This is a genomic window from Pseudomonas sp. JQ170C (assembly GCF_035581345.1).
Lineage (GTDB): Bacteria > Pseudomonadota > Gammaproteobacteria > Pseudomonadales > Pseudomonadaceae > Aquipseudomonas.
The window spans coordinates 5147822-5606955 of sequence record NZ_CP141608.1; the positions used below are offsets into that span (position 1 = coordinate 5147822).

The following is a 459134-nucleotide window of genomic DNA, read 5'->3' on the forward strand; positions in this document are numbered from 1 at the left end:
CGACTCGTACAACGAGTTCGCCCAGCTCACCAGCCGCTTCCCGAATAGCCGTTATTCGCCTGACGCCAAGCAGCGCATGATCTACCTGCGCAATCTGCTGGCCTCCTACGAAATCCACGTAGCCGACTACTACCTGACCCGTCAGGCCTATGTCGCTGCCGCCAACCGTGGCCGTTATGTGGTCGAGAACTTCCAGGAAACCCCATCGGTGGGCGACGGCCTGGCGGTGATGACCGAAGCCTACATGCGCCTGCACCTGGACGAGCTGGCAGCCACCAGCCTCGAGACCCTCAAGCTCAACTATCCGGATCACCCGAGCCTGGTCGACGGCCAGTTCGAGCCCAAGATGGATGAAGCCGACAACCGCTCCTGGCTGTCCAAGGCGACCCTGGGCCTGATCGAGACCGACACGCCGCTGCCACCGGGCGAAACCCGCGCCAACCAGGACGTGATCAAGCAGTACGAAGACGCCAAGGAAGCCATTCCGGCCGAGCTGCTGCCAAAAGACGGCGATGCCGTTCAGGAAGAAGAGCACGAAGCGGAAGGCAACAACGACGACCGCTCCTGGTTCAGCTACATGACTTTCGGCGTGTTCGACTGACTGAACATGCAACAGATAAAGGGAGGCCAAGGCCTCCCTTTTTTCTTGCCCGGGCCCTAGACTTGAGGCTCTTCACTGACAAAGCTGGACACCATGGTTCGCCTACTTTTCTGGATCGCCCTGATTGCCGCCGCCTTCTGGCTGTGGCGCAAGTTCAAGGCCAGCAACGCTGCTGCGCCCGACAACGGCCTCGAAGACCCGTTGAAGATGGTGCGCTGCGCCCATTGCGGCGTACACCTGCCCAATGACCGTGCCCTGCGTCAGGGTTCGCAGTGGTATTGCAGCCAGGCACATCTGGAGCAAGGGCCTGGTTCGCAGCGTTAAGTTTTCAATTTTTCGCAGTGTAGGAGCGGGCTTGCCCCGCGATTGGGCAACCAAATCAGATCTATCGCGGGGCAAGCCCGCTCCTACTGCTTACCTGTAAACGACCTCCCCGCACCATTTGCGACGCCCTCCCCGCCTCCCCTGTTGACCTGGCCGGTCAAAGGTCATTAAGTACTATTTATCCGCATAAATATGAAAAATGACCGCCATGCTCAAACGCCCGATCAAACGCAGACGTCAGAAGCTCTCGGACATGATCGTCGAGTCGGTCAAACGCTCGATCGTCATTGACGCCCTGCGCCCCGGTGACCGTCTGCCGACCGAGCGCGAATTGATGGAAAGTTTCGAGTGTTCCAAGGGCACCGCCCGTGAAGCACTCAAGGCCCTGGAGGTCGAAGGCCTGGTCAACACCCGCACCGGCCCCAGCGGCGGCGCCTACCTCAACGAGGCCGGCACAGAGCCCGCCAGCCGTGCCCTGCGCAACTACCTGCACTTCCAGCAACTCGATGGCGAGCAGGTGTATCAACTGCGCAAGGTCATTGAAGTGGAGCTGGCCGTCGCGGTCATCGGCCGCCTGAGCGAAGACGACTTCAGCGCCCTGCAGGCCAACATCGCCTGCTGCAGCGCCCCGGAAGACAGCGAACAGGGCCAGCGCGAGCAACGCCTGGCCGAGCTCGAGTTCCACAACATCCTGGCCCGGCGTTGCCCCAATCCGCTGCTGAGCTTCATGGCGACCTTCCTCAACGACCTGCTGCGCGACCTGGTGGTACTGAAAAAGGCCTACAAGCCCAAACGCGAGCAGTTCGACGCCGCCAACATCGACTACCACAAGCAACTGCTGACCGCCCTGCGCGCCGCCGACGAGCCTGCCGTGCGTCGTTTAATGCACGAGCACATGTGCGACGCCGAACAGCACATGACCGCCCTGGAAGGCGAAGTCGCCCGGCACTTTTTGCTGGAGTTCGACCACCACCACTGATCACGCCCGACCAGAGGCCTGCCCACAGGCCCGACCGTGCCCGCTTTGTCATTGCCACTCCTGCCTAATAACCAGAACCAAGGAGTTACCCATGCAAAGACGTACCCTGCTCAAGGCAGGCCTTGCCCTTGGTGGTCTGGGTTGTATCCCTGCCGGGATGCGCCTGGCCTGCGCTGAGGAACCGATCACCTTCTACGGCTTGAAGTCGATGTCCGGGGCCTTTGCCAGTTATGGCAAGTACGCCGACATGGGCTCGCGGCTGGCCATCGCCGAGCACCCGCAACTGCTCGGGCGCCCGCTCAAGTACAAGGTGATCGACACTGAAGGCAACGCCGGCAAGGCGGTGCGCAAGGTGCAGGAAGCCATCGGCCAGGACGCGGCCAGGTTCTTTCAGGGCTGCACCCTCTCCTCTTCGGCGCTGGCGGTGTCGAAAGAAATCCACAAGGCCGGCGGCGTGTTCATGACCCCGGTCGGCGCCGACGAAATCACCGGCAAGGACTGCAACTCGGCAACCTTCCGCTGGTCGGTCCCCACCTACGGCGCCATCCGCGAAACCCTGGTGCCGATGATCCGCCAGCTGCCCGCCGCCAAACGCTGGTACACCATCACCCCGCAATACGTATTCGGCGATGCGCTGCTCGACAACGCCCGCAAGGTGTTCAAGGAATTCGGCGTCGAGCACATCGGCAACAGTTATCACTCGTTGCAGGAGCAGGAATTCTCCGGCTACCTGACCAACGCCATCGCCGCCAAGCCCGATGTGCTGGTGCTGCTCAATTTCGGCAGCCAGTCCTCCAACGCCCTGCGCCAGGCCGTGAACTTCGGTATCAAGGAGCGCATGAAGGTGCTGCTGGTGTGGTCGGCAGGCCTTGATCAGTTTCAGGAACTGGGCAGCGACGTGCTCGAAGGGGTTTACCTGGGCGCCCAGTACTGGCACCAGGTCGATACGCCGCTGAACCAGGCATTGGTCAAGGCCACCCAGGCCGCCTACGGCATCAACCCCAACTACCCGCTGGCCGCCGACTACATCGGCACGCGAGTGATGCTCGAAGCCATCATCAAGACCGGCAGCTTCGATGGCCCGGCCATCGCCCGCACCCTGCAGGGCATGACGTATCAGGGGCCGACCGGCGACGAGCTGATCCGCGCGGCGGATCACCAGGTAATGAAGGACTACTACCTGCTGCGCGGCAAATCCCAGGCGCAGATGCGTGACGAGGACGACCTGGCCGAAGTGCTCAGCGCCGGCCGCTCCTTTATCGACGCCGCCAACACCGGTTGCGCCCTGGCCTGACGCCCGGCGCTCGCTATCACACTACTGCAATGCAGCCGTCACGCGCGCTGCAGAGGGTTCGTGCATGCTCAGTCTTTACCTGTTCCAGCTGCTCAACGGCCTTGGCCTGGGGATGATCTACTTTTTGATCGCCGTGGGCCTGACCATCATTTTCGGTCTGCTCAACTTCGTGAACTTCGCCCACGGGGCGTTTTTCCTGCTCGGCGCCTACCTGTGCTACACGGTCGTGGCCCTGACCGGCAACTTCTGGATGGCCCTGCTGCTGGCACCGCTTGCCGTCGCGGCGCTGGCCTGGATGGTCGAGCGTTTATTGATCAAACGCATCTACCACTTGCCTCATACCTTCCAGATCCTCGTGACCCTGGGCATCGCCCTGATCATCCAGGAAGCCTCGGTACTGATCTGGGGCCCGGTGGGCAAGAACATCGCCGTGCCCCATGAGCTGCGCGGCGTGCTGATCATCGGCGACTTCATCTACCCCTACTACCGCTTGTTCCTGATCGGCTTCTCGGCGCTGATCGGCCTGGGTCTGTGGCTGCTGCTCGAACGCACGCGCTTTGGCGCCCTGGTACGCGCCGGCAGCGAGAGCACAGAAACCGTGTCGCTGCTGGGCACCAACATCTTCCGCCTGTTTTCCCTGACCTTCGCCCTCGGCGTGGGCCTGGCCGGTGTCGCCGGGGTGCTGTTCGCGCCATTGCGGGGGGCGCAACCCTTCGTCGGCCCGGAGATCCTCGGCATCGCCTTTGTCGTCGTGGTGATCGGCGGCATGGGCTCGTTCGGCGGTGCGCTGGTCGGTGGCCTGTTGGTCGGTGTGGTGCAAAGCATGATGACCAGCCTCTGGCCGCAAGGGGCCAGCTTGATGATCTACGGGGCCATGGCCGCGGTGATCCTGGTGCGTCCTTACGGTCTGTTCGGGAGAGCATGAAGATGAGCGAAAAGAATCCGTTGCCCCTCGCCAAGGGCCGTTCGCCCGCCCTGCTGTTGCTGGTGGTCGCCACCCTGATCGGTCTGCCGCTGCTGTTGCCATCGACCACCCTGGCGACCGAAATCCTGATCTTCGCCCTCGCGGCGCTGGCCTGTAACCTGCTGCTGGGCTTTACCGGGCTGCTGTCGTTCGGCCAGGGCATCTTCTTCGGCGTCGGCGCGTACGGCGCGGCCCTGCTGATGATCCATCTGCACTGGGGCATGTTCCCGGCGCTACTGGGCGCTGCCGTGTTCGGGGCGGTGCTGGCCTTGTTGGTGGGCGCCCTGGCGATTCGTCGCACCGGCATCTACTTCGTGATGCTGACCCTGGCCTTCAGCCAGATGGCCTACTTTCTCGCCTACACCCTGAGCGGCTGGACCGGCGGCGACAACGGCCTGCTCGATGTGCCGCGCCCTGACCTGTCGATTGCTGGCCATGTGCTGGTGGACCTCGGCAACCCACGGCACTTCTATGCCTTCGTCGCAGTGCTGTTCCTGCTGATTTTCATCGGCGCCCAGCGGGTGATTCGCTCGCCCTTCGGCAGCACGCTGCTGGCCATTCGCGAGAACGAAACCCGCGCCGCGGCCATCGGCTATGACACCCGCCACTTCAAGATCCTGGTGTTCATGTTGTCGGGGGCCGTCACCGGTATCGCCGGGGCGCTGTACGCCATGCTGCTGCACTTTGCCCCGCTGTCGAACATCGACCTGGTGATGTCCGAGAACATTCTGATCATGACCATCGTCGGCGGCACCGGCTCGCTGTTCGGCTCGCTGCTGGGCGCAGGCTCCATCGTGCTGCTCGGCGATGTGCTGTCGGAACTGTGGCCGCGCTGGCTGATGCTGCTGGGGATCATTCTGATTCTGGTGGTGGTGTTCATGCGCGGTGGCCTGTGGGGTGGCCTGGCCGACCTCGGCAAGCGCCTAGGTGGGCTGCGCACGTCTGCAAGCAAGACCAAGGAGAACCTGCAATGAGCGACTACCTCCTGGAAACCCGCAATCTGCAACTGGCCTACGGCCCGTTCCATGCCGTGGATGGCGTTGACCTGAAAGTACGCGCCGGCACCATCCACACCGTGATCGGCCCCAACGGCGCCGGCAAGACCAGCCTGTTCCACTGCCTTACCGGCGAGCGCCCGGCCACCGCCGGGCAGATCCTGTTCGGCGGCCAGGACATCATCCGCAAGCCGTCCCATGGCCGTGTGGCGCTGGGCATGGCCCGCTCGTTCCAGCTCACCAGCCTGTTCCAGAACCTCAGCGTGCGGGAGAACCTGCGCCTGGCCGCCCAGGGCCGCGATGGCCTGGAGGCGCTGAACTTCTGGCGCAGCGTGGAGCACAAGCGCAGCCATTGGGACATGGCCGACCAGGTGCTGGAGCGCCTCAAACTCGGTGGTCGCGCCGACACCCTGGCCGGTGAATTGTCCCACGGCCAGCAACGGGTGCTTGAGGTCGGCATGTCGATCTGCGCCCGCCCCAAACTGCTGATGCTCGATGAGCCGACCTCGGGCATGGGCATCGATGACATTCCCTTGATGACCGATTTGATCAGCGACCTGGGCCGCGATCACACCGTGCTGTTGATCGAACACAACATGAGCATCGTCATGTCGATCAGCCAGCGCATCACGGTGATGAGCCATGGCCGGATCCTGGTCGAGGGCACCCCGGAATTTGTCCGCAACGATGAACGCGTGCGCACCGCCTACCTTGGAGAAGCCGCCTGATGCTCAACGTCGATTCGATCCATTCCTACTACGACAAGAGCCATGTGCTCGAAGGGGTTTCGCTGAAGGTCGAAACCGGAGAACTGGTCACCTTGCTGGGCCGCAACGGTGCCGGCAAGACCACCACGCTGCGCAGCATCCTGGGCATCGTGCGTCCGCGCCAGGGGCAGATCCACTTCAACGGCAAGCCGCTGGTGGGCCGGGAGATCTTCGAGATTGCTCGCCAGGGCATTGCTCTGGTGCCGGAGCACCGTGGCATTTTTCGCCTGCTCAGCGTCGAGGAAAACCTCAAGATCGCCGCCCGCAAAGACAGCCGCTGGCAGTTGGCGGATGTCTACGCCATGTTTCCGCGCCTCAAGGAGCGGCGCAACAACAACGGCTTCGCCCTTTCCGGTGGGGAGCAACAGATGCTGGCCATTGCCCGTGCCCTGCTCAACGACCCCAAGTTGCTGATTCTCGATGAGCCCACCGAAGGTCTGGCGCCCGTGATTGTCGACGAGCTGGTGAAGATCCTGCGGCGCATCAAGGACGAGGGGCTGTCGGTGTTGCTGGTAGAGCAGAACCTGATGGTCTGCGACGCCCTCGCCGACCGCCACTACGTACTCGAACAAGGCCGGGTGGCCTACCAGGGCACTGCCGCGCAATTTCGCGCCGACCCGAGCATCAAGAACCGCTTCCTGGCCCTGAGCGCCTGAAAGGAGACTGACCATGAATACTTCCACCGATCCGTCCCGCCATCTGCTCGGCAATGCACTTCTGGTCAACCGCGACCGGCTCTGGCAGTCGCTGATGGACCTGGCCCAGCTGGGCGCGACGGCCAAGGGCGGAGTGTGCCGCCTGGCCCTGACCGACCTCGACCGCCAGGCCCGCGACCTGTTCGTGCAGTGGTGCGAAGCGGCGGGCTGCACCGTCAGTGTCGATGCCATCGGCAATATTTTCGCCCGCCGGGCCGGGCGCAATCCTGCGCTGGCCCCGGTGATGACCGGCAGCCATATCGACACCCAGCCCACCGGCGGCAAGTTCGACGGTTGCTACGGTGTCATGGCAGGTCTTGAAGTGATCCGCACCCTCAACGACCTCGGTATTGAGACCGAGGCGCCGCTGGAGGTGGTGGTGTGGACCAACGAGGAAGGCTCGCGTTTCCCGCCGTGCATGATGGGGTCGGGGGTGTTCGCCGGTAAGTTCGATCTGCAACAGACCCTGGACAAAGTCGATGACCAGGGCCTGTCGGTAGGCGCCGAGTTGCAGCGCATTGGCTATGCCGGTGCCCGAACGCCGGTCGGCCATCCGGTGGGCGCCTATTTTGAAGCGCATATCGAACAAGGTCCGGTACTCGAAGACTGTCAGACCACCATCGGCGTGGTGCAGGGCTGCCTAGGGCAGAAGTGGTTCGATCTGGTGCTGACCGGCGTCGAAGCCCATGCCGGGCCAACCCCCATGCACTTGCGCAAGGATGCCCTGGTGGGCGCCGCTGAAGTGATCAGCGCAGTCAACCGCGTCGCCCACGCCCACCAACCCCATGCCTGCGGCACGGTCGGTTGCCTGAACCTGCACCCTGGGTCGCGCAACGTGATCCCGGGCCAGGTGCATATGACCATCGATCTGCGTCACCTTGATCCACAGCATTTGCAGGCGATGGTCGAGGAAGTCGCGCAGGTCATCGAACGCAGTTGCGTCACTCACGGTCTGCACTTTGAACTGACACCCACCGCCGACTTCCCACCGCTGTACTTCGCCGCCGAATGCGTCGAGGCCGTACGCCAGGGCGCAGCCGAGCTGGGCCTGAGCCACATGGACATTGTCAGCGGTGCCGGCCACGACGCGATCTTCCTCGCCGAGCTGGGCCCGGCCGGGATGATCTTCGTACCGTGCGAGGGCGGCATAAGCCACAACGAAATCGAAAACGCCGCGCCCCAGGACCTGGCCGATGGTTGCGCCGTGCTGCTGCGGGCCATGCTCAACGCTGCCCAGGGAGGCCAGTGCAAATGACCGATAAAACCACCCTCGGCGAGCTGACCGCCGTTGAACTGCTGGCGTTGTATGAGCGCAAGGAAGTGTCACCTGTGGAGGTGACCGAAGATGTACTGGCACGCATCGCTCAGCACAACCCGGCAGTGAATGCCTACTGCCACGTGGATGAGGAAGGCGCCCGCGCCGCCGCCCGCGCCAGCGAAAAGCGCTGGCAGCAGGGAAATCCGTGCGGGCGTCTGGACGGGGTACCCAGCTCGATCAAGGACCTGACCCTGACCCGCGGCATGCCGACGCGCAAAGGCTCGCGCACCACCAGCAGCGAAGGCCCGTGGGAAGTCGATGCGCCCTTCAGCGCCTTCATGCGCGCGGCCGGTGCGGTGCTGGTGGGTAAAACCACCACGCCGGAATTTGGCTGGAAAGGCGTGACCGACAACCCGCTCTATGGCATCACCCGCAACCCCTGGAACACGCGCCTGACAGCTGGCGGATCGTCCGGCGGCGCCGCTGCCGCGGCGGCCTTGAACCTTGGCGTGCTGCACCAGGGCAGTGATGCCGGCGGCTCGATACGTATTCCCTGTGCCTTTACCGGCACGTTCGGCATCAAGCCCACCTTCGGCTACGTGCCGCAGTGGCCGGCCAGTGCCATGACCATCCTCTCGCACCTGGGGCCGATGACCCGCACGGTGGAAGACTCGGTGCTGATGCTCGATTGCGTGGCCCGTCCCGATGCACGCGACGGCCTGGCCGGTGCTGCGCGGCAGACGCCGTGGTTATCCACAGGTGACGACCTCAAGGGCCTGCGTGTCGCCTACAGTGCCGATTTCGGTTATGTGAAGGTCGATCCGCAGATCCAGGCACTGGTCGGTCAAGCGGTTGAACGCCTCGCACAGCTGGGCGCGCAGGTCGAAGCCGTCGACCCCGGCTTCGACGACCCTGTGGATATCTTCAATACGCTGTGGTTTGCCGGCGCCGCGCGCTTGCTCGGGCAACTGACGGCCGAACAGCGCAGGTTGGTTGACCCAGGTTTACAGGAGATTGCCCAATGCGGTGCGGGAATCAGCCTGAGCGAATACACACAGGCACTGGAAGCGCGGGCGGCGCTGGTGGCGCGGATGAACGCGTTCCATGAACGCTACGACGTGCTGGTAACTCCAACATTGCCGTTGGTGGCGTTCGAGGCCGGGCACAATGTGCCGCCAGGTTCGGACCTCAAGCAGTGGATGGCGTGGACACCGTTCAGCTACCCCTTCAACCTGACCCAGCAACCGGCGGCCTCGGTGCCCTGCGGGTTTACCGATGCCGGATTACCGGTTGGCCTGCACGTTGTGGCGGGGCGGTTTGCCGATGAGCAGGTGCTCAAGGTGTGCCGGTTGTATGAGCGGCATTTCCCCAGCCGACACCTGCAAGTGCCGGTTATTGGGTAAACGAACGCTCCCACACAGGCTGGCAATTGTTTTGCACAGGCTGTGTGGGAGCGCCGCGATGCTTCTAGTTCAAACGCCCGGCAGGTGCATAAGGCCGTGGATCGATAATCGGCTCCCGGCCCAGTAACAGGTCGGCAAACAGCTGGCAGGAGGCCGGCGCCAGCACCAGGCCATTGCGGTAATGCCCGCAGTTCAGCCACAGCCCATCAAAGCCCGGCACCTCACCGATATAGGGAATGCCCTCGGGTGAACCCGGACGCAAACCTGCCCAATGGCCAACCACCTCGGCCCCGGCCAGCGCCGGCAGCAGCTCCACCGCCGAAGCCTTGAGGCTTTCCAGCGCTTCGTCGGTCGGTGTCTTGTCGTAGCCGGCATGTTCCAGGGTGCTGCCGACCAGGATGTGCCCGTCACGCCGTGGGATGGCGTAGCGCCCTTTGGCCAGCACCATGCTCGGCAGGAAATCTTCGGCGCACTTGAAGAGAATCATCTGCCCCTTCACCGGTTCGACCGGCAGTTCCAGGCCCAGCGGACGCAGCAGGTCACCGCTCCAGGCGCCCGCCGTCAGCACCACGCGGTCACCGGGAATGGCGCCATCTGCAGTCTCGACACCGGTAATCCGCCCGCCCTCGCGGCTGAACCCGGTGATTTCGCAGTGCTCGCGAATGCTCACGTTGGGCAGGTTCTGCAACGCGGCCTTGAGCGATTTGACCAGGCGCGGGTTACGCACATTGGCAACACCGGCCATATAGATAGCCCGCTGGAAACCCGCACCCAGCACCGGTACGGCGTCGTAGGCGGCAGAGATATCCACAGCGCTCAGGGGGCGCCCTTCTCGCTCGGCCCAGGCCAGGGCTTGAGCTTCGTCCTCCAGATCAAGCCAGTACAGGCCGGTGGTGTGGACTTCAGGGTCGACGCCGGTGCTGGCGAACAGGCGCTCGCCCAGCTGTGGATAAAAGTCCTGCGACCAGTGCGCCAGCGCCGTCACGGCCGGGCTGTAGCGCCAGGGATAGAGAGGCGAAACAATACCGCCACCGGCCCAGGACGACTCCTGGCCCAGCGCCCCACGGTCACACAGGATTACCTGCTCCACCTCGGCCGCGAGGTTGAACGCAGTCAGCAGGCCGATCACCCCGCCACCGACAATCACTACTTGCTTGGTCATCTATCGATCCAATTTCTGAAGTAAACCGCGAATACCTTCAGCCACCCCAGCACCCATTGCCGCTTGCAGCACCCGCCGGGTTGCTGCGCACACCCGACTGGTCGAGCTGATAATCACCACACGGGTCGGCCATCATCAGGCTGCCGGGAATGCGACGTGCCAGGAGGGTGAAAGACTCGCTGTCGCGCACCGCGTGCAAGCTGTAGTGCGCAGTGCCGCTGGCCAGCGGCGTCGTCACGGTGTCCGTGTCGCTGTATTGCCCGGCGCGCGAATAATGGCGCTCCAGGTGCTGGGCGCTCTCGAACAGCAGGCCGACAAGCTCTGTACGCGCAGACTTTTTGATCTGGTCGCTGTAGCTGGGGTAGGCAATGCTCGCCAGAATGCCGACCACGGCGATGACAATCAACAGTTCGATCAGGCTCATGCCCTTCTGCGGGTTCATTCTGTTACTCCCTAGTAGACCTGGCGCCAGAGGATTCGACGCCATTGCGGGTGCCCTGCGTCGACCGGCTGCGCAATGACACTTTCCAGCACGCTGCGGGCTGGGCCGTTGCGATACACGGCGGTGATGCGATAGAGGTTTACGGGAAGCTCGGGAGGCATGAGCCTGGCCTTGGTGCTTTGCCCCAGCGACTGAACCAGGTAGAACCCGCCATCGGCCGCGTGCCAGGCCAGCCCGGAACTGGCGCCCGCACCGCTGTAGACGCCCGCTGCGGCGACGTGACCGGCTTCTGGAGGTGGCAGGCAGAAGCTGCAGGGGAGGCTGTGCGCAGGTGCTGTGGCTTCGCCTTTTTGCAGCACTTGCTGCGCCTGCTCGAAGCTTTGCATCAGCACCTTAAGGTTACCTGCCATGCGTTCCTGCTGGAGGGCACTGGCCATCACGGAGACGCCCAGCATTCCCAGCAACAGCATCAGTACCAGGCTGAGCAGCAGCACCAGACCACGCTGGCCGGAGACGCTCACGACCCGGCCACCGGATTACCGAGAGCGATGCTCGTCTGGTAGGTCTGGGGCCTGACGCGGTGTTGCGGGTCAACCAGCGTCAGGCTCAGCCGTACCCCGGAAACACTCAGGTCAGTGCTCCTCAGCAGCTCGACACGCATGTCCCCTACCCCGTCCACCAACACGGCCGTCATGGCCCCGCTGGTGAGATGCAGCTGATCGCCTGACAACCGATAGACCTGACGACGAATGGGTAAGGCGTACTGGCCGGCGGCAGGCACTTCAGCGCCGGCATGCACGCTGGCCACCGTGCGGCAGTCGGTGAGCAAGGTCCAGTTTGGACGACCGCTGGCGTGCAACGCCTCGGCACTGATCAAGCCAAGCTGTTGCAGGCGACCCTCGGTGTCCCGGGTCAACACCAGCGGCCGGGCAAACGCCGCAGCCGCGCCAGGATCGACAAAGTCGATGTCTTCGTGACGCAGGCAACCGAACATGCCGGTCATGCGAATATCCCGAGCCAGATGCTGCAGCGCCTGGCGCGCATCCTCCTGCATCCGCGCCGCCACTGCTTGCGCCTGCCAGGACTGGCTCGCGGCCAGGAACAGGCGGCTGCCACCCACAAGCATCACGAGCCCCAGGCTCAAGGCCACCAGTAACTCCAGGACGCTGAATCCGGTTTGCCGGCTCATGGGCCAACCTGCCCTTCGCCTGTTTTTTCTTTAGCCCGCGCCAGCTCCAGCAGCCCCTGCCCCACATAGGTTTCCTGCGTGCTGCGCAGGGCGCTTTCGGTGGCCTGCAAGCCCCGCACTTGCAAGCCTGCGACGGCAAACAGGCCCAAGCCCAGGACCGTCATCGCCACCAGCACTTCAATCAGCGACATTCCTTGTTGTTGCCTGCCATCCATGGCCAACCCCCGACTTTTCCACAGCACATTGCCAATGTGGCCGACTCGACGTCGGCCACTTGGGTCCGGAATCTATAGCGAAGCACTTCCAGGGAAGGATGCACGGTGAGGCAACAAGGGGTAACACTGGTACAAATGTTGTTCGCGCTGGCTCTGCTGGGGATGCTGTCCCAGTTGGGGATACCTGCCTACAGCGACATGAGCGCAGGGCTACAGCGACAAACGGCTGCAGCTGACCTCGCCCGCACGTTGCGTACCGCCCGCAGCGAAGCCCTGCTGAGAAATAGCACGGTGCGGGTGCAGGCAATGGAGGAGAACTGGAGTAATGGCTGGCGAATGATGCTGGAGCAAGACAGCCAGCTACTGCATGAATGGCGCCGCGATGGGCGAGCGATCATTGTGGGGAATCAGCCGGTGATGCGGCAGGTGAGCTTCAATGGGCTGGGATTGCCCATGCAGCAAGGTGGTGGCTTTCAGGCCGGAACGCTGCATGTTTGCCAGCGCCCCGAAGCCATCAGCCATTACCAGATCGTGCTCTCACCCAGTGGCAGGGTGAGTTTGCGCGAGGAACGGATCAAGCACCCGCTGTGTGCGGGTGCCGGATCAGATCAGTGAACGAACGCGCAGTTCCTTGGGCATCGAGAAGGTGATGTTCTCTTCGCGACCGTCCAATTCCTCGGCACCGGTAGCCCCCCAATCCCGAAGTTGCTGGATCACGCCACGCACCAGTACTTCCGGTGCCGAGGCGCCTGCGGTGATGCCGATTCGCTCGACACCATCGAACCAGCTTTTATCCAGGTCTTCGGCGCCGTCGATGAGGTAGGCCGGGGTCGACATACGCTCGGCCAGTTCACGCAGGCGGTTGGAGTTGGAGCTGTTAGGGCTGCCCACGACCAGAACCACATCGCACTCATTGGCCAATTGCTTGACCGCGTCCTGACGGTTCTGGGTGGCGTAGCAGATGTCATCCTTGCGCGGCCCGCCGATGTTGGGGAAGCGCGCACGCAGGGCGTCGATCACTCGGCTGGTGTCGTCCATCGACAAGGTCGTCTGGGTAACGAAAGCGAGTTTATCGGGGTCATTGACCTGCAGCTTGGCAACGTCTTCCTCGTCTTCGACCAGGTAGATGGCGCCGCCATTGCTGGCGTCGTACTGGCCCATGGTGCCTTCGACTTCCGGGTGGCCTTCATGACCGATCAGGATGCACTCACGGCCATCGCGGCTATAGCGCGCTACCTCGATATGCACCTTGGTGACCAGCGGGCAGGTGGCATCGAAGACTTTCAGGCCACGCCCGGCCGCTTCCTGGCGCACGGCCTGGGAAACGCCATGGGCGCTGAAGATGACGATAACGTCATCGGGCACCTGGTCCAGCTCTTCGACAAAGATCGCGCCACGTGCACGCAGGTCTTCAACCACGAACTTGTTGTGCACCACTTCGTGACGCACATAGATCGGTGGGCCGAAGACTTCCAGCGCGCGATTGACGATCTCGATCGCCCGGTCCACGCCTGCGCAAAATCCGCGAGGGTTGGCGAGTTTGATTTGCATGGTCGGCTCCTGGCTCAAAGCGCCGTCACTTCGAGGATTTCCACCTCGAAGCTCAGGGTCTTGCCAGCCAGTGGATGGTTGAAGTCGATGGTCACCTGGGCGTCATCGAAAGCCTTGACCACACCCGGCAGCTCGGCATTGGCGGCGTCGTTGAAGATCACCAGCAAGCCTTCGGACAGTTCCATGTCATTGAATTGTGACCGTGGAATGATCTGCACATTCTGCGGATTGGGCTGGCCGAAGGCGTTTTCCGGCTGGACGGTAACGGTGCGCTTGTCACCGGCCTTGAAGCCGAACAGCGCCGCCTCGAAACCTGGCAGCAGGTTGCCGTCGCCGACCTTGAACACCGCAGGCGCCTTGTCGAAGGTGCTGTCTACGGTGTCGCCGTTTTCCAGGTGCAACGCGAAGTGCAGTTTGACTTCGGTGTTCTGGCCGATACGGGTCTCAGTCATGGACGGGTTCTCCGGACTTTTTACTCTTGAACATGTCCAGCGCCAGCATCACCGCACCCACGGTAATGGCGCTGTCGGCCAGGTTGAAGGCCGGGAAATACCAGCGGTTCTGCCAGTGCACCAGGATGAAGTCGACCACGTGGCCCAGCACGATACGGTCGTACAGGTTGCCCAGTGCGCCGCCCAGTACCAGTGCCAGCGCAACCGCCAGCCAGGTTTCATTGCGCCCAAGGCGCTTGAGCCAGACCACCAGTACGGCACTGACCACCACGGCGATCACGGCGAACAGCCAGCGCTGCCAACCGGAGCTGTCAGCCAGGAAGCTGAAGGCGGCGCCGGTGTTGTAGGCCAGGGTCCAGCTGAAGTAGTCAGGGATGACCACGATCTGCTGGTACAGGCTCAGCGCGCCCTCGAAGTAGAACTTGCTGGCCTGGTCGAGGACCAGGACCAGCAGGCTCAGCCAGAGCCAGCCAAGGCGCCCGAAGCGCCCTGCAGCGGGGTTAGGCATAGTGACGCACCTCACCGTTACCGCTGATGTTGTCGGCGCAACGGGCACAGATTTCCGGATGCTCCGGGTTTGCACCGACGTCGGCGCGGAAGTGCCAGCAACGGCCGCACTTGGCGTGACCGGACTTGACCACTTTGAGCTTCAGGCCTGGGACTTCGGTCTCGACTGCATCGGCCGGGGCTTGAACGAACGGCGCGACGGTCGCCGCCGAGGTGATCAGCACGAAACGCAGCTCGTCACCCAGCTTGTTCAGGTCGGCGCTCAGGGCGTCGTCGGCGAACAGGGTCACTTCGGCTTGCAGGTTGCCACCGATGGCCTTGGCCGAACGCTGGTTCTCCAGCTCCTTGTTGACCGCCGTCTTGGCCGCCATTACGCGGTCCCAGTAGGCGCGACCCAGCTCGAAGCCTTCCGGCAGCTCGGTCAGGCCCTGGTACCAGGTGTTGAGCATGACCGACTCGTTGCGCTCGCCCGGCAGGTACTGCCACAGCTCGTCGGCGGTGAAGGCCAGGATCGGCGCGATCCAGCGCACCAGCGCCTCGCTGATGTGGTACAGCGCGGTCTGGCAGGAACGACGGGCAACACTGTTGGCGCCAGTGGTGTACTGACGGTCCTTGATGATGTCCAGGTAGAAACCACCGAGCTCCTGCACGCAGAAGTTGTGGATCTTGGAGTAGACGTTCCAGAAGCGGTATTCGCTGTAGTGCTCTTCGAGCTCACGCTGCAGCAGCAGGGTGCGGTCGACGGCCCAGCGGTCCAGTGCCAGCATGTCTTCGGCCGGCAGCAGGTCGCGGGCCGGATCGAAGCCGGACAGGTTGGAGAGCAGGAAGCGTGCGGTGTTGCGGATCCGGCGGTAGGCGTCGGCGCTGCGCTGCAGGATCTGCTCGGAAACCGCCATTTCACCGGAGTAGTCGGTGGCCGAGACCCACAGGCGCAGGATGTCGGCACCCAGGGTGTCGTTGACCTTCTGCGGCTCGATGGTGTTACCCAGCGACTTGGACATCTTGCGGCCGTTCTCGTCGACGGTGAAGCCGTGAGTCAGCAGCTCGCGGTACGGCGCGTGGTTGTCGATGGCGCAACCGGTCAGCAGCGAGGAATGGAACCAGCCGCGGTGTTGGTCGGAACCTTCCAGGTAGAGGTCGGCGCGCGGGCCGGTCTCGTGACCGATGCTGTGCGAGCCACGCAGTACGTGCCAGTGAGTGGTACCGGAGTCGAACCAGACGTCGAGGGTATCGGCGATCTTGTCGTACTGGTCGGCTTCAGCACCGAGCAGTTCGGTAGCGTCCATCTTGAACCAGGCTTCGATGCCTTCCTTCTCGACGCGCTTGGCCACTTCTTCCATCAGCTCGACGGTGCGCGGGTGCAGCTCGCCAGTTTGCTTGTTGAGGAAGAACGGGATCGGTACGCCCCAGTTGCGCTGACGCGAGATACACCAGTCCGGGCGGTTGGCGATCATCGAGTGCAGGCGCGCCTGGCCCCAGGCCGGAACGAACTTGGTTTCTTCGATGGCCTTGACCGCACGATTGCGCAGGGTGTCGCCGTTGTCCGGCTGCTTGTCCATGCCGACGAACCACTGCGCGGTGGCGCGGTAGATCAACGGGGTCTTGTGGCGCCAGCAGTGCATGTAGCTGTGGCTGATGGTTTCGGTGTGCATCAGCGCACCGACTTCCGACAGCTTTTCGACGATCGCAGGGTTGGCCTTCCAGATGAACTGGCCGCCAAAGAACTCCAGCGATTGCACGTACACGCCGTTGCTCTGCACCGGGGTGAGGATGTCGTCGTTGACCATGCCGTAGCGCTTGCAGGTAACGAAGTCGTCTTCGCCGTAGGCAGGTGCCGAGTGAACCACACCAGTACCGGCGCCCAGCTCGACGTAGTCAGCCAGGTAAACAGGCGACAGGCGATCGTAGAACGGGTGACGGAAGTTGATCAGCTCCAGCGCCGAGCCTGGTGCGGTAGCGATCACCGAACCTTGCAGCGAATAACGCTGCAGGCACGACTCGACCAGCTCTTCAGCCAGAACCAGCAGTTTATCGCCGGTATCGACCAGGGCGTATTTGAATTCCGGGTGAACGTTCAGCGCCTGGTTGGCAGGAATGGTCCACGCGGTGGTGGTCCAGATCACGATCGACGCAGGCTTGGCCAGCGACGCCAGGCCGAAGGCGGCTGCCAGCTTGGCTTCATCGGCAACCGGGAACGCCACGTCGATGGTCTGCGACTTCTTGTCGGCGTATTCGACCTCGGCTTCAGCCAGGGCCGAACCGCAATCGAAGCACCAGTTCACAGGCTTGAGGCCCTTGAACACGAAGCCGTGCTTGACCATTTCGGCCAGGGCGCGGATTTCACCGGCCTCGTTGGCAAAGTTCATGGTCTTGTAGGGGTTGTCCCAGTCACCCAGAACACCCAGGCGGATGAACTCGGTCTTTTGCCCTTCGATCTGCTCGGCGGCATAGGCGCGGCACAGTTCGCGGGTCTGGTCGGCGCTCAGGTGCTTGCCGTGGGTCACTTCGACCTTGTGCTCGATCGGCAGGCCGTGGCAGTCCCAGCCCGGCACGTACGGGGCATCGAAACCGGACAGGGTCTTGGAGCGGACAATCATGTCCTTGAGGATCTTGTTCAGCGCATGACCGATGTGAATCTTGCCGTTGGCGTAGGGCGGGCCGTCGTGCAATACGAACTTCGGACGATCCTTGCCAATTTCGCGCAGCTTCTGGTACAGGCCAATGCTGTCCCAGCGCTGCAGAATCTGCGGTTCGCGCTGTGGCAGGCCGGCCTTCATCGGGAAGGCGGTGTCCGGAAGGTTTAGCGTGGCTTTATAGTCGGTCATTTCAGGCTCTTCGTTAGCGGTTGAGCGTGCCAATGGGCACGTGCGGCGGCGATATCCGCATCGATCGCCGACTTCAGCGCCTCCAGGGAGGCGAAACGCTGCTCGTCGCGCAGCTTGTGGTGGAATTCCACCGTCAGGCGCCGGCCATAGAGATCGCCGGCAAAGTCCAGGAGGTGCACTTCCAGGTGGGCACGGCCATCACCTGAAACGGTTGGCCGCACGCCGATGTTGGCGACGCCCGGCCAAGCCTTGCCATCGAGTTCGACACTGACCAGGTAAACGCCGGTCAGGGGGACACGATGACGCTTGAGTTGTATGTTGGCTGTCGGCGTACCGAGTTGACGCGCCAGCTTTTGCCCGTGCAGCACGCAGCCGCTGATACGGAACGGACGCCCCAGCAGGCGCTCGGCCAGCGGGAAGTCGGCCTTGGCCAAAGCCTCGCGCACTTGCGTGCTGCTGACCCGCAAGCCATCGAGTTCGACGGTCTGGGCCGCTTCGACGGTAAAGCCCTGGGTAAGGCCGGCTTGCTGGAGAAACTCAAAGTCGCCGATACGATCGCAACCGAAACGGAAGTCGTCGCCAACCTCCAGGTGTTGCACGCCCAGGCCGTCGACCAGGATGGTGTCGACGAACTCCGCGGCACTGAGCTTGCTCAAGCGTTGATTGAACGCCAGGCACAACACCCGGTCTACCCCTTCGCCAGCCAGCAAGGCGACCTTGTCGCGCAGGCGGGCCAGACGGGCCGGAGCGGTATCGGGGGCAAAGTATTCGCGCGGCTGTGGCTCGAAAATCACCACGCAGCTGGGCACGCCCAGTGCTACCGCACGCTCACGCAGGCGCGCCAGGATTGCCTGGTGGCCACGGTGAACACCGTCGAAGTTGCCAATAGTGGCGACACAGCCCCGGTGCTGGGGGCGCAGGTTGTGAAGGCCTCGAACCAGCTGCATAACGCGCTTCTTGCTCATAAAGTGGTCGATTATAACCACACCCGGGCGCTGACGACAGGCAGCAGCGTCACCCCGTGGTGTGGAATAGATAAAACCGACGTCTGGCCATGTTTACGACTCAATGCAGCGCCTTGCGTGCAAAGTCGCGCGGGCGGAACCCGAACACGAACAGACTGCCGAAATACGTCACTACACCCGCCAGAACCAACGCGCCCAGGCGCAGGAAACGCTCAAGCATCTGCCCTTCTGCCCAGGCTGGCATGTAGTGCATCCCCGCCAACAGCACCGCCGACATCAACAGCACCGCCAGCACCAGCTTGGCGAGGAACTTGCCCCAGCCCGGTTGTGGCTGGAACAACTGCTGCTGACGCAGCTTCCAGTACAGCAAGCCGGCATTCAGGCACGCACCCAGGCTGATCGCCAGGGCCAGGCCCGCGTGTTGCAGGTGGGTGATGAACAGCAGGTTGAACACCTGGGTACAGACCAGGGTGAATACCGCGATCTTAACCGGAGTACGAATGTTCTGCTGGGCATAGAAGCCCGGTGCCAGCACCTTGACCAGAATAATTGCCAGCAAGCCTACCGAATAGGCGATCAATGCACGCTGGGTCATGGCGGCATCGAATGCGGTGAACTTGCCGTACTGGAACAGCGCCACGGTCAGCGGTTCGGCAAGAATGGCCATGGCCAGGGTGCACGGCAGCACCAGCAGGAAACACAGGCGCAGGCCCCAGTCGAGGATTCGCGAGTATTCATGACGGTCACGATTGGCGTAGGTCTTGGCCAGGGTTGGCAGCAGGATGGTGCCCAGGGCCACACCCAGGACACCGGATGGCAGCTCCATCAGGCGGTCGGCGTAGTACATCCAGGACACCGAACCCGCTACCAGGAACGAGGCGAAGATAGTGTTGATGATCAGCGAGATCTGGCTGACCGATACCCCGAGAATGGCCGGCAGCATCTGCTTGAGCACACGCCACACACCGCTGTCGCGCAAGTTCAGGCGGGGCAGCACCAGCATGCCGATCTTTTTCAGGTGCGGCAGCTGATACAACAGTTGCGCCAGGCCGCCTGCCAGCACCCCCCAGGCCAACGCCATGATCGGCGGGTCGAAGTACGGGGTCAGGAACACCGTAAAGCCGATCATCGCCACGTTGAGCAGGGTCGGTACGAAGGCTGGAACGGCAAAGCGGTTCCAGGTATTGAGGATGGCACCCGCCAGCGACGACAGCGAGATCAGCAATATATAAGGGAAAGTGACCCGCAGCAGGTCGGTGGTCAGCTGGTATTTCTCGGTGCTGTCGACGAAACCCGGAGCGGTCACCCAGACCACCCAGGGCGCGGCCAGGATGCCGATAGCCGTCACCACGGCCAGGACCAGGGTCAGCAGGCCACTTACATAGGCAATGAAGGTTCGGGTGGCCTCTTCGCCTTGCTGGGTCTTGTATTCGGCCAGGATCGGCACGAACGCCTGGGAGAACGCCCCTTCGGCAAAGATCCGGCGCAGCAGGTTGGGCAGCTTGAAGGCAATGAAAAAGGCGTCGGTGGCAACGCCTGCACCAAATACCCGCGCGAGGATTGTGTCGCGTACAAAGCCCAACACCCGTGAAATCATGGTGATGGAACTGACAGCCGCCAGGGATTTCAGAAGATTCATCGAAAGTTTTTCACGTCTTGAGATAAAGGGCTGTGCCGGAACGCGCCCAGTTGTGCGATACTCCGCGCCGCAACGCAAGCAGAGCAAAAGCTCCCGAGTTTACAGGTCGTGCCGCAGAAGGGAATCACTCCCTTGTTCAGAACGACCACTCAGCGGATCCGAGCAAGTGCCCTTGACAACCGATCAACTCATCGGCATGATTCGCGGCCTATTTTGTTTGCTATTTACCAAGTCTTTCGAGGAGCTCGACGGTGGCCAACTCACCTTCCGCCAAAAAACGTGCAAAACAGGCTGAGAAGCGTCGCAGCCACAACGCCAGCCTGCGTTCCATGGTTCGTACCTACATCAAGAATGTAGTTAAAGCCATCGACGCAAAAGACGCCGAAAAAGCGCAAGCTGCTTACATCCTGGCTGTGCCAGTTATCGACCGTATGGCCGATAAAGGCATCATCCACAAGAACAAGGCTGCTCGCCATAAAGGCCGTCTGAATGGCCACATCAAGGCGCTGAAGACTGCTGCAGCTGCCTAAGCGACACGCTTGTTAAAAAACCGACCTTAGGGTCGGTTTTTTATTGCCTGCGATAAAGTTATCGCGGGGCAAGCCCGCTCCTACAGCAGGGGCGGGCTTGCCCCGTGAAGGGCAGCCCGCTGCATATCACTTACCAATCTGAATCTTCGGTGCCCACTGCAGCCATTCTTCTTCGGCCTTGTCGAACAGGGCAAAGGTCTGCTGCGGTCGCGCCGGGTTACCCATCTTCTCGCCATCTGGCGTCGCGAAGGCAATCCCACCCTCTATCAGGGTTTCCAGCGATTCGGTGCGCACCGTCGCTCCCTTGAACAAGCCCCAGTCGAAGCCAAACCCGCTACTGTTCCAGAACCGGCTGCCACCGCGCACCAGCGCAGCGTAACGCGGCTCGATCAGGATATGGATCAACACACGGTCCGCGGTTTGTCCCAGCTCGAAACCCGTTACCTTGCCCACGGGAATTTCGCGATAGGTCACCGGTACACCCGCCTTGATCGAACCCCTTCTCGGTGCACTGAGCACCAGGGCCAGGCCGGCCTCACGCTCGGAAAAATCCGGTGCCTGGGGCAGTGCATTAAAGGTGCGCTGAGACCCCAGATTCTTCACTGCCGGCTGAACTTCCAGGTACTGACCCGTCACCAGGGTTTCCAGGTTAGCCGTCTTGACGATACCCAGAGCCGGCTTCACGACCCAGAATTGCGTACCTTCCCGGGCAATGCGATCGGGCACCTCGGTGATCCGCGCCTTGAGCAGCACAGCCTGCAAGTCCGGGGTGAGGTCAACCTGCTCGACTACCCCGACATCCAGTCCCTTGAAGCGAACAGGTGTGCCGACCTTGAGGCCATCAGCCCGCTCGACACGGATGGTGACCGTAGTACCACTGCGATTGGCCGTCTCTTGGTTTTCATGCAGACGGAAGCTCGGGATGCGGCGCTTGAGCGGCACATTCGGCGTCGGCGTATCGAAGGCGATGCCGCCCGCCATGAGGCTCTGTAGCGACTCACTCTTGATCTGGATACCGGACAATCCGCCCGTGAGGGTAATGCCGCTGGCGTTCCAGAATCGCGTCGAGCCGTTGACCAGGTTGGCGTACTCCTGCTCGATATGCACACCGATCAGCAGACGCTTACTCTTCTTGGAGAACTGATAGCTCTGAACGGTGCCTACCTTGACCTGGCGGTAGAGAATCGGACTGCCAACTTCCAACGAACCCAGGTTGTCACCGAACAACACCAGGTGCAGCCCTGGCGCCTTGAGGTCCAATGGCGGTGCCTTGGGGCGCGCCTCGAACTCGCGCTTGGGCGAGGCGCCCTTGTCGCCGGGACGGATGGCGATGTAGTTACCCTTGACCAGCGCCTCCAGCCCCGTGATCCCGGCCAACGAGATAGACGGTTTGACCACCCAGAACTGCGTGCCATCGACCAGGTAGTCTTCAGCCAATGGGTCGAGGGTCAACTCGGCCATGGCACTGGACAGGTCCGCATCGACCTTCAGGGTTTTCAGCGACCCCACCTGGATGCCCTTGTACATGACAGGGGTGCGACCGGCCTGAAGTCCTTCAAAATCAGCCAGCTTGACCTTGATACGAATCCCCGCCTGAGCTGCATCGAAGTCTTCGTACAGACGGAAAGGCAGATTCGGATCGGTCGGCGGGCTGTCCTTGCGGTGTTCAGGCGTGGCGAATGCGATCCCTCCGGCAACGATGCTGGACAAGGACTCGCTACGCACCTTCACCCCGGACAGATTGGCATCGATACTGATGCCGCTGGCGTTCCAGAATCGCGTGTGCTTGCGCACCAGGCTGGTATAAGCCGGCTCGATGAACACTTTGACTTCAACTGTCGCCTGGTCTTCGGCCAGGCGATAGCTTTTCACCCGACCTACCTGGATCTGCTTGTAGAACACCGGGCTGTCACGGTTGAGCGAGCCAAGGCGGTCTGCCTTAAGCGTCAGGTGCAGGCCGGGCTCGCTGTCAGACAACGGCGGCGCCACATCCAGCGCCTTGAAGCGCCTGGTAGGCGTCCCCTCCCCCGGGCTCACGGCAATGTAGTTGCCCGAGACCAGGGTCTCCAGCCCGGTAATACCGGCCAGGCTGACACTCGGCTTGACCAGCCAGAACCGTGTCCCGGTGTTCAGGTGCGATTCGGCAGCCTGGTTCATTTCAATGGTCGCAATTACGCCGGTATTGCTACCTTCGTCATCGAGCACCAGCTCTTTTACCTTGCCGACCGACATGCCCTTGAACACTACTTCGGTCTTGTTGGCGACAATACCTTCGCCACTTTCAAAGCGAACCTGGATATTGATTCCCGACTCGCGGTACGCCTGCCAGCCAAGCCAGCCGCCAATGACCAGAGCGATCAAAGGCAATATCCATATAGCCGACCAGTTTGAAGCTGGGCGGGTTTTAGCCGTAGGCAAATCACTCATGGTCGTCATCCGACTCCGTGTTATCCCAAATCAGTCGGGGGTCAAAAGTTACTGCAGCAAGCATCGTCAGAATCACCACACTGGCGAAGGCGACGGCACCCAGATTGGCTTCGACACTCGCAATCCTGCCGAAATTCACCACGGCCACCAGAATGGCTATGACGAATATGTCGAGCATCGACCAGCGTCCAATAAACTCGATGAAGCGGTACATCAGGATCCGCTGCCGAGCGGACAGGGGTTGATGGCGCTGCACCGAATAAAGCAGCAAGGCGATACCCACCAGCTTGAAGGTCGGCACCAGAATACTGGCGATGAACACCACCGCAGCGATCGGCCACATGCCGAGTTTCATCAGGGTGATGACGCCGGACATGATGGTGTCCGGGCTGCCCTGCCCCAGGGCGCTGACCGTCATGATCGGCAGCACGTTGGCAGGGATGTACAGAATGGCCGAGGTAAGCAGCAGTGCCCAGGTTCTTACCAGGCTGTTGGGCCGCCGTGCATGCACTATGGCCCCGCATCGGCTGCAAGTTTGTGAAGCACACTCTGGCTCCTGGCGATTCAGCTCATGGCATTCGCCACAAATCAGAATCCCGGCATCAATCGCACGCATGCAGGTCTTCCCCCGATAAAGCACTCCAGATCTGGTGGGGTGACATCACCACCTCCAGCCACACCTGCACCAACAACAAACTGATAAAGCAGGCCAATCCCAGTCCGAGACTCAGCTCTGCCAGATCGACCAGCTTGACCATTGCTACCAGCACGCCCATGAAATACACCTCGAGCATGCCCCAGTCGCGCAAATGGTGATAAATCCGGTACAGCAACAATCCGTAGCTGCGCCCAATGTCCAGTCGAATGCTCAACAGCACCGCCAACTGGCACAACAGCTTGAGAAGGGGGATGGCCATGCTGCAAAGAAATACAACCACCGCCACACCTTTCATACCGGTGTTATAGAGCCCTACGACGCCACTCCAGACGGTATCGTCAGAGGTTTGGCCCAAGAGGTGGAGCTGCATGATGGGAAGAAAGTTTGCAGGGACATATAGAAGCAAGGCAGCGAGCACCAGCGCCAGGCTGCGCTGGACGACATTGTGGCGGTGCGCGTAGAGCTCGTAACCGCAGCGCGGACAATGCGCTTTTTCGTCCTGTTTGAGGACAGGCTTGCGCATCAGCAGATCGCATTCGTGACACGCCACCAACTGATCCAGAGGCAGGTCTGCGAGCTGATGAGAATCGGCAGGTTCAGTCATAGTGAACTTCTGAGTTTACTTAAGGGCGGTATTCTAACCTGTGTAGGAACGGGCTTGCCCTGCGATCTGGCCCTGGATCGTTGAATGCGGATCGCGGGGCAAGCCCGCTCCTACCGTTGGATCTTACCGGGCCTGAAAAGACAAAACCCCTACCTGCATGTGCAGATAGGGGTTTCGGAATTTAATCTTGACGATGACCTACTCTCACATGGGGAAACCCCACACTACCATCGGCGATGCATCGTTTCACTACTGAGTTCGGGATGGGATCAGGTGGTTCCAATGCTCTATGGTCGTCAAGAAATTCTGTGTACCGGACCGTCGTTCGACGCTCCAGCAAATCGGGTATGTGATGTTTTGTGAGTCGCAAACTTTCGGTTCGTTTCGTCTTCACAACACCGCAATCTGGTCATTCGACGCAAATTGCTTGGGTGTTATATGGTCAAGCCTCACGGGCAATTAGTATTGGTTAGCTCAACGCCTCACAGCGCTTACACACCCAACCTATCAACGTCGTAGTCTTCGACGGCCCTTCAGGGAGCTCAAGGCTCCAGTGAGATCTCATCTTGAGGCAAGTTTCCCGCTTAGATGCTTTCAGCGGTTATCTCTTCCGAACATAGCTACCCGGCAATGCCACTGGCGTGACAACCGGAACACCAGAGGTTCGTCCACTCCGGTCCTCTCGTACTAGGAGCAGCCCCTCTCAAATCTCAAACGTCCACGGCAGATAGGGACCGAACTGTCTCACGACGTTCTAAACCCAGCTCGCGTACCACTTTAAATGGCGAACAGCCATACCCTTGGGACCGGCTTCAGCCCCAGGATGTGATGAGCCGACATCGAGGTGCCAAACACCGCCGTCGATATGAACTCTTGGGCGGTATCAGCCTGTTATCCCCGGAGTACCTTTTATCCGTTGAGCGATGGCCCTTCCATACAGAACCACCGGATCACTAAGACCTACTTTCGTACCTGCTCGACGTGTCTGTCTCGCAGTCAAGCGCGCTTTTGCCTTTATACTCTACGACCGATTTCCGACCGGTCTGAGCGCACCTTCGTACTCCTCCGTTACTCTTTAGGAGGAGACCGCCCCAGTCAAACTACCCACCATACACTGTCCTCGATCCGGATAACGGACCTGAGTTAGAACCTCAAAGTTGCCAGGGTGGTATTTCAAGGATGGCTCCACGCGAACTGGCGTCCACGCTTCAAAGCCTCCCACCTATCCTACACAAGCAAATTCAAAGTCCAGTGCAAAGCTATAGTAAAGGTTCACGGGGTCTTTCCGTCTAGCCGCGGATACACTGCATCTTCACAGCGATTTCAATTTCACTGAGTCTCGGGTGGAGACAGCGCCGCCATCGTTACGCCATTCGTGCAGGTCGGAACTTACCCGACAAGGAATTTCGCTACCTTAGGACCGTTATAGTTACGGCCGCCGTTTACCGGGGCTTCGATCAAGAGCTTCGCGTTAGCTAACCCCATCAATTAACCTTCCGGCACCGGGCAGGCGTCACACCCTATACGTCCACTTTCGTGTTTGCAGAGTGCTGTGTTTTTAATAAACAGTCGCAGCGGCCTGGTATCTTCGACCGGCATGAGCTTACGGAGCAAGTCCTTCACCCTCACCGGCGCACCTTCTCCCGAAGTTACGGTGCCATTTTGCCTAGTTCCTTCACCCGAGTTCTCTCAAGCGCCTTGGTATTCTCTACCCAACCACCTGTGTCGGTTTGGGGTACGGTTCCTAGTTATCTGAAGCTTAGAAGCTTTTCTTGGAAGCATGGCATCAACCACTTCGTCGCCTAAAGGCAACTCGTCATCAGCTCTCGGCCTTAAGATCCCGGATTTACCTAAGATCTCAGCCTACCACCTTAAACTTGGACAACCAACGCCAAGCTGGCCTAGCCTTCTCCGTCCCTCCATCGCAATAACTAGAAGTACAGGAATATTAACCTGTTTTCCATCGACTACGCTTTTCAGCCTCGCCTTAGGGACCGACTAACCCTGCGTCGATTAACGTTGCGCAGGAAACCTTGGTCTTTCGGCGTGGGAGTTTTTCACTCCCATTGTCGTTACTCATGTCAGCATTCGCACTTCTGATACCTCCAGCAAGCTTCTCAACTCACCTTCACAGGCTTACAGAACGCTCCTCTACCGCATCACCTAAGTGATACCCGTAGCTTCGGTGCATGGTTTGAGCCCCGTTACATCTTCCGCGCAGGCCGACTCGACTAGTGAGCTATTACGCTTTCTTTAAAGGGTGGCTGCTTCTAAGCCAACCTCCTAGCTGTCTAAGCCTTCCCACATCGTTTCCCACTTAACCATGACTTTGGGACCTTAGCTGACGGTCTGGGTTGTTTCCCTTTTCACGACGGACGTTAGCACCCGCCGTGTGTCTCCCATGCTCGGCACTTGTAGGTATTCGGAGTTTGCATCGGTTTGGTAAGTCGGGATGACCCCCTAGCCGAAACAGTGCTCTACCCCCTACAGTGATACATGAGGCGCTACCTAAATAGCTTTCGAGGAGAACCAGCTATCTCCGAGCTTGATTAGCCTTTCACTCCGATCCACAGGTCATCCGCTAACTTTTCAACGGTAGTCGGTTCGGTCCTCCAGTCAGTGTTACCTAACCTTCAACCTGCCCATGGATAGATCGCCCGGTTTCGGGTCTATACCCAGCGACTAAGCGCCCTATTAAGACTCGCTTTCGCTACGCCTCCCCTATTCGGTTAAGCTCGCCACTGAATATAAGTCGCTGACCCATTATACAAAAGGTACGCAGTCACCTAACAAGTAGGCTCCCACTGCTTGTACGCATACGGTTTCAGGTTCTATTTCACTCCCCTCTCCGGGGTTCTTTTCGCCTTTCCCTCACGGTACTGGTTCACTATCGGTCAGTCAGTAGTATTTAGCCTTGGAGGATGGTCCCCCCATATTCAGACAAAGTTTCTCGTGCTCCGTCCTACTCGATTTCATGACTAAGAGATTTTCGCGTACAGGGCTATCACCCACTATGGCCGCACTTTCCAGAGCGTTCCGCTAATCTCAAAGCCACTTAAGGGCTAGTCCCCGTTCGCTCGCCACTACTAAGGGAATCTCGGTTGATTTCTTTTCCTCAGGGTACTTAGATGTTTCAGTTCCCCTGGTTCGCCTCTTGCACCTATGTATTCAGTACAAGATACTCAGCTTATGCTGAGTGGGTTCCCCCATTCAGAGATCTCCGGATCAAAGTCTGTTTGCCGACTCCCCGAAGCTTATCGCAGGCTACCACGTCTTTCATCGCCTCTGACTGCCAAGGCATCCACCGTATGCGCTTCTTCACTTGACCATATAACCCCAAGCAATCTGGTTATACTGTGAAGACGACATTCGCCGAAAATTCGCGATTAAACTCACAAATTTTACCTTAGCCTGAACAACACCAGTGAAAGTGCTATTCAGTCTATCTTTCTATCACATACCCAAATTTTTAAAGAACGATTCTGAAAAAGTTCAGAAATCAATATTCGAGGCGAATATTCATTTCTAAGCTTTGACACGGTAGCAAGGGGTGGTGGAGCCAAGCGGGATCGAACCGCTGACCTCCTGCGTGCAAGGCAGGCGCTCTCCCAGCTGAGCTATGGCCCCAACAAGAAACTGGTGGGTCTGGGCAGATTCGAACTGCCGACCTCACCCTTATCAGGGGTGCGCTCTAACCAACTGAGCTACAGACCCAGTTAAGAGCTGTTACCGATATCGTCTTCTTCAATGAATCAAGCAATTCGTGTGGGAGCTTATAAGACAGCTGATGTCTGTCGATTAAGGAGGTGATCCAGCCGCAGGTTCCCCTACGGCTACCTTGTTACGACTTCACCCCAGTCATGAATCACACCGTGGTAACCGTCCTCCCGAAGGTTAGACTAGCTACTTCTGGTGCAACCCACTCCCATGGTGTGACGGGCGGTGTGTACAAGGCCCGGGAACGTATTCACCGCGACATTCTGATTCGCGATTACTAGCGATTCCGACTTCACGCAGTCGAGTTGCAGACTGCGATCCGGACTACGATCGGTTTTGTGAGATTAGCTCCACCTCGCGGCTTGGCAACCCTCTGTACCGACCATTGTAGCACGTGTGTAGCCCAGGCCGTAAGGGCCATGATGACTTGACGTCATCCCCACCTTCCTCCGGTTTGTCACCGGCAGTCTCCTTAGAGTGCCCACCATTACGTGCTGGTAACTAAGGACAAGGGTTGCGCTCGTTACGGGACTTAACCCAACATCTCACGACACGAGCTGACGACAGCCATGCAGCACCTGTGTCAGAGTTCCCGAAGGCACCAATCCATCTCTGGAAAGTTCTCTGCATGTCAAGGCCTGGTAAGGTTCTTCGCGTTGCTTCGAATTAAACCACATGCTCCACCGCTTGTGCGGGCCCCCGTCAATTCATTTGAGTTTTAACCTTGCGGCCGTACTCCCCAGGCGGTCAACTTAATGCGTTAGCTGCGCCACTAAAATCTCAAGGATTCCAACGGCTAGTTGACATCGTTTACGGCGTGGACTACCAGGGTATCTAATCCTGTTTGCTCCCCACGCTTTCGCACCTCAGTGTCAGTATGAGCCCAGGTGGTCGCCTTCGCCACTGGTGTTCCTTCCTATATCTACGCATTTCACCGCTACACAGGAAATTCCACCACCCTCTGCCCTACTCTAGCTCGCCAGTTTTGGATGCAGTTCCCAGGTTGAGCCCGGGGATTTCACATCCAACTTAACGAACCACCTACGCGCGCTTTACGCCCAGTAATTCCGATTAACGCTTGCACCCTCTGTATTACCGCGGCTGCTGGCACAGAGTTAGCCGGTGCTTATTCTGTCGGTAACGTCAAAACACTAACGTATTAGGTTAATGCCCTTCCTCCCAACTTAAAGTGCTTTACAATCCGAAGACCTTCTTCACACACGCGGCATGGCTGGATCAGGCTTTCGCCCATTGTCCAATATTCCCCACTGCTGCCTCCCGTAGGAGTCTGGACCGTGTCTCAGTTCCAGTGTGACTGATCATCCTCTCAGACCAGTTACGGATCGTCGCCTTGGTGAGCCATTACCTCACCAACTAGCTAATCCGACCTAGGCTCATCTGATAGCGCAAGGCCCGAAGGTCCCCTGCTTTCTCCCGTAGGACGTATGCGGTATTAGCGTTCCTTTCGAAACGTTGTCCCCCACTACCAGGCAGATTCCTAGGTATTACTCACCCGTCCGCCGCTGAATCGAAGAGCAAGCTCTTCTCATCCGCTCGACTTGCATGTGTTAGGCCTGCCGCCAGCGTTCAATCTGAGCCATGATCAAACTCTTCAGTTCAATACTGCTTGGGTTTTGAGAAAACCCTAAACTTGGCTCAGCAATCTCAAATGACTTCTTTGAAGTCTTTCGACTTCTCGTGTAGTCACTTGTGATGCTGATAATCTTTTTGACTATCAGTCTGAGCTCACAAGCACCCACACGAATTGCTTGATTCGATTGTTAAAGAGCGGTGGCTGAAGCTTTTCGCTTCAACCGAGGCGCGCATTCTACGCTTTCCTCAGAGTGTGTCAAGCGCTTATTTTGAAGTTTTTCAGAATTTCTCTTTCAACTTCAACCGCTTAACTCGCTGCGATCTCTCGTCAGCGGGAGGCGAATTCTACAGCGTTTCAAGTCGCTGTCAACTGCCTTTTTCACCGCTGCCGATCTTTCGATCGAAGCCCCTCCAGCACTACCTGAAACCGCTAACTCTTTGAAACTCAAGGAGTTTTCGATTCCGACTACGCCGGAAGTGGGGCGAATTATAGACAGATCCGCAGGGGCGTCAATGACTTATTTCAACTTTGTTTCGGTGGCGGCGTTTTGGCTATAAGAAGCAAGCTTCAAGCAGCAAGTAAAAGCAGAGGTGCATTCAGGCTTTTGTTGCAGGCGTTGCTTTTGAATTCGCCAGTCTTGGTATACGCCGTGCAAGCAGGGGAATACGCAGCGCCAACAGAAAAGCCCCGATTGCTGCATACACTGCCCACTCCTTGAGATCGGCACGCACGATCCATAGGAAGTGCAGCAACCCCAAGACAAGAATTACGTAAATCAGCTTGTGCAACTTCTTCCAACGCGCGCCCAGGCGCCGTTGACTGTAGCGATTGGATGTCACCGCCAACGCCAGCAACCCCAGGAATCCCAGCGCACCAACAATGATGTAGGGCCTTTTGCTCAGTTCCACGCCCAATTGCCCCCAGTCCAGCCCGAGGACGAACACCATATAGGCGCTCATGTGCAGCACTATATAAGCAAAGCACCACAATCCCAGCTGCCGGCGCGAGACGATCCACCCCGCCCACCCTGTCAATCGCTGCAGGGGGGTGATGGACAAGGTAATAAGCAGAAAGATCAGTGCCCCTAACCCCAATCGATCGACCAGGATCTTGCCAGGGTCCGGACCCAGCGCATTCATGGCAGCCTCATACAGCCACCAAAGCGGCCAAATGCTGGCCAGGATGAAGATGCCCAGGCGAAACAGTGGATAGCGCATCAGTAGTTCTTCCGCAGATCAAGGCCGCTATACAGCCCCGCCACTTCCTCGGCGTAACCGTTGAACATCTGGGTAGTACGCACGTTGGGACTGAACAGGCCACTGGGCAGTCGCCGCTCACGCGCCTGCGTCCAGCGAGGATGATCGACATCGGGATTGACGTTGGCATAGAAGCCATACTCTTCAGGCGCTATGGCTTGCCAGGTAGTACGTGGCTGCTCTGCTACCAAACTGATACGCACAATGGACTTGATGCTCTTGAACCCATACTTCCACGGCACCACCAACCGCAGCGGCGCGCCGTTCTGATTGGGCAGTTCGCGCCCATACATCCCCACCGCCAGTATCGCCAACGGGTTCATTGCCTCATCCAGGCGCAGCCCCTCTACATACGGCCAATCGATCAAGGCAAAGTTGGAACGTTGCCCAGGCATGCTTGAAGGGTCTTGCAGGGTTTCAAAGCGAATGAATTTCGCCTTGGACGTCGGCTCCACTTGCTTGAGCACTGCAGACAAGGGGAAGCCCAGCCAGGGAATGACCATCGACCAGGCCTCGACACAGCGCAGCCGATAGATCCGCTCTTCAAGTTGATAAGGGCTCATGAAGTCTTCCAGCGCATAGCGCCCTGGCTTGCCCACTTCCCCATCAACCACCACGGTCCAGGGTTGCACCTTGAGACTGCCGGCGTTTTCGGCCGGATCGCCCTTGTCGGCACCGAACTCATAGAAGTTGTTGTAATGCGTCGCGTCTTTATAAGGCGTAATGGCCTCCCCTGGCGCGGTTACCGCCTGCCAGCGCGTGACGGCCAGCTTGTCATTGAACCAGCCTGGCGCAGCCCCCGCTTCGACATCTGCATAGCGCGACATTTCGGCAGCGCTGGCCCAGCGCGGCAGTAGCGAGACCGCCCACGCGGCCGCAGATCCACCAAGCAGTGAACGGCGCGAGACATAAAGGGATTCGGGAGTAATGTCCGACGTTTTGCAATCGGAGGCTTTGGACAGCTTGATGAGCATGATGGCTCCGTAGAACTGGAGGACTGATGCACCAGTAGACTACGGAGCCTGAGCGAAATTACATCACTCGATGTTTTTCCGGCGGCGGATGCGCAGCAGGTACTGCACCGGGCCGGATGCCGCATAGCCAAGGAACACCAGCAGCAGAATGCGCGGTGGATCACTGAAGACTACCGCGAACACCAGCACCACCGCGAGGATCGCTACGAACGGTACGCGCCCCTTGAGGTCCAGCTCCTTGAAGCTGTTGTACTTGATGTTGCTGACCATCAGCATACCCGCCGCGGCCACCAGCAAAGCGACCAGGAACGAGAGTTTCGAGCCCTGGATACCGTAGTCGCTGAAGGCCCAGACGGTACCCGCTACTACACCCGCCGCTGCCGGACTGGCCAGACCGATGAAGTAACGTTTGTCAGCCGTGCCGACTTGCGTGTTGAACCGTGCCAGACGCAGCGCAGCACCGGCAACATAGATGAAGGCGACCATCCAGCCGACCTTGCCCATGTCACCGAGCGCCCAACCGAACGCCAGCAGTGCGGGAGCCACACCAAAGGCGACCATGTCCGACAGCGAGTCATACTCGGCACCGAAGGCACTCTGGGTGTTGGTCATGCGGGCCACGCGGCCATCAAGGCCGTCGAGGACCATGGCCACGAAAATGGCGATGGCAGCAAAGGCGAAATACTTGCTCGCCTCGCGTGGATCACCGGCACTCAGGGCAGCCTGGGCGCTCATGGAGTTGATGATGGAGTAGAAACCGGCGAACAGGTTCGCCGTGGTGAAGAGATTGGGCAGCAGATAGATGCCGCGATGCCGAACCTTGCGTCCTTCGGCGTCATGCCCTTCTTCAACATGCTCATCGATCGGTAGCAGGCTTTCGGCGTCAGAGGCCTTGTTCGGCTCTTCGGGACGTTCGCTCATTGACATTACCTTGCAACGGTGTGGAAAGTTTCGACAGAGGTCTGCGACGAGGGTTCACCGGCAGACGATGAAGCTTTATACCAGATGCTGACCGCCTAAACGAAAAAACGCGGCCGAAGCCGCGTTTTCATCGCATCAAGCCAGAATTAGTTCTTGGCCTTGTCAACGATCTTGTTGGCTGCGATCCAAGGCATCATCGAGCGCAGTTGCTCGCCGATGACTTCGATGCCGTGAGCAGCGTTGTTACGACGCTTGGCGGTCATCGATGGGTAGCCGGTAGCGCCTTCGCTGATGAACATCTTCGCGTATTCGCCGTCCTGGATGCGCTTCAGAGCATTGCGCATGGCCTGACGGGATTCGGCGTTGATGACTTCTGGGCCGGTCACGTACTCGCCGTACTCGGCGTTGTTGGAGATCGAGTAGTTCATGTTGGCGATACCGCCTTCGTACATGAGGTCAACGATCAGCTTCAGTTCGTGCAAGCACTCGAAGTAAGCCATTTCTGGCGCGTAGCCTGCTTCAACCAGGGTTTCAAAGCCGGCTTTGACCAGCTCGACGGTACCGCCACACAGAACAGCCTGCTCGCCGAACAGGTCGGTTTCAGTCTCGTCCTTGAAGGTGGTTTCGATGATACCGGTACGGCCGCCACCAACGCCTGCAGCGTAGGACAGGGCGACGTTCTTGGCGTTGCCCGAAGCGTCCTGGTAGATAGCGATCAGGTCAGGGATGCCGCCGCCTTTGACGAACTCGGAACGTACGGTGTGACCCGGCGCTTTTGGCGCGATCATGATCACGTCCAGGTCAGCGCGTGGCACAACCTGGTTGTAGTGGATGGCGAAACCGTGGGAGAAGGCCAGGGTGGCGCCCTTCTTGATGTTCGGCTCGACTTCGGTCTTGTACAGCTGGGACTGGAACTCGTCCGGGGTCAGGATCATGACCAGGTCGGCACCTGCAACAGCGGTTGCCACGTCGGCAACTTTAAGGCCGTGGGCCTCAGCCTTGGCAACGGTAGCCGAACCTTTACGAAGACCGACAGTGACATCCACACCGGAGTCTTTCAGGTTGCACGCTTGGGCGTGACCTTGGGAGCCGTAACCGATGATGGCAACTTTCTTGCCCTGGATGATCGAAAGGTCGCAGTCTTTATCGTAGAAAACTTTCATGAACATACCCCTGTTATCTCGGCCCGATAGGGCCATCGCTAATTTTTTGAGTTAGATGCTGAGCACTTTGTCGCCACGGGCAATGCCGGTGACGCCACTGCGCACTGTTTCGAGAATGGACGCGGTACCGATTGCCTGAATGAAGCTGTCAAGCTTGTCGCTGGCGCCAGTCAGTTGGACGGTATAGACGCTGCTGCTGACATCGACGATCTGCCCCCGATAGATATCGGTGGTGCGCTTGATCTCGGCACGCTGTGCGCCCGTGGCCTTGACCTTTACCAGCATCAACTCACGTTCGATGTGCGCGCTTTCCGAGAGGTCGACAAGCTTCACGACTTCAACCAGCTTGTTCAGGTTTTTGGTGATCTGCTCAATCACCTCATCATGACCGACCGTGGTCAACGTCAGACGCGACAGGGTCGGGTCTTCGGTTGGTGCTACGGTCAGGCTTTCGATGTTGTAGTTACGCTGCGAGAACAGACCGACCACGCGAGACAAGGCACCGGGTTCGTTTTCCAACAGCAGGGAAATAATGTGCCGCATGATTAGGTACGCTCCGTCTTGCTCAGCCACATGTCGCGCATGGAACCGTCTTTGATCTGCATCGGGTAGACGTGCTCGCTGTTGTCGACCTGGATGTCGATGAACACCAGGCGGTCTTTCATGGCGAACGCTTCCTCGAGCTTGGGCTTGAGGTCCTTCAGACTGGTGATGCGAATGCCCACATGGCCATAGGCTTCAGCCAGTTTGACGAAGTCAGGCAGCGACTCCATATAGGAGTGCGAGTGACGGCTGTTGTAGGCCATGTCCTGCCACTGGCGGACCATACCCAATACACCGTTGTTCAGGTTGACGATCTTGACCGGCAGATCGTACTGCAGGCAGGTCGACAGTTCCTGAATGTTCATCTGGATACTGCCCTCGCCGGTAACGCAGGCAACGTCCTGGTCCGGGAAGTTCAGCTTGACGCCCATGGCCGCCGGGAAACCGAAGCCCATGGTGCCCAGGCCGCCAGAGTTGATCCAGCGATTAGGCTTGTTGAAGCGGTAGTACTGCGCGGCGAACATCTGGTGCTGGCCCACGTCGGAGGTGACAAAGGCATCGCCCTTGGTCACTTCACACAGGGTTTCGATCACCGTCTGCGGCTTGATTACGCTGCCATCGCCCTTGTCATAAGGGAACATGTCGCGATCACCACGCCACTCTTCGATCTGCTTCCACCACGCGTCGATAGCGGCCTTTTCTGGCTGCTCGCCGATTTCGCGCAAGGTCGCGACCATTTCGGTCAAGACGCTGTCGACCGGACCAACAATCGGTACGTCAGCCTTGATGGTCTTGGAGATCGAGGCAGGGTCGATGTCGATGTGGATAACTTTGGCGTTCGGGCAGAACTTGGCCGGACCGTTGACCACGCGATCATCAAAACGCGCACCGACAGCGAAAATCACGTCAGCATGGTGCATGGCCAGGTTGGCGGTGTAGCTGCCGTGCATGCCGAGCATGCCGAGGAACTGGCGATCGGTACCCGGATAGCCGCCCAACCCCATCAGGGTGTTGGTGACCGGCAGGTTGAGCATCTGGGCGATTTCGGTCAAGGCTTCGGAGCCGCCACCGAGGATCACGCCACCACCGGCATAGACCACTGGACGCTTGGCGGCCAGCAGCATTTCGGCAGCCTTGCGGATCTGTCCCGAATGACCACGAACGGCCGGGCTGTAGGAACGCATCTTGACCTTTTTGGGGTAGACGTATTCAAACTTTTCCGCCGGGTTGGTCATGTCTTTCGGGATATCGACCACGACCGGGCCTGGACGGCCGGACTGAGCCAGATAGAAAGCTTTTTTCAGGACTTCCGGGATTTCCGATGCATGCTTGATCATGAAGCTGTGCTTCACGATCGGCCGGGAGATACCGATCATGTCGGTTTCCTGGAAGGCATCGGTACCGACCATGGTGCTAGGCACCTGGCCAGAGAGGATAACCATCGGAATGGAGTCCATGTAGGCGGTGGCAATACCGGTAATGGCATTGGTCGCACCAGGACCCGAGGTCACCAGTACCACGCCGGCTTTGCCGGTGGCACGGGCATAACCGTCCGCCATATGGGTAGCGGCCTGCTCGTGACGAACCAGGATGTGATTGACTTCCGGTTCTTTGAACAGGGCATCGTAAACATGCAGGAGAGCACCACCAGGGTACCCGTAGATGTGCTTAACGCCTTCGTCACGCAAAAAGCGGACGACCATCTCAGCGCCAGATAAAAGCTCCACGTTGTTCACCTCTAAAACGCCAGAATACCGCCCACGGTGGACGGGTCTTAATAGGTTTACTGCCAAGCAGAGCATGAGCGACGGAATCGCCGACTACGTCAGCACTGACTGAGCAAGTATTGGGAGCGCCCCAAAGTGTTGCGGGGTTTTCCCACCCAGCGCGAGGTAACGCGTTGCGGGGTGTAACAGGTCGGCGCGGGTGTGCGCCTCATGATCTGCTTAGCGGGTCTGCTTCTGGCAGTCCCTCTACAGCGGAATCTGGATTCTTGTGATTCGGCGCGCGCAAGTCAAGAAAAATTATTGCCAATTTTCCCCTAGGACGATCAACAGCCACCATTAATGCCAACAGCTGCAGCAGAAAAACAAACAATACAAAGAAAAAGAGCCACATTCTGTGGCTCCAAGGGTGAAAAGAGGGAAATTCAGGCAGATGGACTGATCAATTGATCAAATTCTGCTAGTAGCCTGCGCAGCTCGCGACTTTCGTCAGGGCGGTCTACGTATACCGTTTCAGCCATGACCAGGATGCCGGATGCATTTGGCAGCGGCAGCCCCTTTTCGAGAATCTCTTTCATTTTCGGCAGGAAAATCCACTGCAACCACTGATCGAAGCTCATGCTGTCGACAGCAAACGGCACGGTGCTCGCCAACGCCTGGGCAGTGGGGGCGACGTCACTCCACCAGCCCTGGGCATGTAGCTCGTGCTCGATCAACAGCAAGTGATCGGCGATATCCAGAATGCGCGAGTCCATTACAGATTGACCTGGGCTTTCTGCCGCGCCAGCGCCGCGCCAGCCGAGTCACCCTGCTTCTCGCGTGACTGGGCGATGATGTTCCACAACCCCGCTTGCAGGTCCGGACGACCATTGGCGTAGGTCAGCGCACGGCGGGCCAGTTGCTCCGACTGGGCCGCATCCCCTTGGGCCAGGCGCACCTGAGCCAGGCGATAGAGCACCTGCGGCTCGCGAGGCGCGATGCGCTGGGCGCGCTCCAGGCTCGACGAGGCGCCGTTGTAGTCACCACTACCCTGCTGTTGCTGGGCAGTGGTCAGCAGTGCCAGCACCGGGCCATCGAGTTGCTCGTCAGCCGACAAGCCACCGCTGGTTACGCCGCTGCGCGGAATACCGCTCGGAGCGCTGGGCGCAGTGCTAGGCATGGTGTAACTGCCCGCATTCACCGAACCGCTGTTGTACGGCGCCGAACTCACGGGCCCAGGTGTAATCGGACCGGTCGAGATCGGTGCAGGCGCCGTCGAGGCCGGGAACGTCTGGATCGGCGCTGCGCCCGCCCCTTGCGGGACCATTACAGTCACACCGGAGTCCTGGGGCACAGCCTGTGCCTGACGGGTGCCGGCATTGACAGGAGCGCCACGCGTAGCTGAAACCCGTTCACCGTTGGACACTCGCGTGCTCGAGTCGACCACAGGAATCGAGCCGCGTTGTACGTTGGCGCAACCGTTAAGCAAAGCCAGTGCCGTAAAGGCAGGTATCAACCACTTGTTCACTTCACACCCTCTTTGCCTAGTGCTTAATTCATCCAGCCCTTGACCCAGTCCATCACGGACTCGGCAGGATCCTGCGTGCCGCCGCAGGCAGCGCCCGCAGGGGGCTCACTGCCGCGAATATACGGCATCTGTACTGCACCCGGGCAACTGGCATCGGAGCCTTGCCCGGTATGTGGATCGACCCAGGCCTGGACCACGTTGTCCGGCAATGGCATGTCCAGAGGTAGCGGATCAGCCTTGCGCATGAAACTGGTCCAGACCTGCAGGGCGCCCGTGGCACCCGTGAAAGGTGTCTTGCCGTTATCGTCACGTCCCAACCAGACCACGGCCAGCAAGTCCTGGCTGAAGCCGGCGAACCAGCTGTCGCGAGAGTCGTTACTGGTACCGGTCTTGCCCGCCAGGGTCAGGGAGCTTGGCAGCACGCTGTAGACAGAACGCCCGGTACCTTCGCGCATCACCCGCTGCATGGCGTTCTGCACCAGATAGATAGCCCCCGGATCGAAGGTCTGCTGGATCTGGAACGGATAACGCTTGAGCGGCTCGCCCTCGGCTGTCAGCACACTGCGGATGCCGCGCATCGGTGTATTGAAGCCGCCATTGGCCAGCGTCTGGTACATGGTCGCAACCTGCATCGGCGACATGCCGCCAGCACCCAGCAGCATCGACGGGAATGCCGGCCAATCGACGTTCACACCCAGTCGCCCAATAGTTTTGAGCACATTCGGCACGCCCAGTTCCAGGCCCAGCTTGGCCGTCGACAAGTTGTAGGAGTTGGCCAGGCCCTGGTACAGATAAATGGTGCCGTGAGAGCGGCGATCATAGTTCTGTGGCCGCCAGACCTGGCCGTCGCCGCCTTTCACCGAAAACGGCTCATCCTGCATCCAGGTGGTCAGGGTGTATTTGCTCGGCTTTTCAAGGGCGGTCAGGTAGACCGCCGGCTTGACCAGCGAGCCTATCGGCCGCACTGCATCAATGGCCCGGTTGAACCCGGCAAAGCCCGCCTGACGACTGCCGATCAGCGCCTGCACTTCACCGGTTTCCGGATTGGTGACTACCATCGCCGCTTCGACTTCGTCGGAACCCTTGCGTCCGGCAAGGCGCTTGAACGTCTCGGACATCGCCGCTTCAGACTTCATCTGCAGGATCGGATCGAAACTGGTGAAGATGCGCAGGCCTTCTTCGGTCAAGTCTTCATCGCGGTAGTCCTGGCGCAGCTGACGCTTCACCAGGTCGAGGAACCCTGGGAAGGAGCTGTCGGCCAGACTGCCACGCTTGGTCACACCCAGCGGCATTTTCTTCGCTGCGGCGACGGCCTCTGGTGTGGCCACGCCCTGCTCGGCCAGCAGGTCGAGCACCAGGTTACGCCGCACGGTGGCGCGTTCCGGGTAACGACGCGGGTTGTAGTAGGACGGGCCCTTGACCATTCCCACCAGCAACGCGACCTGATGCAGCTTCAATTCAGACAGTGGCTGGCTGAAGAAGAACTGGCTGGCCAGGCCGAAACCATGCACCGCGCGCTGACCGTCCTGACCGACGAATACCTCGTTGAGGTAGGCCTCGAGAATTTCCCGCTTGTCGTAGTGCAGCTCCAGCAACAACGCCATCATGGCTTCGGTGAGCTTGCGACTGAGGCTGCGCTCGTTGGTCAGGTAGAAGTTCTTGACCAATTGTTGCGTCAGGGTACTGCCGCCCTGGCGCATCGCACCCGACGAGGTGTTGACCCAGACCGCACGGGCGATGGACTTGGGCGATACGCCAAAGTGGCTGTAGAAATCGCGGTCTTCCACGGCGACCAGGGTTTCGAGCAGGTACGGCGGCACCTGGTCGAGTTTGATCAGAATCCGGTCTTCGAGGTTCTTGGGGTACAGGCCGCCGATCAGCAACGGTTCAAGCCGCACCACATCAAGCTTGGACCCGTTGGCACCGCTCAGGCCCGCCACATAGTCGCCGGAGAAACGCACGCGCACCGCTTGCGCCTGCTCCATGCCTTCATAGAACTGGAAGCCACGGGTGTTCAGGTCAACGGTGTTGCCACTGACGGCAGCGGCACCCGGGCCATTGGCGACGCTTTCGCGGCGATAACCCAGGGCATCGAGCTCAATGAGAAAATCGCTCTTGCTCAGCTTCTGTCCGACGAACAGCTCCAGCGGCCGGGCATATACCTTGGCCGGGATGGTCCAGCGCTTGCCGGAGAACTTCTCCTGGACCACAGCGTCGAGATAAATGGCAAAGCCGGCCAGCACCACAAGGCCAACCAGGCTGAGCTTGATGGCCCAGCCCAGCCAGGCGCCAGAGCGGCCAGACGGGCGTTTTTTCGGGGTACGGGGGGATCGGGTACGAGTCATGGCGGCGGATTATACGCACTTTATTGATCGTCGACAGGCGCCCTCCGGCGGTTTGCACCAGCCTCGCTTGCCGCCATAATGGCCGATTCGAATCTCCACGACCCAGAAGGATCGCCCGTGAGCCAAGCCTTGATCACCGCATTGCAAAACCCCGCCCTGTTTCCCCATCCGGTCAAGCAATTCCAGGTGATTGAAACTCACATTTCCTGGGTGCTGTTGACCGGCGACTACGCCTACAAGATCAAGAAACCGATGAACTTCGGCTTCCTGGACTTCACCGAACTGTCCGGGCGCAAGCACTTCTGCGCCGAAGAGCTGCGCCTGAACCAGCGCCTGACCGAAGGTTTGTATCTGGAAGTGCTGCCGATCACCGGCAGCGCCGATGCGCCGCAACTGGCAGGCGATGGCGAGCCTATCGAGTACGCGCTGAAGATGCGCCAGTTCCCCCAGGACCAGATGCTCAGCACCCTGCAAGCCAATGGCGAACTGACCGCCGAGCACATCGACCAGATGGCCCGCCAGATCGCCGAATTTCATCTGCAGGCGCCCAAGGTGCCTGTCGACCACCCACTGGGCACCCCGGACAGCGTCATGGCGCCGGTGGAGCAGAACTTCGAGCAGATCCGTCCGTTCCTCTCCGACAAGGCTGACCTGCAACAGCTCGATGCCCTGCAAGCCTGGGCCCAGGACAACTTCAAGCGCCTGCACGGCCTGCTCGAAGCCCGCAAGGCCGAAGGCTTCATCCGTGAGTGCCACGGTGATATCCATCTGGGCAATGCCACCCTGATCGACGGCAAGGTCGTGATCTTCGACTGCATCGAGTTCAACGAGCCTTTCCGCCTGACCGACGTGTATGCCGACACCGCCTTCCTGGCCATGGACCTGGAAGACCGTGGGCTCAAGTCGCTGTCGCGCCGTTTCATCAGCCAGTACCTGGAACTGACCGGCGACTATGCCGGCCTTGAACTGCTGAACTTCTACAAGGCTTACCGTGCGCTGGTACGGGCCAAGGTCGCCCTGTTCAGCATGCCGGCCAACGCCGACGCGGTGCAACGCGCCACAACCCTGCGCACCTACCGCAACTATGCCAACCTGGCGGAAAGCTACAGCGCCATCCCATCGCGCTTCCTGGCGATCACTCATGGCGTGTCTGCCGTAGGCAAGAGCCACGTGGCCATGCGTCTAGTGGACGCCCTGGGCGCCATTCGCCTGCGTTCGGATGTAGAGCGCAAACGCATGTTCGGCGAGCAGGCAAGCACCAGCGCCGGCCAGCTGCAAGCCGGCATCTATAGCGAGGACGCCAGCCAGGCCACCTACCAGCGCTTGCACCAACTGGCCGAGACCATCCTGCGCGCAGGGTTCCCGGTGGTCATTGATGCCACCTACCTCAAGCAGGCGCAGCGCCAGGCCGCCGCCGGTGTCGCCAGCGAGACCGGCGTGCCGTTCCTGATCCTTGACTGCAATGCCCCCGACGCGGTCATTGCCAGCTGGCTGGCACAGCGCCAGGCCGACCAGAACGACCCATCGGATGCCACGCTGGACGTAATCAAGGCACAGCAAAGCAGCCGCGACCCGCTCAGTGCCGAAGAAGTACTGCAAAGCAAACGAGTGGAAACCAACGAAAGCGGCAGCCTGGACCTGCTGGTCAAGCAGATCCGCCAGCGCCTGCCAGGGCTCTGATCGCCCTCGGAGCGTGAAGCAGTCGACACTTCACGCTTGAGCTCGAACGCCTCCCTGAGGATGACACTATAATGCCATCATCGGGTTACACAGGGAGGCGCCTTCATGAATCAGCCACGGCAATTGGACAGCGCGCTGTATGCGCTGGTGCATGACGAACAGATCGCCCACTTCAACCGCGAGAAACCCAAGGACGCGGCCATCGACTTTCGCGGCGGCGACTTTCGCGGACTCGACCTGCGTGAACTGGACACCGCCGGCATCGACTTCACCGATGCCTATTTCCGCGCCGCCGATCTGCGCGGGCTGGACCTTCGTCATAACGGCCTGGAAGGCGCGAGTCTGTCTCATGCGCAAATTTCCGGCACCTACTTCCCCAGCGAGCTGAGCGCCGACGAGATCCTCATGTCGGTCAACTTCGGCACACGGCTGCGCTACCGCACCCGCTGACAAGCCCTGAACACCCCGCCAGGCGCGGCCTGGCGAGGTGTTTGTGGCTACCCGTCGGCACCCGATGGCAAAACGCCGCGTATTTTTGAAGTGCCGCTACACTGCTCATTGACCTGCCAGCGATTCCCTCTCAAGACCGTTCAGCCGTCGCAAGGAGGCTTGATGAACGATGAACTCCAGCATCTGAAAAATCTTGGCAAGACCTCTGCGCAGTGGCTGCATGCGGTCGGCATCCACAGCGCTTCGGATTTGCGTCGACTCGGAGCGGTGAACGCCTACCAGGCAGTACGCACCCGCGGCTTTCGGGCCTCGAAGGTGCTGCTGTACGCAATCGAAGGCGCCCTGCTCGATATGCACTGGAATGACATCCCCCCTGAACGCAAGGAAGCGCTCAACCAGCAACTGGATGCCAAGGCCCCGAGAAAAAATAATTGAAAATATAAGATCCCAACGATTGACATCGAAATGAGAATCGTTATGATTATCACAACTGGTCGCGAGACTGGTTGGGTAACCTGAAAGCCCCTGGTTCGGACTCTCAGATTATCTCCTCATCAGGCTAATCACGGTTATTGACCCGGCAGTTTTGCCGGGTCTTTTTTTGCCTGCGATTTGTCAGCGGGCAATGATCAACGGATGCCCACGCTCCGGATGCGGCTGTACCAGCACGTCGATACCGAACACTGCCTTGAGCGAATCAGGCCGCAGCGCCTGGTCGGGGCTGTCCAGTGCATGCATGCGCCCCTGTTCGAGCAACAGGATCCGGTCGCAGTAACGCGCCGCCAGGTTCAGGTCATGCAATATGACCAGCACCGCCGCACCGCGATCGGCAAAATTGCGGACGGCTTGTAAGGTGGTGTGTTGATGCAATGGATCGAGCATCGACGTCGGCTCATCGAGCAGCAACGTCCTCCCCTCCTCCCCCGGCCACAACTGCGCCAGCACCCGCGCCAGGTGAACCCGTTGCCGCTCCCCCCCGGACAAGGCCAGGTAGCTGCGCCCGACCAGGTGCCGGGCATCTGCGGCTTGCAACGCTGCGTCGACAATCTGCTGGTCACAGACCAGCCCGGTTCGATGCGGCAGGCGGCCCATGCCGACCACTTCTTCGACCTTGAACGCAAACCCGAGACTGGAGATCTGAGGCAACACCGCCAGACGCTGGGCTCGCTCCTGCCCAGGCCAGTGCGACAGGTCCCGGCCATCCAGGGTCACACGCCCCTGATTAGCATTCAATTCGCCGCACAGTGCGCCGAGCAAGCTGCTTTTACCGGCACCGTTGGGGCCAAGAACACCCAGCACCTGGTAGGGCTGCACCGCCAGGCTGACATTGCTCAGCACCTGATTGGTGCCCCGTTGCAGAAACAGGTTTTCGACACAGAGCATCAGGTACGCCCCCGCAGCAACAGGTAAAGGAAAAACGGTGCGCCGATAAAGGCCGTGACGATACCGATGGGCAACTCGGCAGGCGCCAGCGCCAACCGCGCGATCAGGTCGGCAAACAGCAGCAGCGAAGCCCCTGCCAACAGCGAGGCTGGCAGCAGCACACGATGATCGGGACCGGACAACAGGCGAACCAGATGCGGCACCACCAACCCGATGAAACCGATCAGACCGGCAGCCGCCACCGCAGCCCCCACACCCAATGCCGTACAGAACACCAGTTCGCGCTTAAGGGCCTCGACCTCTATGCCCAGGTGCCTTGCTTCCGACTCGCCCAACAACAAGGCATTCAGGGCCTGGGCCCGACGCGGCAGCCACAGCGCAACGCCGACGGCAACCATCACCAGCGGCCACAACCGCTGATAGCTGGCACCGTTGAGACTGCCCAGGTTCCAGAAGGTCAGCGTGCGTAAGGTCGCGTCGTCGGCCAGGTACGTGAACAGGCCAACGGCCGAGCTGGCCAGGGCGGTCAAGGCGATGCCGGCCAGTAGCATGGTTGCGACGCTGGTCTGACCATCGCGCCGGCCCAGGCGATAGACCAGGGCGGTCACACCCAGGCCGCCGAGAAAGGCACAGACCGACAGCAGGTACGGTGCAAAGGCTTCCGGGATACCGCCCAGCCAGCTGCCGCCGACAATCGCGACCGCCGCGCCAAGCGCCGCGCCACTGGACACCCCAACCAGGCCAGGGTCGGCCAGCGGGTTACGAAACAGGCCCTGCATGGCCACCCCGGAGAGCGCCAGCACCGCCCCGACCGTCAGGCCGAGCAAGGTGCGCGGCAGGCGAATCTGGCCGAGGATGAGCTCGGCCTGATCAAGCCCGTCCCCGGCAATCGGCAGTCCCAGCAAGCGCAAGCCCGCACGCAGGGTATCCATCAGTGGCAAGCTGACCGGCCCCAGCGCCAGGGACAACCACACCGCCAGCAGGCACAGCAGCACCAGGGCGACGAACAGCGTCCTGGGCTTGATCAACTGATTCATTGGGCGGTGGGGTAAAAGGCTTGCGAGAGGCGCTGCAAGGTACTCGGCAGACGTGGACCAAGACCACCCACCAGCAAGGTCGGGTCAAGCTCTACCAACCGGCCCGCTTGTGCCGCCTTCGAGGCCTTCAAGGCAGGGTTCTCCTTGAGCAGGGCCTGCATGGCCTGTTCACCGCTGAGACTGCGATCGGCAAACACCAGCACGTCAGGGTTCAGCGCGGCCAAGGCTTCGACCGAGAAATTCTTGTAGCCGTCGTTGTCGGCCAGGTTTCGGGCGCCTGCCTGCTGGAGGAGCCAGTCACCGGCAGTCCCCTTGCCGGCGATCATCGGCTTGGCGCCAGCATGGCCGACCAGCAGGATGACGCCGGGGACAGGGTGTTGGGCCTGAACCTGCTTGAGCGTGGCTTGCAGGTCATCGAGCTGCTGGCGGTACTGACCATAGACCTGCTCGGCCTGCGCCTGATTACCGAGCAATCGCCCCAGATGCTTGAGGTTGGACTCCACCGCCTGCAGATCGGCCTTGCTGGAAAACAGTTCGACCTGAACCCCAGCCCCGCGAATTTGCGCCAGCACCGGCGGCGGCCCCATTTCTTCGGTACCCACCAGCACATCCGGGCGCAGACTCAGCACGCCTTCGGCCGACAACTGGCGCTGATAGCCAATGCTGGGCAAGGCCTTGAGCGACTCGGGGTGCTGACTGGTGGTATCAACCCCCACCAGCCGCGCTTCACCGCCCAGTGCCGTGACCCATTCACTCAGCGCCCCGCCGGCACTGACCCAACGCTGCGGCAAGGCTTCGGCTTGAACGAGGCTTGTGAACACAAGGCCCATACACAGCGTGATCAGGCTGGCACTTCGGCGCATAACGGACTTCCTGGGAAAAGGGCGGTATCCGGGTGGATAACGCTGGAGCCACGGGGTATAAAGCGTCCGACGCGGCGTGTTGGAATAATTTGATAATTATTTGCATTTGAACGTCAAGCGACCACCGTGACTTCAGGTACCTCCCCTCGCCATGCACTTTCTTTGTTTTCCCGACGAATTGGGTGAAGGCCACAGCCGTGGCTTTACCCTCGACGACACCGAACTGTTCGCCGTTCGCCGCGCAGGCAAGGTCTATCTGTACCAGAACCGCTGCCCCCATCGCGGCATCCCGCTGAACTGGGAGCCGGACCAGTTTCTCGACAGCAGCGCCAGCCTGATCACCTGCTGCCGCCATGGCGCGCTGTTTCTGATCGAGTCGGGTGAATGCGTGGCCGGGCCCTGTGCCGGCGACTACCTGACCGCCCTGGCGTGTCGGGAAGACAGCCAGGGTATCTGGCTCATCAGCTGAGCAATACCGGCAAGGGCCGATCGATATAGATCTGCTCGCCGTCGATGTGCGTGCCATAGGCCAGAACCTCGACCCCATCGGCCACCGCAGCGCGCAAGGCCGTTGCATAGGCGGCATCGACTTCTTCGGCTGGGCGCACCGCTTCGATACCGCTGAGGTTCACACAGTACAACTGCACCGCCCGCACGCCTTGACGCGCCAGCGCCGCCAGTTCGCGCAAGTGCTTGGCGCCGCGCTGGGTGACCGCGTCCGGAAAGGCTGCCACGGCCGAGTCGGCATACCCCAGGGTCACACTCTTGACCTCGACATAAGCCGGCCCCTGGGCATAGTCCAGGCGAAAATCCACCCGGCTGCGCTCCTCGCCGTAAGCGACCTCGCGCTTGAGCCCCGTGAACCCGGCCAGCTCGGTGATGCGGCCGGCAAGCAATGCTTCCTCGACCAGAGCATTGGCCCGCCCGGTATTCACACAAGCCAGCCGCCCCTGGGGGGTTTCGCTGATCTCCCAGGTACCCGGCAGCTTGCGCTTGGGGTCATTGGAGCGGCTGAACCACACCTGCCCGCCTTCGACCATGCAATTGAACATCGAGCCCGTGTTGGGGCAATGGATAGTCATCTGCTCGCCGCAGGGCAGCTCGATATCGGCCAGGAAGCGTTTGTAGCGGCGCAGCAAGCGAGCGGTTTCGAGGTTTGGAGTAAAACGCATCAGCCTTGCCAGCTCCGCAAGCCCCGGGTAATCCGCTCCACCGCTTCCTGCAGGCGCGGCAAGCTCTGGGTATAGGCAAAGCGCACATGATGCCCAGCGAGGTGGCGCCCGAAATCCAGTCCGGGTGTGAACGCAACGTGTTCGGTTTCAAGGAAATGCTGGCAAAACGCAAAGGCGTCACCGCCAAAGGCGCTGATGTCGGCATACAGGTAGAACGCGCCTTGCGGTTCCACGGCGATACCGAAGCCCAGGTCACGCAGGGCCGGCAGCAGGAAGTCACGGCGACGCGCGAACTCGGCACGACGCTCTTCGAGAATGGCCAGGGTGCGTGGCTCGAAGCAGGCCAGCGCCGCATGCTGGGCCATGCTCGGGGCACTGATATAGAGATTCTGCGCCAGCTTCTCCAGGTCGCCCACCGCCTCTGGGGGGGCCACCAGCCAGCCAAGACGCCAGCCAGTCATGCCGAAATACTTGGAAAAACTATTTAAAACGAAGGCGTGGTCATCGACTTCCAGCACGCTGGTGGCATCCATCCCGTAGGTAAGCCCGTGGTAAATCTCGTCGACAACCAAGTGACCGCCGTGGGCCCGGGTAGCCGCAGACAGGCCGGCCAGTTCGGAGCGATCCAGCACAGTACCGGTCGGGTTGGCCGGGGATGCCACCAGGGCACCCACGGTGTCGTTGTCCCAATAGCGATCGACCAGATCGGCGGTCAGTTGATAGTTGACTTCAGGACCTACGGGCACCAGCTGAGCACCGCCTTCGACCAAGCGCAAAAAGTGCCGGTTGCAGGGGTAACCCGGGTCGGCCAGCAACCAGTGCTTGCCCGGATCCACCAGCAAGCTGCTGGCCAGCAGCAGGGCACCGGAGCCACCGGGGGTAATGAGAATGCGCTGGGGGTCGATGTTCAGTCCGTAGCGCTGCTGGTAGAAGCCTGCAATGGCTTCGCGCAAGGCCGGCAAACCGCGTGCAGCGGTGTAGCGCGTGTGCCCGGCAGCCAGCGCGGCCTGCCCGGCCTCGACGATGGGCGCGGCGGTGGTGAAGTCCGGCTCGCCGATTTCCAGGTGAATCACATCACAGCCGCTGGCTTGCAACTCATTGGCGCGCGCCAGCAGTGCCATGACGTGGAAGGGTTCTATGGCGCGGCTGCGCGCACTGTAGGACTGGGCCATCAGCCTTCTCTCAAATGGGTCTAGAATATTGATTCTACCCATGTGCTGGAGCGAACGTGTGGCTAAACCTGCTGTCAACCACGAAGACAACCGGGAGTAGCGCGCCCCGATTCGATCTGGTAAGTTCGGCGGCTCGCAGTCGCAGGGCCGGCGGGCGCCGGAGATGGAGCAGCCTGCGCAATGGATTAGAAGAGTGAGAGGCGGTCTATTCATGTCCACCCAAGAAAAGCAACAAAGCAGTCAACTCGTTCGCGGCTTCGAACCCTACAAAGAAACCAAGGGTGAGGAGTACATGGGTGCCCCCATGCGCAAGCATTTCACCACGCTCCTTCATAAGTGGAAGAAAGAGCTGATGGAAGGTGTGGACGCGACTGTGGACCACATGAAAGACGAGGCAGCCAACTTCCCGGACCCGGCCGATCGCGCCAGCCAGGAAGAAGAGTTTGCCCTTGAGCTGCGTAACCGCGATCGCGAACGCAAGCTGATCAAGAAAATCGACAAGACCCTGCAACTGATCGAAGACGAAGAGTACGGCTGGTGCGACAGCTGCGGCGTGGAAATCGGTATTCGCCGCCTGGAAGCACGCCCGACTGCCGACCTCTGCTACGACTGCAAGACCTTGGCGGAAATCAAGGAAAAGCAGGTCGGCAAGGCCTGATCTGACCAGAACGGGGCGCTCAAGGCGCCCCGCTTCATTTATAGCTGCACCGATTGTCTCGTACCCTCGCCATGAGCATGAACAACCCTCGCTATATCGGGCGCTTCGCCCCTACTCCCAGTGGCTTCCTGCATTTCGGCTCTCTGGTCGCGGCCTTGGCCTCCTGGCTCGACGCGCGCGCCGTGGGCGGCCAGTGGCTGCTGCGCATGGAAGACATCGACCCACCGCGTGAAGCCCCCGGCGCCCAGGCGGCCATTCTGCACACCCTGGAAAGCTACGGCCTGGAGTGGGACGGCGAAGTGGTCTACCAGAGCCAGCGCCACGACGCCTATGCCGAGGTGGTCGAACGCCTGTTCCGCCAGGGGCTGGCCTACGCCTGCACTTGCTCGCGCAAACAGCTCGAGGGCTACAACGGTATCTATCCAGGCCTGTGCCGCAACCTGGGCCATGCCCAGCAGGATGCCGCCATTCGCTTGCGCGTTCCGGAACTGACCTACCGGTTCGAGGACCGGGTGCAAGGCATTTTCGAGCAACACCTGGGCCGTGAAGTGGGCGATTTTGTGATTCGCCGCCGCGACGGGCTCTACGCCTATCAGCTGGCTGTTGTGCTGGATGACGCCTGGCAAGGGGTGACCGATATCGTGCGTGGCGCAGACCTGCTCGACAACACACCACGCCAGCTTTATCTGCAGGAGCTACTGGGACTGTCGCAACCTCGCTACCTGCATGTTCCGCTGATCACCCAGCCCGATGGGCACAAACTGGGCAAAAGCTACCGCTCCGCTCCACTGCCTGCCGAGCAAGCGACGCCCCTGATCCTGCGCGCCTTGCGCGCGTTGGGCCAGCCCACCGATCCCGCCATGGAACACGCCCGGCCCGCCGAGGTACTGGCCCATGCCGCGCGGCACTGGAGCGCCGATGCCCTCCCCCGACGCCTGAGCGTGCCCGAAGCAGACCTGCACTGAATCCGGTAGGCGCGGGCTTGCTCCGCGATAAGCCTTGCGCTCTCGTGGGGCAAGCCCGCTCCTGCACAAAGCTCAATAAATTCAAAACTTTGGCTAAAACACGCAAGGCCGTTTGCAGTCGCCAGCCCATCCGTTACCATCGCCGCAGCCATTTGCGCCAATAATAAGTCCAAGCAGCAGCGCCCTAACCTTTGAGGCCAGCATGTATATCTATCGTTTGGTCCTGCTTCTGGTCGTGGGGATCTACCTGTTCTCCCCGGCCATCATGGACTGGTGGATCGAGCCGACCGGAGCCTGGTATCGCCCTTACCTGCTCTGGCTGATCCTGATCGTCGTGACCTTTATCCTGCAGAGCCAACGTGATGCCGATGAGCTTTAGCCTGACCCAGATGATCCTGATCAGCGCCGCCTACCTGCTGGTGCTGTTCGGCGTGGCCTGGGTCAGCGAACGCGGCATGATCCCGCGCTCGATCATTCGCCACCCACTGACCTACACCCTGTCGCTGGGGGTGTACGCCAGCGCCTGGGCTTTCTATGGCTCGGTAGGCCTGGCCTACCAGTACGGCTATGGATTCCTCGCCTGTTACCTCGGGGTTTCCGGCGCCTTCCTGCTGGCGCCGGTCTTGCTGTACCCCATTCTGAAGATCACCCGTACCTATCAGCTATCGTCCCTGGCCGACCTGATCGCCTTCCGCTTTCGCAGCACCTGGGCTGGCGCGTTGACCACGGTGTTCATGCTGATCGGTGTGCTGCCCTTGCTGGCGTTGCAGATCCAGGCGGTGGCCGACTCCATCAGCATCCTCACCGGCGAACCCGTCAAGGCCCGAGTGGCCCTGGCCTTCTGCGCGCTGATTACCCTGTTCACCATTTTCTTCGGCTCCCGGCACATCGCCACACGGGAAAAACACGAAGGCCTGGTATTCGCGATTGCCTTCGAGTCGGTCATCAAGCTCCTGGCCCTGGGAGGCATCGGCCTGTATGCCCTCTATGGCGTATTCGGCGGTCCACACCAACTGGAAGTCTGGCTGCTGCAGAACCAGACCGCCCTGGCCGCACTGCATACGCCCTTGCAGGAAGGTCCGTGGCGCACCTTGCTGCTGGTGTTCTTTGCCTCGGCCATCGTCATGCCGCACATGTACCACATGGCCTTTACCGAGAACCTCAATCCGCGCTCGCTGGTCAGCGCCAGCTGGGGCCTTCCGCTGTTCCTGCTGCTGATGAGCCTGGCGGTGCCGCTGATCCTCTGGGCCGGCCTGAAGATGGGCGCCAGCACCAGCCCCGAGTACTTCACCCTGGGCCTGGGCATCGCCGCCAACAACCAGGCGCTTGCCTTGCTTGCCTATGTCGGTGGTCTCTCCGCCTCCAGCGGCCTGATCATTGTCACGACCCTGGCGTTGTCGGGCATGGCCCTCAACCATCTGGTACTGCCCCTGTACCAACCGCCTGCCGAAGGCAATATCTACCGTTGGCTGAAGTGGACCCGTCGGGCCTTGATCGTCGCCATCATTGCCGCAGGTTTCGGCTTCTACCTGACCTTGGGCAGCCAGCAGGATCTTGCCAACCTGGGCATCGTTGCCTTTGTTGCCACCCTGCAGTTCCTGCCCGGCGTCCTCTCGGTGCTGTACTGGCCGACCGCCAATCGCCGTGGGTTCATCGCCGGGTTGCTCGCCGGGATCCTGGTGTGGATGGTGACCATGTTGCTGCCGCTGGTGGGCAATCTGCAGGGTTTCTACATCCCGTTGCTGAACATGATCTACGTGCTCGACGACACCAGTTGGCACATGGCAGCCATCGCCTCACTGGCAGCGAACGTGCTGTTGTTCACCCTGATCTCGCTGTTCACCAACGCCAGCAGCGAAGAAGTCAGCGCTGCCGAAGCCTGCGCCGTAGACAACGTGCGTCGCCCGCAACGGCGCGAGCTGCACGCTGCGTCCCCCCAGGAGTTCGCCACGCAACTGGCCAAGCCCCTGGGGGCCAAGGCGGCACAAAAGGAGGTCGAGCAGGCCCTGCGCGACCTTTACCTGCCGTTCGATGAACGTCGCCCCTATGCACTGCGCCGCCTGCGTGACCGGATCGAGGCCAACCTGTCCGGCCTGATGGGCCCCAGTGTTGCCCAGGACATGGTGGAAACCTTCCTCCCCTACAAATCGGGTAACGAGAATTACGTCACCGAAGACATCCACTTCATCGAAAGCCGCCTGGAAGATTACCACTCGCGCCTGACCGGCCTTGCCGCCGAACTCGATGCCCTGCGTCGCTACCACCGCCAGACCTTGCAGGAACTGCCCATGGGCGTCTGTTCGCTGGCCAAGGACCAGGAAATCCTGATGTGGAACAAGGCCATGGAAGAGCTCACCGGCATCCCGGCCAAGCGCGTGGTTGGCTCTCGCCTGACCACTATCGGCGAACCCTGGCGCGGGCTGTTGCTGGGCTTTATCAACGTCCCCGATGAACACCTGCACAAGCAGCGTCTCGGGCTCGATGGTCAGACCCGCTGGCTGAACCTGCACAAGGCCGCTATCGACGAACCCCTGGCGCCGGGTAACAGCGGCCTGGTAGTGCTGGTCGAGGACCTGACCGAAACCCAGGCCCTGGAAGACAAGCTGGTGCATTCCGAGCGCCTGGCCAGCATCGGTCGCCTGGCCGCAGGCGTCGCCCACGAAATCGGCAACCCGGTCACCGGTATTGCTTGCCTCGCCCAGAACCTGCGCGAAGAGCGAGAAGATGATGGCGAAATTACCGAGCTCAGCAGCCAGATCCTGGAGCAGACCAAACGCATCTCGCGCATCGTGCAATCGCTGATGAGCTTTGCCCACGCCGGCAGCCACCAGCAAAGCGACGAGCCGGTGTGCCTGGCTGAGGTGGCGCAGGATGCCATCGGTCTTCTGGCCTTGAACCGGCGCAATTTCGAAGTACAGTTTTTCAACCTGTGCGACCCCGAACACTGGGTCGAAGGCGATCCGCAACGCCTGGCCCAGGTACTGATCAACCTGCTTTCCAACGCCCGCGATGCCTCCCCTCCCGGCAGCGCCGTAAGGGTCAAGAGCGAAGCGAGCGAGCATACCGTCGACCTGATCGTCGAGGACGAAGGCAGCGGTATTCCGAAAAACATCATGGATCGTCTGTTCGAACCCTTCTTCACTACCAAGGACCCGGGCGAAGGTACCGGACTGGGGCTTGCTCTGGTCTATTCCATCGTGGAAGAGCATTATGGACAAATCACCATCGACAGCCCGGCCGATACTCAAAGCCAGCGCGGCACCCGGATCCGAGTGACCCTGCCGCGTCATGTCGTAGCGACGTCCGCTGTGAACTGAGACCGTCGAGAGAATTGAATCAATGCCGCACATTCTGATCGTCGAAGACGAAACCATCATCCGCTCGGCGCTGCGTCGACTGCTCGAGCGGAACCAGTACCAGGTCAGCGAAGCCGGCTCGGTTCAGGAAGCCCAGGAACGCTTCAGCATTGCCACCTTCGACCTGATTGTCAGCGACCTGCGTCTGCCCGGCGCCCCGGGCACCGAGCTGATCAAGCTCGGCCAGGGTACGCCGGTGCTGATCATGACCAGCTACGCAAGCCTGCGCTCGGCTGTCGACTCGATGAAGATGGGCGCGGTGGACTACATCGCCAAGCCGTTCGACCATGACGAAATGCTCCAGGCGGTGGCGCGGATCCTGCGCGATCGCCAGAACGCCCCGGCGGTGCCTGCCGAGGCCCGTGGCAACGGCAAGTCTGCCCCGGCAGACAAAGGCAGCAGCAATGCGGCCAACGGCGAGATCGGCATCATCGGCTCCTGCCCACCGATGCAGGACCTGTACGGGAAGATCCGCAAGGTCGCGCCTACCGACTCCAATGTATTGATCCAGGGTGAATCGGGTACCGGCAAGGAACTGGTCGCCCGCGCCCTGCACAATCTGTCGCGCCGGGCCAAGGCACCGATGATTTCGGTGAACTGCGCAGCGATCCCTGAGACCCTGATCGAATCGGAACTCTTCGGCCACGAAAAAGGCGCCTTTACCGGTGCCAGCGCCGGCCGCGCAGGCTTGGTCGAAGCGGCCGACGGCGGCACCCTGTTCCTCGACGAGATTGGTGAGTTGCCCCTGGAAGCCCAGGCACGCCTGCTAAGGGTGTTGCAGGAAGGCGAGATCCGCCGGGTCGGCTCGGTGCAGTCGCAAAAGGTCGATGTGCGCCTGATCGCCGCGACTCACCGTGACCTGAAGAACCTGGCCAAGGTCGGCCAGTTCCGTGAAGACCTTTATTACCGCTTGCACGTCATCGCCCTCAAGCTACCCGCCTTGCGCGAGCGCGGCACCGACGTCATCGAGATCGCCAACGCCTTCCTCGCCCGCCAGAGTGCGCGCATCGGTCGTAATGACCTGCGCTTCGGCCATGACGCCGAGCAGGCCATCCGTCACTATTCCTGGCCGGGTAACGTCCGTGAGCTGGAGAACGCCGTCGAGCGTGCCGTGATTCTTTGCGAGAGCCCGGAAATCTCTGCCGATCTCTTGGGCATCGACATCGAGCTGAGTGACCTGGACGACGATGAACCCTTCGCCAGCCTGCCCAGCAGTGGCAGCGCGGCTAGCACTACCAGCCACGAACCCACCGAGGACCTTTCCCTGGAAGACTATTTCCAGCACTTCGTTCTCGAACACCAGGACCACATGACCGAGACCGAGCTTGCACGCAAGCTGGGGGTCAGCCGCAAGTGCCTATGGGAACGCCGTCAACGCCTGGGCATCCCGCGGCGCAAGAGCGGCGCGACCAGCGAAGGCTGATACCTTTCAGCTGTCACCACGGGCGCGCGGCGGTAACACTGTCACACCGCGACAAACTGTTACCTCGCCACAATCTCGTAACAAAACCGGGGCTTACGGTAACGAAGCCCCGGTTTTTTTTCGCCCTGCCAGGCCCCCTAAACCGCTCCAACCCCTTGTTTTACTGGGGTTTGCAAAAGTTGGCACGGCACCTGCTATATGTTTGGTACAAGAACAATAACAAGCACTGCAAAAGACAATAAAAATAAGACGAATCGGCTCACGCACAATAAGAACAAGACGGCGGAGGCGCAGCTAACTGATTCTTTTGGAGAGGAGTTGTATTTGGGGCTTGCCCCACAACCAGGCAGAGAACAACAAAAACTGCACTCAAGCAGGGCCTGAACTGGTTGGATCGCAAGATCATTGCAACGTCAGCGACCAAAGCAATCCGTTTGCTCTTGAATCCCGGTTAGGGAGATCGTCCACAAGCTTTGCGTTTTGTGGATAGGGCGCTCAACAAAAACAAAAAGCCCGGCAAAAAAATAATAAGAGCACGCAACTACTTCTTGGGGAGCTTCGGCTCCCCTTGTAGTTTCTCCCCCGCGTCACCCCCTCGTTGCTACCGCCTACACCATCTGCCCAGTAAATGCTAGAATCCCCGGCCATCATGCGGCCATTCTTCTTTTTTGGCCGAACATTCCTTCAAACAGTGCATCCCATGCTGAAGAAGCTGTTCCAGTCGTTCCGTCCTCCCGTACGTGGTCCGCACCACAAGCGCACCACGCCTGAAGTGATCAATAGCGGTCAACACTCGCTGCAACGTGGCCAATTCAGTCGTCATGCGGTGAGCATCGTCGAGCGCCTGCAAAATGCTGGCTACCAGGCCTACCTGGTTGGTGGCTGCGTGCGTGACCAACTCCTGGGGATTACCCCCAAGGACTTCGACGTCGCCACCAGCGCCACGCCAGAACAGGTTCGTGCCGAGTTTCGCAATGCGCGCATCATTGGCCGCCGTTTCAAGCTGGTTCACATCCATTTCGGACGTGAAATCATCGAAGTCGCCACCTTCCGCGCCAACCACCCGGAAAGCGAAGCTGAAGACAGCCACACCTCGTCACGTAACGAGAGTGGACGAATTCTGCGCGACAACGTCTATGGCACCCTGGAAGAAGACGCGCAGCGCCGCGACTTCACCATCAACGCCCTGTACTACGACCCGGTCAGCGAGCGCATCCTCGACTACGCCAATGGCGTACACGATATTCGCAATCGCCTGATTCGCCTGATCGGCGATCCGACCCAGCGTTACCAGGAAGACCCGGTACGGATGCTGCGTGCCGTGCGCTTTGCCGCCAAGCTGAACTTCGGTATCGAGAAGCACACCGTGCAGCCGATCCGCGACCTGGCGCCAATGCTGCGTGAGATCCCGGCCGCCCGCCTGTTCGAGGAAACGCTCAAGCTGTTCCTCTCCGGCTACGCCGCCGATACGTTTGAAATGCTGGTCGACCTGCAACTGTTCGATCCACTGTTCCCGGCCAGTGCCGAGGCCCTGGAAGAACACCCGACCTATACCCACACCCTGATCAGCCAGGCACTGATCAACACCGACCTGCGCATCAAACAGGGCAAACCGGTAACCCCGGCCTTCCTGTTTGCCGCCCTGCTCTGGCCGGCACTGCCAGGTCGCGCCTTGCGCCTGCAGAGCCGCGGCATGCCGCCGATCCCGGCCATGAACGAAGCTGCCCACGAGCTGATCGCCGAACAGTGCCAGCGCATCGCAATCCCCAAGCGTTTCACCCTGCCGATCCGCGAGATCTGGGACATGCAGGAGCGTCTGCCACGGCGCAGCGGCAAGCGTGCCGACCTGCTGCTGGACAACCCACGCTTCCGTGCCGGCTACGACTTCCTGCTGCTGCGTGAAAGCGCTGGCGAAGAAACCGACGGCCTGGGGCAATGGTGGACCGACTACCAGGACTGCAACGACTCCGAGCGCCGCGACATGATTCGCGAGCTGGGCTCGCGTGACGAAGGTACCGGTGCCGCTCCGCGCAAACGCAAGCGCAGCCCGAGCAAACGCAAACGTGCCGACGCCGCAGGCGAATAAGCATGGAGCGCGTGTACATCGGCCTGGGCAGCAACCTGGATGAGCCGCACGAACAGCTACGCAGCGCAGTCAATGCGCTGCACCAGCTGCCTGAAACAACGGTGACGGGGGTTTCTGCGTTCTACAGCAGCGAATCGCTGTCACCGGGCCAACCGCGCTATACCAATGCCGTTGCCGCCCTGGAAACCGATCTGCCGCCACTGACGCTGCTTGATAGCTTGCAGGCCATCGAGGCCGCCCAGGGCCGCGAGCGCAAGGAGCGCTGGGGCCCGCGCACCCTCGACCTGGACATCCTGCTCTACGGCAACCAGGTCATCGACATCCCCCGCCTGAAGGTCCCGCACTACCACATGCAGGCCCGACCGTTCGTCCTTTACCCCTTGGCCGAACTGGTCGCGGATGACTTCATGCTGGCCGATGGGCGCGCACTTGCCCAACTGCTGGCAGAATGCCCGTTCGTCGGCCTGGAGCGCCTGTAGCCGGGCGTTCCCCCACGCGGTAACGCCCGTAACAACGCATTCGTAACAATGCGGTAACAGGGTAATTGACTTCAGCCCCCACCCTCACGACTATAGGCGTCCCGTGGCGCCTGCGCGCCGCAAAAAGGCGTATATAGGCCTGGAACAGGTCGTAACCAAAACACCACATTCGATGATGTGCTGTTCCAGAAGATGAATACACGCGTTGTACGCAGTCGTTTTTCACAGCGCCTGAACGAGGATTCCTTTTCATGCCAGAAGTAACCCTGACCACCCTGCAGAGCCTCAAGGCCAAGGGTGAGAAAATAACCATGCTGACCTGCTATGACGCGACCTTTGCTCAGGCTGCCAGCCGTGCAGGCGTGGAAATATTGCTGGTGGGTGACTCCCTGGGCATGGTCTTGCAAGGCCATGACAGCACCCTGCCCGTCAGCACCGCCGACATGGCGTACCACACGGCCTGTGTGAAGCGCGGTAACGACGGCGCACTGATCCTCGCCGACCTGCCCTTCATGGCCTACGCCACCGCCGACCAGGCCTTCGCCAATTGCGGCGCCCTGATGCAGGCTGGCGCCCACATGGTCAAGATCGAAGGCGCCGCCTGGCTGGGCGACACCATTCGCATGCTGGCCGAACGTGGCGTACCGGTGTGTGCCCACATGGGCCTGACCCCTCAGGCGGTCAACATTCTGGGTGGCTACAAGGTCCAGGGCCGCCAGGAAAGCCAGGCCCGCCAGATGCGCGCTGACGCCATTGCCCTCGAGCAGGCCGGCGCCGCCATGCTGCTGCTTGAGTGTGTGCCGAGCGAACTGGCGGCTGAAATCACCCAGGCCGTGAGCATTCCGGTAATCGGCATCGGCGCAGGCAGCGCGACCGACGGTCAGGTTCTGGTGCTCCACGACATGCTGGGCTTGTCGTTGACTGGCCGAGTGCCCAAGTTCGTGAAAAACTTCATGGTCGGTCAGAGCGACATCCAGGGTGCGCTCCAGGCTTACGTAGCAGCGGTCAAGGACGTCAGCTTCCCAGGCAGCGAACACGGGTTCAGTGCATGAATACAGTCAAGACCGTCCGCGAACTGCGCGCCGCCGTGGCGCGTGCGCGCAGTGAAGGCAAGCGCATCGGCTTCGTACCGACCATGGGTAACCTGCACAGCGGCCATGCCGCCTTGGTGACCAAGGCAGCGCAGCGTGCCGACTTCGTGGTCGCCAGCATCTTCGTCAATCCGTTGCAGTTTGGCCCCAGCGAAGACCTCGACAAATACCCGCGTACCCTCGCTGCCGACCAGGAGACTCTGCTCCAGGCCGGTTGCCACCTGCTGTTCGCGCCCACCGTCGAAGAGATGTACCCCGACGGCATGGCCGGCCAGACCCGGGTCAGCGTCCCACAGTTGTCTGAAGGCTTGTGCGGCGCCAGCCGCCCAGGGCACTTCGAGGGTGTGGCGACCGTGGTCAACAAACTGTTCAACATGGTCCAGCCGGACTTGGCCGTATTCGGCCAGAAGGACTTCCAGCAGCTCGCGGTGATCCGCGCACTGGTGCGGGACCTGAACATGCCGATCCAGATCATCGGCGAGCCGACCGTGCGCGCCGACGATGGCCTGGCGCTGTCGTCGCGCAACGGTTACCTGAATGAAGAACAACGTGCTACCGCCCCGGCGCTCTACCGTGTGCTGAGCGACATGGCGACAGCGATCGAGCAAGGTCAGCGGAATTACCCGGCACTGATCGCCAGCAGCCAGGAACATCTGGCCGCCGCCGGCTTTCGCCCTGACTACCTGGAAGTACGCCAGGCCCTCAGCCTGCGCCCGGCCACAGCCGATGACCGCGACCTGGTCATCCTGGTGGCAGCGTTCCTGGGTGCCACGCGCCTGATCGACAACCTGCACCTGAACCTCGACGACCAGTAACAAGATCCCGCAAGAGGAATCCCATGCACGCCATCATGCTCAAGGCCAAGCTGCACCGCGCCGAAGTCACTCACGCGGTGCTCGACTACGAAGGCTCCTGCGCCATCGACGGCCTCTGGCTCGACCTGTCCGGTATTCGCGAGTACGAACAGATCCATATCTACAACGTCGACAATGGCGAGCGCTTCACCACCTATGCCATTCGCGGCGAAGAAGGCTCGCGGATGATCTCGGTCAACGGCGCTGCCGCGCACAAGGCCAAGGTCGGTGACCGGGTGATCATCTGTGCCTATGCTCACTACAGCGAAGCCGAGCTGGCCAACTTCAAGCCACGCATGCTCTACATGGCCCCTGGTAACGAACTGAGCCATACCAGCAACGCCATTCCCGTCCAGCTGGCCTAAGGTCAGCCCCCTGTCAGGCAGGCTGATGGCATTAATTGCCATAAGCTTGCAAACAGGTCGTTTTTTTCAGTGTCCAAGGCAGTTCAAGCAATAAGGAAACCTGCAGCGATGGCGTATTACCGCTCCCCTCATGATGCAACGACTTTGCCCGCGTGGCAGGCGCTCCAGCAACACCGCGAAGCCATGCAGGAATTCAGCATGCGCGACGCATTCAATGCCGACCCGCAACGTTTCAACCAGCTGTCCCTGAGCTGCTGTGGCCTGTTTCTCGATTACTCGAAGAATTTGATCAACGGCCAGACCCGCGACCTGCTGGTCAACCTGGCCAACGAAGCCGGCTTGCAGGACGCGATCAAATCGCTGTTCGCCGGCGAGATCCTCAATGCCTCCGAAGGCCGCCCGGCGCTGCACACGGCTCTGCGCCGCCCCGTAGGCGACAAGTTGAACGTCAACGGCGTCAACGTGATGCCCGAGGTGCACAAGGTCCTCAACCAGGTGACCGAACTGGTCGGACGCATTCATCACGGCCTGTGGCGCGGCTACAGCGAAAAGCCGATCACTGACGTGGTGAACATCGGCATCGGCGGCTCGTTCCTCGGCCCCGAGCTGGTCTCGGAAGCCTTGCTGCCCTACGCCCAGCGCGGTGTACGCTGCCATTACCTGGCCAATATCGACGGCAGCGAGTTCCACGAGCTGTCGGCCAAGTTGCGCGCCGAAACCACGCTGTTCATCGTTTCGTCGAAATCCTTCAACACCCTGGAAACCCTGAAGAACGCCCAAGCGGCGCGTAGCTGGTACCTGGCCCAGGGTGGTTCGGAAGCCGAGCTGTACAAGCACTTCATTGCCGTCTCCAGCAACAAGACGGCCGCAGTGGCCTTTGGTATCCGCGAAGAGAACATCTTCCCGATGTGGGACTGGGTTGGCGGTCGTTATTCGCTGTGGTCGGCGATCGGTCTGCCGATCGCGCTGGCCATCGGCACTGCCAACTTCAAGGAACTGCTGTCTGGCGCCTACACCATGGACCAGCACTTCCAGAACGCGCCATTCGACCAGAACATGCCGGTGCTGCTGGCCCTGCTGGGCGTCTGGTACGGCAACTTCTGGGGCGCGCAGAGCCATGCGATCCTGCCCTACGACCACTACCTGCGTAACATCACCAAGCACCTGCAACAGCTGGACATGGAATCCAACGGCAAGAGCGTTCGCCAGGACGGCACGCCGGTCAACCACGACACCGGTCCGGTGATCTGGGGTGGCGTGGGCTGCAACGGCCAGCACGCCTACCATCAGTTGCTGCACCAGGGCACGCAATTGATCCCGGCAGACTTCATCGTGCCGGTCGTCAGCTTCAACCCGGTGGCTGACCATCATCAGTGGCTGTATGCCAACTGCTTGTCGCAAAGCCAGGCACTGATGCTCGGCAAGACCCGCGCCGAAGCAGAGGCCGAGCTGCGCGACAAAGGCCTGGCAGAGGACGACATCCAGAAGCTCGCCCCCCACAAGGTGATCCCGGGCAACCGCCCGAGCAACACCCTGGTGGTCGAGCGCATCAGCCCCCGTCGCCTGGGTGCGCTGGTGGCAATGTACGAGCACAAAGTGTTCGTGCAGAGCGTGATCTGGGGTATCAACGCCTTCGACCAATGGGGTGTTGAGTTGGGCAAGGAGCTGGGCAAGGGTGTGTACCAGCGCCTGACCGGGGGCATCGAAGAGCCCGCCGAAGATGCCTCGACCCAGGGCCTGATCAACTTCTTCCGCAGCCGCCACCGCGGTTGAACCCGCCTGCGCTGCCCCTGGTCGAACGAACACGGCCAGGGGTAGCGGCTACACTGTTCTGACACTGTTGCAGGAGCCCGCCCCCGGCAGGCTTCTGACTAAAACAAGCAGAACAGGACCCCGCCATGTTCGATATCAGCGCCTATCCCCATGCCGACGCCGTCAGCAAAGCGGCACGACTGAGCCAGGCCGACTATGAACGTCTGTACCGCCAGTCGATAGAAGACCCCGATGCCTTCTGGACCGAACAGGCCAAGCGCCTGGACTGGATAAAACCCTTCAGCAGTGTCCAGCACAGCGATATGAAAACCGGCCAGGCACGCTGGTTTGAAGGCGCTCAACTCAACGTCAGTTACAACTGCATCGACCGTCACCTGGCCACTCGCGCCGATCAAGTCGCGATCATCCGCGAAGGCGACGACCCAGCCGATTCCAGCCAGATCACCTACCGCGAACTGCATGACAAGGTCAGCCGCCTGGCCAACGTGCTCAAGCAGCGCGGCGTGAAAAAAGGTGACCGGGTGTGCATCTATATGCCGATGATTCCCGAGGCGGCCTACGCCATGCTGGCCTGCAGCCGGATCGGTGCGATCCACTCGGTGGTGTTCGGCGGCTTCTCGCCCGATGCCTTGCGGGACCGGATTCTCGATGCCGATTGCCGCACGGTCATTACCGCTGACGAAGGGGTGCGCGGCGCCAAGACCATCGCCCTGAAGAAGAACGTCGACAAGGCCCTGGTCAGTTGCCCGGACGTGAGCAGCGTGGTGGTGATCAAGCGCACCGGCGGCGCTATCGACTGGAGCGATGGCCGCGATATCTGGTACCACGAAGCCATCGCCCAAGTGAGCCCAGACTGCCCGCCCGAGCCAATGGCCGCCGAAGATCCGCTGTTTATCCTCTACACCTCCGGCAGTACCGGCAAACCCAAAGGTGTCATGCACACCACCGCCGGCTACTTGCTACAAGCCGCGATGACCTTCGAGACGGTGTTCGACTACCGCGACGGCGAAGTGTTCTGGTGCACCGCCGACGTGGGCTGGGTTACCGGCCATAGCTACATCGTCTATGGGCCGCTGGCCAACGGTGCGATCACCCTGATGTTTGAAGGCGTGCCCAATTACCCGGATGCCTCGCGCTTCTGGCAGGTGGTGGACAAGCATCGCGTGAATATCTTCTATACCGCCCCCACCGCGCTGCGCGCCCTGATGCGTGAGGGCGACGGCCCCCTGAAGAGCACCTCGCGCAACAGCCTGCGCCTGCTGGGCAGCGTTGGCGAGCCGATCAACCCGGAAGCCTGGGAATGGTATTTCGAGGCCGTGGGCGAGAAACGCTGCCCCATCGTCGACACCTGGTGGCAGACCGAGACCGGTGGCATCATGATCAGCCCGCTGGTGGGTACGCGGCGTATCAAGCCGGGTTGCGCAACGCAACCCATGTTCGGCGTGCAGCCCGTGCTGCTCGACGACAAGGGCAAACTGATCGAAGGTGCCGGCAGCGGGATGCTGGCGATAAAGGCCAGTTGGCCTGCGCAGATCCGCAGCGTGTACGGCGACCATCAACGAATGATCGATACCTACTTCAAACCGTTGCCGGGGTATTACTTCACCGGTGACGGCGCCCGCCGCGACGCGGATGGCGACCTGTGGATAACCGGTCGCATCGATGACGTGATCAATGTCTCCGGGCACCGGATCGGCACCGCCGAGGTCGAGAGTGCACTGGTGCTGCACGATGCCATCGCCGAGGCAGCCGTAGTCGGGTACCCTCACGACTTGAAGGGCCAGGGCATCTATGCCTTCGTCACCCCCATGAACGGCATCGCCCCGGACGACGCGCTCAAACAGGAGCTGCTGGGCTTGGTCAGCAAGGAGATTGGCAGCTTCGCCAAGCCGGAACTGATCCAGTGGGCCCCGGCCCTGCCCAAGACCCGCTCAGGCAAGATCATGCGCCGCATCCTGCGCAAGATCGCCTGTAACGAGCTGGACAACCTCGGCGACACCTCAACCCTGGCCGACCCCAGTGTGGTCCAGGGCTTGATCGACAAGCGCCTCAACCAGTAACGGCAGCCTCTTCCCGGCTGCCACGCCACAAGGTAGCCATGGAAGCGATTCGCCGCCGTATCGAAACCCAGGTGATGAGCCTCACCGGCTTGTCCCTGGGGCAACTGGACCTCGAAACTCCCAAGGGCGACCCCGGCCTGTTTGGCCCGGACAGTATCAGCTGGCGGGTGCACGGGGATTTCCCCAGCATGCTGGTCGGTGGGATCAGCGCCTTGCTCCTGCAACTGCTGCATCCACTGGCGCTGGCGGGGGTGTGGGATCACTCCAACTTCCGCCAGGATCTGCTCGGGCGCCTGCGACGCACCAGCCAGTTCATCTCGGGGACCACGTTTGGCGCTACCCGCGATGCCGACTGGCTGATCGAAAAAGTGCGCACCATCCACCTCCAGGTAGTAGGTAGCGCCGCCGACGGACGCCCTTACGCCGCCAGCGATCCTGACTTGCTGACCTGGGTGCATGTGGCTGAAGTCAGCAGTTTTCTCGCCGCCCACCTGCGCTACCGCAACCCCCACATGCCGCTGGACAAGCAGGACGCCTACTACGCTCAAATCGCCCTGATCGCCGAACGCCTGGGCGCCCGCGATGTACCCCGCTCTCGCCAGCAGGTGAGCGACTACCTGCAAGCCATGCGCCCACAATTGCACTGCGATGCACGCAGCCACGAAGTGGTCCAGGTGTTGCTCGATGCCCCGGCCCCCAGCCGCCTGGCCAAGCCGATGGGCAGCCTGATGCTGCGCGCCGGCATTGATCTGTTGCCACTCTGGGCCAGTGACCAGCTCGAGCTGCGGCAGCATCCCCTGCAGCGCCGCCTGATCCGCCTGGGCATTCACACCACCGCACCGGTGTTGCGCTGGGCCATGCGCGATGGCTCGCTGCAACGGGCCCGGCGGCGCATGGGGCTCGTTTGAGGGCGACCGGCCGGTTCGCCGTTGGCAGTCCCCCCGGCATCTATGCCACCATGACGGTCTATCAAGGCCCCGAGGGGCTTGTGCTGTTCTGATACCCAATCGAATAAGAATGAGGACCTGCGCCATGCAAGATGTCGTTATCGTTGCCGCCACCCGTACCGCTGTCGGTAGCTATCAGGGAGCATTGGCAACCATTCCTGCCGTAGACCTGGGTGCTGCGGTGATTCGCCAATTGCTGGCTCAGACGGGCGTCGCCGGCGAAGAGGTCGATGAAGTGATCCTCGGCCAGGTATTGACCGCCGGCGCCGGGCAAAACCCCGCCCGCCAGGCCGCGATCAAGGCAGGCCTGCCCCACGCGGTACCCGCCATGACCCTCAACAAAGTCTGTGGCTCTGGCCTCAAGGCCCTGCACCTGGCCACCCAGGCCATTCGCTGTGGTGACGCCGACGTCATAATCGCCGGCGGCCAGGAGAACATGAGCCTGGCCAACTATGTGCTGCCCGGCGCACGGACCGGCCTGCGCATGGGCCACAGCAGCCTGATCGACACCATGATCAGCGACGGCCTGTGGGATGCCTTCAATGACTACCACATGGGCATCACCGCCGAGAACCTGGTGGAGAAGTACGGCATCAGCCGCGAGGACCAGGATGCCTTCGCCGCCGCCTCGCAGCAGAAAGCCGCAGCGGCCATCGAGTCGGGGCGGTTTGTCGACGAAATCACGCCGATCCTGATCCCTCAGCGCAAGGGCGAACCGGTGGCCTTCGCCGCCGACGAACAACCTCGCGCGGGCACCACCGCCGAGTCCCTGGGCAAACTCAAGCCCGCCTTCAAGAAAGACGGAACAGTGACAGCCGGTAACGCCTCTTCACTTAACGATGGCGCGGCGGCGGTGATGCTGATGAGTGCCGCCAAGGCACAGCAGCTGGGCTTGCCGGTGCTGGCCCGGATCAAGGCCTACGCCAACGCAGGTGTCGACCCGGCAATCATGGGCATCGGCCCGGTGAGCGCTACGCGCCGCTGCCTGGACAAGGCCGGCTGGCAGTTGGCCGACCTGGACCTGATCGAAGCCAACGAAGCGTTCGCGGCCCAGGCCCTGTCGGTTGGCAAAGAGCTGGGTTGGGATGCCAGCAAGGTCAACGTCAACGGCGGTGCCATTGCCCTGGGCCACCCGATCGGTGCTTCTGGCTGTCGTGTGCTGGTCACCCTGCTGCACGAGATGATCAAGCGTGATGCCAAAAAAGGCCTGGCCACCCTGTGCATTGGTGGCGGTCAGGGCGTTGCCCTGGCGATCGAGCGCTAATCACTGCGGGAGGGGCTGCAACGGCCCCTCCCTCGTCTTCTACTGCTAAACTGCACGTCCGCAAACCAAGGCCACGTGCATGTCCCTCTTGAATCAGGCGCTGCGCGCCGCCCTCGATGCCCGCAAGGGCCTTCTCAGCGAACTGCATGCCCAAGGCACCGATTGCTACCGTCTGTTCCATGGCAGTCAGGAGGGCGCCGGCGGTTTGACCATCGACCGTTATGGCCCGCAGCTACTGGTGCAGAGTTTTCACCTGACTCTGGACAGCGACACCCTTCTTGCCCTGCACGCAGCCATCGAAGCAGAACTGGGTCTTGGGTTGCTGCTGGTGTACAACGACCGCTCCCAAGGCAACAGCCGGATCGACCGCCGCGACCCGGTCTACCAGGCAAGCGAGGAAGCCCTGGCTGATCATATCGGCCACGAATGGGGCCTGAACTACCGGGTACGAGGCCGCCATGCCGGCCAGGACCCATTGCTGTTTCTCGACCTGCGCAACGCGCGTGGCTGGGTCAAGCAGCACAGTGCCGGCAAACGTGTACTCAACCTCTTTGCCTATACCTGCGGTGTCGGCCTCAGCGCTGCTGCGGGGGGAGCCCGCGAGGTGTGCAACCTGGACTTCGCCGAGGGCAACCTGGCGGTGGGCAAGGAAAACAATGCCCTGAACCCACAGCTGCTGCCGATGGCGTTTATCCAGTCCGACTACTTTCCTGCCATCCGTCAACTCGCCGGCTTGCCCGTCAGCCAGCGGCGCGGGCACAAGCTGCCGCCCTACCCGCGCCTTGAGCAGCGCCAGTTCGATCTGGTATTTCTCGACCCACCGGCCTGGGCCAAGAGCGCCTTCGGCACCGTCGACCTGCTACGCGACTACCAGAGCCTGCTCAAGCCTGCCCTCCTTAGCACTGCCGAAGATGGCGTACTGATCTGCTGTAACAACCTCGCCAAAGTCAGCTTCGACGATTGGCGCGACCAAGTACTGCGCTGTGCCGAGAAAAGTGGCCGGCCGGTACGTGACTGGCAGGCGCTCAAACCCGCCAGCGACTTTCCGTCGCAGGATGGCCAATCGCCGCTCAAGACCTTGATTCTTCAGCTCTGACAGATCTTTTCGCTTATTTTTGGAGTCATTTCGGAACCGATTTTACGTGCCATACTCCAAGCACTCCCGTACGAGACAGACGACGTCGCACATGCCCAAAGGATTGAAACGCGCCCTCGGCGCCATGCTGGCCGCAGTGGCCTTGTACAGCCTGCTTGGCTTTCTGATTCTCCCAGGGGTGGCCCTGCGTATCGCCAACCAGCAATTGGCCAATTACGCCACGGTGCCCGCCCACTTGCAGCGTATCGAGCTCAACCCGTTCAGCCTGGAGTTGACGCTCTGGGGGCTGCAGATCGGTGAACCAGGCAAGGAACAGGTCGGCTTCGAGCGCCTCTACGCCAACCTCCAGCTCGATAGCCTGTGGTCAGGTGCCCTGCACCTGGATGGCATTGAGCTGGACAAGGCCCGCACAGAAGTACTGTTTGCCAAGGATGGCAGCCTGAACCTGACGCAACTGTTCAAGTTGCCACCCAGTGAGCCCAAGCCTGAAGAGCCGCCGAGCGATCCCTTCCCGGTGCGCATCGGCAGCATCAAACTGAGTGAAGGTTACCTGCACTTCGAGGACCAGCGCCCCAGCGAGCCGATCGAGTTCCTCTACGACTCGATGAACCTGGAACTGAAGAACCTCAGCACCCTGCCCGAAGACAGTTCCGACATGACCCTGGTGGCCATCGGCCCGCACGGCGGTCGCATCGACTGGAGCGGCACGTTCAGCCTGATCCCGCTCGCCTCTGAAGGCACCCTGAAGGTTACTGACGGCAAGATGAAGGCCTTCTGGCCCTATGTCCGCGATGCCGTCCCGCTGGTGCTGGAAGAAGGCGTGATCAGCCTCGACACCCATTACACGCTGAACCTCTCCAAGGAAACCGAGCTGCTGCTCGACAACACCGCTGTCAGTATCGCGCCGTTTGCCATCAAGGCCCCGGATGGGCGCCCGCTGGCCCGCCTGGCCCGCCTGGATGTGAGCGAAACGTCCGTGGACCTGGCCAAGCAGTTGGTGACGGTCGGCAAGATTCGCAGCGAGAAACTGGAAACCTGGGCGGCCCTGGAGTCGGATGGGCAACTTGATTGGCAGAAGCTGTTCGCCAGCCAGCCCGCCAAGGCAAGCCCGAAAGAAAAGACCGCGCCTGCAGCCGCCGAACCGGAGGCTACAAAAGAAGCCACAGCCGCAGCACCGAGCAAACCCTGGCAAGTCCTGCTCAAGGACGTGCAGTTGCGCAACTATCAAGTCCACCTGGCCGACCGCTCGCAAAAAGAGCCCGTCGCCCTGGAGCTTGGCCCGCTGAATCTGGACCTGCAGAACTTCGACAGCCTCAACCAGTCACCCTTTACCCTCAAGCTCGATACCGGCGTTGGCAAGCAAGGCAAGCTGCAGGCTGCCGGTGAGGTCAACCTGGCGCCGGTCACGGCACGGGTCAAGGTCAACACCCAGGACATTGACCTGCGCGTTGCCCAGGCCTACATCAGCCCCTTCATACGCCTGGAGCTGCGTAGCGGCATGCTGGGCAGTGACCTCGATGTAAACCTCAAGAGCGTCGAGCCCTTGGCCTTCACGATCGACGGCAAGGCCCAGGTCAACCAACTGCACACCCTCGACACCATCAAGGATCGAGACTTCGTCAAATGGCAGCAGTTGAACCTGGATGCGGTGTCCTACCGCCACGGTGATGCCCTGAGCATCGGCAAGGTGAGCCTGAAGCAGCCCTATGCGCGCTTCATGATCAACGAAGACCGCACCACCAACATCGACGATCTGCTGATTCCCCAGCCAGCCACGGCCCAAGCCCAGGCGACGAACAAGCCTGCAGCGAATAGCGCCAAGCCATTGGGCATTCGCATCGGTGCCATCGACATCAACGACGGCTCGGCCAATTTTGCCGACTTCAGCCTGACGCCCAACTTCGCCACGGCCATCCAACAGCTCAACGGCCAGATCGGTACCATCGACAATCGCCAGCCCAAACCGGCGAAGGTTGACATCAAGGGCAAGGTCGATCGCTATGCACCCGTTACCATCAAAGGTGCCCTGAACCCCTTCGACCCGATGGCCAGCCTGGATATCGCCACCAGCTTCAAGCGTGTCGAGCTGACCACCCTGACGCCTTATTCAGGCAAGTTCGCCGGGTTCCGCATCCGCAAGGGCCGGCTCAATATCGACCTGCACTACATCATCACCCAGGGCCGGCTGAAGGCCGAGAACAAAGTGGTGGTCGAGCAGCTGCAACTGGGTGAGAAAGTCGACAGCCCGGACGCAGTCGATCTACCGATCCGCCTGGCGGTGGCGCTGCTCAAGGACACCGAGGGCAAGATCTCCATTGAACTGCCGGTCACGGGCGACCTCAACGATCCCCAGTTCAGCGTCATGCCGATTGTCTGGCAGACCCTGCGCAACCTGGTGCTGCGCGCGGCCCAGGCGCCGTTCAAGTTCATTGGTGGCTTGATCAGCGGTGGCGATGCCCAGGACCTTGGCAGCGTGGCCTTTGCCGCCGGCTCCAGCGACCTGGCGCCCGACGCCCAAAGTGCCCTGGACAAACTGGCAGCCGCCCTCAAGGAGCGCCCGGCCCTGCGCCTGGAGATCGAAGGTACCAGCGCCCAGAGCAGCGACGGCCCGTTGATTGCCCAGCAGCGCCTGGAACGTGAGTACCAGAGCACCTACTACAAGATCCTCCAGCGCCGCGGCGACAAAGTGCCAGCCCAGGCCTCGGACTTGAAAGTGCCCGATGGCGACAAGCCGGCCATGCTCGAAGGCATCTACCGTACCCGCCTGAAACAGCAACCACCTGCCGAGTGGGAGCAACTGGACCGTGAGCAGCGCACCACTCAGTTGCGCGATGCAGTGCTCAAATCCTGGGCTGAAAGTGCCCTGCTGCTGCGCCAGCTCGGCCAGGCACGAGCCAGCAGCATCAAGGACTATCTGGTCGACAAGGCCAAGCTGGAAGATGACCGGGTGTATTTCATTGATGCAAGCCTCGGCCAGGCCGAACCGGATGGTCGTGTGATTACACCGATGCACCTGGACGCCGAGTAAACGCGCATAAAGAAGCCCCGGCAATCGGTGCCGGGGCTTTGAGTGACCAAGTCCTTTTGGTCTTTCGCATGAACCATTGACGGTCTGCGAGTCGGGACAACCTTCCTGCTTATTCGGATTTCAGGCCGTCAGCCGATACGGCTTTCACGCCTTTGATTTTCTTGGCAATGGCCACTGCCATATCTTTCTGCGAGTCGGTCAGCGTCACATCGGAAGACAGGGCAACCACACCTTTGTTGGTTTCGACTTTGATGTCAGTGCCAGGGACGCCTTTCTCAGTCATCAGGTCAGCTTTGACCTTGGTGGTGATCCAGGTATCGGAGGTCGCTTCTTTGGCCTCGGTCATTTCACCGGCAGCAACAGTCAACGGTGCCTGGGCAGGCTGTTGGGCGAATGCCGCATTAGCCATGGTCAGGGTCAGGGCGGTGGCAGTAGCGGCAGCAATAGCGAACTTCTTCATACGAGACACTCCTGTTTTTCGAAAAGTCTGCGCCGTAAGTCCTGGCAGCAGGGGTATGAATACCATTGCAGGGCCTATGCCAGTTTTTGCAATGATACAAATCCTTTTAAATCAACAAGTTATGAATCAACAAAAAATCCCTTATCGTGCATTTTGCAAGGCCGGTGAAAATCCTGCATGCAAGATGCAAGTCCACAAGGTATTTCCTGCAGGCAAAAAAAAAGGACCCCGGAGGGTCCTTTTTCATCACACCAAGCTTAGACGCCCGATGCCTTTGCTGCTGCAACATCTTTGATCGACAGCTTGATACGGCCGCGGTTGTCCACGTCCAGTACCAGTACTTCGACTTCCTGACCTTCCTTGAGGATGTCGGTCACTTTCTCGACGCGAGCATCGCTCAGCATGGAGATGTGAACCAGACCGTCCTTGCCCGGCAGGATGTTGACGAAAGCACCGAAGTCAACGATGCGTTCGACCTTGCCCACGTAGATCTTGCCGATCTCGGCCTCTGCAGTGATGCTCAGGACGCGCTGACGAGCAGCTTCAGCGGCATCTTTGGTCTCACCGAAGATCTTGATCGAACCGTCGTCTTCGATGTCGATCGAAGCCTTGGTTTCTTCGCAGATGGCACGAATGGTCGCGCCGCCTTTACCGATGACGTCACGGATCTTGTCGGTATCAATCTTCATCGCGATCATGGTCGGAGCATTTTCCGACAGTTCGCTACGGGACTGACCAATGATCTGGTTCATCTGGCCGAGGATGTTCAGGCGCGCTTCCAAGGCTTGGCCCAGGGCGATTTCCATGATCTCTTCGGTGATGCCGTTGATCTTGATGTCCATCTGCAGCGCGGTAACACCTTTGGCGGTACCGGCTACCTTGAAGTCCATGTCGCCCAGGTGGTCTTCGTCACCCAGGATGTCGGTCAGAACAGCGAACTTCTCGCCTTCTTTAACCAGCCCCATGGCGATACCGGCAACCGGCGCCTTCATCGGTACACCGGCGTCCATCAGGGCCAGGGAGGCACCGCAGACCGAAGCCATGGAGCTGGAACCGTTGGACTCGGTGATTTCCGATACCACACGAATGGTGTACGGGAAGACGTCAGCAGCAGGCAGCATGGCCTGAACCGAACGACGGGCCAGACGGCCGTGACCGATTTCGCGACGGCCAGCACCGCCCATGCGACCACACTCGCCCACCGAGAACGGAGGGAAGTTGTAGTGCAGCATGAAGGGGTCTTTTTTCTCGCCTTCGAGGGTGTCGAGCAGTTGTGCGTCACGGGCAGTACCCAGGGTCGCAACGACCAGGGCCTGGGTTTCGCCACGGGTGAACAGCGCCGAACCGTGGGTCTTTGGCAGAACGCCGACTTCGATGTTCAGCGGACGTACGGTCTTGGTGTCGCGACCGTCGATACGTGGCTTGCCGTTGACGATGTTCTCGCGAACGGTGCGGTATTCGATCTCACCGAAGATCTCTTTGACTTCGGAAGCCGAAGGCTGACCTTCTTCACCGGAGAACTTGGCGATCGCCTGATCACGCAGCTCGCCCAGGCGCGCGTAACGGTCGGCCTTGACGGTGATGGTGTAGCCCTGGGAAACGGCTTCGCCGAATTCGGCGCGGATGGCGTTCAGCAGTTCGGTGTTGGCAACGGCTGGCTTCCAGTCCCAGGTCGGCTTGGCGGCTTCAGCGGCCAGCTCTTTGACAGCCTGGATCACAGCCTGGAATTCGTCGTGGGCGAACAGTACGGCGCCCAGCATCTGGTCTTCGGTAAGCTCTTTGGCTTCCGATTCAACCATCAGTACGGCATCGGAAGTACCGGCGACGACCATGTCCAGGCTCGAGGCAGCCAGTTGCTCGTAGGTCGGGTTCAGCAGGTAGCCGGTGCTCTCGTGGAAAGCAACGCGCGCGGCGCCGATCGGGCCTTCAAATGGAATGCCGGAAATAGCCAGGGCAGCCGAGGTACCGATCATCGCAGCGATGTCCGGATCGGTTTTCTTGCTGGTGGAAACGACGGTGCAGACAACCTGCACTTCGTTCATGAAGCCTTCCGGGAACAGCGGACGGATTGGGCGGTCGATCAGACGCGAAGTCAGGGTTTCTTTCTCGGAAGGACGGCCTTCACGCTTGAAGAAACCACCAGGGATCTTGCCGGCGGCGTAGGTCTTTTCCTGATAGTGAACGGACAGGGGGAAGAAGCCTTTGCCTGGATCGGCCTGCTTGGCACCGACCACGGTCACCAGCACGGTGACATCGTTGTCGACGGTGACCAATACGGCGCCGGACGCTTGACGAGCAATACGGCCCGTCTCGAGGGTAACGGTCGATTGACCGAACTGGAATTTCTTGATTACCGGGTTCACGGTTTCCTACCTTCTTCAGTGGCTCTGGGGGAACTGGTTCTTGCGAATTCTTGGGCAGAACAGGGAATCGGCCCCGTTGACCGTCCAGATAAAACTAGAGGTTGGGAGCCTGCCCTGCCCTTGCGGTAAACCGCTCAGGCGAGACAGACAGCCAACCTCATAGATACGCGCGGCGTGTTCATCACTCCCGATGCCAGGCACCGGAAGCGAAGAATGCAACACGCCGTGCACACCACTGGCCAGGCCGCTATTAGCGACGCAGACCCAGGCGACCGATCAGGGCGCTGTAACGAGTGGTGTCTTTGCCCTTCAGGTAGTCCAGCAGCTTACGACGCTGGTTAACCATGCGGATCAGACCACGACGGGAGTGGTGGTCTTTACCGTTGGCCTTGAAGTGGCCTTGCAGCTTGTTGATGTTGGCGGTCAGCAGTGCAACTTGCACTTCCGGGCTACCGGTGTCACCAGCAGCTTGCTGGAATTCGCCAACGATCTTTGCTTTTTCTTCAACGCTGAGTGCCATTTGGCTTCTCCAAATCAAGGGAAACCGAACAAACGGTTTCCAATAGGCCAGGGACAAATCCCTGTATTCATAAGTGAGGCGTAACCGTGCCTATTAACAGCCATCCTCTTTGCCACCAGTGCCGGGCCTGGGCCTGACACTGAAGGTTTCGATCATTCTGACCGAATCAGTCGACGCGGCGCGATGCGCCCGTCTTCGCTCACTTCACCGATACCGATGAAACGACCGTTGTGATCTTGTACCCGAACCATGCCGAACTTCGGCGCATCGGGAGCCCTGACTGGCTGACCATGCAACCAGTAGAAGGCGCTGTGCTCGGAAAACTGCAACAGAGGCCAGTCTTGCAGACCGCTATCGGACGGCATCAGGAAACGATCGACCGCCTCGTTGCCGCCTTCGGCGTGAACTGCTTCAAGCTCTTCGAGAGTCACCGTCTGGGCAAGCTCGAAGGGACCGGCACGCGTACGACGCAGTTCGGCAACATAGGCGCCACAACCGAGGATCTCGCCGATATCTTCGACCAGCGTGCGGATGTAAGTGCCCTTGGTGCAACCCACTGAAAGCCGAACCCGGGTGCCTTCGCACTCGAGCAACTCCAAGCGGTTAATAGTAACAGAACGTGCTTCACGCTCCACTACTTCACCTGCACGCGCCAGCTTGTACAACGGCTGGCCATCGCGCTTGAGGGCGGAGTACATCGGCGGTATCTGACTGATTTCACCACGAAATTGTGGCAGAACCGCTTCAATATCCGCGCGACCAACGGTCACGTCACGGGTTTTCAGCACTTCGCCTTCAGCATCGCCCGTGGTGGTGGTCTGCCCCAACTGCATGACCGTCTCATATCCTTTGTCGGAATCGAGCAGGTACTGGGAAAACTTGGTGGCTTCACCGAAGCACAGTGGCAATACACCACTGGCCAGCGGGTCAAGGCTGCCGGTGTGGCCAGCCTTTTCAGCATTGAGCAGCCAGCGGACTTTCTGCAGGGCTGCATTGGAGGTAAACCCCAATGGCTTGTCGAGCAGGATGATGCCGCTGACATTACGACGGATACGTTTGACCTGGGCCACCGCTTACTCCTTGGTGTCCGGGGTATCGGCGGCCTGGTGCTGGCTGTCTTCGGCGACAGCACGCTCGATCAGTGCCGACAGATGGGCACCGCGGGTCACGCTTTCGTCGTAGTGGAAGTGCAACTGCGGCACGCTGCGCAGTTTCATTTCCTTGCCCAACTGCATGCGCAGGAAACCCGCAGCGGAGTTGAGCACTTTCAGGCTTTGCTTGATGTCTTCAGCGCTGTCCTGGCCCATGACGGTGATATACACCTTGGCATGGCCAACATCGCGGCTGACGTCGACGGCGGTGATGGTCACCAGGCCGACGCGTGGATCTTTGACTTCGCGACGAATCAGTTGGGCCAGCTCGCGCTGCATCTGATCGCCAATGCGTTGGGTACGGCTATATTCTTTTGCCATTTTTGCTACCTGTAACTAAAGCGGCAAACGCCCGGCCAGGCTTGAGCCTGACCGGGCGTTGCGTTCAGAGCCGCTGACGACCGCCTTGCGACGGGCATTTCGCGCCTCCCATGCTCGATACTTAGAGCGTACGAGCCACTTGGACTTTCTCGAAGACTTCGATCTTGTCGCCGACCTTGACGTCGTTGTAGCTCTTCACGCCGATACCGCATTCCATGCCGGCACGCACTTCGGACGCATCGTCCTTGAAGCGACGCAGCGATTCCAGCTCGCCCTCGAAGATCACCACGTCTTCGCGCAGAACGCGGATCGGACGGTTGCGGTAGACCACACCCTCGATGACCATACAGCCAGCGATGGCGCCGAACTTCGGCGAACGGAACACATCACGCACTTCGGCGATACCCAGGATGTTCTCGCGAACATCGCTGCCGAGCATACCGGTCAGGGCTTTCTTGACGTCTTCAATGATGTCGTAGATCACGTTGTAGTAACGCATATCCAGACCTTCCTGCTCGACGATCTTGCGCGCGCCGGCATCGGCACGCACGTTGAAGCCGAACAGTACTGCATTGGAAGCCAGGGCCAGGTTGGCATCGCTCTCGGTGATACCACCGACACCGCCGCCGATCACACGAACCTGTACTTCGTCGTTGCCCAGACCGCTCAGGGAGCCCTGCAGAGCCTCGAGAGAACCACGAACGTCGGACTTGAGTACGATGTTGAGGGTCTTCTTCTCTTCCTGGCCCATGTTCTCGAAGATGTTTTCGAGTTTGCCGGCATGTGCACGAGCCAGTTTGACTTCGCGGAACTTGCCTTGACGGAACAGTGCAACTTCGCGGGCCTTCTTCTCGTCGGCCACAACGCTCAGTTCGTCACCAGCGTCCGGGGTACCGTCCAGGCCGAGAATCTCGACCGGGATCGACGGACCGGCTTCCTTAACAGGCTTGCCGTTTTCGTCGAGCATGGCACGTACACGGCCGTAGTTCGAGCCGCACAGGACCATGTCGCCCTGGCGCAGGGTACCGTCTTGAACCAGCACGGTGGCCACTGGGCCGCGGCCCTTGTCCAGACGCGACTCGACCACCACACCACGACCCGGGGCCGATGGCGTAGCCTTGAGCTCGAGGATCTCGGCTTGCAGCAGAACGGCTTCGAGCAGTTCGTCTACGCCGGTACCCATCTTCGCGGACACTTTGACGAATGGCGTGTCACCACCCCAGTCCTCGGAAGTCACGCCTTCGACGGCCAGTTCGTTACGGATGCGATCGAGGTCAGCACCTGGCTTGTCGATCTTGTTCACCGCAACGACCAACGGAACACCGGCGGCCTTGGCATGTTGCACCGCTTCACGGGTCTGAGGCATTACGCCGTCGTCCGCAGCGACCACCAGGATCACGATGTCAGTAGCCTTGGCACCACGGGCACGCATGGCGGTAAACGCGGCGTGACCTGGGGTGTCGAGGAAGGTAACCATGCCACGGTCGGTTTCTACGTGGTAGGCACCAATGTGCTGGGTGATACCACCGGCTTCGCCTGCGGCAACCTTGGCACGACGGATATAGTCGAGCAGCGAGGTCTTACCGTGGTCAACGTGACCCATTACGGTCACAACCGGAGCACGGGAGAAGGTTTCGCCTTCAAACTTCAGCGATTCGGCCAGGGAGTCTTCCAGGGCAGTGTCGCTGACCAGAGTGACCTTGTGGCCCAGCTCTTCGGCGACCAGCTGAGCAGTCTCCTGATCGAGCACCTGGTTGATGGTCACCGGAGTGCCCAGCTTGAACATGAACTTGACGACTTCAGCGCCTTTGACCGACATCTGCTGCGCCAGGTCGGAAACCGTGATGGTCTCGCCAATCTGTACGTCGCGGATAACCGGACCGGTCGGGTTCTGGAAACCGTGGGCGTTGCGCTTCTTCGGCTTGCCCTTGCCACGACCACCACGACGGAAGCCATCGCTTTCTTCGTCGGTAGTACGCGGAGCAGCACGCGGCGTTGGCGCCTTTTCCTTTTCCTTGACCTTGACCGACACACGCGGCGCTTCGTTACGGCGCTCGCCGCCACGACGCTCGTCGTCACGGGCTTTGTCGTTACGACGCACGTCGTCTTTCTTGCGATCAGCAACCGGGGCCGGAGCAGCATCGGCTGCTTCGATTACCGGAGCCGGCGCAGGAGCGGCCGGTGCAGCAGCAGGTGCCGCGGATGCAGCCGCTGGCTGACGGCGGGCTTCTTCGTCGGCACGCTGACGTGCTTCGGCATCGGCTTTTTCACGAGCTGCGTTGTCCGCCGCGCGGCGCTCTTCCAGCTCGCGCTTCTGCTCGGCCTGGATTTCTTCCGGGCTGCGCTGGACGAATACTTTCTTCTTGCGTACTTCTACGCTGATGCTCTTGCTACCGGCAACACGCAGGGTGCTGGTGGTCTTGCGCTGCAAGGTAATCTTGCGCGGCTCTTCCACCTTCGCCTTGTGGCTGCTCTTCAAATGAGCCAGCAGAGCCTGCTTCTCATTGTCGGTCACTACCTGACCGGCGTCGGTGTGCGGCAGACCTGCCTCACGCATCTGCTGCAGCAGGCGCTCTACCGGTGCAGCGACCTCTTGGGCCAATTCTTTCACCGTGACTTGCGTCATGCACTTCTCTCCTCAGGCCGCGCCTAATTACTCGAACCAATGGGCTCGGGCGGCCATGATCAACTTGCCGGCACGCTCTTCGTCGATACCGTCGATGTCGAGCAGGTCATCAATCGACTGCTCGGCCAGGTCTTCGCGGGTAATTACGCCGCGCACCGCCAGTTCCATCGCCAAATCCTTGTCCATACCCTCAAGCGAGAGCAGGTCTTCGGCCGGATGGGCGTCTGCCAGCTTTTCCTCAGTAGCGATGGCTTTGGTCAACAAACGATCCTTGGCGCGAGCACGAAGCTCATTGACGATGTCTTCGTCAAAGCCGTCGATGTTGAGCATTTCTTCCAGCGGTACGTAGGCAATCTCTTCCAGGCTGGTGAAGCCTTCATCGACCAGCACCTGTGCCAGCTCTTCGTCGACTTCCAACTCGTCGATGAAGTTGCGCAGGATGTCACCGGTTTCAGCTTGCTGCTTGGCCTGGATGTCCGATTCGGTCATCACATTCAGGGTCCAGCCGGTCAACTGGCTGGCCAGACGCACGTTCTGGCCGCCACGGCCAATCGCCTGGGCCAGGTTGTCGGCGCCCACGGCGATGTCCATGGCGTGGGCGTCTTCATCGACGATGATCGCCGCGACTTCAGCCGGCGACATAGCGTTGATGACGAACTGTGCAGGGTTGTCGTCCCACAGGACGATATCTACACGTTCGCCGCCCAGTTCGCCGGACACTGCCTGGACACGCGATCCGCGCATGCCGATACAGGCACCTTGCGGGTCAATGCGCTTGTCTTTGGAGCGTACGGCGATTTTGGCTCGCGAACCCGGATCACGGGACGCTGCCATAACTTCGATCAGGCCCTCGGCGATTTCCGGCACTTCGATGCGGAACAGTTCGATCAGCATCTGTGGCGCGGTACGCGACAGGATCAGCTGTGGGCCACGGTTCTCGGTGCGGATTTCCTTGAGCAGGGCACGCAGGCGCACACCTACACGGAAAGTCTCGCGAGAGATGATGTCTTCACGGGCCAGCAACGCTTCGGCGTTGTTGCCCAGGTCAACGATGACGTTGTCACGGGTGACCTTCTTGACGGTACCGGAGATGATCTCGCCCAGGCGCTCGCGGTAAGCATCTACCACTTGAGCACGCTCGGCTTCACGGACCTTCTGTACGATGACCTGCTTGGCAGTCTGAGCGGCGATGCGACCGAACTCGATGGACTCGATCTTCTCTTCGATGACGTCGCCGACTTTAGCTTCAGGATGAGTTTCCTGAATTTTGGCCAGCCAGGTCTCGACAGCCGGATCGTCAAGATCCGCTTCATCGACGACAGTCCAACGACGGAAGGTCTCGTAGTTACCGGTGTGGCGGTTGATTTCCACACGCAGGTCGACTTCGTCGTCAAAACGTTTTTTGGTTGCAGTGGCCAGTGCCACTTCCAGCGCTTCAAAAATTACGCCAGCCGGTACGCCTTTTTCGTTGGATACCGACTCAACAACCAGCAGTACTTCTTTGCTCATCGTACGCCTCGCCTTTCGCAAGCCATTGGATCCGCGCGGTCCGCCGGACCCGGCACGTCTCAGTCAAAACTGGGAATAATGTTGGCCTTGTCGATCGAATCGATCGGCAGCAGGAACTCATTGTTATCTACCTGGACAACAACATCCTGCTCCTCCACACCACGGAGAAGGCCCTGAAAGTTACGACGACCTTCAAAGGGCGTACGCAGCTTGATCTTCACTTGTTCGCCGGCATGCGAAGCAAACTGTTCCAATGTGAACAGTGGGCGATCCATGCCAGGAGAGGACACTTCAAGGGTGTATTCGGAACTGATCGGATCTTCGACATCCAGGATACCGCTGACCTGGCGACTGACAACTTCACAGTCTTCGACCAGAATGCCGTCCGCTTTGTCGATATAAATACGCAGTACCGAATGCTTGCCCTGAGAGATGAATTCGATCCCCCAGCATTGATAGCCAAGAGCCTCGACCACCGGGGCCAACAAGGCCTGCAACTGTTCTAGCTTGCTCGACACCTGAACCCCCTCGTGCATGCTGTGCAAATAAAAAATGGGCAAAGCGCCCATCCCTGATACGTCGTTGAATACCGACGCTATGACTGTTCAGCCAAGAAAAAGCCCCTGCAAAAGGGGCTCCGCTGAAACTGGTTGCGGGGGCTGGATTTGAACCAACGACCTTCGGGTTATGAGCCCGACGAGCTACCAGACTGCTCCACCCCGCGACAAAGCTGGGGCGAAAGTATACGACCGAACCCCGACAGGGTCAATCTAACCTCCACCTACAAGAAAGCCCGCTGTAGCGGGCTGTCTTGTTTCAATTGGTACCGAGAAGGGGACTCGAACCCCTACACCCTATGGGCACAACCACCTCAAGGTTGCGTGTCTACCAATTCCACCACCTCGGCAATACTACTTTGAAACCCGTTACTTCTGCTCTTGAGCGGGAGGAACATCGCCAGTTTGAGTGGCTTCGCTCTTCTGCTCCTGGAGCACCGGTACATCATCTGTTGCCGGTTTTTGCTGCTTCACTTCCAACACTGCTGGATCTGGCAACCCTACTTGAGTCAGCTCATGAGCTTTCTCTTTAGCAAAGTATCCTAACCCAAGAGCAGTTAAGAAGAAAGAGGCAGCTAGTATAGCAGTAAACTTACTCAGAAAGGTAGCAGAACCTTGGCTTCCGAACACAGTATTTGAAGCACCTGCGCCGAAAGATGCACCCGCTTCCGCACCTTTACCCTGTTGCAGCAACACCAGCACTACCAAACCCAGTGCGCCCAACAGATGAAAAACTACTACGACTGTTTCCAGCATTTTTCAGTTTCCTGCGGCGCGACAAATTGCACCGAATTCGTCTGCGTTCAGGGACGCTCCACCAATGAGCCCCCCATCAATATCCGGCATGCCGAACAGCTCAGCCGCATTGGCCGCCTTCACGCTGCCGCCGTATAGAAGCCGCACATTTTTCGCGACTTCGGCATTCTCTGCCGCCAGCTGTGCGCGGATGGCTGCATGCACATCCTGCGCTTGCTGTGGCGAGGCTGTCAGCCCTGTACCGATGGCCCAAACAGGCTCATAGGCAATCACCGCATTGGCGAAGGCTTCAACACCGAAAGCTTCGATGATGCTACCCAGCTGACGCCCGACAATCTCAAGCGTTTTACCCGCTTCGCGCTCTTCGAGGGTCTCCCCTACGCAGAGCACCGGCTTCAAACCACAAGCCTGTGCCGCAGCGAACTTGCGATTGAGAACCTCTTCACTCTCGCCAATTATCTGGCGACGCTCCGAGTGCCCAACCAGTACCAGTCCGCAACCCGCATCGACCAACTGACTTGGTGAAATCTCACCGGTCAGTGCGCCTTGCTCAGGCTCTACCGCAGAATTCTGAGCGCCGACGGTGATCGACTTGCCCTGCAGCTCATCAATCGCTTGATTGATGTACAGCGAGGGAGGAAACACCGCGACCTCAACACCGCTCGGCAGGGCTAGATTGCTCAAGCCCTTGATCAGCTCAGCGACGCTGGCGCGGGTACCGTGCATCTTCCAGTTACCAGCTACCATAGGGCGACGCATGCTGTACCTCGTCGGTCAAAGTGGGCGCAGATGTTACCCAACCCAATCACTGCTGGCAAGCGTATTTCAGATGCAAACTTCACTTACCAGTTTTGCCAGGGCTTCTGCATGGGCGCGCACCTGACTTTCGTCATCGCCTTCGACCATTACTCGCACCAATGGCTCTGTTCCGGACTTGCGCAACAACACACGCCCGCGACCCGCCATTTCTTCGGTAACCCGCGCACTGGCCTCCTTCACAGCCGGATGCTCCAGCGGGTCGACCTTGCTTGCACCAAATCGCACATTGATCAACACCTGCGGGCATTTGCGCAGCGCCTGGCGAGCCTGCGCCAGGGTCTCGCCACGGCGTTTGAGGGCCATCAACACCTGTAGCGCCGCGATGATCGCATCACCAGTAGTGGTGTGGTTACAGCAAACCACGTGCCCGGAGTTTTCACCTCCGATCACCCAGTCACGCGCCAGCAACTCGGCCATCACGTAACGGTCGCCAACTTTGGCCCGCACGAAAGGTATGTCGAGATCTTTCAGGGCCAATTCAAGACCCAGATTGCTCATCAAGGTACCGACTACCCCGCCCTGCAGCTTGTTACGCTCCTGCAGATCCCGGGCAATGATGAACAGCAACTCGTCACCGTCGACGATGGCACCGGTGTGATCGACCATCAATACACGGTCACCGTCGCCGTCAAAGGCGATCCCGAGATCGGCATGCCCTACCAACACAGCAGCCTGAAGGGACTCTATATGGGTCGAACCGCAATTTTCATTGATGTTCAGGCCATCCGGCTGGGCTGACAACACGGTGACCTCAGCGCCCAACTCGCGGAATACGCTAGGCGCAACTTTGTAGGTAGCACCATGTGCGCAATCGACCACCAATTTCAGACCCGCAAAGTCGGTGCTGCTTGGCACGCTGCTCTTGCAGAATTCGATATAGCGCCCTGCCGCATCATTGATACGCGAGACCTTGCCCAGCTTACTGGATTCCACCACGGTCATCGGCTGATCGAGCAACTCCTCGATCATCAGCTCAACTTCGTCAGGCAGCTTGGTGCCCTGGCCAGAGAAGAACTTGATGCCGTTGTCGTCATGTGGGTTGTGCGATGCACTGATGACGATGCCGGCCTCGGCATGGAAGGTTCGCGTCAGATAGGCGATGGCCGGCGTCGGCATCGGCCCCAGCAACATCACATCGGCACCTGCCGCGGACAGTCCGGCTTCCAGCGCCGATTCAAACATGTACCCGGAAATTCGGGTGTCCTTGCCCACCAAAACCCGGCAGGCACCCTGCTTGCGAAACGCCATGCCTGCCGCCCAGCCAAGCTTGAGCATGAAGTCAGGGGTGATGGGGTATTCACCGACACGGCCACGAATACCGTCAGTACCAAAATATTTTCTGCTCATAGATGCTCCATCACTATTATTCGGCGGCCTGAACCGCTGCAATCATTCGCACGATATCGACAGTTTCGGCAACATCGTGAACGCGCAAGATGCTTGCACCCTTGGTCATGGCCAATGCAGCCAGTGCCAGGCTACCGTACAGCCGCTGCTCGACCGGGCGATCGAGAGTCTGTCCGATCATGCTCTTGCGCGAGACCCCAACCAGCAATGGCCGTCCTAAGCGATACAGGGACTCCATATGCTTGAACAGGCTCAAGTTGTGCGCCAGGGTCTTGGCGAAGCCAAAGCCGGGATCAAGGACGATCCGACCAGCATCGATGCCAACCGCCGCACAAGCAGCCATCCGCTGCTCAAGATAACTCGCAACTTCGACGCTGACATCCTCGTAATGAGGATTGTTCTGCATATCACCCGGCTCACCACGCATATGCATCAGACAGACTGGCAACCCGGTCGCCGCAGCCGCATCCAGGGCCCCATCGCGCGTGAGCGAGCGGACATCATTGATCAAGCCGGCACCAAGCCGGGCCGTCTCGCGAATGACGGCAGGCGTCGAGGTATCGACAGAAATGATCACGTCCAGTTCGCGAGCGATCGCCTCAACCATTGGCGCCACGCGCTCAAGTTCTTCGAGCGCGGAAACTGCCCTGGCACCAGGCCGGGTGGACTCACCACCTATATCGATCAGGGTCGCCCCCGCCACGACCATTGCCTCTGCATGGCGCAAAGCCGCTTCACGCTGATTGAAGCGGCCGCCATCGGAGAAAGAATCAGGAGTGATATTGAGAATACCCATGACATGGGTACGGGACAAATCAAGAACCCGGTTGCCGCAAGGCAACCGGGTTGGGTACTGCTGTGAGGTCATATATGCCCTTAGACTTGAGCCGCTGGACCGCCGATCGGCGACTCTGGACGGTCACCCTGCTGCGCAGTGGTACCTGGAGTACCTGATCCACCTTCCCAGTCACGCGGCTCGCGCGGGGTGCGGCCTGCCATGATGTCGTCAATCTGCTCGGCATCAATGGTTTCGTACTTCATCAACGCATCGGCCATGGCATCGAGCTTGTCACGGTGCTCCGTGAGGATCTGCTTGGCGGTGGCGTAGCACTGATCAATGATGCTGCGCACTTCGGAGTCGATCAGCTTGGCTGTCTCACCAGAAACACTGGCGTGCTGGGAGCCCGCGCTACGACCGAGGAATACCTCGCCTTCTTCTTCGGCGTACATCAGCGGACCAAGCTTCTCGGACAGGCCCCACTTGGTCACCATATTCCGAGCAATCTGACTGGCGCGCATGATGTCGTTGGAAGCACCGGTAGTGACACCGTCAAAGCCCAGAGTCATCTCCTCGGCGATACGACCGCCATACAACGAGCAGATCTGGCTGATCAACGCACGCTTGGACAGGCTGTAACGGTCCTCTTCAGGGAGGAACATCGTGACACCCAGTGCACGACCGCGAGGAATGATCGAAACCTTGTAGACCGGATCGTGCTCAGGTACTACACGACCAACGATGGCATGACCAGCTTCGTGGTAGGCAGTGTTCTGCTTCTCTTTCTCGGACATGACCATGGTCTTGCGCTCGGCGCCCATCATGATCTTGTCTTTGGCGAGCTCGAACTCCTTCATCTCGACCACACGCTTGCCACCGCGGGCCGCGAACAGCGAGGCTTCGTTGACCAGGTTCGCCAGGTCAGCACCGGAGAAGCCAGGGGTACCACGGGCGATGACCGCTGGATTGACGTTCTCGCCAATCGGCACCTTGCGCATGTGAACCTTGAGAATCTGTTCACGACCGCGGATATCCGGCAGACCGACCACGACCTGACGGTCAAAACGACCAGGACGCAGCAGAGCAGGGTCGAGTACGTCTGGACGGTTGGTCGCGGCGATGACAATGATGCCATCGTTCATTTCAAAGCCATCCATCTCAACCAACAACTGGTTGAGTGTCTGCTCGCGCTCGTCGTGACCGCCACCCATGCCAGCGCCACGATGGCGGCCGACAGCGTCGATTTCGTCGATGAAGATGATGCACGGCGCGTGCTTCTTGGCTTGCTCAAACATGTCACGAACGCGGCTGGCGCCGACACCCACGAACATTTCGACGAAGTCGGAACCGGAGATAGTGAAGAACGGCACCTTGGCTTCACCGGCAATGGCTTTTGCCAGCAGGGTTTTACCGGTACCCGGCGGACCAACCATCAGCACGCCACGAGGAATGCGGCCGCCCAAGCGCTGGAATTTGCCCGGATCACGCAGGAACTCAACCAGCTCCCCTACTTCTTCCTTGGCTTCGTCGCAGCCTGCAACGTCGGCCAGGGTAGTCTTGACCTGATCTTCGGACAGCAGGCGCGCCTTGCTCTTGCCGAAGCTCATTGGCCCGCCTTTGCCGCCTGCACCGCCTTGCATCTGGCGCATGAAGAACATGAACACGGCAATGATGACCAGGATCGGGAAACTGGCGACCAGCAATTGGGTCCAGATGGACTGTTGTTCAGGCTGCTTGCCTTCGACCACGACATGGTTGTCGACCAGATCGCCGATCAGGCCGTTGTCCTGGATGGCCGGACGGATGGTCTTGAAGCTGTCGCCATCGGTGCGCTTGCCGGTAATGACATAGCCATCGACCGCAACGCGCTCGACCTTGCCATCCTTGACCTGCTGAATGAAGTCGGAATAGTTGAGGGTCTGCGGCTCATTCGGGCTGGAGAAGTTGTTCATCACCGTCACCAGGACAGCTGCGATGATCAACCACAGGATCAAGTTCTTTGCCATATCGTTCAATTAGCTACCCTCTGAGGCCGGCTGACGGCGCAACCGTGCCTCGCATGATATTCACCGGCTTAACTTACTACATAACCTACACAACTGCAGGCGCCGTCTGTAACCCTTTGTGAAACCTAGACTACACGAAGTTCATCCAGGTCAGGCAGGATAGCCGATTGGAAAAAGCTATCGGACACCCTGAAAGCTGCCGGCCTGACGCCCTACTCGCCGCGATAACCCCTCGCCAGCAAGTACTGCTCGCGGGAGCGATCCCGCGAAGAATCAGGTTTGAGCATCTGGACTTTGTCGAATTTCTGACGAGCATCCTTCAGATATACGTCAAACCCTTCGCCCTGGAAAATCTTGATCAGGAAGTCGCCACCCGGCTTGAGCACACGGGTCGCAAGATCCAGAGCCAGTTCACACAGGAACATGGCCTTGGGGATATCCACGGCAGGCGTACCACTCATATTGGGGGCCATATCGGAAATCACAAGGTCCACGTGCGAATTACCTACGGCCTCCAGAATCTGCGCCAGCACTTCATCCTGGGTGAAGTCACCCTGGATAAAGGTGACATCCGGAATGCTGTCCATTTCCAGAATGTCCGAGGCAATAAGCCGACCCTGGCCGCCAATCAGACGACTGGTCACCTGCGACCAGCCACCCGGTGCAGCACCCAGGTCAACTACGCTCATGCCTGGGCGAATGATCCGGTACTTTTCCTGGATTTCCAGCAATTTGTAGCTCGCACGCGAGCGATAACCATCCTTTTGCGCCTTTTTGACGTAAGGATCGTTGAAATGTTCTTTCAGCCAGCCAAGGCTTGTCTTGGAACGCGCCATTGGGCACCTCGAATCATAAGGGTCGTGATTAACTGGGCGGATCCACGGGCCCTCGGGTAAAATGGCCGCCATTTTTACAGAATCAGACGAAGGGTCAGATTATGCCGCTCAATAACGAGCAGAAGAAACAGTACAAATCCATTGGCCACGATCTGAAACCAGTTCTCATTGTGGCAGGCAATGGCCTGACTGAAGGGGTTATCGCCGAACTCGAACGCGCCCTGGTCGATCACGAACTGATCAAGGTCGAGATTCGCTCGGAAGATCGTGAAGAACGTGCCGCCGCCATCGCCGCACTGTGCAAGGCCGGCCGCGCCGAACTGGTACAGACCATCGGCAAGAAGGCGTTGATCTATCGCCGCAACCCACAGCCGAACAAGCAGCTCTCGAACATCCATCGCTACAAGTGATGTTCAGTGCGGTCAGTGGCGCGCCCTGCGCGCCCTGCCCGGCACCGGCTGCATGACCAACAGCAAGCCGGTCAAGCCCAGCACCAGGTAACAGAACAACTGCCAGCGCAACTCTTGGGGCAACCCCACGCGCAAGGCGAAATACACCACGCACGCCAGCATTGCCATCAACAGCAACTGCCCTCGCATGTCCCGCCACAGGCTGGCCAGCCCCCGAGCCTGAACCAGCACCATCACCTGAACCCCTGCGCAAAATGCGGCAAAGGCCACCAGCAATGAGGCCATGAGATTGCCGATATCCTCGATCAGCAACGGCGCCAGGCCAATCTTGCCCAACGCCGGAAGCAGACCAAAGTGCAACATCCACAGACCACCCACCCAGAACACCTGGGTGAGTTGCCAGATCACCGGGGCCGCAGCAAAGCCGCGGCGGCGGTCAGATATGCTTGACTTCGACAATCTCGTACTCGACCGTACCGCTTGGCGTCTTGATCACCACGGTATCACCCTCTTCCTTGCCAATGATGGCACGGGCGATCGGGGCACCGACCGAGAGTTTGCCCTGCTTGACGTCCGCTTCGTCCTCACCAACGATCTGGTAGGTCACCTGGTCACCGGTCTCGGTGTTTTCCAGGTCCACGGTGGTGCCGAAGATCACCTTGCCGGTATGGGCAATGGTGGTGACATCGATCACTACCGAGTTCTGCAGACGACCTTCGATATCGCGGATACGCGCCTCGACCATACCCTGCTCTTCACGGGCAGCGTGGTACTCGGCGTTTTCCTTGAGATCGCCCAGCTCACGGGCCTCACCAATGGCCTGACTCAAGCGCGGGCGCTCGGTCTTGCTCAGGAACAGGTGCTCTTCCTCCAGGGCGCGAGCGCCCTGGACAGTCATCGGGTACTTGGTAATGCTCATACATTCAGTCCTGCATGCAGATCCTGCAAGCGGCGCACGGTCTTTTCCGGACCGAACTTCAACGCTTCGCAGATGGCTTCACCGGCCGCAATGGTGGTGGTGCAGTAGATCTTGTGCTGCAACGCATTGCGACGAATCGAGTAAGAGTCGGCGATCGACTGGCGACCTTCGGTGGTGTTGATGATCAGCGACACTTCGTCGTTCTTGATCATGTCGACCACGTGCGGACGACCTTCAGTCACCTTGTTCACGCGACGCACTTTCAGGCCAGCCGCTTCGATGACCTTGGCGGTACCGACGGTGGCAACCACTTCAAAGCCCAGGGCGATCAGGTCGCGGGCAACGCCAGCCACTTGTGGCTTGTCGTCATCACGAACGCTGATGAACGCAGTGCCGCCAGTCGGCAGTACTTCGCTGGCACCCATCTGGGCCTTGGCGAACGCTTCACCGAAGCTGTCGCCCACACCCATGACTTCACCGGTGGATTTCATCTCAGGGCCGAGGATCGGGTCAACACCCGGGAACTTGGCAAACGGGAACACCGCTTCCTTGACGCTGTAGAAGTTAGGAATGATTTCCTTGGTGAAGCCGATTTCCTTCAGCGACTTACCCGCCATGACGCGAGCAGCGATCATCGCCAGGGAAGTACCGATGCACTTGGAGACGAACGGTACGGTACGCGAGGCGCGCGGGTTGACTTCGATCACGTAGATCTTGTCGCCCTGCAGGGCCAGCTGGACGTTCATCAGGCCGACAACGCCGAGCTCCAGAGCCATCTTCTTGACCTGCTCACGGACTTCGTCCTGAACGTGGGCTGGCAGCGAGTACGGAGGCAGCGAGCACGCCGAGTCACCGGAGTGAACACCCGCTTGTTCAATGTGCTGCATGATCGCGCCGATAACCACGTCGGTACCGTCGCACACCGCATCCACATCCATCTCGATGGCGCAGTTGAGGAAGTGGTCCAGCAGTACCGGGCTATCGTTGGACACTTGTACCGCTTCACGCAGGTAGCGCTTGAGCTCGTCCAGTTCGTAGACGATCTCCATCGCACGGCCGCCCAATACGTAGGACGGGCGCACCACCAGCGGGTAGCCGATGACGCCGGCAGCGCGGATGGCTTCGTCTTCGCTGCGCACGGTGGCGTTTGGCGGCTGCAGCAGGTTCAGACGCTGAACCATCTGCTGGAAACGCTCACGGTCTTCGGCACGGTCGATAGCGTCAGGGCTGGTACCGATGATCGGCACACCGGCTTCTTCCAGGGCGCGAGCCAGTTTCAACGGGGTCTGGCCGCCGTAGTGGACGATGACGCCTTTCGGCTTCTCGACACGCACCACTTCCAGCACGTCTTCCAGAGTCAGCGGCTCGAAGTACAGGCGGTCGGAGGTGTCGTAGTCGGTGGAGACGGTTTCCGGGTTGCAGTTGACCATGATGGTCTCGTAACCGTCTTCGCGCAGCGCCAGTGCGGCGTGTACGCAGCAGTAGTCGAACTCGATACCTTGGCCGATACGGTTTGGACCGCCACCCAGGATCATGATCTTGTCGCGGGTCGAAGGGTTCGCCTCGCACTCTTCCTCATAGGTCGAGTACAGGTAGGCGGTGTCGGTGGCGAACTCGGCAGCGCAGGTATCGACGCGCTTGTAGACCGGGAACACTTCGAGCTTGTGACGGTGACGACGCAGGTTCTTGTCGGTGATACCCAGCAGCTTGGCCAGACGCTGGTCAGAGAAGCCTTTGCGCTTCAAGCGCAGCATCAGGTCCTTGTCGATGGCCGACAGGGCCAGGGTCTTGACCTTCTCTTCTTCCTTGATCAGATCTTCCATCTGTACCAGGAACCAGTGGTCGATACCGGTCAGGTCGAAAATTTCGTCGCAGCTCATGCCGGCGCGCATGGCGTCGGCCACATACCAGATACGCTCGGCGCCCGGCACGGTGAGTTCGCGCTTGAGGATGCTCGACGCTTCAGGGCTTGCCAGGTCGACTTTAGGGTCCAGACCGCAAACGCCAACTTCCAGACCGCGCAGGGCTTTCTGCAGGGATTCCTGGAAGGTACGGCCGATGGCCATGACTTCACCCACGGATTTCATCTGGGTGGTCAGGCGGGCGTCAGCCTTAGGGAATTTTTCAAAGGCAAAGCGCGGCAGCTTGGTAACGACGTAGTCGATCGACGGCTCGAACGACGCCGGGGTACGACCGCCGGTGATGTCGTTCTGCAGCTCGTCGAGGGTGTAGCCGACCGCCAGCTTCGCGGCGATCTTGGCGATCGGGAAACCCGTCGCTTTCGACGCCAGCGCCGAGGAACGCGATACACGCGGGTTCATTTCAATCACGACCATACGGCCGGTGTCTGGGCAGATACCGAACTGCACGTTGGAACCGCCGGTCTCGACACCGATTTCACGCAGCACCGCCAGCGAGGCGTTGCGCATGATCTGGTATTCCTTGTCGGTCAGGGTCTGTGCTGGAGCAACGGTGATCGAGTCACCGGTGTGCACGCCCATCGGATCGAAGTTTTCGATCGAGCAGACGATGATGCAGTTGTCCTTTTTGTCGCGGACCACTTCCATCTCGTACTCTTTCCAGCCGATCAGCGATTCGTCGATCAGCAGTTCCTTGGTTGGCGACAGGTCCAGACCACGGGCGCAGATTTCCTCGAACTCTTCACGGTTGTAGGCGATACCGCCACCGGTGCCGCCCATGGTGAAGGACGGACGGATGATGCACGGGAAGCCCAGCTTCTCGAGCACGGCGTTGGCTTCTTCCATGCTGTGGGCGATGCCGGAGCGCGGGCACTCAAGACCGATGGCCTTCATCGCAGTATCGAAGCGCGAGCGGTCTTCGGCTTTGTCGATGGTATCGGCGTTGGCACCGATCATTTCCACGCCGAATTTTTCCAGGACGCCTTCGCGCTCCAGGTCCAGGGCGCAGTTCAGTGCAGTCTGGCCGCCCATGGTTGGCAGCAGTGCATCCGGACGCTCTTTCTCGATGATCTTGGCCACTGTCTGCCACTTGATCGGCTCGATGTAAGTGGCGTCGGCCATGGCCGGGTCGGTCATGATGGTCGCTGGGTTGGAGTTCACCAGGATGACGCGATAGCCTTCCTCGCGCAGGGCTTTGCAGGCCTGGGCGCCGGAGTAGTCGAATTCGCAGGCCTGGCCGATCACGATCGGGCCAGCGCCGAGAATCAGGATGCTTTTAATGTCTGTACGTTTTGGCATGGGTTGTCACTCAATTCCGCAGGTCAGTCGGCAAGCCGCATTGAACAATCGTGGGGGCGGCACCTGAACGCGGCTTGCACCGGTCCAGGGCCTTCTCGCCAGGTGCTCAGCGGCGCTTGGCCATGGCATCGATGAAACGGTCGAACAGAGGCGCGACATCGGTCGGGCCCGGGCTGGCTTCAGGGTGACCCTGGAAGCTGAAGGCGCTCTTGTCGGTGCGCTCGATACCCTGCAGGGTACCGTCGAACAGAGACTTGTGGATGGCGCGAACGTTGCCTGGCAGCGTTGCTTCGTCTACCGCAAAGCCGTGGTTCTGGCTGGTGATCATGACCACACCGGTGTCCAGGTCCTGGACCGGGTGGTTGGCACCATGGTGACCATGGCCCATTTTCACGGTCTTGGCACCCGAGGCCAAAGCCAGCAGCTGGTGCCCCAGGCAGATACCGAATACAGGGATCTCGGTCTCGAGGATGTCCTTGATCGCCTGGATCGCGTAGTCGCAAGGCTCCGGATCGCCAGGGCCGTTGGACAGGAATACACCATCAGGATTGAGTGCCAGGACTTCGCTGGCCGGGGTTTGCGCCGGCACGACGGTCAGGCGGCAGCCGCGGGCAACCAGCATGCGCAGGATGTTCAGCTTGACGCCGAAATCGTAGGCAACGACGTGGTACGGCAGCTCAGCGGCGTCGATGGTCGCGTGGCTGTCGGTTTTCAGTTCCCAGACGCTGGAGCGCCATTCGTAGCTGCTCTTGGTGCTGACGACTTTTGCCAGGTCCATGCCCTTCAGGCCCGGGAAACCGCGAGCGGCGGCGATTGCAGCCTCTTCGCTGATGTTGTCGCCGGCCAGGATGCAGCCGTTCTGCGCGCCCTTCTCACGCAGGATGCGCGTCAGGCGACGCGTGTCGATCCCGGCGATGGCAACTACGTTGTTGGCTTTGAGGTAGTCCGGCAGCGACTGCTTGTTGCGCCAGTTGCTTGCGATCAGAGGCAGGTCACGAATGACCAGGCCGGCCGACCAGACGCGGTCGGATTCGGCGTCTTCCGGCGTGGTGCCGGTATTGCCGATGTGAGGGTAAGTCAGGGTAACGATTTGCTGCGCATAGGAAGGGTCAGTCAGGATTTCCTGATAGCCGGTCATTGCGGTGTTAAACACCACCTCACCAACGGTCTGACCGTCGGCTCCAATGGCTTCACCGCGAAAAATGCTGCCATCGGCAAGGGCGAGTATGGCTGGCTTAGTCAAGAAGACCTCCCGTAAATCAAGCCTGAAGGGGCGATCGCAGGTTGCAAAAAAGCGGAATGACGTATAGACACGTCACCCCGCTTTCTTCGTCGAATTATCTGCGCGCTTTTAGTGGACACACTAAAGCTGTAGCTTACAGAAAAACGCTTTTTTGGTCTACCGCTGAAGTGCCTAGAAAACACAGGATTGCGACAAGGCGCATTGGGAGGGGCTGTAGGAGCGGGCTTGCCCCGCGATTCGGTCGTCATGTCCGGAACCGATCGCGGGGCAAGCCCGCTCCTACAGTGGGCGCTTAGCGCAGGTCGAGCACATCTTGCATGTCGTACAGGCCCGGCTCTCGACCGTCCAGCCAGAGGGCCGCGCGTACCGCGCCCTTGGCGAAGGTCATGCGACTGGAGGCCTTGTGGGTGATCTCCAGGCGCTCACCTTCGGCAGCGAACAGCACGGTGTGATCACCGACCACATCACCGGCACGCACGGTGGCAAAGCCGATGGTCTGACGATCACGGGCACCGGTCTGGCCTTCACGACCGTAAACCGCCACTTCCTGCAGATCACGCCCCAGTGCCTGGGCAACCACCTCACCCATGCGCAGCGCGGTACCCGACGGCGCATCGACCTTGTGACGATGATGGGCTTCGATGATTTCGATGTCGACGTCATCGCCCAGAACGCGCGCAGCCATGTCCAGCAGCTTCAGGCTAAGGTTCACACCCACGCTGAAGTTGGCAGCGAAGACGATCGGGATTTCCTTGCCCGCTTCAGCCAGCAACTGCTTTTCTTCAACACTGAAACCGGTCGTCCCGATGATCATGGCCTTGCCCGCCTTGCGGCAGAAGGCCAGGTTCTTCAGGGTTACCGACGGATGCGTGAAGTCGATCAGAACGTCGAACTCATCGACCACCTTGGCCAGGTCATCGGACAGCAACACACCGATCCGCCCCAGGGCCGCCAACTCACCTGCATCCGCCCCGACCAGCGTGCTGTCAGGACGATCAATCGCCGCCGTAAGCCCGGCACCCGGGGTTTGCTGAATAGCTTCGATCAGGGTCTTGCCCATGCGCCCTGCCGCGCCCATTACCGCTATACGTCGCATGCCCTATTCCTTCTTACAAGTCGCCGAAGAAGCGCTTTACGCCTTCAAACCAGCCATTGGCCTTGGGCGAATGGGAACTGTCACCTTCCAGCGAGTCGCGCAGCTCTTCGAGCAGCTCACGCTGACGGCGGCTCAGGTTGACCGGGGTTTCGACCGCAACCCGGCACATCAGGTCACCGGCACCACCACCGCGAACCGGCGCGACGCCCTTGCCACGCAAGCGGAACTGCTTGCCGGTCTGGGTACCTTCCGGAATCTTCAGCTTGACCCGACCATCGAGGGTCGGCACTTCAAGCTCGCCACCCAGCGCAGCATCGGTGTAGCTGATCGGTACTTCGCAGTACAGGTGCTTGCCATCACGCTGGAAGATCGCATGCTCGCGCACGTTGATCACAACGTAGAGGTCACCGGTCGGGCCGCCGTGGGAGCCCGCTTCGCCTTCGCCGGAAAGGCGAATGCGGTCACCGGTATCGACACCTGCTGGCACCTTGACCGAGAGTGTCTTGTACTCTTCGATACGGCCTTCGCCGTGGCAGGAGTTGCAAGGATCAGTAATGATCTTGCCCTGGCCATGACAACGTGGGCAGGTCTGCTGAACAGAGAAGAAACCCTGCTGCATGCGCACCTGACCAATACCGCCGCAAGTCGGGCAAGTCGAAGGCGACGAGCCCTTCTTGGCACCGGAACCGTCACACGGCTCGCAATTGACCAGTGTCGGTACGCGGATGTTGACGGTAGTGCCGCGCACCGCTTCTTCCAGGTTCAGCTCCAGGGTGTAGCGCAGGTCGCTGCCACGCTGGGCACCGCCACGCGAACCACCACGGCCACCGCCGAAGAAATCGCTGAACACATCACCGAAAATGTCGGAGAAGTTCGCGCCACCAAAACCGGCACCGCCGCCACCCATGCTCGGGTCGACGCCGGCATGACCATACTGGTCGTAAGCCGCGCGCTTGCTGGCATCGGAGAGCACTTCGTAGGCCTCGTTGGCCTCCTTGAATTTCTCTTCCGACTCTTTGTCATCAGGATTACGGTCCGGGTGATGCTTCATCGCCAGACGGCGATACGCCTTCTTCAGGTCCGCTTCACTGGAGCCGCGCTCAACTCCCAGAACTTCGTAATAGTCACGCTTTGCCATAAGTCTTTGCACTCTTGAGGACGTTCGGCAAACCTCTGCGCATTTAGCGCTGTGCCGCCAGCACCTGCCCCATGCCCTCCACGAGGCCTGACAGATGCTGTAGAAAATCGGGTATTCCAGACACGCCAACGCGGGAGCAAGCCCCCGCGCGGCGACATCCTACCAGCCAACCACTAAAAAGCAGTCAACCGGCCGACAACATGCAGTAATTACTTGTTGTCTTTGACTTCTTCGAACTCAGCGTCGACGACGTCGTCGTGCTTAGGTTCTTCAGCCTGCTGCGCGCCAGCTTGTGGCTGTTCGGCTTGCTGCTCGGCGTACATCTTCTGAGCAACTGGAGCCGACACTTTCGACAGCTCTTCTACCTTGGCATCGATGGCAGCCTTGTCGTCGCCTTTGATAGCGGCTTCCAGGGCAACCACGGCAGCTTCGATCGCAGTCTTCTCTTCGGCAGTGACTTTGTCACCGGCGTCAGCGACCATCTTGCGAGTCGAGTGAACCAGTGCATCACCCTGGTTACGGGCAGCGGCCAGCTCTTCGAACTTGCGGTCTTCTTCCGAGTTCGCTTCCGCGTCGCGAATCATCTGCTGAATTTCTTCATCAGACAGGCCGGAGTTGGCCTTGATCACGATCGACTGGGTCTTGCCAGTAGCCTTGTCCTTGGCGCCTACGTGCAGGATGCCGTTGGCGTCGATGTCGAAGGTTACTTCGATCTGTGGCACGCCACGTGGTGCTGGTGGAATCTCGGCCAGGTCGAACTTGCCCAGGGACTTGTTCTGGGCAGCCTGCTTGCGCTCACCTTGCAGCACGTGAATGGTCACGGCGCTCTGGTTGTCGTCTGCGGTCGAGAACACTTGCGACTTTTTGGTCGGGATAGTGGTGTTCTTCTCGATCAGCGCAGTCATCACGCCACCCATGGTTTCGATACCCAGGGTCAGCGGGCTGACGTCCAGCAGCAGTACGTCTTTCACGTCACCGGCCAGTACCGCGCCCTGGATTGCAGCACCCATGGCAACAGCTTCGTCCGGGTTGACGTCCTTGCGTGCTTCTTTACCGAAGAAATCGGTAACCGCTTTCTGTACCAGCGGCATACGAGTCTGACCGCCAACCAGGATCACGTCGTCGATCTTGCTGACGTCGATACCGGCATCTTTCATGGCGATACGGCATGGCTCGATGGTGCGCTGAACCAGGTCTTCTACCAGCGACTCCAGCTTGGCGCGGGAGATCTTCACGTTCAGGTGCTTAGGACCGGTGGCATCTGCAGTGATGTACGGCAGGTTGACGTCGGTCTGCTGGCTCGAGGACAGCTCGATCTTGGCTTTTTCAGCAGCTTCTTTCAGACGCTGCATGGCCAGCGGGTCACCCTTGAGGTTCATGCCGCTTTCTTTCTTGAACTCGTCGACGAGGTAGTCGATCAGGCGAATGTCGAAGTCTTCGCCACCGAGGAAGGTGTCACCGTTGGTGGCCAGAACTTCAAACTGGTGCTCGCCATCGACTTCGGCGATTTCGATAACCGAAACGTCGAAGGTACCGCCACCCAGGTCATAAACGATCACGGTGTGATCGCCCTTGGCCTTGTCCATACCGTAAGCCAGAGCAGCTGCGGTTGGTTCGTTGATGATACGTTTTACGTCCAGACCGGCGATGCGACCGGCATCCTTGGTGGCCTGACGCTGGCTGTCGTTGAAGTAGGCCGGAACGGTGATGACCGCCTCGGTAACAGGCTCGCCGAGGTAGTCTTCGGCGGTCTTCTTCATCTTCTTCAGGATTTCAGCCGAAATCTGAGGCGGTGCCATTTTCTGGCCGTTTACTTCGACCCAGGCGTCGTTGTTGTCAGCCTTGACGATTTTGTACGGAACCATCTGGATGTCTTTTTGCACGACATCTTCGTCGAAGCGACGACCGATCAGACGCTTTACCGCGTACAGGGTGTTGTGCGGGTTGGTAACGGCCTGACGCTTGGCCGACTGGCCAACCAGGATTTCGCCGTCATTGGCGTAAGCGATGATCGACGGCGTGGTACGCGCGCCTTCAGCGTTTTCAATAACCTTGACGTTGCCGTTTTCCAGAATGGAGACGCAGGAGTTGGTAGTCCCCAGGTCGATACCGATGATTTTGCCCATGTTCACTCTCCCGAAACTTGAATTTTGTTGCCGCAGCAGTGGTGGCTAACTGCGGTAATACCTGAATGCTTGACACCTAAATGGGGGCGCCCGAAACGATTTCAAGCCTGCTCGTCAATCGACGGCGAAACCGCTGCAGGGGCCTTGCTGACCACGACCATCGCAGGGCGCAACAGGCGGCCATTGAGCTGGTAGCCCTTCTGGAACACCTTGAGCACGCTGTTCGGCTCAACCTCGGCGCTTTCCTGCATGGCCATGGCTTGATGGTGCTCGGCATTGAAGGGTTCGCCGTGCGGATCAATGGCCTCGAGGTTGTAGCGCTTGAGGGTGTCGTGGAACATCTTCAGGGTCAGCTCGATACCTTCGCGCATTGGACGAATGCTCTCGTCCTCGGCACTGGACAGCTCCAGACCGCGCTCCAGGCTGTCGATGACCGGCAGCAGATCGCCAGCGAATTTTTCCAGGGCGAACTTGTGTGCCTTCTCGACATCCTGCTCGGCGCGGCGGCGCACGTTCTGAAGGTCAGCAGCGGTGCGCAGGGATTGATCCTGGGCCGCCGCCAGCTGCTCTTCGAGCACCTGCACGCGGGCGTTCAGCTCTTGCGCGCCGGTTGCCTCGGCGTTCAGATTCTGTTCATCCAGCTGTTCGTCAGCCATAAAATCTCTCCTCTCGAATAGTGTCAGCGAGCTGTACTCGCGCTTCTGCCGGCTATATGGGGTCTTAAAACCCAGGTTCAAGGGGCAGAAGAACACCGCAGACCGTTTCGCTCATAACCCATCGCACTCATAGCGACGCCTTGATAACCAAATCGACCTAAGCGCGCCCATTGTCAGCAGATCGAAAAACACTGTATAAATAACCAGACTTCACGCCTGGGAGCCGCCCCAATGCTGGTGCACCTGTCCGTACACAACTATGCCATCGTCGAACACCTGGACCTTGAGCTCGCCCGCGGGATGAGCGTCATTACCGGTGAAACCGGGGCCGGCAAATCGATCATGCTCGATGCCCTGGGCCTTACCCTGGGCGATCGTGCCGACAGCGGCGTAGTACGCCCCGGCGCCGACAAGGCCGACATCCTCGCCACCTTCGATCTTTCGGATATTCCCGAAGCCCGCGCCTGGCTGGCCGAGCGCGATCTGGAGACCGATGGCCCGTGCATCCTGCGCCGGGTGATCACCGCCGAAGGTCGCAGCCGCGGCTATATCAACGGCACGCCCTGCCCGCTCGGCGATCTCAAGGCCCTGGGCGAGCTGCTCATCGACATCCACAGCCAGCATGAACACCAGTCACTCTTGAAGGCAGACACGCATCGCCGCCTGCTCGACGAGTACGCCGGGGCGACGGATCTGGCGCGCCAGGTCCAGTTAGCCGCCCAACGCTGGCGACAAACCCGCCAGGAACTGGAGCGGCTGTCCAACTCCGGCGATGAGCAACGGGCGCAGCACCAGCTGCTCAGCTATCAGCTCGAAGAGCTCGACAACCTCGGCCTGGGTGAGAACGAGCTTGAGCAACTGGAGCAGGAACACAAGAACCTGACCAACGCCGAGGCCCTGTTCGGCATTTGCCGCCAGGTCATCGACCATTGCAGCGAAAACGATTCGGGCAACGTGCTCAACGCCCTCACCGCCAGCCTCAACCGGTTGACCGCAGTGCAGAATGCGCCCAAGGCACTTGGCGAGGCAGCCAACATGATCGCCAGCGCGCAGATCCAGGTTGAAGAAGCAGTCGGCGAGCTCAATCGCTTCCTTGATAACTTCGACGCGGACCCGGCTCGCCTGCAGCAACTCGAAGAGCGCCTCGACAGCATCTATACCCTGGCCCGCAAACATCGGGTTCATCCCACCGAGCTGGCCAACCTGCAACAACGGCTGATGGAAGAGCTCGAAAGCCTTAACGCCAACGACGAATCCATCGAGCGCCTGGGTGACGAACTGGCCGCCTTCGCCCGCCACTATCAGGACAAGGCGGGCGAACTGAGTGCTTTGCGCTACCAGGCCGCCAGCCAGCTGGCCGGAGCGGTCGAGCAGGAAATCCAACGCCTGGGCATGCCCGGTGGCCGCTTCAGCATCGAGCTGCACAGCAACACCAGTGACGACCTCTCACCCAACGGGCTCGAACACGTGGAGCTACTGGTCAGCGCCAACCCCGGTCAACCGCTCAAGGCTTTGGCCAAGGTCGCTTCCGGAGGCGAGCTGTCACGGATCAGCCTCGCAATCCAGGTCATCACTGCGCAAACGTCGCGCATTCCCACCCTGGTGTTCGACGAAGTGGACGTGGGCATCGGCGGCCCTACGGCAGAGATCGTCGGCCAGCTGTTGCGCCGCCTGGGCGAGCGCGGCCAGGTACTGACCGTGACCCACCTGCCGCAGGTCGCCGCTCAAGGCCACCATCATCTGTTCGTGCACAAGGTGCGCAACAGTGACGCCACCCACACGGCCGTGGCCAGCCTCGGCAAGCGTGAACGCGTAGAAGAAGTGGCGCGGATGCTGGGCGGCATTGACCTGACCAAGGAGTCCCTGGCCCACGCCCGCAAGATGGTGGTCACCAGCAAAGCCTGATGCCTTATCCCAGAAAGCACAAAGGCGACCCCAGGGTCGCCTTTGATGCTGCGCAACAAGAAGCTATTGCTTACTTTTTCTTGCGCACGTACAGGACCAGATTATGGTCAACCAGCTCGAAACCGTGCTCGGCAACGATTTCCTTCTGACGCTTTTCAATCTCGCTGTCGAAGAACTCGATAACCTCGCCCGACTCCACGTTGACCATATGGTCGTGGTGGCCACCGTCGGCCAGTTCGAACACGGCGTGACCGCCGTCGAAGTTATGGCGCACAACCAGGCCAGCAGCTTCGAACTGGGTCAGAACACGGTACACCGTGGCCAGACCGACGTCCTCGCCTGCCTCCATCAGCGCCTTGTAGACATCTTCAGCACTCATGTGACGCTGCTCGGTAGAGTCGAGCATCTGTAGAATCTTCACTCGAGGCAGTGTCACCTTGAGACCGGCTTTGCGCAGTTCGCTATTTTCAACCATGGTCAGCTTTCTCGCCGATGCTGCTTCGCAGCTTCTCTGAATACGGGTATGATCGGGGTTTACGTTGTCCAGCCAAGATAGTGGAAGTCGCCCACCGATGCAAAACACCAAGCTCTTGCTAACCAGCCTCACCTTCGTGGGACTGCTCGCACTCGCCGGTTGCTCGTTCCCCGGGGTTTACAAAATCGACATCCAGCAGGGCAATGTCGTCACGCAAGACATGATAGACCAATTGCGCCCCGGAATGACCCGCCGGCAAGTAAGGTTTATCATGGGCAATCCGCTGATCCAGGACACCTTCCACACCAATCGCTGGGATTACCTGTACAGCCTGCAGCCTGGTGGCGGTCAACGCCAGCAAGAGCGCATGAGTATTTTCTTCAACGAGAGCGACCAACTGGTCAGCCTGTCCGGCGACTTCATGCCAGGTGTGAGCCGCGACCAGGAAATCCTCGGCGGCAGCGGCGACACCAGCGTCACGCCAGTCCAGCCAGGCACTACCGCTGAGCCTGCTGAGCAGATCAAGGAAACCCCGGCCAAGCCAGGTTCCCTGGAAGAGAAGATCCAGCGCGAAGTCGATACCATCGAGACCATCCCGGTACCGACCCCTGCCCCACTGGAAACCTCGCCGCAGTAAATACTGCAGGCAAACAAAAGCCCGGACATTCCGGGCTTTTTTGTACCTGCATTTTGCGCGCTAGCGCTTGGCCTTCTTGAACACCCGCGCCACCTTGTCGGCGCGCTGCTTGCGCACTTCCTTGGGGTCGATCAACAACGGCCTGTACAGCTCGATCCGATCTCCCTCGGCAACCGCCTGGTGTGCAGCGTCACTGACCACCTTGCCGAAGATGCCAAGCGGGCAAGCCTCGACATCGAGCCCTGGCACTTGCCCAGCGATACCTGACAAGCGCACAGCCTCGCGCAGCGTGGTACCCGAGGGTACCTCCACAGCCAATAGCCATTGCTGTTCAGCGGTGGCGTAAACCACCTCAATCTGCAGCAAGTCAGCCATTGAGCTGTTTTGCCCGCTGACAGAAGGCATCGACCAGGGTATTGGCGGCCTGGTTGAACAATGGCCCCAGGGTGGCCCGCACCAGCGGCCCGGCGTAATCGAACGACAGGTCCAGGCTGATCTTGCAGGCCTTCTCACCCAACGGCTTGAAGATCCACAAACCATGTAACTGATTGAACGGCCCCTCCTCCAGATTCATCTCGATGGACTGCCCGGGCACCAGCACATTCCGGGTGACGAACTTCTGGCTCATACCGCCCTTGGCCACTTCCAGGCTGGCACGCATCAGCGTGTCACTGACCTCCAGCACGGTGCTGGTTGAGCACCACGGCAGGAACTCCGGATACCGCGCAACATCGTTGACCAGGTCGTACAGCGCCTGGGCGGGATAAGGCAGCAGGGCCGAACGTTGAATATGGGTAGTCATCCAGGTGTCACTTCCAAAGCTGAGCGGCAAACACAACCAGAATGCCGAGGGGCGCCACATAGCGCATCAAGAAGAAGGTCAGAGCAAACAGCAGCGGGCTGCGCATGGCCAATTCGTCGCGCACCGCCTCACGCCCCATGATCCAACCTGCGAATATCACAAAGCACAAACCGCCCAGCGGCAGCATGATTCTGGAGGTGAAGAAGTCGATCACCCCAAAGAAGTCCAGGCCGCCAGTCGCTCCCCACTGATAGAGCTGAAAACCGCTGTCGTCGTTCACGAAAAAACGTGCCTGCTGCCAGATATTGAACGAAAACACCGTGCCCAGCCCCACCAGCCAGCAGCTGAACGCCAGCCAGGTAGTGATCCAGCCGCGCCGCACGCCCGTGCGCTCCACCAGGTAAGCCACCATCGGTTCCAGCAGGGAAATCGCCGAACTCCAGGCCGCGACGGCCACTAGAACAAAGAATACGACGCCCATCAACTGGCCAAACGCCACATTGCCAAAGGCAAAGGGCAACGCCACGAACATCAGACCCGGGCCCTCGCTCGGGTTCAGGCCAGCGGCGAACACGATCGGGAACAGGGCCATGCCGGCCAGCAGCGAGACAAAGGTATCGAGCAGGGCCACGGCGACAATAGTGCCGCCGATGGAGGATTGCTTGGGCATGTACGCGCCGTAGATCAGCAACGAGCCCACGCCGACACTCAGGGAGAAAAACGCATGCCCCATGGCCGGCAACAGGCCGTCGAGCAGCCGCGAGGTATCGAAGTCGAACATGAAGTGCAGGCCCTGCATGAAGTGCCCGGTGGTCAGGCTGTAGCCCAACAAAATCACCAGCAGCAGGAACAGCAGCGGCATCATGATGCGCAGGCTCTTCTCCAGCCCCGCCACTACGCCACGGGCAATCACCAGTGCCGACAGCAGCATGAACAGGCTGTGCCACAGCACCAGCCGCCAGGGGTCACTGATCACGCCATTGAAGTAGCCGCCAACCTGATCGGCCGTCACGCCCTGGAAGTCACCCCTGCCCATGTTGATGATGTAGTCGAACGACCAGCCCCCGACCACACTGTAGAACGACAGGATCAACAGCGCCGTGATCATCCCGGCGAAGGCCCACCACGACCAGCGCGGCGAATGCCCGGCCTCCTGGGCAAGGTCGCGCAGCGCATTGGCCGGGCTCTGCCGGGTGCGGCGGCCGATCAGCGTCTCGGCGAGCATCACCGGAATACCGATCAAGGCAATGCAGGCCAGAAACACCAGGACAAAAGCACCGCCGCCATAAACGCCGACCATGTAGGGGAATTTCCAGATACTTCCCAACCCCACCGCAGCACCTGTGGCCGCCAGCACGAATACCCAGCGACTGGCCCAGCCACCATGGACAGAAACCTTGTCCGTCGACATCAACACGCTCAACTGTGGAAAAAAAGAGCGCGCATTGTCCGGGATTCACTCCTGGGGCTCAAGCTCACTGCTACCCCGTAGCCGACAGCGCGACGACTGCCTATAATGCCGCCCCTATGGCTAAACAAAAGAAACATCCGACAGGGACAATCGCGCAGAACAAGAAGGCGCGTCACGATTACTTCATCGAACACAAGTTCGAGGCCGGATTGGTCCTGTCCGGTTGGGAAGTAAAAAGTCTGCGTGCCGGCAAGGCGCACCTGACCGACAGTTACGTGGTGCTCAAGGATGGCGAGGCCTGGCTGATGGGCAGCCATATCACGCCGCTGACAGCCGCCAGTACTCACGTCATCGCCGACCCGACACGTACCCGCAAACTGCTGCTCAATCGTCGAGAGCTGGAGCGCCTGCATGCCGCCGTCCAGCAGAAGGGCTACACCTGCGTGGCCTTGTCGATCTATTGGAGCAAGCACCTGATCAAGTGCGAGATTGCACTGGGCAAGGGCAAGAAGGAATACGACAAGCGCGATACCCAGCGCGAGCGTGATTCCGATCGCGAACTGCAGCGTGCAGTGCGCAACAAGGGCAAGGAAGACTGATTCAGTCCGAGAGCGCCTGATCGCGGGGCAAGCCCGCTCCTACGATGGGAGCGGGCGTGCCCCGCGACGCGTATTTCAGTTCCCGCTACGCCGCTCCGCACGCGCCACCCGCTGAACCTCCTGACGCACTTCATCGAGCACTTCCTGCACATACAGAATGTGCCGGCTGGAGACTTCCCGCGCGTCGTTGGCACGCCCCTCGACAATCGCCAGGTACAGCTCGCGGTGCTGACTGATCAGCATGTCGCGGGTTTCGGCACGCTGCTGGTACATGCCGCCAATGTTGGTGACCACGTTGCGCTTGAGCAAGTCGAACAGGCCTCGAATGGTGTGCAGCAGCACAGCGTTATGGCTGGCCTCTGCAATCGCCAGGTGGAAGCGCGCATCGGCCGCACCCTCCTCGGCCCGACTGACTTCGTCGGCACGCGCGTAACAGTCCTGCAAGGTATCGAAGGCGGCCTTGAGGCGCTGGCGATCCGGTTCGGTTGCCCGGATGGCGGCGTAATAGGCGCAGGACGCTTCCAGCGTGTGGCGAAACTCCAGCAAATCGCGCTGAGCTTCCGGATTGCTTTCGAGCAATTGCAGCAACGGATCGCTGAAGGTCGTCCCCAGTGACTCGGCAACGTAGTTGCCCCCACCTTGCCGACTGACCAGCAACCCTTTGGCGACCAGTTTCTGGATCGCCTCGCGCAATGACGGCCGCGACACCCCGAACTGTTCCGACAGTGCCCGCTCAGCAGGCAGCCGCTGACCGGCAGCCAGGGTGCCCTCAAGAATCATCCCCTCAAGCCGCTCGACGATATCGTCGGACAAACGGCGTTGGCGGACCTGATCAAAAACCATCACATGCTCTCCACAATCCCGAGTGCGTTCGGGGCTGTCTATTCTGGCGCATCCGCTGCCCGCCGACACCCATCAGTTGGCAAATTTCCATACCGCTCACCCCCACCTTCCGACACCCATCCGACGAAAGTTTTGCAGGGACAAATTGACACACCCTCAAAGAGGCTTTTAACCTAGCGCCTCGACATTGTAAATTGGTCTTACCAATTATCCAATGCCAGTGCCACCAACAACAATTAGGGGCCACCCCATATGCAAACCTGGCAACAGATCTACAGTCCGCTTGGTAGTCTTGGCCTGTCCGCGCTCGCGGCAGTCATCCCGATCGTATTCTTCTTCCTCGCGCTGGCGGTGTTCCGCCTCAAGGGTCATGTGGCCGGCAGCATCACGCTGGGCCTGTCGATCCTGGTGGCGATCTTCGCTTTCCAGATGCCTGCCGACATGGCGATTGCCGCCGCCGGCTACGGTTTTGCCTACGGCCTGTGGCCTATCGCCTGGATCATCGTTGCCGCGGTGTTCCTCTACAAACTGACGGTCAAGAGCGGCCAGTTCGAGGTCATCCGCAGCTCCGTGCTGTCGATCACCGACGACCAGCGCTTGCAGGTGCTGCTGATCGGTTTCTGCTTCGGTGCGTTCCTTGAAGGTGCAGCCGGTTTCGGTGCGCCGGTGGCCATCACCGCCGCCCTGCTGGTGGGCCTGGGCTTCAACCCGCTCTACGCCGCGGGCCTGTGCCTGATTGCCAACACTGCACCGGTGGCCTTCGGCGCCCTGGGTATCCCGATCATCGTCGCAGGCCAGGTGACCGGCATCGACGCGTTCAAGATCGGCGCCATGACCGGCCGACAACTGCCGCTGCTGTCGCTGTTCGTGCCGTTCTGGCTGGTGTTCATGATGGACGGCCTGCGCGGCGTCAAAGAGACCTGGCCAGCCGCCCTGGTTGCCGGCCTGAGCTTTGCCGTGACCCAGTACTTCACCTCGAACTTCATCGGCCCGGAACTGCCGGACATCACCTCGGCCCTGGCCAGCCTGATTTCCCTGACCCTGTTCCTCAAGGTCTGGCAGCCCAAGCGCTCGTTCACCACCGCCACCGGTAGCGTCGGCGCTGCCGTGGTCAATGCCGGTGGCAGCCAGCCTTCGCCTTACAGCTTCGGCGAGATCTTCAAGGCCTGGTCGCCGTTCCTGATCCTCACCGTGCTGGTTACCATCTGGACCCTCAAACCGTTCAAGGCAGCGTTTGCCGCAGGCGGCTCGATGTACAGCTGGGTGTTCAACTTCGCCATCCCGCACCTTGACCAACTGGTGATCAAGACCGCCCCGATCGTCGCCACCCCGACTGCGATTCCGGCCGTGTTCAAACTCGACCCGATTTCCGCGACCGGTACCGCGATTTTCTTCTCGGCGCTGATCTCGATGCTGGTCCTGAAGATCAATTTCAAAACTGGTCTGACCACTTTGAAAGAGACCTTCTATGAACTGCGCTGGCCGATCCTGTCCATCGGCATGGTGCTGGCCTTCGCCTTCGTCACCAACTACTCGGGCATGTCGTCGACCATGGCCCTGGTACTGGCCGGCACTGGCGCCGCGTTCCCGTTCTTCTCGCCGTTCCTTGGCTGGCTGGGCGTGTTCCTGACCGGTTCCGACACCTCGTCCAACGCCCTGTTCAGTTCGTTGCAGGCCACCACCGCCCACCAGATCGGGGTCAACGACACCCTGTTGGTCGCGGCCAACACCAGCGGCGGCGTTACCGGCAAGATGATTTCGCCGCAGTCCATCGCCGTTGCCTGCGCCGCCACCGGCCTGGTTGGCAAGGAATCGGACCTGTTCCGCTTCACCCTCAAGCACAGCCTATTCTTCGCCACCATCGTCGGCCTGATCACCCTGATCCAGGCTTATTGGCTGACCGGCATGCTGGTTCACTAAAGTGACAGAGGCCGGGCGCGTTACCACGCGCCCGGCAGCCGCCTCTTTCAACTTACGCTGCGAGATCACATGATCATTTCTGCCTCTACCGACTACCGCGCAGCAGCACAACGCAAGCTGCCGCCGTTCCTGTTCCACTATGCCGACGGCGGCGCCTACGCCGAATACACGCTGCGTCGCAACGTCGAAGACCTGGCGGGTATTGCCCTGCGCCAGCGGGTGCTGAAGAACATGTCCGAGCTGAGCCTCGAGACCCGCCTGTTCAATGAAACCCTGAGCATGCCGGTGGCCCTGGCCCCCGTTGGCCTGACCGGCATGTACGCGCGGCGCGGCGAAGTGCAGGCAGCCCGTGCGGCAGCCGCCAAAGGCATTCCGTTCACGATGTCGACCGTGTCGGTGTGCCCGATCGAAGAGGTGGCGCCAGCCATCAACCGCCCCATGTGGTTCCAGCTCTATGTGCTCAAGGACCGCGGCTTCATGCGCAACGCCCTGGAGCGCGCCAAGGCCGCCGGCGTCACCACGCTGGTGTTCACCGTGGACATGCCCGTGCCGGGCGCCCGCTACCGTGACGCCCACTCCGGCATGAGCGGCGCGAATGCACCGCTGCGCCGTGTCTGGCAGGCCATGACCCATCCACAATGGGCGCTGGACGTCGGCTTGCTGGGCAAGCCCCACGACCTGGGCAACATCTCCACCTACCGTGGCAGCCCCACCGGCCTTGCCGACTACATCGGCTGGCTGGGCAACAACTTCGACCCGTCCATTTCCTGGAAAGACCTGGAGTGGATCCGCGAATTCTGGGATGGCCCGATGGTCATCAAGGGCATCCTCGACCCCGAAGATGCCAAGGACGCCGTGAAGTTCGGCGCCGACGGCATCGTCGTCTCCAACCACGGCGGCCGCCAGCTTGACGGCGTGCTGTCCAGCGCTCGCGCCCTGCCGGCGATTGCCGATGCAGTGAAGGGTGACCTGAAGATCCTCGCCGACTCCGGCATTCGCAGCGGCCTGGACGTGGTGCGCATGATCGCCCTGGGCGCCGACACCGTACTGATCGGCCGCGCCTTCCTTTACGCTCTGGCCACCGCAGGCGAAGCCGGCGTGAAGAACCTGCTGGACCTGTTCGAGAAAGAAATGCGCGTAGCCATGGTGCTCACCGGCGCCAAGTCCATCAGCGAAATCACCCGCGACTCGCTGGTACGCGAACTGGGCGCCTGATTGTCGCGCCCTCACGAATCACCGCCTGATTGACCGGGGCACGTGGCGCACCAGATGCCACGGTCCCGCGAGGAGATTGCATGAGTCTGCCCGCCGCGTTCCTCGACACGGTTGAACACCTGATCCCTCGCGAGCGACGTTTCGACGACCCGCTCTCGACCCTGGCCTTCGGTACCGACGCCAGCTTCTATCGCCTGATTCCCAAACTCGTTATCCGCGTCGAGAGCGAAGACGAAGTCGCCACCCTGCTCAAGGCCGCACAGGCCCAGCAGGTCGCAGTCACTTTCCGCGCCGCCGGTACCAGTCTGTCTGGCCAGGCCGTGAGCGATTCGGTGCTGCTGGTGCTGGGGGACAACTGGAACGGTCGTGAGATCCGCGACGGCGGCACCCAGATTCGCCTGCAGCCGGGCGTGATCGGTGCCCAGGCCAACGCCTGGCTTGCCCCTTTCGGCCGCAAGATCGGCCCCGACCCGGCCTCGATCAACGCCTGCAAAATCGGCGGCATCGTGGCCAACAACGCCAGCGGCATGTGCTGCGGTACGGCCCAGAACAGCTATCACACCCTCGCCGGCATGCGCCTGTTGCTGGCCGACGGCACTCTGCTCGACAGCGAAAACCCGGCGAGCATCGCCGCATTCCGTGAACACCACGGCGCACTGCTCGCAGGCCTTGGCGAACTGGGTCGCCAGACCCGCGCCAATACCGAGCTGGCCGCAAAAATCCGCCACAAGTACCGGCTGAAGAACACCACCGGGCTGTCGCTCAATGCGCTGGTCGACTACGACGAGCCGCTGGATATCCTCACCCACCTGATGGTCGGCTCCGAAGGGACCCTGGGCTTTATCAGTGCGGTCACCTACAACACCGTGCCGGACCATCCGCACAAAGCCAGTGCGCTGATCGTCTTCCCGGATGTCGAGACCTGCTGCAACGCAGTGCCGGTGCTCAAGCAGCAACCGGTATCGGCCGTTGAACTGCTCGATCGCCGCAGCCTGCGCTCGGTGGAGAACATGAAAGGTATGCCGGAATGGGTGAAGAGCCTGTCCGCCAGCGCCTGCGCACTGCTCATCGAATCCCGCGCGGCCACCCAGTCGTTGCTGCACGAACAACTGGCGCACATCAGCGCGTCCATTGCCGGCTTCCCGGTAGAGAAGCAGGTCGACTTCAGCGAAGACCCGGTGGTCTACAACCAGCTCTGGCGCATTCGCAAAGACACCTTCCCGGCCGTCGGCGCCGTGCGCGAGACCGGCACCACGGTGATCATCGAAGACGTCACCTTCCCCGTCGAAAAACTGGCCGAAGGCGTCAATCGCCTGATCGCCCTGTTCGACAAGCACGGCTACGACGAAGCGATCCTGTTCGGCCATGCCCTGGAAGGCAACCTGCACTTCGTGTTCACCCAAGGCTTCGATTCACCTGAGCAGGTGGCGCGTTACTCCGCCTTCATGGACGACGTTGCGCAATTGGTGGCTGTGGAATACGGCGGCTCGCTCAAGGCCGAACACGGCACTGGCCGCAACATGGCGCCGTTTGTGGAACTGGAATGGGGCCACGACGCCTACCAACTGATGTGGCAGCTAAAGCGCCTGCTCGACCCTGCCGGCATCCTCAACCCCGGCGTGGTGCTGACGGACGATCCACAGCTGCACCTGAAGAACCTCAAGCCGCTGCCGGCGGCCGACGAGATCGTCGACAAATGCATCGAGTGCGGGTTCTGTGAGCCGGTTTGCCCGTCCAAGGGGCTGACCCTCAGCCCGCGCCAGCGCATCGTCATGTGGCGCGATATCCAGGCGAAGAAGCATGCTGGCGTGGATACCCGTGAGCTTGAACGCGACTACCAGTACCAGGGCATCGACACCTGCGCCGCCACTGGCTTGTGTGCCCAGCGCTGCCCGGTGGGCATCAACACCGGCGAGCTGGTGAAGAAACTGCGCGGCCAGGGTGCCGACCACGTAAAAGCCGCAGAGTGGCTGGCGGAGAACTTCCACACCGCACTGCGTGGCGCACGCTTTACCCTGCAAGCGGCCAATGGTGCGCGCCGGTTGCTGGGCGCTCCGCGCTTGAGCCGCTTCAGCGCTCACCTGTCAAAACTCAGCCACGGTCGGCTACCGCAGTGGACGCCGGCCATGCCGCAACCGCTCAAAGCCATCTCGTTCAACCCGGCGAGCCACGATGCACGGCCGCGGGTGGTGTACCTGGCGGCCTGCGTCTCGCGGGTGATGGGCCCGGCAGCGGCTGACCGCGAACAATCGTCACTGCTCGACAAAACCCGCGCCTTGCTGGAAAAGGCCGGCTACCAAGTGGTGTTCCCAGAGAACCAGGACAACCTCTGCTGCGGCCAGCCCTTCGCCTCGAAAGGCTATGCCGAACAGGCCGAACACAAGCGCCAGGAACTGATCAACGCGCTGCTCCACGCCAGCCGCGGCGGCCTTGACCCGATCTACTGCGACACCAGCCCCTGCACCCTGCGCCTGGTCCAGGACCTGGCCGAAACCCGCCTGGACCTCTACGACCCGGTGCGCTTCATCCGCACTCACCTGCTCGACAAACTGGAGTTCACCCCCCAGGACGAACCGATCGCCGTCCACGTGACCTGCAGCACCCAGCACCTGGGTGAAAGCCAGGCCCTGATCGACCTCGCCCGGCTGTGCAGCAAGCAGGTGGTGATTCCCGAGGGCATCCACTGCTGCGGCTTTGCTGGCGACAAGGGCTTCACCACCCCGGAGCTCAACGCCCACTCGCTGCGCAGCCTCAAGGATGCGGTGCAGTACTGCAGCGAAGGTATCTCTACCAGCCGTACCTGCGAGATCGGCCTGTCGAACCATGGCGGGATTGATTACCACGGGCTGGTCTACCTGGTGGATCGCGTGACCCGGGCTCGACAGACCTGACTCCGCACCGCGATCACCCGCCAACATCCATCTGAACCCCTGAAAACCGGTGCAGTCCACTCAGGTAAGCGCCTCATTCGAGGCCTTACCGCCAAGGAGACTCACATGAAGCGTACTGCGATTTCCGGACTGTTCATTGCCGCCGCACTGCTTGCCTCACCCGTGTTCGCGGCCGAAGACCTGTGCAATGCCAACTTGCAGAAAATCAGCGACAACATGGCCACCGCCGGCGCCACCTCCGAAGGTGCCAACGACGCCATGAACAAAGAGGTCGACAGAGCCAAGGCCGCCCAAGCGGCGGGTAACGAGAAGGACTGCATCGCCATCACCAGCAAGGTGCTTGAAAAACAAGGCAAGGCCGAGAAAGGTGACAGCGGCGCGTGAAGCCTTGTGGAGGGCGACCGGTACAGCAGTCGACGTCGCCCGACCATTGGCGTATACTCCGCCTTACGCGTTGAAAAACGCGTCTAGAGCAGAAAATGGGGCCGATTAGGATTCGACGCCGGTAGTGAAACTCTAGGTGCATGCCGAGTTGGTAACAGAACTCGTAAATCCACTGTTGCAACTTTCTATAGTTGCCAATGACGAAAACTACGAGGGTTACGCTCTCGCTGCGTAAGCAGCTGAGCCCGCTCTCCTGGTAGCTTCGGCTCCAGCAATCACTAGGGGATGCCTGTAAACCCGAAGTGATTGTCATACAGAACAGGATCGCTGCGTAGTACGTTGTGGACAAAGCAGCTAAAACTTACACAACTCGTCCAAAGCACCCTGCCCGTCGGGCGGCTGCGGATTAACTCAATAGACACGGCTAAGCATGTAGTACCGAAAGCGGAGCACTGGCGGACGGGGGTTCAAATCCCCCCGGTTCCACCAAATTCGCAAAACAAAGAAAGGCACTGGCGCCCTGCGCAAGTGCCTTTTTTTGTGCCCGCAAGAATGACCGGTATCGCTGCATTTCTGCTCCAGACGGACGATACGCACGCCCCACCCCTCCCGGTATTGTTGACTCCCGAACAGTTGATTCCTCCTGATCGTCGGAGCCCCTCCATGCTCGCAGCCACCATGCCCACACCCAGCGCCCGCGACCGCTTGCTCGACGCTGCACTGGAGCTGTTCGCAACGCACGGTTTCCAGGCCATCGGCCTGCGTGACCTGGCCGGGCATGTAGGGCTGCAGGCGGGCTCTTTGTACCATCACATTGAAAACAAACAGTGCCTGCTGTTCGAGCTGATCGAGTCCGCCCTGTCGGACTTGCTGGCAGATACGCAGCGACGACTGAAAGGCGCCGGCACCACGTGCGAACGTGTGCGCCGCTTTGTTCATGCGTTCGTGGTCTTCAGCCTGAAGGAGAAGTACGGGCTCACGCTGATCACCCGGGAGTTCGTCAATCTGAACGACGAGAACAAGCAGCAGGCGCAGGCGCTCAAAGCTGCGTATTGCTCGCTGCTCACGCCGATCATCGCCGAGGAGTACCAGAACAACAGTGAGCGTAAAAAAGAGATCGGGCTTATCACCCATGCTGTGATCGGGATGCTGTACGGCCAGTCACAGTGGAGTGACGTGGCGGTATCGGAGCAGCAGCTGACGGAAGTTCTCACTCAATGCGTACTGTGCATTATCAGCAGTGGGAAGACGTCGCCTGTTTCGTAGCCATCGGCTATTTCGTGGCCAATCCCTGGATAGACACCGCAATGGCTTCCTCGATCAGCGCTTCACGCTCGTGCTGTGGCGGCGCTTCCTGCAACCCCAGCAAGCAGCGCAGCTGGAAGTTGCCGGTCAGTGCATCGAGAAAGACGATCGCCCGGGTCCTTGCATCGCCAGGGATGATCAAGCCTTCGCCTTGCGCCCAGTCGAAGTAATCACTCAAACAGCTATAGGCCGTGCCCGGCGCCGCATCGAAGAACGAGCGAGCCGCCTCCGGCGCACGCAGCGCTTCGGCCACGATCAGGCGGTGCAAGGCAATGGTGCGGGGATCGAGCACCACGTCCAGGAAGGTGTGAGCAATGGTCGACAACGCATCACGCAATGACTGGTGCTTGAGGTCCATGTGGGTCAGGGGGTTGACGATGTCTTCGCACAGTTGCGCGACGATTGCCGCGAACAGCCCCTCCTTGCCGCCAAAGTAGGCGTAGAGCGTGCGTTTGGAGCCGCCAATACGGGCGATGATCGCGTCGACGCTGACCCCGGCGTAGCCTTCCTCAAGAAACATTTCGGTGGCAGCCGTAAGAATGTTCTGCCGCTTTTCCACTTGCCTTGGACGTTCCATGCACCCGCGCCTGACCGGAATGCAATGTTCCGGCGAATTGGTCTGTTTGGCAGCACAGAGTACCCCGCAGCCCATCAGCCTTCCAGCGCCTTGCAGTGACCCCCGGGTATATCGGCCCCTGTGAATATTCCAAAAAAGACGTGAGCGGCCATTGACGCCCCAAGGTTTTCAGTCCAAATTTCGCAAAAGGGTACGGTAACGTACCGTATCAAAAAGCTCTGACCGATTACCCCAAAGAACAACAACAGAGGTAGTGATCATGCGTTTTGTACATTTCAGCGAAGGCCACTCACCAGGCCTGGCAGTCGACCTTGGTGGCGTATTGCACGGCATGACGGCGGATGAGCCGGGCTACCCCGGTTCGTTGCAACAACTGCTTGGCAACGGCAATCAGGCACTGCAGGCGGCTCACCGGGTACTGAGCAGCGCCAGGCAGATCGAGCGGTCGGCCATCCGCCTGCTACCTCCCCTGTCACGGCCTGGCAAGATCATTTGCGTCGGCCTCAACTATGCCGACCACACCAAGGAAAGCCCCTACGAGCAACCGGACTACCCCACCTTCTTCCCCCGCTTTGCATCAACCCTGATCGGTTGCGACGAGCCGATCATCCGCCCGCTGGCTTCCGAGCAACTGGACTATGAAGGCGAACTGGCCGTAATCATCGGCAAGGGCGGCCGCCATATCAGCCGGGCACACGCCTTGGAGCATGTCGCCGGTTACTCGATCTTCAACGAAGCCTCGATCCGCGATTACCAGTTCAAATCCCCGCAATGGACCATCGGCAAGAACTTCGATGCCACAGGCGCGTTCGGCCCGGTGTTCGTCAGCGCCGATGAGCTGCCCGCCGGGGCCAAGGGCCTGGGGCTGGTGACCCGCCTCAATGGTGAAGTTGTCCAGCAGGGCAATACCGCCGACATGATCTTCGATGTCGCCGAACTGATCAGCGTGCTCAGTGAAGCCCTCACCCTGGAACCCGGCGACCTGATCGTCAGCGGTACTCCGGCCGGCATCGGCTGGGCACACAAGCCCCCACTGTTCATGAAGCCTGGCGATCTGTGCAGTGTCGAGATCGAAGGCATCGGCACCCTCAGCAACCCGATCGCTGACGAAGCCCCAAGGCGCTAAGTAACGCCCGCACTGGCCGGGCGAAATCCCAGTAGCACCTCTGCCCGGGCCATTCGATGGCCCGCGCACCCGGCCGCCTGGCGTTTGCCTTTTACATCCCCATTGATACCCGTTCGCCTGGTCTGCGCACGGGTCGAGGAGGACCTACCGTGTTGCAGCTCAAAGATGTCAATCACGTTGTCTACCGCCATACCGACCTCGAATCCATCGAGCGTTTTCTCACTGATTTCGGCCTGGTTGTCGCCCACCGCACCCCGCAGCGCGTGTACCTGCGTGGCGCCGGTCCACTGCCTTACGCCTATGTGATCGAACGCGCCGCAGAGCCGGGTTTTGCCGCCATTGCGTTCGCCGTAGAGCGCTTTGAAGACCTGCAGGCCGCACAGCTTTTGCCTGGTGCATCCCCCATCCAGCCGCTGGAAGCGCCGGGAGGCGGCCATTGCGTAGTCCTGCATGACCCCTCCGGACGGCGCATCGAGTTGGTCCACGGCATCACCCCTGTCGAGCCAATGCCCGTGCGCGCGGCGTTGACGCTGAATTCGGCCCAGCACAAGCAGCGCTTCGGCGATGTCCAGCGCCCCGGCAAGGGACCGGCCCAGGTACTGCGCCTGGGCCATGTGGCGATTGGTGTCCGCGACATGCAACGCCTGTTGCAGTGGTACTGCCAGGTGCTGCACCTGCTGCCCTCGGACCTGATTGTCGACGGCCATGACCACAGCTGCCCCAGCGCCGCCTTCCTGCGGCTCAACCGCGGCCCGCACTGGACCGATCACCACACCATCGCTCTGTTCCAGGCCGATCACGACTTTGTTCACCACGCCTCCTTCGAGGTCCAGGACTTCGACGCCCAGTGCCTTGGCCATGCCTGGATGACCGAACAGCAGTGGACGCCATTCTGGGGCGTCGGCCGCCACGTGCTGGGCAGCCAGATCTTCGACTACTGGCGCGACCCGTCCGGCAACCTCATCGAGCACTTCACCGATGGCGACCTGTTCAACCACCAGTCCCCCACCAACGCCACCGCCGCCTGCGATTCGAGCCTCTACCAATGGGGGCCGCCGATGTCGGTGGAGTACTTCCTCGGCGGCAGCCAGGCCAACGCCCCCCTGGCGCCGCGCTCGACGCTTACCCGGCAACGCAACGCCCCCCCTCAGCAAGGAGACACCCATGAATGAGCGACTGTCCGAAAGCGGACTCGACCTGCTGTTTCGCAACGCCCGCAGCCACAATGCCTGGCGCGACCAGGCGGTGAGCGAAGCAACCCTGAGGACCTTGTATGACCTGGTTCGCTGGGGGCCCACCAGTGCCAACAGCTGCCCGGCGCGCATCCTCTTTTTGCGCAGTCGCGAGGCCAAGCAACGGCTGTTGCCGGCACTCAATCCCGGCAATGTGGAAAAGACTTTGCAGGCGCCGGTCACCGCCATCATCGGCTACGACCTCGACTTCCACGAACAACTCCCGCAGCTGTTCCCCCACAACCCCGGGGTGCGTGACTGGTTTGCCGAGCAATCGCAACTGATCCAGACCTCGGCCATGCGCAACAGCTCGCTGCAAGGTGGCTACTTCATTCTCGCCGCGCGGGCACTGGGCCTGGATTGCGGACCGCTGTCGGGCTTCGACGAGGCAAAAGTCGACCAGGCGTTTTTCTCCACAGCCCGGCACACAGCCAGCCTCAAGGCCGGACAGGTGAAAACCAACTTCATCTGCAACCTGGGCTACGGCGACCACGCGCACCTGTTCCCGCGCAGCCCACGGCTGAGCTTCGAGGAGGCGTGCCTGCTGCTCTGACCCCTCCCCCGTGCACACCCTTGCATCAAAACAAGAACAACAATCGCAGGAGAACACCCATGTCACCTACCCGTACTCTCGGGCGAAGCCGCCTGTCACGCTGGCACGTACTGATCGGCGGCTTTCTCGCCTACCTGTTCGACGCCATGGAAATCATCCTCCTGACCATCGCCTTGCCAGTGATGCGTCAGGACCTGGGCCTGAGCATCACCGATGCCGGCATGCTGGCATCGGCCACGCTGCTGGGCATTGGCCTGAGTGGCGTTACCACCGGCTGGTACTCGGACAACTTCGGCAGGCGCAAGGCATTGCTCGCCTCGCTGATCATCTTCGGCAGCTTGACCATGCTGGTCGCCAGTACCCGCGAGAGGGGCTTGCTGTTGTTGCTGCGCTTTTTGTCCGGCATCGGGCTGGGAGGTGTCTGGGGCATTGTTTCGGCCTACATCTGCGAAACCTGGCCGTCCCACCAACGGGCGCGGGCCATCGGCTTCGTGCTCAGCTCCTTCCCGGTCGGTGCTGCCATCGCCGCACTGGCCGCCGGGGCGTTACTGCCCAATTGGCCGTTACTGTTCCTGCTGGCGGGCATCTCGACACTGCTCCCGGTGCTGTACATCTGGCTGTTCGTGCCCGAGTCGGCCGAGTGGCAGGCAAACAAGGCCCAGCGCCAACAGGCGCCGAGCACTGAACGGCATGTGTCGATCAAGGAGATTTTCGCCCCGCAACTGCTTCGCCTGACCTTGCTCGGTACCTTTGCCGCCACCTGCGCGGTCATTGGCTTCTGGGGCGCGAGCACCTGGCTGCCGACCTATCTGGTGCAGGAGCGAGGGCTGAACGTGAGCATGATGTCCAGCTTCATGGCCATGCTCAATGTTGGCGCTTTTATCGGCATCAATACCTTCGGCCTGATTGCCGACCACATCGGCAAGCGCAACGCCACCTTGCTCTCCTTGCTCGGCTGCGCGGTGATGCTGGCGGTCTATTCGCAGACCGGACAGAACCATCTGCTGTTCTGGCTGGGCCCGGTGTATGCGTTCTTCTACGCCTTCGCCAGCCTGTTCGCTTCCTACTTCAGCGATCAGTACCCGCTGCGGGTCCGCACCCTGGGCGCCGGGTTCTGCTTCAACTTCGGCCGTGGCCTGGCCGCTTTCGCACCGCTGCTGCTCAGCAGCATTGCCAGCAGCTACAGCCTGGCGCTGGGGCTACTGGTGTGTGCCGGGTTCTTTGCCGTCGCCACGTTGTGCATGTTTTTCATGCCCGGCGATGCCCGCCCCGTCGTTGATACGGCGAACGTCCCGGCCACCGGCAACTGAGATTCGGAACCTGAAAAATGAACTCAAAACAATTACAAGAAAACGCGTTCACCCTGTTCCTGGCCTGCCTGCTCCTGCCCTTGGCCAGCGCTGTACACGCTACGACCTGGAGCGACACCTTCATCGGTTATCGCTACGGCACCGACTTCACCGAGCCAGGCATCGCCGACAAGATCCAGAAGAACATCCTGCAATTGGGGCATGCCAGCGGCTACTCACTGGGGCAACATTTCTTCAATCTGGACGTGTTGCGCTCCGACCACCACGACCCGAAAAAAGACAGCCACTCCGGGGCCACTGAAGGGTATCTGGTGTATCGGCACCAGCTGTATCTGGGCAAGGTCTTCGACCGCTCGCTGGCCTTCGGCCCGGTCAAGGAAGTCGCGCTGACCACCGGCATCGAGCTCAACTACAAGAACACCGCGTTCGCCAACCGCAAGCGCATGCTGGAGGTGGGCCCGACGCTCAAATTCGACGTTCCCGGGTATCTGGATGTCAGCTTGCTGTACGCCTATGAATGGAACCATTGCGGTGTGTCCAGCTGCGCCACCGAGAACGTCGACTTCGACCCTCATTACCTGCTGCACGTAGCCTGGGGCCTTCCCTTCCAGCTCGGCGGTGTGCCGTTGAAGTTCCAGGGTTTTGGCCTGTACAAGACCGACAAGGGCAAGGACTACTTCAAGGCCGACACCTCGGAAGAAACCCAGGTCCGCACCGCGTTGATGGTCGATGTCGGGCAACTGACGTTCAACCGCAAGAACACCCTGCTGATCGGCCCGGGTTACGAGTACTGGCGGCACAAGTACGGCTCGCACGGCAAGCCCGGCACCCATACCAGGGCACCAACCCTGCATGTGGAATGGCATTTCTGAGGGCAACAAAAAAGGCCGGTGCAACACTGCACCGGCCTTTGCACAACACCAGCCCCGCAGCCTTACCAGCCGCCAGGCAACCAGCCAAACGCACTGGCAATCGCATACATCATGCTGCACAGGTACAGGATCACGACCAGCACCTGGATCAGCGGATGAGCAATCCAGCCGCACTGCCAGGCAGGGACGATGTCGCCATTCTTGCGCGCCGAGCGCAGCATCAGGATCGGCATGATCGACAGGATCACGCCACTGAACACACCGGCAAAATACAGCGCGTTAACAAAGCCGACCATGCCGCTGTAGGCCAGGATGAACGGCGGTACGCAGACGATGGCCAGCACCAGCAGGCGGTTCTTGGGGTTGCTTTCCGAACCCAGGCTCTTGAACTTGTCGAAGATGTTGGTCAGGAAGCTGCCGCCCAAGCCCCAGTACGAGGTCATCATGGCGCACAGGGCAAAGGTGTTGGCGGTGTAGAACGCCCACTGCCCCAGGGCCTGGCCCCACGCCAGGGTGGCCACTTCGGTCTGGTTTTCCAGGCCGTTGAGGGCGATCACCGACATCGGCACGATGGCCAGCAGGATGAAGGTAATCACCATGCCGGTGATCACGGCAACCGGCAGGCGCTTGGGCGCATGGCTGAAGCCACGGGCCATTTCCGGTACGACGTACTGCGCCGAGAAGCAGAACACGGCGATGTTGAACACCGGGATCATGTAGATCCAGCTGCCATCGAACAGGTTGGCAAAGTCGGTTTTTTCGTTGATCAGGGTCGCAACCACCAGCACCAGGGTCATCGACACCATGCCGATACTGATGAACTTCTCACCCTTGCCGATGGCCTTCAGGCCCAGGTACAGCACGAAGGCGGCAGGCAGGAAGAACAGCAAGCTGCCGATTGCCGGGCTGATGCCGAAGAACTCGCTGAGGATCTTGCCGCTACCGCTCATGTACGCGGTCAGGGCGCCGATGCTGTTGACCGCTACGGACAGGAAGATCGCCCAGGCCCCGAACGAGCCGACATAGCGCTGCGCCAGGCCACTCAATTGGTGGTGGCTGCGGGTGCGCAAGGTCGTTTCCGAGACATAGAGCATGGAGATGGTGGTGAAGACACCGGCCACGGCGAGCCACAGCAGCAATGGCATGTAGCCGGCCAGGCGGCTGGCATAGGCCATCGACAGTACGCCGGCACCAATGTTGGTACCCACGATCATTGCCACCGCCTCGACGAACGTCAGGCGTTTGACCTCAAGGCCTGAAGATTCAACCACGGACGGGTCAGCACCGCCCACGGCGGTGTTGGGGGTTGCACTCATGATCACACTCACTACGTATTTGTATTTATTACCGGATGCACCTGAAGCGATGCGTCACAGGCCCAGAGGGCGCTGTGCCATGGATTTCTCGAGCGGCGGGCAAAATATCACACAAGGTGTTTGAAATAACACCCACGCGAGGCGAAAGAGTGTGGTCCAAAAGTTACTGAAAAATTCTTTAAAAGCAGAGAGTTAGCGAGTTTCGAGGAAAGCGGTCGAGGTCAAGCCCGACCAAGGTCGGGCCGCCTCAAGGGGAAGGAGAATCAGAATTCCAGACAGATCTTGCCGAAGTGCTGGTTGCTTTCCTGGTATCGGAACGCCTCGACGATCTGTTCCAGGGCGAACGATTTGTCGATCACCGGACGCAGGCCGTTGGCATCAATGGCGCGCACCATCGCTTGCTGTTGTTCCCGGCTGCCGACCAGCACACCCTGCAGGCGGATCTGGCGCACCAGCGCCTGAACCAGGGGCAGTTGCCCGGCCACACCGGTGAGAATGCCGATCAGCGAAATGTGCCCGCCAATGGCCGCCGCGATCATCGACTGCTCAAGGGTCGCCGGGCCGCCCACTTCGATCACATGGTCCACACCCCGGTTGCCGGTGAGCTGGCGTGCGGTTTCGCCCCAGGCGGGGGTCTTGCGGTAGTTGATCAGGTGATCGGCGCCCATGGCCTTGAGGCGTTCGAGCTTTTCGTCACTGGACGACGTCGCGATCACCGTCGCCCCGGCGAGCTTGGCGAACTGCAGGGCGAAAATGGAAACGCCACCGGTGCCCTGCACCAGCACCGTGTCACCGGGTTTGAGCCCGTCGTCGGCCATCAGTGCGCGCCACGCCGTAAGACCGGCGGTGGTCAGGGTGGCCGCTTCGGCGTGGCTGTAGCCTTTGGGCGCATGGGTAAACGAAGTGGCCCGGGCCGTTACCTGCTCACGGGCATAACCGTCGATGCCGTCACCCGGCACCGCGGCAAAGCCCTCCACCTGCGGGTGGCCGCCCAGCCAGTCAGGGAAGAAGGTGCTGACCACCGCATCGCCGACCGCAAATTCGCTGACGCCCTCACCGACCGCTGTCACTACGCCCGCGCCATCGGCCATGGGAATGCGCGGCTCGGTGGGCCCCCACATGCCGCTGACCACGGCAAAGTCGTGATAGTTGAGTGAGTTGGCGTGCAGACGCACAGTAATCTCGCCAGCCCTGGGTGCGGCTGCCTCGCGGGTACCGACCTGAACCTTGTCGTAACCGCCGCCCGCCTGGACGAAGATGGCCTTGCTGGTCATGGGTAGCTCCTGAGTGATCGGGTAAATAGCTGTTCAGTCTTTGCCCAGGTTTTACTCAGGTCAAGCGCCGCCTCTTGCGAAACATCCTGACAAACTACAATAATGCGACTAATTATCAATTACCGCATTGGTTGTGCCGTTCATGTCTGCTCCCGATCACGCTGCCCTGCATACGCTCTACAGCGAACACAACGGTTGGTTGAAGAGCTGGCTACGCGCCCGCCTGGGCAATGCCAGCGATGCCGCGGACCTCGCCCAGGACACCTTTATCCGAGTGCTGACCGCCCGCAATGTGCACGCCATTCGCGAACCGCGCAGCTACCTGGGCGCCATCGCCCATGCGTTGATGGTCGACAAGTTCCGCCGCAAGGCCCTCGAGCAGGCCTACCTCGCCGAGCTGGCGACCCGTCCCGAGCGGCTCGCCGACTCGCCGGAAACCCGCTTGCTGATCCTCGAAACCCTGGTGGCCGTGGATACCCTGCTCGATGGCCTGGGCGAACGAACCCGGCAGATCTTCCTGGCCGTCCAGTTGGAGGGCCTGAACTACGTCACGACTGCCGAGCGCATGGGCGTATCGGTCACCACGGTGAAGAAACACCTGATCCGTGCCATGACCCACTGCCTGCTGCTGACGGACGACTGAATGGCCCAGCCCCTGGATTACCGCACCCTGGAAGCCGCCGCCACCTGGTACGTGCAACTCAATGCCAAACAGCCTAACGAAGCCCAGCTCCAGGCCTGGCAAGACTGGCTGGGCAAGAACCAGGCCCACGCCCAGGCCTGGGCCCGGGTAGAGAAGCTGCAACGACAGCTGGGCAACCTGCCTGCCGATGTCGCCTTGCCGACCCTGGCCGGGGTCCGTGCCCGTCGGCGCGCGGTGCTCAAGACCCTGGCCATGCTCATGGCCGTCGGCGCCACCGGCTGGGCCGTGCGTGAAAGTACCCCGGGCCAGGCAATGATGGCCGAGCTGCGTACCGGCAAGGGCGAGCGTCGGCAGGTCAGGCTCAGCGACGGCAGCCAGCTTGAACTCAACACCGACAGCGCCGTGGATATCCACTTCGACGGCGAGTATCGCCAGGTGCATCTGTACCGTGGCGAGATCATGGTGCAGACCGCCAGCGATCCTGCCGCCCGCCCCTTCGAGGTGCAGACCGCAGAAGGCCGCGTGCGTGCCCTGGGTACGCGCTTCAGCGTGCGCAGCGACGATGGCCGGAGCCAGGTCAGCGTGCTGCAACACGCCGTGGAGATCCGCCCTGTGGATAACCCGCTGCTGATGCTGCGCCTGGATGCCGGTCAGTCCGCCCACTTCGACCACCAGCGCATCAGCCCCGCCCTCACAGCGGCCCCCGGCAGCGGTGCCTGGACACAAGGCATGCTGACGGTGATCGAGTGGCGCCTGGCCGACTTTGTCAGCGAACTGCGCCGCTACCGCCCGGGCGTACTGCGCTGCGCAGGCGACGTTGCCGACCTGCGCCTGTCGGGTGCGTTTCGTATCGACGACACCGACACCATTCTGGAAAACCTCAGTGCCTCGTTGCCCGTCAAAGTGCGCTACCTGACTCGCTACTGGGTCAGCATCGAACCTGCCTGAACAATTTTTACCCATGGGGTTGCCGATTTTCATTCTCATTCGGCTACGCAGGTAAAGCAGCACATTCAAGCTGCCCCTCTGCCCAGCCAATCGAAGGAAAACCTGCATGACCCGCATTTGCCCACGGGCGCCCCGCCCTCTGGTTCGCGCCGTTCACCTGGCGCTGTTTGGTCTGACCCTGGCCCCGCTGCCGATGCTGGCGATGCTGCCGGCCCAGGCACAGGCGCAAAGCGCCAGCACCGCATTCCAGATCGCTCCGGGCCCGCTGGGTACCAACCTGAGCCTGTTCGCCACCCGCGCCAACATCACCTTGTCGTTCGATGCTCGCCAGACCCAGGGCCGTCAGTCGGCCGGGCTGCAAGGCAACTACTCGGTGGAAGAAGGCCTGGCGCGCCTGCTGCAGGGCAGCGGCCTGCAGGCCCAGCGCCAGAGCAACGGCGGTTATGTGCTGGTCCCGGTCAACAGCAGCGGTGCCCTGGAACTGGGGGCCACCAGCATCAACGGCCAAGTGCTGGGTGAAACCACCGAGAACACCGGCTCCTACACCACGGCAGCGACCCGCACCGCAACCAAGCTGCCCCTGTCGATCCGCGAAACGCCGCAGTCGATCACCGTGGTCACGCGCCAGCAGATGGACGACCAGGGCGACCAGAGCATCTCCGACGTATTGCGCAACACCCCCGGTGTTTCAGGCCAGACCTACGACAGCGACCGGGTCGACTTTTCCAGCCGCGGCCTGGTGATCACCAACTACCAGTACGACGGCGTCAACACCATCTATGACGGCGTGTACGGTGAAGGCACCGCCCATGTCGACATGGCCATCTACGACCGGGTCGAAGTGCTCAAGGGCGCGACCGGCCTGATGACGGGCTCTGGCGATCCGTCCGCCACCGTCAACCTGATCCGCAAGAAGCCCACCGCCCAGTTCCAGGCTTCGCTGGCCGGCAGCGCCGGCAGCTGGGACAACTATCGCGGCGAGGGTGATGTGTCTGGGCCGCTCAATGACAGCGGCACGCTGCGTGGCCGCTTTGTCGGCGCGCAACAGGACAAGCAGGGCTACCAGGATCACTATCAGCAGAAAAAAGAGGTGTACTACGGCATCCTCGAAGCCGACATCACCCCCGATACCCTGCTGACCGTCGGTATCGACCAGCAAACCACCACCCCGCGTGGCTCATCCTGGACCGGCAACCCGGTGTACTACACCGACGGCGGCCGCACCGACTTCTCGCGCTCGTTCAACCCGGGTGCCGACTGGAGCCGTCGCGACTTCCAGAACCGCACCTACTTCGCCTCCCTGGAGCAGGCACTGGTCAATGACTGGTCGCTCAAGCTCAGCGTCAACCAGCTGCAAAGCGACCACGACACCCGCCTGGCCTCGGCCAGTGGCGGCAGCCCGGACCGTGACGGCAACGGTATGTTTTTCTTCTGGGGGCGCTGGGAAGGCCATCGGGTGCAAAACAGCGCCGACCTGAACCTCTCCGGCCCGTTCAGCCTGTTCGGCCGCCAGCATGACCTGGTGGTGGGCTTCAACACCGCGCACTCGCGCCAGACCGGCAGTACCTGGGACACCAGCGAGTTCGCCATGGTGCCGGGCAGCATCTTCGACTGGAAAGGCGATATCGGCGTGCCCGACTTCCCGAAGAACGGCAAGTACGAGCAGCAGAAAAGCCAGAACGGTGCCTACATCGCCACTCGCCTGCGCCCTACCGACGAACTTTCGCTGATCCTCGGCACCCGGGTCAGCACCTTCAAGTACCACGACGACTACAACTACGATGACCTGAACCCGATCTTCCAGGACAACTCGGCCAGCTACAAACAGCATGGCGTGGTCACCCCCTACGCCGGCGCCGTGTATGACCTCGACGACACCTACTCGGTGTATGCCAGCTACACCTCGATCTATCAGCCACAGACCAACAAGGACAGCAACGGCTCGACCCTGGACCCGGTTGAAGGCGACAGCTACGAAGCCGGTTTGAAGGCGGCGTACTTCGACGGCCGACTCAACGCCAGCCTGGCCGTCTTCCGCATTGAGCAGGACAACGTCGCCGAGTCGGTCGGCACCAACCCGTTCACCAACGAAGGCATCTACAAGGCTGGCGAGGGTGCGACCACCAAGGGGATCGAGCTGGAGATCGCCGGTGAGCTGATGGAGGGCTGGAACCTGTCGGCCGGCTATACCTACGCCCGCACCCGCGATGCCGACGAGCAGCGCATCTATGGCTTCCCCATGAGCACCAGCATGCCGGAACACCTGGTACGGATGTTCACCACCTACCGCCTTCCGGGGGTGATGGACAAGGTCACCGTCGGTGGCGGTGTGAACTGGCAGAGCGCGTTCTACGGCAAGATCTACAGCGGTGCGGTGAACGACTACACCTACATCAAGCAAGGCGGCTACACCCTGGTCGACCTGATGACCCGCTATCAGTACGACGAGCACCTGAGCTTCACGCTCAATGCCAACAACGTGTTCGACAAGCGCTACCTGAGCGGGTTGGGCAACTTCGACACCACCTATTACGGTGAAGCACGCAACGTGATGCTGACCACGCGCTGGGACTTCTGATGACGTTCGCGGGGCAAGCCCGCTCCTACCGGTAGGAGCGGGCTTGCCCCGCGATCAAGTCCAGTCACCCACGCAACAAACCCTGCAAGGCCCGGCAATCCGCCGCATGCCAGTCGGTCAACTCCGGCCAGGGGTTGTCCGGCAGGTTGACCAGAATGGTCCGGGTGCCCGCCGCTCGACCGCAATCCAGGTCGAAGCGGTAGTCACCCACCATGACCATCTCGGCCGGCGCCACGTCCCAGGCCTCGGCTAGTTTCAGCAAGCCACCGGGATGCGGCTTGGGCGGTGCTTCATCACGCCCCAGCACGTACTGTTCGGCAAAGCAGTCGGCCAGGCCGATGGCCTCCAGCGTCACGTGGGCCAGTTCCCGGGCATTGCGGGTCAGGATGCCCAGCTGGCATCCGCGCCCGGCCAGCTCGCGCACTAACTCCACCGCGCCAGCGGCGGCCTGCGAACCGATCGCCAGGTCACGCTCATGCTCCAGCAACCAGGCGTGCTTGGCCGCGGCTTCTGCCGCAGGCAACGCGGCCAGGTGGGTGAGGATGTCGTCGGCAGGCGGGATCTCCAGCGCTTCGCGAATGGCGGCAAAATCATGCACCGCCACGGTCAGCGTGCCATCCATGTCGAAGACCCAGTGACGAATGTCCTTGAGGCTCATGCCCAGTCCTTGCGATGGCGGATCAGGCCTTCCTGACACGAGGAAGCCACCAACTGCCCGGCCTGGTTGTAGATGTTGCCGCGGGAGAAGCCACGGGCGTTTCCGGCCCAGGGGCTGTCCATGGCGTAGAGCAGCCACTCGTCCGCGCGCAGGTTGCCGTGGAACCACAGCGCGTGATCGAGGCTGGCGATCTGCATGTCCTTCTGCCACACCGATTTGCTGTGGGGCAGCAGCGAGGTGGTCAGCAGGCCGAAGTCCGAGGCATAGGCCAGCATGTATTTGTGCAGCGCCGGCACATCCGGCAAGGTGCCGTCGGCGCGGAACCAGATGTACTTCACCGGATCGCCCGGCTTGGGATTGAACGGGTCTTCTTCAGTGACCGGGCGCATCTCGATCGGCTTGGCACACAGCATCTTCTCGCGGATCGACTCGGGCAGGCGGTCGGCGATACGCTGGAACAGCTCCACTTCCGACGGCAGGTTTTCCGGACCCACCACGGTTGGCATCTGCGTCTGGTGATCGAAGCCCTCTTCGTCGTACTGGAACGACGCACTGCAGGTGAAAATCGGCTGCCCCTTCTGGATCGCCGTTACCCGCCGGGTGCTGAAACTGCCGCCATCGCGCACACGGTCAACCGAGTACACCACCGGCATCGCCGCATCGCCCGGGCGCAGGAAGTAGCCGTGCAGCGAGTGCACATGACGCGCCTCTTCGACGGTCTGGCTGGCAGCCGATAACGACTGGCCCAGCACCTGGCCGCCGTACAGCTGGCGAAAACCCAGGTCCTGACTACGCCCGCGGAACAGGTTTTCCTCAATGGCTTCCAGACTCAGCAAGTCGACCAGATCGTCCAACACGTGGCTCATTCACAATTCTCCAAAGCTATGCGCAACTGCGACAAATGATACAGGGTTTGTCATTACCCACCCGTATGTTGTGCAATTCAGCCGCGCAGCGTTTGCTGCCACTGGGCCCGGTTGATGCGGTACAGCACGTGCGGGCGCAGGGGATGAAACTCGGGCAGTTTCGGGTGCAGGAAACCGCCAGCCAGGTCCTGCTGCATGCCAATGGCCTGCATCACCTTCTGTGACGGCAGATTGCTCTCGGTGGTGAACGACACCACTTGCTCAAGGCCCAGTTGGGCAAAGGCACAGCGCAGGCTGGTCCAGGCCGCCTCACTGGCAAACCCCAGGCCCCAATGGCGACGCGCCAGGCGCCAGCCGATTTCCACCGCCGGGGTGAAGTCAGCCTGGAAATTGACCTTGAGCAACCCGGTCATGCCGATGAAGGCACCGCTGTCCTTGCGCTCCAGCGCCCAGAGGCCGTAACCGTATTCATTGAAGTGGCCACGAATGCGGCCGATCAGAGCAGCGCTTTCCAGGCGTGTCAGCGGCGCGGGAAAGTAGCGCATCACCTGTGGGTCGGCGCACAGGGCGGAGAACTCGGCAAGATCGTCGTCCTGCCATTGGCGCAGCACCAGGCGTGCGCTTTCCAGTTCGAGTATGGGGGTCATTGCCTGCTCCTGAAGCACATCACCTGCAGTCTACAGCGTAGGCAGACGTAGGAGATGTGGCGATCAGGCAATGAGAAAATTCAGCGTCTCGACCGTGCGGCCAGCGCCGGTACGGTCGAGACATTCGGGGGCGGGAAGCGTCAGAACTTGAAGTTTGCGGTCAGCTCGGCCGAGCGGCCCGGCGCCACAGTCGCGAACAAGCCGACGTGGGATGCGTCGTAGATGGTTTCGTCGGTCAGGTTCAGGACGTTGAGCTGCAGGTCCAGGTTCTTGTTGACCTTGTAGCCAACCATCGCATCGTAGCGCCAGTAGTCATCCACGGTGATGGTGTTGGCGTCGTTCATGTAGCGCTCGTCCATGTAGTTGGCGCCTGCACCGACCATCCAGCGGTCAGTGATGTCGTAGGAGCTCCACACGCTGAAGCTGTTGGGCGCGATGAACTTGGACTGGTTGCCGTCGTTGCTGCGATCGCCGCCCGACTTAACCACTTCGGCGTCCAGGTAGGTGTAGCCCGCCCAGACCGCCCAGGCGTCGGTGATACGGCCCGTTGCGCCGAGCTCGATACCCGTCACTTTCTGGTCGCCATCAAGCGCCACCAGGCCGGTGATCGGGTCGGTTACCCGGGCATTGGTTTTCTCGGTGCGAAACACCGCGGCGGTCAGCGACAACTGCTCGTTGAGCACGTCCCACTTGGTGCCCAGCTCTACGCTGCGGGATTTTTCCGGGTCCAGGTTAGCCTTGTTGCCGTTGAGGTTACCGGCACCGGCGCCATCGGCACCGCCAGACTGGGTGTTCTCACCCGATGGGTTGGACGAGGTGCCGTACGACAGGTAAATGCTGCCGTTCGGCATTGGCTTGAAGACCACACCCACCTGGTAGTTCCACAGCTCGCTGGACGACTCGGCGCCGCCTTCAACGCGATTCTTCACTTCATAGTCGTCGTAGCGCAGGCCCAGGTTCAGGTCCCACTGCTCGTGCAGGCCAAGGGTGTCGAAGACATACAGCGACTTGACCTCGGTCTGGTTCTTGCTGGTGACTTCACCGGTGCCTGGCAACAGGGTCCAGCCGCCGTCATGGGGGTTGGGGTTGTACAGGTCCGCCGGCTGGCCGTTGTTACCTGCGTGTTTGTCTTTGTCGGTGATGGTTTCGCGGCTGACTTCCAGGCCGGCGGCATAGCTGTGTTTGATAGTGCCGGTCTGGAACTTGCCAAACAGGTCAGTCTGGTTGATGACCGACGTATTGACCACATTGCGCGGGCGGAAGCCGCGTCCGACCAGCCCGGCTTCTTCTTGCGCGACGTTGGCAAATACCGGACGGCTCATCACATAGTTCTGCATGGTACGGCCACCACGCAGGGTATTGCGTACCGACAGTTCTTCATTGAAATCATGTTCGAGTATCAATGTTGCAAGGTCGGCTGAAGTTTTACGGAAGTCACGATCCACCAGGCCGTAGAAGTTGTCGCGATCAACGTTTACCGGCTTTTGGGTGATCAGTGAAATCGGGTGGCCTTGGTCCGGAATATCATCGGTTTCAAGGTGGTAGTAACTTGCCGTTACCCGGGTTGGGCCTTGCAAGCCCCAGGTAACGGTCGGAGCGATACCCCAGCGTTTGACTTCGACATCATCACGACCCGGTGTGTCCGCTTCGTGCTTCATGGCGTTCAGGCGCAGGGCCAGGTCCTGCTCGGGCAGGTACTGGTTGATGTCGAGGGTGTTGCGCCACAACTGGTCAGTCCCCATGGTCACGCTGCCGCCGATGGAGTCTTCCATCTTCGCGGTCTTGCTTACCATGTTGATCGTACCGCCGGTCGAGCCCCGTCCGCTGTACGCCGACCCCGGGCCTTTGACAATCTCGATCGACTCGACGTTGAACGCCTCGTGGGAAATCCGGCCCAGGTCGCGCACGCCATCGATCTGGATATCGGTACTGGCTTCAAAGCCGCGAATGAACGGGCGATCACCCAGCGGCGTACCGCCCTCACCCGCGCCCAGGGTAATGCCCGGCGTGGTGCGCAGCACATCAGTGAGTGAGGTGGCGGCCCGTTCTTTGATCAAGGCTTCATTAATGATGGTGATCGACTTGGGCGTTTCACGCAGCGGCGCCGTGAACTTTGGCGATGACATTTCATCGACTTTGAACGTTTCGTGATGCTTGCCGGTGATATCGGTGGCATCCAGTTCCAATGCGGTTCCAGGTTTGGACACCGGTGCATTGGTGGTTTCAGCCAGACTCACCGAGGACCAGGAAGCTACCGCCAAGCCAAGTGCCGTATAAAGATGACCGGGTTCTGAACGACGTGTTGTTTCAACTTTATGTGCCATTAGTACTGCCACCATCAGAAAATGATGCGCAATACTATTTACGAGCAATTATCAAACGAAGTTTATTTACAATATTTACGTCGAGTAACATATTATTTCAGAAGTTATATATTGATACATATATTTAGTTACAAACTCCGTTCCGACACGTGGTTACTTACTGCAGTGCATCTCTGACAACCCACCCCTGTTTTTTGTTCAAGCCAACGCCAAAAGCGTCGCCCGCCATTCATTTGCACCACAAAGATTTTTTTCACATCCACTTCACCTGCTCACCACGGGCCACCGCCTACAGTGCGGCCATTCTCGTGGCACCTGCCCCTGCGGCTGCTACCCGATCCGATTCCGCGTCATGGAGTAGCAGCATGCTGCCAAACACCCCTCATAACACCGCCCTGCCGCCGTCCGGACGACGACGTCTGCCCTCAACCAAAACGATGATCATCGGCCTGTGCGTCGTTCTCGCCCTGGCCACCCTCACCGCATGGGCATCAACGAGAACTCAAATTGTGGACCTTGGCAGCGACAATCAAATGCGCAGCAGTGGTGTGTACAAAGAATGGTCAAAAGGCGCGGTGATCGTGCTGATCCGCCACGCCGAACGCTGTGACCGGTCAAGCAACCGCTGCCTGGGCGACCCGAGCGGGATCACCGTGGCGGGCAGTCAAAGCGCCACCGATGTCGGCCATGGCCTGCGCCACCTCGGCCTGGACAATGCCGAGGTGATGAGCAGCCCGCAGGTCAGGACCCGGCAGACCGCGCACTTTATCTTCGGCAAAGCCATCGGCAGTGAACACTGGGTGCAGCAATGCGACAGCGACTTCGCCAGGACGGCCCTTGCGCACAAGTCGGCAGCGCACAATCTGGTGCTGGTTACCCACAGCGGCTGCATCGACCACATGGAACGCCAGTTGAATGTGCCCGGCGGGGAGCGCTCCAGTGAATACGCCAGCGCCTTGTTCGTCTCGGTCGCGGCCAACGGCAAACCTAGAATCCTCGGCCAGATGAATGCCGGCGAATGGCAAAAGCTCCTGAACAGCACAAGGACGTAAGCATGCAGGTCGGTTCACGCAAAGCCAACTACCTGGTCAACCTGGGCATTCCGCTGCTGCTCGCCACGCTGGTTTTCCTGCTGTTCGACCTGACCTCGCTGGACCGGCTGATCAGCAACCTGGTGCTGGACCCAGCCACCGGCCAGTTCCCGCTGCTGCATGATCAATGGTTCGAGAAAGTCACGCACAAGTGGCCACGGATTCTGCCGAACTGGACCGGCGAGGCGGCAATCATCGGCTCGCTGCTGTCGTGCATCTGGCCGCTGTTGGCAAAACGTCCCGGGATCGCCCGCAGCCGCTTCCTGGAAGCCTCGCGTATCGCCCCGCTGCTGCGTTTTACCGCAGCCCATCGGCGCGACTTTCTCTTCGTGGTCGTGGCCTTTGCCTTGTGCACCACGGTGATCCACTACCTCAAGAGCCACACCAGCGTGTATTGCCCGGTAGAGACCACCCTGTACGGCGGCGCGCACGTGCGCACGGAGTGGTACGAGCAGTTTTCCTGGTTCAGCAAGGCCGGAGACGGTCGCTGCTGGCCGGGTGGGCATGCCTCCAGCGGCTTCACCTTGCTGGCCCTGTACTTCGTCGCCCGGCGTTACCGCTGGCACCACGCCCGCACCTTGCTGGTGACGATCCTGGTGCTGGGGTTCGTTTATGGCACCACCCGCGTCCTGCAAGGCTGGCATTACATGTCGCATACCTTCTGGGCGGGACTGTTCGTCTGGCTCACCACCTGGATAACGGCGTTGTTCTTCTATGGCCGTCAGGCACTACAGGCACCGGTTTCGCGCCGCATACGCACGCTACCCGCGACCGCCCTCAGCGCCATGCCAGCATCACTACGCCCAGAGTGACCAGGCTGATGCCTGCCCACTGACGCAGGTCGAGCCGTTCGCCGAGCAAGGTGACGCCGAGCACGGCGACCAGCACCACGCTGAGTTTATCCACAGGGGCGACTTGCGAAGCCTGGCCCAGTTGCAGGGCGCGGAAGTAGCAAATCCAGGAAGCCCCCGTGGCCAGCCCTGACAGCACCAGAAACAAGTAGCTGCGCGCAGAGATCGAGCTCAGCGACTGGTACTGGCCGGTGGCGTACAGAATCAGCGCCAGGCTGATGAGCACCACGACGGTCCGCAGCAAGGTGGCGAAATCCGAGTTGATGCCACTGATGCCCACCTTGGCAAAAATGGCCGTCAGTGCCGCAAACACGGCCGAAAGCACCGCCCAGAACGTCCAGGAAGCCAGCATCTTGAGTACGCCTGTGGAAAAGTCGTTGGTCTGCTTACAAAGTAGCGCAAGGGCATCGGCTGCTGGCAAGATCAGCGTCTGACCTGCTCAAGTACCCGCCATGCCCCTGCCGCTGATCTACCACGACGACTACAGCCCCGAGTTCCCTGCCGACCACCGCTTTCCGATGGACAAGTTCCGCTTGCTACGCGATCACCTGGTCGACAGCGGCCTGACCACCGACCAGGCGTTGCTGCGCCCGGACATCTGCCCCAACGACGTCCTCGCCCTGGCCCATGACCGCGACTATATCGAGCGCTACATGAACGGCGAGCTGTCCCGCGAAGACCAGCGCCGCCTCGGCCTGCCCTGGAGCGAAGCACTGGCGCGGCGTACCGTGCGGGCCGTCGGTGGCTCGTTGCTGGCGGCCGAACAGGCCCTGGAGCATGGCGTCGCCTGTCACCTGGCCGGTGGCACGCATCACGCCCACTACGACCACCCGGCCGGCTTTTGCATCTTCAACGACCTGGCAGTGATCAGCCACTACCTGCTCGAAGCCGGGCGCGTACACAAGGTGCTGATCTTCGACTGCGACGTCCACCAGGGCGACGGCACCGCCCGCATCCTTCACGACACCCCGGATGCCATTACCGTGTCGCTGCACTGCGAGCAGAATTTCCCGGCGCGCAAGGCCCAGAGCGATTGGGATATTCCTTTGCCGCGGGGGATGGGCGATCACGCCTACCTGAAAGTGGTCGAAGACGCCCTGAATTACCTGCTGCCGCTGTACCGCCCGGATCTTGTGCTCTACGACGCCGGCGTCGATGTGCACAAGGACGATGCCCTGGGCTACCTGCAACTGACCGATGCAGGCGTCGCCGCCCGCGACGAGCACGTGCTGCGCCAATGCCTGGGCCGGGATATCCCGGTGGTCGGCGTGATCGGTGGCGGTTACAGCAAGGACCGCCAGGCCCTTGCCCGACGCCACGGTATCCTTCACCACAGCGCCAGCCGGGTCCTGGGTTACTCACAATGACTGTGGAACCGCCTGTGGATAACCTGAGTGAAAGCCGCCCGAGCCCTTTAACCGCCTGGGTTTGAGAAGGCTGTACATTTTCTGATCAGTGTTTCCAAGCGGTGTGCTGGGGTAGAATGCCGGCTCTTTTTCCCAGCTTGCAGCCGACCATGACCGACACCCGCTCCGCCGACCGCCCACACGTTGCCATTATCGGAGGCGGGCCTGCCGGGCTGATGGCCGCCGAAGTGCTCAGCCAGGCTGGCGTTGCAGTGGATCTCTACGACGCCATGCCATCGGTGGGACGCAAGTTCCTGCTGGCCGGGGTCGGCGGCATGAACATTACCCATTCCGAACCCTACCCTGCCTTTGTCTCCCGCTATGCCGAGCGGGCCGAAGCCGTTGCTGAACTGCTCGAAGGCTTCGATGCCGATGTCTTGCGTCAGTGGATTCACGACCTGGGGATCGAAACCTTTGTCGGCAGCTCCGGCCGGGTGTTTCCGCGCGACATGAAAGCGGCGCCCCTGCTGCGCGCCTGGCTCAAGCGCCTGCGTGATGCCGGGGTAGTTATCCACACCCGCCACCGCTGGCTTGGCTGGAACGCCGAAGGTGCCTTGCGGATCGGTTATCCACAGGGCGAACTGACATTGAAACCCGCAGCCACGGTGCTGGCCCTGGGTGGCGGCAGTTGGGCGCGGCTGGGGTCCGATGCGGCGTGGTTGCCGTGGCTTGTGGATAAAGGCGTTCAAGTCGCGCCGCTACAGGCTGCCAACAGCGGATTCGAGGTGCAGGCCTGGAGTGATCTGCTGAAAAGCAAATTCGCCGGTGCACCGCTGAAGAACATCGCCCTGAGCCTGGCCGGGCAAACCCCGCGCCTGGGTGAATGCATCGTCACCGCCCAGGGGCTGGAAGGCAGCCTGGTGTATGCCTGGTCGGCGCAGATTCGCGAGGCGATCAATGTGGCCGGTAGTGCCACCGTGCTGCTTGACCTGCTGCCCAACCGCACGGTGGATAACATTCAGAAGGCTTTGGAAAAACCCCGTGGCTCACGCTCGATGGCCAAGCACCTGCACAGCCAGCTGGGCCTGGATGGCGTCAAAGCGGCGTTGCTGCGTGAGCTGACCGATGCCCCGACGTTTTCCGAGCCCGCCCTGCTGGCTCGTGCGATCAAGGCGTTACCGATCGTGCTGGTGCGCCCTCGCCCGCTGGATGAAGCCATCAGCACGGCCGGCGGCGTGGCTTTCGAGGCGATGGACAAGCGCTTGATGCTCACACCATTGCCGGGCGTGTTCTGCGCCGGTGAGATGCTCGATTGGGAAGCGCCGACCGGGGGGTACTTGCTGACGGCGTGTTTTGCCAGTGGGCGCAAGGCGGGGCTTGGCGTGCTGGACTGGATCGCATCGCGGGGCAAGCCCGCTCCTACAGGCGTGTAGAAGCGGGCTTGCCCGGCGATTCATCTCAAGGCTTGCGCTTGCGCGGCCCGGTGTTGAAGGTCGGCACCTTGCGCACCGGCTTGGCCGCAGGCGTTGCCGCCGGTGCATCGCCGCTGTCCATCCAGCGGCCCAGGCTGCGCTTGCTGCTTTCCTTGGGTTTTTTCGGCTTCTTCGGTTTCTTCAGCACCTGACCACTGGCATCGGTCATCGGTACCTTGTGATCGGGAATGAAATCCGGCTCTTCATGACGCGGCAAGGTCTTGCGCGTGAGGGTCTCGATGGCCGACAGCAACTGCACTTCATCGGCGCACACCAGCGAAATCGCTTCGCCCGTGTTACCGGCGCGACCCGTGCGGCCGATGCGGTGGATGTAGTCTTCGGCCACGATCGGCAAATCGAAGTTGACCACCAGGGGCAGGTCGTCGATATCCAGGCCTCGGGCTGCCACGTCCGTGGCCACCAGGATCTGGATCTCGCGCGCCTTGAAGCTGTCCAGCGCGCGCTGGCGCGTGGCCTGGGGCTTGTCACCATGAATGCCATCGGCGTTCACACCCTGACCACGCAGGCGCTCGACCAACTGATCGACGCCGTTACGCGTCTTGGCGAACACCAGCACCTGCTTCCAGCGTTGCTTGCGCAGCAAGTGGCTGAACAGCTCCGGCTTGCGCTTCTTGTCCACCGGCACGATCCACTGCTTGACGGTGCTGGCAGTGACGTTGCGCGGGCTGACTTCGATGCTCAGCGGATCGTTGAGGGTCTGCTCGGCCAATTGGCGAATTTCGTCGGAGAAGGTCGCCGAGAACAGCAAGGTCTGGCGGCGAGCCGGCAGTGCGGCATAAACGGCGCGCAGCTCTTCGGCAAAGCCCAGGTCGAGCATGCGGTCGGCTTCGTCAAGCACCAGGGCTTGGAGCTGGTTGAATTTGACGGCGTTCTGGCGGAACAGGTCGAGCAGGCGCCCCGGGGTGGCCACCAGCAAGTCGATGCCCTTGCGCAGTTTCATCATCTGCGGGTTGATGCTGACGCCGCCATAAACGGCATAGGTGCTCAGTGGCAGGTGCTCGGCGTAATCGCGAATGTTGCTGTGTACCTGCTCGGCCAGCTCGCGGGTCGGCACCAGCACCAGCGCACGCACCGAGTTGCTGGCGACCTTGGCGCCTTCCAGGGTCAGGCGCTGCAGCAGCGGCAAGGCGAAACCCGCGGTCTTGCCGGTGCCGGTCTGGGCGGCGGCCATCAGGTCACGGCCGGCCAATACGGCAGGAATGGCCTGGGCCTGGACCGGCGTCGGGGTGTTGTAGTCCAGGCGCTCGAGCGCGCGCAGCAAGGGTTCAATCAGGCCGAGTTTGGCGAATGTCATAGCGGTACCGTCAGGGGAATTCAGCAATGGCGGCAGTTTACCTTGTTCGGCCACCGCCTTCCTGACAAACCTCGATCACTTGCACAGCTCGCCTTGTGTCTGGGGTTGCGGCTTGGCTGCTTCGGTAGCCGGCTTGCGCCATTGCGGCAGGCCAATCAACACCACCGCCCCGATGATCACCGCCATCGCCACGCATTCTTCAAAGCCGATCTGCTCGCCGGCAAACACGATGCCGAGCATCACCGCCACCGCCGGGTTGACGTAGGCATAGCTGGTGGCCGCCGCCGGGCGCACGTGCTTGAGCAGGTACATGTAGGCGCTGAAGGCCAGGATCGAACCGAAGAACACCAGGTAAGCCAACGCGCCCCAACCGGCCGCTGTCGGCATCTGGGTCATGCGCTCGCCACTCAGGGCGCTGCCCAGCAACAGCACGGCGCCGCCCACGAGCATTTCCGCCGCACTGGCCATGGGGCCCTGGGGCAGCGGCAAGGTTTTGCTCCAGACCGACCCGAAGGCCCAGGACGCGGCGGCAAACAGGATCAATGCGGCGCCAGCCGGGCTGGCCTGCAAGTTGGAACCCAGGTTGAGCAGAGCGATACCGACCAGGCCGAGGCAGATCCCTGCCCATTCCAGACGCGTATTGCGATGGCCCCAGAACAGGCCGAACAGCAAGGTGAACAACGGTACGGTCGCCACCGCCAGGGCCGCGACACCCGAGGCCACGCCGGCATGCTCGGCCAGGGTCACACCGCCATTGCCACAGCTGAGCAACAGCACGCCGATGATGCCCGCGGCGCGCCATTGCGGCCAGGTGGGCGCCGGCACCCCGCGCCAGCGCAGAAAGCCATACAGCAAGGTACCGGCAATCAGGAAGCGCACGCCCGCCATCAGCAGCGGTGGCCAGGACTCGACGCCAATGCGGATGACCAGGTAGGTCGAACCCCACACCAGGTACAAGGCAAGGAAGGCGCCGATCAACACCAGCGGAAAGCGACGAGGGGCAGGCATGGGGGGCTCGAGTTTTAATTGTCGGGGGATTAGTTTAGAAAGGCACGACCGTAAACTTAAGTTACAAAACCTGTTTAAACGAGCAGTACACTTTTGAAAGCACGTTTGTTCAGGCCAAAAACCATCGATTCCAAACCTACTTCCGGAAGCTCATGGACAAGTACGATCGAATGCTGCTCAGCACCCTGCTGGAAAATGGCCGCGCCTCTTTTGCCGAGCTTGCTCGCAAGGTCAATCTGTCGGCGCCTGCCGTTGCTGAGCGGGTGGCCAAGCTTGAGGCCAGCGGGGTGATCACCGGCTACCAGGCCAAGGTCGACCTGGAGAAGATCGGCCTGCCGATCCAGTGCGTGATAGAGCTGCGCCTGGCCAGCCACGGTAACCAGCAGACTTACGAAGAACTCACCCAGATCCCGCAATTGACCGAGTGTCATCGGGTAACGGGGGATCCTTGCGTGATCATGCAGGCGGCCGTGGGCTCAATGCCGGAGCTGGAAGAGTTGATCAACCGGGTGGCCCAGTTCGGTTTCAGCAAGACCTCGATCATCCTCTCCAGCGCGGTGGAGCGGCGAGTGCCGCTGGGTCACCTGGAGCACAACGGCAAGAAGGCCTAGCGGTAGGCCTTCAGCGCTTCGCCAATCTTCGCCGCCGGGACTTTCTGCAGGCTGCAGAACAGCGTGTGGGAAGGCGAACCGATACCCTGCTCGCGCAGTTGCCCGGCCAGGTGCTGGGCCAGGTTGGCAGCCATTTCGGCATCGGCCATGGCCCGGTGGGCGGTGCCGGTGTCTGGCAGCCCGGCCCAGCGGGTCAGGGTGCCGAGCTTGTGATTGGGCGCTGCCGGCATCAGCCGACGGGCCAGCAGCATCGAGCAGGCAAAGCGCTGGCTGCGGCTGCGGCCGATCTGCGCCAGTTCGTAGTCCCAGAACTTCTGGTCGAACGAGGCATTGTGAGCCAGCATCGGCGTATCGCCCACGAACTCGGCCACCTCGTTCATCACCCGGGCTATGGGTGGCGCGCTGCGCAGCATGGCGGTGGTAATCCCGGTCAGGCTGGCGACGAAGCCCGGCACGGACAATCCTGCGTTCATCAGGCTCTGGTAGCGCTCGACGATGCGCCCGCGTTCGAGCATGACCACGGCCACTTCGGTCGCCCGGCAGCCTGCGCCCGGCGAGATGCCCGTGGTTTCAAAGTCGATGACAGCTATACGTTCCAAAAAAGCGACCTCTGTAGAACCTAGTGCTTGAGCAGCAAGGCGCCCTCGATGGGCACATAGCGGCTCGCGGCGCGAATCAATGAATTGGCGGTCAGCCCCGGCACGCCGTAGGCCACCGCCTGGATGCCGTGGCGACTGATGACACGTTCGAGCAACAGGTCAAAATCGCCATCGCCCGAAGCCAGGACCACTTCGTCGACCCGGGCAGCGGCATCGATCACATCCAGGGTGATCCCCACGTCCCAATCGCCCTTGGCCGAGCCGTCGCTACGCTGGATGTAGGGTTTGAGTTTGACCGTGAAGCCCAGGTTGCGCAGGATCTGCTGAAACTGCTGTTGCTTGCTGTCGCCACGGTCGATGGCATAGGCGACCGCTTCGACGATCTGCCCGTGCTGGCTGATATCGGCCCACAGCGCGGCATAGTTGAAATGACAGCCGTAGGCCTGGCGCACGGTGTAGTAGAGGTTCTGCACATCGGCGAATACCGCGATCTTCTTCACCGCTTATCCTCATGGCGCCACGGCGCTGTTGCCGGCCGCCGCACACCGGGGCCGTTTCGGCGCCCAGTATGCCAGCCTGGAAGCAGTGCGGGTAAGCAAGGTCACACGAAGCTGTCGTCACCGTCGAAGAATCCACCGTCATCGTTGCCGTAATCGGCGTCCATCAAGCCTCCCTGCTCATTGCCATAACTGTTGTCGGCGGTCAGGCGCTGATCGTCATTGCTGCCCCAGCCACCGCTATCGCTGGCAGGTGACGGTTCTTCCTTGATCACCTCGACCACCTCTTCAGGCTGCGCATTGTGGTTGAACAGGCTGCTGATGCCCTGGGCCAGCATGACGCCACCGGCCACCCCGGCGGCCGTCTGCAAGGCGCCGCCGAGAAAACTGCTGGCGCCGCTGCGCGCTGCGGGAGCGGGCGCTGCGTTGAAACCTTGCTGTGGTGTGAAACCGGGTTGATTGAACGAGCGCGATGGCTCGCGCCAGCCGCCGCCACTTGTCGCCGGTTGGGCCTGGGGCCGGGGTTGGGCCGGCTGCGGATCACGGGCGCTGCTGCCAAAGAGGCTGGAGAGAAAGCCGCCACCGCTGCTCGGCGCGGTGGCCGTCGACTGAGCCCTGGCTTGATTCAGTTCGGCCTGCAGTTGCTTGTTCTGCTCATCCAGGCGCTTGAGGGCGGCTTCCTGAACCAGGATCGCCTGGGCCATGTAGTACGGCGCTGCAGGCTGTTGCGCAAGGTGCTCGGCGATACGCGCCTGGGCCTGGGCATCGCGAGGCACGGCGGGGTCCTCGGCTTGCTTGAGTCGGCCGAACAGGCCATCGATCAGGGTTTGTTCTTCGCTGTTCATGGGCAACCTCATACACGCCGGAAAATTCGGCCTCATTGAAAATGGGGCGTCTGGAACGCGGATTCAACACAAGTCGGGATGAAACTTTCTTCAGCTTGGAGAGCGGCTGGGCTACAGTTACGCCCTGCTTTTTCTGCCATGCGATGTTGACCGATGAATCCGCTGAGCGTTTTGCGCGACTCCCTGTATTTTTTCCGCCGCCACCTGACCAGCATCGTGCAGCTGTGCCTGCCGCTGGTGGTGCTCGAAACCCTGTGTACCCAACTGCTCTACAGCCAATTGGGCGAAAAACCCTCGCCGGCCTACGGCATGTTGGTCAGCTTGCTGTTCTACCCGATCTACAGCGCCGCGCTGATCCTCTACCTCGACACCCGCAGCAACGGTGAAGCACCGCCCAAGCGCGACCTGTTCGCCAGGGCCCTGCAACTGTGGCCGACGCTGGCGTTGCTGATCATGATCAGTTCGCTGCTGATCATGGCCGGTGTCGCCCTGTTCGTGCTGCCGGGCATCTGGGTGATGATCAACCTGGTGTTCGCCGAATACCTGCTGGTACTGCGTGGCCTGCCGGTCATTGCCGCCATGCGCGAGAGCGCGCGCATGACCACAGGCAACTTCTGGCGCATCCTGATCTGCGTCCTCGCGGTTCTGGCGCCGCTGTGGCTGATCGACGGCCTGCTCATGATGGCGTTCCCCGAACCGCAGGGCGGCGTGCAGTTTGCCCTCGACTGCCTCAACAGCTTCCTGCAGTTGTTCAGCACGGTGGTGCTGTACCGCCTGTTCATGCTGATCGAGGCCAACGCGACGGCCTGATCCGCCGCCAGGCAGCGATCACTCGCTAAGAAAGCCTTCGGCCTCCCATCCCGATTGTCAGGTTTCTATGGTGCGTTTGTGCAGCCCGGCGCTGCTCACCATCGAACCTGACAATCAACGGAAAAGGAGTTTCCCCATGGGCGACGATCAAAAAACCACGCTGCAGACCGATGCGATCGAGTCGTTTCTCGGCAAGATCTACATGCTCGACAAGGGCCGCGAAATCCCCCTGCGCCTCAGCCAGACCCGCGACAAATTCACCTGGGGTTTCGCCCCGGAATACGACTGGCTCCAGGCCGGCGGAAACGAAGACTCCCCCGCATTCAATTTCGTCTTTCATTCACACGCCGAAAACCGCCTGCACTTCCACATCCTCGGTACCGGGCAGGATGCTGCCAAGCGGCTCGGCAGCAGCCGTAATGGCTACCTGGGCCTGTACGCGCATGCCGAGATCAAGGACTACTGGAAACTCGAGCCGCTGGACTGGCGCGAAAACGATCTGCTTTGTCACTGGCGCGACCACCGGGGACACCGTGTCAAAGCCATCCCCGACGCCCCGCACTACAAGACTGGCGCCTTCTACCACTTGAATGTCGAAAAAGGCGAAACCTGCGAGTTTCTGGTCAGACGTATCGGCTGACGCCATCGACTGGCACACGACCTCCAGGCCTGATCCCCTGGTGGCCGCAGTGCAACGTTCAGACCTTGCGCGGCTTCGCCCGTGCCGTTGCCTCAGCTACCAGCGGATCATCCGGCCAGTAGTGCTTTGGATACCGCCCCTTCAAATCCTTCTTCACTTCGGTGTAGGTACTGCGCCAGAAGTTGGCCAGATCCTGGGTGACCTGCACCGGACGACGCGCCGGAGACAACAGGTGCAGCAGCACCTGTTGACGGCCCTGGGCAATACGCGGGGTATCGGCCAGGCCGAACAGCTCCTGCAGGCGCACGGCCAGAATCGGTGGCGTCTCGCTGTAGTCCAGGCGAATGTTTGAACCCGATGGCACGCTCAGGTGCGTCGGCGCCCACTCGTCCAGGCGTTGAGGCAGAGGCCAGGGCAGCAGGTTACGCAGGATCGACGACACGTCGAGTTGAGCGAAGTGGCTCAGGCGCGTGACTTTGCCCAGGTACGGCTGCAGCCAGTCCGGCAGCGTCGCCAGCAAGGTGGCGTCACTCAGATCGGGCCAGTCCGTGCGGTTGCCTGCCTCAAGGTCCAGTTGGCGCAGCAAGGCCACCCGGGCCTGCCACTGCCGTAGTTCAGGGGTCCACGACAGCAACTCCAGCCCCTTGCGCCGCACCAGCTCCAGCAAGGCCCGGGCGCGGGCGTCTTCGTCCAGGCCAGTCAAGGGCTCCCGGCTGAGCACCAGTTCACCGACCTTGCGCTGGCGCTCGGCACGCAGCACATTCTCGCGCTCATCCCAATCCAGAATGTCGAGGCTACGCACTTGTTCGGCCAGGACACCGTCGAACAGTGCCGGGTCGAAGTCTGCGGCCAGATAAATACGCTCTTCACGCTGCCCCTGGCGGCTGCCCAGATCGGCAACCACCAACCAGGGATGCTTCATCAGCGCATCCGGCTCACCGAACTGCGCTGCCCGGCCATTGGCCAAGCGATACTCACCACCCCCGGCGCGCCGTTGCTGGGCGACCCGGTCCGGGTAGGCCAACGCGAGCAAGGCGCCCAGCCAGCGCGAATGCTCGGGGTCTGCGACCGCTGAGCCCGGTTTGCCACGCAGATAGCCGCGATACTGCCTGGCCAGTTGCCGGGCACGCTGCACGCCACCCTGCCCGCCCCTTGCCGCGCGGGCTTCACCGCTGAGCAGGGCCAGGCGACTGTGCAGGTCGGCACCGCCACCGCGCAGGATGTCGCGCTCACCGAGCAACGCGGCAACATCACAGGCCATGCTCGCCAGCCCCAGGTCCTGGCCACGCAACAACAGATGGGCGATACGCGGATGGGCCGGCAGTTCGGCCATGGCCTGGCCGTGGGCACTGAGGCTGTCCTGGCTCTCGGCCTTGAATGCACCCAGGCGCTGCAACAGATCCAGTGCCTGGGTATAGGCGGCTGCGGGCGGCTGGTCGAGCCAACGCAGCTGCTCCGGGGTCACGCCCCAGCGGGCCAGCTGCAAGGCCAGGCCGGCAAGGTCGGCCTGGAGAATTTCCGCACTGCCGAACGCGGCCAGTTGCTCGTGCTGGGCCTCGGACCACAAGCGGTAGCACACGCCCGGCTCCAGACGCCCCGCCCGCCCCGCCCGCTGGGTGGCGCTGGCCCGGGATATCCGCTGGGTATCCAGCCGGGTCATACCGCTGCCCGGATCGAAACGCGGCACCCGCGCCAGCCCCGCATCCACCACGACGCGAACGCCATTGATGGTCAGGCTGGTCTCGGCGATGTTGGTGGCCAGCACCACCTTGCGTTTACCCGGTGGCGCGGCATCGATGGCGGCGCGCTGGGCATTGAGGTCCAGCTCGCCATGCAAGGGGCACAACAGAATGTCGGGGCGCTCGCCGAGGGCATCCTGCAGTTGCTGATGCACCCGGCGGATTTCCGCCTGGCCCGGAAGAAACACCAGCAAGCTGCCGCTTTCGTCGGCAACGGCCTGCAAGACGGTATCGACTACCCGCGGCTCGATGAACTCGCCCGGCTGGAACGGCCGCCCCCAGCGCACATCCACCGGGTACATGCGCCCTTCGCTGCTGATCACCGGCGCCTCGGCCAGCAGGTTCGACAGGCGCTCGCCTTCGAGCGTCGCCGACATCAGCAGGATCTTCAGCGGTGGCTCGTCGCGCAGCAACTCACGGCCATTGAGACTCAGGGCCAGGGCCAGGTCGGCATCCAGGCTGCGCTCGTGAAACTCATCGAAGATCAGCAGGCCAACGCCTTCCAGTGCCGGGTCCGCCTGCAAGCGGCGGGTGAGAATGCCCTCGGTCACCACTTCGATACGGGTATTGGGGCCAACCTTGCTGTCCAGCCGTATCCGGTAACCGACGGTCTGCCCGACCTGCTCGCCCAGTTCACTGGCCAGCCGTTCAGCCGCCGCGCGGGCTGCGAGTCTGCGTGGCTCGAGCATGAGAATGGTCTGGCCGCCCAGCCACGGCTCATTGAGCAGCGCCAACGGCACGCGGGTTGTCTTGCCGGCGCCGGGTGGCGCTTCGAGCACGGCTTCGTGGCGCAGGCGCAAGGCATCACGCAAGGCTGGCAGTACGGCATCGATCGGTAATGAATTCATGGTGGTCCTCAAACAATGCGCCGAGTATAACGGCGAACCGAGCCTGCCTTATCATGGTCTTAGCTGTAGATACCGGCTCTTTGCCTGTATCTTTGAGGCCTTCATTCCGGAGATTTCCATGCGTATTCCCTCCCGCGTCATCGGCGGCGTTCTGGTCGCCACCCTGCTGACTCAACTGACGGCCTGCGGCACGATTTTCTTCCCTGACCGACGCGGCCAGATCGAAGGCAAGATCGACCCGGTGGTCGCGGCCCTCGATGCCATCGGTATCTTGTTCTATGTGCTTCCGGGCCTGATCGCCTTCGGCATCGACTTCGCCACCGGGGCCATCTACCTGCCGGGCGGCACCACCGCACACGTGGCCCCTGAAAAGCTCAACCAGGCCATTGGCGCCGACGGCAAGGTCGACAACAGCAAGCTGCAGGCTATCCTCGAAAGCGAACTGGGCCAGCGCCTGCCGCTGAACGACCCGCGCCTGATCCAGCACAAGGGCAGCGTCGAGCAACTGGCCATGTACGGCCTCACGCCCGCCGCCTGAGCACTGAAAGGAAGCCCCCGGCAGCATGACCCCTTCGGCTGAACATCAACGTCTGCTGCGCCTGGCCACCCGCGCGTCGCTGGCGGTGGCCAGTATCCTGATCCTCACCAAGGCCGTGGCCTGGTGGCTCAGCGGTTCGGTCAGCCTGCTGGCCGGCCTGACCGACTCGGCGCTCGACGGGGTCGCTTCGTTCCTCAATCTGTTGGCCGTGCACTATGCCTTGCGCCCGGCCGATGATGATCACCGCTATGGCCACGGCAAGGCCGAAGCCATGGCCGGGATGGCCCAGGCGTTGTTTATCGGGGTCAGTGCGGTGCTGATCGGCGTACAGGCCGTGGAGCGCCTGCAAAATCCCCAACCCTTGGGCGACACCGCCATCGGCATTGCCGTGATGCTGCTGTCACTCGGATTGACCGTGGCCTTGCTGATGCTTCAGGCCAGGGTGATCCGCATCACCGGCTCCACCGCCGTGCGCGCCGACTCGCTGCACTACCGCTCCGACCTGCTGCTCAACGGCAGCATTCTGATTGCCCTGGTGCTGGCGCGCCTGGGCTGGCCGCAACTGGATGCCTTCTTCGGCCTGGGTATTGCGATGTACATCCTCTGGAGTGCCGTGCAGATCGCCCGGGAGAGCACCGCGATCCTGATGGACAAGGAACTGCCCACCGACATCAGCGAGCAGATGCTGGCGCTGGCCTGCAGCGTGGCGGGTGTACGCGGCGCCCACGACTTGCGCACCCGGGTGTCGGGAAGCCATTGGTTCGTGCAACTGCACCTGGAGCTACCGGGCGATTTGCCGCTGACCCAGGCCCATGCCCTGTGCGACCAGGCGGCAGCGGCGATTCATCGCAAATACCCCAGGGCAGAAGTGCTGGTGCACGCCGACCCGGTACCGTAACGCCGGGCTACCAGACAAGTTACTACTGCCTTATGCCCCGCTCGGCCAGACACTTCGCCAGCGCACGCCGGTAATTAAGCTGTTGCTCGGCCCAGCGACCACACAGGTAGCGATCCCGCTCCTGGCGCCGATACCAGTCATTGCCACGGCGGGGAATATCCTCGTAGTAGCCAACGCGAGGCGGCTGGGTCTGGCGCACCTGGTCCGGGCGCGACTGCAGCGGCGAGCCTTCTTGCGCCCACACTTGCAGACTGAAATTTATCCACAGCGAAGCAACACCGGCGAGCTGCCAGATACGCGACTTCATGTTCTTCCTCTCGGGCCATTGAACGTGGGCGTGTGCAACGCTATCGGCCGCAATCGGAAAAATCGCAGGCATTAAAAAAGGGAGACCTGTCGGTCTCCCTTCGAGAATTTTGTCCGTGCTCGACGCTTGTGACGTCGGCTCACCTCACGCTGTCTTGTGGACAGTGTGTAGCCCGGGGGCCAAGCACAACCCTTTAGGTTGCTGGCCGCAGCTGCCCTGATAAGGCCAGCTGCACTGGACTGATGTCCGGGCAGTGATTCTGGGTGTAAGCATAAGGCTGCAGCTCCGGCAGCGGATTGCGAAGATTGCTCAATCAAATAGCACTTGCGCAATTTTTAGCTACGGATTGATAATTCGCCGCAATCGAAACAGAAAAGGCATGTCCCATGAGCAAACTGGACCGCTACGACCTGAGCATTCTTGCCGAATTGCAGCGTGACGCGCGCATCTCCAACCAGGAACTGGCCGAACGCATCGGCCTTTCGCCCTCGCCCTGCTCGCGTCGGGTCAAGCAACTGGAGGACGACGGCTACATTTCTCGCCAGGTTGCCCTGCTCGACCGCAAGAAGCTGGGCCTGAGCCTCACCGCCTACGTGCTGATCGGCATGGACCGGCACACCCCGGAGCGCTTCGAGGCCTTTGAAACGGCGATTCGCAATCTGCCCCAGGTGCTGGAATGCAGCCTGGTCACCGGGATGGACGCCGACTATCAGCTCAAGGTGGTAGTGCCCGATATGGACCACTATCAGAAGCTGCTGCTGGGCCACTTGACCCGAATCGAAGGGGTGACCAGCGTGCGTTCGAGCTTTGTGCTCAACCAGGTGCTGGCCAGCACCGAACTACCGCTCACGCACCTGCGTTAGTCAGACCGGCAAGCGGGGCGTATAATCGCGCGCCTCAACCTGCCGGAGAGTATCGATGGATCCTGCGTTGTTTGAAGAATGGATGATGACCATCCTGGTCACCATCCTGATTGGTTTCATGGGTTTTATCGTCTGGGACCTGGCGAAAAAGTCCAAAGCCGGCAAGTTCGGCACCTTTATCCTGTTTTTCGTGCTGGGCCTGGGCATCCTCGCCTTCATCATCAAAAGCGTGGTGATCGGCTATATCGAAAGCGCCTAGCGTTTCGCTGGCACTTCCCGCCACTGCCCCTGATCCAGCCCCTCCAGCGTCCAGTCGCCGATCCGCACCCGTACCAGGCGCAGGGTCGGCAGGCCGACGGCGGCGGTCATGCGCCGCACCTGACGGTTACGCCCTTCCTTGATCACCAGTTCCAGCCAGCTGGTCGGCACGCTCTTGCGAAAACGCACCGGCGGATTGCGCGGCCATAGCTGCGGCTCTTCAAGCTGGCGGGCCTGGGCGGGCAAGGTGGGGCCGTCATTGAGCTCGACACCGTCGCGCAGACGCTGCAGCTGCTCCTCGGTCGGCTCGCCCTCTACCTGTACCCAATAGGTTTTCGCCAGCTTGTGCTTGGGGTCGGCGATGCGCGCCTGCAACTGGCCGTCGTTGGTCAGCAACAATAGCCCTTCGCTGTCGCGGTCCAGGCGACCGGCCGGATAGACGCCAGGGATGTCGATATAGTCCTTGAGGGTCGCACGCCCTTCACCGTCACTGAACTGGGTCAGCACGTCAAAGGGCTTGTTGAACAGGATCAACCGCGGCTCGGCCGGCGGCGCCTTGGCTTGGCGACGCGGACCGGCGGGTTTGGCCGCGGGACGACGCGGCGTGGAACGTGGGGGTAACGGCATGGGGCCTCAGCGGAACGGCGGCTCATCGAAACTGCGCAGTTTACGCGAGTGCAGCGAATGGAGTTCGGTGCGCAGCAGGTCCAGTGCCGCGATACCGATCTTCAAGTGCTGGCTGACCGCCCGGTTGTAGAAGGCGTTGGCCGCTCCCGGCAGCTTGATTTCACTGTGCAGCGGCTTGTCCGATACGCAGAGCAAGGTGCCATACGGCACACGCAGGCGATAACCCTGGGCGGCAATGGTGCCGCTCTCCATGTCGACCGCCACGGCCCGCGACAAGTTGATCAACGGTCGCTCCTGGGCCCAGCGCAGCTCCCAGTTGCGGTCGTCGTAGGTCAGCACGGTGCCGGTGCGCAGGCGCTTTTTCAGCTCATCGCCACGTTCGCCGGTCACTTGGGCGGCGGCTTCCTGCAACGCCAGCTGCACCTCGGCCAGGGCCGGGATTGGAATGTGCGGCGGCACCACTCGATCCAGAATGCCGTCACGGCGCATGTAAGCGTGCGCCAGCACATAGTCACCGATGGTCTGCGACTGCCGCAGGCCGCCGCAGTGACCGATCATCAGCCAGCAATGCGGGCGCAGCACCGCCAGGTGGTCGGTGATGTTCTTGGCGTTGGAAGGCCCTACGCCAATGTTGACCAGCGTGATGCCATCGCCATCGGCAGCAATCAGGTGGTAGGCCGGCATCTGGTAACGGTGCCAGACCACGCCAGCCACCAGGGCCTGGGCTTCACCGTTGTCCATGGTCTTTTCAATGATCACGTTGCCCGGCAACACCATGCGCACAAAGCGCGGGTCATCGCGCAACTGCTCAAGGCCATGGCTGACGAACTGGTCGACATAGCGGTGGTAGTTGGTCAGCAAGATCCACGGCTGTACATGGCGCCAGTCGCTGCCGGTGTAATGCACCAGGCGGCGCAACGAGAAATCCACTCGCGCGGCGTCGAACAGCGCCAGCGGCAAGGGGTCGACGTTGGCCCAGTCGTACAGGCCATCGGCGATGCCGTCGGTGGCCGCCGACAGGTCAGTGCTGGGGAACACCCGCGCCAGCGCCGCTGCGGTGATGCCGGAACCTGCCAGCTCATCGCCCTGCTCGACCACATAGGGGTACGGAATGTTCTGCTCGCTCACACCCACTTCGACCGTCACGGTGAAGTCGCGCATCAGTGGCTTGAGCTGCTCCAACAGATAGTTACGGAAGGACGCCGGCTGGGTCACGGTGACACTGTAGGTACCCGGCAACTGCACCTTGGCGTAGGCCCGGGTGATGGCCGGTACTTCGCCGTGGTACTCGTACGTCAGGCGCAGTTCCGGGTAGCGGAACTGCGCACGTTCTTCGGCAGTGGGCTCGGTACGGTCCTTGAGGTAGCGCTTGAGCGCCAGGCTCAAGGCTGCGGTGGCTTGCTCGTGCAGGCTCGCCAGACGATCGACGGCCTGCTCGGCGGTTTCTACGACAACGAAGGCTTCATCAGTACGGCTCACAATGTACTTCCTGTCTGACATGCATGCCCCCATCTTGCCTACTTATTCAGGCAAAGGCACGCACGTTAGAGCGGCCAGTTCGGGGTCGCGCGTGCCACCAGTTCGCCAACATCCACACCCCGCGGCAACACCCCGTAGACCCGGCCACTGCCGCCCAGGCGGCTGCCGATAAAGGCATCGCTGACCGTGGCATTACCGGCCTCGAGCAACAGCTTGGCCTGCAGGCCCAGGGCGATGTCTTCAGTGAGCTGGCGGGCGCGGTACTGGATGTCGCCGGTGTCGGCGAATGCCGCCTTGAGGTTGCCGATATGTGCAGCCAGTCGGGGGTCGCCATGGCCATCGCCCAGCTCGTCGAACAGGGTGTCGAGCACACCCGGCTCCTTGGACAGCGCGCGCAGTACATCCAGGCACTGAACGTTGCCCGAACCTTCCCAGGTAGAGTTGACCGGTGCCTCGCGGTACAGCCTTGGCAGGATGCTCTCTTCGACATACCCCGCGCCGCCCATGCACTCGGCGGCTTCGTTGATCATGGCCGGGGCACGCTTGCAGATCCAGTATTTGCCTACCGCCGTCACCAGGCGGGCAAAGCGGGCCTGGTGGGCATCATCGGGCTGGTCCAGGGCGTGCCCCATGCGCAGGCTCAGCGCCAGCGCCGCTTCGCTTTCCAGGGCCAGGTCAGCCAGCACGTTCTGCATCAGTGGCTGCTCGGCCAGCAGGCGTCCGCCGACCTGACGATGGGCGCAATGGTGTGCGGCCTGGGTCAGGGCCTGACGCATCAATGCGCTGGAACCGACCATGCAGTCGAAGCGGGTCATGGCGACCATCTCGATGATGGTCGGTACGCCGCGCCCTTCCTCGCCAATCATCCAGGCCAGGGCGCCACGGAATTCCACTTCGCTGGAAGCGTTGGAGCAATTGCCCAGTTTGTTCTTCAGGCGCTGGATATAGAACTGGTTGCGGCTGTCATCCGGGCGGTGGCGCGGCAGCAGGAAACAGCTCAGGCCCTTTTCAGTCTGGGCCAGGGTCAGGAAGGCATCGCACATCGGCGCCGAACAGAACCATTTGTGCCCGACCAGTTCGTAGGCCTGGCCCGGCCCCGGAGCACCCACCGGGTAGGCGCGGGTGGTGTTGGCGCGCACGTCGGTACCGCCCTGCTTCTCGGTCATGGCCATGCCCAGGGTCACACCGACCTTGTGCCGGTCACCGATGTTACGAGGGTCGTACTCAGTGGCAAGGACCTTTGGCAGCCAGTATTCAGCCAGTTCCGGCTGCAGCTTGAGCGCCGGCACGGCGGCAAAGGTCATGGTCAACGGGCAACCGCTACCGGCTTCGGCCTGGCTGTGCAGGTAGGTCATCGAGGCTCGGGCGACATGGGCGCCTTCACGAGGGTCGGTCCAGGGCAGCGACGGCAGGCCATGCTCGATGGCCGTGCGCATCAGCTCGTGGTAGGCCGGGTGAAACTCCACCAGGTCGATGCGGTGACCATAGCGGTCATGGCTACTGAATTGCGGCGTGTTCTGGTTGGCCAGAAACCCCGCCGCCATCAATGGCCCACCGGCCAGCGCCCCGTATGCATCAATGCGCGCCTCGGCCCAACCCGCCCCGTAACGCCGCGACCACTCCTGCAAAGGCAGATCGATGCGGTAGAGGTTGGCGCCATCCAGCGATGGCGGCTGGTTGGTGACCTCATGGGTTTCAGCGTACTGGTGCAGGTTCATCGGGGGGTCTCCTGGATCCGGACGTGTCTGAAATTTCAGTGAATCACGCCCCGCCCCCCGTACAAAGTGACAAAAACGCCTAACTAGCTGCGATTTAGCCCCTGCCGGCTCAGTGCCTGCGGCTGGCTCATGGCCAGGCTCAAGCGCAGTTCAAAACGGCTGCCAAGCCCCGGGTTGGACTCATGCTGCAGACGGGCGCCCATCAGTCCCGCCAACTGCCGGCAGATCGCCAGGCCAATGCCCAGGCCGCCATATTGACGGGTCATGGAGCCATCCACCTGGAAAAAACGCTGGTAGAGGTTGGCGTCGTCCAGGCTGTCGAAGCCGATGCCGCTGTCGCTGACACTGATGGCCAGACCGACCAAATGAGGCCCCTGCAACTGCCCCCTGACCTGCAGCATCACCCCGCCCTGATGGGTGAACTTGATCCCGTTGTCGAGCAGGTAGCTGATGCACAACGCCAGCTTGTGCCGGTCACCGACCACCATCTCGGGCAGGTCGGCCGGGGTATCCAGGCTCAAGTACAAACCCTTGGCCAGGGCCGCCGCTGCGTATTTGGCCCGCAACTCCTGCACCAGTGCGCGCAAGCCGAAGGGGGCGTTGTGGGCACTCAACCGCCCGGCCTGAAGCTCGGTAAGGATCAGGATGTCGTCGACCATACCCATCATGTCCTGGGCAGCGGCACTGGCGGTGCGCTGGTACTGGGCCAGTTCAGGCTCAAGGGGTAGCGTTTGCATCAGCTCCAGCGAGCCGATCACCCCGTTCATCGGTGTGCGCAGCTCGTGGGTCACCGTGGCCAGGAACTCGTCTTTGAGTCGGTTGCTAGTGGCCAACTGCTGGTTCAGCCGCTCCAGGGTCTGGCCGGTCTCACGGAGCGCCTGGGCCTGCTGGTCACGCATGCTGTTGATCCGGTCGGCCAGGGCCAGCGACAGCAGGCCGACCTCCAGGGCCGAGCCGATCTGGCTGGCGTACATGGTCAGGAACACATTGGGCAGGTAGCCCAGGACCATCAGCGTATTGACCAGCCCACCGAGCAGGAAGGCCGACCAGGCAATGATGAAGTAACGCGCCACCCGCAGGCCCCGGCGCCAGGCAAACACCCCGGCGGCAAAGATACTTACGGTAAACAGCAGGGCCAGCGCCGTGGCCAGGCGCAAGGCAATGGCATAGCTGCTGGTCAGCGACAGCAGCATGACCAGCACACCACCGGCCATCAGCAACTTGAGCAGGTTGTCGAACACCCGGCTGTGCTGGCCCAGCTGCAGGAAACTGCGGGCGAACTGGCAGCCGAACAATCCGGCAGCCCCGATGAACAGTGGCGTGGCGGCGTTCGCCCACCAGGGGTTGTCCGGCCAGAAGTACGCCACGCCGGCGCCGTTGACCGATACCTGGTAAAGGCCGAACGAGGCGATATAGAGGATGTAATAGAGGTAGCTGGTGTCACGCACGCTGAGATAGATGAACAGGTTGTACACCAGCATGCCCAGCAGTACGCCGTAGATCAGACCGAGCACATAGAGACGGGTGGGTTGCGCTTCCAGGTAGGCCTTGGCGGACCATAAGGTCAGGGGTGCCTGTACCGAGCCCTGGCTGTGCAGGCGCAAGTAGGCCGTGGTGGTTTGCCCGGGGGCAAAGGGCAACTCGAACAGGTAGTTGTTTTGCTCGATCTGGCGGCTGGCATAGGGCAAGGCGTCGCCGGTGCGCTGCGCCAGGCGGAACGTGCCGGTGGCGTCGGGCAGGTAGAGTTCCAGGTGGTCCAGTGGTGGGTAGGCCAGCTCCAGCAACCAACTGCGCGGGGCGGCCGAAGGCAGGGCGGTGTAGTGCAAATCGAGCCTGATCCAGAACACCGAGGTTGAATAACCCGCGTTGAGCACATCGGCCTGGTGTCGGCGAAAGTGCTCGCTGAATGCCGGAGCACTCACCTGCGCAATGCTGGCATTCCCCTCGCGATCCTCGAACACGTGCATTTCCCGCCCCAGGGGCAGGCTACGCGTTGAATCGTCGAAATCGACCGCCCCGGCCAGCAATGGCAACCAGCCCAGCACAACAATCAGCAAATAGCGCATACAGCCCCAGCATGGTCTGTCCCGGTCGTGTCGCAAAGGCCCCCTATCCGTTTGAGGCGACGCAATCCGGCAGTAACCGTTATCGGTAGATTCGAGCACTCTAGCATAGCTTTTCAGGGCTGCCAGAGGCTACTTAAAACTTTGATCGGAAGGCTCTAGAACGGTACTTTCAGAGATTTATACATGCACTTCCTGACCACTTGATCAAAAAACCTCACTGCAGGGGCAGACCCGACAAAAGCGATTGGTGGTAAGCTCGCGCACCATGAATACCTACAGCTCCCGCCCCGTTGTCCTCTGTCTCTCCGGCCACGACCCAAGTGGCGGCGCCGGCTTGCAGGCAGATATCGAAGCCCTGATTGCTCAAGGTTGCCACGCCGCTCCCGCCGTGACCGCTTTGACCGTGCAGGATACCGTCAATGTCAGTGACTTTCGCGTGCTCGACCGCGAGTGGGTACTGGCCCAGGCTAACGCCGTGCTCGCCGATTCGACGGTAGCCGCGGTCAAGCTGGGCATGCTCGGCTCGCTGGACATGGTCGACACCGTCGTCGAACTGCTCAGTGCCCACCCGCACCTGCCGCTGGTCTGCGACCCGGTACTGCGCGCTGGCGGCGGTGGCCGCCTGGGCAAGGATGAGGTTGGCTATGCCATGCGCGAGCGGTTGCTGCCGCTGGCGACCATTGCCACACCGAACCTGCCCGAGGCCCGCATCCTGGCCGAGCTGCCGGAAGGCACTGCCGACGAATGCGCAGAAAAACTGCTGCCCTTCGTCAGACACCTGCTGATCACCGGCGGTCACGGTGACGAGCATGAAATCCACAACCGCCTGTACAGCCGCGATGGCCAGCGTCACACCTGGACCTGCCAACGCCTGCCTGGCAGCTACCACGGCTCGGGTTGCACCCTGGCCAGCGCCCTGGCCGGCCGCCTGGCCCTGGGTGAACACTTGCAAAGCGCCGTACGCTCGGCCCTTGACTACACCTGGCGCACCCTGCGCGATGCCGAACAACTGGGCAAAGGCCAATACGTGCCGCGTCGCCTTCCCCTGGATTTCTGTTCCTGAACCCGAGGCCCCGAGATGAAGCTACGCGGTCTGTATGCCATCACCGACAGCCAGCTGTTGGCCGGCAAGTTTTTGCCCTACGTCGAAGCGGCCCTCGACGGTGGCGTGACCTTGTTGCAATACCGTGACAAAAGCCAGGATGAAGCCCGCCGCCTGCGCGAGGCTGAAGCCCTGGCCGAGCTGTGCAGCCGCTACAAGACCCGTCTGATCATCAACGATGATGCCGAGCTGGCCGCACGCCTGGGTGTCGGCGTTCATCTGGGCCAGACCGACGGCCCGCTGACCCCGGCCCGTACCCTGCTGGGGCGCGAGGCAATCATCGGTTCTACCTGCCACGCCCAGCTGGAGCTGGCCGAACAAGCCGCCCGTGAAGGTGCCAGCTATGTCGCCTTCGGCCGCTTCTTCAACTCCGTGACCAAGCCGGGTGCACCAGCCGCCGACACCGCGCTGCTGGAACAAGCCCGTACCCGGCTCAAACTGCCGATCTGCGTGATCGGCGGCATCACCCTGGACAACGCTGCCCCGCTGGTCGCCCACGGCGCCGACCTGCTAGCGGTGATTCACGGCCTGTTCGGCGCCGACAGCACGCAGGAAGTCACCCGCCGTGCCCGCGCCTTCAATGCCCTGTTCGCATCTGCCTGATTGAGAGAGCCCATCATGTCTCGTTCCGAAACCCTGTTTGCCAACGCCCAGAAGCACATCCCCGGTGGCGTCAACTCGCCGGTGCGGGCGTTCAAGAGCGTTGGCGGCACGCCGCTGTTCTTCAAGCATGCCGAAGGTGCCTACGTCACCGACGAAGATGACAAGCGCTACGTCGACTACGTGGGTTCCTGGGGCCCGATGATCCTCGGCCACAGCCACCCGGACGTACTCGACTCGGTGCGCAAGCAGCTTGAGCACGGCCTGTCCTACGGCGCGCCAACCGCCATGGAAACCGAGATGGCCGACCTGGTCTGCTCGATCGTGCCGTCGATGGAAATGGTGCGCATGGTCAGCTCCGGTACCGAAGCGACCATGAGCGCCATTCGTCTGGCCCGTGGTTTTACCGGCCGTGACAGCATCATCAAGTTCGAGGGCTGCTACCACGGCCACTCCGACAGCCTGCTGGTCAAGGCCGGCTCCGGCTTGCTGACTCAGGGCGTACCCAGCTCCGCAGGTGTACCGGCAGCCTTTGCCAAACACACCCTGACCCTGCCATTCAACGACATCGACGCCGTCGAGAAGATGCTGGCCGAAGTGGGCCAGGAAGTGGCCTGCATCATCGTCGAGCCGGTGGCCGGCAACATGAACTGCGTGCCGCCGGCACCGGGCTTCCTCGAAGGCTTGCGTGCACTGTGCGACCAGCACGGCGTGGTGCTGATCTTCGACGAAGTGATGACCGGTTTTCGCGTTGCCCTGGGCGGCGCCCAGGCGCACTACGGCGTTACCCCGGACCTGTCGACCTTCGGCAAGATCGTCGGTGGCGGCATGCCGGTGGGCTGCTTTGGCGGCAAGCGCAAGATCATGGAACAGATCGCGCCACTGGGCCCGGTCTACCAGGCTGGCACCCTGTCGGGCAACCCGCTGGCCATGGCCGCCGGCCTGACCACCCTCAAGCTGATCAGCCGCCCAGGCTTCCACGACGAGCTCACGGCCTACACCAGCAAATTGCTTGATGGTCTGCAGCAGCGCGCCGATGCAGCCGGTATTCCGTTCGTCACCACCCAGGCGGGCGGCATGTTCGGCCTGTACTTCAGCGGCGCCGACGACATCGTCACCTTCGATGACGTGATGGCCAGTGATGCCGAGCGCTTCAAGCGCTTCTTCCATCTGATGCTTGAAGGTGGCGTGTACCTGGCGCCAAGCGCCTTCGAGGCTGGTTTCACCTCGATCGCCCACGGCGAAACCGAGCTGAAAATCACCCTGGATGCTGCCGAGCGGGCGTTCGCCAAGCTCTGATTGCATCTGAACCATCGCGGGGCAAGCCCGCTCCTACACTGTACGGTGTAGGAGCGGGCTTGCCCCGCGATAACAGAAAATCGAGTAAAGACTTTGTAAGGTAGGCGCTGCTTATCCCATAATGTGCCACCAGACACTTTGGCCGCAGCTTTGCAGAGGTAAGTCGATCCCCATGAACCGCACCGGCCGCGCCCTCGCCCTGGGCTGCCTGTTGCTTCTTCAGCCCCTGCTGGCCTCGGCAGGCGGTAACTCGTTGCTGATTCCAGCAACGGGCCGCTGCACCCTCGATTCCCAACCTGAAGACCTGCCCCAGGCCCTGGCAGCGTGCCAGCAAGCCGCGCAGTCAGGCGACGCCCAGGCTCAATACGAATTGGGCGAATTCTATTATCAGGGCACCTACACCCCGCGCGATCTTCATCAGGCTCTGAGCTACTTCGAGCAGGCTTCGCTGCAAGGCCACGCCGAGGCGCAATATCGTCTGGGGACCATGTTCTACAAGGGCGAAGGCGTTGCCGCCAACAATGTACAGGCGTACATCGTGTTGAAAATGGCGGCGGTCAACGGCGCAGAGGATGCCCTGGACCTGGCCGACGAAGTGTCGGAAAAAATGCCGCGCGATGAGCTGGAAGTGGCGACCCAGGTACTGGGACAGATATTCCGCAAGTACCTGCTTGAGCTGCAGACCGCCGAAGGGCGCACCCCTTTCGCACCACTCCCCTGAACAGCCGGCCTACTTCTCCGGCATCGGCATCGGAAACGGCATCACGTTGCCCACGCCTCGGGCCTCGCTGATTTTCGGCGTTCCCAAGCGCTCGACCTCATCAATGCGCACGATCGAATGCATCGGCACGAAGCTGCGCACCACGCCCTCGAACTGGGCCTTGAGTTTTTCTTCACTCGGATCGACCACGACCTGGGTACGCTCGCCAAAGACAAACTCTTCTATCTCCAGAAAGCCCCACAGATCGCTCTGGTAGATCTGCTTGGCATACATCTCGAATACCTGGCCCTGGTTGAGAAAGATCACTTTGTAGATAGGCGCTTCACGTTTGGTCATTTCGAAGGGGCAGTCACAGGTTGAAAAGTAAGCGCTAACTATAACATAGGGCCTGGACCGACAATGCTAGGAACCGCCGGCCCACCCCCTTATAATGCGCGGTTCTTCGAATTACCTGATGATCTCCCATGGCCAAGAAGCTTTATATCGAAACCCACGGTTGCCAAATGAACGAGTACGACAGCTCGCGCATGGTCGATCTGCTGGGTGAACATCAAGCCCTGGAGGTCACTGCGCGGGCCGAAGACGCGGACGTGATCCTGCTCAACACCTGCTCGATCCGCGAGCGCGCCCAGGACCGGGTCTACTCCCAACTGGGCCGCTGGCGTGAACTCAAGGACCTGAAGCCGGACATGGTCATCGCCGTTGGCGGCTGCGTGGCCAGCCAGGAAGGCGAGTCGATCCGCAAGCGCGCGCCCTATGTCGACGTGGTCTTCGGCCCACAAACCCTGCACCGCCTGCCGGAGATGATCGACGCTGCGCGCACCACGCGCCTGCCTCAGGTCGATGTGTCATTCCCCGAAATCGAGAAGTTCGACCACCTGCCCGAACCGCGCATTGACGGGCCGACCGCTTATGTCTCGGTCATGGAAGGCTGCAGCAAGTACTGCACCTTCTGCGTGGTGCCCTACACCCGCGGCGAAGAAGTCAGCCGACCGTTCGACGACGTGCTGGCCGAGGTCATCCACCTGGCCGAAAACGGCGTGCGTGAAATCACCCTGCTGGGGCAGAACGTCAACGGCTACCGTGGCCAGACTCACGATGGCCGCCTGGCCGATCTTGCCGAGCTGATCCGCGTGGTCGCCGCCGTCGAGGGTATCGACCGCATCCGCTACACCACCTCGCATCCGCTGGAGTTCTCCGACAGCCTGATCCAGGCCCACGCCGAAGTACCGGAGCTGGTCAAGCACCTGCACCTGCCTGTGCAGTCGGGCTCTGACCGCGTGCTGGCGGCGATGAAGCGCAACCACACCGTGCTCGAATACAAGTCCAAACTGCGCAAGCTCAAGGCCGCCGTGCCGGGCATCTGCATCAGCTCGGACTTCATCGTCGGCTTCCCGGGCGAAACCGAAAAAGACTTTGAGCAGACCATGAAGCTGGTGGCCGACGTCGGTTTCGACTTCTCCTACTCCTTCGTCTACAGCCAGCGCCCGGGCACCCCGGCCTCCGACCTGCCCGACGAGACCTCGGAAGACGTGAAAAAGGAGCGGCTCAAGGCCCTGCAGCATCGCCTGGATACCCAAGGCTTCGAGATCAGTCGACAAATGGTCGGCAGCATCCAGCGCATCCTCGTCACCGACTACTCGCGCCGCGACCCTGGCCAGTTGCAGGGGCGCACCGAGAATAATCGTATCGTCAACTTCCGCTGCGACAATCCGAAGCTGATCGGCCAGTTCGTCGATATCCATATCGACGACGCACGCCCTCACTCGCTGTTCGGTTCGCTGGCCCATTGACCTGTCCAGCCGGGCCGCAACACTGGCCCGGCGACCCTTGATCGTTTCAGCGCTTTCGCCCTGCAGCGGCTAGGGTTATCCTTGAGTCCATATCCATTGCCGTCGGGCGGCTGAAAAACAACCTTGAACGCACCCATAGAACCTCATCGTTTCATCCTCGAGCCCTTCGAGGCCCATCGCTTCGCCAATCTGTGCGGGCAATTCGACGAGCATTTGCGCCTCATCGAACAACGCCTGGCCATCGAAATCCGCAACCGCGGCAATCAGTTCGAGCTGATCGGCGAACCCAAGCACACCTCCTCTGCCGAGCAACTGCTGCGCCGTCTCTACCGCGAGACCAAGGCCACTGAGCTATCGCCGGAAATGGTCCACCTGTTCCTGCAGGAATCTGCAGTCCAGGCGCTGGAAAACCCGGCGGTGAACGAAGTCAGTGTTTCCCTGCGCACACGCAAGGGCATGATTCGTCCTCGCGGGCTGAACCAGCAGCGCTACGTCAAGGAAATCCTCGGCAACGACATCAACTTCGGCATCGGTCCGGCCGGTACCGGCAAGACCTACCTGGCCGTGGCCTGCGCGGTCGATGCACTGGAGCGCGAACAGGTACGCCGTATCCTGCTGGTGCGCCCTGCGGTCGAAGCGGGCGAGAAGCTCGGCTTCCTGCCGGGCGACCTGGCCCAGAAGATCGACCCGTACCTGCGCCCCCTGTACGACGCCCTGTATGAAATGCTCGGCTTTGAACACGTGGCCAAACTGATCGAACGCCAGGTGATCGAGATCGCCCCGCTGGCCTACATGCGTGGCCGAACCCTCAACAACAGCTTCATCATCCTCGACGAAAGCCAGAACACCACCGTCGAGCAGATGAAGATGTTCCTGACCCGTATCGGCTTCGGCTCCACGGCGGTGATCACCGGTGACATCACCCAGGTCGACCTGCCGCGTGGCACCAAGTCGGGCCTGGCCCATGTGATCGAAGTGCTCAAGGACGTGCCGGGTATCAGCTTCACCCACTTCCAGCCCAAAGACGTGGTTCGCCACCCGCTGGTGCAGCGCATCGTCGAGGCCTACGAGCGTTTTGAAAACCAGCAGCCAGACCGTGAAGGCACCCGTCGCGATGCTTGAACTCGACCTGCAACGGGCCACGGATGCCGCTGCCCCTGATGACGCACTCTTCCGCCGCTGGTGCGAGCTGGCGTTGCGCCAGCGCACTGCCGACTCGGAAATGACCATCCGCCTGGTGGACGAAGCCGAAGGCCGTGAGCTCAATCACACCTACCGGCACAAGGACTACGCCACCAACGTGCTGTCCTTCCCCGCCGACGTCCCCGACGACCTGCTCGACATTCCCCTGCTGGGCGATCTGGTGATCTGCGTCGCCGTGGTCGAGCGCGAAGCCGCCGAACAGGGCAAGGCCCTCGAAGCCCACTGGGCGCACCTGGTGATCCACGGTTGCCTGCACCTGCTGGGCTATGACCACATCGAAGATGATGAGGCCGAGGAAATGGAAGCACTGGAACGCGAGTTGCTTGCCGAACTGGGTCACCCTGACCCATACGCCGACGACGAACACGACTTACCCCCCACTGATATCAGCAAGGAACACGAGTAACCGCCATGAGCGAAGATCGATCGAGCAACGGGCAAAAGTCCTGGTTGGGCAAACTGACCCAGGCTTTTGCCCATGAGCCGAAAAACCGCCAGGAGCTGCTTGAGCTGCTGCGCGAAGCCCACCAGAACAAGCTGCTCGACAGCGAGGCGCTGACCATTGTCGAAGGCGCCATCCAGGTGGCCGACCTGCAAGTACGCGACATCATGGTGCCGCGCTCGCAGATGATCAGCATCAAGGCCACGCAATCGCCACGCGAGTTCCTGCCGGCGGTGATCGACGCTGCGCACTCGCGCTACCCGGTGGTCGGCGAAAGCCATGACGATGTGCTCGGCGTGCTGCTGGCCAAAGACCTGCTGCCATTGATCCTCAAGGAGAATGGCGACAGCTTCAACATCAAGGACCTGCTGCGCCCGGCCACCTTCGTGCCCGAGTCCAAGCGCCTGAACGTGTTGCTGCGCGAGTTCCGTGCCAACCACAACCACATGGCCATCGTCATCGACGAGTACGGCGGTGTGGCTGGCCTGGTCACCATTGAAGACGTGCTCGAGCAGATCGTCGGCGACATCGAAGACGAACATGACGTCGAGGAAGACAGCTACATCAAGCCACTGCCAAGTGGCGACTTCCTGATCAAGGCCCTGACCCCGATCGAGAACTTCAACGAGTTCTTCGACAGCCAGTTCTCCGACGATGAGTTCGATACGGTCGGCGGCCTGGTGATGAGCGCCTTCGGCCACCTGCCCAAGCGTAACGAGACCACCGAGATCGGCCCGTATCGCTTCCGCATTCTCAACGCCGACAGCCGCCGGATACACCTGCTGCGTCTGACCCCTATCACCCGTTAAGGACAACCATGCGCTGGATCACCCGCCCCGGCTGGCCCGGTAACCTGCTGGCCGTGGCGGCTGGCGCAATCACCACCCTGGCCCTGGCGCCGTTCGACATCTGGCCGCTGGCTTTGCTGGCGGCCGGCCTGTTCTACCTTGGCCTGCGCGAGCTGAGCCCGCGTCAGGCCCTGGGCCGCGGCTGGTGCTTCGGCTTTGGCTTGTACGCCGCCGGCACCAGCTGGATCTACGTCAGCATCAACACCTACGGCGGCGCGACACCGCTACTGGCGACCGGCTTGCTGGTGGCGTTCTTTGCCGCCATCGCCTGGTTCTTTGCCCTGCCCGCCTGGGTCTGGGCACGCTGGCTGCGTCGCAACGAAGCGCCCCTGGCCGACGCCCTGTGCTTCGCGGCCTTGTGGGTGGGCCAGGAAGCGTTCCGCGGCTGGTTCCTCACCGGCTTTCCCTGGCTGTACTCCGGCTACAGCCAGCTTGATGGCCCGCTGTCCGGCCTGGCCCCGATCGGCGGCATGTGGCTGATCTCCTTCTGCCTGGCCCTGTGCGCAGCCTTGCTGTGCAACCTGCCACGCCTGCGTGAACGCAAGTCCTTCCTGGCGGTGGCCATTGTGTTGCTGCTGGCGCCCTGGGGCGTGGGGATGGCACTGAAGGATCACGCCTGGACCACGCCAGCCGGCAAGCCCCTGACCGTCGCGGCCCTGCAAGGCAACGTCGAGCAGGAAATGAAGTGGAACCCCGAACACGTCAATGCCCAACTCGCGCTGTACCGGGACATGAGCTTCAGCTCCAAGCCCGTCGACTTGCTGGTGTGGCCGGAGACTGCGGTGCCGATCCTCAAGGACCAGGCCCAGGGTTACCTGGACATGATGGGGAGTTTTGCCGCCGAGCGTCATTCGGCGCTGATTACCGGGCTCCCGGTACGCGAGATCGTCCACCAGCAACGTCGCTACTACAACGGCATTACCGTGACCGGCGAAGGCGATGGCACCTACCTCAAGCAGAAGCTGGTGCCGTTCGGTGAGTACGTACCCTTGCAGGACATGCTTCGCGGCCTGATCGCCTTCTTCGACCTGCCCATGTCGGACTTTGCCCGAGGCCCGTCGGACCAGCCATTGCTGCAAGCCAAGGGCTATCAGATCGCTCCGTACATTTGCTACGAAGTGGTCTACCCGGAGTTCGCTGCAAGCCTGGCAGCGCGCAGCGACATTCTCCTGACCATCAGCAACGATACCTGGTTCGGCACCTCGATCGGCCCGCTGCAACACCTGCAGATGGCCCAGATGCGCGCACTGGAGGCGGGGCGCTGGATGATCCGCGCCACCAACAATGGCGTGACCGGTCTGATTGACCCGTTCGGGCGTATCACGGTGCAGATCCCGCAGTTCGAGCGCGGGATCCTCTACGGCGAAGTGGTGCCGATGCAGCAGCTCACACCGTACCTGCAGTACCGCTCCTGGCCCCTGGTGATCCTCTGCGCGCTGTTGCTGGGCTGGGCCCTGCTCGCCAGCCGCATCGCCAAGACCGTCTAGTAGAACGTCCGATAGCCGAGCAGGCCGACTGCCTCGTTGAGCAGTTGGCCGCTCTGCCAGATCGACTTGCTCTCTGGCAGCCAGCCACCGAACGGCCGGGCATGATCGCGCCCAAGAAAGCCGACCGGCGCTGGCACCACCTCGAAGCCGGCCTGCTCGAAGCTCCAGCGCGAGCGCTGCATATGCCAGGCCTGAGTCACCACCACCACACGCTTGATGCCCAGGGGCTGCAGCATTTCGGCAGTCATCCGGGCATTTTCCCAGGTCGTGCGGCTGCGCCCTTCCTGCCAGCGCACCGCAACACCCAGGTCACGCTGGAGGGCATCGGCCATCAACTGCGCCTCGCTGGGAGGCGCACCAAAATGCAGGCCTCCACTGGTCAGCAACGGCAAGCCTGACGCCTTGGCCAATTGCGCGGCATAGCGCATGCGCTCCATGGCCACGCCGGTTGGCTGGTCGACATCGCCCCAGGCCGGATCGCCACGCTCTCGCCCGGCACCCAGAATGACAATGGCATCTGCCCGCTCGGCCAGTTGCGCCCAATTCGCCTGGTTCAGCGCCGGCTCGGTTTCCAGCCAGCGCGCCGAACGCTCGACAACAACCGGCAAGCTCATCAACCACAACCCACCCAGGCCCAGCACGAAGCACAGGGCAGAAAGCCGCGGCCAGGAGCGGCGCAGCCACCAGGCCAGAAGCAGCAAAAGGAATAGAATGCCAGGGGGCAGAATCAGTTGTTTGATCAGGTAGCGGATCGGCACAGGACACCTCCAGGGAGGTGCGCAGCCTAAAAGGATCGGCACCTGGCAACAAGCGTAGTCAGGCGCCGATCCTCATGGTTTTTCCGAATGTGGCGCACTCCGCATTGCGCCTGGGAATCCGAACGGCTATTTGAATTGCAGCGTCCTGGATTTTGCCGTGGTGGTGGGGCGCGTCTTGTCTTTGAGCCAGACGACTCTGGCCGAAGGTGGCGGCTCCGGTGATAGCTGTGCGCCAGCGCGTCCATGCCCGCCTTCTGGAAGGGAGTCCAGATAGGCCTTGATCACATCGAATTCAGCGCGGCTAAGACCACGCAACTCCAATTCAGCAGGCACTTCATCGCGTAACCGAACGGCCGTTCTAGCGACATCCAGGGCCAGCCCCAGACGATCAATCAGCCGCTCGTAAAGCTCGGGTTTTGTTGCTTGTAGCTGCGACTCTCCCATCCGTTCACCTCATTGAAGATAAATATATCTCCCCCACACCTGAGCTTAGCGTCACTCGCAAAAGCAGCAGGGCGCCGCGACCAACGGCCCGCTGCGCCGCAGGCTGTGCAATCAGGGTTTCCCTCGGTGGACAGCGCTCATGTATGCTAGGGCGTTCACCCTTTTGACACCGGATTGCCGATGCAGCGTTTTTATCGCTGCCTGGATAAGGTCTCCCATTTCTCAGCGCAAAGTAGCCATGCACGAACTCTATCAGCCCCGCGAAATCGAAGCCGCCGCCCAATCGTTTTGGGACGAGCGAAAGTCTTTTGAAGTCAGTGAACAGGAAGGCAAGGAGACGTACTACTGCCTATCGATGTTCCCGTACCCGAGCGGCAAGCTACATATGGGCCACGTGCGCAACTACACCATCGGTGACGTGATTGCCCGCTACCACCGCATGCTGGGCAAAAACGTCATGCAACCAATGGGTTGGGACGCCTTCGGGATGCCGGCCGAAAACGCCGCGATGAAGAACAACGTCGCGCCGGCCAAGTGGACGTACGAGAACATCGACTACATGAAGACCCAGCTCAAGAGCCTGGGCCTTGCCTTCGACTGGTCCCGTGAAGTCACCACCTGCAAGCCGGATTACTACCGCTGGGAACAGTGGCTGTTCACCCGCCTGTTTGAAAAGGGCGTGATCTACCGCAAGAACGGTACCGTGAACTGGGACCCGGCCGACCAGACCGTACTGGCCAACGAGCAGGTCATCGACGGCCGTGGCTGGCGTTCGGGCGCGCTGATCGAAAAGCGTGAAATTCCGATGTACTACTTCAAGATCACCGACTACGCCGACGAGCTGCTGGAAAGCCTCGACGAGCTGCCGGGCTGGCCTGAACAGGTCAAGACCATGCAGCGCAACTGGATCGGCAAGTCCCGCGGCATGGAAGTGCAGTTCCCCTACGACCAGGCCAGCATCGGCCACGCCGGGGCGCTGAAGGTCTTCACTACCCGTCCCGACACCCTGATGGGCGCGACCTACGTGGCCGTTGCAGCCGAGCACCCGCTGGCCACCCAGGCAGCCCAGGGCAACCCTGAGCTGCAAGCGTTCATCGACGAATGCAAGAGCGGCAGCGTCGCCGAAGCCGACGTCGCCACCCAGGAGAAAAAGGGCCTGGCCACCTCGCTGTTCGTCGAGCACCCGCTGACCGGTGAAAAACTGCCGGTGTGGGTCGCCAACTATGTCCTGATGCACTACGGCGACGGCGCGGTCATGGCCGTTCCGGCCCATGACGAGCGTGATTTCGAGTTCGCCAAGAAGTACAACCTGCCGTTCAAGGCCGTCGTTCGCACCTCCCTGGGCGATGACGTGGCTGCCGAGTGGGATGCTGCCTGTGGCGAACACGGCCCGCTGATCAACTCCGGCGAGTTCGATGGCCTGGACTTCCCAGGCGCCTTCGATGCCATCGAAGTGGCACTGATCAAGAAAGAACTCGGCAAGTCGCGCACCCAGTTCCGCCTGCGCGACTGGGGCATCAGCCGCCAGCGCTACTGGGGCTGCCCGATCCCGATCATCCACTGCCCGTCCTGCGGCGATGTGCCGGTCCCTGAAGACCAGTTGCCCGTCACCCTGCCTGAAAACGTGGTACCGGATGGCGCAGGTTCGCCACTGGCTCGCATGCCTGAGTTCTACGAGTGCACCTGCCCTAAATGCGGCACGGCAGCCAAGCGCGAAACCGACACCATGGACACGTTCGTCGAGTCGTCCTGGTACTTCGCCCGCTACGCCTCGCCAAACTACGAAGGCGGCATGGTCGATCCAAAGGCTGCCAACCACTGGCTGCCGGTAGACCAGTACATTGGCGGTATCGAACACGCCATCCTGCACCTGCTCTACGCGCGCTTCTTCCACAAGCTGATGCGCGACGAAGGCCTGGTCACCTCCAACGAGCCGTTCAAGAACCTGCTGACCCAGGGCATGGTCGTCGCCGAAACCTACTACCGTGTGGCCAGCAATGGCGGCAAGGACTGGTTCAACCCGGCCGACGTCGAAATCGAACGTGATGCCAAGGCCAAGATCATCGGCGCCCGCCTGAAAACCGACGGCCTGCCGGTCGAGATCGGCGGCACCGAGAAGATGTCCAAGTCCAAGAACAACGGCGTTGACCCACAGGCCATGATCGATGCCTACGGCGCCGACACCTGCCGTCTGTTCATGATGTTTGCATCGCCGCCCGACATGAGCCTGGAGTGGTCCGACTCCGGCGTTGAAGGCGCCAACCGCTTCCTGCGCCGTGTCTGGCGCCTGGCCCAGGCCCACGTGGCCCAGGGCTTGCCAGGCAAGCTCGACGTCGCGGTCCTGGACGACGCCCAGAAGGTGATCCGCCGCGCCATCCACGCTGCCATCAAACAGGCCAGCATCGATGTCGGCCAGCACCACAAGTTCAACACCGCCATCGCCCAGGTGATGACCGTGATGAACGTGCTGGAAAAAGCACCACAAGCGACCGAGCAAGACCGCGCCCTGCTGCAGGAAGGCCTGGAAACCGTCGCCCTGCTGCTGGCGCCGATCACCCCGCACATCAGCCATGAGCTGTGGCAGCGCCTGGGTCACCAGGATGCCGTGATCGATGCCGCCTGGCCGACGCTGGACGAAAGCGCCCTGGTCCAGGACAGCATCGTTCTGGTCATCCAGGTCAATGGCAAGCTGCGCGGACAGATCGAAATGCCGGCCGGCGCCAGCCGTGAAGACATCGAAGCCGCCGCCCGCAGCAACGAGAACGTGCTGCGCTTCACCGAAGGCCTGAGCATCCGCAAGGTCATCGTGGTACCGGGCAAGCTGGTCAACATCGTCGCCAACTGACAGGACTACGGGCCCGCCTGAACGGCGGGCCCGTACACAGAATCGGCCCAAGAGGGAGCTACAAGATGATCAAACGCAATCTGCTGGTGATCGGCCTGGCCGTCATGCTCAGCGCCTGCGGTTTCCAGCTGCGCGGCACCGGCCAGACCGAACTGGCATTCAATGAATTGGACCTGAGCGCACGCAACGCCTACGGCGACACCGTGGTCCAACTGCGCCAGGCCCTGCAGAACAGCGGCGTCAACGTACACGCGGGCGCACCGTACAAACTGATCCTGACCAACGAACAGGAATCTCAACGCGCAGCCTCCTACGCTGGCGGCTCCGGTCGCTCGGCTGAATACGAGCTGACCACCGTGCTGAGCTACTCCATCGATGGTCACAACGACACCAACCTGCTTAACGACAAGCTCGAAGTGCGCAAGATCTACGTGCACGACGGCAACAACATCACCGGCTCCCAGCAGGAAGCCACCCAGGCTCGCCAGGAAATGCGCCGCGAACTGGTGCAGAACATGCTGGTTCGCCTGCAACTGCTGACCCCGGCCCAACTCGAGGTGCTGCAGCAAAAAGCCGACGAACGTGCCAAGGCCGAAGCCGACGCCATGGAAGCGGCCCGCCGCGCCCAGGAAGAGACGCCTCAGCAGTCGCCCCTGCAACTGCCGATGAACTGAGCCTGAACGGGGCACTTCGGTGCCCCGCCTGCGACCATGAAACTCTCCCCCGCCCAGCTCAACAAGCACCTGCAAAGCCCGCTCGCACCGGTCTACGTGATCAGTGGCGACGACCCGTTGCTGTGCCAGGAAGCTGCCGACGCCATTCGCGGCGCGGCACGCCAGCAAGGCTTCGACGAGCGCCAGGTGTTCAGTGCCGACGCCAACTTCGACTGGGGCACCCTGCTCCAGGCCGGTGCCAGCCTCTCCCTGTTCGCCCAGCGCCGCCTGCTGGAACTGCGCCTGCCCTCGGGGAAGCCAGGCGACAAGGGCGCGGCAGCCCTGATCGAATACTGCTCCCGGCCTGCCGAAGACACCCTGCTGCTGATCAGCCTGCCCAAGCTCGACGGCAGTGCGCAGAAGACCAAATGGGGCAAAGCACTGATTGAAGGCTCACAGGTCCAGTTCATACAGATCTGGCCGGTCGATGCCCAGCAACTGCCGCAGTGGATCAACCAGCGCCTGTCCCAGGCAGGACTGTCGGCCCAGCGTGATGCCGTTGATCTGATCGCTGCCCGGGTCGAAGGCAACTTGCTTGCCGCCGCCCAGGAAATCGAAAAGCTCAAGCTGCTGGCAGAAGGCAATCAGATCACTGTCGAAACCGTGCAGGCTGCCGTGGCCGACAGCGCCCGCTTCGATGTCTTCGGCCTGGTCGATGCGATCCTCAACGGCGAGGCCGCTCATGCCCTGCGCATGCTCGAAGGCTTGCGCGGCGAAGGCGTCGAGCCGCCGGTGATCCTCTGGGCCCTGGCCCGTGAGTTACGCCTGCTGGCGAGCCTGGCCCAGCAATTCAGCCAGGGCGTGCCGCTGGACAAAGCGTTCAGCCAGGCACGACCACCGGTCTGGGACAAGCGCAAGCCGCTGATGAGCAAGGCCCTGCAGCGTCTTTCGGCGCAGCGCTGGAGCCAACTGCTGCAAGATGCCCAGCGCATCGACGCACAAATCAAAGGCCAGGCCCAGGGCTCGCCCTGGACCAGCCTGGCGCGGCTTTCGCTGTTGATGGCGGGGCAGCGGCTGACATTGCCTGCCGAGTGACCCCATCCGCTCGGTAGGAACGGGCTTGCCCCGCGATGCGTTCAATCCTATATTCGCGCCACAACCCACCCAGAGGTCATCCTCCCATGAGCAAAAAACCCACAAAAGCCCGGCCCAACAAGGCCAAATCACTCATCGCCCAACCGCTGTTCCGCTGCCGCCAGGAACAACCCGGCAAAGGCAAAGGCAGCTACCGCCGCGAAGCCTTCCAATCGAGAGATTGGGAGGCTTCTTACTTTTTGGCCGCATAAAGGCAAGATTTCAGCAGGCATGATATGGTCGGCACCTGACCTGAAATACCTGGACCTGTGCATGCCCCTTTGTCTTTCCCGTCGTTGGCAGCCTCGCCAACTGATTGCCGCCTCCAGCCTCATCTTCCTTGTCGCCTGCGCGGAAAAACCCACCGCCGCCGATGCACTGCCGCTGGCGCCCGCCCAGCCTGCTCCGGTCGTGACCGTGCCGAACCCGGCAGTCGACACCAGCAGCGAAATCCAACCGCTGCAAACCTTTGCCCAATGGCAGGCAGGCTTCCGTCAGCAAGCCCTGCAAGCAGGCATCAAGCCCACCACCTTCGATAGCGCTTTCCTTGGCGTCACGCCCGATATGGACGTGGTCAAGGCCGACCGCAGCCAGCCGGAGTTCACTCGCCCGGTGTGGGAATACCTCGACGGCGCCCTGTCGCCGCTGCGCGTGCGCAACGGTAAAGCCCTGCTGGAAAAACACGCCGTCCTGCTCGGCCAGATCGAACAACGCTACGGCGTCGACCGCGATGTGCTGGTCTCGGTCTGGGGCATGGAAAGCAACTTCGGCCAGTTCCAGGGTAGCAAGTCCGTCATCCGCTCCCTGGCTACCCTGGCCTACGAAGGCCGCCGTCCGGCCTTTGCCCAGGCCCAGTTGATCGCCGCCCTGCAGATTCTGCAAAACGGCGATATCCAGCCTGATGCCATGCGCGGTTCCTGGGCGGGTGCCATGGGCCAGACCCAGTTCATCCCCACCACCTACAACACCCATGCGGTGGATTTCGACGGCGATGGCCGCCGGGATATCTGGAACAGTTCTGCCGATGCACTGGCGTCTACCGCCCATTACCTGCAGAGCTCCGGCTGGAAACGCGGGGAGCCTTGGGGTTTTGAGGTGCAATTGCCTACCGGCTTCGACTACTGGCTCGCCGATGGCGCCCAGCGCAAGAGCGTGGCCGAGTGGATGCAACTGGGCCTGAAACTGCCGGCCGGCGTACGCCTGCCTGGCGGCAGCGAACAGCTCTCCGCCGCCCTACTGCTGCCCGCGGGCTATCGCGGCCCGGCATTTTTGGTGCTGGACAACTTCCGCGCCATTCTCAAGTACAACAACTCCTCGTCCTACGCGATGGCGGTTGGCCTGCTGAGCCAGCGCTTCACTGGCTCGGGCTATATCGCCGGCAGCTGGCCGAAGGATGATCTGCCGCTCAGCCGCAGCGAGCGCGTGGAGCTGCAAACCCTGCTCAGCGCCAAGAACTACGACGCCGGTGCTGCCGACGGCATTATCGGCGCCAACACCCGCAAGGCGATCCGTAGTGCGCAACAGGCACAGGGCTGGCCCGCCGATGGCTACCCGACCCACAAGTTGCTGGAAAGCCTGCGCCAGCGCTGAACGAAAAACGCCCCTTCAACGGGGCGTTTTTTATTGCGCGAACAAATCCTGCTGCAACAGCAGTCGATGACGGTCAGCGTCCAGATGTACCTGAGCACCCAGGGGCAACGTCAGGTTGGGATCACAGTGTCCGCTACGCCATCCGGCCAGCACCGGAATGTGCAAGGGCTCGAACATCTGCCTGAAAATCGGCGCGAGCTGCGCCAGCTCCAGACCTGCAAAGTCACCCACCAGTACACCACGAAGCCCCTCGAACTTACCGGCCAGGCGCAACTGGGTCAGCAGGCGGTCGATGCGGTACAGCGGTTCGTTGACGTCCTCGATGAACAGGATGCCGCCCTGGCAGTGCACTTCTGCAGGGGTGTTCAAGGTGGCGCACAGCATCGCCAGGTTACCGCCGGTCAAACGGCCTGAGGCGGCACCAGAAACGATCGTAGTCAATGGGTAGGCCTGCGGGTGCTCCAAGGTGTCACCCCGCCCGAGACGGCCCCTGAGCAGCTCAAACAGCGACGCCACGGTGGGTTCCTGCTTGTTGGCCAGTAGCTCGGACTTGAGCATCGCGCCATGGAAGGTCACGAAACCGGAATGCCGGGCGATGGCGCTGTGCAAGGCGGTGATATCGCTGTAGCCCACCAGCGGCTTGGGATGACGACGCAACAGCTCATAGTCGATGCCATCGAGCAGGCGCATGCTGCCATACCCCCCTCGCAGGCAGATGATGGCGTCGATATCCGTGGCAGCAAACGCTGCATGCAGGTCGGCCAGACGTCGCGCATCACTTCCGGCCAGATACCCCTCGGCTTCCGTTACCCCCGGATAGACCCGGCACTGGTAACCGCGATCCGTGAACCACTGGAGGGCCTTGAGCGTATCCAGCTGGGCAGGCCCGGCCGGTGCGATGATGGCGATACGGCCGTTGTCGGGCAGTGCCTTGGGCAACAGCGGGCTGCAGGCCGCTGCTTCGTGCTGATAGTCGATCGGCAGATTCATCCAGACGTCTCCTTGTAAGGACCGGGCAAACAAAAATGCCGATGTCGCTGGTCAGCGAACATCGGCATTCAGGTACCAGCCTTCGATCAAAGCTTGATCTTGGCCTCATGCGCCTGCTGGTCGGCGTGATACGAAGAACGCACCAATGGGCCGGAAGCGACGTTCTTGAAGCCCATCTTGTAGCCTTCCTCGGCGAACCAGGCGAAGGTGTCCGGGTGCACGAAACGCTGCACCGGCAAGTGGCTGCGCGATGGCTGCAGGTACTGGCCCAGGGTCAGCATGTCGATGTTGTGCTCGCGCATGCGATGCATCACTTCGATCACTTCTTCGTCGGTCTCGCCCAGGCCCAGCATCAGGCCGGACTTGGTCGGTACGTGCGGCACCAGTTCCTTGAACTTCTGCAGCAGGGTCAGCGACCACTGGTAGTCGGAGCCCGGACGCGCAGCCTTGTACAGGCGCGGGACGGTTTCAAGGTTGTGGTTGAACACATCCGGTGGCGTTTCGGCGGTGATCGCCAACGCTACGTCCATGCGACCACGGTAATCCGGTACCAGGGTCTCGAGCTGTACGCCCGGCGACAAGGCGCGGATCTCGCGGATGCAGTCGGCAAAGTGCTGGGCACCGCCGTCACGCAGGTCGTCGCGGTCTACCGAGGTAATCACCACGTACTTCAAGCGCAGGTCGGCAATGGCAACTGCCAGGTTCTTCGGCTCGTCGACGTCCAGTGGTTTCGGGCGGCCATGGCCGACGTCACAGAACGGGCAACGACGGGTGCAGATGTCACCCATGATCATGAACGTCGCAGTACCACCGGAGAAGCACTCGCCCAGGTTCGGGCAGGATGCCTCTTCACACACACTGTGCAGCTTGTGTTTACGCAGCAGTTGCTTGATACGGTCGACTTCCGGCGAAACCGGAATACGCACGCGAATCCAGTCAGGCTTTTTCGGCAGCTCGTCGGTGGGGATGATCTTTACCGGGATACGCGCAACTTTCTCTGCGCCACGCAGCTTTACGCCGGCTTCGACCTTGGGGCGTGGCGCCGGTGTCACGGTTTGCACTGGTTCTTGCACAACAGTAGTCATATTCAGAAGATTCCGCCCGTAAGGGTCGTCTGCTCAGCATAGTCGAGGTGCTTGACCAGCTGCCCGCGCAGCCTTGCCCTTACCTCAGAGAGTTCGATCGGGCCTGCCTGGTCGCTCAGCTGGGTCATGGCCAGCCCCGCATACCCGCAGGGGTTAATCCGGCGGAATGGCGCAAGGTCCATGTCCACGTTCAGGGCAAGGCCATGGAAGGAACAGCCATTGCGAATCCGCAAGCCGAGGGAGGCGATTTTTGCCCCATCGACATAGACGCCCGGCGCATCGGCCTTGGCCGCCGCCTCGACGTTGTAACTGGCGAGCAATTCGATCAGGCAGCGCTCCATGCGGCTGACCAGATCGCGCACACCGAAACCGAGTCGGCGTACGTCCAGCAATAGGTAGGCCACCAACTGGCCCGGACCGTGATAGGTCACCTGGCCTCCGCGATCGGTCTGCACCACCGGGATGTCACCCGGTATCAACAGATGCTCGGCCTTGCCCGCCTGGCCCTGGGTGAACACCGCCGGGTGCTCCACCAGCCAGATTTCGTCGCCTGTTTCAGGGCCGCGCTGGTCGGTGAACCGACGCATGGCCTCAAGCACAGGCTCGTAAGGCAGTAATCCGAGTTCACGAAAGCCGAGGCTCGCCGGCATCACAGCACCATTTTCACGATTCCGGTAGCACGCAGGGCACTGTTGATGTTGTGCAGCTGGTCTTCACCGGTGGCGACGATGTGCAATTGCACGGTGGTGTACTTGCCTTCCTTGCTCTGGCGCTCGGCCAGGGTCTTGAGATCGACTTCAGCGTATTTCTTGAGGATCTCGATCACCGTGTCCTTGAAATTGACCACGGTGTCGCCGATTACCTTGATCGGATAATCAGCGCAGGGGAATTCGATTTTGTGCGACTTGACGTCTGGTTCGGTCATGGCGGTAACGGCCTCGTAAGCCGTGGCAACAACAACGCCCCCGCATGTGCAGGCGGGGGCGTGGCAGGTCACGATATCAGTTGAACAACCCGTAGAAGAATAGCCGAATGCTATCCCAGACTCGACGGAAGAAACCACCTTCCTCCACAGGCTCCAGCGCGATCAGGTCAGCGCTGTGAACCACTTTGTCATCCAGTTTGACTTCCACTTTACCAATCACGTCACCTTTGGCGATCGGCGCCATCAGCTGTGGGTTCATGGTCATGCTTGCGGCCAGGCGTTTCAATTGGCCTTTAGGCAAAGTCATGCTCAGGTCGTTGGCCAGACCGGCCTTGACCTGGCTGGTGGTGCCCTTCCAGACCGGTGACTGGGCCAGCTCGGTACCCTTCTGGTAGAAGGTCTGGGTTTCAAAGAAGCGGAAACCGTAGGTCAGCAGCTTCTGGGTTTCGGCGGCACGGGACTGCTCGCTGTTGGTACCGAAGACCACGGCGATCAGGCGCATGCCATCACGTACGGCCGAGGACACCATGCAGTAGCCGGCTTCGTCGGTGTGGCCGGTTTTCAGGCCATCGACGGTCTTGTCGCGCCACAGCAGGAGGTTGCGGTTTGGCTGCTTGATGTTGTTCCAGAAGAACTCCTTCTGCGAGTAGATCGCATAGTGAGCCGGGTCTTCGTGGATGATCGCGCGGGCCAGCACGGCCATGTCGTGAGCCGACGAGTAATGCTCGGGGTTCGGCAGGCCGGTCGGGTTCATGAAGTGGCTGTTGGTCATGCCCAGGTCAGCGGCGGTCTTGTTCATCATGTCGGCGAACGCGTCTTCGCTGCCGGCGATGTGCTCGGCCAGGGCGACACTGGCGTCGTTGCCCGACTGGATGATGATGCCGTGCAGCAGGTCGCTGACGCTGACCTGGGTGCCGACCTTGATGAACATACGCGAACCGCCGGTACGCCAGGCGTTTTCGCTGACGGTGACCGGATCGTTTTCACCGATCTGCCCGCGACGGATATCCAGGGTCGCGATGTAGGCGGTCATCAGCTTGGTCAGACTGGCCGGCGGCAAACGCTCGTCACCATTGTTCTCGACCAGGACATTACCGCTGGAAGCTTCCATGAGCACGTAGGACTTGGCTGCCAGTTGCGGCGGCGACGGCATCATCTGCTCTGCTGCAAACGCAGCAGGGGTGATCATCAGCGGTACAAGCAGGCAAAGGCGTTTGGCAAAGCTGGTTATGTTCATCCGTCTCTCGAAATGGCTAATGGGCTCATGCCCTTATGGGCAAAACGTCTTCAGGCGCTGGGCCTTGCGAGCAAAACCGCCATTGTACATGGCGGTCAGGCCCGCTTGCATGACAAACCGACCAGTCCCCCCGGTCAGTCTGCCGTCACAACTTTGGGCTGGCCCAGATTGGCCAGACGCACACTGTCCTGCATTTGTTGGGCTTCGCCCTGGCTGTTGATCGGCCCCAGGCGTACCCGGTGCAGGGTTTGCTGGTTACGCACCACCGAACTGATGAAGACCGGGGCACTGACCATGCTGCTCAACTTGGAGCGCAGCAGCTCGGCGGCGTCCGGGTTGGCAAAGGCGCCGACCTGCAAGTAAAGACCATTGGCGGCCTGGGCACTGTTACTGGCGACCTGGAGCGGCACAACCGCGGCGGCATGTTGCTGCGGTGGCGGGGTCCATTGCTCGACCGCACCGGTGCTGACAGGCAGTGTCTGGGTCTGGGCGACCTGGGGCTGATTGAGCACCATCGGCGCCGGCTGACCGCGCTGGGCCCACCATTGCTTGGGATCGATACCCTCGACACGCACGCGCGCGGTGCCGGTTTCGGCATAGCCGAGCTTCTTCGCTGCCGCATAGGACAGGTCGATGATGCGGTCGGAGTAGAACGGCCCACGGTCGTTGACCCGCAGGATCACGCTGCGCTGGTTGTCCAGGTTGGTGACCTTGACGTAGGCCGGCAGCGGCAGGGTCTTGTGCGCAGCACTCATGCCATAGAGGTCATAGACCTCACCGTTGGCGGTGTTCTGGCCGTGGAACTTGGTGCCGTACCAGGACGCCGTACCCTCGGCGCGGTAATTGCGCGACTCCTGGATCGGGAAGTAGGTCTTGCCCAGCACCGTGTAGGGGTTGGCCTTGTAGTTGCCAGTGTGCACAGTCGGCGTGGCGTCAGGGATCTTCGACACATCGACGTCCCACCACGGCGCGCCATCCTTGTGGGCACGGTTGATGTCCAGGCCGGGCTTGGCCTTCACCACCGTAGGGCCTTGCGGCGCCGGCTTGCTCGAAGAGCAACTGGCCAGCAACAGGCCCAGGGCCGCGCAGCCGATCAGTTTCAGAGAGGTTTCAGAAAACATTACGCGCATTACTTGGCGCCCCGTGCTTGAACCAGCAGGTCCGATAGCTGATGTACCGCCATGGCGTACATCACGCTGCGGTTGTAGCGAGTGATCGCGTAGAAATTCTTCAGGCCCAGCCAGTATTCAGGGCCGTTGTCACCTTCGAGCCGAAAGGCGGTGACCGGCAGATCATCGCGCAGCGCATCATGACTCGACCAGCCCAGTACCCGCAACTCCCCGACCGTCTTGACCGCGTCTATACCGGGGCTCAGGCCCTCGTCGACACGCTCGCCGCTGACCGAGGCACGGCTGACCACCTGCTCACCCGCTACCCAACCGTGACGCTTGAAGTAGCTGGCGACACTGCCGATGGCATCGTCCGGGTTGTTCCAGATATTGATGTGGCCATCGCCGTCAAAGTCCACGGCGTAGGCGCGAAAGCTGCTCGGCATGAACTGCGGCAGGCCCATGGCGCCGGCATAGGAACCCTTGAGGGTCAGCGGATCGACCTGCTCTTCGCGGGACAGCAGCAGGAACTCGCGCAGTTCCTTGCGGAAAAACTCGCTGCGCGGCGGGTAATCGAAGCCCAGGGTCGACAGCGCGTCGATCACCCGGTAATTGCCGGTGTTACGGCCGAAGAAGGTTTCGACGCCGATGATCGACACGATCACCTGGGCCGGTACACCGTACTCTTTCTCGGCGCGCGCCAGAGTGGCCTCGTGCTGGCGCCAGAAGTCCACACCGCGTGCCACCCGGGCGTCGGTGAGGAACATCGGACGATAATCCTTCCAGGGTTTGACCCGCTCGGCGGGCCGGGAAATGGCGTCGAGGATCGACTGTTTGCGCTGAACATCGCGAAACACATCCATCAATTGTTCGCCGGCAAAACCATAGTCGCGGGTCATCTCGCCGACGAACTCGGCCACCTGCGGTGAGCCGTCATAGTCCCCGGCGGTCGCCTGCTGTGCTCCACCGAGCAGGCCGAACAGGCCAACCCAGGGCGCGCAACGAGCGGCCCAGCCACGCATAAATTGCATGTAATTCTTCACCTTATTCAAACCTGTGCAATCCATTTGCGGTGCGTGTGGATCGACATTAAAACCCCAAACGCTGACAGCAGCGTCACTAACGAAGTTCCGCCATAACTAATGAAGGGCAGCGGCACACCCACCACGGGCAACAAGCCGCTGACCATACCGATATTGACGAACACATAAACAAAGAAGGTCATGGTCAGGCTGCCGGCCAGCAACTTGCCATAGAGCGTCTGGGCCTGGGCGGTAATCACCAGGCCGCGACCGATCAGCAGCAGATAGATCAACAACAGCGCGCAGATGCCGACCAGGCCGAACTCCTCGCCCAGCACCGCAATGATGAAGTCGGTGTGGCTTTCCGGCAGGAAGTCCAGGTGCGACTGGGTACCCAGCAACCAGCCCTTGCCGAACACGCCGCCGGAGCCGATGGCGGCCTTGGACTGGATGATGTTCCAGCCGGTGCCCAACGGGTCACTCTCAGGGTCGAGGAAGGTCAGTACACGCTGCTTCTGGTAGTCGTGCATGACGAAGAACCACATGGCCACCGCCACCGGTACTGCAGCGGCGATTACGCTGATGATCCAGCGCCAGCGCAGCCCGCCCATGAACAATACGAAGGCGCCAGACGCCAGGATCAGCAAGGCTGTCCCCAGGTCGGGCTGACGGACGATAAGAATGAACGGCACGCCGATCATGATCAGGCTGATCATCACGTGCTTGAGGTGCGGCGGCAGCGAGCGCTTGGCCAGGTACCAGGCGATGGTCGCCGGCATGATGATCTTCATGAACTCCGACGGCTGGAAGCGGATCACCCCGGGGATGTTGATCCAGCGCGTGGCGCCCATGGCGTTGTGGCCCATGACGTCCACCACCACCAGCAGAATCACCCCGCAGATATAGGCCAACGGCACCCAGCGGGCCATGAAGCGCGGTTCCAGCTGGGCAATGACGAACATCGACACCAGGCCGATGCCGAAAGAGCTGGCCTGCTTGAGCAGCAGGTCCCAGTTCTTGCCACTGGCCGAATAGAGGACGAACAGGCTGCCGGCCGCAAGGGTCAGCAGCAGGATCAGCAAGGGACCATCGATATGAATGCGCTGCAGGAAGCTGGCGCGACGACGCATCACATCCTCGCTGGAGAGCATGCGATCGAAATTACTCTTCACGGGGCCGATTCCTGGGCAATGGACGGGTTGGCGAATTCAGGCTTGAGGCGGCCATCGGGGCCCAGCAGCCAGGCGTCCATGACCTGACGCACCACGGGCGCCGCAACGCCGGAACCGGACTCACCGTTCTCGACCATCACCGACACCACGATCTTGGGGTTGTCCGCCGGGGCAAATCCGACAAACAAAGCGTGGTCGCGATGGCGCTCCTGCAACTTGTTGCGGTCGTACTTCTCGCCCTGCTTGATCGCTACCACCTGGGCAGTACCACTCTTGCCGGCGATCCGGTACTGCGCACCGATCGACGCCTTGCGCGCTGTACCCCTGGCACCGTGCATCACCTGCTCCATGCCGTGGGTGACCTTGTTCCAGTCGGACTTGTCGCGCAGCACGATATCCTCGATGGGGTTTTCATCCACAGGCGGCAAGCCTTCGATGGTCTTGGCAAGGTGCGGACGGTTCCACTTGCCCTTGTTGGCAATCAGGGCGGTGGCCTGCGCCAGCTGCAACGGCGTGGCCTGCATGTAGCCCTGGCCGATACCGAGGATCAGGGTTTCGCCGGGGAACCAGGCCTGGCGGCGGGTGGCACGCTTCCATTCGCGCGACGGCATCAGACCGGGGGACTCTTCAAACATGTCCAACGACACCTTGCGACCGATACCAAAACGGTTCATGTAGGTGGACAAGCGGTCGATGCCCATCTTGTGGGCCAGGTCGTAAAAGTAGGTGTCGTTGGAGCGCATGATCGCCATGTCCAGGTCGACCCAGCCGTCACCGCTACGGTTCCAGTTACGGTACTTGTGATCGTAATTGGGCAATTGGTAGTAACCGGGGTCGAACACCCGGCTCGAAGCTGTCACCACGCCGCTATCCAGGCCGGCAATGGCTACCGCCGGCTTGATCGTCGAGCCCGGTGGATACAGCCCGCGCAGCACGCGGTTGAACAGTGGCCGGTCGATGGAATCACGCAGCTCGGCATAGGCCTTGAAGCTGATACCGGTCACGAACAGGTTCGGGTCGAAACTTGGCTGGCTGACCATCGCCAGCACTTCACCGGTGTTCGGGTCGAGCGCGACGATTGCACCTCGACGCCCGGCCAGCGCGGCTTCAGCGGCTTCCTGCAACTTGATGTCCAGGCTCAGGACAATGTCCTTGCCGGGGATCGGGTCAGTGCGCTTGAGTACCCGCAACACCCTGCCACGGGCGTTGGTCTCGACCTCTTCATAGCCCACCTGGCCGTGCAATTCCGGCTCATAGAAGCGCTCGATACCGGTCTTGCCGATATGGTGAGTGCCGCTGTAGTTGACCGGATCGAGGGTCTTGAGCTCTTTCTCGTTGATTCGCCCGACATACCCCACCGAGTGCGCGAAGTGCGCGCCCTGCGGGTAATGCCGCACCAATTGGGCGACCACCTCTACACCGGGCAGACGGAACTGGTTCACGGCGATACGCGCGATCTGTTCTTCAGTCAGCTCGAACAGAATCGGCACCGGCTCGAACGGCCGGCGCCCCTGGCGCATGCGCTTCTCGAACAGGGTTCGGTCGTCGGGCGTCAGCTCCAGTACTTCAACGATCACGTCCAGCACTTGCTGCCAATCGCCGGAACGCTCCCGGGTCATGCTCAGGCTGAAGCTTGGGCGGTTGTCGGCGATGATCACGCCGTTGCGATCGAAGATCAGCCCGCGGGTCGGAGGAATCGGCTGCACATGCACCCGGTTGTTCTCCGACAGCGTCGAGTGATACTCGTACTGGATCACCTGCAGGTAATACAGGCGCGCGATCAGGACGCAGATCAGCAGGATGATCGCCACGGCACCGACCACGACGCGACTGCGCACCAAACGGGCGTCTTTCTCGTGATCCTTGAGGCGAATCGGCTGCGTCATTGAAAGGCTTACAGGTTCATTTGTGGTAAGGGTGCCCGGACAACACGGTCCAGGCGCGGTACAGCTGTTCGCCGATCAGTATCCTTACCAATGGGTGCGGCAGGGTCAGGGGCGACAGCGACCAGCGCTGCTCGGCGCGCGCGCAGACTTCCGGCGCCAGCCCTTCCGGGCCGCCGACCATGAAGTTCACGGTACGCGAGTCCAGCCGCCAGCGATCCAGTTCGACCGCCAGTTGCTCGGTACTCCAGGGCTTGCCATGGACCTCCAGGGTGACAATCCGTTCCCCTGGCTGGACCTTGGCGAGCATGGCCTCGCCCTCCTGACGAATCAGGCGGGCGACATCGGCATTCTTGCCCCGGGTATTGAGCGGTATCTCCACCAGCTCCAGCGAAAGCTCCGAGGGCAGGCGCTTGGCATACTCATGCCAACCGTCCTCCACCCACTTGGGCATGCGCGAGCCGACCGCGATCAGACGCAGACGCACGACGCTTCCTTATTCCCGGTCTTTGAGGTTTTCGGAGTAGGCGTGGGTGTTGTCCGGGCTGTGGTGCTTGCCATCGGCGGCGCGGCTCTGCTCGGCACCCATCCACAGGCGCTCCAGGTCGTAGAACTGGCGGGCAGCGGCAGTCATCATGTGCACGATGACGTCGTTCAGGTCCAGCAGAACCCAGTCGCTGTCGCCCTTGCCTTCTTCGCCCAACGGCTGCACGCCCTTGGCCTTGACCGCTTCACGGACCTTTTCCAGCATGGCGCTGATCTGGCGGTTGGAGGTACCGGTGGCGATGATCATGTAGTCGGTCAGGCTGTGCTTTTCTCGCACGTCGATCACCTGGATGTCCTGGGCCTTGACGTCGGACAGGGCGACCTTGGTCAGTTCGACCAGTTCTTCGGCACTGATGGCACTGTGTTTTTGCTTGGTCATAAAAAACTCATTCAACTCGTAATGTAGGGGGCGCTTCACAGCACCCTCAGTTCGGCGCACGGTAGAGGTTGTGCGCATCGATGTAGGCCAGTACTGCGTCCGGCACCAGAAACCGCACCGACTTGCCGCTGGCCAGCAGTTGTCGGATCTGCGTGGCTGACACCGCAAGCGGGGTCTGCCAGACGAATGCAATATGTCCCGCCGGCCCAACCAGGGCCTGCGGATCACTGACTGAGCGTGCGGCCAACAGATTGCGCAGGGCATCCGGTGGCTCGACGTCGGCATCCGGGCGTTGCAGCACCAGGATGTGGCAGTGTTGCAGCAATTCTTCCCAACGGTGCCAACTGGGCAAGCCGCAGAACGCGTCCCAGCCCAGCAGCAGAAACAGTTGATCCGAGGCGGCCATTTCGGCGCGCATCAGTTCCAGCGTTTCAATGGTGTACGACGGCGTATCGCGCAGCAGCTCGCGAGCATCGACCGTCAGCGTTGGCACCCCTTCGACCGCACAGCGAACCATCGCCAGGCGATCCTCGGCCGATACCTGTGGGGTATCGCGGTGGGGTGGGCGGGCGTTGGGCATCAGCCGCAGCTCGTCCAGCGCCAACACTTCGGCCACCTCTAGCGCGCTGCGCAGGTGGCCGATGTGAACCGGGTCGAATGTCCCGCCGAGCACGCCGATGCGCCGGGCGAGCGACATCGTCGAGACATGGGCGAGCGGTTTGCGCTCGGCCAAGTCAGATCGACTCCTGTCCACGCAGTTGACCGTCGCCGATCACCACGTACTTTTCACAGGTCAAGCCTTCCAGGCCGACCGGGCCACGGGCGTGCAGCTTGTCGGTGGAAATACCGATCTCCGCACCCAGGCCATACTCGAAGCCGTCGGCAAAGCAGGTCGGGGTGTTGATCATGACCGAGGACGAATCGACCTCGGCCGTGAAACGCCGGGCCTGGCCCTGGTGCTCGGTGACGATCGAGTCGGTATGGTGCGACCCGTAGTGGTTGATGTGTTCGATGGCCTGGTCCAGTCCCTCGACCACGCGGATCGAGAGGATGGCCGCCAGGTATTCGGTGTTCCAGTCTTCCTCGGTCGCCGGCACGGCATCAATGATGCTGCAAGTCCGCACACAACCGCGCAGTTCGACGCCTTTTTCCCGAAATTGACGAGCCATTTCCGGCAAGAACTCGGCAGCGACCGACTGATCGACCAACAGGGTTTCCATCGCACCGCAGATGCCATAGCGATAGGTCTTGGCGTTGAAGGCGATACGTCGAGCCTTGTCCAGCTCGGCATGTTCGGCCACATACACATGGCAGATGCCATCCAGGTGCTTGATTACCGGCACCCGCGCATCGCGGCTGATACGTTCGATGAGGCCCTTGCCGCCACGCGGCACGATCACATCCACATACTCGGGCATGCTGATCAAGGCGCCGACCGCTTCGCGATCAGTAGTCTCGACCACCTGCACCACGGCAGATGGCAGGCCGGCCTCGGCCAGACCGCGCTGAATGCAGGCGGCAATGGCACGATTGGAATGAATGGCCTCGGACCCGCCACGCAGGATGGTGGCGTTGCCGGACTTGAGACACAGGCTGGCGGCGTCGATGGTCACGTTCGGCCGGGACTCGTAGATGATCCCGATCACGCCCAGCGGTACGCGCATCTTGCCGACCTGGATACCGGACGGCCGATAGCTCATGTCACGGATCGCACCGACCGGGTCCGGCAGGCTGGCTACCTGGCGCAGGCCGACGATCATGCCGTCGATACGCGCAGGGGTCAGCGCCAGACGCTCGAGCATGGCCGGTTCCAGGCCATTGGCTCGACCGGCGGCCAGGTCCAGCTCATTGGCGGCGGACAACTCGTCGCGGGCGGCATCCAGGGCATTGGCAGCCGCTTGCAGCGCGCGGTTCTTCTGCGCGGTGCTGGCACGGGCAATAACGCGCGCAGCCTCACGGGCGGCGCGACCCAGGCGGGTCATGTAGTCAAGAACGGACTCAGTCATGGGCTCAGTGGTCTTGGCGAAGGGGAAAATCGGATGATTATAACTGTCGCGCCGCCCCGCGCCCAGCAGTGACAGGCGGATGGTCAAAAACAGTACTCAGCAGGAGCGGGCTTGCCCCGCGATTGGGGGCTATCTGGTACGCCCAACCGCGGGGCAAGCCCGCTCCTACAGGCCGCGATGCTATTATCCTGCCCTCGTCTTCCACCGAACCACCAGCATGCCCGACTCCGCCCCCTGCCCCTCAAAGGCCCTGCCCGACAGCTTCTTCGACCGTGACGCCCAGGAACTGGCCCAGTCGCTGCTGGGCAAGATCATCCGCCATCGCCACGGCCCCTACTGGCTGTCGGCGCGGATCATCGAGACCGAGGCCTACTACTGCAGCGACAAGGGCAGCCACGCCTCCCTCGGCTACACGGAAAAACGCAAGGCACTGTTTCTCGATGGCGGGCATATCTACATGTATTACGCCCGCGGTGGCGACTCGCTGAACTTCAGCGCCCACGGCCCAGGCAACGCGGTATTGATCAAATCGGCCTTCCCTTTCGTCGACGCCATCAGCGGTGACAACAGCCTGGCGCAGATGCAACTGAACAACCCCGACGCCAGCGGTCAACCACGCGCCATTGAGCGCCTGTGCGCCGGCCAGACCCTGCTGTGCAAGGCCCTGGGCCTGAAAGTGCCGCAATGGGACGCCAAGCGCTTCGACCCGGAGCGCTTGTTCGTCGAAGACTGCGGTATCAATGTGAAACACATTATTCAGAGCACCCGCCTGGGCATTCCCCTCGGCCGCGATGAACATCTGCCCTACCGATTCGTCGATGCCGAATTTGCCCGTCATTGCACACGGAACCCGCTGCGTCGGGGCCAAGTCGAAGGCCGGGACTACTTCTTACTGACACAAGGAAACTGACACGATGGGCCAATGGCTCGACAGTCTGACGAGTTGGCTTGGCGCCAACCCGCAATGGCTAGGCTTGGCGATTTTTCTGGTGGCCTGCGTGGAGTGCCTGGCGATAGCCGGGATCATCGTGCCGGGCACGGTGTTGTTGTTCGCCGTGGCGGTACTGGCGGGCAGCGGCGCCCTCTCACTGGGTGAAACCCTGATGCTGGGGTTCTTTGGTGGCCTGCTGGGTGACGCGATTTCCTATACCCTGGGACGCAAGTTCCACCAGAACATCCGCCGTCTGCCATTGCTGCGTCACCACCCGGAATGGATCGGCGGCGCCGAAACCTATTTCCAGCGCTACGGCATTGCCAGCCTGCTGGTGGGGCGTTTCATCGGCCCCTTGCGCCCGATGCTGCCCATGGTTGCCGGCATGTTCGACATGCCCCTTCCGCGCTTCATCGCGGTCAGCCTGATTGCCGGGGCCGGCTGGTCGGTGGCTTATCTGTTGCCCGGCTGGGCAACGGGGGCCGCCATGCGCCTGCCACTGCCCGAAGGTTTCTGGCTCGACGCCGGCATCATCGCTGCCGGCCTGGCCGTGCTGCTGGGGGTGAGCATCAACTGCAGCCTGCGCAGCATGCGCCGCGGCACCCGCGTGATTGCCGGGCTCAGTCTGCTGGCCCTGACCGGTCTGTTTGTTGGCTGGCCGTACCTGCATGAGTTCGACCAGGGCCTGATGACCCTGATCCAGGAGCACCGCAGCAGCGTCATTGATGGCAGCGTGGTGCTGGTCACCCGCATGGGCGATTTTCGGACCCAGTTCTTCCTCGGTGGCCTGCTGGTCGGCCTGCTGCTGCTGGCACGTCAATGGCGCCCAGCAATCTTTGCCGGCGCCACGCTGATCGGCACCGCCCTGGCCAATGGCAGCCTGAAGTGGCTGTTCGCCCGGGCCCGCCCGGAAGTGCTGAGCGATCCACTGACCACCTACAGCATGCCCAGCGGTCACAGCTCGGCAGCCTTTGCGTTTTTCCTGGTTCTGGCGGTACTGGCCGGACGCGGACAACCGGCACGCATGCGCCTGACCTGGATTCTGCTGGGCTGCCTGCCCGCACTGGCAATTGCGCTATCGAGGGTGTACCTGGGCGCGCACTGGCCGACCGATATCCTTGCCGGGGCCATGCTTGCCTGCTGCGTGTGCGCCACCAGCCTGACCCTGACCCAGCACCGTGAGCCGCTTGCGGCCCTGCCGCTGAAGGTCTGGTGGTTGATCCTGCCGGCGTGCGTTGCCTTGCTGGCCTTTTTCAGCCTGCACGCCCTGCCTCACGCCCTGGTGCGCTACCAGTACTGAGGCTCAGGCGAACAGCTCGCCCTGCAGTCGATCGAGCAACGCCTGGATGGCATCCAGGCGTTGCTGCGGCGCGTCAATGGCCAGGAGATCGAGTTTGTCTTCCTCAACGAAGGGCAGCAGATAGGCAAGCTGATTAGCCAGGGATTGCTGGCCCAGGACCTGGGCCGGCATGTCCAGCGCGGCCACCATCGGGTGCTCGCCCAAGGCCTTGAGCAAGGCCAGCAGATCATCATCCTGATCGCGCAATGGCGTATCGGGCAGATCCTGCAGCCACTGCACCTCTGCCAGCAACAACTGGTCCTTTTGCACGTGCGCCTGCTCTACACGAAAACGCCGGGTGCCCTCGACGCGAATGCCGAGCAAGCCGTTGTCCTGCTGTTGGAAATCGCGAATCAGCGCCTCGCACCCAATCGAGGCATAGCCTTCGGGTGCCTTGCCGACTTGCTCACCCTCAAGAATGCAGACAACGCCAAACCCGCCGCCCTGCTTCATGCAGCGACCGATCATGTCCAGGTAGCGCGCCTCGAAGATCTGCAGATCGAGATAGCAACCCGGAAACAGCACTGTATTGAGCGGAAACAGGGGTAACGTCATTGCAACTCCTTAAACAGCCAGGCTGACCGCGAGAGGCAGGAACACCGCTGTGGCGACCCCCATCAGGCTCATCGCGAGCGCCGCGAAGGCCCCGCACTCATCACTTTCCTGCAGCGCCACCGAGGTACCCACCGCATGAGCGGTCACTCCCAGGGCCATGCCTCGGGCCTCGGGGCTGTGCACACCACAACGTGACAACAGCCCGGGACCGAAAATCGCCCCGATCACCCCGGTAATCAGCACGAACACCGCCGCCAGGGCCGCCACGCCGCCAATCTGTTCGGCGACCAGCATGGCAATCGGCGAGGTCACCGACTTGGGCGCCATGGTCATCAGAATCATGTGTTCGGCACCAAACCACCACCCCAACAGCAAGCAGGCGCCGGTCGCAAAGACCCCTCCGAATACCAGCGTAGTAAAGGTCGGCCAGAACAGTTGGCGAATCCGCCGCAGGTTGAGATAGAGCGGTACCGCCAGGGCGACCGTCGCTGGGCCCAGGAGGATACTCATGATTTCGGTACTTTTGCGGTATTCGCTGTAGGTCAGACCACACGTCAGCAGTACGCCAATGACCACAAGCATCGACACCAGCACCGGCTGCAAGAAGATCCAGCGGGTTTTCTCGTAGGCGGCCAACACCAGTTGGTAAGCCCCCAGAGTGATGCCGATGCCGAACAGCGGATGATGAATGACGGCGTCCAGGGCTCCGCCCCAATCCAGGCTCATGACCGCTCCTCACGCTTGCCCTGGCGGGCGATCAGCTTTTGCATCAGCACACCGACAAACGCCAGGGTGATCAACGCCGAAAGCACCAAGGCACCGACGATGGCCCAGAAGTCGGCAGCGATATCGGCGGCATAAACCATCACCCCCACCGCCGGTGGCACCAACAGCAACGGCAGGTAGCGCAGCAGGCTATTGGCGGCCTCGCTCAGCGGCGCCCCCACTTCGCCGCGCACCATCAGGAACACCAGCAAAAACAGCAGCCCAAGGATGGCACCGGGCAGAAAAGGCACAAACAGGTGATTGATCGCCGTCCCAAGCAATTGAAACAACACCAGCCAGGTCAATCCACGCAACAGCATAACTACCTCCTTTGGGCCTGGCGGCCATTATAAGCACGCTAACGACCTGCCTATAACCTGATATTCGCCGAAAATATGGCGACTTGACCGCTTTGTGCAGGCGTGCTGATCTTAGGTGTTTGAATCTGCCTACGTCATAAGAAATCCAAAGACAATCTGGAGAGTCAAGATGCCCTTTGTACCTGTTGCAGAGCTTTCGCAGTACGTTGGAAAGGAACTGGGACGTTCCGAATGGCTGACCATCGACCAAGACCGCATCAACCTGTTTGCCGAGGCCACAGGTGACTTTCAGTTCATCCATGTGGACCCGGTAAAGGCGGCAGAAACGCCATTTGGCAGCACCATTGCCCATGGCTTTCTCACCCTGTCGCTGATCCCCCAGTTGATGGAAGGCATCGTGGTCCTGCCTGAGGGCCTGAAGATGGTCGTCAACTACGGCCTGGACAGCGTGCGCTTCATCCAGCCAGTCAAGGTCGACAGCAAGGTCCGACTCAAGGTCGACCTGGCCGACGCCACCGAGAAAAAGCCCGGCCAGTGGCTGCTCAAGCTCACCGCCACCCTGGAAATCGAAGGCCAGGAAAAGCCCGCCTACATCGCCGAACCACTGACACTCTGCTTCGTCTGAGCCTGCCCGAAACTGAAACAGCCCCGGTGGCTGTTTCAGTCGGCGCATTCTGCGGCATACTCGGGGCCTCACCCGCCTGGACCCCGTCATGCGCCCACTTGTTCCTCTTGCCCTGACCTTGCTGCTCACCGCTTGTGGCGATGGCGAACCCCTGTCTCCACCGGATGCACGCCTGCCCGATGGTGGTCGCTTCCGGGGCCAGGTGGTCGAAGGCCTGCTGCAAGGCGAAGGCCGCATCGACTACCCCAACGGCAGTTGGTACGCCGGCAACTTCCTCAATGGCCAGTGGCACGGCCAGGGCGAATGGCACGGCAGCAACGGCGAAGTCTATCGCGGCCAGTTCCAGCAAGGTCTGTTCCATGGCCTGGGCACCCTGAAAACCTCAGGCAGCAGCTATACCGGCGGCTTCAAGCTCGGCCGACGCGATGGCGAAGGCACCCTCAAAGAGAGCGGTCTGCTGTATCGCGGCCAGTTCAATGACGACCAATACAACGGTGCAGGCCACCTCGAACTCGCCGACGGCAGTCAGTACCAGGGCCTGTTCGCCCGCGGCAAACCCAATGGTGAAGGCATTCGCAGCGATGCCAGCGGCAACCAGTTCAGCGGGCGCTTCGTCAACGGCCAACTCGAAGGTAGCGGCACCTACAACAGTGCCGAAGGCGACCAATACATCGGCGCCTTTCGCGACAATCGCCTGGAAGGTCGTGGCCGCTATGAAAGCGTCGACGGTGATGTCTGGATCGGGCAGTTCAAGGACGGCACCCTCAATGGCAAAGGCGAGCTGATCGCCAGCGATGGCAGCCATTACAAGGGCAACTTTCGCGACTGGCGCTTCTCCGGCAACGGTCGCTTGCAGCTGGCCGATGGCAGCCTGTATGTCGGCGGCTTTGACAACGACACCTACCATGGCCGTGGCCGCCTGACCCTCACCGATGGCAGCAGCCAGAGCGGTGAATGGATCAACGGCCTGCGCGTGCGCGACGAGATGGGCAAGCTGCTGCCTGACCCGCTGGAACTGGCACTGCTGAACCAAGGGCCGCTGCTGGAGCAGGCACTGAAGCAGATTCCGGCGTCCACGCCGCAGATCGAACTGTACAGCCTGACCCTGGCCGGCGACGGCAAGCAGAGTGTGTTTCTGCGCGAGGCCGACTATGTCAGCACCATGCTCAAGAGCCGCTTTGGCGCCACGGGGCAAATCAGCCTGGTCAATCATCGCGACCACCTCGATGACCGGCCCATGGCCACCCGCGAAAACCTTGCCCGCGCCGTTCGCACCCTGGCCGAGCGCACCGGCCCCGAAGACCTGGTGTTCATCTACCTGACCACCCACGGCAGCCACGAGCACGAACTGGTACTCGATCAGCCACGCCTGCAACTGGCCGACCTGCCAGCCGATGCCCTCGCCAGTACACTGGCGCCATTGAAAGATCGCGACAAGATCATTGTCATCTCGGCCTGCTATTCAGGGGGCTACATCGACTCGCTCAAAGACGACAAGACATTGATCATGACCGCCTCTCGGGCGGACCGTGTGTCGTTCGGCTGCTCTGAAGAAGCAGACTTTACCTACTTCGGCGATGCCTTGTTCGCCCAGGCCCTGAACCAAACCGACGACCTGCAGCAGGCCTTTGATCAAGCCAGCGCCAGCGTTGCCGAGCGCGAAGCGGTAGAGGGTTTCGAGGCCTCCGAGCCGCAAATCTGGGCCCCCAAGGACGTAGTGGCACATTGGCAACGCTTGCGCCAGCAGCAGGCGCGCAAAGCCCTGGAAAGCAAAACGGCAAATGAGACGGGACATGCAAAAAATGCCAGCAGCCACTAAGCTGACTGTATCAAGGGAGAGACATCATGTACTTGACGCCTCAGCATATCCTGCTTGCCGGAGCCACCGGTCTCACTGGTGAACATCTGCTCGACCGGTTGCTCAACGAGCCAACCGTCAGTCGCGTGCTAGCCCCTACCCGTCGCCCGCTGGCCGAGCACCCGCACCTGGAAAACCCGGTCGGCGATCCGGCAATCTTCCTGCCGCAACTGGCCGGTCGTGTCGACATCGCGTTCTGCTGCCTGGGCACCACAATCAAACAGGCAGGGTCCGAATCGGCTTTTCGTGCCGTCGACCTGGACATGGTGGTGGCGTTCGGCAAACGTGCCCGGGAGATGGGTGCCAGGCACCTGCTGGTGTTGAGCGCCCTGGGCGCCGACCGTCGGTCGCGGATCTTCTACAACCGGGTCAAGGGCGAAATGGAAGCAGCCTTGAAGGCCCAGGACTGGCCGCAACTGACCATCGCCCGCCCTTCCCTGTTGCTGGGTGATCGGCTGGAACCACGCCTGGCCGATCAGGTTGCCGGGCCGTTGGCCAAACTCATTCCCGGTAAGTTCCGTGGTATCGAAGCCTGCCAGCTGGCCCGCGCACTGTGGCGCCTGGCGCTGGAAGAGCAGGACGGGATTCGCATTGTCGAGTCCGACGAATTGCGCAGGCTCGGCAGGTAAAACCGATCGCGGGGCAAGCCCGCTCCTACAATGTTGCTGTAGGAGCGAGCTTGCCCCGCGATGTCATTACAACCCACCCGTCGCCTGAAACCCGATTCCCAATGCCGTCAACACCGACAACGGCAACAGCAAGGTGTCGAGCAACAGGCTCCCCGGCAGATCCAGCCCCGGATAACGCGGCGCCTCGGCGCCAAAGCGGTCCATCGCACAACACCCACCTTGCAGTGCATACAGGTCAAGCCGCGTACCGCTATAGACCAACGGTGCCCCAGGCTTGGCGGCATCCAGTGTGCGTACGCTGGCACAACCACTGACCAGCACACACAGCGCGGCCACGCCGAGCAGTCGCTTCATTCATCGGCGCCGAGGTGATGCTCGCCCCAGCGCGGCAGCATGTCCTGGGGGATGTCCAGCAGATTGAGGATCCGTGCCACGACAAAGTCGATCAAATCATCAATGGTCTGCGGCTGGTGATAGAACCCCGGCGCCGCAGGCAGGATCACCGCGCCCATGTTCGACAGCTTGAGCATGTTCTCCAGATGGATAGTGGAGAACGGCGCTTCACGCGGCACCAGGATCAACTGGCGACGCTCCTTGAGGGTGACGTCGGCAGCACGCTCGATGAGGTTGTTGCAAGCACCCGTGGCAATCGCCGACAGCGTGCCGGTAGAGCACGGCACCACCACCATCGCTGCCGGCGCGCCGGAGCCGGAAGCCACTGGCGACATCCAGTCCTCCTTGCCGTACACGCGAATCTGCCCGGCGGCAGCGCCGGTGTACTCGGTGAGAAAGGTTTGAATCGCCTGAGGCTTGGCCGGAAGCACCACGTCGGTTTCGGTCGACATCACCAGTTGCGCGGCCTTGGAGATCAGAAAGTGCACCTCCCGGTCTTCGCGCACCAGGCAATCGAGCAGGCGCAGCCCATACTGCGCCCCCGAAGCCCCGGTCATGGCCAGAGTGATGCGTTCCGGCCCGCTCATTTCAGCGCCTCGGCCAGCTTGCCGTGCAGCCCGCCAAAACCACCGTTACTCATGATCACCACCTGGGTGCCGGGCTTGGCCTGGCTCTTGACCCGCTCGATGATCGCTTCAAGGCTGTCGGCAACCACGGCAGGCACCTTGCACTCGGCGGCAGTGGCGGCCAGGTCCCACCCCAGGTTGGGTGGCGCATACCAGATGACCTGGTCGGCATCGTTGACGCTTTCCGGCAAGCCATCGCGGTGCGCGCCCAGCTTCATCGAGTTGGAACGAGGCTCGATCACCGCGATCAGCGGCGCATCGCCAATGCGCTTGCGCAGGCCGTCGAGGGTGGTGGCAATAGCAGTCGGGTGGTGCGCGAAGTCGTCATAGATGGTCACGCCCTGCACTTCGGCGACTTTCTCCATGCGACGCTTGACGCTCTTGAATGCGCTCAATGCGGCAATACCCATCGCCGGTACCACACCAACATGGCGGGCTGCGGCCAGGGTTGCCAGGGCGTTGGCCACGTTGTGCTGGCCGGTCAGTTCCCACTCGACCACGCCTTGAGTCTCGCCTTCAAAGCTGACTTCAAAACGCGAACCGTCGGCGCTGAGCAGCTTGACCTGCCACTGCCCGCCTTCGCCGGTGGTTTGTACCGGTGTCCAGCAGCCCATCTTGATGACCCGCTCGATCGCAAGCTCGGTGGTCGGATGAATGACCAGACCTTCACTCGGAATGGTGCGCACCAAGTGATGGAACTGACGCTCGATCGCTGCCAGATCAGGGAAGATATCCGCGTGATCGAACTCGAGGTTGTTGAGGATCGCAGTACGCGGGCGGTAGTGGACAAACTTCGAGCGCTTGTCGAAGAAGGCGCTGTCGTATTCGTCAGCCTCGACCACGAAGAACGGCGTGCCGCCCAAGCGCGCCGACACCGAGAAGTTCTGTGGCACACCGCCAATCAAAAAGCCCGGGCTCATGCCGGCATGTTCCAGCACCCAGGCCAGCATGCTGCTGGTGGTGGTCTTGCCATGCGTGCCGGCAACCGCCAGCACCCAGCGACCTTGCAGCACATGGTCGGCCAGCCACTGCGGACCCGACACGTAAGGCAGGCCCTTGTTGAGCACGTATTCCACCGCAGGATTGCCACGGGACAGTGCGTTGCCAATCACCACCAGATCGGGCGCCGGGTCCAGCTGGGCGGCGTCGTAGCCCTGGGTCAGCTCGATGCCCTGGGCCTCAAGCTGGGTGCTCATGGGGGGATAGACATTGGCGTCGGAGCCTGTGACGCGATGACCGAGCTCTTTGGCCAGCACCGCCAGCGAACCCATGAAAGTGCCGCAAATACCGAGAATATGAATGTGCATGATCGACCTCGCAAAACGTCGAGGCAGGGTAGCCCAGCGCACAGGAAATCGCATCCTGTGTTTCGCTCAAAGACTGCGGGCGATACCGTGCTTGCGAAGTTTTCGATACAAGGTATTGCGGCTGACACCCAACTGCGCGGCGACATGGGTCATGTGCCAGCGAAGTTGCTCGAGGGTGGCAAGCAAGGCATCGCGCTCGGCGCACTGCAGGAGCGGTGGTGCAGCGTCTTGGCCTGTTCTGTGAGGTGGAGGGTTTGAGGGACTGCTATCGCGGGGCAAGCCCGCTCCTACAGCAGTCACTGTGGCTGGCAGGTCGGTGTGGCGGATGATGCCGTTATCACACAGCGCTACCAAGGTGCGCAGCACATTACGCAACTGGCGCACGTTCCCGGGCCAGGCGAATGCCAGCAACGCCTGCCGTGCCGACGGTTCCAGGCTCACAACCTGACTACCCGCTTCCTCGGCGAGGATGAAATCGAGCAACTGGGATTTGTCGCTACGCTCACGCAAGGCAGGCAGCTCGATCTCCAGGCCGTTGAGGCGGTAATAAAGGTCTTCACGGAAACTGCCATCCTCTACCCGCCCCAGCAAGTTGCGGTGGGTGGCACTGATGATGCGCACGTTGACCGCCTGCGGTTCCCCGCCGATCGGCACCACCATGCGGTCTTCCAATACCCGCAGCAAGCGGGTCTGCAAGGCCAGTGGCATGTCGCCAATTTCATCCAGCAACAAGGTGCCGCCGTCAGCCTGCTGCAGCTTGCCGCGCATGCCCTCCTTGCGGGCACCGGTGAAGCTTCCGCCCCGGTAGCCGAACAGCTCGCTCTCGATCAGGCTTTCTGGAATGGAGGCACAGTTGAGGGCAACAAACGCCTTGTCGCCACGCTGGCTGGCCTGGTGCACCGCCTTGGCGAAGGCCTCCTTGCCGCTGCCGGTCTCACCATTGATCAGCAAGGGAACATCGCGCTCGAACACCCGCACGGCCCGGCGGAAATCGTTCTGCAACAGCGGATCGAGCAGGCAAATCGCCCCGCCCTTCTCTACCTTGGCAGCAGGTGCCGGGGACGCCAATGAAGGCACTACCGGGTTGCGAACCTGGCCCCGCAGGCTGGCGAACAACAAGCGGCCATCGCGGGTGCGCAATGGCCAACTGGTGCTGGCCTGCGCCGTCGTGCGGCTGAACAGCTCATCCAGCGCACAGTCGAAGAACATCTCGACCGGCTTGCCCAGCACACCGCCCCGGATGGTGCCGAGCAGGTTCAAGGCGCTTTGGTTGACCGCACAAATCCGCCCATCGCCATCAAACGCAAGCAGCCCTTCGCTGAACAATCCGACCGACTCGGCCTGAAGGTGAAAGCGCAGCAGCCATTGGTTCTCAAAATAGCGCAGGAAATAACAGCTCTCGATCATTTTTGCCGAAAGATTGACCAGCGCCATGGTGTGGAACTGGCTCTGGCGCGACACATCCGGACGCGCCGAAGACACGTCGAGTACCGCCAGCAGCTCGCCATGGGGGTCGAAGACCGGGCTGGCCGAGCAAGTCAGGCCGGTATGCCGGCCACGGAAATGTTCATCCTGGTGAATGGTCAGCGCCTGGCGTTCGACCAGGCAGGTGCCGATGCCATTGGTGCCTTCGCGGGCCTCGCTCCAGTCAGCGCCGAGCCACAGCCCGGCGCGCTCGAAAATACGCCGTTCGGTCGGCGCCGTAACGCAATTGAGGATCACCCCGCGGGCATCGGTCAGCAGCACCGCATGCCCGGCGCCAGACAACTGCTGGTGCAGGCTGTTCATCTCGGTGCCGGCAATCTGCAGCACCTGCTGCAGGCGCTCGCGGCTCTCCAGCACGCGGCCATGTTCAAGCACGGTGGGCGCCATGCTCTGGGCCGGGTCCAGATGGTAGTCCTCAAGGCAGCGCAGCCATGAGCGGGCAATCGACGGATCGCTGCCCGGCCCCTGCATTTGCGCCTTGCCCTGGGTGACCGTAAGCACTTGCCGGGCGTGCCGGCTGAGGTGATTGTTCTGCACTTTTTATTGTTCTCCGCAGACGAGATAAGCCCAGCATCCTCCACCCGTCCCGGCATTGCAATGCTGGCTTGACCGCTGGGTCACAGGCTGTGCCACAAGCGGTACAAAGTGTCACCCAGGCTGTATCGCCGCTGCCACACCGGCCCCTCCAGGCCGCCAGAAAAACACCGTAAGCCCTTGATTTAGCTGGCACTGAAAACACTGGCCCAACCCTTGCTCTATGCTTCTTATCCTCCACCAACAAGCACAATAGCCAGGAGACACACCATGCGTTATGCACATCCCGGTACCGAAGGCGCGAAAGTCACCTTCAAAAGCCGTTACGGGAATTACATCGGTGGCGAGTTCGTAGCTCCAGTCAAAGGGCAGTACTTTGAAAACATCTCGCCTGTAAACGGCAAACTGATCGCCGAATTCCCGCGCTCCGGTCCCGAAGACATCGAAAAAGCCCTGGACGCCGCCCATGCTGCCGCAGACGCCTGGGGCACAACCTCGGCCCAGGCCCGCTCGCTGATCCTGCTGAAGATCGCCGACCGCATCGAACAGAACCTCGAACTGCTGGCCATCACCGAAACCTGGGACAACGGCAAGGCCATCCGCGAAACCCTGAACGCCGATATCCCCCTGGCCGCTGACCACTTCCGCTACTTCGCCGGCTGCCTGCGCGCCCAGGAAGGCGGCGCCGCGGAAATCGACGGCAACACCGTGGCCTACCACATCCATGAACCCCTGGGCGTGGTCGGTCAGATCATCCCGTGGAACTTCCCGATCCTGATGGCCGCCTGGAAACTTGCTCCGGCCCTGGCCGCCGGTAACTGCGTGGTGCTCAAGCCTGCCGAGCAGACGCCGCTGGGCATCAGCGTGCTGCTGGAAGTGATCGGCGACCTGCTGCCACCTGGTGTGCTCAACGTGGTGCAAGGCTATGGCCGCGAAGCCGGCGAAGCCCTGGCCACCAGCAAGCGCATCGCCAAGATCGCCTTCACCGGCTCTACCCCGGTGGGCTCGCACATCATGAAATGCGCTGCCGAGAACATCATCCCGTCCACCGTGGAGCTGGGTGGCAAATCGCCGAACATCTTCTTTGAAGACATCATGCAGGCCGAGCAGTCGTTCATCGAGAAGGCCGCCGAAGGCCTGGTGCTGGCCTTCTTCAACCAGGGTGAGGTGTGCACCTGCCCGTCACGGGCACTGGTGCAGGAGTCGATCTACCCGGCGTTCATGCAAGAGGTGATGAAGAAGATCAAGCAGATCAAGCGCGGCGACCCGCTGGACACCGACACCATGGTCGGCGCCCAGGCCTCCGAGCAGCAGTTCGACAAGATCCTCTCGTACCTGGAGATCGCCGAGAAAGAAGGCGCCGAGCTGCTCACCGGCGGCAAGGTGGAGAAACTCGAAGGCAACCTTGCCACCGGTTTCTACATCCAGCCGACCCTGCTCAAGGGCAACAACCAGATGCGCGTGTTCCAGGAAGAAATCTTCGGCCCGGTGGTGAGTGTCACCACCTTCAAGGACGAAGCCGAAGCCCTGGCGATTGCCAACGACACCGAGTTCGGTCTGGGTGCCGGCGTATGGACCCGCGACATCAACCGCGCCTACCGCATGGGCCGCGGCATCAAGGCAGGCCGTGTGTGGACCAACTGCTACCACCTGTACCCGGCGCATGCTGCGTTCGGCGGCTACAAGAAGTCCGGCGTCGGCCGTGAAACCCATAAAATGATGCTCGACCACTACCAGCAAACCAAAAACCTGCTGGTGAGCTACGACATCAACCCGCTGGGCTTCTTCTAAACCAGCAACAGGGCGGTCCCACCCCCGGGACCGCTCTGGCTCGCTTCCTGCAAGACCATCACCACAGGCCGGCATCCGCCGGTGACGATAAAAAAAACAGGTGAACCCTATGCCAAGCGATCACACCGGCAGCGCGCCGGCAGGCTCTTCTGTCGACTTCGAGAAAGTCGGTTCCGACTACTTCCAACAACGTGAACTGAAAAAGGGCGCGGCAGGCTGGGTACTGCTGGTGGGTCTGGGAGTCGCCTATGTGATTTCCGGCGACTACGCCGGCTGGAACTTCGGCCTGGCCCAGGGTGGCTGGGGCGGTATGTTCCTGGCCACCTTGCTGATGGCCACCATGTACCTGTGCATGTGTTTTTCGCTGGCCGAACTGTCTTCGATGATCCCCACCGCCGGTGGCGGCTACGGCTTTGCCCGCAGTGCATTCGGGCCCTGGGGCGGGTTTCTGACCGGTACCGCGATCCTCATCGAGTATGCGATTGCCCCGGCCGCCATTGCCGTGTTCATCGGCGCCTATTGCCAGTCGTTGTTTGGTATCGGCGGCTGGATGATCTACCTCGCCTTCTACATCATCTTCATCGGTATCCACATCTTCGGCGTGGGTGAAGCGCTCAAGCTGATGTTCATCATCACCGCCGTGGCAGCCATTGCCCTGGGCGTGTTCCTGGTGGCGATGGTGCCGCATTTCGATGTGAACAACCTGTTCGACATTGCCCAGACCGACGCCGTTGGCGCCAGCAGCTTCCTGCCATTCGGCTATGTGGGCGTGTGGGCGGCAATCCCCTACGCGATCTGGTTTTTCCTCGCGGTCGAAGGCGTGCCACTGGCCGCCGAAGAAACCAAGAACCCCAAGCGCGACCTGCCCCGCGGCCTGATCGGCGCCATGCTGGTGCTGCTGGCCTTTGCCTTGCTGATCCTGGTGGTTGGCCCAGGCGGCGCCGGTGCCGAAGCCCTGAAGGCCTCCGGCAACCCGCTGGTGGAGGCGCTGTCCAAAGCCTACGGCGGCAACACCTGGATGGGCGGCTTCGTCAACCTGGTGGGCCTGGCCGGCCTGATCGCCAGTTTCTTCTCGATCATCTACGCCTACTCGCGGCAGATCTTTGCCCTGTCCCGTGCTGGCTACCTGCCGCGCAAGCTTTCGCAGACCAACAAGAGCAAGGCCCCGGTGCTGGCCCTGGTGATCCCCGGGATCATCGGCTTCGCCCTGTCGCTGACCGGCCAGGGTGACCTGTTGATCCTGGTGGCGGTGTTCGGCGCTACGCTGTCTTATGTACTGATGATGGCTGCGCACATCACCCTGCGCATTCGCCGCCCCAAAATGGAGCGCCCGTATCGTACGCCGGGCGGCATCTTCACCTCCGGTGTGGCCCTGGTGCTGGCCTGCCTTGCTGTCGTCGCAGGCTTCCTGGTCGACCCCAGGGTCGTAATTGGCGCTGCGGTGATTTATGGGGTATTGATTGCCTACTTTGCTTTCTACAGTCGGCACCACCTGGTCGCCGGGACACCGGAAGAAGAATTCGCAGCGATCCAGAAGGCCGAAGAGGCCCTGCACTGATCGACGCCACCTCCGCCGCAGGCCCGCCCTGCGGCGTTCTGGAGATTCTGTATGGCAAGTTTTGTACACACGGCAGGTCAACAGACCTACCGCTTCGACAGCCTCAAAGAAGTCATGGCCAAGGCCAGCCCCGCTCGCTCGGGCGACTTTCTCGCCGGGGTGGCGGCCAGCAATGACGGTGAACGGGTCGCCGCGCAAATGGCCCTGGCCGACATCCCCCTCAAGCACTTTTTGACTGAAGCCCTGATCCCTTACGAGGAAGACGAAGTCACCCGGCTGATCATCGACACCCATGATGCCCAGGCCTTTGCCCCGGTCAGCCACCTGACCGTAGGTGGCCTGCGCGACTGGCTGCTGAGCGAAGCCGCCGACGAAACCAGCCTGCGCGCGCTGGCCCCGGGGCTGACCCCGGAAATGGCCGCTGCGGTGTCGAAAGTCATGCGTGTGCAGGACCTGGTACTGGTGGCCCAGAAGATCCGTGTGGTCACCCGTTTTCGCGGCACCATGGGCCTGCGCGGGCGCCTGTCGACCCGCCTACAACCCAACCACCCCACCGATGAACCCGCCGGCATCGCCGCGAGCATCCTCGACGGCCTGTTGTACGGCAACGGCGACGCCATGATCGGCATCAACCCGGCCACCGACAGCATCGCCTCGATCTGCGCGCTGCTGGAAATGCTCGACGCCATCATCCAGCGCTATGACATTCCCACCCAGGCCTGCGTGCTCACCCACGTGACCACCTCGATCGAAGCGATCAACCGCGGCGTGCCGCTGGACCTGGTGTTCCAGTCGATTGCCGGTACCGAGGCGGCCAACGCCAGTTTCGGCATCAACCTCAATGTGCTGCAGGAAGGCTATGACGCAGGCCTCAGCCTCAAGCGCGGCACCCTGGGGCAGAACCTGATGTATTTCGAGACCGGCCAGGGCAGCGCCCTGTCGGCCAACGCCCACCATGGCGTCGACCAGCAAACCTGCGAAACCCGCGCTTACGCCGTGGCCCGGCATTTCAAGCCGTTCCTGGTGAACACCGTGGTCGGCTTCATCGGCCCGGAATACCTGTACAACGGCAAGCAGATCATCCGTGCCGGCCTCGAGGACCACTTCTGCGGCAAGCTGCTGGGCGTGCCCATGGGCTGCGATATCTGCTACACCAACCATGCCGAAGCCGACCAGGACGACATGGACATGCTCCTGACCCTGCTGGGCGTAGCCGGCATCAACTTCATCATGGGCATCCCCGGCTCCGACGACATCATGCTCAACTACCAGACCACTTCCTTCCACGACGCGCTGTATGCCCGCCAGACCCTGGGTTTGAAACCGGCGCCGGAATTCGAGGCCTGGCTGGCGCGCATGGGCATCTTCACCCAGGCCGATGGCCGGGTCCGTTTTGGTGACAACCTGCCACCGGCCTTCCGCCAGGCCCTGGCGCAACTGGGATAAGCGAGTCGAACATGGCCAACACTCCACAGCACGACAACAGCGCCAATCCCTGGCTGGAACTGCGCCGCCTGACCCCGGCGCGCATCGCCCTGGGCCGCACCGGCACCAGCCTGCCCACCGGTGCCCAGCTGGACTTCCAGTTCGCCCACGCCCAGGCCCGCGATGCGGTGCACCTGGCGTTCAATCACCAGGGGCTCCGCGCGCAACTCAGCGAGCGCGGCCGCGACAGCCTGGTGCTGCACAGCGCCGCTGCCGATCGCCACAGTTATCTGCAGCGTCCCGACCTGGGCCGGCGCCTGCACGAAGACTCGGCCCAGCAACTGCGCGAGCATGCCCTGGCCAACCCGGGCGGCGTCGACCTTGCCATCGTGGTTGCCGATGGCCTCTCGGCGCTGGCCGTACACCGCCACACCCTGCCGTTTCTGGCGCGTTTTGAAGAACAAGCCGCTGCCGACGGCTGGTCCACCGCCCCCGTGGTGCTGGTGGAGCAAGGCCGCGTCGCGGTAGCCGACGAGGTGGGCGAGCTGCTGGGGGCGAAAATGACCGTGATCCTGATCGGCGAACGCCCGGGCTTGAGCTCGCCAGACAGCCTGGGGCTGTATTTCACCTATAACCCCAGGGTCGGACTGACCGACGCCTACCGCAACTGCATCTCCAACGTGCGCCTGGAGGGCCTGAGCTACGGCATGGCGGCACATCGCCTGCTGTACCTCATGCGTGAGGCCTGCCGCCGACAGCTGTCCGGGGTCAATCTGAAGGACGAAGCGCAAGTACACACGCTCGAGTCAGAAGCCGACACACCTACCAAAGGCAATTTCCTGCTCAGCAAACCGTGAAAGCGCCAGGTTCGTAGATTGCACTTTCTAATTGCCTTCAGGCAGCATCTGCCAAGGCTGCCGGCGATTCGCCGCACTCTCCCATGGACCCTGAGGCCTGCTTATGCGAATCATAAAAGCAACCCTGGAACATCTGGACCTGCTTGCCCCACTCTTCGTCAAATACCGCGAGTTCTATGGGCAACTGCCCTTCCCGGACTCCTCGCGCAAGTTCCTGAAAAAACGCCTGGAACGTGGCGAGTCGTTGATCTACCTGGCCCTGCCGGATGATGACGACAACAAGCTGATGGGGTTCTGCCAGCTATACCCAAGCTTTTCGTCGCTCTCGCTCAAGCGCGTGTGGATTCTCAACGACATCTACGTGGCTGAGGACTCCCGGCGCATGCTGGTGGCCGACCACCTGATGCGCGAGGCCAAGCAGATGGCCAAGGACACCAACGCCGTGCGCATGCGGGTTTCGACCAGCAACGACAATGAAGTGGCGATGAAAACCTACGAATCCATCGGCTTTCGTGAAGACACCGAGTTCAAGAACTACATCCTGCCCATCAGCGCCGACTGACCCCCTCCTTACGGCAGGCCTCTGGCCTGCCTGATTCTTTTTGGAAATCCGCCGCTACAAACTGCGCAGGCACATTCTTCTTGCCGCCGTATAATGCGCCTCCCCATTATGTGTGAAACTTTACCCATTCCTTGGGTAACCTCCTCTCACAGTCGCATTACCCGTCATTACCAGCCCGTCGCTCGGGTCAAGAACACAGGTGCTGTACATGGACTTCAACCCGCTGGACCTTATCCTGCATCTCGACGCCTATCTCGATTTGCTGGTCAACAATTACGGCGGGTGGATCTACGCCATCCTGTTCCTGGTGATCTTCTGCGAAACGGGCCTGGTGGTCATGCCGTTCCTGCCCGGTGACTCCCTGCTGTTCATTGCCGGTGCCGTGGCAGCAGGCGGCGGCATGGACCCGGTGTTGCTCGGCGGCCTGCTGATGGCGGCGGCCATCCTGGGCGACAGCACCAACTATGTGATCGGGCGAACAGCGGGCGAACGCCTGTTCCGCAACCCCAACTCGAAGATCTTCCGTCGCGATTACCTGCAACAGACCCACGAGTTCTATGAGCGCCACGGCGGCAAAACCGTCACCCTGGCGCGCTTTCTGCCGATCCTGCGCACCTTTGCACCGTTCGTCGCCGGTATCGCGAAAATGCATTACCCACGGTTCCTCGGCTTCAGCGTGGCCGGCACCGTACTGTGGGTGGGTGGCCTGGTGACGCTGGGCTACTTCTTCGGCAACGTACCGTTCATCAAGCAAAACCTGTCGCTGATGATCGTGGCCATCATCATCCTGTCGCTGGTCCCCATGATCATCGGCGTGGTGCGCAGCCGCATGCACCGCACCGCCAAGGTCAACTAAGCCTGGCCATGTGGTCGCTCAGTGCCTGGCGCCGTCGTCGCACCCTCGCTCGCCACCCCGTCGACCCGCAGCGTTGGCAGCGGGTTCGCGAGCGCCTGCCGATCCTCGACGGCCTGAGTGCCGACGAGGACCGTTGGCTGTTTGAAGCCTGCGTGCTGTTCCTCGACGAAAAGCACCTGAGCCCCCTGCCCGGGGTCGAACTCGATGGCGAGCAACGCCTGTTCCTCGCGGCGCAAGCCCAGTTGCCGCTGCTGCACCTGGGCGAACTGAACTGGTACCAGGGCTTTCACGAGATAATCCTCTACCCCGACGACTTCCTCAGCCCTCAGCGCCATCGCGACGCCAGCGGCATCGAGCATGAGTGGGACGGCGAGCACAGCGGTGAAGCCTGGCAACAAGGCCCGGTCATCCTGGCCTGGCCTGGCGTTCTGGCCAGCGGCGGCTGGGAGGGCTACAACCTGGTCATCCATGAGCTTGCGCACAAGCTCGACATGCTCAACGGAGACGCCAACGGCCTGCCGCCCCTGCACAACGACATGCGCATCAGCGACTGGGCCCAGGCCATGCAGGGCGCCTACGATGACCTCAACCGCCAGCTCGACCGCAATCCCGACGCCGAAACCGCAATCGACCCCTATGCGGCGGAAAACCCGGCCGAATTCTTTGCCGTCACCAGCGAGTACTTCTTCAGCGCCCCCGACCTGCTCAACGCTGCCTACCCGGCGGTGTACCAGCAATTACGCGACTTTTACCGCCAGGACCCGCTGGCGCGACTGCAGCAATTGCAGCACGAACACCCCCACTATCAGCAGGCACCGGACTGACACCGCCGGACATCCGGGCGAACGTGGCAAGCACCGCGGAATGTGCCTATAATCGCGACCAATTTTTGGCCAAACATGGGGGCACTGCCCAATGAGCTACAGCAAGATTCCGGCTGGCAAAGACCTGCCGAACGACATCTACGTCGCCATCGAGATTCCAGCCAACCACGCGCCGATCAAGTACGAGATCGACAAAGACAGCGACTGCCTGTTCGTTGACCGTTTCATGGCCACCCCGATGTTCTACCCGGCCAACTACGGCTTCATCCCGAACACCCTGGCCGACGACGGTGATCCCCTCGACGTGCTGGTCGTGACCCCGTACCCGGTTGCTCCAGGTTCGGTTATCCGTGCCCGTCCGGTCGGTATCCTGAACATGACCGACGACGGCGGCGGCGACGCCAAAGTCATCGCCGTACCGCACGACAAACTGTCGCAGCTGTACGTCGACATCAAGGAATACACCGACCTGCCAGCCCTGCTGCTGGAACAGATCAAGCACTTCTTCGAGAACTACAAAGATCTCGAGAAAGGCAAGTGGGTCAAGATCGATGGCTGGGGCAACGCAGACGCCGCCCGCGCCGAGATCACCAAGGCCGTTGCCGCCTACAAAGGCTAAGCAAGCGCCCAACAAAAAGCCCCGCCTTGCGGGGCTTTTTGGTTCTTGGGAACAAGTCCTACAACGCCCTAAGGCAGTGCCTGTAAACCTGCCATTTTCGGGCCTAAAAAATGAACTTCATGTTTATTTCCCGAGCCAGACACGCCCACTAAACTCGGGCGCCATGAATACATCTGGTGATCGTCTCAAAGCGCTCCTGCACGAGTGCAACCTGACCCCTTCCGACTTTGCCGCACAGCGCAAGGTGACCCCGCAGCACGTCAACAACTGGTTCAAACGTGGCGTACCTTTCGCCCGCCTGGACGAAATTGCCGACCTGCTCTGCGTCCGCAGCCGATGGCTGCGCACCGGCGAAGGCCCCAAGCACCCCAACCCACTCCCCCGCTTGAACTCCGCGCCGCGCACGCCCGGCACCGAGTCTGTACCTCCGAGCCTGCTGGCCGCCCACAACCACAATGACATCCAGCTGCCGTTCTTCGCCATCCAGGCCAAACAACTAACACCTATCGCCGACCGCTACCTGCGCCTGCCGATCCGCGCCCTCGACAGCCTGGGCGTCGACCCGGGCCTGGCACTGTGCCTGAGCATGCCCACGTCCAACATGAGCCCACTGCTGCCGCGCGGCACCACCCTGGCCGTCGATTGCGGCCTGACCCACGTGATCGAGGGAGAGATCTACGCCTTGCTGCACAACGGCCGCGTACGCGTCCACAGCCTCAGCCAACACCCCAACGGCGCCTTGCGCCTGCACAGCCACGACAGTGATGAACACCCCACCGAGACCTACAGCCCGGCCCAGCTCAAAAGCCAGAAACTGAGCGTGCTTGGCTGGGTATTCTGGTGGGGCCACCTACGCGACAACCGCCCGGTTTGAGCATGCGCAATGATTTTTTGCTGGGCATTGCGCCTCATTCCCAGTATGCTACGCCGCACATTTCGCCCCCGGCCTGCCACGCACGCCCAGGGGCCCGGCGAGACGACACACAGCTTGTCCGCCGTACCGGTCCTTGCACCGGATAACGTTTTGAAGGCGGTTGCGGCTTACCAAAAATTAGCCAAGGCCGTCCCCTAGAAGCCGGCCACAAGCCGGCTTTTTAATGCCCGTCTGTTTCCTCCCGCCCTCTCATCTCCTGCCACCTCGCGCCATTCACCCCTTCACACACACCACCTGCCGCAACGTATGCACCACCTCCACCAGGTCCCGCTGCGCCTGCATCACCGCATCAATATCCTTGTAGGCCATGGGGATTTCATCAATCACGTCCTTGTCTTTACGGCACTCGACGTGAGCGGTGGCACGTACCTGGTCCTGCAGTGTGAACTGCTGCTTGGCCTTGGTCCGGCTCATCACGCGTCCGGCCCCATGGCTGCAGGAGCAGAACGACTCAGGATTGCCCAGGCCGCGAACGATGAAGCTTTTCGCCCCCATCGAGCCTGGAATGATGCCCATCTGCCCTGTTTGCGCTGACACCGCGCCCTTGCGGGTCACCAGAATGTCCTGGCCGAAGTGCCGCTCGCGCTGCACATAGTTGTGGTGGCAGTTCACGGCTTCGAGGTTGGCGTCGAACGGCTTGCCCAGCACATGGCGCGCCGCAGCAATGACGGCGTGCATCATCAGGGCGCGGTTCTGGCGGGCAAAGTCCTGGGCCCATTCGACGGCTTCGACGTAGTCGGCAAAATGCCGGCTGCCTTCCTTGAAGTAGGCCAGGTCTTTGTCCGGGAGGTTGGCGATGTGCTGACGCATGTCGGCCTGGGCCAGTTCGATGAACAGGTTGCCGATGGCATTGCCCACGCCACGCGAGCCGCTGTGGAGCATGAACCAGACGCGGTCGGCTTCATCCAGGCAGACTTCGATGAAATGGTTGCCGCCGCCCAGGGTGCCCAGGTGCTGGCGATTGTTGGTGCGTTCCAGTTTCGGGTATTTGTCGGTGATGGCCTTGAAGCGCATGGTCAGGTCTTGCCAGGCGTGGTCGGCCCGCGCCGGCACGTTGTCCCAGGCGCCCTGGTCACGGCGGCCGAAGGTTTTGCCATGGGGCACGGCCTGTTCGATGGCGCTGCGCAAACGCTGCAGATTGTCTGGCAGGTCGCGGGCATGAAGCGAGGTACGCGCGGCAATCATCCCGCAACCGATATCCACCCCCACAGCCGCAGGAATGATCGCGCCCAGGGTGGGGATCACGCTGCCGATAGTCGAGCCCTTGCCCAGGTGTACATCGGGCATCACCGCCAGGTGTTTGAAGATAAACGGCATTTTGGCGGTGTTGATCAGTTGCTGGCGGGCCTCGGCTTCCACCGGCACGCCTTGGGTCCAGAGCTTGATCGGTTTGCCGCCAGCCACTTCCAGCAGGTTCATGTCATACCCCTGAGCGCGCCGCCAGGACGGGCTCGTGAACTCGGTTGAACGGATTGCGTTGCAAAAAATTTACAGTACAACAGTCTGCGTCTAAGGTGTATTCAGAGGTCCGAATCGCGGCCGGCATGATGCCAGCCGGTACATGCTGAGTAGGTGCCTTCCGGCATCTGGATTTGCCTCTTTTCGAGGGCGGCAAGACGACTCCATGGGGCGCCGCAAGCCAACCCGGAGTCGTCCCCGCCTCTCCTTTTCCCCTGTCGATTTGCTCCCCCCGCCCTGCTCTGCTAGTGTCGCGCCGTTTATACCGCCACCGAGACAGCCGCCATGGCCCGAAAAAAAGCCGCTATTGATTTCGAGCAATCCCTCGCCGATCTGCAAACCCTGGTCGAGCGCCTGGAGAACGGTGAGCTGTCGCTGGAAGATTCGCTGGCCGCGTTCGAGCAAGGCATCAGCCTGACCCGCGATTGCCAGAGCGCACTGGCCCAAGCCGAACAGAAGGTCCAGGTGCTGCTGGAGCGTGATGGCGAACTGGCCGCAGAACCTTTCGATGCGGACCAGGCAGAATGATTGTTCACTACCAGGTCAGCAGCCAGGCCCGCGTTGACGCGGCACTCGAACAGCTCTTCATCGCACCTTCGCCCGAGCTCGATCGTCTGTACGCAGCCATGCGCTACAGCGTCATGAACGGCGGCAAGCGAGTGCGTCCGCTGCTGGCCTATGCCGCCTGCGAAGCCCTTGGCGTAGCACCTGAGCATGCCAACGGCGCCGCCTGCGCAGTGGAGCTGATTCACGCTTACTCGCTGGTGCATGACGACTTGCCGGCGATGGACGATGACGACCTGCGCCGCGGCCAGCCGACCACCCACAAGGCCTTTGACGAAGCCTGCGCGATCCTGGCCGGTGACGGCCTGCAAAGCCTGGCCTTCAATGCCCTGCTCGACCCGCAACTGAGCCCGCAAACCGACGCGATCCGCCTGGCCATGGTCCAGACCCTGGCCCTGGCCGCAGGCCCGGCCGGCATGGTCGGTGGCCAGGCCATCGACCTCGGTTCGGTGGGGCTCAAGCTCGATCAGACCGCCCTTGAGTTCATGCACCGGCACAAGACCGGTGCCCTGATCGAGGCCAGCGTCCGCCTCGGCGCCCTGGCCAGTGCCCGCGCCGACCAGCTCCAGCTGCAAGCCCTGCAAACGTACGCCCGGGCCATTGGCCTGGCCTTCCAGGTGCAGGACGATATTCTCGATGTCGAAAGCGATACCGAAACCCTGGGCAAACGCCAGGGCGCCGATATCGCCCGGGACAAACCGACCTACCCCGCGTTGCTCGGGCTGGACGCTGCCAAGGCCTACGCCCTGGAACTGCGCGACCAGGCCCTGCATGCCCTGCGGCCATTTGACGCGGCGGCTGAACCGCTGCGCGCGTTGGCGCGGTATATCGTCGAGCGCCGTAATTAAGTGCTTTCGCGGGGCACGCCCGCTCCTACCCCGCGAAGCGCTCAAATGGGCAGCCATTACCGCAATAAGGTAAACTGCCGCCTCTTCACACCTATAACGATTCGCCTGATGCCCACGACGTTTCAAGAGATCCCCCGCGAACGCCCGGTCACGCCGCTGCTTGACCGTGCCGAAACGCCCGCCGGCCTGCGCCGTCTGGCCGAAGCCGATCTGGAGAGCCTGGCCGACGAACTGCGCCAGGAGCTGCTCTATACCGTTGGCCAGACCGGCGGGCATTTCGGTGCCGGCCTGGGCGTCATCGAGCTGACGATTGCCCTGCACTACGTCTTCGACACCCCGGACGACCGTCTGGTGTGGGACGTCGGCCATCAGGCATACCCGCACAAGATCCTCACCGGTCGCCGCCAGCGCATGAACACCCTGCGCCAGAAGGACGGCCTGGCCGCCTTCCCGCGCCGCGCCGAAAGCGAGTACGACACCTTTGGCGTCGGTCACTCCAGCACCTCGATCAGTGCAGCACTGGGCATGGCCATTGCCGCCCGCCTGCAGAACGATCCGCGCAAGTCCATCGCCGTGATCGGTGACGGTGCGTTGACCGCAGGCATGGCGTTCGAGGCGTTGAACCACGCCCAGGAAGTCGACGCCGACATGCTGGTGATCCTCAACGACAACGACATGTCGATCTCGCGCAATGTCGGTGGCCTCTCCAACTACCTGGCCAAGATCCTGTCCAGCCGTACCTATTCGAGCATGCGCGAAGGCAGCAAGAAGGTGCTTTCGCGCCTGCCCGGCGCCTGGGAAATTGCCCGCCGCACCGAAGAGTACGCCAAGGGCATGCTGGTCCCCGGCACCCTGTTCGAGGAGCTGGGCTGGAACTATATCGGCCCGATTGACGGCCACGATCTGCCGACCCTGATCACCACCTTGCGCAACATGCGCGACCTCAAGGGGCCGCAGTTCCTCCACGTGGTGACCAAGAAGGGCAAGGGCTTCGCCCCGGCCGAAGTCGATCCGATCGGCTACCACGCCATCACCAAGCTCGAGCCTGTCGACGCACCGGCCGCCGCACCGAAAAAGGCCGGAGGCCCGAAGTATTCGGCGGTGTTCGGTCAGTGGCTGTGCGACATGGCGGCAGCGGACGAGCGACTGGTCGGCATCACCCCGGCCATGAAGGAAGGCTCCGACCTGGTGGCCTTCAGCGAACGCTACCCGGAGCGCTACTTCGACGTCGCGATTGCCGAGCAGCACGCCGTGACGCTGGCAGCCGGCATGGCTTGCGAAGGCGCCAAGCCGGTGGTGGCGATCTATTCGACCTTCCTGCAACGCGCCTACGATCAATTGATCCATGACGTTGCCGTGCAAAACCTTGATGTGCTGTTTGCCATCGACCGCGCCGGCCTGGTCGGCGAAGACGGCCCGACCCACGCGGGCAGCTTCGATCTGTCGTTCCTGCGCTGCATCCCCGGCATGCTGGTGATGACCCCGAGCGACGAGAACGAACTGCGCAAGATGCTCAGCACCGGTCACCTGTACAACGGTCCTGCGGCCGTGCGCTACCCGCGCGGCACTGGCCCGAACGCCACCATCGAGAGCAACCTCGAGCCGCTGGAAATCGGCAAGGGCGTGGTGCGCCGCCAGGGCAGCAAGGTCGCCTTGCTGGTCTTCGGTGTGCAGCTGGCAGAGGCACTGAAAGTGGCCGAAGGCCTGGACGCCACCGTGGTCGACATGCGCTTCGTCAAACCACTCGATGAAGCCCTGGTACGGGAAATCGCCGCCAGCCATGAGCTGCTGGTGACGATCGAAGAGAACGCCATCATGGGCGGCGCTGGCGCTGCGGTCAGCGAGTTCCTCGCCCGCGAAGCCGTGCTCAAGCCGGTGCTGCACCTGGGCCTGCCGGACGTCTATGTCGAGCATGCAAAGCCTGCGCAAATGCTGGCCGAATGCGGGCTGGACGTTGCCGGCATCGACGCTTCAGTGCGCGAGCGTATGCAACTGCTGGGTCTTTGAGACCTGATCGCGGGGCAAGCCCGCTCCTACAGAAACCTGTAGGAGCGGGCTTGCCCCGCGATTGTTTTGGAACTGCCATGAAGCTCCTTCGCCTCACCCTTCTGCTGTGCCTGCCCACGCCCCTTTTGGCCGAGCCTGTCGACCGCGACAGCGCCCTGAAGCTGCCCAACACCCTGATCAGCGCCAACCGCCAGGTAGAAGATCGCACGCAAACCAGTGCCGCCAACACCGTATTCACCCGTGACGACATCGACCGCCTGCAGCCCACCAGCGTCAACGATCTGCTGACACGGGTACCCGGCGTCCAGGTTGCGCCAACGGGCGGTCGCGGCAGCGTGCCGGGTATCTACATTCGAGGCAGCAAGACCGCGCAAAGCCTGGTGCTAGTGGACGGCGTACGCATCGCCAACGCCACTTCCGGTGACAGCGGCCTGCAGTTTCTCAACGTCGACCAGATCGAGCGGGTCGAGGTGCTGCGTGGCTCTCGCTCGGCGGTCTATGGCAGCGATGCGATTGGCGGCGTCATCCAGATCTTCACCCGTCGCAGCGCCCAGCAAGGGCTGCAACCGCGCCTGCGCCTGGCCGCCGGCAGCAACCAGAGCTGGGAGCGCAGCCTGGGGCTTTCCGGTGGCGACCAGAGCACCCGCTTCAACCTCGGCGCCAGCCTCGATGAAAGCGCCGGGATCGACTGGAGCCACACCTCCTACCCCAGCGATAGCGACCATGACGCCTACCGCAACAAGTCGTTCAACCTGAGCCTGAGTCACAGCTTCAACGACAACGTCGAGGCTGGCCTGAACCTGCTCGACAGCCGTGGCCGCAGCGAATACGACAACCCGTATGGCCGCTTCGACATGGACACTTTCCAGAGCTTCGCCCAGGCCCCCTATACCGATTACACCGTCAGCAGCCTGGGCACCTACCTCGGTGCACAGCTCAACGAGCACTGGTACTCACGCCTGGAACTGAGCCACAGCGAGAACCGCGATCAGAAGCGCGACAAGCTCAGCAGCGACGCCAGCGAGTTCAACACCTACCGCGACGCCGCCAGTTGGCAGAACGACCTGACGCTCGATGAGCAAAATAGCCTGATGATCGGTACCGACTGGTACCAGGACCGTGTACACGGCAGCACCGATTTTGACGAAGACAGCCGCTGGAACCGGGCTGCCTTTGTCCAGCATCGTTTCAAGGGCGAGTGGTTTTCCACCGAACTGGGTTTGCGCCGCGATCAGAACCAGCAGTTCGGCGGGCAAAACACCTGGAGCGGCAGCCTGACCCTGCCGCTCAACCCCGACAACGATCTGCTGGTTTCGTACAGCGAAGGTTTCCGCGCCCCCACGTTCAACGATCTGTACTACCCCCAGTACAGCAACCCGAACCTCAAGCCCGAACGATCGAAAAGCTACGAATTGCAGTGGCGCAGCCAGCTGACTGAAGAAAGCCGCCTGGAGACGTCGCTCTACCGCACCGACCTGCGCGACGCCATTATCTTCGGTGCCGACTCGATCCCCCGCAACGTGGCCTCGGCCCGGGTCAATGGTTTCGAAGCGGCGCTGCATCAAACCTGGTTTGGCTGGCAGAGCAACCTGGGCCTCGCGTTGATCGACCCTCGCGACCGCGACAGCGGCCACACCCTGGCCCGCCGCGCCCGCCGCACCTTGAGCCTCGATCTGGACCGCCAGTTTGACCAGCTCGGCCTGGGCGCCAGTTGGCAAGCGGTGAGCAGCAGCTTTGACGACGAAGCCAACCGCAACAAAATCGGCGGCTATGGCCTGCTCGGCCTGCGCAGCAGTTGGGCGCTCAACCCTGAGGTCAAGCTGGAGCTCAAGGTCGACAACTTGATGGACAAAGCGTACTCGCGAGCCCTGTATACCTATGAGGGCACGCAGTATGGCTACCGCGAAGAGGGTCGTACCTGGATGGTTGGCGTTACCTGGACACCGGCGCTTTAGTCTCAATCAACTGACACAACCGCGCCGTTGCCTCGATCATTTGCCCGCTGGGGCGCTCCAGGCCCTTGTCGGGCACTTGCAGCAAGCGCCCGTTGCGCACGGCATCGACCTGGGGCCAGGCCTTCCAGGCGTCGAGCTGGGGCTGATCCGGCGCCAGGATCACCTCGGGGTCTTGCAGCAACACTGACTCCAGGCTGACCTGTGGCGCTGGCAGCTTGAGCCCGGCGAACACATTGCGCGCGCCGCACACGCCGAGGGCGGCGCTGACGATCTGCCCCCCTCCGACGGTGTACAACGGCTTGTCCCACACCTGATAGAACACCCGTAGTGGCTGCTCGCGGTGATAGCGCTCGCGCAGTGCCTGCAATTGCTGACGCAGTTGCTGCGCACGCAGCCGGCCCTGCTCCGCCCGCCCCAGTTGCACGCCGATCTGCTCGATCTGCTCGATCAGTTCATCGATGTCATGAGGTTCGGCGCTGTAAGTGGCAATGCCCAGACGCTTGAGTTGATCGCGTTGAGCCGCCGGCACGCTGTCTGGCCACAGCAGCAACAAATCGGGCTTGAGGCTGAGCAGGCGCTCCATGTCGATCTGGCCATAGCGCCCCACCGACGGAACCGCCGCCAGAGCAGGAGGGCGATCGCCGCCGTCGAGCATGCCCACCAGCAGGTCCGTGGCCTGCAGCTCGACAATGATTTCTGAAAGAGAGGGCGCCAGGCTGACCACCCGCGAAGCCGCAGCCAGCGGCGCGGCCAGCACCAACAACGCCAGCAGCAGGATGCCGCGCATCAGCCGAGCTGACGCGGGATACGATAGAGGTACAGCAGCACCGCGCTGGAAATGGCCAGGAGAACCTGCGGCACAGCTTCCAGGCCGACGAACACCGACAGGGCCGAAACCCAGGCCGGCAGACAGGCGAACAGCATGCCCAGGCGTCGGACACGGGCCAGCTCGATCCAGGCCGCAGGTTCTTCAGCGCTGTCGAGGGCTTTTTGCGTAGCAATCAGTGCCCGCTTGTAGGCACCGAACCGCGGCAGGCTCAGGAACATCGAAGCCACGCCGGCGATGAACACCGGCATGGCCAGGACAGGGATCAATGCCTGGATGCCACCGAAGGCCCAGGCAAATACCAGCAAGGGCGCCAGCGCCACCACCAGGTACTGCCACCAGGCCAGTGCCAGTCGGCGTTTAACCTGCGCCCGGGTCACGCCCGACCGGCCTCACCCTGGTGCTCGTTGCCCATCATGTGGCCGAGCTTGCCGGCCTTGGTGGCCAGGTAGTGCTTGTTGTGCGGGTTGTGGCCGGTGTGCAGGGGTACACGCTCGGCCACCGGGATACCCATGCCGGTCAGTGCCTTGACCTTGCGCGGGTTGTTGGTCATCAGCCGCAGCGACTTGACCCCCAGGTGTTCGAGCATCGGCTGGCACATGCCGTAGTCACGCTGGTCGGCGGCAAAGCCCAGGCGCTCGTTGGCCTCGACGGTGTCGGCGCCGCCATCTTGCAGCTCATAGGCACGGATCTTGTTCAACAGGCCGATGCCACGGCCTTCCTGGCGCAAGTACAGCAGCACGCCACGGCCTTCGCGGGCGATGGCCTGCAGGGCGGCTTCAAGCTGGGAGCCGCAGTCGCAACGCTGGCTGAACAAGGCATCGCCGGTCAGGCATTCGGAATGCAGGCGCCCCAGTACCGGTTGCCCGTCGGCCACATCACCCAGGCTGAGCACAACGTGCTCACGGCCGGTGGCTTCATCGAGAAAACCGTGCATGGTGAAGGTCGCAAATGGAGTAGGCAGCTTGGAAGCGGCAACAAAGACGACGGGCACGTTGTGCTCCTGATCAGTAACTTGAAAATTGATGTGCGCGATTGTATCAGCAGCGCCGCCGTGCTGCTTAGGCTGAATTATTGGCCATACCGATTCAGAAGTTTGATAACACCTAGCGCGAGGTGCTGGCTTCATCGAACGGATAGGGTTGCTGCCAGTGCTTGAAGATGGCCCGCAACTCGCCACTGGCCACCAACTTGTCCATGCGCTGGTCGAACAAGGCCCGCAGCGCCTCGCCTTTGCCGGTGTGGGAAAAAGCCAGGAACAGCGGCAGCTCAGCCAGGTGCGTACGGCGGAACGCCTCGGGCTTGTCTGCCTGGTTGAGCACATAGTCGACTTCGGTCAGGGCGTCGATGTAGAAGTCCACACGGTCATGTTCAAGCATCGGCAGGATGCCTTCGCGGCGCTGGATTTCACGGAAGTGGTCGATGTTGGGCAAGTAGTTCTGGTAGTCATAGCCACGCACCCAGGCCAGGCGGTACTGCCCGAGGTTGCTCAAGGTGGGTAGCGGCTTACTGGCCAGCCCCAGGGCATAGATGTGATCGAGGTCGAAGTGCCAGCGCGGGTAGAGGTTGTCCGGCTCTTCCTTTTCATAGGAGCCGACCCAGGCATCGGCCTCGCCGCGCTTGACCAGGCCTACCGCACGGCTATAGGGAACGCTCTGGATCCGGACCTTGACGCCGGCGGGCTCGAACACCTTGCGCAGGACGTCCCAGGCCAGGCCGGAACCATCGGCGTTGGTGTAGTCGAGCCACTCCTCGCTGGCCAGATGGATCTGCGCAGGCGTCGCAGGTAACGGCTCCGCCGCCCGCACCACGCCTGCCACCAGGACCAACAGCAACAGCCCCAATCGCCATCCAGTCATCGCCTTACTCCCTTAAGTAAAACTCCATACCAGAACTTGCATGCCCAACCAGGCGAACACTCCCGCCAGCACGTCATCGAGCATGATACCGACGCCACCATGTACATGCCGGTCAACCCAGCGGATCGGCCAAGGCTTGAGGATGTCGAAGAAGCGGAACATCAGGAAGCCCGCCAACAACCACTGCCACCCTTCAGGCACCAGCCACAGGGTGATCCACATGCCGACCATCTCGTCCCAGACAATGCCTTCGTGGTCATGCACACGCAAGTCGTCTGCAACCTTGCCGCACAGCCAGAAGCCAAACAGCATGGTCAGGCCGAGCATCAGCCAGTAGCCCCAGTCGGGCAACATCTGCCACAACGGGATAAAGGGTAGAGCGACCAGCGAGCCCCAGGTTCCCGGTGCCTTGGGCAGGGTCCCGGAGCCAAAGCCAAAGGCCAGAAAATGCCACGGATTACGCCAGACCGACGGCGGAACGTTCTCCGCAGGCACCTGATTGGGGTGATCGGTCACAGTTGCTCCCTAAAATGTTGATAGCCCCGGGTTGCCGGGGTGATGTCTTGTCCTTGGCCATCCACCAGGCTGACACCAGAACCGATGCTTGCGCGACCCACCACATGAATCGGCCAGCCGGCCGCCAGCAGCGGTGCAAGCTCGACCTCGGGCAGGGTGAAGGCCAATACATAATCGTCGCCTCCGGTCAGCGCGGCATGCTGCGCACCTTCGCGGCCGAACAGCGCCTGCAGTGCAGCAGACAAAGGTAGCCGATCCAGCTCGACCTGCAGGGCCAGTTGCGATGCCTTGGCGATATGCCCGCAGTCGGCCAGCAGGCCATCGGAGATATCCAGCGCCGCTGTCGCCTTGCCGCGCAGCGCCTGGCCCAGCGCAAACTGGGGCTGGGGCGACCAGTAATGGGCAAGCAGCGGATCGGCGATGGAGGCTTCAGCCTGACGCTCACCCAGCACCAGCGGCAAGGCCCCGGCGGCATTGCCCAGATCACCGCCGACACACAGCAAGTCACCGGCACGGGCAGCACTGCGGGTCAGGGCCTGGCCTGCCGGTACCCGACCGAACACGGTCATGGTCAGGCTCAGCGGCCCTCGGGTGGTGTCACCTCCGATCAGGCTTAGCTGACAGGCCTGGGCCATCTGGTTCAAACCCCGGGCATAGGCTTGCAGCCAGTCGGCGCGCACCTCGGGCAGGGTCAGGGCAAGGGTAAAGCCGATTGGGGTGGCCCCCATGGCTGCCAGGTCACTGGCGGCTACAGCCAGCGAACGCTGACCGAGCAGAAAAGGATCGCAGACAGCCGGGAAGTGAACCCCGGCCACCAGCGTGTCGGTGGAGATCGCCAACTGTTCGCCAGGCGACAGGCTGAGCAAGGCGCAATCGTCGCCAATGCCCAATGCGACCGCTTCGCTGCCTTGCGCACAAGGCGCGGCAGCGAAGTAGTGGCGAATCAGCTCGAACTCACCCATCAGCAGCAAGCGCCAGGATCAGCGCTTGAACGCCTTGACTTCGGCTTCACGAAGCCGTGGTGCGAGCTTGTCGAGCACACCGTTGACGAACTTGTGTCCGTCAGTGGCACCGAAAACCTTGGCCAGCTCGACGCCTTCGTTGATCACGACGCGGTACGGTACATCAGCACGCATCATGAACTCCCAGGTGGACAGGCGCAGAACCGCCAGTTCAACTGGGTCGAGCTCTTCCAGCGCCAGGTCCAGGCACGGCTTGAGCGCTTCGTCGATTTCAGCCTTTTTCACCGGAACCCCATGAAGGATTTCGCGGAAATAGGCACCGTCGACATCGGTGAAATCGTTATCGACCCGGAACTGCGCTTCGATCTCGTTCAGCGATTGCTTGGCCATGTGCCACTGGTACAGGGCCTGAGTCGCGAGCTGACGGGCTTCGCGACGCTTGGCGCTCTTCGATGGCTTGCCAGCATCCGCAGGTTTTGGATCGCGCGGGTTGAAACGATCGCTTTCGTCGCTAATCACTTGGCCTCCAACTGCGCCAGCAGGCTGACCATTTCCAGAGCGGACAGGGCAGCTTCGGCGCCTTTGTTGCCGGCTTTGGTGCCGGAACGCTCAATGGCCTGTTCGATCGAGTCGACAGTCAGGACACCGAAGGCAACCGGTACGCCGAACTCCATGGACACCTGGGCCAGGCCCTTGGTGCACTCGCCCGCTACGTATTCAAAGTGCGGGGTACCGCCACGGATCACGGCGCCCAGGGCGATGATCGCGGCGTATTCGCTTTGCTGGGCGACTTTCTGTGCCACCAGCGGGATTTCAAAGGCACCCGGGGCACGGATGATGGTGATGTCGCTTTCGCTGACACCGTGGCGAACCAGGGCGTCAACTGCACCGCTCACCAGGCTTTCGACGACGAAGCTGTTGAAGCGGCCAACCACCAAAGCATAGCGACCTTTGGGGGCAATGAAGGTACCTTCGATGGTCTTCAGGGTCATTGCGGAGTTCTCATCTTAAAGAGCCAGGCCGCAAATAGGCGGCCTGTGAGGGTTTGGGACACGAATGGCAGCGCGACAAACCGCCTGCTTTATTCGGAGGGCACGTATTCTACAACTTCCAGATCGAATCCGGATATCGCATTGAACTTCATTGGCGAACTCATCAGGCGCATTTTGCGTACGCCCAGGTCGCGCAGAATCTGCGAACCGGCACCGACGGTGCTGTAGGTAGTCGGGGTTTTGGCCTGGGAGGCCTCGGCGCTTTCACGGATATGCGCCAGCAGCACATCGCCATCGAGCGGATGCCCGAGCAGCAGCACGACACCGCTGCCAGCCTCGGCAACCGCGCTCATGGCGGCGCGCAGGCTCCAACGGCCCGGTTGCTTGACCATCAGCAGGTCACGCAGCGGGTCCATGTTGTGGACCCGTACCAGGGTCGGCTCTTCGGCGCAGATGTTGCCCAGGGTCAGGGCCATGTGCACGTCGCCTTCAACCGAATCACGGTAGGTGACCAGGTTGAAATGACCCAGCTCGCTGTCCAGCGGCTGCTCGGAAACCCGCTGAACGGTACGTTCGTGGATCATCCGGTAGTGGATCAGGTCGGCAATGGTGCCGATCTTGATGTTGTGTTCGGCGGCAAAAGCTTCGAGCTCCGGACGACGGGACATGGTGCCGTCATCGTTCATCACTTCGCAGATCACTCCGCTCGGCTCGAACCCGGCCATGCGCGCCAGGTCGCAGGCAGCTTCGGTGTGGCCGGCACGGGCCAGGGTACCGCCAGGCTGGGCCATCAGCGGGAAAATGTGGCCGGGGCTGACGATGTCTTCGGCCTTGGCATCACGGGCGGCAGCCGCTTGCACGGTGCGGGCACGGTCAGCGGCCGAGATGCCGGTGGTCACGCCTTCGGCGGCTTCGATCGAGACGGTGAACTTGGTGCCGAAGCCCGAACCGTTGCGCGGTGCCATCAGCGGCAGCTTGAGTGTCTCGCAACGCTCGCGCGACATCGGCATGCAGATCAGGCCACGGGCGTGCTTGGCCATGAAGTTGATGTGCTCGGCTTTGCAGCACTCGGCGGCCATGATCAGGTCGCCTTCGTTCTCGCGGTCTTCGTCATCCATGAGGATGACCATTTTGCCCTGGCGGATGTCTTCTACCAGTTCTTCGATGCTGTTGAGCGCCACGCGGCACCCCCTTTCAAATCAGGATTTCAGGTAGCCGTTGGCGGCCAGGAAACTTTCGGTGATGCCGCCGCTGCTTGGCTCGGCGGCCTTGTCACCCAGCAGCAAGCGCTCCAGGTAACGGGCCAGCAGGTCGACCTCAAGGTTTACCCGACGACCTGGACGGTAGTCGGCCATGATGGTTTCGGCCAGGGTGTGCGGGACGATGGTCAGCTCGAACTCGGCGCCATCGACAACGTTCACGGTCAGGCTGGTGCCATCGACCGTGATCGAGCCCTTGTGGGCGATGTACTTGGCCAGCTCCTTCGGCGCACGGATGCGGAACTGGATGGCGCGGGCATTATCGCTGCGCGAGACCACTTCGCCGACACCGTCGACGTGACCGCTGACCAGGTGACCGCCCAGGCGGGTGGTCGGTGTCAGAGCTTTTTCCAGGTTGACCCGGCTGCCGCTTTTCAGGTCGTCGAACGCGGTGCAATCCAGGGTTTCGCGGCTGACGTCCGCCCAGAAACCATCGCCTGGCAGCTCGACCGCGGTCAGGCATACGCCGTTGACGGCGATGCTGTCGCCGAGCTTGACGTCGCCCAGGTCGAGCTTGCCGGTTTCGACATACACCCGCACATCACCGCCTTTAGGGGTGAGCGAACGGATGCTGCCAATCGATTCAATGATGCCGGTGAACATGAAGTCCTCCTCGGGAACGGGGCTGCGCGTGACGCTAGCCGCAAATTATACGCCGGGCGCGGGGTTCGGCACTGCAGTGACTCGCCAGTCATCGCCTACTGCGCGCATTTCGGTAATTTTCAAGGGCGTCGCTTCGTTCATATGGTTCAGCGGCAGGTCCAGCAACGGCCGGGCACTGGAGCCCAGGAACTTGGCGGCGACAAAAATCTGATACTCGTCGATCAGGCCGCGCTGGGCAAAGGCGCCGACCAGGCCGGCACCGGCCTCAAGCAGTATTTCATTGACGCCACGGGCTGCCAGTTCGCGCAGCAGTGCCGGCAGGTCGACCTGGGCGCCCTCACCCGGCAGGCAGAGCAGTTCATGACCGGCGTCGGCATAGCGCGGATCGACCGCCGCAGCCGTCACCACCAGCGCAGGCCCCGCGTTGAAGAACGGTGCATCCAGTGGCAGGCGCAGACGTCCGTCGATCAGCACACGCAAGGGCGGGCGCGCCATGGCCAGGGTGGTGGTGTGTGCATCCAGCCCCAGCTCAGCGCCGCGCACAGTCATCCGCGCATGGTCGGCCAGCACGCTCTGGGCGCTGGTCAGCACCACGCTGGACCGCGCACGCAGGCGCTGCACCGCGGAGCGAGCGGCTGGGCCGGTGATCCACTGGCTTTCACCATTGGCCATGGCGGTGCGTCCGTCCAGGCTCATCGCAAGCTTTGCGCGAACAAACGGCAGGCCGACTTCCATACGCTTGAGGAAACCCGGGTTCAGCGCCCGCGCCTCAGCTTCCAGCACACCGCTGGCCACCTCGATACCCACATCGGCCAAACGCTTGAGCCCCTGCCCCGCCACTTGCGGATTGGGATCCTGCATGGCGGCAACCACCCGTGCCACGCCCGCCTTGACCAGCGCCTCGGCACAGGGCGGCGTGCGCCCATGGTGGCTGCAGGGTTCAAGGGTCACGTAGGCGCAGGCGCCGCGGGCCCGTTCACCGGCCTGGCGCAGGGCATGGACTTCGGCATGGGGTTCGCCGGCACGTACGTGCCAGCCTTCGCCGACGATCTGGCCGTCGCGGACAATCACGCAGCCCACGCGCGGGTTCGGGTGAGTCGAGTACAGGCCCTTGCGGGCCAGTTCCAGGGCTCGGGCCATATAGTGGGCGTCGAGTACCGCGCGTTCGCTGGACATGCTCACTCTTTAGCCGGCACACGGGCCAGGCGGTCGATTTCTTCACGGAACTCGTTGAGGTCCTGGAAGCGCCGGTAAACGGAAGCAAAGCGGATATAGGCGACTTCATCGAGCTTTTGCAGCTCGGCCATGACCAGTTCGCCGACAACCAGTGACTTGATCTCGCGCTCGCCGGTAGCCCGCAGCTTGTGCTTGATATGCGCCAGCGCCGCTTCCAGGCGCTCGACACTGACCGGGCGCTTTTCCAGCGCGCGCTGCATGCCGGCGCGCAGTTTCTCTTCGTCGAAGGGCTGGCGGCTGCCGTCTTGCTTGATCAGCCTGGGCAGTACCAGTTCGGCGGTTTCAAAGGTGGTGAAGCGCTCACCGCAGGCCACGCATTCGCGCCGACGGCGCACTTGCTCGCCCTCGGCGACCAGTCGCGAGTCGATGACCTTGGTGTCGTTGGCACCGCAGAAGGGACAGTGCATGGTGGCAGGCAACAAAAAAAGGGAGGGCCATGGTAGCGCATCCCACTGGCAAGACAAACCAAAGGGGTTACCATCCACTCAGGAAATACACCGCGAAGGAATTCCACATGCCATTTCGAGCGCTCGTTGTGCTCAGTTGTGCCGCCTTGCTGGCGGCCTGCAGTAGCGACAAACCCCAGCCTGCCCCGGCGCCAAAAGCCCCGGTGGCCAGCAAAGCCAGGGAACTTGGCCCCTTGCCGGCCTACCAGCGCGAACTGAGCGGAACCCTGCTCAACGTTCCGGCCGGCGCCGAAGTCGAACTGGCGCTGCTGGTCATTGACGATCGCGGCCGACCACAACGCCTGCTGGCCAATAGCACCCTGGACGGCAACGGCCTGGACCTGCCTTATCAATTGCGCTTCAACCCCGAGGCCTTTCCCGCTGGCGCCCGGGTCGAGTTGCGTGGCCGTGCCAGCAAGTCCGGGCAATTGATCCTGCACCTGCCACCGGTACGCATCTCCCAGGCCCAGAACCAGGCCACCGGTCCCCTGCGTTTTGAAAAGGCACCGTGATGGCGCCTGTTCCGCTGCAACAAGCCCTGGGTGAACTGCTCGGTGACGCCCGCCTGGTGGTCAGCGATCTGCCTGAATGCTCGCTCAAGCTTTGGCTGATCGACGCGCAGAACATGGACCGCGAGTTCAGCCCCGAAGAAACCCGACGCATCCTCCACGAGCCACCTTACTGGAGCTTTTGCTGGGCCAGCGGCCTGGCGATGGCCCGCTACCTGGCCGAGCACCCCGAGTGGGTTGCCGGCAAGCGCGTGCTGGACTTTGGCGCAGGCTCAGGCATCGCCGGCATTGCCGCTGCACGGGCTGGCGCTCTGGAGGTAGTGGCCTGCGACCTCGACCCGCTGGCGCTGGATGCCTGCCGGGCCAACGCTGCGCTCAACGGCGTGGAGCTGAGCTACTCCAGCGATTTTTTTCAGGAAGCCGACCGCTTCGACCTGATCCTGGTGGCGGATGTGCTCTATGACCGGGCCAACCTGCCGCTGCTCGATGCATTCCTCAGCCGTGGCCGCCAGGCACTGGTGGCCGACTCACGCGTGCGGGACTTCAGCCACCCCCTGTACCAGCCGCTGGGCGTGCTTGAAGCCCTGACCTTGCCGGACCTGGCCGAGCCCCACGAATTCCGCCGGGTCAGCCTGTACCACGCCAGTCGCTGAGCCTTATAGTGATGCCATTCACCGATTTTCGAGAGTTGTGATGAGCCAAGACACCCCCTACGTTTTCGATACCACCGCTGCCGATTTCGATCAGTTGGTGATCGCCAACTCCCACCACAAACCGGTGCTGGTGGATTTCTGGGCCGAGTGGTGCGCGCCATGCAAGGCGCTGATGCCGTTGCTGGCACAGATCACCGAGAGCTATCAGGGCGAGCTGCTGCTGGCCAAGGTGAACTGCGACATCGAGCAAGACATCGTCGCCCGCTTCGGCATTCGCAGCCTGCCGACCGTGGTGCTGTTCAAGGATGGCCAGCCGGTTGACGGCTTTGCCGGCGCACAACCTGAGTCGGCCATTCGCGCCCTGCTCGAACCCCATGTACAGATGCCGCCACCGGCCGCTGCCGATCCGCTGGAACAGGCTCAGGCATTTTTCACCGAAGGTCGGTTCAGCGAAGCCGAAGTCACACTCAAGACCCTGCTCGGTGAAGACAACAGCAACGCCGCCGCACTGATCCTGTATGCACGTTGCCTAGCCGAACGCGGCGAGCTGGGTGAAGCCCAGACCGTGCTCGATGCGGTCAAGAGTGATGCGCACAAGGCCGACCTGGCGGGCGCCAAGGCCCAGCTGACGTTCCTGCGTCAGGCTGCCAGCCTGCCGGAAGTCGCTGACCTGAAGGCCCGTCTGGCGCAGAACGGCGAGGATGATGAAGCGGCTTATCAGCTGTGCATCAAGCAGCTGTCGCGTCAGCAATACGAAGCGGCACTGGAAGGCTTGCTGAAGCTGTTTGGCCGTAACCGTGGCTACGAGGGCGGGTTGCCGCACAAAACGCTGCTGCAGGTGTTCGACCTGCTGGGCAATGATCATCCGCTGGTGGGAACGTACCGCCGCAAGTTGTTTGCCGCGTTGTATTGATTGCTGTCGCCGGGCGCGCACCGACAGGCGCGCGCCCGGTGATGGGGCTCATCCCACCCAGTGATACACCGGCGCATCCGCGCCGCTTTCCACCTTCACCTCGGCACTGTGGCGCAAGCGCACCAGCAGGCGCTTGCCCGCCGCGGTATTCCCCGCCAGCCCTTCCAGGTGTTCAAGCAACTCCGGCCCGTTCAATTGCCCTGCCTTGCGCAGCACTTCGCGCGCCGCCTGCCAGAGCGCATCGTCCGGACGAACGCTGGCTACCGTGGCGACCGCGGCCGTCGTGGCCAGCGGTGCTACCGCCGTCAGTTGGCCACTCAATTGCGCCCATTCAGACGGTTCCAGTTCCAGGGTCAGGTCCACCGGCCAGTCGCCGATATGTCCACGAATTCGCACGGTCTTTTCCTCTGCACAGTGACAGGCTCCATGCTCCCACGCTGACGATCCGTCGCCAAGCACGCTGGCATCCGCCGAACAAGTTGTTATAACATCACAAAATCTACCCCGTGCTCTCGTGGAGTCTTGCCCATGCGTCGTCTGCTGCTTGCCTTGCCGTTCGCTGTACTGCCCCTGGCCGTTGCCCATGCTCATGAAGACCACGATCACGCCCACGGCAGCCTCGCCGCACATGAGCACGGGGTTGCCCGCCTCAATGTGGTGCTCGACGGCAAGGCGCTGGAGCTTGAGCTGGTAAGCCCGGCGATGAATCTGGTCGGCTTTGAACACGCCGCCAGCAGCGACGCCGACAAGGCCAAGGTCGCCGCCGCACGCGCCCAGCTGGAGAAGCCTCTGGCGTTGTTTGCCCTGGCCAGGGCGGCCAACTGCAGCGAGTCTGAACAAGAGCTTCAAAGCCCGCTGTTCGGGGACAAGCCGGCAGTGGATGACGAGGGTGAAGCGCACGCGGCCGGCCACAGTGAGATCCACGCCCATTACCAGCTCGACTGCGAGAAGCCCGACAACCTCACGGGCCTGGACCTGAGCCCGCTGTTCAAAGCCTTCCCCGCCACCCAGAAAATTCAGCTACAACTGATCGGACCCAATGGCCAGCAGGGTGTCGAAGCGACTCCGGCCAACGCCTCGATAAAATTCTGACAGCCCTTTTGCACGGACGCGCCCGGGGTAACCCGGGCGTTCATCTATGAGCCAGGCACTGATTGAACTGACCGACCTGGGCTTTGCCTGGCCGGGCCAAGCCCCTCTTCTGGATATCCCCGCACTACGCCTTGAGGCCGGTGAATCACTGTTTCTCAAAGGCCCAAGCGGTAGCGGCAAAACCACACTGCTGGGGTTGCTCGGCGGCGTGCAAAAGCCCGACCGAGGCACTATCTGCCTGCTGGGCCAGGACTTGAGCCAATTGAAGCTGGCCGCCCGCGATCGGTTTCGGGTTGATCACACCGGCTACATTTTCCAGCAGTTCAACTTGCTGCCGTTTCTGTCGGTGCGGGAAAACGTCGAACTGCCGTGCCGCTTCTCGCGCAGCCGCGCGCAACGCGCCTGTGAACGCCACGGCAGCATCGACCAGGCCGCCGCTACCCTCCTCGCCCACCTGGGGCTCAAAGACCCTGACCTGCTTGCCCGGCGTGCCGACAGCCTGTCCATTGGCCAACAGCAACGGGTGGCTGCCGCCCGGGCACTGATCGGCCAACCGGAGCTGGTGATCGCCGACGAGCCGACCTCGGCCCTGGATGCCGACACCCGCGAAGCCTTCATTCGCCTGTTGTTCGCCGAATGCCGGGAGGCCGGCTCCAGCCTGCTGTTCGTCAGTCATGACCAGAGCCTGGCCCCGCTGTTCGATCGTCAGTTGTCACTGGCCGAACTCAACCGCGCGGCCGTTTCAGCCAACGACCTGGAGGCCTGATGTACCTGCTTCGTCTTGCCCTGGCGAGCCTCGCCAACCGCCGCTTCACCGCCTTCCTGACTGCCTTCGCCATCGCCCTTTCGGTGTGCCTGTTGCTGGCCGTGGAGCGCGTGCGTACCGAAGCCCGCGCCAGCTTTGCCAGCACCATCAGCGGCACCGACCTGATCGTTGGCGCCCGTTCGGGCTCGGTGAATCTGCTGCTGTACTCGGTGTTCCGTATCGGCAATGCCACCAACAACATTCGTTGGGACAGTTATGAGCACTACGCCAACGACAAACGCGTGAAATGGGCCATCCCCATCTCGCTCGGCGACTCGCATCGCGGCTACCGGGTCATGGGCACCACCGCCAGTTACTTCGAGCATTACCAGTACGGCCGCAGGCAAAACCTGCAACTGGCCCAGGGCCGAGCCTTCGCAACCGACCCCTTCGAGGTGGTTCTGGGCGCCGAAGTCGCCGATGCGCTGCACTACAAGCTCGGTGACAAACTGGTACTGGCCCACGGTGTGGCCGCCATCAGCCTGGTCAAGCACGACGACAAGCCCTTCACCGTGGTCGGTGTGCTGCAACGCACCGGCACGCCGGTAGACCGCACCCTGCACATCAGCCTGGGCGGCATGGAAGCGATCCACATCGACTGGCACAACGGCGTACCGGCCCGTGGCGCCGGCAAGATCAGCGCCGAGCAGGCGCGCAACATGGACCTTGAACCGGCGGCCATCACTGCGTTCATGCTGGGCCTGAACAACAAGATCGCCACGTTCAGCCTGCAGCGCGAGATCAACGAATATCGCAACGAGCCGCTGCTGGCGATCCTGCCCGGCGTCGCCCTGCAGGAGCTCTGGAGCCTGATGGGCACCGCCGAGCAGGCACTGTTCGTGGTCTCGCTGTTTGTGGTCCTGACCGGCCTGATCGGCATGCTCACCGCGATTCTGACCAGCCTGAACGAGCGGCGCCGGGAAATGGCCATTCTGCGTTCGGTGGGGGCCCGCCCGTGGCATATTGCCGGGCTGCTGGTGCTTGAGGCGCTGGCACTGGCGGTAGCCGGCATCGCCGCCGGCCTGGGCCTGTTGTACCTGGGGATTGCCCTGGCCCAGGGCTATGTACAAGCCAACTACGGGCTGTTCCTGCCCCTGGCCTGGCCCAGCGCGCACGAATGGAGCCTGCTGGGGGTTATTCTGGGCGCCGCGCTCCTGATGGGCAGCGTGCCGGCCTGGCGTGCCTACCGGCAATCCTTGGCCGATGGCCTGTCCATTCACCTGTGAGACTCACGATGCCACGCTTACTGCTCTCCCTGTTGCTGCTGGTCACCACGCCCTTGTGGGCCAAAGAGCCACGCACTCTGGAATGGTCGCAACTGATTCCAACCGGTGCGCCGATGATCCAGCCGCAGATGGCGCCCCTGCACGACCTTTCACAGTTGAGCGATGCCCTGGCAGCCGAATCCGCGCCGCCCGCCCACCAGCAATCGCCGAACGCCCCGGTGGTCAAGGCCCTGGACGGGGAGCAGGTGAAGCTGCCGGGCTATATCGTGCCGCTGGAAGTCAGCGAAGAGGGGCGCACTACCGAGTTCTTGCTGGTGCCCTACTACGGCGCCTGCATCCATGTGCCGCCGCCTCCGTCGAACCAGATTGTGCATATCGTCAGCGAGATGGGTGTCAGGGTAGAGGACCTGTATCAACCCTACTGGATCGAAGGGCGGATGCAGGTGAAGAACATCAGCAGCGAGCTGGCAGACGCCGGCTACCAGATGGACGCCGAGAAAATCTACGCGTATGAACTAGAATAAATGCCCCGCAGCACGGCGTAGACGCTTTCATTGAGCTACGTCAAATCGCCATGCCTGCGGATCTTTACCATTGGACGCATTCAATTCTAAACGTCCTTTGGGAGCTTCCATGAACAAGTCCTTGCTCAGCGCCTCGCTTATTGCCCTGGCGCTCGTAGCCCCTGTTGCCCACGCCCACCAGGCTGGCGACTTCATCCTGCGTGCCGGCGCCATCACCACCGCTCCCAACGAGAACAGCGGTGATATCAAGCTCGACGGCACCAAGATGTCCGGCACCAAGGCAACTCTGGACAGCGATACCCAACTGGGCCTGGCATTCGCCTACATGCTGACCGACCACATCGGTCTTGAGCTGCTGGCCGCCACCCCGTTCCAGCACACTGTTGGCGTCAAGGGCCTGGGCGCAGGCCTGGACGGCAAGCTTGGCGACATCAAGCAACTGCCACCGACCCTGTCGCTTCAGTACTACCCGCTGGAACCTACCTCGAAGTTCCAGCCGTACGCCGGTATCGGTCTGAACTACACCATGTTCTTTGACGAAGACCTGAGCAGCAACCGCAAGGCCCAGGGCTTCAGCAACATGAAGCTCAAGGACTCGGTTGGCCTGGCCGGTCAGTTGGGGATGGACTACATGATCACCGACAACATCCTGGTCAACGCTGCGGTCTGGTACATCGACATCGACACCAAGGCCACCATCGACGGCCCGAGCGCCCTGGGTGTAGGCAAGACCAAGGTCGACGTGGATGTCGATCCATGGGTCTACATGGTGGGTGTGGGTTACAAGTTCTAAGTCGGCTTCAATGTAAATCGCGGGGCAAGTCGAGGCGTCGACTTGCCCCGCGCTGCATTCAACGCCCCAGCAACCGCGCCAGCCCCTGGGCAAAGGGGGTCGGCTCAACAAAGTCGAACCGTGCCAGCAAGCGCTGGTTGTTGGCCCGCGAATGACGGATATCCCCGGCCCGCGCAGGCCCATGGCTGATCGGCGGCAACCCGCCCAGTATCGACTTCAGCGCTGCCAGCAACTGGTTAAGTGACGTGGCCTGGCTCAGGCCAATGTTCACGGCCCCTTCCTGCACCTGCTGCAACGCCAGCGCCTGCACCATCACATTGATCAAATCCCCGACGTAGACAAAGTCGCGGGTCTGCTCGCCATCACCGAACAGGGCAATCGGCTGCCCGCCCAGGGCACGCTCGCAGAAGATGCTGATCACGCCTGAATACGGCGAAGACGGATCCTGGCGTGGGCCAAAGATATTGAAGAAGCGAAACACCACCGGCTCCAGGCCGTGCTCACGGCGGTAGAAGTCCAGGTATTGCTCGCTGGCGAGCTTGTCCACGGCATAGGGCGTCAGCGGCGCCTTGGGCGTGTCTTCGTCGATCGCCAGGCCTTCGCCATTGTTGCCATACACCGCAGCGCTGGAGGCAAACAGCACACGCTTGATGCCATTGAGGCGCATGGCCTCGCAGACATTCAAGGTGCCGATAAAGTTGCTCTGATGGGTTTTCACCGGGTCTTCGACCGACGCCTGCACCGATGCCACCGCCGCCAGGTGAACAACCGCCTGGCAACCGGCCGCGACGCGCTTGACCAGCTCGGCATCGGCTACATCGCCTTCGATCAGTTCAAGGCGTGGGTTATCCAGTTGCAGATTGGCAGGCTTGCCGGTGGACAGATCATCGAGGATGCGCACCGCGTAGCCTTTTTCCAGCAACGCGTCGCTCAGGTGAGAGCCAATAAAACCGGCACCACCGGTGATCAGAATGGGGGCATCAGCCATGACGGTAGAATCGATCCAGTAGGGGCGGCAAGCCGGCACGCCAGGCGCGCGGCTTGATACCGAAAGTATGCAGAATTTTCTTGCAGGCCAGCACCGCATGCTGCGGCTCGTCGCTGGCATCGGAGCGCGCGGCGTGGGCCTGTGCGGTCGGCTCGGTGACGGCCAGTTTGTGCAGTTGCGACGCCTCGCTGAGGATCGCCTGCCCCAGCCCCAGCGGCGTAGTGGCCTCGTTGCCGGCGTAATGGTAAGTGCCCCACAGCGGCGCGGCGCAATCGAGTTGCTTAAGCACCGAAAGAATCACCCGCGCCGCGTCGTCCACCGGGGTCGGATTGCCGCGCCGGTCATCGGCCAGCAGCAGCTCCTGGGGCTGTTCGGCGCGGGTCAGAAAGCGCCCGAGCACACCATCGATGCTCTCGTCGAGCAGCCAGCCAAAGCGCAGCAGTACATGTTGCGGACAGGTCGCGCGAACGCTCTGCTCGATTCGCCACAGTGCCTGGCCACGCAGGCCCAGGGGGACCGGTTCGTCTTTTTCGCTATACGCCGTGGCGCGCGAGCCATCGAATACCCGGTAGCTCGAAGGCTGCACCAGGATGATGTTGTGGTGCTGACACAACTCGGCCAGGCGCTCTACCGAGCGCTCCTGCAGGGCCAGGCGCTGTTCGCTGACCGACTCTGCCTGGAACCAGTCGAAGTAATAGGCCAGGTTCACCAGGGCATCGGGGCGGGTGTCGTCGAGCAACTGGGTCAGGCTGGCCGGGTCCCAGCCCTGGTCGGGCGGGCGCGGCGCCAGAAAGCCGATATCTTCCTCGGCCCCGAGTCGAATCAGCGCTTGCCCGAGGGCATTTCCACCACCCAACAGCATCAGGCGCATTCGCATAGAGTCAGCAGGTCCGATCAGATAATTGAAGGCAATGGCGCATTTTGCGTTTTCCGGCTGGGGAAGTCCAACCCTGGGCCCGTCAGGCATTACTTGCACATCAAGATCAAGCTTTTTCAGCGCCCGCCGCACAAACCAAGAAACAGCCTACGCGAGGAACGGAAAAGACTGGCTATCCCGTGAACGATTTTGACGCGCTGAATAGTCAGCGAGCGCAAGCACCGCCAGGTGGTGCGAATTGCCCAGACAAATCAATAACCAGGATTTGCTCATGCACAACCCGGACGTCGCGTACCTGAGTTTCGACACTGACCAATCCCGCGCACTGGACTTGGCCAGTCAGGACCTGGCCGACCAGGGCGGCCCGCAAGCCTCCGGCGTTGCCAGCAATGCACGAATCTGGGCGCAGCGCATGAGCGCGCTGCTGCATGTCAGCCAAAGAGCCACACTGCAGCGCTTTGCCGACGGCCAGCTCTCGGTACTGTTTTTCAGTTACCTGCCTTGCCCTGGCAACGATCCTGTCCCAATGCAGCTACCGGAACTGCCTGCCCTGCAGCAGAACTTTCGCTGTCTGTATCTGGCTGCCCGTAGTCAACTGTTGCTTGAAATGGTCCGGTATCGGTCATTCGCCTTCGACATAGACAACCAGGGCCAACAGGTGCGCCTGGTCGGCAATTTCAAGGGTGGCGGACATATGCCTCATCCCGATGAAGACCGTAGCGTACCGGTGGAACTCAGTTCCCATTCGGGGCTGCGCCTGGGCCCGCACACCGAAGCACCATACCATTGCTCGGTGATCGCCAGCGAAGGCCACTCCCCCGCCCCTTCGGCGTTGATACTCACCGCGCGCTGGAACCCGGCCAATGAACCCACCTGCATTGTTCCGCTGCAGAAAATCATTGAACGCATCGGCAGCCTGCACGCCCTTGCCCTGACCACACCGTCATTCGACTTCAGCCGCAGCGACTGCTTTACCGCAGGTCACGGAGCAGCAGGCATCGCCTCCCCGATGCTGCAGTTCGACCCTAATGGCGGCTTCGCCCTGCGCTACAACAGCTACCGTTTCTCGCTCAACGGGCAGGCCAGCGAAGCCGCGGCCCGGGCGTTCGACAGTTTTCAATCACAGGTGAACCAGTCGATTCCCTTGCGTTTTGTACTCCAGCCCGACTCGGCCCTGCTGGTGAACAATTCCCGCGCGCTGCACGGCCGAGACACGCTTAAGGACAACCGACGCCTGCTGATCCGCTTGTTCGGGTACTCCCGTTTCGCCCAACCGATCGTAATCACACAAGACCCGTTTCTGGTTCGCGGCTGAATAAAGGAGAACCCTGGAGCATGGAACTCGACCTCACCCAGTTACTGACGCTGACCTGCGTTGCACTGGCAGCCGGCTTTTTCGACGCCATTGCCGGCGGTGGTGGCCTGATCACCCTGCCGGTGCTGTTCGTTGCAGGCATCGACCCGCTGGCTGCAATCGCTACCAACAAGTTTCAGGCGGCCTCGGCCACGGTGTCAGCCACCGTAGCCTTTGCCCGCAAAGGCATGATCGAGTGGAAAAGCGGCCTGCCCATGGCCGCCCTGTCGTGCGCCGGTGGCGCCTTGGGGGCCCTGTCGGTGAGCCTGGTGCCCAAGGGGTTTCTGCAGGCCTGTGTGCCGGTGCTGCTGGTGCTGGTGGCCGCCTATTTCGCCTTCAGCCCCAAGCCGGACGAGCATCCGCGCAAGGCGAAGATTTCCATCAGCGTGTTCTGCCTGGCTGTCGCGCCTGTCATTGGCTTTTATGACGGTGTGTTCGGGCCAGGGGTAGGCTCGTTCTTCATGGTGGCCTGTGTCATCCTGCTCGGGCAGCCATTGCTGCAAGCGGTGTGCAACAGCAAACTGCTGAACGCCGCCTGCAACCTCGGTGCACTGGCGGTGTTTTCATTGAGCGGGGCGATTGTCTGGCCTCTTGCACTGGCGATGGCTGGTGCGGCGTTTGTCGGGGCGCAATTGGGTGCCCGATGCGCCGTGCATTTCGGTCCTAGACTGATCAAGCCATTGCTGGTTTGTGTGTGCTGCTTCATGGCCCTCAAGCTATTGCTCAGCGCCGGCAATCCACTGGGTGAATGGTTGCAACAACAGTTCAACTAGGCGGTGCCCATGCAACTCGACACGATGTCATCCATACGCTCCACCTGGCAATACGATGAACCCAGTCCCGGGGTAGAACACTTCATCACCGAGTCCTTCGATACCTATCAGCAGCAGGCCCGGCTGCTGGTCCCCGACGTTGAGCGTGCACCGCCGCTGTTCGTCGTCGGCGGGGCCCGTTCGGACTTCACCCGCCTCAATCCCTTGCTCTACCGGCTACAGACGCTGGGTATCGGCTCGCTGACGGCCAATCTGTCGGGGCACAGCCTTGCCAGCGAGCCGGGTGCGTTCGAGCCTTCGCTGAGCACCAACCGCGAGGAAGCCTTGCGCTTTCATCAGCACATTGCACCCCATTGCCAGACCGTGGTCGGCCATAGCCTGGGGGCGTCCATTGCCTTGAAACTGGCCGCGCAACAGCCGGCTGTGGATAAGTTGATCCTCATCTGTCCTGCCGTGTATCCGGACAACGCTCACGATGCGCCCTTTGGCCCGGCCTTCAAGGCAGCGATCAGCAAGCCCTATGGCTTTCTGGACTGCGACAGCTTTGAATTTCTGCGCCAGTTCCCGGGGCGTGTGCTGTTAGTGATGGGTGAATATGACGGGCTGAACTCCCAGGCCCACGGCCAAGGTGCAGGAACGTCGGCCGGGACGCTGTGGCTGGCGGGTGCACAGCGCTATAGCCCGATTCCGGAAGAGGTCACTCGAGCGTTGCTCAAGTCGGTCCCGCCACCGCACCTGGAGTGTTTGTTGCTCTCGGACTGCGATCACGGCATCGCCGCGCATTTGCGTGAAACGCCCGGGGTAGCCGACCAGGTGGCGCAGACCGTTGCAGAGTTTGTCCTGGACGGTAAGTGAGCAAACCGTCTCGAACAGGATGTCGCTGAAGGGAAAATGGCGGAAGGCAGCGGGAGTCGAACCTGCCCGGGAACGGCTGCCGTCCCCAACCGGGTTTGAAGCCCGGCCGCGCCACCGGGCGCGATTGCCTTCCTTGAACTCAGAGCCCTGGCGATTGTGCCAGGGCATTGTCCGCCCGAACCTGACGCCGATCACCCACCCGGCGAGTCAGGCCGATACGATCAAAATATTCCAGCACCTGAATACTGCGTTTGCGGCCGATACCCAGCACATCGCGAAAGGCCGTCACCTGCACCACCGGATCGTCGCTGGCCAGCTGCAAGAGCATAGACGCCATTTGTCGGATAGTGGCCTCAGGATAGAACAGATCGCGCACCACCTGGTGGACCTGCCCCAAACGCCCCAGTTTGCGTAGCAACAAGCGAACCTCGGATTCATCCACCGCCACAGCCTTGGCCAGGTCGCGTACCCAGGGGGGGTCGAACTGCCCTTGCTCGAGCAGCGGCTGCAGTTGCTGCCACAGCAGGGTGTCGGTATCGCTCAGGCGCACCTGATGCTCGGGCAGGTGCAGCCACGGCCCATTGCCGATGATCGCACCGCCAGCAAGCAATTCGTCGAGCAAGCTGATGAAGGTCGGCCGCTCCAACGGCAACGCGACAAAGCGACGTAAACGATCACGATCAGGGCCAAGCTGGTCGGGCTCCTGTTCATGGAACTGCGCCAGTCGCTCCAGCACGGTCCGCTTCAGTGACTGCCAGCGCAGCTGGGTAAACAGCAGCGGCCCCTGGCGGGTGGCGATGACCTGCACCTCTGCCGGCAATTTCCAGCTACTGCGCAGGCGGTTGAACTGCCGCTCCAGGTGCTGCGGATCAAGCCCCAGCTCATCGTTGGCCAGCAGTGCCGGCAGGGCCTGTTCCAGGCTGTCGACGCTGGCCAGCGCCTGCAACTGCGCCAACCGCGCCTCGCTACGACGCTGACGCGCCGGGGCGAAGGGATCAAGCACCTGGCCTCCGCCGAGGGTACGTTGCGCACTGTGGTCGCGCAGCACCAGGCGATCGCCATGCACCGCCTGCAACGGTGCATTGAGCTGCAACTGGGCAAACATGCGCCCACCCGGCAGCAGTTGCTCGCCTTGCAACAGCGCCACTCGGGCGGTGACGTCCTGGGTGCCCAAATGCACATGTACCGGGCTGAAATGCGTGAAGTTGCGGATTTCGCCCGGTAGCAGCCGCATTTCGATGTCCACGCGCTGGGTCGGGCCGTACAGCCATTCGGCAAGCAGCCAGTCCCCCCGGTGAATATGTTCAAGGGCCAGGCGCTCGGCGCTGATGTTGAGCGCCACGCGTTGCCCGGCCCAGGCCTCGCTCACCGCCTGGTTCTGGGCGTGCAGCCCGCGCACCCGTACCGGCTTGCCTGCCTTGCCCAGTGCCAGGGTATCGCCCAATTGCACCTGGCCTGCCAGCGCCGTGCCGGTGACCACGATGCCGGCCCCTGCCACTGCAAAAGCGCGGTCGATGGCCAGGCGAAACCCGCCCCGTCGACCGCGCTCACGTACTTCGCCCTGGGCCTTGAGCAACGCCAGGCGCAAGGCATCGACACCCTCGCCGGTCACGCTGGAAAGCGCAAACTGCGCAGCGCCTGCATAAGGCCCGGCGGCGAGCAAAACGCCAACTTGCGCCTGGACCTCCTTGACCCGCTGCGGCTCGACCCGGTCGCATTTGCTGATCGCGACCAACGCACGGGGTATGCCCAGCAGCTCGACAATGGCCAGGTGCTCGCGGGTCTGCGGCATCACCCCATCGTCGGCGGCCACCACCAGCAACACCAGGTCGATCCCTTGGGCGCCAGCGAGCATGTTGTGGATAAATCGCTCATGCCCCGGCACATCAATAAAACCGGTCAACGGCGCGCCGGGCTCGAGCGAGGCGTAACGGTAGCCCAGGTCGATGGTCATGCCCCGCTCGCGCTCCTCCCGGCGATGATCCCCTGCCTGTCCGGTCAGGGCTTCGAGCACGGACGTCTTGCCGTGGTCGATGTGCCCGGCGGTACCGACGATCACCCGCAAACCTCCATCCATTGCAGTGTGGGTAACTGCGCCAGCCAACCCGCCTCGTCGTCGAGCTGGCGCAGGTCGAGCCACAACGCATCATCATCGATACGTCCAAGCACCGGGATCGGCAGCCTTCGCAGGGTTTGCTCCAGGCCCTGCAGGCAACGACCACGCAAGCGCCTGGACACCTGCGGACGCAAGCACAGGGCGGCGCTGGGCAGGCGTGCGACCGGCTGACTGCCGCTGCCGATCATGCTCAAGGCCGGCACCGCCATGACCTGCCATTGCTCACCCAGCCGCTGCGCCAGCACGGGTGCCAGGCGCTCGGCCTGGGCGAGGATTTCGTTCTGGGGGCGTGTGAGCAGGCGCAGGCTCGGCAGGCGCTCGGCCAGCAGGTCAGGATTGCGGTACAGGCTCAGCACCGCTTCCAGCGCTGCCAGGGTCATCTTGTCGACTCGCAGGGCACGCTTGAGCGGGTTCTTCTTGATGCGCGTGATCAGTTCCGTGCGGCCCACGATGATCCCGGCCTGGGGCCCGCCGAGCAGCTTGTCGCCGCTGAAGGTAACGATATCGGCGCCGTCGGCCAGAGCCTGGCGCACCGTGGGTTCGGCGGGCAAGCCCCAACGGGTGAGGTCGAGCAGGCTGCCGCTGCCCAGGTCTTCGAGCAACGGCAAGCCGTGCTGGTGAGCCAACTGCGCCAGCGCGGCGGTCGGCACCTGGGTGGTAAAGCCCTGGATGCTGTAGTTGCTGCAGTGCACCCGCATCAACAGGCCACTGCGCGGGCCGATGGCCGCTTCATAGTCACGGGCATGGGTGCGGTTGGTGGTACCGACTTCGTGCAGCTTCACCCCGGCCCGGGCCATGATGTCGGGAATACGGAAGGCGCCGCCGATCTCGATCAGCTCACCGCGAGAGATGATGCCTTCCTTGCGCGCCCCCAGGCTATTGAGCGCCAGCAGCACGGCCGCCGCGTTGTTGTTGACCACGGTGACGGCCTCGGCGCCGGTCAGCTCGCGAATCAAGCCCTCGATGAGGTCATCGCGGTCGCCGCGCTTGCCGGTGGCCAGGTCGAACTCAAGGTTCAGCGGATAGCGGGCGGCCATCTGCACCGCCTCGATGGCCTCTTCGGGCAGGAGCGCCCGGCCCAGGTTGGTGTGCAGGACCGTACCGGTCAGGTTGAACACCCGCCGCACCTGGCTGCGGTGCTGGCTCGCCAGGCGTTCACCGGCGCGGCCTGCCAGTACGGGCAAGGCCAGTTCGGCGCCATCCAGCTGGCCCAGGCGGGCGGGCTCACGCAAATCATCGAGCAGCTGGCGCAGTGTTGCCAGCACCGCATCACGACCGTAGCGATCAAGCAGTGGCTGGCAGGCGGGATGGCGTAGCAAGGTGTCGATGGAGGGTAAGCGGGCGGGAAGCTTGGCGAGATTGGAGGGCATTCGGGGACTACCTTCAACAAGACTTTGGCTGGGCGCGGCTATCGCGGGGCAAGCCCGCTCCTACGACAGGAGCGGGCTTGCCCCGCGAGGAGTGTAGACGCTGGCCTCACTCCCCTCCCGGCGCCAGCATCAGGTTCGGCGCCAGCCGCTGATAGCCCTCCTCGTCCAGGCGGATGTCCAGGGCCAGGCTGGCGAGGTCCGCCGACAACGCTTCCGCCCCGGCGTCGTTCTCCAGGTAGATCTGCTTGAGGTAGCTCTTGCAGCCCGGACAGCATTCGGCACGCAAGGGCGCCTTGCCGGCAGCGTAGCGATCATCTTCCAGGTTGAAGTACTCAAGCCCCTTGCTCTGCTCGCAATACACGCACTTGACCCTCACCACATGCCACTCGCAGGCACACAACGAACACACCAGGTAGCGCAGGCCATTGTGCTTGCCACGGTGGCGGATCACCCCGGCCATGGCCGGCGATCCGCAGGCCGGGCACTGGCAAAGGCTGTCGCCCGCCTTGGGCTCGGTGCCGGGCAGGTTCAGCAGCCAATGGCTCCAGGCCGCTTGCAGTGCTGCGCCCAGAAACGGCACCAGCGCCGCGGGCACCGCACTGAATTGCCCGGTCAGCAAGGCGATGCCCCAAAGTTTGCGCTGTTCGTCACGGGCCTCGCGCAGGTTGTTGAGGGCGGCCGCCAGCTCGGCGGCGGCCGGCTTGGGGTAGCGCTCAAGCAAGGCGTTCAGATATGCCAGCCAATGCCCTTCACGTACCAGGCTGTCGGCTGCCAATGGCGGCAGGCCGTGCTCCAGGCATAACCGCTGGCGCTCGCTGTACTGCGGTGCGGGCACGGGTGGGTTATCAAGCAGGTCTTGTTGAACACGGCAAAGGCTGGCGATCAGTAGCAGGTAGTCGCCCAGTGCGTTGCCCTGGGCCAGGGTCTCCAGGCGCTCGGCGCGCAACGCGAACAGGTTTGCAGGTGGCAGGTAGAGAAACGGCGGCGCGCTGGCCGCCGCTTCAATTTGCCCAGGTTCCAGAATAGTGCTCAAGAGGTCATCCTTTTTTGCGGGTTCCCGGGGCTGGCGGATCTTCGCGGGTCACTTCCCGATACCAGAGTTCATGGTGTTTTTTCGCCCAGGCACGACTGACCCAGCCGTGCAGCATGGCGCTGACCGAACCCTTGATCCAGATCCCGGCATAAATGTGCACGATGATGCTCAGCACCAGCACAAACGCCGCCAGTGCATGCAGTAAGGTCGCCAGGCGAATCGCACCGATATCGAAGTACTGGCTGAACCAGGCCCGCCAGATCACGATGCCGCTCAACAACAGCATCAACATGCAAATCAGCAAGGTCCAGAACAGCAGTTTCTGCCCTGGGTTGTACTTGCCGATTGGCGGTACACCCTCCTCTTCGTTGCGCATCACCCGGTCGATGCGCCGCAACCACAAGCGGTCGTTGCCGCTGATGAAATTGGCGCGCCAGAAGCGAAACACCAGGCCCAGGAAAAACACGAACATGGCCACACCCAGGAACGGATGCAGGATGCGCGTCCAGGGCCCGCCGCCGAACAGATGACTGAGCCAGAACAGCGCCGGATGAAACAGCGCCAGCCCGGACAATCCGGCGAAGATGAACAAGATCGCGACGATCCAGTGATTGGTCCGTTCGTTGGCGTTGTAGCGCAGGATGGGTTTGTCGCTCATGGCCGTTCCTCCCCTTGCGCACCCGGTTTGCCCGGGTCGAACACATGCACCGCCGGATCAACGACATGCACGCTGGTATCCGCTGCGCCGGGGTGCTCGTCTTCCTCGACCCGCTGCGGGCCGACCCGAACATAGTGGAAGAACCCGGCCAGCACCGCCGCGCCCATGGCCAGCAGCGCCAGCGGCTTGCTCACGCCTTTCCACAACCCCACCAACGGGCTGATCACTGGCTGGTCCGGCAGGCCGGCGTACAGCTTCGGCGAGTCGGCGTGGTGCAGCACGTACATCACATGGGTGCCGCCGACCCCATCGGGGTCGTACAGACCGGCGTTGTCAAAGCCACGCGACTTGAGGTCGACAATACGTTCGGCGGCATGCTCCTTCATGTCCTCCTTGCTGCCGAACACGATTGCGCCGGTCGGGCAGGTCTTCACGCATGCCGGCTCAAGGCCCACGGCAACGCGGTCGGAGCACAAGGTACATTTGTAGGCCTTGTGGTCCTTCTGCGAAATCCGCGGAATGTTGAACGGGCAACCGGTGATGCAGTAGCCGCACCCGATGCAGTGGTCCTGGTTGAAGTCGACGATACCGTTGGCGTGCTTGATGATCGCCCCGGGGCTGGGGCAGGCCTTCAGGCAACCGGGGTCGGCGCAGTGCATGCAGCCGTCCTTGCGGATCAGCCACTCCAGGTTGCCATCGGTGTTTTCATGCTCGGTGAAGCGCATGAGGGTCCAGGTTTCTGCGCTCAGGTCGTGGGGGTTGTCATAGGTGCCATAGCTATGGCCCACCTCGTCACGCAGCTCGTTCCACTCCGAACACGCCACCTGGCATGCCTTGCAGCCGATGCACTTGGTGGTGTCGATCAGCTTGGCCACCTCCTCCTGCTGGCGGATCGACGGCGGCGGTGTAGTGGTGGCCGAACGGGCAATGATGTCTTGGCTGGCCATCAGATTTTCTCCACGTTGACCAAGAACGACTTCGATTCCGGCGTCTGGGTATTGCCGTCACCGAGGAACGGCACCAGGGTGTTGGTCAGGTAGCCGTGTCGCGTCACTCCGGTAAAGCCCCAGTGCAGCGGGATGCCGATCTGGTGCACGGTCTGGTTGTTGACCTGCAGCGGCCGAATCCGCTTGGTCACCACCGCCACCGCCTCGATATGCCCGCGCTTGCAGGTGACACGTACCCGGTCGCCTGCGGCGATGCCCTTCTCCTTGGCCAGTACCTCGCCGATTTCGACGAACTGCTCCGGCTGGGTCACGGCGTTGATCGGACAGTGCTTGGTCCAGAAGTGGAAGTGCTCAGTCAGCCGGTACGTGGTTGCCGCGTAAGGGAAGTCCTTGGCTTGCCCCAGCGTGTCCCACACCGAATCGAATACCCGCCCCGCCGGGTTGCTGATCGCTTTCTTGTTGTTCGGGTGCAGCGGATTGACCCCGATCGGTGTTTCAAACGGCTCGTAATGCTCCGGGAATGGCCCTTCGGTCATCTTGTCCAGGGCAAAGAAGCGCGCCACGCCTTCGGGGTTCATGATGAACGGGTTCATGCCTGCTTCTGGCGGCACATCGACCTTGAAGTCCGGCACGTCGGTGCCACCCCAGGCCTTGCCGTTCCACCACACCAGGCGCTTGTTCGGCGACCAGGGCTTGCCCTGCACATCCGCCGATGCCCGGTTGTAGAGAATCCGCCGGTTCGCCGGCCATGCCCAGGCCCAGCCCAGGTTCTGCTTCATGCCGAACGGATCGGCATTGTCGCGCCGGGCCATCTGGTTGCCCTGCTCGGTCCAGCTGCCACAGAAGATCCAGCATCCGGAGGCGGTACTGCCATCGTCCTTGAGCTGGGCAAAGCCGGCCAGTTGCTGCCCGGCCTTGAGGGTCGCGCCGGTGGCATCGGTGACATCGGCCACGGCGTAGCCATTGAACTCCCTGGCAATCTCTTCCGGTGTCGGTTCGTGGGCAACCTTGTACGGCCAACTGAGCTTGAGGATCGACTCCGCCCAGGCCCCGCCTTCCTTCTGGTAGCGTTCGCGCAGGCGCAGGAACAGCGCACTCATGATCCACACATCGGTGCGGGCCTGACCCGGCCCTTCGGCGCCCTTCCAGTGCCATTGCAACCAGCGGCTGCTGTTGACCAGCGAGCCGTCTTCCTCGGCAAAGCAGGTGGTCGGCAGGCGGAACACTTCGGTTTGCACGTTGGCCGAATCGACATCGTTGTACGGCCCGGCATTGCGCCAGAACTCCGAGGTCTCGGTGGCCAGCGGGTCCATCACCACCAGCCACTTGAGCTTGCTCAATGCGGCGGTGACACGGTTCTTGTCCGGCAAGGCGGCAATCGGGTTGAAGCCCTGGCAGAAGTAACCGTTGACCTGCTCCTTGGCCATCATGTCGAACATCTTCAACACGTCGTAGCCGGGGATATCCAGCTTGGGCAGGTAGTCATAGCCCCAATTGTTCTCGGCCGTGGCGTTGGCGCCATACCAGGCCTTCATCAGGCTGACATGGAACTTGCCGTAGTTCTGCCAATAGGACATCTGCCCCGGTCGCAGCGGCTTGGACGCACGCTTGGCGATGTAGGCGTTGTAGTCCTGTTCGGCATCCGACGGCAGGGTCAGGTAGCCGGGTAGCAGGTTGGACAACAGCCCAAGGTCGGTCAGCCCCTGGATATTGGAGTGACCGCGCAAGGCGTTGACCCCACCGCCTGGCATGCCGACGTTACCCAACAGCAATTGCACCATGGCCGCACTGCGGATGATCTGCGAGCCGATCGAATGCTGGGTCCAGCCCAGGGCATAGAGGATCGTCATGGTCTTGCCCGGCTGCGAGCAGGTGGCGATCTCTTCCCAGATCTTGAGCATGCTGTCCACCGGCATGCCGCAGATCTGGCTGGCCAGTTCCGGGGTGTACCGGCTGTAGTGCTGCTTCATCAGCTGGAATACACAGCGCGGGTCTTGCAGGGTCGGGTCGACCTTGGCAAAACCGTCTTCACCGATTTCATAGCTCCAGCCGGACTTGTCGGTGTAACTGCGCTTGTCGGCGTCATAGCCGCTGAACAAGCCGTCCTCAAAGGTGAAGCCTGCTTTGACGATGAACGACACGTCGGTGTAGTTGTGCACGTACTCGTGCTGGATCTTGTCATTGCTGATCAGGTAGTTGATCAGCCCGCCCATGAAGGCGATATCCGTGCCGGTGCGGATCGGCGCGTAATAGTCGGCTACCGAGGCGGTTCGGGTGAAGCGCGGGTCGACCACGATCAACCGGGCCTTGTTATGGGCCTTGGCCTCGGTCACCCATTTGAAGCCGCATGGATGGGCTTCTGCAGCGTTGCCACCCATCACCAGGATCAGATTCGCGTTGGCGATATCGGTCCAGTGGTTGGTCATGGCTCCACGGCCGTACGTCGGGGCAAGACTTGCCACCGTCGGGCCATGTCAGACACGTGCCTGGTTATCGAACCCCAGCATGCCAAGACTGCGGATGACCTTGTGGGTCATGTAGCCGGCTTCGTTGGAGGACGCCGAAGCGGCCAGGAAACCCACGCTCAGCCAGCGGTTGACCGTCTGGCCCTGGACGTTCTTCTCGATGAAGTTGGCGTCGCGGTCGGCCTTCATCAGCTCAGCGATGCGGTCCAGCGCTTCATCCCAGGAGACTCGCGTCCACTCCTTGCTGCCCGCTTTGCGTACCTGCGGGTACTGCAGGCGGTTGGGGCTGTGGATAAAGTCGAGCAGGCCCGCGCCTTTGGGGCAGAGCGTGCCGCGGTTCACCGGATGGTCGGCATCACCCTCGATGTGGATGATGTTCTGGGCGACGTTCTTGGCCGCATCACCCTGGCTGTACATGATCAAGCCACAACCCACCGAGCAATACGGGCAGGTGTTGCGGGTTTCTTTGGTATGCGCCAGCTTGAAGTGACGCACCTGCTCGGCGAAGGCCGCGGTCGGGGCCATGCCCAACGCAGCCAGGCTCGAGCCTCCAAGGCCGATTGCGGCGACCTTGAAGAACTGCCGACGGTTGAGATCCATCGTGCACTCCTGATCAGGTGGTGGACGCGCGGGACGTTGCCGGCGTCTCTTGAACGATCACGGTGGCGACATTTACAGCAGTCACCAGTTGATACTCTAGTCAAGATTTCAGAAGAGAGAGTGGGTACAACCAGAAAACCCTGACACCACACAGGGAAATAGGACTACTTATCGCTGCGAAACGCCCTGCTACGTTGGCAAATCGTAACCAAGGACCGCTCCCCACGATGAAAACAGCACGTAAGCTCGCAGCGCTCACTGCAGTGATTGCACCATTGATCCTCGCAGGCCCGGCACAAGCCGAGGCGCCCTCGATCACCTCGCAGATGGCACAGACCATGGTCGATGCCGCAGCGCGGGCAGCCCAGGCAAAAGGCTTCTCGATCGTCATCAGCATTGTCGACAACCATGGCAACCTCAAACACTTCCATCGCATGGACAACACCAGCGTCGGCAGCATTCAGGTGTCCCAGCTCAAGGCATCGACTTCCGCTCAATTCCCGGTATCAACCAAGGTGCTGGCAGAGCGCAGTGCCGGGCTTCCAGCTAATCCTTACGCATCCATTCCCGGGTTTCTGCTGCTGGAAGGTGGATTGCCGATCATGTCCAAAAGTGGCACGCACATCGGCGGTATTGGTATCAGCGGCGCAACGCCTGAACTGGATGGCCAATTTGCCCAGGCGGCCATTGATCAACTGAATCAATAAAGAAACGCCAAAAAAAAAGCCCGTAGCGCAAGGCCACGGGCTTTCGGGACAGCAGAATCAGGCAAGCAATCAGAACGGGATATCGTCATCAAAGCTGTCGAAATCCGCAGCCGGTTGCGGTGCTGCCTGCTGAGGCGCAGGGCGCTGCTGCGGCGCCGATTGCTGTGGACGCGGAGCCTGCTGACGCGGCGCCTGGTTGTAGTTGTTGCCGCCCTGCGGCTGGGAACCGTCCTGGTTCTGCGGACGACCGCCGAGCAGCTGCATGGTGCCCTGCATATCGACGATGATTTCGGTGGTGTAACGCTTGATGCCGTCTTTTTCCCACTCGCGGGTCTGCAGCTTGCCTTCGATGTAGACCTGCGAACCTTTACGCAGGTACTCGCCGGCGATCTCGGCAACCTTGCCGAACATCGAAACGCGGTGCCACTCGGTGCGCTCGACCTTCTGGCCGGTTTGCTTGTCGGTCCACTGCTCGCTGGTGGCCAGGCTCAGGTTGGTCACGGCGTTACCGTTGGGCAGGTAGCGGACTTCGGGATCCTGACCGCAAGTACCGACCAGAATGACTTTGTTAACCCCACGGGCCATAACGTTCTCCTAGGCTTCGCACGCTTCGGAGGCCGGGTTTACCAGGCGCTCCAGGGTCGTGCGATCCAAAATTTGTGTATCAAGTTTGATATAGATGGCGGCTTCATCGGCCACCACCACTGCGTCGGTTACACCCGGCACGGCCAGCAGCCGCTCGGTCAGTCCCGCTTCGCGGACCGCCTCGGCCGACAACGGCAGGCGCAGGCTGGTCACGTACGGTGGTTCACGCATGCTCAGGGCCACGATCCACCACAGTGCACACAAGGCTGCGCAGCCCAGGAACACCGTGCTCAGGCCACCGTGCTGGAACAACCAGCCACCGAGAATTCCTCCCAGCGCGGCACCAAGGAACTGGCTGGTGGAGTAAACCCCCATTGCCGTGCCCTTGCCGCCGGCGGGCGACACCTTGCTCACCAGCGAAGGCAAGGATGCCTCCAGCAGGTTGAAGGCAGTAAAGAATATCACGGTGCCGATCACCAGTTCGTGCAAGTTGTCTGCTGACAGCCAGAAGAACAGCTCGGTGAGCATCAACACACTGACCGCGCCCAGCAGGACACGTTTCATCTTGCGCTTTTTCTCGCCGTAGATGATGAACGGGATCATTGCAAAAAATGAGACCAGCAAGGCGGTCAGGTACACCCACCAATGCTCTTCCTTGGGCAAGCCACCCCGCTCTACAAGCGCCAGAGGCAAGGCAACGAAGCTGGCCATCAAAATGGCGTGCAGGACGAAGATACCCACATCCAGGCGCAGCAGGTCCGGATGACGCAAGGTCGGCCCCAGCGCCTGCTTGGCGACACCCGACTCACGGTGCTGAAGGGCGCCATGTGACGCGGGCACTACGAATGCAATGATAGCGATGCCCACCAGCGCCAAAGCGGCAGTAGCCAGGAACAGCCCCGAGAGGCCGAAAGCACGGGTCAGCAATGGCCCCACCACCATGGCCACCGCAAAGGACAAGCCGATGCTCATACCGATCATGGCCATGGCCTTGGTCCGATGCTGCTCCCGGGTAAGGTCCGACAGCAATGCCATTACCGCAGCGGAAATCGCGCCAGCGCCTTGCAGGATACGTCCGGCAATCACGCCCCAGATCGAGTCGGCCTGAGCCGCGAGCACACTGCCCAGGGCGAAGATGACCAGGCCCAGGTAGATCACCGGGCGCCGCCCAATACGGTCGGAAATGACGCCGAATGGAATCTGCAGAAATGCCTGGGTCAGACCATAAGCGCCAATGGCCAGGCCGATGAGCGCCGGCGTCGCGCCAGCCAGGTCCATGCCATAGGTCGCCAGCACCGGCAGGACCATGAACATGCCCAGCATGCGGAAGGCGAACACCATGGCCAGGCCGCCTGCGGCGCGGGTTTCGCTGCCACTCATGCGTTCGCTGTGGGGATCGTGCATGGATAAACCTCGTGTGAACCGGCGGCGATTCTACCAGTCCCATCGCTTAACGGCATATACGCGACGCTTTGCCGCGTAATGGCAGGGAGCCGTATACTCAACTGTTTATGCCCGCCGAGCGAGGCCGCAGTGGACAAGATCCTGATTCGTGGGGCAAGAACCCACAACCTGAAGAACATTGACCTGACCCTGCCCCGGGACAAGCTGATCGTCATTACCGGCCTGTCCGGTTCCGGCAAGTCGTCATTGGCCTTCGACACCCTCTATGCAGAAGGCCAGCGTCGCTACGTCGAATCGCTGTCGGCCTACGCCCGGCAGTTCCTGTCGATGATGGAAAAGCCCGATGTCGACACCATCGAGGGCCTGTCACCGGCCATTTCCATCGAACAGAAATCGACCTCGCACAACCCCCGCTCTACCGTCGGCACCATCACCGAGATCTACGACTACCTGCGCCTGCTCTATGCCCGTGTCGGCACCCCACGCTGCCCGGACCACGACATTCCGCTCGAAGCCCAGACCGTCAGCCAGATGGTCGACCTGGTGCTGGCCCAGCCTGAAGGCAGCAAGCTGATGCTGCTGGCCCCGGTAATTCGCGAACGCAAGGGCGAGCACCTGGCCGTGTTCGATGAACTACGCGCCCAAGGTTTTGTGCGCGCCCGGGTCAACGGCAAGCTGTACGAGCTCGATGAACTGCCGAAACTGGATAAGCAGAAAAAGCACACCATCGACGTCGTGGTCGATCGCTTCAAGGTGCGTGAAGATCTGCAGCAGCGCCTGGCCGAGTCCTTTGAAACCGCACTGAAGCTGGCGGATGGTATTGCCCTGGTGGGGTCGATGGATGACGAGCCGTTTGAAGAGATGATCTTCTCGGCGCGCTTCGCCTGCCCGATCTGCGGCCATGCCATCAGCGAGCTAGAGCCCAAGCTGTTTTCGTTCAACAACCCGGCGGGCGCCTGCCCGACCTGCGATGGCCTGGGGGTCAAGCAGTTCTTCGACACCAAGCGCCTGGTCAATAACGAATTGACCCTGGCCGAGGGCGCGATACGCGGTTGGGACCGGCGCAACGTCTATTACTTCCAGATGCTTGGCTCGCTGGCCGCGCATTTCGACTTCAGTCTCGAAGTGCCCTTTGGCGAGCTGCCGGCGGAACAGCAGAAAGTCATCCTGCACGGTAGCGGCAAGCAGAACGTCGACTTCAAGTACCTCAATGACCGTGGCGACATCGTCAAGCGTTCGCACCCTTTTGAAGGCATCGTGCCTAATCTGGAGCGGCGCTATCGCGAGACCGAATCGGCCACCGTACGCGAAGAACTGGCCAAGTTCCTCAGCACACAACCCTGCCCCGACTGTCGCGGCACGCGCCTTCGTCGTGAGGCGCGACACGTCTGGGTGGGTGAAAAGACCCTGCCGGCAGTCACCGGCCTGCCGATCGGCGATGCCAGCGATTACTTCGGCGGCCTGAAGCTGACCGGGCGCCGTGGCGAGATCGCTGACAAGATCCTCAAGGAAATCTGTGAGCGTCTGCAGTTTCTGGTCAACGTCGGCCTCGACTACCTGACCCTGGACCGCAGCGCCGATACGCTCTCCGGTGGTGAAGCTCAGCGTATCCGCCTGGCCAGCCAGATCGGCGCGGGCCTTGTCGGGGTGATGTACATCCTCGACGAGCCCTCCATCGGCCTGCACCAGCGCGATAACGACCGGCTGCTGGCGACCCTCAATCACCTGCGCGACATCGGCAACACGGTAATCGTGGTCGAGCACGACGAAGATGCCATTCGCCTGGCCGACTATGTAGTGGATATCGGCCCAGGGGCCGGCGTCCACGGCGGCCAGATTGTGGCAGAAGGCTCACCGGCCGAGGTCATGGCCCACCCTGACTCACTCACCGGCAAGTACCTGTCAGGGCGCGTCAAGATTGCCGTACCGGCCAAGCGCACCCCGCGCAACAAAAAGCTTTCACTCAAGCTCAAGGGCGCACGGGGCAACAACTTGCAGAATGTCGACCTGGAAATTCCGATCGGCCTACTGACCTGCGTGACCGGGGTTTCGGGCTCGGGCAAGTCAACGCTGATCAACAACACCCTGTTCCCGCTCAGTGCGACCGCCCTCAATGGCGCCAGTACGCTGGAGGCGGCGCCGCACGACAGCTGCGACGGCCTGCAACACCTGGACAAGGTGGTCGACATCGACCAAAGCCCGATCGGCCGTACACCGCGCTCGAACCCGGCGACCTACACCGGGTTGTTCACACCCATTCGCGAACTGTTCTCCGGCGTGCCGGAATCCCGTTCTCGCGGCTATGGCCCGGGGCGTTTCTCCTTCAACGTCAAGGGCGGGCGCTGCGAGGCCTGCCAAGGTGACGGCCTGATCAAGGTCGAAATGCACTTTTTGCCGGACATCTACGTGCCCTGCGACGTGTGCAAGAGCAAGCGCTACAACCGCGAAACCCTGGAGATCAAGTACAAGGGCAGGAACATCCACGAGGTCCTGGAAATGACCATCGAGGAGGCCCGTGAGTTCTTCGACGCTGTACCGGCCTTGGCCCGCAAGCTGCAGACCCTGATGGATGTCGGCCTGTCCTACATCAAGCTGGGGCAGTCGGCGACCACCTTGTCGGGTGGCGAGGCGCAGCGGGTGAAGCTGTCCCGCGAGCTGTCCAAGCGTGACACCGGCAAGACGCTGTACATCCTCGACGAGCCGACCACCGGCCTGCACTTTGCCGATATCCAGCAACTGCTTGATGTACTGCACCGTCTGCGCGACCACGGCAACACTGTGGTGGTGATCGAGCACAACCTGGACGTGATCAAGACTGCCGACTGGATTGTCGACCTGGGGCCGGAGGGAGGCTCTAAAGGTGGGCAGATCATTGGGTGTGGCACACCTGAGGAAGTGGCCGAGATGAAGCAGTCCTACACCGGCTACTATCTCAAGCCGCTGCTATTGCGGGACCGTGCGTAGCAGCCCGCTTGCCCCGCGATTTTGATTTCGCGGGGCAAGCGCGCTTCTGCAAGGCAAAACAAAAAGCCCCGCATTGGCGGGGCTTTTTTTTGTACCGGTGAAATTACATCTGCGATTGCAGGTAATTCTCCAGGCCGATCGACTTGATCAGGCCCTGCTGCTTTTCCAGCCAGTAGGTGTGATCTTCTTCGGTATCAGCCAGTTGCAGGCGCAGGATGTCGCGGCTGATGTAGTCCTTGTGCAATTCGCACAACTCGATGCCTTTGCACAGCGCGGCACGCACTTTGTATTCCAGGCGCAGGTCGGCGGCGATCATGTCTGGCACGGTAGCACCGACATCGAGGTCGTCAGGACGCATCCGCGGAGTGCCTTCGAGCATGAGGATACGACGCATCAGGGCATCGGCGTGCTGAGCCTCTTCCTCCATCTCGTGGTTGATACGCTCGTAGAGCTTGCTCAAGCCCCAGTCTTCGTACATCCGCGAATGGATGAAGTATTGGTCGCGTGCCGCCAGTTCGCCCGTCAGCAACGTGTTGAGATAATCGATTACGTCCGGGTGACCTTGCATCGCCCTGCCTCTCCCTGTTTGAAAGTCTTAGTTTGAACCAGGATGATCGCGAGGTCACTGAGATTTGCGCAATAAAGTAGAAAAAAGTCGGTAAACGGTAGTGATATTCATTGAAAAACCGCCCAAATGAGGGCGGTTCTTCTTATCACTTCGACTTAGGCGAGTTTTATGCCCAACGCATTGGCAATCCCTTCTCCATAGGCCGGATCGGCCTTGAAGAAGTGCTGCAACTGACGCTGTACCACGTCCTCGGAAACCCCGGCCATCGCTCCGGCAATGTTGTTGATCAACAGTGCCTTTTGCTCTGGGTTCATCAAGCGGAACAGCGCCCCGGCGTGACTGTAGTAGTCAGTGTCTTCCCGGTGATCGTAGCGATCCGCCACACCATTCAGGGCAAGCGCAGGTTCAGCGAACTGTGGCGCCTGTTTTGGAGCATTGGCGTAGCTGTTGGGCTCGTAGTTCGGCGCTGCCCCACCATTGCTGCCGAACGCCATGGCGCCGTCACGCTGGTAGCTGTTTACCGGGCTACGTGGCGCGTTTACCGGCAATTGCTGATGGTTGGTACCAACGCGGTAGCGATGGGCGTCTGCGTAGGCGAATACGCGGCCCTGAAGCATGCGGTCCGGAGAAAGACCGACGCCTGGCACCATATTGCTCGGGCCGAACGCCGCTTGTTCGACTTCTGCGAAGTAGTTCAGCGGGTTGCGGTTGAGTTCCAACTCACCGATTTCGATCAGTGGGTAATCCTTCTGCGACCAGGTCTTGGTGACGTCGAACGGGTTTTCATCGCGGGTAGCCGCTTCTTCTTCACTCATGGTCTGGATACAGACTGCCCACTTGGGGAAATCGCCGCGTTCGATGGCTTCAAACAAGTCGCGTTGGGCGTAGTCAGGGTCGGTTCCAGCCAGGCGTGCGGCCTCCGCCGGTGCCAGGTTCTTGATCCCCTGCTTGGTCTTGAAATGCCACTTGACCCAGGTGCGCTGGCCCTGCGCGTTAATCAGGCTATAGGTGTGGCTCCCGAAACCGTGCATGTGGCGGTAACCGTCCGGAATGCCGCGGTCAGAAAACAGAATGGTGACCTGGTGCAGGGCCTCAGGCGAATGCGACCAGAAATCCCACATCATCTGCGCACTCTTGAGGTTGCTTTGCGGCAGACGCTTCTGGGTGTGGATAAAGTCAGGAAACTTCAGCGGATCACGGATGAAGAACACCGGCGTGTTGTTGCCAACGATGTCCCAGTTGCCTTCTTCGGTATAGAACTTCAGAGCAAAACCGCGCGGGTCGCGCTCGGTATCCGCCGAGCCTCGTTCTCCACCGACAGTGGAAAAACGCAGGAAGGTTTCGGTCTGCTTGCCCACATTGCTGAACAATTTGGCGCAGCTGAGTTGGGTGATATCCCGCGTGACGGTGAAGGTGCCATAGGCTCCCGACCCTTTCGCGTGAACGCGACGCTCAGGAATGTTCTCGCGGTTGAAATGGGCGAGCTTTTCGATCAAGTGGAAGTCATCAAGCAGAAGCGGGCCACGCGAGCCTGCCGAACGCGAATTCTGGTTGTCAGCGACCGGTGCTCCGCTGGCGGTGGTCAGTACTTTGTTCTGGCTCATGCACTCTCTCCCTATCGGTCTTGAACGGCCGGCTAATCGGCTTGGGATGAGTATCGACCAGGACTATAACAACACCAAATTAATTACATGACTCAGATCAATAGATTAATACAATACAAGCAGACACAAAAAACCGGGCACTAGGCCCGGTTCCTTGTTACAGACTGTTCGCCTTACTCAGCAGCTTCTACCGAGCCACCAACAGGACGATCAACCAGCTCGACGTACGCCATAGGTGCGTTATCGCCAGCGCGGAAACCGCACTTGAGGATACGCAGGTAGCCGCCCTGACGGGTGGCATAGCGCTTGCCCAGATCGTTGAACAGCTTGCCGACGATTTCTTTCGAACGGGTACGGTCGAAAGCCAGACGACGGTTAGCTACGCTGTCTTCCTTGGCCAGGGTGATCAGCGGCTCGGCAACGCGGCGCAGTTCCTTGGCTTTTGGCAGGGTAGTTTTGATCAGCTCGTGCTCGAACAGCGACACCGCCATGTTCTGGAACATAGCCTTGCGGTGAGAGCTGGTACGGCTCAGGTGACGTCCACTTTTACGATGACGCATGATTCATTCCTTACCAAACACTACGTTCGGTGATTACGACGATCAGGCAGTCGCCTTGTCGTCTTTCTTAAGACTTGCAGGCGGCCAGTTGTCGAGGCGCATGCCGAGGGACAGACCACGGGAGGCCAGAACGTCCTTGATTTCAGTCAGGGACTTCTTGCCCAGGTTCGGAGTCTTCAACAGTTCTACTTCGGTGCGCTGAATCAGATCGCCGATGTAGTAAATGTTCTCCGCCTTAAGGCAGTTGGCCGAACGCACGGTCAATTCCAGATCGTCAACCGGACGAAGCAGGATCGGATCGATCTCGTCTTCCTGTTCGACTACCACTGGTTCGCTGTCGCCTTTGAGGTCGACGAACGCAGCCAACTGCTGTTGCAGGATGGTTGCGGCACGACGGATAGCCTCTTCTGGGTCCAGAGTACCGTTGGTTTCCAGATCAATTACCAGCTTGTCCAGGTTGGTACGCTGCTCGACACGGGCGTTTTCCACCACGTATGCGATACGGCGAACCGGGCTGAACGAAGAGTCGAGCTGCAAGCGACCAATGCTGCGGCTTTCGTCTTCATCGCTCTGACGCGAATCGGCCGGTTCATAACCACGACCACGAGCTACGGTGAGCTTCATGTTCAGGGCGCCATTGGACGCCAGGTTAGCGATTACGTGATCGGGATTAACGATCTCGACATCATGATCCAGCTGAATATCGGCAGCGGTAACCACCCCCGAACCCTTCTTCGACAAGGTCAGCGTAACTTCGTCACGACCGTGCAGTTTGATAGCCAGGCCTTTCAGGTTCAACAGGATTTCAATGACGTCTTCCTGTACACCTTCGATTGCCGAGTACTCGTGGAGTACACCGTCAATCTCGGCCTCGACTACTGCACAGCCAGGCATGGAGGACAACAGGATGCGGCGCAGCGCGTTGCCCAGGGTATGGCCAAAGCCACGCTCGAGAGGCTCGAGCGTGATTTTAGCGCGGGTTGGACTGACGACCTGCACATCAATATGGCGGGGCGTCAGGAACTCATTTACCGAAATCTGCATGGATGCACCTATTTTCTAGCCCTTACTTGGAGTAGAGCTCGACAATCAGGCTTTCGTTGATGTCGGCGGACAGGTCGCTGCGAGCAGGAACGTTCTTGAAAACGCCCGACTTCTTGGCAGCATCCACATCTACCCACTCAACGCGGCCACGCTGGGCGCACAGTTCAAGGGCTTGAACAATGCGCAGCTGGTTCAGCGACTTCTCGCGAACCGCGACCACGTCACCCGGACGAACTTGGTAGGACGGAACGTTTACAGTCTTGCCGTTTACGCTGATCGCTTTGTGCGAAACCAGCTGACGGGATTCGGCACGAGTAGCGCCAAAGCCCATACGATAAACGACGTTATCCAGACGGCATTCGAGCAGTTGCAGCAGGTTCTCGCCGGTAGCACCCTTCTTGGAGGCTGCTTCCTTGTAGTAACCGCTGAACTGACGCTCGAGAACGCCATAGATACGACGTACTTTTTGTTTCTCACGCAGCTGGGTGCCGTAGTCGGACTGACGACCACGACGCTGACCGTGGATACCTGGGGCTGCTTCGATGTTGCACTTCGATTCCAGAGCGCGAACGCCGCTCTTCAGGAACAGATCGGTGCCTTCACGACGAGACAGTTTGCATTTTGGACCAATGTAACGTGCCATTTATCTGTCTCCTGATTACACGCGGCGCTTCTTCGGCGGACGGCACCCGTTATGCGGGATTGGCGTCACGTCGGTGATGCTGGCGATCTTATAGCCACAACCGTTCAAAGCACGAACAGCGGACTCACGACCTGGACCTGGACCCTTGACGTTGACGTCGAGGTTCTTCAGACCATATTCCAGCGCAGCTTGACCAGCACGCTCAGCAGCTACTTGAGCAGCGAACGGGGTGGACTTGCGGGAACCGCGGAAACCCGAACCGCCGGAGGTAGCCCAGGACAGAGCGTTACCTTGACGATCGGTGATGGTCACGATGGTGTTGTTAAAAGACGCGTGGATGTGGGCGATGCCATCAACCACTGTCTTTTTGACTTTTTTACGAGGACGAGCAGCAGGTTTTGCCATTTCTAAATTCCTGTCGATTCGCTGGTGCGATTACTTGCGGATCGGCTTACGCGGGCCCTTACGGGTACGCGCGTTGGTCTTGGTACGCTGACCGCGTACTGGCAGACCCCGACGATGACGCAGGCCGCGGTAGCAACCCAGGTCCATCAACCGCTTGATTTTCATGTTGATGTCACGACGCAGATCACCTTCGGTGATGTACTTCGCAACTTCAGTACGCAGCGATTCAACCTGCTCGTCGCTCAGATCCTTGATCTTAGCGGCTGGGTTGACCCCAGTCTCTACACAGATTTTCTGTGCAGTAGTGCGACCAACACCATAGATGTAGGTCAGCGAGATAACAGTGTGCTTGTTATCTGGAATGTTGACGCCTGCAATACGGGCCATTCAGTGGGACTCCAATTGACAGCTACCTACGCCCCGGAAGCCAAGAAATAGGGCGCGAGATAATATCGCTGTAGAAACAAATAATCAACCCAGCAGCGCACTAGCTGCTGGGTTTGTAGCGCAGATCACACTCAGCCTTGGCGCTGCTTGTGACGTGGTTCCGCACTGCAAATTACTCGAACAACACCTTCGCGGCGAATAATTTTGCAGTTACGGCACAGCTTTTTCACCGATGCACGAACTTTCATCACCAACTCCTCGAACCTTAAGGGTCTCTCAGCGCAGCAAACCGCTGCCGCCGTAGCCTTTCAGGTTGGCTTTCTTCATCAGGGATTCGTACTGGTGCGAAACGAGGTGCGATTGTACTTGGGACATGAAGTCCATCACAACCACTACCACAATCAGCAACGAGGTCCCGCCAAGGTAGAACGGAACGTTTGCCGCAACCACCAGGAACTGGGGAAGCAGACAGACGGCCGTCATATAAAGAGCACCGAACATGGTCAAGCGGGTCAGAACGCCATCAATGTAGCGCGCCGACTGCTCACCTGGACGGATACCCGGAATAAAGGCACCGGACTTCTTCAGGTTCTCCGCTACGTCTTTCGGATTGAACATCAACGCCGTATAGAAGAAGCAGAAGAAAATAATCCCTGCACTAAACAGCAGAATATTCAACGGCTGACCAGGAGCGATCGACTGCGAGATGTCCTGCAACCAGCCCATACCTTCGGACTGACCGAACCAGGCACCCAGCGAAGCCGGGAACAGCAAGATGCTGCTCGCGAAAATGGCAGGAATAACGCCCGCCATGTTCACTTTCAGCGGCAAGTGGCTAGTCTGCGCAGCGAAGACCTTACGGCCCTGCTGACGCTTGGCGTAGTGAACGGCGATACGACGCTGACCACGCTCAATGAACACCACAAAACCGATAATCGCTACTGCCAGCAAACCGATAGCGACCAGAGCGAAAATGTTGATATCGCCCGTACGTGCAGACTCGAAAGACTGCCCGATTGCTCTCGGAAGACCGGCGACGATACCCGCGAAGATCAACATCGAGATACCGTTGCCTACACCGCGCTCCGTGATCTGCTCACCCAGCCACATCATGAACATCGCACCAGCCACAAACGTGGATACCGCGACGAAATGGAAGCCAAAATCAGCAGAAAACGCCACGCCCTGACCGGCCAGACCAATGGACATGCCAATAGCCTGGACCAGCGCCAGGATTACGGTGCCGTAGCGGGTGTACTGGCTGATCTTGCGACGGCCAGCTTCACCTTCCTTCTTCAACTGCTCCAGCTGCGGGCTGACGGCGGTCATCAACTGCATGATGATCGATGCCGAGATGTACGGCATGATCCCCAGTGCGAAGATGCTCATCCGTTCCAGCGCGCCGCCGGAAAACATGTTGAACAAGCTAAGAATGGTCCCCTCATTCTGTCGAAACAGTTCCGCCAGCCGGTCCGGGTTGATACCTGGAACTGGGATGTGTGCGCCTATCCGATAGACGATGATCGCCAGGAACAGAAAACGCAGACGAGCCCAAAGTTCAGACATCCCGCCTTTGCCGAGCGAAGAGAGAGCACCTTGCTTAGCCATTTATTCCTCGAACTTGCCGCCAGCTGCTTCGATAGCCGCACGCGCACCTTTGGTGGCTGCGATACCCTTGATGGTGACCGCGCGAGTAACTTCGCCCGACAGCATGATTTTCACACGCTGTACGTTCTGGTTAATCACGTTGGCATCCTTCAAGGATTGCACGGTGACAACGTCGCCTTCCACTTTGGCCAGCTCGGACAGACGCACTTCGGCGCGATCCATGGCTTTCAGGGAAACGAAGCCGAATTTCGGCAGGCGACGGTGCAGCGGCTGTTGACCGCCTTCAAAGCCTGGAGCGATGGTGCCACCGGAGCGGGAGGTCTGACCTTTGTGACCACGGCCACCAGTCTTACCCAAACCACTACCGATACCACGACCCGGACGATGCTTCTCGCGACGGGAACCCGGCGCTGGACTCAGATCATTGAGTTTCATCGATTAACCCTCGACGCGCAGCATGTAGTAAGCCTTGTTGATCATCCCGCGATTCTCGGGAGTATCCAGGACTTCTACAGTGTGACCGATGCGGCGCAGACCCAGACCCTTAACGCACAGTTTGTGGTTAGGGAGACGGCCGGCGGTGCTTTTGATCAGCGTAACTTTAACGGTAGCCATGATCAGCGGATCTCCTCAACGCTCTTGCCGCGCTTGGCAGCAATGGACTCAGGAGATTGCATAGCCTTCAGACCCTTGAAAGTGGCGTGAACCACGTTTACTGGGTTAGTCGAGCCATAGCACTTGGCCAGGACGTTCTGAACGCCAGCAACTTCCAGGACGGCACGCATGGCGCCACCGGCGATGATACCGGTACCTTCGGAGGCAGGCTGCATGTACACCTTCGACGCGCCATGGGCGGACTTGGTGGCGTACTGCAGAGTGGTGCCGTTCAGGTCAACCTGAATCATGTTGCGACGAGCAGCTTCCATGGCTTTCTGGATCGCAGCAGGTACTTCGCGCGATTTGCCACGGCCGAAGCCGACACGACCTTTACCATCACCAACCACGGTCAACGCGGTGAAGGTGAAGATACGGCCGCCTTTTACGGTTTTGGCAACGCGGTTAACTTGAACCAGCTTCTCGATGTAGCCTTCGTCGCGCTTTTGATCGTTATTTGCCATAACTTAGAACTCCAGCCCGCCTTCACGAGCAGCATCAGCCAGCGCCTTGACGCGGCCGTGGTACTTGAAGCCGGAACGGTCAAAGGCAACTTGAGATACACCGGCGGCTTTCGCGCGCTCAGCTACCAGCTTGCCAACCTTAGTGGCCGCGTCGATGTTGCCGGTGGCGCCATCACGCAGTTCTTTGTCCAAAGTCGAGGCGCTGGCCAGGACTTTGCTGCCGTCGGCCGAAATGACCTGGGCATAGATGTGCTGCGAGGAGCGGAACACGCAGAGACGCACGACTTCGAGTTCGTGCATTTTCAGGCGTGCTTTGCGAGCGCGACGCAGTCGAGTAACTTTTTTGTCGGTCATTTGCTAGGCCCTACTTCTTCTTGGCTTCTTTACGACGGACGACTTCGTCCGCGTAACGCACACCCTTGCCTTTGTACGGCTCTGGTGGACGGAAGTCGCGGATTTCAGCGGCCACCTGACCTACCAGCTGCTTGTCGATACCCTTGATCAGGATATCGGTCTGGCTTGGGGTCTCAGCGGTGATACCAGCCGGCAGTTCGTAATCCACTGGATGCGAGAAGCCGAGCGCCAGGTTCAGCACGGTGCCTTTGGCTTGTGCTTTGTAACCAACACCGACCAGCTGGAGCTTACGCTCGAAGCCTTGGCTTACGCCTTGGACCATGTTGTTTACCAGGGCACGGGTAGTACCGGCCATAGCGCGGGTTTGTTGATCGCCATTGCGAGCAGCAAAACGCAGCTCACCAGCTTCTTCAACCACTTCTACGGACGAGTGAACGTTCAGTTCGAGAGTGCCCTTGGCACCCTTCACCGAAAGCTGCTGGCCGACGAATTTTACTTCGACACCGGCTGGCAGCTTAACGGGGTTCTTAGCGACGCGAGACATGCTTATCCCCCCTTAGAACACTGTGCAGAGAACTTCGCCGCCGACACCGGCAGCGCGCGCAGCACGATCAGTCATCACACCTTTGTTGGTGGAGACGATAGACACGCCCAGACCGCCACGTACTTTCGGCAGTTCTTCGACGGACTTGTACTGACGCAGGCCTGGACGACTTACGCGCTTGACTTCCTCGATGACCGGACGGCCCTCGAAGTATTTCAGCTCGATGGAAAGCGATGGTTTTACTTCGCTGCTGACCTGATAGCCAGCGATGTAACCTTCGTCTTTCAGAACTTTGGCTACCGCAACCTTCAGAGTCGACGAAGGCATGCTTACGACGGACTTTTCAGCCATCTGGGCATTACGGATGCGAGTTAGCATGTCCGCTAACGGGTCCTGCATACTCATGGGCTAGACGCTCCTGATACAAGAAAAATTAGCCTCTCGGCTACTACAGTCGCCTGAACGCGCAGGGTCAAAAAACCCGGGCTCAGGAGAGCCGGTCATTCTAGACAGATCCCGGAAACGAAACAAGCCCCAGAAGGGGCTTGTTTCGATGCAAAGTCACCGGTGGTCGGAAGATTACTCCCCCGCCACCTGGACGCTGCCGGTACGTCTTACCAGCTGGCTTTAACCAGACCTGGAACGTCACCGCGCATTGCTGCTTCACGCAGCTTGTTACGGCCGAGGCCGAACTTGCGGTAAACGCCGTGTGGACGACCGGTGATGCGGCAGCGGTTACGCAGGCGCGAGGCGCTAGCGTCACGTGGCTGCTTCTGCAGAGCTACGACAGCGGCAAAACGCTCTTCTGGAGTTGCTTCCAGGTTCACGATGGTCGCTTTCAGCTCGGCACGCTTCTTGGCGTACTTGGCAACAGTGAGCTGACGCTTCAGCTCACGGTTCTTCATGCTCTTCTTGGCCATTTTCCTACTCCAATCAGTTGCGGAACGGGAATTTGAAAGCACGCAGCAGAGCGCGGCCTTCGTCATCGTTCTTGGCAGTGGTGGTCAGGGTAATGTCCAGACCGCGCAGAGCATCGATCTTGTCGTAGTCGATTTCCGGGAAGATGATCTGCTCTTTCACGCCCATGCTGTAGTTGCCACGACCATCGAAGGACTTGGCATTCAGGCCGCGGAAGTCGCGAACCCGAGGCAGGGAGATCGCCAGCAGGCGGTCCAGGAATTCATACATACGATCACGGCGCAGAGTAACTTTAACGCCGATCGGCCAGCCCTCACGGACTTTGAAGCCCGCGATGGATTTCCGAGCGAAAGTCACAACGGCTTTCTGACCGGTGATCTTCTCCAGGTCAGCAACAGCGTGCTCGATGACTTTCTTGTCGCCGACAGCTTCGCCCAGACCCATGTTCAGGGTGATCTTGGTAACGCGCGGAACTTCCATCACGTTCGCCAGCTTAAGTTCTTCCTTAAGCTTCGGAGCAATTTCCTTCCGGTAAATCTCTTTCAGTCGTGCCATGGTCTTCTACCTAGCAGTGTTCAAGCATCAACCGCTTTTTGGGTCGACTTGAAGACACGAATTTTCTTGCCGTCTTCTACTTTGAAACCAACGCGGTCAGCCTTGTTGGTTTCGCCGTTGAAAATGGCGACGTTGGAAGCGTGCAGTGGCGCTTCTTTCTCGACGATACCGCCTTGTACGCCCGACATCGGGTTAGGCTTGGTATGACGCTTCACCAGGTTGATCCCACCAACGACCAGACGGTCATCAGCGAGAACCTTGAGCACCTTACCGCGCTTACCTTTGTCTTTGCCGGCGATCACGATGATCTCGTCGTCACGACGAATCTTTTGCATGTCGGATCTCCTTACAGCACTTCTGGGGCGAGCGAGACGATCTTCATGAACTTCTCAGTACGAAGTTCACGGGTCACTGGCCCAAAGATACGGGTGCCGATCGGCTCTTGCTTGTTGTTCAGCAGAACAGCAGCATTGCCATCAAAGCGGATGATGGAGCCGTCAGCACGACGGACACCGTGGCGAGTGCGGACTACAACAGCAGTCATCACTTGGCCTTTCTTCACTTTACCGCGCGGAATTGCTTCCTTGACGGTTACCTTGATGATGTCACCGATGCCGGCGTAACGGCGGTGCGAACCGCCGAGAACCTTGATGCACATGACGCGACGAGCGCCGCTGTTATCGGCCACATCGAGCATGGATTGAGTCTGAATCATAAAATTTCTCCGACCCTTAGCCCTTAGACTTCAACAGCGCGTTCGAGAACTTCAACCAGTGCCCAAGCTTTGGTCTTGGCCAGCGGACGGGTCTCACGGATGGAGACCTTGTCGCCGATATGGCACTGATTGGTTTCGTCGTGCGCGTGCAGCTTAGTCGAACGCTTAACGTATTTACCGTAGATCGGGTGCTTTACGCGACGCTCGATCAGTACGGTGATGGTTTTGTCCATCTTGTCGCTGACGACACGGCCAGTCAGCGTACGGACGGTTTTTTCAGCTTCAGCCATGATTACTTACCTGCCTGCTGGTTGAGCACAGTTTTCACGCGAGCGATGTCACGCTTAACTTGCGAGAGCAGGTGCGACTGCCCCAACTGGCCAGTTGCTTTCTGCATACGCAGATTGAACTGGTCGCGCAGCAAGCCGAGCAGTTGCTCGTTCAGCTGCTGTGCTGATTTTTCACGAAGTTCATTCGCTTTCATCACATCACCGTCCGCTTAACAAAGGAGGTGGCGAGAGGCAGCTTTGCAGCCGCCAGGGCGAAAGCCTCACGCGCCAGCTCTTCAGAAACACCCTCGATCTCGTACAGGACTTTGCCTGGCTGGATCTGGGCAACCCAGTACTCCACGGAACCTTTACCTTTACCCATCCGCACTTCGAGAGGCTTCTTGGAGATCGGCTTGTCCGGGAACACACGGATCCAGATCTTACCGCCACGTTTTACGTGACGAGTCAGGGCACGACGTGCCGATTCGATCTGGCGAGCGGTGAGACGACCGCGAGCAACAGCTTTCAGAGCAAATTCGCCGAAGCTGACTTTGCTACCGCGCAGCGCCAGACCACGGTTGTGGCCAGTCATCTGCTTGCGGAATTTTGTACGCTTTGGTTGCAACATTTGGCGTACCCCTTACTTAGCAGCTTTTTTACGAGGCGCTGGTGCTTGTGGTTTCAGTTCTTCTTGGCGACCACCAATAACTTCGCCTTTGAAAATCCAAACCTTCACACCGATCACACCGTAAGTGGTGTGAGCTTCGTAAGTGGCATAGTCGATGTCAGCACGCAGGGTGTGCAGCGGCACACGACCTTCGCGATACCATTCAGTACGTGCGATTTCAGCACCACCGAGACGACCGCTCACCTGGATCTTGATGCCTTTGGCACCAATGCGCATGGCGTTCTGTACGGCGCGCTTCATGGCGCGACGGAACATCACACGACGCTCCAGCTGCTGAGCTACGCTCTGAGCTACCAGCATACCGTCGAGTTCCGGCTTGCGGATCTCTTCGATATTGATGTGCACAGGCACACCCATTTGCTTGGTCAGGTCCTGACGCAGTTTTTCAACATCTTCACCTTTCTTCCCGATAACGATACCTGGACGAGCGGTGTGGATGGTGATGCGTGCAGTTTGAGCCGGACGATGGATATCGATACGGCTAACGGACGCGCTTTTTAGTTTGTCTTGGAGGTACTCACGCACATTCAGATCTGCGAGCAAATAGTCCGCATAAGTCCGACCGTCTGCGTACCAGACGGAGGTGTGCTCCTTGACGATTCCCAGGCGAATGCCAGTGGGATGTACTTTCTGACCCATCTGATCGACTCCGTTACTTGTCCGCAACCTTGACAGTGATATGGCAAGACCGCTTGACGATGCGATCAGCGCGGCCTTTGGCACGCGGCATGATGCGCTTCAGCGAACGCCCTTCGTTGACGAAAACGGTGGAGACCTTCAGGTCATCAACGTCTGCGCCTTCGTTATGCTCGGCGTTGGCTACGGCCGACTCGAGGACTTTCTTCATGATTTCAGCGGCTTTTTTGCTGCTGAAAGCCAACAGGTTGAGCGCTTCGCCCACCTTCTTCCCGCGGATCTGGTCGGCGACCAAGCGGGCTTTCTGGGCGGAGATTCGAGCGCCCGACAACTTAGCGGCTACTTCCATTTCCTTACCCCTTAACGCTTGGCTTTCTTGTCAGCCACGTGCCCACGATAAGTGCGGGTACCGGCAAACTCGCCCAGTTTATGGCCGACCATGTCTTCGTTCACGAGAACTGGGACGTGTTGGCGACCGTTGTGTACCGCGATGGTCAGACCGACCATTTGTGGCAGGATCATCGAACGGCGCGACCAGGTCTTAACTGGTTTGCGATCGTTCTTTTCCGCCGCCACTTCGATCTTCTTCAGTAGGTGAAGATCGATAAAAGGACCTTTTTTCAGAGAACGTGGCACTGTCGTATCCCTCTATTTACTTGCGACGACGGACGATCATGTTGTCGGTACGCTTATTACCACGAGTCTTCGCGCCCTTAGTCGGGAAGCCCCATGGCGATACCGGATGACGACCACCGGAGGTACGACCTTCACCACCACCATGTGGGTGGTCAACCGGGTTCATGGCAACACCACGAACGGTTGGGCGAACGCCACGCCAGCGTTTGGCACCAGCTTTACCCAGCGAACGCAGGCTGTGCTCGGAGTTCGAGACTTCACCCAGGGTCGCACGGCATTCAGCCAGGACTTTACGCATCTCGCCGGAGCGCAGACGAACGGTCACGTAGACGCCTTCGCGAGCGATCAGCTGAGCCGAAGCACCAGCGGAGCGAGCGATTTGTGCACCTTTGCCCGGCTTCAGTTCGATGCCGTGAATGGTGCTACCCACTGGAATGTTGCGCAGTTGCAGGGAGTTGCCCGGCTTGATTGGAGCCAGAGCACCTGCGATCAGCTGGTCGCCAGCACTCACGCCTTTAGGGGCGATGATGTAGCGGCGCTCGCCGTCTGCGTAGCAGAGCAGTGCGATGTGAGCAGTACGGTTTGGATCGTATTCGATACGCTCGACAGTGGCGACGATGCCATCTTTGTCGTTGCGACGGAAGTCGACCATACGGTAATGCTGCTTATGACCACCACCTACGTGACGAGTAGTGATGCGGCCATTGTTGTTACGACCACCAGACTTCGATTTCTTCTCGAGCAGCGGTGCGTGAGGAGCGCCTTTGTGCAGCTCCTTGTTGACCACCTTGACCACGAAACGGCGGCCAGGGGAAGTCGGTTTGCATTTAACGATTGCCATGATGCACCCCTTCCTTACTCAGCACTGCTGCTGAAATCGAGATCTTGGCCTGGCTGAAGGGAGACGATCGCCTTCTTCCAGTCATTGCGCTTGCCCAGACCACGTGCGGTACGCTTGGTTTTACCCAGAACGTTTACAGTCGACACGTTTTCGACTTTTACGCCGAACAGGCCTTCGACAGCTTTCTTGATTTCCAGCTTGGTTGCATCAGTAGCAACCTTGAATACGAACTGGCCTTTTTTCTCAGCCAGAACGGTAGCCTTCTCGGAAACATGCGGGCCAAGGAGGACTTTAAATACGCGTTCCTGGTTCATCCCAGCAGCTCCTCGAATTTCTTCACGGCCGACACAGTGATCAACACTTTGTCGTATGCGATCAGACTGACCGGATCGGAACCCTGTACGTCACGTACGTCGACGTGCGGCAGGTTACGAGCAGCCAGGTACAGATTCTGATCAACAGCATCAGAAACGATCAGTACGTCGCTCAGACCCATGCCGTTCAGCTTGTTCAGCAGGTCTTTGGTTTTCGGTGCTTCAACAGCGAAGTCCTGAACCACGACCAGACGATCGGTACGCACCAGCTCAGCGAGGATGGAACGCATTGCTGCGCGGTACATCTTCTTGTTGAGCTTCTGCGAGTGGTCTTGAGGACGAGCTGCGAAAGTGGTACCGCCGCCACGCCAGATTGGGCTACGGATAGTACCGGCACGAGCGCGACCAGTACCTTTCTGACGCCATGGGCGCTTACCGCCACCAGCAACGTCGGAACGGGTTTTCTGCTGCTTGGTGCCCTGACGGCCGCCGGCCATGTAGGCCACGACTGCTTGGTGAACCAGCGTCTCGTTGAATTCGCCACCGAAAGTCAGTTCGGAAACTTCGATCGCTTGAGCGTCATTTACATTTAGTTGCATGTCAGCTTCCCCTTAACCGCGAGCCTTGGCAGCCGGACGCACAACCAGATCACCGCCAGTAGCGCCAGGAACGGCACCCTTGACCAGCAACAGATTGCGTTCAGCGTCGACGCGCACTACTTCCAGGGACTGAACGGTCACGCGCTCGGCGCCCATATGACCGGACATTTTTTTGCCCTTGAATACACGACCAGGAGTCTGGCACTGGCCGATAGAGCCCGGGACGCGGTGGGAAACGGAGTTACCGTGGGTGTTATCTTGACCGCGGAAATTCCAGCGCTTGATGGTACCGGCAAAGCCTTTACCTTTCGACTGACCGGTAACATCTACCATTTGGCCAGCAGCGAAGATTTCTGCATTGATCAAGTCGCCAGCCTGGTAGTCGCCTTCTTCAAGACGGAACTCCCAGACACCGCGACCAGCGGCAACGTTCGCTTTAGCGAAGTGACCTGCTTGAGCAGCAGTCACGCGCGAAGCACGACGCTCACCAACAGTGACTTGCACTGCACGGTAGCCATCGGTTTCTTCGGTTTTGAACTGGGTGACGCGATTCGGCTCGATCTCAATGACCGTGACCGGAATGGAGACACCTTCTTCGGTGAAAATGCGGGTCATACCGCACTTACGACCGACTACACCAATAGTCATGTTGTAAACCTCATGAGTGTACGGGGCTTTCACCCGCTATGGCCGCCCATTTCAGAGCGTTACACGACTAAGACCCGAGTCTTAGCCGAGGCTGATCTGCACTTCCACACCTGCCGCAAGATCAAGCTTCATAAGAGCATCAACGGTTTTATCCGTTGGCTGGACGATGTCCAGAACGCGCTTATGAGTACGGATCTCGTACTGGTCACGCGCGTCTTTGTTGACGTGCGGGGAGACCAGAACGGTGAACCGCTCTTTACGAGTAGGCAGTGGAATTGGACCACGCACTTGAGCACCAGTACGTTTCGCGGTTTCCACGATTTCCTGGGTGGATTGGTCGATCAGGCGATGGTCAAAAGCCTTCAACCTGATACGGATTTGCTGATTTTGCATTGGATTTCAGACTCCAGGCTGCTATTCCCACCGGGCGCACTACGCCCGTTAAAAGGAGGCGTGATTCTATAGACGCCCCTATTGGGTGTCAACCCAATAAAAAAAGCCCCCGCTGAGCGGGGGCTTTTTCAACCTATCGAGAATTACTCGATGATTTTGGCTACGACGCCAGCGCCGACGGTACGACCGCCTTCACGGATAGCGAAACGCAGGCCATCTTCCATTGCGATGGTTTTGATCAGAGTGACAGTCATCTGGATGTTGTCACCTGGCATTACCATTTCAACGCCTTCTGGCAGCTCGCAGTTACCAGTCACGTCAGTAGTACGGAAGTAGAACTGTGGACGGTAGCCTTTGAAGAACGGAGTATGACGGCCGCCTTCTTCCTTGCTCAGAACGTAAACTTCTGCGGTGAACTTGGTGTGCGGCTTAACCGAACCTGGCTTAACCAGAACCTGACCACGCTCAACGTCGTCACGCTTGGTGCCACGCAGCAGAACGCCGCAGTTCTCGCCAGCACGACCTTCGTCCAGCAGCTTGCGGAACATCTCAACACCGGTGCAGGTGGTGGTGGTGGTGTCACGCAGACCAACGATTTCCAGAGCGTCCTGAACGCGGACGATACCACGCTCGATACGACCGGTAACAACGGTACCACGACCCGAGATCGAGAATACGTCTTCGATTGGCATCAGGAACGGCTTGTCGATAGCACGCTCTGGCTCTGGGATGTAGCTGTCCAGAGTTTCAACCAGACGCTTGACAGCGGTGGTGCCCATTTCGTTGTCGTCTTTGCCTTCCAGGGCCATACGAGCCGAACCGATGATGATCGGAGTGTCGTCGCCTGGGAAGTCATAGGTGGACAGCAGGTCGCGAACTTCCATCTCGACCAGTTCCAGCAGCTCAGCGTCGTCTACCAGGTCAGCCTTGTTCAGGAAGACCACGATGTACGGAACGCCTACCTGACGGGACAGCAGGATGTGCTCACGGGTTTGCGGCATCGGACCATCGGCGGCCGAGCAAACCAGGATCGCGCCGTCCATCTGGGCAGCACCGGTGATCATGTTCTTCACGTAGTCAGCGTGACCTGGGCAGTCAACGTGAGCGTAGTGACGAATGTTCGAGTTGTACTCGACGTGCGCGGTGTTGATGGTGATACCGCGAGCTTTCTCTTCTGGAGCGCTGTCGATCTTGTCGAATTCGACGACGGCCGAACCGAAAACTTCGGAGCAGACGCGAGTCAGAGCTGCGGTCAGAGTGGTTTTACCGTGGTCAACGTGACCGATGGTGCCAACGTTGACGTGCGGAAGGGAACGATCAAATTTTTCTTTAGCCACGACAGTGAACCTCTTGCCTAAAGGGCTGGATTAGCCTTGTTTTTTAACGAGTGCTTCGACGATATTCGACGGAGCTTCGGCGTATTTGGAGAATTCCATGGAGTAGCTCGCGCGACCCTGAGACATGGAACGAACGTCGGTTGCATAACCGAACATCTCTCCGAGCGGAACTTCAGCACGGACAACCTTGCCGGACACCGAATCTTCCATACCCTGGATCAGACCACGACGACGGTTCAGGTCACCCATCACGTCACCCATGTAGTCCTCAGGGGTCACAACTTCTACCTTCATGATCGGCTCAAGCACTTTACCGCCGCCTTTGGCAGCCAGTTGCTTGGTCGCCATGGAGGCCGCCACCTTGAACGCCATCTCGTTGGAGTCGACGTCGTGGTAGGAACCATCAAACACGGTTGCCTTCAGGCCGATCAGCGGATAGCCGGCAACAATGCCGTTCTTCATCTGCTCTTCGATACCCTTCTGGATCGCCGGGATGTACTCCTTAGGAACCACACCACCTACAACCTCGTTGGTGAATTCCAGGCCTTCGGTGATGTTGCCCTGCGCGTCCACTGTTGGCTGCGAGAAGCGGATCCAGCAGTGACCGAACTGACCGCGACCACCGGACTGACGAACGAACTTACCTTCGATTTCGACGTTGTCTTTGGTGATCTGCTCACGGTAGGAAACTTGCGGCTTACCGATGTTGGCTTCGACGTTGAACTCGCGCTTCATGCGGTCAACGAGGATGTCCAGGTGAAGCTCGCCCATACCCGAGATAATGGTCTGGCCGGTTTCTTCGTCGGTCTTGACGCGGAACGACGGGTCTTCCTGGGCCAGCTTGCCCAGTGCGATACCCATCTTCTCCTGGTCTTGCTTGGTCTTCGGCTCAACAGCTACCGAGATCACAGGCTCCGGGAAGTCCATACGCTCGAGGATGATCGGCTTGTCGGCGTTGCACAGGGTGTCACCAGTGGTGACGTCCTTCATGCCGATCAGAGCAGCGATGTCGCCTGCCAGTACTTCTTTGATTTCTTCACGCTGGTTGGCGTGCATCTGCACCATACGACCAACGCGCTCTTTCTTGCCCTTGACCGAGTTGATCACGGAGTCGCCAGACTGCAGCATGCCCGAGTAAACGCGCACGAAAGTCAGGGTACCCACGAACGGGTCGGTGGCAATCTTGAACGCCAGAGCCGAGAACGGCTCGTTGTCGTCTGCGTGACGCTCGTCGTAGTCAGCGTCAACCAGCTCGTCCTTCGGCTTCTCGATCAGGTCTGGGTGGATACCCTTGATCGCAGGAATCTCGGTCGGAGCAGGCAGGAAATCGATAACAGCATCGAGAACCAGGGGAACGCCCTTGTTCTTGAAGGAAGAACCGCAGACAGCCGGAACGATCTCGCTGGCCAGGGTGCGCGCACGCAGTCCGGCTTTGATCTCTTCGACGGTCAGCTCTTCGCCTTCCAGATACTTGTTCATCAGCTCTTCGCTGGACTCGGCAGCCGCTTCAACCATGTTGGAACGCCACTCCTGAGCCAGCTCCAGCATATCGGCAGGAATTTCTTCCTCGCGATAAGTGGTGCCTTTGTCGTCGTCGTTCCAGTAGATAGCCTTCATTTTGATCAGGTCAACCTGACCCTGGAAGTTATCTTCCGAACCGATAGCCAGCTGAACAGGAACCGGGGTGTGACCCAGACGATTCTTGATCTGACCTACGACGCGCAGGAAGTTTGCACCAGCACGGTCCATCTTGTTCACGTAAACAACACGCGGAACACCGTACTTGTTGGCTTGACGCCATACGGTTTCGGACTGCGGCTCAACGCCGGACGTGCCACAGAACACAACGACCGCGCCGTCGAGTACACGCAGCGAACGCTCTACTTCAATGGTGAAGTCAACGTGGCCGGGGGTATCGATAACGTTTACGCGGTAGTTGTCATACTGGCCACGGGAGCCTTGCCAGAAGGTAGTTACAGCAGCGGAGGTAATGGTAATACCCCGCTCCTGCTCCTGCACCATCCAGTCGGTGGTCGCGGCGCCATCATGCACCTCGCCCATCTTGTGGCTCAGACCTGTGTAAAACAGGATCCGCTCGGTAGTGGTAGTCTTGCCCGCGTCAACGTGCGCGCAAATACCAATGTTACGGTAGCGGTTGATTGGTGTAGTACGAGCCATAGAGCCCTCGCAAAAATAGTGATGCCTGAATTAGAAGCGGTAGTGCGAGAACGCTTTGTTGGCTTCGGCCATACGGTGTACGTCTTCACGCTTCTTGACTGCAGCACCTTTGCCTTCAGCAGCATCCAGCAGCTCGCCAGCCAGGCGCAGAGCCATGGACTTCTCGCCACGCTTGCGGGCGTAGTCTACCAACCAGCGCATTGCCAGGGCGTTACGGCGGGATGGACGAACTTCAACAGGGACCTGGTAAGTGGCACCGCCAACACGGCGCGACTTAACTTCGACCAGCGGAGCGATGGCGTCGAGAGCTTTCTCGAAGATTTCCAGGGGATCGCTGTTCTTGCGTTCTTTAACCTTGTCCAGTGCACCATAAACGATACGCTCGGCAACGGCTTTCTTGCCGCTTTCCATTACGTGGTTCATGAACTTGGCGAGGATCTGGCTTCCGTATTTTGGATCGTCCAGAATCTCACGCTTGGCTGCTACACGACGTCTTGGCATTGATAAGCCCTCAAACGGTCTTCAGGTTAGCCCGGGACAGTGAACCCAAAGGGTGCGTGCCCGACCTTACTCTTATCGACTCAATAAAATGAATAACTGCAAACAGCTACAAGCAGCCGATTACTTCGGACGCTTGGTACCGTACTTCGAACGACCTTGGTTACGACCTTTAACACCGGAGGTATCCAGGGAGCCGCGAACGGTGTGGTAACGAACACCTGGCAAGTCTTTTACACGACCGCCACGGATCAGTACGACGCTGTGCTCTTGCAGGTTGTGGCCTTCACCACCGATGTACGAGGAAACCTCGAAACCGTTGGTCAGACGCACACGGCATACTTTACGCAGTGCCGAGTTAGGTTTTTTCGGCGTAGTGGTGTACACACGGGTGCACACGCCACGACGTTGCGGGCAGTTCTGCAGCGCAGGAACGTCGGATTTCTCGACGATACGCTTACGCGGCTGACGTACCAGCTGGTTGATAGTTGCCATCTACTAGCTCCACTGTTGTCTTGCGACGCTATTGTCTTGCAAGAAAAGCAAAATTGGCAGGACGAAGTCCCACCAAATTTAGGGGTACAAGAGTCTAAAGAGGATCTTGTCCCCAGTCAAGACGAGGCCCCAGCCTCCCTCCTCCGGTCATCGGCAACATTTTATGTCGCCAATGCCCAGATCGGGTAAGCCAGGGCCCTGTCCTACTTTCAGTTACCGCTGGAGTTCAACGCTTCGGTCAGTGCGGCTTCCACCTCACTGGCACTTACGCGCAGCGGCTTGTCAGCATCACGGCGACGCTTGCGCTCGCTGTGGTATGCCAGACCGGTACCGGCCGGGATCAAACGACCCACGACCACGTTTTCTTTCAGGCCGCGCAGGTAGTCGCGCTTGCCAGTTACCGCCGCCTCGGTCAGAACACGGGTGGTCTCCTGGAAGGAGGCCGCCGAGATGAACGATTCGGTGGACAGCGAGGCCTTGGTGATACCCAGCAGTACACGAGTGAACTTGGAGACAAACTTGTCTTCAGCGCTGAGGCGCTCGTTCTCTACCAGTACCTGAGTCAGTTCCATCTGGTCGCCCTTGATGAAGCTGGAATCACCCGACTCGGCAATCTCAACCTTGCGCAGCATCTGACGCAGGATGGTTTCGATGTGCTTGTCGTTGATCTTCACGCCCTGCAGACGGTAAACGTCCTGAATCTCGTTGACGATGTACTTGGCCAGCGCGCTTACACCCAGCAGACGCAGGATGTCGTGCGGATCGCTAGGACCGTCGGAGATAACTTCGCCGCGGTTCACTTGCTCGCCTTCGAATACGTTCAGGTGACGCCACTTCGGAATCAGCTCTTCATACGGATCGCTACCGTCGTTCGGCGTGATGACCAGGCGGCGCTTGCCCTTGGTCTCTTTACCGAACGCGATGGTGCCGCTGACTTCAGCCAGAATCGAGGCTTCTTTCGGACGACGAGCTTCAAACAAGTCGGCAACCCGAGGCAGACCACCGGTGATGTCACGGGTCTTCGACGTTTCTTGCGGGATACGCGCGATAACGTCACCGACACCGATCTGGGCACCGTCAGCCACGCCAACCAGGGCGTTTGCCGGCAGGAAGTACTGTGCTGGTACGTCGGTACCTGGCAGCAGCAGATCTTTGCCATTGGCATCGACCATCTTGATTGCAGGACGGATTTCCTTACCTGCAGCCGGACGGTCTTTAACGTCCAGAACCTCAATGTTGGTCAAACCAGTCAATTCGTCGGTCTGACGCTTGATGGTGATACCTTCTTCCATGCCCACGAAGGTCACGGTACCTTTCATTTCGGTAACGATCGGGTGGGTGTGCGGGTCCCACTTGGCGACGATTGCGCCAGCGTCGACCTTGTCGCCTTCCTTGACCGAAATCACCGCACCGTAAGGCAGCTTGTAGCGCTCACGCTCACGACCGAATTCGTCGGCAATCGCCAATTCACCGGAACGCGATACGGCAACCAGGTTACCGTCGGCACGCTCAACCTGCTTCAGGTTGTGCAGACGGACCATACCGCCGTTCTTCACCTGGACGCTGTCGGCAGCCGAGGTCCGGCTTGCAGCACCACCGATGTGGAACGTACGCATGGTCAGCTGGGTACCCGGCTCACCGATGGACTGTGCAGCGATAACGCCAACAGCTTCACCGATGTTCACCTGGTGACCGCGAGCCAGGTCGCGACCGTAGCACTTGGCGCAGATGCCGTAGCGGGTTTCGCAGCTGATCGGCGAACGCACGATCACTTCGTCGATGCTGTTCAGCTCGATGAATTCGACCCACTTCTCGTCGACCAGGGTGCCGGCCGGAACGATAACGTCGTCAGTGCCTGGCTTGAACACGTCACGGGCGATAACTCGACCCAGTACACGCTCACCCAGAGGCTCTACTACATCTCCGCCTTCAATGTGCGGCGTCATCAGCAGGCCTTGCTCGGTACCACAGTCGATCTCGGTAACAACCAGATCCTGGGCAACGTCTACCAGACGACGAGTCAGGTAACCGGAGTTAGCGGTTTTCAACGCGGTATCCGCAAGACCCTTACGAGCACCGTGAGTCGAGATGAAGTACTGGAGTACGCTCAGACCTTCACGGAAGTTCGCAGTGATCGGCGTCTCGATGATCGAGCCGTCCGGCTTGGCCATCAGACCACGCATACCGGCCAGCTGACGAATCTGAGCTGCCGAACCCCGGGCACCGGAGTCAGCCATCATGTACATCGAGTTGAAGGACTCTTGCTCGACTTCATCGCCATTGCGGTCAATGACCTTCTCTTTCGAGAGGTTGGCCATCATCGCCTTGGAAACTTCATCGTTCGCCTTGGACCACAAGTCGATAACTTTGTTGTACTTCTCGCCCTGGGTTACCAGGCCGGAGGCGTACTGGCTCTCGATCTCTTTCACTTCGTCGGTAGCAGTACCGATGATGCGGGCTTTCTCATCCGGGATAACGAAGTCGTTAACACCGATGGAAACGCCGGAGATGGTCGAGTAAGCGAAACCGGTGTACATCAGCTGGTCAGCGAAGATCACGGTCTCTTTCAGACCAACCACGCGGTAGCACTGGTTGATCAGCTTGGAGATCGCCTTTTTCTTCATCGGCTGGTTAACCACGTCGTACGACAGACCTGGTGGAACAACCTGGAACAGCAGCGCACGGCCGACAGTGGTGTCGACGATACGGGTGTTCTTGACGCTGCCGCCATCACGATCGTTAACGGTTTCGTTGATACGAACCTTGATCTTGGCATGCAGGGCAGCTTCGCCGGCGCGGAACACGCGGTCGACTTCCTGCAGGTCGGCGAACACGCGACCTTCGCCCTTGGCGTTGATGGCTTCACGGGTCATGTAGTACAGACCCAATACAACGTCCTGCGACGGAACGATGATTGGCTCACCGTTGGCTGGCGACAGGATGTTGTTGGTCGACATCATCAGCGCGCGCGCTTCGAGCTGGGCTTCCAGCGTCAGCGGCACGTGAACGGCCATCTGGTCACCGTCGAAGTCGGCGTTGTACGCAGCACAGACCAGCGGGTGCAGCTGGATAGCCTTACCTTCGATCAGTACCGGTTCAAAGGCCTGGATACCCAGACGGTGAAGGGTCGGTGCACGGTTGAGCAGTACGGGGTGTTCGCGAATCACTTCGGCGAGAACGTCCCACACCTCTGGCAGCTCGCGCTCGACCATCTTCTTGGCGGCCTTGATGGTGGTCGCCAGACCACGCATTTCCAGCTTGCCGAAAATGAACGGTTTGAACAGCTCGAGAGCCATCTTCTTCGGCAGACCGCACTGATGCAGACGCAGGGTCGGACCTACGGTAATTACCGAACGGCCGGAGTAGTCAACGCGCTTACCGAGCAAGTTCTGACGGAAACGACCTTGCTTACCCTTGATCATGTCGGCCAGGGATTTCAGAGGACGCTTGTTCGAGCCGGTGATGGCACGACCGCGACGGCCGTTATCCAGCAAGGCGTCGACCGCTTCCTGCAGCATGCGCTTTTCGTTGCGCACGATGATGTCCGGCGCGGACAAGTCGAGCAGGCGCTTCAGACGGTTGTTACGGTTGATCACCCGACGATACAGGTCGTTCAGGTCGGAGGTCGCGAAACGACCGCCATCCAGCGGAACCAATGGACGCAGATCTGGCGGCAGAACCGGCAGAACGGTCAGGACCATCCACTCAGGCAGGTTGCCCGAACCCTGGAAGGCTTCCATCAGCTTCAGACGCTTGGACAGCTTCTTGATCTTGGTTTCCGAGTTGGTCTGCGGAATCTCTTCGCGCAGGCGACCGATCTCGTGCTCCAGGTCGATAGCGTGCAGCAGCTCGCGGACAGCCTCGGCACCCATACGGGCGTCGAAGTCATCACCGAACTCTTCGAGCGCTTCGAAATACTGCTCATCATTGAGCAGTTGGCCTTTTTCCAGCGTGGTCATGCCTGGGTCGATAACGACGTAGCTCTCGAAGTAGAGAACGCGCTCGATATCACGCAGGGTCATGTCCATCAGCAGGCCGATACGGGACGGCAGCGATTTCAGGAACCAGATGTGGGCAACTGGAGAGGCCAGCTCGATGTGCGCCATGCGCTCACGACGGACTTTGGCCAGGGCGACTTCGACGCCGCACTTCTCACAGATAACGCCACGGTGCTTCAGGCGCTTGTACTTACCGCACAGGCACTCGTAGTCCTTGACTGGGCCAAAGATCTTGGCGCAGAACAGGCCGTCACGCTCAGGCTTGAACGTACGGTAGTTGATGGTTTCCGGCTTTTTTACTTCACCGAACGACCACGAACGGATCATCTCAGGCGAGGCCAATCCGATACGGATGGCGTCGAACTCTTCGACTTGACCCTGGTTTTTCAGCAAATTCAGTAGGTCTTTCAAGGCCTTTCCTCCTGGCGGAGCAGGGAGCGGGCTTTTCAGCCACGCTCCCAATTCGCGTCACGTGTTATTCGGTTTCCAGATCGATATCGATACCGAGCGAACGAATTTCTTTGATCAACACGTTGAAGGACTCGGGCATGCCCGGCTCCATACGGTGATCGCCGTCCACGATGTTTTTGTACATCTTGGTACGACCGTTCACGTCGTCCGACTTCACTGTGAGCATTTCTTGCAGGGTGTATGCCGCGCCGTATGCTTCCAGCGCCCACACTTCCATCTCCCCGAAACGCTGACCACCGAACTGCGCCTTACCACCCAGCGGCTGCTGGGTAACCAGGCTGTAAGAACCAGTGGAACGCGCGTGCATCTTGTCGTCCACCAAGTGGTTCAGCTTGAGCATGTACATGTAACCAACGGTCACATGACGCTCGAACTTGTTGCCGGTACGACCATCGAACAGCTGCATCTGACCGCTTTCTGGCATGTCTGCCAGTTTCAGCATGGCCTTGATTTCGCTTTCCTTGGCGCCGTCGAAGACTGGAGTGGCCATTGGCACACCACCTTTTAGGTTCTTCGCCAGATCCAGGATTTCCTGGTCGGAGAAGGTCTCAAGGCTTTCCTGACGACCACCGATCTCGTTGTAGATCTCGGTGAGGAACTTGCGCAGCTCGATGACCTTGCGCTGCTCTTCGAGCATGCGGTTGATCTTCTCGCCCAGCCCCTTGGCCGCAAGGCCCAGGTGGGTTTCAAGGATCTGACCAACGTTCATACGCGATGGTACACCCAGTGGGTTGAGTACCACGTCTACCGGCGTACCGTTGGCGTCGTGCGGCATGTCTTCAACCGGCATAATCACCGAGACCACACCTTTGTTACCGTGACGACCGGCCATCTTGTCGCCCGGCTGGATGCGACGACGGATTGCCAGGTAGACCTTGACGATCTTCAGTACGCCCGGTGCCAGGTCATCGCCCTGCTGCAGCTTGCGCTTCTTGTCTTCAAACTTGTCGTCCAGCAAACGGCGACGATCAACGATGTAGGCCTGAGCCTTCTCGAGTTGCTCGTTCAGCGCGTCTTCGGCCATGCGCAGTTTGAACCACTGGCCGTGCTCCAGACCGTCCAGCACTTCGTTGGTGATGACTGTGCCTTTCTTCAGGCCAGCACCACCGTCGACTACCTGGCCGTTCAGGGCAGAACGCAGACGCTCGAAGGTTGCACCTTCAACGATACGGAACTCTTCGTTCAGGTCCTTGCGGATCTCGTCGAGCTGCATCTTCTCGATGGACAACGCACGGCTATCACGCTCAACGCCGTCACGGGTGAAGACCTGTACGTCGATGACAGTACCTTTGGTGCCGGTTGGCACACGCAGGGAGGTGTCCTTAACGTCGCTGGCCTTCTCACCGAAGATCGCACGCAGCAGCTTCTCTTCTGGAGTGAGCTGGGTTTCGCCTTTTGGCGTGACCTTGCCGACCAGAATGTCGCCCGCACCAACTTCGGCACCAACGTAGACGATACCGGCTTCATCCAGCTTGTTCAGCGCAGCTTCACCGACGTTCGGAATGTCCGCGGTGATTTCCTCTGGGCCGAGCTTGGTGTCACGAGCCACACAGGTCAGTTCCTGAATGTGGATCGTGGTGAAGCGGTCTTCCTGAACTACACGTTCGGACAGGCAGATGGAGTCTTCGAAGTTGAAGCCGTTCCACGCCATGAACGCGATGCGCATGTTCTGACCCAGTGCCAGTTCACCCATATCGGTGGACGGGCCGTCGGCCATGATGTCGCTACGCTGAACCACATCACCTTTGCGCACCAGCGGACGCTGGTTGATGCAGGTGTTCTGGTTCGAGCGGGTGTATTTGGTCAGGTTGTAGATGTCGACACCAGCTTCGCCGGTTTCAACTTCATCATCAGCAACACGAACCACGATACGGCTGGCGTCAACGGAGTCGATCACGCCACCACGACGAGCCACGACGCAAACGCCGGAGTCACGGGCAACGTTGCGCTCCATGCCGGTACCTACCAGCGGCTTGTCGGCACGCAGGGTTGGTACAGCCTGACGCTGCATGTTCGAACCCATCAACGCACGGTTGGCGTCGTCGTGCTCGAGGAACGGAATCAGCGACGCTGCGACCGAAACTACCTGCTTCGGCGATACGTCCATCAAGGTGACGTCTTCTGGCGCCTTGACGGTGAACTCGTTCAGGTGACGAACGGCTACCAGCTCGTCGATCAGTTGCTTCTTCTCGTTCATCGCGGCCGAAGCCTGTGCGATGACGTGATCTGCTTCTTCAATCGCCGACAGGAACACGATCTCGTCGGTAACAACACCTTCTTTCACCACACGATACGGGCTCTCGAGGAAACCGTACTGGTTGGTGCGGGCATAAGCTGCCAGGGAGTTGATCAGACCGATGTTCGGACCTTCAGGCGTCTCGATCGGGCACACACGGCCGTAGTGGGTCGGGTGTACGTCACGGACTTCAAAGCCAGCGCGCTCACGGGTCAGACCACCAGGGCCGAGTGCAGAGACACGACGCTTGTGGGTGATTTCGGAGAGCGGGTTGTTCTGGTCCATGAACTGAGAAAGCTGGCTGGAGCCGAAGAACTCTTTCACCGCCGCCGCAACCGGCTTGGCGTTGATCAGGTCCTGAGGCATCAGGCCTTCGCTTTCTGCCATCGACAGACGCTCTTTGACCGCGCGCTCTACACGCACCAGGCCAACGCGGAACTGGTTCTCGGCCATTTCGCCGACGCAACGTACGCGACGGTTACCCAGGTGGTCGATGTCGTCGACGATGCCTTTGCCGTTACGGATATCGACCAAGGTCTTGAGGACTTCGACGATGTCTTCCTTGCTCAGTACGCCCGAACCTTCGATTTCGGTACGACCGATACGACGGTTGAACTTCATGCGACCGACGGCCGACAGGTCGTAACGCTCGGCGCTGAAGAACAGGTTGTTGAACAGGGTCTCAGCGGCATCCTTGGTTGGCGGCTCGCCAGGACGCATCATCCGATAGATTTCGACCAGCGCTTCCAGCTGATTGCTGGTGGAGTCGATCTTCAGGGTATCGGAGATGAACGGACCGCAGTCGATGTCGTTGGTGTACAGGGTCTCGATACGGACTACCTGAGCCTTGGCGATCTTGATCAGCAGCTCGGTATTCAGCTCGATGTTGCACTCAGCCAGGATTTCGCCGGTAGCTGGGTGAACAATGGCTTTGGCAGTAGTACGGCCCAGGACGTATTCCATAGGAACGTCCAACTGCTTCACGCCAGCCTTTTCCAGCTGGTTGATGTGACGAGCGGTAATACGACGACCCTGCTCGACAATCACCTTGCCGGTTTCGTCATGAATATCCATGACTGCAATTTCACCACGCAGGCGCTGAGGCACCAGCTCCAGGCTCAGCTTCTCGCCCGAGACGTGGAAAACGTTGGTGGTGTAGAAGGCATCCAACACTTCTTCAGTGCTGTAACCCAGCGCGCGTAGCAGTACCGACGCAGGCAGTTTGCGACGACGGTCGATACGGACGAATACACAGTCTTTCGGATCGAATTCGAAGTCCAGCCACGAGCCACGGTAAGGAATGATCCGAGCCGAGTACAGCAGCTTGCCCGAGCTGTGCGTCTTGCCACGGTCGTGGTCGAAGAACACACCTGGCGAACGGTGCAGCTGGGAAACGATAACACGCTCGGTACCGTTGATTACGAAGGTACCGTTTTCAGTCATCAGGGGGATTTCACCCATGTAGACTTCTTGCTCTTTGATGTCCTTGATCGCTTTGTTCGACGATTCTTTGTCGAAAATGATCAGGCGTACTTTCACCCGCAGTGGTACGGCGTAGGTTACGCCGCGCAGTACGCATTCTTTGACATCAAAAGCTGGTTCGCCCAAACGATAGCCAACGTACTCCAGGGCAGCATTGCCGGAGTAGCTGATGATCGGGAAAACCGATTTGAAGGCCGCATGCAGGCCCACGTCGCGGAACTGATCTTTGGTCGCTCCCGCTTGCAAGAATTCACGATACGAATCCAGCTGGATGGCCAGGAGGTAAGGCACATCCATGACGTCCGGCAACTTGCTAAAGTCCTTGCGGATACGTTTTTTCTCAGTGTATGAGTAAGCCATCAGCGTTCCCCAGCTTGGTCACCTGCTTGTTTGGCTTCTCCCGACGGGAGCAGCCAGAAAATCGTGCAAACCCCTTGGTTTGCGCCACCATCATTGGTGGTTACAGCTCGTTACTGGCACCGACCTAGTCAGCTGCCAATAACGGAAAAAGGCCGGTGGCAAGAGCCACCAGCCATCAGCCGTTTGCTTAGCGCTCGGGCTGGAGTCGCAAAGTCGAAATTACTTGAGTTCGACTTTAGCGCCTGCTTCTTCCAGCTTCTTCTTGGCGTCTTCAGCAGCTTCTTTCGAAACGCCTTCAGCGACAACCTGAGGAGCGCCGTCAACTTTCTCTTTGGCTTCTTTCAGACCCAGACCGGTCAGTTCACGAACGGCCTTGATCACGTTGACTTTCTTCTCGCCGGCTTCAACCAGAACTACGTTGAATTCGGTTTGCTCTTCAACAACGGCAGCGGCAGCAGCTGGGCCAGCAGCGGCAACAGCAGCGGTAACGCCGAAGGTTTCTTCCATTGCTTTGATCAGCTCAACAACTTCCAGAACGGTTTTCTGGCCGATTGCTTCGATGATTTGCTCGTTAGTCAGAGACATGACTTAAATCCTGTATTGGGGTGACAGCCTACGCAGCTATCAAATTAAACGTATGATTTCGAAAGCGCTTACGGTGCCTTAGGCAGCAGTAGCTTCTTTCTGGTCGCGAATAGCTGCCAAAGTACGAGCCAGCTTGCTGGTAGCGCCTTGGATCACGCTCATCAGCTTCGCGATAGCTTCGTCGCGGGTCGGCAGGGTAGCCAACACGTCGATTTCGTTAGCGGCAAGGAACTTGCCGTCGAACGCAGCTGCCTTGATCTCGAACTTGTCCTGACCCTTGGCGAACTCTTTGAACAGACGAGCAGCAGCGCCCGGGTGTTCGTTGGAGAAAGCGATCAGGGTCGGGCCAGTGAAGGCGTCGTTGAGGACACTGAATTCAGTGTCAGCAACAGCACGCTTGAGCAGGGTGTTACGTACGACACGCACGTATACGCCAGCTTCACGAGCCTCTTTACGGAGTCCGGTCATTGCGCCTACAGTCACACCACGGGCATCAGCCACGACAGCGGACAGAGCGACTTTGGCAGCCTCGTTGACTTCAGCGACGATGGCCTTCTTGTCTTCGAGTTTAATTGCCACGGGTAAAACTCCTGCTTGTTACCGTTTCATCTGGCCGAAGCCGGATGTCGTTTTGGTGTCTGATTCGGTAAGGAACCGGGAGCACCATCTGCGTAGGCTTAAGGTTTAAGGCTTTCGCCGCCTACGGTCTTGGATAGCCCCCGCCAGGCAGGGACCCCAATTTTTTAAGCCGACGCGATTACTCGCATCGGCTTTTGTCTTACGCGTTCAGCGAGCTCTGGTCGATGACCAGACCTGGGCCCATAGTGGTGCTCAGGGTAACGCGCTTAACGTAGATACCTTTCGAGGAAGCTGGCTTGATACGCTTCAGATCAGCGATCAGGGCTTCAACGTTTTCCTTCAGCTTGCCAGCTTCAAAGCCGACCTTGCCAACGGAGGTGTGGATGATGCCGTTTTTGTCGGTGCGATAACGAACCTGACCAGCCTTGGCGTTTTTAACCGCGGTGGCTACGTCTGGAGTCACGGTACCAACTTTCGGGTTAGGCATCAGGCCGCGAGGACCCAGAACCTGACCCAACTGACCTACAACACGCATTGCGTCCGGGGAAGCAATTACGACGTCATAGTTCAGGTCGCCGCCTTTCATTTCGGCAGCCAGATCGTCCATACCTACACGGTCAGCGCCGGCAGCCAGAGCGGCCTCAGCAGCTGGACCCTGGGTGAAGACAGCAACGCGTACGGTCTTGCCAGTGCCGTGCGGCAGCACAGTAGCGCTACGAACGACCTGGTCGGATTTACGCGGGTCAACACCGAGGTTGACAGCAACGTCGAAGGATTCGCTGAACTTCACGGTGGACAGTTCGGCCAGCAGTACTGCTGCGTCTTCGAAGTTGTAGACTTTGCCAGCTTCGAGCTTCGAAGCAATGGCCTTTTGGCGCTTGGTCAGCTTAGCCATTACACACCCTCCACGTTGAGGCCCATGCTGCGAGCAGAACCGGCGATGGTACGCACGGCTGCTTCCATGTCAGCGGCAGTAAGATCAGCATTTTTGGTTTTTGCGATCTCTTCCAGCTGAGCACGAGTCACAGTACCGACTTTAACGGTGTTCGGACGAGCCGAGCCGCTGGTCACGCCAGCAGCTTTCTTCAGCAGGACCGAAGCAGGGGTGCTCTTGGTTTCAAAAGTGAAGCTGCGGTCACTGTAAACAGTGATAATCACAGGAGTCGGCAGGCCGGCTTCTTGACCCTGAGTACGGGCGTTGAAGGCCTTGCAGAATTCCATGATGTTCACACCGTGTTGACCCAGAGCTGGACCAACGGGTGGGCTTGGGTTGGCCTGGCCGGCCTTTACTTGCAGCTTGATGTAAGCCTGAATCTTCTTAGCCATGAGCTACTCCAATATCGGGTACGAACGCCTGAAGGCTCCCCGGATGACTTGCGTTTTATCCCAGTGACGACAAAACCCCGCAGCACATAGGGCTGCGGGGTATGGGATGCTTTGTTCGGCTAGACCTTTTCGACCTGGCTGAACTCAAGCTCTACCGGAGTAGAGCGACCGAAAATAAGCACGGCCACTTGGATCCGACTTTTTTCGTAGTTAACTTCTTCAACAGTACCGTTGAAATCAGCGAACGGACCATCGATAACGCGGACAACTTCGCCCGGCTCGAACAAGGTTTTCGGCTTCGGTTTATCGCTGCCATCGGCAACGCGACGCAGAATAGCCTCTGCCTCTTTATCGGTAATCGGTGCAGGCTTGTCTGCAGTACCACCAATAAAGCCCATGACGCGAGGGGTATCCTTGACCAAGTGCCAAGTCCCTTCGTTCATGTCCATTTGGACCAGCACGTAACCTGGGAAGAACTTACGCTCGCTCTTGCGCTTCTGGCCATTGCGCATCTCAACCACTTCTTCAGTGGGGACCAGAATTTCGCCGAAACCGTCTTCCATGCCAGCCAGCTTTACGCGCTCGATCAGCGAGCGCATTACATGCTTCTCGTAACCCGAGTAAGCATGCACAACGTACCAACGCTTAGCCACGGGACACCCTTAGCCAACAATCAAGGAAATCAACCAACCGAGCAGGGAGTCGAGACCCCACAGCAGCAGCGCCATCACCAGAACAACCGCCACTACGATGAGCGTGGTTTGCATGGTTTCTTGACGGGTTGGCCATACGACTTTACGAATCTCGGTGCGAGCTTCCTTTGCAAGCGCAAAGAACGACTTACCCTTGGCAGTCTGCAAGGCAATGAAGCCAGCAACACCAGCAAGAGCAAGAAGTGCGAGTACGCGATACAGAATCGGCGAAGCGGAGTAATATTGATTACCCACCACACCAACGACCACCAAAGCGACAACAGCCAGCCACTTGAGCAGGTCAAAACGAGAGTCTTGGGCTTCAGCCTTGGGAGTCATCTAGGAAAATCCTGTGAAAAGAAAGCCAGACACACGAGGTGAATCTGGCAGGTCAGGAGGGAATCGAACCCCCAACCTACGGTTTTGGAGACCGTCGCTCTGCCAATTGAGCTACTGACCTAAAAGCTTATCAGGCCGGCCATTATGCCGATCTGATCGAGAGAAATCAACTACTTATTCGATTACTTTGGCTACGACGCCAGCGCCGACGGTACGACCGCCTTCACGGATAGCGAAACGCAGGCCATCTTCCATTGCGATGGTTTTGATCAGAGTGACAGTCATCTGGATGTTGTCACCTGGCATTACCATTTCAACGCCTTCTGGCAGCTCGCAGTTACCAGTCACGTCAGTAGTACGGAAGTAGAACTGTGGACGGTAGCCTTTGAAGAACGGAGTATGACGGCCGCCTTCTTCCTTGCTCAGAACGTAAACTTCTGCGGTGAACTTGGTGTGCGGCTTAACCGAACCTGGCTTAACCAGAACCTGACCACGCTCAACGTCGTCACGCTTGGTGCCACGCAGCAGAACGCCGCAGTTCTCGCCAGCACGACCTTCGTCCAGCAGCTTGCGGAACATCTCAACACCGGTGCAGGTGGTGGTGGTGGTGTCACGCAGACCAACGATTTCCAGAGCGTCCTGAACGCGGACGATACCACGCTCGATACGACCGGTAACAACGGTACCACGACCCGAGATCGAGAATACGTCTTCGATTGGCATCAGGAACGGCTTGTCGATAGCACGCTCTGGCTCTGGGATGTAGCTGTCCAGAGTTTCAACCAGACGCTTGACAGCGGTGGTGCCCATTTCGTTGTCGTCTTTGCCTTCCAGAGCCATACGAGCCGAACCGATGATGATCGGAGTGTCATCGCCTGGGAAGTCGTAGGTGGACAGCAGGTCGCGAACTTCCATCTCGACCAGCTCCAGCAGCTCAGCGTCATCTACCAGGTCAGCCTTGTTCAGGAAGACCACGATGTACGGAACGCCAACCTGACGGGACAGCAGGATGTGCTCACGAGTTTGTGGCATCGGACCATCGGCGGCCGAGCAAACCAGGATCGCGCCGTCCATCTGGGCAGCACCGGTGATCATGTTCTTCACGTAGTCAGCGTGACCTGGGCAGTCAACGTGAGCGTAGTGACGAATGTTTGAATCATACTCAACGTGCGCAGTATTAATTGTAATACCACGAGCCTTCTCTTCCGGGGCACTATCGATCTTGTCGAAGTCGACCTTGGCCGAACCGAAAACCTCGGAACAAACGCGAGTCAGCGCGGCAGTCAACGTGGTCTTGCCATGGTCAACGTGACCAATGGTACCAACGTTTACATGCGGCTTGTTACGCTCGAACTTTTCCTTAGCCATCGAGATTATCCCCCGGTAGAAGTAATAAGCAGATCAAACAGACCATTAAAACAAAGGCAGATATTTTCATATCTGCCTTGTTATATGGAGCTCTTGAGCGGATTTGAACCGCTGACCTCACCCTTACCAAGGGTGTGCTCTACCAACTGAGCTACAAGAGCTTAACACTTTGCAAAAACAGCAAACCTGGAGCGGGTAGCGGGAATCGAACCCGCATCATCAGCTTGGAAGGCTGAGGTTCTACCACTAAACTATACCCGCGGAGCTTGCAGCTCTCGCTAAACTGGTGGAGGGGGAAGGATTCGAACCTTCGAAGTCGTAGACGTCAGATTTACAGTCTGATCCCTTTGGCCGCTCGGGAACCCCTCCTAAGCGTGGGCGGCATTTTCAACTCTTGCCGTCCTACTGTCAAGCTTTTTCTCATTAAAATCTTGAGGTTAGCTAATTTGACAGCTACTTCTCAGTTCGGCCACTTAGTGGTCATCCCTGTGAAGCGGGCGCCATTCTATCAAGCTATTCGCCAGTTGCAATACCCTCGCACAACATTATTTTATGTTTTAAGTCTTTGAAATCTCGGGAAAGTGCTCCCAGAAGGGTTTGGTCCAGTAAATGCTGGCTTTGCGGAGCAATCTGCAGCCATACACCCGCCTCGCCCCCTAACCTGCCCAAGACCGGTACTGCTGCTATATCAAGCGCCACAAGACGCTGGCGCAGGGCATTGAGCTGTTCCTTGGCAGCCAGCCCGCCCACATACAAGCATTCCTGATCACGTTCAGGAGGGCGCTTATTCTGCCCTGACTCGCTCAAAAGCCGAATGCCCTGCTGATTACCCTTATAGAGCGACAGTGGAGCTACCTCCTTGGCCTTCAGGGGTGCTTCCTGCTGATGCCAGACGTAATACACGCCATTGAGCACCACCAACAACAGAAACAACCAACGCATAGTTACCTCAATCCAGCGGACAGGCTAGCGCCAAGCCAACAAACACCAGGTCAGGCACTACACGGGCATGTGGCACCGCCTCTTGCACCAGAGGAGCATCCCCACCTGTCAGCAGCACGGTGAAATCCTCTCCCCACAACCCCTGCGCATATTCAATCTGAGAGCGAGCAAACCCCTGGAGCATGTGAACGCACCCACGCTCCACCGCTTCTACCGTCGAACGCCCAGGTGTCATACTCGACAGAGCACGCTCAGCCGACGCGTCGTCATAGCGAATCCTGCGTGTATGGGTACGCAATTGGCTACGCATCAACGGCATACCTGGACATATGAAGCCGCCCAGGTGCTCACCATCAGCAGCGACAAAGTCAGCTTTTGCCGCGGTCCCAAAGTCCATCACGAGACAAGCCCCCTTGGCCAGGTGATACCCCCCCAGCAAGGCCAGCCAGCGATCCAAACCCAGGCGTTGGTAGTCGTCATAGCCATTACGCACAGCACCCACTTCCCTAGCGGGCTGGGCAACCATGACGCTAATTCCGAAGTGCTGCGACAATAGCGCCCCAAGACTTTCGGTTTCCTCCTCACTCCTGACACTAACCAGGCGACAGCACTCAGGCGGACTCCCGAGCGCCTTTATTGCTATAACGAGGGCCTGATCGGAATCGACCACGCCGCCTGCTACGATCGTCGCAAAAGCGCTACGCACAATGCGCCACTTAATAAAGCTATTACCGCAATCGAGCTCAAGAATCATCACGCAACCTCAAACTGAGCTCACCACCGCTGAAGCTCTTCTCCAGACCATCGACCTCAAGGCGCAAAGCACCCTGACCATCGATACCTAATACAATTCCGTCAATTCTATTGACCCCTGCAATCAAAGAAACAGCTTGCTTCTGCCAGAGGTGGGCTTGCTCCCACTCTTGCTGGAAGATTGCAAATCCCCCTTGTTGGTGCCGCTCCAAATCAGATTGCAGGTTCTGATTCAGCCTGGCGACCAGCAGATTGCGATCAACATTCAAGCCAGTCTCTAGACGCATCGAGGTCCACGCCTGGTCAATCTCGTTGGCTGCCTGCATGTTCACATTGATGCCTACGCCCAACACCACATGACACACATCCGCCGGATCACCGACCAACTCGAGGAGAATACCGGCGATTTTCTGATTATTGACCAACACATCATTCGGCCACTTCAAACCTGCATCAACAACACCGAATGTCTGCAATGTTCGCATCACCGCGAGCCCCACCACCAAGCTCAAACCTTCGAGCTGACGCATGCCCCCTTCGATACGCAACACCAGGCTGTAGTAGAGGTTCTCGGCAAAGGGGCTCACCCACTGGCGTCCGCGCCGGCCTCGCCCAGCGGTCTGCCGCTCAGCCAACACAAGAAAGGGTGCAGCCCGCCCCTCACTAATGGCCCGCAAGGCCTGGGCATTGGTCGAATCAATAGAATCGAATATCAGAGCGGGCCACTTCTCGCCCTGTGCGTACTCGGCAATCGCCGGCGCCTCCAGCAACGATAATGGCGCAGCCAACTGATAGCCGCGGCCTCGAACTTTATGAATAGGCAGGTTTAACTCAGCCTCGAGGTGCTGCAACTGTTTCCAGACAGCGCTACGGCTTACGCCAAGGGCGACCCCCAGGTCCTGCCCGGAATGGAATCGGCCATCCTTGAGGAGCTTTAACAACTTCAGCATGCCAATCTCGACTCGTAATGAGGTTCGCATGATAGCTATGCGGGTGGGGATTGCATAGAAAACTGAGGCAGGCGGGAGAGGTGGGAATGAAACCGCATTCCGAGAAGAGACGCAGGAGCTGCATTCTGCAGAACCTGGAAAGACAAAACCCCTACCTGCATGTGCAGATAGGGGTTTCGGAATTTAATCTTGACGATGACCTACTCTCACATGGGGAAACCCCACACTACCATCGGCGATGCATCGTTTCACTACTGAGTTCGGGATGGGATCAGGTGGTTCCAATGCTCTATGGTCGTCAAGAAATTCTGTGTACCAGACCGTCATTCGACGTTCCAGCAAATCGGGTATGTGATGTTTTGTGAGTCGCAAACTTTCGGTTCGTTTCGTCTTCACAACACCGCAATCTGGTCGTTCGACGCAAATTGCTTGGGTGTTATATGGTCAAGCCTCACGGGCAATTAGTATTGGTTAGCTCAACGCCTCACAGCGCTTACACACCCAACCTATCAACGTCGTAGTCTTCGACGGCCCTTCAGGGAGCTCAAGGCTCCAGTGAGATCTCATCTTGAGGCAAGTTTCCCGCTTAGATGCTTTCAGCGGTTATCTCTTCCGAACATAGCTACCCGGCAATGCCACTGGCGTGACAACCGGAACACCAGAGGTTCGTCCACTCCGGTCCTCTCGTACTAGGAGCAGCCCCTCTCAAATCTCAAACGTCCACGGCAGATAGGGACCGAACTGTCTCACGACGTTCTAAACCCAGCTCGCGTACCACTTTAAATGGCGAACAGCCATACCCTTGGGACCGGCTTCAGCCCCAGGATGTGATGAGCCGACATCGAGGTGCCAAACACCGCCGTCGATATGAACTCTTGGGCGGTATCAGCCTGTTATCCCCGGAGTACCTTTTATCCGTTGAGCGATGGCCCTTCCATACAGAACCACCGGATCACTAAGACCTACTTTCGTACCTGCTCGACGTGTCTGTCTCGCAGTCAAGCGCGCTTTTGCCTTTATACTCTACGACCGATTTCCGACCGGTCTGAGCGCACCTTCGTACTCCTCCGTTACTCTTTAGGAGGAGACCGCCCCAGTCAAACTACCCACCATACACTGTCCTCGATCCGGATAACGGACCTGAGTTAGAACCTCAAAGTTGCCAGGGTGGTATTTCAAGGATGGCTCCACGCGAACTGGCGTCCACGCTTCAAAGCCTCCCACCTATCCTACACAAGCAAATTCAAAGTCCAGTGCAAAGCTATAGTAAAGGTTCACGGGGTCTTTCCGTCTAGCCGCGGATACACTGCATCTTCACAGCGATTTCAATTTCACTGAGTCTCGGGTGGAGACAGCGCCGCCATCGTTACGCCATTCGTGCAGGTCGGAACTTACCCGACAAGGAATTTCGCTACCTTAGGACCGTTATAGTTACGGCCGCCGTTTACCGGGGCTTCGATCAAGAGCTTCGCGTTAGCTAACCCCATCAATTAACCTTCCGGCACCGGGCAGGCGTCACACCCTATACGTCCACTTTCGTGTTTGCAGAGTGCTGTGTTTTTAATAAACAGTCGCAGCGGCCTGGTATCTTCGACCGGCATGAGCTTACGGAGCAAGTCCTTCACCCTCACCGGCGCACCTTCTCCCGAAGTTACGGTGCCATTTTGCCTAGTTCCTTCACCCGAGTTCTCTCAAGCGCCTTGGTATTCTCTACCCAACCACCTGTGTCGGTTTGGGGTACGGTTCCTAGTTATCTGAAGCTTAGAAGCTTTTCTTGGAAGCATGGCATCAACCACTTCGTCGCCTAAAGGCAACTCGTCATCAGCTCTCGGCCTTAAGATCCCGGATTTACCTAAGATCTCAGCCTACCACCTTAAACTTGGACAACCAACGCCAAGCTGGCCTAGCCTTCTCCGTCCCTCCATCGCAATAACTAGAAGTACAGGAATATTAACCTGTTTTCCATCGACTACGCTTTTCAGCCTCGCCTTAGGGACCGACTAACCCTGCGTCGATTAACGTTGCGCAGGAAACCTTGGTCTTTCGGCGTGGGAGTTTTTCACTCCCATTGTCGTTACTCATGTCAGCATTCGCACTTCTGATACCTCCAGCAAGCTTCTCAACTCACCTTCACAGGCTTACAGAACGCTCCTCTACCGCATCACCTAAGTGATACCCGTAGCTTCGGTGCATGGTTTGAGCCCCGTTACATCTTCCGCGCAGGCCGACTCGACTAGTGAGCTATTACGCTTTCTTTAAAGGGTGGCTGCTTCTAAGCCAACCTCCTAGCTGTCTAAGCCTTCCCACATCGTTTCCCACTTAACCATGACTTTGGGACCTTAGCTGACGGTCTGGGTTGTTTCCCTTTTCACGACGGACGTTAGCACCCGCCGTGTGTCTCCCATGCTCGGCACTTGTAGGTATTCGGAGTTTGCATCGGTTTGGTAAGTCGGGATGACCCCCTAGCCGAAACAGTGCTCTACCCCCTACAGTGATACATGAGGCGCTACCTAAATAGCTTTCGAGGAGAACCAGCTATCTCCGAGCTTGATTAGCCTTTCACTCCGATCCACAGGTCATCCGCTAACTTTTCAACGGTAGTCGGTTCGGTCCTCCAGTCAGTGTTACCTAACCTTCAACCTGCCCATGGATAGATCGCCCGGTTTCGGGTCTATACCCAGCGACTAAGCGCCCTATTAAGACTCGCTTTCGCTACGCCTCCCCTATTCGGTTAAGCTCGCCACTGAATATAAGTCGCTGACCCATTATACAAAAGGTACGCAGTCACCTAACAAGTAGGCTCCCACTGCTTGTACGCATACGGTTTCAGGTTCTATTTCACTCCCCTCTCCGGGGTTCTTTTCGCCTTTCCCTCACGGTACTGGTTCACTATCGGTCAGTCAGTAGTATTTAGCCTTGGAGGATGGTCCCCCCATATTCAGACAAAGTTTCTCGTGCTCCGTCCTACTCGATTTCATGACTAAGAGATTTTCGCGTACAGGGCTATCACCCACTATGGCCGCACTTTCCAGAGCGTTCCGCTAATCTCAAAGCCACTTAAGGGCTAGTCCCCGTTCGCTCGCCACTACTAAGGGAATCTCGGTTGATTTCTTTTCCTCAGGGTACTTAGATGTTTCAGTTCCCCTGGTTCGCCTCTTGCACCTATGTATTCAGTACAAGATACTCAGCTTATGCTGAGTGGGTTCCCCCATTCAGAGATCTCCGGATCAAAGTCTGTTTGCCGACTCCCCGAAGCTTATCGCAGGCTACCACGTCTTTCATCGCCTCTGACTGCCAAGGCATCCACCGTATGCGCTTCTTCACTTGACCATATAACCCCAAGCAATCTGGTTATACTGTGAAGACGACATTCGCCGAAAATTCGCGATTAAACTCACAAATTTTACCTTAGCCTGAACAACACCAGTGAAAGTGCTATTCAGTCTATCTTTCTATCACATACCCAAATTTTTAAAGAACGATTCTGAAAAAGTTCAGAAATCAATATTCGAGGCGAATATTCATTTCTAAGCTTTGACACGGTAGCAAGGGGTGGTGGAGCCAAGCGGGATCGAACCGCTGACCTCCTGCGTGCAAGGCAGGCGCTCTCCCAGCTGAGCTATGGCCCCAACAAGAAACTGGTGGGTCTGGGCAGATTCGAACTGCCGACCTCACCCTTATCAGGGGTGCGCTCTAACCAACTGAGCTACAGACCCAGTTAAGAGCTGTTACCGATATCGTCTTCTTCAATGAATCAAGCAATTCGTGTGGGAGCTTATAAGACAGCTGATGTCTGTCGATTAAGGAGGTGATCCAGCCGCAGGTTCCCCTACGGCTACCTTGTTACGACTTCACCCCAGTCATGAATCACACCGTGGTAACCGTCCTCCCGAAGGTTAGACTAGCTACTTCTGGTGCAACCCACTCCCATGGTGTGACGGGCGGTGTGTACAAGGCCCGGGAACGTATTCACCGCGACATTCTGATTCGCGATTACTAGCGATTCCGACTTCACGCAGTCGAGTTGCAGACTGCGATCCGGACTACGATCGGTTTTGTGAGATTAGCTCCACCTCGCGGCTTGGCAACCCTCTGTACCGACCATTGTAGCACGTGTGTAGCCCAGGCCGTAAGGGCCATGATGACTTGACGTCATCCCCACCTTCCTCCGGTTTGTCACCGGCAGTCTCCTTAGAGTGCCCACCATTACGTGCTGGTAACTAAGGACAAGGGTTGCGCTCGTTACGGGACTTAACCCAACATCTCACGACACGAGCTGACGACAGCCATGCAGCACCTGTGTCAGAGTTCCCGAAGGCACCAATCCATCTCTGGAAAGTTCTCTGCATGTCAAGGCCTGGTAAGGTTCTTCGCGTTGCTTCGAATTAAACCACATGCTCCACCGCTTGTGCGGGCCCCCGTCAATTCATTTGAGTTTTAACCTTGCGGCCGTACTCCCCAGGCGGTCAACTTAATGCGTTAGCTGCGCCACTAAAATCTCAAGGATTCCAACGGCTAGTTGACATCGTTTACGGCGTGGACTACCAGGGTATCTAATCCTGTTTGCTCCCCACGCTTTCGCACCTCAGTGTCAGTATGAGCCCAGGTGGTCGCCTTCGCCACTGGTGTTCCTTCCTATATCTACGCATTTCACCGCTACACAGGAAATTCCACCACCCTCTGCCCTACTCTAGCTCGCCAGTTTTGGATGCAGTTCCCAGGTTGAGCCCGGGGATTTCACATCCAACTTAACGAACCACCTACGCGCGCTTTACGCCCAGTAATTCCGATTAACGCTTGCACCCTCTGTATTACCGCGGCTGCTGGCACAGAGTTAGCCGGTGCTTATTCTGTCGGTAACGTCAAAACACTAACGTATTAGGTTAATGCCCTTCCTCCCAACTTAAAGTGCTTTACAATCCGAAGACCTTCTTCACACACGCGGCATGGCTGGATCAGGCTTTCGCCCATTGTCCAATATTCCCCACTGCTGCCTCCCGTAGGAGTCTGGACCGTGTCTCAGTTCCAGTGTGACTGATCATCCTCTCAGACCAGTTACGGATCGTCGCCTTGGTGAGCCATTACCTCACCAACTAGCTAATCCGACCTAGGCTCATCTGATAGCGCAAGGCCCGAAGGTCCCCTGCTTTCTCCCGTAGGACGTATGCGGTATTAGCGTTCCTTTCGAAACGTTGTCCCCCACTACCAGGCAGATTCCTAGGTATTACTCACCCGTCCGCCGCTGAATCGAAGAGCAAGCTCTTCTCATCCGCTCGACTTGCATGTGTTAGGCCTGCCGCCAGCGTTCAATCTGAGCCATGATCAAACTCTTCAGTTCAATACTGCTTGGGTTTTGAGAAAACCCTAAACTTGGCTCAGCAATCTCAAATGACTTCTTTGAAATCTTTCGACTTCTCGTGTAGTCACTTGTGATGCTGATAATCTTTTTGACTATCAGCCTGAGCTCACAAGCACCCACACGAATTGCTTGATTCGATTGTTAAAGAGCGGTGGCTGAAGTCTTTCGCTTCAACCGAGGCGCGCATTCTACGCCTTCCTCAGAGTGTGTCAAGCGTTCATTTTGAAGTTTTTCAGAATTTCTCTTTCAACTTCAACCGCTTAACTCGCTGCGATCTCTCGTCAGCGGGAGGCGAATTCTACAGCGTTTCAAGTCGCTGTCAACTGCCTTTTCACCGCTGCCGATCTTTCGATCGAAGCCCCTCCAGCACTACCTGAAACCGCTAACTCTTTGAAACTCAAGGAGTTTTCGATTCCGACTACGCCGGAAGTGGGGCGAATTATAGACAGATCCGCAGGGGCGTCAATGACTTATTTCAACTTTGTTTCGACAGCGGCGTTTTGGCTATAAGAAGCAAGCTTCAAGCGCCAAGTAAAAGCAGGGGCGCTACGCGCCCCTCTATATATAGCTAACTCACTCGGCCTTGAGCGTAATACGCGCGAAGGCTTTCTTGCCCGCCTGGCAAACATGGGTAGCGCCCAATGCGAACACAAAACCGCGATCAACGACTTCACCGTCTACGCGAACGCTGCCAGCCGCGAGCAAATCACGAGCCGCCGCCGAGTTCTTGACCAGGCCTGCCTTATTAAGGACAGCGGAGATCGGCATCTCTTCACTTGCGAGCACCTCGACCTCGGGCAGATCTTCCGGCAGCTCGCCTTCCTTCATACGGTTACCTGCCGCACGATGAGCATTGGCCGCAGCCTCCTCCCCATGGAAACGAGCAACGATTTCTTCCGCCAGCTTGATCTTGATGTCGCGCGGATTCGCACCCGCAGCCACATCAGCGCGGAACGCATCAATCTCTTCCATCGAGCGGAAGCTGAGCAGCTCAAAGTAGCGCCACATCAACGTATCCGGGATCGACACCAGCTTGCTGTACATCACACCCGGCGCCTCCTGGATACCCACATAGTTACCCAGCGACTTGGACATCTTCTTGATGCCATCAAGCCCCTCGAGCAGCGGCATGGTCACGATGTTCTGCGCTTCCTGACCATAGGCACGCTGAAGCTCGCGCCCCATCAGCAAGTTGAACTTCTGGTCGGTACCACCCAGCTCGACGTCACACTCGAGCGCGACAGAGTCGTAGCCCTGCACCAGCGGGTAAAGGAACTCGTGGATAGCGATTGGCTGGTTGGTCGTGTAGCGCTTATCGAAATCATCGCGCTCGAGCATACGCGCCACGGTGTACTGCGAAGCCAGGCGAATGAAATCGGCCGGCGTCAGCTTGTCCATCCAGGTGGAGTTGAAGGCGACTTCGGTCTTGGCCGGGTCGAGAATCTTGAACACCTGCTGCTTATAGGTCTCGGCGTTATCCAACACCTGCTCACGGGTCAGTGGCGGACGCGTGGCACTCTTGCCGCTCGGATCACCGATCATGCCGGTGAAGTCACCGATCAGGAAAATGACCTGATGCCCCAGATCCTGGAACTGGCGCAGCTTGTTAATAAGGACGGTGTGCCCCAAGTGCAGGTCGGGCGCGGTCGGATCGAAACCCGCCTTGATCCGCAGCGGCTGCCCACGCTTGAGCTTCTCGACCAATTCGGACTCTACCAGTACCTCTTCCGCACCACGCTTGATCAGCGCTAGCTGCTCTTCAACCGACTTCATAACAGACCCGCAAGGCTCAGATTCAAAGGGCCCCAACCATACAAGATCAGCCATCAATTACAAGTTTTTGCCCCGGATGTGACCTCGAAGCCGACTGATGACGTCTGCGCGCTTGCGCCGAAGGGGATTTGGTTATATTTTATACAGTTATTTCATCTTCATCATGTCATTCATCTTTTCCAATTCATCTATTTCAAAGTCAATTCATCTATGACCAACGAACCGCCTAAAGCGCCCCCGCTTTATCCGAAGAGCCATCTGTTGGCCGCAAGTGGCATCGCCGCCTTACTCAGCCTGGCCTTGCTGGTGTTCCCCTCCAGCGAGGTAGAAGCCAAGAAGACCACCCTCAACCTGGAACTGGAGAGCCCTGCCGAGCAGCTCAAACAGGAACCGGAAGCACCGCTGACCCAGAACGCCAGCGCCGCCGACACCTCTCCATTCGCCCAGATCGAAGATGGCGCCGCGCCCGCGCAGAACACCGCCAAGGTCGAGCCTGCACCTGCGCCGGTTCCCGCGCCGGAAGCCGCCCCTGCCAAGGACCCAAGCCACCGCGAAGTCACTGTCAGCCGCGGTGACACCCTGTCGACCCTGTTTGCCAAAGTAGGCCTGCCCTCCTCCGCCGTGCATGAAGTACTGGCGAGCAACAAGCAAGCCAAACAATTCAGCCAGCTCAAAAGCGGCCAGGTACTGGAGATCGAGCTGGACAAGGACGGCAAACTGGCCAGCCTGCACAGCAAGGTCAGCAACCTTGAAACCATCCGCCTGACCAAAAGCGCAAACGGTTACGCGTTCAACCGCGAGATCAGCAAGCCGGTTGTTCGCTCTGCCTACGCACACGGTGTGATCAAGAACTCGCTATCGGCTTCCGGTCAGCGCGCCGGGCTGCCACACAGCCTGACCATGGACATGGCGCGGATCTTTGGCTACGACATCGACTTCGCCCAGGACATCCGCCAAGGTGACGAATTCGACGTCATCTACGAGCAGAAGGTCATGGACGGCAAGGTTGTCGGCACAGGCAATATCCTCTCTGCCCGCTTCACCAATCGCGGCAAGACCTTCACTGCCGTTCGCTACACCAACAAACAGGGCAACACCAACTACTACACCGCCGACGGCAACAGCATGCGCAAGGCCTTCATCCGTACCCCGGTTGATTTCGCCCGCATCAGCTCGCGCTTTTCAGCAGGCCGCAAGCACCCGATCCTGAACAAGATCCGCGCCCACAAAGGCGTCGACTATGCAGCGCCGCGCGGCACGCCAATCAAGGCAGCCGGCGATGGCAAGGTACTGCTGGCCGGACGTCGTGGTGGCTACGGCAATACCGTGATCATCCAGCACGGCAACCGCTACCAGACGCTTTACGGGCACATGCAGGGCTTCGCCAAAGGCGTGAAGACCGGCGGCACCGTCAAACAGGGCCAGGTTATCGGCTACATCGGCACCACCGGCCTGTCGACCGGTCCGCACCTGCACTACGAGTTCCAGGTCAATGGCGTCCACGTCGACCCACTGGGCCAGAAGCTGCCGATGGCCGACCCCATCGCCAAGGCTGAGCGCCAGCGCTTCCAGCAGCAGAGCCAACCCCTGGTTGCACGCATGAACCAGGAAAAGGCCACCATGCTCGCGTCCAACAAGCGCTAAGCGATGGCCCTTTATCTGGGAGTGATGTCCGGGACCAGCCTTGATGGCCTGGACATCGCATTGATCGAGCAAGAGCAGCACACCCGGCTGCTCGCCACCCATTACATCCCCATGCCCGCCAGCCTGCGCCAGGATCTTTTGGCCCTGTGCGCCAGCGGCGCCGACGAGGTCGCTCGCGCCGCCCTTGCCGAAAACCAATGGGTACGCCTTGCCGCCCAAGGCATCGAGCACTTGCTGGCTGCGCAAAACCTCAAGCCAGCAGATGTCCGCGCCATTGGCAGCCACGGCCAGACCATTCGCCATGAGCCAGCGCGCGGGTTTACCGTGCAAATCGGCAACCCGGCGCTGCTTGCCGAGCTCAGCGGCATCTGTGTGGTGGGGGATTTTCGTCGCCGCGATGTGGCCGCCGGAGGCCAGGGCGCACCGTTGGTGCCTGCCTTCCATGAAGCCCTGTTCGAGCATCAGGGGCAGCGTCTGGCGGTGCTTAATGTCGGCGGATTCAGCAATCTCAGCCTGATAGAGCAGGACAAGCCGGTCAGTGGTTTCGACTGCGGCCCTGGCAACGTACTACTCGACGCCTGGATTCATGAGCAACAAGGCCACAGCTACGACGCCGACGGCGCCTGGGCCGCCAGTGGCAACGTCGACCCGGGTCTGCTTGGCGCCCTGCTCAGCGATCCTTTCTTCGCCGGCACCGGTCCCAAAAGCACCGGTCGCGAAGTGTTCAACCTGCCGTGGCTCAAGCAGCACCTGGCAACACTGCCGGCAATTGCAGCTATGGACGTCCAGGCAACGCTGCTCGAGCTTACCGCTCACAGCATCGTCAGCTCCCTGCAGGTCGCCCAACAGGACACCCAGGCACTGTTGGTGTGCGGTGGCGGCGCCCACAACAGTGCACTGATGCGTCGCCTGGCGGCGCTGCTGCCTGAAGCCCGGGTCACCAGTACCGCGGCCCATGGTGTTGATCCTGACTGGGTCGAGGCCATGGCCTTCGCCTGGCTGGCCCATTGCTGCCTGCAAGGCGTTCCGGCCAACCGCCCAAGCGTCACTGCTGCCCGTGGCTTGCGGGTGCTTGGCGCCATCTACCCGGCCTGACCCGCAAAACGCAAAACGCCGCGCTAATGCGCGGCGTTTTGCGTTGTAACCTACCCTGCGATCAAATCGAGAACGATGAGCCGCAACCACAGGTGGTGCTGGCATTCGGATTCTTGATGACGAAACGCGAGCCTTCCAGGCCTTCCTGGTAATCCACTTCGGCTCCTGCCAGGTATTGGAAGCTCATCGGATCGACCACCAGAGCCACGCCTTCGCGCTCGACGATGGTGTCGTCTTCGGCGACGTCTTCATCGAAAGTGAAACCGTACTGAAAACCCGAGCAACCGCCGCCTGTCACGAACACTCGCAACTTCAGGCGATCATTGCCTTCTTCATCGACCAGGGTCTTCACCTTGTGCGCTGCACCCTCTGTGAACTGCAAAGCCACTGGGGTGAAGGATTCGACGCTCATGCTGACTATCTCCCGGCGCTATGCCGCCATAATGCGTGATGACGCGCATTATCCGCTTCTCCGAGAAAAGCGGTCAACAATACATAAGCCGCAAGGGGAACGCTGCAAGCCATAAGTGGATCGCGGATCGCTTGGCTTGCAGCGTTTGGCCTCGGGGTTAGGGCAGCAAGCCGGCGTGGGAAAGACCCATGCGCTCGTCCAGCCCAAACAGGATGTTGAGGTTCTGTACAGCCTGGCCGGAGGCACCTTTGACGAGGTTGTCGATCACCGACAACACCACCACCAGGTCACCATCCTGCGGCCGGTGCACGGCGATGCGGCAGACGTTGGCGCCACGCACGCTGCGGGTTTCCGGATGGCTGCCGGCCGGCATTACGTCGACGAACGGCTCATCGGCATAGCGCTTCTCGAACAGTGCCTGCAAGTCGACCGAGGTGTCGGCGACTGTTGCGTACAGGGTGGAGTGGATGCCGCGAATCATCGGCGTCAGGTGCGGTACGAAGGTCAGGCCGACGTCGCCCCCGGCAGCCCGGCGCAGGCCCTGGGTGATTTCTGGCAGGTGGCGGTGGCCTTTGACTGCATAGGCTTTCATGCTTTCGCCGGCTTCGCAGAACAGTGAGCCGACCGAGGCGCCGCGGCCGGCACCACTGACACCCGACTTGCAGTCGGCGATCAGGCGCGAAGCATCGGCGATACCAGCCTCCAGCAAGGGCAGAAAACCCAGCTGGGTCGCTGTCGGGTAGCAACCCGGAACGGCGATCAGGCGCGCCTGGCGAATCTGCTCGCGGTTGACCTCCGGCAAGCCGTAGACCGCATCCTTGAGCAACTCCGGTGCGCCATGGGGCTGGCCGTACCATTTGGCCCACTCATCAGCGTCCTGCAGGCGGAAGTCGGCAGACAGGTCGATAACCTTGGTGCCCGCTGCCAGCAACTCACCGGCCAGCGCATGGGCAACACCGTGGGGCGTGGCAAAGAAGACCACATCGCACGCGGCCAGGGTCTTCACGTCCGGCACGCTGAAGGCCAGGCCGTCATAGTGGCCACGCAGGTTCGGGTACATGTCAGCGACCGCCAGGCCAGCTTCGGAGCGCGAGGTGATGACCGCCACCTCAGCCTGTGGATGCTGTGCCAACAGACGCAGCAGCTCGACCCCGGTGTAACCCGTGCCGCCGACGATACCGACCTTGACCATAACGCGTGCCCCTTATCAACGAACCGACTGGAAAGCCCACGATAATAAGGGCCGCGGCACTGCCCTCACAACTGTTGAGATGGCCCGCCAGGCGCCTAGCCTCTACTATCTGACGACCGTGAACCCTGAAGGAACTCAACCTCATGCTTTTTCTCTGGATCAAAGCCCTGCATATCGTCAGCGTGGTCTGCTGGTTTGCCGGCCTGTTCTACCTGCCACGGCTATTCGTCTATCACGCCCAGAGCCAGGACAGCATCAGCCAGGAACGTTTCGTCACCATGGAGCGCAAGCTGTACCGCGGGATCATGGGACCGGCAATGATTGCCACGTTCATCTTCGGTATCTGGCTGCTGAGCCTGACCCCGGGCTTCCTGAGCCAGGGCTGGATGCATGCCAAGCTCACCCTGATTGTCCTGCTCACCGGTTATCACCACATGTGCGGCGCCCAGCTCAAGCGCTTCGCCCGCGGTGAAAACACCCGCAGCCATGTCTACTATCGCTGGTTCAATGAAGTGCCGGTGCTGATCCTGCTCGGCATCGTAATTCTGGTAGTGGTCAAACCGTTCTGACCTCCGTTATCACTCAGCCTCGGGAAACCTGTCATGTCATTGCCTGCCCTGCTTGAACAACGCTTGCGCCTGCCAGTGGTTGCAGCGCCGATGTTTCTGATCTCCAACCCGCAACTTGTCCTGGCCTGCTGCGCCAATGGCGTGGTCGGTAGTTTCCCCGCGCTGAACCAGCGTGATAGCGCCGGTTTCAAGGCCTGGCTCGAAGAGATCGAGGCCGGCCTTGAAGCCCTGGACAACCCGGCCCCGTATGCGGTCAACCTGATCGTCCATCAGAGCAACCCGCGCCTGCAGGCAGACCTGGCGATCTGCGTAGAGCACAAAGTACCGATCGTGATTACCAGCCTGGGTGCAGTGAAAGAGCTGGTCGATGCCGTGCACAGTTATGGCGGCCTGGTGTTCCATGACGTGACCACTCGCCGGCACGCCGAGAAAGCCGCCGAGGCAGGCGTCGATGGCCTGATTGCCGTGGCTGCCGGCGCTGGCGGCCATGCCGGCACCTGGAGCCCGTTCGCCCTGCTCGCCGAAATCCGCCAGTTCTTCGATAAAACCTTGCTGCTGGCCGGCTGCCTGAACCGTGGCCACGAGATTCTTGCCGCGCAACTGCTCGGCGCTGACCTCGCTTACCTCGGGACGCGCTTTATCGCCACCCACGAAAGCCGCGCCCCGGACGGCTACAAAGAAATGATGCTGGGCGCCAAGGCAGCCGATATCATCCACACCGCTGCGGTTTCCGGGGTGCCGGCCAGTTTCATGCGCCAGAGCCTGGAAAACGCCGGCTTCGACATGGCAGCCCTGCGCGCCAATGTCGAAACCAAGCTCAAACCCATTGATGACGAAGCCAAGGCCTGGAAAACCGTCTGGTCTGCCGGGCAAGGTGTCGGCGCCATCGACGCGCTGTGCTCCACCGAGCAGTTGATCGCCCGCCTGGACGCCGAATACCGCCAGGCCCAGGCCTCTGCCGCAACCCTGAGCCAGCGCTGGCCCGGCTGACTCCTGTAAACTCTGCGCCCTGCCCCTAGCCACTGGAGAACTGCATGACCCGTTACGCCATGATCACCGGTGCCTCCAGCGGTCTGGGCCTGGCACTGGCCGAAGCACTGGCACGCCGGGGGCGCAATCTGATTCTGGTGGCACGTCAGCGCGACCTGCTCGAAAGCATTGCCATCGAGCTGACCCAACGCTTTGGCGTCGAAGTGCTGTTCCGCGCCTGCGACCTGGGTGAGCCTTTGCGCCTGTCCGGCTTTTTGCTTGAGCTCGAAGAAGGCGAGCGGCAGATCGACTTACTGGTCAACTGCGCCGGTATCCGCACCTATGGCCCGTTCCTGGCCCAGGAGTGGGGCGACGAACAGGACCTGATCGAGGTCAACATCCTCGCCCTGACACGCCTGTGTCATGCCTTGGGCAATGCCATGGCCTTGCAAGGCGGCGGCCAGATTCTCAACGTCGCCTCGCTGGCCGCCTTTGCGCCTGGCCCCTGGATGACCAGCTATGCCGCCAGCAAGGCCTATGTGCTGAGCTTTTCCGAAGGCCTGCGCGAAGAGCTCAAGCGCACCGGCATCAAGGTGTCCGTTCTGTGCCCGGGCCCGGTTCGTTCACCGCTGCGCCGCATTCCTCGCCTGGAGAAAGGCCAGCGCTGCCTGAGCCCAGAGGAAGTGGCGCTGTACACCGTTCGAGCACTGGATAAAAACCGCGCCCTGATCATTCCCGGTCGACGCAATCGCTGGCTGGCCTTCAGCCCACGCCTGATCTCCCGCTGGCTGGCCCGCAAGATCGCCGGCGTCATCAATCAGGCCTATTGCCCGCGTTAACCGGCCCAGGGCTGGGCGCCGACCCACAGCCTGAGTACACTCAGGCCCGACCCCCATCATGGAGCAACCGTAGTGGAAACTCTGTTCACCAAGATCATCAACCGGGAGATCCCGGCCAAGATCATCTACGAGGACGACCAGGTTCTGGCCTTCCACGATATCGCCCCGCAGGCACCGGTGCATTTTCTGGTTATCCCGAAAAAGCCCATCCGTACGCTGAACGACCTGACGGAAGAAGACAAAGGCCTGGCCGGACACATCCTGTTCACCGCCCAGCGCCTGGCCAAGGAACTGGGCTGTGAAGACGGTTTCCGCGTGGTCATGAACTGCAATGAACTGGGTGGCCAGACCGTCTACCACATTCATATGCACGTGCTGGGTCAGCGCCAGATGCACTGGCCACCGGGCTGATCCAGGGCAAGCCCGATCAACTCGATTGCGGTAAACTGTCGGGCACATTCTTGCGGAGGTGCCCGATGGCTACCGAACGTCACTATTCGCCGCTCGACCGCTTGTTGCTGCAGGCCGATACCGCCATGCGCACCTTGCTTCCCTTCAGCGGCCAACCTTCCCGCCCCTCGCCGGCCATCATCCAGCCGGACGTCGACCTGGACGATACCCAAACCCGCCACGTGGCCGGGCTGATGCGTATCAACCACACCGGTGAAGTCTGCGCCCAGGCGCTGTACCAGGGCCAGGCCCTGACCGCCAAGCTGCCGCAGGTACGCAAGGCCATGGAGCACGCCGCCGAAGAAGAAATCGACCACCTGGCCTGGTGCGAACAACGCATCCGCCAACTGGGCAGTCATCCCAGCGTGCTCAATCCGCTGTTCTACGGCATGTCGTTCGGCATCGGCGCGCTGGCCGGCCTGGTCAGCGACAAGGTCAGCCTGGGGTTCGTCGCCGCTACCGAGCATCAAGTGTGCAAGCACCTGGACGAGCACCTGGAGCAGATCCCGGCCGAGGATGAAAAATCCCGGGCTATCCTTGAACAGATGCGCGTTGACGAAGAACAACACGCCGAGTCAGCCCTGGAGGCTGGCGGCTTCCGCTTCCCAGCTCCCGTGCGCTTTGGGATGAGCCTGATGGCCAAGGTCATGACCAAGAGCACCTACCGCATCTAGGACACGCCATGACGGAACGCTTCGATGCCAAGGACCTGGCCCGCGCCGTCAGCGCAGGCGTTCTGAACCCCGGCCAGGACCAGGCCCTGCTGGAGTTTCTCAAGCGCCAGCCAACGACTCGCGCCAGTTTCCAGCTGGCCCATGTGGCCTTCTACTTCGGTGCCCTGTTGATCATGGGCGCCATGGGCTGGCTGCTCAGCGAGGCCTGGATGCGCATAGGCGACAGCGCCCTGCTGATCATCTCCCTTCTTTATATTGGTGGCCTGACCGCCGCCGGGCTGCTCATGCAGCGGCGCGGCCAGGTGATTCCTGCCGGCGTACTGGCAGCCGTTGCCGTCAGCATCGTGCCCTTGGCTGTATTTGCCATCGAGCGGCTCACCGGCTTCTGGCCGCTGGACGACAGCCAGAGCAACTACCACAACTACTACACCTACGTGCAGGGCGGCTGGCTGTTGATGGAAGCCGCTACGGTTGTCGCCGGCTTGCTGATGCTGCGCCTGATTCCCTTCCCCTTCATCGTGATGCCGATTGCCGGGGCGCTGTGGTTCATGTCCATGGACCTGAGCGAGTGGGCCTACGGCGATGCCTTCAACTGGGACCAGCGGCTCACTGTTTCCCTTTGGTTCGGTCTGGGATTGCTGGTGGTCTTTCTGGTGATCGACGGCCGCACCCGGCAGGACTATGCCTTCTGGGGCTACCTGGCAGGCTTGCTGGCGTTCTGGCTGGGGCTGAGCCTGATGGAAAGCGACAGCGAGCTGAACAAGGCGCTTTACTGCTTGATCAATCTTGGCTTGATGGGTGTGGCGGTGTTGCTGCGCAGGCCCATGTTCATGGTTTTCGGGGCCTTGGGTGTGGCCGCGTACCTGGGTTACCTGTCGTATGAAGTGTTTGCCGAGTCCCTGCTGTTCCCGGTGGTGCTGACCTTGATCGGCCTGGGCGTCATCGGGTTGGGGCTGCAGTACCAGAAACATCGTGAGGGGCTGAGCACACGCTTTCGTGCGTGCGTACCCAGTGGCTTGCTGAAACTTCTGCCGGGCCTGCGCCGCTAACCCGATTGCGGGGCAAGCCCACTCCCACACAATCTGTAGGAGCGGGCTTGCCCCGCGATGCATTCAAATCAACCGAGCTCAATAATCTCGTAGCTATGGGTGATGTCCACTCCTGCCCGCCCGAGCATGATCGAAGCCGAGCAGTACTTCTCTGCCGACAACTCCACCGCACGCTTGACCTGCGCGTCCTTCAGGCCACGACCTTTGACCACGAAGTTCAGGTGGATCTTGGTGAACACCTTCGGATCCTCGCTGGCGCGCTCTGCCTCGAGGAAGGCTTCGCAGCTTTCTACGGCCTGACGGGATTTTTTCAGGATGCTGACCACATCGAAGTTGCTGCAACCACCCAGGCCCAGCAAGAGCATTTCCATGGGCCGCACGCCCAGGTTGCGACCGCCTGCTTCGGGTGGGCCGTCCATGACCACGACATGGCCACTACCCGATTCGCCCAGAAACATGGCTTCGCCTGCCCACTGGATACGTGCCTTCATCATCCGGACTCCCCTGCTAGAAAAAAGGCTGCCAGCTTAGACCCAGAAGGGCTGGTGGAAAAGCTCAAGTGCAAAGTGAATTCTGCCGATACACCAATAAGTGTCTGATAAGCTGACGCCAAATCACTGGCGCTTTTGGCCAGACTACCTATAAAAGTGTTCACGCGTTGCCTCTTACCGGGATTCAGCCATGGTTGCTTCAGCCCTTTCAGCCAAGATCAAGAACATCGACAAGCTGCTCGCCCACTGCCAGCGGCGCCGCTACGCGGCCAAAAGCAACATCATCTGCGCCGGCGACAAGGCCGAGACGCTGTCATTTATCGTCAAGGGTTCAGTGACCATCCTGATCGAGGACGATGACGGCCACGAGATGATCATCGCCTACCTCAATAACGGCGACTTTTTCGGCGAGCTGGGCCTGTTCGAGCAATCAGGGCAGGAGCAACAGCGCAGTGCCTGGGTCCGCGCCAAGAGTGAATGCGAAGTGGCGGAAATCAGCTACGAGAAATTCCGCGAACTGGCGCGCCAGGACCCAGACATTCTTTATGCCCTGGGCAGCCAGATGGCCCAGCGCCTGCGCAATACCACGCGCAAGGTCGGTGACCTGGCCTTCTTCGATGTCACCGGACGCGTCGCCCGTTGCCTGCTGGAACTGTGCAAACAACCCGACGCCATGACCCACCCCGATGGCATGCAGATCAAGATCACCCGCCAGGAGATCGGTCGAATCGTGGGTTGCTCGAGGGAGATGGTCGGCCGCGTACTCAAGGATCTTGAAGAACGCAGCCTGGTTCACGTCAAAGGCAAGACCATGGTGGTCTACGGCACCCGTTAGTCCCGGGCGATGCCTTTGATCACTTCGGCGTAAGCCTGGCCGAGGCGTTCGAGCAACGGCGCCTCGGGAACCACTTCGTGCAAGGCGATGTGGCTGTCGGCCTGGCAACGCTGCTCCAGTTCGCAACACTCATTGAAGCGGTTGACCGCTGCCACCATCGACTCGCGCTCGTTATCGAGCAACAAGGCACCGTGCACCAACACCACCGGACGCTTGCCACCCAGGCCCTGGCGCCAGCGCTGGGCGGTTCCCACCAACTTGCGGCCATTGAGGTTGACGTTGTAGCGACCGTCACAGAACGCGCCCTCGATCTCGCCCACCGAAGCCAGACCGCCCCACTCGCGCAATACCTCGCACAATGGCAAACACAGACGCTCGTAGGCATTCTCGATACGACCGTGATCGCCTTCGCTACGCGGCGCCACATAGACCAGCGCAATATTGATCACCGCGGGCGACTGCGGCACCGGCTCGCCGCCGGTTTCACGCAAGAGTACCGGCCAACCGGCAATCGCCAGCTCTGCACAGGCCGCCTCGAATCCCTCCAGACGACTCATGCGCCGCGGCATGACCAGGGCATGGTCGGTCGGGCGCCAGAACAACACGCCGTTGTCTTTTTCACCCTTGCACACCGCCGCCAGCAATTCTTGCTCGGCATGCAGGCCGGCCTCGACAGTCACATCCATTAGTTGATCAGTCATTGCGATAACCTTGTAGGTACAAAAAAGCCGGCAATGCCGGCTTCAACGTTGAATCAGTCCAGTCCTTGAACCGGATTCTGCACCGCCCGCTCGGGGAAGAACAGACGTTGCAGTTCCAGGCCCGGGTGCTCGGCACGCATGAAGGCTTCACCCACCAGGAACGAATACACCTCGTTGATTTCCATCAGCTCGACATCGGCACGGTTGAGAATGCCGCTCTCGGTGATGGCCAGGCGATCACGGGGGATGCGCGGCAACAAGTCGAGGGTGGTCTCAAGGCTGAAATCGAAGGTGTGCAGGTTTCGGTTGTTGACGCCGACCAACGGGGTATCGAGGGTTTTCAGTGCGCGCTCCAGCTCGTCGCCGTCGTGCACTTCAACCAGCACATCAAGACCGACGCTTTTGGCCGTGGCCGCCAGCTCTGCCATTTTCACATCGTCCAGCGCCGCCACGATCAACAGCACACAATCGGCGCCCAGGGCACGGGCTTCGACGATCTGGTAGGGATCGATCATGAAGTCCTTGCGGATCACTGGCAGCTTGCAGGCCGAGCGGGCCTGTTGCAGGTAGCTGTCGGCACCCTGGAAGTAATCTACGTCGGTCAGTACCGACAGGCAGGTCGCCCCGCCTTTTTCGTAGCTGACGGCGATCTCGGCGGGTACGAAGTGCTCGCGGATCACGCCTTTGCTCGGGGAGGCCTTCTTGATTTCGGCAATCACCGCCGGCTGCTTGCGCTTGGCCTGCTCGATCAGTGCGTTGGCAAAACCGCGCGGCGCATCGGCACCCGCGGCCAGACGCTCCAGTTCGGCCAGGCTGACCCGGGCGCTGCGCTCGGCAACTTCCTGCACCTTGCGAGCCAGGATGTTTTCCAGAACCGTCGGCACACTCATCCTTCATTCTCCTGCTTGAATACGGCGGTGAACGCGCCCAGTTCTTCGAGTTTTTCCCGGGCAAGGCCGGTGTGCAGTGCATCGTGCGCGAGCTCGACGCCTTGCTTGAGGGTCATTGCGTGATCAGCGGCATACAGCGCAGCGCCGGCATTGAGCACGATCATTTCGGCCGCCTTCTGACCGTTCTCGGTCTTGCGCCGCCCCAGGGCATCGCGGATCAGCTCCAGGGACTTGGCCGGGCTTTCCACGGCCAGGCCGTGCAGGCTCTGGCTCTTCATCCCGAGGTCTTCGGGCTCGACCCAATACTCGGTGATCTGGCCGTTCTTCAGCTCGGCGACGAAGGTAGGCGCGGCCAGGCTGAACTCATCCAGCCCATCCTTGGAATGCACCACCAGCACATGCTTGCTGCCCAACCGCTGCAGCACTTCGGCCAATGGCCGGCACAGTGCCTGGGTGAACACGCCGACCACCTGGTGCTGCACACCGGCCGGATTCGTAAGCGGGCCAAGCATGTTGAACAGGGTACGCAGCCCCAGGTCACGGCGCGGGCCAGCGGCGTACTTCATCGCTTTGTGGTGGGTCTGGGCGAACATGAAACCGATGCCGACGCTGTCGATGCAACGCGCCACCTGCACGGGCGTCAGGTTCAGGTAGATACCGGCAGCTTCCAGCAAGTCGGCGCTGCCGCTCTTGCCCGATACCGCACGGTTGCCATGCTTGGCCACGGTGCAGCCGGCGGCGGCAACCACAAAGGCCGAAGCGGTGGAGACGTTGAAGATGTTGGCACCATCACCGCCAGTGCCGACCACATCGACCACTTGATCGAGGGTGTTGAGTTCGACCTTGTCGGCCAGCTCGCGCATCACCGAAACCGCACCGACGATTTCGTCGATGCTCTCGCTCTTCATGCGCATGCCCATCATGAACGCACCGATCTGCGCTTCACTGCACTGGCCAGTCATGATCTCGCGCATCACATCGCGCATTTCTTCGGTGCTCAAGTCCAGGTGGCCGACGATGCGGCTGAGCGCGTTCTTGATATCCATGATCAATCCTTAACGGCGGCCGCCGGTCTGCTTGAGGAAATTGGCGAACAGCTCGTGGCCCTGCTCGGTGAGGATCGACTCGGGGTGGAACTGCACCCCTTCGATATTCAGCTCTTTATGGCGAAGGCCCATGATTTCGTCCACCGAACCGTCTTCAAATGCGGTCCAGGCGGTCAGCTCCAGGCATTCAGGCAGGGTTTCGCGCTTGACCACCAGCGAATGGTAGCGGGTCACGGTCAGCGGATTGTTCAGGCCGGCAAACACGCCCAGGTCTTTATGCAAAACCGGGCTGGTCTTGCCGTGCATCACTTGGCGGGCACGTACCACATCGCCGCCAAAGGCCTGGCCGATGGACTGGTGGCCCAGGCACACGCCAAGAATCGGCAGTTTGCCGGCAAAGTGCAGGATGGCTTCGATGGAAACACCCGCTTCGGTCGGCGTGCACGGGCCGGGGGAGACCACAATGCGCTCGGGGTTCAGGGCTTCGATCTGGGCGATGGTCAGTTCGTCGTTGCGAATGACCTTGACCTCTGCACCCAACTCGCCGAGGTACTGCACGACGTTGTAGGTGAAGGAGTCGTAGTTGTCGATCATCAGTAGCATCTGGGTTCAACCTCTAGAATCAATTTCGCCGGGTGGACAGGCGTGGTTTCGATCAGCTGCGCGGCGTTTGTTCAGCCAGCGCTACCGCCCGGAACATCGCCCGGCGCTTGTTGATGGTTTCTTCCCATTCCAGTGCAGGTACCGAGTCGGCGACAATGCCACCACCGGCCTGTACATGCAGCTCGCCATCCTTGATGACCGCGGTACGAATTGCGATGGCGGTGTCCATGTTGCCGTTCCAGGCAAAGTAACCGACGGCCCCACCATAGACCCCGCGCTTGACCGGCTCCAGTTCGTCGATGATCTCCATGGCGCGAATCTTCGGCGCCCCGGACAAGGTCCCGGCCGGCAGGATGGCGCGCAGCGCATCCATCGCGCTCAGGCCTTCCTTCAATTCACCGGTGACGTTGGAAACGATGTGCATGACGTTGGAGTAACGCTCGATCACCATTTTCTCAGTGACCTTGACGGTACCCGTCGCCGACACGCGACCGGCATCGTTGCGGCCCAGGTCGATCAGCATCAGGTGCTCGGCGATTTCCTTGTCGTCCGACAGCAGGTCTTCTTCCAGCGCCTGATCGGCTTCTTCAGTAGCCCCGCGTGGTCGGGTGCCGGCGATCGGCCGGACGGTGACCAGATTGTCTTCGACCCGTACCAGCACCTCAGGCGAGCTGCCGACTACATGGAAGTCGCCGAAATTGAAGAAGTACATGTACGGCGTCGGGTTGAAGCAACGCAGCGCCCGGTACAGGTCGATGGGCGCTGCCTTGAAGTCGATCGACATGCGCTGGGACGGCACCACCTGCATGCAGTCACCGGCCAGGATGTACTCCTTGATGGTGTCGACCGCACGCTCGTAGTCGGCCTGGGTAAAGCTTGAGCGGAACGCCGGCTCCGCAGCAGGCGGGCCACCGAGCTCCAGGCCACGACGCGGGGTGATGGGCTGGCGCAGTTGCTCAAGCAGGCCTTCCAGTCGTGCCAGACCGTTTTCGTAGGCGCTTTCCTGGGCCGGGTCGACCAGCACGATGGCGTGCATCTTGCCCGCCAGGTTGTCGAACACCACTACCGCATCGGAGACCATCAGCAGGATATCGGGTACGCCCAGCGGGTCCGGGTTCGGGCACTTGCCCAGGCGCCGCTCCACATAGCGCACGCAGTCATAGCCGAAGTAGCCGACCAGGCCACCGTTGAAGCGCGGCAGACCGGCAATGGTCGGCACCTTGTAGCGTTCCTTGAAGCTTTCGACGAACGCCAGTGGATCTTCCACTTCGTGCTGTTCGATCTGCACACCGTCGTGGGTGATCCGCACCTGATGATCATGCACACGCATGACAGTGCGGCATGGCAGGCCAATGATCGAGTAACGCCCCCACTTCTCGCCGCCCTGCACCGATTCGAGCAGGTAGGAGTTGGGTTGGTCAGCCAGTTTCAGGTAGATCGACAGCGGCGTGTCGAAGTCGGCCAGGGTCTCGCAGGCCAGGGGAATGCGGTTGTAGCCTTCAGCGGCCAGGCGCAGGAATTCTTCGCGGGTCATGATAGCCTCGTGGCAAGCAGCAATTGGGTCGAACAGGCAAACGGGCCGGCAACGGCCGGCAGAGAAAAGTCAGGCGCGCCAACGCCAACGGGCCAGGGCCTTGATAACTTTCATCCAGAGTTTGCCGGTAACCGCCACGATGGAATCTCGATCTGAGGGGGATTGAACGTCAGCCAACGTTATCCCAGTGGCCGGATCTAAGCAACCAGGCAACAGCGCGCGCAGGTCATCAATGACCAGGCAAGGTGTTTCTTCGCTGATGGGACGACCGTGGTTGTAGCCATAGGTCAGGCCTACGCACTTGACGCCAGCGGCCTTGGACGCCAGCACATCACTGCGTGAGTCGCCGACGAACAGCGCCTGCTCGGCCGGTACACCCGCCATTTTCATCACGAATAACAGGGCTGCCGGATCGGGCTTTTTCTGTGGCAGGGTATCGCCACCGATGATCCAGCGAAAATATCGACCAATCTTCATCTGGTCGAGCAAGGGGCCCACAAAGCGCTCCGGCTTGTTGGTGATCAGGGCCATCTCGACACCCTGCTTGTGCAGCCACTTGAGGGTATCGCGTACACCGGGGTAGACCACGGTCAGTTCATGGCTCCTGGCATAAGCCTGCATGAACAGTTCGAGGGCTTTTTCCGCTTCGTCGTCATCGACACCGGTGTGGTCGAGGCCGCCAGCCAGCGCCCTGCGCACCAACACCGGGGCACCATTGCCGACCCAGTGGCGAACAGCCTCAAGGCCGGCGGGCGGGCGTCCCAATTCGAGCAGCATGTGATCCACCGCCGCAGCCAGGTCGGGTACCGAGTCGATCAGAGTACCGTCCAGATCGAACATCACCAGCCTGGGCAGAGCGCCGGGGAACAGCTGCTCGAAGCCACTCATGCGCAGGCCAGGGCCAGTTCGGCATGCATCTTGGCGATGACTTCCTTGTAGTCCGGCGCGTTGAAGATCGCCGAGCCTGCAACAAAGGTATCGGCGCCAGCAGCGGCAATTTCACGAATATTGTTCACGTTCACGCCACCGTCGATTTCCAGGCGGATATCACGACCGCTGGCATCGATCAGCGCGCGCGCTTCACGCAGCTTGTCGAGGGTGCCGGGGATGAACTTCTGGCCACCAAAGCCTGGGTTGACGCTCATCAACAGGATCATGTCGACCTTGTCCATCACGTACTTGAGGGTGTCGAGCGGGGTTGCCGGGTTGAACACCAGGCCGGCTTTGCAACCACCGTCGCGAATCAACTGTAGCGAACGATCGATGTGCAGGCTGGCTTCCGGATGGAAGGTAATGTAGCTGGCGCCCGCTTCGATGAAGTCGCCGATGATGCGGTCGACCGGGCTGACCATCAGGTGTACGTCGATGGGTGCGGTGACGCCGTATTTACGCAGCGCGGTGCAAACCATCGGGCCGATGGTCAGGTTGGGTACGTAGTGGTTGTCCATCACGTCGAAGTGGACGATGTCGGCACCAGCGGCCAGGACGTTGTCGACTTCCTCGCCCAGGCGAGCGAAATCGGCAGAGAGGATGGAGGGGGCAATAGCGTAGGGCTGCATGGCGCACCTGTAGGGCAGAATCACGGTGGCGCGCATTGTACCTCAGTGAATCGGTCTGGGGCTGACCGACATCAAATCGCGGGGCAAGCCCGCTCCTGCGGCAGGAGCGGGCTTGCCCTGCGAAACATCACTCCGGCTGCTGGGTGCGCAACTTCTCGCTGCGCCCGCGCAACCATTCCAGGGTCAGCAACAGCACCACCGAGAACGCGATCAGCAAGGTCGCCGCCGCCGCAATGGTGGGGCTGAGGTTCTCGCGGATACCGCTGAACATCTGCCGTGGCAAGGTGGCCTGCTCCGGCCCTGCCAGGAACAAGGTCACCACCACTTCGTCGAACGAGGTGGCAAAGGCGAACAAGGCACCGGAAATCACCCCCGGGGCAATCAGCGGCAACGTCACCCGACGGAAGGTCGTCAGCGGCGAGGCGCCCAGGCTTGCCGACGCCCGCACCAGGTTGTAGTTGAAGCCCTGCAGGGTCGCCGACACGGTAATGATGACGAACGGCACACCCAGCACCGCATGGACCAGGATCAACGAAATGAAGCTGTTACCCAGCCCCAATGGGGCGAAGAACAGGTAACTGGCCACACCGATGATCACCACCGGCACCACCATGGGCGAAATCACCAGCGCCATGATCAGCGACTTGCCGGGGAAGTCGCCACGGGTCAGGCCGATCGAAGCCAGGGTGCCGAAGATCATTGCCAGTACCGTTGCCGCCGGGGCAACGATGATGCTGTTCTTCAGGGCCCGCATCCACTCGGCCGAGGCGAAGAAGTCCTGGTACCACTGCAGCGAGAACCCCTGCAGCGGATAGACCAGGAAGCTGCCGGAGTTGAACGACAACGGAATGATCACCAGCACCGGCAACACCAGGAACAACAGGATCAGCCCGCAAAGGATGCGCAAGCTGTAGAACCAGACCCGCTCAACGGGCGACATGTAGGGGCTCAGCATGACAACGCTCCTCAGCTCAGACGCAGGCGGCTGGCGCCGACCAGCCAGCTATAGATCAGGTACAACAGCACGGTCGCCAGCAACAGCAAGCCGCCCAGGGCGGTCGCCATGCCCCAGTTGATGCTGGTGTTGGTATAGAAGGCCACGAAGTAGCTGACCATCTGGTCGTTCGGGCTGCCCAGCAGCGCCGGGGTGATGTAGTAGCCGATGGCCAGGATGAACACCAGCAGGCAACCTGCGCCCACACCGGCGTAGGTCTGCGGGAAGTACACCCGCCAGAAGCTGGCGAATGGATGGCAGCCCAGGGAAATCGCCGCACGCATGTAGGTCGGCGAAATGCCCTTCATCACGCTGTAGATCGGCAGGATCATGAACGGCAGCAGAATGTGGACCATGGAGATGTACACACCCGTGCGGTTGAACACCAGCTCCAGCGGTTTGTCGATGATGCCCACGGCCATCAGCGCGCTGTTGATCAAACCGCCCGACTGCAGCAGCACAATCCAGGCGGCGACCCGCACCAGGATCGACGTCCAGAACGGCAACAGCACCAGAATCATCAGCAAGTTGCTCTGGCGGGTCGGCAAGTTGGCCAGCAGGTACGCCAGCGGGTAGGCCAACACCAGGCAGATGGCGGTGATGACAAAGCCCATCCACAGCGTACGGGTGAAGATATCCAGGTAAATCGCCTGGTCCGGGGTGGCCTTGGCCAGCTCACCCAGGTCATCGATACGATGGTCCAGGGCTGCCAACAGATAGAAAGAGGTGACGCTACTGGTGTTACGGCGAATCGCCTGCCAGTACGCCGGATCACCCCAGCGCTCGTCCAGTTCCTGCAACGCTTCTTTATAGGAAGCCGGCTCGGTCTTGAACGGCAGGGCTCGGGCAGTCTTGGCCAGCAGGCTGCGGTAGCCTGCCAGTTCCATGTTCAAACGCTTGGACGTATCGCCCAGGGTCTGGTTCTTGCGCGCCTGGCCAAGGTCTTCGCTCAGTGCCTTGTAGACTGACTCACCCGGCAAGCCCTTGCCATCCCAGGCGGCCACGGCCGTCACGGTCTGCGGCAGGCCGTTGACGACCTCCGGGTTGCCGACGCTCTTGTACAACAGCGCGGCAATGGGCACGAGGAAAACCAGCAGCAGGAACAGCGCCAGCGGCGCGATCAGGGCCTGAGCTTTCCAGCGGTTGACCCGCTCGGCACGTGCAAGACGCTGCTTGAGGGAGGAACCGGCGCCTTCTTTGAGGGGCACTGCGATGGCCATAGCGAACTCCGAAATCTTGAGAACAGGAAGCGCCGGCTGTACGCCGACGCTCCATCAGCCGACCTTACTTGGCAGCCCAGGCGTTGAAGCGTTGTTCCAGCTGTTCGCTGTTGTCAGCCCAGAAGGCGACGTCGATCTGTACCTGGTTGGCAATGTTTTCCGGGGTGGTCGGCATGTCTTTCTTGACCTCATCGGACAGCAGGTTCACCGCCGTGGCATTGGCCGGTCCATACGCGATGTTCTCCGAGTAGATCTTCTGCTGCTCAGGCTTGACCGAGTAGGCGATGAACTTCTTGGCTTCTTCAACGTTCTTCGCGCCCTTTGGAATGGCCCAGGCGTCGAAGTCGTAGATGCCGCCGTTCCAGACCACTTTCAGGTTGCTCTCTTTCTGCACGGCGGCGATCCGACCGTTGTAGGCCGAGCTCATGACTACGTCACCCGATGCCAGGTACTGCGGCGGCTGAGCGCCGGCTTCCCACCACTGGATGCTTGGCTTGAGTTGGTCCAGTTTCTTGAAGGCGCGGTCCTGGCCTTCCTTGGTGCCCAGCACCTTGTACACATCCTTGGGCGCGACACCATCGGCCATCAGCGCGAATTCCAGGGTGTACTTGGCGCCCTTGCGCAGGCCGCGCTTGCCCGGGAACTGCTTGGTGTCCCAGAAATCGGCCCAGCTGGTCGGTGCGGTTTTCAGTTTGTCGGCGTTGTAGGCCATGACCGTGGACCATACGAAGAAACCAACGCCGCAAGGCTGGATGGCACCCGGAACATAATCTGCTTCGTTGCCGAACAGCGCAGGATCGAGCTCCTCGAACATGCCTTCATCGCAACCACGGGCCAGTTCCGGCGACTCGACTTCAACCAGGTTCCACGACACGCTCTTGGTGTCGACCATGGCCTTGACCTTGGCCATTTCACCGTTGTACTCGCCGGCGACGATCTTGCCGTTACCTGCCTTTTCCCATGGTTCGTAGAACGCTTTGACCTGGGCGGCCTTGTTGGCGCCGCCGAAGGAAATCACGGTGAGGTCGGCGGCCATGGCCTGGGCCGCAGCAAACATACCCACTGTCAGGGCGGTCAACTTCAAGTGTTTGAGCATTATTATTCTCTCCACAGTGCAGGGTTGGTGAAGCAAACCTTCAATTGGCTTCCAGGATCGGATCAAGCGCGCGGGCGTGCTGGACCTCCCAGCCAAGCGGTACCACATCGCCCACGGCCAGGGCCGGGTCGAGTTCGGCAATCGGCTGCTTCACGAAGAAATCGGCCTTGCCGCAGACTTCCAGGCGGACCCGTACGTGGTCGCCCAGATAGATGAATTCGGCCACGCGGCCAGAGAAGCGGTTGACGCAGCTTTCGCTGTGACCATTGAGGCGCACGCGCTCGGGACGGATCGACAAGGTCACGGGGTCGCCGGTCTGGCCGACATTCACCGCCAGGGCCTCGACTTTCTCGCCGCGCGCCAGTTGAACCTGGCAGCGCTCGCCGTCCTGACTGATCAGGCGGCCATTGATACGGTTGTTTTCACCAATGAAGTTGGCGACGAAGGTGTTTTTCGGCTCTTCGTACAAGGTGCGCGGGTCGGCGATCTGCTGGATCTCGCCCTGGTGGAACACCGCCACCCGGTCAGACATGGTCAGCGCTTCGCCCTGGTCATGGGTCACATAGACCACGGTGACGCCAAGGCGCTGGTGCAGGTGTTTGATTTCCATCTGCATGTGTTCACGCAGCTGCTTGTCGAGGGCACCCAGTGGTTCGTCCATCAGCACCAGCTGCGGCTCGAACACCAATGCCCGGGCCAGGGCCACCCGCTGCTGCTGGCCGCCGGACAGCTGGCCGGGGTAGCGCTTGGCGAAGGCATCGAGCTGGACCATGTTGAGCACGCGCTTTACCCGCTCGCTGATGTCGGTCTTGCTCAGGTTGCGCACGCTCAGGGGGAACGCCAGGTTTTCGGCCACGGTCATGTGCGGGAACAGCGCATAGTTCTGGAACACCATGCCGATGTCGCGCTTGTGCGGCGGCACGTTGTTGATGGAGCGGCCGGCCAACTGGATTTCGCCAGCGGTCGGCGTTTCAAAGCCGGCCAGCATCATCAGGCTGGTGGTCTTGCCGGAGCCGGAGGGGCCGAGCAAGGTCAGGAACTCGCCTTTGCGAATATCCAGGTTGAGGTCTTTGACGATCAGCGATTCGCCGTCGTAGCTCTTCTGCACACCACGGAAGCTGACCAGCACTTCGCTGGCTGCAGCGCTCGAATTCACCTCACTCATACCCGTACCTTCTTGTTGGATGACTGCGTTTCTACAGCCTAGTGAAGGTGCAAGCGGGCGCAAATCGGGGGCGGAGAGAGATTGATATCAGCCGTGTGGAAGGGTTGGGGTAGGGATTGCCCTACAAGGATGGCGTTTTTAGATATGTAGAGACCAGTCGCGCGGCAAACCTGACCCTGAATGTGCTCACTGCACCTATATAGAGCTGGCTTGCCTCGCGATAGATGTCGCAAACAGAACACTCAGAGCAGCTTGTGCTCCATGGCGTACTTCACCAGCTCCGCCAGCGAATTCACATTGAGCTTCTGCATCAGGCGCGCCTTGTGGGTACTGATGGTCTTGTTGCTCAGCGCCAACTGCTGGGCAATGTCGTTGACATTGGCGCCCTGGGCCAGGCGCTCGAACACCGAGAACTCGCGCTCCGAAAGCAGCGAATGCAGTGGCCGGGCATCGGTCAGGCCAACCTCGAAGACCATCCGGTCGGCAAGCTCGGGGTCGATATAACGGCCACCGCCAGCCACCCGCCGAATGGCGGTCAGCAACAAGGCCGGATCGCTGTCCTTGGTCGCATAGCCCGCCGCGCCGACCTTCAACGCCCGCGCCGCCATTTGCGCCTCGTCATGCATCGACAGCACCAGGATCGCCGGCGGATTGCTCAACGCGCGAATCCGTGGGATGGCCTCCAGGCCGTTGACGCCGGGCATGGAGATATCCAGCAGGACCACCTCGCATTCGGTATGGCGCAGGGTGTCCAGCAATTGCTCGCCATTGCCCGCCTCCCCGGCTACCTGCATGTCCTTGGCCAGGCCAATCAACTGCTTGATGCCTTCACGGACAATGGTGTGGTCTTCGGCCACCAGAACTCGAATCACGCTGCCGCTCCTATTTCAGGGGAATACCCACGCTCAGGCTGGTGCCCTCGCCCGGTTCGCTCTCCAGGGTCATTTGCCCGCCCAGCATCAACACCCGCTCACGCATCCCGACCAGGCCGAATGAAGTGGGTCGGCTCTCTTCCAACGCAAAGCCGATGCCATCATCAATAACCGTCAGGCGCAATGTCCGGCCATCCAGGCTCAGGCTGATCTGCACAGTATGCGCCTGGGCGTGGCGCATGACGTTGGTCAACGCCTCTTGCAGGATGCGGAACAGGCCAATGGCCTTGGCATCGCTCAAGGGCGGTAGATTTTCCGGCACCTGGACCAGGCAGGGAATCTGTGTGCGCGCCTCGAATCGCCGGGCCTGCCACTCGATCGCCGAGGCAATGCCGGCATCCAGAATCGGCGGACGCAAGGCCGTGGCCACATCGCGAACCAGCTGGAACAGCTGGGCAATCAAGCGCTTCATGCTGGCCAGGCGCTCGTTCAGGCCGGGATCAAGGTCGGCATAGGCAAGCTCGCACATGGACGTCTCCAGTTTGAGCACGGTGAGCATCTGCCCCAGCTCGTCATGCACTTCCCGGGCAATGCGGGCCTTCTCTTCCTCCCGCACGCTTTCCAGGTGCGCCGACAGCTCGCGCAATTGCTCCTGGGAACGCTCCAGCGCAAGCTCGGCGCGCTTGCTCTGGGTGATGTCCCAGACCACCCCGTCCCAGACCACGCGGCCATTGCCCAGCATACGGGTACTGGCCTTGATATCGGCCCAGCGCTGCTCACCATCGCGGGTCAGTATCCGCCCCTGCCAGGACCAGTCCTGGTCGGTGGCCAGGGCCAGGTCCTGGACCTTGTGGTAATCCGCACGGTCATCGGGGTGGACGAGGTTACGCAGGCCCATGTCCGGACGCTGCAACGCCGCTGGCGAATAGCCGACCAGCGCCTCGCTGCCCTCGCTGATATAGGGAAACTCCAGCTCGCCTTCCGCCGGGTCGCGCTCAAGCCGGAACACCAACCCGGGTACGTTACCGGCGATCCCCTTGAGCCTGGCCTCGCTCTCGCGCAAAGCGGCCAGGGCACGGCGGCGCTCTGTGACGTCCGTGAGGAAGACCACCAGATACTCAGCATCGCGAAAGCGCAGGAAGCTCAGCGACACATCCACCGGCAGCAGGCTGCCATCGGCACGCAGGCACTGGGTTTCAAAATGCTGGGCGCCATCGTGGCTGGCCCGGGCGCGCTTCCACAGTTCCAGCCAGCGGTCCATGTGCAGGTTGGGTTCAAAGTCGATCAGCGGTCGGTCGATCACCGCCCCCTCGGCATAACCCAGCATGCTCTCGGCTGCCCGGTTGGCATAACGCACATGGCTATCCCAGTTGACCCAGAGAATGCCCACCGTGCTCTGGTCGATGGAGAACTGGCTCAGGCGAAGCGCTTCTTCCCGCGCCTGGCGCTGGTTGATGGTTTCCCGCGCCACCAGCAGGCTGTGCTCAAGCTGATGCAGTTGCCGCCGCTGCCAGACCACGATGGCCGTGCTGGCGAACAACAAGGCGGCGAACAGCAGGCCCAGGTTTTGCCAGAAGCCCGGTGACTCGCTCAAGCGTGGATACTTGGGCTCCAGCCAGCGCTGGTGAAGTTGCTCCAGGTCCTTGGCCGGGATGGCCTGCAGGCCCCGCTCGATAATGTCCGCCAACTGCGGCCAGTCACGCCGCGAAGCAACACGCAGCAACTGGGGCAAGCCAATATCGCCAACCACCGCCAGGTCGCTGAATTCGCTCTCGCGGGACAACCGGCTCAATTGCGCTTCATCCACCACGGCATAGCGGGCCTGCTCGCTGAGCACCAGTTGCAGCGCCTGGCGTTCCTGGGGCACGCCTTGCAGGTTGAGGTTCGAGTAGGTCGCGCGCAGATAATCGGCCACCGCGCTGGGCATGCGCACCGCCACCCGCTCCTTGCTGGTGAGCTTCTCCAGGTCTACCGCTACCGCACCGGTGCGCGGCCCGACGATCAATTGCGGCACGCGCATGTACGGATCACTGAACAACCACAGGCGCAACCCCGCAGGCGTCTGGGTCAGCCCTGGGGCCAGGTCGACTTCGCCAGCGGCCAGCGCCCGCTCCAGCGAGGCCTGGTCAGGGAAATTGCGCCATGTCAGGTCCAGTCCCAGCGAGCGCCCCAACCAGTTCATCAGCTCGACGTTGACGCCGTAGAGCTGCTGCAGGCGTCGGTCGAATTGCGCAAAGGGCGCCTGCAACACCAGCCCCACGCGCAGGCTGCGGTGCTGCTCAAGCCATTGCTGCTGCGCCGGTTCCAGGGTGACAGTGGCCGGCGACGCCGCAGGCGCCGCCAGCGCAATCAAGGGCAAGCAGATACAGCCGATAACCAACAGGCAGCGCAATGACTTCATCTACACGCTCTTCATAGGATGGACGGCCACCGAGCATGGCCGTCCCGGGGAAATACTATTAGGCTGCCGGGAATACTCTGGCCTGGATCACTCCATGTTCGTACTTTATCGCACGGCGCTTACTGCGCTATGCCTTGCATTTATTCTTCCTTGTACCGTACACGCGGCCACTGGCGAAACGCCAGAAGCCTCTGCCGACACCCCGCCCGCCGCCTTGCAGCGCCAGCCCCTGGCCGAGCGCAGCCAGGAGGACGCCCAGGCCCTGGAGCGCCAAGTGCCCAAGGCCGAGCAGCAGATGCTGCAAGCGGGCAGCGACACCTTCCTGGCCCTGTGGAAGCCGGCCAATAGCAGCGACCCCGAAGGCGCGTTGATCATTCTCGCCGGTGCGGGTGAAACGGCGGACTGGCCAAAGACCGTAGGCCCCCTGCGTCGCAAGTTCCCCGACGCCGGCTGGCATACCCTCAGCCTGGGCCTGCCTGACCTGTCGATCGACAGCCCGCAAGCGCGGGTCGACACCGCGCCGGCAGCCAGTGAAACCGTCGCTCAAGGTCAGACCGCCCCCGCCAAGGACACCCCTGACGACGCCAATGCCAGCGTCGAAAAAGCCACGTCGCTCGAGAACGAAACCAGCGAAAGTGCAGCGCCGACGCAAGGGCCAGACGCCAGCGAGAAGGCCGACGCCGAACGCATCTTCGAGCGCCTGGACGCCGCCGTTGCCTACGCCCAGCAACACAACGCCCGCAGCATCGTCTTGCTCGGCAATGGCAGCGGCGCTTACTGGGCCGCCCGGTACATCAGCGAGCGGCAGCCTGCCCAGGTCCAGAAGCTGGTCATGGTCGCCGCGCAAACGCTGGCGCAGGTCGAGCACAGCCTGGACAGCCTGGCGCCAGCATTGAAAGTACCCACGGCCGACTTCTTCTACACCGGCCAGCCCCAGGCCCGACGGGCAGCCGAGCTTCGCCTGCAAGCCAGCAAACGGCTCAAGGACAATCACTACCGCCAGGTGGGATTGGCTGCCATGCCCGGTAACGGAGCGGCGGAACAAGAGCAATTGTTCCGCCGGATCCGCGGCTGGCTAAGCCCGGAAAAGGCCGATTAGAACCCGCGACGTTTGCGGATGATGGCGTAGGCCTGATGCAACTCGCGCGTGCGCTCGGTGGCCTCGCGAACCTGGGACGGGCTGGCACCACTGCCGACCAGTTTGTCAGGGTGATGACGACTGAGCAGTCGCCGGTACGCCTGCTTGATCTGGCCCGGCTCCGCTTCGGCGGCGACGCCAAGCAGGCGCAGCGCCTGTTGATAACCCAGACCGGTACTGCTCAGCGCCGGCCGCTGGGGTTCGTACTCCAACGCCAGGGTCTGGACCCTGGTCGCTGACCATCCCAGTTGCTGGCCCCAGCCCAGCAGCAGTTCGCGTTCCTGGCGGCCAGCCCGGCCATCGGCCCAAACCATGCGCCAGCACGCGCGCAGCATGCCCTCGGCCGCATGGGGCTGCAGGCTCAGGCGGCGCAGGTAACCGCCCAGGCGCTCCTTGCCGCTCTTGCCGCGGTTGAAGGCAGCAATTGCCCGGCGTCGCGCGGTATCGTTCATTTCCAGGCGCTGCATTTCCAGACGCGCCTGCTGGATATGACCATCGACCACTCGCCCGTCACACTTGGCCAGGCGCCCAAGCAGCACGAACAGCACCTCGTCATCGCGCAACACCGAACGCCCGCCAAGGCGCTCGCGCAGGTGTGCCCAACTGTGCAGCTGCAATCGGCGGTCCATCGCCTGGCCCAGCAATGCACCCAGCAATGCGCCGGGAATACTGGCGATGGCGAAGCCCGCCCCGGCACCAATCACCGTGCTCGGCCACAGCATCTCAGCGACGCCCGGCGATCAGCTGTTCGACTTGCGCCAGGCGCTCCTGCGTACCGACGTCTACCCAGTGCCCGCAGTAATGCTCACCCGTCACCCGCCCGGCCGCCATGGCTTGGCGCAGCAACGGTGCAAGTTTGAAGGCACCGGCTGTGCAACCGTCGAACAGACGTGGGTCGATGACCGCGATGCCACTGTAGGTCAAGGTCGCATCCCCTTCCCCGGCATCGCTTACCCGGCCCTGCTGCAGGCAAAAATCGCCCTTGCCGTGATGCCCCGGGTTGTCGACCAGCACCAGATGGGCAAGGCCCTCGGGCTTTTGCGGCAAGCGGGTGAAGTCGTAGTCGGTCCAGACGTCACCGTTGACCAGCACAAAAGGTTCGCTGCCAAGCAACGGCAAGGCCTTGAAGATCCCGCCACCCGTTTCCAGCGGCTCACCTTCGGCGGAGTAGCTGATGCTCAGCCCCCAGCCCGCGCCATTCCCCAAGTGAGCCTCGATCTGCGCACCCAGCCAGGCGTGATTGATGACCACTTCCTTGAAGCCTGCCGCGACCAGGGACCGCAGGTGATACTCGATCAACGGTACACCGGCCACCGGCAACAAGGGTTTGGGCGTGTGCAGGGTGAGCGGACGCATCCGCTCACCTTTGCCCGCCGCCAGAATCATCGCCTTCATGGACGCGCTCCAGCACTGGCCTGCAGGCTCTCGATCAACTCATCCAGCTCGGCCAGCTCCGGACGACGGGCGATCACTTCATCTATATAGGCAAAGAACCGCGGCACATCGGTCAGGTAGCGCGGCTTGCCATCGCGGTGGCAGATACGGGCAAAGATGCCGATGACCTTGAGGTGGCGCTGCACCCCCATCAGGTCGCTGGCGCGCCAGAAGTCCCCGAAATCCGCCTGGACCGGGACACCCTTGGCCTGCGCGCGCTGCCAATAATCCTTCAACCACCCTTCCACCCGGGCTTGCGGCCAGCTCAGGAAGGCATCCTTGAACAGGCAGGTGATGTCATAGGTGACAGGCCCATAGACCGCATCCTGGAAATCCAGCACGCCTGGATTGGGCACGCTCTGCATCAGGTTGCGTGGCATATAGTCACGGTGCACCAGTACTTTTGGCTGGGCCAGGGCACTGTCGATCAGCAAGGTGCTGATGCGCTGCCAGGCGGCCAGTTGCGCGTCAGTGAAACCCAGGCCCAGTTCACGGCCCACGTACCACTCAGGGAACAGCTCAAGCTCCCGGCGCAGCAATGCCACGTCGTAGCTCGGCAGCGGCGCGTCCATGGGCAGTTGCTGGAAGGCCAGCAGCGCCTCGATGGCATCATCGAACAGACCGTCGGCGTTTTCGCCGTTGATCACGTCCAGGTAGGTCTGTGTACCCAGGTCGCTGAGCAACAGGAAACCACGCTCCAGGTCCTGGGCGTGGATCACCGGTACATTGACCTGCGCGCTGGCCAGCAGATGGGCGATATCGACGAAAGGCCGGCAGTTTTCCTGCGGCGGCGGTGCATCCATGACCACAAAGCTGCGGCCTTCGGCCTGCCAGCGGAAATAACGGCGGAAGCTTGCGTCACTGCTGGCGGCAGTCAGGGTACCTGTTGGTACGGCCCCCCAGCCCTGTTGCTGGAACAGATTTGCCAGTTGTTCGGCGAGCCAGGCTTGGAGGTATTGCAGGCGTACATCGTGATCGGGCATTACAAGGGTCTCCGACGGCCCTAGCCGTCAAGCGGGTCATGCTTTATTATCCAGCATCTTTTTCAGACCATCGAGAGGCGTGCGGCCCCACACGCGGGCAGATGGCACGCAGGAAGCCCGGACTAATAAGATGGCATTGAAATCCCCCGCGTTTCGTAAAAAATTCCCGTTGCTGGTCACCGGCGGTCTGCTGGCGCTGCAACCTCTGACCACCTCATTCGTGGTCGCCGCAGAGCAATTCGACTGCCAAGTGTCCGCTGCCGGAGGCTGGGACTGCAAGCCCAAGACCAACGCTGCCGCCCTGCCTCCTCGCCCGGTACATGATGGTGCGGCTGTCAGCTCGACTGGCGAAACGTCCGATTCCTCTGGTGAAGCCGTCGAAGACGCCGGCAAAGCCCCCATGCTCGTCACCGAGAGCAAAGGCCGTGGCCTGAAAACCCGCAGCACCGACTACAGCCACCTGGACTGGGTCCCTCGCGATCAGCTCACCCCCGCCCAGCTCGCCGAAACCGGGCCTTACTGCGCGGGTGCCTACGTCGAGCCGACCCGTCCCGGCATGAATGACACCACGCCGAAGGACGAAGCACCGACCTTCATCGGCGCCAAGGTTTCGCGCTACCAGCAAGAGCAGCAGATCGCCACCCTCGCCGGTGACGTGGTCATGCGCCAGGGCAGCATGCAGGTAGAGGCTGACGAGGCCAACCTGTACCAGGCCGAAAACCGTGGCGAGCTCAGCGGCAACGTCAAGATCCGTGACAACGGTTCGCTGGTCGTCGGCGATCACGCCGACATCCAGCTCGACACCGGTGAAGCCAAGGTCGACAACGCCGAATACGTGATGCACAAGTCACGCATCCGCGGTAATGCGCTGTACGCCAAGCGGGCTGAAAACGCCATCATCCGCCTCAAGGATGGTACCTACACCACCTGTGAGCCGAACAGCAACGCCTGGCAGCTCAAGGGCAACAACATCACCTTGAACCCGGCTACCGGCTTCGGTACCGCGACCAACGTCACCCTGCGGGTCAAGGATTTCCCGGTGTTCTACACACCGTACATCTACTTCCCGATCGACGACCGTCGCCAGTCCGGCTTCCTGCCGCCGTCGTTCAGCACCAGCAGCGATACCGGTTTCACGCTGGTCACGCCGTACTACTTCAACCTTGCGCCGAACTACGACGCCACCTTGTATCCACGCTACATGGCCAAACGCGGCCTGTTGATGGAAGGCGAGTTCCGCTACCTGACCAAATCCAGCGAAGGACAGTTCGGTGGTGCTTTCCTGAACGACAAGGAAGACGAGCGCAAGCTGCAGACTGACTACGAAGAAAAGCGCTGGATGGTCAACTGGCAGCACAAGGGCGGCCTGGATTCGCGCTTGATGACTGAGGTCGATTACACCGATATCAGCGATCCGTTCTATTTCCAGGACCTGGAAACGGATCAGATCGGGGTCGAGAGCCAGGACTTCGTCAACCAGCAAGGTGCGCTGACCTACCGTGGAGACACCTACACGGCGCGGTTGAACGCCCACGCGTATGAACTCGCGACCATCTCGCAGATCACCCCGTACGACCGGCTGCCTCAGCTCACCTTGAACGGCATGCTGCCGTATCACCCGGGTGGCCTGGATTTCAGCTATGAGTCCGAGGCCGTGCGTTTTGACCGTGACCTGAAAGACGACTTCGTCACCGACGAAAATGGCAATCCTGACACCAGCACCGGCGTACCGGGTCGCCGGCTCGACGAAAACATTTTCGGCGTCGCCCGCTCGAACGGCACGCGCCTGAATTTTGCGCCCAAGATCAGCCTGCCTCTGTCCGCTTCGTATGGCTATGTCACGCCATCGATTAAGTACATGACCACCCACTACGACCTAGACCTGGACGGCAAAGGCAAGAACGACGTGGCCGGTGCCTCACCAGAAAGCCTCGACCTTCTGGGTCGTTTCAGTGGCACTCAGAACCGCAACGTACCTATCTTCAGCGTTGACAGCGGTCTGTACTTCGACCGCAACACCCAGTGGTTCGGCAAGAACTATCGCCAGACCCTCGAACCGCGCCTGTTCTATCTCTATGTCCCATACGAAGACCAGGTCGACATCCCGATCTTCGACAGCGGCGAGACCCTGTTCGACTACGGCTCGCTGTTCCGCGACAACCGTTTCTCTGGCACCGACCGAATCGGTGACGAGAACAAACTGTCGCTGGGCGTGACCAACCGCTGGATCGAAGACAACGGCTTCCAGCGCCAGCGCCTCAGCGTTGGCCAGGCCATGTACTTCAAAGACCGCAAAGTCCAGCTGCCAGGTATCGACTACCGCACCCGTGCCGACGCCCAATCGGACGTTTCCCCGTATGCGCTGGAATACGAATACCGCTTCAACCGCGATTGGCGCTTCAACTCCGACTTCAACTGGGACCCGGACAGCCGCAGCACCCGCTCGGGCAGCGCGATGTTCCACTACCAGCCTGAAGATAACGTGAACAAGGTCGTCAACCTCGGCTACCGCTACCGCAACGATATGGTCATCTACGACCAGACCACCGGTCGCTGGCAGGTGGGCGGCGGTGACTACGGTACCCCGGGCGATCCGAACTACATCAAGGACTACTACAAGATCCAGCAACATGACTTCTCGGTCATGTGGCCGATCGTTCCCCAGTGGACCGCGATCGCTCGCTGGCAGCACGACTACAACCGCAACCGTACCCTGGAAGCCTTCGGTGGCTTCGAGTACGACAACTGCTGCTGGAAGCTGCGTCTGATCAACCGTTACTGGATCGATTACGACGACTTCAGCCAGGCAACCCCACAAAACGAAAAAGGCGACCACGGCGTCTTCCTGCAGATTGTGCTGAAAGGCCTGGGCGGCGTAGTGGGCAACAAGGTCGAGTCTTTCCTCGACCAGGGCATTCAAGGTTATCGTACACGTGAAGACCAAGCTTACTGATTGTCTGCGCCCGCTGTTGCTGGGCGCTGTATTGCTGAGCGGCACGGCGCATGCCGCCGTTCAGCCCCTGGATAGTGTCGTGGCCATCGTCGATAACGACGTGGTCATGAAAAGCCAGCTGGACCAGCGTGTGCACGAGGTCGAGCAAACCATCGCCAAGCGCGGTGGCGCTGCGCCACCCCCAGGTGTACTGGACCAGCAAGTGCTCGAGCGCCTGATCGTCGAAAACCTGCAACTGCAGATCGGCGAGCGTTCCGGCATCCGCATCACCGACGAAGAGCTCAACCAGGCCATCGGTACCATTGCCCAGCGCAACGGTATGAGCCTGGAGCAATTCCGCGCGGCCCTGGCCCGCGATGGCCTGTCGTTTGATGATGCGCGCGAGCAGGTTCGTCGCGAGATGGTCATCAGCCGCGTGCGTCAGCGCCGGGTAGCCGAGCGAATCCAGGTATCGGAGCAGGAAGTGAAGAACTTCCTCGCCTCAGACCTGGGCAAAATGCAGCTGTCCGAAGAGTTCCGCCTGGCCAACATCCTCATCCCGACCCCGGAACGCGCCGATTCTGCCGCGATCCAGGCCGCTGCCAATCAAGCGGGCCAGGTGTACCAGCAACTCAAGCAAGGCGCCGACTTCGCCCAACTGGCCATTGCCCGTTCGGCCAGCGAAACAGCACTGGAAGGCGGCGAAATGGGCTGGCGTAAAGCAGCGCAATTGCCACCTCCTTTCGATCGCCTGCTCAGCTCGATGTCGGTGGGTGATGTCACCGAGCCAATCCGTACCCCGGGTGGCTTCATCATCCTTAAGCTGCAAGAGAAGCGCGGCGGCCAGACCATGGTCCGTGATGAAGTCCACGTGCGCCACATCCTGATCAAGCCAAGCGAAATCCGCAGCGAAGCGGCGACCAAGCAACTGGCCGAGAAACTCTATGACCGGATCAAATCCGGTGAAGACTTCGGCGAGCTGGCCAAGAGCTTCTCTGAAGATCCAGGCTCTGCCCTCAATGGCGGCGATCTCAACTGGGTTGATCCGAACGCACTGGTACCTGAGTTCCGTGAGCAAATGGCCAGTGCACCACAAGGTGAAGTGACCAAGCCGTTCCAGACCCAATACGGCTGGCACGTGCTGGAAGTTCTCGGCCGTCGCGCCACCGACAGCACCGAACAGGCGCGTGAGCAACAAGCAATGAACGTACTGCGTAATCGCAAATACGACGAGGAGCTGCAGACCTGGCTGCGTCAGATCCGCGATGAAGCTTACGTTGAAATCAAGCTTCCTGGCGCCAATCAGGCCTCCCAGTGAAACCTGAACGCTTCGCCCTCACACCCGGCGAACCAGCCGGCATAGGTCCCGACCTGTGCCTGCTGCTTGCCGCGCAAGCCCAGCCTCATCCCCTGATTGCCATCACCAGCCGTGACCTGCTCGCCGAGCGGGCCACGCAACTGGGTGTGGCCGTCACGTTGTTGCCGGTGAGCCCTGGAACCTTCCCTGACCAGCCAGCCCCTGCCGGCAGCCTGTATGTCTGGGATACACCGTTGGCAAACCCGGTGGTCGCCGGCCAACTCGACAAGGCCAACGCCGCGTTCGTGCTGGAAACTCTGACCCGCGCCGGCCAAGGCTGCCTGGATGGGCACTTTGCCGGAATGATCACCGCCCCCGTTCACAAAGGGGTGATCAACGAGAGCGGTATCGCTTTTTCCGGTCACACCGAATTCCTGGCCGACCTGACCAGCACCGCACAAGTCGTCATGATGCTGGCGACCCGAGGCCTGCGCGTAGCCCTGGTGACCACTCACCTGCCCCTGCGCGATGTTGCCGATGCCATCACCCCCGAGCGCCTGGAGCGCGTTACGCGCATCCTGCATGCCGACCTGCAACAGAAATTCGGTATCGCCAACCCGCGCATCCTGGTCTGCGGCCTCAACCCGCACGCGGGTGAAGGGGGCCACCTGGGCCATGAAGAAATCGACACCATCGAACCCACACTGGCACGCCTGCGTCGCGAAGGCATGGACCTGCGCGGACCGTTGCCTGCCGATACCCTGTTTACCCCCAAATATCTGGAGCACTGCGATGCAGTGCTGGCGATGTACCACGACCAGGGCCTGCCCGTACTCAAGTACAAGGGCTTTGGCGCTGCAGTGAACGTGACCCTGGGCCTGCCGATCATCCGTACTTCGGTCGATCATGGCACCGCCCTGGACCTGGCCGGCAGCGGCCGGATCGACACCGGCAGCCTGCAGGTCGCGCTGGAAACCGCCTACCAGATGGCCGAGACCCGACTATGAGTGAGCAATACCAACACCGGGCGCGCAAGCGCTTCGGCCAGAACTTCCTGCACGACGCCGGCGTCATCGACCGCATCCTGCGCTCGATCCACGCCAAGTCCAGCGACCGCATGCTGGAAATCGGTCCGGGCCAGGGTGCCCTGACCGAAGGCCTGCTGGGCAGCGGTGCACAGCTTGACGTCGTCGAGCTGGACAAAGATCTGGTACCGATCCTGAACCAGCAGTTCGCCGGCCGTGACAACTTCCGCCTGCACCAGGGTGATGCCCTGAAATTCGACTTCACCAGCCTCGGCGCTGCGCCAAACAGCCTGCGCGTGGTCGGCAATCTGCCGTACAACATCTCCACGCCGCTGATCTTCCACCTGCTCAGCAATGCCGAGCTGATCCGCGACATGCATTTCATGTTGCAAAAGGAAGTGGTCGAACGCCTGGCCGCAGGCCCGGGCGGTGGTGACTGGGGTCGCTTGTCGATCATGGTCCAGTACCACTGCAAAGTAGAGCACCTGTTCAATGTCGGCCCAGGCGCGTTCAACCCGCCGCCGAAGGTTGATTCGGCCATTGTCCGGCTGACGCCCCATGAAACCCTGCCCCATCCAGCCAAGGATCACCGCCTGCTGGAGCGCATTGTTCGCGAAGCCTTCAACCAGCGCCGCAAGACCCTGCGCAACACCCTCAAGGCACTGCTCAGCAGCGACTCGATCGAGGCGGCTGGCGTCGATGGCAGCCTGCGCCCAGAACAGCTGGACCTGGCGGCCTTTGTTCGCCTGGCCGACAAGCTGGCCGAACAACAGGGCAACCACTAAAAGTCGTACACGGCCAGTCATGCTGCATGACTGGCCGGCAACCCCGCCAATGGCCTAGACTGGTGCAATTGCCGTATCCGCGTCTGCTTCCAAGGCCCCTTGCATGTCTGATCCTCGCTACCAGATCGACGTCAGCGTCGTGACCCGCTTTCTCAAAGAACAATCCGACTCCGAAAATGACCGCTTTGCCTTTGCCTACACCATTACCGTAGCGAACAACGGCACGCTGCCGGCCAAGCTGATGTCCCGGCACTGGCTGATCACCAACGGCGACGGGCAGGTCGAAGAAGTCCGCGGTGCCGGCGTAATCGGCCAGCAACCCCTGATCGACCCGGGCAAGAGCCATACCTACAGCAGCGGCGCAGTCATCAGCACCACGGTAGGCACCATGCAGGGCTCTTATCAGATGCTCGCCGAAGACGGTAAACACTTCGACGCCATCATTGCCCCCTTCCGCCTGGCAGTTCCAGGAGCCCTGCACTGATGGCTGTATACGCGGTCGGCGACCTGCAAGGTTGCCTGCAACCTCTCAAGTGCCTGCTCGAGCGAGTCAATTTCAACCCGGCAGTCGACCGCCTGTGGCTGGTGGGCGACCTGGTCAACCGTGGCCCGGAATCACTGGAAACCTTGCGTTTCCTTTATTCCATCCGTGAGTCGCTGACCTGCGTACTAGGCAACCATGACCTGCACCTGCTGGCGGCATGGCACAACATCGAGCGCCTCAAAAAGCACGACACCCTGCGGGAGATTCTCGAGGCGCCCGACGCCGGCGAACTTCTCGACTGGCTTCGTCGACAAAAACTTTTGCACTACGACGAGCAACGCAGTGTCGCATTGGTGCATGCCGGCATTCCCCCCCAGTGGACATTGGGCAAAGCCCTCGAGCTGGCCGGCGAAGTCGAAGAGGTATTGCGCGACGACAATCGCCTCAAACCCTACCTTGATGGCATGTACGGCAACGAGCCGAACAAGTGGAGCAAGGACCTCAGTGGCGTGACCCGCTTGCGATTGATCACCAACTACTTCACTCGCATGCGCTTTTGCACCAGCGAAGGCAAGCTCGACCTCAAGGGCAAGGAAGGCGCTGATACCGCACCGCCAGGCTACAAGCCGTGGTTTGCCCACAAGGGACGCCGTTCACGTCACGTGAAGATCATCTTCGGGCACTGGGCAGCGCTTGAAGGCCGTTGCAAGGAGCCCGGGGTCATTCCCCTGGATACCGGCTGCGTCTGGGGCGGGGCCATGACGCTGTACAACGTCGACAGCGGCGAATTCCACCGGTGCGACTGCAGCGACGAAGGAACGCCTCGCCCACAGTCAGCGCCAGAACAACCGGTTAGAATGAACGACCAGTCCTGAAGGAAACCACTCCCATGAGCGAGTTCAAACGCATCCCTCCCGAGCAGGCCCAGGCCCTGCGCGAGCAAGGTGCGGTCGTGGTCGATATTCGCGACCCGCAAACCTATGCCGCCTTGCACATCGCAGGCTCCAAGCACCTGGACAACCATTCGGTCGCCGACTTCATTCGTGGCGCAGACCTCGACGCCCCGACCGTAGTGGTCTGCTACCACGGCAACTCCAGCCAGAGTGCTGCCGCCTACCTGGTCAGCCAGGGCTTTTCCGACGTCTACAGCCTGGACGGTGGCTTCGAGCTGTGGCGCGGTACCTACCCTTCGGAAACCGCCCAGGGCACTGCCGAATAATTTTTTTCATTTCCTGCAGCCCGCGTCCCGTGCGGGCTCGCGCCTGACCTGACGAACGGTCGCCATCAACAATTCATCCAACCGCCCTTGACCTCCCCGAGAACGAACTATCCTTAAGCCCAGGCCATCCAAAAAGGGGAGAGCCGGTACACCGGCGTGCGGGTCATCGGTAGCGACTTTACAGGTGTTCTGGGGGGTATACAGCAATCGGTAATCCCGGTTGCATGCCAGCATCAGCTGACTGATCCGGCGTCGGCTCCACGTATCGAGCGAGGTGACGTCATGAGTATTTTTAGCCACTTCCAACAACGTTTCGAGTCCACCCGTCAGGAAGAACTTTCGCTGCAAGAGTACCTTGAGCTCTGCAAAAGTGATCGCAGCGCATATGCCTCGGCGGCCGAACGCCTGTTGATGGCTATCGGCGAGCCGGAGCTGGTCGACACCTCAAACAACTCCAGGTTGTCGCGGATCTTCTCCAACAAGGTGATCCGCCGCTACCCGGCATTTGAAGACTTCCACGGCATGGAAGAATGCATCGACCAGATAGTCTCCTACTTCCGCCATGCCGCCCAAGGGCTGGAGGAGAAGAAGCAGATCCTCTATCTCCTGGGTCCGGTGGGCGGCGGCAAGTCCTCCCTGGCTGAAAAGCTTAAGCAACTCATGGAGAAAGTGCCCTTCTATGCCATCAAGGGCTCGCCGGTGTTCGAGTCGCCACTGGGGCTGTTCAATGCTACCGAGGACGGCGCCATTCTTGAAGAAGATTTCGGCATTCCGCGTCGTTACCTCAATACCATCATGTCGCCCTGGGCGACCAAGCGCCTGGCTGAATTCGGGGGCGATATCAGCCAGTTCAAGGTGGTCAAGCTGTACCCATCGATCCTCAACCAGATCGCCGTGGCCAAGACCGAACCGGGCGACGAGAACAACCAGGACATCTCGGCCCTGGTCGGTAAAGTCGATATCCGCAAGCTCGAGGAATACCCACAGAACGATGCCGACGCCTACAGCTATTCGGGCGCACTGTGCCGGGCCAACCAGGGCCTGATGGAATTCGTCGAAATGTTCAAGGCGCCCATCAAGGTCCTGCACCCACTGCTGACTGCTACTCAGGAAGGCAACTACAACAGTACCGAAGGCCTCGGTGCCATCCCCTACTCCGGCATCTTGCTGGCGCACTCCAACGAATCGGAATGGCACAGCTTCCGCAACAACAAGAACAACGAGGCGTTCATCGACCGTATCTACATCGTCAAGGTGCCGTACTGCCTGAGGGTCAGCGACGAGATCAAGATCTACGACAAGCTGCTGTTCAACAGCTCGCTGGCCAAGGCCCACTGCGCGCCTGATACCTTGAAGATGCTCGCCCAGTTCACCGTGCTGTCACGGCTGAAAGAGCCTGAAAACTCGAACATCTACTCGAAAATGCGGGTCTACGACGGCGAGAACCTCAAGGACACCGACCCCAAGGCCAAGTCGATCCAGGAGTACCGCGACGCAGCCGGTGTGGATGAGGGGATGAACGGCCTTTCGACCCGTTTTGCCTTCAAGATCCTTTCCAAAGTATTCAACTTCGACCCACACGAAATTGCTGCCAACCCGGTGCACCTGCTTTATGTACTTGAGCAGCAGATCGAACAGGAGCAATTCCCGGCGGAGGTTCGCGAGCGCTACCTGCGTTATCTGAAAGAGTACCTGGCGCCGCGCTATATCGAGTTCATCGGCAAGGAAATCCAGACGGCTTACCTGGAGTCCTACAGCGAATACGGCCAGAACATCTTCGACCGCTACGTGCTGTACGCCGACTTCTGGATCCAGGACCAGGAATACCGCGACCCGGAAACCGGGGAGATCCTCAACCGCATCGCCCTCAACGAAGAACTGGAGAAGATCGAAAAACCGGCAGGCATCAGCAATCCGAAGGATTTCCGCAACGAGATCGTCAACTTCGTATTGCGCGCCCGGGCCAACAACAACGGCAAGAACCCGACCTGGCTGAGCTACGAAAAGCTGCGGGTGGTGATCGAGAAGAAAATGTTCTCCAACACCGAGGACCTACTGCCGGTCATCAGCTTCAACGCCAAGGCCAGCAAAGAAGATCAACAGAAGCACAACGACTTCGTCACCCGGATGGTGGAACGCGGTTACACAGACAAACAAGTTCGGCTGCTCTCGGAATGGTACCTGCGCGTCAGAAAATCGCAGTGACCGAGCTGTAAGTGGCAAGCCGCAGGCTCTACCCCAGGCATTTGCTGTCTGCCTGGCAGGGCTTGCGGCTTGAAGCTTGAGTCTTCAGCTCCCGGAGGGGCCTATGAGCTATGTGATCGACCGACGCCTGAACGGCAAGAACAAGAGCACGGTCAACCGCCAGCGCTTTTTGCGGCGTTACCGTGACCACATCAAGAAAGCCGTCGAGGAGGCCGTAAGTCGCCGTTCCATTACCGATATGGAACATGGCGAGCAGATCAGCATACCCGGTCGCGATATCGACGAGCCGGTGTTGCACCACGGCCGCGGTGGCAAGCAGACAGTCGTACACCCCGGCAATAAGGAATTCACTGCTGGCGAACACATCGCCCGACCCCAGGGTGGAGGCGGCGGGGGCGGACGCGGCAAAGCCGGTAACTCGGGTGAAGGCATGGATGAATTCGTCTTCCAGATCACTCAGGAAGAGTTTCTTGAATTCATGTTCGAAGACCTCGAACTGCCCAACCTGGTCAAACGCCATCTGGCCGGCACCGATACCTTCAAGACCGTGCGCGCGGGTATCAGCAATGAAGGCAACCCGTCACGAATCAACATCATCCGCACCTTGCGCTCAGCGCATGCCCGGCGCATCGCCCTGTCTGGCAGCAGCCGCGCAAAACTGCGCGAAGCCCAAGAAGAACTGGCACGCCTGAAGCGCGAAGAGCCCGATAACTTCGGCGATATTCAGGAAATAGAAACGGAAATTGAACGGTTGAGTGCCCGCATTCACCGGGTGCCTTTCCTCGACACCTTCGACCTCAAGTACAACTTGCTGGTCAAGCAACCGAACCCCAGCTCAAAAGCGGTGATGTTCTGCCTGATGGACGTCTCTGGCTCCATGACCCAGGCCACCAAGGACATCGCCAAGCGCTTCTTCATCCTTTTGTACCTGTTCCTCAAACGCAACTACGACAAAATTGAAGTGGTGTTCATCCGTCACCACACCAGTGCTCGCGAAGTCGACGAGGAGGAGTTTTTCTATTCCCGGGAAACCGGCGGCACCATCGTTTCCAGCGCCTTGAAACTGATGCAGGAAATCATGGCCGAGCGCTACCAGGCCAGCGAATGGAACATCTACGCCGCCCAAGCCTCCGACGGTGACAACTGGAATGACGACTCGCCGATTTGCCGCGAGATCCTCACCAAGCAAATCATGCCGTTCGTCCAGTACTACACTTACGTGGAGATCACTCCCCGCGAACATCAGGCATTGTGGTTTGAATATGAACGCATCGGCGAAGCCTTTGCCGATACGTTCGCCCAGCAGCAGCTGGTGTCGGCCGGCGATATCTATCCGGTCTTCCGTGAACTCTTCCAGCGCAGGTTAGTGACATGACCGCTAGAGAGCAGAAGCGCCAACCCATTTCCACCGGGTCCGAATGGACATTCGAACTGATCCAGGCCTATGACCGGGAAATCAGCCGCCTGGCCGAGCGCTATGCCCTGGACACCTACCCCAACCAGATCGAAGTGATTACGGCTGAACAGATGATGGACGCCTATGCGTCCGTGGGCATGCCTCTGGGCTACCACCACTGGTCCTACGGCAAGCACTTCCTAAGCACCGAGAAATCCTACAGCCGTGGTCAGATGGGCCTGGCCTACGAAATCGTGATCAACTCTGATCCCTGCATCGCCTACCTGATGGAAGAAAACACCATCTGCATGCAGGCCCTGGTGGTTGCCCATGCCTGTTACGGACACAACAGCTTCTTCAAAGGCAATTACCTGTTCCGCACCTGGACCGACGCCAGCTCGATCATCGACTACCTGGTGTTCGCCAAGCAGTACATCACCCTATGCGAGGAGCGCCATGGCATCGACGCGGTCGAAGACCTGCTCGACTCCTGCCATGCCTTGATGAACTACGGTGTTGACCGCTACAAGCGGCCGTACCCGATTTCCGCGGAAGAGGAGCGGCGCCGGCAGAAGGAACGCGAAGAGCACCTGCAAAAGCAGATCAACGACCTGTGGCGCACCATTCCCAAGGGTGCGGACAAGAACAGCGACCGCGACAATGCCCGCTTCCCCGCCGAACCCCAGGAAAATATTCTCTACTTCATCGAAAAACACGCACCGCTGCTCGAACCCTGGCAGCGGGAAATCGTGCGTATCGTGCGCAAGATTGCCCAGTACTTCTACCCGCAACGCCAGACCCAGGTGATGAACGAAGGCTGGGCCACGTTCTGGCACTACACCCTGATGAACGACCTGTACGACGAAGGCCTGGTGACCGACGGCTTCATGATGGAGTTCCTGCAGTCGCACACCAGCGTGGTGTTCCAGCCCGGCTTCGACAGCCCCTACTACAGCGGCATCAACCCCTATGCCCTGGGCTTTGCCATGTACCGCGACATCCGTCGCATGTGCGAACACCCCACCGAGGAAGACCGCCGCTGGTTCCCCGACATTGCTGGCAGCGACTGGCTGTCGACCATCAAGTTCGCCATGAGCAGCTTCAAGGATGAAAGCTTCATCCTGCAATACCTGTCGCCTACCGTGATCCGCGACCTGAAGCTGTTCAGCATTCTCGATGATGACCAGCGCGAAGATCTGCTGGTGCCGGCCATCCATGACGAAAGCGGCTATCGGATCATCCGTGAAACCCTGGCCGCCCAGTACAACCTGGGGAACCGCGAACCGAACGTGCAGATCTGGAGCATCGATCGGCGCGGTGACCGCTCCCTGACCCTGCGTCACCAGCAACACGACCGCAAACCGCTGGGCGACTCCACCGAGGAAGTGCTCAAGCACCTGCACCGCCTCTGGGGCTTCGACATTCACCTGGAAACCCTGCAGGGCGACCAGATCATGAAAACCCATCACGTACCACCCAAAGGCGAGCACAGCGAAGCTGAGTACGGACGTCTGGACCTCGCGGTCGTTCACCTTTAGCCCCCCTGCCCTCCGTTGCTGCCAGACAGGTTATCCTGTGGCATCAACGGAGGTTTTTCATGCAGATCTACAAAGTCGGGGGCGCCGTACGCGATCGCCTGCTCGGCCGTCCGGTCAGTGATATCGACTGGGTCGTGGTCGGTGCCACGGCTGAACAAATGCAGGCGCTGGGCTTCAGGCCGGTGGGGGCTGATTTCCCGGTATTCCTTCATCCCAAAAGCGGTGAGGAATATGCCCTGGCCCGCACCGAACGCAAGAGCGGGCGCGGCTATGGCGGCTTCACTTTCCACGCAAGCCCCGAGGTGACGCTCGAAGAAGACCTGATTCGCCGCGACCTGACCATCAATGCCATGGCCGAAGATGAGCACGGCAACGTCAGCGACCCGTATCACGGCAAAAAAGATCTAGAATCCCGCATCTTGCGCCATGTATCCCCGGCATTCGCCGAAGATCCCCTTCGCGTCCTTCGTGTCGCCCGCTTTGCCGCACGCTATGCCAGCCTGGGTTTTCGCGTAGCCCCGGAAACCATCGACTTGATGCGTCAGCTCAGCGAGTCCGGAGAACTCCAGGCGCTCACCGCCGAGCGCAGCTGGAAGGAGATTGCCCGCGCGCTGATGGAAGATCACCCCCAGGTGTTCATCCAGGTGCTGCGCGAGTGTGATGCCCTAAAGGAACTGCTACCGGAAGTCGATGCGCTGTTCGGTGTGCCACAACCCGCCATTCACCACCCGGAGATCGACAGCGGCATCCATACCCTCTCGGTTCTTGAGCAGGCCGCCCTGCATCAACAACCCCTGACGGTGCGCTGGGCTTGTCTGTTACATGACCTGGGCAAGGGCACAACACCGGAGACGCAATGGCCACGACACATTGCCCATGAGCATCGTGGCTTGCAGTTGATCGAGGCCGTCAACCAACGCTTCAAGGTGCCGCGGGATTGCCAGGAACTGGCGATGCTGGTGGGTGAGTTCCACACCCACTGTCACCGGGCACTGGAACTCAAGGCCTCGACACTGCTTGAACTGCTGCAGCGTTTCGATGTGTACCGTCGGCCTCAGCGTTTCGAGGAGTTTATTTGCGCTTGCGAGATGGACGCACGGGGCCGCAAGGGACTGGAGCAAAGAGATTATCCACAGGCGGACTACTTGCGCGGCGCAGCGGCAGCGGCGCGGGCCGTGCAGGTGCAGCCACTGGTGCAGCAAGGGCTGACCGGCCAGGCGCTGGGAGAGGCGCTCAAGGGCGAGCGGCTGAAGGCCCTGAAGACCTACAAAGGGTAATAAACATCGCGGGGCAAGCCGGCTTCTGCAGGAGCCGGCTTGTCCCGCGCTTGCTCAAATATTGGTCAACTGCTGCCCGCGCCACTCGAACGGTACGGGAGCCAGCACTTGCGCTATCTGAGCCTCGGCCCACAGCTGGGCCATGGCCTTCCCCACCCCCGAATGCACCAATTGCGGCGCAATCAATGACAGCGGCCAAAGCACGAATGCATTCTTGAGGATCTCGGCACGGGGCAGGACCAATCCGTCGAAGCTGCCACACAGGTCGTTGTACATCAGCACGTCGATATCCAGCGGCAGGCCTTTGCGCTCGGGCGCATAACGGCCATTGTCCGCCTCAATGAACTTGAGCCGGCGATCCAGTTCCATCAACGGCAGGTCGGTCAGCCCTGTGACCACCAGGTTGAAGAATGGACCACTCTTGATACCCACCGCCTGACTCTCGAACACCGCTGAACAACGCATGTCCTGAAGAAACCCGGCCAGTGCATCAAGGCCCGCACACAGATGCCGCTCACGCTCGACATTGCTGCCAAGGCCAAGGTAAACCCTGTTCAGAGACATCCGCGCTCGATCTCCACGCCCACGCCGGTGGCTGCCGACACGGCGCCGGGCTTGGTCAGCTTCAGGTGCAGCCAAGGAATCTGGAATTCGCTCATCAGCACGGCCGCCAAACGCTCGGCGAAGGTTTCAACCAACTGGAACTGAGCCTCTTCGGCAAACGCCTGAATACGTGCCGACACACTGGCATAGTCCAGCGCCAAGGTCAGGTCGTCACCCGCCGCAGCCGGGCGGTTGTCCCAGGCAAAACGCAGGTCCAGACGCAGGCACTGGCGAATACCGCGCTCCCAGTCATAGGCACCGATCACGGTATCAACTTCCAGGCCTTCGATGAACACTCTGTCCAAGCACTTCTCTCCACTGCACGACAAGGGCGACTGGCGCCGTTAGAATCAGGGCGTCCTCGCCCGGAATAGTTAGCATGTTTTGGTTACTGGCACTGCTCGCCTACCTGCTCGGCTCGCTGTCCTTTGCCATCGTCCTGAGCCGCCTCAATGGCAGCCCGGACCCACGCATGAGCGGTTCAGGCAATGCCGGTGCAACCAACATGCTGCGCTTGGCCGGTCGCAAACTGGCGGTCCTGACCTTGCTTGGCGACCTGTGCAAGGGGCTTGTGCCCGTGCTGGTCGCCAGTGTTGCCGGCCTCGACTTGCAACAACAAGCCTGGATTGGCTTGTGCGCAGTGGTCGGGCACCTGTTCCCGATCTACTTCTGCTTTCGCGGCGGCAAAGGCGTCGCCACCGCCGCGGGCATGCTGCTGGGGCTTTACCCGCCAGCGGCACTGCTGGCCATCAGCGCCTGGCTGTTGACCTTCTACCTGACCCGCACCAGCTCCCTGGCGGCGCTGATCGCCACTCCGCTGACCCTGCCATTGCTGGCCTGGCGCGAACCAGAAGCACTACTGCCGATCAGCGTACTGACCGTGCTGATCGTCTGGCGTCACCGCGGCAATCTACGCGACCTCTTTGCCGGCCGCGAACGACATTTCTGAAGTCGCCGCATGAATGCCGCTCATCACAGCGGCGACAACTGCTCCATCGGCCAGCGCGCCTGCACACTGATAGCCAGGCTCTCCTGCTGCCCCGCCGCCAGGCGCTGACAACCGGCATAAGCGATCATTGCACCATTGTCGGTGCAAAACTGGGGGCGTGCGTAGTACACATTCCCCTTGATGCCCGCGAGCATATCTTCCAGCGAAGCGCGTAGCGCCGTGTTGGCACTCACGCCACCTGCGATTACCAGGCGCTTGAGGCCGGTTTGTTTCAGGGCACGCTTGCACTTGATGGTCAAAGTCTCCACCACCGCCTGCTGGAAGGCCAGCGACACGTCGCAACGGGTTTGCTCGCCGTCGTCTCCAGCTTTCTGGCACTGCTGCCAGGTGTTCAGGGCGAAGGTTTTCAAGCCGCTGAAGCTGAAGTCCAGGCCCGGGCGATCGGTCATCGGCCGGGGGAACACAAAGCGTCCAGGCACGCCCTGGGTCGCCAGACGAGCGATTTCCGGGCCACCTGGATAGTTGAGCCCCATCAGCTTGGCGGTCTTGTCGAAGGCCTCGCCAGCGGCATCATCAAGAGACTCCCCCAGCAACTCGTACCGACCGATACCATCCACTCGCACCAACTGGGTGTGCCCACCGGATACCAGCAAGGCGACGAACGGGAATTCTGGAGGTTGCTCCTCGAGCATCGGCGCCAGCAGATGGCCTTCCATGTGGTGCACGCCCAACGCTGGAATACCCCAGGCAAAAGCTAGCGCCTGGGCGCACGAAGCACCGACCAGCAGGGCGCCGACCAGCCCTGGACCTGCGGTGTAGGCAATGGCGTCGATCTCGGTGGCGACGCAGTCGGCCTCGGCCAGGACCTGGCGGATCAACGGCAGCATTCGCTTGACGTGATCGCGGGAGGCGAGCTCTGGCACAACACCGCCATAGACGCGGTGCAGGTCGATTTGACTGAACAATGCATCGGCCAAAAGACCGCGTTCACTGTCGTATAATGCGACGCCGGTTTCGTCGCAGGATGTTTCCAATCCCAGTACTAGCATGGGTCTGCGCCTTGTGGAGGCTGAATTTGAAGCCGCGCATGATAGTCCCCACTCCGGGTGCCGACCAGCGGTTTTCGATCAGAGGCTTTGCATTCCGGCTGGCTAAGGGTTAACATCCGCAACCCTTAAAAACCGACGTTCTCCAGTGCACAGTTTTGCCACGAGTTCGTTGACCCCCGGTAATGAATGAAGGTAGCTCTGGATGCCAGCCGTCAAAGTTAAAGAGAATGAACCCTTCGACGTAGCTCTGCGTCGTTTCAAGCGCTCCTGCGAAAAAGCCGGTGTTCTGGCTGAAGTTCGTAGCCGCGAATTTTACGAGAAGCCGACTTCTGAGCGTAAGCGCAAAGCAGCAGCCGCTGTTAAACGTCACGCCAAGAAAGTTCAGCGCGAACAGCGCCGCGCCGTTCGTCTGTACTAATACAGACGCCCGTCGCAAGCTTCTGCCTCGCCCGGCCCAAAGCCGGGCTGCCGGCAGTAGTTGCTTGAACCTTTGGCCTTCGTGCCCGAGGCGTCCCGTTTGTTAAAACGCGGACAACCTGCCTGAATCGTCAGAACTGGCCTCAACGCCAGCTGTGCACGTCATTACTGACGAGCCTTTACCGGCTACCGACGAGCACGACTTTCCTACTTTTGTGTTACGCCATTCGACATCGCTCGAACGCGAAGCCGTCCCTGCAGCATTAGCGATTACACTGGTTTATCGCCTGATGATGAGAGCGCCATGGCCGGGCTGATTCCCCAAAGTTTCATTGACGACCTTCTCAACCGTACCGACATCGTCGATGTGGTGAGTTCGCGCGTGCAACTGAAAAAAGCCGGCAAGAACCTCACCGCCTGCTGCCCGTTCCACAAAGAAAAAACCCCGTCTTTCAGTGTCAGCCCCGACAAGCAGTTCTACTACTGCTTTGGTTGCGGCGCAGGCGGCAACGCCCTTGGCTTCATCATGGACCACGACAACCTGGACTTCCCCCAGGCCGTCGAGGAACTGGCCAAGGCTGCTGGCATGGAAGTGCCACGCGAAGAAGGCGGACGCGGGCAAAAGCCCCGCCAACCCACGGACTCGCCGCTTTACCCGCTACTGGAAGCCGCCGCCGAATATTATCGCCAGGCGCTGAAAAGCCACCCTACCCGTCGCTCGGCCGTTGAATACCTCAAGGGCCGCGGGCTGTCCGGCGAGATCGCTCGCGATTTCGGCCTGGGCTATGCACCACCGGGCTGGGACAACCTGTTCAAGCACCTGAGCAGTGACACCCTGCAACAGAAGGCCATGATTGATGCCGGCCTGCTGATCGAGAACGCCGAGAGCGGCAAGCGCTACGATCGCTTTCGCGACCGCGTGATGTTCCCGATTCGCGACAGCCGCGGTCGTGTCATCGCATTTGGCGGCCGAGTGCTGGGCGACGACAAGCCCAAGTACCTGAACTCCCCGGAAACCCCGGTTTTCCACAAGGGCCAGGAACTGTACGGGCTGTACGAAGCACGCAAGTTCAACCGCAACCTTGATGAAATCATCGTGGTCGAAGGCTACATGGACGTTATTGCGCTGGCCCAGCAAGGCTTGCGCAACGCGGTAGCAACCCTGGGCACGGCCACCAGCGAAGAGCACCTGAAGCGCCTGTTTCGCGTGGTGCCCAGCGTACTGTTCTGCTTCGATGGCGACCAGGCAGGCCGCAATGCCGCCTGGCGCGCCCTGGAGTCTACGCTCTCGAGCCTGCAGGACGGCCGCAAGGCGCGCTTCCTGTTCCTGCCCGAAGGCGAGGACCCGGATACCCTGATCCGCACGGAAGGCACCGATGCCTTCCGCGCCCGGATCAACCAGCACGCCCAACCCCTGGCCGACTACTTTTTCCAGCAGTTGACCGAAGAGGCCGACCCGCGATCGCTCGAGGGCAAGGCCCACATGGCCACCCTCGCGGCACCGTTGATCGAAAAAGTACCCGGTGCCAACCTGCGCGCCCTGATGCGCAATCGCCTCAAGGAAATCACCGGCCTCGACAACCAGCAAGTCGAGCAACTGAGCCACAACGCGCCTGCCGAAGCACCGCCCAGTTATGACCCAGGCATCGACTACGATGCCATCCCCGACTACACCCCGGACTACGGTGACTTTCACCAGCCCGACTACGCGCCACCGCAACAGCAGTGGACACCGAACAAGGGTGGCAAGAAGAAATGGGAAGGAAAGCCCTGGGACAAGAAAGGCAAGCCCTGGGATCGCAACGGCCAACGCCAGGATGCACCACCCCGGATACCGACTTCGGTGGAACCCCCGACCTTGAGCGCTTTGCGCACCCTGCTGCACCATCCGCAGCTGGCTAAAAAAGTCGAGGATGCTGGCCACTTCGCGGCCGAAGAACACGTCTACGCTCAGTTGCTGGTAGCCCTGCTCGAGGCCCTGCAAAAGAATCCTGAGCTACGCTCACTACAGTTGATCGCCCGCTGGCATGGCACCGAACAGGGTCGTTTGTTGCGGGCATTGGCGGAAAAGGAATGGCTGATCGATGCCGACAACCTTGAACAACAGTTTTTCGACACCATAACTAGCTTGTCCGCTCGCCAACGCGAGCGAAGCCTGGAACATCTGCTCAGGAAAGCACGTCAAAGTGAGTTGAGCGCAGAGGAAAAAAATCAGCTGCGCGACCTGCTAAGCCGGAATGTTCCCGCACAAACCCCGACCTCAACTGGCGCGTGAGGTCCTAGCTCGGGTATAATCCTCGGCTTGTTTTTTGCCCGCCAAGACCTTCAGTGGATAGGGTGTTATGTCCGGAAAAGCGCAACAGCAGTCTCGCATCAAAGAGTTGATCACCCGCGGTCGTGAGCAGGGTTACCTGACTTACGCGGAGGTCAACGACCACCTGCCAGAGGATATTTCAGATCCGGAGCAGGTGGAAGACATCATCCGCATGATCAACGACATGGGGATCAACGTATTCGAGAGTGCTCCGGATGCGGATGCCCTTTTGTTGGCCGAAGCCGACACCGACGAAGCCGCAGCTGAAGAAGCCGCTGCTGCGTTGGCGGCTGTGGAAACCGATATCGGTCGCACGACAGACCCAGTGCGCATGTACATGCGTGAAATGGGTACCGTCGAGCTGTTGACCCGCGAAGGCGAAATCGAAATCGCCAAGCGTATCGAAGAAGGTATCCGTGAAGTCATGGGCGCTATCGCTCATTTCCCCGGTACCGTCGAACACATTCTGTCCGAGTACGATCGCGTCACCACCGAAGGTGGCCGCCTGTCCGACGTCCTGAGCGGTTATATCGACCCGGACGACGGCATCGCGCCACCGGCCGAAGTGCCGCCGCCGATCGACCCGAAAGCACCGGCCAAGGCCGATGCCGACGACGATGAAGACGAAGAGAAAGAAGGCGCCGAGGAAGAGGAAGAGGCCGAAAGCGGTCCCGATCCTGAAGTTGCTCGTCAGCGTTTCGGTGCAGTTCAGGACCAACTGAACGCCACCCTCAAAGTCTTGAAGAAGAACGGCCGCAGCCACAAGGACAGCATCAAGGCGATGCTCGACCTGGCTGAGCTGTTCATGCCGATCAAGCTGGTGCCCAAGCAGTTCGAAGGCCTGGTCGAGCGCGTACGTAGCGCCCTTGATCGCCTGCGTCAGCAAGAGCGCGCGATCATGCAGCTGTGCGTACGTGATGCACGTATGCCTCGCGCCGACTTCCTGCGTCTGTTCCCGAGCAACGAAACCGACCAGACCTGGAGCGGTGACCTCGCCAAGCGCAGCACCAAATGGGCTGCGGCCCTGGGTGAGAAGGACGCTGCAATCGTCGCTTGCCAGCAGAAGCTGATCGACCTTGAGAACGAGACTGGCCTGACCATCGCCGAGATCAAGGACATCAACCGTCGCATGTCGATCGGTGAAGCCAAGGCTCGTCGCGCCAAGAAAGAGATGGTCGAGGCCAACCTGCGTCTGGTTATCTCGATCGCCAAGAAGTACACCAACCGCGGCCTGCAGTTCCTCGACCTGATCCAGGAAGGCAACATCGGCCTGATGAAGGCGGTGGACAAGTTCGAATACCGTCGCGGCTACAAGTTCTCGACCTATGCCACCTGGTGGATTCGCCAGGCAATCACCCGTTCGATTGCCGACCAGGCCCGCACCATCCGTATTCCGGTGCACATGATCGAGACGATCAACAAGCTCAACCGTATTTCCCGGCAGATGCTGCAGGAAATGGGTCGCGAACCGACCCCGGAAGAGCTGGGCGAACGCATGGAAATGCCTGAGGACAAGATCCGCAAGGTACTGAAGATCGCCAAAGAGCCGATCTCCATGGAAACGCCGATCGGTGACGACGAAGATTCGCACCTGGGTGACTTCATCGAAGACTCGACCATGCAGTCGCCAATCGATGTCGCCACGGTCGAAAGCCTCAAGGAAGCGACCCGTGACGTGCTCTCCGGTCTGACCGCACGCGAAGCCAAAGTGCTGCGCATGCGATTCGGTATCGACATGAACACCGATCACACCCTCGAAGAGGTCGGCAAACAGTTTGATGTGACCCGTGAACGGATCCGTCAGATCGAAGCCAAGGCGCTGCGCAAGCTGCGCCACCCGACGCGAAGCGAGCATCTGCGCTCCTTCCTCGACGAGTGATGACAAACCCCGGCCCAGGCCGGGGTTTTTCTTTAGTGCCGTAGAAAACTTTAAGACTTTCGCCACTACCCCGCTGGCGAAATGCCCGTCTACACTCGAATGCAACCCACATGTGTGACGAGGCCGCTATGCCCAGAATGCCGGCCCTTCTGTTGTTGCTCCAATTACTCTGGAGCGCAGCGGCCGGCGCCCTGCCCCTGACAGACGATGAACAAGCCTGGCTCAGCGCCCACCCACAGCTGCGCCTGGGCGTCGACGCATCCTGGCCACCGTTCGAGTTCCGTGACCAGGAGGGCCGCTACCAGGGATTGGCCGCCGATTACATTGCTTTGATGCAAGACCGACTGGGCATCACGTTCAAGCCGGTCGGCGAACAGACCAGTTGGACCGCCGTCCTGGAACAGGCACGCCAGAACAAACTGGACGTGCTGCCCGGGATCATGTCGACCCCCGAACGCCAGGGCTTTCTCGCCTTCACCCGCCCCTACCTGGACTTTCCGATTGTCATCCTCGCCCACAAGGGAGGCGCACAACCCCGCACTATCAAGGACCTGTACGGCCTGAAGATTGCCGTCGTGGAAAACTACGCGCCCCACGAGCTGCTGCGCACCCACCACCCCGACTTGAACCTGGTCGCCATGCGCAATGTCAGCTCGACCTTGCAGGCGTTGGCCACCGACGAAGTCGATGCCGTGGTCGGCGATCTCGCTTCGAGCGTCTGGAGCCTGCGCCAGCTCAAGCTAGAAGGCATGTATGTCAGCGGTGAAACGCCCTATCGCTATCAACTGGCCATGGCGGTACCGCAAGAGCAGAAAATCCTGGTCGGCATCCTCGACAAGGTCATCGCCGACATGAGCGCCGCTGAGATCAGCGATATTCAAGAGCGCTGGGTCGGCAAGGTATTGGACCATCGCACGGTCTGGTACGACCTGCTCATCTACGGGCTTCCCGCTGTACTGCTACTGGTGGCGATCCTGGCGGTGATGATGCGGGTCAACCGACGCCTGAGCTCGGAAATTTCTCGCCGCGTTGCCCTGGAACAGGAGCTGCGCAGCAGCGAATACCACTACCGCGGCCTGGTCGAAAGCCTCTCGGCGATTGCCTGGGAAGCCGACGCCAACGACTTCACCTACAACTATGTTTCTCCCCATGCCGAAGACCTGCTGGGCTACCCATTGAGCCACTGGCTGCGCCCGGGCTTCTGGCGCAGCATCATCCACCCCGACGATGCCCTCTGGGCCCAGGCCTTCTGCGACAGCGAAACCGCCGCCGGGCGCGATCACAGCCTCGATTACCGGGTGATCTGCGCCGATGGCCGCAGCCTCTGGGTGCGTGACATCGTCAGCCTGATCGAACATGGGCACAAACCTGTGATGCGCGGGCTGATGATCGACATCAGCGAAACCAAGAACGCCGAAGAAGCCCTGCGCCTGTCGGAGCAGAAGTTTGTCTCGGTGTTCCAGCAATGCCCGGACATCCTGCTGATCGCCCGCCTCAGCGACGGCTGCTTGCTGGAAGTCAACGAGGCCTTCGAGGAGCAGATTGGCCTGGACGCCGACAGCGTCGTTGGCCGTACCACTACCGAACTGAATATCTGGGGAATCGACGGTATCGGCCCAACACTGCTTGAACGGTTGCAGTCCGGCAGCATCCGCAACCTGGAGACACTCTTCCGACGCAGCAACGGCCAACTGTTCACCGGCCTCATCTCAGCCGAAACCATAGAGCTCGACAGCACCCCGGCGCTGGTCGTGGCGGTACGCGACATCAGCCAACTGAAGGAAACCCAGGAGCAGCTGCGCACCTCGGAAGAGAAATTTGCCAAGGCCTTCCATGCCTCCCCTGATGGCCTGCTGCTGTCCCGGCAAAGCGACGGCCTGCTGATCGAAGTCAACGAGGGCTTCTGCCGCCTGACGGGGTTCGACAGCCATACTTCGCTGGACCAGACCTCACTGGACCTGGGTATGTGGGTGGACCTGAACGAGCGGCGACGCCTGCTGCAGATGATCAAAAGAGATGGCTTCGTGCGCGACTTCAGTTGCCATATCCGCCGCAGTGACGGGCAGATCCGCCTCTGTGAACTGTCGGCCCGCCCCCTGCCGATTGCCGGTGTCGACTGCATGCTGACCATCGCCCGGGACATCACCGAACGCCACCTGATGCAGGAAAAACTGCAATTGGCCGCCACGGTATTCGAGAACACCGCTGAAGGCGTACTGATCACTGACACCGACCAGCGCATCAGCGCAGTCAACCGCGCATTCAGCGAAATCACCGGCTACAACGAATTTGAAGCCCTGGGCCAAACGCCGCGCCTGCTTGCCTCCGGCCAGCACGACAGCGCGTTCTTCGCGGCCATGTGGCACCAGCTGACCGCGGAGGGCCATTGGCAAGGCGAAATCTACAACCGACGTAAAAGCGGCGAGCTCTACCCCAGCTGGCTGACCATCAGTGCCGTGCGCAACTGCAACCGGGTCATTACCCACTTCGTCGCCGTGTTCGCCGACATTTCCAGCCTCAAGCACGCCCAGGCCAAGCTGGACTACCAGGCCCACCACGACCCGCTCACTGGCCTGCCCAACCGCACCCTATTCGAGAACCGCCTGCAGGCTGCGCTCACTTGCCCCCAGGCCTCCCGCCGCCAAGGCGCGGTGCTGTTCCTGGACCTGGACCGTTTCAAACATATCAACGACAGCCTTGGTCATCCGGTGGGCGACCTGCTGCTCAAGGGCATCGCCCAGCGCCTCAAGGAGCAAGTGCGTGACATCGACACCGTGGCGCGCCTGGGTGGTGACGAGTTCATCATTCTGCTCCCCGGCCTGCACCAGCCCGGCGATGCCAGCCTCATCGCCAACAAGCTGCTGGCCTGCTTCAGTGCCCCGTTCCAGGCGGGAGAACACGAGTTCTTCACCAGTGCCAGTATCGGCACCAGCCTGTACCCACAGGACGGCACCGATGTCGCCTCACTGATTCGCAATGCCGACGCCGCCATGTACCGTTCCAAGGCCAAGGGCCGCAACCGGGTCGAGTCCTACACCCGCGACCTGACCGCCCAGGCCAGCGAACGCATCGCCCTGGAGCATGAGCTGCGGCGCGCCATAGAGCGCAACGAACTGAGCCTGAGCTACCAGCCCAAATTCAGCCTGAAAACCCAGAGCCTGGTGGGTGCCGAAGCGTTGATCCGCTGGAAGCACCCCCTGCTTGGCGAAGTGCCGCCGGAACACTTTATCGGCCTGGCCGAAGAGAACGGCATGATCCTGCAGCTGGGCGACTGGGTGCTGGAACAGGCCTGCCGGCAGATGCAAGACTGGAAGAAAAACTACCTGGCCTTCGGTCCCCTCTCCGTCAACCTCGCCGGTGCCCAACTGCGCCAGACAAGCCTGGTCAAACGCATCGAACATCTGCTCAAAACCCATCACCTGAAGGCCGGCGACCTGCAACTGGAAATCACCGAGAACTTCATCATGAGCCAGGCAGAAGAAGCCCTGGCCATTCTTCACCAACTCAAGCAGTTGGGCGTGCAACTGGCGATTGACGACTTTGGCACTGGTTACTCGTCGTTGAGCTACCTCAAGCGACTGCCCCTGGACATCCTCAAGATCGACCAATCCTTCATCCGCGGGCTGCCTGATGACCCCCATGATGTGGCCATTGCCCGGGCGATCATCGCCCTGGGGCGCAGCATGCAACTGACCATCATTGCCGAAGGCGTGGAAACCCAAGCTCAACAACGCTTCCTGGCCGCCGAAGGGTGCGAACAGATACAGGGCTACATCGTCAGCCTGCCCGTGTCGGCCGACGATTTCGCCGCAACGTTTCTACGCATAGCACTTTCGGATCTTTCGGATGGCACAGGCAGGAAACCCTCGTTATAATCCGCGACCACTGGGGCCTATAGCTCAGTTGGTTAGAGCAGAGGACTCATAATCCTTTGGTCCACGGTTCAAGTCCGTGTGGGCCCACCAAATAAAAAACCGCGCAATGCGCGGTTTTTTTATGCCTGTATCAGGGCAAGGTGTCTGGTTTCTATCAGCGACGCGGCCCCTGGCGCTTGAGCTTTTCCACTACCCAGTCCCCCACAATCAACGGCACCCAAACCAGCGGCACCAGCACCAGGCTGAACGCTGCCAGCGCGCTGAGCACGACGTTTTTCACTGATTGAAGAACGCGAACGGCCTTATCCTGACTCATCTCGACTCCAGAGCATGGGTACCCGCACGGCATCCCTTGCGCCGGCAACTCCAGACTCTAGTTCGATTCCCTCAGAAACGCACTCGCAATACGGTGCGCCAGAAGTTCTTCAGCGGCGAAATGCGATGTTTATCCCAGTTGCGCTGCCAGAACGCATCCTCGTTTCGGACCACGCTTTCGATATCGCTGCCGGTAGCTGAAGCCGCGTGTTGGCGAAACAGCATGGGGAATGCGCAGTGCTGTTTGATCCGCTGCTTGAACACGACATCCACGGGGGTTCCGTCGTAAGGCGTCTGGGCCAGGATGCGGCAGCCTTCGGGCGAAAGGATGTAGGCGTGAAGCGCCACCACGCGGCCACGGGCGATGTACGGGAACCAGGTGAGCCAGGTTTTGCCCATGCTGTACCCCAGATGCAACGCCTCGAACTTGCGCGTGCGGATAAAGCGGTTGATCCAACGGACCGGCGTCGCCTTGAGCGTATAGGCTTTGACGTCATCCTCGAAAATCAGCACGCGCTGCAGGCCCAGGTCCAGCGCCTTCTGCGCCAGTGCCTGGTGTGACTCATAACAACCCTTTACCGGGTCATCGCAACGCTCGGCCAAGTGAAAGGTCACCGGATTTCCAATCAGGCTGCCAACGGTCTGGTTGAACAGCTCCCGTCGGTCGTGCCGCTCTTTGAGGGAAATGCAGTAAACGGCATCTACATCGAACTCGATCTTGCTCACCACACACTTCCTTTGAACACTAACCGCTCGCCCGTGTGGCATAGCCGAAAAAACGCGATTTTACGCACCCCCGACTGCCATTACAAAGCCACTAATCAGCGCCCCCCTCGTGGCGGAACCGTTTTTATGCGATCTGGGTCAAACGTATTAACTGAACGTTGACGCAAGGTTCACCGTGCACAACTTCGAGGACTGTCGGAACATCCGCTCGGGCGCAGTCTTTATCATCGCCTCGGGCCAATCTGCGAAGGACTTTCCCATCGAGGACTTCAGTGACGTCCCCATGATCACCATGAACGGCGCCATCTCCCTGTTCATGGACACGCCGGTAAGACCGTTCTTCTACACCTGCACCGACACTCACTTTTCTGTTCAGCAACCGGAGCTGTTTGCCGAGGCCTTGCAGCGCAGTGAGCGAGTTGCGCTCTGGGAACATCACTTTCGATCCCTTGAAGTCGAGACCAACGCAGAGGTGTACTTCCTGAAAAAAGCGCCCAAGGCGCACCTGATGGATCTGATGTTCAAGAAAGACCCGGAACTGATCCGCTACCGATCGCTTGCAGGCTGTAGCAAGAAAGCCGGGTTCAGCAAGAACTTGCAGCGCGGCTTTTTCGATGCGCGCACAGTGGCTTACCTGGCCTTGCAGATTGCCTATCATGCCGGTTTCAGCAAGGTGTTCCTGGTGGGTGTAGACCTCAATCAGAACCTGCCCAGGTTCTATGAGCATCAGGGTATGGAGCGCTCTCCCTGTGGCCTGGACCAACATTTCGAGTCACGCATATTGCCGTCATTCAACCTGGTGGCCACCTCGGTCATCGATGAGCGATTTGCTGTTTACAACCTCTCCCCCGACTCGCGCATTCCACGCAGCGTCATTCCCTACAAGACCCTGGACGAGGTGAAAGCGCTGGTTCACGCCGGTTGAACTGCCCCCAACCGCGAGGCGTATAAACCCGGTGTCACGCCATAGTGGCGGGCGAACAAAGCGATGAATGCCGACACCGAGTCATACCCCAGCTCATTGGCGAGGGTCGTGACACTCATGCCTTGCGCCAGCAACGGTAACGCTGCCAGCAAACGCAGGCGTTGACGCCACTCCCGAAACGACAGCTGTGTCTGCGCCTGGAACAACCGCACCAGCGTACGCCGCGAAGCCCCCACCCACTGCGCCCAGTCTTCGATACTGCGGTTGTCTGCAGGGTTGGCCTGCAGGGCTTCGGCGATCCTGCGCAAGCGCGGGTCACTCGGCAGGGGTAAGCCAAAAGGGGCCTCGGGCAGTTCGCGCAATTCGTCGACCAGCACCTGCAACAGCCGCGCCTGCCGGCCCTGGGCGGGACAGTCGGCGGAAAATTGGTTGGCCTTCTCGATCAGCTCACGTACCAGCGGTGTCACCTGCATTACGCCGCAGGGGCGCTGATAGCCGTTGAGCAGGGAATCATCCAGGTACAACCCCCGAAACTCGATGGTCTGCCCGCTGTAGGCGGTGTGCCGGACCCCGGCCGGAATCCACAGCGCGCACTGTGGCGGCAGCAGATAACTGTGGTGTTCGGTCAGCACCTGCATGATGCCTTCGCTGGCATAGGTGAACTGCACCCAGGGATGGCTGTGCATCTCGACCCGATGGCCTGCGGGAATGGCAAACATGCGTCGGTAAACAGGCCCCGGCAGTTGCTGGAAATCCGGAACGGGGGGCACATCCGGGATTTGGCTCGCTTGCGGCATTGCCTGTCTCCTTTGCTCAAGTGAGCCGACAAAGACCGATGTTAGCCTGCGCCCGCACTCGTTGAACAACCCCTTTGGAGAACCCCATGAGCAGCCATGTGCAAGCAAACCGAACGAGCATTCCTGCAATCGAGCAGCGCAAAGGTGCCGGCGCGCTGGTAGTGCTGACCGCCTACAGCACACCCATGGCTCGCTGGGTGGACGCCGCGGCCGATGTGATCATCGTCGGCGACTCGGTGGGCATGGTGCTGTATGGCATGCCCAGCACCCTGGGCGTGACCCTGGACATGATGATCGCCCATGGCCAGGCCGTGATGCGGGGTGCCCAGCGCGCTTGCGTGGTCATCGACCTGCCGTTCGGCAGCTATCAGGCGTCGCCCGAGCAGGCTTTTACCAGCGCCTCGCGCGTGCTGCGGGAAACCGGCGCCCAAGGCGTCAAGCTTGAAGGCGGGGAAGAAATGGCTGAAACGGTGGCCTTCCTTGTTCGCCGTGGCATCCCGGTGATGGCCCATGTCGGGCTGATGCCCCAGCAGGTCAACAGCCTGGGCGGGTTCAAGGCCCAAGGCCGGGATGAGTCCAGCGCCGCCAAGGTCCGCCGGGATGCACAGGCCATGCAGGCCGCCGGCGCCTTCTCGATAGTGCTCGAAGGCATCGCCGAGCCCGTGGCACGACAGCTGAGTGAAGAGTTGCGCATTCCCACCATCGGTATCGGTGCATCTGCAGCCTGTGACGGGCAGGTATTGGTGACCGAAGACTTGCTGGGCCTGTTCAGCGACTACCAACCGCGCTTCGTCAGACGCTTTGCCGACCTGCAAGGGCAGATCATCCAGGCCCTGGACAACTACGCCCAGGCGGTACGCGACGGCAGTTTTCCCGCGGCGCAGCATTGCTTCAAGGCCCACTGACCGCAGGCGCCTTGCTGGGCGGTAGGTGGAGTGGATAGGCTATCGCGCTTATTCCGTGTGCCAGAGAGTGCCCATGTCCGACAGCCGCCCCGTCGCCCTCGATGAAATCGACCGCCAGCTGATCTCGCTGCTGCAGATCAACGCCCGCGAAAGCGTCGCCATGCTCGCCCGCCAACTGGGCATCGCCCGCACGACCGTCACCTCGCGCCTGGCGCGCCTGGAAAAGACCAAGGTCATCAGCGGCTACGGCGTGCGCCTGGGCCAGCGCGTGATGGATGGCGGCCTGCAGGCGTATGTCGGCATCACCGTGCAGCCGCGCTCCGGCAAGGACGTGGTGCGCCGCCTGAGCGCCATGGGACAGATCCAGCAACTGTGTGCGGTCAGTGGCGAGTTCGACTACGTAGCCTGGCTGCGCAGCGACTCCCCCGAACAACTGGACCAGTTGCTCGACCAGATCGGCAGCGTCGAGGGCGTGGAAAAAACCACGACCTCCATCATCCTCAGCAGCAAAGTCGACCGCGGCCACCTGTAGGAGCGGGCTTGCCCCGCGAGCCGGTGTAACTGACAGAACGCTATCGCGGGGCAAGCCCGCTCCTACTGCCGTCATTTTGATTTATATATTCGTCATATCGACCACAGATAGATCAAATAGACGACACTCTGCATCTTAATTACGTAATCCCCGCCCTCTAAACTGACCGCCAGCGTTTTCCTATACTCAAGCTCCGCACCCCGCGCAGCCCTGGCAAGGTCCCCCATGAACAAGAACAATCGCCACCCCGCCGACGGCAAGCAACCCATCACCATCTTCGGCCCGGACTTTCCGTTCGCCTTTGACGACTGGATCGAGCATCCGGCGGGCCTGGGCAGTATTCCGAGCGAACGCCACGGCGAAGAAGTGGCGATTGTCGGCGCCGGTATCGCCGGCCTGGTGGCCGCCTACGAACTGATGAAGCTGGGCCTCAAGCCGGTGGTGTACGAAGCCTCGAAGATGGGCGGGCGCCTGCGCTCCCAGGCCTTTGAAGGCACCGACGGGATCATCGCCGAACTGGGCGGCATGCGCTTTCCGGTGTCGTCCACGGCCTTCTACCACTACGTGGACAAGCTGGGCCTGGAAACCAAACCCTTCCCCAACCCACTGACCCCGGCATCGGGCAGCACGGTCATTGACCTGGAAGGCCAGACCCACTACGCCGAAAAACTCGCCGACCTGCCCAAGCTGTTTCAGGAAGTAGCCGACGCCTGGGCCGATGCCCTGGAAGACGGTGCCCGCTTCGGCGATATCCAGCAGGCCATTCGCGACCGCGATGTGCCGCGCCTCAAAGCGCTGTGGGACACCCTGGTCCCACTGTGGGACGACCGCACCTTCTACGATTTTGTCGCCACCTCCAAGGCCTTCGCCAAGCTCAGCTTCCTGCACCGGGAAGTCTTCGGCCAGGTGGGCTTCGGCACCGGCGGCTGGGATTCGGATTTCCCCAACTCGATGCTGGAAATCTTCCGCGTGGTGATGACCAATTGCGACGATCACCAGCACCTGGTGGTGGGGGGGGTCGAGCAGGTGCCCCTGGGCATCTGGCGCCATGTGCCCGAGCGTTGCGCCCACTGGCCGGCAGGCACCAGCCTCAGTTCGTTGCACCGTGGCGCGCCGCGCCCGGGGGTCAAGAGCATCGCCCGCGATGCCGACGGGCGACTGGCTGTCACCGACAACTGGGGCGATACCCGCCACTACGCCGCCGTACTCACGACCTGCCAGAGCTGGCTGCTGACCACCCAGATCGAATGTGAGGAATCGCTGTTCTCGCAGAAGATGTGGATGGCCCTGGATCGCACCCGCTACATGCAGTCGTCGAAAACCTTCGTGATGGTCGACCGCCCGTTCTGGAAGGACAAGGACCCGGAAACCGGCCGTGACCTGATGAGCATGACCCTGACCGACCGCCTGACCCGCGGCACCTATCTGTTCGACAACGGCGACGACAAGCCGGGCGTGATCTGCCTGTCATATTCGTGGATGAGCGACGCCCTGAAAATGCTCCCGCACCCGGTGGAAAAGCGCGTGAAGCTGGCCCTGGATGCCCTGAAGAAGATCTACCCGAAAGTCGACATCGCCGGGCACATCATTGGCGACCCGATCACCGTGTCGTGGGAAGCCGACCCGCATTTCCTTGGCGCCTTCAAAGGTGCCCTGCCCGGCCACTACCGCTACAACCAGCGCATGTACGCCCACTTCATGCAACAGGACCTGCCCGCCGAACAACGCGGCATTTTCATCGCCGGTGACGATGTGTCCTGGACCCCGGCCTGGGTCGAAGGGGCCGTGCAAACGTCGCTCAATGCGGTGTGGGGTATCATGACTCACTTCGGGGGTCATACCCATCCAGACAACCCGGGCCCAGGCGATGTGTTCCACGAGATCGGCCCCATCGCCCTGGCCGACTGAACGGAGAATCGTCATGCGCATCGGCCTGTATCAAGGTGCCCCACAGCCACTGGATGTACCGGGAAATCTCGAGCGCCTGCACCAGCAGGCGCAGCTGGCCGCCGCGCGCGGGGTCGAGCTGCTGGTCTGCCCGGAAATGTTCCTGACCGGCTACAACATCGGCAGTGAAGCGGTGGCGCGCCTGGCCGAGGCCGACGATGGGCCTTCGGCGATGGCCGTGGTAGAGATTGCCCAGAGCAACCGCATCGCCATCGCCTACGGCTACCCCGAACTTGCCGATGACGGCCGGGTCTACAACGCCGTGCAGTTGATCGACGCCCACGGCAGCAGCCTGTGCAACTACCGCAAGACCCACCTGTTCGGTGGCCTGGACCGGGCGATGTTCAGCCCCGGTCCCGACCACTTCCCGGTGGTGGAACTCAACGGCTGGCGCCTGGGCATGCTGATCTGCTACGACATCGAGTTCCCGGAAAATGCCCGGCGCCTGGCCCTGGCCGGTGCCGAACTGATCCTGGTGCCAACGGCGAACATGGTGCCCTACGACTTCGTTGCCCAGGTCACCGTGCGCGCCCGCGCCTACGAGAACCAGTGCTACCTGGTCTACGCCAACTACTGCGGTGCCGAAGACGAAATCCACTACTGCGGGCAAAGCAGCATCATCGGCCCCGACGGCAGCATTCTGGCCATGGCCGGTCGCGACACTGCCCTGCTGCAGGCCGACCTCGAGCTGCAACGGGTACACGAAGGCCGCGCCAGCACGCCTTACCTGCACGACCTGCGGCCGGAGCTCTACGCGCCGCGCCACGGATAATCCGCTAGCATGACGGTTCGTGCTGCAACGGAACCGTCATGCCCACCTCCCTTCGACATCTCACCCTCGACAATGGCCTGCAGGTCACCCTGCGCCATGCGCCGCAGCTAAAGCGCTGTGCCGCGGCAATGCGGGTCATGGCAGGCAGTCATGACGCGCCACGCGCCTATGCCGGCCTCGCACACTTTCTTGAACACCTGCTGTTTCTCGGCAACGAGCGCTTCGGCCTCGATGACGGCCTGATGCGCTACGTGCAACGCCATGGCGGCCAGGTGAATGCCAGCACCCGCGAGCGCACCACCGATTACTTTTTCGAGGTGCCCCAGGCGGCATTTGCCGGGGGGCTGGAGCGCTTGTGCGAGATGCTGGCCCGGCCCTCGTTCGAGCTGCAAGCCCAGGCGCGTGAACGCGAAGTCATCCATGCCGAGTTCATCGCCTGGTCACGCAATGCCCAGGCTCAGGCGCAGTTCGCACTTTTGCAGGCCGTTTCCAAGCGCCATCCCTTGAGCGGTTTCCAGGCGGGAAACCGCTACAGCCTGCCGATCCACAGTGCCGATTTTCAGGCAGCGCTGCAGGGCTTTCACCAGCGCTACTACCAAGCCGGTCAGATGACCTTGAGCCTGTGCGGGCCGCAAAGCCTCGACGCGCTGGAAACAATGGCGACCCGCGTAGCAAGCCAGCTAGCGGCAGGTCAGAAAGTGCTTCAGCAACCGCCACCGCCGCTTGTCGACCCAGTACTGGAGGCGACGCTGAACGGGGCTCAATTGGAGCTGTTGCAGGCCGTGGAGAATCTGCCCGCCGGCACGGAGCAGGCCATCGACTTTCTCACCACCTGGCTGACCGATACCCGGCCCGGCGGCGTACTCGCAGCACTGCGCGAACGCGGCTGGGCACACGCCGTTGAATGCTCGGCGCTGTACTGCTTTGCCGGCCAGGCGCTGCTGCACACGCGCCTGACGCTCAGCGATGTGGCCATCGCCGATGATGCCAAAGCCTTGCTGAACGACTGGCTAAGGTTTTTCCGTGACGCCGACTGGGCCGCGCTGAATGAAGAATATGCGGGGCTGCAGCGCTGCCGTGCCCAGGCCGCGACAGCGCTCGACCTCGCCCGCCGCGACAGCACCGCGCAACCCTATTGCGCACTCACCGAGCAAGGCCGAACAGCCTTGCGCGCCTTGCTCGACACACTGCTGCAAAACACCTCGCCACCGAGCCACGAAGCATGGCAACTGCCCGCCCCCGAACCGCTGCTCAACCCGCAACGTCCCGACACCACCGCGTGCACGCCAACCGTGGGTTTGACCTGGAGTCCGATACTGCCTTCCGTGCGCCAGCATGGCGTGGTGTACCTGCGCTGGCAGCTCACGTCGGCCCTGCGCGAGCCTTTGTGGCATGTCCTCGACCGCGCCTTGCAGCCGCTGCGCGAGCGTGCGGCCAGGGCTGCGGTGCAACTGCAGTTCGACACCACTGGCGAGTTCTGGCAACTGCGCTGCGCGGGAGTGCCGGCGGCCGTCATTGTGGTGATCCAGGAAGTGATGGCCGTGCTGCCCCTGCCTCAGGCCAGCAGTTGGCTCACCGAGGCAATCGCCGAGCCTGATTCGATGCCGATCCGTGCCTTGATCAAGCAACTGCCGGAGCAGCTCGTTAGCCAGCATCAGGGGCCTTTACCCGCCTGTGCACTCAGCCAAAGCGATCTGGATGCCTTGTGGACACACGCCACTTGGCAGGCCCTGGCTACCGGCTTCGATGAACTCATGCAACAGGCGCTCAATCGTGTGTTGCAGGCAGTCCCCGGACAGCCGGGTGCGCAGCGTGCCGTGACCGTCGCTCCCGTTCGCCGCTGGCAGATGCTGCCGCCGCCTGCCAGTGAGCAGGCACTGCTGCTGCTCTGCCCGGTACCGGCGAGCGACGAAGCCTGCGCGCGGCTACTGGCGCAGCAGGTCCAGGGCCCGTTCTACCAGCGCCTGCGCGTCGACCTGCAATTGGGTTATGCCGTGTTCAGCGCCTTCCGTCAGGTGCACGGCTGCAGTGGCCTGCTGTTTGGCGTGCAGTCTCCCAGCGCCAGCCATGCGCAGATCCTCGGCCATATCGAGGCCTTTCTCGCCGCGCTGCCTGCGAAACTGAACTGCACAGCCGAGACTCGTCAGGCCCTGGCCGAGCAATGGGAAGAAGCCACGATGAGCAATAACGAGGTGGCCGAGTGGGCCTGGCAGGCGCATCTGGCGGGGCAGCCGGGCGCACGACTGGAGGATTTGCAGGCGGCCATACTCGCCACCGGTGAAGACCAACTGCAGCGATTGGCCGCGGACTTGCAGCAAGCCACTGGCGGTTGGCTATGCCTGGCCAATGGTCCCGCGCCCACCCGGGACTGGCACACCAACCGCTCATTATTACCGAACATGTAACAGCGTTTATCGCAGGTTTAACCATTCAGTCCGTATTTTTTAGTAAGATAGCGCAATCCCGGCTATTGGAACCCCTCACCCGGAGGGTGGACTAAGTAAGTAGCTGCCAAACCCCAGACCTATCCGGAAGGAGTAATTCCATGTGGACCAAACCTGCTTACACTGACCTGCGTATTGGCTTTGAAGTGACCATGTATTTCGCAAGCCGCTGAGTCTGCTTGCGGTACAACGCCTCGGTCAGCCGGGGCGTTTTTATTTCAAGACGCGGCAGGAGTGGCCATGTACATCCAGATTTTAGGTTCTGCCGCCGGTGGCGGGTTTCCGCAGTGGAACTGCAACTGCGTGAACTGCAAAGGCTTTCGCGAAGGTACCTTGCGCGCCACGGCGCGGACCCAGTCGTCGATCGCCCTCTCTGACGACGGCGTCCACTGGGTACTGTGCAACGCATCGCCGGATATCCGTGCGCAACTGCAGAGTTTTGCACCGATGCAGCCAGCCCGTGCCCTGCGCGACAGCGGTATCGACGCCATCGTCCTGCTCGACAGCCAGATCGACCACACCACGGGCCTCTTGAGCCTGCGCGAAGGCTGCCCGCATCAGGTCTGGTGCACCGAGATGGTCCATCAAGACCTGACCACCGGCTTCCCCCTGTTCACCATGCTCAGTCACTGGAACGGCGGGCTTGAGTGGAACCGCATCGAGCTTGAAGGCAGCTTCGTCATCGACGCCTGCCCTAGCCTGCGTTTCACACCCTTCCCCCTGCGCAGCGCGGCGCCGCCCTACTCGCCCCACCGCTTCGACCCGCACCCGGGCGACAACCTCGGGCTGATGGTCGAAGACCTGCGCACCGGCGGCAAACTCTTCTATGCCCCAGGCCTGGGCCAGGTCGACGACAACCTGCTGCAGATGATGCGCGCGGCCGACTGCCTGCTGGTCGACGGCACCCTCTGGGAAGATGATGAGATGCAGCGCCGCGGTGTCGGCACCCGCACCGGGCGGGAGATGGGCCACCTGGCCCAGAACGGCCCGGGCGGCATGCTCGAGGTACTGGAAAGCTTCCCTGTGCAGCGCAAGGTACTTATCCACATCAACAACACCAACCCGATCCTCGATGAAGACTCGGCCGAGCGCGCCGAGCTGGACCGACGCGGCGTCGAAGTGGCCTTCGACGGCATGAGCATCGAGCTGTAGGGCGCTGCAGGAGCGGGCTTGTCCCGCGAACACCGGCCAAGCCGGTGCCATGAGCCACGGTACATGCTTCGCGGGGCAAGCCCGCTCCTACAGGTGGCGCATCATGCCGCGATATCGCATTACAGGAGTCCGCTAAATGAGCGACGCAACGCCGATGTCCCCTGCCGAATTCGAGCAGGCCCTGCGCGCCAAGGGTGCGTACTACCACATCCATCACCCCTACCATGTAGCGATGTATGAGGGCCGCGCCAGCCGCGAGCAGATCCAGGGCTGGGTCGCCAACCGGTTCTATTACCAGGTGAACATCCCGATGAAGGACGCTGCGATCCTGGCCAACTGCCCGGACCGCGAAGTCCGCCGCGAGTGGATTCAGCGCCTGCTCGACCATGACGGCGCGCCCGGTGAAGACGGCGGCATCGAGGCCTGGCTGCGCCTGGGCCAGGCGGTTGGCCTGGACCCGGACCAGCTGCGTTCCCAGGAGCTGGTACTTCCCGGTGTGCGCTTCGCTGTCGACGCCTATGTCAACTTTGCCCGCCGTGCCAGTTGGCAAGAGGCGGCCAGCAGCTCGCTGACCGAGCTGTTCGCCCCGCAGATCCACCAGTCCCGCCTGGACAGCTGGCCGCAGCACTATCCCTGGATCGACCCGGCCGGCTACGCGTACTTCCGCACCCGTCTGGGCCAGGCCCGCCGCGATGTGGAGCACGGGCTGGCGATCACCCTGCAGCACTACACTACAGTTGAGGGCCAGCAGCGCATGCTGGAGATCCTGCAGTTCAAGCTCGACATTCTCTGGAGCATGCTCGACGCCATGAGCATGGCCTATGAACTGAACCGCCCGCCCTATCACAGTGTCACCAGTGAGCGGGTCTGGCACAAAGGAATCGCCCTATGAGTTTCGATCGCGCGCAAATCCCGAAATGGCGCCCGGGCTACCGCTTCCAGTACGAACCGGCGCAAAAGGCCCATGTGCTGCTTTACCCCGAGGGCATGATCAAGCTCAACGAGAGTGCCGCGCTGATCGGCGGGCTGATCGACGGCCAGCGGGATGTGGCGGCGATCATTGCCGAGCTCGACAAGCAGTTTCCTGGTGTACCCGAGCTCGGTGACGACATCGAGCAATTCATGGAGGTCGCCCGTGCCGAACACTGGATCGTCCTTGAGTGAAGTACCGGCCAAGCCGGAAGTCGGCCTGCCGCTGTGGCTGCTCGCCGAGCTGACCTACCGCTGCCCGCTGCAATGCCCGTACTGCTCCAACCCCCTGGACTTCGCCGCCCAGGGCCAGGAGCTGAGCACCGAGCAATGGTTCAAGGTCATGGCCGAGGCCCGGGAGATGGGTGCGGCGCAGCTGGGCTTTTCCGGCGGCGAGCCGCTGGTGCGCCAGGACCTGGCCGAGCTGATCGGCGAAGGGCGGCGCCTGGGCTACTACACCAACCTGATCACCTCCGGCATCGGCTTGACCGAGCAGAAGATCGCAGCCTTCAAGGAAGCCGGCCTGGACCATATCCAGATCAGCTTCCAGGCCAGCGACGAGCAGGTGAACAACCTACTGGCCGGCTCGAAAAAGGCCTTCGCGCAGAAGCTGGAAATGGCCCGGGCGGTAAAGGCCCACGGCTATCCGATGGTGCTGAACTTCGTCACCCACCGGCACAACATCGACAAGATCGACCGCATCATCGAGCTGTGCATTGCCCTTGAAGCCGACTTTGTCGAGCTGGCCACCTGCCAGTTCTATGGCTGGGCGCACCTGAACCGTGTCGGCCTGCTGCCGACGCGCGCGCAGCTCGAACGCGCCGAACGCATCACCAACGAGTACCGGGAAAAGCTCGCTGCCGCCGGCAACCCGTGCAAGCTGATCTTCGTCACCCCGGACTATTACGAAGAACGCCCCAAAGCCTGCATGAACGGCTGGGGCAGCGTGTTCCTAACCGTCACTCCCGACGGCACGGCCTTGCCCTGCCACGGCGCCCGCCAGTTGCCGGTGCAATTCCCCAACGTGCGCGATCACAGCATGCAGCACATCTGGTACGACTCCTTCGGCTTCAACCGTTTTCGCGGTTACGACTGGATGCCCGAGCCGTGCCGCTCCTGTGATGAAAAGGAAAAGGACTTCGGCGGCTGTCGCTGCCAGGCCTTCATGCTCACCGGCGATGCCAGCAATGCCGACCCGGTGTGCGCCAAATCGGCCGAACACGGCATCATCCTCAAGACGCGCGAGGAAGCCGAGCACGCCCAGTTGAACATCGACGAGCTGACTTTCCGCAATGAGCGTAACTCCCGTGTCATCGCCCGTGGTTGAGCGGTTCAGTGCCGAGCAGGCGGTAGCCGCCGGCACCGACTTCGCCGAGTTGCGGGTTGGGCCTCAGGGCCTGTTCTGGAACGAATTTCGCCCCCGCGATGGTGCCTGCAGGATTTGGCACTGGCGCAATGACCAGGCCCATTGCCTGACCCCCGATGGCTTCAGCGTACGCAGCCGGGTGTATGAATACGGCGGCGGCAGTTTCTGCCTGAGCGACAGCGGCCTGGTGTTCGTCAACGAGGCCGATCAGCAGCTCTACACCCAGGACCTGACCGGTGGATTGCCCCAACCGCTCACCCAGGGGCAATGCCGCTATGGCGACCTGCGCTGGGCCAACGGGCAAGTGCTGGCCGTGGAAGAAACCCATACCGCCGAGCAGGTCGAGCATCGCCTGGTGGCCATCAGCGCCAGCCAGCGCGAGGTGCTGGCCGAAGGTGCTGACTTCTATGCATCGCCCACGCTCAGCGCCGATGGCACGCGACTGGCCTGGGTCGAGTGGAGTCGCCCCGAGCAGCCCTGGACCGCCACCCGCCTGTTCTGCTGCGAGCGCGTGAGTGACGGGCAATGGACGCCGCCACATTGCATCGCTGGCGACCTCGGGCCGGCGCAATCGCTGCAGCAACCTCGTTTCGATGATCGTGGCCGCCTGTATTGCCTGTCTGATCACAATGGCTACTGGCAACCCTGGGGCGAAACCGCACAGGGCTGGTCGGCGTTGCCTGCCGCGCAGGCCGACCATGCCGCAGCGCCCTGGCAACTGGGTGCCAGCACCTGGCTGCCCGTGGCTGAGCAGCATTACCTGGCGACCTGGCTTGAAGACGGCTTCAGTCGCCTGGGTGTGCGCCATGTCGATGGCACGGGAGAAAACATCGAGGTCGGCTACAGCCGCCTGCGCTGTCTGGACCTGGATCAGGACCACCTCTACGCCATTGCCGCCTCACCGGTCAGCCCACCCGCCGTCATTGCCATCAACCGCCACAACCACCAGGTGCAGGTGTTGGCCGGTGGCGTACCGCCGTTGCCGGCCGAACGCATCAGCCAGCCGCAGTCCCTGCGCTACAGCAGTGGCGACGGCATCGCACACGGTTTTTTCTACCCGGCCATCGGCGCAGCAGAACGCCCGCCGTTGGTGGTGTTCGTCCACGGCGGCCCGACCTCGGCCTGCTACCCGGCGCTCGACCCTCGCATCCAGTACTGGACCCAGCGCGGCTTCGCCGTGGCCGACCTGAACTACCGGGGCAGCAGCGGCTATGGCCGCGCGTACCGCCAGGCCCTGCACCTGCGCTGGGGCGAGATTGATGTCGAAGATGCCTGCGCGGTGGTCAGTTACCTGGCCGAACGCGGGCTGATCGACCCGGCCCAGGCCTTTATCCGCGGCGGCAGCGCTGGTGGCTACACCACACTTTGCGCCCTGGCGTTCCACAACGTCTTCCGTGCCGGCGCCAGCCTCTATGGCGTCAGCGATCCCCAGGCCCTGGCGCGGGCCACACACAAGTTCGAGGGTGACTACCTGGACTGGCTGATCGGCGACCCGCTCAAGGATGCCGAACGCTACCGGCAACGCACACCGTTGCTGCACGCGGCGCAGATCAAAGTGCCGGTGATCTTCTTCCAGGGCGAACTGGATGCCGTCGTGGTCCCTGAACAGACCCGTTCGATGCTGGCTGCGCTCAAGGCCAATGGCATCCGTGCCGAAGGACATTTCTACCCTTCGGAACGCCATGGATTTCGCACGGCGGCTAATCTGGCGCATGCGCTGGAGGAGGAGTGGAAGTTTTATCGGCGGGTGCTGGACAGTTAGGCCTCTCGCGGGGCAAGCCCGCTCCTACCGGAGCGGGCTTGCCCCGCGGTTTCGCTTATCGTTTGGCGATGATGTACACCGCATGCACGATCCCCGGGATGTACCCCAGCAGCGTCAGCAGAATGTTGAGCCAGAAGGCGCCGCCGAAGCCGACCTGCAGGAAGACGCCCAGCGGCGGCAGCAGAATGGCGATGATGATGCGGATAAAGTCCATGGGCAGCTCCCTTCAGTGATGTACAACAACTGACTGTAGCGCTGCGCCGGGGTTCAACGCGTCATGCGTGGACAAAAAAACGCCCCAGGCCAAAAACTTCAGGCCCGGGGCGATGCGCAGGAACGCGAGACGGTTCGGTTACTTCACTGAACGTGAGAAATCAGGCAGTGGCTTCACGCCGCTGGTGTTGCTGTGCCGCGTGCACGCGGGCAAAGGCCCGGGCCAGGCGCAGGAGCATTTCATCGATGTTGCCCTTGCTCACCGTCAGTGCCGGCGAGAAGCGCACTACATCCGGTTGAGGGGCATTGAGCAGCAAGCCTTCCTGGAGGGCGGCCTTTACCAGCTCGTCGGCGTTGTCTTCGCTCAGTTGCAACGCCCACAGCAGGCCCTGGCCGCGTACCTGGTTCTGGGCATAGCGACCGGCCAGGCGGCTCAAGCCATCGCGCAGATGCCGACCGGAATCCCGAACCTGCTCGAAAAAGCCCGGTTCCAGTACGGTTTGCAGTACGGCGAGGCCTGCCGCACTCATCAGCGCATTGCCGTGATGACTGCCCTCAAGCTCACCCGCTTCAGCGCAACAGGCACTGCCACGGGCCAGCAAGGCCGCCAGTGGCACGCCGCCACCCAGGCCCTTGCCCAGGGTGATGATGTCGGCGCGCACGTCGTAGGTTTCTTCGGCCAGCAGCGCCCCGCAGCGGCCGACACCGGTCTGCACTTCATCGAGAATCAGCAGAATCCCGAGTTCGCGGCACAGGCGTTCGACACCTTTGAGGTACTCCGCCGTGGCGGGAATCACCCCGGCCTCTCCCTGGATCGGTTCCAGCATGATCGCTACGGTGCGTGAGTCGACCGCCGCATGCAGCGCGTCGAGATCGTTGAAGGGCACCTTGCTGAAGCCCGGCAGCCCCGGCTCGCACCGGTTGCACGGCGACGGGTCGGAGGCCGACAGCGCGCCCAGGCTGCGACCATGGCAGCTCTGGCTGGCGGTAATGATGTGGTAGGCGCCGTTGCGATGCAGTTGCCCCCACTTGCGCGCCAGCTTGATCGCCCCTTCGCAGGCTTCGGCACCGCTGTTGAGCAGGTAGGCCTGGTCGCTGCCGGTACTCTCGCACAGGCGATTGACCAGGGTCAGCAAGCCACGGTTATGAAAGCCCGCACCCGGATTGATCAGCGCCTGGGCCTGGCCGCTCAAGGCCTTGACCAGCACGTTGGGGCTGTGGCCCAGGCTGTTGACCGCGCAGCCCTGGGTGAAGTCCAGGTAGGCATGGCCTTCGCTGTCCCACAGCCAGGAACCCTGGCCACGCACGAACACCTGGGGCGCACGCTCGGTAGCGGGCATCAGGCAGTCGCGAGACAGCTCTTCGCTGGCTGGCCGCGCCACTGGCGCGACCTTGCGCTCGGCCACGACCTGCGCCGAGCGCCGCAAATTGAAAAGGTTCATGGGTGAAGCGCCTCCGGCGACAGGCAAAACGGGCGTGAAGTGCCCCGCCACGTTTTTTTGCCTTTCCTATGTAACCGCAATCCAACGTACACGGTATTCATCGCGCCTTCTGGCCCTGTAAACCTTGTGAATACGGGATAGACTAGGCTTCTTGCAGGCCAACGGCCATTTGGTTTTTCGAGCTTTTTTGATAAGTATTTCTTATGGATTTTCGCCAACTGCGTTATTTCGTCGCGGTGTATGAAGAGGGCCATGTCGGCCGGGCTGCCGAGCGGCTGTCGTTGTCGCAACCGGCCCTCTCGCAGCAGATCCGCCAACTCGAACACAGCCTGGATGTCAGCCTGTTCGAGCGCGGCAACAAACGCCTGTTGCCCACCCTGGCCGCGCACACTTTGTACAACCACGCCCTGCCCTTGCTCGACGGCCTGCAGCGGGCTCGCGAGGCCCTGCGCAACTTCAAGGGCCAGTCGCTGCGCACCCTGGCCATTGGCGTTTTGCAAACCGTGCGCCCGAGCCTGGTGCCACAGCTGCTCGACCGGGTGCGCAAGGCACAGCCGCATCTGGTGGTACAGATCTACGAGCTATCGGGCCTGGAAATCGAACGGCGGTTGCTCAATGGCAGCCTGGATATCGGTATCAGCTACCTGCCGCCCCGCCAGCCCGGCCTTCACGGTTTGCTGCTGTATGAAGATGAGTTGCAGCTGGTAATCCCCAGCTCCCACCCTCTGCGTGAATTCAAGAAAGTCTCGCTCAAGCAGGCGGCAGAACTGCCCATGCTGCTGCTCGGCGAAGAGTTTCAGGTGCGGCAGATCTGGCAGACGCAACTGGCCAACCTCGGGCGGCGTCCACAGGTGCAGGCCGAGATGAACAATATGGGCGGGATTCTCGACAGCCTGGCGCATACCTCACTGGCAACGGTGTTGCCGGGACGGGCCAAGGAAGTGGTCGAGGACGATCAGGAGCTGCTCTGGAAGCCCCTGAGCGAACCACGGGTGCCGTTGAAGATAGGCCTGGTGTTTCGCGATGCGCAGCGCCAGCAGGCGTCGGTGGAGCTGCTGCGTACACTGCTGGAGGAGGAAGCCGATCCCCGTCAGATCGGGGTGTCGCCGCTGGATGTGCTGGGCTGATGCAGCCTGGCACTTTTCTTCAGGCAAAAGAAAACCCCGCCGAAGCGGGGCTTTGCAGACTATTTCCCTGACATCCATTTCGCCCCGCCACCCTGGCAGGAATCCTTCGTGTCCATGTTCTGTACAGTGCGCTTCCTGCGCGACGTCCATGTAAGAAGATTAACTGTGGATCCAATCTTCCGATAGAGGCGAAAAGTCACCGCGTTGTGTAGGAAAAAGCTTACAAACTCCAAACCCTGTTAAAACTGGGCTGCCTCTAGCAGGTACAGCGACTCGCTACCGGCTTTTACCGAGGCGCTGAGCGAGTGGATACGCGGCAGCAAACGGTCGAAGTAGAAGCGTGCAGTGCCCAACTTGCTGGCGTAGAAATCATCCTCGCCCTGCTTGGCCAGCGCCGTGCGGGCCATCAGTGCCCACATGTAGGCATAGGCGGTGTAGCCGAACGCCTGCAGGTACTCCACCGACGCAGCGCCGATTTCGTTCGGGTTGTTCTTGGCCCGGTCCAGTACCCAGGCGGTGAGGTCGTCGAGGTTGTCCAGGGCGGCGTTCAGCGGTTTGACGAACGCTTCCAGGTCGGCATCGGCACTGGCGGTGAAATGGCGAATCTCGTCGGCGAACAGCTTGTACAGCGCGCCACCGCTACCGACCACCTTGCGCCCCATCAAGTCCAGTGCCTGGATGCCGTTGGTGCCTTCGTAGATCTGGGTAATGCGCACATCACGCACCAGTTGCTCCTGGCCCCACTCACGGATGTAACCGTGTCCACCGAACACTTGCTGGCCGTGTACCGCCGACTCGAGGCCAAGGTCGGTCAGGAACGCCTTGGAAACCGGAGTCAGCAACGCAACAAGCTCTTCAGCACGCTTGCGGGTAGTGGCGTCTTCGCTGTACTTGGCGGTGTCCAACTGCATGGCTACGTAGGTGGAGAACGCACGGCCGCCCTCGTTCAACGCCTTCATGGTCAGCAGCATGCGACGCACGTCCGGGTGGACGATGATCGGGTCGGCAACCTTGTCCTTGGCTTGCGGCCCCATGGGTGCGCGGCTTTGCAGACGGTCGCGGGCGTATTCGATCGCGTTCTGATAGGAGCGCTCCGCCGTGGCCAGGCCCTGGATACCGACACCAAGGCGCTCGTAGTTCATCATGGTGAACATCGCCGCCAGGCCTTTGTTCGGCTCGCCGACCAGATAGCCAACGGCCTCATCGAAGTTCATCACGCAGGTAGCCGAGGCCTGGATGCCCATCTTGTGCTCGATCGAACCGCAGTTGGCCGGGTTGCGAGCACCCAGGCTGCCATCGGCGTTGACCAGGAACTTGGGCACCAGGAACAGCGAGATCCCCTTTGGCCCAGCCGGTGCATCCGGCAGCTTGGCCAGCACCAGGTGGATAATGTTCTCGGTCAGGTCGTGTTCACCGCCGGTGATGAAGATCTTGGTGCCGCTGACCTTGTAGCTGCCATCGGCCTGGGGCTCGGCCTTGGTGCGAATGATCCCCAGGTCTGTACCCGCATGCGGCTCGGTCAGGCACATGGAGCCTGCCCAGACACCGGCATACATGTTCGGCAGGTAGGTTTCCTTGAGTTCATCGCTGGCGTGGGCGTTGATCGACAGGCACGCACCGGCGGTCAGCATCGGGTACAGGCCGAAGGCCAGGCTCGACGAATTGACCATTTCCTCGACCTGGGCCGAGATCACCTTGGGCATGCCCATGCCACCGTAGGCAGGGTCGCCGCCTACGCCCACCCAACCGCCTTCGGCGTAGGTTTTGTAGGCGTCGATGAAGCCTGCGGGGGTGCGCACTGCACCGTTGTCCCAATGGCACCCTTCTTCATCGCCGCTGCGGCTCAGTGGCGCGATGCTCTTGCCAGTGACCTTGCCGGCCTCCTCCAGCACCGCCAGGGCGGTCTCTTCATCAACGGCTTCGGCCAGGCCGGGCAATTGTGCCCAGAGCTTGGATACCTCGAAGACTTCATTGAGGACGAAGCGCATATCGCGCAGGGGCGCTTTATAGTCAGCCATGGCAACCTCTCACACTTGAGTCGGGACGGTCCTACAGGACCGTTTCACTGTTTTGAAGTCAGTGTACCCGAACAACTTTTGCGAGACATAGGGTCATCTAGCGACCAAATAGTCACTTACAGTCACACAGTGCGTACCGCGCCCCGCTTGGCCTGATGACCATGGGCCATGACGCAGTTGCGCCCCGCGCCCTTGGCGCTGTAGAGCGCCTGGTCGGCCGATTTGAGCACTTCGTCGGGTGAGCGGTGATCTGCCAGACGCTCGCTGACGCCAATGCTGATCGTCACCGACACACTGGACGCCGCCGATGCCCCACGCCGCTGCCGCCCCTGGTAATCGTCGTGGGGCCGGCTGTCCTGGTTCCGCAGTTGAATGTTGTAGTTGGCAATCACCTCGCGCACCGCCTCCAGGTGCGGCATGCACTCCTCGATACTCTTGCCGGCGAACACCAGGGCAAATTCCTCGCCGCCATAGCGGTAGGCACGACCGCCACCGGTCACCTTGGACAGCTTGCTGGCCACCAGGCGCAGCACCTGGTCACCGACATCGTGGCCGTGGGTGTCGTTGAATTTCTTGAAGTGATCGACGTCGGTCATTGCAAGCACATAGTTGCGCCCCAGGCGCTGCATGCGCTCGTTGAGGGCGCGGCGACCCGGCAGGCCGGTCAGCTCATCGCGAAAGGCCATTTGATAAGCCTCATGAGAAACCGCCGCAGCGATCATCAGCATCACCTGGCTGCACATGATGTTCAGGGTGAACGGCAGGATGAAGGTTTGCGGCAGCATCCAGAAAATCCCGATCAGGCCAATGATCTGCGCGGCATGCAGAGGCCTGGGCTCGCGCAGGTACTGCACCACCAGCACCCCGAAGGCAATGAAGAACACGGGATAGGCCAATTGGATCAGGCTCATCCACTGGCCATGCAGCGACGGCCAGCGGATCTCCGCCAGCCAGCCGAGCAGCACCTGTGGGTAACTCTGCTCCAGCCCCAGCGCCACGCTCCCGACCGCCAGCAATACGGCGAAGCGCGCGACCATGTCCTGGAACAAGTGCGTGCGTTCCTGCCAGGCGCTGTACAAGGTGAACATCAGGGGCAATAGCAGGCAGACCAGGTGGAAGACCACCGCGGCATCCTCGCGTACCCGGCCGTTGTCCCGGTAGAAATCGGTCTGGGTATCGAGCAGGTAATAGGCGATGTACACCGTGACCATCAGGAACAGTTCGCGCTGGCGGCGATAAACGGCGCAGTAGGCGCCGCCCAACAACAGGACCAGGGTAGGCAAGACATTGAACAGCGACGTGAAGAAGACGCTGAGGTCCCTCACATAGGCGGCCGCGAGCCCCGACACCAGCAAACAGACGGATGGCAGGAAGTGGCTCGGGCGTACAGCGGATAAACGAAACAAGGGTAATCTCCGACCCGGCAGATCAATAATGGCATTGTGCCTTTAATGTGTCGGCAGCGCTCATGAATAGATGAGCGCCATTGTCGGAGTAGGCGTGGGTTTGACCCGCGAGCGGGTCTGGCAGATGTACTGCAATCGCGGGGCGAGCCCGCTCCTACAGATGCAAAAAAAAACGCCTGCCGGTGAGGGCAGGCGTTTTCGCTACAGCGCTGTGACTCAGTACGAGAGACCGAAGTGCTCTTCGTTCATGTCCATCAGGTTGTTGGCACCCGACAGCATGGTTGCTACGTGAGTGCGGGTACGCGGCAGGATGCGCTGGAAGTAGAAGCGCGCGGTCTGCAGCTTGGCGGTGTAGAAGGCTTCTTCGCTGGTGCCGGCAGCCAGTTTCTCGGCAGCCAGGCGTGCCATGTCGGCCCAGAAGTAGGCCAGGCAGGCGTAGCCGGAGTACATCAGGTAATCCACCGAAGCGGCACCGACTTCTTCGCGGTCTTTCATCGCAGCCATGCCGACCTTCATGGTCAGCTCGCCCCACTCTTTGTTCAGTTGGGCCAGCGGTGCAACGAACTCGCTGATGGCTTCGTTGCCTTCGTTACCCTGGCAGAACTTGTGCACGATCTTGGTGAAGCCCTTGAGCGCTTCGCCCTGGGTCATCAGCACTTTACGGCCGAGCAGGTCCAGCGCCTGGATGCCGGTGGTGCCTTCGTACAGCATGGAGATACGGCTGTCGCGAACGTTCTGCTCCATGCCCCACTCGGCGATGAAGCCGTGGCCGCCATAGATCTGTACGCCGTGGTTGGCCGCTTCAAAGCCGACTTCAGTCATGAAGGCCTTGGCGATCGGCGTCATGAACGCCAGCAGTGCGTCGGCTTTCTTCTTCTCTTCTTCGTCCTGGCTGTACTTGACGATGTCGACCTGCTTGGCAGTGAAGTAGACCATGGCACGGTTGCCTTCGGCGAAGGCCTTCATGGTCAGCAGCATACGACGTACATCCGGGTGCACGATGATCGGGTCAGCGGCTTTTTCCGGTGCTTTCGGGCCAGTTAGCGAACGCATTTGCAGGCGGTCGCGAGCGTATTTCAGGCCACCCTGGAACGCTACTTCAGCGTGGGCCAGGCCTTGCAGCGCGGTACCCAGGCGAGCGGTGTTCATGAAGGTGAACATGCAGTTCAGGCCTTTGTTGGCCGGGCCGATCAGGTAGCCGGTAGCCGCGTCGAAGTTCATCACGCAGGTAGCGTTGCCGTGGATGCCCATCTTGTGTTCGAGGGAGCCACAGGACACCGCGTTACGCTCGCCCACGGTGCCTTCGGCGGTCGGCAGGAACTTCGGCACGATGAACAGGGAAATACCTTTGGTGCCAGCCGGTGCATCGGGCAGGCGGGCCAGTACGATGTGGACGATGTTGTCGGCCATGTCGTGTTCACCGGCCGAGATGAAGATCTTGGTGCCGGTGACTTTGTAGGAACCGTCAGCCTGAGGTTCGGCCTTGGTGCGCAGCATGCCCAGGTCGGTACCGCAGTGTGGCTCGGTCAGGCACATGGTGCCGGTCCACTCGCCGGATACCAGCTTGGTCAGGTAGGTCTCTTGCTGCTCGGCGGTGCCGTGCTCGGAGATGGTGTTCATCGCGCCGTGAGACAGGCCTGGGTACATGCCCCAGGACCAGTTCGACTCACCGACCATTTCGCTGACCGCCAGGCCCAGCGACTCCGGCAGACCCTGACCGCCGTGATCGACGTCATGGGCCAGGCTCGGCCAGCCGCCTTCGACGAACTGCTTGTAGGCTTCCTTGAAACCGGTCGGGGTCTTAACGCCCGACTCGCTCCAGGTGCAGCCTTCCAGGTCACCCACACGGTTCAGCGGAGCCAGTACCTGTTCACAAAACTTGGCGCCTTCCTCGAGGATGGCATTCACCATGTCTGGAGTGGCGTCCTGGCAAGCCGGCAGGCTCTGATAGTGCGCTTCGTAGCCGAGCAGCTCGTCACGAACGAAGCGAATATCACGCAAGGGGGCTTTGTAATCAGGCATAGCGATGAACCTCGACTGATGAATCCTGGATAGGGAGACCGCGATATACCGACCAGCTCTAGGCGGCTTTCGGTCAAACAGTTGTTTGAAACATACGTTTACGCCGAAAACTTGTCAAGCATCAACCAGAGGGCAGTTCTGCCATGCCAGACTGCGCGATCGTCGTGGAAAAAATGCCTGAAACAGGCAGCCGGGCGCCCACCTGCAAGGCCAGGGCACTGATACACAAAGATTAGTTGAAGGCTCGCAGCGTGTGCGGCGGGAGGTTCAGGCGTAGGTGTCGATCAGGGTGCCGAGCATTTCGTCCGATGCTTTGGCCAATTTGACACCTATTTCGACCTGATGCTTGCCCAGGGCCATTTCCACGTTGCTGGTGGCCAGGTCCATCTGCTGGCTGCGATCGACCGCGCGCAGGCGCTCGGCCTGATAGTCGCTGGACTGGCTGGTGGCGGAACGCTCTACGGTGGTGTTGGCGATCTGGCTGGCGGCTTGATCGACCCGCTGGTGCCCGGCCTGCATTGCGCCAAGGCCGGCATAAAACACTGAGCTGCCCGAGATTTCCATGTCAAAACTCCCTGTCGCTGAAGGCGAACAGCCCCCATTGAAGCAAACCTTGCGGTAAAAGGCCCGTTGAAATCAGTAATGGCATGTAGCCACACGATAGACGCGGGCTAGTCCAGCAAATCCAGCTGCAAGTGCTCTGCCACCAGTTCTGCCGACGCCTGCTTGAGCTTTGGCACCCGTCCAAGGCACGGTGCCGGCAACCGCTCGGCAAGGCTGGCGAGGTTTTCCTCCAGGCGCGAAGTGCGCGGATCGACAATATTGGCCACCCAACCGGCCAATTGCAGACCGTCTCGGGCGATGGCCTCGGCGCTCAGCAATGCGTGGTTGATACAGCCCAGGCGCACACCCACCACCAGAATCACCGGCAGCTTCAAGGCAATAGCCAGGTCCGACAGATTGGCCTCGCCCGACAACGGCACACGCCAGCCACCGGCCCCCTCGATCAGGGTGAAGTCCGCTCCCTGCTCCAGAATCTGGCGCATGGGCGCCAACAGCGCTGGCACACTCAACGCCACACCCGCCTCGCGGGCCGCCAGGTGCGGCGCGATTGCAGGCTCGAAGGCGAAGGGATTGACCTGTTCATAGGGCAGCTTGTGCGAACTCTGCGCGATCAATGCCAGCGCATCGTCATTGCGCAGCCCCTTGGCCGTGACTGCGCATCCTGACGCCACGGGCTTCGCGCCCAGGGTGCTCAAGCCCGCTTGTTGCGCGGCATACAGCAACCCTGCGGCAATGGTGGTCTTACCGACGTCTGTGTCGGTGCCAGCGATGAAATAGGCTGGGCTCATCTCACTCCCCTTCTAGCAACGGCTTTTGCAGTACACCGTAGACCACTTGATAAGTGGCGGGCAGTCCTTGCGCCTGACGAAACTGTTCGTAGGCTTGCAGCAAACCCTGCATCCGCGCCCGTCCGGTCAAACCGGCAGGACGCCCGGGGTTGAGGTTGTGCGCGCCCAGGGCCTTGAGTTCATGGGTCAGGCTGCGCACGTCAGGGTAGTACAGCACATGGGGCCGGGCCTCCAGGCTCAGCACCTGCAACTCGCTCTCGGCACACAGGCGCTGGTAATCGGCCATTTGCCGAAAGCGGTTCACATGCACCAGCCCATCCACCGCCTGCCAACTCTCGCGCAGCTCATGCAGGGTGCCGACGCACAGGCTGGCAAAGGCCAGCACGCCGCCCGGCTGCAAGGCTCGATGAGCCTCGGCAAGTACTGCACGAAAGTCTGAACACCACTGCACTGCAAGGCTGGTAAAGATCAGCTCGACCCCCGCATCGCGCAACGGCAGACGCTCGGCATCACCAGCCACATGGTAGTGCGCCCCGCCCAGTGTTCGTGCGTGCTGGAGCATGCCTTCCGCGATGTCCACGGCAATGCCGCTTGCCTGTGGAAAACGTTGTTGCAAGGCGCGGCTGAAGCACCCCGTGCCACTGCCAAGATCCAGCCACCGCCGGGGTTCCAGGGCTGCGGGCAACTGCTCAAGCAATCGGTTGCCCACCGCCCGCTGCAATTCAGCGACGCTGTCATAGCTGGCTGCTGCGCGGGAAAACGAGGCCGCCACCTGACGCTTGTCGGGCAGTGCACCGGGCAAGCCCGGTAGAGAAAGATCAGTCATCGCCACTCTCATGTACAAAGGCCTTGATTGCCGCCGCCAGCTCATGAGGTGTTTCCATCACAAAACCATGAGCACTGTCTTCCAACAGCCCGACTTCCACGTCAGGCAGTTCTTCCAGCAATACCCCGGCAACCTCGGCCGGCACCAGCCCGTCGCGCCCGGCAAACAGGTGCAACTGCGGGCCGCCGTAGGCTTGCAATGCCGCCCGGGTGTCGAGCTTGCCAAGCACTTCGAGCCCGGCCACCAACAGCTCTGGCGCAGGCTCCGGCAGGCTGGCGCCAAGCAGGCGCGCCAGGCTGCGAGGCTCTTCTGCCCCCTGGCTGCACAGCGACACAAAGCGCTTGAGGGTGACCTGGGTGTGATAGCGGCAACCTTCAAGAAAGGTCTGGAAGGTGTCTACCGCCATGCCGTGAGGCCAATCCGCGCGGCTGACAAAACTGAGGTTGCTGCCCAGGGTGATCAGGCCGCGGCAGTCATCGCCACGCCGTGCGGCCAGTTCGGCGGCGAGCATGCCGCCCAGCGACCAGCCGCCCAGCCAGACATTGCGTGGCAACTGGCGGTCCAGCTGATCGAGCCAGTCCTTCGGGTCATGGGAAGCAAGGTTCGGCAGGGCCTGGATCTCGACCCGCAATCCCGGGTCAATGGCGCGCAGGGATGCCACCAACGGCTGCAACGCAGAACTACCCAGGCCCCAGCCTGGCAACAGAATCAGGTGATTACGCATCAGCAGGCTCCAGCAGCGGATAACAGTCAGCCAATGCATCCAACAATAGCTGCACCTGCGCCTCGCTGTGCGCCGCGCTCAAGGTCACCCGCAACCGCGCGCTGCCTGCCGGTACGGTCGGCGGGCGGATCGCCGTCACCAGCAAACCGCGCTCGCGCAGCATCTGCGACAGACGCAAGGCCCGGCCACTGTCGCCAATCAGGATCGGCTGGATCGGCGTGAAGCTGTCCATCAACTGCAGGCCGATCTGTTCGGCGCCGGTGCGAAACTGCTGGATCAGCGTCGCCAGGTGCTCACGCCGCCAATGCTCGCTGCGCAGCAGTTGCAGGCTGCGCAAAGTAGCGCACGCAAGGGCCGGGGGCTGGCTGGTGGTATAGATGTAGGGACGGGCGAACTGGATCAGGCACTCGATCAATTCTTCGCTACCCGCCACAAATGCCCCGGCAGTACCGCATGCCTTGCCCAGGGTACCGATCAGCACCGGCACCTGTTCGTGGCTCAAACCGAAATGCTCGACGATCCCGCCGCCATTGCGGCCCAGGGTGCCAAAGCCGTGGGCGTCGTCGACCATCAACCAGGCATCTCGCGCCTTGGCCGTGGCCGCCAGCGCCGGCAGATCGGCGATATCGCCGTCCATGCTGAACACCCCGTCGGTGACCACCAGGGTGTTGCCCACCGCCTTGTCCAGGCGGTTGGCCAGGCTGGCCGCGTCGTTATGCAGGTAGCGATTGAAGCGCGCCCCGCTGAGCAGCCCGGCATCGAGCAGCGAGGCGTGATTGAGACGATCCTGCAGCACCGTATCGCCCTGGCCGACCAGCGCCGTCAGGGCGCCGAGGTTGGCCATGTAGCCGGTGGTGAACAGCAGCGCACGCGGGCGGCCGGTCAGTTCGGCCAGCGCTTCTTCGACCTCGTGATGGGGGGTGCTGTGGCCGATCACCAGATGAGAGGCCCCGCCTCCCACACCCCAGCGCTCGGCACCGGCGCGCCAGGCGGCAATCACCTCCGGATGATTGGCCAGCCCCAGGTAATCGTTGCTGCAGAACGCCAGCAACGGCTGGCCGTCCACCACCACCTGCGGGCCCTGGGGGCTCTGCAGCAAGGGGCGCTGGCGATACAGGTCAGCGGCGCGGCGTTGTTCCAGCCGCGCGCGAAGATCAAAGGCCATGGCCGCCTCAGGCCGAGACGGCGTTATAGAACAGCTCGCTGCTCTTCTGCTCGATCAGGGCCTGCTCGATGGCAGCCTGATGAACTTCGTCGGCATGCTCTTCGCGCGCTTCAGGCTGGATGCCCAGGCGGGCGAACAGCTGCATGTCCTTGTCGGCTTGCGGGTTGGCGGTGGTCAGGAGTTTTTCGCCGTAGAAAATCGAGTTGGCGCCGGCGAAGAATGCCAGTGCCTGCATCTGCTCGTTCATCGCCTCGCGGCCGGCCGACAGGCGCACATGAGATTTGGGCATCAGAATCCGGGCAACGGCGAGCATGCGGATGAAGTCGAACGGATCGACCTCCTCGGCATTCTCCAGCGGCGTTCCGGCGACCTTGACCAGCATGTTGATCGGCACCGACTCCGGATGCTCCGGCAGGTTGGCCAGCTGGATCAACAGGCCCGCGCGGTCGTCCAGCGACTCGCCCATGCCGAGGATCCCGCCCGAGCAGATCTTCATGCCCGCATCGCGCACATAGGCCAGGGTCTGCAGGCGCTCGCTGTAGGTGCGGGTGGTGATGATGCTGCCGTAGAACTCTGGCGAGGTGTCGAGGTTGTGGTTGTAGTAGTCCAGCCCGGCTTCGGCCAGGGCCTGGGTCTGTTCCTGGTCGAGCTTGCCCAGGGTCATGCAGGTTTCCAGGCCCATGGCCTTGACCCCTTTGACCATCTGCAGCACGTAGGGCATGTCTTTGGCCGAAGGGTGTTTCCAGGCGGCGCCCATGCAGAAGCGGGTGGAACCGATGGCCTTCGCCCGGGCCGCCTCTTCAAGGACCTTCTGCACTTCCATCAGCTTCTGCTTTTCCAGCCCGGTGTTGTAGTGGCCGGACTGTGGACAATATTTGCAATCTTCCGGGCAGGCGCCGGTCTTGATCGACAGCAAGGTGGAGACCTGGACGCGGTTGGCGTCGAAGTGCGCGCGATGCACGGTTTGCGCCTGGAACAGCAGGTCATTGAACGGTTGCTGGAACAGCGCCTTGACCTCGGCCAGGTTCCAGTCGTGACGTGTTGTTGCAGTTGTGCTGGCGCTCATCGGCGGTTCCTTGTTTAGGCTTTGTCTGGCGCCGGTACAGGAAACCCGCCAGCGCATCACGGTTAGTTCGCATAGTTAAGGAAGCCCGATGCGCTGTCAACCACGACTCAAAAACATGGTTTACAAGTGGTTAAATAGTAACCATATCTGCTTGCTGTGCAATGAACCCGCCGAACAGCCATACCCGCTGTGCGTCGCCTGCGAAGCCGAACTGCCCTGGCTGCAGGACGGTTGCCAGGTCTGCGCCCTGCCCTTGCCCATGCACGGCCTGACCTGCGCCGAGTGCAGGCGCCGCGCTCCGGCCTTCTTTCGGGTCGAAGCCCCCTGGCATTACGGCTTTCCGCTGGATGCCCTGATCAGCCGGTTCAAATACAACAGCCAGTGGCCACTGGGGCATCTGCTGGCCCAGTTGCTCGGCCGCTGGCTGTGCTATCGCTACAGCGAAGACTTGCCGCGTCCGGCGTTGTTGCTCCCGGTGCCCTTGGCCCGACGTCGTTTGCGCCAGCGCGGCTACAACCAGGCGGCAATGCTGGCGAAATGGCTGAGCGGCCACACCGGCATCGCCTGCAATGAGCAGGTGCTCAAGCGCGTGCTCGACACACCGGCCCAGCAAGGCTCGAAAGCCCGGGCGCGCAAACGCAACCTGCGCCAGGCCTTTGTCGTCGCCAATGCCCAGGCAATCGAAGGCCGCCACCTGGCCTTGGTCGACGATGTACTGACCACCGGCGCCACCGCCCAGACCCTGGCCAGCCTGCTGCTCAAGGCCGGTGCTCGGCGGGTCGATGTCTATTGCCTGGCGCGCACGGCCAAGCCCGGCAGCGCTTGACTTGCCGCCGGGGTGCGGGCACTTTTCACGCTCGACAATTCCTGCATGCCAGCCATCACTCATGTCCTTGCCCGCCCTGCTCACCCAGCACATCGTTCGCCGCCCGCAGCGTATTGCGTTGCTGCAGCACATCGCCGAACAAGGCTCGATCACCCGTGCCGCAAAAAGCGCCGGCATGAGCTACAAAGCGGCCTGGGATGCCATTGATGAGCTCAACAACCTGGCCGCCAAACCGCTGGTGGAACGCAGTGTGGGCGGCCGTGGTGGCGGCGGGGCAAAACTGTCGCAGGAAGGCCAGCGGGTGCTGCGCCTGTACCAGCACTTGCAAGCCCTGCAGACACAGATTCTGGAAGCCGCCGAAGACGCCAGCGACCTCGACTTGCTGGGCCGTCTGATGCTGCGCACCAGTGCGCGGAATCAGTTGCACGGGCAAGTCAGCGCAATTGAGGCACAAGGGCATTACGACCGGATTACCCTGGCCCTGGCGGGCGACTTGAGCATCGATGCGCTGATCACCCGCGACAGCACCCAGCGCCTGGAGCTGACCCCGGGCACCACGGTGGTGGCCTTGATCAAGGCCGGCTGGCTGAACTTGCTCAGCCCGCAGGAACAACCGCTGGAGGGCTACAACTGCCTGCAAGCCAAGGTCGAGGAACTGCTCGACAACGCGCCCGACCCCACCGAAGCCCGCCTGACGCTGTGCAACGGCCAGACCCTGTGCACCTTTGCCGAACCCGCCTGGCTCAAATCTCATGGCGTTGCCGCCGGCAGTGATATTCGCGTCCAGTTCCAGCCGTCCTACGTGCTGATCGGCACACCGTTATAAAAACCGACACAAAACCGTCACAACCCCTGACTAAGGTGACTGCCTAAACCGCAGGAAGCCTGTCATGAACCTATTAGAAGAACACCAGCACACTGACCTCGAACAGCTGGTCAACCTCAGCCGTCGCCGTTTCATCGGAGCCGGCGCCTTGTGCGGCGCCGCCCTGTTCCTCAGTGGCAACCTGCTCAGCCGCAGTGTCATGGCCGCCAGCGTAGACGCCGCCAACAGCAGCCTGCTTGGCTTCACCAGCATTCCGGCGGCGACCGCCGACAGCATCAGTCTGCCGCCGGGCTACAAAGCCTCGGTGCTGATCAGCTGGGGCCAGCCCTTGCACACCGACTCGCCGGCCTTCGATGTGTCTGGTCATGGCAGCGCCAAAGCCCAGGAACTGCAGTTTGGTGACAACAACGACGGCATGAGCCTGTTCCCCTTCCCGGGTGACGACAACCGCGCGCTGATGGCAATCAACAACGAATACACCAACTACCGCTACCTGTTCGCCCATGGCGGTCAGCCCACTTCGTCGCAAGACGTGCACAAGGCCCAGGCGGCCGAAGGCGTCTCGGTGATCGAGGTCAAGCGCAGCAACGGCCAGTGGCAATTCGTCCAGGGATCGCCCTACAACCGGCGCATCCACGGCAACACGCCCATTCGCGTCAGTGGCCCTGCCGCAGGCGATGCCTTGCTCAGAACCGCCGCCGACAACAGCGGCCGCAAAGTGCTGGGCACCTTCCAGAACTGCGCCAACGGCAAGACGCCGTGGGGCACCTACCTGACCTGCGAAGAGAACTTCACCGACTGCTTTGGCAGCAGCGACACCGCCCAGGTGTTCGATGCCGGGCAAAAACGCTACGGCGCGACAGTGACCGGCAAAGAGGTGGGCTGGCATCAACACGACCCGCGCTTTGACCTGGCAAAGAACCCCAATGAACTGAACCGCCATGGTTGGGTCGTGGAAATCGACCCGTTCGATCCGGACTCGACCCCGATCAAGCGCACCGCCCTGGGCCGCTTCAAGCACGAGAATGCCGCGCTTGGCGAAACCCGCGACGGCCGTGCAGTCGTCTACATGGGCGACGATGAACGCGGCGAGTTCATCTACAAGTTCATCAGCCGCGACCGCATCGACCACAAGAACCCCAGCGCCAACCGCAACCTGCTCGACCACGGCACCCTGTATGTCGCCCGCTTCGACGATGGCGACAGCAACGCCGATCATCCGCGTGGCAAAGGCCAATGGCTGGAGCTGACCCACGGCAAGAACGGCCTGATCGCCGCCAATGGCTTTGCCAGCCAGGCCCAGGTACTGATCCACGCCCGCCTGGCTGCCAGCCAGCTCAAGGCCACGCGCATGGACCGCCCGGAGTGGATCGTGGTGAGCCCCAAGGATGGCCAGGTCTATTGCACCCTGACCAACAACGTCAAACGCGGCGAAGAAGGCCAACCCGCCGGCGGCCCCAACCCGAGGGAGAAAAACCTCTACGGGCAAATCCTGCGCTGGCGTGAAACCGAAGACGACCACGGCGCCATGAGCTTTGACTGGGACCTGTTCGTGGTCGCCGGCAATCCCGCCGTGCATGCGGGCGACGCCAAGGGCGGATCAAGCAACATCAACCCACAGAACATGTTCAACAGCCCGGATGGCCTGGGTTTCGACGCCGATGGCCGGCTGTGGATTCTCACCGACGGCGATTACAGCAATGCCGGCGACTTCGCCGGCATGGGCAACAACCAGATGCTCTGTGCCGACCCGGTGAGTGGCGAGATCCGCCGCTTCATGGTCGGCCCCGTGGCCTGTGAAGTGACCGGCATCGCTTTTGCGCCAGACCAGCGCACCTTGTTCGTCGGCATCCAGCACCCTGGCGAAACCGGTGGTTCGACCTTCCCGGATCACCAGCCCAACGGCAAGCCACGTTCATCGGTCATCGCCGTCAGCCGTGAAGACGGCGGTATCGTCGGCACCTGATTGCCCCGCACAAAACCTTTGTAGGAGCGGGCTTGCCCCGCGATATCGCTATCGCGGGCCAAGCCCGCTCCTACAAAAATGTGCGGTACCATGCCTGCATGATGCGGCCACCTGCCGCACAGCAGGAGCGAACATGTCCCACCCCTTTGAAACACTTACCCCCGACCTGGTCCTCGACGCCGTCGAGAGCATCGGCTTTCTCAGCGATGCCCGCGTGCTGGCACTCAACAGCTACGAGAACCGCGTCTACCAGGTGGGCATCGAAGGGAGCGAGCCGCTGATTGCCAAGTTCTACCGCCCGGATCGCTGGACCGATGCGGCAATCCTCGAAGAGCACAGCTTTACCGCCGAACTGGCTGAATGCGAGGTGCCTGTGGTGGCGCCACTTATCCACAACGGCGAAACCCTGTTCGAGCACAGCGGCTTTCGTTTTACCCTGTTCCCCCGCCGCGGCGGCCGCGCACCGGAGCCGGGCAACCTGGACCAGCTCTATCGCCTCGGCCAACTGCTGGGGCGTTTGCATGGAGTCGGCGCCACGCGCCCCTTCGAGCACCGTGAAGCCCTGGCAGTGGATAACTTTGGCCATGCCTCACTGAACACCCTGCTAGAAGGCAACTTCGTACCCAAGAGCCTGCTGCCCGCGTTCGAGTCGGTGGCCCGCGACCTGCTCAAGCGGGTCGAAGCTGTCTATGCCAGTACCCCGCATCAAAATATCCGCCTGCACGGTGACTGCCACCCCGGCAACATGATGTGCCGTGATGAGGTGTTTCACATCGTCGACCTTGACGACTGCCGCATGGGCCCCGCCGTTCAGGACCTGTGGATGATGCTCGCCGGTAGCCGCCAGGAACGCCTGGGCCAGTTGGCCGAGTTGATGGATGGCTACAACGAGTTCCACGACTTCGATCCACGAGAGCTGGCCTTGATCGAGCCGTTGCGCGCCCTGCGCCTGCTGCACTACAGCGCCTGGCTCGCACGCCGCTGGGACGACCCGGCGTTCCCTCGCAGCTTTCCGTGGTTTGGCCAGGAGCGCTACTGGGGCGATCAGATACTTGCCCTGCGTGAGCAGATGGCTGCCCTGGATGAAGAGCCACTGAAATTGTTCTGAAGCGCGGGCCAGACTGTCTACAATAGCCACTGCTTTTAGTTAGCTGCCTAAGCAAGGAATCTGCATGCATGCCGCCAACCCGCGCCGCGGGTACATCCTGGGCCTGAGCGCCTACATCATCTGGGGCTTATTCCCGCTCTACTTCAAAGCGCTGCAAAGCGTACCCGCCGTAGAAATCATCGTTCACCGGATACTCTGGTCGGCCCTGTTCGGCTCACTGTTGCTGTTGGTGTGGAAGCACCCGGGCTGGTGGCGTGAACTGCGCGACAATCCCAAGCGCCTCGCCATCCTGGCCTTGAGCGGCTCGTTGATTGCCGGTAACTGGCTGACCTATGTGTGGTCGGTGAACAATGGCCGCATGCTCGAAGCGAGCCTGGGCTACTACATCAACCCACTGATCAATGTGCTGCTGGGCATGTTGCTGCTCGGCGAGCGCCTGCGACGGTTGCAATGGGTGGCGGTAGGTCTGGCGGCAGCGGGTGTGGCGCAGCAGGTCTGGCAGGTGGGCAGCTTGCCCTGGGTTTCACTGATACTGGCGCTGAGCTTCGGCTTCTACGGCCTGATCCGCAAACAGGCGCCGGTAGCGGCCCTGCCTGGGCTTGTAGTGGAAACCTGGATGCTGGTGCCCCTGGCCATCGGCTGGCTGCTGCTCAACCCCTTGGCCGCCAGCGCCCAGCCAAGCTTCTACAGCACCACCGAAGCGCTCTGGCTGATGGCTGCAGGGCCAGTCACGCTGATCCCGCTGGTGTGTTTCAACGCCGCCGCCCGTCACCTGCCCTACACCACCCTGGGGTTCTTGCAATACCTGGCACCCACCCTGGTATTGCTGCAGGCCGTGCTGCTGTTTGGTGAACACTTGTCGAGCAGCACCCTGGTTGCCTTCATGTTTATCTGGGCGGGCCTGGCTCTCTACAGCGTCGATGCCTGGCTGAGTTTGCGCCGGCGTAGCTGATCAAAAAACGTACAAACCTTTGCAGGCCACGTAATCCGTGGCCTGCAGCAACCTCTCCCAAGGTTATCCACACCCTCATCCCCGCGCTTTGTGCACAAGCCACTGATTATTGGTGGTTTTTTGCTCAATTGCCGCAAAGCCACGGCCCGCTTGGGCTGGCGTCGGCTTCCCCCAGCTTATCCACAGGCCGGTCCCCGGCAAACCGGGATAACTATTCTTCAGGGCGCAGCTTGAGTTCCACCATCAAATCGTCGGCCAGCGCCTCAAGCTTGGCCTGCAGGCTGTCCAAGGACAACGTCAGCGGCATGGCCAGCAAGGCATCGGCATGGAACAGCGGTTCGCTGCTCATCGGTGCCGGCCGCACATCGGTGGTAAAGCGCTCCAGGTTGACCCCTTGCTCGGCCAACAGGCGGGTGATATCGCGCACGATGCCGGGGCGATCGTTGCCTACCAGTTCCATTGCAATCGGCTTCCAGGTGCAGGACGGCTCGATGCCGCTTTCGGCGATCAGCACGCGAATGTCGTACTTGCCCAGGGCCTGCAGCGCCTCGACCAGTTCGTCATACGACTCCGCCGGCACCGCCACTCGCAAGATCCCGGCAAATTGCCCGGCCATGCGCGACATGCGACTCTCCAGCCAGTTACCGTTATGCTCGGCAATGCACTCGGCGATACGCTCGACCTGGCCTGCCTTGTCCGGGGCGATTACTGTCAATACGAGATGATCCACGCGCCTTACCTCTGCTGGTTGCCGTTCGGACGCCCGAAAATCAAGGGCGCGCAGAAAGTATAGGCAAGGCGCGGCAACCTGCCGCAGCCGGCCTTCAGAACAAATCGTGTACTGTTTCAAGATTTATCTGGAACAATCTGCCACTTTTTTGAGAACATGCTGTTTCCCAGCGTGACCCTCTGCGACCAAATGGTCGCAGAACGACGTATTTAGTCTGATTTTCACAACCGCAGCGCATCATGTAGTATGCCGCAGCGCGGACTACAAAACGTCGAATCGATGTCTGCCATAGGCGCCTGTGAAAATACGCAACCGCCCGCCAGCCCGTCTGGCTGGCCGCACCCAGCCGCCCAGAGGGCAAGTTCTGGTGCCGTGTTTAGAGAAGCGCGCAAGGCTTAAATAGAAGAGCTGAATAGCTGAGCAGAGTGAGGCAAGCAATGACTGAACACGTTCAAGTCGGTGGCCTTCAGGTCGCCAAAGTCCTGTTCGACTTCGTGAATAACGAAGCCATTCCCGGAACCGGCGTCAACGCCGAGCAGTTCTGGGTGGGGGCAGAAAAACTCATCAACGACCTCGCTCCAAAGAACAAAGCACTGCTGGCCAAACGTGACGCACTGCAGGCGCAGATCGACGCCTGGCACCAGGCGCGCAAAGGCCAGGCTCACGATGCCGTGGCTTACAAAGCCTTCCTCCAGGACATCGGATACCTGCTGCCAGAAGCTGCAGACTTCCAGGCCTCGACCCAGAACGTCGATGACGAAATTGCCCGCATGGCCGGCCCGCAGCTGGTAGTGCCCGTGATGAATGCGCGCTTTGCCCTGAACGCCTCCAACGCCCGCTGGGGCTCGCTGTACGATGCCTTGTACGGCACCGACGCCATCAGCGAAGAAGGTGGTGCGGAAAAAGGCAAAGGCTACAACAAGGTCCGTGGCGACAAGGTCATTGCCTTCGCCCGCGCCTTCCTCGACGAGTCCGCGCCACTGGCTGCCGGCTCGCATGTCGACTCCATCGCTTACCGCATCGAAGGCGGCAAGCTGGTCGTTGCCCTCAAGGGCGGCAGCAACAGCGGCCTGCGCGATGACGCACAACTGATCGGCTACCAGGGCGACGCCTCGGCACCGACGGCCATCCTGCTCAAGCACAACGGCCTGCACTTCGAGATCCAGGTCGATGCCAGCACCCCGGTTGGCCAGACTGACCCGGCCGGTATCAAGGACGTGCTGATGGAAGCCGCCCTGACCACCATCATGGACTGCGAAGACTCCGTCGCCGCCGTCGATGCCGATGACAAGGTCGTGATCTACCGCAACTGGCTCGGCCTGATGAAGGGCGACCTGTCCGAAAGCGTCAGCAAGGGCGGCCAGACCTTCACCCGTACCATGAACCCGGACCGCGAATACACCGCGCCCAACGGTGGCTCGGTCACCCTGCACGGTCGTTCGCTGCTGTTCGTGCGTAACGTCGGTCACCTGATGACCATCGACGCCATCCTCGACAAGGACGGCAACGAAGTGCCGGAAGGCATCCTCGACGGCCTGGTCACCAACCTCGCGGCGATCCACAACCTCAACGGCAACACCAGCCGCAAGAACAGCCGCACCGGTTCCGTGTACATCGTCAAACCGAAGATGCACGGCCCTGAAGAAGCAGCGTTCACCAACGAGCTGTTCGGTCGCATCGAAGACGTGCTGGGCCTCAAGCGCAACACCCTGAAGGTCGGCATCATGGACGAGGAGCGCCGTACCACGGTCAACCTCAAGGCCTGTATCAAGGCCGCCAGCGAGCGCGTGGTGTTCATCAACACCGGCTTCCTCGACCGTACCGGTGACGAAATCCACACCTCCATGGAAGCCGGCGCCGTCGTGCGCAAAGGCGCCATGAAGACCCAGAAATGGATCGGCGCCTACGAGAACTCCAACGTCGATATCGGCCTGGCTACCGGTCTGCAAGGCCGTGCCCAGATTGGTAAAGGCATGTGGGCCATGCCGGACCTGATGGCCGACATGCTCGAGCAGAAGATCGCTCACCCGCTGGCCGGTGCCAACACCGCCTGGGTACCGTCGCCAACTGCCGCCGCGCTGCATGCGCTGCACTACCACAAGGTCGACGTGTTCGCCCGCCAGGCCGAGCTTGCCAAGCGCGCCCCGGCATCGGTGGATGACATCCTGACCATTCCGCTGGCGACCGACACCAACTGGTCGGAAGAAGAAAAGCGCAACGAGCTGGACAACAACGCCCAGGGCATCCTCGGCTATGTCGTGCGCTGGATCGACCAGGGCGTTGGTTGCTCGAAGGTACCGGACATCAATGATGTCGGCCTGATGGAAGACCGTGCCACCCTGCGTATCTCCGCCCAGTTGCTGGCCAACTGGCTGCGCCACGGTATCGTCACCGAGGCCCAGGTGCTGGAGAGCCTCAAGCGCATGGCGCCGGTGGTCGACAAGCAGAACGCCAACGACCCGCTGTACCGCCCGCTGGCACCCGACTTCGACAACAACATCGCCTTCCAGGCGGCGGTCGAACTGGTTGTCGAAGGCACCAAGCAGCCAAACGGCTACACCGAGCCAGTGCTGCACCGTCGTCGTCGTGAGTTCAAGGCCAAGAATGGTCTGTAAGTGAACAGTCGCGGGGCAGGCCCGCTCCTACAGGAGCGAGCTTGCCCCGCGATCATTTGATCCCGAGTTCCCTGCGCACCAGCTCCATCAATTTCCCCAGATCGATCGGCTTGAGCAAGAAGTCGACGACACTCAAATGCATCGCCGCAATGGCGTCCGGCACATCGGCATCACCCGACACGATAATGATCGGCAACGCCGCCTTCTCCGACTCGCGAATCTGGCGAATCAACTCCAGCCCGTCGAAGGGCTCCATCCGCAAATCCGTAATCAGCAAACCGATGTCGCGCTCGCCCGTCAGGTACACCAACGCCCGCTCGGCATTCTGCGCGGTCAGGCACTGGATGCCTTTGCTCTTGAGGTAACTGGCGAGGGCTTCGCGGGCCTGCTGATTGTCATCGACGATCAATACCTTCTGCGGCGCAGCAGTGGGCGCGGTCACCGCCGCCAGTGCTTCACGCTCGGCGTCACTCAGGATGTCGTCTTGGTCAGGCATGGCCGTCTCGTGGAAAAGCGCTCAAAAAAATTCCCTTGAATCAAGTTCAGACCGCTTTTGATCGGCTTGCAACCCACCGTCGTCGAGAATTTGACACCCGTCGTAATTCTCACCCTGGCCGTCGCGCCATTTAGACTTACGTCCAATGGGCACTGGGCGCCTGGCGACCGACCATGAAAGCCGAAAACAACAAGGCCGGCGCCCCTGCGCTGCCCATAAAAGACGCGGTAAGGTTCATGAGCAAAATGGACGCCTTCGCCCAGGCAGGAAAGACTGCAGTACTGCAGAACATCCAAGGGACCCTGCAGTTTCTGCAACGCTTTCCACCGTTCAACCAAATGGAAAATGCCCACCTGGCGTTTCTCGTGGAACAGTGCCAGCTGCGTTTCTACGCGGCCAACGACAGCATCATCAAGCCCAGCGACGGGCCGGTGGAGCACTTCTACATCGTCAAGCAGGGCCGCGTCGTCGGTGAGCGCCAGCACGTGACCCGCCCCGGCACCGAAACCACCTTCGAGATCGCCAGCGGCGAGTGCTTCCCCCTCGCCGCCCTCCTGGGCGAACGCGCCACCCGCACCGAACACCTCGCCGCCGAAGACACCTTTTGCCTGCAACTGAACAAGGCGGCGTTCATCCGCCTGTTCGCCCTGTCCGAAGCCTTTCGCGACTTCGCCCTGCGCGGCGTCAGCAGCCTGCTCGACCAGGTCAACCAACAGGTCCAGCGCCGCGCGGTAGAGACCCTGGGCACGCAGTACTCGCTCAACACCCGCCTGGGCGAACTGGCCATGCGCCACCCGGTGGTGTGCGACCGGCAAACACCACTGCGCGAGGCGGTAGCCTTGATGCATGAACAGCAAGTGGGCAGCATCGTGATCGTCGATGCCCAGCGCTTTCCCATCGGTATCTTCACCCTGCGCGACCTGCGCCAGGTGGTGGCCGACGCCAGTGCCGACTTTGCCCAGCCCATTGGCGGCCACATGACCGCCAACCCGTTCTATCTGAGCCCCCAGGCCAGCGCCTTCGATGCAGCCATTGCCATGACCGAGCGGCACATCGCCCACGTCTGCCTGGTGGAAGACAAACGCCTGTGCGGCGTGGTCTCCGAACGTGACCTGTTCTCCCTGCAGCGGGTCGACCTGGTCCATCTGGCCAGAACCATTCGCCATGCCACGCGCATCGAAAGCCTGGTATCGCTGCGCGGTGAAATCGGCCAGCTGGTCGAACGCATGCTGGCCCATGGGGCGTCGTCGACGCAGATCACCCAGATCATCACCCTGCTCAACGACCACACCGTGTGCCGAGTGATCGAACTGGCCATCGAGGACAAGGGCGACCCGGGCGTGCCGTTCAGTTGGCTGTGCTTTGGCAGTGAAGGCCGCCGCGAACAGACCCTGCACACCGATCAGGACAACGGCATCATTTTCGAGGCTCGCGATGCGGCCCATGCCGCCGAAATCCGTGGCCGCCTGCTGCCATTGGCGCAATACATCAACCAGGGGCTGGCCCAATGCGGCTTCACCCTGTGCAAGGGCAACATCATGGCCGGCAACCCCGAGCTGTGCCTGTCTCGCGCCGAGTGGGCCCGGCGCTTCGCCGCCTTCATCCGCGAGGCCACGCCGGAAAACCTGCTGGCCTCAAGCATCTACTTCGACCTGCGCGTGGTCTGGGGCGATGAGGATGCCTGCGAGCAACTGCGCCAGAGCATTCTCGGGCAGGTCGCCGACAACCGCCTGTTCCAGCGCATGATGGCCGAGAACGCCTTGCGCCAGCGGCCGCCCGTTGGACGCTTCCGCGAGTTCGTGCTGACCCGCAAAGGCAATGACAAGGCAGCCACCCTCGACCTCAAGGTCCAGGGCCTGACCCCCTTCGTCGATGGCGCACGCCTGCTGGCCCTGGCCAATGGCGTCAGTGCCAACAACACCCTGGAGCGCCTGCGCGAACTGGTCACCCGCGAGGTGATTGATCCCCTCGATGGCGCCGCCTATGAAGAGGCCTACCACTTCATCCAGCAGACCCGCATGCAGCAACACCAGCTGCAGAGCCGCCAGAACCTGCCCTACTCCAACCGTGTCGACCCCGACAGCCTCAACCACCTGGACCGGCGCATCCTGCGCGAGTCCCTGCGCCAGGCCCAGCGCCTGCAAGGCAGCCTGGCCCTGAGGTATCAGCTGTGAGCCTGTTTGCCTGGCTGCGACCGCGGCAGATCGAAGCCAGCGTGCGCCAACGGGTGACCGAGTTGCCTGCACCTGCCCCCCTGAGCGACGACAGCCTGCGCAGCCAGCGCTGGGTGGTACTGGACCTGGAAACCAGTGGCCTGAACACCAACCGCGACCAGGTGCTGTCGATCGGCGCCGTCGTGATCGAAGACGGCGCGATCGACTTCAGCCAACAGTTCGAGCGCACCCTCTACCAGCGCGATCACAAGCTCACCTCCAGTGTGCTGATTCACGGCCTGGGGCCCAGCGCCATCGCGGCCGGCTGTGATCCCGCCGATGCCTTGCTCGACTTGATGACCTTTATCGGCGACAGCCCGGTGCTGGCCTTTCACGCGCCCTTCGACCAGCGCATGCTGACCCGGGCACTCAAGGACCACCTGGGCTATCGCCTGCAGCATGTCTTCCTGGATGTTGCCGAGCTTGCGCCACTGCTCAACCCGCAAATCACCCTGCGCGAAGCCGGCCTGGATGACTGGACGGCCTGTTTCGGCCTGGAGGCGATCGAGCGGCACAACGCCAGTGCCGATGCCATGGTCACCGCCGAACTGGCGTTGATTCTGTTCAGCCAGGCCCGCCGCCAGCAGCTCGACAGTCCGGCACTGCTCGACCAGCACCTGCAACGGTGGCGGCGCCGACGACACCAGAGCCACGGCTTCTAGCGTCACCCGATGAGCGTCAATTGCGTTTAGCGAACACATTCTGCGACAATCGCGAATAATTCTCGTTAGTTAACGCATCTTTTCGGGGAACGTCTTGTCGTCCGTGCAAAGCCCACACAGTGAGCTGGTCGGTACCCTCTATCGCGACCACCGCAGCTGGCTACTCGCTTGGCTGCGGCGCAACATCGTCTGCGCCGAACGCGCCGAAGACCTGAGCCAGGACACCTTCGTGCGCCTGCTCGGGCGCGATGAGCTGCCTGCCCCCCGCGAGCCCCGAGCGTTTCTCCTGGCCATTGCCAAAGGCCTGTTGTTCGATCACTTTCGTCGTGCAGCCCTGGAACAGGCCTACCTGGCCGAACTGATGCTCATCCCCGAAGCTGAACAACCCTCCCCGGAAGAACAACACCTGATCCTCGAAGACCTCAAGGCCATCGACCGTCTGCTCGGCAAGCTGTCGAGCAAGGCGCGCGCGGCCTTTTTGTACAACCGGCTCGACGGCCTGAATCACGCCCAGATCGCCGAGCGCCTGGGGGTTTCGGTTTCGCGGGTGCGCCAGTACCTGGCCCAGGGCATGCGCCAGTGCTACATCGCCCTGTACGGTGAGCCGACATGAACAACAAGCCGGTCAGCGCCCGGGTGCTCGACGCCGCAATCGCCTGGCAGCTGTGCCTGGACTCGGGCAGCGGCAGCAGCGAGGAACGCGCCGAGTTTGCCCGCTGGTACGCCGCCGACGAAGAACACGCCCGGGCCTGGATGCAACTGGGCATGCTCGACCAACGCTTCAGTGCGGCGGCAGGTCCTGCCCGCCAGGCCCTGCTGCAATCGCGCGCCGGCCTGCGCCAGCGCGTGCGCAAACTGGGCCGCGGCGTGGCCAGCCTGGTGCTGGTGGCAGGCTTGCTCAGCTGGGTCAGCGCGCACCAGTCGCTGGGTTACTGGCTGGCCGACCAGCGCACCGCCACCGGCGAACAGCGCACCCTGCGCCTGACTGACGGCACGATGATCAGCCTCAACACCCATTCGGCGGTCGACATCCGCTTCGATGAGAAAGAACGCCTGATCGTGCTGCACGAGGGTGAAATCTCCATCGAAACCGGCCACAAGGACGACCGCCCGTTCGTGGTCGCCACCGAAGACGGACGCATGCGTGCCCTGGGCACGCGCTTCCTGGTCAAGCTGGAAGAGCAAGGCACCCGCCTGAGCGTATTGCAGTCGGCCGTGGCGGCACGGCCCCAGGACAGCGGTGACGAGCAGATCCTGCATGAAGGCCAGCAAGTGCTGATGACCCATGACCAGTTTGGCCAGATCGCCGGCCTGAACATGGGCGCCGATGCCTGGACCCGCGGCATGCTGGTGGTCGACAACGTGCGCCTGAGCGAGCTGATCGACGAACTGGGCCGCTACCGCAGCGGCTACCTGAACGTTGCCCCGGAAGTGGCCGACCTGCGCATCACCGGCAGCTTCCCGCTCAACGACACCAACCTGGCCCTGACCTCATTGCTGCCGACCTTGCCGGTGCAGATCGAGCAGCACACCCCCTGGTGGGTGACGGTGGTGGCTCGCGAGTAATCCCCTTCCCCTACCGCAGGCGCGGGCTCGCCCCGCGAACCCTGCGCAATACAAATCAAAATAATTTTCACTAAGCCCTGTCACTTTTCCCAACTCACTCGGCAAGGAAGCTAGTTAGCACTTATCCGTCGAGGAGCCGCTGCATGACCCGTGCCTTTGAAACCTTCCTGCGCCCCAGCCTGCTGGCCATGGCCATTGCCTTGTCCGCCCCGCTGGCGAGCAGCCCGCTGATCGCTGCCGAGCAGTCGGCAATGCGCAGCTACGACCTGCCCGCAGGCCCGCTGTCCAGCACCCTGAACCAGATCGCCAGCCAGGCCGGCATCGCCCTGAGCCTGGACCCGAGCCTGGCCGCAGGCCGCACCTCGGCACCGGTCAAGGGCCAGTACAACGGCGCTGGCGCCCTGCAGGCAGCCCTGCGCGGCACCGGTCTTCAACTGCAGCAGAGCAGCGCGGGCACCTACAGCCTGATCGCGACTCCCGAGGGCACCCTGGCCCTGCCGGAAACCAGCATCAATGCCACCGGCGACTATGAAAGCGCCTGGGGCCCGGCCACCGGCTTTACCGCCACCCGCACCGCCGCGGGCACCAAGACCGATACGCCTATCGTTGAAATTCCACGCTCGATGACGGTGATCACCCGCGAGCAGCTGGATGACCGCCAGGTCCTCAACCTCAACGATGCCCTGCGCTATACCGCCGGCGTTCAGAGCAGCGGCTACGCCTCCGACCCCCGCTCCGACTGGCTGCGGGTACGCGGCTTCGACCCGACCCAGTTCCTCGACGGCCTGCCGCTGCCCAAGGGCTCGTTCGCCAACCCGAAAGTCGAACCCTGGAACCTTGAGCGCATCGCCGTGTTGCGCGGCCCGGCCTCCTCGGTCTACGGCCAGACACCACCCGGCGGCATGCTCGACATGGTCAGCCGTCGCCCGCAGGCAGAAAGCGCCAACCAGGTCGAAGCGCAGGTGGGCAGCAACAACCACCGCCAGTTCAATTTCGACAGCACCGGCAAGATCGACGATGAGGGCCAGTTCCTCTACCGCGTCAGCGGTGTCGTGCGTGACAGTGATTCACCAACCGACCACGTCCCGGACAAGCGCTACAACATTGCGCCGAGCCTGACCTGGAACATGGATGAAGACACCAAGCTGACCTTCATCACCCAGTACACCCGTGACGATACCGGCATCTCCGGCCAGTTCCTGCCACTGCAAGGCACCAAGCTGGACTCGCCGGCAGGCGACATCTCCCACCACAAGAACCTGGGCGATCCGGACTGGGAATTCTACGACCGCACCTACTACGCACTCGGGTACGCCTTCGAGCACCGCCTGAACGATGTCTGGCAGTTCCGCCAGAACCTGCGCTACACCAAGAGCGATCTGTCGTTCCAGGGCATCAACGTAGCGACCATGAACAACGGCACCATCCAGCCCGATGGCACCGTCCCGCGTGAAACCGGCATCGTCAACGAAGACATCAGCCAGTTCGCCGTGGACAACAACTTCCAGGCCGACTTCCAGACCGGCGACCTGACCCATACCCTGTTGATCGGCCTGGACCACCAGCGCTCGAACACCAACTACAGGTGGGACTACGGCTTGAGCTTCAGCGTGCCGCCAGGCAACGTGATCCGCCCACCGTACGGCCAGGACTTCTCCAATGTGTCGTACTTCACCATGTACGACTACGGCCAGAAGACCTACCAGACCGGCTTCTACGTCCAGGACCAGATCGCCCTGGACAACTGGCGCCTGACCCTGGGCGGCCGTGAAGACTGGGTACACACCGGCACCACCTTCCACAACCAGAATGACGCCACCAGCACCGAGCGCGACAAGGCCTTCACCGGCAACGTCGGCCTGAGCTATGTCTTCGACAACGGTGTGACGCCGTACATCTCGTACACCGAGTCGTTCCAGCCGACCACCGGCGCCGCTGTCGCCGCCACCGAGTCGTTCAAACCGACCGAGGGGCGCCAGTACGAAGTGGGCGTGAAGTACCAGCCGGTGGGCAGCAAGAACCTTTACACCGCTGCGGTGTATGACCTGCGCCAGGAAAACGTGAAGGTTGCCGAAGGCAACATCACCCGCCAGGTCGGTGAACTGCAGGTTCGTGGCCTTGAACTGGAAGCCACCACCCAGGTGACCGACAACCTCAAGCTGATCGGTTCCTACAGCTACACCGACACCGAGATTCTCAAGGGTGCCGCCGGCGAGCAAGGCAACCGCATGGCGCTGATCCCGCGCAACCAGGCAACCCTGTGGGCCGACTACACCTGGCACAACGGTGTGCTTGATGGCTTTGGCGTGGGTGGCGGTGTGCGCTATGTAGGCGACAACTACGGCAACACCACCAACACCGACCTGGGTTATGTCGGCTCCTACACCGTCTACGACGCCTCGGTGCATTACGACCTGGGCCGCAAGGTCAGCACCCTCAAAGGCATGACCGTGGCCGTGGAAGCCAAGAATCTGTTCAACAAGGACTACCTGGCCAACTGCGACGGTTACTGGTGCTACTACGGTGACGAGCGCAACGTGGTTGCCAGCGTGAACTACAAGTTCTGATGAAAAGCCAGACCATACGCCGCTGGTCCTTCGTTCATACCTGGACCAGCCTGACCTGCACCGTGTTCCTGCTGATGCTGGCGGTCACCGGCTTGCCGCTGATCTTCCACCACGAAATCGACCACTTGCTGGGCGATGCGCCGGAACTCAAGGAGATGCCGGCCGACACACCCAAGCTGGACCTCCAGCAACTGGTGCTCAAGGCCCAGGCCCATCGCCCTGGCGAAGTGATGCAGTACTTTGGCTGGGATGAGGACGACAGTAACGGGGTGGTGGCGATCATGGCCGCCACGGCCGGTACCGAGCCCAATTCCTCGCACACCTTCATGCTCGATGCCCGCACCGGTGATGCGGTGGAAATGCCCTCGGCCAACGGTGGCTTCATGATGACCATGCTGCGCCTGCATGTGGACATGTTTGCCGGCTTGCCCGGCAAGCTGCTGCTGGCGTTCATGGGCGTGCTGTTCGTGGTAGCGATCATCTCTGGCGTGGTGCTGTACTCACCGTTCATGCGCCGGCTCAAGTTCGCCACCGTGCGCCACGAGAAATCGCGGCGCCTGCGCTGGCTCGACCTGCACAACCTGATCGGCATCGTCACCCTGACCTGGGCGTTGGTGGTGGGTGTGACCGGCGTGATCAGCGCCCTGTCGGACCTGGTCATCGCCGCGTGGCGCAACGATAGCCTCAGTGCCATGGTCGCCCCCTACCGCGATGCTCCGCCGCTGACGGCGCTGGCCCCCGTCAGCCGGGTGCTGGACATCGCCGCCGAGGCAGCACCGGGCATGGTGCCGGACTTCATCGCCTTCCCCGGTACGCGCTTTTCCAGCGAGCACCATTACGCGGTGTTCATGAAAGGCGGCACCCACCTGACCGCGCACCTGCTGACACCGGTACTGATCGATGCGAGCACCCTGGCGGTCACCGCCGTGGGCGAACGGCCCTGGTACATGGATGCCATGGGTCTTTCACAGCCACTGCACTTCGGTGACTACGGTGGCCGGCCAATGCAGATTCTCTGGGCCGTACTGGATGTGCTGACCATCATCGTGCTGGGCAGTGGCGTGTACCTCTGGGTGGTTCGGCGCCGGGCCGCAGTGCCGGCCGTTCAGGCGGAGGTGGCGGGGTGAAGCGCAAAGCATCAAGCCTGAGAACCGTGTTCGGGATGCCCGCACTGATCGCCCTGCTGGGTGCAGCAGGGCTGTTTGCGGCGTTGCTGGGGGATGGTTGGTGGGATGCCCTGGCCTGGGTCGGGCTGGGGTTGCCGGCCTGGTACAGCGTTCGCGGGTTCTGCAGATAGCCATCGCGGGGTAGGAGCGGGCTTGCCCCGCGATGCGATGTGCCTGACAGATCGCGATCGCGGGGCAAGCCCGCTCCCACTGCAAGCCTGCTCCCACAGCAGGCCCGCCCCTACTCTTTCAAAGCTTGGGCAAATACTCGTCCAGCCGCTTGTACAGCGCACTGCCACTGGGCCAGTTACGCAACAGCCGGGCCCGGTCACGGGCGAAGGCCGGAGCAAAGCTGAGCTGGGTGGCATGCTGACACATGGCATCCAGGTCGATCAGCGACCACTGGCCGTCCTGCCAGAACAGGTTATGCCCCTTCATGTCGCCATGGCTGATGCGCTCGTGGATCAGCTGCGTCAACAGCGCGTGCAGGGCCTGCAACTGCGCCTCGGGCACCTCGCCACTCTCGACGTAGGGCGTAAAGCATGCGATCAGGTCTGGCCCGTCGGCGTACTCGGTCACCAGGTAGGCACGGCTGCGCAAGCCCATGAAGCGCAGCTCCTGCACCGCCAGCGGCTTGGGCGTGGCAAAGCCGAGAAACTCCAGGCGATGCCCTTCGATCCATGAATGCCAGGCCCGGCTCGGGCGCCAGAAGCGCTTGAACCAGTGGGCGGTGTTCTTGATGTTGTAGCGCTTGAGTACCAACGGCCGCCCATCCACCTCAACACGCGCCACACTGGCCGCACCGCCTGTCTTGTACAGGTGGCCCTGGTCAATCAGCGCGTCGGCCTGCTCCAGCACCGGCAGCAGGGCCTGCACTTCGTTGCGACGGATCGAACGCAAGCCCGAGGGGCCGCGTTCAACGCTGAACAGCGTGCACTCCCGCCCGGCCTTCTCCAGATAATCCTTCAGGCGCCAGCTGCGCACCTTGTCGATCTGCTTCTGCAGCGCTTCGAGCGGCAGCGCATGCTCGGCATTGGCCAGCAGGTAATGCACCAGCAGCTCTTCAATGAACGGCTCCAGGCGCTTGGGCAACTGGGCAAACAGCACGCCCAGGTTCTGCAGCACCTGTGGGCGCGACAGCGGCGTGCCCGGGGTTTCGGCCTTGATGCCGGCACCGTCGATCAGGTACAGCTTGCCGTCATGGCGCAACAAGTTGTCCAGGTGCAGGTCTTCCTGCCACAAGCCCTTGGCGTGCATCTGCGCCACGGCCGCCAGGGCTTCGCCCAGCACGGCGTGCTGCTCATCGGCCAGGGGCGGCAAGGCTTCGACGTCAGCCCAGGCATCGGCAAGGCTTTGAGAACCTTCGAGGAACTCGAACAACAGCCAGCCACCCTCGCCTTCGCGCAAGCCATCGGCCAGCAACAGCGGTGTGGTCAGGTTCTGGGCGGCCAACAGGCGCGCACCGTCAAGCTCGCGCTGAAAATGCCGCGCCGCGCTGCCGCCAACCAGCAACTTGGCCAGCACCGGCTTGCCGCGCCATACACCGGCGCCCACGTAGCGCTGACCGGGCAGCACCCGCAGCAGGCTGAGCAGTTGCAGATCGGCAGTGCCGGCCGCGTCGGCCAGGGTAATGGTCAGGGGCAGGTCCGGGCTGCGCCCGGCATCCTTGAGTTCGGACAAACGCATCAGCGAGCCTCTTTCTCACGGCGGCGGCGCGTCAGGCGCTGCAGCCAGGTATCGACCAGCGTGCTGTCGGCGGGCTGGTCCAGGTAGGACGAGAGCATCACGCGTACTTCAGCTTCGCTCCAGACCGGCGCCCGGCGCAACAGCGGCTCAAGGTCCTTGAGCCGGTCGCGCATGCCCAGCAGCAATGGCCGGGTTTTTTCCAGGTCGATCAGTTGCGCTTGCCAGCCATCGCTGCGGGCACGCAGGAAGATATGTTTGGGGTAGAAACAGCCGTGCACCTGGCTGGCCGCGTGCAGGGTGCGGGCAAGCAATCCGCAGGCGCGCAGGATGCCCTGGCGCTGGCCGATGTCCAGCTGCGGCCATTGGCCGAGCAGGCTGTCCAGGTCGCTCCAGTCATCCAGGGCACGGGTCATCAGGATGGCGCGACGTTCGCCGTCAATCTTGCGCTCGCCGTAATACACCGCCTGCAACGCCGGAATCCCCAGCTTCTGGTAGCGGCTGATATTGCGGAACTCGCGGGCAAAGGTCGGCTCGCCAAACGGGCTGTGCAAGGTACGGGTCAGGTAGTCGCTCTGACGCTTGAGGTAGTAGCCCTTGCCCTCCAGCTCCAGGCGGAACACGCTGCTCCAGCCACCACGGCCGGTGTTGGGTTCGTCCACCGCATCCAGTTGCAGCGCCCAGAGCTGGTCGAAGCCGTTCAGACCATGGCGCTCAAGCAGCGCCACGTCGGCACTGGCCAGAAAATCAGTCATTCGCGTCCCTCGAAAAACGTCACCACGTGCCGGATGCGGCGCTTGTCCGATTCATTCAGGCGCTCACGCCCACGGTACTGCAGATAGAAGCGCAGGCGCTGGGTCGCCGACAGGTGATACTTGGCCACCTTGTCCAGGCAGGCCAGGTCTTTGGTGATCCGGTAGCGCAACATGAAACCCCACCAGAAATCGCCGGTGGGGCAGTCGATGAAGAATAGCGTGGCCTGGTCATCCACCAGCAAGTTGCGCCACTTCAGGTCGTTATGGGTGAAGTGGTGATCGTGCATCACCCGGGTGTGCCGGGCCAACTGGCGGCTGATGTGATCGACCCAGCCCCGCTGTGCCAGGCGCGAATCCTTGCGTTCGGCCAGGGCCGAGAGGTCTTCGGTGCGCGGCAGCTCGCGGGTGATCATCGCCCCGCGACCAAAGGCCAGGCCCTTGCGCTCCAGGCCCCAGGCCACGACCTCGGCAGTGGGAATGTCCCACTTGGCGAACTGCTTGAGGTTCTGCCACTCGGCCTTGATCCGCGGCCGCCCCAGGTAGCGGCGCAGGCCCTTGCCGGCACCGGTGTAGCGTTTGACGTAGTAGTTGACCCCGCCGCGCTCGACGCGAATCACTTCGCTCAGCGGGTCGTGGGTCAGGCGCTCGCCCTTGAGGGCGAAGACTGCCTCGATACTGCCAAAATCCGCCGCCAGCGCCTGGTACTCAGGCTCCAGTGTCCAACCCGCCATCAGAGCGCGTCCCCGTATCGTTGTTTACGCTCGTAGAGCTTCTGCGCCTTGCCTTCGAGCCAGCTCAGCAAGGCCGCTTCCTCAGCCAGGATCTGGCGCAGCGGCTGCAGGAAGTAACCGCGCAAAAAGCGCAGCTTGTCACGCCGGGTCAGGCCGACGTCCAGCGCCGAGAAATACAGCGCCGCCAGGTCCTTGTTGCGCCAGCGCCGGGAAATGGTCGCACGGGTCTGGGCGCGGTGCAGGTCGATGACCGACAACTTGAAGTCATCGGCCGTCACTTCACGGTCGGTGTGCAGCAGGAAATGGCAGATGTAGCAGTCGCGGTGATTGACCCCGGCGCGGTGCATCATGCCGGTCATGCGCGCCACTTCGGCAATCAGCGCGCGCTTGAGGCGCGGTGCCGGCGGCTGCTTGACCCAGTCGATACTGAAGTCTTCCAGGCTGATGGTCGGCGCCAGCTCTTCGGTGACGATGAACGAATGCTGCGTCGCCGGGTTGCGGCCGCGCTCGCCGTAGGCCACGGCGGTCATGGTCGGGACACCCACCTGGTGCAAGCGCTCGATGGCCTGCCATTCCTGGCCGGCACCGAGCACCGGCAGCTTGGCGGTGAACAGGTTCTTGAAGATCTCGCCCCAGCCGATGCCACGGTGGATCTTGACGAAATAGCCCCGCCCCTCGACTTCGGTGCGCAGGGTGCGGCGCCCTTCCAGCTCGCGGTACACCTGCCCTTGCAGGCCCTCCACGGCCTCGAAGGCATCGCGCCCGGCCCACAGGCGCTTGAACGGCTCGGCCAGTATCAGTTTCATGTACGCTCCGGGGCCAGGATCACATCGGCAGCATGCTCGGGCATGCTGTAGAGGTCGGCAGTATCGGCAAAGGCCAGGCCATTGCGCGCCCAGTCGGCGCGGGCGGCGTCATCTTCGAGCATGCGCTGCAGGTACTGGTTGAGCTGCGCTTGCTCGAACGGCTCATCGAGCACCAGGCCACTGTCGGCCTCGGCGATGTAATGGGCATAGCCGCACACGGCCGACACCAGCACAGGCAAGCCTGCGACCAGCGCTTCGAGCAGCACGGTGCCGGTGTTTTCGTTATAGGCCGGGTGAATCAGCAGGTCAGCGCCGAGCAGGAAACGCGGAATATCGCTGCGTCCCTTGAGGAACTGCACCTGATCGCTCAGGCCCAGAGTCGCGCTTTGCAGCTGGAACACCTTGGGGTCGTCCTGGCCGATCACCATCAATCGGGTGCGCTTGCGCAGCGCCGACGGCAGTGCAGCCAGGGCCTTGAGACTACGGTCGACACCCTTGGTCTTGAAGCCGGAGCCAATCTGCACCATCAGCAACTGATCGTCTTTCAGATCGAACTCGCGACGAAATTCGGCGCGAATCTCAGCGGCATTGGCCGGTGCCCGGCGGTCCTGGGAAATACCCGGTGGCAGCAGGTGAAAGCGCTCCAGCGGGGTGTCGTAATGCTTGATGAACAGCGGCTGCTGGACCTCGGAAATCATCAGGACTTCGGTCTTGGAGTCCTTGGCGAACACCGCCCGCTCGTACTCGGCAAAGTGCCGGTAGCGGCCCCAGCGCCGGTACAGGGGATTGCGCAGGGTTTGCGCCTTGTCTTCAAAGCAGCCGTCGGCGGCGTAGTAGACATCCAGCCCCGGCATCTTGTTGAAGCCGATCAGGCGATCCACCGGGCGCTTGGCAAGGTCGGCTTCCATCCAGGCGCTGAGTTTCTCGTTGCGACGGTGGTTGAACAGCGCCTTGACCGGCGCCACCAGCACTTCAAAGCCCTCAGGCACATCGCCTTCCCAGATCAGCGTATACACGCGGATCTTGTGGCCACGGCGCTGACACTCCAGGGCAATGCGCATGAAGTCACGCTGCAGGCCACCGAAGGGGAAATATTTGTAAAGCACAAAAGCCAGTTGCATCAACGAACATCCTCAGCCAGCAGCAACGCGCGCAATTGGCTCGCCACACGCTCGGGATTCAGGCGAGTGAAGCACAGCGGCCACTCGCGTTTGAGATCGAACCGGCGCTGATCATCAGCGCTCGGTTTATACGTGCATTTCTTCTGCAGGCACGGTGCGCAGGCAAAGTCGCTGGCCAGGTGCACCTGGGACTTGCCGTAGGCACCGGTCAACCCCGGGTTGGTGGGGCCGAACAGTGACAGGGTCGGCACATCCAGTGCCGCCGCCAGATGCCCCAGGCCGGTATCCACCGCGACACATGCCTTGGCAGCAGCCAACACGCGAGCAACACCGGCCAGGTTCAACTTGGGGAGTACCTGGCAGTTGTTCAAGCCCTTGGCGATGCGCTCGGCACGGGCCTGCTCGGCCGGGTTGCCCCAGGGCAGGCGCACTTCAAGCCCTTGCTGGCCCATGCGCTCGGCCAGTTGGCGCCAATAGGCCTCCGGCCAGTGCTTGGTGTCCCAGGTGGTGCCGTGCAGGAACACAACGAACGGCGCGGCTGGCGGCAATTGCAGGCGGTTCAGGTCCAGGCCGTAGTCGCCCAGGCCGGGGGGCAGGTCATACCCCAGGGCCAGGCCGAACAGCTGGCGTACCCGCTCCACCGCATGCTGCCCGCGAGCCACCGACAAGCGCCGGTCGTAGAAGCGGCTGGACAGCCCCTCACGGGCCGAATAGCGGTCGAGCCCGGCCACCGGTGCCTTGACGTAGCGGGTCAGCCAGGCCGACTTCACCAGGCCCTGGGCGTCGATCACCAGGTCATACTGGGTTTCACGCAGGCGCTGCTTGAACTGGCGCCATTCGCCGTTCTTGAAGGTCTGCCAGAGGTTCTTGCGCCAGCGGCGAATCGCCACCGGGATGACCTTGTCCACCGCCGGGTGCCAGCTGGGGATCTCGGCAAAGCCCTCTTCGACCACCCAGTCAAAGCGGATGCCGGGAATCGCCCGGTAGGCGTCGGTCAGCGCCGGCAGCGCATGGATCACATCGCCCAGCGACGAGGTCTTGATCAGCAGTACCCGCACTTAGTCGACCTCGGCCATGACATCAACAAGGGTCGGGCCATCGAGGCGCTGCAGCGCTGCCACCACCGCCTCCGGCTCAAGCTGACGCAGGCAGTTGTAATGGCCGAAGCGGCAGGTGCGGTCGAAGCAGGGGCTGCACTCAAGGCCCAGGCGCACCACCTCGACCTGATCGGCCAGCGGCGGGGTGAAGCCAGGCGAGGTCGAACCGTACACGGCCACCAGCGGTCGATTGAGCGCTGCGGCCACATGCATCAGGCCCGAGTCGTTGGACACCACCGCATCGCTGCACGACAGCAGGTCGATGGCTTCGGCCAGGGACGTTTCGCCGCTGAGGTTGGTGGCTTCTTCGCGCAGGCCCGGAATCAGCCGCTCGCGGATCGACTCGCCGACGGCGTGATCGTTCTTCGAGCCAAACAGCCACACCTGCCAGCCTTCACGAATCTTGACCTCTGCGACCTTGGCGTAGTGCTCCGACGGCCAGCGCTTGGCCTCGCCGAACTCGGCACCCGGGCACAGCGCCAGCACCGGACGGTCGAGGGCCAGGCCGAACTTGGCCAGGGCCGCGTCACGGCTGGCCGCTTCAATCTGCAGACTCGGGCGTGGGTAGGGTTTGGGCAACTCGGCACCGACCGGATAGGCCAGGGCCATGAAGCGCTCGATCATCAGCGGGTAACGCGCCTTGTCGAGCTTGCGCACATCATTGAGCAGGCCGAAGCGCAGCTCGCCGCGCCAGCCGGTACGCTTGGGAATGCCGGCAAAGAACGGCACCAGCGCCGACTTCAATGAGTTGGGCAGCAAAATGGCCTGGTCGTACTGACCGGCCAGGGACTTGCCGATACGCCGCCGGGTTGCCAGTTCCAGTGCACCGTGGCCGAGCGGAAAGCTCAAGGCCTGGCGCACTTCAGGCATGCGTTCGAGGATCGGCCGGCTCCACTCGGGGGCCAGCACGTCGATCACACACGCCGGGTGTTGCTGCTTCAGGCAATGGAACAGGGTCTGCGCCATTACCATGTCGCCCACCCAGCTAGGGCCAATGATCAAAATTCTCATGCTTTATCCAGAAACGATCAGGGAGGCTACAGACTGTCCGCGAACCGCCTGGCCTCCCCTCTTTATATTCAGGCTATATGTCGACCAGTGTACGCCACTCGGGCTGTAGTGTGGTCCTGGCAGGCTCCCTGCCGCCTGATTCGCCTCGTTCAACCGCTCATGTCAGACCCAGTTCGCCCCAGATCCGCCGCACCTCGCGACGCTCCTGCACAAACTGCCCGGCATCGATCACACCGGCCTGCTTCTGCAGCGCCTGACGGTGCGCCGCAGAGCGAAACGCTTTGTACACCTCGCGCAGCAGCACCGCATCGCTGGCCGGCATCAACCCGGCTTCTTCAAGCTCTTCGAGGATGCGGATGTTATCGGTCCAGCGCAGTATCGCCGGATGGTCGTGAGACCAGGCCAAAGCGGCGTATTGCACCATAAATTCGATATCGACGATACCACCGGCATCCTGCTTGATATCGAAGGGCACACCGGCGTCAAAGGCATTGGCGCCGGTGCCTGCCGCGCTGAGCTTGGTGCCCAGGTTGTCGCGCATTTTGGCGCGCATCTCGCTGACCTCGACACGCAATTTGGCCAGGTCTTGCGGCTGGCCCAGCACCCGTGCCCGCACCTCTTCAAAGGCCTTGCCCACCTGCGCGCAACCCGCCAGCACGCGCGCCCGCACCAAGGCCTGATGCTCCCAGGTCCACGCCTCGTTCTGCTGATAACGCTCGAAGGCACCCAGCGAACTGACCAGCAGGCCCGACGCGCCGGACGGACGCAGGCGCATATCCACGTCGTAGAGCTGCCCGGAGTTTGTCTGGGTGGTCAGCAAGTGAATGATGCGCTGGCCCAGGCGGGTGAAGAACTGGGCGCTGTCGATCGGCTTGGCACCGTCGGTTTCGGCCTGCGGATCACCGTCGTGGATGAACACCAGATCAAGGTCCGAGCCATGGCCGAGCTCGATACCGCCGACCTTGCCGTAGCCGACAATAATGAAGCCCGGATCACACAGGCTGCCGTCACTGCGCTTGGGCTGGCCATGGCGGGATACGGTCTGGCGCCAGGCCAGGGCCAGCACCTGGTTGAGGATGGCTTCGGCCAGCCAGGTCAGGTAGTCGCTGACCTTCATCAGCGGCAGGTTGCCGGCGATTTCCGAGGCGGCTACCCGCAAGCTGTGGGCCAGCTTGAAGTGACGCAGCGCCTCCATTTGTTGTTCGAGGTCGTCCTCGGGGATACGCGTGAGCCGCTCGCGCAGTTCGGCCGCCAGCTCCGGCGCCTGGGGCGGGCTGAACAGGCGACCTTCGTTGAGCAATTCGTCCAGCAGCAACGGGAAGCGGGTGATCTGCTCGGCGATCCACGGGCTTGCCGCGCACAGGGTCAGCAAACGACGCAGCGCCCCCGGGTTCTCGGTCAGCAGCACCAGATAAGCCGAACGCCGCGCCACCGCTTCGACCAGCGGCAGCACCCGCTCCAGCACCAGGTCCGGGTCGGCGTGTTCCACCGCCTGGGCCAGCAGGCGTGGGATAAAGGCATCCAGGCGCTCGCGCCCGAGTCGCTGCATGGCACGCAACTGCGGGCTGGCGCGCAGGCTGGCCAATTGCTTGAGCGCCTTGCCCGGATCGGCAAAACCGGCGTCTTGCAGTTGGCGGCACGCGGCCTCTTCATTCTGGGCTTCTTCCCAGAGCGGCAGCCACTCACCGCCGACAATCACTTCACCCTCTTCGCTTTCATCTTCATCGGGGTCGGCGATGACTTGGCGGAAGTGCCAGTCGACGCGCCCGCGCCAGTGCATCAGCTGGGCATGGAAGCTGTCCCAGTCGGCAAAACCGAGCATGAAGGCGATGCGCGCACGGTCCAGGTCGTCGTCCGGCAGCATCTGGGTCTGGCGATCGGCAATGGCCTGGATGGCATGCTCGGTGTAACGCAAGAACTCATAGCCTTCGCGCAGCTCGGTGATAACCGCCGGCGGCAGGTAGCCCTGGCCCTCCAGGGTGGCGAGCACCTTGAGCAAGGGCCGCTGCTGCAGGCTCAGGTCGCGCCCACCGTGAATCAACTGGAATGCCTGGGCGATGAACTCGACTTCGCGAATGCCGCCGGCCCCCAGCTTGATGTTGTCGGCCATGCCCTTGCGCCGCACTTCCTGCTGGATCAGCTGCTTCATGGTGCGCAGCGCTTCGATGGCCGAGAAGTCCAGGTAGCGCCGGTAAACGAAGGGGCGCAGCATATCCAGCAACTGCGCACCGGCTACCTGGTCGCCCGCCACCACCCGCGCCTTGATCATCGCGTAGCGTTCCCAGTCGCGGCCCTGGTCCTGGTAGTACTGCTCCAGTGCATTGAAGCTGAGCACCAGGGAACCGGCCGAGCCGTAGGGGCGCAGGCGCATGTCGACACGGAACACAAAGCCATCGACGGTGATCGGGTCCAGGGCCTTGATCAGCCGCTGGCCGAGCCGGGTGAAGAACTCCTGGTTGTCCAGCGAGCGCTTGACCCCTTCGGTTTCGCCGCCCTCGGGGAAGGCGAAGATCAGGTCGATGTCCGACGACAGGTTCAGCTCCACGGCGCCAAGCTTGCCCATGCCCAGCACCACCATGTGCTGGGGCAGGCCGCTGCGGTGGCCGATGGGTGTGCCGAACTGCTGGCAGTGGCGTGGATAAAGCCAGTGGTAGGCCTGGTCGATGCAAGCATCGGCAAGGTCCGACAGGTCACGGCAGGTCTGCACCAGATCGGCCTGGCGGTTCAGGTCGCGCCAGATGATCCGCACCTGCTGACGGCTGCGCTGGCGGCGCAGGTTGCGGGCCAGCTCGTCTTCGCTTTCGGCAGCCTGGGTCGCCGCGGCGATCTGCGCGCACAGCTCACCCGGCGCGAAAGCCCGGTCCAGCTCACCGCTCGTCTCCAGCTCAACCAGCATGGCGGGATCACGCAGGCATTGTTCAAGGACAAAATCGCTGGCCGCCGCCACCCGGGCAAACTGCGCCCAGCGCACTGGCGTCCAGTGTTCAAGTGACAGTTCTGGCTGCTGGGCCACGGCGCTGCGCAGCGATTGTTCGTTGCGGCTGACCAGCGGTGCGAGGGTGGCAGGCAGATCGACCAGCGAAGGCAGGCTCATGGTCTATCCTTGATCGGCGAGAAAGTGTGTAGGAGCGGGCTTGCCCCGCGATGCGATTTGCCTGACGAAATGCTTTCGTGGAGCAAGCCCACCCCCACCGGCGGCGGTTGGACTGTCGTACAAAAGTTAGAAATAGCTGAAAAACATGATTCTCTGGCAGAAACCATCACAGCAAACCTTTTCGTAACTTGTTTTTGACTACCGGTATCGTTTTATCCCACAACCCAAACAGCGGCCACGAGCCATATTTCTGTAGTTTTACTACTGCTTCGTCACTTCAAAAGCATGAAATGGTGATTCATTTGTAGTAAAACTACACAACGCCGGTACACTCTCCGGTAATCCAAGAATTTCATGTCGTCTGCCCAAAAGGCCAGTCGCAAACTCAGGCAACCGATTCTGGAAGCCTTTCCGCCCTGGAGCAAGCCATGCAAGACCTCGATCCCGTCGAAACCCAGGAATGGCTGGACGCCCTGGAGTCGGTTCTCGACAAAGAAGGCGAAGACCGCGCTCACTATCTGATGACCCGTATGGGCGAGCTGGCCACCCGTAGTGGCTCCCAGCTGCCGTACGCCATCACCACGCCATACCGCAACACCATCCCTGTCACCCACGAAGCACGCATGCCTGGCGACCTGTTCATGGAACGCCGCATTCGCTCGTTGGTCCGTTGGAACGCGCTGGCAATGGTAATGCGCACCAACCTGAAAGACTCGGACCTGGGCGGCCACATTTCGAGCTTCGCCTCCAGTGCCACCCTGTATGACATCGGCTTCAACTACTTCTTCCAGGCTCCGACCGACGAGCACGGCGGCGACCTGATCTTCTTCCAGGGCCACGCCTCGCCTGGCGTCTACGCCCGCGCCTTCATGGAAGGCCGCATCAGCGAAGACCAGATGAACAACTTCCGTCAGGAAGTCGATGGTCAAGGCCTGTCGTCCTACCCACACCCATGGCTGATGCCTGACTTCTGGCAGTTCCCGACCGTTTCCATGGGTCTGGGTCCGATCCAGGCGATCTACCAGGCACGCTTCATGAAGTACCTGGAAAGCCGTGGCTACATCCCTGCAGGCAAGCAGAAAGTCTGGTGCTTCATGGGCGACGGCGAGTGCGACGAGCCGGAATCCCTGGGCGCCATCTCGCTGGCTGGCCGCGAGAAGCTGGACAACCTGATCTTCGTCATCAACTGCAACCTGCAGCGCCTCGACGGCCCGGTTCGCGGCAACGGCAAGATCATCCAGGAACTCGAAGGCGTGTTCCGTGGCGGTGGCTGGAACGTCAACAAAGTGGTCTGGGGCCGTTTCTGGGACCCACTGCTGGCCAAGGACGTCGACGGTATCCTGCAGCGTCGCATGGACGAAGTCATCGACGGCGAATACCAGAACTACAAGGCCAAGGACGGCGCGTTCGTCCGTGAGCACTTCTTCAACACCCCAGAACTCAAGGCCATGGTCGAAGACCTGTCCGACGACGAAATCTGGAAGCTCAACCGTGGTGGCCACGACCCGTACAAGGTCTATGCAGCCTACCACCAGGCGGTCAACCACAAAGAGCAGCCGACCGTCATCCTGGCCAAGACCATCAAGGGCTACGGCACCGGTGCTGGCGAAGCCAAGAACACCGCGCACAACACCAAGAAGGTCGACGTCGACAGCCTGCGTCACTTCCGTGACCGCTTCGACATCCCGGTCAAGGACGAAGAGCTGGAAAACCTGCCGTTCTTCAAACCCGAAGAAGGCAGCGCCGAAGCCCGTTACCTGGCCGAGCGCCGTACAGCCCTGGGCGGTTTCGTACCTCAGCGTCGCGCCAAGAGCTTCAGCATTCCGACCCCGCCACTGGAAACCCTCAAGGCTATCCTCGACGGTTCCGGCGATCGCGAAATCTCCACCACCATGGCCTTCGTGCGGATCCTCGCGCAGCTGGTCAAGGACAAGGAAATCGGCCAGCGCATCGTTCCGATCATTCCGGACGAAGCCCGTACCTTCGGTATGGAAGGCATGTTCCGCCAGTTGGGCATCTACTCGTCCGTCGGCCAGCTCTACGAGCCAGTCGATAAAGACCAGGTGATGTTCTACCGCGAAGACAAAAAAGGTCAGATTCTCGAAGAAGGCATCAACGAAGCGGGCGCCATGTCCTCCTTCATCGCTGCCGGTACTTCGTACTCGAACCACAACCAGCCGATGCTGCCGTTCTACATCTTCTACTCGATGTTCGGCTTCCAGCGTATCGGTGACCTGGCCTGGGCCGCTGGCGACAGCCGTACCCGTGGCTTCCTGATCGGCGGTACCGCCGGCCGGACCACCCTCAACGGTGAAGGTCTGCAACACGAAGACGGTCACAGCCACCTGCTGGCCGCGACCATCCCGAACTGCCGCACCTACGATCCAACCTACGGCTACGAGCTGGCGGTGATCATCCAGGACGGCATGAAGAAGATGACCGAAGAGCAACAGGACGTCTTCTACTACATCACCGTGATGAACGAAGCCTACACCCAGCCAGCCATTCCGGCCGGCGCCGAGGAAGGCATCATCAAGGGCATGTACCTGCTCGAGGAAGACACCCGCGAAGCGGCACACCACGTACAGCTGATGGGCTCCGGCACCATCCTGCGTGAAGTGCGTGAAGCGGCGAAGATCCTGCGTGAAGAGTTCAACGTCGGCGCCGACGTCTGGAGCGTCACCAGCTTCAACGAACTGCGTCGCGACGGCCTGGCCGTAGAGCGCAGCAACCGCCTCAAGCCTGGTCAGAAGCCGCAGATCACCTACGTCGAAGAGTGCCTGGCTGGCCGTAAGGGCCCGGTCATTGCCTCCACTGACTACATGAAGCTGTTCGCCGAACAGATTCGCCAGTGGGTGCCGAGCAAAGAGTTCAAAGTCCTGGGTACCGATGGTTTCGGTCGCAGCGACAGCCGCAAGAAGCTGCGTCACTTCTTTGAAGTCGACCGTAACTTCGTCGTGCTGGCTGCACTGGAAGCCTTGGCTGACCGTGGCGATATCGAACCTAAGGTCGTGGCTGAAGCCATCACCAAGTTCGGCATCGACCCGGACAAACGCAACCCACTGGACTGCTGAGGAGTATTTTTAAGTGAGCGAACTCATTCGCGTACCTGACATCGGCAGCGGTGAAGGTGAAATCATTGAGCTGTTCGTCAAAGTCGGCGACCGCATCGAGGCTGACCAGAGCCTGCTGACCCTGGAGTCCGACAAGGCCTCCATGGAGATCCCGGCCCCCAAGGCCGGTGTGATCAAGTCGCTGAAGGTCAAGCTGGGTGACCGCCTGAAAGAAGGCGACGAGCTGATGGAACTGGAAGTCGAGGGCGCAGCTGCTGCGCCCGCGGCTCCGGCCGCCGCACCGGCTGCCGAAGAGAAGCCTGCTGCAGCCCCGGCTGCGGCAGCTGCTCCGGCGCCGGCTGCTGCCCCTGCTGCTGCCACCGTCCAGGACATCCACGTTCCGGACATCGGCTCCTCGGGCAAGGCCAAGATCATCGAAGTCCTGGTCAAGGTCGGCGACACCGTCGAAGCTGACCAGTCGCTGATCACCCTGGAATCGGACAAAGCCTCGATGGAGATCCCGTCTCCAGCCGCAGGCGTTGTCGAAGCCGTGATCGCCAAGCTCGACGACGAAGTCGGCACCGGCGACCTGATCCTCAAGCTGAAAGTTGCAGGCGCTGCACCGGCCGCCGCTCCAGCTCCTGCTGCCGCCTCGGCGCCAGCCAAGGCTGAAGCTGCACCGGCTGCTGCTCCGGCACCGGCTGCTGCCCCTGCCGCCGCGCCAACGGCTGCCCCTGCTGCTGCCAGCGGTGCCAAGGTTCACGCCGGCCCTGCCGTGCGTCAGCTGGCCCGCGAGTTCGGCGTCGAGCTGGGCGCCGTTGCCGCCACCGGCCCGCACGGTCGCATCCTCAAGGAAGACGTGCAGGTCTACGTCAAGGCCATGATGCAGAAGGCCAAGGAAGCCCCGGCCGCCGGTGCAACCGGTGGTGCAGGCATCCCGCCGATCCCGGAAGTCGACTTCAGCCGCTTCGGCGAAATCGAAGAAGTGCCGATGACCCGCCTGATGCAGATGGGTGCTACCAACCTGCATCGCAGCTGGCTGAACGTGCCTCACGTCACCCAGTTCGACAGCGCCGACATCACCGAGCTGGAAGCTTTCCGCGTGGCCCAGAAAGCCGTTGCAGAGAAGGCCGGCGTCAAGCTGACCGTACTGCCACTGCTGCTCAAGGCCTGCGCCCACCTGCTCAAGGAACTGCCGGACTTCAACAGCTCGCTGGCACCTAGCGGCAAAGCGATCATCCGCAAGAAATACGTCAACGTCGGTTTCGCCGTAGACACCCCGGATGGCCTGCTGGTCCCTGTGATCAAGAACGTCGACCAGAAGAGCCTGCTGCAACTGGCTGGCGAAGCCGCGGCCCTGGCTGAAAAAGCCCGGACCAAAAAGCTGTCGGCTGACGACATGCAAGGCGCTTGCTTCACCATCTCCAGCCTCGGCCACATTGGCGGCACCGGCTTCACGCCGATCGTCAACGCGCCGGAAGTGGCGATCCTGGGTGTTTCCAAGGCCACCATCCAGCCTGTCTGGGACGGCAAGGCCTTCCAGCCCAAGCTGATGCTGCCGCTGTCGCTGTCCTACGATCACCGTGTGATCAACGGCGCGGCCGCTGCACGCTTCACCAAGCGTCTGGGCGACCTGCTGACCGACATCCGCACCATGCTGCTGTAATGCTGTTCCCTGTCTCCTCCTGCCGGGGGAGACAGGCTCCCTTTTCGAGCTGCCACGCTCGTACCTCAACCCCGTCACTTTGGCGGGGCTTTTTTTTGCCTGGAATACACCCATCCCACCCCGTAGGAGCAGGCTTGCCCCGCGATGCGGTGTGTCTGTTGGATAGCGATCGCGGGGCAAGCCCGCTCCTACAGTATTCCGGCGCGCTGCCGACACACTGGTATTGCTTGCTAGCCTCAAGCTCATCATGCAACCTTGCCCGTGCGCTACCTGCGCGAACAGTCTTCTTGAAGCGAGCTCTCGATGAAAAGCCAACCCGATGCCGCCAGCCGTATGGCGGCCGAGGTAGTGACGCAACTGCCAGTGCCCTCGCGGCTCGGCATGCTGCGTTTCGAGCGGCTGAACGAAGCCAGCTGGGCCCTGCTTTACCTTGATCCCGCCTGCGAGCGTCAGTTCGGCGTGGCGGCGGTCGATCTCTGCGCCCTGGTCGGCTCGCCCTACGCCAGCCTGATGGAGCCCGAGGCGCGCTACAAACTGCACGACGACATCCAGCTGCAACTGGGCCAGCGCCCCAGCTACCTGGTGCGCTACACCTTGCACACCGCGCAAGGGCCGCTGCACCTGCTGGAGCTGGGTGAAGCCTATAAACAGCACAACCGCCAGCTGCTGCGCGGCTACCTGATGGTGATCGACACCCAGCCAGGCGACGCCCCGGACCTGAGCGCCGCCGACCTTGAGACCCGCAACAACCGTTTGCAGATCGCCCTGCAGCTCAACCAGCGCGCCCAGCAGGAGCAACTGGAACACCTTGAGCGGGTAAGCGCCCAGCAGGAGCTGATCCTGCACCTGGCGCGCCACCGCTACACCGCCAGCAACTCCCTGCTCGAAGCCGCCGAGCTGATCACTCGCAGCGCCTGCGAGATCTACAGCATCGACTGCGCCAGCATCTGGCACCTCGAAGGCCAGCGCCTGGAGCCGATTTCCGCGTACTACCGCGAAACCCAGCAATACACCCTGCCCGAACCCATCGACGTAGGGCGCTTTCCCGACTACCTCGACGCCCTGCACACCAGCCGCGCCATCGACGCCCATAACGCCAGCCACGACCCGCGCACCCGCGAGATGGCCGAGAGCCTGCGCCCGCGCGATATCAACGCCATGCTCGATGCCAGCATCCGCATCGATGGCCAGGTGGTTGGCGTGCTGTGCCTGGAACACACCGGCTCGCCCCGGGCCTGGCAGTCGGACGAGATCGCCTTTGCCGGTGAGCTGGCCGACCAGTTTGCCCAGGTCATCAACAACCACAACCGCCGCACCGCCACCAGCGCCCTGCACCTGTTCCAGCGGGCGGTAGAGCAAAGCGCCAACGCCTTCCTGCTGGTCAACCGCGATGGCGTGGTCGAGTACGTCAACCCAAGCTTCACCGCCATCACCCAGTACAGCACCGACGAGGTCCACGGCCAGCGGCTCTCGGAACTGCCAGCCCTGGAGAACCTCAGCGAACTGCTGTTCGACGCACCGTCGAGCCTGGCCATCGGCAACAGCTGGCAAGGCGAATTCAAGAGCCGGCGCAAGAACCTTGAGCCCTACTGGGGCCAATTGTCGATTTCCAAGGTCTACGGCGACAACCGCGAACTGACCCACTACATCGGCATCTACGAAGACATCACCCAGAGCAAACTGGCCCAGCAGCGCATCGAGCGCCTGGCCTACACCGACAACCTCACCAGCCTTGGCAACCGCCCCGCGTTCATCCGCAACCTCGATGAGCGCTTCGCTCGTGACAGCGACAGCCCCATCAGCCTGTTGCTGGTGGACATCGACAATTTCAAGCGGATCAACGACAGCCTCGGCCACCAGACGGGCGACAAACTGCTGATCAGCCTGGCCCGCCGCCTGCGCAACAGCCTCAGCGCCGGTGGCAGCCTGGCGCGCTTTGCCAGCAACGAATTTGCCGTGTTGCTCGAAGACACCGACCTGGACATCGGCCAGCAGGTCGCCCAGCAACTGCTGCGCACCCTCGACAAACCCATGTTCGTCGACAATCAATTGATCAACGTCACCGCGTCCGTGGGCCTGGCCTGTGCGCCCCTGCATGGCCGCGACCCGCAGACCCTGATGAAAAACGCAGGCCTGGCCCTGCACAAGGCCAAGGCCAACGGCAAACATCAGGTCCAGGTATTTACCGAGGCCTTGAACGCCGAAGCCAGCTACAAGCTGTTCGTCGAGAACAACCTGCGCCGGGCCCTGACCCAGAACGAGCTGGACGTGTTCTACCAGCCCAAGTTGTGCCTGCGCAGCGGCCGCTTGCTGGGCCTGGAGGCGCTGCTGCGCTGGAACCACCCGGAGAAGGGCATGATCCGCCCCGACCAGTTCATCAGCGTGGCCGAAGAAACCGGCCTGATCATCCCGATCGGCAAATGGATCGCCCGCCAGGCCTGCCGCATGAGCCAGCGCCTGTGCAGCGAGGGCCTGGGCAACCTGCAAGTGGCAATCAACCTCTCGCCCAAGCAGTTCTCCGACCCGGACCTGGTGGCCTCGATCGCCAACATCCTCAAGGAAGAAGCCCTGCCGCCGCACCTGCTGGAGCTGGAGCTCACCGAAGGCCTGCTGCTCGAAGCCACCGAAGACACCCACCGCCAGCTCGACCAGCTCAAGCAACTGGGCCTGACCCTGGCCATGGACGACTTCGGCACCGGCTATTCCTCGCTCAGCTACCTGAAGAAGTTTCCGATCGACATCATCAAGATCGACCGCAGCTTCATCCATGAAATCCCGGACAACCAGGACGACATGGAGATCACCTCGGCGGTGGTGGCCATGGCTCACAACCTCAAGCTCAAGGTGGTCGCCGAAGGCATCGAGACAGCCGAGCAGCTGGCGTTCCTGCGGCGCCACCGCTGCGATGTGGGCCAGGGTTATCTGTTCGACAAGCCCATTGCGGGCAGCGAGCTGGTCGAGAAACTCAAGCGCTATCCGCGTGGCCCCAGCGCCTGACAGCGGCGTAACAGTCGGGCAATATAGGGTCCATTCGCGACCCATCGCGGGGCAAGCCCGCTCCTGCACCGGCGATGGGCAACACTAAAAGAGGAACAGCTATGGTCCTGCGCTCGGAAATCCTGGTGAACAAAAACGTCCTGCCTACCGCCGAACAGGCATTGCCTGGCCGCGAAACCCCAATGACCCTGCCCGAGAAGCACTACGTGTTCAAAGACACGCCGCTGCTGGGCCCGTTCTTCGAGAACGTCGACTTTGCCATCTTCGGCCTGGGCTGCTTCTGGGGCGCCGAACGACGCTTCTGGCAGCGTGAAGGCGTGGTCAGCACCGTGGTCGGCTACGCCGGCGGCTTTACCCCCAACCCCACCTACGAAGAAGTCTGCTCGGGCCTGACCGGCCACACCGAAGTCGTGCTGGTGGTGTTCGACAAAGACAAAGTCAGCTACCGCGAACTGCTGGCCATGTTCTGGGAACTGCACAACCCGACCCAGGGCATGCGCCAGGGCAATGACATCGGCACCCAGTACCGCTCGGTGATCTACTGCACCAGCCCTCAGCAACTGGAAGAAGCCCTGGCCAGCAAGGCCGCCTACCAGGCAGAGCTGACCAAGGCCGGATTCGGTGAAATCACCACCGAGATCGACCAGGCGCCCACCGTGTACTTCGCCGAGGCCTACCACCAGCAGTACCTGGCCAAGAACCCCGAAGGCTATTGCGGCATCGGCGGTACCGGTGTGTGCCTGCCGCCCAGCCTGCAAGGCAACTGAGGAGCGATCATGTCTGCACCGACCATGACACTGTTCCACTCACCCGCCTCGCCCTTTGTGCGCAAGGTCATGGTGGTGCTGCATGAAACCGGGCAAACCAACCGGGTTGCGGTTCAAAGCATCAACCTGAGCCCGGTCGCCCCCGATGCCGACCTGAACCAGACCAACCCGGCCGGCAAGATCCCGGCCCTGCGTCTGGACGACGGCAATGTGCTGTTCGACAGCCGGGTGATCTGCGAATACCTCGACTTGCAGCATGTGGGCAACCCGCTGATCCCCAAGGAAGGCACCGCTCGCTGGAACCGCCTGACCCTCGCGGCGCTGGCCGATGCGATCATGGATGCAGCCGTCCTGACCCGCTACGAGACCTTCCTGCGCCCGCAAGAAAAGCGCTGGGACAGCTGGGTCGATGCGCAGCAGGACAAGATCCGCCGCGGCCTGGCCAACCTTGAGCAAGAACACATTGCCGAACTGGCCTCAGTCTTTGATATCGCCGCCATCGGCGTGGCCTGTGCCCTGGGTTACCTCGACCTGCGCATGCCGGACTTTGGCTGGCGCGAGCGGCAGCCAAAGCTTGCGGCGTGGTATGCCGAGGTCAGTCAGCGCGAGTCGATGCGGGCGACCGATCCTTCCTGACGGGCCTTTTCGCGGGGCAAGCCCACTCCCACAGTAGGAGCGGGCTTGCCCCGCGAACCTACCACCTGCCCTTCCCAGATAATGGCAATGTTCACCGCCATCACCGCCCCCAGGCTCCTCTCCTCCCGCAACCCGCTCATTGCCCTCTCCCGGTGCTGTACCAGTCCAACCGGCGGGTCAGCACCATGAACACACCCAACAACCCGAACAACAGCAACGTTCCCATCAGCAGCGCGTAATCCTCGGCGCTGAGCAGCCCGTAGAGCATTGCGTAGAGCACCGCCAACCCCAGGGCAAAGCCCAGCGCCCGCCACAGGCTGTGCAGCACGTGGCACAGGTAGAAGCCGATCAGCAACACACACGCCCCAGCCGACAGCAGATACGCCAAACCAAAGCCCAGGTGCTCGGACAACGACAGCAGCAACAGATAGAACAGCGCCAGCGCCGCGCCGACCAGGGCGTACTGGATCGGGTGCACGCTGAGGTTCTTGAGGACTTCAAACAGGAAGAATCCGGCAAACGTCAGGGCGATGAACAGCAGCGCATATTTGATCGCCCGCTCGCTCTTGAGGTACTGGTCCACCGGGTCGACGAAGCTGACCCCGAACGCCCGGGCACGGAAGTCTTCACAGTTGGCGTGGACCTGGCACTGGCTCAGGGCGTCTTCCAGGTTGGTGGAGAAAAACGAGGTCTGCCAGCGGGCGGAGAATCCCCCGGCGTCCACCTTGCGGCTGCTGGGCAGGTAGTTGCCGATAAAGCTTGGGTGCGGCCAGTTGGAGGCCATGCTGACGCTGGTGGTGCGGCCCACCGGTAACACATGCAGCTGGCCGGTGCCCTGCAGGCTGAGATCGAAGCGGTAATCGAGCAGGGTTTCAGCGTGAGCGTCGAGCGCACCCAGGGCGACATGCACGCCGCTGCCCAGCCAGCCCAGGCGGGTACCCGGCTGGAAGTCCAGGCGCCGGTCATTGAGCTGCAACTGCAGGCCCTTGTCGATGCCACGGATGTCGCTGATACCGACAGCCAGAAAGGCCGGCTCGAAACGGTAGTCGGCGTAGTCCTCGGTAATGCCCCATTGCGCCGGCAGCTTGAATTGACCGCTGATGTGATTGTCGGCGTGAAACAGCCGGGCCTGGTAGATCCCCCGCGAGCGCAGCTCGGTGTCGATGCTCGACTTCAGCTCGAAGGTTTCCGGGAGGAAATACAGGTGACCGTTGACCTGGCTGGTTTCCTGGGTGGTCTGGCCATCCTGGAGTTTCCAGCGCCGTTCGGTCTTGCGGTACGGCACCACCAACACCGGCCCGCTGATCTGCTGGCTGAAGCTGGAGCTCTGGGCGATGTCCTGCACGACGGTGTCACGCAGTTCCTGGCGCTCGCCAATCAGGCCGCCGATCATCAGCAGCGGGATCAACAACAGGATAATCAGGAAGGCAATCGCGCCCAGTTTGATACTCAAGGTTCGGTTCATGAAAGAGGCTCCGGTTTCGATGAGCAGAGTCTGCGCAGACGAAATGGAGCCCTTGAGTACTTATGTGGAGGGTATGTGGCGTTTGTGTGAAGTCTTCAGTCCAGGCGCTTGGCGGGCAGCCACAGGCGCACGCGTACACCGTCCTCGACGTTGGCCACTTCCAGCGAGCCGCCGTGCAGTTGCATCACTTCCTCGACGAAGTTCAGGCCAAGGCCGGTGCTCTTGCGGCCACTGAACGGGCGCGGCAACGAATAGAAGCGCTCACTCACCCGCCCCAGCGCATAGTCGGGAATCGCCTCGCCCTGATTGAACAGGCTCAGGGCCACACGACCATCGCGCCGCTCCAGCTCGAACAGCAGCATGCCGCCGGACGGGGTGAAATCCAGGGCGTTGTCGAGCAGGTTGGCGATGGCCTGGCGCATGAGAAATGGCTCACACAGCAGGCGCAGGTTCGCGGGTATCCGTTGACGCACCTGTAGCCCGATGCTTTCGATGCGCGCGCCCTGGGCCACCAACAGTTCATCGACCAGGGCCGCCAGCGGCACCTGCTGCTGTTCTTCCAGCGCCTGCATCTGCTCGACCTGCGCCAGGTTCAACAGCCGCTCGATCAACTGCTGCATGCGCGCGCTTTCACTCTCGATATTGCCGGCAAAGCGCTGGCGCTGCGCCTCGTCCATCGGCCCCTGCAGTAGCTCCGAGGCACCGCGGATCGCGGCCAGCGGGCTCTTGAGTTCGTGAGTCAGGGTGTGCACGTAGCGCTCCACATAATCCTTGCCCTCAAGCCGGGTGCGCATCCGTTCCACTGCCGCCGCCAACTGCCCCAGTTCGCCGCCACGGTAATGCGGCAGCGTGGTGCGCTCGCCCTCGCTCACCGCCTGGGCGTAATGGGTCAGGCGCCGCAGCGAGCGCGCCAGCCACCACGACAGCGCCGCCCCCACCAGCAAGCCCAGGCCGATCAACCCCAAGCCCAGGTACAGCAAGCGCTGCTCCGAGCGGTCGATGTACGGCTGCAGCGACTTGTTCGGCTTGGCCACGGTCACCACGCCAATGATCTTGCCCTCATCGAGAATCGGCGCGGCCACGTGCATCACCGACGACTCCGGGTCTTGCGGATCGCTGCGCGTGGAACGTGCGCCGTACTCGCCGCGCAGGGTCAGGTACACATCGTTCCAGCGCGAATAATCCTCGCCCACGGCCGCCCCGCTGGAGTCGAGCAGCACGATGCCCTTGGCGTCGGTGACATAGATACGGTGGTTGACCTGGTTCTTCGACAAGCCCCAGATATCCGCCTTGGGCTGACGCTGGCCGTAGGCGCGCAGCAACTGCGGCAAGCGGCTCTGGCCGAGGGTGCCGGCCTTGACGTCGTCGTGAAGAATCTCCGCGAGCAGGTTGGCGGTATCGACCAGGGTTTCTTCGGTGGACTGGCGCACACCGGGGCGGATCTCTTCGCGCACGGTGCTGAGAATGAAAAAGCCGATCAGCCCCACAAACAGGAAATAGACCAGGAAAATCCGGATCCCCAGGCGCATCAGCTATGGCTCGGGCTGTAGCTGTAGCCCAGGCCCCGGTGGGTCTGGATCGGCTCGGCGTCGGCGGCCACCTGGCGCAGCTTGGCACGCAGGCTCTTGATATGGCTGTCGATGCTGCGCTCGTAACCGGCATCGGCGGCCACGCCCACGGCGTCGAGCAACTGCTCGCGGCTGAACACCCGCTCGGGCTGCTCCAACAGACACTGCATCAAGCGAAATTCGTGACGGGTGAGGGTCAGGGGCTGGCCGCGATAACTGATCAGCATGCGCAGGGTATCGAGCTGGAAGACCACCGCGGCCTCGGGCTCGGCACGCGGCGCCGTGCGCTTGAGGATCGCCCGCACCCGGGCGGCGACTTCCCGCGGGCTGAAGGGTTTGACCACGTAATCGTCGGCACCGATCTCAAGCCCCACCACCCGGTCGATTTCACCGTCGCGGGCGCTCAGGAACATCACCGGCACCTCCGTGAAACGGCGCAACTGCCGGCAGGTTTCAAAGCCGCTGATATCCGGCAGGCCGATATCCAGAATAATCAGATCGGCCGGGCGCAGGCGCTGTTGCTCAAGCGCAGCGCTGCCCAGTGAAACCCACTCGGTGCTGTGGCCATCGCCCTGCAAGGCGAAGATCAGGGTATCGGCGATGGCGGCTTCGTCTTCGACGATCAGGATATGGGGCATTTGGAGCTGCAAGCCTCAAGCGACAAGCTTCAAGTAGAAGCGGATTGGGTGACGTTACACCGAAGCGCTTTTTCTTGCAGCTTGCCGCTTGAATCTTGCAGCTACCGCATCAACAGTCTGGCTTGCCCGCCGTAAAGCGCCGTGCCGGGTTCACCGCTGCCTTGAACTCCCGCAACGCCTTAGCGCCGATCAGCAATGGGTAGTTGAAGCTGCTGCGGTCGGTCAGGTTGACCTCTACGGTGCGCTTGACGTCACCCAGGCACAGCTCGAGGTCAACCACCGGGCGCTTGCTGATGTCGGCACCTTCGCCGTCCTCGTCTTCATCGGCGCGGTTCTTGATCTTGCTCATGCGCGCCAGCTTGTGTTCATAGACCTTGCCGTCGGACTCCTTGGTCGCCAGGCGAAAGCGCACCCAGTCCTCACCGTCGCGGGTGAAGCGCTCGATATCCTTGGCCGACAGCGATGCGGTCAGGGCACCGGTGTCCATCTTGGCCTTGAGGGTTTCACCGCCAAACTCCGGGAGCTTGATGTATTCGTAGCGGCCATACAGGGTCGGGTCGGCAGCCATGACCGGCAGCGCGAGCAGGGACAGCAGTGCAAGTACAGATTTCACAGGATCCGCTTCCTTGAGAAAAGACAGTGTTTAGACTGCGAAGGCAGGATAGGTTCGCGCTGATAGCTTACTCAACACAAAGTGAAACATTTGTGCGACTCGGGCAGAGCGCAGCATTTGGCGTACGTCCGGAGGCTGCTTATCATTGCCGACCGCTTACTTGAATATAAGAGTCTTCTTATGCGCCGCTTGCTGACGGGCATTCTTGTGACCTCGCTGTTGCTGCTCAACACCCTGGTCCTGATCGGCCCGCTGATGGTCTTTGCCCTGCTCAAACTGGTCCTGCCCGGCCGTTACCGTGACTACGCCTCATGGGTGGTGATGTGGATCGCCGAAACCTGGGCCGAGATCGACAAACTGATTTTCCGCCTGTGCATCCCCACGGTCTGGGAGGTACGCGGCGCCGCCGACCTGCGCCTTGACACCTCCTACCTGGCGGTGAGCAACCACCAAAGCTGGGTGGATATCCCGGCATTGATCCAGGCGCTCAACCGGCGCATTCCGTTCTTCAAATTCTTCCTGAAAAAAGAGCTGATCTGGGTGCCGTTGCTGGGCCTGGCCTGGTGGGCGCTGGATTACCCGTTCATGAAGCGCTACAGCAAGGCCTTCCTTGAGAAACACCCGGAGCTCAAGGGCCAGGACCTGGAAATCACCAAGGCCGCCTGCGAGCTGTTCAAGCGCCAGCCCGTGACCGTGGTCAACTACCTGGAAGGCACGCGCTTCACCGAAGCCAAGCGCCAGGCGCAGCAATCACCGTTCCAGCACTTGCTCAAACCCAAGGCCGGTGGCGTGGCGTTCGTCCTGGCGGCGCTGGGCGAGCAGCTGGACGCCCTGCTCGACGTCACCATCGTCTACCCCGGCAACAAGGCTCCAGGCTTCTGGGACCTGCTCAGTGGCGCCGTACCCAGGGTGATCATCGACATCCAGGTGCACGAACTGGACCCGGCCCTGTGGACGGGCGACTACGAAAACGACCCCGCCTTCCGCCAGACCGTGCAGAACTGGGTGAACCAGCTGTGGCACGACAAGGACGCGCGCATCGAAGCACTGCGTGCCGAACTGCGCTGACCGGTAGGAGCGGGCTCGCCCCGCGATCAATCGCTCAGGCAACACCCCATTTGCTGGTTGTACCGGCCTCTCGCGGGGCAAGCCCGCTCCTACCCGGAGGGGCGACTGGCACAGAATTGCGGTCTGGGATGAGAAAAAAGTCGATTAAAATCTGTATTTATAATTGAGATTAGGGATTCTTTCGTTGCTATTAGCGGTTTAACTGGATAAAAATCGATCAACAAACAATTACAAAAAGCCAGGATCGATAATGGCCAATCCCTCCAGCACTACCCAGCTTCGCCGTGTCCTGGGCCTTCCCGCCCTGGTGTTCTTCGGCCTGGTCTACATGGTCCCGCTGACCATCTTCACCACTTACGGCATCGTCACCGAACTCACCGGCGGGCGCACTGCCGGCGCCTATCTGGTCACCCTGGTGGCCATGCTGTTCACCGCCACGTCCTATAGCTTCATGGTTCGGCGCTTCCCGGTTGCCGGGTCTGCCTACTCCTATACCAACCTGGCGTTCGGGCCCAACATCGGCTTTCTGGCCGGCTGGTCGCTGCTGCTCGATTACCTGTTCATCCCGATGATCAATTACTTGCTGATCGGCCTGTTCCTGAACATCGCCTTTCCGAGCATCCCGGTGTGGACCATCATCCTGGCCTCCATTGCCCTGGTCACCGTGCTCAACGTCGTCGGCATCCACTCGGTGGCCAAGACCAGCAACCTGATCGTCGGCGCGCAGATCGTGTTCATTGGTGTGTTCGTGGCGATGTCGTTCAAGACCTTGGGCGGCCAGCCAGTCGATGTGCTCTCGCCCTTGACCGGCGACGGCAGCCAGCCGGGCTTCGGCGCGCTGATGGCAGGGGCTGCGGTGTTGTGCCTGTCGTTCCTGGGCTTCGATGCGGTATCGACCCTGGCCGAGGAAACCAAGGACCCTGAGCACAACGTACCGCGGGCAATCATCCTCACCACCCTCGGTGCCGGCCTGCTGTTCACCCTGCTCGCCTACATCAGCCAGCTAGTGCTGCCAGGCAGCCACTTTGCCAATACCGATGCCGCTGCCAACGAAGTGATGTTCAAGGCGGGCGGCCAGTTCCTGGCCAACTTCTTCACCGCAGCGTTCGTTGCCGGCAGCCTGGGCTCGGCCCTGGCGTCGCAGGCGGCCGTGTCGCGGATTCTCTACACCATGGGCCGCGACAAGGTCTTGCCGCAGCGTTGCTTCGGTAGCCTGTCGCAGCGTTTTGGCACACCGGTGATGGCCACCCTGGTGGTATCGGCCTTCTCCCTGCTGGCGCTGGTGATCGACCTGTCCACCCTGGCATCGCTGATCAGCTTCGGAGCCTTGGTGGCCTTCTCGGCGGTGAACCTGGCAGTGATCCGCACCCACCTGGTCAACGAAACCTGCCACCGCAACCTGAGCGGGTTGCTGCGTTATGGCCTGGTCCCGCTGGTAGGCATGAGCCTGACCCTATGGCTGTGGACCAGCCTGTCGGCCCTCACCCTGACCATTGGCCTGAGCTGGTTCGGCCTGGGGCTGGTCTACCTGCTGGTGCTGACATCGGGCTTGCGCCGTCCGGTGCGGATGGTGAATTTCTCGGAAGCCGGTTAAGCGCAGTTACACCGACGGCACAGTGGCCGGGGCAGTCGTCCAGAGGCTGCCCAGGTTCTGCAGCAGCGAACCGGCCACACCCTGCTGGCCGAGGTACTGAAGGATCAGCGGGGCAAACTGACCGATCATCCCGGTGTCCATGCCCAGCGCGCTGAAGGCGTTGTTGAGGTCGTTGGTGTCTTTGACGTTATTGCCCAGGGCGTTGCTCAGGGCCGAGGAATTGCCGCTCTTGCCGAGCAGCTCGCCCAGACCGCTCAAACCGCCCAGGGCGTTTTCGCCGGAGAGCATGTCCAGGCCAGGTACGGCTTTGCTGAGCTGCTCGTAGTCAGTGCTGCTGAGCTGGTTGCGGGCCAGGCCCAGCAGGGCGCCGGTACCGCCGATAGCTTGTTCGGGAGTGATCTTCAGCTCGCTGCCGAGGGTATTGAGCAAATTCGCCGAGGCGGCTGGCGCTTGAACGGCAGCACCGTCCTTATTGCCTTGCATGGCGGAGACGGCGTTGGCCGCGTCGCTGAGGTTGAAGGCAAACACCGGGCTGGCGGCCAGGGTCATCAGGGTGACCAGTGCGAAACGTTTCATGGAAAAACCTCGTCAGCCGTAAAGGCAGGGAAAACGAGGTTTGGACTATACAGGCAAGGGAATGTTCCATGCTGCAGGAGCGGGCTTGCCCTGCGATGCGGTGTGACTGACAGACCGCTGTCGCGGGGCAAGCCCGCTCCTACAGCAAGTCCTGGTAACAATCCGGGCCTGCGGCTTCAACTACTGGCACCTACCTTGAACATTCACCTTTCAAGGAACCACGACATGGACAGTCCCGCTTCTCACCGCCTGCGCCGCGGGCGATTTTCCGAACCCGGCCGCCTCTATCTGCTGACCAGCGTCACCCGCAATCGCTCGCCCTTTTTTGCAGACTTTCATGCAGCACGCGCCATCTGCGCGCAGTTCCGTCAGGCACAGCAAGAAGGTGCCGCACGCACGCTGGCCTGGGTGGTCATGCCGGATCATGTGCATTGGCTGATTGAACTGAGACAGGCGACCCTGAGCCGCCTGATGTGCCGCTTCAAATCCCGAAGTCGCTGTGCGCTGTACAAGGCAGGTATGTTGCAGGGCAAGCTGTGGCAACCCGGCTACCACGACCATGCCTTGCGACGGGAAGAAAATGTATGTGCGGTGGCGCGCGATGTGGTGGCCAATCCGCTGCGGGCGGGTCTGGTGAAAAAGCTGGGGGATTATCCGCATTGGGATGCGGTTTGGTTGTAGAACGCAGCGCGGGGCAAGCCCGCTCCTACCAGGTCGGTGGGAGCGGGCTTGCCCCGCGATTTTGTCTTACGCCGCGCTGAACAGCTTGTGCGGATCGATCACAAACTTCTTCGGCACACCCGCATCAAACTCGCCATACCCCTCAGGCGCCTGATCCAGGCTGATCACCTGCACACCCACCACTTCGGCAATGTTGATGCGATCCCACATGATCGCCTGCATCAGTTGGCGGTTGTACTTCATCACCGGCGTCTGCCCGGTGTGGAAGCTGTGCGACTTGGCCCAACCCAGGCCAAAGCGAATGCTCAGGCTGCCGATCTTGGCAGCGGCGTCGACCGCACCCGGATCCTCGGTCACGTACAAGCCGGGGATACCAATCTTGCCCGCCACCCGCACTACGCCCATCAGCGAGTTGAGCACGGTGGCCGGGGCCTCGTGCTTGGCGCCGGCATGACCATGGCCACGGGCCTCGAAGCCCACCGCATCGACGGCGCAATCGACTTCTGGCTCACCCAGCAAGTTAGCGATCTGCTCATGCAGCGGGGTGTCCTGGGACAGGTCGGCAATCTCGAAACCCTGTGCCTTGGCGTGGGCCAGGCGCACCGGGTTCACATCACCCACGATCACCACCGCAGCGCCCAGCAAGCGGGCCGACGCAGCGGCCGCCAGGCCGACCGGGCCAGCCCCTGCGATGTACACCGAGCTGCCCGGGCCGACACCGGCCGTGACCGCGCCGTGATAACCGGTCGGCAGGATGTCCGACAGGCACGTCAGGTCGCGGATCTTCTCCATGGCCTTGTCGCGGTTCGGCAATTTGAGCAGGTTGAAGTCGGCATAGGGCACCAGCACGTATTCGGCCTGGCCACCGGTCCAGTCGCCCATGTCGACGTAACCGTAGGCACCGCCTGCGCGGGCGGGGTTGACGGTCAAGCACACGCCGGTGTGCTGCTCTTTGCACGAGCGGCAGCGCCCGCAGGCAACGTTGAAGGGAACCGAGACCAGGTCGCCGATTTGCAGGTTCTCGACGTCCCTGCCCTTCTCGATCACCTCGCCGGTAATTTCATGGCCCAGCACCAGCCCGACCTGGGCAGTGGTACGACCGCGCACCATGTGCTGGTCGGAGCCACAGATATTGGTGGAGACCACCCTGAGGATTACCCCGTGCTCGATCTTCTTGCCACGTGGGTCCTGCATTTTCGGGTAGTCAATTTTCTGCACCTCGACCTTGCCAGCGCCGAGATACACCACACCACGATTACCAGACATGCTTTTACCTCGCTAAAGTTTGTTGTTATGTAGCGGTGCAAAGTGCGCGGCCCTGGGGCTGCGCTGTGTTACTGGAATCAATTTTTCGCAGGGCAAGCCCGCTCCTGCACAGCCGATAGGAGCGGGCTTGCCCCGCAATCAAAGCACGACCGTTCTATTGGCGTTCAGAAACACCCGCCGCTCAATGTGATACCCCACCGCCCGCGCCAGCGTCAGGCATTCGATATCACGCCCCTTGGCGATCAGGTCTTCGGGGTAATGACTGTGGTCCACCGCCTCCACGCCCTGGGCAATGATCGGCCCTTCGTCGAGGTCGTTGTTGATGTAGTGGGCCGTGGCGCCCACCAGTTTCACGCCCTTGTTGTAGGCCTGGTGATAGGGTTTGGCACCCTTGAATCCCGGCAGCAGGGAGTGATGGATATTGATCGCCCAGCCGTCGAGCCTACGGCACAGCTCCGGCGACAGCACTTGCATGTAGCGGGCAAGAATCACCAGCTCCGCGCCGGACTCCTCGATGACCTGCAGCACCTTGCGCTCCTGGGCCGGCTTGTCGAGGGGATCAAGGGCGAAGTGGTAGTAGGGAATCCGATGCCAGTGGGCCAGCGGCTCCAGGTCCGGGTGGTTGGAGATCACCGCCACCACGTCCATGCTCAATTGGCCGATGCGCTGGCGATAGAGCAGGTCGTTGAGGCAGTGATCGGCCTTGGAGACCATGATCACCACCTTGGGCCGGTGCTTGGGCGCGGTCAGCTCGAACAGCATGCCGAAGGCTTCGCCACGCTCGGCAAGGCCGGCCCGAAAACGGCCTTCGTCAAAGTCGTCGGCCTGGCGAAACTCCACCCGGATGAAGAAGCGCCCCGACAAGCGATCATCGAAGGAATGGTGCTCGGTGACATAGCACTGCTGCTCGTACAGGTAGCGCGTCACCACATCCACCGTGCCGAGCAGGCTCGGACAGTCAGCGGTGAGAATCCAGGTGTCCGGTGCTCGGCTCATGACAACGCTCCCTAGGCCTCAATGGCCAAACCGTATTCGGCTGCCGCATCCTGCAGCCACAACCACCAGTAGTCGGAGAAGCTGCGGCGAATCAGCAGCTCCCAGGTTTCCTCGCCGGTACGGCGGATCACCAATTGCGACTTGGCGAACACCGTGCCCACGGCCTTGCCGACGGGGAAGTTGTTCGGATGTACATCATAGCTGGTGGATTTCATCAGCACTTCGCGCACGTTGGGGCCGCTCAGTTCCAGCAGGGTCTGCCCGCCGCTGACATTGACCACCTGGATGTGCTGGCCATCGAGGGCATCGCGCAGCTTCTGCTCGACGGCAAATTCCTGCCCGCCTGGAACGATCAGCAGCCACTCATCCGGGCCCAGCCACTGCAGCGACATCTCGCCATTGGCGACCACGGTCAGGGCCACTGGCAACTCCAGGCCCAGGGCCTTGAACACACCGCCAGCAAAAGCCGGATCGCGGCCGTCGCCACGCAGGGTCAGGTGACCGAGGAACTTGTGCTCGCGCAGGGTCACCCCGGCGTTCTTGCGGCCCTTGCCGACCAGGCTGGGCAGGTCGGCATGGTGAAGCGGTGACTCGGCCTTGACGTCGTTGCCGGGGCGTTGCTGGTAAACGTTGATTGTGCTCATTACTCACCTGCCTTGAATTCTGTGGACCTTGCACTACCTGTGCGGGAGCGGGCTTGCCCCGCGATTCGATGTCGGCAGCAGCGCCGCTATCGCGGGGCAATCCCGCTCCCACACCGGTCAAACGTTCTGGCGCTCGCCCTTCGGATCGAAGAACACCGAGGAACAGATCTCCGCTTCGATCACGCTGCCATCCGCCTGCGGCGAATAGACCCGCTCGCCCAGGCGCTTGAGCCCGCCCTTGACCACGCCCATGGCGAATGAATAGCCCAGGGAGTTGCTGGCGTAGCTGGAGGTGACGTGGCCGACCATGTCCATCGGGATCGGTTGCTTGGGATCGAACACCAGCTGTGCGCCCTCTGGCAGCCACTGGTTCGGGTCGACCGGCTTGAGGCCCACCAATTGCTTGCGGTTCTCGCGCACGCAGTCTTCACGGTTCATCCCGCGCCAGCCGATCCACGAGAACGGTTTGGTGCGGCCCACGCACCAGCCCATGTTGAGGTCGTCCGGAGTCATCGAGCCGTCGGTGTCCTGGCCGACGATGATGAAACCCTTCTCGGCCCGCAGCACGTGCATCGTCTCGGTGCCGTACGGCGTCAGGTTGTACTGCTTGCCTGCCTCGGCGATTTTCTCCAGTACGCCCATGGCGTAGTTGGCCTGGATGTTGACCTCGTACGACAGCTCACCGGTGAACGAGATCCGGAACACGCGCGCCGGCACACCGGCAACCAGGCCTTCCTTCCAGGTCATGAACGGGAAAGCGTCCTTGTCCAGGTCGATATCGGTCACTTCGCCGAGCAGCTTGCGGCTGTTGGGCCCGGACAGGGTCAGGGTCGCCCAGTGGTCGGTCACCGAGGTGAAGTACACCTTCAGGTCCGGCCATTCGGTCTGCTGATAGATCTCCAGCCACTGCAGCACACGGGCCGCGCCGCCGGTGGTGGTGGTCATGATGAAGTGGTTCTCGCCGACGCAGGCGGTTACGCCGTCGTCGAAGACCATGCCGTCTTCCTTGCACATCAGGCCGTAGCGCGCCTTGCCCACATCGAGCTTGGTCCAGGCGTTGGTGTAGATGCGGTTGAGGAACTCACGGGCGTCCGGCCCCTGGATATCGATCTTGCCCAGGGTCGAGGCGTCGAGCAGGCCAACGCTGTCGCGCACTGCCTTGCACTCACGGGCCACGGCGGCGTGGATATCCTCGCCATTGCGCGGGAAGTACCACGGACGCTTCCACTGGCCCACGTCCTCGAACTCGGCGCCGTTCTTCAGGTGCCAGGCGTGCAGCGCGGTGAAGCGCACGGGCTCGAACAGGTGGCCACAGTGGCGCCCGGCTACTGCGCCGAAGGTGATCGGCGTGTAGTTGGGACGGAACATGGTGGTGCCCATTTCCGGGATGGTGATGCCCATGGAGCGTGCCGCAATGGCCAGGCCGTTGATGTTGCCCAGCTTGCCCTGGTCGGTACCAAAACCCAGGGCGGTGTAGCGCTTGACGTGCTCGACCGACTCGAAGCCCTCGCGGGTTGCCAGTTCGATCGCGGCGGCGGTGACGTCGTTTTGCTGGTCGACGAACTGCTTCGGCGCCCGTGCGGTGTTCTTGTCGTGGGGCACCTGAAACAGGGCCACGGTGGCTTCTTCCTGACGGGCCAGCACTTTCGGCAGGCTGCCGGCCACGGCCTTGAAGCCCGCTTCGGTGGCAGCGCGCACGCCGCCTTCAAAGCCATCGGCCAGGGTGTCGCCGAGGCCGAACACACCGTTGATGCCACCCACACACACGCGTTTTTGCGGAGCGTCACCCGGCACAAAGCCGAGGATGTCTTCACGCCAGATCGGCTTGCCGCCCAGGTGCGAAGCCAGGTGCACCACCGGGCTGTAGCCGCCGGAAGTGGCGACCAGGTCGCAGTCCAGCCACTCGCCGGGGCTGGCCACTTTATGCGCCTTGACGTCGATGGCGGCGACACGGGCAGCGGTCACGTGCTTGCTGCCCCGGGACTCGATCACCGCACTGGAGGTGAGGATGCGAATGCCTTTGGCCCGTGCTTCTTCCACCAGCGAACCACGCGGGTTGTGGCGGGCATCGGCGACGGCGACCACTTTCAGACCGGCATCGTGCCAATCCAGGGCAACGCGGTAGGCATGGTCGTTGTTGGTCGACAGTACCAGGTTACGGCCCGGCGCCACGCCGTAGCGACGCACGTAGGTGGAGACGGCGCCCGCGAGCATGTTGCCCGGCACATCGTTGTTGCCATACACCAGCGGACGCTCGTGGGCGCCGGTCGCCAGCACCACGCGCTTGGCGCGAACCCGGTGCATGCGCTGGCGCACCTGGCCAATCGGCGCGCGATCGCCCAGGTGATCGGTCAGGCGCTCGTGAATGGTGAGGAAGTTATGGTCGTGGTAGCCGTTGACCGTAGCCCGCGGCAGCAGGGTCACTTCCGGCAGGGTCTTGAGCTCGGCCACTACGGCGGCGACCCATTCGGCGGCCGGTTTGCCATCGAGGGTTTCGCGGCTGTCGAGCAGGCTGCCGCCGAACTCTTCCTGCTCATCGGCCAGGATCACGCGGGCACCGCTGCGCCCTGCAGCCAGGGCAGCGGCAAGGCCTGCGGGGCCTGCGCCAACCACCAGCACATCGCAGTGCTGGCTCATGTAGTCGTAGGTGTCCGGGTCGTTTTCCAGCGGCGCACGGCCAAGGCCGGCCGCCTTGCGGATGTACTTCTCGTAGGTCATCCAGAACGACTGCGGGTACATGAACGTCTTGTAGTAGAAGCCCGGCGGCATCAGTTTGCCGCCGACCTTGCCAAGAATCCCCATGACGTCGGTGTTCACGCTCGGCCAGCCGTTGGTGCTGGTAGCCACCAGGCCCGCGTACAGGGCCTGCTGGGTGGCGCGCACGTTGGGCACCTGGGTGGCTTCGGTGGCGCCGACCTGGAGGATGGCGTTCGGCTCTTCGGAACCTGCGGCGATGATGCCGCGCGGACGCGAGTACTTGAAGCTGCGCCCGACGATGTCCACGCCGTTGGCCAGCAAGGCGGCCGCCAGGGTGTCGCCGGCGTAGCCCTGGTAGGTCTGGCCGTTGAAGGTGAAGTTCAAGACTTTGCTGCGATCAATACGACCGCCGTTGGACAGGCGATAGACCTGGCTCATACCTTTTCTCCCTGACCACTGACTGCCAACTGCGGGCTGGTGTTTTTGCCGGTCACTTGCGGCTTGGCGCCGATTGGATAGGTTTCCAGAATTTCGTAGGTCACCGTGTCACGGGTGGCGTTGAAGTACTGGCGGCATCCGGCGGCATGAATCCACAGCTCGTGGTGCAGGCCGCGCGGGTTGTCGCGGAAGAACATGTAGTCGCCCCACTCCACGTCGGTGCAGGCGTTGGGGTCCAGAGGCCGCGGGATGTGCGCTTGACCGGCGGCGTGAAACTCCTCTTCGGAGCGCAGTTCGCCGCAATGGGGACAGAAGATATGCAACATGGGGATTTCTCCTGTTAGTGGGCGACAGCGGCGGCGCCGTGTTCGTCGATCAGTGCACCGTTGTGGAAACGGTCGATGGAAAAGGGTTTGGCCAGCGGGTGCATTTCGCCCTTGGCCAAGCTTGCGGCAAAGACGTTGCCCGAACCGGGGGTGGCCTTGAAGCCACCGGTACCCCAGCCGCAGTTGAAGAACATGTTCTTCACCGGGGTCTTGGAGATGATCGGGCAGGCGTCCGGCGTGGTGTCGACGATGCCGCCCCACTGGCGGTTCATGCGCACCCGCGAAAGAATCGGGAACATTTCGACGATGGCCTGCAGCGTGTGCTCGATCACCGGGTAAGAGCCGCGCTGGCCGTAGCCGACCCAGCCGTCGATACCGGCGCCGATCACCAGGTCGCCCTTGTCCGACTGGCTGATGTAGCCGTGCACGGCGTTGGACATGATCACGCTGTCGATAATCGGCTTGAGCGGTTCGGACACCAGCGCCTGCAGCGGATGCGATTCGATCGGCAGGCGGAAGCCGGCGAGCTTGGCCATGTGTCCGGAGTTACCGGCAGTGACCACACCGACGCGCTTGGCACCGATGAAGCCCTTGTTGGTTTCCACGCCGATGACCACGCCGTTTTCCTTGCGAAAGCCGATCACTTCGGTCTGCTGGATCAGGTCCACGCCCAGGGCGTCGGCGGCGCGGGCAAAGCCCCAGGCCACGGCGTCGTGACGGGCCACGCCGCCGCGCCGTTGCACGGTGGCGCCCATGATCGGATAGCGGGTGTTCTTGGAGCAGTCCAGGTAAGGGATCTCTTCGGCCACTTGCTGGGCATTGAGCAGTTCGCCGTCCACGCCATTGAGGCGGTTGGCGCTGACCCGGCGCTCCGAGTCGCGCATGTCCTGCAGGGTGTGGCACAGGTTGTAGACACCGCGCTGGGAGAACATCACGTTGTAGTTGATGTCCTGCGACAAGCCTTCCCAAAGTTTCATGGCGTGTTCGTACAGGTGCGCCGACTCATCCCACAGGTAATTGGAACGCACGATGGTGGTGTTGCGCGCCGTGTTGCCGCCACCCAGCCAGCCTTTCTCGACCACTGCCACATTGGTGATGCCGTGTTCCTTGGCCAGGTAGTAGGCGGTGGCCAGGCCGTGCCCGCCACCCCCGACGATGACCACGTCGTAGACTTTTTTCGGGGTCGGCGTGCGCCACATGCGCTGCCAGTTTTCGTGGTGGCTGAGCGAGTGCTTGAAGAGGCCGAAGCCTGAGTAACGTTGCATAGTCTTTACTCCTGAACCACTCAGCGATAAACCGGAAAATCTGCACACAGTGCCGACACGTTCTTCGCAACATCGGCCTCGACATCGGCATCGCCGAGGTTGTCGAGGATGTCGCAGATCCAGCCGGCCAGTTCCACGCACTGGGCAACCTTGAAGCCGCGGCTGGTGACTGCCGGAGTACCGATACGCAGGCCCGAGGTCACGAACGGCGACTGTGGATCGTTCGGTACGGCGTTCTTGTTAACGGTGATGTGAGCACGGCCCAGGGCGGCGTCGGCGTCTTTGCCGGTCAGGCCCTGGCGGATCAGGCTGACCAGGAACAGGTGGTTGTCGGTGCCACCGGAGACCACATCGAAACCACGTTCGATGAACACCTTGGCCATGGCCTGGGCGTTGTCGATCACTTGCTGTTGATAAGTCTTGAAGCCTGGTTCCAGTGCCTCCTTGAAGCACACTGCCTTGCCGGCGATGACGTGCATCAGCGGGCCGCCCTGGGCGCCGGGGAATACCGCGGCGTTGAGCTTCTTCTCGATCTCTTCGTTGCTGCGCGCCAGGATCAGGCCACCCCGTGGGCCGCGCAGGGTCTTGTGGGTGGTGGTGGTGACCACATCGGCGTACGGCAGCGGGTTCGGGTACAGGCCGGCGGCCACCAGGCCTGCCACGTGGGCCATGTCGACGAACAGGTAGGCGCCGACCTTGTCGGCGATCTGGCGAAAGCGCGGGAAGTCCAGGGTCTTGGAGTAGGCCGAGAAGCCGGCGACGATCATCTTCGGCTTGCACTCGACGGCCAGGCGCTCGACTTCGTCGTAGTCGATCAGCCCCGTGGTGGTGTCGATGCCGTACTGCACCGCGTTGTACAGCTTGCCCGAGGACGACACCTTGGCGCCGTGGGTCAGGTGGCCGCCGTGGGCCAGGCTCATGCCCAGAATGGTGTCGCCCGCTTGCAGCAGGGCCAGGTACACGGCGCTGTTGGCCGAGGAGCCGGAGTGCGGCTGGACGTTGGCATAGTCGGCACCGAACAGCTGCTTGGCGCGGTCGATGGCCAGTTGCTCGACTTTATCCACATGCTCGCAACCGCCGTAGTAGCGCTTGCCCGGGTAACCTTCGGCGTATTTGTTGGTCAGGCCGCTGCCCTGGGCCTGCATGACGCGCTTGCTGGTGTAGTTTTCCGAGGCGATCAGCTCGATGTGATCTTCCTGGCGTTGCTCCTCGGCATTCATCGCCGCCAGCAGTGCATCGTCGTAACCCTGGATCTGGTCTTGCTTGCTGAACATCGCGTCTCTCCCGGCAGCGGCATCGGTCTTGTGGGGCAATTGCCCTTTTCAGCGATGGTATGACCGACGCAGACAGCCCAGATGCCTACGCACGCCTTGCAGTGGTGCGTTTACGACATGGCGTGTATCGCGGGGCAAGCCCGCTCCCACAGGGTTGGCCTGATACGGTGGGAGCAACTGTCTTCACCCTGCCATTCATCACCGCATTGGCGACTGCTACGCAGTCGATCGCAGCCTGTCGGCAGCGGCTACGGGCGATGTAGCCGCTGCCGAGGGACGAGGCTGCGATCGGCCGCGCAGCGGGCGTAGAGCGTTTCCCGAACTGATCGCAGTGGGGGCTTGCCCCGCGACGCGATGTAACGGGATGATCGCTATCGCGGGGCAAGCCCGCTCCTACAGATTCGCGCAGCGCCTGACATCACCGCATTGGCGACTGCTACGCAGTCGATCGCAGCCTGTCGGCAGCGGCTACGGGCGGTGTAGCCGCTGCCGAGGGACGAGGCTGCGATCGGCCGCGCAGCGGGCGTAGAGCGTTTCCCGAACTGATCGCAGTGGGGGCTTGCCCCGCGACGCTTCTCCGTTCAAGCCGGTTGTTTTACAGTGCTCACCTGCGTCGTTCTCAGGACACCGTCATGACAGATCAAAGCCAGCAATTCGCCAGCGACAACTACTCCGGTATCTGCCCCGAAGCCTGGGCCGCAATGGAAAAAGCCAACCAGGGTCATGACCGCTCATACGGCGACGACCAATGGACTGCCCGCGCCGCCGAGTATTTCCGCCAACTGTTTGAAACCGACTGCGAAGTGTTCTTCGCCTTCAACGGCACCGCCGCCAACTCCCTGGCGCTGTCGTCGCTGTGCCAGAGCTACCACAGCGTGATCTGCTCGGAGACCGCCCACGTCGAGACCGACGAGTGCGGTGCCCCGGAGTTCTTCTCCAACGGCTCCAAGCTGCTGACCGCGCGCAGCGTGGCCGGCAAGCTCACCCCCGAGTCGATCCGCGAAGTCGCCCTCAAGCGCCAGGACATCCACTACCCCAAGCCTCGGGTGGTCACCATCACCCAGGCCACGGAAGTCGGCACCGTCTACCACCCTGACGAGCTCAAGGCGATCAGCGCCACCTGCAAGGAACTGGGCCTGAACCTGCACATGGACGGCGCCCGCTTCAGCAACGCCTGCGCCCACCTGGGCGTTTCGCCGGCCGAGCTGACCTGGAAGGCCGGCGTCGATGTGCTGTGCTTTGGCGGCACCAAGAACGGCATGGCGGTGGGTGAGGCGATCCTGTTCTTCAACCGCAAGCTGGCGGAAGACTTCGACTACCGCTGCAAGCAGGCAGGCCAGTTGGCCTCGAAAATGCGTTTTCTGTCGGCCCCGTGGGTGGGCTTGCTGGAAAACGATGCCTGGCTCAAGTACGGCAGCCATGCCAATCGTTGCGCGCAGTTGCTCAGCGAACTGGTCAGCGATGTACCGGGTGTGGAACTGATGTTCCCGGTGCAGGCCAACGGGGTATTCCTGCAGATGTCGGAACCGGCCCTGGAAACCTTGCGCAACAAGGGCTGGCGCTTCTACACCTTCATTGGCAGCGGTGGTGCGCGGTTCATGTGCTCGTGGGATACCGATGAAGCACGGGTGCGCGAGCTGGCGGCGGATATCCGCGCGGCCATGGGGGCCTGAGGGCTCTATCGCGGGGCAAGCCCGCTCCTACCCGTAGGAGCGGGCTTGCCCCGCGATACCGATCTACAGCCTGAACCCACCCATCTGCCGCGCCAGGTCATCGGCCAACCCGCGCAGCGCCTGGCAATCCTCCCGACACCCCTGCACTTCAGCCGCCGTCTGGCGCGCCAGATCGGAAATCCCCTGCACGTTACGGTTGATCTCGTCGGTTACCGCCGACTGTTCCTCCGTCGCCGTCGCCACTTGCAGGTTCATGTCGCTGATGTGTTCCACCTGCCCGGTAATGGTGGTCAATGATGCCCCGGTGCGCTGGCTCGACTCGACCCCGGTACCCGTGGCGGCCTGCCCGGCATGCATGGAGGCCACAGCGTTGCCGGCCCCCTGCTTGAGCCGCTGGATCATGTGCTGGATCTCATCGGTGGATACCTGGGTACGCTGCGCAAGCGTACGTACCTCATCGGCAACCACGGCAAAACCACGGCCCATTTCACCCGCCCGCGCCGCCTCGATCGCGGCATTGAGCGCCAGCAGATTGGTCTGCTCGGAAATGCTGCGGATCACCGCCAGCACTTCGTCGATGGACGCCACCTCCTCCGCCAGCTGACTCACCGCCCCCGCCGCCAGGCCAATCTCGCCCGACATTCCCTCGATGTGGGCAATCGAACGCTGCACCACTTCACGGGCGTGCAGGGCCTCGCTGCGGGCGGTTTGCGACGCCTGGGCGGCATTGCCCGCGTTCTGGGCAATGTCCTGCACGGTGAGCCCCATCTGGTGCACCGCCGTTGCCACCATCTCGGTCATTTCCTGCTGGCGCAGCGAGCGGTCCGCGGTGTTTTCCACCACCTCGGTCACTTGGCTTACGGCCTTGTGCAGGTGCTCGGTGGTCCGCAGCACCTCACCGATCAGGTCGCGCTGGTTGTCGAGAAAACGATTGAAGCCGCGGGCCAAGTCACCGAGCTCGTCGGCACGGGATTCATCCAGGCGGTGGGTCAGGTCGCCACCCCCGTTGCCAATGGCCATCAAGGCGCCGGTCACCCGGCGAATCGGGCGCACAATGCCCCGCGCCAGCAACACCACCAGCAACAGCGACACCAGGGCTACCGCGCCGCCGATCAAGCTGGTCATCCACACCGTTTCACGCACCGGGGCGTAGATCTGCGCCTGCGGCACTTCGGCGACCAGCGTCCAGTTCAGGTCGCGCAAAGGCAGGCTCAAGGCCAGGTAGCTTTCGCCGTCACGCTCGAAGCGGCTGCTGTGCACACTGTCTTTTCGCTCAAGCACGGCCTGGGCGGCCGACCCGCCGATCTGCTCGGCAAGCGTGCGTTTGCCGCTGAATTGCTGGTCGGGATGCACCTGGATCAGGCCATCGCCGCGCACCAGAAACACCCGCCCGTGCTCACCGAAACTGAAGTTGTGGATCAGCTCGGACAGCTCGGTCATGCGCAGGCCAAGGCCGGCGATGCCCACCAGCTTGCCGGCCTTCTCCACCCGATAGTCGATGAACAACGCCAACTCGCCGGTGCTGCCATCGGTGTCGATATTGAGCAGGCGCGGGTTGCCGCTGTCGATGAACCCATAGAACCATTTGTCCGCCGGATTGCTGCGGCTCAAGGTCCGGTCCAGGCCCTTTTCGTTGTAGTAGTGGTTGGTTTCGGTCGCCGCGAACAACGCGGTAAAAGCCTGGTTCTTCTGCCGCAGGGCTTCCAGGTACTCGACAAATTGCCCTGCCTGGGCCGGGGCTTCGCCCGCCGCCAGCCAGTCGCGCAGCAAGGTGTTGTTGGCAATGTCGGACGCTGCGGTGAGCGGACGGCTGAGCATGCGCTCGATGTCGTTACGAATTGCCTCAATGCTCGCCGGCAAGGCGGTGTCGACCAAGTAACGTTCGGTCAGGCGATTGACCGCCACCGAGTAGATTCCCACCACCACAAGAATGCTCACCAACAGGGCTGCGCCCATGCTTGCAATCAATTGCCACTGGATACTGCGCCGCCAGAACTGCATGAAGCTCCCCTTAAGTAAATAAGCCCTGTACTGCAATAGACAGGCCAATTGTATACATAAGGAAATACAATAATTCCAGTGACCCAAGACAATGCCGCCCACTGCCGACAAGGCAGTGAGCGAGCAAAAGAAGGGTGAACGGTGTTGCGGGGGCCGATCAGCTGTTGCCGATGGTCCGGGCAATCACATCGACCGTGGCGCTGACTTGCTCTTGGTAACGGTCGAGGGCCTGCTGGTGCTGCTGTTGCAGATCGATCTGCTGCGAGCACAGGTTGAGGGCTGCCAGAACCAGCAGCTTGTCACCGATCAGGGTGGGGTATTTGCGCTTGGTCTCGGCCAGCGACGCATTGAGCATCTGCACGGCCTGGGCCAGGGCCTGTTCCTGGCCTTCGGGGGCCTTGATCGAATAGTCACTGCCGAGAATCGACACGACATTGATCGGCTGTGCTGAAGTTCTCATGCGTTGACGGCACCAACGCTGGCGCGCTCGACCAGGGCCTGGATACGTGCGGCGGTAGCGCCCTGCTTCTCTTCCTGTTCCATCAGCGACAGCTGCAGGCTTTCGTTTTCGTCCTTGGCTTGAGCCAGTTCAGCGCTGATCTGGGCGTTGCGCTCGGCCAGTTCCTGATTCTTCTGTACCAGGTCGCTGACCAGTTGTTCCAATTGACTGAGGGAAGTTTCCAACATGATTACCTTCTCGGGGTTTTTCGGGGGGCGCACACGATAATGAAAAGTCCGCGTGCTAGCCAGGGATATCGGGTTTAGACGCTTCGCGCTGGTGCAGATTGACCCGGCTTGCGAGGTCCGGTTCCCCATATTGGCTGCCGCCCGTCAGGAAAGAAGTGAGCAGGGTCAGCATTTCATCTTCAGGCCTCAAGAGTTATCGCGCCTGACCGATAGGCAAGGCAGTCCTGAATCTGTCGCACCCAGTGCGCGTCCATTTTCCTCATGGAAGACCACCATGTCCCTACGTAACATGAACATTGCCCCGCGTGCGCTGCTGGGGTTTGCCTTGATCTGTGCCTTGATGCTGGGCCTGGGGCTGTTCGCCCTGAACCAGATGGGCAAGATTCGCCAGGCCGGCGAAATCATCGAGCAGTCCACCGTACCCAGCATCACCAACCTCGATCAATTGACCCAGCTGACCCTGCGCCTGCGCACCCTGTCGTACCGCCTGCTGATCAACCGCGAAGCCGACACGGTGCAGAACACCCTGCAACTGATCGACCAGCGCCACCAACAGATCGACGATGCCCGGCGGATTTACGAGCCGCTGATCTACGGCGCCGAGGAGCGCGGGGCCTATAACCAGTACGTGCAGTTGCTCGGCCAGTACCGGCAGCTGGAAAACCGCATGCGCCTGGCCTCGCAAAGCAATGACCTGGACGCCCTGCGCACCCTGATCAACCGCGACATGCTCGATAGCTCCGAGCAGATCAACAAGGTCATGGACCAGCTGGTGAGCATCAACACCGAACAGACCCGCGAGATCAACCAGACGGCCGCCGACCAGTACGCCAATGCCGTCGCCCTGGTGATCGGCCTGTTGCTGACCGCGACCGTGTTGACCCTGATCTGCGCCCTGCTGCTGACCCGCAGCATCGTCAAGCCTATCGACGAAGCCCTGCAGGCCGCCGAGCGCATTGCCGAAGGCGACCTTACCCGCCGCATCGAGGCCGACGGCCAGGACGAAGCCGCTCGCCTGCTGCGGGCCATGGCCAAGATGCAGAACAAACTGCGCGACACCCTGCAATTGATCGCAGGCTCCGCCACGCAACTGGCCTCGGCCGCCGAAGAGCTCAACAGCGTCACCGACGAAAGCGCCCGTGGCCTGCAGCAGCAGAACAACGAGATCGAACAGGCCGCCACTGCCGTCACCGAAATGACCAGCGCCGTGGAAGAAGTGGCCCGCAACGCCGTCAGCACGTCTGAAGCCTCACAGGCGGCGACCCGTTCGGCCGGTGACGGTCGCGACCTGGTACTGGAAACCGTCACGGCCATCGAACGCATGAGTGTCGATGTGCAAGGCACCGCCGAGCTGATCGGCAACCTGGCAGAAGAGTCGCGGGACATTGGCAAGGTACTGGATGTGATTCGCGGCCTGGCCGACCAGACCAACCTGCTGGCCCTCAACGCCGCCATCGAGGCCGCCCGTGCCGGTGAAGCCGGTCGCGGTTTTGCCGTAGTGGCCGATGAAGTGCGCGCCCTGGCCCACCGTACCCAGCAGTCGACCAGCGAAATCGAGCGGATGATCGGCAGCATTCAGGGTGGCACCGAGCAGGCCGTCAACTCCATGCGCAACAGCACCGAACGCGCCGAGTCGACCCTGAACATCGCCCGTGGCGCGGGCCTGGCGCTGGACACCATCACCGGTGCCGTGGCCCAGATCAACGAACGCAACCTGGTGATTGCCAGCGCGGCCGAAGAACAGGCTCAGGTGGCCCGTGAAGTCGACCGCAACCTGGTCAACATCAACGACCTGTCCGTGCAGTCGGCCACCGGTGCCCACCAGACCAGCGCGGCCAGCGCCGAGCTGTCGCGCCTGGCCGTAGACCTGAACGGCCTGGTGGCCCGCTTCAGCGTCTGACCTTTATGTAAGAGCGGGCTTGCCCCGCGATAGCGATCTGGCAGTCACATCGCATCGCGGGGCAAGCCCGCTCCTACAGTGTTCAATATTCGATCCGCACATCCCCTTTGGGCACGCTGCAGCACGACAGGATATAACCCTCGGCGACATCATCATCGGTGATGCCGCCGTTGTGCTCCATCTCCACCTCGCCGCCCAGCTTGAGCACCTTGCAGGTACCGCAGATACCCATGCCGCAAGCCTTGGGAATCATCAGGCCGAGCTTGGCCGCCGCCGCATGCACGGTCTCGCCCGGCGCCACGCGAATGCTTTTGCCGGCCGCGGTGAACTCCACCTGGTGCAGGTCGGCATTGTCCACTTCCGGCGCATCGGCAGCCTGCTCGGCCAGCTCGACAGCGTCGGCCTTGACCTCGGCCGGGGTCGCCCCGAACGATTCCTCGTGGTAGCGGCTCATGTCGTAGCCGCTGCCTTCGAGCAGGCGCTTGACCGCATGCATGTAGGGCGTAGGGCCACAGCAGAAGATCTCGCGCTCCATGTAGTCCGGTGCAATCAGCTCCATCAGCTTCTGGTTCAGGTAACCCCGATAACCCGCCCACGGCTCGCCCAGGCCGTGCTTCTCGCAAATGATGTGCAGGCTGAAGTTGTCGATCCGCGACGCCATGTGCTCCAGCTCGCGGTGGTAAATGATGTCTTTGGGCGAACGGGCGCTATGCACGAAGACCATGTCGACATTGCCGTTGGTGTCGTAGAACCAACGGGCCATGGACATCACCGGGGTGATGCCGACACCGCCGCTCAGGTACAGCACCTTGGGGCTGGGGAAGTCCATGGCGTTGAACAGGCCCACCGGCCCATGCACCGCCAGCTCCTGGCCTTCGTGCAGGGTGTCGTGCAGCCAATTGGAGACCTTGCCGCCAGGTACCCGCTTGATGGTCACCGAGAAGCTGTAGGGCACCGACGGCGAGCTTGAGATGGTGTAGGAGCGCATGATCGGCACCCCGTCGATCTCAAGCTCCAGGGTCACGAACTGCCCGGGCTTGAAGAAGAACATGATCGGCTGGTCGGCCATGAAACAGAAGGTGCGCACATCCCAGGTTTCCTGGATCACCTTGACGCAACGGACGATGTGGCGGCCGTTGGCCCAGGTCTGGGTGCTGACCGGATTGAGGAAGTTGGACATGCTCGTCTCCACGGCCGACTGCGGCCTGATGCTTGCGATTCTGATCAAGCTGCGACACGAACACTTTCCTATCCGCGACATCGGCGTGCTTATCGCGACCAGCCCCCTGCCGCAAGGGCTCGCGCGTCGGAAACGGATCTGATCATGTCGTCCATGGATATGGTTGAAGGCCGCTTCAATCGCACACTCCATCGCAAATGAACCGCTGTATTTCCGCCTTGCGTCGCCATAACAACGATTAGCCACTTTTACCGGCCACAAGCACTGGCCACGAGGACCTACACGATGGACGTCACCGCAACTTTGAGTCTGGGCGATCCACTGGAACCTGCGCGCAAGGCCACCGCCGAGATGCTGCAGAACCGCGAGCGCACGTTCTCGCTGCCGCAGCCGTTCTATTGCGACGAACGCCTGTTCCAGATCGACATGGAAGAAATTTTCCAGAAGGAATGGCTGATCGCGGGGATGACCTGCGAAATCCCGACCAAGGGCAACTTCCTCACCCTGCAGATCGGCAAGAACCCGATCCTGGTGGTGCGCGGTGCCGAAGGCCAGGTGCATGCCTTCCATAACGTCTGCCGTCATCGTGGCTCGCGGCTGTGCACCAGTGAAAAGGGCAAGGTGGCCAAACTGGTTTGCCATTACCACCAATGGACCTACGAACTCGACGGCCGCCTGCTGTTCGCCGGCACCGAGATGGGCGCCGACTTCGACATGAAGCAGTACGGCCTCAAGCCTGTGAACGTGAAAACCGCCGGTGGCTACATCTTCATCAGCCTGGCCGAGAACCCGCCGGCGATCGACGACTTCCTGGCCACCCTGGCTCACTACATGGAGCCCTACGACATGGAGAACACCAAGGTGGCGGTGCAGACCACCTTGATGGAAAAGGCCAACTGGAAACTCGTGCTGGAAAACAACCGCGAGTGCTACCACTGCAGCGGTTCGCACCCGGAACTGCTCAAGACCCTGCTGGAATGGGACGACGTCACCGACCCGCGGGCCGACCAGGCGTTCAAGGACCACGTCGCCGCCTCGGCTGCCGCCTGGGATGCCGAGAAGATCCCCTACGCCCACGCAAGCTTCGGCCTGCGCAACCGCATCGTGCGCATGCCGCTGCTCAAGGGCACCGTGTCCATGACCCTGGACGGCAAGCAGGGCTGCCAGAAGCTCATGGGCCGGATCAAGAACCCGGACCTTGGCTCGATGCGCATCCTGCACCTGCCACATTCGTGGAACCACTGCATGGGCGATCACATCATTGTCTTTACCGTGTGGCCGATCAGTGCCCAGGAAACCATGGTCACCACCAAGTGGCTGGTCCACAAGGATGCGGTCGAAGGTGTGGACTACGACCCGGCGCGCATGCGCCAGGTGTGGGATGCGACCAACGACCAGGACCGTCGCCTGGCCGAGGAGAACCAGCGCGGGATCAACTCCACGGCCTATCAGCCGGGGCCTTACTCCAAGACCTACGAGTTTGGGGTGGTGAACTTTGTGGACTGGTACAGCGAGCGGGTGCTGAACAACCTGGGGGCGGCGCCGGCACCTTATCTGAAAGGCGTGGCGGCGCAGTAAGCTGAGCAGGAAGGCATCGCGGGGCAAGCCCGCTCCTACACGGTGGGAGCGGGCTTGCCCCGCGATCGCTGTACAAATATTGACCACACCCCGCAATCCCCCGCCCCCACTGGCCTGCCCCATACAGCAAACACTTTATCCACAGGACAACCCACAGCAATTGTGGGAAACGCGACATTTCGCCTGTGGAAAACTTCAATCTCATGAAATCAGGTCAATTGGACGTTTTTTGACCAATACTCTGTAAGCCACTGAATACGTGGCTCCCAGGGGAAGGCAAACACCTTATCCACAAAGCGGCCAACAGACTTTGTGTGCAAAAGTACCGGGGCTGGAAAGGTCGTGTGGATAACGCCGAAAGCCGTGTAATTACACGGCTTTAGCGTTGTGGAAGGGGGTAAAACAGCAAACTGGACGTTTTTTGATCAACTCTCTGTAAGCCTTGATCCACGGGGCTTACCGTCATGGGCGAACATATTATCCACAGAGCCACCAACAAGGATTGTGGGTAACGCCCTTCAGCGCAGCACGCCTTCCTCCACCAGCAATTTGAGAATGGCATCGGCACCCGCCTCGGGCGTCAGATCCTTGAGTACCTGGCCACCCCCGCCACTGGCCTTCGCCGTCGCGGCTTTCATACGGTCGGCACCTCTCTTGGCCTTGATCACTTTCAGGCGCTTGGGCCGTGGCTTGGCCGGTTGCAATTCGGCGCCTGTGAGTAACTCGTCTTCGACGATCGCCACCTGCCGTGCGGCCAATACCCCGCGCCGCGCCGGGCCAAAGGCGCTCTGGCGGGGCTTGGGCGCGGCGTTATCCACAGTGGCCAGCAGCGGCAGGCGCACCTTGAGCCGGCGCCGCTGGCCCCGTGGCAGAGCTTGCAGCACCTGGGCCACGCCGTTGTGGATAGATTCGACTTCCGCCAACCCCACCACCAACGGCCAGCCCAGGCGCTCGGCCAGCAGGAACGGGAGCATGCCCGAGCCTTCGCCGGTCTCGGCCTGGCTGCCGGTCAGCACCAGTTGGGCACCCGCCTCACGCAAATAATCCCCCAACACACCCAGGGCGTCGGCACCCGCCGGCTGCTCAAGCACATCGAGCTGCGCCAGGCCCATGCCCAGGTAGGCGCGCAAGGCCGGTTCCTGCGGGTCGCCAGCGTGCAGCACCTGCAAGTTATCCCCAGCCAGCTGCAAGCCCAGCTCCACCGCCCGGGCGTCCTGTTCGGCACGCCGGGTGCGGCCCGAGCTTGGGTGGGCACCGATGGAAACCAGACTGACGACCTTGGTACTCATAGTTATCCCCTGCCCTTATGCCGCGTCGCGCTTGGCGTCGTTGCGGTAGTTTTCCACAGCCTGGATCAGCGCCTGCAAGATCGCCGCGCTGTCGCCGATCACCGAAAGGTCGGCGCGTTTGATCATGTCGCAGCCCGGGTCCATGTTGATCGCCACCACCTTGTCGCAGGCACCGATGCCCTGCAGGTGCTGGATCGCTCCGGAGATCCCCACAGCCATATAGACCCGCGCCGTGACCCAGGTGCCGGTAGCCCCCACCTGGCGATTGCGCGGCATGAAGCCGTCGTCCACCGCCACCCGCGAGGCGCCCTCGGTGGCGCCCAGGGCTACGGTTGCGCGGTGGAACAAGTCCCAGTCCTTGACCCCGTTGCCGCCCGAGACGATGAACTCGGCTTCGGCCATGGCAATGGCGGCCGGGTCCACGGCCACCGGGCCAAGGTCTTCAATGCGCGGCAAGCTGCGCGCCACGCTTGTGGATAACTGTTCGGGCAAGGCTTCGTGACGGGTTTCGCTGACCGGCTCGGCGCATTCGGCAGCGGCCAGAATCAAACGTGGCAGGCCGCGGATCAGATCCTGCTGGCCTGCCCCGGCACGGCCACTGCACTGCCCATCCTTGACCTGCCAGACCCGCGTCGCCGGGCGCTCGCCCAGGGCTGCGGCAAAACGACGGCCCAGTTCGCCGCCACCGGTGCGGCTGTCGGGCAGCAGCCAGTGACGCGGGCTGAACTGGTTATCCACAGCCCGCAGGCCCTGCACCAGTTGCTCGGGGGCATAGCCGTCGAATTCTTCGCCTTCGATGACCAGCAAGCGGTCGACACCGGCTGTGGAAAAGTTGCTTTCCTTGTGTTCGCCGAACACCACCGCCAGCACCGCACCCTCACTGCCGGCCAGGCTGTGGGCAAGGCCGAGCAGATCACGGTCGTGACTGCCCAGGCGACCACCGACCATGTCGGGTACCACGGCGATGTAGAACGCTGGCGCAGGCACCTGGTGCAACGGCAACTCCACCGCCGCTGCCGCCGTACGCTTGGTGCTGGTGCCCTGCTGGGCTCCGCTGCGGTCAATGCGCTTGATGCCATTGGGGCCGATAAAACCGATGCCGTGAGGGTTCTTGCGGACAATGCCGTTCGGCCCCATCCAGCTGTGCTGCTGGGTCTGCTGCATGGCCGCATGCAACGGGTGCAGGCGGTTACGGGCAATCCATTCGGCGCGCGGATCACGGCGAATAATGTCGCTCATCAGTGCACCTCCGCAGGTTCACGCTTGGCCGGCGCCGGTTTGTTCGCCGGGGCCTGCTCTTCGAGCAGGGCATCGGCCACCAGCTCGGCCAGGTCCTTGATCAGTGGCCGGGGTTCGACCACGCCTTCAAGCATCGCCGTGCACTGTGGGCAACCCACGGCCACCAGTTCGGCGCCCGTCTCGCGGATGTCTTCCATGCGCATGTCGGGAATCCGCTGCTTGCCGGGGATGTCGGTGATCGGCGCACCGCCACCACCGCCGCAGCAACGGGAACGGAAGCCCGAACGCTGCATCTCCTTGATCTCGATACCCAGGGCGCGCAGCACCTCGCGGGGCGCTTCGTACTCGCCGTTGTAGCGGCCCAGGTAGCACGGGTCGTGATAGGTCACGCTGCCGCCCTTGTGCTGGCCAAGGTTCAACGCCCCGGCCGCGATCAGTTCGGCAATGTAGGTGCTGTGGTGCTGCACCAGGTACTCGCCGCCAAAGGCACCGTATTCGTTCTTGAGCACATGGAAACTGTGCGGATCGCAGGTGACGATGCGCTTGAAGCTGTACTTGGCCAGGGTCTGGATATTGCGCCGGGCCAGTTGCTGGAAGGTCGCTTCATCGCCCAGGCGCCGCGCCACGTCGCCGCTGTCCCGCTCCTCGAGGCCCAGCACGGCAAAGTCCACCTGGGCAGCCTTGAGCACTTTGACGAACGCACGCAGGGTGCGCTGGTTGCGCATGTCGAAGGCACCGTCGCCCACCCAGAACAGCACGTCGGTGGTCCTGGTTTCGCCGAGCAGCTTGAGGCTCAGGTCCGCCGCCCAGTTCATCCGCCCGCCCGGGGCAAAGCCGCCGGGGTTGTCGGTGGCGATGAGGTTGTCGAGTACCTCGGCACCCTTGTTCGGGGTCGCGCCTTTTTCCAGGGTCAGGTGACGGCGCATGTCGACGATGGCATCGACGTGCTCGATCATCATCGGGCATTCCTCCACGCACGCGCGGCAGGTGGTGCACGACCAGAGGGTTTCAGCGTCCACCAGGCCATTGACGATCGGCTGGTGCGGATTGCCGCCGTGCTCGCCGATTGGCTTGCCTGGATACGGGCTACCGGCAAATTTCGCGTCGGTGCCACCGGCAAGGCCGACGACCATGTCCTGGATGAGCTTTTTCGGGTTCAGCGGTTGCCCGGCGGCAAAGGCCGGGCATGCCGCCTCGCACTTGCCGCATTGAACGCAGGCGTCGAAGCCCAGCAGTTGGTTCCAGGTGAAATCCTTGGGTTTTTCCACACCCAGCAGGGCCTGTGGATCTTCCAGGTCGATGGGCTTGAGCCCGGTGGAGCGGCCACCGCCAAAACGCTCGGCGCGGCGGTGCCAGGCCAGGTGCAGGGCACCGGCGAAGGCGTGCTTCATCGGCCCGCCCCAGGTCATGCCGAAGAACAGCTCGGACACGCCCCAGAGCACCCCGAGCCCCAGCAGGGCTACCAGCACCCAGCCGCCAAAGCCTTGCGGCAGGATTCCGGCCACCGGCAAGGTGGCGATGAAGAAACTCGCGGCAAACACCAGCAAGCTCTTTGGCAGGCGCATCCACGGGCCCTTGGACAGGCGCGCAGGCGGGTTGAGGCGGCGCTTGTAGACGAACAGCGCGCCGGCAAACATCAGCACCGTGGCAAACAGCAAGGCGTAGCCGAGGATCTTGTTATGCAGACCAAAGCCATGCACCAGGATCGCCAGGACCGCCGCCAAGACAAAGCCCCCGGCGGTGGCGACGTGGGTATTGGCCATGTATTTGTCGCGGGCGACCACGTGGTGCAGGTCGACCATGTAGCGCCGGGGCATGGCCAGCAGCCCGCCCAGCAGATCGACCTTCGAGGGCCGGCCCTGGCGCCACATCCGCACACGCCGCAAGGCGCCGAGGACAGCCAGGCCCAGGGCGGCGAACAGCAAAAGGGGAATCAACGTGTTCAACATGGGAAGCTCCCAGTAGGAGCGGGCTTGCCCCGCGATGGCGGTGTATCAGACCTACGCAAGCCCGCTCCTACACAGATCAGAAGTCCTTACACAGGCGCAAGGCGTCGTAGATGGCGGCATGAGTGTTGCGCTGCGCCACGCAGTCGCCGATGCGGTACAGCAGGTAGCCTTCGCCCGGCTGGCTGAGGATCGGCTGCGGCTGGATCGCGAAGAGTGCCTCGACGTCGATCTGGCCTTTGTTGCGCGAACCTTCCTTGAGCCCGTAGTAGAGCGCTTCGTCCGGCCGCACGCCGTTCTCGATGACCACCTGGTCGACCACCCGCTCCTCTTTGGCGCCGGTGTATTCGTTCTCCAGCACCGCCACCAGCTTGTCGCCCTCGCGGTAGACCTTTTCCAGCATCAGGTCGCCGGTCATGATCACTTCCTTGGGGTACATGCTGCGGTAGTAGGTGGGGAATGACGTACCGCCAATGGCCACGCCCGGCTTGATGTCGTCGGTGACGATCTCGACCTGGCTGCCCTTGTCGGCGATGTAGTCGGCCACCGACATGCCGGTGAACTCGCAGATGGTGTCGTACACCAGCACGTTCTTGCCCGGTGCCACCTTGCCGTCGAGTACGTCCCAGCTGCTGACCACCAGGCCTTCGGCCGCACCCCAGTGCTCGTTCTGCTCAATGAACGGGTGCCCGCCCACCGCCAGTACGATGACGTCCGGGCGCAGGTCCTGGATGGTGGCGATATCGGCAGCGGTCCCCAGGCGCAGGTCGACCTTCAGGCGTGCCAGCTCCAGTTGGTACCAGCGGGTGATGCCGGCGATCTGGTCACGCTGCGGCGCCTTGGCGGCAATGGTGATCTGCCCGCCGATGGCGTCCTTTTTCTCGAACAGGGTCACGTCGTGGCCACGCTCGGCCGCAACGCGCGCCGCTTCCATCCCCGCCGGCCCTGCGCCGACCACCACCACTTTGCGCTTGGGCCCGGTGGATTTTTCGATGATGTGCGGCACGCCCATGTATTCGCGGGAGGTGGCGGCGTTCTGGATGCACAGCACATCCAGTCCCTGGTACTGGCGGTCGATGCAGTAGTTGGCACCGACGCACTGTTTGATCTGGTCGATCTGGCCCATCTTGATCTTGGCGATCAGGTGCGGGTCGGCAATGTGCGCACGGGTCATGCCGACCATGTCTACATAACCGCCCTCGAGGATGCGGGTAGCCTGGTTCGGGTCCTTGATGTTCTGCGCATGCAGCACCGGCACCTTGACCACTTCCTTGATGCCGGCAGCCAGGTGCAGGAACGGCTCCGGTGGATAACTCATGTTGGGGATAACGTTGGCCAGGGTGTTGTGGGTGTCGCACCCTGAGCCGATCACGCCGAAGAAATCGAGCATGCCGGTGGCGTCGTAGTACTTGGCGATTTCCTTCATGTCCTCGTGGCTCAGGCCATCGGGGTGGAATTCGTCACCACAGATACGCATGCCCACGCAGAAATCCGGGCCCACTTCGGCACGCACCGCCTTGATCACTTCCAGGCCGAACTTCATGCGCCCTTCAAAGCTGCCGCCCCATTCGTCGGTCCGCTTGTTGACCCGCGGGCTCCAGAACTGGTCGATCATGTGCTGGTGCACGGCCGACAGCTCGACGCCGTCCAGGCCGCCCTCCTTGGCCCGGCGCGCCGCTTGCGCGTAGTTGCCGATCACCCGCCAGATTTCCTCCGGCTCGATGGTCTTGCAGGTGGCACGGTGCACCGGTTCGCGGATGCCCGACGGCGACATCAGGGTCGGCCAGTTGAAGCCGTCCCAGCGCGAGCGACGGCCCATGTGGGTAATCTGGATCATGATCTTGGCGCCATGCTTGTGCATGGCATCGGCCAGGTTCTGGAAGTGCGGAATGATGCGGTCGGTGGACAGGTTCACCGAGGCCCACCACTCCTGCGGGCTGTCGATGGCCACCACCGAGGACCCCCCGCAGATGGCAAGGCCGATACCGCCCTTGGCTTTCTCTTCGTAGTACTTCACATAGCGGGCGGTGGTCATGCCGCCATCGGTGGCGTAGACCTCGGCGTGCGCGGTGCTCAGGACCCGGTTGCGGATGGTCAGTTTGCCGATCTGGATCGGCTGGAACATTGCTTCGAAAGCCATGGCGGGATCCTCGACTTACAACGGCTTGACGATGAACAGGCCGTCGTCGTGGCCTTCTTCCGAACCGCCGTAGACCTGCTCGGCGACCGTGCGAATCTTGCTGCCGCGTGCTGCCAGGATCTGGTCCATGGCCCCGGCGAACCAGCCGGTGAACATGTAGTCGACCTTGCGCCCGACCTTGCCGTACACGTAGACGAACGCCGAGTGCTCGAGCTTGACGCTGGCGGTGCCTTTATCCAGGTCGATGTCCTGGATCTTGAACAGGCCCCAGCCCCGCTGCGACAGGCGCTTCATGTAATGCTCGAACACCGCCACGCCTTCCAGGCCGTGGCATTCAGCCTCTTTCTCGCACCAGTGCCAGGCGGACTTGTAGCCGGCCTTGTAGAGGATTTCGGCATAGGCGTCGGCGCCCAGCACTTCCTCGATGCCCATGTGGTTGTTGACGAAAAAATGCCGTGGCACGTAGAGCATCGGCAGGGCATCGCTGGTCCAGACACCGGTTTCGCTGTCGACTTCGATAGGCAATTGCGGGGCGATCTTGGCCATCGTTGAAAACTCCAGAAATCTAAGTAGTGGTCGCTTGTAGCCGCTGCCGAAGACTGCGATAAGGCTCGGCGAAGAGCCGTCAAGGCAGCCGTGCAGGCACGACTGCCGCGCAGCCGATCGCAGCCTTCGGCAGCAGCTACAGGCGTTGACGGTTGGCGTTATTCGCCCCAGACGTCCTTGAGGACGTTCACCCAGTTCTCGCCCATGATCTTGCGCACCACGCGCTCGGAATGGCCGCGCTTGAGCAGGGTCTCGGTGAGGTTGGGGAACTCGCCCACGGTGCGGATGCCCAGCGGGTTGATGATCTTGCCGAAGTTGGTCAGGCGCCGGGCGTAGCCCTTGTCGTGGGTCAGGTACTCGAAGAAGTCCTGGCCATGGCCCTGGGTGAAGTCAGTACCGATACCGATGGCGTCTTCACCGACGATGTTCATGGTGTATTCGATGGCTTCGGCGTAGTCGTCAATGGTCGAGTCGATGCCCTTGGCCAGGAACGGCGCGAACATGGTCACGCCGACAAAACCGCCATGGTCGGCAATGAACTTGAGCTCTTCATCGGACTTGTTGCGCGGGTGCTCCTTGAGCCCGGAGGGCAGGCAGTGGGAGTAGCACACCGGCTTTTTCGATTCGAGGATGACTTCTTCCGACGTCTTGGAACCGACATGGGACAGGTCGCACATGATCCCAACGCGGTTCATTTCGGCGACGATCTCGCGACCGAAACCCGACAGGCCACCGTCGCGCTCGTAGCAGCCGGTGCCCACCAGGTTCTGGGTGTTGTAGCACATCTGCACGATGCCCACGCCCAGCTGCTTGAACACGTCTACATAGCCGATCTGGTCCTCGAACGCGTGGGCGTTCTGGAAGCCGAACAGGATGCCGGTCTTGCCCAGCTCCTTGGCCTTGCGGATGTCGGCGGTGGTGCGTACCGGCATGACCAGGTCGCCGTTCTCGCGGATCAGCTTCTGGCTGGCGGCGATGTTGTTGACCGTGGCCTGGAAGCCTTCCCAGACCGACACAGTGCAGTTGGCAGCGGTGAGGCCGCCCTTGCGCATGTCCTCGAACAGCTCGCGGTTCCATTTGGCAATGATCAGCCCGTCGATAACGATGCTGTCGGCGTGTAATTCGGCTGGGCTCATCAGGCTGTCCCCTTTATTGGCATTACCTGCGCCGAATCGTCTGCCGGCGCTTTGGGACCAGCATATGCCTAGGCGACAGGTCGCTAAGATGCAAAAACGACAGGGGAATTACCGAAAGCGTCAAAGCGCGACAAAGGGCTGCTGCAAAGGCTGCGCGCAGACTCTTTCACAGTTTTGCGACAAACCGCTCAAAGATTGACCAGGGCCGTTTCCCTAGCATGCACTGACCTTCATTGCCCCCAGGTGCATCATGCTTCGCTCGCCTCGATCAGCCCTGCTGTTAAGTCTGTTGACCCTGGCCAGTGGCTGCGGAGAGCGGACCCCGCAACCGCAGCCAGAAATCCGCCAGGGCGACTATCAGGCGGTGATCGAGCAGTTGCGCCAGCGAATTCCCGCGCTGATGGACAAGAACCATGTGCCGGGGCTGTCGCTGGCCCTGATCGATGGCCAGGCGCTGGTGTGGGCCGAGGGCTTTGGCCTGGCCGACCAGGACCTGCAGATGCGCGTGACGCCCGATACCGCGTTTCGCGCAGGTTCGCTGTCCAAGCTGTTCACCGCCAGCGCCACCCTGCAGTTGGTCGAGCAGCAGCGCCTGGCGCTGGATGCGCCGTTGTCGCAGACACTGCCGGAATTTCGCGTGCGCTCGCGCTTTCACCCCGACGCCCACAGCGCCAACAATGCCGTAACCCTGCGCCGCCTGCTCAGCCACCAGGCCGGCCTGCCCAGCGAATACCTGCCCCGCCTGCGCAGCAGCGACCCGTTGAAATACCTGCCGCAGAAAGCTTCCGGGCTGTGGCTGAGCAACCCGCCCGGCACCCGCACGGTGTATTCCAACCTGGGCTTTGCCCTGCTGGGCGCGGCCATCGAGCGCAGCAGTGGGCAAACCTTTGAAACCCGCCTGCAGCAGCACCTGTTGCAACCCCTGGCCATGAAGCACTCGAGTTTTATCGGCAACAGCGAGCTTGAGCCGTTTCGCGCCCGTGGCTATCTGCAAGGCCAGCGCAGCGCCGATACGCAGATTCGCGACATGCCGGCCGGCGGGCTGTGGACAACACCCCGGGAGGTCGGCCAGTTCGTCCAGATGCTGTTTGCCGAGGGCCGCTACAACGGCCGCCAGGTACTGAGCCAGGCGTCGATCCAGGCCATGTTCAGCCAGCAGAATCGCGCCAATGCCCTGGATTTCGACTGCCCGATGGGCCTGGCCTGGTACCTGGGCCCCTGTGGTGATCCGCAGATCGGCGCACACCTTGCGCAGTGGCAGCACAGCGGCTCGACCGGCGATTTTGCCGCGCAATTGAGCGTGCTGCCCGAGCATCAATTGGCGGTGGTGGTGATGGCCAATGCCGACACGGCCGAAGCGCTGGTCAGCGACCTGGCGACCCAGGCCTTGCGCCTGATGGTGCAGGCCCAGGGCGGCCAGCCGGGCTGCCTGGACGACTGCAGCTACAGCCTGCCGCCCCTGGCCGCCGCCGTGGTGCCGGGCGCCGACGACCGCCAGCGCGTCGCCGGGATCTACACCAGCCGGCTGGGTGTGGTGCGCATCAAGGATGAGCGCCAGCGCCTGTTCGCCGAGCTGGCCGGCAAGCGCGTCGAGTTGCTGCGCGACAGCGATGGCTGGCTGCGCCCGGAAAAGAAACTGCTGGGCCTCTGGGCACTGGACCTGGGCAAACTCGAGCAACTGCAACTCGATGTGCTGAGCGTCGCCGACAAACGCGTGCTGGTGGTGCGGCGCCACGGCCAGACCTTGCCCCTGGGTGAACGCATCGAACCCGTTCCGTTGCCCGCTGACTGGCAGGACAGCGTCGGACGCTATCGGCTGGTGAGCCCGGGCGACACCGCGCCGCTGCTCGATGGCCTGAACCTGCGTATCGAGCAGGGGCTACTGCTGGCGCAGGGACGGCGGGCGGGCGAAAGCCTGATCGAGTTCGTGATCCAGCCGCTGGATGCCGAACATGCCCTGCTGGCCGGCAGCGGCCAGGACCAGGGCAACACCCTCAGCCGCCACAGCGACGGGCTCAGGGTGCTGGGCTACCGCTTTGTGCGCAGCCCTGCGGCCAATACCGTTGTGCAGTTCTGAGGCTCAGGCGTCGCTATGGGGCCAGGTCAGGACAAACAGTGCCCCGCCAGCCTCGGCATCTCGCACATCGGCCTGGCCGCCGTGCCACTGCGACACCCGGCGAACCAGCGCCAGCCCCAGGCCAAAGCCGCCGGTGCGGCGGTCACGGCTGGCATCCAGGCGCGAGAACGGCTCGAAGATCTTCTCCCGGGCATTGGCAGGCACACCCGGGCCATCGTCTTCCACCACGATCCGGTACCACTCGCCCTCACGCTCCAGACGCACCCGCACTTCGCGCTCGGCATAACGAATGGCATTGCGCAGCAAGTTGATCACCGCTCGGGCCATGAACCGCGGCTCGATTCGGATCGACTCCACCGTGCAGGTATCCAGCACCAGCTGAACGCCCACAGCCTCCGCCTCCAGCGCCACGGCCCCCAGCACACTGTCGATCCAGTTGGCGGCCTGGATGGTTTCGCGCTTGATCTCGGTGGCGCCGCGCTCAAGGCTGGCGTAGGTCAGCAGCTCCGAGACCATTTCCTCCAGATCGCCCAGGTCGGCATGCATGTCATCGATCAATGCACCGCAGACCTCCTGGCGCGACAGCCGGCGCAATTGCTCAAGCTCGAAGGTCAGCCGGGCGATAGGCGTGCGCAGTTCGTGGGATACCGCATTGGTCAGTTCGCGCTGGTTGGCGATCAGCCCCTCGATACGCCCGGCCATCTGGTTGAAGTGCTCGGCCAGCTCGCGGATGTTGGAGCGACGCGACAGGTGAATCCGCGAGCGCAGGTCGTTGTCACCAAAACGCTGGGCCGCCAGGCGCAAGCCCTCAAGGTCGCGCCAGTGCGGACGCACCCAGAGGAACAGGGCAATGGCGATCAGCCCGGCCAGCATGGCGTAGGCACCGATGGTGTAGGCCCCGGTCAGCTCAGGCTCTGCGGGCAGGTCGATACTCAGCACTTGCGGGCCATCATCGATGGGGGCGATGAACTGGGTGAAGTCCTTGCGCACCACCAACTGGTCGTTGGCCAGCAAGGCTTGCTCGCGCTGGTCGAGGTGCAATTGGTCGGTTTCGGCCAGCTTCAGGCCCAGGCCATAGTGCGGTTGCAGTTCGGCGAGTTTCTGCGGGCGCGCCGCGGCTTCAAGCGGGCGCAGTTGCTCCACCAGGCTGTAGGCCGGACCGCGTACGGCCTCACGGTGATAAAGCTCAAGCGGCCCCTTGAGCAGCCAGGTAAACACATGGTCGACGGCAGTGATCGACAGGGCGAAGCCGAGCACCAGGGTGATGTACAGGCCAAGGAACAGGCGCAGCATCTACAGCTCCCAGGCAAAGGGATTGAACAGGTAGCCCTTGCCCCAGACGGTCTTGATGCACACCGGCTCCCGGGGGTTGTCGTGGAGTTTGCTGCGCAGCTTGCTGACATAGACGTCGACGCTGCGGTTCAGGCCATCGAAGGCGATACCGCGTATGCGGTTGAGGATGTCGTCACGCGAGAGAATCTGTCCCGCCGAGCTTGCCAGCAACCACAGCAACTCGAACTCCATGGTGCTCAGCTCGATCAGGTCATCGCCCAGGCGTGCTTCGCGGCTGGCGCGGTCGATGCTCAGGCGCCCGAATTCCAGGCTGTCGCGCCCGGGGGCATCGTTGCCCTGGCGCCGCTGCAACGCACGCAGGCGGGCCAGCAACACCGGGGGCTTGATGGGTTTGATCACATAGTCGTCGGCGCCGGACTCAAGGCCCAGGATGTGGTCCAGGTCGTCCTCGCGGGCGGTGAGGATGACGATCGGCGTCGCCGCCTGGCTGCGGATCGCCCGGCACACTTGCAGGCCACTGAGCCCGGGCAACATGAGGTCGAGCACCACCAGCGCGGGCTTGAAGGTCAGAAACGCTTCCAGCGCTTCATCACCGCGATGCACGCAGTGCACGTCGAAGCCGTGTTCGCCGAGAAAATTCGCCACCAGGCCGGCCAGTTTAAGGTCGTCCTCGACCAGCAGTACCTTGAACAGTCCCGCACTTTCCATGGCGTTTCCAGAGGTATCGAAGGGTTGGAGAGTATAGATAGCGGCCAATCGCCGAGTTTATGTGCCCGGCCCCGGCACGTCTGTGAATAAGTGTTCATGTGCACTGCACGCTTTTTTACAGCGGGTGCGGCTACCCTGTTCTTTGCCGTGGCGCTGAGCGAGAATCGACGCCCATGTTCCCGCAGGCTTTGGAGGATGTCGCAGATGAGATCGATGGTAGGGCTGGCCCTGGTGTTGCTGGCATTCGGCGCCCAGGCGCAAGAGGACGAGAGCACCACGCCGTGTGACAACGTCGAGACCGACCCGCAGGCCTATGAATGCGCCCTGTACAGCCGCCAGAGCGCCGAACGCGAGCTGACTGCCGCCTTCAACGACCAGCTTGATCGCATCAAGGAGCAATACAGCGGCCAGCCGGCGCAGATTGCCGAACTGAGCAAGCGCCTGCGCGACGCCGAGGCTGTGTGGCAACAGCTGCGCGATGCCGACTGCAAGATCGAGACCTATGCCGAGAAACCCGGCAGCAAGGCCTTTGAAGTCGCCCAGAACACCTGCCTGGCCCAGCGCAGCGATGATCGCTCCGAGTACCTGCAATCGCTTGGCCTGCAATAACCCCCTTTCCCGAGGTATGAATGAAAGTCTGCGGAATCGAAATCAAGGGCAGTGAAGCCCTGTTGGCCGTGGTCGCGCTGGAGGCCGGAAGCCCGGCCCACCTGGCCCTGGCGACGAAAAAGATCGGTCTGGAAGACGACGAACTGGCGGACAACGTCAAAGCCTTCGCCAGCCAGGCCCGGCAGTTTGTCACCGAGCACGGCATTACCCACCTGGCCATCAAGAAGCGCAGCAAGAAAGGCGACTTCGCCGGCGGCCCCACTACCTTCAAGATCGAGGGCATCCTGCAACTGCTTGAGGGGTGCGAAGTGGCCCTGGTATCCCCGCAGACCGTCAGCGCCCAGGCCAAGAAGCACAACATCGAGCCCCCTGCCTCGCTGAACAAGTACCAGCACGAAGCCTACAAGAGCGCCTGCGCCCTGCTGCTCAGCCGCCGCTGACAGTCGCCGCCTGCGGCTTGCGGTCTTCGCGCGGGCAGCGCTCGAAACGCCCGCGATAGCAGCGGGTGAAATAGGACGCCGACTCGAAGCCGCAGGCGATCCCCACCTCCAGCACACTCATGTCGGTCTGGCGCAGCAGTTGCCGCGCCTTGTCCAGGCGCAGGCGCAGGTAAAAGCCACTGGGGGTGTCGTGCAGGTACAGGCGAAACAGCCGCTCCAACTGGCGCCGGGTGACCTGCACCTGCTCGGCCAGCACGAGGGTGTTGAGCGGTTGCTCGGTGTTGCGCTCCATCTCGCCGATCACCTGCACCAGTTTCTTGTTGCTGATGCCGAAGCGTGAAGCGATCTGCATGCGCTGGTGGTCCTGGCGCGGGCGGATGCGACCCAGCACGAACTGCTCCGACACCTGGATCGCCAGCGGCGCGCCGTGGGCCTGGGCGATCAGGTCAAGCATCAGGTCGATGGAGGCGGTGCCACCGGCCGAGGTGATGCGCCGCCGGTCCACCTCGAACAGTTCCTGGGTTGCCTGCAGTTGCGGGTACGACTCCTTGAAGGCCTCCAGCGCCTCCCAGTGCAGGGTCACCCGGTGGCCGTCGAGCAAGCCGGCCTCGGCCAGGACTACCGCACCGGTGTCGATGCCGCCCAGTACCACGCCGTCGTGATCGAGCTTGCGCAGCCAATGCTGCAGCGCAGGGGTGTAACTGCCCAGCGGCTCGAACCCGGCCACCACCAGCAAGGTTGCCCCCTTGGCCAACGGCTGCAGCGCGCCATCGGCGTTGACCGACATGCCATTGCTGGCCTGCACCGCCCCGCCCCCTATGCTCAACACCTGCCAGCGGTACAAGCCGCTGCGAAAGCGGTTGGCCACCCGCAGCGGTTCTATCGCCGAGATAAAGCCGATGGCGGAAAAACCGGGGAGCAACAGAAAGTAGAAATCCTGGGGCATAGCGAACGACTCGACGGCCACGGGTCTGCGGTTAATACCCTGCAGGTCGCCACTGTGCAAGTGCTGGTCGCCAGGGTGCGATTTTTCCCGGTGGCCTGGGCGTAGTTTGATCAGCACGGCACGCAGAGGCCGCCCCTTATAACAATTAGAACTGCCGTTGGAGGAGCCACCATGAACAGATTGATCAGCCGTAGCCTGCTGACGCTCGTCGGTACCGCAATCCTCAGCACCAACGTATGGGCAGCCGAACCCGCTGCTTGCAAGAATGTGCGCCTTGGCGTGGTCAACTGGACCGATGTGATGGCCACCAGCGCCATGACCCAGGTACTGCTCGACGGCCTGGGCTACAAGACCAAACAGACCAGTGCCTCGCAACAGATCATCTTCGCCGGCATTCGCGACAATCGCCTGGACATGTTTTTGGGTTACTGGAACCCAATCATGACCCAGACCATCACCCCCTTCATCAAGCAGAACCAGGTCAAGGTGCTCGACCAGCCAAGCCTCGACGATGCCCGCGCCACCCTCGCCGTACCCAAGTACCTGGCCGACAAGGGCCTGAAGACCTTCGCCGACATCGCCAAATTCGAGAAGGAACTGGGCGGCAAGATCTACGGCATCGAGCCCGGCTCCGGCGCCAACACTCAGATCAAGGCGATGATCAGCAAGAACCAGTTTGGCCTGGGCAAGTTCCAGTTGGTCGAATCCAGCGAGGCCGGCATGCTCGCCGCCGTCGACCGCGCCGTGCGGCGCAATGAGGCGGTGGTGTTCTTTGGCTGGGCGCCGCACCCGATGAACGTGAACATCGAGATGGCTTACCTGAGCGGCAGCGAAGACGCCCTGGGCCCGGATGAAGGCCGCGCCACGGTGTGGACCGTCACCGCCCCGGATTACGCCGAACGCTGCCCCAACGTGAACAAGCTGCTGACCAACCTGACCTTCAGCGCCGAAGACGAGAGCCGCATGATGCAACCGCTGCTCGAACACAAAGACGCCCTGGCCTCCGCCCGCCAGTGGCTCAAGGATCACCCCGAAGACCAGAAGCGCTGGCTCGAGGGCGTGACCACCTTTGACGGCAAGCCGGCTGCCGACAACCTTCGGCTGACTGCCAACTGACTTCTTCGCGGGGCAAGCCCGCTCCTACAGGCTTGCCCCGCGAAACACCCACCCGGTAGGAGCGGGCTCGCCCCGCGAAACGCCCCCCTGTTCAAGGAACCCCGCCATGAACCATGACGTCATCATCACCTGCGCGCTCACTGGCGCCGGCGACACCGCCAGCAAAAGCCACCTGGTGCCGGTTACCCCCAAGCAAATCGCAGCCGCGGCGGTCGAAGCCGCCAAGGCAGGCGCCACCGTCGTCCACTGCCATGTCCGCGACCCACAGACCGGCCGCTTCAGCCGCGATGTGGCGCTGTACCGCGAAGTGATGGAGCGCATCCGCGAGTCGGACGTCGACATCATCGTCAACCTCACCGCCGGCATGGGCGGCGACCTGGAAATCGGCCCGGGCGAAACGCCGCTGGAGTTCGGTGCCGGCACCGACCTGATCGGCCCGCTGGAGCGCCTGGCCCACGTCGAGGCGCTGTTGCCGGAAATCTGCACCCTGGACTGCGGCACCCTCAACTTTGGCGACGGCAACAGCATCTATGTGTCGACCCCGGCGCAGCTGCGTGCCGGTGCCAAGCGCATCACCGAACTGGGCGTCAAAGCCGAGCTTGAAATCTTCGACACCGGGCACCTGTGGTTCGCCAAGCAAATGATCAAGGAAGGCCTGCTCGACGACCCGCTTTTCCAGCTGTGCCTGGGCATTCCATGGGGCGCGCCAGCCGACACCACGACCATGAAGGCTATGGTCGACAACCTGCCGCCAGGCGTCACCTGGGCAGGCTTCGGCATCGGCCGCATGCAGATGCCCATGGCTGCGCAGGCGGTGCTGCTGGGCGGCAACGTGCGAGTGGGGCTGGAAGACAATCTGTACCTGGACAAGGGCGTGCTGGCCAGCAACGGCCAGTTGGTGGAGCGCGCCAGCGAAATCCTCAGCCGTCTCGGCGCACGGGTGCTCACCCCTGCCGAGGGCCGCGCAAAAATGAACCTGACACGCCGCTGAACACTGGAGAACACGATGAGCTTTATCACCGAGATCAAGACGTTCGCAGCCCTGGGCAGCGGTGTGATTGGCAGCGGCTGGGTGGCCCGTGCCCTGGCCCACGGCCTGGACGTGGTGGCCTGGGACCCGGCGCCTGGCGCTGAGGCAGCACTGCGCAAGCGCATCGCCAATGCCTGGCCCGCCCTGGAAAAACAAGGCCTGGCACCGGGTGCCTCGCAGCACCGCCTGCGCTTTGTCGACACCATCGAGGAATGCGTACGTGATGCCGACTTCATTCAGGAAAGCGCGCCCGAACGCCTGGACCTGAAGCTCGACCTGCACAGCAAGATCAGCGCCGCGGCCAAGCCCGACGCCCTGATCGGCTCCAGCACCTCGGGCCTGTTGCCCAGCGAGTTCTACGAGTCCTCGACCCACCCTGAGCGCTGTGTGGTCGGCCACCCCTTCAACCCGGTGTACCTGTTGCCGCTGGTGGAAATCGTCGGCGGCAACAAGACCGCGCCCGAGGCCATCGAGGCGGCGAAAACCATCTATACCCGCCTGGGCATGCGCCCCTTGCATGTGCGCAAGGAAGTCCCCGGTTTTATCGCCGACCGCCTGCTTGAAGCGCTGTGGCGTGAAGCCCTGCACCTGGTCAACGACGGCGTCGCCACCACGGGCGAAATCGACGACGCCATTCGCTTTGGTGCCGGCCTGCGCTGGTCGTTCATGGGCACCTTCCTGACCTACACCCTGGCCGGAGGCGATGCCGGCATGCGGCACTTCATGGCCCAGTTCGGCCCGGCGCTGCAACTGCCCTGGACCTACCTGCCAGCGCCGGCGCTCACCGACGGCCTGATCGATGCGGTGGTCGACGGCACCGGCGAACAGCTGGGCGAGCGCAGCATCAGTTCGCTGGAGCGCTATCGTGATGATTGCCTGCTGGCCGTGCTGGATGCGGTCAAAACCACCAAGGCCAAGCACGGCATGGCCTTCAGCGACTGACCGGAGTGTTGCGATGCCCGCCTTGATTACCTACCAGACCCCAGTCCAGGCGGACTGGGTCGACTACAACGGGCATCTGCGCGATGCCTTCTACCTGCTCATCTTCAGCTATGCCACCGATGCCTTCATGGACCGCATCGGCCTGGACAGCGACAACCGCAGTGCCAGCGGACACTCGCTGTTCACCCTGGAGTGTCACCTGAACTATTTGCATGAGGTGAAGCTGGGCACCCCGGTCTGGGTGCAGACCCAGGTGATCGGCTTTGATCGCAAGCGCCTGCACCTGTATCACAGCCTGCACCGCGAGGGCTTCGACGAAGCCTTGTCGGCCAGCGAGCAGATGCTGTTGCACGTCGACCTGGCGGGCCCCCGCTCGGCCCCCTTTGCGCCAGAGGTTGCACAGCGCTTGCAGGGCATTGTGGACGAGCAGCAAGACCTGCCAGCAGCGCAGTTCATTGGCCGAGTAATCGGCCTGTAGGAGCGGGCTTGCCCCGCGATAGCGATCATCCCGTCACATCGCATCGCGGGGCAAGCCCGCTCCCACTGCGATCAGTCCGGGAAACGCTCTACGTCCGCTGCGCGGCCGATCGCAGCCTCGTACCTCGGCAGCGGCTACACCGCCCGTAGCCGCTGCCGACAGGCTGCGATCGACTGCGTAGCAGTCGCCAAAGCGGTGATCTCAGGCGCTGCGCGAATCTGTAGGAGCGGGCTTGCCCCGCGATAGCGATCATCCTGTTCCGTCGCATCGCGGGGCAAGCCCGCTCCCACTGCGATCAGTCCGGGAAACACTCTACGCCCGCTGCGCGGCCGATCGCAGCCTCGTATCTCGGCAGCGGCTACACCGCCCGTAGCCGCTGCCGACAGGCTGCGATCGACTGCGTAGCAGTCGCCAAAGCGGTGATCTCAGGCGCTGCGCGAATCTGTAGGAGCGGGCTTGCCCCCCGATAGCGATCATCCCGTTACATCGCATCGCGGGGCAAGCCCGCTCCCACTGCGATCAGTCCGGGAAACGCTCTACGTACGTCCGCTGCGCGGCCGATCGCAGCCTCGTACCTCGGCAGCGGCTACACCGCCCGTAGCCGCTGCCGACAGGCTGCGATCGACTGCGTAGCAGTCGCCAATGCGGTGATGAATGGCATGGTGAAGACAGTTGCTCCCACGCATAAAAAAACCCCGGTTAGCCGTGACGCAACCGGGGTCAAGCAAGAGCATCTGCATGCGCGAAGCGGGAGGTGACCAAACCTTCCTTTAACTGTGCATGGCCTCAGTGTGCAGCCTCCCCGCCGTAATGATTTAGCCGAAAACGACCTGTTCATAGCCAATGCGGCCATTGCGACATTCTGCCCTTGCCGCCGTACACCCACGCCCACAGAATCCACTGACGATCACACCTGCAAACAAGGACAACAACCATGATGCATGCGGATTTGATTGATCAGGACGACCTGCTGGGCCAACTGCGCGCGCTAGGGTTCGAGATGCCGGCCGACGCCAGTGCCGAACAGGCCTGCGAGTTTGCGGTGCGGGGTTTGAGCGAGCCGCGGGCCAGGGCCCTGAAGGGGATGGTCGAGCAGATGTACACCGGTAACGCGACGATTCTGCCGGCGGTGCGCCAGGCCATCGAAAAACAGCTGTTGCCGGCGTTGGCGCAGTTCAACAATCGCTAGAAGCATCGCGGGGCAAGTCGAGACGTCGCACCGCCGCTCCTACCGATAGGAGCGGCGGTGCGACTTGCCCCGCGATCAGCGCATTAAAGCCTCACACTGGCAAACGTCGACTCATTGCGCGCCTGGCTCAGTGCCGACATCGGCCCCGCCAGCGGCGACAGCACCAATGCCTGCGGAATCGGCATCATCGCTACCTGCTGCGCGGTGTTGGAGCCCACACGCTCGTCACGCGGCGGAATACCGAAGTACTCGCGGTAGCACTTGGAGAAGTGCGGCGTGGAAACAAACCCGCACACCGACGCCACTTCGATGATCGACATTGGCGTCTGCTTGAGCAGTTGCCGGGCACGGATCAGGCGCAGCTTGAGGTAGTAGCGCGACGGCGAGCAGTGCAGGTACTTCTGGAACAGGCGCTCCAGCTGGCGACGCGACACCGATACATACACGGCCAGTTCGTCTAGGTCGATCGGCTCTTCCAGGTTGGCTTCCATCAGCGCAACGATTTCCTGCAGCTTGGGCTGGTTGGTGCCCAGCATATGCTTGAGCGGTACGCGCTGGTGATCCTGTTCGTTGCGGATGCGCTCGTAGACGAACATCTCGGAGATCGCCGCCGACAGTTCGCGGCCATGATCGCGGCTGATCAGGTGCAGCATCATGTCCAGGGGCGCGGTGCCGCCGGAGCTGGTGAAGCGGTTACGGTCGAGGGTGAACAAGCGGGTGCTCATGCTCACCCGCGGGAAAGCTTCCTGCATGGCCGCCAGGCATTCCCAGTGCACGCTGCAATCAAAACCATCGAGCAGGCCAGCGCACGCCAGGGCCCAGCTCCCCGTACACACCGCACCCAGGCGGCGCGACTGACGGGCCTGGCTCTGCAGCCAGGTCACGTGTTCGCGGGTCACGGTGCGTTGAATGCCGATACCGCCGCAGACGATGACCGTGTCCATGGCCGGAGCCTTGTGCATTGCCGCATCCGGGGTGATCTGCAAGCCGTCGCTGGCCCAGACCTGACCGCCATCCACACTCAAGGTGCTCCAGCGATACAGTTCACGGCCAGACAGCTGGTTGGCCATGCGCAGCGGCTCGACCGCAGACGCCAGAGAGATGAGGGTGAAGTTGTCCAGCAGCAGGAAGCCGATGGATTGAGGTGTGCGGTTCTGGGTTGGGGTCCCGGAGTTGTACGACGTCATCGCGGTATCTCCTCACACAATGCAGGGTGCGCCTCAGGCAGGCACGGGCTTTTTTTGTCACGGCCCCGATTCGGATGCAGGGGCTTTGCCAATCACAACGCAAATGCCATGCCTGAAATTGAATGGCTATTCAATAAAACCCAAAAACGACGTCGCGCTGCGTCTATTTGGCCCCTGCTCCGAAGCCGGGACACAAACGCAAACGACCGGGCTAGCGCCGGTGCGTAGGAAAAATGAGCAATTCGGTAGCACTTGTGGGAAGGATGCCCAGAAACGACATGTGACAAATGTCACCCAAGCACCTGGCCCGGGGGTAACAGGTGTTTAAAGCCGGGGTGCCGTGCCGCGCGCCAAAAGGCGGCGCGCGTCCAGATCATGTGCGAAAAAAGCGCAGCGCCTGTAGGACACTCAACACTCGATGGCGCTGACCGCCAGGCCACCCCGTGACGTTTCCTTGTATTTGTCGTGCATGTCGGCGCCGGTATCGCGCATGGTGCGAATGACCCGGTCGAGGGAGATGAAGTGTTCGCCGTCTCCGCGCAGGGCCATCTGGGCCGCATTGATCGCCTTGACCGCAGCAATCGCATTGCGCTCGATGCACGGCACCTGCACCAACCCGCCCACCGGATCACAGGTCAGCCCCAGGTTGTGCTCAAGGCCGATCTCGGCCGCGTTCTCCAGTTGCGCCGGGGTGGCGCCAAGCACTTCTGCCAGCCCTGCCGCCGCCATGGCACAGGCTGAACCGACCTCGCCCTGACAGCCCACTTCGGCACCGGAAATCGACGCATTCTTTTTGCACAGAATGCCCACCGCTGCCGCACCCAGGAAGAAGTCGACCACGTTGGCTTCGCTGACTTCGTCGCTGAAGCGCATGTAGTAGTGCAGCACCGCCGGAATGATCCCCGCCGCGCCGTTGGTGGGCGCCGTCACCATGCGCCCGCCGGCGGCGTTTTCCTCGTTTACCGCCAGGGCATAGAGGTTGACCCACTCCATGGCGCTCAGGGTCGAGCCGATCACATTGGGCTTGTTCAACTCCTGCAGGCTGCGGTGCAGCTTGGCCGCACGACGCTTCACATTCAGCCCGCCAGGCAGGATGCCTTCATATTTGAGACCGTTTTCGACACAGGCCTGCATGGCGTGCCAGAGCTTCAACAGCCCGGCGCGAATTTCCGCTTCACTGCGCCAGACTTTCTCGTTTTCCAGCATCAATTGCGACACGCGCAGGTCGTTTTGCTTGCACAGCTCCAGCAGTTCCACGGCACTGTTGAAGTCGTAGGGCAGCACGGTGTTGTCGGCATCCAGCACACCGCTGGCGGCCTGGGCGGCATCGACCACAAAGCCGCCTCCGACCGAGTAGTAAGTGTCGCGGTGCAGCTCGCCCGATGCGCCTTCGGCGATCAGGGTCATGGCATTGGGGTGGTAGGGAAGGTTCTCGTCCAGCAACAGCATGTCGCGGGCCCAGACGAACCCGACTTCGAGCCGGCCGTCGAGCAGCAAGGTGTCTGTCTCGCGCAAGGTGGCGATGCGCAGGCCGATCTGCGAAGGGTCGATTGCGTCCGGCCATTCGCCCATCAGGCCCATGATCACGGCGTTGTCGCTGCCGTGGCCGATACCGGTGGCCGACAGCGAGCCATACAGGCGCACTTCGATGCGCCGCACTTGCTCGAGTTCGCCGCGCTCACGCAGGCCCTGGACGAATAGCGCCGCTGCCCGCATCGGGCCCACGGTGTGGGAACTGGAAGGGCCGACGCCGATCTTGAACAGGTCGAACACACTGATGGCCATGCCGCCTACCTCCTGATTGAGCAGCCGCCCACAGCCCAAGCCCTGGACGGTGCAACTGCTACGCTGATAAGGCGGCAATCCGCCGAATTCACGCATCATCAGGCTTTTGACCCGAGGTCTGACGTCTACAACCGACGTGCTCTTGCTCAGCCACGCCGCCAGTTGTCACCCGCGTCCATGCGCCGTTTTTTTGCGGTGCAGATGCACTGAAACCACGTTTACGGGGCGGGAAAAATCTGTAAACGACCTCATCGACACTGGAAGCGACCCTGCCTGTACTGGATACGACGCACCCTGTAGGCGTTTGATTTTCGCTGTTAGATGATCGGTATCGACTCGATTGCACGGCACCTGTCCCGCTATCGCCCGATAGCCCGGCCCGACCGACTGCAAGCCATAAAGCACGGCGGTCCCGTGGGACGTCCGAGAAAAACATCAGGAGTCCATCGTATGAAAGGTTCACCTTCGCTGTTGCTGGCCGCGGCGCTGAGTTTGCCGATGCTGGCCCAGGCCGCCGAGCCGGAGCAGTGTCATACCGTCAACTTCTCCGATGTCGGCTGGACCGACATTACCGTGACCACCGCAGTCACCAGCGTGGTGTTGCAATCGCTGGGCTACAAGACCAAGACCACGATGATCTCGGTACCGGTGACCTACAAGTCGCTGGCCGATGGCAAGAATATGGATGTGTTTCTCGGCAACTGGATGCCGACCATGGAAAACGACATCAAGCAGTACCGCGATGCTGGCACCGTGGAAACCGTACGGGCGAACCTCGAGAACGCCAAGTACACCCTGGCAGTACCCCAGGCGCTGTATGACAAGGGCCTGAAAACCTTCGCCGACATTCCCAAGTTCAAGAAGGAGCTGGACGGCAAGATCTACGGGATCGAGCCTGGCAACGACGGCAACCGCACCATTCAAACCATGATCGACAAGAACGCCTTCGGCCTCAAGGACGCCGGTTTCAAGGTGGTCGAATCCAGCGAGGCGGGCATGCTCTCGCAGGTTGAACGCGCCCAGCGCCGTGACACCGCCGTGGTGTTCCTTGGCTGGGAACCCCATCCGATGAACACCCGCTTCAAGATGAAATACCTGGACGGTGGCGATGATTTCTTCGGCCCCGAATACGGCAAGGCCACCGTGCTGACCAACACCCGCAAGGGTTATGTGCAGGAATGCAGCAACGTCGGTCAGTTGCTGAAAAACCTGTCCTTCACCCTGGACATGGAAAGCACCCTGATGGGCAACGTCCTGGACGACAAAATGAAGCCCGACGCCGCAGCCAAGGCCTGGCTGAAAAAGAACCCTCAGGTCCTCGATACCTGGCTGGCAGGGGTTACCACCGTTGACGGCAAACCGGGCCTGGAAGCGGCCAAAGCCAAACTGACGCAGTAAGCACCACCTGCGGCGGCTTCGTCCGCCGCAGGCTGTCTTCAATCTTTTGCAGGTGGACGCTCGCTATCATGCTGATCGATCAAAAAATACCACTGGGCCAGTACATCGCAGGCTTCGTCGAATGGTTGACCCAACACGGGGCCAACTACTTCGATGCCTTCGCTGAAGCACTGGAATTGATGATTCACGGGGTGACCGGGGCACTGACCTGGTTCAATCCTTTCGTCCTGATCGGCCTGATTGCAGTGATCGCGCACCTGATCCAGCGCAAATGGGCGCTGACCGCCTTCTGCGTGCTTTCATTCCTGCTGATCCTCAACCTGGGTTACTGGCAAGAAACCATGGAAACCCTGGCCCAGGTGCTGTTCGCCACCATGGTCTGCGTGGCCATCGGCGTACCGCTGGGCATCCTCGCCGCCCACAAGCCGATGTTCTATACCGCCATGCGCCCGGTACTGGACTTGATGCAGACGGTGCCCACCTTCGTTTACCTGATCCCGACCCTGACCCTCTTCGGCCTGGGCGTGGTACCGGGGCTGATCTCCACGGTGGTGTTCGCCATCGCCGCACCGATCCGCCTGACCTACCTTGGCATCTGCGACGTCCCCCAGGAGCTGCTCGATGCCGGCAAGGCCTTCGGTTGCTCCCGCCGCCAGCTGCTCTCGCGCATCGAACTGCCCCACGCCATGCCGAGCATCGCTGCCGGCGTCACCCAATGCATCATGCTGTCGCTGTCGATGGTGGTCATCGCCGCCCTGGTGGGTGCTGACGGCCTGGGCAAACCTGTGGTCAACGCACTGAACACCGCCGATATCGCCCTGGGCTTTGAAGCAGGTCTTGCGATCGTGCTGCTGGCGATCATGCTCGACCGTATCTGCAAACAACCCGACGCACCGGCAAGGAGTGAAGCATGAGCATTATTCGCTTCGAAGATGTAGACGTTATCTTCTCCAGCCGACCGCGTGAGGCCCTCAGCCTGCTCGACCAAGGCCTTTCGCGGGAGCAGATCCTGAAGAAAACCGGGCTGGTAGTCGGCGTCGAAAAAGCCAACCTGGATATCAACAAAGGCGAGATATGTGTGCTGATGGGCCTGTCCGGTTCGGGCAAGTCGAGCCTGCTGCGCTGCATCAACGGCCTGAACACCGTCAGCCGTGGCAAGTTGTTCGTCGAACACGAAGGCTCGCATATCGACATCGCCCACTGCACCCCGGCGGAACTGAAGATGATGCGCACCAAGCGTATCGCCATGGTGTTCCAGAAGTTCGCCCTGATGCCCTGGCTCACCGTGCGCGAGAACATCAGTTTCGGCCTGGAGATGCAGGGTCGCCCCGAGAAGGAACGGCGCAAGCTGGTCGACGAGAAACTTGAGCTGGTCGGCCTGACCCAATGGCGCAACAAGAAGCCCGACGAGCTCTCCGGCGGCATGCAGCAGCGTGTGGGCCTGGCCCGCGCCCTGGCGATGGACGCCGATATCCTGCTGATGGACGAACCCTTCTCGGCCCTCGACCCGCTGATTCGCCAGGGCCTGCAAGATGAATTGCTGGAGCTGCAACGCAAGCTGAGCAAGACCATTGTGTTCGTGAGCCACGACCTGGACGAAGCGCTGAAGCTGGGCAGCCGTATTGCGATCATGAAAGACGGCAAGATCATCCAGTACAGCAAGCCAGAAGAGATCGTCCTCAACCCGGCCGACGAGTACGTGCGTACCTTCGTCGCCCACACCAACCCACTCAACGTACTGTGCGGCCGCAGCCTGATGCGCACCCTGGACAAGTGCAAGCGGATCAACGGCTCGATCTGCCTGGACCCGGGCGGCGACTCGTGGCTGGACCTGGCTGAAGGCAACACCATCAAAGGCGCGCGCCAGGGCGTCAACGGCCTGGATCTGCAGAACTGGGCGCCGGGTGAAGCGGTGGAAGACCTGGGACGCAGGCCAACCCTGGTCAACGCCAGCATCGGCATGCGCGAGGCGCTGCAGATCCGTTACCAGACCGGTAACAAGCTGGTGCTTCAGGAAGGGAATTCGGTGGTGGGGATTCTTGGCGACAGCGAGTTGTATCACGCGTTGCTGGGCAAGAATCTGGGGTAAAAGCATCGCGGGGCAAGCCCGCTCCTACCATAGGAGCGGGCTTGCCCCGCGATCAGCTTCAAGGCTCAGCGAACGACGATGCCCTGCTTGGCCATGAAGGCCTTGGCTTCCGGCACGGTGTACTCACCGAAGTGGAAGATGCTCGCCGCCAGCACTGCGCTGGCATGACCTTCGATGATGCCGTCGGCCAGGTGTTGCAGGTTACCCACACCACCGGAAGCAATCACCGGAATCCCCAGCGCATCGCTGATGGCCCGGGTCACGCCCAGGTCGAAGCCGTTTTTCATACCGTCCTGATCCATGCTGGTCAGCAGGATCTCACCGGCACCCAGGCCTTCCATCTTCTTCGCCCACTCAACGGCATCCAGGCCGGTCGGCTTGCGGCCGCCGTGGGTGAAGATTTCCCAGCGCGGGGTTTCGCCCGGAGCGGAAACCTTCTTGGCATCGATGGCGACCACGATGCACTGGGAGCCGAAATGCGCGGCAGCCTCACCGACGAACTCTGGGTTGAACACCGCGGCAGTATTGATCGAAACCTTGTCGGCACCGGCGTTGAGCAGGTTGCGGATGTCTTGCACGGTGCGCACGCCACCGCCCACGGTCAGCGGGATGAACACCTGGCTGGCCATGCGCTCGACGGTATGCAGGGTGGTGTCACGGCCATCGACGCTGGCGGTGATGTCGAGAAAGGTGATCTCGTCGGCACCCTGCTCATCATAGCGACGGGCGATTTCCACCGGATCACCGGCATCGCGGATGTTCTCGAACTTGACGCCCTTGACCACCCGACCGTTGTCGACGTCCAGGCAAGGGATGATGCGCTTGGCCAATGCCATGGGTCGTTCCTCAGCCTTTGTAGGCGTCGCAGAAGGCTTGCGCCTCGGCAACGTCCAGGGTGCCTTCGTAGATGGCGCGGCCGGTGATCGCACCGATGATGCCTGGCGCCTTGGCGTCGAGCAGGGCCTTGATGTCACCCAGGTTGTGGATACCGCCGGAAGCGATGACCGGGATCTTCGTGGCGGCGGCAAGGGCCGCGGTGAACGGTACGTTGCAGCCTTGCATCATGCCGTCTTTGGCGATGTCGGTGTAGACGATGGCCGAGACGCCGTCAGCCTCGAAACGCTTGGCCAGGTCGATGACCTGCACGGTGCTGACTTCAGCCCAGCCGTCGGTGGCGACGAAACCGTCCTTGGCGTCCAGGCCGACAATGACCTTGCCCGGGAAGGCGCGGCAGGCTTCTGCCACGAACTCGGGCTCTTTTACCGCTTTGGTGCCGATGATCACGTAGCTGACGCCAGCCTTGACGTAGTGCTCGATGGTTTCCAGCGAGCGGATACCGCCGCCGATCTGGATCGGCAGGTTCGGGTAGCGCTTGGCGATGGCGGTCACCACCTCGCCATTGACCGGCTGGCCTTCAAAGGCGCCGTTGAGGTCAACAAGATGCAGACGACGGCAGCCGCCTTCGACCCATTTGGCGGCCATGCTCACCGGGTCGTCGGAAAATACGGTGGAGTCTTCCATGCGGCCCTGGCGCAGGCGTACGCAAGCACCGTCCTTGAGATCGATAGCGGGGATGATCAGCATGCTTTTTTCCTTCGTAAAAAAGAGCTGCAAGTTGCGAGCTACAAGCTGCAAGCATGCGCGTCTGTTCTCTTGCAGCCTGAAGCTATCAGCTGCCTTTTTCTAGCGACCAGAGGTCGCTCTCGATACTTTCAAAGCGCTCTTTGAGGTGCGTCTGCACATCGAAAATCGCCCTGTTGTAGTAGTGCGGGGCAATCTCTTTGGTGAACACTTCCAGAACCTCGGCCACCTCGAACGATCCCAGTTGCAGCTCGAAACGGTCTTCAAGGAAGCGCTTGAGTACATCCAGCGCCTCGCGTTCCTGCTCAGGTGCGAGGGTGAGGATCGGTGCCTTGGTCCTGGACTTGCTCATTACCAGCGCCCGTCCCAGGCCGCGAAGTTCTGCAGCAGCTGCAGGCCATGGGTATGGCTCTTCTCCGGGTGGAACTGCACGGCAAAACGCGACCCTTCAGCCAGTGCGGCGGCAAAATCGACGCCGTAGTGTCCACGGCCCACCACCTGCACGGCCTTGGCCGCGGTGATGTAGTAGCTGTGCACGAAGTAGAAACGTGCGAGGTCGGGGATGTTGTGCCACAGCGGGTGATCGATGGACTGGGCAACTTCGTTCCAGCCCATGTGCGGCACCTTCAGGTGCTCGCCGTCTTCGTGCAGGTCCTTGCCGAAGAACTTCACATTGCCGGGGAACAGGCCGATGCAGTCGACACCGTCGTTCTCTTCACTGTGATCGAGCAGCGCTTGCATACCCACACAGATGCCCAGGAAAGGACGGTCCTGGCTGACTTCACGCACCAGGCTGTCGAAGCCCAGGCGGCGGATTTCAGCCATGCAGTCGCGAATCGCGCCAACACCCGGGAACACCACGCGGTCGGCCTCGCGGATCACCGCAGCATCGCTGGTGATCAGCACCTTGCCGGCGCCTACGTGCTCCAGGGCCTTGGCCACCGAGTGCAGATTACCCATGCCATAGTCGATAACGGCAACTGTCTGCATTACAGGCAACCCTTGGTCGACGGCATTTGACCGGCCATGCGCTCATCGAGCTCGATGGCCATGCGCAGGGCGCGGCCGAAAGCCTTGAACACGGTTTCGATCTGGTGGTGGGTGTTGTGCCCACGCAGGTTGTCGATGTGCAGGGTGACGTTGGCGTGGTTGACGAAGCCCTGGAAGAATTCCTGGAACAGGTCAACGTCGAAGCCGCCTACCGAGGCGCGGGTATAGGGGACGTGCATCTGCAGGCCTGGGCGGCCGGAGAAGTCGATGACCACGCGCGACAGTGCTTCGTCGAGCGGTACATAGGCATGGCCGTAGCGGCGGATGCCTTTTTTGTCACCGATGGCCTGGTTGAAAGCCTGGCCCAGGGTGATCCCGACGTCTTCGACGGTATGGTGATCGTCGATATGCAGGTCGCCCTTGCATTCGATGTCGAGATCGATCAGCCCATGTCGGGCGATCTGGTCGAGCATATGTTCAAGGAAAGGCACACCGATATCGAATCGGGCCTTGCCGCTGCCATCCAGGTTGATCGAGGCCTTGATCTGGGTCTCCAGAGTATTGCGCTCGACGGAAGCCTTACGTTCGACCATCACCAGCTCCGCAAAATCATTGGGCGAAAAAGGCGATCATTATAGGCCCAGATGCGTCTGGCATGAAACGAAGATGACATGTGGCAGGGGATTTACCTGGTAAATCCCCCAAATCAGACAAATTCCCGTAGGAGCGGGCTTGCCCCGCGATAGCGATCGGCCTCACACACCGCGATCGCAAGGCAAGCCCGCTCCTGCCTGGTTCAGTTGAACAACACCGCGGTCTTCTGCAGCGTCACCCAGATGCCCCACGCCAGCGGTATGCCCACCACCAGCCAGGCGGCGATCACCAGCGGCAAGGTGCCCGGCGCCGCATGCCACTCCAGCACCCGCGCACTGCCCTGGTCATGGCCCAGCGCCTGTTCGGCCGCCAGTTGTTCGTCGGTCATGAAGTATTTATCGGCCACCGGGCGCACCAGCGCATTGCAGATAAAGCCCAGCACCAGCAGGCCGGCAAGGATGTACAGCGTGATGTCGTACACCGCCGCCCGATCGACCCCCAGCGCCAGCTGATACT

General features: G+C 61.4%; 425 protein-coding genes, 12 tRNA genes, 6 rRNA genes, 1 other RNA gene and 4 pseudogenes (2 of these 448 running past the window's edge). 182 read left to right on the forward strand and 266 right to left on the reverse strand.

Going from position 1 to position 459134, the window contains the following annotated elements; translation table 11 throughout:
• The 10 genes from U9R80_RS23400 to U9R80_RS23445 form a co-directional block, all read left to right on the forward strand.
• Window positions 1-601 carry the 3' portion of an outer membrane protein assembly factor BamD gene (locus U9R80_RS23400; RefSeq protein WP_301842844.1) on the forward strand. It extends 416 nt beyond the left edge of the window, so 601 of the gene's 1017 nt are visible here — the last part of the coding sequence; its start codon lies beyond the left edge, outside the window; it ends in the stop codon at window positions 599-601.
• A gap of 93 nt (window positions 602-694) precedes the next feature.
• Complete coding sequence (locus U9R80_RS23405) at window positions 695-925, forward strand: PP0621 family protein (protein ID WP_301842845.1); 231 nt, start codon at window positions 695-697, stop codon at window positions 923-925.
• Window positions 926-1133: 208 nt separating this feature from the next.
• Window positions 1134-1904 (forward strand): FadR/GntR family transcriptional regulator, encoded by a 771-nt coding sequence (locus U9R80_RS23410; protein ID WP_301842846.1) that lies wholly within the window; start codon window positions 1134-1136, stop codon window positions 1902-1904.
• A 91-nt stretch (window positions 1905-1995) separates the two neighbouring features.
• A complete protein-coding gene (locus U9R80_RS23415; protein WP_301842847.1) occupies window positions 1996-3198 on the forward strand; it encodes an ABC transporter substrate-binding protein in 1203 nt (400 codons plus the stop codon).
• Between the two features lie 64 nt (window positions 3199-3262).
• Complete coding sequence (locus U9R80_RS23420) at window positions 3263-4123, forward strand: branched-chain amino acid ABC transporter permease (RefSeq protein ID WP_028944606.1); 861 nt, start codon at window positions 3263-3265, stop codon at window positions 4121-4123.
• Window positions 4124-4125: 2 nt separating this feature from the next.
• Window positions 4126-5136: a branched-chain amino acid ABC transporter permease gene (locus tag U9R80_RS23425; protein WP_301842849.1), complete on the forward strand. Its 1011-nt coding sequence runs from the start codon at window positions 4126-4128 to the stop codon at window positions 5134-5136.
• Complete coding sequence (locus U9R80_RS23430; protein WP_301842850.1) at window positions 5133-5885, forward strand: ABC transporter ATP-binding protein; 753 nt, start codon at window positions 5133-5135, stop codon at window positions 5883-5885. Before U9R80_RS23425 ends, U9R80_RS23430 begins: the two co-directional genes overlap by 4 nt.
• Window positions 5885-6580, forward strand: a complete 696-nt coding sequence (locus U9R80_RS23435; RefSeq protein ID WP_028944603.1) for an ABC transporter ATP-binding protein — start codon at window positions 5885-5887, stop codon at window positions 6578-6580. Before U9R80_RS23430 ends, U9R80_RS23435 begins: the two co-directional genes overlap by 1 nt.
• A gap of 13 nt (window positions 6581-6593) precedes the next feature.
• Window positions 6594-7874 (forward strand): Zn-dependent hydrolase, encoded by a 1281-nt coding sequence (locus U9R80_RS23440; RefSeq protein ID WP_301842851.1) that lies wholly within the window; start codon window positions 6594-6596, stop codon window positions 7872-7874.
• Window positions 7871-9280, forward strand: a complete 1410-nt coding sequence (locus U9R80_RS23445) for an amidase (RefSeq protein WP_301842852.1) — start codon at window positions 7871-7873, stop codon at window positions 9278-9280. Before U9R80_RS23440 ends, U9R80_RS23445 begins: the two co-directional genes overlap by 4 nt.
• A gap of 64 nt (window positions 9281-9344) precedes the next feature.
• On the opposite strand, the gene thiO is transcribed toward U9R80_RS23445, so the two are convergent.
• Genes thiO through U9R80_RS23470 form a run of 5 tightly spaced genes read right to left on the reverse strand, consistent with a single transcriptional unit; the run spans window position 9345 to window position 12264 of the window.
• Entirely contained in the window at window positions 9345-10442 is a 1098-nt protein-coding gene (gene thiO / locus U9R80_RS23450; protein WP_301842853.1) for a glycine oxidase ThiO, read from the reverse strand.
• A 37-nt stretch (window positions 10443-10479) separates the two neighbouring features.
• The gene (locus tag U9R80_RS23455) at window positions 10480-10884 is read right to left on the reverse strand and encodes a type IV pilin protein (RefSeq protein ID WP_301842854.1); all 405 of its coding nucleotides are present in this window, start codon (window positions 10882-10884) and stop codon (window positions 10480-10482) included.
• A gap of 11 nt (window positions 10885-10895) precedes the next feature.
• Window positions 10896-11405, reverse strand: a complete 510-nt coding sequence (locus U9R80_RS23460) for a pilus assembly PilX family protein (RefSeq protein WP_301842855.1) — start codon at window positions 11403-11405, stop codon at window positions 10896-10898.
• Window positions 11402-12073, reverse strand: a complete 672-nt coding sequence (locus U9R80_RS23465; RefSeq protein ID WP_301842856.1) for a PilW family protein — start codon at window positions 12071-12073, stop codon at window positions 11402-11404. Before U9R80_RS23465 ends, U9R80_RS23460 begins: the two co-directional genes overlap by 4 nt.
• Window positions 12070-12264 (reverse strand): type IV pilus modification PilV family protein, encoded by a 195-nt coding sequence (locus U9R80_RS23470; RefSeq protein WP_301842857.1) that lies wholly within the window; start codon window positions 12262-12264, stop codon window positions 12070-12072. The genes U9R80_RS23465 and U9R80_RS23470 overlap by 4 nt, the downstream gene beginning before the upstream one ends.
• 159 nt (window positions 12265-12423) lie before the next feature.
• Here U9R80_RS23470 and U9R80_RS23475 point away from each other — a divergent pair, with 159 nt between their 5' ends.
• Window positions 12424-12903: a GspH/FimT family pseudopilin gene (locus U9R80_RS23475; protein WP_301842858.1), complete on the forward strand. Its 480-nt coding sequence runs from the start codon at window positions 12424-12426 to the stop codon at window positions 12901-12903.
• Here U9R80_RS23475 and ispH read toward each other — a convergent pair.
• The 6 genes from ispH to murJ all read right to left on the reverse strand — a co-directional run bounded on the left by ispH (window position 12892) and on the right by murJ (window position 20227).
• Window positions 12892-13839, reverse strand: a complete 948-nt coding sequence (gene ispH, locus U9R80_RS23480) for a 4-hydroxy-3-methylbut-2-enyl diphosphate reductase (RefSeq protein WP_301842859.1) — start codon at window positions 13837-13839, stop codon at window positions 12892-12894. The genes U9R80_RS23475 and ispH overlap by 12 nt on opposite strands.
• 14 nt (window positions 13840-13853) lie before the next feature.
• A complete protein-coding gene (fkpB, locus tag U9R80_RS23485) occupies window positions 13854-14291 on the reverse strand; it encodes an FKBP-type peptidyl-prolyl cis-trans isomerase (RefSeq protein ID WP_301842860.1) in 438 nt (145 codons plus the stop codon).
• The gene (lspA, locus tag U9R80_RS23490; RefSeq protein ID WP_301842861.1) at window positions 14284-14799 is read right to left on the reverse strand and encodes a signal peptidase II; all 516 of its coding nucleotides are present in this window, start codon (window positions 14797-14799) and stop codon (window positions 14284-14286) included. Before lspA ends, fkpB begins: the two co-directional genes overlap by 8 nt.
• Window positions 14792-17623, reverse strand: a complete 2832-nt coding sequence (gene ileS / locus U9R80_RS23495; RefSeq protein ID WP_301842862.1) for an isoleucine--tRNA ligase — start codon at window positions 17621-17623, stop codon at window positions 14792-14794. Before ileS ends, lspA begins: the two co-directional genes overlap by 8 nt.
• Entirely contained in the window at window positions 17620-18570 is a 951-nt protein-coding gene (gene ribF / locus U9R80_RS23500) for a bifunctional riboflavin kinase/FAD synthetase (RefSeq protein ID WP_301842863.1), read from the reverse strand. The genes ileS and ribF overlap by 4 nt, the downstream gene beginning before the upstream one ends.
• Before the next feature lie 118 nt (window positions 18571-18688).
• Entirely contained in the window at window positions 18689-20227 is a 1539-nt protein-coding gene (murJ, locus tag U9R80_RS23505; protein WP_301842864.1) for a murein biosynthesis integral membrane protein MurJ, read from the reverse strand.
• A gap of 251 nt (window positions 20228-20478) precedes the next feature.
• On the opposite strand from murJ, the gene rpsT reads away from it, so the two are divergent.
• Complete coding sequence (gene rpsT, locus U9R80_RS23510; protein ID WP_028944589.1) at window positions 20479-20757, forward strand: 30S ribosomal protein S20; 279 nt, start codon at window positions 20479-20481, stop codon at window positions 20755-20757.
• A gap of 126 nt (window positions 20758-20883) precedes the next feature.
• On the opposite strand, the gene U9R80_RS23515 is transcribed toward rpsT, so the two are convergent.
• The 17 genes from U9R80_RS23515 to mrcB all read right to left on the reverse strand — a co-directional run bounded on the left by U9R80_RS23515 (window position 20884) and on the right by mrcB (window position 40190).
• A complete protein-coding gene (locus tag U9R80_RS23515) occupies window positions 20884-23184 on the reverse strand; it encodes a PqiB family protein (protein WP_301842865.1) in 2301 nt (766 codons plus the stop codon).
• A complete protein-coding gene (locus tag U9R80_RS23520; RefSeq protein ID WP_301842867.1) occupies window positions 23177-23800 on the reverse strand; it encodes a paraquat-inducible protein A in 624 nt (207 codons plus the stop codon). Before U9R80_RS23520 ends, U9R80_RS23515 begins: the two co-directional genes overlap by 8 nt.
• Window positions 23787-24446, reverse strand: a complete 660-nt coding sequence (locus tag U9R80_RS23525; protein WP_301842868.1) for a paraquat-inducible protein A — start codon at window positions 24444-24446, stop codon at window positions 23787-23789. Before U9R80_RS23525 ends, U9R80_RS23520 begins: the two co-directional genes overlap by 14 nt.
• Before the next feature lie 185 nt (window positions 24447-24631).
• A 5S ribosomal RNA gene (rrf, locus tag U9R80_RS23530) occupies window positions 24632-24747 on the reverse strand.
• Between the two features lie 137 nt (window positions 24748-24884).
• Window positions 24885-27774 (reverse strand): 23S ribosomal RNA (locus U9R80_RS23535).
• Window positions 27775-27997: 223 nt separating this feature from the next.
• Window positions 27998-28073 (reverse strand) — tRNA-Ala (locus tag U9R80_RS23540).
• Window positions 28074-28083: 10 nt separating this feature from the next.
• Window positions 28084-28160 (reverse strand) — tRNA-Ile (locus tag U9R80_RS23545).
• A gap of 85 nt (window positions 28161-28245) precedes the next feature.
• A 16S ribosomal RNA gene (locus U9R80_RS23550) occupies window positions 28246-29782 on the reverse strand.
• Together the 16S, 23S and 5S rRNA genes with 2 tRNA genes alongside form the textbook arrangement of a ribosomal RNA operon.
• Window positions 29783-30353: 571 nt before the next feature.
• Window positions 30354-30974, reverse strand: a complete 621-nt coding sequence (msrQ, locus tag U9R80_RS23555; RefSeq protein ID WP_301840124.1) for a protein-methionine-sulfoxide reductase heme-binding subunit MsrQ — start codon at window positions 30972-30974, stop codon at window positions 30354-30356.
• Complete coding sequence (gene msrP / locus U9R80_RS23560; RefSeq protein ID WP_301840122.1) at window positions 30974-31987, reverse strand: protein-methionine-sulfoxide reductase catalytic subunit MsrP; 1014 nt, start codon at window positions 31985-31987, stop codon at window positions 30974-30976. The genes msrQ and msrP overlap by 1 nt, the downstream gene beginning before the upstream one ends.
• Before the next feature lie 63 nt (window positions 31988-32050).
• On the reverse strand, window positions 32051-32908 hold the full coding sequence (gene pssA / locus U9R80_RS23565) for a CDP-diacylglycerol--serine O-phosphatidyltransferase (protein WP_028944488.1): 858 nt from the start codon (window positions 32906-32908) through the stop codon (window positions 32051-32053).
• Window positions 32909-33054: 146 nt separating this feature from the next.
• Window positions 33055-34071 carry a ketol-acid reductoisomerase gene (gene ilvC / locus U9R80_RS23570; RefSeq protein ID WP_028944489.1) on the reverse strand — a complete coding sequence of 339 codons (1017 nt, stop codon included), beginning with the start codon at window positions 34069-34071 and terminating at the stop codon, window positions 33055-33057.
• A 51-nt stretch (window positions 34072-34122) separates the two neighbouring features.
• Window positions 34123-34614 carry an acetolactate synthase small subunit gene (gene ilvN / locus U9R80_RS23575; protein WP_028944490.1) on the reverse strand — a complete coding sequence of 164 codons (492 nt, stop codon included), beginning with the start codon at window positions 34612-34614 and terminating at the stop codon, window positions 34123-34125.
• Window positions 34615-34616: 2 nt separating this feature from the next.
• Window positions 34617-36341, reverse strand: coding sequence for an acetolactate synthase 3 large subunit (locus tag U9R80_RS23580; RefSeq protein WP_301840119.1), 1725 nt, complete (start codon window positions 36339-36341; stop codon window positions 34617-34619).
• Between the two features lie 422 nt (window positions 36342-36763).
• Window positions 36764-37093 (reverse strand): YqcC family protein, encoded by a 330-nt coding sequence (locus tag U9R80_RS23585; RefSeq protein WP_301840118.1) that lies wholly within the window; start codon window positions 37091-37093, stop codon window positions 36764-36766.
• Complete coding sequence (locus U9R80_RS23590) at window positions 37093-37845, reverse strand: tetratricopeptide repeat protein (RefSeq protein WP_301840116.1); 753 nt, start codon at window positions 37843-37845, stop codon at window positions 37093-37095. Before U9R80_RS23590 ends, U9R80_RS23585 begins: the two co-directional genes overlap by 1 nt.
• Window positions 37846-37868: 23 nt before the next feature.
• On the reverse strand, window positions 37869-40190 hold the full coding sequence (gene mrcB / locus U9R80_RS23595) for a penicillin-binding protein 1B (protein WP_301840115.1): 2322 nt from the start codon (window positions 40188-40190) through the stop codon (window positions 37869-37871).
• A gap of 117 nt (window positions 40191-40307) precedes the next feature.
• Here mrcB and U9R80_RS23600 point away from each other — a divergent pair, with 117 nt between their 5' ends.
• The 3 genes from U9R80_RS23600 to U9R80_RS23610 all read left to right on the forward strand — a co-directional run bounded on the left by U9R80_RS23600 (window position 40308) and on the right by U9R80_RS23610 (window position 42755).
• Window positions 40308-41870: a bifunctional aminoglycoside phosphotransferase/ATP-binding protein gene (locus U9R80_RS23600; RefSeq protein WP_301840114.1), complete on the forward strand. Its 1563-nt coding sequence runs from the start codon at window positions 40308-40310 to the stop codon at window positions 41868-41870.
• Window positions 41871-41975: 105 nt separating this feature from the next.
• Window positions 41976-42320, forward strand: a complete 345-nt coding sequence (locus tag U9R80_RS23605; protein WP_301840113.1) for a pentapeptide repeat-containing protein — start codon at window positions 41976-41978, stop codon at window positions 42318-42320.
• A 162-nt stretch (window positions 42321-42482) separates the two neighbouring features.
• Entirely contained in the window at window positions 42483-42755 is a 273-nt protein-coding gene (locus U9R80_RS23610) for a TfoX/Sxy family protein (protein WP_301840110.1), read from the forward strand.
• A gap of 180 nt (window positions 42756-42935) precedes the next feature.
• Here U9R80_RS23610 and U9R80_RS23615 read toward each other — a convergent pair whose 3' ends face one another.
• The 3 genes from U9R80_RS23615 to U9R80_RS23625 are packed head-to-tail and all read right to left on the reverse strand — an operon-like array spanning window position 42936 to window position 45603.
• On the reverse strand, window positions 42936-43703 hold the full coding sequence (locus U9R80_RS23615) for a heme ABC transporter ATP-binding protein (RefSeq protein WP_301840109.1): 768 nt from the start codon (window positions 43701-43703) through the stop codon (window positions 42936-42938).
• Window positions 43703-44686, reverse strand: coding sequence for a FecCD family ABC transporter permease (locus U9R80_RS23620; RefSeq protein WP_301840141.1), 984 nt, complete (start codon window positions 44684-44686; stop codon window positions 43703-43705). Before U9R80_RS23620 ends, U9R80_RS23615 begins: the two co-directional genes overlap by 1 nt.
• A 50-nt stretch (window positions 44687-44736) precedes the next feature.
• Window positions 44737-45603, reverse strand: a complete 867-nt coding sequence (locus U9R80_RS23625; protein ID WP_301840107.1) for a heme/hemin ABC transporter substrate-binding protein — start codon at window positions 45601-45603, stop codon at window positions 44737-44739.
• Between the two features lie 151 nt (window positions 45604-45754).
• Between U9R80_RS23625 and U9R80_RS23630 the strand changes: the two genes are divergently transcribed.
• On the forward strand, window positions 45755-46072 hold the full coding sequence (locus tag U9R80_RS23630) for a Rieske (2Fe-2S) protein (protein WP_301840106.1): 318 nt from the start codon (window positions 45755-45757) through the stop codon (window positions 46070-46072).
• Here U9R80_RS23630 and sfsA read toward each other — a convergent pair.
• The gene (gene sfsA / locus U9R80_RS23635; protein ID WP_301840104.1) at window positions 46065-46775 is read right to left on the reverse strand and encodes a DNA/RNA nuclease SfsA; all 711 of its coding nucleotides are present in this window, start codon (window positions 46773-46775) and stop codon (window positions 46065-46067) included. The genes U9R80_RS23630 and sfsA overlap by 8 nt on opposite strands.
• A complete protein-coding gene (locus tag U9R80_RS23640) occupies window positions 46775-47947 on the reverse strand; it encodes a pyridoxal phosphate-dependent aminotransferase (RefSeq protein WP_301840102.1) in 1173 nt (390 codons plus the stop codon). Before U9R80_RS23640 ends, sfsA begins: the two co-directional genes overlap by 1 nt.
• A 211-nt stretch (window positions 47948-48158) precedes the next feature.
• Between U9R80_RS23640 and dksA the strand changes: the two genes are divergently transcribed.
• The 16 genes from dksA to U9R80_RS23720 all read left to right on the forward strand — a co-directional run bounded on the left by dksA (window position 48159) and on the right by U9R80_RS23720 (window position 69392).
• Window positions 48159-48605 (forward strand): RNA polymerase-binding protein DksA, encoded by a 447-nt coding sequence (gene dksA / locus U9R80_RS23645; protein WP_301840100.1) that lies wholly within the window; start codon window positions 48159-48161, stop codon window positions 48603-48605.
• Window positions 48606-48682: 77 nt separating this feature from the next.
• Window positions 48683-49570 (forward strand): tRNA glutamyl-Q(34) synthetase GluQRS, encoded by an 888-nt coding sequence (gene gluQRS, locus U9R80_RS23650; protein ID WP_301840140.1) that lies wholly within the window; start codon window positions 48683-48685, stop codon window positions 49568-49570.
• Between the two features lie 202 nt (window positions 49571-49772).
• Entirely contained in the window at window positions 49773-49949 is a 177-nt protein-coding gene (locus U9R80_RS23655; RefSeq protein WP_003250005.1) for a hypothetical protein, read from the forward strand.
• Window positions 49933-52887: a sensor histidine kinase gene (locus U9R80_RS23660; RefSeq protein WP_301840098.1), complete on the forward strand. Its 2955-nt coding sequence runs from the start codon at window positions 49933-49935 to the stop codon at window positions 52885-52887. The genes U9R80_RS23655 and U9R80_RS23660 overlap by 17 nt, the downstream gene beginning before the upstream one ends.
• 22 nt (window positions 52888-52909) lie before the next feature.
• Window positions 52910-54349, forward strand: coding sequence for a sigma-54-dependent transcriptional regulator (locus U9R80_RS23665; RefSeq protein WP_301840097.1), 1440 nt, complete (start codon window positions 52910-52912; stop codon window positions 54347-54349).
• A 700-nt stretch (window positions 54350-55049) separates the two neighbouring features.
• Window positions 55050-56435, forward strand: coding sequence for a polynucleotide adenylyltransferase PcnB (locus U9R80_RS23670; protein ID WP_301840096.1), 1386 nt, complete (start codon window positions 55050-55052; stop codon window positions 56433-56435).
• A 2-nt stretch (window positions 56436-56437) separates the two neighbouring features.
• Window positions 56438-56914 carry a 2-amino-4-hydroxy-6-hydroxymethyldihydropteridine diphosphokinase gene (gene folK / locus U9R80_RS23675; protein ID WP_301840095.1) on the forward strand — a complete coding sequence of 159 codons (477 nt, stop codon included), beginning with the start codon at window positions 56438-56440 and terminating at the stop codon, window positions 56912-56914.
• Between the two features lie 251 nt (window positions 56915-57165).
• The gene (gene panB, locus U9R80_RS23680; RefSeq protein WP_274114821.1) at window positions 57166-57966 is read left to right on the forward strand and encodes a 3-methyl-2-oxobutanoate hydroxymethyltransferase; all 801 of its coding nucleotides are present in this window, start codon (window positions 57166-57168) and stop codon (window positions 57964-57966) included.
• On the forward strand, window positions 57963-58820 hold the full coding sequence (gene panC / locus U9R80_RS23685) for a pantoate--beta-alanine ligase (protein WP_301840090.1): 858 nt from the start codon (window positions 57963-57965) through the stop codon (window positions 58818-58820). The genes panB (U9R80_RS23680) and panC overlap by 4 nt, the downstream gene beginning before the upstream one ends.
• Window positions 58821-58843: 23 nt before the next feature.
• On the forward strand, window positions 58844-59224 hold the full coding sequence (gene panD, locus U9R80_RS23690; protein WP_301840089.1) for an aspartate 1-decarboxylase: 381 nt from the start codon (window positions 58844-58846) through the stop codon (window positions 59222-59224).
• Between the two features lie 108 nt (window positions 59225-59332).
• Complete coding sequence (pgi, locus tag U9R80_RS23695) at window positions 59333-60997, forward strand: glucose-6-phosphate isomerase (protein ID WP_301840088.1); 1665 nt, start codon at window positions 59333-59335, stop codon at window positions 60995-60997.
• 125 nt (window positions 60998-61122) lie between these two features.
• Window positions 61123-63057 (forward strand): acetate--CoA ligase, encoded by a 1935-nt coding sequence (gene acs / locus U9R80_RS23700; protein ID WP_301840087.1) that lies wholly within the window; start codon window positions 61123-61125, stop codon window positions 63055-63057.
• A 38-nt stretch (window positions 63058-63095) separates the two neighbouring features.
• Window positions 63096-63965: an oxygenase MpaB family protein gene (locus U9R80_RS23705; protein ID WP_301840086.1), complete on the forward strand. Its 870-nt coding sequence runs from the start codon at window positions 63096-63098 to the stop codon at window positions 63963-63965.
• Between the two features lie 124 nt (window positions 63966-64089).
• Window positions 64090-65268 (forward strand): acetyl-CoA C-acetyltransferase, encoded by a 1179-nt coding sequence (locus U9R80_RS23710; protein WP_301840085.1) that lies wholly within the window; start codon window positions 64090-64092, stop codon window positions 65266-65268.
• Between the two features lie 79 nt (window positions 65269-65347).
• Window positions 65348-66364 carry a class I SAM-dependent rRNA methyltransferase gene (locus tag U9R80_RS23715; protein ID WP_301840084.1) on the forward strand — a complete coding sequence of 339 codons (1017 nt, stop codon included), beginning with the start codon at window positions 65348-65350 and terminating at the stop codon, window positions 66362-66364.
• Between the two features lie 91 nt (window positions 66365-66455).
• The gene (locus U9R80_RS23720) at window positions 66456-69392 is read left to right on the forward strand and encodes a DUF748 domain-containing protein (RefSeq protein ID WP_301840082.1); all 2937 of its coding nucleotides are present in this window, start codon (window positions 66456-66458) and stop codon (window positions 69390-69392) included.
• Window positions 69393-69501: 109 nt separating this feature from the next.
• On the opposite strand, the gene U9R80_RS23725 is transcribed toward U9R80_RS23720, so the two are convergent.
• From U9R80_RS23725 to rlmE, 16 genes are all read right to left on the reverse strand, one after another.
• A complete protein-coding gene (locus U9R80_RS23725) occupies window positions 69502-69852 on the reverse strand; it encodes a BON domain-containing protein (RefSeq protein WP_301840080.1) in 351 nt (116 codons plus the stop codon).
• 257 nt (window positions 69853-70109) lie between these two features.
• Window positions 70110-72215, reverse strand: a complete 2106-nt coding sequence (gene pnp / locus U9R80_RS23730; protein ID WP_028944520.1) for a polyribonucleotide nucleotidyltransferase — start codon at window positions 72213-72215, stop codon at window positions 70110-70112.
• Between the two features lie 250 nt (window positions 72216-72465).
• A complete protein-coding gene (gene rpsO, locus U9R80_RS23735; RefSeq protein WP_028944521.1) occupies window positions 72466-72735 on the reverse strand; it encodes a 30S ribosomal protein S15 in 270 nt (89 codons plus the stop codon).
• Between the two features lie 152 nt (window positions 72736-72887).
• The gene (gene truB, locus U9R80_RS23740; RefSeq protein WP_301840078.1) at window positions 72888-73805 is read right to left on the reverse strand and encodes a tRNA pseudouridine(55) synthase TruB; all 918 of its coding nucleotides are present in this window, start codon (window positions 73803-73805) and stop codon (window positions 72888-72890) included.
• Window positions 73806-73808: 3 nt separating this feature from the next.
• A complete protein-coding gene (rbfA, locus tag U9R80_RS23745) occupies window positions 73809-74207 on the reverse strand; it encodes a 30S ribosome-binding factor RbfA (RefSeq protein ID WP_038606777.1) in 399 nt (132 codons plus the stop codon).
• Window positions 74208-74328: 121 nt separating this feature from the next.
• Window positions 74329-76833, reverse strand: coding sequence for a translation initiation factor IF-2 (gene infB, locus U9R80_RS23750; protein WP_301840077.1), 2505 nt, complete (start codon window positions 76831-76833; stop codon window positions 74329-74331).
• Window positions 76834-76860: 27 nt separating this feature from the next.
• Entirely contained in the window at window positions 76861-78342 is a 1482-nt protein-coding gene (gene nusA, locus U9R80_RS23755) for a transcription termination factor NusA (RefSeq protein WP_301840075.1), read from the reverse strand.
• A 59-nt stretch (window positions 78343-78401) separates the two neighbouring features.
• Entirely contained in the window at window positions 78402-78860 is a 459-nt protein-coding gene (gene rimP, locus U9R80_RS23760) for a ribosome maturation factor RimP (protein ID WP_036989972.1), read from the reverse strand.
• 129 nt (window positions 78861-78989) lie between these two features.
• A tRNA-Met gene (locus U9R80_RS23765) sits at window positions 78990-79066 on the reverse strand.
• Between the two features lie 97 nt (window positions 79067-79163).
• Window positions 79164-79249 (reverse strand) — tRNA-Leu (locus U9R80_RS23770).
• Between the two features lie 19 nt (window positions 79250-79268).
• Entirely contained in the window at window positions 79269-79655 is a 387-nt protein-coding gene (gene secG, locus U9R80_RS23775) for a preprotein translocase subunit SecG (RefSeq protein WP_301840073.1), read from the reverse strand.
• Between the two features lie 3 nt (window positions 79656-79658).
• Window positions 79659-80414: a triose-phosphate isomerase gene (tpiA, locus tag U9R80_RS23780; protein ID WP_301840072.1), complete on the reverse strand. Its 756-nt coding sequence runs from the start codon at window positions 80412-80414 to the stop codon at window positions 79659-79661.
• A 66-nt stretch (window positions 80415-80480) separates the two neighbouring features.
• The gene (gene glmM, locus U9R80_RS23785) at window positions 80481-81821 is read right to left on the reverse strand and encodes a phosphoglucosamine mutase (RefSeq protein ID WP_301840070.1); all 1341 of its coding nucleotides are present in this window, start codon (window positions 81819-81821) and stop codon (window positions 80481-80483) included.
• Window positions 81822-81837: 16 nt separating this feature from the next.
• Window positions 81838-82689 (reverse strand): dihydropteroate synthase, encoded by an 852-nt coding sequence (gene folP, locus U9R80_RS23790; RefSeq protein ID WP_301840069.1) that lies wholly within the window; start codon window positions 82687-82689, stop codon window positions 81838-81840.
• Window positions 82690-82697: 8 nt separating this feature from the next.
• Window positions 82698-84605: an ATP-dependent zinc metalloprotease FtsH gene (gene ftsH / locus U9R80_RS23795; protein ID WP_028944531.1), complete on the reverse strand. Its 1908-nt coding sequence runs from the start codon at window positions 84603-84605 to the stop codon at window positions 82698-82700.
• Between the two features lie 212 nt (window positions 84606-84817).
• Entirely contained in the window at window positions 84818-85441 is a 624-nt protein-coding gene (gene rlmE, locus U9R80_RS23800) for a 23S rRNA (uridine(2552)-2'-O)-methyltransferase RlmE (protein ID WP_010222974.1), read from the reverse strand.
• Window positions 85442-85542: 101 nt separating this feature from the next.
• Here rlmE and yhbY point away from each other — a divergent pair, with 101 nt between their 5' ends.
• Window positions 85543-85851 carry a ribosome assembly RNA-binding protein YhbY gene (yhbY, locus tag U9R80_RS23805; protein ID WP_010222973.1) on the forward strand — a complete coding sequence of 103 codons (309 nt, stop codon included), beginning with the start codon at window positions 85543-85545 and terminating at the stop codon, window positions 85849-85851.
• Window positions 85852-85863: 12 nt separating this feature from the next.
• Here the strand turns inward: yhbY and U9R80_RS23810 are convergent, their stop codons facing one another.
• From U9R80_RS23810 to grpE, 8 genes are all read right to left on the reverse strand, one after another.
• Entirely contained in the window at window positions 85864-86259 is a 396-nt protein-coding gene (locus U9R80_RS23810) for an MFS transporter (RefSeq protein WP_301840137.1), read from the reverse strand.
• Between the two features lie 28 nt (window positions 86260-86287).
• The gene (gene greA, locus U9R80_RS23815; protein ID WP_084167971.1) at window positions 86288-86770 is read right to left on the reverse strand and encodes a transcription elongation factor GreA; all 483 of its coding nucleotides are present in this window, start codon (window positions 86768-86770) and stop codon (window positions 86288-86290) included.
• Entirely contained in the window at window positions 86767-89988 is a 3222-nt protein-coding gene (carB, locus tag U9R80_RS23820; protein ID WP_301840064.1) for a carbamoyl-phosphate synthase large subunit, read from the reverse strand. The genes greA and carB overlap by 4 nt, the downstream gene beginning before the upstream one ends.
• Window positions 89989-90094: 106 nt before the next feature.
• Window positions 90095-91231, reverse strand: coding sequence for a glutamine-hydrolyzing carbamoyl-phosphate synthase small subunit (gene carA, locus U9R80_RS23825; RefSeq protein ID WP_274114777.1), 1137 nt, complete (start codon window positions 91229-91231; stop codon window positions 90095-90097).
• A gap of 292 nt (window positions 91232-91523) precedes the next feature.
• The gene (gene dapB / locus U9R80_RS23830) at window positions 91524-92327 is read right to left on the reverse strand and encodes a 4-hydroxy-tetrahydrodipicolinate reductase (protein ID WP_301840061.1); all 804 of its coding nucleotides are present in this window, start codon (window positions 92325-92327) and stop codon (window positions 91524-91526) included.
• 13 nt (window positions 92328-92340) lie between these two features.
• Window positions 92341-93465 (reverse strand): molecular chaperone DnaJ, encoded by a 1125-nt coding sequence (gene dnaJ, locus U9R80_RS23835; protein WP_028944537.1) that lies wholly within the window; start codon window positions 93463-93465, stop codon window positions 92341-92343.
• A gap of 209 nt (window positions 93466-93674) precedes the next feature.
• Window positions 93675-95591: a molecular chaperone DnaK gene (gene dnaK, locus U9R80_RS23840; RefSeq protein WP_136474431.1), complete on the reverse strand. Its 1917-nt coding sequence runs from the start codon at window positions 95589-95591 to the stop codon at window positions 93675-93677.
• Between the two features lie 101 nt (window positions 95592-95692).
• Entirely contained in the window at window positions 95693-96247 is a 555-nt protein-coding gene (gene grpE, locus U9R80_RS23845) for a nucleotide exchange factor GrpE (RefSeq protein WP_264652489.1), read from the reverse strand.
• A gap of 231 nt (window positions 96248-96478) precedes the next feature.
• Here grpE and recN point away from each other — a divergent pair, with 231 nt between their 5' ends.
• Entirely contained in the window at window positions 96479-98152 is a 1674-nt protein-coding gene (recN, locus tag U9R80_RS23850; protein WP_301840060.1) for a DNA repair protein RecN, read from the forward strand.
• Window positions 98153-98222: 70 nt separating this feature from the next.
• Here recN and fur read toward each other — a convergent pair whose 3' ends face one another.
• Complete coding sequence (gene fur / locus U9R80_RS23855; protein WP_028944541.1) at window positions 98223-98627, reverse strand: ferric iron uptake transcriptional regulator; 405 nt, start codon at window positions 98625-98627, stop codon at window positions 98223-98225.
• Window positions 98628-98724: 97 nt separating this feature from the next.
• On the opposite strand from fur, the gene U9R80_RS23860 reads away from it, so the two are divergent.
• Entirely contained in the window at window positions 98725-99264 is a 540-nt protein-coding gene (locus U9R80_RS23860) for an outer membrane protein assembly factor BamE (RefSeq protein WP_301840059.1), read from the forward strand.
• Window positions 99265-99324: 60 nt separating this feature from the next.
• Here the strand turns inward: U9R80_RS23860 and U9R80_RS23865 are convergent, their stop codons facing one another.
• The 3 genes from U9R80_RS23865 to U9R80_RS23875 are packed head-to-tail and all read right to left on the reverse strand — an operon-like array spanning window position 99325 to window position 101477.
• Window positions 99325-99639 (reverse strand): RnfH family protein, encoded by a 315-nt coding sequence (locus U9R80_RS23865; protein ID WP_301840058.1) that lies wholly within the window; start codon window positions 99637-99639, stop codon window positions 99325-99327.
• Window positions 99632-100066 (reverse strand): type II toxin-antitoxin system RatA family toxin, encoded by a 435-nt coding sequence (locus tag U9R80_RS23870; RefSeq protein WP_301840057.1) that lies wholly within the window; start codon window positions 100064-100066, stop codon window positions 99632-99634. Before U9R80_RS23870 ends, U9R80_RS23865 begins: the two co-directional genes overlap by 8 nt.
• 7 nt (window positions 100067-100073) lie before the next feature.
• Window positions 100074-101477 carry a sodium-dependent transporter gene (locus U9R80_RS23875; RefSeq protein WP_301840056.1) on the reverse strand — a complete coding sequence of 468 codons (1404 nt, stop codon included), beginning with the start codon at window positions 101475-101477 and terminating at the stop codon, window positions 100074-100076.
• A 116-nt stretch (window positions 101478-101593) separates the two neighbouring features.
• Between U9R80_RS23875 and smpB the strand changes: the two genes are divergently transcribed.
• A complete protein-coding gene (smpB, locus tag U9R80_RS23880; protein ID WP_028944546.1) occupies window positions 101594-102076 on the forward strand; it encodes an SsrA-binding protein SmpB in 483 nt (160 codons plus the stop codon).
• A gap of 75 nt (window positions 102077-102151) precedes the next feature.
• On the opposite strand, the gene U9R80_RS23885 is transcribed toward smpB, so the two are convergent.
• Window positions 102152-102919 (reverse strand): GntR family transcriptional regulator, encoded by a 768-nt coding sequence (locus tag U9R80_RS23885; RefSeq protein ID WP_301840053.1) that lies wholly within the window; start codon window positions 102917-102919, stop codon window positions 102152-102154.
• Between the two features lie 252 nt (window positions 102920-103171).
• Here U9R80_RS23885 and U9R80_RS23890 point away from each other — a divergent pair, with 252 nt between their 5' ends.
• The 6 genes from U9R80_RS23890 to U9R80_RS23915 all read left to right on the forward strand — a co-directional run bounded on the left by U9R80_RS23890 (window position 103172) and on the right by U9R80_RS23915 (window position 110595).
• Window positions 103172-104839, forward strand: coding sequence for a lactate permease LctP family transporter (locus U9R80_RS23890; protein ID WP_301840051.1), 1668 nt, complete (start codon window positions 103172-103174; stop codon window positions 104837-104839).
• Window positions 104840-104908: 69 nt separating this feature from the next.
• Window positions 104909-106054, forward strand: a complete 1146-nt coding sequence (gene lldD / locus U9R80_RS23895; protein ID WP_301840049.1) for an FMN-dependent L-lactate dehydrogenase LldD — start codon at window positions 104909-104911, stop codon at window positions 106052-106054.
• Between the two features lie 80 nt (window positions 106055-106134).
• The gene (locus tag U9R80_RS23900) at window positions 106135-108945 is read left to right on the forward strand and encodes an FAD-binding and (Fe-S)-binding domain-containing protein (RefSeq protein ID WP_301840047.1); all 2811 of its coding nucleotides are present in this window, start codon (window positions 106135-106137) and stop codon (window positions 108943-108945) included.
• 105 nt (window positions 108946-109050) lie between these two features.
• The gene (locus U9R80_RS23905; RefSeq protein ID WP_301840045.1) at window positions 109051-109329 is read left to right on the forward strand and encodes a hypothetical protein; all 279 of its coding nucleotides are present in this window, start codon (window positions 109051-109053) and stop codon (window positions 109327-109329) included.
• A gap of 97 nt (window positions 109330-109426) precedes the next feature.
• Window positions 109427-109818: a transfer-messenger RNA gene (gene ssrA / locus U9R80_RS23910) on the forward strand.
• Between the two features lie 174 nt (window positions 109819-109992).
• Window positions 109993-110595: a TetR/AcrR family transcriptional regulator gene (locus U9R80_RS23915; protein ID WP_301840044.1), complete on the forward strand. Its 603-nt coding sequence runs from the start codon at window positions 109993-109995 to the stop codon at window positions 110593-110595.
• Between the two features lie 7 nt (window positions 110596-110602).
• Here U9R80_RS23915 and U9R80_RS23920 read toward each other — a convergent pair whose 3' ends face one another.
• The gene (locus U9R80_RS23920; protein WP_301840042.1) at window positions 110603-111211 is read right to left on the reverse strand and encodes a TetR/AcrR family transcriptional regulator; all 609 of its coding nucleotides are present in this window, start codon (window positions 111209-111211) and stop codon (window positions 110603-110605) included.
• Window positions 111212-111470: 259 nt separating this feature from the next.
• On the opposite strand from U9R80_RS23920, the gene U9R80_RS23925 reads away from it, so the two are divergent.
• From U9R80_RS23925 to U9R80_RS23945, 5 genes are all read left to right on the forward strand, one after another.
• The gene (locus tag U9R80_RS23925) at window positions 111471-112337 is read left to right on the forward strand and encodes a fumarylacetoacetate hydrolase family protein (protein ID WP_301840041.1); all 867 of its coding nucleotides are present in this window, start codon (window positions 111471-111473) and stop codon (window positions 112335-112337) included.
• 149 nt (window positions 112338-112486) lie between these two features.
• Window positions 112487-113509, forward strand: a complete 1023-nt coding sequence (locus U9R80_RS23930) for a 2,4,5-trihydroxytoluene oxygenase (protein ID WP_301840040.1) — start codon at window positions 112487-112489, stop codon at window positions 113507-113509.
• Window positions 113502-114122 carry a malonic semialdehyde reductase gene (locus U9R80_RS23935; protein WP_301840039.1) on the forward strand — a complete coding sequence of 207 codons (621 nt, stop codon included), beginning with the start codon at window positions 113502-113504 and terminating at the stop codon, window positions 114120-114122. The genes U9R80_RS23930 and U9R80_RS23935 overlap by 8 nt, the downstream gene beginning before the upstream one ends.
• A 59-nt stretch (window positions 114123-114181) precedes the next feature.
• Window positions 114182-115432: an MFS transporter gene (locus U9R80_RS23940; RefSeq protein ID WP_301840038.1), complete on the forward strand. Its 1251-nt coding sequence runs from the start codon at window positions 114182-114184 to the stop codon at window positions 115430-115432.
• 17 nt (window positions 115433-115449) lie between these two features.
• Window positions 115450-116304, forward strand: a complete 855-nt coding sequence (locus U9R80_RS23945) for a hypothetical protein (protein WP_301840036.1) — start codon at window positions 115450-115452, stop codon at window positions 116302-116304.
• A 62-nt stretch (window positions 116305-116366) separates the two neighbouring features.
• Here U9R80_RS23945 and U9R80_RS23950 read toward each other — a convergent pair whose 3' ends face one another.
• Both U9R80_RS23950 and U9R80_RS23955 read right to left on the reverse strand, forming a co-directional pair.
• Complete coding sequence (locus tag U9R80_RS23950) at window positions 116367-117620, reverse strand: aromatic amino acid transport family protein (protein ID WP_301840034.1); 1254 nt, start codon at window positions 117618-117620, stop codon at window positions 116367-116369.
• A 263-nt stretch (window positions 117621-117883) separates the two neighbouring features.
• Window positions 117884-118894: a zinc-dependent alcohol dehydrogenase family protein gene (locus U9R80_RS23955; RefSeq protein WP_301840033.1), complete on the reverse strand. Its 1011-nt coding sequence runs from the start codon at window positions 118892-118894 to the stop codon at window positions 117884-117886.
• 142 nt (window positions 118895-119036) lie between these two features.
• On the opposite strand from U9R80_RS23955, the gene U9R80_RS23960 reads away from it, so the two are divergent.
• The 3 genes from U9R80_RS23960 (at window position 119037) to U9R80_RS23970 (ending at window position 123063) form a co-directional block, all read left to right on the forward strand.
• Window positions 119037-119537: a sigma-70 family RNA polymerase sigma factor gene (locus U9R80_RS23960; RefSeq protein ID WP_301840032.1), complete on the forward strand. Its 501-nt coding sequence runs from the start codon at window positions 119037-119039 to the stop codon at window positions 119535-119537.
• Window positions 119538-120485 carry a FecR domain-containing protein gene (locus U9R80_RS23965; RefSeq protein ID WP_301840031.1) on the forward strand — a complete coding sequence of 316 codons (948 nt, stop codon included), beginning with the start codon at window positions 119538-119540 and terminating at the stop codon, window positions 120483-120485.
• A 106-nt stretch (window positions 120486-120591) separates the two neighbouring features.
• Window positions 120592-123063 carry a TonB-dependent siderophore receptor gene (locus tag U9R80_RS23970; RefSeq protein ID WP_442964924.1) on the forward strand — a complete coding sequence of 824 codons (2472 nt, stop codon included), beginning with the start codon at window positions 120592-120594 and terminating at the stop codon, window positions 123061-123063.
• 64 nt (window positions 123064-123127) lie between these two features.
• Here the strand turns inward: U9R80_RS23970 and U9R80_RS23975 are convergent, their stop codons facing one another.
• The 4 genes from U9R80_RS23975 to U9R80_RS23990 all read right to left on the reverse strand — a co-directional run bounded on the left by U9R80_RS23975 (window position 123128) and on the right by U9R80_RS23990 (window position 127558).
• Window positions 123128-123721, reverse strand: a complete 594-nt coding sequence (locus U9R80_RS23975; RefSeq protein WP_301840029.1) for an HAD family hydrolase — start codon at window positions 123719-123721, stop codon at window positions 123128-123130.
• Window positions 123718-124587 carry an acyl-CoA thioesterase II gene (tesB, locus tag U9R80_RS23980; RefSeq protein ID WP_301840028.1) on the reverse strand — a complete coding sequence of 290 codons (870 nt, stop codon included), beginning with the start codon at window positions 124585-124587 and terminating at the stop codon, window positions 123718-123720. The genes U9R80_RS23975 and tesB overlap by 4 nt, the downstream gene beginning before the upstream one ends.
• Before the next feature lie 77 nt (window positions 124588-124664).
• Complete coding sequence (locus U9R80_RS23985; RefSeq protein WP_301840026.1) at window positions 124665-125234, reverse strand: GNAT family N-acetyltransferase; 570 nt, start codon at window positions 125232-125234, stop codon at window positions 124665-124667.
• A gap of 140 nt (window positions 125235-125374) precedes the next feature.
• Window positions 125375-127558 (reverse strand): TonB-dependent receptor, encoded by a 2184-nt coding sequence (locus tag U9R80_RS23990; protein ID WP_301840025.1) that lies wholly within the window; start codon window positions 127556-127558, stop codon window positions 125375-125377.
• Between the two features lie 365 nt (window positions 127559-127923).
• Here U9R80_RS23990 and U9R80_RS23995 point away from each other — a divergent pair, with 365 nt between their 5' ends.
• Both U9R80_RS23995 and U9R80_RS24000 read left to right on the forward strand, forming a co-directional pair.
• Complete coding sequence (locus tag U9R80_RS23995; RefSeq protein ID WP_301840024.1) at window positions 127924-128610, forward strand: histidine phosphatase family protein; 687 nt, start codon at window positions 127924-127926, stop codon at window positions 128608-128610.
• A 2-nt stretch (window positions 128611-128612) separates the two neighbouring features.
• Complete coding sequence (locus U9R80_RS24000; protein ID WP_301840023.1) at window positions 128613-129461, forward strand: phosphatase PAP2 family protein; 849 nt, start codon at window positions 128613-128615, stop codon at window positions 129459-129461.
• Here U9R80_RS24000 and U9R80_RS24005 read toward each other — a convergent pair.
• Window positions 129427-129852 (reverse strand): EamA family transporter, encoded by a 426-nt coding sequence (locus U9R80_RS24005; RefSeq protein WP_301840022.1) that lies wholly within the window; start codon window positions 129850-129852, stop codon window positions 129427-129429. The two genes, U9R80_RS24000 and U9R80_RS24005, sit on opposite strands and share 35 nt — an antisense overlap.
• Before the next feature lie 100 nt (window positions 129853-129952).
• Between U9R80_RS24005 and U9R80_RS24010 the strand changes: the two genes are divergently transcribed.
• Both U9R80_RS24010 and U9R80_RS24015 read left to right on the forward strand, forming a co-directional pair.
• Window positions 129953-130867, forward strand: coding sequence for a histone deacetylase family protein (locus tag U9R80_RS24010; RefSeq protein WP_301840021.1), 915 nt, complete (start codon window positions 129953-129955; stop codon window positions 130865-130867).
• Between the two features lie 149 nt (window positions 130868-131016).
• Window positions 131017-132279: a TIGR03862 family flavoprotein gene (locus tag U9R80_RS24015; protein WP_301840019.1), complete on the forward strand. Its 1263-nt coding sequence runs from the start codon at window positions 131017-131019 to the stop codon at window positions 132277-132279.
• A 25-nt stretch (window positions 132280-132304) separates the two neighbouring features.
• Here the strand turns inward: U9R80_RS24015 and U9R80_RS24020 are convergent, their stop codons facing one another.
• Window positions 132305-133633, reverse strand: coding sequence for a DEAD/DEAH box helicase (locus tag U9R80_RS24020; RefSeq protein ID WP_301840018.1), 1329 nt, complete (start codon window positions 133631-133633; stop codon window positions 132305-132307).
• Between the two features lie 75 nt (window positions 133634-133708).
• Window positions 133709-134641 carry a drug/metabolite exporter YedA gene (yedA, locus tag U9R80_RS24025; protein WP_301840015.1) on the reverse strand — a complete coding sequence of 311 codons (933 nt, stop codon included), beginning with the start codon at window positions 134639-134641 and terminating at the stop codon, window positions 133709-133711.
• Between the two features lie 152 nt (window positions 134642-134793).
• Between yedA and U9R80_RS24030 the strand changes: the two genes are divergently transcribed.
• A complete protein-coding gene (locus U9R80_RS24030; protein WP_301840013.1) occupies window positions 134794-135252 on the forward strand; it encodes an Lrp/AsnC family transcriptional regulator in 459 nt (152 codons plus the stop codon).
• Here the strand turns inward: U9R80_RS24030 and U9R80_RS24035 are convergent.
• The 3 genes from U9R80_RS24035 to U9R80_RS24045 form a co-directional block, all read right to left on the reverse strand.
• Entirely contained in the window at window positions 135249-135851 is a 603-nt protein-coding gene (locus U9R80_RS24035) for a 3'-5' exonuclease (RefSeq protein ID WP_301840012.1), read from the reverse strand. The two genes, U9R80_RS24030 and U9R80_RS24035, sit on opposite strands and share 4 nt — an antisense overlap.
• 20 nt (window positions 135852-135871) lie before the next feature.
• Window positions 135872-136351: a LabA-like NYN domain-containing protein gene (locus tag U9R80_RS24040; protein WP_301840011.1), complete on the reverse strand. Its 480-nt coding sequence runs from the start codon at window positions 136349-136351 to the stop codon at window positions 135872-135874.
• A gap of 101 nt (window positions 136352-136452) precedes the next feature.
• Window positions 136453-137193 (reverse strand): DUF2076 domain-containing protein, encoded by a 741-nt coding sequence (locus tag U9R80_RS24045; protein WP_301840010.1) that lies wholly within the window; start codon window positions 137191-137193, stop codon window positions 136453-136455.
• A 153-nt stretch (window positions 137194-137346) separates the two neighbouring features.
• Between U9R80_RS24045 and U9R80_RS24050 the strand changes: the two genes are divergently transcribed.
• Together U9R80_RS24050 and U9R80_RS24055 are read left to right on the forward strand one after the other, a co-directional pair.
• Window positions 137347-138003: a YciC family protein gene (locus U9R80_RS24050; RefSeq protein ID WP_301840009.1), complete on the forward strand. Its 657-nt coding sequence runs from the start codon at window positions 137347-137349 to the stop codon at window positions 138001-138003.
• 136 nt (window positions 138004-138139) lie between these two features.
• On the forward strand, window positions 138140-138643 hold the full coding sequence (locus U9R80_RS24055; RefSeq protein WP_301840007.1) for a hypothetical protein: 504 nt from the start codon (window positions 138140-138142) through the stop codon (window positions 138641-138643).
• A 58-nt stretch (window positions 138644-138701) separates the two neighbouring features.
• On the opposite strand, the gene hrpB is transcribed toward U9R80_RS24055, so the two are convergent.
• Window positions 138702-141230 carry an ATP-dependent helicase HrpB gene (hrpB, locus tag U9R80_RS24060; RefSeq protein WP_301840006.1) on the reverse strand — a complete coding sequence of 843 codons (2529 nt, stop codon included), beginning with the start codon at window positions 141228-141230 and terminating at the stop codon, window positions 138702-138704.
• Window positions 141231-141348: 118 nt separating this feature from the next.
• On the opposite strand from hrpB, the gene U9R80_RS24065 reads away from it, so the two are divergent.
• Entirely contained in the window at window positions 141349-141768 is a 420-nt protein-coding gene (locus tag U9R80_RS24065; protein WP_301840005.1) for a polyribonucleotide nucleotidyltransferase, read from the forward strand.
• 25 nt (window positions 141769-141793) lie between these two features.
• Entirely contained in the window at window positions 141794-142666 is an 873-nt protein-coding gene (locus U9R80_RS24070; protein WP_301840004.1) for a cation diffusion facilitator family transporter, read from the forward strand.
• Window positions 142667-142802: 136 nt separating this feature from the next.
• Here the strand turns inward: U9R80_RS24070 and U9R80_RS24075 are convergent.
• Window positions 142803-142973 (reverse strand): annotated as a pseudogene (locus tag U9R80_RS24075) (DUF6515 family protein); the annotation flags it as partial.
• Between the two features lie 386 nt (window positions 142974-143359).
• Between U9R80_RS24075 and U9R80_RS24080 the strand changes: the two are divergent.
• Together U9R80_RS24080 and U9R80_RS24085 are read left to right on the forward strand one after the other, a co-directional pair.
• Window positions 143360-143836: an Lrp/AsnC family transcriptional regulator gene (locus tag U9R80_RS24080; RefSeq protein ID WP_028944377.1), complete on the forward strand. Its 477-nt coding sequence runs from the start codon at window positions 143360-143362 to the stop codon at window positions 143834-143836.
• 55 nt (window positions 143837-143891) lie between these two features.
• A complete protein-coding gene (locus tag U9R80_RS24085; RefSeq protein ID WP_301840002.1) occupies window positions 143892-144095 on the forward strand; it encodes a DUF2788 domain-containing protein in 204 nt (67 codons plus the stop codon).
• Here the strand turns inward: U9R80_RS24085 and U9R80_RS24090 are convergent.
• The 4 genes from U9R80_RS24090 to U9R80_RS24105 all read right to left on the reverse strand — a co-directional run bounded on the left by U9R80_RS24090 (window position 144092) and on the right by U9R80_RS24105 (window position 149984).
• The gene (locus tag U9R80_RS24090) at window positions 144092-144721 is read right to left on the reverse strand and encodes a pseudouridine synthase (RefSeq protein ID WP_301840001.1); all 630 of its coding nucleotides are present in this window, start codon (window positions 144719-144721) and stop codon (window positions 144092-144094) included. The genes U9R80_RS24085 and U9R80_RS24090 overlap by 4 nt on opposite strands.
• Before the next feature lie 6 nt (window positions 144722-144727).
• On the reverse strand, window positions 144728-146233 hold the full coding sequence (amn, locus tag U9R80_RS24095) for an AMP nucleosidase (RefSeq protein ID WP_442964925.1): 1506 nt from the start codon (window positions 146231-146233) through the stop codon (window positions 144728-144730).
• Window positions 146234-146265: 32 nt separating this feature from the next.
• A complete protein-coding gene (locus tag U9R80_RS24100; protein ID WP_301839998.1) occupies window positions 146266-147918 on the reverse strand; it encodes an acyl-CoA dehydrogenase family protein in 1653 nt (550 codons plus the stop codon).
• Window positions 147919-148001: 83 nt separating this feature from the next.
• Entirely contained in the window at window positions 148002-149984 is a 1983-nt protein-coding gene (locus tag U9R80_RS24105) for a sensor histidine kinase (RefSeq protein ID WP_301839997.1), read from the reverse strand.
• A 265-nt stretch (window positions 149985-150249) separates the two neighbouring features.
• Between U9R80_RS24105 and U9R80_RS24110 the strand changes: the two genes are divergently transcribed.
• The 4 genes from U9R80_RS24110 (at window position 150250) to U9R80_RS24125 (ending at window position 153706) form a co-directional block, all read left to right on the forward strand.
• Window positions 150250-151047 carry a hydroxymethylpyrimidine/phosphomethylpyrimidine kinase gene (locus U9R80_RS24110; RefSeq protein WP_028944382.1) on the forward strand — a complete coding sequence of 266 codons (798 nt, stop codon included), beginning with the start codon at window positions 150250-150252 and terminating at the stop codon, window positions 151045-151047.
• A 15-nt stretch (window positions 151048-151062) separates the two neighbouring features.
• On the forward strand, window positions 151063-151689 hold the full coding sequence (thiE, locus tag U9R80_RS24115; protein WP_301839995.1) for a thiamine phosphate synthase: 627 nt from the start codon (window positions 151063-151065) through the stop codon (window positions 151687-151689).
• A 15-nt stretch (window positions 151690-151704) separates the two neighbouring features.
• Window positions 151705-152985: a glutamate-1-semialdehyde 2,1-aminomutase gene (gene hemL / locus U9R80_RS24120; RefSeq protein ID WP_301839993.1), complete on the forward strand. Its 1281-nt coding sequence runs from the start codon at window positions 151705-151707 to the stop codon at window positions 152983-152985.
• 172 nt (window positions 152986-153157) lie between these two features.
• Window positions 153158-153706, forward strand: coding sequence for a tetratricopeptide repeat protein (locus U9R80_RS24125; protein ID WP_301839992.1), 549 nt, complete (start codon window positions 153158-153160; stop codon window positions 153704-153706).
• Between the two features lie 9 nt (window positions 153707-153715).
• Here U9R80_RS24125 and U9R80_RS24130 read toward each other — a convergent pair whose 3' ends face one another.
• The gene (locus U9R80_RS24130) at window positions 153716-154042 is read right to left on the reverse strand and encodes a DUF1820 family protein (RefSeq protein ID WP_028944386.1); all 327 of its coding nucleotides are present in this window, start codon (window positions 154040-154042) and stop codon (window positions 153716-153718) included.
• Between the two features lie 128 nt (window positions 154043-154170).
• Between U9R80_RS24130 and miaB the strand changes: the two genes are divergently transcribed.
• The 5 genes from miaB to lnt all read left to right on the forward strand — a co-directional run bounded on the left by miaB (window position 154171) and on the right by lnt (window position 159479).
• Window positions 154171-155499 carry a tRNA (N6-isopentenyl adenosine(37)-C2)-methylthiotransferase MiaB gene (gene miaB, locus U9R80_RS24135; protein ID WP_301839990.1) on the forward strand — a complete coding sequence of 443 codons (1329 nt, stop codon included), beginning with the start codon at window positions 154171-154173 and terminating at the stop codon, window positions 155497-155499.
• 123 nt (window positions 155500-155622) lie between these two features.
• Window positions 155623-156621: a PhoH family protein gene (locus U9R80_RS24140; protein WP_028944388.1), complete on the forward strand. Its 999-nt coding sequence runs from the start codon at window positions 155623-155625 to the stop codon at window positions 156619-156621.
• Window positions 156614-157108: an rRNA maturation RNase YbeY gene (gene ybeY / locus U9R80_RS24145; protein ID WP_301840133.1), complete on the forward strand. Its 495-nt coding sequence runs from the start codon at window positions 156614-156616 to the stop codon at window positions 157106-157108. The genes U9R80_RS24140 and ybeY overlap by 8 nt, the downstream gene beginning before the upstream one ends.
• Before the next feature lie 5 nt (window positions 157109-157113).
• The gene (locus tag U9R80_RS24150; RefSeq protein ID WP_028944390.1) at window positions 157114-157953 is read left to right on the forward strand and encodes an HlyC/CorC family transporter; all 840 of its coding nucleotides are present in this window, start codon (window positions 157114-157116) and stop codon (window positions 157951-157953) included.
• A gap of 8 nt (window positions 157954-157961) precedes the next feature.
• Window positions 157962-159479, forward strand: a complete 1518-nt coding sequence (lnt, locus tag U9R80_RS24155; protein WP_301839989.1) for an apolipoprotein N-acyltransferase — start codon at window positions 157962-157964, stop codon at window positions 159477-159479.
• Here the strand turns inward: lnt and U9R80_RS24160 are convergent.
• Window positions 159476-160237 (reverse strand): YdcF family protein, encoded by a 762-nt coding sequence (locus U9R80_RS24160; RefSeq protein ID WP_301839987.1) that lies wholly within the window; start codon window positions 160235-160237, stop codon window positions 159476-159478. The genes lnt and U9R80_RS24160 overlap by 4 nt on opposite strands.
• 126 nt (window positions 160238-160363) lie before the next feature.
• Entirely contained in the window at window positions 160364-160681 is a 318-nt protein-coding gene (locus U9R80_RS24165) for a hypothetical protein (protein ID WP_301839985.1), read from the reverse strand.
• A 238-nt stretch (window positions 160682-160919) separates the two neighbouring features.
• Between U9R80_RS24165 and leuS the strand changes: the two genes are divergently transcribed.
• From leuS to U9R80_RS24190, 5 genes are all read left to right on the forward strand, one after another.
• Complete coding sequence (gene leuS, locus U9R80_RS24170) at window positions 160920-163526, forward strand: leucine--tRNA ligase (protein WP_301839982.1); 2607 nt, start codon at window positions 160920-160922, stop codon at window positions 163524-163526.
• 65 nt (window positions 163527-163591) lie between these two features.
• Window positions 163592-164200 (forward strand): LPS-assembly lipoprotein LptE, encoded by a 609-nt coding sequence (locus U9R80_RS24175; protein ID WP_301839980.1) that lies wholly within the window; start codon window positions 163592-163594, stop codon window positions 164198-164200.
• Between the two features lie 36 nt (window positions 164201-164236).
• Window positions 164237-165274, forward strand: coding sequence for a DNA polymerase III subunit delta (gene holA / locus U9R80_RS24180; RefSeq protein ID WP_301839978.1), 1038 nt, complete (start codon window positions 164237-164239; stop codon window positions 165272-165274).
• Window positions 165275-165360: 86 nt separating this feature from the next.
• Window positions 165361-165525, forward strand: a complete 165-nt coding sequence (arfA, locus tag U9R80_RS24185) for an alternative ribosome rescue factor ArfA (RefSeq protein WP_028944397.1) — start codon at window positions 165361-165363, stop codon at window positions 165523-165525.
• Between the two features lie 61 nt (window positions 165526-165586).
• A complete protein-coding gene (locus tag U9R80_RS24190) occupies window positions 165587-166903 on the forward strand; it encodes a lytic murein transglycosylase (RefSeq protein ID WP_301839976.1) in 1317 nt (438 codons plus the stop codon).
• A 30-nt stretch (window positions 166904-166933) separates the two neighbouring features.
• Here the strand turns inward: U9R80_RS24190 and U9R80_RS24195 are convergent, their stop codons facing one another.
• The 13 genes from U9R80_RS24195 to U9R80_RS24255 all read right to left on the reverse strand — a co-directional run bounded on the left by U9R80_RS24195 (window position 166934) and on the right by U9R80_RS24255 (window position 179257).
• The gene (locus tag U9R80_RS24195; protein WP_301839975.1) at window positions 166934-167893 is read right to left on the reverse strand and encodes a S66 peptidase family protein; all 960 of its coding nucleotides are present in this window, start codon (window positions 167891-167893) and stop codon (window positions 166934-166936) included.
• Between the two features lie 86 nt (window positions 167894-167979).
• A complete protein-coding gene (gene lipA / locus U9R80_RS24200; protein ID WP_028944400.1) occupies window positions 167980-168978 on the reverse strand; it encodes a lipoyl synthase in 999 nt (332 codons plus the stop codon).
• 2 nt (window positions 168979-168980) lie between these two features.
• Window positions 168981-169628 carry a lipoyl(octanoyl) transferase LipB gene (lipB, locus tag U9R80_RS24205; protein WP_301839974.1) on the reverse strand — a complete coding sequence of 216 codons (648 nt, stop codon included), beginning with the start codon at window positions 169626-169628 and terminating at the stop codon, window positions 168981-168983.
• Window positions 169628-169903 (reverse strand): DUF493 domain-containing protein, encoded by a 276-nt coding sequence (locus U9R80_RS24210; protein WP_028944402.1) that lies wholly within the window; start codon window positions 169901-169903, stop codon window positions 169628-169630. Before U9R80_RS24210 ends, lipB begins: the two co-directional genes overlap by 1 nt.
• A 76-nt stretch (window positions 169904-169979) precedes the next feature.
• Window positions 169980-171140: a D-alanyl-D-alanine carboxypeptidase family protein gene (locus tag U9R80_RS24215; RefSeq protein ID WP_301839971.1), complete on the reverse strand. Its 1161-nt coding sequence runs from the start codon at window positions 171138-171140 to the stop codon at window positions 169980-169982.
• Between the two features lie 134 nt (window positions 171141-171274).
• On the reverse strand, window positions 171275-172270 hold the full coding sequence (locus U9R80_RS24220; RefSeq protein WP_301839970.1) for a septal ring lytic transglycosylase RlpA family protein: 996 nt from the start codon (window positions 172268-172270) through the stop codon (window positions 171275-171277).
• Window positions 172270-173280 carry a lytic murein transglycosylase B gene (gene mltB / locus U9R80_RS24225; RefSeq protein ID WP_301839969.1) on the reverse strand — a complete coding sequence of 337 codons (1011 nt, stop codon included), beginning with the start codon at window positions 173278-173280 and terminating at the stop codon, window positions 172270-172272. The genes U9R80_RS24220 and mltB overlap by 1 nt, the downstream gene beginning before the upstream one ends.
• 17 nt (window positions 173281-173297) lie before the next feature.
• Window positions 173298-174401 carry a rod shape-determining protein RodA gene (gene rodA / locus U9R80_RS24230; protein WP_301840131.1) on the reverse strand — a complete coding sequence of 368 codons (1104 nt, stop codon included), beginning with the start codon at window positions 174399-174401 and terminating at the stop codon, window positions 173298-173300.
• Window positions 174402-174439: 38 nt separating this feature from the next.
• Window positions 174440-176329, reverse strand: a complete 1890-nt coding sequence (mrdA, locus tag U9R80_RS24235; RefSeq protein WP_301839968.1) for a penicillin-binding protein 2 — start codon at window positions 176327-176329, stop codon at window positions 174440-174442.
• A 16-nt stretch (window positions 176330-176345) separates the two neighbouring features.
• A complete protein-coding gene (rlmH, locus tag U9R80_RS24240; RefSeq protein WP_010222895.1) occupies window positions 176346-176813 on the reverse strand; it encodes a 23S rRNA (pseudouridine(1915)-N(3))-methyltransferase RlmH in 468 nt (155 codons plus the stop codon).
• A 9-nt stretch (window positions 176814-176822) separates the two neighbouring features.
• Window positions 176823-177251: a ribosome silencing factor gene (gene rsfS / locus U9R80_RS24245; protein WP_028944408.1), complete on the reverse strand. Its 429-nt coding sequence runs from the start codon at window positions 177249-177251 to the stop codon at window positions 176823-176825.
• 46 nt (window positions 177252-177297) lie between these two features.
• A complete protein-coding gene (gene nadD / locus U9R80_RS24250) occupies window positions 177298-177948 on the reverse strand; it encodes a nicotinate-nucleotide adenylyltransferase (protein ID WP_301840129.1) in 651 nt (216 codons plus the stop codon).
• Between the two features lie 37 nt (window positions 177949-177985).
• Window positions 177986-179257, reverse strand: a complete 1272-nt coding sequence (locus U9R80_RS24255; RefSeq protein WP_105642175.1) for a glutamate-5-semialdehyde dehydrogenase — start codon at window positions 179255-179257, stop codon at window positions 177986-177988.
• A 217-nt stretch (window positions 179258-179474) separates the two neighbouring features.
• On the opposite strand from U9R80_RS24255, the gene U9R80_RS24260 reads away from it, so the two are divergent.
• Complete coding sequence (locus U9R80_RS24260; RefSeq protein WP_301839967.1) at window positions 179475-180167, forward strand: DNA-3-methyladenine glycosylase; 693 nt, start codon at window positions 179475-179477, stop codon at window positions 180165-180167.
• Window positions 180168-180171: 4 nt separating this feature from the next.
• Complete coding sequence (locus U9R80_RS24265; RefSeq protein ID WP_301839966.1) at window positions 180172-181488, forward strand: bifunctional DedA family/phosphatase PAP2 family protein; 1317 nt, start codon at window positions 180172-180174, stop codon at window positions 181486-181488.
• 3 nt (window positions 181489-181491) lie between these two features.
• On the opposite strand, the gene U9R80_RS24270 is transcribed toward U9R80_RS24265, so the two are convergent.
• Genes U9R80_RS24270 through U9R80_RS24280 form a run of 3 tightly spaced genes read right to left on the reverse strand, consistent with a single transcriptional unit; the run spans window position 181492 to window position 183167 of the window.
• Window positions 181492-182082, reverse strand: a complete 591-nt coding sequence (locus tag U9R80_RS24270) for an LON peptidase substrate-binding domain-containing protein (protein ID WP_301839965.1) — start codon at window positions 182080-182082, stop codon at window positions 181492-181494.
• A 9-nt stretch (window positions 182083-182091) separates the two neighbouring features.
• A complete protein-coding gene (locus U9R80_RS24275; RefSeq protein WP_301840128.1) occupies window positions 182092-182802 on the reverse strand; it encodes an LrgB family protein in 711 nt (236 codons plus the stop codon).
• A 2-nt stretch (window positions 182803-182804) separates the two neighbouring features.
• Complete coding sequence (locus U9R80_RS24280) at window positions 182805-183167, reverse strand: CidA/LrgA family protein (protein WP_301839964.1); 363 nt, start codon at window positions 183165-183167, stop codon at window positions 182805-182807.
• A 169-nt stretch (window positions 183168-183336) separates the two neighbouring features.
• Between U9R80_RS24280 and U9R80_RS24285 the strand changes: the two genes are divergently transcribed.
• The 3 genes from U9R80_RS24285 (at window position 183337) to U9R80_RS24295 (ending at window position 186279) form a co-directional block, all read left to right on the forward strand.
• On the forward strand, window positions 183337-183792 hold the full coding sequence (locus U9R80_RS24285) for a MaoC family dehydratase (protein WP_301839963.1): 456 nt from the start codon (window positions 183337-183339) through the stop codon (window positions 183790-183792).
• An 88-nt stretch (window positions 183793-183880) separates the two neighbouring features.
• Window positions 183881-185611 carry a C13 family peptidase gene (locus U9R80_RS24290; RefSeq protein WP_301839962.1) on the forward strand — a complete coding sequence of 577 codons (1731 nt, stop codon included), beginning with the start codon at window positions 183881-183883 and terminating at the stop codon, window positions 185609-185611.
• A 26-nt stretch (window positions 185612-185637) separates the two neighbouring features.
• The gene (locus tag U9R80_RS24295; protein WP_301839961.1) at window positions 185638-186279 is read left to right on the forward strand and encodes an oxidoreductase; all 642 of its coding nucleotides are present in this window, start codon (window positions 185638-185640) and stop codon (window positions 186277-186279) included.
• Between the two features lie 66 nt (window positions 186280-186345).
• On the opposite strand, the gene U9R80_RS24300 is transcribed toward U9R80_RS24295, so the two are convergent.
• The 5 genes and pseudogenes from U9R80_RS24300 to U9R80_RS24315 all read right to left on the reverse strand — a co-directional run.
• Window positions 186346-186633 carry a YceK/YidQ family lipoprotein gene (locus U9R80_RS24300; protein WP_301839960.1) on the reverse strand — a complete coding sequence of 96 codons (288 nt, stop codon included), beginning with the start codon at window positions 186631-186633 and terminating at the stop codon, window positions 186346-186348.
• Window positions 186630-187259: a flavin prenyltransferase UbiX gene (ubiX, locus tag U9R80_RS24305; protein WP_301839959.1), complete on the reverse strand. Its 630-nt coding sequence runs from the start codon at window positions 187257-187259 to the stop codon at window positions 186630-186632. The genes U9R80_RS24300 and ubiX overlap by 4 nt, the downstream gene beginning before the upstream one ends.
• Entirely contained in the window at window positions 187256-188605 is a 1350-nt protein-coding gene (mpl, locus tag U9R80_RS24310; protein WP_301839958.1) for a UDP-N-acetylmuramate:L-alanyl-gamma-D-glutamyl-meso-diaminopimelate ligase, read from the reverse strand. The genes ubiX and mpl overlap by 4 nt, the downstream gene beginning before the upstream one ends.
• Window positions 188606-188671: 66 nt before the next feature.
• Window positions 188672-188815, reverse strand: a pseudogene (locus tag U9R80_RS27425) (helix-turn-helix domain-containing protein); the annotation flags it as partial.
• A gap of 89 nt (window positions 188816-188904) precedes the next feature.
• Window positions 188905-190627: pseudogene (locus tag U9R80_RS24315) on the reverse strand (sigma-54-dependent Fis family transcriptional regulator); the annotation flags it as partial.
• Window positions 190628-190894: 267 nt separating this feature from the next.
• Between U9R80_RS24315 and exaC the strand changes: the two are divergent.
• From exaC to U9R80_RS24360, 9 genes are all read left to right on the forward strand, one after another.
• The gene (gene exaC, locus U9R80_RS24320) at window positions 190895-192415 is read left to right on the forward strand and encodes an acetaldehyde dehydrogenase ExaC (RefSeq protein WP_301839956.1); all 1521 of its coding nucleotides are present in this window, start codon (window positions 190895-190897) and stop codon (window positions 192413-192415) included.
• A 109-nt stretch (window positions 192416-192524) separates the two neighbouring features.
• The gene (gene eat / locus U9R80_RS24325) at window positions 192525-193973 is read left to right on the forward strand and encodes an ethanolamine permease (protein WP_301839955.1); all 1449 of its coding nucleotides are present in this window, start codon (window positions 192525-192527) and stop codon (window positions 193971-193973) included.
• A gap of 51 nt (window positions 193974-194024) precedes the next feature.
• Window positions 194025-195419 carry an ethanolamine ammonia-lyase subunit EutB gene (locus U9R80_RS24330; RefSeq protein ID WP_301839953.1) on the forward strand — a complete coding sequence of 465 codons (1395 nt, stop codon included), beginning with the start codon at window positions 194025-194027 and terminating at the stop codon, window positions 195417-195419.
• Window positions 195420-195430: 11 nt separating this feature from the next.
• Window positions 195431-196255: an ethanolamine ammonia-lyase subunit EutC gene (eutC, locus tag U9R80_RS24335; RefSeq protein WP_301839951.1), complete on the forward strand. Its 825-nt coding sequence runs from the start codon at window positions 195431-195433 to the stop codon at window positions 196253-196255.
• 103 nt (window positions 196256-196358) lie between these two features.
• A complete protein-coding gene (locus tag U9R80_RS24340) occupies window positions 196359-196817 on the forward strand; it encodes a GNAT family N-acetyltransferase (protein ID WP_301839950.1) in 459 nt (152 codons plus the stop codon).
• Between the two features lie 208 nt (window positions 196818-197025).
• Entirely contained in the window at window positions 197026-197673 is a 648-nt protein-coding gene (locus tag U9R80_RS24345) for a DedA family protein (RefSeq protein ID WP_301839948.1), read from the forward strand.
• An 8-nt stretch (window positions 197674-197681) separates the two neighbouring features.
• A complete protein-coding gene (locus U9R80_RS24350) occupies window positions 197682-198497 on the forward strand; it encodes a zinc-dependent peptidase (RefSeq protein WP_301839946.1) in 816 nt (271 codons plus the stop codon).
• Window positions 198498-198588: 91 nt separating this feature from the next.
• Window positions 198589-199116, forward strand: a complete 528-nt coding sequence (ppa, locus tag U9R80_RS24355; RefSeq protein WP_095159347.1) for an inorganic diphosphatase — start codon at window positions 198589-198591, stop codon at window positions 199114-199116.
• A 163-nt stretch (window positions 199117-199279) separates the two neighbouring features.
• On the forward strand, window positions 199280-199990 hold the full coding sequence (locus tag U9R80_RS24360; protein ID WP_301839943.1) for a LexA family transcriptional regulator: 711 nt from the start codon (window positions 199280-199282) through the stop codon (window positions 199988-199990).
• Between the two features lie 273 nt (window positions 199991-200263).
• On the opposite strand, the gene U9R80_RS24365 is transcribed toward U9R80_RS24360, so the two are convergent.
• On the reverse strand, window positions 200264-201469 hold the full coding sequence (locus U9R80_RS24365; RefSeq protein ID WP_301839942.1) for an RtcB family protein: 1206 nt from the start codon (window positions 201467-201469) through the stop codon (window positions 200264-200266).
• 324 nt (window positions 201470-201793) lie between these two features.
• Here U9R80_RS24365 and U9R80_RS24370 point away from each other — a divergent pair, with 324 nt between their 5' ends.
• The 4 genes from U9R80_RS24370 (at window position 201794) to U9R80_RS24385 (ending at window position 206882) form a co-directional block, all read left to right on the forward strand.
• The gene (locus U9R80_RS24370; protein ID WP_301839941.1) at window positions 201794-202036 is read left to right on the forward strand and encodes an exodeoxyribonuclease VII small subunit; all 243 of its coding nucleotides are present in this window, start codon (window positions 201794-201796) and stop codon (window positions 202034-202036) included.
• The gene (gene ispA / locus U9R80_RS24375) at window positions 202033-202920 is read left to right on the forward strand and encodes a (2E,6E)-farnesyl diphosphate synthase (protein WP_301839940.1); all 888 of its coding nucleotides are present in this window, start codon (window positions 202033-202035) and stop codon (window positions 202918-202920) included. Before U9R80_RS24370 ends, ispA begins: the two co-directional genes overlap by 4 nt.
• 108 nt (window positions 202921-203028) lie before the next feature.
• The gene (gene dxs / locus U9R80_RS24380) at window positions 203029-204927 is read left to right on the forward strand and encodes a 1-deoxy-D-xylulose-5-phosphate synthase (protein ID WP_301839939.1); all 1899 of its coding nucleotides are present in this window, start codon (window positions 203029-203031) and stop codon (window positions 204925-204927) included.
• Between the two features lie 77 nt (window positions 204928-205004).
• The gene (locus tag U9R80_RS24385) at window positions 205005-206882 is read left to right on the forward strand and encodes a TonB-dependent receptor domain-containing protein (protein ID WP_301839938.1); all 1878 of its coding nucleotides are present in this window, start codon (window positions 205005-205007) and stop codon (window positions 206880-206882) included.
• Here U9R80_RS24385 and U9R80_RS24390 read toward each other — a convergent pair.
• The 12 genes from U9R80_RS24390 to nrdR form a co-directional block, all read right to left on the reverse strand.
• Window positions 206860-207669, reverse strand: a complete 810-nt coding sequence (locus U9R80_RS24390) for a cobalamin-binding protein (protein WP_301839936.1) — start codon at window positions 207667-207669, stop codon at window positions 206860-206862. The two genes, U9R80_RS24385 and U9R80_RS24390, sit on opposite strands and share 23 nt — an antisense overlap.
• A complete protein-coding gene (locus U9R80_RS24395) occupies window positions 207669-208088 on the reverse strand; it encodes an MFS transporter (protein ID WP_301839934.1) in 420 nt (139 codons plus the stop codon). Before U9R80_RS24395 ends, U9R80_RS24390 begins: the two co-directional genes overlap by 1 nt.
• The gene (ribA, locus tag U9R80_RS24400) at window positions 208085-208702 is read right to left on the reverse strand and encodes a GTP cyclohydrolase II (RefSeq protein WP_010222848.1); all 618 of its coding nucleotides are present in this window, start codon (window positions 208700-208702) and stop codon (window positions 208085-208087) included. The genes U9R80_RS24395 and ribA overlap by 4 nt, the downstream gene beginning before the upstream one ends.
• A 112-nt stretch (window positions 208703-208814) precedes the next feature.
• On the reverse strand, window positions 208815-209567 hold the full coding sequence (locus tag U9R80_RS24405) for a substrate-binding periplasmic protein (protein WP_301839933.1): 753 nt from the start codon (window positions 209565-209567) through the stop codon (window positions 208815-208817).
• Window positions 209568-209579: 12 nt separating this feature from the next.
• Entirely contained in the window at window positions 209580-210083 is a 504-nt protein-coding gene (locus U9R80_RS24410; RefSeq protein WP_028944443.1) for a phosphatidylglycerophosphatase A family protein, read from the reverse strand.
• The gene (thiL, locus tag U9R80_RS24415) at window positions 210080-211045 is read right to left on the reverse strand and encodes a thiamine-phosphate kinase (protein WP_301839932.1); all 966 of its coding nucleotides are present in this window, start codon (window positions 211043-211045) and stop codon (window positions 210080-210082) included. Before thiL ends, U9R80_RS24410 begins: the two co-directional genes overlap by 4 nt.
• A gap of 18 nt (window positions 211046-211063) precedes the next feature.
• Window positions 211064-211564, reverse strand: a complete 501-nt coding sequence (nusB, locus tag U9R80_RS24420; RefSeq protein WP_028944445.1) for a transcription antitermination factor NusB — start codon at window positions 211562-211564, stop codon at window positions 211064-211066.
• Complete coding sequence (gene ribH, locus U9R80_RS24425; RefSeq protein WP_028944446.1) at window positions 211561-212037, reverse strand: 6,7-dimethyl-8-ribityllumazine synthase; 477 nt, start codon at window positions 212035-212037, stop codon at window positions 211561-211563. The genes nusB and ribH overlap by 4 nt, the downstream gene beginning before the upstream one ends.
• Window positions 212038-212126: 89 nt before the next feature.
• Window positions 212127-213218 carry a bifunctional 3,4-dihydroxy-2-butanone-4-phosphate synthase/GTP cyclohydrolase II gene (ribBA, locus tag U9R80_RS24430; RefSeq protein ID WP_301839931.1) on the reverse strand — a complete coding sequence of 364 codons (1092 nt, stop codon included), beginning with the start codon at window positions 213216-213218 and terminating at the stop codon, window positions 212127-212129.
• Window positions 213219-213236: 18 nt separating this feature from the next.
• On the reverse strand, window positions 213237-213899 hold the full coding sequence (locus U9R80_RS24435; RefSeq protein ID WP_301839930.1) for a riboflavin synthase: 663 nt from the start codon (window positions 213897-213899) through the stop codon (window positions 213237-213239).
• A 45-nt stretch (window positions 213900-213944) separates the two neighbouring features.
• Window positions 213945-215075, reverse strand: coding sequence for a bifunctional diaminohydroxyphosphoribosylaminopyrimidine deaminase/5-amino-6-(5-phosphoribosylamino)uracil reductase RibD (gene ribD / locus U9R80_RS24440; RefSeq protein ID WP_301839928.1), 1131 nt, complete (start codon window positions 215073-215075; stop codon window positions 213945-213947).
• 2 nt (window positions 215076-215077) lie between these two features.
• The gene (gene nrdR, locus U9R80_RS24445) at window positions 215078-215542 is read right to left on the reverse strand and encodes a transcriptional regulator NrdR (RefSeq protein WP_010222838.1); all 465 of its coding nucleotides are present in this window, start codon (window positions 215540-215542) and stop codon (window positions 215078-215080) included.
• A 107-nt stretch (window positions 215543-215649) separates the two neighbouring features.
• Between nrdR and U9R80_RS24450 the strand changes: the two genes are divergently transcribed.
• Genes U9R80_RS24450 through trxA form a run of 3 tightly spaced genes read left to right on the forward strand, consistent with a single transcriptional unit; the run spans window position 215650 to window position 217656 of the window.
• The gene (locus U9R80_RS24450; RefSeq protein ID WP_301839924.1) at window positions 215650-216093 is read left to right on the forward strand and encodes a hypothetical protein; all 444 of its coding nucleotides are present in this window, start codon (window positions 215650-215652) and stop codon (window positions 216091-216093) included.
• Window positions 216093-216743: a class I SAM-dependent methyltransferase gene (locus U9R80_RS24455; RefSeq protein WP_301839923.1), complete on the forward strand. Its 651-nt coding sequence runs from the start codon at window positions 216093-216095 to the stop codon at window positions 216741-216743. The genes U9R80_RS24450 and U9R80_RS24455 overlap by 1 nt, the downstream gene beginning before the upstream one ends.
• Before the next feature lie 40 nt (window positions 216744-216783).
• Entirely contained in the window at window positions 216784-217656 is an 873-nt protein-coding gene (gene trxA, locus U9R80_RS24460) for a thioredoxin (protein ID WP_301839922.1), read from the forward strand.
• A 48-nt stretch (window positions 217657-217704) separates the two neighbouring features.
• Here the strand turns inward: trxA and U9R80_RS24465 are convergent, their stop codons facing one another.
• Window positions 217705-218052: a hypothetical protein gene (locus U9R80_RS24465; protein WP_301839920.1), complete on the reverse strand. Its 348-nt coding sequence runs from the start codon at window positions 218050-218052 to the stop codon at window positions 217705-217707.
• Window positions 218053-218184: 132 nt separating this feature from the next.
• On the opposite strand from U9R80_RS24465, the gene U9R80_RS24470 reads away from it, so the two are divergent.
• From U9R80_RS24470 to U9R80_RS24490, 5 genes are all read left to right on the forward strand, one after another.
• Window positions 218185-218748, forward strand: coding sequence for a DUF2796 domain-containing protein (locus tag U9R80_RS24470; RefSeq protein WP_301839919.1), 564 nt, complete (start codon window positions 218185-218187; stop codon window positions 218746-218748).
• A gap of 46 nt (window positions 218749-218794) precedes the next feature.
• Window positions 218795-219514 (forward strand): ABC transporter ATP-binding protein, encoded by a 720-nt coding sequence (locus U9R80_RS24475; protein WP_301839918.1) that lies wholly within the window; start codon window positions 218795-218797, stop codon window positions 219512-219514.
• A complete protein-coding gene (locus tag U9R80_RS24480; RefSeq protein ID WP_301839917.1) occupies window positions 219514-220779 on the forward strand; it encodes an ABC transporter permease in 1266 nt (421 codons plus the stop codon). Before U9R80_RS24475 ends, U9R80_RS24480 begins: the two co-directional genes overlap by 1 nt.
• 8 nt (window positions 220780-220787) lie before the next feature.
• The gene (locus U9R80_RS24485) at window positions 220788-221303 is read left to right on the forward strand and encodes a DUF3299 domain-containing protein (protein WP_301839916.1); all 516 of its coding nucleotides are present in this window, start codon (window positions 220788-220790) and stop codon (window positions 221301-221303) included.
• Between the two features lie 109 nt (window positions 221304-221412).
• On the forward strand, window positions 221413-222096 hold the full coding sequence (locus U9R80_RS24490) for an OmpW/AlkL family protein (protein ID WP_301839914.1): 684 nt from the start codon (window positions 221413-221415) through the stop codon (window positions 222094-222096).
• 58 nt (window positions 222097-222154) lie between these two features.
• On the opposite strand, the gene U9R80_RS24495 is transcribed toward U9R80_RS24490, so the two are convergent.
• Together U9R80_RS24495 and U9R80_RS24500 are read right to left on the reverse strand one after the other, a co-directional pair.
• Window positions 222155-223084: an NAD-dependent epimerase/dehydratase family protein gene (locus U9R80_RS24495; RefSeq protein WP_301839913.1), complete on the reverse strand. Its 930-nt coding sequence runs from the start codon at window positions 223082-223084 to the stop codon at window positions 222155-222157.
• Window positions 223077-223961, reverse strand: a complete 885-nt coding sequence (locus U9R80_RS24500; protein ID WP_301839912.1) for a sugar nucleotide-binding protein — start codon at window positions 223959-223961, stop codon at window positions 223077-223079. Before U9R80_RS24500 ends, U9R80_RS24495 begins: the two co-directional genes overlap by 8 nt.
• Before the next feature lie 271 nt (window positions 223962-224232).
• Here U9R80_RS24500 and U9R80_RS24505 point away from each other — a divergent pair, with 271 nt between their 5' ends.
• The 3 genes from U9R80_RS24505 to U9R80_RS24515 are packed head-to-tail and all read left to right on the forward strand — an operon-like array spanning window position 224233 to window position 226943.
• Window positions 224233-225276 carry a TauD/TfdA family dioxygenase gene (locus U9R80_RS24505; RefSeq protein ID WP_301839911.1) on the forward strand — a complete coding sequence of 348 codons (1044 nt, stop codon included), beginning with the start codon at window positions 224233-224235 and terminating at the stop codon, window positions 225274-225276.
• A gap of 20 nt (window positions 225277-225296) precedes the next feature.
• Window positions 225297-226088 carry a TSUP family transporter gene (locus U9R80_RS24510; RefSeq protein ID WP_301839909.1) on the forward strand — a complete coding sequence of 264 codons (792 nt, stop codon included), beginning with the start codon at window positions 225297-225299 and terminating at the stop codon, window positions 226086-226088.
• A gap of 9 nt (window positions 226089-226097) precedes the next feature.
• Window positions 226098-226943, forward strand: a complete 846-nt coding sequence (locus U9R80_RS24515; protein WP_301839908.1) for an alpha/beta hydrolase — start codon at window positions 226098-226100, stop codon at window positions 226941-226943.
• Window positions 226944-226980: 37 nt separating this feature from the next.
• On the opposite strand, the gene U9R80_RS24520 is transcribed toward U9R80_RS24515, so the two are convergent.
• The 7 genes from U9R80_RS24520 to fdnG form a co-directional block, all read right to left on the reverse strand.
• Window positions 226981-227076, reverse strand: a tRNA-Sec gene (locus tag U9R80_RS24520).
• Between the two features lie 6 nt (window positions 227077-227082).
• A complete protein-coding gene (gene selB / locus U9R80_RS24525; protein WP_301839907.1) occupies window positions 227083-229002 on the reverse strand; it encodes a selenocysteine-specific translation elongation factor in 1920 nt (639 codons plus the stop codon).
• The gene (gene selA / locus U9R80_RS24530) at window positions 228999-230429 is read right to left on the reverse strand and encodes an L-seryl-tRNA(Sec) selenium transferase (RefSeq protein ID WP_301839904.1); all 1431 of its coding nucleotides are present in this window, start codon (window positions 230427-230429) and stop codon (window positions 228999-229001) included. The genes selB and selA overlap by 4 nt, the downstream gene beginning before the upstream one ends.
• A 106-nt stretch (window positions 230430-230535) precedes the next feature.
• Entirely contained in the window at window positions 230536-231462 is a 927-nt protein-coding gene (fdhE, locus tag U9R80_RS24535) for a formate dehydrogenase accessory protein FdhE (RefSeq protein ID WP_301839903.1), read from the reverse strand.
• Window positions 231463-231466: 4 nt separating this feature from the next.
• On the reverse strand, window positions 231467-232120 hold the full coding sequence (locus U9R80_RS24540) for a formate dehydrogenase subunit gamma (RefSeq protein ID WP_301839902.1): 654 nt from the start codon (window positions 232118-232120) through the stop codon (window positions 231467-231469).
• Window positions 232117-233067: a formate dehydrogenase subunit beta gene (fdxH, locus tag U9R80_RS24545; RefSeq protein WP_301839901.1), complete on the reverse strand. Its 951-nt coding sequence runs from the start codon at window positions 233065-233067 to the stop codon at window positions 232117-232119. The genes U9R80_RS24540 and fdxH overlap by 4 nt, the downstream gene beginning before the upstream one ends.
• Complete coding sequence (gene fdnG / locus U9R80_RS24550; protein WP_301839900.1) at window positions 233067-236132, reverse strand: formate dehydrogenase-N subunit alpha; 3066 nt, start codon at window positions 236130-236132, stop codon at window positions 233067-233069. The genes fdxH and fdnG overlap by 1 nt, the downstream gene beginning before the upstream one ends.
• Before the next feature lie 227 nt (window positions 236133-236359).
• On the opposite strand from fdnG, the gene U9R80_RS24555 reads away from it, so the two are divergent.
• Window positions 236360-236839 carry a GlcG/HbpS family heme-binding protein gene (locus U9R80_RS24555; RefSeq protein WP_301839899.1) on the forward strand — a complete coding sequence of 160 codons (480 nt, stop codon included), beginning with the start codon at window positions 236360-236362 and terminating at the stop codon, window positions 236837-236839.
• Between the two features lie 69 nt (window positions 236840-236908).
• On the opposite strand, the gene U9R80_RS24560 is transcribed toward U9R80_RS24555, so the two are convergent.
• Together U9R80_RS24560 and U9R80_RS24565 are read right to left on the reverse strand one after the other, a co-directional pair.
• A complete protein-coding gene (locus U9R80_RS24560; RefSeq protein ID WP_301839898.1) occupies window positions 236909-237424 on the reverse strand; it encodes a single-stranded DNA-binding protein in 516 nt (171 codons plus the stop codon).
• Between the two features lie 9 nt (window positions 237425-237433).
• Complete coding sequence (locus tag U9R80_RS24565) at window positions 237434-238828, reverse strand: MFS transporter (RefSeq protein ID WP_301839896.1); 1395 nt, start codon at window positions 238826-238828, stop codon at window positions 237434-237436.
• Between the two features lie 129 nt (window positions 238829-238957).
• Here U9R80_RS24565 and uvrA point away from each other — a divergent pair, with 129 nt between their 5' ends.
• Complete coding sequence (uvrA, locus tag U9R80_RS24570; RefSeq protein WP_301839895.1) at window positions 238958-241792, forward strand: excinuclease ABC subunit UvrA; 2835 nt, start codon at window positions 238958-238960, stop codon at window positions 241790-241792.
• Window positions 241793-241895: 103 nt separating this feature from the next.
• Here the strand turns inward: uvrA and bfr are convergent, their stop codons facing one another.
• The 56 genes from bfr to tyrS all read right to left on the reverse strand — a co-directional run bounded on the left by bfr (window position 241896) and on the right by tyrS (window position 285560).
• Window positions 241896-242360 (reverse strand): bacterioferritin, encoded by a 465-nt coding sequence (bfr, locus tag U9R80_RS24575; protein ID WP_028944474.1) that lies wholly within the window; start codon window positions 242358-242360, stop codon window positions 241896-241898.
• Between the two features lie 155 nt (window positions 242361-242515).
• Window positions 242516-243964, reverse strand: coding sequence for a catalase (locus U9R80_RS24580; RefSeq protein WP_301839894.1), 1449 nt, complete (start codon window positions 243962-243964; stop codon window positions 242516-242518).
• A gap of 173 nt (window positions 243965-244137) precedes the next feature.
• The gene (gene rplQ, locus U9R80_RS24585) at window positions 244138-244524 is read right to left on the reverse strand and encodes a 50S ribosomal protein L17 (protein WP_002555463.1); all 387 of its coding nucleotides are present in this window, start codon (window positions 244522-244524) and stop codon (window positions 244138-244140) included.
• A gap of 42 nt (window positions 244525-244566) precedes the next feature.
• The gene (locus U9R80_RS24590) at window positions 244567-245568 is read right to left on the reverse strand and encodes a DNA-directed RNA polymerase subunit alpha (protein ID WP_003186012.1); all 1002 of its coding nucleotides are present in this window, start codon (window positions 245566-245568) and stop codon (window positions 244567-244569) included.
• 22 nt (window positions 245569-245590) lie between these two features.
• On the reverse strand, window positions 245591-246211 hold the full coding sequence (gene rpsD / locus U9R80_RS24595) for a 30S ribosomal protein S4 (RefSeq protein WP_028944476.1): 621 nt from the start codon (window positions 246209-246211) through the stop codon (window positions 245591-245593).
• A 15-nt stretch (window positions 246212-246226) separates the two neighbouring features.
• Complete coding sequence (gene rpsK, locus U9R80_RS24600) at window positions 246227-246616, reverse strand: 30S ribosomal protein S11 (protein ID WP_002555466.1); 390 nt, start codon at window positions 246614-246616, stop codon at window positions 246227-246229.
• Between the two features lie 30 nt (window positions 246617-246646).
• A complete protein-coding gene (rpsM, locus tag U9R80_RS24605; RefSeq protein WP_028944477.1) occupies window positions 246647-247003 on the reverse strand; it encodes a 30S ribosomal protein S13 in 357 nt (118 codons plus the stop codon).
• 131 nt (window positions 247004-247134) lie between these two features.
• Window positions 247135-247251 (reverse strand): 50S ribosomal protein L36, encoded by a 117-nt coding sequence (gene rpmJ, locus U9R80_RS24610; RefSeq protein WP_002555468.1) that lies wholly within the window; start codon window positions 247249-247251, stop codon window positions 247135-247137.
• Window positions 247252-247279: 28 nt separating this feature from the next.
• Window positions 247280-248611 carry a preprotein translocase subunit SecY gene (gene secY, locus U9R80_RS24615; RefSeq protein WP_010220319.1) on the reverse strand — a complete coding sequence of 444 codons (1332 nt, stop codon included), beginning with the start codon at window positions 248609-248611 and terminating at the stop codon, window positions 247280-247282.
• Window positions 248612-249046 (reverse strand): 50S ribosomal protein L15, encoded by a 435-nt coding sequence (rplO, locus tag U9R80_RS24620; protein ID WP_010220318.1) that lies wholly within the window; start codon window positions 249044-249046, stop codon window positions 248612-248614.
• 3 nt (window positions 249047-249049) lie between these two features.
• On the reverse strand, window positions 249050-249226 hold the full coding sequence (rpmD, locus tag U9R80_RS24625; protein WP_010220317.1) for a 50S ribosomal protein L30: 177 nt from the start codon (window positions 249224-249226) through the stop codon (window positions 249050-249052).
• 2 nt (window positions 249227-249228) lie between these two features.
• On the reverse strand, window positions 249229-249729 hold the full coding sequence (gene rpsE / locus U9R80_RS24630; RefSeq protein WP_010220316.1) for a 30S ribosomal protein S5: 501 nt from the start codon (window positions 249727-249729) through the stop codon (window positions 249229-249231).
• 3 nt (window positions 249730-249732) lie between these two features.
• Entirely contained in the window at window positions 249733-250083 is a 351-nt protein-coding gene (rplR, locus tag U9R80_RS24635; protein WP_009397496.1) for a 50S ribosomal protein L18, read from the reverse strand.
• A 10-nt stretch (window positions 250084-250093) separates the two neighbouring features.
• Complete coding sequence (rplF, locus tag U9R80_RS24640; RefSeq protein ID WP_038606175.1) at window positions 250094-250627, reverse strand: 50S ribosomal protein L6; 534 nt, start codon at window positions 250625-250627, stop codon at window positions 250094-250096.
• A 12-nt stretch (window positions 250628-250639) separates the two neighbouring features.
• Window positions 250640-251032 (reverse strand): 30S ribosomal protein S8, encoded by a 393-nt coding sequence (gene rpsH / locus U9R80_RS24645; protein WP_010220313.1) that lies wholly within the window; start codon window positions 251030-251032, stop codon window positions 250640-250642.
• A gap of 209 nt (window positions 251033-251241) precedes the next feature.
• Entirely contained in the window at window positions 251242-251547 is a 306-nt protein-coding gene (rpsN, locus tag U9R80_RS24650) for a 30S ribosomal protein S14 (protein ID WP_010220312.1), read from the reverse strand.
• A gap of 13 nt (window positions 251548-251560) precedes the next feature.
• Window positions 251561-252100, reverse strand: a complete 540-nt coding sequence (gene rplE / locus U9R80_RS24655) for a 50S ribosomal protein L5 (protein WP_028944480.1) — start codon at window positions 252098-252100, stop codon at window positions 251561-251563.
• A gap of 20 nt (window positions 252101-252120) precedes the next feature.
• A complete protein-coding gene (gene rplX, locus U9R80_RS24660; RefSeq protein ID WP_009397501.1) occupies window positions 252121-252435 on the reverse strand; it encodes a 50S ribosomal protein L24 in 315 nt (104 codons plus the stop codon).
• An 11-nt stretch (window positions 252436-252446) separates the two neighbouring features.
• The gene (rplN, locus tag U9R80_RS24665; protein WP_002555479.1) at window positions 252447-252815 is read right to left on the reverse strand and encodes a 50S ribosomal protein L14; all 369 of its coding nucleotides are present in this window, start codon (window positions 252813-252815) and stop codon (window positions 252447-252449) included.
• Between the two features lie 23 nt (window positions 252816-252838).
• Window positions 252839-253105 (reverse strand): 30S ribosomal protein S17, encoded by a 267-nt coding sequence (gene rpsQ / locus U9R80_RS24670; protein ID WP_028944481.1) that lies wholly within the window; start codon window positions 253103-253105, stop codon window positions 252839-252841.
• 2 nt (window positions 253106-253107) lie between these two features.
• Window positions 253108-253299 carry a 50S ribosomal protein L29 gene (rpmC, locus tag U9R80_RS24675; RefSeq protein WP_002555481.1) on the reverse strand — a complete coding sequence of 64 codons (192 nt, stop codon included), beginning with the start codon at window positions 253297-253299 and terminating at the stop codon, window positions 253108-253110.
• Window positions 253299-253712 carry a 50S ribosomal protein L16 gene (gene rplP, locus U9R80_RS24680; protein ID WP_003255479.1) on the reverse strand — a complete coding sequence of 138 codons (414 nt, stop codon included), beginning with the start codon at window positions 253710-253712 and terminating at the stop codon, window positions 253299-253301. Before rplP ends, rpmC begins: the two co-directional genes overlap by 1 nt.
• 12 nt (window positions 253713-253724) lie before the next feature.
• Window positions 253725-254411 (reverse strand): 30S ribosomal protein S3, encoded by a 687-nt coding sequence (gene rpsC, locus U9R80_RS24685; RefSeq protein ID WP_010220308.1) that lies wholly within the window; start codon window positions 254409-254411, stop codon window positions 253725-253727.
• A gap of 13 nt (window positions 254412-254424) precedes the next feature.
• Complete coding sequence (gene rplV / locus U9R80_RS24690) at window positions 254425-254757, reverse strand: 50S ribosomal protein L22 (protein ID WP_003103908.1); 333 nt, start codon at window positions 254755-254757, stop codon at window positions 254425-254427.
• Window positions 254758-254768: 11 nt separating this feature from the next.
• The gene (rpsS, locus tag U9R80_RS24695) at window positions 254769-255044 is read right to left on the reverse strand and encodes a 30S ribosomal protein S19 (protein WP_002555486.1); all 276 of its coding nucleotides are present in this window, start codon (window positions 255042-255044) and stop codon (window positions 254769-254771) included.
• Window positions 255045-255060: 16 nt separating this feature from the next.
• The gene (rplB, locus tag U9R80_RS24700; protein ID WP_028944482.1) at window positions 255061-255885 is read right to left on the reverse strand and encodes a 50S ribosomal protein L2; all 825 of its coding nucleotides are present in this window, start codon (window positions 255883-255885) and stop codon (window positions 255061-255063) included.
• A 14-nt stretch (window positions 255886-255899) separates the two neighbouring features.
• Window positions 255900-256199: a 50S ribosomal protein L23 gene (rplW, locus tag U9R80_RS24705; RefSeq protein ID WP_010220306.1), complete on the reverse strand. Its 300-nt coding sequence runs from the start codon at window positions 256197-256199 to the stop codon at window positions 255900-255902.
• The gene (rplD, locus tag U9R80_RS24710) at window positions 256196-256798 is read right to left on the reverse strand and encodes a 50S ribosomal protein L4 (RefSeq protein WP_010220305.1); all 603 of its coding nucleotides are present in this window, start codon (window positions 256796-256798) and stop codon (window positions 256196-256198) included. The genes rplW and rplD overlap by 4 nt, the downstream gene beginning before the upstream one ends.
• 12 nt (window positions 256799-256810) lie before the next feature.
• Complete coding sequence (gene rplC, locus U9R80_RS24715; RefSeq protein ID WP_028944484.1) at window positions 256811-257446, reverse strand: 50S ribosomal protein L3; 636 nt, start codon at window positions 257444-257446, stop codon at window positions 256811-256813.
• An 81-nt stretch (window positions 257447-257527) separates the two neighbouring features.
• The gene (gene rpsJ / locus U9R80_RS24720; RefSeq protein WP_003186070.1) at window positions 257528-257839 is read right to left on the reverse strand and encodes a 30S ribosomal protein S10; all 312 of its coding nucleotides are present in this window, start codon (window positions 257837-257839) and stop codon (window positions 257528-257530) included.
• Between the two features lie 143 nt (window positions 257840-257982).
• Window positions 257983-259176: an elongation factor Tu gene (gene tuf, locus U9R80_RS24725; protein WP_105642145.1), complete on the reverse strand. Its 1194-nt coding sequence runs from the start codon at window positions 259174-259176 to the stop codon at window positions 257983-257985.
• Between the two features lie 30 nt (window positions 259177-259206).
• Window positions 259207-261354: an elongation factor G gene (fusA, locus tag U9R80_RS24730; RefSeq protein ID WP_301839882.1), complete on the reverse strand. Its 2148-nt coding sequence runs from the start codon at window positions 261352-261354 to the stop codon at window positions 259207-259209.
• A gap of 30 nt (window positions 261355-261384) precedes the next feature.
• Complete coding sequence (gene rpsG / locus U9R80_RS24735) at window positions 261385-261855, reverse strand: 30S ribosomal protein S7 (protein ID WP_008089143.1); 471 nt, start codon at window positions 261853-261855, stop codon at window positions 261385-261387.
• Between the two features lie 120 nt (window positions 261856-261975).
• Entirely contained in the window at window positions 261976-262347 is a 372-nt protein-coding gene (gene rpsL, locus U9R80_RS24740; protein WP_003186084.1) for a 30S ribosomal protein S12, read from the reverse strand.
• Window positions 262348-262556: 209 nt separating this feature from the next.
• Window positions 262557-266756: a DNA-directed RNA polymerase subunit beta' gene (gene rpoC / locus U9R80_RS24745; RefSeq protein WP_028944941.1), complete on the reverse strand. Its 4200-nt coding sequence runs from the start codon at window positions 266754-266756 to the stop codon at window positions 262557-262559.
• A gap of 64 nt (window positions 266757-266820) precedes the next feature.
• Window positions 266821-270894, reverse strand: a complete 4074-nt coding sequence (rpoB, locus tag U9R80_RS24750) for a DNA-directed RNA polymerase subunit beta (protein ID WP_301839876.1) — start codon at window positions 270892-270894, stop codon at window positions 266821-266823.
• 219 nt (window positions 270895-271113) lie between these two features.
• Window positions 271114-271479: a 50S ribosomal protein L7/L12 gene (rplL, locus tag U9R80_RS24755; protein WP_007957596.1), complete on the reverse strand. Its 366-nt coding sequence runs from the start codon at window positions 271477-271479 to the stop codon at window positions 271114-271116.
• Window positions 271480-271557: 78 nt separating this feature from the next.
• Window positions 271558-272058 (reverse strand): 50S ribosomal protein L10, encoded by a 501-nt coding sequence (rplJ, locus tag U9R80_RS24760; protein ID WP_028944939.1) that lies wholly within the window; start codon window positions 272056-272058, stop codon window positions 271558-271560.
• A 199-nt stretch (window positions 272059-272257) separates the two neighbouring features.
• Window positions 272258-272953 carry a 50S ribosomal protein L1 gene (rplA, locus tag U9R80_RS24765; protein WP_028944938.1) on the reverse strand — a complete coding sequence of 232 codons (696 nt, stop codon included), beginning with the start codon at window positions 272951-272953 and terminating at the stop codon, window positions 272258-272260.
• Entirely contained in the window at window positions 272953-273384 is a 432-nt protein-coding gene (rplK, locus tag U9R80_RS24770) for a 50S ribosomal protein L11 (protein WP_301839868.1), read from the reverse strand. The genes rplA and rplK overlap by 1 nt, the downstream gene beginning before the upstream one ends.
• A 119-nt stretch (window positions 273385-273503) precedes the next feature.
• Window positions 273504-274037: a transcription termination/antitermination protein NusG gene (gene nusG / locus U9R80_RS24775; RefSeq protein WP_010220294.1), complete on the reverse strand. Its 534-nt coding sequence runs from the start codon at window positions 274035-274037 to the stop codon at window positions 273504-273506.
• Window positions 274038-274046: 9 nt separating this feature from the next.
• Entirely contained in the window at window positions 274047-274415 is a 369-nt protein-coding gene (gene secE, locus U9R80_RS24780; RefSeq protein WP_301839866.1) for a preprotein translocase subunit SecE, read from the reverse strand.
• A 45-nt stretch (window positions 274416-274460) separates the two neighbouring features.
• Window positions 274461-274536, reverse strand: a tRNA-Trp gene (locus tag U9R80_RS24785).
• Between the two features lie 53 nt (window positions 274537-274589).
• Window positions 274590-275783 (reverse strand): elongation factor Tu, encoded by a 1194-nt coding sequence (gene tuf / locus U9R80_RS24790; protein ID WP_100634181.1) that lies wholly within the window; start codon window positions 275781-275783, stop codon window positions 274590-274592.
• Window positions 275784-275868: 85 nt separating this feature from the next.
• Window positions 275869-275944 (reverse strand) — tRNA-Thr (locus U9R80_RS24795).
• A gap of 26 nt (window positions 275945-275970) precedes the next feature.
• Window positions 275971-276044, reverse strand: a tRNA-Gly gene (locus U9R80_RS24800).
• A 23-nt stretch (window positions 276045-276067) separates the two neighbouring features.
• A tRNA-Tyr gene (locus U9R80_RS24805) sits at window positions 276068-276152 on the reverse strand.
• Window positions 276153-276296: 144 nt separating this feature from the next.
• A complete protein-coding gene (locus U9R80_RS24810; RefSeq protein ID WP_301839865.1) occupies window positions 276297-276725 on the reverse strand; it encodes a hypothetical protein in 429 nt (142 codons plus the stop codon).
• A 7-nt stretch (window positions 276726-276732) separates the two neighbouring features.
• Window positions 276733-277479 carry a pantothenate kinase gene (locus U9R80_RS24815; protein WP_301839863.1) on the reverse strand — a complete coding sequence of 249 codons (747 nt, stop codon included), beginning with the start codon at window positions 277477-277479 and terminating at the stop codon, window positions 276733-276735.
• Window positions 277469-278428 (reverse strand): bifunctional biotin--[acetyl-CoA-carboxylase] ligase/biotin operon repressor BirA, encoded by a 960-nt coding sequence (birA, locus tag U9R80_RS24820; RefSeq protein ID WP_301839862.1) that lies wholly within the window; start codon window positions 278426-278428, stop codon window positions 277469-277471. The genes U9R80_RS24815 and birA overlap by 11 nt, the downstream gene beginning before the upstream one ends.
• Window positions 278429-278615: 187 nt before the next feature.
• Window positions 278616-278731, reverse strand: a 5S ribosomal RNA gene (gene rrf / locus U9R80_RS24825).
• 137 nt (window positions 278732-278868) lie between these two features.
• Window positions 278869-281758: ribosomal RNA gene (locus U9R80_RS24830) — 23S ribosomal RNA — on the reverse strand.
• Between the two features lie 223 nt (window positions 281759-281981).
• Window positions 281982-282057: transfer RNA gene (locus tag U9R80_RS24835), tRNA-Ala, on the reverse strand.
• A 10-nt stretch (window positions 282058-282067) separates the two neighbouring features.
• Window positions 282068-282144, reverse strand: a tRNA-Ile gene (locus tag U9R80_RS24840).
• A gap of 85 nt (window positions 282145-282229) precedes the next feature.
• Window positions 282230-283766, reverse strand: a 16S ribosomal RNA gene (locus U9R80_RS24845).
• A 594-nt stretch (window positions 283767-284360) separates the two neighbouring features.
• A complete protein-coding gene (gene tyrS, locus U9R80_RS24850) occupies window positions 284361-285560 on the reverse strand; it encodes a tyrosine--tRNA ligase (RefSeq protein ID WP_301842114.1) in 1200 nt (399 codons plus the stop codon).
• A gap of 210 nt (window positions 285561-285770) precedes the next feature.
• On the opposite strand from tyrS, the gene U9R80_RS24855 reads away from it, so the two are divergent.
• Together U9R80_RS24855 and U9R80_RS24860 are read left to right on the forward strand one after the other, a co-directional pair.
• Window positions 285771-287204, forward strand: a complete 1434-nt coding sequence (locus U9R80_RS24855; protein WP_301842115.1) for a peptidoglycan DD-metalloendopeptidase family protein — start codon at window positions 285771-285773, stop codon at window positions 287202-287204.
• 3 nt (window positions 287205-287207) lie between these two features.
• Window positions 287208-288299: an anhydro-N-acetylmuramic acid kinase gene (locus tag U9R80_RS24860; RefSeq protein ID WP_301842117.1), complete on the forward strand. Its 1092-nt coding sequence runs from the start codon at window positions 287208-287210 to the stop codon at window positions 288297-288299.
• A 61-nt stretch (window positions 288300-288360) separates the two neighbouring features.
• On the opposite strand, the gene erpA is transcribed toward U9R80_RS24860, so the two are convergent.
• Together erpA and argC are read right to left on the reverse strand one after the other, a co-directional pair.
• Window positions 288361-288711, reverse strand: coding sequence for an iron-sulfur cluster insertion protein ErpA (gene erpA / locus U9R80_RS24865; protein WP_028942121.1), 351 nt, complete (start codon window positions 288709-288711; stop codon window positions 288361-288363).
• Between the two features lie 157 nt (window positions 288712-288868).
• Window positions 288869-289903 carry an N-acetyl-gamma-glutamyl-phosphate reductase gene (gene argC, locus U9R80_RS24870; RefSeq protein WP_128323465.1) on the reverse strand — a complete coding sequence of 345 codons (1035 nt, stop codon included), beginning with the start codon at window positions 289901-289903 and terminating at the stop codon, window positions 288869-288871.
• Between the two features lie 143 nt (window positions 289904-290046).
• On the opposite strand from argC, the gene hemJ reads away from it, so the two are divergent.
• From hemJ to U9R80_RS24900, 6 genes are all read left to right on the forward strand, one after another.
• A complete protein-coding gene (gene hemJ, locus U9R80_RS24875; protein WP_301842121.1) occupies window positions 290047-290472 on the forward strand; it encodes a protoporphyrinogen oxidase HemJ in 426 nt (141 codons plus the stop codon).
• Between the two features lie 33 nt (window positions 290473-290505).
• Window positions 290506-291462, forward strand: a complete 957-nt coding sequence (locus tag U9R80_RS24880; protein ID WP_301842122.1) for an NAD(P)H-dependent flavin oxidoreductase — start codon at window positions 290506-290508, stop codon at window positions 291460-291462.
• Window positions 291463-291506: 44 nt separating this feature from the next.
• On the forward strand, window positions 291507-292280 hold the full coding sequence (locus U9R80_RS24885; protein WP_301842123.1) for an SDR family NAD(P)-dependent oxidoreductase: 774 nt from the start codon (window positions 291507-291509) through the stop codon (window positions 292278-292280).
• Window positions 292281-292352: 72 nt separating this feature from the next.
• A complete protein-coding gene (locus tag U9R80_RS24890; RefSeq protein WP_028942126.1) occupies window positions 292353-292691 on the forward strand; it encodes a histidine triad nucleotide-binding protein in 339 nt (112 codons plus the stop codon).
• Window positions 292692-292756: 65 nt separating this feature from the next.
• The gene (gene coq7, locus U9R80_RS24895) at window positions 292757-293404 is read left to right on the forward strand and encodes a 2-polyprenyl-3-methyl-6-methoxy-1,4-benzoquinone monooxygenase (RefSeq protein WP_274114483.1); all 648 of its coding nucleotides are present in this window, start codon (window positions 292757-292759) and stop codon (window positions 293402-293404) included.
• 8 nt (window positions 293405-293412) lie between these two features.
• The gene (locus U9R80_RS24900) at window positions 293413-294453 is read left to right on the forward strand and encodes a DUF2157 domain-containing protein (RefSeq protein WP_301842127.1); all 1041 of its coding nucleotides are present in this window, start codon (window positions 293413-293415) and stop codon (window positions 294451-294453) included.
• A 68-nt stretch (window positions 294454-294521) separates the two neighbouring features.
• Here the strand turns inward: U9R80_RS24900 and U9R80_RS24905 are convergent, their stop codons facing one another.
• Entirely contained in the window at window positions 294522-294944 is a 423-nt protein-coding gene (locus U9R80_RS24905) for an OsmC family protein (RefSeq protein ID WP_301842257.1), read from the reverse strand.
• A gap of 190 nt (window positions 294945-295134) precedes the next feature.
• On the opposite strand from U9R80_RS24905, the gene crp reads away from it, so the two are divergent.
• On the forward strand, window positions 295135-295779 hold the full coding sequence (gene crp / locus U9R80_RS24910; RefSeq protein ID WP_301842129.1) for a cAMP-activated global transcriptional regulator CRP: 645 nt from the start codon (window positions 295135-295137) through the stop codon (window positions 295777-295779).
• Here the strand turns inward: crp and U9R80_RS24915 are convergent.
• The 13 genes from U9R80_RS24915 to U9R80_RS24975 all read right to left on the reverse strand — a co-directional run bounded on the left by U9R80_RS24915 (window position 295776) and on the right by U9R80_RS24975 (window position 309860).
• The gene (locus tag U9R80_RS24915) at window positions 295776-296480 is read right to left on the reverse strand and encodes a lipoate--protein ligase family protein (RefSeq protein WP_301842130.1); all 705 of its coding nucleotides are present in this window, start codon (window positions 296478-296480) and stop codon (window positions 295776-295778) included. The two genes, crp and U9R80_RS24915, sit on opposite strands and share 4 nt — an antisense overlap.
• A 53-nt stretch (window positions 296481-296533) precedes the next feature.
• Entirely contained in the window at window positions 296534-297370 is an 837-nt protein-coding gene (gene trpC / locus U9R80_RS24920; protein WP_301842131.1) for an indole-3-glycerol phosphate synthase TrpC, read from the reverse strand.
• Complete coding sequence (gene trpD / locus U9R80_RS24925) at window positions 297367-298416, reverse strand: anthranilate phosphoribosyltransferase (RefSeq protein WP_301842132.1); 1050 nt, start codon at window positions 298414-298416, stop codon at window positions 297367-297369. The genes trpC and trpD overlap by 4 nt, the downstream gene beginning before the upstream one ends.
• Before the next feature lie 9 nt (window positions 298417-298425).
• Window positions 298426-299019, reverse strand: coding sequence for an aminodeoxychorismate/anthranilate synthase component II (locus tag U9R80_RS24930; RefSeq protein ID WP_301842133.1), 594 nt, complete (start codon window positions 299017-299019; stop codon window positions 298426-298428).
• Between the two features lie 52 nt (window positions 299020-299071).
• The gene (trpE, locus tag U9R80_RS24935) at window positions 299072-300553 is read right to left on the reverse strand and encodes an anthranilate synthase component I (RefSeq protein WP_301842134.1); all 1482 of its coding nucleotides are present in this window, start codon (window positions 300551-300553) and stop codon (window positions 299072-299074) included.
• 69 nt (window positions 300554-300622) lie between these two features.
• Window positions 300623-301441, reverse strand: coding sequence for a phosphoglycolate phosphatase (locus U9R80_RS24940; RefSeq protein WP_301842136.1), 819 nt, complete (start codon window positions 301439-301441; stop codon window positions 300623-300625).
• The gene (gene rpe, locus U9R80_RS24945) at window positions 301438-302112 is read right to left on the reverse strand and encodes a ribulose-phosphate 3-epimerase (protein ID WP_301842138.1); all 675 of its coding nucleotides are present in this window, start codon (window positions 302110-302112) and stop codon (window positions 301438-301440) included. The genes U9R80_RS24940 and rpe overlap by 4 nt, the downstream gene beginning before the upstream one ends.
• A gap of 127 nt (window positions 302113-302239) precedes the next feature.
• Window positions 302240-303067, reverse strand: coding sequence for an ABC transporter permease (locus U9R80_RS24950; RefSeq protein ID WP_301842140.1), 828 nt, complete (start codon window positions 303065-303067; stop codon window positions 302240-302242).
• A gap of 11 nt (window positions 303068-303078) precedes the next feature.
• Entirely contained in the window at window positions 303079-304326 is a 1248-nt protein-coding gene (locus tag U9R80_RS24955; RefSeq protein WP_301842142.1) for an ABC transporter permease, read from the reverse strand.
• 64 nt (window positions 304327-304390) lie between these two features.
• Entirely contained in the window at window positions 304391-305422 is a 1032-nt protein-coding gene (locus U9R80_RS24960; RefSeq protein ID WP_301842144.1) for an ABC transporter substrate-binding protein, read from the reverse strand.
• Between the two features lie 40 nt (window positions 305423-305462).
• Window positions 305463-306587 (reverse strand): ABC transporter ATP-binding protein, encoded by a 1125-nt coding sequence (locus U9R80_RS24965; protein WP_028942141.1) that lies wholly within the window; start codon window positions 306585-306587, stop codon window positions 305463-305465.
• Between the two features lie 242 nt (window positions 306588-306829).
• Window positions 306830-307459: a response regulator gene (locus U9R80_RS24970; protein WP_028942142.1), complete on the reverse strand. Its 630-nt coding sequence runs from the start codon at window positions 307457-307459 to the stop codon at window positions 306830-306832.
• A gap of 10 nt (window positions 307460-307469) precedes the next feature.
• A complete protein-coding gene (locus U9R80_RS24975; RefSeq protein ID WP_301842152.1) occupies window positions 307470-309860 on the reverse strand; it encodes a PAS domain-containing sensor histidine kinase in 2391 nt (796 codons plus the stop codon).
• Window positions 309861-309954: 94 nt separating this feature from the next.
• On the opposite strand from U9R80_RS24975, the gene U9R80_RS24980 reads away from it, so the two are divergent.
• Window positions 309955-310959 carry an alpha/beta hydrolase family protein gene (locus U9R80_RS24980; RefSeq protein WP_301842153.1) on the forward strand — a complete coding sequence of 335 codons (1005 nt, stop codon included), beginning with the start codon at window positions 309955-309957 and terminating at the stop codon, window positions 310957-310959.
• On the opposite strand, the gene U9R80_RS24985 is transcribed toward U9R80_RS24980, so the two are convergent.
• Genes U9R80_RS24985 through U9R80_RS24995 form a run of 3 tightly spaced genes read right to left on the reverse strand, consistent with a single transcriptional unit; the run spans window position 310956 to window position 313415 of the window.
• Window positions 310956-311720 carry a DnaJ domain-containing protein gene (locus tag U9R80_RS24985; RefSeq protein ID WP_301842155.1) on the reverse strand — a complete coding sequence of 255 codons (765 nt, stop codon included), beginning with the start codon at window positions 311718-311720 and terminating at the stop codon, window positions 310956-310958. The genes U9R80_RS24980 and U9R80_RS24985 overlap by 4 nt on opposite strands.
• A 1-nt stretch (window position 311721) precedes the next feature.
• Window positions 311722-312393, reverse strand: coding sequence for an N-acetylmuramate alpha-1-phosphate uridylyltransferase MurU (murU, locus tag U9R80_RS24990; RefSeq protein ID WP_301842157.1), 672 nt, complete (start codon window positions 312391-312393; stop codon window positions 311722-311724).
• The gene (locus U9R80_RS24995) at window positions 312390-313415 is read right to left on the reverse strand and encodes an aminoglycoside phosphotransferase family protein (protein ID WP_301842158.1); all 1026 of its coding nucleotides are present in this window, start codon (window positions 313413-313415) and stop codon (window positions 312390-312392) included. The genes murU and U9R80_RS24995 overlap by 4 nt, the downstream gene beginning before the upstream one ends.
• A 130-nt stretch (window positions 313416-313545) precedes the next feature.
• Here U9R80_RS24995 and U9R80_RS25000 point away from each other — a divergent pair, with 130 nt between their 5' ends.
• The 11 genes from U9R80_RS25000 (at window position 313546) to U9R80_RS25050 (ending at window position 327573) form a co-directional block, all read left to right on the forward strand.
• A complete protein-coding gene (locus tag U9R80_RS25000; RefSeq protein WP_301842159.1) occupies window positions 313546-316368 on the forward strand; it encodes an LPS-assembly protein LptD in 2823 nt (940 codons plus the stop codon).
• Window positions 316349-317665: a peptidylprolyl isomerase gene (locus U9R80_RS25005; protein WP_301842160.1), complete on the forward strand. Its 1317-nt coding sequence runs from the start codon at window positions 316349-316351 to the stop codon at window positions 317663-317665. The genes U9R80_RS25000 and U9R80_RS25005 overlap by 20 nt, the downstream gene beginning before the upstream one ends.
• Window positions 317662-318651 carry a 4-hydroxythreonine-4-phosphate dehydrogenase PdxA gene (gene pdxA, locus U9R80_RS25010; RefSeq protein ID WP_301842162.1) on the forward strand — a complete coding sequence of 330 codons (990 nt, stop codon included), beginning with the start codon at window positions 317662-317664 and terminating at the stop codon, window positions 318649-318651. The genes U9R80_RS25005 and pdxA overlap by 4 nt, the downstream gene beginning before the upstream one ends.
• Entirely contained in the window at window positions 318648-319454 is an 807-nt protein-coding gene (gene rsmA, locus U9R80_RS25015; protein WP_301842165.1) for a 16S rRNA (adenine(1518)-N(6)/adenine(1519)-N(6))-dimethyltransferase RsmA, read from the forward strand. Before pdxA ends, rsmA begins: the two co-directional genes overlap by 4 nt.
• Window positions 319455-319557: 103 nt before the next feature.
• Window positions 319558-319938 carry a Co2+/Mg2+ efflux protein ApaG gene (apaG, locus tag U9R80_RS25020; RefSeq protein WP_301842167.1) on the forward strand — a complete coding sequence of 127 codons (381 nt, stop codon included), beginning with the start codon at window positions 319558-319560 and terminating at the stop codon, window positions 319936-319938.
• On the forward strand, window positions 319938-320813 hold the full coding sequence (locus tag U9R80_RS25025) for a symmetrical bis(5'-nucleosyl)-tetraphosphatase (RefSeq protein WP_301842169.1): 876 nt from the start codon (window positions 319938-319940) through the stop codon (window positions 320811-320813). Before apaG ends, U9R80_RS25025 begins: the two co-directional genes overlap by 1 nt.
• 14 nt (window positions 320814-320827) lie before the next feature.
• Complete coding sequence (glpE, locus tag U9R80_RS25030; RefSeq protein WP_301842170.1) at window positions 320828-321157, forward strand: thiosulfate sulfurtransferase GlpE; 330 nt, start codon at window positions 320828-320830, stop codon at window positions 321155-321157.
• 282 nt (window positions 321158-321439) lie between these two features.
• On the forward strand, window positions 321440-323362 hold the full coding sequence (locus U9R80_RS25035; RefSeq protein WP_028942155.1) for a PrkA family serine protein kinase: 1923 nt from the start codon (window positions 321440-321442) through the stop codon (window positions 323360-323362).
• Between the two features lie 103 nt (window positions 323363-323465).
• Window positions 323466-324737, forward strand: coding sequence for a YeaH/YhbH family protein (locus U9R80_RS25040; RefSeq protein ID WP_301842171.1), 1272 nt, complete (start codon window positions 323466-323468; stop codon window positions 324735-324737).
• On the forward strand, window positions 324734-326296 hold the full coding sequence (locus U9R80_RS25045) for a SpoVR family protein (protein ID WP_301842172.1): 1563 nt from the start codon (window positions 324734-324736) through the stop codon (window positions 326294-326296). Before U9R80_RS25040 ends, U9R80_RS25045 begins: the two co-directional genes overlap by 4 nt.
• Before the next feature lie 59 nt (window positions 326297-326355).
• A complete protein-coding gene (locus U9R80_RS25050; RefSeq protein ID WP_301842173.1) occupies window positions 326356-327573 on the forward strand; it encodes a multifunctional CCA addition/repair protein in 1218 nt (405 codons plus the stop codon).
• Between the two features lie 54 nt (window positions 327574-327627).
• Here U9R80_RS25050 and folK (U9R80_RS25055) read toward each other — a convergent pair whose 3' ends face one another.
• Window positions 327628-328137, reverse strand: coding sequence for a 2-amino-4-hydroxy-6-hydroxymethyldihydropteridine diphosphokinase (gene folK / locus U9R80_RS25055; RefSeq protein WP_301842174.1), 510 nt, complete (start codon window positions 328135-328137; stop codon window positions 327628-327630).
• A complete protein-coding gene (gene folB, locus U9R80_RS25060; protein ID WP_301842175.1) occupies window positions 328128-328481 on the reverse strand; it encodes a dihydroneopterin aldolase in 354 nt (117 codons plus the stop codon). The genes folK (U9R80_RS25055) and folB overlap by 10 nt, the downstream gene beginning before the upstream one ends.
• A 74-nt stretch (window positions 328482-328555) precedes the next feature.
• Here folB and plsY point away from each other — a divergent pair, with 74 nt between their 5' ends.
• Entirely contained in the window at window positions 328556-329125 is a 570-nt protein-coding gene (gene plsY / locus U9R80_RS25065) for a glycerol-3-phosphate 1-O-acyltransferase PlsY (RefSeq protein WP_301842176.1), read from the forward strand.
• A 23-nt stretch (window positions 329126-329148) separates the two neighbouring features.
• Here the strand turns inward: plsY and tsaD are convergent, their stop codons facing one another.
• Window positions 329149-330174: a tRNA (adenosine(37)-N6)-threonylcarbamoyltransferase complex transferase subunit TsaD gene (gene tsaD, locus U9R80_RS25070; protein ID WP_301842177.1), complete on the reverse strand. Its 1026-nt coding sequence runs from the start codon at window positions 330172-330174 to the stop codon at window positions 329149-329151.
• A gap of 202 nt (window positions 330175-330376) precedes the next feature.
• Here tsaD and rpsU point away from each other — a divergent pair, with 202 nt between their 5' ends.
• From rpsU to U9R80_RS25095, 5 genes are all read left to right on the forward strand, one after another.
• Window positions 330377-330592: a 30S ribosomal protein S21 gene (gene rpsU, locus U9R80_RS25075; protein WP_002551877.1), complete on the forward strand. Its 216-nt coding sequence runs from the start codon at window positions 330377-330379 to the stop codon at window positions 330590-330592.
• A gap of 303 nt (window positions 330593-330895) precedes the next feature.
• Window positions 330896-332866: a DNA primase gene (dnaG, locus tag U9R80_RS25080; protein ID WP_301842178.1), complete on the forward strand. Its 1971-nt coding sequence runs from the start codon at window positions 330896-330898 to the stop codon at window positions 332864-332866.
• A gap of 67 nt (window positions 332867-332933) precedes the next feature.
• Complete coding sequence (gene rpoD / locus U9R80_RS25085; RefSeq protein ID WP_301842179.1) at window positions 332934-334784, forward strand: RNA polymerase sigma factor RpoD; 1851 nt, start codon at window positions 332934-332936, stop codon at window positions 334782-334784.
• 128 nt (window positions 334785-334912) lie between these two features.
• Window positions 334913-338659, forward strand: a complete 3747-nt coding sequence (locus U9R80_RS25090; RefSeq protein ID WP_301842180.1) for a bifunctional diguanylate cyclase/phosphodiesterase — start codon at window positions 334913-334915, stop codon at window positions 338657-338659.
• Window positions 338660-338672: 13 nt separating this feature from the next.
• Window positions 338673-338749, forward strand: a tRNA-Ile gene (locus U9R80_RS25095).
• Window positions 338750-338813: 64 nt separating this feature from the next.
• Here U9R80_RS25095 and U9R80_RS25100 read toward each other — a convergent pair.
• Window positions 338814-338975 carry a hypothetical protein gene (locus U9R80_RS25100; RefSeq protein ID WP_301842182.1) on the reverse strand — a complete coding sequence of 54 codons (162 nt, stop codon included), beginning with the start codon at window positions 338973-338975 and terminating at the stop codon, window positions 338814-338816.
• Between the two features lie 71 nt (window positions 338976-339046).
• Window positions 339047-339700: a glycosyltransferase family 25 protein gene (locus tag U9R80_RS25105; RefSeq protein WP_301842183.1), complete on the reverse strand. Its 654-nt coding sequence runs from the start codon at window positions 339698-339700 to the stop codon at window positions 339047-339049.
• A gap of 283 nt (window positions 339701-339983) precedes the next feature.
• Between U9R80_RS25105 and U9R80_RS25110 the strand changes: the two genes are divergently transcribed.
• Window positions 339984-340625, forward strand: coding sequence for a lipopolysaccharide biosynthesis protein (locus U9R80_RS25110; protein ID WP_301842184.1), 642 nt, complete (start codon window positions 339984-339986; stop codon window positions 340623-340625).
• Here the strand turns inward: U9R80_RS25110 and U9R80_RS25115 are convergent.
• On the reverse strand, window positions 340613-341422 hold the full coding sequence (locus U9R80_RS25115) for an AraC family transcriptional regulator (RefSeq protein WP_301842185.1): 810 nt from the start codon (window positions 341420-341422) through the stop codon (window positions 340613-340615). The two genes, U9R80_RS25110 and U9R80_RS25115, sit on opposite strands and share 13 nt — an antisense overlap.
• Before the next feature lie 86 nt (window positions 341423-341508).
• Between U9R80_RS25115 and panB (U9R80_RS25120) the strand changes: the two genes are divergently transcribed.
• The 11 genes from panB (U9R80_RS25120) to U9R80_RS25170 all read left to right on the forward strand — a co-directional run bounded on the left by panB (U9R80_RS25120) (window position 341509) and on the right by U9R80_RS25170 (window position 353271).
• A complete protein-coding gene (gene panB / locus U9R80_RS25120) occupies window positions 341509-342327 on the forward strand; it encodes a 3-methyl-2-oxobutanoate hydroxymethyltransferase (protein ID WP_301842186.1) in 819 nt (272 codons plus the stop codon).
• 73 nt (window positions 342328-342400) lie between these two features.
• Entirely contained in the window at window positions 342401-342859 is a 459-nt protein-coding gene (locus U9R80_RS25125; RefSeq protein ID WP_028942170.1) for an Lrp/AsnC family transcriptional regulator, read from the forward strand.
• 225 nt (window positions 342860-343084) lie between these two features.
• A complete protein-coding gene (locus U9R80_RS25130; RefSeq protein ID WP_301842187.1) occupies window positions 343085-344767 on the forward strand; it encodes a flavin monoamine oxidase family protein in 1683 nt (560 codons plus the stop codon).
• Between the two features lie 13 nt (window positions 344768-344780).
• Window positions 344781-345578, forward strand: coding sequence for a carbon-nitrogen hydrolase family protein (locus U9R80_RS25135; RefSeq protein ID WP_301842188.1), 798 nt, complete (start codon window positions 344781-344783; stop codon window positions 345576-345578).
• A 38-nt stretch (window positions 345579-345616) separates the two neighbouring features.
• Entirely contained in the window at window positions 345617-347983 is a 2367-nt protein-coding gene (gene pqqF, locus U9R80_RS25140) for a pyrroloquinoline quinone biosynthesis protein PqqF (RefSeq protein WP_301842189.1), read from the forward strand.
• 140 nt (window positions 347984-348123) lie between these two features.
• Window positions 348124-348195, forward strand: coding sequence for a pyrroloquinoline quinone precursor peptide PqqA (gene pqqA, locus U9R80_RS25145; protein ID WP_008365141.1), 72 nt, complete (start codon window positions 348124-348126; stop codon window positions 348193-348195).
• A 67-nt stretch (window positions 348196-348262) separates the two neighbouring features.
• Complete coding sequence (gene pqqB, locus U9R80_RS25150) at window positions 348263-349174, forward strand: pyrroloquinoline quinone biosynthesis protein PqqB (RefSeq protein ID WP_301842190.1); 912 nt, start codon at window positions 348263-348265, stop codon at window positions 349172-349174.
• Window positions 349175-349310: 136 nt separating this feature from the next.
• On the forward strand, window positions 349311-350066 hold the full coding sequence (pqqC, locus tag U9R80_RS25155) for a pyrroloquinoline-quinone synthase PqqC (protein ID WP_301842191.1): 756 nt from the start codon (window positions 349311-349313) through the stop codon (window positions 350064-350066).
• Window positions 350063-350338 (forward strand): pyrroloquinoline quinone biosynthesis peptide chaperone PqqD, encoded by a 276-nt coding sequence (pqqD, locus tag U9R80_RS25160; protein WP_274116644.1) that lies wholly within the window; start codon window positions 350063-350065, stop codon window positions 350336-350338. Before pqqC ends, pqqD begins: the two co-directional genes overlap by 4 nt.
• Window positions 350310-351470, forward strand: coding sequence for a pyrroloquinoline quinone biosynthesis protein PqqE (pqqE, locus tag U9R80_RS25165; RefSeq protein WP_301842192.1), 1161 nt, complete (start codon window positions 350310-350312; stop codon window positions 351468-351470). The genes pqqD and pqqE overlap by 29 nt, the downstream gene beginning before the upstream one ends.
• Window positions 351436-353271, forward strand: a complete 1836-nt coding sequence (locus U9R80_RS25170; protein WP_301842193.1) for a S9 family peptidase — start codon at window positions 351436-351438, stop codon at window positions 353269-353271. The genes pqqE and U9R80_RS25170 overlap by 35 nt, the downstream gene beginning before the upstream one ends.
• 55 nt (window positions 353272-353326) lie before the next feature.
• Here U9R80_RS25170 and U9R80_RS25175 read toward each other — a convergent pair whose 3' ends face one another.
• Together U9R80_RS25175 and U9R80_RS25180 are read right to left on the reverse strand one after the other, a co-directional pair.
• Window positions 353327-353485: a YqaE/Pmp3 family membrane protein gene (locus tag U9R80_RS25175; protein ID WP_003177654.1), complete on the reverse strand. Its 159-nt coding sequence runs from the start codon at window positions 353483-353485 to the stop codon at window positions 353327-353329.
• Between the two features lie 160 nt (window positions 353486-353645).
• The gene (locus U9R80_RS25180) at window positions 353646-354926 is read right to left on the reverse strand and encodes an aspartate aminotransferase family protein (protein WP_301842194.1); all 1281 of its coding nucleotides are present in this window, start codon (window positions 354924-354926) and stop codon (window positions 353646-353648) included.
• A 203-nt stretch (window positions 354927-355129) separates the two neighbouring features.
• On the opposite strand from U9R80_RS25180, the gene U9R80_RS25185 reads away from it, so the two are divergent.
• Entirely contained in the window at window positions 355130-356053 is a 924-nt protein-coding gene (locus U9R80_RS25185) for a LysR family transcriptional regulator (RefSeq protein ID WP_301842195.1), read from the forward strand.
• 239 nt (window positions 356054-356292) lie between these two features.
• Here the strand turns inward: U9R80_RS25185 and U9R80_RS25190 are convergent, their stop codons facing one another.
• From U9R80_RS25190 to bioB, 9 genes are all read right to left on the reverse strand, one after another.
• Window positions 356293-358071, reverse strand: coding sequence for an acyl-CoA dehydrogenase C-terminal domain-containing protein (locus tag U9R80_RS25190; protein ID WP_301842197.1), 1779 nt, complete (start codon window positions 358069-358071; stop codon window positions 356293-356295).
• 122 nt (window positions 358072-358193) lie between these two features.
• Window positions 358194-359477, reverse strand: a complete 1284-nt coding sequence (locus tag U9R80_RS25195; protein ID WP_301842199.1) for a GGDEF domain-containing protein — start codon at window positions 359475-359477, stop codon at window positions 358194-358196.
• 216 nt (window positions 359478-359693) lie between these two features.
• Entirely contained in the window at window positions 359694-361499 is a 1806-nt protein-coding gene (locus U9R80_RS25200) for a phenylacyl-CoA dehydrogenase (protein WP_301842200.1), read from the reverse strand.
• 267 nt (window positions 361500-361766) lie between these two features.
• On the reverse strand, window positions 361767-362063 hold the full coding sequence (locus U9R80_RS25205) for a pyrroloquinoline quinone biosynthesis protein PqqE (protein ID WP_301842201.1): 297 nt from the start codon (window positions 362061-362063) through the stop codon (window positions 361767-361769).
• Window positions 362064-362170: 107 nt separating this feature from the next.
• Entirely contained in the window at window positions 362171-362851 is a 681-nt protein-coding gene (gene bioD / locus U9R80_RS25210) for a dethiobiotin synthase (RefSeq protein WP_301842202.1), read from the reverse strand.
• A 1-nt stretch (window position 362852) separates the two neighbouring features.
• The gene (gene bioC / locus U9R80_RS25215; RefSeq protein ID WP_301842203.1) at window positions 362853-363677 is read right to left on the reverse strand and encodes a malonyl-ACP O-methyltransferase BioC; all 825 of its coding nucleotides are present in this window, start codon (window positions 363675-363677) and stop codon (window positions 362853-362855) included.
• A complete protein-coding gene (locus tag U9R80_RS25220) occupies window positions 363670-364401 on the reverse strand; it encodes an alpha/beta fold hydrolase (RefSeq protein ID WP_301842204.1) in 732 nt (243 codons plus the stop codon). Before U9R80_RS25220 ends, bioC begins: the two co-directional genes overlap by 8 nt.
• On the reverse strand, window positions 364394-365566 hold the full coding sequence (gene bioF / locus U9R80_RS25225; protein ID WP_301842206.1) for an 8-amino-7-oxononanoate synthase: 1173 nt from the start codon (window positions 365564-365566) through the stop codon (window positions 364394-364396). Before bioF ends, U9R80_RS25220 begins: the two co-directional genes overlap by 8 nt.
• Before the next feature lie 7 nt (window positions 365567-365573).
• Window positions 365574-366632 carry a biotin synthase BioB gene (gene bioB, locus U9R80_RS25230; RefSeq protein ID WP_301842208.1) on the reverse strand — a complete coding sequence of 353 codons (1059 nt, stop codon included), beginning with the start codon at window positions 366630-366632 and terminating at the stop codon, window positions 365574-365576.
• An 88-nt stretch (window positions 366633-366720) separates the two neighbouring features.
• Between bioB and U9R80_RS25235 the strand changes: the two genes are divergently transcribed.
• The 5 genes from U9R80_RS25235 (at window position 366721) to rarD (ending at window position 372310) form a co-directional block, all read left to right on the forward strand.
• Window positions 366721-367458, forward strand: a complete 738-nt coding sequence (locus U9R80_RS25235; protein ID WP_301842209.1) for a ComF family protein — start codon at window positions 366721-366723, stop codon at window positions 367456-367458.
• A 61-nt stretch (window positions 367459-367519) separates the two neighbouring features.
• A complete protein-coding gene (locus tag U9R80_RS25240; RefSeq protein ID WP_301842210.1) occupies window positions 367520-368284 on the forward strand; it encodes a TOBE domain-containing protein in 765 nt (254 codons plus the stop codon).
• Window positions 368285-368348: 64 nt separating this feature from the next.
• Window positions 368349-370250 (forward strand): PhoX family protein, encoded by a 1902-nt coding sequence (locus U9R80_RS25245; RefSeq protein ID WP_301842211.1) that lies wholly within the window; start codon window positions 368349-368351, stop codon window positions 370248-370250.
• Window positions 370251-370383: 133 nt separating this feature from the next.
• Window positions 370384-371358 carry a serine/threonine protein kinase gene (locus U9R80_RS25250; protein ID WP_301842212.1) on the forward strand — a complete coding sequence of 325 codons (975 nt, stop codon included), beginning with the start codon at window positions 370384-370386 and terminating at the stop codon, window positions 371356-371358.
• A gap of 64 nt (window positions 371359-371422) precedes the next feature.
• Complete coding sequence (gene rarD / locus U9R80_RS25255; RefSeq protein ID WP_301842213.1) at window positions 371423-372310, forward strand: EamA family transporter RarD; 888 nt, start codon at window positions 371423-371425, stop codon at window positions 372308-372310.
• A 211-nt stretch (window positions 372311-372521) separates the two neighbouring features.
• Here the strand turns inward: rarD and U9R80_RS25260 are convergent, their stop codons facing one another.
• Window positions 372522-373040 carry a glycine cleavage system protein R gene (locus U9R80_RS25260; protein ID WP_301842215.1) on the reverse strand — a complete coding sequence of 173 codons (519 nt, stop codon included), beginning with the start codon at window positions 373038-373040 and terminating at the stop codon, window positions 372522-372524.
• A gap of 437 nt (window positions 373041-373477) precedes the next feature.
• Here U9R80_RS25260 and U9R80_RS25265 point away from each other — a divergent pair, with 437 nt between their 5' ends.
• The gene (locus U9R80_RS25265; protein ID WP_301842216.1) at window positions 373478-375655 is read left to right on the forward strand and encodes a malate synthase G; all 2178 of its coding nucleotides are present in this window, start codon (window positions 373478-373480) and stop codon (window positions 375653-375655) included.
• 52 nt (window positions 375656-375707) lie between these two features.
• Here the strand turns inward: U9R80_RS25265 and U9R80_RS25270 are convergent, their stop codons facing one another.
• Window positions 375708-376151: a response regulator gene (locus U9R80_RS25270; protein WP_301842217.1), complete on the reverse strand. Its 444-nt coding sequence runs from the start codon at window positions 376149-376151 to the stop codon at window positions 375708-375710.
• A gap of 236 nt (window positions 376152-376387) precedes the next feature.
• On the opposite strand from U9R80_RS25270, the gene U9R80_RS25275 reads away from it, so the two are divergent.
• The 7 genes from U9R80_RS25275 to U9R80_RS25305 all read left to right on the forward strand — a co-directional run bounded on the left by U9R80_RS25275 (window position 376388) and on the right by U9R80_RS25305 (window position 384456).
• A complete protein-coding gene (locus U9R80_RS25275) occupies window positions 376388-378325 on the forward strand; it encodes a DUF294 nucleotidyltransferase-like domain-containing protein (protein ID WP_301842265.1) in 1938 nt (645 codons plus the stop codon).
• Window positions 378322-379026, forward strand: coding sequence for a 3'-5' exonuclease (locus U9R80_RS25280; RefSeq protein ID WP_301842219.1), 705 nt, complete (start codon window positions 378322-378324; stop codon window positions 379024-379026). The genes U9R80_RS25275 and U9R80_RS25280 overlap by 4 nt, the downstream gene beginning before the upstream one ends.
• Window positions 379027-379120: 94 nt before the next feature.
• A complete protein-coding gene (locus U9R80_RS25285; protein WP_301842220.1) occupies window positions 379121-379639 on the forward strand; it encodes an RNA polymerase sigma factor in 519 nt (172 codons plus the stop codon).
• The gene (locus U9R80_RS25290; protein ID WP_301842221.1) at window positions 379636-380592 is read left to right on the forward strand and encodes a FecR domain-containing protein; all 957 of its coding nucleotides are present in this window, start codon (window positions 379636-379638) and stop codon (window positions 380590-380592) included. Before U9R80_RS25285 ends, U9R80_RS25290 begins: the two co-directional genes overlap by 4 nt.
• A 143-nt stretch (window positions 380593-380735) precedes the next feature.
• A complete protein-coding gene (locus U9R80_RS25295) occupies window positions 380736-383159 on the forward strand; it encodes a TonB-dependent siderophore receptor (RefSeq protein WP_301842222.1) in 2424 nt (807 codons plus the stop codon).
• Window positions 383159-384286 carry a PepSY-associated TM helix domain-containing protein gene (locus U9R80_RS25300; RefSeq protein WP_301842223.1) on the forward strand — a complete coding sequence of 376 codons (1128 nt, stop codon included), beginning with the start codon at window positions 383159-383161 and terminating at the stop codon, window positions 384284-384286. Before U9R80_RS25295 ends, U9R80_RS25300 begins: the two co-directional genes overlap by 1 nt.
• Before the next feature lie 35 nt (window positions 384287-384321).
• The gene (locus U9R80_RS25305) at window positions 384322-384456 is read left to right on the forward strand and encodes a hypothetical protein (RefSeq protein WP_301842224.1); all 135 of its coding nucleotides are present in this window, start codon (window positions 384322-384324) and stop codon (window positions 384454-384456) included.
• A gap of 118 nt (window positions 384457-384574) precedes the next feature.
• Here U9R80_RS25305 and U9R80_RS25310 read toward each other — a convergent pair whose 3' ends face one another.
• From U9R80_RS25310 to glnE, 8 genes are all read right to left on the reverse strand, one after another.
• Window positions 384575-386011 carry a lipopolysaccharide kinase InaA family protein gene (locus tag U9R80_RS25310; protein ID WP_301842225.1) on the reverse strand — a complete coding sequence of 479 codons (1437 nt, stop codon included), beginning with the start codon at window positions 386009-386011 and terminating at the stop codon, window positions 384575-384577.
• Window positions 386011-386763: a lipopolysaccharide kinase InaA family protein gene (locus tag U9R80_RS25315; protein WP_301842226.1), complete on the reverse strand. Its 753-nt coding sequence runs from the start codon at window positions 386761-386763 to the stop codon at window positions 386011-386013. Before U9R80_RS25315 ends, U9R80_RS25310 begins: the two co-directional genes overlap by 1 nt.
• Window positions 386760-387494, reverse strand: coding sequence for a lipopolysaccharide kinase InaA family protein (locus tag U9R80_RS25320; RefSeq protein WP_301842227.1), 735 nt, complete (start codon window positions 387492-387494; stop codon window positions 386760-386762). Before U9R80_RS25320 ends, U9R80_RS25315 begins: the two co-directional genes overlap by 4 nt.
• Window positions 387494-388300 (reverse strand): lipopolysaccharide core heptose(I) kinase RfaP, encoded by an 807-nt coding sequence (rfaP, locus tag U9R80_RS25325; protein WP_301842229.1) that lies wholly within the window; start codon window positions 388298-388300, stop codon window positions 387494-387496. The genes U9R80_RS25320 and rfaP overlap by 1 nt, the downstream gene beginning before the upstream one ends.
• A complete protein-coding gene (locus U9R80_RS25330; protein WP_301842230.1) occupies window positions 388297-389421 on the reverse strand; it encodes a glycosyltransferase family 4 protein in 1125 nt (374 codons plus the stop codon). The genes rfaP and U9R80_RS25330 overlap by 4 nt, the downstream gene beginning before the upstream one ends.
• The gene (gene waaC / locus U9R80_RS25335) at window positions 389421-390479 is read right to left on the reverse strand and encodes a lipopolysaccharide heptosyltransferase I (protein ID WP_301842231.1); all 1059 of its coding nucleotides are present in this window, start codon (window positions 390477-390479) and stop codon (window positions 389421-389423) included. The genes U9R80_RS25330 and waaC overlap by 1 nt, the downstream gene beginning before the upstream one ends.
• Complete coding sequence (gene waaF, locus U9R80_RS25340) at window positions 390480-391529, reverse strand: lipopolysaccharide heptosyltransferase II (RefSeq protein ID WP_301842232.1); 1050 nt, start codon at window positions 391527-391529, stop codon at window positions 390480-390482.
• 157 nt (window positions 391530-391686) lie between these two features.
• Window positions 391687-394623: a bifunctional [glutamate--ammonia ligase]-adenylyl-L-tyrosine phosphorylase/[glutamate--ammonia-ligase] adenylyltransferase gene (gene glnE, locus U9R80_RS25345; RefSeq protein WP_301842233.1), complete on the reverse strand. Its 2937-nt coding sequence runs from the start codon at window positions 394621-394623 to the stop codon at window positions 391687-391689.
• A 428-nt stretch (window positions 394624-395051) separates the two neighbouring features.
• Here glnE and aceE point away from each other — a divergent pair, with 428 nt between their 5' ends.
• From aceE to U9R80_RS25370, 5 genes are all read left to right on the forward strand, one after another.
• On the forward strand, window positions 395052-397697 hold the full coding sequence (aceE, locus tag U9R80_RS25350; protein WP_301842235.1) for a pyruvate dehydrogenase (acetyl-transferring), homodimeric type: 2646 nt from the start codon (window positions 395052-395054) through the stop codon (window positions 397695-397697).
• Window positions 397698-397710: 13 nt separating this feature from the next.
• The gene (aceF, locus tag U9R80_RS25355; RefSeq protein ID WP_301842237.1) at window positions 397711-399342 is read left to right on the forward strand and encodes a dihydrolipoyllysine-residue acetyltransferase; all 1632 of its coding nucleotides are present in this window, start codon (window positions 397711-397713) and stop codon (window positions 399340-399342) included.
• Between the two features lie 303 nt (window positions 399343-399645).
• Window positions 399646-402339: a putative bifunctional diguanylate cyclase/phosphodiesterase gene (locus tag U9R80_RS25360; protein ID WP_301842238.1), complete on the forward strand. Its 2694-nt coding sequence runs from the start codon at window positions 399646-399648 to the stop codon at window positions 402337-402339.
• Window positions 402340-402440: 101 nt separating this feature from the next.
• On the forward strand, window positions 402441-403106 hold the full coding sequence (gene msrA / locus U9R80_RS25365) for a peptide-methionine (S)-S-oxide reductase MsrA (RefSeq protein WP_301842239.1): 666 nt from the start codon (window positions 402441-402443) through the stop codon (window positions 403104-403106).
• Window positions 403107-403115: 9 nt separating this feature from the next.
• Window positions 403116-403742 (forward strand): glutathione S-transferase, encoded by a 627-nt coding sequence (locus U9R80_RS25370; RefSeq protein ID WP_301842240.1) that lies wholly within the window; start codon window positions 403116-403118, stop codon window positions 403740-403742.
• Window positions 403743-403878: 136 nt separating this feature from the next.
• Here the strand turns inward: U9R80_RS25370 and creD are convergent, their stop codons facing one another.
• From creD to rloA2, 4 genes are all read right to left on the reverse strand, one after another.
• Window positions 403879-405207, reverse strand: coding sequence for a cell envelope integrity protein CreD (gene creD, locus U9R80_RS25375; protein ID WP_301842242.1), 1329 nt, complete (start codon window positions 405205-405207; stop codon window positions 403879-403881).
• A 95-nt stretch (window positions 405208-405302) separates the two neighbouring features.
• Complete coding sequence (creC, locus tag U9R80_RS25380; protein ID WP_301842244.1) at window positions 405303-406736, reverse strand: two-component system sensor histidine kinase CreC; 1434 nt, start codon at window positions 406734-406736, stop codon at window positions 405303-405305.
• Window positions 406736-407413, reverse strand: coding sequence for a two-component system response regulator CreB (gene creB / locus U9R80_RS25385; RefSeq protein ID WP_301842245.1), 678 nt, complete (start codon window positions 407411-407413; stop codon window positions 406736-406738). The genes creC and creB overlap by 1 nt, the downstream gene beginning before the upstream one ends.
• A 109-nt stretch (window positions 407414-407522) precedes the next feature.
• A complete protein-coding gene (gene rloA2, locus U9R80_RS25390) occupies window positions 407523-408026 on the reverse strand; it encodes a retropepsin-like aspartic peptidase RloA2 (protein ID WP_028942220.1) in 504 nt (167 codons plus the stop codon).
• A 180-nt stretch (window positions 408027-408206) separates the two neighbouring features.
• Between rloA2 and U9R80_RS25395 the strand changes: the two genes are divergently transcribed.
• The gene (locus U9R80_RS25395) at window positions 408207-409094 is read left to right on the forward strand and encodes an acyltransferase (RefSeq protein ID WP_301842246.1); all 888 of its coding nucleotides are present in this window, start codon (window positions 408207-408209) and stop codon (window positions 409092-409094) included.
• Between the two features lie 250 nt (window positions 409095-409344).
• Entirely contained in the window at window positions 409345-410688 is a 1344-nt protein-coding gene (locus U9R80_RS25400) for an APC family permease (protein WP_301842248.1), read from the forward strand.
• A 6-nt stretch (window positions 410689-410694) separates the two neighbouring features.
• Here U9R80_RS25400 and U9R80_RS25405 read toward each other — a convergent pair whose 3' ends face one another.
• Window positions 410695-411264 carry a DUF2780 domain-containing protein gene (locus U9R80_RS25405; RefSeq protein ID WP_301842249.1) on the reverse strand — a complete coding sequence of 190 codons (570 nt, stop codon included), beginning with the start codon at window positions 411262-411264 and terminating at the stop codon, window positions 410695-410697.
• A gap of 225 nt (window positions 411265-411489) precedes the next feature.
• On the opposite strand from U9R80_RS25405, the gene U9R80_RS25410 reads away from it, so the two are divergent.
• Window positions 411490-411945, forward strand: a complete 456-nt coding sequence (locus U9R80_RS25410; RefSeq protein WP_301842250.1) for an REP-associated tyrosine transposase — start codon at window positions 411490-411492, stop codon at window positions 411943-411945.
• A 66-nt stretch (window positions 411946-412011) separates the two neighbouring features.
• On the opposite strand, the gene fdhA is transcribed toward U9R80_RS25410, so the two are convergent.
• The 7 genes from fdhA to glyA form a co-directional block, all read right to left on the reverse strand.
• Window positions 412012-413211: a formaldehyde dehydrogenase, glutathione-independent gene (gene fdhA, locus U9R80_RS25415; protein ID WP_028942224.1), complete on the reverse strand. Its 1200-nt coding sequence runs from the start codon at window positions 413209-413211 to the stop codon at window positions 412012-412014.
• 138 nt (window positions 413212-413349) lie between these two features.
• Window positions 413350-414207: a formyltetrahydrofolate deformylase gene (gene purU / locus U9R80_RS25420; protein ID WP_301842253.1), complete on the reverse strand. Its 858-nt coding sequence runs from the start codon at window positions 414205-414207 to the stop codon at window positions 413350-413352.
• An 11-nt stretch (window positions 414208-414218) separates the two neighbouring features.
• On the reverse strand, window positions 414219-414851 hold the full coding sequence (locus U9R80_RS25425) for a sarcosine oxidase subunit gamma (protein WP_028942226.1): 633 nt from the start codon (window positions 414849-414851) through the stop codon (window positions 414219-414221).
• A gap of 117 nt (window positions 414852-414968) precedes the next feature.
• On the reverse strand, window positions 414969-417986 hold the full coding sequence (locus U9R80_RS25430) for a sarcosine oxidase subunit alpha (RefSeq protein ID WP_301842254.1): 3018 nt from the start codon (window positions 417984-417986) through the stop codon (window positions 414969-414971).
• Entirely contained in the window at window positions 417983-418312 is a 330-nt protein-coding gene (locus U9R80_RS25435; RefSeq protein WP_301842255.1) for a sarcosine oxidase subunit delta, read from the reverse strand. The genes U9R80_RS25430 and U9R80_RS25435 overlap by 4 nt, the downstream gene beginning before the upstream one ends.
• Before the next feature lie 14 nt (window positions 418313-418326).
• A complete protein-coding gene (locus U9R80_RS25440) occupies window positions 418327-419577 on the reverse strand; it encodes a sarcosine oxidase subunit beta family protein (protein ID WP_028942229.1) in 1251 nt (416 codons plus the stop codon).
• A gap of 20 nt (window positions 419578-419597) precedes the next feature.
• Window positions 419598-420851: a serine hydroxymethyltransferase gene (glyA, locus tag U9R80_RS25445; protein ID WP_301842256.1), complete on the reverse strand. Its 1254-nt coding sequence runs from the start codon at window positions 420849-420851 to the stop codon at window positions 419598-419600.
• Between the two features lie 632 nt (window positions 420852-421483).
• Here glyA and U9R80_RS25450 point away from each other — a divergent pair.
• Entirely contained in the window at window positions 421484-422524 is a 1041-nt protein-coding gene (locus U9R80_RS25450; RefSeq protein ID WP_301843266.1) for a threonine aldolase family protein, read from the forward strand.
• 63 nt (window positions 422525-422587) lie between these two features.
• Here the strand turns inward: U9R80_RS25450 and U9R80_RS27430 are convergent, their stop codons facing one another.
• From U9R80_RS27430 to U9R80_RS25465, 4 genes and pseudogenes are all read right to left on the reverse strand, one after another.
• The gene (locus U9R80_RS27430; RefSeq protein WP_442964991.1) at window positions 422588-423325 is read right to left on the reverse strand and encodes a methyl-accepting chemotaxis protein; all 738 of its coding nucleotides are present in this window, start codon (window positions 423323-423325) and stop codon (window positions 422588-422590) included.
• A gap of 168 nt (window positions 423326-423493) precedes the next feature.
• Window positions 423494-424525 (reverse strand): annotated as a pseudogene (locus U9R80_RS27435) (cache domain-containing protein); the annotation flags it as partial.
• A 157-nt stretch (window positions 424526-424682) separates the two neighbouring features.
• Complete coding sequence (locus tag U9R80_RS25460; RefSeq protein ID WP_301843263.1) at window positions 424683-424985, reverse strand: cell division protein ZapA; 303 nt, start codon at window positions 424983-424985, stop codon at window positions 424683-424685.
• On the reverse strand, window positions 424982-425212 hold the full coding sequence (locus tag U9R80_RS25465) for a hypothetical protein (protein WP_301843262.1): 231 nt from the start codon (window positions 425210-425212) through the stop codon (window positions 424982-424984). The genes U9R80_RS25460 and U9R80_RS25465 overlap by 4 nt, the downstream gene beginning before the upstream one ends.
• Window positions 425213-425486: 274 nt before the next feature.
• Here U9R80_RS25465 and U9R80_RS25470 point away from each other — a divergent pair, with 274 nt between their 5' ends.
• Window positions 425487-427112 (forward strand): methyl-accepting chemotaxis protein, encoded by a 1626-nt coding sequence (locus U9R80_RS25470; protein ID WP_301843261.1) that lies wholly within the window; start codon window positions 425487-425489, stop codon window positions 427110-427112.
• Between the two features lie 82 nt (window positions 427113-427194).
• Here U9R80_RS25470 and gbcB read toward each other — a convergent pair whose 3' ends face one another.
• On the reverse strand, window positions 427195-428292 hold the full coding sequence (gbcB, locus tag U9R80_RS25475) for a glycine-betaine demethylase subunit GbcB (protein ID WP_301843260.1): 1098 nt from the start codon (window positions 428290-428292) through the stop codon (window positions 427195-427197).
• On the opposite strand from gbcB, the gene U9R80_RS25480 reads away from it, so the two are divergent.
• Both U9R80_RS25480 and gbcA read left to right on the forward strand, forming a co-directional pair.
• Window positions 428291-428434: a hypothetical protein gene (locus U9R80_RS25480; protein ID WP_301843259.1), complete on the forward strand. Its 144-nt coding sequence runs from the start codon at window positions 428291-428293 to the stop codon at window positions 428432-428434. The two genes, gbcB and U9R80_RS25480, sit on opposite strands and share 2 nt — an antisense overlap.
• Window positions 428435-428577: 143 nt before the next feature.
• The gene (gene gbcA, locus U9R80_RS25485) at window positions 428578-429870 is read left to right on the forward strand and encodes a glycine-betaine demethylase subunit GbcA (protein WP_301843258.1); all 1293 of its coding nucleotides are present in this window, start codon (window positions 428578-428580) and stop codon (window positions 429868-429870) included.
• Window positions 429871-430388: 518 nt separating this feature from the next.
• Here the strand turns inward: gbcA and etfB are convergent.
• The 6 genes from etfB to U9R80_RS25515 all read right to left on the reverse strand — a co-directional run bounded on the left by etfB (window position 430389) and on the right by U9R80_RS25515 (window position 438166).
• Window positions 430389-431159, reverse strand: coding sequence for an electron transfer flavoprotein subunit beta (gene etfB, locus U9R80_RS25490; RefSeq protein ID WP_301843257.1), 771 nt, complete (start codon window positions 431157-431159; stop codon window positions 430389-430391).
• 15 nt (window positions 431160-431174) lie between these two features.
• A complete protein-coding gene (gene etfA / locus U9R80_RS25495) occupies window positions 431175-432398 on the reverse strand; it encodes an electron transfer flavoprotein subunit alpha (RefSeq protein ID WP_301843256.1) in 1224 nt (407 codons plus the stop codon).
• Window positions 432398-434347 carry a dimethylglycine demethylation protein DgcB gene (gene dgcB, locus U9R80_RS25500; RefSeq protein ID WP_301843255.1) on the reverse strand — a complete coding sequence of 650 codons (1950 nt, stop codon included), beginning with the start codon at window positions 434345-434347 and terminating at the stop codon, window positions 432398-432400. The genes etfA and dgcB overlap by 1 nt, the downstream gene beginning before the upstream one ends.
• A 76-nt stretch (window positions 434348-434423) precedes the next feature.
• Window positions 434424-436484 (reverse strand): dimethylglycine demethylation protein DgcA, encoded by a 2061-nt coding sequence (gene dgcA, locus U9R80_RS25505; protein WP_301843254.1) that lies wholly within the window; start codon window positions 436482-436484, stop codon window positions 434424-434426.
• Window positions 436485-436499: 15 nt separating this feature from the next.
• On the reverse strand, window positions 436500-437030 hold the full coding sequence (locus tag U9R80_RS25510) for a 4-vinyl reductase (RefSeq protein WP_003177589.1): 531 nt from the start codon (window positions 437028-437030) through the stop codon (window positions 436500-436502).
• A 158-nt stretch (window positions 437031-437188) separates the two neighbouring features.
• The gene (locus U9R80_RS25515) at window positions 437189-438166 is read right to left on the reverse strand and encodes a dipeptidase (protein ID WP_301843249.1); all 978 of its coding nucleotides are present in this window, start codon (window positions 438164-438166) and stop codon (window positions 437189-437191) included.
• Window positions 438167-438416: 250 nt separating this feature from the next.
• Between U9R80_RS25515 and U9R80_RS25520 the strand changes: the two genes are divergently transcribed.
• Entirely contained in the window at window positions 438417-440243 is a 1827-nt protein-coding gene (locus U9R80_RS25520; RefSeq protein ID WP_301843247.1) for a serine hydrolase domain-containing protein, read from the forward strand.
• A 3-nt stretch (window positions 440244-440246) separates the two neighbouring features.
• Here U9R80_RS25520 and U9R80_RS25525 read toward each other — a convergent pair whose 3' ends face one another.
• Both U9R80_RS25525 and U9R80_RS25530 read right to left on the reverse strand, forming a co-directional pair.
• Window positions 440247-441536, reverse strand: coding sequence for an ATP-binding protein (locus U9R80_RS25525; protein ID WP_301843246.1), 1290 nt, complete (start codon window positions 441534-441536; stop codon window positions 440247-440249).
• The gene (locus U9R80_RS25530) at window positions 441537-442244 is read right to left on the reverse strand and encodes a winged helix-turn-helix domain-containing protein (RefSeq protein WP_301843244.1); all 708 of its coding nucleotides are present in this window, start codon (window positions 442242-442244) and stop codon (window positions 441537-441539) included.
• Window positions 442245-442448: 204 nt separating this feature from the next.
• Here U9R80_RS25530 and U9R80_RS25535 point away from each other — a divergent pair, with 204 nt between their 5' ends.
• Window positions 442449-442853, forward strand: a complete 405-nt coding sequence (locus U9R80_RS25535; RefSeq protein ID WP_301843243.1) for a lysozyme inhibitor LprI family protein — start codon at window positions 442449-442451, stop codon at window positions 442851-442853.
• A 20-nt stretch (window positions 442854-442873) separates the two neighbouring features.
• The gene (locus U9R80_RS25540) at window positions 442874-443293 is read left to right on the forward strand and encodes a DUF3010 family protein (RefSeq protein ID WP_301843242.1); all 420 of its coding nucleotides are present in this window, start codon (window positions 442874-442876) and stop codon (window positions 443291-443293) included.
• Here the strand turns inward: U9R80_RS25540 and U9R80_RS25545 are convergent.
• Complete coding sequence (locus U9R80_RS25545; protein WP_301843241.1) at window positions 443280-444239, reverse strand: GlxA family transcriptional regulator; 960 nt, start codon at window positions 444237-444239, stop codon at window positions 443280-443282. The two genes, U9R80_RS25540 and U9R80_RS25545, sit on opposite strands and share 14 nt — an antisense overlap.
• Window positions 444240-444410: 171 nt before the next feature.
• Between U9R80_RS25545 and choX the strand changes: the two genes are divergently transcribed.
• The 5 genes from choX (at window position 444411) to U9R80_RS25570 (ending at window position 448994) form a co-directional block, all read left to right on the forward strand.
• Entirely contained in the window at window positions 444411-445355 is a 945-nt protein-coding gene (choX, locus tag U9R80_RS25550) for a choline ABC transporter substrate-binding protein (RefSeq protein WP_301843239.1), read from the forward strand.
• A 106-nt stretch (window positions 445356-445461) separates the two neighbouring features.
• Entirely contained in the window at window positions 445462-446346 is an 885-nt protein-coding gene (locus tag U9R80_RS25555) for a 3-keto-5-aminohexanoate cleavage protein (RefSeq protein ID WP_301843238.1), read from the forward strand.
• A gap of 15 nt (window positions 446347-446361) precedes the next feature.
• Window positions 446362-447327, forward strand: coding sequence for an L-carnitine dehydrogenase (locus U9R80_RS25560; RefSeq protein ID WP_301843236.1), 966 nt, complete (start codon window positions 446362-446364; stop codon window positions 447325-447327).
• 13 nt (window positions 447328-447340) lie between these two features.
• Entirely contained in the window at window positions 447341-447805 is a 465-nt protein-coding gene (locus U9R80_RS25565) for a thioesterase family protein (protein WP_301843234.1), read from the forward strand.
• A gap of 934 nt (window positions 447806-448739) precedes the next feature.
• On the forward strand, window positions 448740-448994 hold the full coding sequence (locus U9R80_RS25570) for a hypothetical protein (RefSeq protein WP_301839753.1): 255 nt from the start codon (window positions 448740-448742) through the stop codon (window positions 448992-448994).
• An 83-nt stretch (window positions 448995-449077) separates the two neighbouring features.
• Here U9R80_RS25570 and U9R80_RS25575 read toward each other — a convergent pair whose 3' ends face one another.
• Together U9R80_RS25575 and U9R80_RS25580 are read right to left on the reverse strand one after the other, a co-directional pair.
• Entirely contained in the window at window positions 449078-450181 is a 1104-nt protein-coding gene (locus U9R80_RS25575; RefSeq protein ID WP_093378649.1) for a GlxA family transcriptional regulator, read from the reverse strand.
• Between the two features lie 408 nt (window positions 450182-450589).
• Complete coding sequence (locus U9R80_RS25580; protein ID WP_301839857.1) at window positions 450590-451966, reverse strand: L-serine ammonia-lyase; 1377 nt, start codon at window positions 451964-451966, stop codon at window positions 450590-450592.
• Between the two features lie 450 nt (window positions 451967-452416).
• On the opposite strand from U9R80_RS25580, the gene U9R80_RS25585 reads away from it, so the two are divergent.
• The 3 genes from U9R80_RS25585 to choV all read left to right on the forward strand — a co-directional run bounded on the left by U9R80_RS25585 (window position 452417) and on the right by choV (window position 455453).
• Window positions 452417-453364, forward strand: a complete 948-nt coding sequence (locus tag U9R80_RS25585; RefSeq protein WP_301839755.1) for a choline ABC transporter substrate-binding protein — start codon at window positions 452417-452419, stop codon at window positions 453362-453364.
• Window positions 453365-453429: 65 nt separating this feature from the next.
• Entirely contained in the window at window positions 453430-454278 is an 849-nt protein-coding gene (gene choW, locus U9R80_RS25590; RefSeq protein WP_301839858.1) for a choline ABC transporter permease subunit, read from the forward strand.
• Window positions 454275-455453 (forward strand): choline ABC transporter ATP-binding protein, encoded by a 1179-nt coding sequence (gene choV / locus U9R80_RS25595; protein WP_301839756.1) that lies wholly within the window; start codon window positions 454275-454277, stop codon window positions 455451-455453. Before choW ends, choV begins: the two co-directional genes overlap by 4 nt.
• A gap of 65 nt (window positions 455454-455518) precedes the next feature.
• Here choV and hisF read toward each other — a convergent pair whose 3' ends face one another.
• The 6 genes from hisF to U9R80_RS25625 all read right to left on the reverse strand — a co-directional run.
• Entirely contained in the window at window positions 455519-456289 is a 771-nt protein-coding gene (gene hisF / locus U9R80_RS25600) for an imidazole glycerol phosphate synthase subunit HisF (protein ID WP_301839758.1), read from the reverse strand.
• A 10-nt stretch (window positions 456290-456299) separates the two neighbouring features.
• The gene (gene hisA, locus U9R80_RS25605) at window positions 456300-457037 is read right to left on the reverse strand and encodes a 1-(5-phosphoribosyl)-5-[(5-phosphoribosylamino)methylideneamino]imidazole-4-carboxamide isomerase (RefSeq protein ID WP_053161745.1); all 738 of its coding nucleotides are present in this window, start codon (window positions 457035-457037) and stop codon (window positions 456300-456302) included.
• Between the two features lie 85 nt (window positions 457038-457122).
• Window positions 457123-457386 carry a DUF2164 domain-containing protein gene (locus U9R80_RS25610; RefSeq protein ID WP_301839766.1) on the reverse strand — a complete coding sequence of 88 codons (264 nt, stop codon included), beginning with the start codon at window positions 457384-457386 and terminating at the stop codon, window positions 457123-457125.
• Complete coding sequence (hisH, locus tag U9R80_RS25615; protein ID WP_301839767.1) at window positions 457386-458024, reverse strand: imidazole glycerol phosphate synthase subunit HisH; 639 nt, start codon at window positions 458022-458024, stop codon at window positions 457386-457388. The genes U9R80_RS25610 and hisH overlap by 1 nt, the downstream gene beginning before the upstream one ends.
• Window positions 458024-458617, reverse strand: coding sequence for an imidazoleglycerol-phosphate dehydratase HisB (hisB, locus tag U9R80_RS25620; RefSeq protein ID WP_028942262.1), 594 nt, complete (start codon window positions 458615-458617; stop codon window positions 458024-458026). Before hisB ends, hisH begins: the two co-directional genes overlap by 1 nt.
• Window positions 458618-458820: 203 nt before the next feature.
• Window positions 458821-459134, reverse strand: partial view of an OFA family MFS transporter gene (locus U9R80_RS25625; RefSeq protein WP_301839772.1) — the end only. It continues 1339 nt past the right edge of the window; 314 of the gene's 1653 nt are visible here — the last part of the coding sequence; its start codon lies beyond the right edge, outside the window — the gene reads right to left on this strand; it ends in the stop codon at window positions 458821-458823.

Bases quoted from the DNA above. Each gene is read 5' to 3' on its own strand.
- U9R80_RS24090 (WP_301840001.1), bottom strand. From the start codon at position 144,721: ATGCCGTTACCCCCACGTTCCACGCCGCGTCGTCCCGCGGCCAAACCC.
- U9R80_RS25250 (WP_301842212.1), top strand. From the start codon at position 370,384: ATGTCCCACCCCTTTGAAACACTTACCCCCGACCTGGTCCTCGACGCC.
- fusA (WP_301839882.1), bottom strand. From the start codon at position 261,354: ATGGCTCGTACTACACCAATCAACCGCTACCGTAACATTGGTATTTGC.
- glyA (WP_301842256.1), bottom strand. From the start codon at position 420,851: ATGTTCAGCAAGCAAGACCAGATCCAGGGTTACGACGATGCACTGCTG.
- pqqB (WP_301842190.1), top strand. From the start codon at position 348,263: ATGTACATCCAGATTTTAGGTTCTGCCGCCGGTGGCGGGTTTCCGCAG.
- U9R80_RS24995 (WP_301842158.1), bottom strand. From the start codon at position 313,415: ATGCCCGATCACGATGTACGCCTGCAATACCTCCAAGCCTGGCTCGCC.
- rodA (WP_301840131.1), bottom strand. From the start codon at position 174,401: ATGCGTCGTCGCGCCAGCTTCCTGCAGCGCATTCATATCGATGGTCCC.
- U9R80_RS23995 (WP_301840024.1), top strand. From the start codon at position 127,924: ATGCTGCCAAACACCCCTCATAACACCGCCCTGCCGCCGTCCGGACGA.
- bfr (WP_028944474.1), bottom strand. From the start codon at position 242,360: ATGCAAGGTCACCCGGACGTAATCGATTATCTCAACACGTTGCTGACG.
- U9R80_RS24280 (WP_301839964.1), bottom strand. From the start codon at position 183,167: ATGCTGTTGCGTGGATTGACCTGGCTGGTGTTGTTTCAATTGCTTGGG.
- U9R80_RS24540 (WP_301839902.1), bottom strand. From the start codon at position 232,120: ATGAGCGACAAACCCATCCTGCGCTACAACGCCAACGAACGGACCAAT.
- pqqC (WP_301842191.1), top strand. From the start codon at position 349,311: ATGAGCGACGCAACGCCGATGTCCCCTGCCGAATTCGAGCAGGCCCTG.
- U9R80_RS25480 (WP_301843259.1), top strand. From the start codon at position 428,291: ATGCTCGTCTCCACGGCCGACTGCGGCCTGATGCTTGCGATTCTGATC.
- rlmE (WP_010222974.1), bottom strand. From the start codon at position 85,441: ATGGCGCGTTCCAAGACAAGCCTTGGCTGGCTGAAAGAACATTTCAAC.
- folK (WP_301842174.1), bottom strand. From the start codon at position 328,137: ATGTCTCTGAACAGGGTTTACCTTGGCCTTGGCAGCAATGTCGAGCGT.
- birA (WP_301839862.1), bottom strand. From the start codon at position 278,428: ATGCTGAAGTTGTTAAAGCTCCTCAAGGATGGCCGATTCCATTCCGGG.
- U9R80_RS24485 (WP_301839916.1), top strand. From the start codon at position 220,788: ATGCCACGCTTACTGCTCTCCCTGTTGCTGCTGGTCACCACGCCCTTG.
- hisB (WP_028942262.1), bottom strand. From the start codon at position 458,617: ATGGTCGAACGTAAGGCTTCCGTCGAGCGCAATACTCTGGAGACCCAG.
- rpsL (WP_003186084.1), bottom strand. From the start codon at position 262,347: ATGGCAACTATCAACCAGCTGGTACGTCAGCCGCGTAAGCGTATCGTC.
- U9R80_RS24500 (WP_301839912.1), bottom strand. From the start codon at position 223,961: ATGCGAATGCGCCTGATGCTGTTGGGTGGTGGAAATGCCCTCGGGCAA.
- dxs (WP_301839939.1), top strand. From the start codon at position 203,029: ATGCCCACGACGTTTCAAGAGATCCCCCGCGAACGCCCGGTCACGCCG.
- U9R80_RS23435 (WP_028944603.1), top strand. From the start codon at position 5,885: ATGCTCAACGTCGATTCGATCCATTCCTACTACGACAAGAGCCATGTG.
- ispH (WP_301842859.1), bottom strand. From the start codon at position 13,839: ATGCAAATCAAACTCGCCAACCCTCGCGGATTTTGCGCAGGCGTGGAC.
- U9R80_RS24270 (WP_301839965.1), bottom strand. From the start codon at position 182,082: ATGACGTTACCCCTGTTTCCGCTCAATACAGTGCTGTTTCCGGGTTGC.
- U9R80_RS25545 (WP_301843241.1), bottom strand. From the start codon at position 444,239: ATGCCCCAGGATTTCTACTTTCTGTTGCTCCCCGGTTTTTCCGCCATC.
- U9R80_RS24900 (WP_301842127.1), top strand. From the start codon at position 293,413: ATGACGGAACGCTTCGATGCCAAGGACCTGGCCCGCGCCGTCAGCGCA.
- U9R80_RS25450 (WP_301843266.1), top strand. From the start codon at position 421,484: ATGACAGATCAAAGCCAGCAATTCGCCAGCGACAACTACTCCGGTATC.
- waaF (WP_301842232.1), bottom strand. From the start codon at position 391,529: ATGAGAATTTTGATCATTGGCCCTAGCTGGGTGGGCGACATGGTAATG.
- U9R80_RS23405 (WP_301842845.1), top strand. From the start codon at position 695: ATGGTTCGCCTACTTTTCTGGATCGCCCTGATTGCCGCCGCCTTCTGG.
- rpsH (WP_010220313.1), bottom strand. From the start codon at position 251,032: ATGAGTATGCAGGACCCGTTAGCGGACATGCTAACTCGCATCCGTAAT.
- U9R80_RS24590 (WP_003186012.1), bottom strand. From the start codon at position 245,568: ATGCAGATTTCGGTAAATGAGTTCCTGACGCCCCGCCATATTGATGTG.
- selA (WP_301839904.1), bottom strand. From the start codon at position 230,429: ATGCCCTCCAATCTCGCCAAGCTTCCCGCCCGCTTACCCTCCATCGAC.
- secY (WP_010220319.1), bottom strand. From the start codon at position 248,611: ATGGCTAAGCAAGGTGCTCTCTCTTCGCTCGGCAAAGGCGGGATGTCT.
- U9R80_RS24195 (WP_301839975.1), bottom strand. From the start codon at position 167,893: ATGAATCTGCCGATCGACTATCAGCACGAAGCAGCGGCCTGCAGCCCG.
- U9R80_RS23525 (WP_301842868.1), bottom strand. From the start codon at position 24,446: ATGACTGAACCTGCCGATTCTCATCAGCTCGCAGACCTGCCTCTGGAT.
- rfaP (WP_301842229.1), bottom strand. From the start codon at position 388,300: ATGAAACTGATACTGGCCGAGCCGTTCAAGCGCCTGTGGGCCGGGCGC.
- U9R80_RS25515 (WP_301843249.1), bottom strand. From the start codon at position 438,166: ATGAGCCCAGCCGAATTACACGCCGACAGCATCGTTATCGACGGGCTG.
- U9R80_RS25050 (WP_301842173.1), top strand. From the start codon at position 326,356: ATGCAGATCTACAAAGTCGGGGGCGCCGTACGCGATCGCCTGCTCGGC.
- rpsM (WP_028944477.1), bottom strand. From the start codon at position 247,003: ATGGCCCGTATTGCAGGCGTCAACATTCCAGATAACAAGCACACTGTT.
- secE (WP_301839866.1), bottom strand. From the start codon at position 274,415: ATGACTCCCAAGGCTGAAGCCCAAGACTCTCGTTTTGACCTGCTCAAG.
- U9R80_RS23615 (WP_301840109.1), bottom strand. From the start codon at position 43,703: ATGCTCTGTGTCGAAAACCTGTTTCTGCAACGGGGCACCAATCAGGTG.
- panC (WP_301840090.1), top strand. From the start codon at position 57,963: ATGAATACAGTCAAGACCGTCCGCGAACTGCGCGCCGCCGTGGCGCGT.
- U9R80_RS25400 (WP_301842248.1), top strand. From the start codon at position 409,345: ATGGCCAATCCCTCCAGCACTACCCAGCTTCGCCGTGTCCTGGGCCTT.
- U9R80_RS25580 (WP_301839857.1), bottom strand. From the start codon at position 451,966: ATGGCCATCAGTGTGTTCGACCTGTTCAAGATCGGCGTCGGCCCTTCC.
- U9R80_RS23965 (WP_301840031.1), top strand. From the start codon at position 119,538: ATGGCCCAGCCCCTGGATTACCGCACCCTGGAAGCCGCCGCCACCTGG.
- rplN (WP_002555479.1), bottom strand. From the start codon at position 252,815: ATGATTCAGACTCAATCCATGCTCGATGTGGCCGATAACAGCGGCGCT.
- U9R80_RS24065 (WP_301840005.1), top strand. From the start codon at position 141,349: ATGCGTATTCCCTCCCGCGTCATCGGCGGCGTTCTGGTCGCCACCCTG.
- hemJ (WP_301842121.1), top strand. From the start codon at position 290,047: ATGCTTTTTCTCTGGATCAAAGCCCTGCATATCGTCAGCGTGGTCTGC.
- U9R80_RS24005 (WP_301840022.1), bottom strand. From the start codon at position 129,852: ATGCTGGCTTCCTGGACGTTCTGGGCGGTGCTTTCGGCCGTGTTTGCG.
- U9R80_RS25170 (WP_301842193.1), top strand. From the start codon at position 351,436: ATGAGCGTAACTCCCGTGTCATCGCCCGTGGTTGAGCGGTTCAGTGCC.
- lldD (WP_301840049.1), top strand. From the start codon at position 104,909: ATGATCATTTCTGCCTCTACCGACTACCGCGCAGCAGCACAACGCAAG.
- rpsJ (WP_003186070.1), bottom strand. From the start codon at position 257,839: ATGCAAAATCAGCAAATCCGTATCAGGTTGAAGGCTTTTGACCATCGC.
- hisF (WP_301839758.1), bottom strand. From the start codon at position 456,289: ATGGCATTGGCCAAGCGCATCATCCCTTGCCTGGACGTCGACAACGGT.
- U9R80_RS23940 (WP_301840038.1), top strand. From the start codon at position 114,182: ATGTCACCTACCCGTACTCTCGGGCGAAGCCGCCTGTCACGCTGGCAC.
- thiE (WP_301839995.1), top strand. From the start codon at position 151,063: ATGAAGCTACGCGGTCTGTATGCCATCACCGACAGCCAGCTGTTGGCC.
- etfB (WP_301843257.1), bottom strand. From the start codon at position 431,159: ATGAGTACCAAGGTCGTCAGTCTGGTTTCCATCGGTGCCCACCCAAGC.
- U9R80_RS24165 (WP_301839985.1), bottom strand. From the start codon at position 160,681: ATGGGAGAGTCGCAGCTACAAGCAACAAAACCCGAGCTTTACGAGCGG.
- U9R80_RS25115 (WP_301842185.1), bottom strand. From the start codon at position 341,422: ATGCCGCAAGCGAGCCAAATCCCGGATGTGCCCCCCGTTCCGGATTTC.
- rplQ (WP_002555463.1), bottom strand. From the start codon at position 244,524: ATGCGTCATCGTAAAAGTGGACGTCACCTGAGCCGTACCAGCTCTCAC.
- U9R80_RS25045 (WP_301842172.1), top strand. From the start codon at position 324,734: ATGACCGCTAGAGAGCAGAAGCGCCAACCCATTTCCACCGGGTCCGAA.
- U9R80_RS24105 (WP_301839997.1), bottom strand. From the start codon at position 149,984: ATGCGCTATTTGCTGATTGTTGTGCTGGGCTGGTTGCCATTGCTGGCC.
- grpE (WP_264652489.1), bottom strand. From the start codon at position 96,247: ATGGCTGACGAACAGCTGGATGAACAGAATCTGAACGCCGAGGCAACC.
- U9R80_RS25300 (WP_301842223.1), top strand. From the start codon at position 383,159: ATGAAAAGCCAGACCATACGCCGCTGGTCCTTCGTTCATACCTGGACC.
- U9R80_RS24405 (WP_301839933.1), bottom strand. From the start codon at position 209,567: ATGACTGGATGGCGATTGGGGCTGTTGCTGTTGGTCCTGGTGGCAGGC.
- U9R80_RS25240 (WP_301842210.1), top strand. From the start codon at position 367,520: ATGTCCTTGCCCGCCCTGCTCACCCAGCACATCGTTCGCCGCCCGCAG.
- bioB (WP_301842208.1), bottom strand. From the start codon at position 366,632: ATGAGCGCCAGCACAACTGCAACAACACGTCACGACTGGAACCTGGCC.
- U9R80_RS24885 (WP_301842123.1), top strand. From the start codon at position 291,507: ATGACCCGTTACGCCATGATCACCGGTGCCTCCAGCGGTCTGGGCCTG.
- U9R80_RS24930 (WP_301842133.1), bottom strand. From the start codon at position 299,019: ATGCTACTGATGATCGACAACTACGACTCCTTCACCTACAACGTCGTG.
- U9R80_RS24555 (WP_301839899.1), top strand. From the start codon at position 236,360: ATGAAAACAGCACGTAAGCTCGCAGCGCTCACTGCAGTGATTGCACCA.
- rplK (WP_301839868.1), bottom strand. From the start codon at position 273,384: ATGGCTAAGAAGATTCAGGCTTACATCAAGCTGCAAGTAAAGGCCGGC.
- panB (WP_301842186.1), top strand. From the start codon at position 341,509: ATGAGCAGCCATGTGCAAGCAAACCGAACGAGCATTCCTGCAATCGAG.
- U9R80_RS25510 (WP_003177589.1), bottom strand. From the start codon at position 437,030: ATGGCCAAGATCGCCCCGCAATTGCCTATCGAAGTCGACAGCGAAACC.
- U9R80_RS24940 (WP_301842136.1), bottom strand. From the start codon at position 301,441: ATGAGTGGCTTCGAGCAGCTGTTCCCCGGCGCTCTGCCCAGGCTGGTG.
- mrdA (WP_301839968.1), bottom strand. From the start codon at position 176,329: ATGACGCAGCCGATTCGCCTCAAGGATCACGAGAAAGACGCCCGTTTG.
- U9R80_RS25310 (WP_301842225.1), bottom strand. From the start codon at position 386,011: ATGCGTTTGTCCGAACTCAAGGATGCCGGGCGCAGCCCGGACCTGCCC.
- ribD (WP_301839928.1), bottom strand. From the start codon at position 215,075: ATGTCCAGCGAACGCGCGGTACTCGACGCCCACTATATGGCCCGAGCC.
- U9R80_RS25025 (WP_301842169.1), top strand. From the start codon at position 319,938: ATGGCTGTATACGCGGTCGGCGACCTGCAAGGTTGCCTGCAACCTCTC.
- U9R80_RS23440 (WP_301842851.1), top strand. From the start codon at position 6,594: ATGAATACTTCCACCGATCCGTCCCGCCATCTGCTCGGCAATGCACTT.
- rplF (WP_038606175.1), bottom strand. From the start codon at position 250,627: ATGTCTCGCGTCGCTAAGAACCCCGTTAAGCTGCCAGCCGGTGTCGAA.
- mrcB (WP_301840115.1), bottom strand. From the start codon at position 40,190: ATGACTCGTACCCGATCCCCCCGTACCCCGAAAAAACGCCCGTCTGGC.
- U9R80_RS24050 (WP_301840009.1), top strand. From the start codon at position 137,347: ATGAATCCGCTGAGCGTTTTGCGCGACTCCCTGTATTTTTTCCGCCGC.
- dgcA (WP_301843254.1), bottom strand. From the start codon at position 436,484: ATGGCTTTCGAAGCAATGTTCCAGCCGATCCAGATCGGCAAACTGACC.
- greA (WP_084167971.1), bottom strand. From the start codon at position 86,770: ATGAGCATTACCAAGTACCCGATGACTGTCCAGGGCGCTCGCGCCCTG.
- U9R80_RS24975 (WP_301842152.1), bottom strand. From the start codon at position 309,860: ATGAAGTCATTGCGCTGCCTGTTGGTTATCGGCTGTATCTGCTTGCCC.
- rpsO (WP_028944521.1), bottom strand. From the start codon at position 72,735: ATGGCACTCAGCGTTGAAGAAAAAGCAAAGATCGTTGGCGAATTCCAG.
- dgcB (WP_301843255.1), bottom strand. From the start codon at position 434,347: ATGTTGAACACGTTGATTCCCCTTTTGCTGTTCGCCGCCCTGGGCCTG.
- U9R80_RS23665 (WP_301840097.1), top strand. From the start codon at position 52,910: ATGCCGCACATTCTGATCGTCGAAGACGAAACCATCATCCGCTCGGCG.
- U9R80_RS23705 (WP_301840086.1), top strand. From the start codon at position 63,096: ATGGAAGCGATTCGCCGCCGTATCGAAACCCAGGTGATGAGCCTCACC.
- U9R80_RS24955 (WP_301842142.1), bottom strand. From the start codon at position 304,326: ATGGCCATCGCAGTGCCCCTCAAAGAAGGCGCCGGTTCCTCCCTCAAG.
- choV (WP_301839756.1), top strand. From the start codon at position 454,275: ATGAGCATTATTCGCTTCGAAGATGTAGACGTTATCTTCTCCAGCCGA.
- U9R80_RS24255 (WP_105642175.1), bottom strand. From the start codon at position 179,257: ATGACTGAGTCCGTTCTTGACTACATGACCCGCCTGGGTCGCGCCGCC.
- rplO (WP_010220318.1), bottom strand. From the start codon at position 249,046: ATGAAACTCAATGATCTGAGTCCAGCGCCGGGTTCCCGTCGCGAGAAG.
- nrdR (WP_010222838.1), bottom strand. From the start codon at position 215,542: ATGCACTGTCCCTTCTGCGGTGCCAACGACACCAAGGTCATCGACTCG.
- hrpB (WP_301840006.1), bottom strand. From the start codon at position 141,230: ATGAATTCATTACCGATCGATGCCGTACTGCCAGCCTTGCGTGATGCC.
- U9R80_RS24010 (WP_301840021.1), top strand. From the start codon at position 129,953: ATGCCCCTGCCGCTGATCTACCACGACGACTACAGCCCCGAGTTCCCT.
- U9R80_RS24365 (WP_301839942.1), bottom strand. From the start codon at position 201,469: ATGAACCTGCTGGAAGTGGCTGGCGGCAAACCGATCAAGCTCTGGACC.
- secG (WP_301840073.1), bottom strand. From the start codon at position 79,655: ATGCTGGAAACAGTCGTAGTAGTTTTTCATCTGTTGGGCGCACTGGGT.
- U9R80_RS24345 (WP_301839948.1), top strand. From the start codon at position 197,026: ATGGACTTCAACCCGCTGGACCTTATCCTGCATCTCGACGCCTATCTC.
- panB (WP_274114821.1), top strand. From the start codon at position 57,166: ATGCCAGAAGTAACCCTGACCACCCTGCAGAGCCTCAAGGCCAAGGGT.
- U9R80_RS24515 (WP_301839908.1), top strand. From the start codon at position 226,098: ATGCAACTCGACACGATGTCATCCATACGCTCCACCTGGCAATACGAT.
- U9R80_RS24860 (WP_301842117.1), top strand. From the start codon at position 287,208: ATGGCCCTTTATCTGGGAGTGATGTCCGGGACCAGCCTTGATGGCCTG.
- U9R80_RS25290 (WP_301842221.1), top strand. From the start codon at position 379,636: ATGAACAACAAGCCGGTCAGCGCCCGGGTGCTCGACGCCGCAATCGCC.
- U9R80_RS23660 (WP_301840098.1), top strand. From the start codon at position 49,933: ATGCCGATGAGCTTTAGCCTGACCCAGATGATCCTGATCAGCGCCGCC.
- U9R80_RS24370 (WP_301839941.1), top strand. From the start codon at position 201,794: ATGGCCCGAAAAAAAGCCGCTATTGATTTCGAGCAATCCCTCGCCGAT.
- U9R80_RS23970 (WP_442964924.1), top strand. From the start codon at position 120,592: ATGACCCGCATTTGCCCACGGGCGCCCCGCCCTCTGGTTCGCGCCGTT.
- U9R80_RS24470 (WP_301839919.1), top strand. From the start codon at position 218,185: ATGCGTCGTCTGCTGCTTGCCTTGCCGTTCGCTGTACTGCCCCTGGCC.
- fdhA (WP_028942224.1), bottom strand. From the start codon at position 413,211: ATGTCTGGTAATCGTGGTGTGGTGTATCTCGGCGCTGGCAAGGTCGAG.
- acs (WP_301840087.1), top strand. From the start codon at position 61,123: ATGTTCGATATCAGCGCCTATCCCCATGCCGACGCCGTCAGCAAAGCG.
- U9R80_RS25435 (WP_301842255.1), bottom strand. From the start codon at position 418,312: ATGTTGCATATCTTCTGTCCCCATTGCGGCGAACTGCGCTCCGAAGAG.
- U9R80_RS23415 (WP_301842847.1), top strand. From the start codon at position 1,996: ATGCAAAGACGTACCCTGCTCAAGGCAGGCCTTGCCCTTGGTGGTCTG.
- U9R80_RS25465 (WP_301843262.1), bottom strand. From the start codon at position 425,212: ATGTTGGAAACTTCCCTCAGTCAATTGGAACAACTGGTCAGCGACCTG.
- U9R80_RS23670 (WP_301840096.1), top strand. From the start codon at position 55,050: ATGCTGAAGAAGCTGTTCCAGTCGTTCCGTCCTCCCGTACGTGGTCCG.
- U9R80_RS25560 (WP_301843236.1), top strand. From the start codon at position 446,362: ATGAGCTTTATCACCGAGATCAAGACGTTCGCAGCCCTGGGCAGCGGT.
- plsY (WP_301842176.1), top strand. From the start codon at position 328,556: ATGTTTTGGTTACTGGCACTGCTCGCCTACCTGCTCGGCTCGCTGTCC.
- trpC (WP_301842131.1), bottom strand. From the start codon at position 297,370: ATGAGTGTGCCGACGGTTCTGGAAAACATCCTGGCTCGCAAGGTGCAG.
- rpmC (WP_002555481.1), bottom strand. From the start codon at position 253,299: ATGAAAGCGAATGAACTTCGTGAAAAATCAGCACAGCAGCTGAACGAG.
- U9R80_RS23725 (WP_301840080.1), bottom strand. From the start codon at position 69,852: ATGAAGAAGTTCGCTATTGCTGCCGCTACTGCCACCGCCCTGACCCTG.
- U9R80_RS25535 (WP_301843243.1), top strand. From the start codon at position 442,449: ATGAGATCGATGGTAGGGCTGGCCCTGGTGTTGCTGGCATTCGGCGCC.
- U9R80_RS25315 (WP_301842226.1), bottom strand. From the start codon at position 386,763: ATGACTGATTTTCTGGCCAGTGCCGACGTGGCGCTGCTTGAGCGCCAT.
- rplP (WP_003255479.1), bottom strand. From the start codon at position 253,712: ATGTTGCAACCAAAGCGTACAAAATTCCGCAAGCAGATGACTGGCCAC.
- U9R80_RS23470 (WP_301842857.1), bottom strand. From the start codon at position 12,264: ATGTCGCTGATTGAAGTGCTGGTGGCGATGACGGTCCTGGGCTTGGGC.
- U9R80_RS25110 (WP_301842184.1), top strand. From the start codon at position 339,984: ATGATCACCATGAACGGCGCCATCTCCCTGTTCATGGACACGCCGGTA.
- amn (WP_442964925.1), bottom strand. From the start codon at position 146,233: ATGGGGGCATGCATGTCAGACAGGAAGTACATTGTGAGCCGTACTGAT.
- msrA (WP_301842239.1), top strand. From the start codon at position 402,441: ATGGTCCTGCGCTCGGAAATCCTGGTGAACAAAAACGTCCTGCCTACC.
- U9R80_RS24110 (WP_028944382.1), top strand. From the start codon at position 150,250: ATGAATACCTACAGCTCCCGCCCCGTTGTCCTCTGTCTCTCCGGCCAC.
- U9R80_RS24385 (WP_301839938.1), top strand. From the start codon at position 205,005: ATGAAGCTCCTTCGCCTCACCCTTCTGCTGTGCCTGCCCACGCCCCTT.
- U9R80_RS25410 (WP_301842250.1), top strand. From the start codon at position 411,490: ATGGACAGTCCCGCTTCTCACCGCCTGCGCCGCGGGCGATTTTCCGAA.
- U9R80_RS25470 (WP_301843261.1), top strand. From the start codon at position 425,487: ATGTCCCTACGTAACATGAACATTGCCCCGCGTGCGCTGCTGGGGTTT.
- rpsC (WP_010220308.1), bottom strand. From the start codon at position 254,411: ATGGGTCAGAAAGTACATCCCACTGGCATTCGCCTGGGAATCGTCAAG.
- U9R80_RS25100 (WP_301842182.1), bottom strand. From the start codon at position 338,975: ATGAGTCAGGATAAGGCCGTTCGCGTTCTTCAATCAGTGAAAAACGTC.
- U9R80_RS25555 (WP_301843238.1), top strand. From the start codon at position 445,462: ATGAACCATGACGTCATCATCACCTGCGCGCTCACTGGCGCCGGCGAC.
- U9R80_RS23585 (WP_301840118.1), bottom strand. From the start codon at position 37,093: ATGGACTCGCGCATTCTGGATATCGCCGATCACTTGCTGTTGATCGAG.
- U9R80_RS24125 (WP_301839992.1), top strand. From the start codon at position 153,158: ATGAACCGCACCGGCCGCGCCCTCGCCCTGGGCTGCCTGTTGCTTCTT.
- U9R80_RS23605 (WP_301840113.1), top strand. From the start codon at position 41,976: ATGAATCAGCCACGGCAATTGGACAGCGCGCTGTATGCGCTGGTGCAT.
- rpsQ (WP_028944481.1), bottom strand. From the start codon at position 253,105: ATGGCTGAAGCTGAAAAAACCGTCCGTACGCTGACTGGCCGTGTCGTC.
- rplV (WP_003103908.1), bottom strand. From the start codon at position 254,757: ATGGAAGTAGCCGCTAAGTTGTCGGGCGCTCGAATCTCCGCCCAGAAA.
- aceE (WP_301842235.1), top strand. From the start codon at position 395,052: ATGCAAGACCTCGATCCCGTCGAAACCCAGGAATGGCTGGACGCCCTG.
- U9R80_RS24015 (WP_301840019.1), top strand. From the start codon at position 131,017: ATGACCGACACCCGCTCCGCCGACCGCCCACACGTTGCCATTATCGGA.
- U9R80_RS24300 (WP_301839960.1), bottom strand. From the start codon at position 186,633: ATGAAGCGACTGCTCGGCGTGGCCGCGCTGTGTGTGCTGGTCAGTGGT.
- nusA (WP_301840075.1), bottom strand. From the start codon at position 78,342: ATGAGCAAAGAAGTACTGCTGGTTGTTGAGTCGGTATCCAACGAAAAA.
- U9R80_RS24560 (WP_301839898.1), bottom strand. From the start codon at position 237,424: ATGGCCCGTGGGGTTAACAAAGTCATTCTGGTCGGTACTTGCGGTCAG.
- tyrS (WP_301842114.1), bottom strand. From the start codon at position 285,560: ATGAAGTCGGTTGAAGAGCAGCTAGCGCTGATCAAGCGTGGTGCGGAA.
- U9R80_RS25360 (WP_301842238.1), top strand. From the start codon at position 399,646: ATGAAAAGCCAACCCGATGCCGCCAGCCGTATGGCGGCCGAGGTAGTG.
- U9R80_RS24580 (WP_301839894.1), bottom strand. From the start codon at position 243,964: ATGAGCCAGAACAAAGTACTGACCACCGCCAGCGGAGCACCGGTCGCT.
- gluQRS (WP_301840140.1), top strand. From the start codon at position 48,683: ATGAACAACCCTCGCTATATCGGGCGCTTCGCCCCTACTCCCAGTGGC.
- folK (WP_301840095.1), top strand. From the start codon at position 56,438: ATGGAGCGCGTGTACATCGGCCTGGGCAGCAACCTGGATGAGCCGCAC.
- eutC (WP_301839951.1), top strand. From the start codon at position 195,431: ATGGCCAACACTCCACAGCACGACAACAGCGCCAATCCCTGGCTGGAA.
- yedA (WP_301840015.1), bottom strand. From the start codon at position 134,641: ATGCCTGCCCCTCGTCGCTTTCCGCTGGTGTTGATCGGCGCCTTCCTT.
- U9R80_RS23475 (WP_301842858.1), top strand. From the start codon at position 12,424: ATGTTGTTCGCGCTGGCTCTGCTGGGGATGCTGTCCCAGTTGGGGATA.
- U9R80_RS25090 (WP_301842180.1), top strand. From the start codon at position 334,913: ATGCCCAGAATGCCGGCCCTTCTGTTGTTGCTCCAATTACTCTGGAGC.
- U9R80_RS24390 (WP_301839936.1), bottom strand. From the start codon at position 207,669: ATGCGCGGCATCCTGCTGCTGGCGTTGTTGGTGCTGGCCGCGCCGCTG.
- U9R80_RS24450 (WP_301839924.1), top strand. From the start codon at position 215,650: ATGCCATTTCGAGCGCTCGTTGTGCTCAGTTGTGCCGCCTTGCTGGCG.
- U9R80_RS25610 (WP_301839766.1), bottom strand. From the start codon at position 457,386: ATGAGCAAGTCCAGGACCAAGGCACCGATCCTCACCCTCGCACCTGAG.
- ribH (WP_028944446.1), bottom strand. From the start codon at position 212,037: ATGACCCTGAAGACCATCGAAGGTACCTTCATTGCCCCCAAAGGTCGC.
- U9R80_RS23715 (WP_301840084.1), top strand. From the start codon at position 65,348: ATGTCCCTCTTGAATCAGGCGCTGCGCGCCGCCCTCGATGCCCGCAAG.
- hisH (WP_301839767.1), bottom strand. From the start codon at position 458,024: ATGCAGACAGTTGCCGTTATCGACTATGGCATGGGTAATCTGCACTCG.
- U9R80_RS23625 (WP_301840107.1), bottom strand. From the start codon at position 45,603: ATGCGCCGAAGTGCCAGCCTGATCACGCTGTGTATGGGCCTTGTGTTC.
- glpE (WP_301842170.1), top strand. From the start codon at position 320,828: ATGAGCGAGTTCAAACGCATCCCTCCCGAGCAGGCCCAGGCCCTGCGC.
- U9R80_RS23975 (WP_301840029.1), bottom strand. From the start codon at position 123,721: ATGAGCCTCAAGGACATTCGTCACTGGGTCTTCGACATGGATGGCACG.
- U9R80_RS25395 (WP_301842246.1), top strand. From the start codon at position 408,207: ATGCGCCGCTTGCTGACGGGCATTCTTGTGACCTCGCTGTTGCTGCTC.
- pqqD (WP_274116644.1), top strand. From the start codon at position 350,063: ATGAGTTTCGATCGCGCGCAAATCCCGAAATGGCGCCCGGGCTACCGC.
- U9R80_RS24905 (WP_301842257.1), bottom strand. From the start codon at position 294,944: ATGAAGGCACGTATCCAGTGGGCAGGCGAAGCCATGTTTCTGGGCGAA.
- U9R80_RS23410 (WP_301842846.1), top strand. From the start codon at position 1,134: ATGCTCAAACGCCCGATCAAACGCAGACGTCAGAAGCTCTCGGACATG.
- etfA (WP_301843256.1), bottom strand. From the start codon at position 432,398: ATGAGCGACATTATTCGCCGTGATCCGCGCGCCGAATGGATTGCCCGT.
- gbcA (WP_301843258.1), top strand. From the start codon at position 428,578: ATGGACGTCACCGCAACTTTGAGTCTGGGCGATCCACTGGAACCTGCG.
- U9R80_RS24475 (WP_301839918.1), top strand. From the start codon at position 218,795: ATGAGCCAGGCACTGATTGAACTGACCGACCTGGGCTTTGCCTGGCCG.
- rplE (WP_028944480.1), bottom strand. From the start codon at position 252,100: ATGGCACGACTGAAAGAGATTTACCGGAAGGAAATTGCTCCGAAGCTT.
- U9R80_RS24045 (WP_301840010.1), bottom strand. From the start codon at position 137,193: ATGAACAGCGAAGAACAAACCCTGATCGATGGCCTGTTCGGCCGACTC.
- U9R80_RS25530 (WP_301843244.1), bottom strand. From the start codon at position 442,244: ATGGAAAGTGCGGGACTGTTCAAGGTACTGCTGGTCGAGGACGACCTT.
- U9R80_RS24000 (WP_301840023.1), top strand. From the start codon at position 128,613: ATGCAGGTCGGTTCACGCAAAGCCAACTACCTGGTCAACCTGGGCATT.
- rplC (WP_028944484.1), bottom strand. From the start codon at position 257,446: ATGACTATTGGTGTAGTCGGTCGTAAGTGCGGTATGACCCGCATTTTC.
- thiL (WP_301839932.1), bottom strand. From the start codon at position 211,045: ATGGGTGAGTTCGAGCTGATTCGCCACTACTTCGCTGCCGCGCCTTGT.
- exaC (WP_301839956.1), top strand. From the start codon at position 190,895: ATGCGTTATGCACATCCCGGTACCGAAGGCGCGAAAGTCACCTTCAAA.
- tesB (WP_301840028.1), bottom strand. From the start codon at position 124,587: ATGAGCCACGTGTTGGACGATCTGGTCGACTTGCTGAGTCTGGAAGCC.
- U9R80_RS25220 (WP_301842204.1), bottom strand. From the start codon at position 364,401: ATGCGTAATCACCTGATTCTGTTGCCAGGCTGGGGCCTGGGTAGTTCT.
- U9R80_RS23990 (WP_301840025.1), bottom strand. From the start codon at position 127,558: ATGGCACATAAAGTTGAAACAACACGTCGTTCAGAACCCGGTCATCTT.
- tpiA (WP_301840072.1), bottom strand. From the start codon at position 80,414: ATGCGTCGCCCTATGGTAGCTGGTAACTGGAAGATGCACGGTACCCGC.
- msrQ (WP_301840124.1), bottom strand. From the start codon at position 30,974: ATGCGCTATCCACTGTTTCGCCTGGGCATCTTCATCCTGGCCAGCATT.
- U9R80_RS24150 (WP_028944390.1), top strand. From the start codon at position 157,114: ATGAGCGAAGATCGATCGAGCAACGGGCAAAAGTCCTGGTTGGGCAAA.
- U9R80_RS23935 (WP_301840039.1), top strand. From the start codon at position 113,502: ATGAATGAGCGACTGTCCGAAAGCGGACTCGACCTGCTGTTTCGCAAC.
- arfA (WP_028944397.1), top strand. From the start codon at position 165,361: ATGAGCAAAAAACCCACAAAAGCCCGGCCCAACAAGGCCAAATCACTC.
- U9R80_RS24220 (WP_301839970.1), bottom strand. From the start codon at position 172,270: ATGCGCGTAATGTTTTCTGAAACCTCTCTGAAACTGATCGGCTGCGCG.
- rplD (WP_010220305.1), bottom strand. From the start codon at position 256,798: ATGCAACTAAATGTAAATGACGCTCAAGCGATCGAAGTTTCCGAACTG.
- smpB (WP_028944546.1), top strand. From the start codon at position 101,594: ATGGCTAAACAAAAGAAACATCCGACAGGGACAATCGCGCAGAACAAG.
- U9R80_RS24950 (WP_301842140.1), bottom strand. From the start codon at position 303,067: ATGCTGAGCCCCTACATGTCGCCCGTTGAGCGGGTCTGGTTCTACAGC.
- U9R80_RS24175 (WP_301839980.1), top strand. From the start codon at position 163,592: ATGATCAAACGCAATCTGCTGGTGATCGGCCTGGCCGTCATGCTCAGC.
- ilvC (WP_028944489.1), bottom strand. From the start codon at position 34,071: ATGAAAGTTTTCTACGATAAAGACTGCGACCTTTCGATCATCCAGGGC.
- U9R80_RS25405 (WP_301842249.1), bottom strand. From the start codon at position 411,264: ATGAAACGTTTCGCACTGGTCACCCTGATGACCCTGGCCGCCAGCCCG.
- U9R80_RS25205 (WP_301842201.1), bottom strand. From the start codon at position 362,063: ATGGAAATCTCGGGCAGCTCAGTGTTTTATGCCGGCCTTGGCGCAATG.
- U9R80_RS24190 (WP_301839976.1), top strand. From the start codon at position 165,587: ATGCCCCTTTGTCTTTCCCGTCGTTGGCAGCCTCGCCAACTGATTGCC.
- folP (WP_301840069.1), bottom strand. From the start codon at position 82,689: ATGACCTCACAGCAGTACCCAACCCGGTTGCCTTGCGGCAACCGGGTT.
- U9R80_RS24055 (WP_301840007.1), top strand. From the start codon at position 138,140: ATGGGCGACGATCAAAAAACCACGCTGCAGACCGATGCGATCGAGTCG.
- U9R80_RS24815 (WP_301839863.1), bottom strand. From the start codon at position 277,479: ATGATTCTTGAGCTCGATTGCGGTAATAGCTTTATTAAGTGGCGCATT.
- U9R80_RS25540 (WP_301843242.1), top strand. From the start codon at position 442,874: ATGAAAGTCTGCGGAATCGAAATCAAGGGCAGTGAAGCCCTGTTGGCC.
- ubiX (WP_301839959.1), bottom strand. From the start codon at position 187,259: ATGAGCGGGCCGGAACGCATCACTCTGGCCATGACCGGGGCTTCGGGG.
- U9R80_RS24360 (WP_301839943.1), top strand. From the start codon at position 199,280: ATGAATACATCTGGTGATCGTCTCAAAGCGCTCCTGCACGAGTGCAAC.
- U9R80_RS24510 (WP_301839909.1), top strand. From the start codon at position 225,297: ATGGAACTCGACCTCACCCAGTTACTGACGCTGACCTGCGTTGCACTG.
- tsaD (WP_301842177.1), bottom strand. From the start codon at position 330,174: ATGCTAGTACTGGGATTGGAAACATCCTGCGACGAAACCGGCGTCGCA.
- U9R80_RS25525 (WP_301843246.1), bottom strand. From the start codon at position 441,536: ATGCTGCGCCTGTTCCTTGGCCTGTACATCACCCTGGTGCTCGGCTTC.
- rpsE (WP_010220316.1), bottom strand. From the start codon at position 249,729: ATGGCAAATAACGATCAAAAGCGCGACGAAGGCTACATCGAGAAGCTG.
- infB (WP_301840077.1), bottom strand. From the start codon at position 76,833: ATGACGCAAGTCACGGTGAAAGAATTGGCCCAAGAGGTCGCTGCACCG.
- U9R80_RS24985 (WP_301842155.1), bottom strand. From the start codon at position 311,720: ATGCTGTGGCCGAGCACGGTGATTGGTGCCGGGGCGGGCTTCGCCATC.
- trpE (WP_301842134.1), bottom strand. From the start codon at position 300,553: ATGACCCGCGAAGAATTCCTGCGCCTGGCCGCTGAAGGCTACAACCGC.
- argC (WP_128323465.1), bottom strand. From the start codon at position 289,903: ATGGTCAAGGTCGGTATCGTCGGCGGCACGGGTTACACCGGGGTCGAG.
- U9R80_RS23445 (WP_301842852.1), top strand. From the start codon at position 7,871: ATGACCGATAAAACCACCCTCGGCGAGCTGACCGCCGTTGAACTGCTG.
- U9R80_RS23630 (WP_301840106.1), top strand. From the start codon at position 45,755: ATGCACTTTCTTTGTTTTCCCGACGAATTGGGTGAAGGCCACAGCCGT.
- glnE (WP_301842233.1), bottom strand. From the start codon at position 394,623: ATGAGCCTGCCTTCGCTGGTCGATCTGCCTGCCACCCTCGCACCGCTG.
- U9R80_RS23655 (WP_003250005.1), top strand. From the start codon at position 49,773: ATGTATATCTATCGTTTGGTCCTGCTTCTGGTCGTGGGGATCTACCTG.
- U9R80_RS24020 (WP_301840018.1), bottom strand. From the start codon at position 133,633: ATGACATTCGCCAAACTCGGCCTGATTGAACCCTTGCTGCGCGCGCTC.
- U9R80_RS23985 (WP_301840026.1), bottom strand. From the start codon at position 125,234: ATGACCCCCATACTCGAACTGGAAAGCGCACGCCTGGTGCTGCGCCAA.
- U9R80_RS23610 (WP_301840110.1), top strand. From the start codon at position 42,483: ATGAACGATGAACTCCAGCATCTGAAAAATCTTGGCAAGACCTCTGCG.
- U9R80_RS23875 (WP_301840056.1), bottom strand. From the start codon at position 101,477: ATGTCGACGGACAAGGTTTCTGTCCATGGTGGCTGGGCCAGTCGCTGG.
- leuS (WP_301839982.1), top strand. From the start codon at position 160,920: ATGCACGAACTCTATCAGCCCCGCGAAATCGAAGCCGCCGCCCAATCG.
- U9R80_RS25125 (WP_028942170.1), top strand. From the start codon at position 342,401: ATGTCCGACAGCCGCCCCGTCGCCCTCGATGAAATCGACCGCCAGCTG.
- glmM (WP_301840070.1), bottom strand. From the start codon at position 81,821: ATGAGCAGAAAATATTTTGGTACTGACGGTATTCGTGGCCGTGTCGGT.
- rpmD (WP_010220317.1), bottom strand. From the start codon at position 249,226: ATGGCTACCGTTAAAGTTACGCTGATCAAAAGCACCGCCGGCCGTCTC.
- U9R80_RS25520 (WP_301843247.1), top strand. From the start codon at position 438,417: ATGCTTCGCTCGCCTCGATCAGCCCTGCTGTTAAGTCTGTTGACCCTG.
- fur (WP_028944541.1), bottom strand. From the start codon at position 98,627: ATGGTTGAAAATAGCGAACTGCGCAAAGCCGGTCTCAAGGTGACACTG.
- U9R80_RS24130 (WP_028944386.1), bottom strand. From the start codon at position 154,042: ATGACCAAACGTGAAGCGCCTATCTACAAAGTGATCTTTCTCAACCAG.
- fdxH (WP_301839901.1), bottom strand. From the start codon at position 233,067: ATGGCCAGCCAAGACATCATTGCCCGTTCGGCCACCACTACACCGCCG.
- U9R80_RS24100 (WP_301839998.1), bottom strand. From the start codon at position 147,918: ATGAACCTGCACCAGTACGCTGAAACCCATGAGGTCACCAACCAGCCG.
- U9R80_RS23920 (WP_301840042.1), bottom strand. From the start codon at position 111,211: ATGGAACGTCCAAGGCAAGTGGAAAAGCGGCAGAACATTCTTACGGCT.
- rplX (WP_009397501.1), bottom strand. From the start codon at position 252,435: ATGCAAAAGATTCGTCGTGACGACGAGATCATCGTGATCGCCGGCAAA.
- rpsK (WP_002555466.1), bottom strand. From the start codon at position 246,616: ATGGCAAAACCTGCTGCTCGTCCTCGTAAAAAAGTCAAAAAGACAGTG.
- dnaG (WP_301842178.1), top strand. From the start codon at position 330,896: ATGGCCGGGCTGATTCCCCAAAGTTTCATTGACGACCTTCTCAACCGT.
- U9R80_RS23430 (WP_301842850.1), top strand. From the start codon at position 5,133: ATGAGCGACTACCTCCTGGAAACCCGCAATCTGCAACTGGCCTACGGC.
- rpsD (WP_028944476.1), bottom strand. From the start codon at position 246,211: ATGGCACGTTACATTGGTCCAAAATGCAAACTGTCTCGTCGTGAAGGC.
- rpsG (WP_008089143.1), bottom strand. From the start codon at position 261,855: ATGCCAAGACGTCGTGTAGCAGCCAAGCGTGAGATTCTGGACGATCCA.
- U9R80_RS23960 (WP_301840032.1), top strand. From the start codon at position 119,037: ATGTCTGCTCCCGATCACGCTGCCCTGCATACGCTCTACAGCGAACAC.
- U9R80_RS24960 (WP_301842144.1), bottom strand. From the start codon at position 305,422: ATGCTCAAACACTTGAAGTTGACCGCCCTGACAGTGGGTATGTTTGCT.
- rplR (WP_009397496.1), bottom strand. From the start codon at position 250,083: ATGACCGACAAAAAAGTTACTCGACTGCGTCGCGCTCGCAAAGCACGC.
- U9R80_RS24215 (WP_301839971.1), bottom strand. From the start codon at position 171,140: ATGAACATAACCAGCTTTGCCAAACGCCTTTGCCTGCTTGTACCGCTG.
- thiO (WP_301842853.1), bottom strand. From the start codon at position 10,442: ATGACCAAGCAAGTAGTGATTGTCGGTGGCGGGGTGATCGGCCTGCTG.
- U9R80_RS23890 (WP_301840051.1), top strand. From the start codon at position 103,172: ATGCAAACCTGGCAACAGATCTACAGTCCGCTTGGTAGTCTTGGCCTG.
- U9R80_RS23865 (WP_301840058.1), bottom strand. From the start codon at position 99,639: ATGGCTGACTTGCTGCAGATTGAGGTGGTTTACGCCACCGCTGAACAG.
- U9R80_RS25570 (WP_301839753.1), top strand. From the start codon at position 448,740: ATGATGCATGCGGATTTGATTGATCAGGACGACCTGCTGGGCCAACTG.
- miaB (WP_301839990.1), top strand. From the start codon at position 154,171: ATGGCCAAGAAGCTTTATATCGAAACCCACGGTTGCCAAATGAACGAG.
- U9R80_RS24810 (WP_301839865.1), bottom strand. From the start codon at position 276,725: ATGCGTTGGTTGTTTCTGTTGTTGGTGGTGCTCAATGGCGTGTATTAC.
- U9R80_RS23720 (WP_301840082.1), top strand. From the start codon at position 66,456: ATGCCCAAAGGATTGAAACGCGCCCTCGGCGCCATGCTGGCCGCAGTG.
- U9R80_RS25330 (WP_301842230.1), bottom strand. From the start codon at position 389,421: ATGCAACTGGCTTTTGTGCTTTACAAATATTTCCCCTTCGGTGGCCTG.
- U9R80_RS24340 (WP_301839950.1), top strand. From the start codon at position 196,359: ATGCGAATCATAAAAGCAACCCTGGAACATCTGGACCTGCTTGCCCCA.
- U9R80_RS24455 (WP_301839923.1), top strand. From the start codon at position 216,093: ATGGCGCCTGTTCCGCTGCAACAAGCCCTGGGTGAACTGCTCGGTGAC.
- U9R80_RS24330 (WP_301839953.1), top strand. From the start codon at position 194,025: ATGGCAAGTTTTGTACACACGGCAGGTCAACAGACCTACCGCTTCGAC.
- murJ (WP_301842864.1), bottom strand. From the start codon at position 20,227: ATGAATCTTCTGAAATCCCTGGCGGCTGTCAGTTCCATCACCATGATT.
- U9R80_RS23950 (WP_301840034.1), bottom strand. From the start codon at position 117,620: ATGAGTGCAACCCCCAACACCGCCGTGGGCGGTGCTGACCCGTCCGTG.
- msrP (WP_301840122.1), bottom strand. From the start codon at position 31,987: ATGCTCATCAAGCTGTCCAAAGCCTCCGATTGCAAAACGTCGGACATT.
- U9R80_RS23900 (WP_301840047.1), top strand. From the start codon at position 106,135: ATGAGTCTGCCCGCCGCGTTCCTCGACACGGTTGAACACCTGATCCCT.
- bioD (WP_301842202.1), bottom strand. From the start codon at position 362,851: ATGAGCCCAGCCTATTTCATCGCTGGCACCGACACAGACGTCGGTAAG.
- U9R80_RS25200 (WP_301842200.1), bottom strand. From the start codon at position 361,499: ATGCCTGATTACAAAGCCCCCTTGCGTGATATTCGCTTCGTTCGTGAC.
- rpmJ (WP_002555468.1), bottom strand. From the start codon at position 247,251: ATGAAAGTTCGTGCATCGGTGAAAAAGCTGTGCCGTAACTGCAAAATT.
- U9R80_RS23455 (WP_301842854.1), bottom strand. From the start codon at position 10,884: ATGAACCCGCAGAAGGGCATGAGCCTGATCGAACTGTTGATTGTCATC.
- U9R80_RS24295 (WP_301839961.1), top strand. From the start codon at position 185,638: ATGTACTTGACGCCTCAGCATATCCTGCTTGCCGGAGCCACCGGTCTC.
- dksA (WP_301840100.1), top strand. From the start codon at position 48,159: ATGTCCACCCAAGAAAAGCAACAAAGCAGTCAACTCGTTCGCGGCTTC.
- mpl (WP_301839958.1), bottom strand. From the start codon at position 188,605: ATGCACATTCATATTCTCGGTATTTGCGGCACTTTCATGGGTTCGCTG.
- U9R80_RS24965 (WP_028942141.1), bottom strand. From the start codon at position 306,587: ATGAGTGAGGTGAATTCGAGCGCTGCAGCCAGCGAAGTGCTGGTCAGC.
- U9R80_RS23465 (WP_301842856.1), bottom strand. From the start codon at position 12,073: ATGAGCCGGCAAACCGGATTCAGCGTCCTGGAGTTACTGGTGGCCTTG.
- ribF (WP_301842863.1), bottom strand. From the start codon at position 18,570: ATGCAGCTGGTTCGAGGCCTTCACAACCTGCGCCCCCAGCACCGGGGC.
- U9R80_RS24080 (WP_028944377.1), top strand. From the start codon at position 143,360: ATGAGCAAACTGGACCGCTACGACCTGAGCATTCTTGCCGAATTGCAG.
- carB (WP_301840064.1), bottom strand. From the start codon at position 89,988: ATGCCAAAACGTACAGACATTAAAAGCATCCTGATTCTCGGCGCTGGC.
- purU (WP_301842253.1), bottom strand. From the start codon at position 414,207: ATGAGCCGAGCACCGGACACCTGGATTCTCACCGCTGACTGTCCGAGC.
- eat (WP_301839955.1), top strand. From the start codon at position 192,525: ATGCCAAGCGATCACACCGGCAGCGCGCCGGCAGGCTCTTCTGTCGAC.
- creC (WP_301842244.1), bottom strand. From the start codon at position 406,736: ATGCGCCTGGGGATCCGGATTTTCCTGGTCTATTTCCTGTTTGTGGGG.
- U9R80_RS23955 (WP_301840033.1), bottom strand. From the start codon at position 118,894: ATGACCAGCAAGGCCATCTTCGTCCAGGCGGGCGGCGGTTACGACAAG.
- U9R80_RS24350 (WP_301839946.1), top strand. From the start codon at position 197,682: ATGTGGTCGCTCAGTGCCTGGCGCCGTCGTCGCACCCTCGCTCGCCAC.
- murU (WP_301842157.1), bottom strand. From the start codon at position 312,393: ATGAAGGCGATGATTCTGGCGGCGGGCAAAGGTGAGCGGATGCGTCCG.
- U9R80_RS23425 (WP_301842849.1), top strand. From the start codon at position 4,126: ATGAGCGAAAAGAATCCGTTGCCCCTCGCCAAGGGCCGTTCGCCCGCC.
- bioF (WP_301842206.1), bottom strand. From the start codon at position 365,566: ATGGCCTTTGATCTTCGCGCGCGGCTGGAACAACGCCGCGCCGCTGAC.
- U9R80_RS25565 (WP_301843234.1), top strand. From the start codon at position 447,341: ATGCCCGCCTTGATTACCTACCAGACCCCAGTCCAGGCGGACTGGGTC.
- U9R80_RS23915 (WP_301840044.1), top strand. From the start codon at position 109,993: ATGCTCGCAGCCACCATGCCCACACCCAGCGCCCGCGACCGCTTGCTC.
- U9R80_RS25430 (WP_301842254.1), bottom strand. From the start codon at position 417,986: ATGAGCCAGGTCTATCGCCTGTCCAACGGCGGTCGTATTGATCGCAGC.
- U9R80_RS24290 (WP_301839962.1), top strand. From the start codon at position 183,881: ATGCGCCCACTTGTTCCTCTTGCCCTGACCTTGCTGCTCACCGCTTGT.
- U9R80_RS23860 (WP_301840059.1), top strand. From the start codon at position 98,725: ATGCAAAACACCAAGCTCTTGCTAACCAGCCTCACCTTCGTGGGACTG.
- U9R80_RS25235 (WP_301842209.1), top strand. From the start codon at position 366,721: ATGCGCTGTCAACCACGACTCAAAAACATGGTTTACAAGTGGTTAAAT.
- pssA (WP_028944488.1), bottom strand. From the start codon at position 32,908: ATGAGCGAACGTCCCGAAGAGCCGAACAAGGCCTCTGACGCCGAAAGC.
- sfsA (WP_301840104.1), bottom strand. From the start codon at position 46,775: ATGCGTTTTACTCCAAACCTCGAAACCGCTCGCTTGCTGCGCCGCTAC.
- U9R80_RS23870 (WP_301840057.1), bottom strand. From the start codon at position 100,066: ATGACTACCCATATTCAACGTTCGGCCCTGCTGCCTTATCCCGCCCAG.
- U9R80_RS25040 (WP_301842171.1), top strand. From the start codon at position 323,466: ATGAGCTATGTGATCGACCGACGCCTGAACGGCAAGAACAAGAGCACG.
- coq7 (WP_274114483.1), top strand. From the start codon at position 292,757: ATGGCTACCGAACGTCACTATTCGCCGCTCGACCGCTTGTTGCTGCAG.
- U9R80_RS24260 (WP_301839967.1), top strand. From the start codon at position 179,475: ATGCCCGACTCCGCCCCCTGCCCCTCAAAGGCCCTGCCCGACAGCTTC.
- creB (WP_301842245.1), bottom strand. From the start codon at position 407,413: ATGCCCCATATCCTGATCGTCGAAGACGAAGCCGCCATCGCCGATACC.
- rpoD (WP_301842179.1), top strand. From the start codon at position 332,934: ATGTCCGGAAAAGCGCAACAGCAGTCTCGCATCAAAGAGTTGATCACC.
- fkpB (WP_301842860.1), bottom strand. From the start codon at position 14,291: ATGACTGAGACCCGTATCGGCCAGAACACCGAAGTCAAACTGCACTTC.
- U9R80_RS24855 (WP_301842115.1), top strand. From the start codon at position 285,771: ATGACCAACGAACCGCCTAAAGCGCCCCCGCTTTATCCGAAGAGCCAT.
- choX (WP_301843239.1), top strand. From the start codon at position 444,411: ATGAACAGATTGATCAGCCGTAGCCTGCTGACGCTCGTCGGTACCGCA.
- rplW (WP_010220306.1), bottom strand. From the start codon at position 256,199: ATGAACCAGGAACGCGTATTTAAAGTCCTCCTTGGCCCGCATGTTTCC.
- U9R80_RS23925 (WP_301840041.1), top strand. From the start codon at position 111,471: ATGCGTTTTGTACATTTCAGCGAAGGCCACTCACCAGGCCTGGCAGTC.
- U9R80_RS24285 (WP_301839963.1), top strand. From the start codon at position 183,337: ATGCCCTTTGTACCTGTTGCAGAGCTTTCGCAGTACGTTGGAAAGGAA.
- U9R80_RS25185 (WP_301842195.1), top strand. From the start codon at position 355,130: ATGGATTTTCGCCAACTGCGTTATTTCGTCGCGGTGTATGAAGAGGGC.
- U9R80_RS24265 (WP_301839966.1), top strand. From the start codon at position 180,172: ATGGGCCAATGGCTCGACAGTCTGACGAGTTGGCTTGGCGCCAACCCG.
- ftsH (WP_028944531.1), bottom strand. From the start codon at position 84,605: ATGGCAAAGAACTTGATCCTGTGGTTGATCATCGCAGCTGTCCTGGTG.
- U9R80_RS25180 (WP_301842194.1), bottom strand. From the start codon at position 354,926: ATGAACCTTTTCAATTTGCGGCGCTCGGCGCAGGTCGTGGCCGAGCGC.
- U9R80_RS23945 (WP_301840036.1), top strand. From the start codon at position 115,450: ATGAACTCAAAACAATTACAAGAAAACGCGTTCACCCTGTTCCTGGCC.
- U9R80_RS25190 (WP_301842197.1), bottom strand. From the start codon at position 358,071: ATGGCTGACTATAAAGCGCCCCTGCGCGATATGCGCTTCGTCCTCAAT.
- lspA (WP_301842861.1), bottom strand. From the start codon at position 14,799: ATGCCTAACCCCGCTGCAGGGCGCTTCGGGCGCCTTGGCTGGCTCTGG.
- rpsN (WP_010220312.1), bottom strand. From the start codon at position 251,547: ATGGCCAAGAAGAGCATGAAGAACCGTGAGCTGAAGCGTCAGCTCACT.
- U9R80_RS25270 (WP_301842217.1), bottom strand. From the start codon at position 376,151: ATGCCTGACCAAGACGACATCCTGAGTGACGCCGAGCGTGAAGCACTG.
- U9R80_RS25295 (WP_301842222.1), top strand. From the start codon at position 380,736: ATGACCCGTGCCTTTGAAACCTTCCTGCGCCCCAGCCTGCTGGCCATG.
- holA (WP_301839978.1), top strand. From the start codon at position 164,237: ATGAAACTCTCCCCCGCCCAGCTCAACAAGCACCTGCAAAGCCCGCTC.
- crp (WP_301842129.1), top strand. From the start codon at position 295,135: ATGGTTGCTTCAGCCCTTTCAGCCAAGATCAAGAACATCGACAAGCTG.
- U9R80_RS24030 (WP_301840013.1), top strand. From the start codon at position 134,794: ATGGACAAGTACGATCGAATGCTGCTCAGCACCCTGCTGGAAAATGGC.
- U9R80_RS25265 (WP_301842216.1), top strand. From the start codon at position 373,478: ATGACTGAACACGTTCAAGTCGGTGGCCTTCAGGTCGCCAAAGTCCTG.
- pgi (WP_301840088.1), top strand. From the start codon at position 59,333: ATGGCGTATTACCGCTCCCCTCATGATGCAACGACTTTGCCCGCGTGG.
- hemL (WP_301839993.1), top strand. From the start codon at position 151,705: ATGTCTCGTTCCGAAACCCTGTTTGCCAACGCCCAGAAGCACATCCCC.
- ispA (WP_301839940.1), top strand. From the start codon at position 202,033: ATGATTGTTCACTACCAGGTCAGCAGCCAGGCCCGCGTTGACGCGGCA.
- U9R80_RS23420 (WP_028944606.1), top strand. From the start codon at position 3,263: ATGCTCAGTCTTTACCTGTTCCAGCTGCTCAACGGCCTTGGCCTGGGG.
- U9R80_RS24565 (WP_301839896.1), bottom strand. From the start codon at position 238,828: ATGCACGATCCCCACAGCGAACGCATGAGTGGCAGCGAAACCCGCGCC.
- U9R80_RS25035 (WP_028942155.1), top strand. From the start codon at position 321,440: ATGAGTATTTTTAGCCACTTCCAACAACGTTTCGAGTCCACCCGTCAG.
- U9R80_RS25130 (WP_301842187.1), top strand. From the start codon at position 343,085: ATGAACAAGAACAATCGCCACCCCGCCGACGGCAAGCAACCCATCACC.
- U9R80_RS23710 (WP_301840085.1), top strand. From the start codon at position 64,090: ATGCAAGATGTCGTTATCGTTGCCGCCACCCGTACCGCTGTCGGTAGC.
- lnt (WP_301839989.1), top strand. From the start codon at position 157,962: ATGCGCTGGATCACCCGCCCCGGCTGGCCCGGTAACCTGCTGGCCGTG.
- rbfA (WP_038606777.1), bottom strand. From the start codon at position 74,207: ATGGCAAAAGAATATAGCCGTACCCAACGCATTGGCGATCAGATGCAG.
- U9R80_RS23515 (WP_301842865.1), bottom strand. From the start codon at position 23,184: ATGAGTGATTTGCCTACGGCTAAAACCCGCCCAGCTTCAAACTGGTCG.
- dnaJ (WP_028944537.1), bottom strand. From the start codon at position 93,465: ATGGCAAAGCGTGACTATTACGAAGTTCTGGGAGTTGAGCGCGGCTCC.
- U9R80_RS25320 (WP_301842227.1), bottom strand. From the start codon at position 387,494: ATGGCGGGTTGGACACTGGAGCCTGAGTACCAGGCGCTGGCGGCGGAT.
- U9R80_RS24915 (WP_301842130.1), bottom strand. From the start codon at position 296,480: ATGACTGATCAACTAATGGATGTGACTGTCGAGGCCGGCCTGCATGCC.
- U9R80_RS27430 (WP_442964991.1), bottom strand. From the start codon at position 423,325: ATGACCGAGATGGTGGCAACGGCGGTGCACCAGATGGGGCTCACCGTG.
- yhbY (WP_010222973.1), top strand. From the start codon at position 85,543: ATGCCGCTCAATAACGAGCAGAAGAAACAGTACAAATCCATTGGCCAC.
- U9R80_RS25245 (WP_301842211.1), top strand. From the start codon at position 368,349: ATGAACCTATTAGAAGAACACCAGCACACTGACCTCGAACAGCTGGTC.
- U9R80_RS23640 (WP_301840102.1), bottom strand. From the start codon at position 47,947: ATGGCCCAGTCCTACAGTGCGCGCAGCCGCGCCATAGAACCCTTCCAC.
- rplB (WP_028944482.1), bottom strand. From the start codon at position 255,885: ATGGCAATCGTTAAATGCAAACCGACTTCCCCTGGCCGCCGTTTCGTG.
- rpe (WP_301842138.1), bottom strand. From the start codon at position 302,112: ATGCAGCCCTACGCTATTGCCCCCTCCATCCTCTCTGCCGATTTCGCT.
- gbcB (WP_301843260.1), bottom strand. From the start codon at position 428,292: ATGTCCAACTTCCTCAATCCGGTCAGCACCCAGACCTGGGCCAACGGC.
- apaG (WP_301842167.1), top strand. From the start codon at position 319,558: ATGTCTGATCCTCGCTACCAGATCGACGTCAGCGTCGTGACCCGCTTT.
- rpsU (WP_002551877.1), top strand. From the start codon at position 330,377: ATGCCAGCCGTCAAAGTTAAAGAGAATGAACCCTTCGACGTAGCTCTG.
- U9R80_RS24505 (WP_301839911.1), top strand. From the start codon at position 224,233: ATGCACAACCCGGACGTCGCGTACCTGAGTTTCGACACTGACCAATCC.
- U9R80_RS24880 (WP_301842122.1), top strand. From the start codon at position 290,506: ATGTCATTGCCTGCCCTGCTTGAACAACGCTTGCGCCTGCCAGTGGTT.
- U9R80_RS25305 (WP_301842224.1), top strand. From the start codon at position 384,322: ATGCCCGCACTGATCGCCCTGCTGGGTGCAGCAGGGCTGTTTGCGGCG.
- U9R80_RS25585 (WP_301839755.1), top strand. From the start codon at position 452,417: ATGAAAGGTTCACCTTCGCTGTTGCTGGCCGCGGCGCTGAGTTTGCCG.
- ppa (WP_095159347.1), top strand. From the start codon at position 198,589: ATGAGCTACAGCAAGATTCCGGCTGGCAAAGACCTGCCGAACGACATC.
- U9R80_RS25175 (WP_003177654.1), bottom strand. From the start codon at position 353,485: ATGGACTTTATCCGCATCATCATCGCCATTCTGCTGCCGCCGCTGGGC.
- trxA (WP_301839922.1), top strand. From the start codon at position 216,784: ATGAGCCAAGACACCCCCTACGTTTTCGATACCACCGCTGCCGATTTC.
- ybeY (WP_301840133.1), top strand. From the start codon at position 156,614: ATGCTTGAACTCGACCTGCAACGGGCCACGGATGCCGCTGCCCCTGAT.
- dnaK (WP_136474431.1), bottom strand. From the start codon at position 95,591: ATGGGCAAAATCATCGGTATCGACCTGGGGACTACCAACTCCTGCGTC.
- creD (WP_301842242.1), bottom strand. From the start codon at position 405,207: ATGAACCGAACCTTGAGTATCAAACTGGGCGCGATTGCCTTCCTGATT.
- U9R80_RS24980 (WP_301842153.1), top strand. From the start codon at position 309,955: ATGTTCGTACTTTATCGCACGGCGCTTACTGCGCTATGCCTTGCATTT.
- rsmA (WP_301842165.1), top strand. From the start codon at position 318,648: ATGAGTGAGCAATACCAACACCGGGCGCGCAAGCGCTTCGGCCAGAAC.
- U9R80_RS24070 (WP_301840004.1), top strand. From the start codon at position 141,794: ATGACCCCTTCGGCTGAACATCAACGTCTGCTGCGCCTGGCCACCCGC.
- U9R80_RS25000 (WP_301842159.1), top strand. From the start codon at position 313,546: ATGGCATTGAAATCCCCCGCGTTTCGTAAAAAATTCCCGTTGCTGGTC.
- recN (WP_301840060.1), top strand. From the start codon at position 96,479: ATGCTGGTGCACCTGTCCGTACACAACTATGCCATCGTCGAACACCTG.
- U9R80_RS24435 (WP_301839930.1), bottom strand. From the start codon at position 213,899: ATGTTCACCGGCATCATTGAATCGATTGGCAGCATCCGTTCGCTCACC.
- mltB (WP_301839969.1), bottom strand. From the start codon at position 173,280: ATGCAATTTATGCGTGGCTGGGCCGCTCGTTGCGCGCCCTGGGTTGGC.
- tuf (WP_100634181.1), bottom strand. From the start codon at position 275,783: ATGGCTAAGGAAAAGTTCGAGCGTAACAAGCCGCATGTAAACGTTGGT.
- dapB (WP_301840061.1), bottom strand. From the start codon at position 92,327: ATGCGACGTATAGCGGTAATGGGCGCGGCAGGGCGCATGGGCAAGACC.
- rsfS (WP_028944408.1), bottom strand. From the start codon at position 177,251: ATGACCAAGCAAAAACACAGTGCCATCAGTGCCGAAGAACTGGTCGAA.
- U9R80_RS25440 (WP_028942229.1), bottom strand. From the start codon at position 419,577: ATGCAACGTTACTCAGGCTTCGGCCTCTTCAAGCACTCGCTCAGCCAC.
- U9R80_RS24480 (WP_301839917.1), top strand. From the start codon at position 219,514: ATGTACCTGCTTCGTCTTGCCCTGGCGAGCCTCGCCAACCGCCGCTTC.
- rplL (WP_007957596.1), bottom strand. From the start codon at position 271,479: ATGTCTCTGACTAACGAGCAAATCATCGAAGCAATCGGCCAGAAAACC.
- panD (WP_301840089.1), top strand. From the start codon at position 58,844: ATGCACGCCATCATGCTCAAGGCCAAGCTGCACCGCGCCGAAGTCACT.
- nadD (WP_301840129.1), bottom strand. From the start codon at position 177,948: ATGTCGCTCGCCCGGCGCATCGGCGTGCTCGGCGGGACATTCGACCCG.
- ileS (WP_301842862.1), bottom strand. From the start codon at position 17,623: ATGACCGACTATAAAGCCACGCTAAACCTTCCGGACACCGCCTTCCCG.
- U9R80_RS25575 (WP_093378649.1), bottom strand. From the start codon at position 450,181: ATGACGTCGTACAACTCCGGGACCCCAACCCAGAACCGCACACCTCAA.
- hisA (WP_053161745.1), bottom strand. From the start codon at position 457,037: ATGCTGATCATCCCCGCTATCGATCTCAAGGACGGTGCTTGCGTACGC.
- rpoB (WP_301839876.1), bottom strand. From the start codon at position 270,894: ATGGCTTACTCATACACTGAGAAAAAACGTATCCGCAAGGACTTTAGC.
- U9R80_RS25460 (WP_301843263.1), bottom strand. From the start codon at position 424,985: ATGAGAACTTCAGCACAGCCGATCAATGTCGTGTCGATTCTCGGCAGT.
- U9R80_RS24490 (WP_301839914.1), top strand. From the start codon at position 221,413: ATGAACAAGTCCTTGCTCAGCGCCTCGCTTATTGCCCTGGCGCTCGTA.
- U9R80_RS25135 (WP_301842188.1), top strand. From the start codon at position 344,781: ATGCGCATCGGCCTGTATCAAGGTGCCCCACAGCCACTGGATGTACCG.
- bioC (WP_301842203.1), bottom strand. From the start codon at position 363,677: ATGACTGATCTTTCTCTACCGGGCTTGCCCGGTGCACTGCCCGACAAG.
- U9R80_RS25425 (WP_028942226.1), bottom strand. From the start codon at position 414,851: ATGAGCACAATCAACGTTTACCAGCAACGCCCCGGCAACGACGTCAAG.
- lipA (WP_028944400.1), bottom strand. From the start codon at position 168,978: ATGACTACTGTTGTGCAAGAACCAGTGCAAACCGTGACACCGGCGCCA.
- pqqF (WP_301842189.1), top strand. From the start codon at position 345,617: ATGCCCACCTCCCTTCGACATCTCACCCTCGACAATGGCCTGCAGGTC.
- lipB (WP_301839974.1), bottom strand. From the start codon at position 169,628: ATGCCGGCGAGCCTCGGCTTTCGTGAACTCGGATTACTGCCTTACGAG.
- U9R80_RS24210 (WP_028944402.1), bottom strand. From the start codon at position 169,903: ATGACCGAACCAGACGTCAAGTCGCACAAAATCGAATTCCCCTGCGCT.
- trpD (WP_301842132.1), bottom strand. From the start codon at position 298,416: ATGGATATCAAGAACGCGCTCAGCCGCATCGTCGGCCACCTGGACTTG.
- U9R80_RS23885 (WP_301840053.1), bottom strand. From the start codon at position 102,919: ATGGTTTTTGATCAGGTCCGCCAACGCCGTTTGTCCGACGATATCGTC.
- U9R80_RS24495 (WP_301839913.1), bottom strand. From the start codon at position 223,084: ATGGCTGATGCCCCCATTCTGATCACCGGTGGTGCCGGTTTTATTGGC.
- U9R80_RS23520 (WP_301842867.1), bottom strand. From the start codon at position 23,800: ATGCGTGCGATTGATGCCGGGATTCTGATTTGTGGCGAATGCCATGAG.
- U9R80_RS25370 (WP_301842240.1), top strand. From the start codon at position 403,116: ATGTCTGCACCGACCATGACACTGTTCCACTCACCCGCCTCGCCCTTT.
- ilvN (WP_028944490.1), bottom strand. From the start codon at position 34,614: ATGCGGCACATTATTTCCCTGCTGTTGGAAAACGAACCCGGTGCCTTG.
- rplA (WP_028944938.1), bottom strand. From the start codon at position 272,953: ATGGCTAAGCTGACCAAGCGCCAAAAGGCCATTGCTTCGAAGCTCGAA.
- U9R80_RS25275 (WP_301842265.1), top strand. From the start codon at position 376,388: ATGAGCAAAATGGACGCCTTCGCCCAGGCAGGAAAGACTGCAGTACTG.
- U9R80_RS24085 (WP_301840002.1), top strand. From the start codon at position 143,892: ATGGATCCTGCGTTGTTTGAAGAATGGATGATGACCATCCTGGTCACC.
- erpA (WP_028942121.1), bottom strand. From the start codon at position 288,711: ATGAGCGTCGAATCCTTCACCCCAGTGGCTTTGCAGTTCACAGAGGGT.
- U9R80_RS23905 (WP_301840045.1), top strand. From the start codon at position 109,051: ATGAAGCGTACTGCGATTTCCGGACTGTTCATTGCCGCCGCACTGCTT.
- rarD (WP_301842213.1), top strand. From the start codon at position 371,423: ATGCATGCCGCCAACCCGCGCCGCGGGTACATCCTGGGCCTGAGCGCC.